A 450,414-nucleotide genomic window follows, 5' to 3' on the forward strand; every position below is an offset into this window, starting at 1 on the left:
TGGGCTGTGACCTTGTCATCGAGTCCACCGGCAAGTTCACCGATCGCGAGAGCTGCGAGAAGCACCTCGCCTGCGGCGCCAAGAAGGTGATCATTTCCGCGCCCGGCAAGAATTCGGACGTGACCGTGGTCATCGGCGTCAACGACGGTGAGCTCAAGCCCGAGCACAACATCATTTCCAACGCCTCCTGCACGACCAACTGCCTGGCTCCCGTGGCCAAGGTCATCCACGACACCTTCGGCATCAAGCACGGCATCATGACTACCGTGCACTCCTACACCATGAGCCAGCGCATCCTGGACGGCTCCCACAAGGACCTGCGCCGGGCCCGCGCCTGCGCCGTGAACATGGTGCCCACGACCACCGGGGCGGCCAAGGCCGTCGGCCTGGTCATCCCCGAACTGAACGGCCTGCTGGACGGCATGTCCATCCGTGTGCCCACCCCCAACGTCTCGCTTATCGATCTGGTCTGCGAGCTGAAGCGGGAGACCACGGTGGAAGAGGTCAACGCGGCCCTCAAGGCGGCGGCCAACGATTCCATGGGCTACACCGAGGAACCGCTGGTCTCCGTGGACTTCATGGGTTCCACCTTCGGCGGCGTAGTCGACAGCGCCCTGACCCGCGTCATGGGCGGCACCCAGGTCAAGGTCATCGCCTGGTACGATAATGAGGCTGGTTTTACGAATCAGCTCCTGCGCCTGATTAAGAAGGCTGCGGCGATGTAGAGCGGCTTCCGATAGCGGGCCATCTGCACATTTTTTCCGGCGGGCTTTCATCCTCATGTAGAAGGCTACACTGCGGTGAAAGCCCACCGGAAGAAAATGCACAGCTGACCCACTCTCGAAAGCCTATTCCGAGAGTGGATTGGCGGCAGAAGAGAGAGCCGCTGTCGGGTGGCTGCGCCACCCGAATCGCTCCAAAGAGAAGAAATGAAGGCCCCCGGCTCAATAGAGAGCCGGGGGCTTTTCGTTGCTCTCGCACCCCGCGAAGCGGCGATAAAAAGCTTTGGAAAAGGATGGGGATGGGGGTCCGGGGGAAGGGGGAGGCTATTCGGCCTGCGTCATTTCGTCCTTGAAGAGCTTGTAGTTGATGGCGTCGACCACGGCCTGCCAGGAGGCCTCGATGATGTTGTGGGACACGCCCATGGTGGTCCAGCGGTCGGTTCCGTCGCCGGATTCGACCAGGACGCGGACGAAGGAGGCAGTGCCGCCGGTATCGCGCACCGCGCCGGACAGGACGCGGACCTTGAAGTCGAGCAGACGGATCTCGCCCAGCCGGGGGTAGAACCGTTCCAGTCCCTTGCGCAGGGCCTGGTCCAGGGCGTTGACCGGGCCCATGCCGGTGGCCGCGGTGTGTTCCTGCTGGCCCTTGACGTCCACGATGACCGTGGCTTCGGACATGGGTTCCGGGTCTTCCTCGCGCTTGGCGTCGACCACGAAGAAGTGGCGGAAGTGGAAGTAGTCGAGCGGCTTGCCCAGAGCCTCGCGGAGCATGAGTTCGAAGGAAGCGTCGGCCACGGAGTATTCGAAGCCCATGGATTCCTTGATTTTGAGCTCCTTGAGCAGGCGGTCCACGGTGGGGTCGTCCTTGGCCAACTCGTAGCCCAGTTCGCGGGCCTTGAACAGGATGTTGGACTTGCCCGCCTGGTCCGAGAGGAGCACGCGCCGTTCATTGCCCACGGTCTCGGGCGGGATGTGCTCGTAGGTCCGCGCGTCCTTGAGGATGGCGCTGACGTGGATGCCGCCCTTGTGGGCAAAGGCCGACGCGCCCACGAAGGGCTGGCGCATGAACGGGCGCAGGTTGGCTATTTCACTGACGAAGTTGGAGACGGGCTGGAGTCGGGCCAGATTGTCCCTGCCGATGACCTCAAGGCCCATCTTGAGTTCCAGGTTGGGAATGACCGAGCAGAGGTTGGCGTTGCCGCACCGCTCGCCGTAGCCGTTGACCGTGCCCTGGACCTGGACAGCGCCGAGGCGGACCGCTTCCAGGGAATTGGCCACGGCCAATTCGGAGTCATTGTGGGCGTGGATGCCCAGGCTGGCTTCGGGGAGCAGCTTGCGGACCTCGGCCACGGCCTGGCCGATCTCGTGGGTCAGGGAGCCGCCGTTGGTGTCGCAGAGAACGAGGCGGTCGGCCCCGGCCTGGAGCGCGGCGGTCAGGGCCTTGATGGCGTACTCGGGGTTGCGCTTGAATCCGTCGAAGAAGTGTTCGGCGTCGAAGATGACCTCGTCAACCCGCGCCTTGAGGTAGGCCACGGAGTTGGCGATGAGCTCGAGGTTGCGCTCGAGCGGAACGCCCAGGGCCACGGTGGCGTGGATGTCCCAGGTCTTGCCGAAGATGGTCACCACCGGGGTCTCGGCCTCGAGCAGCCCGGCCAGGTTCGGGTCCTTCTCGGGCGTGAACTTGGCCATGTGCGTGGAGCCGAAGGCGGCCAGCTTGGCTTTATTGAAGGTGCAGGATTTTATTTCGTCGAAAAATTTCCTGTCGGTCGGATTGGAGCCGGGCCAGCCGCCCTCGATGTAGTGAATGCCCAGGTCGTCCAGCTTCTGCGCTATGCGGACCTTGTCCTGGGTGGTCAGGTTCAGTTCTTCGGCTTGGGCTCCATCTCTCAGGGTCGTGTCGTATATGGTGATGTTTTGCATCGGCTACTCGATGTGTTTGCCTTCCTCCAAGTTGAAGGCTTTGTGGAGTGTGCGTACGGCCAGTTCGGTGTACTTGTCGTCGATCAAGCAGGTGATCTTGATCTCCGAGGTGCTGATCATCAGGATGTTCACGTTCTCATCGGCAAGCGCCCGGAAGGCCTTGGAGGCCACACCGGAATGGTTACGCATGCCGACGCCGATAATCGACACCTTGGCGACGTTGAGGTTGCTGGATAGCTCTTCGTAGCCGATTTCGTATTTGAGCTTTTCCAGGGTCTTGATGGTCTGCTTCACGTCGGAGCGGGGCACAGTGAAGGTCATGTCGGTCAGACCGTCCTTGGACGGGTTCTGGACGATCATGTCCACGAGAATCTTCTTCTCGGCCAGGGGGGAGAAAATCTGGGCGGACACGCCGGGGTTGTCCTGGACGTGTATCAGCGTGATGCGAGCCTGATCCTTGTCGTAAGCGATTCCCGAGACCATGACGGCTTCCATGTTTTCATCCTCCTGCGTGACTATGGTGCCCGGCTCGTCGGAAAAAGTGGAGCGGACATGAACGGTTACATTGTATTTTTTGGCGAATTCGACGCTGCGGATCTGGAGCACCTTGGCTCCCATGCTGGCCATTTCGAGCATCTCGTCATAGGAGACGCGGTCGATCTTGCGGGCGTCGGAACAGAGGTTCGGGTCCGTGGTGAACACGCCCGGAACGTCGGTGTAGATTTCGCAGATATCGGCCTTGATGGCCGCGGCCAGGGCTACGGCCGAGGTGTCTGAGCCGCCGCGCCCCAGGGTGGTGATGCGGCCGCTGTCGTCGCAGCCTTGGAAGCCGGCCACCACGAGGATGTCGTATTCCTGGAGCATAGCTTTCAGCCGGGATTCGTCGATGGCGGTGATGCGGGCCTTGCCGTAGCAGCAGTCGGTTTTGACCGGGGCCTGGAAGCCGAGCACGGAGCGGCATTTGACGCCCTGCTGTTTGAGCAGCATGGCGAAGAGCGCACAGGAAATCTGTTCGCCGGTGGAGACAAGGGAATCCACTTCGGCGGGGTCGGGATTGTCCGACCACTCCTCGGCCAGTCCTAATAGTCGGTTGGTCTCGCCGGACATGGCCGACAGGACCACGATGACCTTGTTACCCTCACGGTAGGGGCGCAGGACTTTCTGCATGACCTGGCGTTGGCATTCCAGGTTGCGGACCGATGTGCCTCCGAACTTTTGTACGACGATGTTCATTTTTTCGATTCTGCTCTCTAGAAACGGTTGTCACTTGGGCCGCAGGGCGTCGACGACGTCCCGCGCCGCACCTCCCATCGCATGCAATACGAGGCTTCGTCCAGTGTCCGACGGGCTCCATTCCAGAAAAAGGGCCTGGTCCGGCCACATTTCCCTGGGCAGGAACTGTATCCATTCCACGATGGTGATCGTGTCCGGGTCCTCGAGGGAGTCGAACAGGGCGTCGTCCGGGGGCATGCCTTCGAGCCGGTAGAGGTCGAAGTGCGCCACCCCGGGCGTGGTCGGATACAGGTTGCAGATGTTGAAGCTCGGGCTCGAGACCTCCGCCGCCTCCGCGCCGGGCAGGGATTCCACGAAACCCCTGACCAACGTGGTTTTGCCCGATCCAAGGTCGCCTTGCAAGAGCAAAGCCGGGGGGGCGTCCATTCGGGACAGCAAGGACGCCAGTGCGCGGCCCAGGGCCACGGTGGCGTCGCTGTCGGGAAGGTACAGTGTCAGGCTCACGTTCCGGGACCGGTCCCTAGCCCTTAAGCAGGGTCTTGAGCACGTCTTCCTTGCCGACCACACCGACCAGCTTGCCGTCCTCGACCACGGGCAGGGTGTACAGTTTCTCATTGGCCATCATGGTGGCCACGTCCTCGATGGTGGTGTCCGGGTGCACGAAGGTCGGGGCCGGGGTCATGGCGTCGCCTACCTTGAGAGCCGCGATCTTGGTCATCTCGCGCTCCAGTTGGTCGTGGGAGGAGAGGGGGAAGACCCCATCCAGCAGCGTGAAGAAGGAGGGCAGGGTGACCTTCTTCTGCTGGGCCACCAGGTCGGACTGGCAGAGCACGCCGACCACCTGGTCGCCGTCCAGCACGGGCGCGCCGTTTATCTTCTTGTCCAGAAGGATCGTGGCTGCGGCGGTGATGTCGGTGTCCGGGGTCAGGGTGATGCAGTCGGTGGTCATGATGTCTTTGGCTGTCAGCATGTTTCAAGCTCCTTGGTGAAGGCTGCCGCCGCGTGGGGCAGCATGTTGGCGATTTCGGACGCGAGGTTGCCGCGTGCGGGAAATTCGTGGTTGAGGGCACGCCCGGCCAGTCCGTGCCAGAAGACGCCGGTGCAGGCCGCATGCAGGGGCGAGAGCCCCCCGGCCAGGAGTGCGCCGACCAAGCCGGACAGGACGTCGCCGGAACCGCCCACGGACAGGTTGGGCTCGGCAAAGGGAGACACGCAGGTCGTATCCGGGTCGGCCACCAGGGTGCCCGCGCCCTTGAGGACCAGGGTGGCGCCGCAGGCGGCCAGGAAACTGTCCACCGCACCCTGCCGGTCGGCCTGGACTTCGGCGGTCGAAATCCCGAGCAGCCTGGCCATCTCGCCCGGATGGGGCGTGAGCACGGCCTGTTCGGGCAATGTCTCCAGGCGCTCGGGGAAGGCGGCCAGGGCATAGAGCGCGTCCGCGTCCAGGACCATCGGCAGCTCGCAGGAGGCGATCAGGTCCAGGGCAAAGGCCATGGCTTCGGGCGCGCGCCCCAGGCCGGGGCCGAGGACCACGGCGTCGAAGCGATGGAGTTCCGCCTTGGCCTCGGCGGCCATGTCTTGGGTCCAGGCCGTGCCCGCCCCCAGCGGCAGAGTCATGATGTCCGGCGAGCCCGCCTTGACGGCGTCGGCCAGTCCGGCGGGGCAGGCCACGGTGGCCAGCCCGGCCCCGCTGCGCAGGGCGGCCAGTCCGGCCAGGTGCGGTGCGCCGGTCAGGCCGAAGCTGCCGCCGACCACCAGGACGTGCCCGGCGCTGCCCTTGTGCATGTCGCGGGCGGGCGCGGGCAGGGCCTCCATGACGGCCCCGGTAATGAGATGGTGGCGGACGGGGTTGTCGGCCTGGACCTTGAGCGGGATGCCGATGGGGCAGACGTGCAGCGCGCCGGTGTAGGGCATGGCCTCGGGCATGACCAGGCCGAGCTTGGGCGATTGGAAGGTGGCCGTGGCGTCGGCCATGACCGCCTCGGGCTGGGCGCGGCCGGTCAGCCCGTTCAGCCCCGAGGGGATGTCCACGGCCAGGACGAAGGCCCGTTCGCCCAGCCTGTTGACGGCCCGCACCAGGCGTAAAATGTCTTCGCGCAGGTTACCCTGGAAGCCGGTGCCGAGCAGGCCGTCCACAATGATGTCGGGTTGGGGCAGTCCGTCGAGGTTCACCCCGGCCAGGTGGACCAGCGGGACGCCGAGCTTCTGCGTCCACAGGAGGTTGGATCGGGTCTCGCCGCGGTACCCTTTCTTGGGGCGGGTGTGGAAGACCGTAACCTCGGCGCCGAGGTCGGCCAGGGCGCGGGCCATGGCAAAGACGTCGCCGCCGTTGTTGCCGGACCCGGCGAAGCAGTAGACGGCTGCGCCGTCCACGTCGCCGTATTCCTCAAGCAGGACGTTGACGGCCTCGCGTGAGGCCGATTCCATGAGGGTGACGCCGGGAATGCCGACGGTGTGGATGGTTTCCCTGTCCCACACGGCCATTTCGGCGGGGGTCGGAAGGGGCAGCAGCATAAGCTCTCCTGGACTTGGGGGTTGTCTATCCTTCCAATATCACGGTGGCGGCAGCAGTGTCACGGGAATGGGTCATGGACACGTGTGCGGCGGTCACGCCCATCCGCTCGCACCGGGCAAGCCCTTCGCCGAGGAAGGCTATCTCCGGCTTGCCATCCTCGTTGTGGAGGACCTCGATGCACTTGAAGTGCACGCCCTTGGCGAATCCGGTGCCGAGCGCCTTGACCGCCGCCTCCTTGCAGGCGAACAGGGCGGCCAGCCTCGGCACGGGGTTGTGCTTGGGGAGTTGCGCGCACTCGCGCTCCGTGAGGATTCTTCGGGCGAACCGTTGGCCATACTGTTTCCAGAGGGCCCGGATGCGGTCCAGCTCCGTCAGGTCGATACCCGTTCCCTTGATCATGCCGCTGTGTCCCGTCCGGCTAGTCCGCGAAGGACCGGACCAGTTCGGCCATGTCCCGGACCGCCCGGTCCAGGCCCACGTAGATGGCCCGGGCCATGATGGCGTGCCCGATGGAATATTCGCTGATGCCGGGCACGTCCTTGAAGTTGAGGATGTTGCGGTAGTTCAGGCCGTGGCCGAGGTTGACCTTGAGGCCGATGTCTCCGGCCAGGGCGATGGACTTGAGGATCTTTTCGAGCTCCACCTTGCGCTCTTTGAAGCCCTTGGCGTCGGCGTAGTGCCCGGTGTGGATCTCGATGAACTCCGTGCCTGTGGCCACGGCCGCCTCGATCTGCTTGGGGTCGGCGTCGATGAACAGGCTGGAGCGGATGCCCTTTTCCCGGATGGGGGCCAGGAAGTCCTTGAGCTCGGCCTCGCGGCCGATGCAGTTCAAGCCGCCTTCGGTGGTCAGCTCCTGCCGTTTCTCCGGCACCAGACAGACCATTTCGGGTTCGATGTCCAAGGCGATTCCCTGCATCTCGCCCGTGGCGGCCATTTCCAGGTGCAGCCGGGTGTTGCAGGTCTGCTTGATCAGCGCCACGTCCCGGTCCTGGATGTGGCGGCGGTCTTCGCGAAGATGGACGATAATGCCGGTGGCCCCGGCCATTTCCGCCATGTAGGCGGCGGTCACGGGTTCGGGTTCGATGCCCATTCTAGCCTGGCGCAGGGTGGCGACATGATCGACGTTGACGACGAGTACCGGCATTGTTTCATCCTCCGAGTGCGTAATTGCGTAATATCCTCATTGATTATGATACCTGGGGCGGAATGGCAATAGTCTCGTCGTTCAAGTGACGTTTTGTATTCATAATTGACGCGCATGCGCGTACAGGGTATCCGCATGACCTGTTGGTAAACTAGACATTCAATCTGGAGCAACGCCTTATGAACGTATGCATCGTCGGCACCGGCTACGTGGGACTGGTTTCCGCGGCCTGTTTTGCCGAAATGGGAAACGATATCTATTGCGTGGACGTCAACCCCAAGGTCGTGAAGATCTTGGAGAGCGGCAAGGTCCATATCTTCGAGCCGGGCCTGGAAGACCTGGTCAAACGGAACACCGAACAGGGGCGCCTGCACTTCACCACCGACCTGGGCGAGGGCCTGAATGAGGCCGAGGTGGTCTTCATCACCGTGGGCACCCCGCAGCGCGAGGACGGCTCATGCGACCTCAAGTACGTGGACGCCGTGGCCGCCGAGATCGGTCAGAAGATGACCACGCCCAAGATCGTGGTGGACAAGTCCACCGTACCCGTGGGCACCGCCGACCGGGTGCGCGGGATCATTGCGGCCGAACTGGCAAAGCGCGGCGAGACCATCCATTTCGACGTGGTCTCCAACCCCGAGTTCCTCAAGGAGGGCGACGCGGTCAACGACTTCATGAAGCCGGACCGGGTCATTGTGGGCACGGGCGACGAGAAATCGGCCACGACCATCAAGGCCCTGTACGCCCCGTTCGCCCGCAGCCGCGAGAAGCTTATCGTCATGGGCGTGCGCTCGGCCGAGATGACCAAGTACGCGGCCAACTGCATGCTGGCCACCAAGATCTCCTTCATCAACGAAGTGGCCAACATCTGCGAGCGGGTCGGGGCGGACGTCTCCGAGGTCCGCGCGGGCATCGGCTCTGATTCGCGCATCGGCTACTCCTTCATCTACCCCGGCGCGGGCTACGGCGGGTCCTGCTTCCCCAAGGACGTCAAAGCCCTCATCGACACGGCCTCCGATCACGGCTACGACGCCAAGCTCATCCGCTCCGTGGACGAGGTCAACAACGTCCAGAAGCTCGTCCTGGCCGAGAAGATCAAGGCCTACTTCGCGTCCCAGGGCGGTGTCGCGGGCCGGACCCTGGCCCTGTGGGGCATCGCCTTCAAGGCCAACACCGACGACATCCGCGAGGCTTCTGCCATCGAGATCATAAAGGAATTGACCGGCCTGGGCATGAAGGTCCGGGCCTTCGACCCGGTGGCCAACACCCGCGCACGCGAGGAGGTCGGCCACCTGGAGAACCTTGAGATCATGGACAGCCAGTACGACGTGCTGGAAGGGGCGGACGCCCTGGCCGTGGTCACGGACTGGAACCAGTTCCGCAACCCCGATTTCGATCGCATCAAGCGCGCCCTGACCGCGCCGCTGGTCTTTGACGGCCGCAACCTGTACCTGCCCGAACGCATGGGCAAGGCCGGGTTCGCCTACTTCTCCATCGGCCGTACCCCGGTGGAGTAGGGGGCCGTTTGCAAGCATGAAAAAAACTCCCCGTCTCGGCTGAGGCGGGGAGTTTTTTTGGGTTGGTGTCGAAAACGGTCAGAAGCGGCCCTTGGAGCAGGTCCGGTACTGTAGTTCCTGGAGGATGACCCGTTCGTATTCGGGATTGTATTCCAGGTCGGTCTGCTCGGCCTGATCCAGCATTCTGGCAAGTTGTTGCGTTTCCTCCCAGAAGTCGAGGAGTTCGTCGTCGGCCAGGCTCTTGACCTGGGCCTCCAGGGTGTCGTGGTCATTGAAATTGGCGTACTGACCCATGCGATATGGCCTGCCTCTTTTCCAAAAGGTGATAAAAATCAAACATATAGGTACGAAGTGGGACCTACGTTAGCCCTTTATCTCATGAGCGTCAACAATACTTTGCGGCCGGAGCTTGAAAAAAAGCACAACGAAGCCTTTTCATTGGTGAAAAAGAGAGGACGGGCGAAGCGGGCCGTACCCGGCGGTCGCGGGCGGCTTCTTTCCAACGATTTCGACCGGCTGGATATTCTCATTGACAAAAAAGGGCGGGGTTGACAGATTCGGACCTTGTAAAACGGGACGCGTTACCGGACGCATCCGGTCATCCTAGATGGGGTAGCCATGAGAACGGAAGTTGGAGACATCATCGACGTCGAAGAGGGCGAAGTCGATCAGGAACTGACCCAGTTGGTGACCTTCAGCATCGGCGACGAGGAATTCGGGGTCAACATTCTCCAGGTCCAGGAGATCATCCGGACCATGGAGATCACCAACGTTCCGCGTGCCCCCGAGTTCGTCGAGGGCGTCATCAACTTGCGCGGCAAGGTTATTCCCATCGTGGACATGCGCCGCCGCTTCGGGCTCCGGTCCAAGGAGCACGACAAGTACACGCGGATCATCGTCATCGAGATCGACATGATCATCGTCGGTTTCGTGGTCGATTCCGTGTCCGAGGTCCTGCGCATCCCGGCCAGCTCCGTGCAGCCGCCGCCGCCCGTGGTGGCCGGCATGGACTCCGACTACATCGACGGTGTGGGCAAGCTTGAAGACCGCCTGCTGATCCTGCTCGACCTGGACTCGCTCCTGGACAACGAGGAAAAGGAAGCCCTGGGCACCGTCTAGGTCCGATAGATTCTTGGTGACAAGCCGTCCTGGTCCCGTTAGGGGAAGAGGCGGCTTTTCTGTGTGACCCGTGCGAGGCCGAGAAACCCTTTTTATAGCGAATCCATGCCAGCCACATATCCCAAGGACATAGCCGACTTCATGAAGGGGGCCGTTGATTCGGTCCGCATATTCAAGAGCGGGCCGGCCTCCCAGGCCTTGTTGGCCGGTTCTCTGCTGGCCGGCGGATCCGACGTGGTCCTCGTGGTGCCGGGCGTGGCCGAGTTCCGGGAGATGCAGGCCCTGCTGACCCTGTTGTCGCGCGGCGGCCGGGGCGGACCGGCCCAGCCCGCCTGGGAGCGGGAGTGGGTTTTCCTGCCGCCATACCATTCGCGCACGCCCGAGCCGCAGGGCTGGAGCGAGCGGTGGGCCGCCCTGTACGGGCTGGTCTATCGGGACGGTCCGCGCGGCGTGCTCATGACCGCCGACAACCTTTTGCCGCACTGGCCCGACGAGACGGTCCTGCGCGAAAACTGGGCCACCTTGGCCAAGGGCGAGGAGATGTCCCCGGACATCCTCCTGGAGCAGCTCGTCTCCTGGGGATACGTCCGCCGCAAGCTCGTTTCCGACCCCGGCGACATGGCCATGCGCGGCGACATCCTGGACATTCATGCGCCGGGCTACGAACTGCCGCTGCGCCTGGAATTCTTCGGTGACGTTCTCGAGGAGATCCGGCTGTTCGACCCGGCCTCCCAGCGTTCCAAGGCGGACCTGGCCGAGGCCGTGCTCCTGCCCGTGGCGCCGGGCATCACCACGCCGGACCGGGGCTTCCGCGCCCGCGACCAGTGGGAGAAGCTGCGCAGGACGGGCGAGATCACGGCCGCCCAGGAACAGGCCCTGTCCGAACGGCTGGACGCCAACGACGGGTTTGTCTGGCCCGGTCTCTACTACGACGCGCCCGTGGGGCTTGAAGACTATCTGCCCGGCAACGCGGCTTGGCTGCTCTCCTCGGGCGGGACCCTGCGGGCTCGGCTCGAAGACCGTGAGCAGGCATGGCGCGATTATCTGAAGGACGAGGAGCGCGACAAGGGCGTCAGCCTGCCCCGGCGGTTCATCATCCGCTCCCACGACGTGGCCCGCCAGGCGTGGAGTTCCGCCCGCCAACTGGTCTTCGAGGAGTTGACCATCGGTCGGGAGAAGAACGGCATCGACCTGCCCGAGACCCCGTACAGCGATTTCACGGACATCTTCTGGCGGCCCGAGTCCATCAGGCGGCCGTGGGCGGCCCTCATGGCCGGGCTCAAGGAGTGGCAGAGTGCGGGCGAGACCACCATCCTGAGTTTCCGTACCCAACGCTCGCGGACCAAGTTCCTGAATCTGGCCGAGCAGGAGAGCCTGCCCATCACCCTGGAATACGTGCCGGACCGCCAGGGGCTCTATGCCCTGGTCTCGCCCCTGCGCAAGGGCATGGACATCGGCTGGAGCCGGACCCGCATCCTGGGCGAGGAGGTCATCCAGCCCCAGGCGCCCAGGGGCCAGGCCGGGCGGGACAAGGCCTTCAAGGGGCTTGAGCGGTACGACGACCTGTCCGAGGGCGACCTGCTGGTCCACCGGGACTACGGCCTGTCCCAGTTCGGCGGCCTGCACCACATGGCCATCGGCGAGGGGGCCAACGACTACCTGCTTCTGTATTTTTCCGGCGAGGACAAGCTCTACCTGCCCGTTGACCGGCTCAACCTGGTCCAGCGCTTCAAGGGGCCCGAGGGGGCCAAGCAGCCGTCCCTGGACAAGCTCGGCGGCTCGCGCTGGGCCAAGACCACGGCCAAGGTCCGCAAGGCCATCGAGAAGATCGCCCACGAGTTGGTGGAGATGTACGCCTTCCGCCGGGTGGCCAAGGGATTCGGCTACGGCCCCTTGGACGAGATGTACGCCGAGTTCGAGGCCACCTTCGGCTTCGAGGAGACCCCGGACCAGGAAAAGGCCGTGAACGACGTGTTCCGGGACATGGAGAAGCCCGAGCCCATGGACCGGCTTGTCTGCGGCGACGTGGGCTTCGGCAAGACCGAGGTGGCCCTGCGCGCGGCTTTCCGCGCGGCGCTGGAAGGCCGCCAGACGGCCCTGCTGTGCCCGACCACGGTGCTCGCGGAACAGCATTATCAGACCTTCACCAAGCGCATGGAAGGATTCCCGGTGCGTGTGGGCCTGCTCAGCCGGTTCGTCACGGCCAAGCGACAGAAGACCGTGCTCGAGGCCGCCGCCCGTGGCGAGATAGACATCCTCATCGGTACGCACCGTATCCTGTCCAAGGACGTGGAGTTGCCCAACCTCGGCCTGCTCATCCTCGACGAGGAGCAACGGTTCGGGGTCAAGCACAAGGAAAAACTCAAGCATTTCCGGCAGAACATCGACGTTCTGACCCTGACGGCCACACCCATCCCCCGGACCCTGCAACTGTCGCTTTCGGGCATCCGCGGCCTGTCGGTCATCGAGACTCCGCCCGTGGACCGCAAGCCCGTGGAAACGGGCATCATGGAACGTGACGAGCTGGAGCTCAAGGCGGTCCTGCGCCGGGAGCTGGACCGGGGCGGCCAGGTGTACTGGGTGTACAACCGGGTCAACGGCCTGGAGCGGGTGGCCGAGTACGTGCGCGGCCTGGTCCCTGACGCCAAGGTGGGCATGGCCCACGGCCGGATGAGCGAGAAGGGGCTGGAGGACGCCATGCGCGGCTTCTGGCACGGGGAGCTGGACGTGCTCGTGTGCACCTCCATCGTCGAGTCCGGCCTGGATTTCCCCAACGCCAACACTCTGGTCGTGGATCAGGCCCAGCTTTTCGGCCTGGGCCAGCTCTACCAGCTACGCGGCAGGGTGGGACGCAGCGAGCGGCAGGCCTATGCGTATTTCGTGGTCCCGTCCATCAAGGATATTTCCGAAATCGTCCGCAAACGCTTGCGCATCATTCTGGACATGGATTATCTGGGGGCTGGATTCAAGGTGGCCATGGAGGACTTGCGCCTTCGCGGCGCAGGCAATATCCTGGGTGAAGCCCAGTCCGGGCAGATCGCCAAGGTCGGGCTTGAACTTTTTCTCGAAATGCTTGAGGAGGAGGTCGCCAGGCTGCGCGGCGAGGAGCACGCCGGGGCGTCGGACACGGAACTCAATTTCGTGTTCGAGGCGCATATCCCCGGCGGGTACATCCCGGACTCGCGGGAACGGCTGCGCTACTACCGGGCCCTTTCCTCGGCCGCAACCGACATGGAACTGCGCGAATACGAGGCGGAAATTCGCGACCGTTTCGGCCCGCTGCCCGAGCCGCTGGACGCCTTCTTCGGCGTCCTGCGCATCAAGCGGACCCTGTCCCGGCTCCAGGCGGCCAGGGCCGAGCTCTATCCGGGCCGGGCGGTCATAACCTGGAAGGACAACGCCATAGCGGTCAACCCCGAAAAACTGATCCACTGGGTTAATGAAAGGGGGGAGGCGGCCCGGCTCATTCCTCCGGCCAAGTTGGAAATCCGATACGACGACGCGCATTCCATGCGGGAGGCGCTGGAATCCACCGCCGCGGACCTCGAAGGCATGCTTGATGCCGAAACCGTGCCGCCGGACGGCCGATAACGAGTGAATATGAAACGTCACATAGCGATAATCTTTATTTTGGCGGCCCTGCTGGCCGGATGCTCCGGGGACACGGACGACATCGGCATCGTGGCCCGGGTCAACGGCGCGCCCATCTATCTGAGCCAACTGGAGTTCCAGCACGATCAGTTCCAGGAGGACAGCGTCGGGGCCTATGTCCCCAGCGTGGCCAAGCTGCGCAAGGAGTACGGCGAGATCCTGTCGGACCTCATCGTCCAGGAGTTGGTGGTCCAGGAGCTGGCCCGCCGCGACCTGTCCGTGACCGACGAGGAGTTGCGCAAGGCCGAGAACACGGTGCGCGCCGACTACCCCGAGGGGGCCTTTGAACAGGTCCTGGTGGAGGAGTACATCGATCTCAAGTCCTGGCGGCGGCAACTGCGCTACTACCTGGCCCAGAAGAAGTTTTTCCAGCAGGTCCTCAGGCCGCAGATCAAGATCGACTACAAGGAAGCCGAGAAATACTACCGCGACCACATCTCAGATTTTTATCTGCCCGAGAGCCTGCGCATCCTGGTGGTGCGCGGCCCGAGCCGGGAGCTGGTGGTCAAGGCGGTGGAGAAATATCAGAAGGACCACGACCAGATGAACCTGGCTACCGCGTTCGGCGAGGTCGAGACCCGGGAGGTGGTGGTCCGCGAAGGGCGGCTGTCCGCCCCCTGGCGCAACGCCCTGACCGGGCTCAAGCCGGGCCAGGCCAGCGACGTGCTGACCGACCGCTTCGGCTTCGAGGCCCTGGTCCTGCTCGAACGCAGCGAGGCCAAGGTCCTGCCTCCGGCCCAGGCCTACCCCCTGGTGGAGGAGGCCCTGCTCGAGAAGAAGATGGAGAGCGCCTTCGAAACGTGGCTCTCCGGTGTCCTGGCCAAGGCGGATATCCAGGTCAGCGAGCATCTCCTGGAGTCCGCCTCGAAAGCCGGGGAAGGGGATGGGACCGGACCGGACGCCGCCGTTGCGGAGCCGGACGGTTCGGCCGCGGACGAGGATATGCAACCGGCCCTGCCCCAGGACATGTCTCCGGACGAAGGAAATGGGCAGGAACCGTCCGACGAGGCCATCCCCATGGACCAGATCGGCACCGATACGGGCATCTGATCGGCCCGTTCGTTGCATAGTCCGCACAAAACGACTAGAATCCGACAACAATTCGGGGGGAGATAGGGAATGAGCCTCCCGATTCCAAGGAGTGAATGCGTGGTAAAAGTCTTTTCCTTGCTCTTGGGAGCCATGCTCTTGATATGTTCCGTGACGGCACAGGCCGAGGATAAGGTCGTGGACCGCATCCTGGTCAAGGTCAACGACTCCATCGTCACCCAGTATGATCTGGACCAGGCGATGAAGCCCGTCTACGACAAGATCAAGGACCGCAAGCTCAGCGCCAGGGAGCAGGCCCAGGTGCGGCAACTGCGCAGCCAGGCTATAAGCAAGCTCGTCAACGACATCCTCATCCAGCAGGAGATCAAGCGGTTCTCCATCGATATCTCCGAAGAGAACATGGACAAGGAGATCGAGCGGGTCCGCAACGAGCGCGGCCTGACCCTGGAAGAGTTCGAGAAGGTGGTGGCCAAGGACGGCCTGACCATGGAGGAGTTCCGGGCCAGGCTCAAGAAACTGCTCGAAAAGCAGGAGCTCATCGGCCACATGGTCAACAGCAAGGTCGTGGTCACGGACTCGGAGATCCAGGATGAGTACAACGCCCGGAAGGACGACTATTCCATGGGCAAGATGGTCGAGCTGGCCATCATTCTCCTGCCGCCCGAGGTCTCCCCGGTGGAGGTCCGCGAGCGGATCACCAGCGGCGAGATGACCTTTGCCGATGCGGTGGCCAAGTACAGCGTCGGACCGGGCAAGGATTCGGGCGGGTCCATCGGCGAGTTGAACTGGGACGACCTGGCCGACGAGTGGAAGAGTTCTCTCGACGGCGTGGCGCAGGGCGGCGTGAGTTCGCCGTTGACCATCCAGGGCCATCAGGCGTTGCTTTCGCCGATCAAGATCAATGACGACCGCATGGTCCCGCTTGAGGATGTTCGGGACGACATCTACAAGGAATTGATGGAGAAGAAGCGGGAAACGGTGTTTACGGACTATTTCGAGAAATTGAAGAAGAGCGCGGTCATCATCTACATGGACGACTCGCTCAAGCCCGATAATGGAGTAACCCAATGACATTTCAGGAACTCGGCGAGACGCTGCAGCGTGAACGGGAGGCCAAGGGGCTGACCATCAAGGCGGTCATGGAGGCCACCAAGATCAGCCGTGTCATCCTCCTCGCCCTGGAGAGCGGCGACCGTTCGGCCCTGCCTCACCCGGTGTACACCAAGGGGTTCGTCAAGAGCTATGCCCGCCTGCTCGGCCTCGACCCGGATGAGTTGTCCATGGTCGTGGACCGCGAATACCAGATGGAGCAGCCCGATGCCGGGGATCTTTCCTACGACGTGGCGCCCAACGCGGAGAAGGCCTTCCAGGACAACGACATGGGCTCGGCACGCCGCAGGCGGTCCGTGTGGCCCACCATCCTCATCGTCCTGGCCCTGGCCGGTGCGGCCGTGATTCTGGTGCTCAACCTGAACAAGGCCAAGCTGCCCGGCTCCTCGGCACCCGCGTCCGTTCCGGCCGAGCAGTCCGTGGAGCCCGCGGAGCCGGCTCCGGCGGCCCCCGAGGCGGTGGCTCCCGAGGCCGCACCCTCCGAGGACCAGGCCGCTCCCGAAGTCGTACCAGCCGAAGAGCAGGGGGGCCTGGAGGAGACGGGCCAGGCGCCCGCGGCCGAACCCGCTCCGGCCGAGCCTGCGCCCGCGCCCGCCGAGGCCGCGCCCGCGCAGGAGAAGGCAGCCGCATCCGTTCCGGTCCCCGCCCCGGCCGAGGCCGTGGACGAGGAGGCCGCCATCACCCAGGAAGGCGCGCCCACCGAACCGAAATACGACCACGTGGTGATCATCCGCGCCACCACCAACAAGGGCTGCTGGATCGGCGTCTGGCGCGGCGAGGAGACCAAGATGGCCCGCGACTTCGTCCTGCGCAAGGGCGAGCCCCTGCGGCTGATGTTCAACAGCCCCCGCCGTATCCGCATCGGCAACGTCTCCGGGGTGACCGTGACCTACAACGGCAAGCCCTATGCCCTGGACGCCACCAAGGGCAACATCCAGACCCTCACCTTCGGCATGTAACCGGGCCTTCACGGCCTACGCGCGGACTGACGGCATGAGCGCCACCGAGAAAGCCCTTGTACTCAAGACCGGGCGATTTCGGGAGGCCGACGTCTGGGTCCGGCTGCTCACCCCCTCCCGCGGGGTGTTCAACGGATTCGCCTTCGGCGGCAGCCGTTCGCGACGCCGCTTCGTGGGGTGTCTCGACCCTCTGAGCCACGTGCTCTTCACCATCGGGACCAACAAGACCGGCACCTATACCGTCCTCGAAGAGGGCAGCTTGCTGCACAATTTTCCCGCGGTCCGCAAGGACCCGGCCAAGACCGGCCTGGCGGTCAACTGCGTCAAGTTCGTGGAGGCGGTGGAGATCGACCCGAATGACGCCAAGCCCGCCTATGCGCTGCTCCTCGAAACCCTGCACATGCTCGATGAAAGCGGCGGCGGCAGCGACTTCACGCCCTGGCTTTTCCGGGCCAAGCTGGCCTTTGAGATGGGCTTTACCCCCGATTTCCTGGCCTGCGGGGTATGCGGCCGTCCGCTTGACTGCGAGTGCGGCCACCGCTTCGGCGTGGAGCGGGGCCAAGTGGCCTGCCGGACTTGTCTTTCGGACGGGAAACCGTTAGAGGGACTTGCTCGGCCGATTTCCGCAGGGGTCTTGCGCGCCCTGGACTGGATCCAGCACAGCAGGCCGTCGGACTGGGCCACGGTGACCATGGACGGCGAAGTCCGCCGACAGGTCAGTCAGTTGATCGAACTTTTCGTCGCCTACCACCTGGGCCTGTCTTGGGAGGGCGGCATGTATAAAAAGGTATGAGTTGGAGCCAACAATGAATTTTCAGGAAGTCATACTGAAATTACAGAATTTCTGGGCAGATTACGGGTGCGCCGTGGTCCAGGCCATGGACATCGAGTGCGGGGCGGGGACGTTCAACCCCTCCACCTTTTTCCGGGTCATCGGCCCTGAACCGTGGAAGACCGCCTACGTGGAGCCTTCCCGCCGTCCGACCGACGGCCGCTACGGGGAGAACCCGAACCGCCTGCAGCACTACTACCAGTTCCAGGTCATCCTGAAGCCGTCCCCGGACAACGTCCAGGAGCTGTACCTTGAGAGCCTGAAGGAGATCGGCATCGACGCGGCCGCCCACGACATCCGGTTCGTGGAGGACGACTGGGAGTCGCCCACCCTGGGCGCCTGGGGCCTGGGCTGGGAGGTCTGGCTCAACGGCATGGAAGTCACCCAGTTCACCTATTTCCAGCAGGTCGGCGGCATCGACCTGAAGCCCGTGTCCGTGGAGATCACCTACGGCCTCGAACGGCTGTGCATGTATCTGCAGGAGAAGGAGTCGGTCTACGACCTCATGTGGAACAACGAGATCACCTACGGCAACGTCTTCCACCAGAACGAGGTGGAGATGTCCAAGTACAACTTCGAGCTGTCCAACGCGGACATGCTTTTCGACCTGTTCAACAAGTTCGAGGCCGAATGCCTGAAGCTGTGCGAGGAGGGGTTGCCCTGGCCCGCCTACGACTACTGCCTGAAGTGCTCCCATTCCTTCAACCTGCTGGACGCCCGCGGGGCCATCTCCATCACCGAGCGCGCCACCTACATCGGCCGCGTACGCAACCTGGCCTCCAAGATTGCCAGGCTCTACGCCGACCAGCGGGAAGAGATGGGCTATCCCATGCTCAAGAAATAAGCGACGCCTACGTCACGCAATAGATTACACAAGAGAAGAACAATGGCCGAATTCATTCTGGAAATCGGAACCGAGGAAATGCCCGCCCGCTTCGTCCCCAAGCTGGCGGCCGAGCTCGAGGAGGCCTTTGCCAAGGCGCTCGCCGAGTCCATGGTCGAGAACGAGGGGGTCAAGTGCTACGCCACCCCGCGCCGAATCACCGCCCACGTGCCGTCTCTGGCCCTGACCCAACTGCAGGAGGAAGAGACCGTCACCGGACCTCCGGTGCGCATTGCCTATGACGACGACGGCAACCTGACCAAGGCGGGCCTGGGCTTTGCCAAGACCCAGGGCGTGCCCGAGGACGCGCTGTTCAGGATGGAGACCGGCAAGGGCGAGTACCTGGCCGCCAAGAAGGTGGTCGGCGGCGGCAAGACCGTGGACATCCTGCCCGAGATCTGCCGCAAGTGCATCGACTCCCTGTCCTTTCCCAAGAAGATGCATTGGGGAAATTATGACTTCACTTTCGGCCGTCCCGTGCGCTGGCTCCTGGCCCTGCTCGACGCGGACGTCGTCGAATTCACCGTGGAGAACCTGACCTCCGGGCGCGAGACGCGCGGCCACCGGGTCATGGGTCCCGGCCCGTTCTCCGTGGCCTCCACGGCCGATTATTTTTCCATTGTCCGCGACCAGTGCAAGGTGGTCATCGACCCGGTGGAGCGCCGGGAGACCATCGTGGCCGAAGGCAACCGGCTGGCCGAAGCCCTCGGCGGCAGTATCGTCTGGAACGACGGGCTGCTGGACGAGGTGGCCAACCTGGTGGAATACCCCAAACCGCTCATCGGCGACATCGATCCCCTGTACCTGGAACTGCCGCGCGAGGTCCTGCTGACCTCCATGCAGTCCCACCAGAAGTCCTTTGGTGTGGAAGGGGCCGACGGCAAGCTGCTGCCCCATTTCCTGACCACCCTGAACCTGGAGCCCCTGGACGTGGCCCTGGTCAAGAAGGGGTGGGAGCGGGTCCTCAAGGCTCGCCTGGAGGACGCCCGCTTCTTCTGGGAGGCGGACTGCAAGGTGGAGTTCGACACCTGGCTCGAAAAGCTGGACCACGTGGTCTTCCTCGGGCCGCTGGGCTCCGTGGGCGACAAGTCCCGGCGCATCGAGGCCCTCTGCCGCAAGCTGGCCGAGACCCTGGACCAGTCACAGTCTATCCTGCCCGGCGAGATCGGGCAGTACGAGCAGGCCGGACGGCTGGCCAAGGCGGATCTGGTGTCCGAAATGGTCATCGAATTCGACTCCCTGCAGGGCAAGATGGGCGGTATCTACGCCGAGCGCGCGGGACTGGGCGAGATCGTCTCCCAAGGCATCTACGAGCAGTACCTGCCCGCCGGTCCCGACACCCCGGTGCCGTCCAGCCTGTCCGGCGCGCTGGTCTCCATGGCCGACAAAGCCGACACCATGGCGGGCTGCTTCGGCCTGGGCAAGGTGCCCACCGGCGCCAACGACCCGTACGCCCTGCGCCGCTGTGCCCTGGGCATCAGTCGGATCATCATGGAGCATGGCCTGGACGTGGACCTGGCGACCTTCCTCAAGGACGCCCAGGAGGCTTACTCCGGCGTGAAGTGGAAGGTGGAGCAGGGGGAGGCCCTGGGCAAGCTCATGGATTTCTTCGGCCAGCGCCTGCGCGCCCTGTTCACCGGGCAGGGATTCGACACCCGCGTGGTGGACGCCGCGCTGGGCGCCGGGTTCAGGGATATCCGCACCTTCAAGGCGCGGCTCGAAGCTCTGGCCGAGTTCAGCCGCGGGACCGACTTCGAGCAGAGCGTCCTGACCTTCAAGCGCGCCGCCAACATCATCCGCAAGCAGGGTGACGAGGCGGGCGAGCCCCTGACCGGCAACTTTGATCCGGATCTGTTCGAGGACGAGCACGAGACCGCCTTCGGGAACAAGCTCGACGAACTGGCCCCGCGTTTCGACGACCTCTGGGAGAACGGCGACTTCGGCGGCCTGTTCGGTCTGCTCGGGGAGTTGCGCCCGGCCGTGGACGGCTTCTTCGACAACGTCATGGTCATGTGCGATGCTCAAGATGTTCGTTTGAACCGGCTGAATCTGCTCAAGGGGCTGGTGGACCGGCTGGGACGTCTGGCCGATTTCAACGCCCTGCAGGTGTAGCGGCGATTGAGAAAAGTCTTGACATCAGGCGGGGAGTCCATATAAAAGGCACTCCCTTTGGGATGAATAGCAAAACAAACGCTTTTTAATGCGATAATAAATCGATCAGGAGAAATTACCTTGGCCAATCACAAATCCGCCCTGAAGAGGCACCGTCAGAGCTTGAAGCGTCGCGCCCGCAACCGTGTTTCCAAGACCCGCATCAAGAACACCGTCAAGGCCGTTCGCGTTGCCATCGAGGAAAAGGACACTTCCAAGGCCATGGAGGCCCTGAAGGAAGCCAGCTCCATCCTGGACCGCGCCGCCCGCAAGAACGTGATCCACGCACGTCAGGCCCAGCGCCGCATCGCCCGGCTCCAGGCCGCCGTCAACAAGATCGCGGAATAGTCTCTTTTCGCATTGCTTTCTTCAGCCCGCCGCACTTTGTGCGGCGGGCTTTTTGCGTTGCCCGCCGAGCTGCGAAGCGCACGAGTTCTCATTATGTCTTGATACGCACAATCAACGAGGTTAATATCGTTTACATTTTAACCTGTTCAAGGAGTTGATTATGAAGAGATTGTTGCTGACCTCGTTGATGTTTCTGCTCCTTATCGGCGGCGCGTATGCCGGGGACGTATCCTGTACGCAGAGCTACGGCGACGGGGGCACGGTCTACAAGTTGGCCACAGGGTCTCCGGGCGAGCTCGGCCTGCTCAAGGTCCTGGCCGATGCCTTCAACGCCAAGCACGGCACCACCATGTGCTGGGTCAAGGCCGGTTCCGGCAAATCCCTGAGTTTGCTCAAGGCCGGCGACGTGGACGCCTGCATGGTCCATGCGCCTGCTGCCGAAAAACAGGCCGTGGCCGACGGTTGGGCCGTGGACCGCACCCTGATCGGCTCCAATGAATTTTACATCGTCGGCCCCAAAGACGATCCGGCGGGCATCGCCGGTGCCAAGGACGCGGCCGACGCCTACGCCCGCATCGCCAAGGCCAAGGCGCTTTTCCTGTCGCGCGGCGACAACTCCGGCACCAACAAGAAGGAGCTGGCCATCTGGAAGAAGGCGGGCATCAAGCCCGAGGGCAAGTGGTACGCGGTCACCAAGGAGTTCATGATGGCCACCCTGAAGCGGGCCAACGCCGACCGAGGGTACTTCATGACCGACAGCTCCACCTGGATCATGGGCAAGAAGGAGATGGACCGCATCAAGATCCTGTTCCGGGGCGACCCCATGCTCATCAATACCTATCACGCCCTGGCTTCGCCCGCGGGCGCGCCCAACCATGAACTGGCCGTGGAGTTCATCAAGTTCCTGGCCTCGCCCGAGGGACAGTCCATCGTCGCCGACTACGGCCGCAAGGAATATGGAGAGGGGATGTACAACGACGCGGAATACGCCAAGCAGTACGATCATTGAGGTCCGTGAACGGAAGAAAGGAGAGGGGGGAGTCGGCTCGGCTCCCCTTTTTTTGCGTCTAGCGTCCCTCGTCGGCCAGATCGCGCAGCCGATCGGCGTCCAGGATGGTGATCTCCCGGCCCTTGATGTTGATCAGCCCCTCGTCGGTGAACCGCTTGAAGATGCGCGACAGGGTCTCCTGGATGGTCCCGAGGTACAGGGCGATCTGGCCCTTGGGCAGGTCCAGGCGGAAGGTGTCGGAGTCGGTGGACGAGCGCAGGAGCAGGAGATGGGCGGCCACCCGGGCCGGTGTCTCCTTGAGGCTCAGGTCGTCGATCTTGTTGACCAGAATGCGCAGCCGTTGGGAGAGCATGGCCATCATCCGCATGGCCAGGTCCGGGTCGTCGCGCAGGATGTTGCGGAACCCGCTTCGCGGAAAGAACAGGGCATCGCACGGCTCCACGGCCTCGCACTGGGCCGGGAAGGTCCCGCCCTCGAAGACCGGCACCTCGCCCACGGCCTCGCCCGGACCAAACACGTGCAGAATCTGCTCCTTGCCCGCCGGGGAGGTCCGGAAGACTTTGACCCGGCCCGTGACCGGGGAATAGAAGCCGTCGGCCGGGACGTCGGCCAGGAACAGGGTCTCCCCCTTGTCGTACCGTTTCACCACGGCGAGGTCGGCCAGTTTGGCCAGTTGATCATCGGGCAGTCCCCGGAAAAAAGTCACGTCCCGTACGGCGGCCAACTTGTCCATAAAATTATTTTCTCCATATTTTCATGCGAGACGGATAATTTGACCTAAGTCATGGCCGAGGTCAAAAGGATTGTCCATACTGGGGCCATGGAAAACGGAATTCTGAAGCCATACGGCCTGATCCTGCCCGTCGCGGCACTGCTTCTGTTCGGGGCGCACGGCCTGCGCCAGGGTGACTTCGGTCTGGCCGCCTCCCAGGTGGCCCTGGCCGGGCTGCTCTTCGCCCGGCGAGCCTGGGCGCGTCCGGTGGCTGTGGCCGCGCTGCTCTGGGGCGGGGTGGTCTGGGCGCGGGCCACGGTGGACTTCATCGCCTTCCGCCAGGCTTTCGAGCTGCCGTGGCTGCGGCTGGCCTGGATCATGGGCGGAGTCATCGTCCTGGACGGACTGGGTCTGATCGCCTTGATCGGCCGGAGGCTCGACGGCTGGTTCGATCGGGACAGGGAGTGGGCCGTGCCCCGCGCGGCCATGTTCCTGCTCACCGTCTTCGGGTTGGCCATGGCCCGGAGCCACGTGGACTTCCCCATCCTGCTGGCGGACCGCTACCTGTCAGGCTGGGGCTGGCTCGAAATTTTCCTGCTCGGCTGCTACGCCCAATGGGTTGGCGCGATGATGCGTACGCCCAAGGGGCACCGGACGGTCCGTCCCCGCATCTGGGGGCTGTTTTCGGCCGTATTCTTCCTGCAACTGGCTCTGGGGCTCCTGGGCATGGACCGCATGCTCATGACCGGGACCCTGCACCTCCCGGTCCCGGCCCTGATCGCCGCCGGTCCGGTCTTTCGCGGGGGCGGGTACTTCATGCTCGTCCTGTTCGGAGCGACCCTGCTCCTGGTCGGCCCGGCATGGTGCAGCCATCTGTGCTATATCGGAGCCTGGGACGACGCCATGAGCCGTCTCGGACCGAGGCCCGCCCCGTCCAAGGCCCTGCGCATCCTGAGTCTTTGGGGCCGGGCAGGGACCCTGGTCCTGGCCGTGGGCACGGCTTTGGCCCTGCGCGCCCTCGGCGTACCGGGCGCGAGCGCCGTGCTCTTCGGGGCCGCCTTCGGGCTCGTGGGCGTGGGTGTGATGCTTTTCGTCTCGCGCAGGCGGGGCATGATGGTCCACTGCACCGCCTATTGCCCCATGGGGCTCGTGGGCAACATCTTCGGGCGCATCTCGCCCTGGCGCGTGCGCATCGACGCGGACTGCACCAGGTGCGGGGCATGCTTCACCCGCTGCCGGTACAACGCCCTGGATGAGGAGAGGGTGGCTCTGGGCCGTCCGGCCCTGTCCTGCACCCTGTGCGGCGACTGCGTGTCGGCCTGCGCGCACAAGCGGATAGGCTATGCCTTTCCCGGTCTTTCCCGTGAAACCGCCAGGGCCGCGTTCATCGTCCTGGCCGTCAGTCTCCACGCCGTGTTTCTCGGCGTGGCCAGAATATAGAACCATAAGGAAAAAGAGAGGATAGAGAAATGATACACCAGCGCAAGATGATCACCATCAACGAGGAACTGTGCAACGGCTGCGGCCAGTGCGTGCCCGCCTGCGCCGAAGGGGCCCTGGCCATCGTCGACGGCAAGGCCAAGCTGGTCAAGGAAATCTACTGCGACGGCCTGGGTGCCTGCCTGGGCGACTGCCCCACGGGCGCACTCAAGGTGGAGGTCCGCGAGGCCGCCGACTTCGACCCCGATGCCGTGACCGAGCACCTCAAGGCTCAGGGCCGCGAGGTTCCGGACCACATGCCCGAACCCGAGTCCCTGCGCCTGAATGCGCCGAAGTCTCCGGCGGGGGGCTGTCCCGGCGCGGCGCTTAAGACCATGACCCCGTGCGGGCAGGCCAACATCCCCACGGCCCAAGGCGGCGGCTCGGCCTTGTCCCACTGGCCCGTGCAGCTCCGTCTGGTGCCGCCCAACGCCCCGTTCCTCAAGAACGCGGACCTGCTCCTGACCGCGGACTGCGTGCCCGTGGCCATGCCGACCTATCACGGCGACTACGTCCCGAACCGGGTGGTCCTCATGGGCTGTCCCAAGTTCGACAACCAGATGGAGTACGTGGAGAAGCTGGCCGGGATCATTTCGGAAAACGATCTCAACTCCATCACCGTCATGGAGATGGAGGTGCCGTGCTGTTCGTCCATGAGCGCCATCCTGAACGAGGCGGTCAAGCGGGCGGGCAAGTCCGTGCCCACTGAGCGTGTAACCGTGAGCCGCACCGGTTCCGTACTGCGGACGGTAACCTTGGAATTTGATATTTAAGGAGTATCCTATGAAGAAGATTGAATTGTTTGAAGTTCATGGGTTCAAGGATTTAACCTTTTCGAACTATCTGGTACATGAGTCCGAGTTCATGAAGGTGATCAATTTCAACTTCCGGGCCGGGCAGAAGCTGCCCGTGCACTCCCACGACCTGGAAGGGGAGTTGACTTTGACGATTCTTGAGGGCGAGGGTGAGTTTCTGGGCGCGGACGGCGCGGCCATGCCCGCCCGTCCCGGCGACGTGCTGGTCTCCCAAATAGCCGAACCCCACGGCGTCCGGGCGATCACCGACATGCGGGTCCTCGTAACCATAGCCCCTCCGATCTGATATGGACATTAAAGAATACATCGACACGCTCCCCTTGAAGGCCGTCCGGCCCCGGGCCGACGGTACGTACACCGTGATCCCGCGCATGCATGGCGGGATATTGGACGCCGAACAGCTGACCGCCATCACCAAGGTGGTGCAGGACAACGGCCTGCCCCAGGTGCGCATCACCGCCGGGCAGCAACTGCTCATCGACAGCGTGCCCGAGGACAGGCTTGAGGCCGTGATCGAGGCCCTGGGCGCGGTGGGCGCTGCCTACCGGCACAAGGCGCTGGGCTGCCTCGGGACCGCCGGGTGCAAGCTGGGTCAGCAGGATTCTCAGTCTGTGGCCGTCCGGCTCTCCGAGTTGCTCGAGACCTTCACTATGCCGACCAAGGTCAAGGCGGGCGTCTCGGGCTGCTCCATGTGCTGTTCCGAGTCCATGGTCCGCGATGTGGGCCTGATAGGCCGCAAGCGCGGCTGGACCGTCGTTTTCGGCGGCAACGCGGGCAAACGGGTCCGCCAGGGCGACGTGCTGGCCGAGGACGTCTCCGAGGACGAGGCCTTCGCCATTCTGGGGCGGGCGCTTGCATTATACGCGGAGAATGGCAAAAAGAAGGAGCGGACCGCCCGGTTCGTGGAACGGGTCGGCCTCGACGCGGTCAGGGAAGCCGCGTTCAACGAGCGCTGACCGCAGCGAAAAGGAGGTTTGCCATGGCGGATGAAACCCCCAAGGGTGCGATCCTGCAACGCGACAAGAAGACCTACGCTATCGTGCCCAGGACTCCGGTGGGGCTGGTCACTCCGGACGTCCTCGAGGCCATCGCCAGGGTGGGCCGCAAGTTCGAGATACCGATCATCAAGATCACCTCGGGCCAGCGCATCGCCCTGGTCGGGCTCGAAAAGGAGCAAGTGGACCAGGTCTGGGATGACCTCAAGATGGACATCGGCCCGGCCGTGGGGCTGTGCGTCCACTACGTGCAGGCCTGCCCCGGCACCTCGGTGTGCAAGTTCGGCGTGCGCGACTCCCTGGGGCTCGGCCTGGAGTTGGAGGAGATGTTCGTTGGCGCGGAGTTGCCCGCAAAGCTCAAGGTCGGCGTGTCCGGCTGCCCCATGTGCTGTGCCGAGAGCTACGTACGGGACGTGGGCCTTATCGGCAAGCCCAAGGGATGGACCATGGTGGTCGGCGGCAATGCCTCGGGCAAGCCGCGCATCGCCGACGAGGTGGCCGAGAACCTGACCCGCGAAGAGGCCGTGGAGCTGGTCCGCCGCTTCCTGGACTATTACCGCGAAAACGGCGGCAAGCGCATGCGCGCGGCCAGGATGCTCCAAAAGGTCGGCATCGACGCCGTCAAGGCGGCCATCCTCTGATCCGGCGGGCATACTGCGAAAGGGCGGGCGACTGCGGGTTTCCGCGGCCGCCCGCCGTTTGTTAACGGCCGGATATCATTGGGCCGATCCGGTCGGTGCGGTGTTGCGCTGGCACGAAAACATGGGTAGAGATAGACTGGTTTCCACTCAATGAAGGAGCGTCATTTGCGGGTCATCATCATAGGCGCCGGTGAGGTCGGCTACCACCTCGCCCAGCGGCTGGCGGTGGAGAACAAGGAAGTCGTGGTCGTGGACACCAGCGACGAGGCTCTGCGCAAGGTCGCGGAGAGTTCGGACGTCCAGACCATCAAGGGCTCGGGGTCCAGTCCCAGAGTCCTCGAACAGGCCGGCATTGCCGAGGCCGACATCTTTCTGGCCGTGACCGACTCCGACGAGATCAATCTCATCAGTTGTTACTACGCCAACATGCTCAGCGACGGCGTGACCAAGCTGGCCCGTATCCGCAGCGAAATGTATACGGATTATGGGCACCTGCTCACCGAGCGCGGGGCCAATATCACCAAGATCATCAATCCCGACGAGGAGGTGGTCAACTCGGTGCTGCGGCTCATGAGCGCGCCCGGCGCGGTGGAGATCAACGAGTTCGCGGGCGGCAAGATCCGGCTCATCGGCCTCCATCTGCCGGACCACAGCCCGATCATGGGCAGCCAGCTCATCCATCTGCGCGACAAGATCGGCGACGACCTGGGGCTGGTCATCGCGGCCATCGTGCGCAACGACAAGCTGATCATCCCCAGCGGCCTGGACGTGCTCAAAAAGGGCGACCTGGCCTATTTCGTCTGCGACATCCGCGACCAGGAGGAGATCATGGCCCGCCTGGGTGTGGCCGACGATCCGGTGCGCAAGGTCCTGATCATCGGCGGCGGCAACATCGGCTTCCGTCTGGCCAAGGCCCTGGACAACAAGTACTACCACACCCGGCTCCTGGAGAACCGCCAGAAGCGTTGCGAGTATCTGTCCGAGCACCTGGACCGGCCCATCGTGCTCATGGGCGACTCCACGGACCAGGAGATCCTGCGCGAGGAGAACATCCAGGACATGGACATGGTCATCGCCGTGACCGGCGATGAGGAGACCAATATCCTGTCCTGCCTGTTGGCCAAATCCCTCGGGGCACGGCGTACGGTAACGCGCGTCAACAATTTCGGGTACATGCCGCTCATCGAGCCCATCGGCATCGACTACGTGGTCTGCCCCAGGCTATCGGCCATCAATTCCCTGCTGCATTTCATCCGGCGGGGCAGAATCATCTCCTCGGTGTCCATCAAGGGCGAGGAGGCCGAGGCGCTCGAGGCCGTGGCCCAGGAGGACTCCCCCATCGTGGGCAAGGCGGTCAAGGACCTCGGGTTTCCCCGGGGAAGCCTGGTCCTGTGCTTCCAGCGCGGCGACGAGGTCGTCATCCCTCGCGGCGACTCCGTGGTCCGGCCCAACGACCGGCTGATCATCATCTCCACCCGCCAGAACATCTCCAAGGTGGAGCGGGTCCTGACCACCAAGGTGGAGTTCTTCTAGATGCGCTGGCGCTACGTCCTGCACGTCATCGGGGCGTTGGTGGCCTGTGTCGGCCTGACCATGGCCTTTCCCCTGGCCTGGGGGCTCTATTACCGCGACGGCACGGCCACGCCCCTGGCTATGTCCATGACCATTACGGTCCTGATGGGCGGGACCGCCTTTTTGGTCTTCCGCGACCGCTCGCACAAGGCCTCGATCATGACCCACCGCGAGGGCATGGCCATCGTGGCGCTCGGCTGGTTCGCGGCCGGGGGCTTCGGCGGGCTGCCGTTTTGGCTGGGCGGAACCTTCGAGTCCGTGGTGGACTGCGTGTTCGAGTCCCTGTCCGGGTTCAGCACCACCGGATCGTCCGTGCTGGCCGACATCGAGGCCGTGCCGCGTGGGCTGCTCTTCTGGCGCAGCCTGACCCACTGGCTCGGCGGCATGGGCATCATCGTCCTGTCCCTGGCCATCCTGCCGTTTCTCGGCGTGGGCGGCATGCAGCTCTACAAGGCCGAGGTGCCGGGCCCGTCCCCGGACAAGCTCAAGCCGCGCATCAAGGACACGGCCATGACCCTGTGGAAGGTCTATCTGTTGTTCAGCGCGGCCGAGACCGTGCTGCTCATGTTCGGGGGCATGGACCTGTTCGACGCCTTGTGCCATACCTTCGGGACCATGGCCACGGGCGGGTTCTCCACCAGGAACGCCTCGGTGGCCGGGTTCAATTCCGCGTACATAGACTACGTCATCACCGTGTTCATGCTCATCGCGGGCGTGAATTTCTCCCTGCACTACCTGGTCCTCAAGTGGAAGCCGTCGGCCATGCTCAAGGATCCGGAATTCCGGGTCTTTGCGGGCATGGTTCTGGCCTTCGTGGTTATCCTGACCATCACCGTCCTCGTTGCGGGGAACTACGACAACCCGGCCGACGCGGTACGCTACACTTCGTTCCAGGTGGCCTCCATCCTGACCACCACCGGGTTCGCCACGGCGGACTACGAGCTGTGGCCCGGCCTGGCCCAGGCCATCCTGCTGTTCTGCATGTTCGTGGGCGGGTGCGCAGGGTCCACGGGCGGCGGCATGAAGGTCATGCGCATCATGCTGCTCTTCAAGCAATCCTACCAGGAACTCTTCCGGCTCATCCACCCGCGCTCGGTAAGCCACGTCAAGATGGGCCGCACCGTGGTCAAGGACGACGTCATCAGCGGGGTCTGGGGCTTCGCCTTCCTGTGGGTGGGGCTGCTCGTCCTGGCCGCCTTCGTGGTCGCCTCCACGGGCGTGGACGTAGTCACCTCCTTTGCCGCGTCGCTCGCCTGTATCGGCAACATCGGCCCCGGCATCGGCGGGGTGGGGCCCACGGACAACTTCGCCTGGATGCCGGACACGGCCAAGTGGGTCTTGACCTTCTGCATGGTCCTGGGACGGCTGGAAATCTACACCGTCATCATCCTCTTCGTGCCCGAGTTCTGGCGCAAATAGCCCGGCGGGAACCCGCCGTTTCCATCAAAACTGCGCCATTAAAAGTCTAGATATTCTCTAGACTTTATCCAGGCTCGTTGTCCCACAACGGTCTACGGGCGACGGCGGGAGAGATAGCCTTTGCTTCCTTCAAACGCGTCATCTGGACGTGAAGGAAGCCCGCAGAGGGCGGAAGAGAGGCCGCAAGCTGGTGAAACAACCGGGGAGACGGTTGGTTGCGGACAGGAACTAGGCGGGTGCGGCTGCCTCGTCACGGCAATTCAGCGTCAAAAAAAACCGCGCCGTCCGGAGGGACGGCGCGGGTCGTTTTGCTGTCTCAAGGCGCTTGCGCGGACTAATCGATGCGGTAGTGGCAGCCCTTGGTTTCCTTGTTGCGCAGGGCGGCCACGGTGATGATGTAGGCCGTCTGGGAGCCGTGGAAGAGATCGATGATGGACTTGCTCAGCGCTGTTTCGCGGTAGAAGTTCTGGAGGTTCTTGGTCAGCTTGCGCAGGTCGACGAAGGCGCGGTTCAGGCGGTTGCTCGACCGCGACACGCCCACGTAGTTCCACATGGTGTTGCGGATGTTGGCCCAGTCCTGGGAGATGAGGGCCGGGTCTTCGTCGCGGATGCCGTGCGGCACCCAGTCGGGGATGGAGTCCAGGAGCTTGCGGGACAGGCCCGAGGTGCGGTTGAGACGCATGGCCATGTCGTGTCCGGCGGAGTGCCCCCAGAGCATGCCTTCCAGCAGCGAGGTGCTGGCCAGGCGGTTGGCCCCGTGCACGCCCGTGCAACTGCATTCCCCGGCCGCGTAAAGTTGGTCCAGGGTGGTGCGGGCTCGGCTGTCCACCAGGATGCCGCCGCAGAAGTAATGCGCCGCCGGGACCACGGGGACCGGGTCCGTAGCCATGTTCAGCCCCATCTTGCGGCACTGGCCGGAGATGGTCGGGAACCGGGTGTCCACGTCCTGCTTGATCCCGGAGCAGTCCAGGTACACGCAGTCGTCGTCCGTGTTGAGCATCTCGTCCATGATGGCCCGGGTGACGATGTCGCGGGGCGCCAGGTCGGCGCGGGGGTCGTAGCGGGGCATGAAGCGCTCGCCGCGCGAGTTGACCAGGACGGCACCCTCGCCGCGCACGGCCTCGGAGACCAGGAAGCGGCGTTCGCCGCGCTTGTTGCCGCCGTACAGGGCCGTGGGATGGAACTGCACGTATTCGCAGTTCATCAGCCGGGTGCCCGCGCGGTGGGCCATGGCCAGGCCGGAGCCGATGGAGCCGCTGGTGTTGGTGGTGTGCAGGTAAATCTGCCCGATGCCGCCGGTGGCCAGCATGGTGAATTTGGACAGAATGGTCTCCACCTTACCTACCTGGTCGTTGTAGACGTAGGCCCCCACGCACTGGTTGGACAGGTTGTACTTGAAATCCAGGTGTCGGGCGTGGTGCTGGGTGGTCAGCAGGTCGATGGCCGTGCGTTGGGTCAGCACGCGGATGTTCGGATGCTTGAGCACGGCCTCGGCCAGCACATCCATGATATTCTTGCCGGTGTGGTCGTCGCAGTAGAGGATGCGGGGCAGGCTGTGGCCGCCCTCGCGGGTCAGGTACCAGTCGCCCGGTTTACGTTGGTTGAAGGGAATCTTGTACTTTTCGAGAAAGAGTTCCTTCAGCACTTCCGGTCCCTTGCGGGCGATATGGCGGACGGCGCGGCTGTAGTTGTGCTTCCAGCCAGCGGTCATGATGTCCTTTTCCAGGATTTTGGGATCGTCCTGCTCGTTGCGGTAGACGATGCCCCCCTGGGCAAGGGAAGTATTGCCGGTTTTCAGGTCGGCCCCGGCGGTGATGAGGATGACGTCGCGCCCCTGGTCGGCCAGGGTGAGGGCGGCTACGGAACCGGCAATGCCGGAACCAATGATTAACGCGTCTGATTGCAAACGAAAGTGATTCATGGCCATTGGTGTAGCACCATGTCCGCCTAGGAGCAAACGGCGAGCATGCGCTCCAGGGCCAGCTTGGCGGGCTCCTTCACGGCGTTGCTCACCGTGACGGGCGCGGCGGTGTCGAGGGTTTCAAGGGTATGCGCGAGATTCGCGAGCGTGGTTTTGCCCATGTCCTCGCACAGGGCGGTGAGCAGGGGCTTGATGGTCTTGCAGCCCGCGTACTGGGCGGCCAGCCGTTTGACCAGATTTTCTTCGGTGCCGATGTACACGGTGGACCCGGCCGGAGCCTCCTCCGCGTATTTGATCAGAAAGGTGGTGGACCCGTTTCCGTCGGCCTCGCGCACGATGGCCGGGTCGCATTCGGGATGGACCACGATCCTGGCCTCGGGCTCGATCTTGCGGATGCGGCGTACGGCGTTCAGGGTGAACTCCACGTGGATGGGACAGAAGCCGGGCCAGAGGATGAGCTTCTTGCCCTCGGCCGCGTCCGGGTTGACGGCCAGGGCCGGGTCGCCGTGGATGACGTCGCGGGGCAGGAGCAGGCGGTCCTCCCCGGGGATGCCGAGCACGTCGGCGGTGTTGTTGCCCAGGTGCTGGTCGGGCAGGAAGAGCACGGCGTCGCCCTGGGTGAGCGCCCATTCGAGCATGACCTTGGCGTTGGCCGAGGTGCACACCGAGCCGCCGTGTTCGCCGACCACGCCCTTCACGGCCGCGGATGAGTTGACGTAGGTCAGGGGCACGATCTTGCGCCCGCCTTCCTCCAGGATGCCCAGGGTCTTGCGCACGCGGCCCGCTTCGGCCATGTCGGCCATGGGGCAGGTGGCGGTGGCGTCCGGGATGTGGATTTTCTGGCCGGGCCGGCTCAGGATGGCGGCGGACTCGGCCATGAAGTAGACCCCGCAGAAGACCACGTGCTCGGCCGTCAGGCCGCTGATCTTGCGGGCCAGCTCCAGGGAGTCGCCGCGGATGTCCGTGCAGTCGATGACCGCGTCGGACTGGTAGTGATGGCCGAGAATGGCCAGTGAGTCGCCCCGCTCGTCCTTGATCCGAAAGATGGTTTCCTTGGCGTTTTCCACAGTGTTCCTCTTTATCGCAACGGCACGAATTGCATGCTGAAATCGGAGCTGGGCGCGGAGTGGGTCAGTTTGCCCACGGAGATGAAGTCCGGTCCGATCTCGGCAATGTCGCGGATGGTTTCCAGGGAGACGTTGCCGCTGATTTCCGTCTCGATGGCGTCGGGGACCATGGACAGGGCGGTCTTGGCGGTCTCCGCGTCCATATTGTCGAGCATGATCCTCTTTATGTCGCACTTGCACGCCTCGTCGACCTCTTCGAGCGTCCGGCATTCCACCTCGATGGGCGGGCAGGGCGAGTGGACGGTCTGGAGCTGGCGTACGGCCTCGGTGATGGACCCGGCCCGGTCGATGTGGTTGTCCTTGAGCATGAGCATGTCGGACAAGGTCAGGCGGTGGTTTTTGCCGCCCCCGGCCAGGACCGCGTATTTCTCGGGGAAGCGCAGGCCGGGCAGGGTCTTGCGCGTGTCGAGCAGGGTGGTCTTGGTGCCCTTGAGGGCCTGGACGTACTGCGCGGTCATGTTGGCGATGCCGGACAGGTGGCAGAGAAAGTTGAGCATGACCCGCTCGGCCTTGAGCAGTTGGCTGGCCGGGCCCTGGATGGCGGCGACCATGGTGCCTTCGGACACGGTCTCGCCGTCATCCACGTTGAGGTGCACCTGGCACTCCTGACCGCCGAACTCGAGCACGAGCGGGATGATCGGCAGGCCGGCCACAACGGTCTGTTGCTTGGCCACGATCATGGCCTGGGCCATGTCGGAATCGGTGAACAGCCCCTGGCTGGTCAGGTCCGAGCCGTCCTCTGCCAGGGCTATGCGGATGGTGGCCAGCAGGAACATTCTGGCCTCGGACTGGAAAAATTCGTCGAAAAGATTGGTGGGCATGGTTACTTCCATATATTTGCAGAGTAATGTTGGCAAGTAAGGCACGGACGATCTTTCGTCAAGGGGCGCGCCGGTTGATGAAATATTTCACATTAATATCACGTTGTCCAAGTTCGATTTCTTTGACCTGGAGCTCGATTTGGGCTAGGTATCCAGCCCATGAGCGTGAAAGAGGAATACACCCCTCGCAATGAGGAGGAAATGGACGGCATGGCGGCCGTGGACTTCGAATCGCAGCATCCCGCGGATGCCGCCGAGACGATCGAAGGACTGGATATTGCCGATCAGGTCAAGTTCATCAAGCAACTTCCCATCAAGGACGCGGCCGAGTCCATCGCGGAGATGGACGACCTTGACCAAAAAGCGCTCATCAGCAACCTGAACCGGGGGCTGGCCGCCCGTATAGTCGAGGAAATGGCCCCGGACGACGCCACCGATCTTCTGGACGGCCTGAGCGACGACCTGCAAAGGGCTCTGCTCAGCCGCGTAGCGGCCGAGGATCGCGCGGAGTTGAAGACGCTGCTGACCTTCGATCCGGACACCGCGGGCGGCGTCATGAACACCGAGGTTGTCATCCTCGACCAGGACCTGTCCGCGGACGAGGCCGTGGCCAAGATCCGCGAGGAGGTCGAGGACAAGGAGATTCCATACTACGCCTACCTGGTGGACAAGAAGGACCGGTTGGTGGGCGTGCTCTCTCTGCGCGACCTGCTGCTGGCCCGGCGCGGCGCGCAGTTGAAGGACCTGGTCAAGACCCAGAACCTCATCTCCGTGGGCTACAACGTGGACAAGGAAGAGGTGGCTCACCTCATCGCCCACTATAATTTTCTGGCCCTGCCCGTGGTCGATTTCGGCAATCGGCTGCTCGGCGTGGTCACGGTCGACGACGTCATCGACATCATCCATGAAGAGGCCTCCGAGGACATGCAGGCCATGGTCGGCGCGGGCGCGGACGAGACCACGGACTCTCCGTGGCTCTATTCCGTGCGTGTGCGTCTGCCCTGGCTGATCCTCAATGTTGTCTTCTCGGCCGTGTCGGCCTGGGTGGTCCATCTTTTCGAAGGCAACATAACCCAGATGGCCGTGCTGGCCGTGCTCATGCCCGTGGTCGCCAACCAGGCGGGCAATACTGGGCAACAGGCCCTGGCGGTCATGATCCGCCAGCTTGCCATGGAGCGTTTCGACCGCAAACGGGCCTGGATAGCCGTGGTTCGCGAGTTGCGCGTCGGGTTTCTGAACGGGGTGATTATCTCTTCCCTGGTCTTCTGCGTGGTCTTTGCGGCCACCCACAAGATATTGCTCGCTTCTGTCATGGGGTCGGCCCTCTGGCTGGACATGCTCCTCGGAGCCCTGGCCGGGGCGTCCATCCCCCTGCTGCTCAAGGAACTGGGACGCGACCCCGCCCAGGCGTCGAGCATCTTTCTGACCACCATCACGGACTCCATGGGCTTCTTCATCCTGCTCGGCCTGGCCGGGCTGGTCCTGCTCCACTGAGGAGACCCTGCACGGATGACAAAAGGGGCGCCCCGGATTTCCGGGGCGCCCCTTTTGTCTCGATTGCACGAAAGCTAGTCCAGGCCGAGGGAGGCGAGCAGGTCGTCCACGTCGTCCTGGTTGGCCCCTTCGGACGGGCCCTGGAGCTTGGAGGTGGCCTCGTTTCGGGCCTCCAGGGACAAGGCCTCGAAATCTTTTTCCGGTTCGACCTCGCGCTGGCGGATCATCAGGCCGGTGGAGAGCATGACCTCGCGGACGATCTGTTCGATCTGCCGGATGGAGTGGATGATCCGCTTGATGCGCTGCCCGGTCAGGTCCTGGAAGCTCAGCGAGACCATGATGTTGGACAGGTCGGTGCCGAGGGTGTTGTTGATCTCCTTGAGCCGCTCCCGGTCCTCCTTGGTCACGCCGCCGGATTCAAATCCCTTGACGATGGTGGACACGGAGCCTTGGAGGTCCTGGAGCTTTTCGACGATGTCGATGATCTCCACGGCGGCCTTTTCCGTGGTCTTCAGCACGGCGTCCAGCTGGTCCGAGGTCTCGGAGAAGAGTTCCTCGGGGTCGATGTCCGAGGTGATGCACTTGATCTCGGTGCCGCCCCTGGCCGCCTTGACCTCCTGGTAGATCTTCTTGAGGCCGCCCTGCAGGTCTTCGTTGACCCTGCGGTAGAATTCGCCTTCCATCAGCGCCTTGGTGAGGTTCCGGGCGATCTCCCTTTCGACGGCGGTCGCGATGGTCCCCTTGAGGGTGCTGACGAGCTCGTCGGAGACCTTGTCCATCAATTCCCTTACCAATTCTTCGTTGCTGGTCATGCGTGTTCTCCGGGAGAGGCTACATTTTGGAATTGCGGATCTGTTCCCGCTGTTCCTTGAAGACGAATTGCACGATGGCCTCCATGTCCGATCCGCGCAGGTCCACGAATTCGAAGCGGTACAGGCCGGTGTCCGGTTCCTGGTCGAGGATGCGCCCCTTGCTGCCGGCAAGGCGCAGGGGAGTCTGGCTGAGGTAGATGATCAGTTCCAGGGGGTCGCCCGGATGGAACTGCCTGGCGGAACGGAATTTCACGCCGGCGGCGGAAATCTCCATGACTTCCACGGGCAGGGAAAAGTCGACCTTGAACGTGTCCTGTCCGAGCATGGAAATGATCTGGTCGAGCTTGCGGTCCATCTCCACGAGGAAGCCGGTCACTTCCTCGGGAAGCTTGCTTTTCTTGACGAAGTCCTCGCGGGTGATCGGCTGGGGCATGGTGTCGCTGGTGAAGAGCTGGGGCGAGTCGATGGACTCCATGACCCGGGCCTGGGCCTTCAGCCTGACCTGTATCCGCGAAAACGAACGTTTCTCTTCACTCATGGAACCCCCTCGGGTTTAGGGCCTGCCGTTCTCATCCAGGTCGAGCGTCATGCACTTGACCGGGCAGACGCGGGTGCACATGCCGCAGGCCGAACACTTGTCCACGTCGAAGACGACTTTGAGGGTTTCGCGGTCCAGGGACAGAGCGTCCGTGGGGCACATGGCGGTGCAGACTCCGCAGTGGATGCAGGCTTCCTCGTCGCGGAATATCTTGTGCGCCACCGGGGTGATGCGCACGCCGTTTTCCTTGAGGTAGCCGATACCCTTGTGGAACTCGTCCTCCCGGCCCGAGACCTCGAGAGTCATGGTCCCTTCATGGCGCGGCGAGATGTCCGCCTTGAGGATGTTGAAGCTCAGGTTGAACTTGCGCAGCAGATTGCAGACCACGGGCCTGCCGGAGACCTCCGGGGGGAAGGAGAGGTAGACGATTTTCCTGAAACCATTCTTGACTTCGTTCATGGGACTGTCCTGAATGCCTCTATGGCACGTGCGACGCGGGGGCCGCAATTATTTCATTTTGTCCAACGACCGCTTGGCCTGGGTGGCCTCCACGGACTTGGGGAATTTCTTGATGATTTCCTCGAAGCGCATCTTGGCCAGCTCGGGCTTGCCCAGGTGTTCCCAGGAGTAGCCGGAGCGGAGCAGGGCGGCCTTGTACTTGGAGCTCTTCTGGTACTTCTCGATGACGTCCTCGTAGAGGATGACGGCCCGGGCGTAGTCCTTGAGCATGTAGTAGCACTGGCCTTGCCAGAACACGGCGCTGGGGGTGAAGGCGTGGCCCTTGAAGGTGTCGGTGAACTCGGCCCAGTAGGACCGGGCGCGCTCGTAGTTGCCTTCCTTGTACAGGGCGTAGGCCTTGTCGTAGAGGGCCTTGGCCGGGTCGGTGTCCGCCGGGGGGGCGGCCTGGTCGGCGGCGGCGCCGGGCTTGCCTACCTCGACCGTCTTGGCCGGGGCGGCGGGGGCGCCTTCCTCGGGCGCATCGGCTGGAGCTGCGGCGGCCGGGGCCGTCGCGGCCGTCACGCCGGTGGCCGCAGCGGCGTTGTTATCCTTGTTGATTTTGGGGAGGTCCACCTGGAGTTCGTTGACCATGGCGAATTCCACCTCGGACAGCCGCTGGGCCAGTTCCTGCACGGTCACGGAGGAGTCGGCCGCGCCGACTTGGCGGTCCATGCGGATGTTCAGGTTGTCCACCTCGCCGCGCATCTTGGCGATGTCGGCACGCAGGGACTGGATTTCGGCCCACATATCGGCGGACCGCTCGCGCAACGGGTCATTGGATTTCTCGATTTCGGCCTTGAGCTGCTGCTTGGATTCGGCCAGTTCGGCCTCCAGTTGGCGGATGCGGTTGAGGTCCTGCTGCCGGTCGGACTGCATGGCCTCCACATCGGTTCTGGTGGCGCAGCCGGCCAGGGCCGACAGGCTGATGAGGATTAAAACTATACCGAAAAGACTGACAATTTTCATCTTCATTGTAAGCTCCCTCTTTTTCTGCCGAGGAAAAGATACGTCAGAGCGCCGAGAATGGGAATAAAAATGCAGATCTGCATCCACAGGCTCTTTTCCGCCGAGGATTCGAAGTTCCGCTTCCAGACGTCCAGGATGGACCAGGCGCTGAAGGCGAAGCAGAGGCCGACGGCAATCAGCACGATGGCCCACTGGGTCGGGGTCAGGGCCGAGAAGTCTGCGAACATGGTACGTTCTCCTTGAGGTAAGGGCGTCACGCCCTTCGAGTGTCCCTGCGGTTGAGCAGCGTTGACACGATGATGCAGCCCGCGCCCACGGTCAGAGCGCTGTCGGCCACGTTGAACGCGGGCCAGTGGTAGCTGCCCGCGTAGAAATCGAGGAAGTCGATGACCGAACCGAGCCAGATGCGGTCGATGGCATTGCCCACGGCTCCGCCCGCGATCATGCCGAGTCCGGCTATCATCCAGCGGTCTCCGTCTCTGGTCAGCCGGATCATGTAGGCGATGACGGCGACGGCGACCAGGGATACGACGATGAACAGGGGCCGCTGCCAGTCGATGTTGTCGTCGTCCAGGAACCCCCAGGCCGCCCCCTTGTTCAGGACATGGACCAGGTTGAACAGGCCGGGAATGATTTCCCGGCCGGTCCACGGCTGCATGAGGTTGTGCACCAGGAGCTTGGTGATCTGGTCGAGCACCACCGTACCCGCCGCCCAGGTCGCTGCCAGTTTGTATCGGTTCATGGCCGTCCTAGCCCAGGGTCTTCAGCACTGCGGTGCAGCGCGGGCAGGCGTCGGGGTATTCCGGGTCGGTGCCCAAGTCCTCGGCGATGCGCCAGCAGCGTTCGCATTTCTCGCCCGGCGCGGCCTTCACGGCCACCTTGAGACCAGCCAGGTCCTCGCCTACGTAGGCGTCCGCCGGGGCGTTCTCCGGTTCGTCCAGGACCAGCTTGGAGATGATGAAGAACTCGCGCGGGTCGATGTCCTCGGTGGAGACCAGCTCGCGGATGTCCTTGTCTGCATACAGGGTCACCTGGGCGTCCAGGGACTTGCCGATGACCCGGTCCTTGCGCTTGGGCTCAATGGCCTTGTTGACCTCGGCCCGAACCAGGGCCAGCTTTTCCCAGCGGTCGCGCTCTGCGTCGGACAGTTCGGGCCGCTCGGGCGCGAAGCGCAGGGCGAAGACCGTCTTGTCCTGGGGCAGGGCGGCCTTTATGCCCTCGGGCAGGTCCTGGAAGGCCTCCTCGGCGGTGAAGGACAGGACCGGGGCCATATCCTCCAGAAGCATGAGCAGGATCTGCCAGAGCACGGTCTGGGCCGAACGGCGCTTGAGGCCGTCCTCTTCCTCCACGTACAGGCGGTCCTTGATGATATCGAGGTAGAAGGCGGACAGGTCGACCACGCAGAGGTTGTGCAGGGTGTGGTAGACCTTGTGGAACTCGAATTTGCGGTATGCCGTGCGGATGGCGTCGTGCTGGCGCACGACCATGTCCAGCGCGTAGCGGTCGAGCGGCGGCATGTCGGCCACGTCCACCTTGTGCGCCGGGTCGAAGTCGTTCAGGTTCGACAAAAGGTAACGGCAGGTGTTGCGGATGCGGCGGTAGGCGTCCACCAACCGGTTCAGGGTCTCGTCCGAGATGCGGATATCCTCCTGGTAGTTAGAGGCCGAGACCCACATGCGCAGGATTTCCGCGCCGAACCTGTCGATGATCTCCTGGGGCGCGAGGACGTTGCCGATGGACTTGGACATTTTCCGGCCCTCTGCGTCGACAACGTAGCCGTGGGTCAGGACGGTCTTGTAGGGCGGCACCTCGCGTGTGCCCACCGAGGCGAGCAGGGAGGAATGGAACCAGCCGCGATGCTGGTCCGAGCCCTCCAGATACAGGTCGGCCGGGAAGCGGGTCTCCTTGCGCTGCTCCACCACGGCGGCGTAGCTGGTGCCGGAATCGAACCAGACGTCCAGGATGTCGGTCTCGCGCTTCCAGTGATTCCCGCCGCACTTCGGGCAGGTCAGCCCCTCGGGCACGATCTCCTCGAGCGGGGCCTCGAACCAGTAGTCGCAGCCGGTCTCGTGCTTGGCGTACCTGTCGCAGATGTCGTAGACCCACTGGGCGTCGAACCAGGTCTCGTCGCAGTCCTCGCAGATCAGCGCGGAGATGGGCACGCCCCAGTTGCGCTGGCGTGAAATGCACCAGTCGGGCCGGTTCTCGACCATGGAGTAGATGCGCTCCTCGCCCCAGGACGGGACCCACTGCACTTCGTTGCGGATGGCGTCCAGGGCGCGCTTGCGCAGGTCGTTCTCATCCATGCCGATGAACCACTGGGTGGTGGCCCGGAAGATGACCGGTTGCTTGCAGCGCCAGCAGTGCGGATAGGAGTGAGTGATTTGCTCTGAGGCCATCAGGTTGCCCACCTCGGTCAGCTTCTCGATGACCTTGGGGTTGGCCTCCCAGACGTTCAGTCCGGCGAAGAATTCGACTTCGGGCAGGAACTGGCCCCGGTCGTTCATGGGCGAGTAGATCTCCAGCCCATAGCGCAGGCCGGTCTCGAAGTCCTCGCGGCCGTGCCCCGGAGCGGTGTGGACGCAGCCCGTGCCGGTGTCGAAGGTCACGTAGTCGGCCAGGACCACTGGGGACGGGCGGTCGTAGAGGGGGTGCTTGGCCTGCATGCCCTCGATTTCGGCGCCCCGGAAGGTGGCCACGATCTCGTACGATTCCCAGCCGAACTTGGCGGCGCAGGATTCGAGCAGAGCCTCGGCCAGGACATAGTAGGCGTCGCCCGTCTTGACCAGCACGTAGTCGAAATCCGGGTGCACGGCCACGGCCATGTTGTCCGGGATGGTCCACGGGGTGGTGGTCCAGATCAGGATGTACAGCTTGGAGACGTCGATGTCGGCGATCTTCTTGAAATTCTCATCGGCCATGGGGAAACGGACGTAGATGGACGGGGAGGTGTGGTCCTCGTATTCCACCTCGGCTTCGGCCAGGGCGGTGCGGCAGTCGCAGCACCAGTAGATGGGCTTCTTGCCCCGGACCACGCCGTCGCGCTCCATGAACCGGCCCAGTTCACGGGCGGTGGCCGCCTCGTACTCGGGTTTCATGGTCATGTACGGGTCGTCCCAGACGCCGAACACGCCCAGTCTTTTGAACTCCTTGCGCTGGGTGTCCAGCCACTTGGCCGCGTAGGAACGGCAGATCTTGCGGATGGTCAGCGTGTCCAGTTCCTTGTTTTTCTTCTTCAGCTCCTGCTCGACCTTGTGCTCGATGGGCAGCCCGTGGCAGTCCCATCCGGGCACGTACTCGGCCTTCTGGCCCTGGATGTTCCTGGACTTGACGATGATGTCCTTGAGGACCTTGTTCAGGGCGGTGCCCATGTGGATGTGGCCGTTGGCATACGGAGGACCGTCGTGCAGCACGTACCTGTCGTCGGCGTCTCCGGCGGCGACCATTTCGTCATAGGCCTTGATTTCCTCCCAGAACTTGAGCATTTCGGGTTCGCGCTGCTTGAGGTTGGCCTTCATGGGAAACGTGGTTTTGGGCAGGAGCAAGGTTTTTTTGTAATCGCTCATGGGTTTTCAAGTCCTCCGGGAACCGTATATTTCTTTAGATGATAGTGTCCGTTTTTATGAGACGGCGTAGATTGGTATAAGCCGGGCCGGAAGTCAAGCATTGCACGGCCTGGGCCGGGGGTTGCACAATGTTTACACAGCCTGCGAAACGTGCTTTTGTCACAGGTGGACGACAAGGTCCGGCACTGAAAAAAACGTGAATCAGGAGAGATGATGGGAGTACATAAACGCGAACGCGAGGCGGCCGAGGGCAAGGACCAGTACGTCAAAAAGAGTTCGGCCGTCATGCTGGCGGCCCTGGGTGTTTTGCTCGGGGCCTTCATCGGCAACGCCGTGACCATGCTCTACGTGGGGCAGCGGGATCAGCGGGTGAACGTGTCCACCCAGGCCACCCCCACCGAGTCTCCGGTGCCGCATTCGGCCGATCCCGAGGCGCTGGCCAGCATGGAAAACGCCGCGGCCGCCGATCCGACCAACGCGGACCTGTGGATACAGCTCGGCAATTTCTGCTTTGACCACAACCTGCCCGCACGGGCGGTCAATGCCTACGAGCGGGCCTTGGAACTGCGCCCCAACGAGGTCAACGTCTGGTCCGACCTGGGGGTCATGTACCGGCGCACCAAGCAGTTCAACAAGGCGGTGGACGCCTTCGGCCACGCCGCCGCCCTGGACAAGAGCCACATCACGTCCAGGTTCAACATGGGCATAGTCTACCTCCACGATCTGAATGACCCGGCGTCCGCGCTCAAGACCTGGAAGGGGGTCCTGGCCATCAACCCCGAGGCCAAGTCGCCCACTGGGCAGTCCGTGGCCGACATGGTTCGAGAGCTGGAAAAATAATTAAAGTTTAGCATGAAGAAAAAGGAGGCATGGATATCCATGCCTCCTTTTTTATTTGCTTTTATAATAATGGAATCAGGAAGGATCAGATGCCCGCGCCGTTTTCGAAGGTCTGTTCCAGGGCGCGCGTCTGGACGATCTGCGCCCCTGCCGGAACGTCGCGCACGATCCACACGTTGCCGCCGATGACCGCTTCGCGGCCGATGGTGATCCGGCCAAGGATGGTGGCTCCGGCGTAAATGATCACGTCGTCCTCCACGATGGGGTGGCGGGGCAGCCCCTTGATGAGCATCTCGTCATCGCCCTTGGGGAAGCTCTTGGCCCCCAGGGTCACGCCCTGGTATACGCGCACGTTGTCGCCGATGATGCAGGTCTCGCCGATGACCGTGCCGGTGCCGTGGTCGATGAAGAAGGACTTGCCGATGGTCGCGCCGGGGTGGATGTCGATGCCCGTGTCCGAGTGGGCCATCTCGCCGATGATCCGGGGGATGATGTCCACGCCGAGTTCGTACAGCTCGTGGGCGATGCGGTGGTTGGTCAGGGCCCGGATGGAGGGGTAGCAGAAGATGGTCTCACCGTGGGTCTTGGCCGCGGGGTCGCCGATGTAGGCCGCCTGCACGTCGGACAGCAGGTACTCCCTGATTTCGGGCAGCTTGGTGATGAATTTCTTGGCTATGGTCTTGGCCCGCTGCTCGCAGTCGTTGCACCGTTCTGTGGTGGTGGCGTCGCAGACGAAACAGTAGCCCCGGTTGATCTGGTCCGCGAGCTTGCGTTCCAGTTGGTCCAGGGTGGAGCCGATGTAGTAGGGCATGGTGTCCGGGGTGATCTCGGACGGACCGAAATAGCCGGGAAACAGGACACAGCGCAGGTCCTCGACGATCCCGCGCAGGATGTCTACCGAGGGCATGGGCGCCTCGCCGGCCCTGCGGTGCGAGCGCGGGCCCTTGTCTCCGGACTCCACGAGGAGCGCGACCACATCCGCCAATGTGTAGTCTTCACTGGTCATGGAATCTCCTCTAGCTGAAGAGCGGGGTGCTCAGGTACCGTTCGCCGGTGTCGCAGACGATGAAGACGATCATCTTGCCCGCGTTTTCTTCGCGTCGGGCCAATTCCAGGGCCGCCGCGCAGTTGGCCCCGGACGAGATGCCGCAGAGGATGCCTTCCTCGCGCATGAGCCGCTTGGCCATCTCCATCGCGTCGTCGTTCTTGACTCGGATGATCTCGTCGATGATGTCCGTGTTCAGCGTGCCGGGCACGAAGCCCGCGCCGATGCCCTGGATGGCGTGGGGGCCGGGCTCGCCGCCGGACAGGACCGGGGAGGCGTCGGGCTCCACGGCCACGGCCCGGACTGCGGGATTTCGGGCCTTGAGGGCCTCGGCCACGCCGGTCAGGGTGCCGCCGGTGCCCACGCCGGCCACGAAGATGTCGACCTTGCCGTCCGTGTCCTCCCAGATCTCGGGGCCCGTGGTCTTGCGATGGGTCTCGGGGTTGGACGGGTTCTCGAACTGCATGGGCATGAAGGCGTTGTCCGTCTCCTCGACGATCTTCCTGGCCCGCGCTATGGCTCCTTTCATGCCCTCGGCGGCCGGGGTCAGAACCAGTTCCGCGCCCAGCCCATGGAGCAGCTTGCGGCGTTCCGTGGACATGGATTCGGGCATGGTCAGGATCAGGCGCATGCCCTTGACGGCGCAGATGAAAGCCAGGCCGATGCCGGTGTTGCCGGACGTCGGCTCCACCAGGACCGCGTTTTCATCAATGGTCCCGTCCGCAAGGGCGGTCTCGACCATGTTCACGCCGATGCGGTCCTTGACCGATCCGCACGGGTTGTAGAATTCGAGCTTGGCGACCACGTCGGCCTTGAGGCCGTCCGCGAGGCTGTTCAGGCGGACGAGGGGCGTCCGGCCGATGAGATCCGTCATTGTGTCGGCTATTTTCATGATTACTCCGAAAAGCTTTTGGTGCAGGCCGGGGCCTGTTTTTCCGCCGAAAACGGCGAGAGTTTACGCAGGTTCTTAATGATGGGTGGCAGGCTCTCGATGACGAAATCGATCTCCTTCTCGGTGTTGAACCGGCTCAGTGAGAAGCGGATGGACCCGTGGGCGAAGGTGAAGGGCACGCCCATGGCTCGGAGCACGTGGGACGGCTCCAGGCTGCCCGAGGTACAGGCCGAGCCGGAGCTGGCCGCGATGCCCAACTGGTCCATCATCAGCAGGATGGCCTCGCCCTCCACGTAGCCGAAGGAGATGTTCGAGGTGTTGGGCAGGCGGTGTTCCGGGTCGCCGTTGAGCTTGGCATCCGGAACCGCTTCGAGCAGGCCTTTCTCCAGCTTGTCGCGCAGCCGTTTGACCTCGGTGTTCTCCTCGACCATGTGCTCGCGGGCCAGTTCGCAGGCCTTGCCCAGGGCGATGATGCCCGTGGTGTTCTCGGTGCCCGCGCGGCGGCTGCGCTCCTGGTGTCCGCCGATGAGGAAGGGGCGGAAGGGCAGACGCTTGCGCACGAACAGGGCGCCCACGCCTTTGGGGGCGTGCAGCTTGTGGCCGGACAGGGAGAGCATGTCCACCGGGACCTTGGACAGGTCGATGTCCACCTTGCCCACGGCCTGGACCGCGTCGGTGTGGAAGAAGACGTCGTGCTCCTTGGCGATCTTGGCCATCTCTTCGATGGGATAGATGTTGCCGGTCTCGTTGTTGGCCCACATGACCGAGACGACGGCCGTGTCCGGGCGCAGGGCGGCCTTGTATTCCTCAAGGTCCAGGCGACCGTATTCGTCGGTGCCGAGGTAGGTGACCTCGTAGCCGTCCTTCTTTTCGAGAAACTTGCACAGGCTCAGGATGGCCGGGTGCTCCACGGCGGTGGTGATGATGTGCCGCCGGTCGGGCCGGGCGTTCAGGGCCGAGCGGATGGCCGTGTTGTCGGATTCCGAGCCGCAGGAGGTGAAGATGATCTCCTCGGGCTCGCAGCCGAGGAGTCCGGCCACCGAGGCGCGGGCCTCCTTCAGCGTAACCCCCACCTGACCGCCGAAGCGGTGCATGGAGGAGGGGTTGCCGTACAGTTCGGTGAAATAGGGTTTGATGGCCTCGAACACGATCGGGTCCACCTGCGTGGTGGCGTTGTTGTCCAGATAGATGGTATCCATGGATCAGCCCTCCCGGACCTTCAGGCCGGGGTCGACCTTTTCCTTGAGAGCGGTTTCCACCAGCCCGTTGAGGGTCGCCTGGCTGGACGGGCAGCCCGAGCACATGCCCAGGAAGCGGACCACCACCGTGTCGCGGTCGATGTCCACCAGCTCGATGTTGCCGCCGTCCGCCTTGAGCTTGGGGCGGACATCGTTGTCGATGACCGATTCGATGAGGTGCATGCGCTGGATGTTGGTCATGCCCTCGGCCGGGTAGGCGGGCTTGTCGGACGGGGTGGGGCAGACGCCCTCGCCGTGGGCCTCGGCCAGCAGGCGTTCGAGGTCGGGAATGCATTTGCCGCATCCGCCGCCCGCCTTGGTGAAGTTGGTCACGTCCTCCACGGTCTTGAGATCGTTGACCTTGATGGCTTCGAGAATCTCCTCGTCGAACACGCCGAAACATTCGCAGATGAGTTCGCCTTCGTGGGAGTGCTCCGCCTTGGACGGGGCCTCGCCCCGCATGTTTTTGATGGCCTGCTCCAGGGCCTCCTGGCCCATGACCGAGCAGTGCATCTTTTCGCGCGGCAGGCCGCCCAGGTATTCGGCGATGTCCTTGTTGGTGATCTTTTCCGCCTCTTCCACGGTCTTGCCGATGAGCAGTTCCGTCAGGGCGGAGCTGGAGGCGATGGCGCTGGCGCAGCCGAATGTCTGGAACTTGGCGTCGGTGATCTTCCCGTCGCCGTCGACCTTGATGTACAGGGTCAGGGCGTCTCCGCAGGCCAGCGAGCCGACTTCGCCGACCCCGTCGGCGTCCTCGATGGTGCCGACGTTGCGCGGGTTGAGGAAGTGGTCCTTAACTTTGTCGGTATATTCCCACATATTTTCTCCGGAAGGGCTGAAGATGTCTGAACAGTTGCAACAAGTGTGATACGATCATATTCTTGTACAATAAGTCCCACCGCACCGACTGTAAAGTCTTGAGGTCCGATTACAGCGACATGATCCCCGGAATCTGGGCCGCCTTTTCGTAGACGGCCATGACGTCTTCTGCGGAACACATGGTCGAAGTCATTGTCACGCTGGTATATTTTCCTGTCCGGGACTGGCGGGTTTCGAGTTTTTCCGAAGCGAAAAGCGCCTGGAACCGGTCGAAACTCCCCGCCGGGACAATGAACTTGTAGACGTACGGGCACGGCCATTGATGGTGTTCGTCAAGAGCCTGCTTGAATTGTTTCGATTTGTCGGACATAAGATTCTCCTGTCTCGTTTTTAGCGAAACGGTCTATAGGGGGGTTGTTTCCGGCATGTCAAACCAGGCAGGAGTATACCCCAAAGAACCAACTATTCCAACAAAATGGTTTTTTAATCATGCAATTTATAACATCATTCCGGAACAAGCTGGGATATGGTCCAAATCTTGAGAAGGGGCGCGGACAGCGTCTGGAGCCGCATAAGGAAGTGAAATGAGCGATATCGTAGACGTTCTCGTCGTCGACGACGAACGGATCAATCTCAAGCTGGTCGAGGGCATCCTCCGGGGGCAGGACCTCAACCTGAAAATGGCCACGTCCGGTGCGGAGGCCTTGAAGATGATTCCGGACCACGATTTCGCCGTGGCCCTGCTGGACGTCATGATGCCGGGCATGGACGGCTTCGAATTGGCAGAGCGGCTCAGGAGTTCGGAAGCCACCCGGAATATCCCGATTATCTTCATCACCGCCATCAGCAAGGAACAGCGGCACGTATTTCACGGTTACGAATTGGGCGCGGTGGACTACCTGTTCAAGCCGGTGGAACCGGAGATCCTGCGCGGCAAGACCAATATTTTCGCGGAGCTGCATAGGCACAAGCGGTCCCTGTTGGAGACCACCCGGCGGCTCGAAGCCACGGTCGAGGAGCTTAAGGCATCCCAGGATGCCCTGGCCCGGTCCGAGGAACGCTACCGCATGGTGGCGGACTACAACTACGACTGGGAGAGCTGGATCGGTCCGGACGGCACGCTTCTTTATATTTCCCCTTCGTGTGAGCGGATCAGCGGGTATTCGCCCCAACGGTTTCTTGACGAGCCGGACATGATGCAGCGCATCATCAACCAGGAGGACCTGACCCGTTGGATTCAGTTCATGCAGGACAACACCGTGGGCGACGAGGAGAGCCTCGACTTCCGGATCAGCGACGTCAACGCCAGGACCAAGTGGCTGAGCCTGGTCCGACACTCCATCTTTTCTGACAAGGGCGCGCCGCTGGGCATCCGGCTGAGCATGCGCGACATCACCAACCGCAAGCTCATCGAGAGCAAGCTGAAGCACAGCGCCTTCCACGACACCCTGACCGGACTGCCCAACCGGGCCCTGTTCCTGGAGCGGTTGAATCGGGCGGCGGAGCGGTGTTCGCGCACCGGCGAGCATTTCGCGGTCCTGTTCATCAACATGGACCGATTTCAGGCGGTCAACGACCACTACGGGCACAGCGTGGGCGACAAGCTCATGGTCCGGCTCGGGGTCAAGCTCCAACAGACGGTCCGGCCCATCGACACCGTGGCCCGGTTCGGCGGCGACGAGTTCGGCGTGCTCCTCGAAGACATACCCAGGCGGAGCGAAATCAGGAGCCTCATCCGCAAGATATTCGACTCCTTCAAGGAGCCCGTGGAGGTTGACGGCATCACTTTCGCCCTGTCGGCCAGCATCGGCTACGACATCGGCTCCGGCATGGACGTCGATGCCGAAGAGGTCGTGCACAACGCCCAGGTGGCCATGAACGAGGCCAAAGAGGAGGGTAAAAACCGGATCACGGCCTACGACAAGCGCATGCGCGAGGGCATGATCAATGTTCTGGCCGTGGAAAACGAACTCAACCGCGCCCTGGAGGCCAAGGAGTTCTCCGCCTACTACCAACCCATCGTCAACCTGGCCGACGGCAGCCTGTACGGGTTCGAGGCCCTGGCCCGGTGGAACCACCCCGAGCGCGGCTTGGTCAGTCCCGGGGAATTCATCCCCGTGGCCGAGGAGACCGGGCAGATCGTGAACCTCGGGGCCCAGATCCTGGAAGAAGCCTGCATGGCCATGCAGGAATGGACCAGGCTGTACCCGGCGGCGGAGAACCTGACCATGGCCGTGAACATCTCGGCCAAGCAGTTCGCCGAAAGCACCCTGGCGGGCGATGTCGAGCGCATCCTGGGGCAGTCCGGGCTGCGGCCCGACAGGCTGAAGCTGGAAATCACCGAAACCGTGGTCATGCTCGACGCCATGAAGTCCGTAAACCAATTGAAGGTGTTGAAGAATCTCGGCATTCTCCTGTCCATCGACGACTTCGGCACCGGGTATTCGTCCATGAGCTATCTGCAGAAATTCCCCACGGATCAGCTCAAGATCGACCTGAGCTTTGTCCAGCGCATGGAGTCCACCCCGGAGAACATCGAGATCATCCGGGCCATCGTGAACATGGCCCATTCTCTGCGGCTGCGGGTCGTGGCCGAGGGCATCGAGACGGAGCGCCAAAGGGACTTGCTTTATTCCCTGCAATGCGATTACGGTCAGGGCTACTTGTATTCGCGGCCGCTCCCTCGTGCCGCGGCAGAAGAGTTCGTCAAGGATTCCGAGTAGATTTACCGGCATTTCACCTGTCTCAATCACTGGAGCTTTTCCCAATGAATCTCAGCGCACCGCAACTGCTCACCTGGATCGTCGGCGTCATCATCGGCCTTCTCGGCATACTCATACAGATCGACGTCATGTCCATTCCGGTCCTCGAAAACATGGTCCGGCCCTTTTGGCTCGTGTCCACCGGGTTCGTCATACTGGCCATATCCAACCTCTTCCGCAGTCTTTAGGGAGAGCCGATTTCACCGTGCCATTCAGGGGCTTGACGAAAAATCGTCAAGCCCCTGTTTTTTTCCCCGTGGGTGTTGTAAAGTGTATTGGTAATCACTACTGATATAGTGTTGCTTTGACGGTTGATTCGCAAAGGAGGGTTAGCGTCAATGGCTGATTTGAAACGATGGAGCCGAAATGAGATTTCGCGCATGCGCAGTGACGTGGACCGGCTCTTTGACGATCTGTGCGCCGACTTCAACCTGCCTTCCATGTTCTGCCGCATGGCGGGCGACCTCACCCTTGAGCAAGAGGGAGAGACGCTGCTGGTCAGGCTCGAACTGGGCAATATGGACCCGGACGACGTGCATGTCTCGGTGATGGACAGGCAGCTCTCCATCGTCGCGGAGACCCGCGAGTCCGGTCCCGGACACACCAGCACCCACAGCTTCCACAAGGAACTGCGCCTGCCGTGCCGCATCGACACCGGCAGCGTCAGCGCGGAGTTCGCTGACGGCGTACTCGTGGTCAGGCTGCCCAAGTGCGCGGTCCAGTCAGGACAAAAAGTTGCAATTTCCCGGAAATAACCTACGGAGACGGATTCATGGTCAAGAAAAGCACTGCATTCGAAGTTCCCGTTGAAAAGCTCAAGTGGACCCCGGGCCCCGACCAACTGTCCATCAAGACGACCGACGATCTGGAACCCCAGAAGGACATCATCGGCCAGAAGCGCGGCGTCGAGGCCTTTCGCTTCGGCCTGGGCATGGTCAAGAAAGGCTATAATATTTTCGTCACGGGCCAGCCCGGCCTCGGCCGGTTGTCCTCGGTGCGCAAGCTCCTGGGCGAGATGGGCGACGGCCGCGCGACCCCCAGCGATATCTGCTACGTGAACAACTTCAAGCATCCCGAGGCGCCCATCCTGCTCCGTTTCGAACCGGGGCAGGGCGACCGCTTCAAGAAGGACATGCAGAAGTTTCTGGACAACATCAAACGCGAGGTTCCGCAGCTCTTCGAGAGCGAGGAGTACATCGCCCGCAAGAACGAGATCGCCGAGGCCCACGAGAAGAAGGTCATGGGCTTCTACAAGGCCATCGAGGACCAGGTAAAGGATACCGGTCTGGTGGTGGTCCGCATGCAGATGGGCCCCATCCAGCGGCCCGATGTTGTCCCCCTGGTGGACGGCGAGCCCAAGCGCATGATCGAGCTGGAGGAGCTGGTCGACAAGGGCCGTTTCCCCCGCGACGAGTTTGAAAAATTGCGCGACAAGCGGCTGGAACTCAAGGAGGAGATCGACCACATCGTCCAGGAGCTCAAGGAACTCCAGAAGGAAGTGGGCGAGAAGCACCGCGAGGTGGATAAGCTCATGTTCCTGGCCCTGGCCCAGGAGTTCGTCAAGCCGGTGCGCGAGGAGTACCCCGACGGCAAGATATCGAGATACCTGGACTCCGTGCTCGACAACATGGTCGAGGACCTGGATTCCATCAAGGCCCTGGGCGGCCCCGGCCAGCCCGGCCCGATACCCGGCATGATCATGCCCGGACCACCTCCGGAGATGGTCTTCCAGCCGTACCAGGTCAACCTGCTGGTGGACAACACCGAGACCCAGGGGCCGCCGGTCATCGTGGAGTCCTATCCCACCTACCGCAACCTGTTCGGCTCCATCGAGCGGGTCATGGACCGCATGGGCGGCTGGCACACGGACTACACCAAGATCAAGGCGGGCTCCTTCGTCAAGGCCAACGGCGGCTACCTGGTCATCAACCTGATGGACGCCATCATGGAGCCGGGCGTGTGGCAGACCCTGAAACGGGCGCTCAAGACCGAAAAGATCGAGATCGAGACCTTCGATCCGTACTACTTCATCAGCGCCACGGGGTTGAAGCCCGAACCCATCGAGATGGCCGTCAAGGTTGTCGTGCTCGGCAGCCCGTACCTCTACGCCATGCTGCGCAACTACGACGAGGACGTGCCCAAGATCTTCAAGGTCCGGGCCGACTACGAGTCGAGCATGGACGTGACCGACGAGTCGGTGCTCGAAGTGGCCCGGTTCGTCAAGGGCGAGGTGGACCGCAACGGCCTCAAGCCCTTCGACCAGTCCGGCGTGGCCGCCGTGCTGGAGGAGGGCATCCGCTGGGCTGGCAGGCAGGAGAAGATCACCACGGCCTTCCCGGGCCTGGGCGACCTCCTGAGCGAGGCCGACTACTTCGCGGGCCGCGCCAATGCCGAAACGGTCAGCGGCGAGCACGTCAAGGAGGCCATCGAGGCCAAGGTCTACCGCTCCAACCAGGTGGAGGAGCGCATCCAGGAGATGATCGACCGAGGTAGCCTGTTCGTGGACACGGACGGCGAGGTGGCGGGCCAGGTCAACGGTCTGGCCGTGTATTCCTTAGGCGACTATATGTTCGGTAAACCTTCAAGGATTACGGCGGTTACGTCGCTCGGCAAGGAAGGAATCATCAATATCGAGCGCGAAGCGGACATGTCCGGCCCGACCCACAACAAGGGCATGCTCATCCTGTCCGGGTTCCTGCGCAGCCGGTTCGCCCAGGACAAGCCCCTGTCGCTTGCGGCCAGCATCGCCTTCGAGCAGTCCTACGGCGGCATCGACGGCGACTCGGCCTCGTCCACGGAGCTCTACGCCCTGTTGTCGAGCCTGTCCGGGGTGCCCATCCGCCAGTACATCGCGGTCACCGGCTCGGTGAACCAGTACGGCGAGGTCCAGCCCATCGGCGGCGTGAACCAGAAGATCGAAGGGTTCTTCCTGTGCTGCAAGCACGCGGGCCTGACCGGCAAACAAGGCGTCATGATCCCGTATCCCAACATCAAGGACCTGATGCTCCGCGACGAGGTCATCGATGCGGTCAAGGACGGCAAGTTCCACATTTGGGCCGTGAAGACCATCGACGAGGGCATCGAGATACTGACCGGCATGAAGGCGGGCGTCCGCAAGGCGGATGGCACGTATCCTGCCAAGACCATTAATAAATTGGTGGATGACAAACTGAAGGGGTTGGCCGACAAGCTGGCCGCCTTCGGCAAGGACGAAAAGGACGAGAAGAAGTCCTCCGCCAAGAAAACGACCAAGAGCAAGCCCGCCAAGAAATAGGGCGGCGTGCTCATTCGATCACAACAAAAGGGTTGCGATACGTCGCAACCCTTTTTCGAGGTTTGCATGAATCTGCTGCGTCTGAATATCTGGAGGAAATGCATCCTGGGCGGCTTTGTGGCCGCCGTGGTGCTCATGTTCGCCATTGATTGGGGCTACCATTTCAACATCGGCCATGTAGTCCGGCTGTTCGTCGGGGCCGCCGCCCTGTGGCTTGTCGTGGACCGGCTTTAAGCCGGTTCGATCATGGTTGATCGCCCGGCATACGGATGTTTCCGGCCGTCCTGATCACGCCTCGGGCGGGAATGTCTCGGCCACGATCCGGGCCGCGTCGTCCAGCCACGCGCGCCGTTCCTCCGGGGTGGAGGTGCAGACGATCCGGAACACGTGCCGGGTGACGTGCTGTATCCCGCACAGGCCGAAGACGCAGTCCTTCCATATCCGCTCCAGCGGATCGCCGAAGACCGTGTCCTCGCGGTTTGCTTCCGTGTTCGAGGTGTTGAACACGATGGCCCTGTCCGCCTTGAGCAGGCCGACGGGCACGCCCTCGCCGCCGTCCTCCCCGACGAACTCGTAGGCCGTGCCGGGCCGCATGACCCGGTCCACCCATCCGGCCAGAACGGCCGGGGGCATGCCCCACCAGTTGGGATGGACGATGACCAGGCCGTCGGCCAGGGCCGCCTCTTCGCAGTGGCGGGCCACATCGTCGGGCAGGGTCGCCCGGCGCGGGATTTCCCCGGCGGGCAGCAGAGAATCGAACCTTTCGGCATGGAGGTCGTGAAAAAGGACTTCGTGGCCGTTCTCTTCCAGGGTCCGCCGCGCGGCGGCCGCGATGGCGTGGTTCAAGCTGTTCGGGTCCGGATGGGCCAGGATCAGGAGTATGCGCATGGTCGCCTTCCTTGGGATTTTGCCATCCAATAGGCGGAGTTGAACGGAATGGCAAGTTTCTTTCGGGAAAGTGCTTGACCTTTCGATTTGGCGGGTCTAATCAAAAAATGTAAAGACAAAAGGAACTTTCCATGTTGCGCGTCGAAAACACCATTTCCATCCCTTCCGCCAGCCTAGCCGTGGCCAGCGTATGCGTCGTAGTGGACGTAGTAGTAGGTGGTGTTCATAGGGACGCGCCATAGCGGGATAGTTACAAACGAATTTTTTACAACCCCCGTCGGTGCAAACCGGTGGGGGTTGTTCGTTAATTCCCACCGAACACGGGGCAACAGGAGGCTCTCATGAAAATGTCAGGTGCGGAAATAACCATCAAATTGCTGGAACGGCAGGGTGTGCGGACCATTGCCGGCATTCCGGGCGGGGCGAATCTGCCGCTCTACGACGCCCTGGGGCAAAGCGGCAACATCAAACACATCCTGACCCGGCACGAACAGGGGGCCGGGTTCATCGCCCAGGGCATGGCCCGTGTGACGGGCAAGCCCGCGGTTTTCTTCGCCACCTCCGGGCCGGGGGCGACCAACACCCTGACGGCCATCGCCGACGCCAAGCTCGACTCCATCCCGATCATCTGCATCACCGGCCAGGTGCCTCTGTCCATGATCGGCACCGACGCCTTCCAGGAGGTCGACACATACGGCCTGTCTGTGCCCATCACCAAGCACAATTTTTTGGTCCGGTCCGCCGAGGACCTGCTGAAGGTCATCCCCGACGCCTTCCGCATCGCGGCCAGCGGCCGCCCCGGTCCTGTGGTCATCGACGTGCCCAAGGACGTGCAGATGGCCATGGTGGAGTTCGACCAGTGGCCCGAGCCCGGCGTCCCGGACGCCACGCCCGAACTGTTCCATGGGGAGATCGAGCACGCCGCGTCCATGATCAACCGCGCCGAGAAGCCTATTCTTTATCTGGGCGGCGGCGTGATCCAGTCCGATTCCGCGTCCCAGGCCCTGGCCGTGGCCGAGAAGGGGGCCATCCCGTCGGTCATGACCCTTATGGGGCTGGGGACCATCCCCACGGGTCACCCGCTGAACCTCGGCATGCTCGGCATGCACGCGGCGCGCTACACCAACCTGGCGCTGGAGGAATGCGATCTGCTCATCGCCGTGGGGGTGCGTTTCGACGACCGGGCCACCGGCAAAGTCTCAGAATTCTGCCCCAACGCCAAGATCATCCACATGGACATCGACCCGAGCGAACTGGACAAGATCAAGACCGCCCATGCCTCGGTGCGCGGTGACGTGGCCGACGTGCTCAAGGCGCTGTTGCCGCACATCGAGCGCCAAAGCCGGACCGAATGGAACAGTCGGATCGAGGCCCTCAAGGCCGCCCATCCCATGATCGTTCCGGGCGCGGACGACCCGACTTCGCCCTACGGCGTCATCCTCAAGGCCGCCGAGCTGGTCGGGGACCAGGCCATCGTCTGCACCGACGTGGGCCAGCACCAGATGCGCACGGCACAGGTCTATCCCTTCACCCAGCCTCGCCACTGGTTGACCTCCGGCGGCCTCGGGACCATGGGCTTCGGCATGCCCGCCGCCCTGGGCGCTGCCCTGGCCGCCCCGGACAAGCCGGTCATCTGCTTCTCGGGCGACGGCTCCATCATGATGAACATCCAGGACCTGGCCACGGCCATGGAGTACGACATCCCGGTCAAGATCATCCTGACCAACAACAACGCCCTCGGCCTCGTTCGCCAGCAGCAGGACCTCTTTTACGGCAAGCGCTACGTTGCGTCCGATTATTGCAAGTGCGTTGATTTCATGAAGATTGCCGACGGATTCGGGATTAGGACCTTTGACTTGGGCAACTGCGAAGACCCCGAGGGAACCCTGGCCCAGGCCTTGGCCGAGCCCGGCCCGGCGCTGATCCACGTGCCCATCAGCCCGGACGAGCCCGTCTACCCCATGGTGGCCCCCGGTGCGGCCAATTCCCAAATGATCGGAGGTGAGAACCATGTGTAAACAGACCGTCATCGAACTGTCCGTGAACAACCATCCCGGCGTCATGTCCCACATCTGCGGCCTGTTCGCGCGCCGGGCATACAACGTCGAGGGCATCGCCTGCATGCCGGTCAACGGCGGCGGGACCAGCAAGATATGGCTCCTGGTGGATGCCGACGATCGCCTTGACCAGATGATCAAGCAGGTGGATAAGCTGGAGGACGTGCTCATCGTCGAGCGTTACGACAGCGGCCACCCGGTCTTTGCCAAGATGGCCGAGTTCGTCCAATAACGCCCCTTCCGAGGGGAGCCTTCCTCTTTCTTGAGGCCGGCGCAAGCCGGCCTTTTCTTTGCTCCCGAGAGCCTGGAGTTGCCCAGGACGATATAATAATCCGTAACTACAATATGTTATGGCGTTACCGGGCGTCGGCTTGTCTCGAAATGACGAGCAGACGTTACGCGCTCACAATCCCTAAAGTTTATGGTAGGGATGCCGATAACGCTCTTGGTGAATTGTAGCCACCGGGAGACGACATGGCCCTGACCGACATAGAGAAGAGCTTCCTCTACGACTATTCGTTGCAGCTATTGCAGCAGGACATGCTGACCAATCAGTTGTTCGGGGCGTCCAGCGTGGGGCAGAACCTGCGCAGCCTGGTCCTGGGCGAGCCGGTTCGGGCGGCCACCTTCACCAACCCATTCGAGGAGGCCATCAGCGGACAACTGCGGGGCGATGCTTCGGCCGTGCGCCAGGCCTCGCGCAACGTGGGCGAGGCCGCGTCCATGATGGGCGTGGCCCGGACCGAGATGGGCACCATCGTGGACGCCCTGAACGACATGGAGGACATGATCGACAAGATCAATACCGGCGAGCTGGACGGCACCAGCGCCGTGGTCCAGAGCGACTTCGACGCGCTCCGGGACAAGATCACCGGGACCATTTCCGGCGCGGACTTCAACGGCATCGCGGTGCTCGATTCCTCTCAGTGGGGAACGGACCAGATCGACGCCAACGGCAACGTCTACATCCAATCTTCCAAGAGCGGCGGTTTCAACATCACCTTCCATTCCGTGGACACCCCGTCCAGCGGCGTGGCCTGGACCGATCTCACCGGCGCGGACCTGGGCGACTCGGGCACCCGGGCCACCCAGCTCGGTTACGTCCAGTCCCTACAGAGCGAGATGTCGGCCATCCTGGACGTCTACCAGGGCAAGGAGGACAGCCTCCAGTCGCAGCAGCTCAACCTGGAGAGCCAGGCTCAGCTTCTGGACCAAGCCGCCCAGCTACGCAAGCCGTCCGACCCGGATTATTCCCTGGAACAGCTCCTGGCCGACCTCGTGGCCCGGACCACAGGCACGATCTTCGATAGCAACGGCTGACAATGTATGGAAGACAGTCGAGAAACAGGCGTTGACGGCTTAAACCAAGGCACAAAAGAAATCGCCTCTCTGAGAGAGGCGATTTCTTTAAATATATGGAGCTGCTGGGCGGGATTGAACCGCCTACCTCGTCCTTACGCTGGGGGAGGTTATCCAAGCTACTGTGATATGGAAGATAAATAAGGCATCTTGGATGTCATGCCGGGAACATACGCTACCACCATTAAATTCTTTGACTTTTTGTTTTTCTGTCAACATTTCATCAGTGATGTTGGATAGGTGTTAAGGACATCCGATTCACCAAAAGGTTGACCGGTGTCAGTGTGCCATTTCGAGTTGGTTATTTCAATAGCTGCTAGGCCAACCTGCGGGACGTCATTCCGATAGAAATGATTTCACCTTCTCTTGGCAGATATTTCTGGCGATATCCAAAGCGTCCTGAGGCCTCATTCTGACAATGCAGAACGATTGCCCACCAGGAAAGTTTCGCTTTGGCACGTCTACAGAAAAATTTTTTATTTTTACAACGACTGATTCGCTATTACATTTTTCCATAAATTCTTTTAGGTTTACCATTGATGAACTTATGTCAACGCATACGACAAAAACTTTTTTCCCCTGGCCATTTGGTAGGTAGTCCGTTCCCCTGCTGACCACAATCCGCTCAATGTCCTTACACTGCAGAAAAAGATCACATGCAGAAGACGGCTTTGCACAAGCCAAAATGCAACAGGCAATAGTAGCCACCAAGAGTAGTTTATTTGTCGCTCCAATCTTCATATACAATGGTGTAGTCGACTTGAACATTGTCTGACCCAAGAGCGAGAAAACGAATAGTCCAGATTATTGGAGGATTGCCATCGCCTGTGAGGTTGATGGTGTGGACGGTCCTCGGCGGGCAGGCAACGGTCTCTTGGGATTCACCGTTGACTTCAATCCACACTCCCGTTGTGATACCACCCCATACTCCCGTCAAGTGAATCGTGATGTTTTTACCCCCTTCAAACCTGAGCCACTCGTGTCCGGTTATAGACCCATTAATATATCGAGTAGGTCTTCGCAACGGATGCTTCTTAATTTCACATTTGCAGTTGGGATGTGGACGCTCCGGCTCCTTCAAAAACTTTTTCCCTGCCAATGCCTTGCATTCGTTACAGGCATTGGGTTTCGGAAGAATTGTCCAGTAGCACTTCCCTTCCACGTCAGATTGCTCTGGTTGCTTTGGTCCTCCTCCTCCTTCATTTTGGGCTTGTTGCCATTTTGCCAGACTATCCTTCGTAGAAATTCACACCATGTGCTTGGGCATTCCATAGATCAACTGATCATCACCGGTGTGCTGTACCAAGGTCTTCTTACCCATGTCTGTTCTCCTTTCACCCTTGAGGGCTGTTTTGATTTGCGAACAGCCTAACACGGGTTTTCGGCCAATGTTGAAAAAGGAAGAAAAGGATACTCAGCGGGTAAAAAAAGCATAACATTGCATATTGACAGGTTTTTTAGGCTATCAATGTGCAGTTTACAATCAAGAGGATTTGTCTTGATATTCTAGCTCAGTAGGCAAAATAAAATCGCCTCTCGTGAGAGAGGCGATTTTCTTTGATATGTGGAGCTGCTGGGCGGGATTGAACCGCCTACCTCGTCCTTACCAAGGACGCGCTCTACCGATTGAGCTACAGCAGCGTTCCGGCTGTTTTCGATGAAATGGCGGGTCGACCTTTGGTCGGCCCGCCGGGTACTTCATCGTTTGGTCGGGATGAAAGGATTTGAACCTTCGACCCCTTGAACCCCATTCAAGTGCGCTCCCAGACTGCGCTACATCCCGACGCGAAGTGAGTAACTAGCCGTGCACGGGTTTGTTGTCAACGGTTTTTTAAGAAAAAAAGTCAACTTGGCGTTTTTTTTGGGGATTGTCCCTGCCCTCGACGGAGGAGAGCGCTTTCCGGAGCGGAGATTTATAATGGCGTTTCTCTCCAGGTGTGTATAATAACAAGGCAGGAACGCTGGATAACCCCTGAAGGGGCAAGTGTGCCGACCGGTGCGGCCGCTTCGGGTGAATCATCACATAATGTAAAAGCAATCAGGGGGTTGGCATGGCTGATGAAGCTCTGAAAGACATCAATCAGTTTTTGACCTTCACGTTGGGCAAGGAGATCTTCGCCCTGGATATCGGAACGGTCCGCGAGGTCCTGGAGCTGACTTCCATCACCAAGATTCCGAGGACGCCCAAATTCATGCGCGGCGTCATCAACCTGCGTGGCCACGCCGTGCCCGTGGTGGACATGCGGCTCAAGCTGGGCATGTCCAAGGGCGAGGACACGGTGGACACCTGCATCATTATCGTGGAGATTGAGTACGAGGGAGAGTTCACGGTCATGGGCGCGCTGGTCGATTCCGTGCGCGAGGTCTTCGAGATGACCCCGGACACCATCGAACCCGCACCCAAGATGGGCGCGGCCATCAACGCCGAGTACATCAAGGGCATGGGCCGCCAGAACGAGCAGTTCATCATCATCATCGACATCAACAAGATCTTCTCCGCCGAGGAGCTGGCCATCGCCAAGGATATGGCCGGGCTGGGCGGAGCCGACCGCGCCCCGGCCCCGGAAGAGGCCGCCGCACCGGCGCAAGCCTAGAGACGAAATAAAAACCCCCGCCCGAGAGGGCGGGGGTTTTTCGTTCACGGGCCGTTTTCACGGTTACTCCTCCCAGTTCATCATCTTGTCCCAGCGGACTTTGCCCTCTGTCTTCTTCTGCTTGCGCAGCAGCACGTAGAGGGCGCCCGCCCCGCCGTGCCTGGGCTGGGCCGTGCAAAAGGCAAGGACCACGCGTCTGAGCGGCTCCTTGGTCAGCCAGCTTTCCGCCTCGGTGCGCAGGACGGGCTGGCCGCCGGGGGAGTTTCGGCCCCGTCCGGTGACCACCAGCACGCAGCGGTACCCCTGGAGATAGGACTCCCGGATGAAGAAGAGCAGGGAGTCGCGCGCCTGGTCCGAAGTCATGCCGTGCAGATCCAGGTGGGCGGCCAGACTCAAGGAACCGGCCTTGAGCCGTTGGAATATCTTGATGTCCAGACCACGCACGTATCCGTACATGAACTCGTCGGTGTATTCGAGTTCGAACTCGATGTCCCCGCGCATGAAGCGGTCCAGGTCGTTGCCGGCTTCGTCTTCGGCCGAGATGGTCTGGGTCGGGCCGGAAGCGACGGCGGGGGGGACTTGGCGGCCGCTGGAGCCTTCCATGCGCTGCACGCCTTGCATGGCGGCCATGAAGATTTCCTCGGCTTCGGGCTCGGTCTCGGGGTTGACTTTTTCCTTTGGAGGCTCATTTTTCTCGTATGGGAGGGAATAGATGTCCTCTTTTTCCTTCTTGAATTTGATCTGCTTGAGATCGCCAAGGTTGTTCATGCGTTTTTTGCCCATCATGTAACCTTCCTTTGGTCGAGCCGAGTATATTCGAAACCCCCAGAGGGGAGTGGTTGGTGCCGCCGGCGCAGCGAGCGCTGGACTTCCGCGACGTGCTTGAGTAATGAGCCTGTTGCACATCATTCAAAGCGAGGAATTACATGCTGACCATTGAAGACTTGCATGTCAACATCGGCGACAAAGAGGTCCTGCAAGGGATCGACCTACAGATAAACGACGGGGAGACCTTCATCCTGTTCGGCCCCAACGGTTCGGGCAAAACGTCCCTGCTCATGACCCTGATGGGTTTTTCCGGCTATGAGGTGACCAAGGGCAAGATCATCTTCAAGGGCGAGGACATCACCGACGCCCCGATGTACGAGCGCGCCCGACTGGGCATGGGCATGTCCTTCCAGCGGCCGCCGACCATCCACGGCCTGCGCACCCGCCACCTGGTCCAGATGTGTTCGCGCAAGGGCCATGTCAACACGGACCTGCTGGCCGAGACCGTGAACATGGGCGATTTCCTCGACCGCGACATCAACGCGGGCTTCTCGGGCGGCGAGATCAAGCGTTCCGAATTGCTTCAGCTCATGGCCCAGCAGCCCGACCTGGTGCTCTTCGACGAGCCCGAGTCCGGCGTGGACATGGAGAACATGCAGCTCGTGGGCAAGGTGGCCAGGGACGTCCTGGACGGCAAGTTCAGCGTGGCTCCGGACCTGAGCCTCAAGGAGCGCAAGGAGCGGGTCAAGACCGCCGGGCTGATCATCACCCACACCGGGTATATCCTCGACTACGTGAACGCCGACCGGGGCCAGGTCCTGTACCAGGGGCATCTGTGCTGCGAAGGCCGTCCCAGAGACATTCTGGACCACATCCGGGAGCACGGCTACCAGGAATGTGTCCGCTGCATGAACTAGTCCGGCACGGGAGAATTGATATGAGTAAAGTCGATCTGAAGAATTTCAAGTTTGACGGCCTCAACCAGGAGGCCATCGCCGATCTGAACGCCCTGTCCGACGAGGACAAGGACCAACTGCTCATGGCGGGCGTGGTCTCGGACCTGTCCACCCGGTCCGCTTCCTACCTGCAGATGGACCAGTCCGCTGTACACTGCCAGTCCAGGGACGAGGGCGTGGAGATCATGGACATCAAGGACGCCCTGAAGAAGTACGACGGCCTCAAGGAGTACTTCTGGACCCTGGTGGACAAGGACAAGGACGAGTTCACCCGGTCCGCCTACGACAACCTGCACGGCGGCTATTTCATCCGGGTCAAGGCCGGGGCCAAGATCAAGGACCCCATCCAGTCCTGCCTCATGCTCAAATCCGAGAACGTGGGCCAGAACGTCCACAATCTCGTGATCATCGAGGAGGGGGCCGAGGCGCACATCATCACCGGCTGTTCCGTGGCCCACGGCACCAGGTCCGGCGCGCACCTGGGCATCTCCGAGTTCTTCGTCAAGAAGAACGCGTCGCTGACCTTCACCATGGTCCACAACTGGTCCGACTCCGTGGCCGTGCGGCCGCGTTCGGCGGGCATGGTCGAGGAGGGCGGCAAGTTCCTGAACAACTACGTCCTGCTCAAACCGGTCAAGGATCTGCAGATGTATCCCGCCATCACCCTGAACGGCCCGGACTCCGTGGCCCGTTTCAACTCCGTGGTGGTGGCCACCGAAGGCTCGTTGCTGGACATGGGCAACCGCGTGGTCATGAACGCCCCGAACACCCGGTGCGAGATCATCGCCCGGACCATCGCCGCGGGCGGCACGATCATCAACCGGGGCCACATCGCCGCCCACAACGTGCCGAGCAAAGGCCATCTGGAATGCCAGGGGCTGATCCTCGGCGGCGGGCGCATCTGGGCCATCCCCGAACTGGACGGCACGGTCGAGGGCGTGGAGCTCTCCCACGAGGCCTCGGTGGGCAAGATCGCCCAGGAGGAGATCGAATATCTCATGGCCCGCGGCATGGACGAGGACGAGGCTACCTCGACCATCGTGCGCGGCTTTTTGAACACCGACATCATGGGGCTGCCTGATCGTTTGCAACAGGAAATCGACAAGCAGATCGAGGAGTTGCAGACCTCCAGCGCCATGTAGTAGACAACCGCGAAAGTCAGAGGGGCGGCGGCTTCGGCCACCGCCCCTTTTGTTTTGCCGCCGCGGGTTGAATTAGCCCTTGAACAAACCGGATTGACGTACTAATCAATGGCATTCATTTTTCAAGAATAGCGACCTGAGAGGGAGTGCCGAATGACGAAGAAGGAAGGGATCCTGCTGGCAGCCCAGGAATTGTTCGCCCGTTGCGGCTATGCGGGCACGACCATGAAAATGGTCGCCGAGCAGGCCGGCGTGGCTTCGGGCCTGGTTTTTCACTACTACGAGTCCAAGGAAAACCTGTTCATGGAGGCCGGGGCCGAACTGATCAAGGACATGGTCACCACCCTGCGCCAGGCCACCGACGAGACGGCCAGCGGCTGCGAGGCCATGGGCACCTTTGTCAGGGCCTACCTGGATTTCACCATCGAACACGAAAAGACCTTCCCCACGATCATCCGGTGTTCGCCGTTCAGCGACGACAACCCGGACCTGGACCGCGAGAAGATCGCGGCCAAATTCCTGAATCTCATCCACATCATCGAGGACATCCTGCGGCGCGGAATCGAGGACGGCTCCATCAGGGACCTGCCGGTCCCCCAGACGGCCTTCATGGTCTACGGCGTCATCGTCGGCGCGGTCCGCACCCGGTTCCTGACGCCCTACGACATCCCCGGCCTGTTCGCCGAGGCCAGGGAGTTCGTCCTGCGCAGCGTCTGCGTCTAGCCTCGGCAGCCGTATCGCCTTTTCCCATGCCCGATTATAGAGGACATTTGGCCGGAGGGCTGTTCTTTGGCATCATGGGCCTGGTGGGCGTGGTCCTGCTGGGCTGGATGGTCTTCGAGCCGCTCCTGGCCGCGGGACTGCTCGGCTTCTGTCTGCTCGGGGCGCTGTTCCCGGACGTGGACACCAACTCCAAGGGGCAGAATCTTTACTACGCGGTCTTCGTGCTCGTGGACCTGGGGCTGATCATCAAGGGATTGTATGTCTGGGCCGCCTGGTTCGGGCTCTTCTCCATGCTTCCCGCCGTGGGCTCGCACCGGGGCTGGACCCATACCTGGTGGGCCATGCTGGTGGTCCCCCTGCCCATCTTGGTCATTCCTTTCTTCATGCAGGCGCAAGGGCTCGTCCGGCAGTTTGCGCCATTTTACGCAGCCTTTGTGCTGGGCTACTTTTCCCACCTGATCCTGGACGGAGAATTCAAATGACTCCGGTAAGCGGGGAGCGCTCACCGCATTTGGCGGCGGCTCAGCCCCGGAGCCCTTTGTACAGGGACATGTACCGGTCGGCCATTTTCACGTCCGTGTAGTCGATGACGGATTCCGCGCCGCCCGCGAGCAGCCGGTCGCAGAGTTCCCGGTCGTTGACCAGCCGGACGATACACGCGGCCAGGTCGGCCGCGTCGCGGTTCCTGAAGACCAGGCCGTCGCGCTCGTGGCTGACCAGTTCGAGGTTGGAGGGCAGGTCCGATGTGATCACCGGGGTCCGGGTGGCCCAGCCTTCCTTGATGACCGCGTTCGACCCTTCGCCGTCCACGGACGGGACGGTCAGGATGTCGATCTCGGGCAGGACTTCGCGGCTGTCCCGATAGCCGAGGAAGAGGATGGAGTCCGCCAGGTTGAGCTTTTCGGCCTGCTTCTTGAGATCCTGCTGGAGGGGGCCTTCGCCCGCAATCATGCACTGCCAGTCCGGCATGTCCGGGGACTTGCGCAGGTGGGCCAGCGCCTCGATGAGAACCTCGAACCCCTTTTGCGAGCTGAGCGCGCCCACGGCACCGAGGGTCAGCACCGGGTGATGGCGCGACTCGGTGGTGTACATGGCCGGGTCGATGCCGCTGTGGATGACCGTGGTTTTTTCCTCGGGCACGCCGCAGTCCACCAGGACCTCCTGGATTTCGCGGCTGACGGCCACCAGGACGTCGCCCAGGAGGTACTTGTTCTTGCTCCAGCCGGGCTTGAGGCGGTAGGACACGCGGCGGCTGTGGACCAGCCGGAAGGTGTTGTGCATCTTCTTGGCCATGGCGCCCAGGGACGCACCCTTGGCGTCGTTGGTGTGGACCACGTCCGGATTGAAGGATTTGACGATCCCGAGCACCCGGAGGATATTCATTGGATTGTAGTCGGTGTGGCCGGGGAGCTCGGTGAAGGGGATGCCGTCGGCCATGAGCAGGGGCTTGAGCGGCGAGTCCCCGGGCACCGCGACCAGGGGGTCGAACCGTTCGGCACGGTGCAGAGCCCGCGCCAGATAATATACCTGGCGTTGTCCGCCGCGCATGATCTTGCCCAAGTCTAGGAGCAGTACCTTCAACGTAAACCTCTTTTATTCCAAAGCCCTTGCCGTCGTCTCAGCAACGGCTTCCAGGCTGGGGCAGACCGCGAATCCGGCCTTGCCCATGGTTTCGAGTTTGGCTTGTATGCCGCCGCCTGCCTCCAATATGGCTCCGGCGTGGCCCAGCCGTTTGCCCGCAGGGGCGGTCTGTCCGGCGATGAACGAGATGACCGGTTTGTCGAATCCCGTGCGGACGACGTATTCAGCCAGATTCTCTTCCGCCTGTCCACCGATTTCACCAAGGACGATCACGGCCCTGGTCTGGTCGTGATTTCGTATCATTTCGAACATATCAACAAAATCGACTCCGATAAACGGATCACCGCCGATGCCCACGCATATGGATTGGCCGATTCCGGCCCTGGTCAGGCGGTCGGCCACCTCGTAGGTCAGGGTGCCGCTGCGGGAGAGCACGGCCACAGGTCCGGGCATGAACGGCATGGTCGGCATGATGCCGATCTTGGTCCGGCCGGGAACGATGATGCCCGGCGTGTTCGGGCCGACGATGCGGGTCGGCGAGCCCTTGGCCCGCCCGAAGGCGGCCAGCATCTCGTGTTGGGTGATGCCCTCGGTGATGCACACGGTCCACGGGATTTCGTTGCTCGCGGCTTCGGCCACGGCATCGGCGGCCATGCGCGGGGGCACGAAGATGATGGACGCGCCGATGTCGTGAGCGCGCCGGGCTTCGGCGATGGAGTTGTAGACCGGGACGCCGAGGATCTCCTGACCGCCCTTGAACGGGGTTACGCCCGCCACCACGTTGGCTCCGTATTCCTGCATGAGCCGGGTGTGCAACTGGCCTTCGCGGCCGGTGATGCCCTGGACCAGAATAGGCGTGTCCGCGTCGACGGCGAAGATCGTCTCGCTTTGCCAGCCCGTGGGAGCGGGACGCGGGCCCAGGGGGAGATCCAGGGGGGCGGGATAGTCCACGGCCTCGGTTTGGGGGGGCCGGATGGTATCCAGGATGGCGATGGCCGCCTGCATGTCTCCGGCCATGTGCAGGTTGTCCGCGTTCAATTCCCGAAGGATCTTGAGTCCGGCTTCGGCGTCCTTGCCGGACATGCGGACCACTATGGGCTTCTCCGGGGATTTGCCCCCGAGGGCCCCCTGCATGGCCAGGGCGACCTTCTCGCATGAAAGTATCCCGCCGAATAGATTGATAAAAATGGCCTTAACTTGGGTGTCGCCGAAGAGCAGCTCCAGGGCGGTCTCCATGCGTTTCTGATCGGCCGCGCCGCCCAGGTCCAGGAAATTGCTGGCGGGCAGGCCCGAGAAGTTGAGCAGGTCCATGGTGGCCATGGCCAGCCCCGCGCCGTTGACCATCAGCCCGACCCATCCGGGCAGCCGGACAAAGGAGAGCCCGGCGTCTCGGGCCAGATTCTCCTCGGGCGCGGCGTGCTCGCGCTGGTAGTACGCCTCGGCCTCGGGGTGCAGGTCCACGAAATTGTCGTCCATCTCCACCTTGCCGTCCAGGGCCACCAGGCGGCCGTCCGGGGTGAGGATCAAGGGATTGATTTCGGCCATGAGCAGGCCGTTGTCGAGCAGGCACCGGAAAAGAGCATCCAGGAGCCCGGCGAAATCCTTGAACCGATCCTTGTCCAGTCCGAGGTGGAAGAAGGCCGCCCGGACCTGGTGCGGGGCCGGGCCGCCGGGCAGGCCGATCTCCTGGACCAGGAGGTTGTCCGCGCCCAGTTTTTCGACCTCCACGCCTCCCTGGCGGCCGGCGGTCAGCAGAATGCAGCGCCGCTCCCGGGAGACGGTCAGGGAGAGGTAGAACTCGTGCGTGATGTCCTCGCCCGGTTCGACCCGGATGAAGGGCACCGATTCTCCTTTGATCTCGCGGCCGAACAGTTTCCTGGCCTTGGCCGGGAATTCGGCGGGGTCGTCGATGCGCAGGATGCCGCCGGACTTGCCGCGCCCGCCGGACAGGACCTGGGCCTTGAGAAACCAGGGCAGGGGATAGCCGGGGGCGAAATCGTCTTCTTCCCCCGGGAAGACCGTCGTTCCTTTGGGGACGGGGATTGTGGCCGTTTCGAAGAGGAGTTTGCTATTGTGTTCGTCGAGTAACATGATGGCTCCTGGTCTTGGCTTATGGGACGGAGGAACCTTAGTGGGTTTGAGCGCTTGAATCAATGTAAATATATTGACCATGGAATGATTTGGGGGAAAAATGGTACTTGTGGGTGAAAAAAAGCCCTGAAAGCGGAGGAATCGTGTCAGACATCAATGATTTTGCCGACCAATTGCAAGCGGATGTGATTTCGGACATGGCCGAGAGTTTTTTCGGCGACAGGAAGGAACTGGACAACGCCCTGGAGGCCTACGCCGCCATGGTCAAGGAGTTCTTGCCCGTGATCGAGAATCTGTTCCGGGCAGCTGCGACCCTGCGCCTCCTGCTCCTGGACGAAGCCACGGCGGACGGCTTTTGCGCCGAACTCGGCCTCGACCCCTGCCGTATCCCCCTGGCCGAAGAGGCCCCCGTCCTGGTCCATGAATCCCTGCCCTTCGCCCTGACCGGCAAGGGGCGGTACATCACCTGCGTGGAAACGGCCTATCGGGGGCTCTTCGACGCCATCCGGGACTATCTCCACGGGCGCTGTTACAACGATCCCAAGCGGCCCGGCCGAAAGCGGATGACCATGCACTACAAGCGGCTGGAAGAGATCGCCGACATCATCAACGAGAAGATCCACAAGGCCAACAACGACCGGTCCGTGTCGTCCATGCTGCGTGAACTGAAGAACATGAATCCCGAGCAGATGGAGCGGGAGGACCTCCTTGGAGACGTCTGTTACCGAAAGGGGGAGGGGGTGGACAGCGACATGTGTTTCATGCCTATCGATTTCGACGGGTACTGTTTCCCCGAGGTCGTCGAGCTACCGCCGGTAAATGAAGTCAGGCCCGCCATCAAGCGGTTTTGCAAGCGCGTCTATGATGATCGCCGGGACGACGTCCGCAAGGTCATGGATACGTTCCGGGGGCGATAAGTCCGGCCTCTAGGCCGCGTTGATCCGGGCGAGAATCTTTTCCAGGGCCTCGGGGACTGCGGCCTCCGGGACCTGGCAGGTGCCCACGGCCCGATGTCCGCCGCCGCCCAGGGTGAGCATCAGCGCGCCCACATCCACCTTGCTGGTTCGGTTGAGGATGGAATGGCCCACGGTCAGGACTACGTTCTGTTTCTTGAATCCCCAGATGACGCGCACGCTGACGGAGCACTCCGGGAACAGGGTATAGACCATGAACCGGTTGCCGCAGTAGATGGGGTCCTGGCGGCGCAGGTCCATGACCACCGCGTCGCCGTGTACCTCGGCGTTGTCCCGGAGCATTTTGACGAAGTCCTCGCCGTCCTCGAAATATTTGTCCACGCGTTCCTTTACGTCGTTGATTTCAAGGATTTCCCGCGCCGTCATGGTGCGGCAGTACTCGATCATGTCGAGCATGAGCTGGTAGTTGCTGATGCGGTAGTTCCGATAGCGGCCGAGTCCGGTCCTGGGGTCCATGATGAAGCCGAGCAGAATCCAGTCCGTGGGGTGGGTGATCTCCTCCACGGTCAGGTTCGCGGAATCCACCTTGTCCACGGCCTTGATGAAATTCTCGCAGGCGGCCGGAAATTTGTCCGCGCCGTAATACTCGTAGACCACCCGCGCACAACTCGGCAGGGGCTTGCTCGCGCCCTCGAATTCGATGTCGCCCAGCCGGTCCTGCTCGCTGGTGTGGTGATCGAACCACAGGCCGCACCCTTTTACATAGGGCACATTGGCCAGGATGTCGTCACCGGTCACCTCCACCCGGCCGTCCTGCAGATCCTTGGGATGGGCGAACAGATAATCGTCAATGATGCCAAGGTGTTTGAGAAGGGTGGCGCAGGCCAAGCCGTCGAAGTCGGAGCGGGTCACGAGTCTCATGCGGATTCCTCATGTATCACGGATGGTTGTCGTTTGAATTCGCCTGTCTTGTGCAGGATGACGAATTATTAGACGGTTGTGGAATATTTGTCAAAACCGTTGGCCGGAGGTCAGCCGTTGCGCAGCGCCTGCGCCCGAAGCATGCGCAGCTTTTCCCCGGATTCGGCCCCGTGGTTCATGTCCTCCGGGGCGAGCCGGACCGGCAAGATGACCTTCAGTTCCTTGCGGGCGCGTTCGATATGGTCCTCGCCATGGTCGGCCCGGACGAGCTTGAACAGGGGCGCAAGGGTACGGGAAAGGTGCAGGTCCATGAGCAGGTCCACCCTGGTGCCGGGGCGCAAATGCCCGTAGCGGGCCGCAGTCATGTGCCAGCGCGCGGCCTTCATGCCCGCGGTCTTGTATTCGTTGGGCATGCGCAGCCGCAGGGCGGCGGTCTCGGCCAGAGGGACGCCCGCCAGGTCGTGGCCGTAATGGCGAGGCAGCCGCTCTCTGGGCGTCAGGATCTTGCCCAGGTCGTGGGCCAGACCCATCCAGACCGCCACGGGGTCCCCGGCCAGGTCGTCCATGACCCGGCAGGTGTGTGTCAGCACATCGCTGTCGTGGTAGGGCAGGGGGCCCGCCGGGACGGACCGGGCGGTCTCGAACTCCGGGAACCACGGCAGCAGGCAGTCCGCCTCGGCCAGCAGACGCAGGAAGTTGCCGGGCTTGGGGCTCTCCAGGGCCTTGCGCAACTCCGGCACCACCCGGTCGGCCGAGAGGGCTTCGAGCCGTCCCGAGGTGCCGACTTCGCGCATGGCTTCGATCAGCTCCGCGTGGGGGGTGAACGTCGGCAGTTGAGCGGCGAAGCGGGCCGCGCGCAGGACCCGCAGGGGGTCCTCGGTCAGGGAGTGGGGCGAGGCGGGACGCAGGACGCGCGCCGCGAGGTCGTCGAATCCCTGCGGGTGGCAGATGAGTTCACCGTCCTCGTCGAGCAGTTGTGCATTGACAGTCAGGTCGCGGGATTCTAATTCTTCATTCAGGGAGTTTGCCCTGGGGAAGGAGAACTCCAGGCCGTCCACCAGGAAGATCGGAAAGGTCCGGCCCACTTCACGGGCGTCGGGAAAGGCCCCGAGGAACTCCTCGCGGGTGGATCCCATGACCAGGTAATCCCTGTCGTGCAGGGGCCTGCCGAGCAGGAGATCGCGGACCGCGCCGCCAGCCAGGTACACTTTCATTGCCCACGTGTAGCACAAGGTAACTCATGCTTCCACAAGGAATTTTTCTCATGGAACCGGCGTCCGCCGATACGCCGCCGGTGCATCCACTCTGGCAGGCCGACCTGCGTGGTTACGGCCCCTGGACGCCTGCGGAAGGGAACGCGATTCCGTCGGGCTGGCTGAGGGGGGGCGGTCTTGCACACGGCACCGTGGTCGTGGCCCGGACCTGCACCAGCACCATGGAGCTGGCCGCCCGGCTGGTCGCCGACGGACTGCTTGGCCCGTGGGGTGCCGTGATCGGCGTCCGGCAGACGCGGGGCCGGGGACAGTTGCGGCGTCCGTGGGCGTCTCTGGCCGGCAACATGCACGCCTCCATCGTGCTCCCGCCCGCGCCCGCCGAGGGACCGTGGTCCGAGGCCCTGTCCGCCCTCCTGCCATTGGTGGCCGGGCACGTGGTCAGCGAGGTCCTGGGCGGCCTGGGCGCGGATCTCCGGGTCAAGTGGCCGAACGACATTCTCCAGGATGGGCGCAAGGTTGGCGGAATGTTGATCGAAGAGCGAAACGGTACGTCCATCGTCGGCGTGGGGCTGAATCTCGCCGACTGTCCGGAGGACGCGCAAATGCGCGAAGATCATTCGGTGCCTGCCGCGAAAATCAGGCTGCCGTTCTTTTCGGCCGGTCCCGCAGCCCTCCTCGATCAGCTTGTAAACCAAGGGAAAACCGTGTATGCAGTAATGCTCGACGAGATTCCACCCCCTCGATTCATCTCAATGTTCGAGAGCAAGCTCGCCTGGTTCGGACGAACTATCTTGGTCAAGGAAGGAGACGATAGCTCCTACGAGGCTCTTTTGGCGGGCCTTTCCTTGAATGGTGGACTTGTTCTGCGTCGTGGCGGAGAAGAATCGGTGCTGTACTCGGGATCGATATTTCCTCTCCAGGTTCCGCATGGGGCGGGACGGGCATAAGGGTATTTTCAGTCATTTCTGTCGTAGGAGACCAGTGAGATTCATGCAGCCGAAGTCCTTTGAACAGGTACTTGAAGAGGTCAAGGGGAAGCGGATACTGGTGGCCAACCGGGGTATCCCGGCCAGGCGCATCTGCCGTTCCATCACCGAAATGTTCAACGCCAAGGCGATAATGACCGCCACCGATGTCGATAAAACCTCTCCGGCGTCCTCCGGGGCCAACGAGCTCTTGATGCTCGGCTCCGATCCCCGTGCGTATCTTGATCAGGACAGAATCATACACGAGGCCAAGGCCAACAACGTGGTCGCCATCCATCCGGGTTGGGGGTTCTGTTCCGAAGACGACTCCTTCCCGGCCAAATGCGCCAAGGAAGGGATAATTTTCATTGGCCCCGAGCAGGAGCCCATGCGCATTCTGGGCAACAAGGTAGCCGTGCGCAAGCTGGCCATCGAGCAGGGCGTGCCCGTTGTTCCCGGCTCCGAAGGAGCCGTGTCCATCCCCGAGGCGCGCAAGATCGCCCAGGAGATCGGCTTCCCGGTGATGCTCAAGGCCGAGGGCGGCGGCGGTGGCCGCGGCATCTACGAGGTCTATCAGGAAGAGGACCTCGAAAACGCCTTTTCCAAGGCTTCGGCCCTGGCCCAGGCCTCCTTCGGCAACCCCCGCCTGTACGTGGAGAAGCTGCTGACCTCGGTGCGCCACATCGAGATTCAGGTCATCGCGGACCAGTACGGCAACGTGTTCTGCATGGACGAGCGCGACTGCACGGTCCAGCGCAACCACCAGAAGCTCATCGAGATCACTCCGTCCCCGTGGCCCAAGTTCAACCCAGAGCTGCGCGCACAGCTCAAGGATTACGCCCGGCGCCTGGTCTCGGCCGTGGGCTATTACTCCCTGGCCACCGTCGAGTTTCTGGTGGACGGCGACGGCGTGCCGTACCTCATCGAGGTCAACACCCGCCTCCAGGTGGAGCACGGCATCACCGAATGCCGCTACGGCATCGACCTGGTCGAAGAGCAGATCGCCATCGCCTTTGGATCCAAGCTGCGCCTGAACGAAGAGAACACCAAGCCGTTCCAGTGGGCCATGCAGTGCCGCATCAACTGTGAGGATCCGCAGAAGCATTTCGAACCCAACTCCGGGCGCCTTACCCGGTATGTCTCGCCCGGTGGTCAGGGCATCCGCATCGACTCCTGCGTGGGCGACGGCTACCGCTTTCCGTCCAACTACGACTCCGCGGCCTCCCTGCTGATCGCCTACGGCAACTCCTGGAAAAAGGTCGTGGCCCTGATGAGCCGGGCCCTGCGCGAGTACATGATCGGCGGGGTGAAGACGACCATTCCCTTCCACCGCAAGATCATCGACCATCAGCGGTTCATCGACGCGGACTACGATACAAATTTCGTCCGTCAGAACTACGCCGAGCTCATGGACTACTCCGACCGCGAGCCGGATTCCCTGCGCCTGACCCGGCTGGTGGCCGAGATCTCGGCCCAGGGCTACAACAAGTACGTCCAGCTCGGTGAATACCGGGGCCGCGAGGACAGGCGAGTGGGCCGGTTCCACCTGGCCAAGCCGCCTGAGGTGTCCTCCTGGTTCGAGCCGCGCTTTTCGCGCAAGATGGACCGCGACGCCATCCTGGACACCCTGCGCACGGACCGCGAGGCAGGGATTATCCACATGACGGACACCACGACCCGCGACATCACCCAGTCCAACAGCGGCAACCGGTTCCGTCTGGCCGAGGACCGCATCATCGGTCCCTCCCTCGACAAGTGCGGCTTCTTCTCCCTGGAGAACGGCGGCGGGGCGCACTTCCACGTGGCCATGCTCGCCAATATGACCTATCCCTTCACCGAGGCGGCCGAGTGGAACAAGTTCGCGCCCGACACCCTCAAGCAGATTCTCATCCGGTCCACCAACATTTTGGGCTACAAGCCGCAGCCCAAGAACGTCATGCGGTTGACCGGCGAGATGATCAACGAGCACTACGAAATCATCCGCTGTTTCGACTTCCTCAACCATGTTGATAATATGCGGCCTTTCGCCGAAGTCGCCATGAACTCGAAGCGGAACATCTTCGAGCCCGCGATCTCCCTGTCCTGGGCCAAGGGGTTCACGGTCGAGCGCTACATGACCGTGACCGACGAGATCATCCGCATGTGTTCCGAGGCGGCGGGCCTCAGCCGCAAGCAGACCGAGAAGACGATCATCCTCGGCCTCAAGGACATGGGCGGCGTGTGTCCCCCGAGGTTCATGCGCGAGCTCATTTCCGCCATTACCAAGAAATATCCCGAACTGGTTATCCACAGCCACCGGCACTACACCGACGGGCTGTTCGTTCCGACCATGGGCGCGGCCGCCGAGGCCGGTGCGCACATCGTGGACGTGGCCATCGGCGCATCGGTGCGCTGGTACGGCCAGGGCGAAGTCCTGTCCACGGCGGCCTACATCGAGGACGAGATCGGGCTCAAGACCCATCTCGACAAGGACATGATCCGGGCCACCAACTTCCGGCTCAAGCAGATCATGCCGTACTACGACCGCTACACCGCCCCGTACTTTCAGGGCATCGACCACGACGTGGTCCGCCACGGCATGCCCGGCGGCGCGACGTCCTCCTCGCAGGAGGGAGCGCTCAAGCAGGGCTACATCAAGCTGTTGCCGTACATGCTCAAGTTCCTGGAAGGGACCCGCAAGGTGGTTCGCTACCATGACGTCACCCCCGGATCCCAGATCACCTGGAACACCGCCTTCCTGGCCGTGACCGGGGCCTACAAGCGTGGCGGCGCGCGGGAAGTGCGGCGGCTGCTGAACATGCTGGACGTGGTCAACCTGTGCCGAGAGGACGAACTGACCGATCTCGAACGCGAGGCACGGCTCGACCTGTACCGCGATTCCAATGACGCCTTCCGCAACCTGCTGCTCGGCAAGTTCGGCAAGCTGCCTTTGGGCTTCCCGGCGGACTGGGTGTACCAGTCCGCATTCGGCTCCGGCTGGGAGACGGCCATCAAGGAGCGTACCGAGGCATCGCCGCTGACCACCCTCAAAGACGTGGACCTGGTGGCCGAGAAGAAGGCGCTGCAGTCCCGCCTGCACCGGCAGCCCAGCGAGGAAGAGTTCATCATGTATCTCAACCACCCGGGCGACGCCATCAAGACCATCGACTTCTGCGAGAAGTTCGGCAACATCAACAACCTGCCCGTGGACGTCTGGTTCGAGGGGCTGGAGAAGGGCGAGGTCCTGGACTTCCAAGGCAACTGCCAGAAGCCGCACCTCATGCGCATCCTGGACATCTCCGAGCCCGACGAGAACGGCATGGCCGTTGTCCGCTATGTTCTTGACTCCGAGATCATGAGCCATCAGGTCAAGGTGGCCGAGGCCGAGGTCGGGGGCAAGGACGCCACCGAGATGGCCGATCCGGCCAACGTCTACCACGTGGGTTCGCCCAGCAACGGCGACCTGTGGGTCACCCATGTCCGGCCCGGCGACCGCGTCAAGGCCGGCGAGGAGCTGTTCAACATCTCCATCATGAAGCAGGAGAAGGCGGTCCTGGCGCCGGTGAGCGGCATGGTCCGCAGGGTCATCAAGTCCGCCAACTACACCGAGGACAAGAAGATGATCCCGGTGGTGGAAGGGGAGCTGCTCGTGGAGCTCGGACCCGAGGCCGGTACCTGCCCCACCTGCAAGGTCGACGTGCCCATGGAGGATTGCAACTTCTGCCCCAATTGCGGCCAGAAACTGTAAAAAAATAACACGACCGGTAGAATTGGTCTGATTCGCCGACCCGCCGCTGCACGGCGGGACAAATCCTAAAATACATCGACCGGCGCACCATAATGGTGCGCCGGTCTTTATTTTTTCGGAAATGTATAATTGTCGGACTACTGATCCTGGACGTTTTTTGGACAATTTTAGTGGTCAAATAGGTACGGTGGTCAGACCAATTGTTTCGTTGACGAAGCGGTAAATAACCCTGTAAGCGGAAATTCGAAACTCAGCTTTTGATTGTTCTTTTTTGATAATTCAAAATAGAAAGTGCCGTGGATTCAGGGTATGGACAGGGTAAACACATCGTCCGACCAGCACGGTTATACCAGGAGGAAGAGATGGCCAAAGCCAAGAATGACGCAACGGATAACGCACCGGCAGCCAAAGCCAAGAAACCCGATGCCAAGGTGGAGAGTCTCAAGCAGAAGCTCGTCCTGAACGGCGCCGAAATCAAGAAGATCGGCGAGGATGCCGAACTGCTGGTCGGCGGCAAGAACTACAACACGGCCATTATCAGCCAGGTGTCGGGCATTCGCGCACCGGAGTTCCGGGCCATTTCCTCCAATGCATTTCATATCCTCCTGGACGAGACCAAGGTGAACGCCGCCGTGGTCCGGGCCACGGTGGACAAGGAGTACAACAAGATCGACTGGAACTCCGACGCGGTCAACGAGGACTCCGACTACCTCCAGCATTTCGTCCGTGAAGTGGGCAAGAAGATCCGCGAGGAATCCAAGAAACAGTCCGGCACCCCCATCCGGCTGCGCACCTTCATCAACAACGTAGTCGAGGGCTTCGCCACCTCCCCGGAGGGCATCGACCAACTGCGCATGCGTTCTGTCCTGGTCCAGTCGGCCATCCTGTCCGTGGAAATGCCCGAAGGAGTGGGCAAGGAAGTCAAGGGCGCGTACCAGTCCATCTGCAAGGAAGCCGGTCTGGACGACGTTCCCGTGGCCGTGCGCTCCTCGGCGGCGGGCGAGGACAGCCGCAAGAAGGCCTTTGCCGGACTCCAGGACACCTACCTTAACATAGTCGGCGAGGACGAGTGCCTCGAGGCCTACCATTGGGATTGCGCCTCGGCCTACAACCTGCGCTCCATGACCTATCGCCGCGAGGCCATTCTCGACGCCATCACCAAGGCCGAGAAGACCGGCGACGACGCCATCGCCGAGACCGCCAAGAAGGAGTGGGCCATCGAGCACACCTCCCTGTCCGTGTGCATCATGCGGATGATCAATCCGGTCATCTCGGGCACGGCGTTCAGCGCGGACACCGCCACCGGGTGCCGCGGCACGGACCGCAACGACCTCGTGTCCATCGATGCCAGCTATGGCTTGGGCGAGGCGGTCGTCGGCGGCATGGTCACCCCGGACAAGTTCTACGTCTTCCAGCGCGACGGCGGCCGCGAGGTGGTCATCCGCTACATGGGCTGCAAGGAAAAGAAGATCGTCTACAAGGAGGACGGCAGCGGCACCCACGTGGTCAAGGTCGCCGACAACGAGGTCTTCCGCTGGGCCCTGTCCATCGCCCAGGCCGAGACCGTGGCTCAGGGCGTGCGCAACATCTCCCGGGCCTACGGCGGCATGATCATGGACACCGAGTTCTGCATCGACAAGACCGACCGGCTGTGGTTCGTCCAGGCCCGGCCCGAGACCCGTTGGAACGAGGATTTCGAGCTCCATCCGCACACCATTTTCATGCGCCGCCTCGAGGTGGACAAGAAGGCCATCGACTCGGCCGAGGTCATCCTCGAAGGCAACGGCGCGTCCCGCGGCGCGGGCCAGGGGACGGTCAAGTACCTGCGCTCCGCCCTGGAACTGAACAAGATCAACAAGGGCGACATCCTGGCCGCCGAGCGCACCGATCCTGACATGGTTCCGGGCATGCGCATCGCCTCGGCCATCCTGGCCGACGTGGGCGGCGACACCAGCCACGCGGCCATCACTTCGCGCGAGCTGGGCATCCCGGCCATCATCGGCATCCAGCGCCTGGAGGCCCTGCGCTCCATGGACGGCCAGCAGGTCACCGTGGACGGCTCTCGCGGCAAGGTCTACCGGGGCGAGCTGCCCCTGGTGGAGGTCGGCGGCGAGATCAACGTCAGCGAACTGCCCGCCACCAAGACCAAGGTCGGCCTGATCCTGGCCGACGTGGGGCAGGCCCTGTTCCTGTCCCGCCTGCGCAACGTGCCCGATTTCGAGGTCGGCCTGCTGCGCGCCGAGTTCATGCTCGGCAACATCGGCGTCCATCCCATGGCGCTTGAGGCCTACGACAAGGACGTCCTCAACGACCTGGTGGAGGAAAAGCTCCAGGAGATGGACCACCATTTGACCAAGGTTATGAAGGAGCAATTGGATTCCGGCCTGATCACCATGCCCCTGAAGCTGCGCGAGTACGTCGGCCTGATCACCGGCCTGACCCGCGAGATGGAGTCTCTGGCCGAGCAGGAGGGCGCCCGCAGCACGGACGAAGTCCTGGCCATGCACCGCCGTCTGCGTGAAATGGACCACAAGCTCGACGAGCATATCTCTCACGCCACCGAGCGTCTCGACGTGCTCAAGACCTCCATCGACCCCGAGGCCCACGTGGCCGTGGTCCTGGGCTACCACGACATGCTCGAGCCCATTCCGTCGGTCCGCACCGAGGCCTGGAAAATCCGTCAGCAGCATGAAAAGATCGTGACCGAATACGTGGCCCGTCTTCAGGAGGACCCCGAATTCGAGGCCCATATCGACAAGATCACCCGGTTGCGCGAGGAAGTCGCCCTCAAGATGGGGCTGAAGTCCGAGATGGACGAGGTGGCGACCCTGCCCGACCGGATCCGCCGGCTGCTCGAATCGCGCGGTTATACCACCGGCAAGGAGAACTACATCCAGACCCTGTCCCAGGGCCTGGCCCTGTTCGCCATGGCCTTCTATGGCTCCAACATCATTTACCGGACCACGGACTTCAAGTCCAACGAGTACCGCAACCTGCTGGGCGGTTCCCTGTTCGAGGCCCACGAGGACAACCCCATGATCGGTTACCGTGGCGTCTCGCGGAACATCCACGATTGGGAGCTTGAGGCCTTCAAACTGGCGAGGGGCATCTACGGCGGCCGGAACCTGTCCATCATGTTCCCATTCGTGCGCACCCTGGAAGAGGCCCGCTCCATGAAGCGCTACCTCAAGCAGGTCCACAACCTGGAATCCGGCAAGGACGACCTCAAGGTCATCCTCATGGCCGAGATCCCGAGCAACGCCATCCTGTGCAAGGAGTTCCTCAAGGAAGTGGACGGCTTCTCCATCGGTTCCAACGACATGACCCAGATGGTCCTGGCTACGGACCGCGACAACGCCAGCCTGCAGCACATCTACGACGAGGAGGACCCGGCCGTCGTCTGGGCCATCCTGTCCGCCATCTTCGCGGGCCAGAAGGTCGGCAAGAAGGTCGGCTTCTGCGGCCAGGGCGTGTCCAACTCGGTGATCCTGCGCGGCCTGGTGGCCATTGCGGGCATCGTGTCCGCCTCGGTGGTGCCCGACACCTACCACCAGACCAAACTGGACATGGCCGAGATCGAGTCCGAAAACATCAAGACCAGCGAGCTCGGGGCCTGGCTCAAGAAGCAGCACATGGTCAAGCTGCAGGAGCTCCTGGAGGCCAACAGCTACGGACACATCCTCAAGAAATACAAGTCCCCTGAGGACTTCATGGAATGGTACGAGGGCGAGCTCGACCGCTTCAGCGAACAGCTCCGCGACCACATGGAGACCCCCAAGGAGGAGTTCTATCGTCAGGAGATGGAGCAGTTCCGCGCCACCTTCCACAAGCCGGTCATCTACGCTAGCTGGGATTGGCACCACACCGTGGAGGATTCCATGCACCACGCCGGTTTCGCCACCTTCGAGGAGCAGGAAGCGGCCCTGGAAAAGCAGCGCAAGAAGCAGTGGTAACCGCTGCCGCGCACAGGCAACAAGAAAGGCCCCGACCGTATTGGTCGGGGCCTTTTCGTTTTCATGAAATGAAGGTCAGGCGATCTTGTCGGTGATGCTCCCGATACCGGTGTCGGCCGCGACCTGGTGCAGGGTCTGCTGGATGTCCACGTCCGTGCCGGTGGAGGAGAAGTCCGTGCCCGTGCCGAGGTAGTCTTCGGTCCGTGAGGCGACCTCCGCCCCGGCCACAGTCTGTTCGCGGCTGTCCATGCCTCCCACGGTGTTGACGCCCGAGCCGATTTCGTCATGGTAGTCGCTGATGGATTCCGGGCCGAGCAGTTGGTTGTCCATGCTTATGCTCTGAATCGTGTCCGCCGATATGCTGATGTCCGACATGGCCGCCTCCCCGGTTGGGCATTGTACCATTCGACTATGCCCGAGCCGGAACGGGTTGGCAACCCCATGAGAAACGGGGGGCGCCAGCGCCAAAGACGCCCCCGGCCGAAGGGCTGGGGCGCGAACCTTGGCTGCGTGTCGAAACGGCCTAGGACATCTTGTCCAGGAACCCCTGACCGAGACTCTTCAGGGACTTGGTCAGCTTGAGCAGGTCATCCTCCGGAATCTTGCGTATGGTCTTTCCGTCGGAATCGACGATCTCCACCTGAATCGTGTCGTTGTTCTCCAGGACGTTGAACTTCAGCTTGATGTTCTTGGACTCGAGGTGATCCTCGGCCTCGGCGATCAAGGCGTCGAGTTCTTCCCGGGTGGGGTTGCCGGATTGCCTGTCAGGCTGTGCCTCGTCCTGGGCCACGACCGCGTCATCGCGCCGGATCGAATCGCCCGGAACGGGCGGCTTCTGCACAGCCTTGGCCGGAACGGCGCTCTCCGAGCGCAGTTCTTGCTTCATGTCGATGTTCATCATGGGGATATTCATGGTCTCCCTCCCTGGTGTTGCACGAATCATCCCAACCTAGCATGTCTCTTACGTTCAATATCGGCGGATACGCCATTTTCTTTAGGGGGAGTCAATATTTGATGGCAAGTATTGGGCAGGGTGCGCAAAAGTTGATAATCATTGACGCAAAGTCGATAATTCAATACGGTCACAGTGATCTGAATTTGGCTTGCAACAGGCCGGTTTGTTTGAGTCTTCATGGCTGTTCGGCGCCCTCTTCGGGTGGTCGGCCTTCCCATAAAATCCTCCAGAGGGGCAATGCTGTTTTTCCTGAAACACTACTTCGATCCCGACTGGGACCCGGCCAAACTCAAACCGGAAGAACTGGCGGACGGCAGCGTGGACCATCACGAACGCCAGTTCGTCAAGAACGTGGCCGCCGGAGACCTCATCGCCGAATGGATTCCTGTGGAAGAGGCGGGCGAGGATCTGGATGAACGGTTCGTGTCGGAAGAGAAGGCCTTCCCGGCGGGCAAGGGCACGGGCATCAAGCGGGAGTACCCCGACAAGCTCTTCGCGGCCGTGGACGGCTACGTCTGCTACAAGGAAGGGAGGATTCTCGTCCGCAACCCGCTGACGGTCCATTCGGACATCGATTATCACACGGGCAACGTGGATTTCGTGGGCAACGTGGTGGTTGAGGGGTCCGTGCGCAGCGGCTTCATCATCGAAGCCTCCGACGTTCGGGTCAACGACCAGGTGGAAGGGGCGACCATCAAAGCCCGTGGGAGCCTGGACTGCCGAGGCGGCGTCAAGGGCGGCAAGGAAGCGCTGCTCAAGGCCGGAAAGGACATGAGGTTGTCCTTCTGCGAATACGCGACCCTGCTGTCGGGCGGCGACATCATGATCAAGGGCGCGCTGATGCACAGCGACGTCTATGCGGGCAAGCGGCTGGCCGTGGGCGGCAGGCTCACCGGCGGGAACATCTGTGCCTACAACTACATCTATGTGGGCGAGCAACTGGGGGGCGGCATGGACACCGACACCTCCCTGGTCCTGGGTTACAAACCTTCGCTGCTTTTCGCCGACCAGCGGTACAATGTGCGGATCAAGGCCCTGCACGAGGACATCGCCTCTTTTGAAAAGGTCTTGAACAAGGGCGATGAATTCAGGGCCGAGTACCAGCCCCGGCTCGAGTCGGCCCGCAGGGAACTGAACCTGCTCAAGAACATGAAGGTCAAGCTGTGGGACGGCATCTACACCACCGAACGGCTGGACGATTGCCGGGTTCTGGTCCCGGGCGTGGTCAAGCCGGGCGTGGAAATCTGCATCGGTTCGGCGTATTACAAAGTGGATGATTTTTTGGAAGATGTTTTCTTCTACCATGACAACGGTGAAGTTAAAATCGGCGCTTCGGCTGCAAAGAGCAAGAAATAGCAATGGATATCGCAACTCTTATCGGGCTGGTCGGGGCCTTTGCCCTGGTCATCACAACCATTTTCATGGGCGGCAACGCGGCGGGCTTCATCGATATCCCTTCGGTGGTGGTCGTCATCGGCGGTACCTTTGCCGTTACCTTCATCATGTTTCCCATGGGCGTGGTCATCAACGCTTTCAAGGTCGGCATGAAGACGTTCCTGTTCAAGTCGGCCGATCCCCAGGACATCATCAAGCTGATCACCTCCCTGGCCGATACCGCCCGCAAGGAAAGCCTGGTTGCGCTGGAAAAGGTCAACATCGACGACGAATTCCTTAAAAAAGGCGTGATGCTGGTTGTGGACGGCTCCAGCGAAGGGCTGGTCCGGTCGGTCATGGAGATCGAGCTGGAATTCATGAAGCAGCGCCACCGCCAGGGACAGGCCGTGTTCAAGGGCATGGGCACCATGGCTCCGGCCTTCGGCATGATCGGCACACTCATCGGCCTAGTCAACATGCTCTCCAACCTGTCCGACCCTTCGTCCATCGGTCCGGCCATGGCCGTGGCCCTGCTGACCACCTTCTACGGGGCCATCATGGCCAACGTCATGTTTCTGCCCATGGCCACCAAGCTGGAGGAGCGGTCCGCGGAGGACGTCCTGTTCATGCAGATCATGATCGAGGGCGTCTCCTCCCTGCAGCGCGGCGACCATCCGTCGGTGGTCAAGGAAAAGCTGCAGGCCTTTCTCTCCCCGGCCCTGCGCGAAACGACCTAGTTTCCGGCACACGGAGAACCCATGGCCAAGGCCGAAGAAGTCATACGCAGAAAACCGCCGGAGGATCCGCCGGGCGACGAAGGATTGCCGCCGTGGATGGCGACCTTCGCCGACATGGTTACTCTTTTATTGTGTTTTTTCGTCCTCCTGCTGTCCTTTGCCCAGCAGAGCGAGGAGAAGTTCCGCGACGCGCTGGGCTCGCTCAAGGGCGCCTTCGGCGTCAAGGAGGTCCGGGCGGTCTCCGACGAGATGGCCCAATTCAACACCAGCTCCGAGGCGACCGAGAAGATGGCTTCGTCCATCTCCCATGATCAGCGGCTGCTCCTGTCCGTGGTCATGCGGGTGAAGTCCATGCTCGATAATATGGACGCGAAGCTCAAGGAGGGGGCGGGCGTGAGTGCGGACCGCGACGGCGTGGTCTTCAGCGCCAGCTCGGCCGCGCTGTTCAACCCCGGTACCGCAGAACTCCGGCCCGAGGCTTCGGAGATCCTGAATGCGGTGATCAAGGTCCTCAAGGACTACAAATTGAACCTCGTGGTTCGGGGCCATACGGACGACCGGCCCATCCACACGGCCAAATATCCGTCCAACTGGGAGCTGTCCGCGGCGCGCGCCGCCGTGGCCTTGGACTACATCGTCAGCAAGGGCGGGATCGAGATCAACCGGGCGAAGGCCGTGGGGTATGCGGATACTCGGCCCGAGGTGCCCAACGACACCGAGGCGGACCGGCTGAAGAACCAGCGGGTCGAATTCTACATGCACATGCCCCAACGGGATGCCTGGTAGGAACAGGGAAACATGGCCGAACAGGAAGCAATGGAACAGCAGGGTGGGGGACCCCAGTCCGACCCGCCCAAGCCCGACGAGGGGATTCCGCCGTGGATGGCCACTTTTGCCGACATGGTCACGCTGCTGTTGTGCTTTTTCGTCTTGCTGTTATCGTTCACCAACCAGGACGTAACCAACTTCCGCAAGCTCATGGGTTCCATCCAGGAGGCGTTGGGCGTGCAGTACGAGGACAGCTCCGCGTTGTCCGTTCCGTATGCCGATACAACCTTCAAGGAACGGGCAAGCGTCCGGGAGAACAGACAGATTGTCGAGCTCGGAGTGATTCTCAAGAAGGCCATCCGGGCCAAGGACCTGACCCACATGGCCAAGGTCAGTTCGGACAAGTCGGGGGTCATGCTCCGATTGAGCAATCAGGTGGTTTTCGACAAAGGGTCCGTGGAGTTGACCGCCGAGGCCAGGCAGGCCCTGGAAATGGTCATCGAATCCATGAAAAAGACCAATTTCAACCTGGTCATTCGGGGCCACACCGACGGCGAGGTGCCCGAGTCCCGACAGTACGGCTCCAACTGGGCCCTGTCCGCGGCCCGCGCTGCCCGCTGCCTGCGCTACATCCTCGACCATTCGGACATCCCGGCCACCCGCATGAAGGCCGTGGGTTACGGCGGCTCCAAGCCGCTCCTGCCAAGCACCTCCGAGGAAAACCGCCGCGCCAACCGCCGCGTGGAGTTCTTCTTTCTACCGCCCGGCCGCTCCAAGTGGTAGGCCGCTGATCCCACACCAAAAGCCCCGTCATGGAGGACGGTTGCATGCCGTTTTCCCGAGGAGAAGACAGGGAGCCTGTCTCATGCCTCCGCATGTATCCGGTGCGGTGGTGTGCTCTGCAAGCAAGGTTGACCAACTAGACCATTTAGGTCATTATAGTCAATATGAATACCACAGACGATTTGGAAAAACCCACTAGGGAACGCATCCTGGCCGAATCCATCCGCGTATTTGGCCGTCTGGGCTACCGGAAGAGTTCCATGGAGAGCCTGGCCGCTGCCGCGGACCGGTCCAAGCAGGGCCTGTATCTGCATTTTTCCGGGAAACATGAATTGTTCCAGGCCAGCCTCCGCTATTATCTGGACCAGGGGCTGGGCCTGGCCCGGGCGCAGCTGGCGTCGCCCGGCCAGACCCTTTCTGCCCGACTCCTGTACGCCATGGAGGCCTGGTTCGGGCGGCACAAGGATACCTTTGCGGCCGATGCGCTCGACGTGGCCGTGGCCGGCCTGCGGATAACGAACGAGAACGGCGAGCAGTACCAGGCCGTGTACCGCCGCGAGATCGCCCGGGCCATCGCGGCGGCGGGCAAGGAAACCGCCGGTTCCGCGGCCGATATCGCCCAGGTGCTGTTCGTGTGCGGCCTGAGCTGGAAGGAGCCGGGGTTGTCCCGCGAGGAATTCCTGGCTCGCATGGCCCTGTGCATCAAGGTTTGCCTGCGGGAGGAGTAGGAATGAAGACCATCGACCGATCTTTCATCAACGGGGAATTCAAACCCACCCGGGGCACCGGCCAGTTCGACTTGTACGATCCCTCCACGGCGGAGATCATTGGGCGGACGGTTCTGGGCGATGAGCGGGATATGCTGGACGCCATCGAATCGGCCAGGGAGGCGTTCAAGACCTTCTCAAGGACATCGGTCGCCGAGCGCGGGGAGATGCTCCTTCGCCTGCACGAGGCCTTGAGAAAAAGGGAAGACGCGTTGGTCGAAACGGCGATCCTCGAATACGGCTCGCCGGTAACGGCCACCGTGGGCCGGACGCGCGCTGCGGCGAACGCGTTTCTGGAGGCCCGCGAGACCCTGTTGGATTATCCTTTTGAAATGGCGGCGGGCAAGAAGCTGGTCGTCATGGAGCCGGTGGGCGTCGTGGGGGCCATTACGCCTTTCAATGCCGATTACGGCCATATCTGCGGCAAACTGGCCCCGGCCATCGCGGCCGGTTGCACCGTGGTCGTCAAGCCCAGCGAGAACAACGGCCTTGAGACGGAACTCCTGTGCCGGTGCATTCAAGAGGCGGACATCCCGCCGGGAGTGGTCAACGTCGTGGAAGGGCGGGGCGAGGCTTTGGGACCGGTTTTGTGCGGGCATCCAGATGTGGCCCTGATCAACTTTACGGGCTCGACCCGCGTGGGCAAGGAAATCGCCGCGCTGGGAGCTGGGACCATGAAGCGGTTCTGTCTGGAACTGGGCGGCAAATCCCCCAACATCATTCTGGACGATGCCGACATCGACAAGGCCGCCGCCCTGGCCTTGGTTATCGGGTTTTCCAACAGCGGACAGGCCTGCCACGCCGGGACCCGGCTGCTGGTGCCGAAAAAACGGCTGAAGGAGGTCGAGGCGAGCCTGAAGCGCGCAGTCGCCAAGCTGAAAATCGGGCATCTCCTCGATGCGGACTCGTTCATCGGCCCCCTGGTGAGCCGGAAACAGTTCGAGACGGTCCAGGCGTACATCCGGTCCGGCCTGGACGAGGGGGCGCAGCTCCTGGCCGGGGGACCGGGCCACCCGGAAGGGTTGGGCGGGTATTACGCGCGGCCGACGATCTTCACCAAGGTGTCGCCGTCCATGCGGATCGCCAGGGAAGAGATATTCGGACCGGTTATCGCGGTCATGACCTATGAAGACGAGGAGCAGGCCGTGGAAATGGCCAATGACACGGTGTACGGCTTGGCGGCCTTCATTATTTCCGCCGACCAGGACCGGGCCATGCGGATAGGCCGCCGCATCCATGCGGGCATGGTCGTGGTCAACGATACGATCGGCGCGGTCGTGGCCGGGCCGCCCGCTCCCCTCGGTGGCATGAAAGAATCGGGATTGGGCCGCGCCGGGGGCCGCTGGGGGCTTGAGGCGTACCTGGAGCCCAAGGTGATTGCCTGACCGTCTCCCACGAGCCTTGCCCGGCCCGACCACCCAAAGCGGCCCAAGCCGTATTTCGCCACGAAAAAAAGCCCCGCCGACATCGGCAGGGCCTTTTCTTCTCGAGAAGTGGTGGAGGCGGGGAGAGCCGCGCTGCTCAGTGCCTTCGCAGGCGATTTAAGTCGTATCTCGTACGAGTCTACTTCCGCGTAACGCGTTACAACACTTACGTTTACTCTCAAAGTTTAACAGTCTCGCTAGGGGCAGTTTCTTATTAGCGATAGGTGCGCTTATTTGACCCCCGCACTTTGAATGGATGATTGCACTACGGCCAGCACAAGTAAAGGTTCATTTGTGATAGGTTCCTTTCCCTAGCCATTCCATCAGTTTTGAGCAGGATAATGGCAAAATTTTGATAAGTAGTGCTTGGAGTCTTAGAGCTCTCAAGCCTAAGGCAAGCCAGGAATGTCTACACATTTAACGAATCGTTTACAAAGAATATTAAGGGGTGTATGCCCGTAGTGTTAATAAATGTTCACAAATGTAGGAGGATAGAGTGTTGTCCGACAATATAGTTGAACGGTTAGACGATGGAAAACTTATGCTCCGATTCAGCAAGGAATACTACCTTCGTGAAGCTATATTTGCAGCAGCGTATAAGTTTACCGATAAGTGCGCCGTGAAAATTGAACCAGTTGGAGAGGTGCATATCGGGGTGATCTTAGAGGAAAGATTGGGATTAGAAAAAGAAGCCCTTAAGAAGATCGCAATGGATTTTGCGAATGAGGCATTAGATCAGCAGGTTCGATTAGATTTAGAAGCACGAAATGGGCGAATTAGAGAGTTGATTGTTAGACATGCTTTTAGCCCAATATCTGACCTTGAGAGTGAGCTAAATGACAAATGACAATTACTATAGGCTGCTTCCTATTCGTTTCAAACCTGCGGGCAACAAGTTATTACTAACTACAGAGGCTGGTGATTTTCATTTTGTCTCTACAACAGAATTTGATGATATTCTTGGAGGTAGCCTTTCTGAAGAGTCTAAATTGTTTCAAGATTTAAAGAGTAAAGACTTCTTGGCTACAAGCAAGGCAGAGCTAATTCGCTCTATAGACATGTCTTCCACTCGTTATAGGTCAAGAAAGAGGTTTTTAAGTGATTTTACCAGTTTGCATATGATGGTTGTAACTCTTCGTTGCAATCAACGATGTGAATATTGCCAAGTCTCGTGCGAAGATGATGTGGCTTACAAGTATGATATGAAACCAGATGTGGCTAGGAAGATTGTTGACTATATTTTTATGTCGCCATCGAGCTGTATTAAAATAGAGTTTCAAGGAGGTGAGCCACTTCTCAATTGGGAAACTGTTAAATCAACTATTGAATATGCTGAATTAAAGAACAAATCATTTAATAAAAATTTAGATTTTGTTCTCTGCACTAATCTTACACTTATTGATGAAAATAAATTACTGTACCTTAAGGAGCATAATGTCGATATATCGACATCGCTAGATGGCACAGAGGGTATTCATGATGCAAATCGTGTTCTAAGAACAGGTGGCGGAACATATCGGCAATTCATTGAGAAGTTAAGTATTGCAAGAGATATTTGTGGTCATGACAAGATCGGTGCATTGATGACAACTACATCTGTATCGGTTGATGATCTTAGGCCTGTGGTTGATGAATATATTCGACTTGGATTTAATGGTGTTTTTTTTAGGGCACTCAATCCATATGGATTTGCTTCAGATAACGATGCAAAGCTTGGATACAATATTGATAGATTTGTTGACAGTTATAAGAAAGGCCTTGAGTATATAATTGAATTGAATTTAAGCGGTAAAACGTTTGTTGAGTATTATACGCTTTTGCTACTCACAAGAATATTAACTCCATTTTCTACAGGTTTTGTTGACCTACAATCACCTTCCGGTGCTGGAATAAGTGGTGTCATCTATGATTACAATGGAGATGTATACCCGGCAGATGAGGGACGTATGTTGGCTAGGATGGACGATCAGAAGTTCCTTATGGGTAATGTTTTTACTCATAGCTATAGTGGTATATTTGAGGGTGAGGTGTTAAAAGATATTGTTAGTAAATCATGTCTTGAGGTGATGCCTGGATGTTCAGACTGTGCATATCACCCATATTGTGGTGCTGACCCTGTGAGAAACTATTTGGAGACTGGTGATGTGGTGGGGGCTAGACCGATATCTCCATTTTGCCAAAAACATATGGGTATATTCGACTACCTCTTTTCTCTTATTGAGGAAGATCGACGGGATGTGATGGATGTCTTTTGGTCCTGGATCACTAGACTTCCATTGAAGGAGGTAAGGGGTGAAGACGATTAATGGTGAATATTCTAAAATGAAGGATGAGGTTGTTGGTCGTTTGATATCTCATCGTCTTCCGTTAAAAAATCGTAATGGGATGATCCTTGTTACAGACAGAGTTAAACTATCAGATGTCGGTTACGCGGGTATTATCTCTACAACTGAATCTTCAAATCTTATTGCACCATCGTACGCCTACTTTCCAGATTTTTCTTCAGAGGTGTTCAACGAAGGCGATGTAGTTAGTATAACCCCTTCAGCTCAAATTAATTTTCTTTGGGAAGTTGACCAGCAAAATAACGTCTTATTTCTCACCGAGGCGTGTAATTGTCGTTGCTTGATGTGCCCTCAGCCTCCTCAGGCTCATAATCCGAGGCTCATCAAGACAGCGAAGCAGGTGTTGAATCTTGCGCCTGAGTCCTATGAAGGGGAGATATGTATAACCGGCGGTGAGCCTACACTGTGTGGTGGTGATTTCTTAGAAATACTTCGGAGTTGTAGGGAGAAATATCCGTCTGCAAAAATTATAGTTCTTACAAATGGGAAGACATTTAGTGACTTTGATTTTGCTAAGTCTGTTGCCGAGTTAAATACTGGTGCTCTTTTCGCTGTTTCATTACATGCTGATATTGATTCATTGCATGATTTGATTGTCGGATCAGAAAATAGCTTTCAAAAGACGCAATCTGGGTTGTATAATCTTGCAAGGTTATGTCTTCCTGTAGAAATAAGGATCGTTGTCAGTCGGATTAATTATTCTAGGTTGAGAAGCCTCGCAGAATATATATTTCGGAATTATCCATTCTCATTCCATGTTGCATTTATGGCTTTAGAGGTGACAGGACTAGCTGTAAGCAATTTTGAAAGAGTATGGATTGATCCTGTGGATTATAAGATGGAATTAGAGGCAGCTCTTCATGAGCTTAACCGGAGGGGGATGAGAGTTTCTGCCTACAATCATCCATTGTGCCTGATTCATAAAAGGGCATGGCGGTATGCAAGAAAATCAATATCTGCCTGGAAAAATAGTTATCTGCCTAAATGTTCCTCTTGTTCGGTATTACAGCAGTGTTGTGGTGTTTTTACTACATCCGGTGAGAGTTTGAGTAGTAATATTAAGCCTATATGCTAATTTGTGCCACGTTTTTTGGGTGAAAAGTGGTTGAATGGTGCTTTACATTTACTATACGTATGTGTATTTAGTCATATATAAATTGTATTTTTCGTTGCTAATATAAGGAGGGGTGAAATGAAAATTTTTAATAAGGTCGCACTGTTCGTCGGTGGGCTGGCTGCTCTTGTTGGCGTTAGTGCAACCGATTCTAAAGCCGCTCTGCCTGAGCTAAAGGCCAAAGAGATTGTAGTGACTGAGCAAACTCCGCTTGTTCTTACTCAACCTAGCCTCAATTCGATTGATGGAGCTGATTTTCAAGCGTGGCATTCATCTCATAGTTCTCACGCTTCCCATGCCTCCCATCAATCGCATAGCTCTCACTATTCGTCCCGCTACCCCTCCCAATAGCGAGGGAGCACGGAAAAGGAGATGAGCCCACCATGTTGTGGGCTTTTTTTTTGCTACCATTTCTGTTTGGTGCCGCCGTCATAGGGGTGAGCGTATCCCAACTCAATCAAGCAGTCTGCTAAGCTCACGCCATCCACGTACACATCGGCTACAATCCTGAAGTATTTCACTCGTCGGAGGTACCGCAATCACCTGTCGTAGCTATATAACTCGTGGTTAGCTTCACATATAATTGGTTTTCGTTGAAGCGATCGTGTTTTTGATGTATGGCGAACCCAAAGGAGGCTGCTATGAAAAAGACCGTGATGCTGTTGATCGTATGTTTAGCATTATTTTTCAGTACGTTGGCTTGGGCTGGGGATGTATACGTAAAGGGATATATCCGGAAAGATGGTACTTACGTTGCTCCTCACTACCGTAGTTCACCTGATGGTAACCCTTATAACAATTGGTCTACCAAGGGGAACACAAACCCCTACACGGGTAAGCCTGGATATAAGAATCCAAACCCAAATAATTCTTTTGGGATACAGTCAAATCCGTACTCAACTCCTAAGAAGCAGTAGGGGGTATAGCGATGCGTCGAGTAATCCTGTTGCTAGTCCTTCTGTTTTCCTTATTCTTGACTACGGCCCTTGCTGAAAATCAGGGTGTAGAACCCAAGGCAAAACCTGCGACGACATTACAAGGTGACATGTGTAGCGACGACATTCCCTCTGAGCTTTTGGCTAAAAGTGGCTGTTGTTCATGGCATAAAGGGGTTTGTGGATGTCAGAATGGTAGGGTCGTATGTTGTGATGGGACGTACAGTCCGTCCTGTACCTGCCGAGCAGAAGATGTAGTTATTTCAAATTAGTATGGTGTATACTTATGACTGAGAACAGCCGTCCAGAAGCTCCTAAAGAGGGTTCTATTTCTAAGATAAGTCGTACAGGGCTTCAGGTGGCGGGGGGAGCAATCCCATTTGCTGGGGGGCTGCTCTCGGCCATTGCCGGACAGTGGGGAGAGCGTGAGCAGACCCGTTGGAATGATTTCTTTCACCAATGGGTGAAGATGCTTGAAGATGAGTTGAAAGAGAAAGAACAGACCATTTTGGAGATTGTGATGAGGCTAAATCTTCAAGATGAGGAAATTAATCGGCGTGTATCAAGCGACGAGTATCAGTCGTTGTTAAAGAAAGCCTTTCGAGAGTGGGGTGGTACCGAGAGTGAGAGCAAGCGCGAGTACATAAGGAATATTTTAACCAACGCGGCTGCAACCAGAATCACCTCAGATGATGTCGTGCGCTTGTTTATCGATTGGATTTCCAAGTATTCCGAGATGCATTTTTCGGTTATTGCGGCAATATACAATTCTGGTGGCATCTCAAGAGGAGCAATATGGGAGAAAATTGGTAAAGGGCCAGTTCGTGAAGACTCACCAGATGCGGACCTTTACAAACTCCTTTTTTTAGACCTGTCTACGGGACACGTAATAAGACAGCATCGTCCAGTAGATGCTTATGGTAACTTCATAAAAAAGAATCCGAAATCTCGGAGTAAGGGGCAGGGGAGCAGAACGCTTAAGTCTGCTTTTGATTACGATGAAGGATACGAGTTAACTGCTCTTGGTAATCAGTTTGTCCATTACGCAATGACGGATTTGCCCCTGCGAATAGACTACAAACCTGACATGGAAGAGTAGCCTTTAGTCTTTGCTACCATTTCTGTTTGGTACCACCGTCATAGGGATGAGCGTATCCCAACTCAATCAAGCGTTCTGCTAAGCTTACGCCATCCACGTACACATCAGCTACAATCCTGAAGTATTTTCCTCTCCTCAGATTCCGTAATTCGACAGTCTGAGCCTCCTCAAACCACTTCCGCACATAGTCTCGGGCCTTGATGGCTAGGGCTTTTACCTCTGGCCTCCTGTCCTTCATCTCTGGGGTGTCTATCCCGTTGACCCTAATACCGATGTTCTCACCTACGAGGGGAGGGTAGCAGGCCAGATCACACCGGAAGGTGTCCCCATCATACACGCTGATGATACGGGCGATGGTGGCAGTCTCCGCATAAATCTTGTCCTGCCTTGCCCAGCCTGAGGGGGGACTGAGTAGGGAGGCAGTGAGTAGTAGGGCGAAGAATCCGAGTCGATATGGAGTGTCTAGTTTCATTGCCGTGTCCATAGCACCCGTCCCCTACAGCTTGGAAGTGTAAAAATTTTTACACCCAGAGGGGGCTTATACCCTTATACGAGCCTTGATAGCAAAAATGCCGATATTTGAGCTTGCGTGATTTTGACCTCCTCAAGCGATGGTCTTGAGTGGTTGGCGGCTTTGCTCCTACAATGCGTTAGGAGCCAAATATGGGCGAATTTAAGGGGTGTCAGCCTTGGTTTTTGTGGGCCTAACACCCTAAAAAAGTGACTCAAAAATGTCTCAGGCAATGTGCAGTGCTCCGCTGGCCTAGATTCCCCCCGGTGCCCCTCGACCTGTCTCTGGGGGGTAATTTGTTGGAGGGCTTTGCCTGACCTCTAGGGTGGGGCCCTACCACCTATTCAGCCTTATCCGTGAGTAGTCCAAGAAGGTAAACCTTGTTGGGCACACTCTGCCTACCTCTCAACCCGCATTCCGCTGTGTATATCAAGGTTCATTTCTATTTGTTTGACACAATGTCTAGAAAGATCTTAATAGTTTTTAGGCATACACGATATCACTTTAGCGAGTAGGAGTAATGCGATGAATACGGGTAGAGGGCAACAAATAGGCTACGTGAGAGTGAGCACCCTGGATCAAAATACGGGGCGGCAATTGGATGGGATGAGGCTGGATAAGGTCTTTGAGGACAAGGCCAGTGCAAAGGATACCAATAGGCCAAACCTCCAAGCCTGTATGGACTACCTCAGGGAGGGCGATACCCTTCATGTGCATAGCATTGATCGGCTTGCTAGGAACCTTCAGGACCTTGAACAGTTGGTCATACTCCTTAACGGAAAAGGGGTAACGGTCCATTTCCATAAGGAGCACCTGATATTCACAGGAGAGGATAACCCTACACAGGTATTGATGTTCCAGATCATAGGCGCAGTAGCCCAATTTGAGCGTGCGCTTATCAGGGAGCGACAGCGAGAGGGGATAGCTCAGGCGAAGAGTAGAGGCATTCATTGTGGGCGTATGGCCGTGCTGAGTGAGTCCCAGGTACAGGAGATAAATGAGCGACTCAGCCAGGGTGAAACGAAGAAGGCGCTTGCCAAGGAATATGGGGTTAGCCGTCAGACTCTTTACAATGCTTTGGAGCGGCATTCCGCTTGATGATGGGGATAGGTAGGCGTATTCTCTGAGGAGATAATTTCTTGGAGAGTCAGATAGATATGACAGAATTGAGTGATAGATTAAGCCCTGAAGAACTAGAGCGAAGGCGTAGCAAAGCAATCGAGCTGAATCAGTCCAGCCAGATAGATTTCAACCTATGTAGTGATGCTCCTGAGGTCGATGCCGTAGTGGATGAAATCTACTGGATGTATAACATGCGGTATCAGCCTAAGAGGAAGCAGCCTAAGACGGTGAAACCGAACATCAAGGTACTGGTCCTCAATCTACTCAGAGCCAAGCACCTCAGGGAAGATTGGTATGTTGCCTACCCTCGGGGAAATGATGGCTACCCTTCCAAGAAGAGCCGCTACAACCTTACTGGTGTATCCCCAAAAATGGTAGAGATTGTAGACCTGTTAACGGAGGGGCACTTACTGGAAGGAGAGGTAGGTAAGCACTACAGGCCCGGTGAATCCCAGAAGAATAGGCGGTCTAGGGTGAGGGCTACTAGTGATCTACAGGCGATGTTTGACCGTGCCGGGCTTACCCCTGACATGATCTACCAGTGCCCTATGCGAGAAACCGTCATACTGAGACAGCCTAAGCGAGTGGATGGAACCAAGCCCTTGGATGATTATGAGGATACGGATGAGACAATCCGTATGCGGGAGAACCTGACCAAGATCAATACGCTCCTGAATGAGTCCTCCATAGAATTACGGCTTACCCCGGCTGAGTGGGACTTGCTCAATGCACGGCTGATAGCGTCAAAGGACGATCATAGGCGGCATGAGCCTTTGGATACATCAAGGGTTGGGTTGCATAGAGCGTTCAATGATAGCCGGTGGGACCATGGGGGTAGGTTCTACGGGGGATGGTGGCAGAACGTCTACAGCGAGTACAGAGAGAAGATTTTCATCAACGGGCTACCTACCGTTGAAGTAGACTACGCCAGCCTACATCCCAGGATACTCTATGCGCGGATAGGACTTGAAGCTCCTGAGGATTGCTATGCCATTCAAGGGGTAGACCCGAAGCACCGTACGCTGGTCAAGCAAGCCTTCCTGAGGATGATTAATGCCTACACAAACCGCGCTGCCTGTCTGTCTCTGAGGCGTGATCTACCTGCCCTTATAGAGGAATACCCGGAGTCTATCGAGGACCTCTGCCGGGGGATAGCGGAGACCCACGAGCCTATCGCTGAATTCTTCAACACAGGGGAAGGGATCAGGCTACAGTATCTCGATTCAAAGGTTGCAGAGCGAATCATGCTTCATTTCGTGGAACAGGGCGTACCTGTGCTACCTGTCCATGACAGCTTCATCGTGCCCTGTGTCAAGCAGGATGAGCTACTGGCTGTCATGTCTATGGAGTTTAAGCGGGAGTTCGGGTTCCCTGGTGTAGCTGAGGTGAAGGGTGAGCTATTCTCCCTTGAGAGCTACTATAAAAGGTGGGTAGGGAGGTCGGATGAGATTGAGGGAAATGCGGGCTACCCTCCTCAGGCTGCATATAAGATGAGGTAGGAAAAGGGGCTAGTTACCACTATTATACCCTATAGTAGGGGGGATATGGAAAGATATACACCAATATAGTCCTACTTTCTCCTACTCCCTAACCAGGAAGAATAAGGAGGGGGAGTCACTGCGGAGGATAGCCCAGAGTTTTGTAGGGGCAGGGGTAGTCCTGCGTCCCTAAGCCTACAGGAGGTGTAAAAGTTTTTACACCCTCTATTGTATGGGAGCTTTTTGCTGTCGGTTAATAGCCACCACACCATTAGGAGGATAGAGGCAGCTTCCCAATGTATGTTATCGCTGATAGCGGCAGAGCGTGTTTTGAGCTTCCTGTCTGACTATCAGTTCTATATTCACGGTGTCAGGGCTTACCTCGCATACCTAGAGGTGAGTAGGTGCCCAATGTGTAGCCCAGGATACTCCAATCGGGATACCAATCTCTCAAACACTATGTCTGGACTGAACCTCTTGCCATATCTCCCCAGAGTCTCACCCTCAACAACATGGCCGACAACCTCTTTAAGCATCACGTAGTCTACTTGGCTTTGCTTTAGTTGAGTAATGAAGGTGTGCCTGAAGCTATGGAAGTCTTTGCCGATCTCGTTAATTCCTACAGTCTTTTTAAATCGGTCATTGAACCAACGAGAGGGCTTATGCCCGAATCCATCACGGTAGGAAGTGATCTCAGGGAATAACCTGTCATGGCCTTGGTTTTGTAGCTCTTGCGCGTATCCTGGTAGATTAAGCTCAAGCAAGAATGGGTGGATCGGTACGAGTCTCTTGGAATTCGCGGTTTTAACACGCTTCACACCGTTGTCGTTAATATCCAATACCCAGACCCCGCAAACCTCCCTGATGTCTTCCAAATGGAGCTGGCATAGCTCTTCCAATCTACAGCCGGTGAATAGGCCCATGGCAGGTAGCCAGAACATGTAGGGGCTTGTAAAGGTGTCCTTTGTGTATCTGGGGGAGTTGAACAGCCTGTTCAGTTCACCAACCGTATATGCCTTTCTTTCCTGCTGAGGCGTTTTGCCTGTGGCTATGTGCATACCTTCAGCCCAGTTCGCTTGGATGTAGCCATTTTTAACGGCCCATTTGAAGAGTGAAGAAACTCTAGTTAGGGCCTTGTTGATGCTGGAAGGGGATAGCGACTTGCGAATTTTCATGTTGAGTATCTGCTTCACCGTCTTGCCTCGGTAGAGCGGTGACTTGTTCATGTTGGGAGGTAGTCTGAGGAGAGTCTGCTTATACTCTCTCATAACGGGGTAGCTTAGGCTTCCTACTGGCATGTCGCTTACGATCCTCAGGAATAGACTGTAAACAGCCTCATACTCATCCACCGTTTTCAGGGTCCAGCGGGATACTCGCTTTCCCTCATCCATGAAGTCTTGAATCATCTGGGAGAGCATGACCTTCTTGTCAGGTTTGAACCCAAGGTTTGACCCCAGTTGTTGACCCCGCTCCCAATTGGCTTGAAGCGTTGGTGTGTCTACGTTTGAAGGTTGATCTAAACGTCCCCTTTGCCCCCCATCATTGCCCCCGGCATATGCCCCCGTATTGAACATAATCGGTGAGATGGTAGGGTGTGTTGTGCCTACAGAGGCCAGTACATTTCTAACCTGAGAGTAGTAATGAGCCTGGATTGGTATGAGGTCGGCTTGGCTCGCAGAACCCGGTAGGGCCTTCACTGAGGACATAAGGGCATGGGTCAGCATAGATAGCTGAAGAGCTAGAGGCCGAGCCTCGGAAATGTAGGTGGTGCCTAGACTGAAGCGGTATTCAGACTTGCCAAGGGGAGTGCGTAGAGCATGGGGGATAGCATACCTGAAGTAGAGAATACCACGTTTCCTCCACAGGTAGGAGGGTGTCCTACCAATGGGCGTGGTCCGTCTACGACTGGCATTGTTATTGGTTCTTTGGGCTGGCTCAGAAAGGATTTCAAGCTTCACAGCTAAAGTCTCCCTCAAGCATGAGTTCATGCTTTAGTTTGACCCCTAGCGAGAATTGTTACGCTTAGTGAGCCCTATTTCTCCCGTAATAATAAATGGATAGAGGAGAAATGGTGGAGGGAACGCCGACCTACCGCAAAACAGTCTCAAAGCCCGCGCTCCTCGTAACGCCTTGATAATATGCGCCGAAGTCATCTCACACAACCATTTTCCGCCAACCAGACCAGAGAAACGATTTTCTACCCTGATTTCCCGGCACCGGACGAGGGTGACGGGTTTGCAGTAAAAACGGATACCTGGCGTCGAGCCGCAACAACTTCGAATCCGGTTTTCGGACGCCGGTTCGGTTCCCATAACCGAATCGAATTGACCTACCTGCCCGGCAGTTCCGTGCCGCGACTCATGATCTCGATATAGCCCGCATAGCTGAACAGGCGGTTGCGTTTCTGGGCGGTCAACTCCTTGACGATGCCGAGCTGCTCCAGATGACCGAGCGCCTTGTTGACGGTCGTTGGGGTGATGCCGGTTTTCTCCACCAGCGAGCCTGAGGTGGCGATGGGATGCTCCATCAGCGCCCGGTGAATCTGCAGCGTGGATGCAGCCGCCCGGCCGAGACCGCTGATCTTGTCGCGGTCCTGGTTCGAAAGGTCGAGAAGTTGCTGCGCCGTTTCCACCGCCTGGGTGGCGGTGACGATCACCGCCTCGGAGAAGAAGTCGAGCCAGGCTTCCCAGTCACCTGTCATACGCACGTTGTTGAGCAGCTCGTAGTAGTACTGGCGATGTGTTTTGAAATAGAGGCTGAGGTAGAGCATCGGCTCCCGCAGCACCTTCTGCTCGCACAAAAGCAGCGCAATCAGCAGACGACCGAGACGGCCGTTACCGTCCAGAAACGGGTGGATCGTCTCGAACTGCACATGGGCCAGCGCCGCCTTGAGCAGCACCGGGGTCGGCTCCGGCTGGTCATGGAGGAAGAGCTCCAGCTTGCTCATGCACTCCAGTACCTCTTCGGCCGGAGGCGGAACGAAAGCCGCATTGCCCGGCCGGGTGCCGCCGATCCAGTTCTGGCTGCGACGAAACTCCCCCGGGGTCTGATTGCTGCCACGCCCCTTGGTCAGCAGCACACCATGAATCTCGCGGAACAGCCGCAGCGACAGTGGCAGCCCCTCCTCCAGCAGGCGCAGACCATGGTCAAGGGCCGCAACATAGTTGCTGACCTCCCGCACGTCATCCAGCGGCACGCCGGGTTCCTGATCCAGCTCGAACAGCAGCAGGTCGGACAGCGACGACTGGGTTCCCTCAATCATGGAAGAAAGCACCGCTTCCTTGCGAACATACATGTAGAGGAACAGCGAGGTGTCCGGCAGCGGGGTCGAAACGCTATCCAGCCGCCCGAGCGCGAGCAACGCCTGGTCGAACTTGCTGCGCAGCTCCGGCGTCCAGTCGATGGGTGGACGTGGCGGCAGCGGCGCGGGCACGAAGGCCTGGGCCTTCTCACCCACCGTCGATATGGTCACGTATCTGCCTTGGAGTTCTCGCTTCATCCTGCCTGCCTCGAACCTAAAATAAGATTCGTCTTTATTTTATTTTAACCGAACATCCTAAAATAAAGGGCCGGTAAGGAAAAATCAAGCGGATTTCCTGAACGGCCACTTCGATTTCCTCAGACGAGCGTTCGACGTCGCAACGCATTTGCTAAAGGGCAATTTCGTTCCGTTCGGCATAGACGACAGCCTTGGCCTGGTCGCTGTGGCCATGCCGCTCAAGGAACGCATCAAAACGGCCCTGCATGGGGCGATAGTAATTCTCAAGCCAGCAATGCACTGGCAGTACAAAGTAGGTCTCGGGGCTGTAGCTATCCCTCTCGAAGAGCCAGATTTTCGCTGAAGCGATATCGATCTCCGGGTACTCCGTCTGCCAATGGGACTGGAGCTCCGCCGCTCGTGTGGAGCAAAGCCAGGTGATCTCGGAAAAGATGAGCTTTCCACGTTCTGGATCTTTCCATCCTTGCCGTGGATGTAGAACTCGGTGCCTTGATTCTGGCTGATCTTGCGCCCGGCATCGACGGCATCCTGCTTCTCGTTTGACGAGCGGAGGGTTATGCCCTCTGCCTTCTGACCGTCAAATTCAGCAATGCTGCAGGTTACATGCCGACCCAGCGCTTCATCTGCCGCGTCTTCTCCCACAGTCCCAGGTTGGACGCCCAGGCCCTCCATTTTTCGACCTCCAAAGACGTGTAGGCGTTGAAAGAATCCAGTTCGCGCGGCCATGCATCGGGAATGGCAAATCTTCGAGCGGTCTTCTGCGCCGGCTGTGTTCCCACCTCGCGGTCCACCTCTTCCCGTGCGGCTGTCACCATAAAATGGAGGCGGTTCATCATGTTGACCTCGCTTGCCCCTGCATCCATGTCCAGTGAAAGTAGGTTCAGATGAGGAAACATCTCCCTGAGTTTGTTTTCCATGCCCCGCCCGGTGATGTGGTTGGCAATGCAGCCGAAGGGCTGGAGACAGACGATGTTGTCGATTCCTTCATTGAGCATGGCGATCATTTCAGCCGTAAGAAGCCATCCTTCGCCAAACTGATTGGCCAAACTGACTACCTCGCCGGTTATCGCCGCCAGTTTTCTTAAGTCATGAGCCTTTCTGTAAAAACGAAATCCCTGCATAATCCGCTCGATTTGGCCGACATGGTAATTTGAGTATATCTCCAGCAGCCTGTACTTGATACGATCCGCCAAAGAACGTTTAAAAAAGGCCTTTTGGTCGTAGGTCTCATTGATAAAGCGCTGGGCGAAAAAATTCTGTATAGGAGGAAGAACCACTTCCACCCCCTGGCCGGACAGCCAGTCGATGATATTTCCGTTGGAGAAGAAGTTATATTTAACGAAGATTTCTCCAACGATCCCGACTCTTGGGACAGTCTTGTCGTTGATCTCAACCCGGTTGAAGTCCGCCACGGCCCTTTTCAGAAGATTGAGAAGATAATAATAATCTGCATTCTCGATACCTGTTTCCATTTCAAAGAGATATTTTTCATGCAGGTTCTTGGATGTCCCGGGCACCTTTTCCCTGACCATTGTTGATAAATACATCCTGGCCAGGGGATCGGCGAAAATAATTCCCAAGCCCATCCGTTTTATCAGCCCCATTTTATCTATTTTAAACCACGGTTGTGCATTGATTTCCTCATTGGATATAGCGATTATCGGAACCTCATCCAGGCCGGCGGCGGCCAGTGCTTTTTTGATAAGCGACACGTAAGAGGATGCCCGGCATTGACCGCCGGTTTGGGTCATGACGACAGCGGTTTTTTCAGGATCGTACCTGCCTGATTGAAATGCCTTGATAATGTCGCCGGCTACCAGGACAGAGGGGTAGCACATATCGTTGTTGATGGTTTTAAGTCCCCATTCAACCGACTCCCTGTCCTGGGGCGGAAGGACTTCAACCCGGTGACCGAAGGGCCTGAAAGCCGACGGGACCAGCGGTGAATAGAAGGGTGAAAAATAGGGGGCGATCAGGGTTCTCTTTCCGGACTTGCCCACAACCGCCCGGCCCGTTTGCATTGTGCCGCCCCCTACGGCTCTCGTTTTGCCGTTCTTTTCCTTCACCGCTTCCAGCATGGAGCGCAGTCTGATCCTGACGGCGCCCACGTTGACGATTTCATCCATTTTGATCAAGGTATGAATCTTCCCGCCATGGCGCAGAATTTCTTTGACCTCATCGGCCGAAATCGCATCCGGCCCACAGCCGAAAGAGGTCAACTGAACCATTTGGGCATTCGCCGTGTTTGTTACCCACCTTGCCGCTGCGTACAGCCTGTTGGCATAGCTCCACTGGGTCAGGACATTGACATCTTCCAGAGCGACGGTATCTGCATTCAGGGGAAGCGCGGTTTCACTGACGACGTCCACGCCGAGTTCCGTCAATACATCCGGAACACCGTGGTTGACAAGCGGGTCTGCATGGTAGGGTCGGCCGCAGAGGACAACGGTTGTCCGTCTCTCGGCCTCCGACCTGACCAGCAGCGTTTTCGCCATGGACCTGAGTTCCGTCTTGTAATTCGATTGCGCCTTGACGCCCTTTTCAACCCCTTCCGATATCGTGCGGTAATTGATTCCAAACCGCCTGAAGAACAGATAAAGCTGATCTTTCAGCAAACCGAAATCCTTAAAGCTGACAGATGGATTGTCCAGGGGGATTTTGAATTTTTTCTCTGGATTGACAGCACTCTTCAATAGATCGGGATATCCGGTAACCACCGGGCAATTATAACTGTTTAAGGCATCTGCGTATTCTTCTTCCTCATAGACGACGGTCGGATAGAACAGCCTGTCGATGTCTTTCCCGGCAAGATCGAAAATATGCCCATGGGCAAGTTTGGCGGGGAAACAGATGTTTTCCGACATGACAGTGGAAGACCCCTTTTCATATAATTGGAAATTGGACTCGGACGAGAGAACCACCCTGAAGCCGCATGTGGTCAAAAAGGCGCACCAAAAGGGAAAGTTTTCATACATGTTCAGGCAGCGGGGGATACCGTAGGTGAAAATCGGTTCGCCTTCGGGTTCCGTGTTTCGCTCAAACAGGAGCCTTATCTGATCATCAATCAGGTTCCTTCCTTTGCGTTGAGCATCCGGATTGTTGCTGAAGCGCCGCTCGCATCGGTTCCCTGTATAAAAATGGTTTCCGTTGCTGAAAGTCAGCTTCAAAACCCTGCACTGGTTTTCACATCCCCGGCAGCGGATTTCCTTTTTTGAAAAACCACTTCCCATCACCAATTTCTCAAAAACCAGGTCGTCGGTCTCCCGTCCCGGCCGATCCGGACCTTTCAGCGCTTCTTGCTGCGGAGCAACGGCCGCCACAACATGCGCACGATGATTGGCAAGGGCTGTCAGGGCCGCACCGTAGGCTCCCATCAGCTCGGAAATATCCGGTCTCATAACCTCCTTGTTCAGAAGCACCTCCAAGGCGCGTAATACGGCTGGATTTCGAAATGTTCCGCCCTGAACTACGATTTTGTCCCCCAGGACATCGACGTCCTTCAGCTTCAGCACTTTGTACAGAGCATTTTTGATAACCGAATACGCCAAACCTGCCGAAATGTCGCCGACCGTCGCCCCTTCCCGAAGGGCCTGCTTCACTTTGGAGTTCATGAAGATGGTGCAGCGGGTTCCCAGATCAAAAGGTGATTTGCTATCGCATGCAATCTCTGCGAATTCCTGGACACTATACCCTAGCGAACGGGCAAACGTCTCAATAAAGGAACCACATCCCGATGAGCAGGCCTCATTGATCTGAATTTCAGCCACGGCGTTGTCATGAATATAGATCGCCTTCATGTCCTGCCCGCCGATATCCAGAATAAAGGATACATCCGGCTCAAAGCGCCGCGCCGCCCGGTAATGCGCCATGGTCTCAACCAGGCCGTCGTCCAACCCGAAGGCGGTTCTTATGAGACTTTCACCATAGCCGGTGGCCGCCGTTCTGGTGATCCGCGGGGCAAAGCCGGCAGAAACAAACTTTTTTCTGAATTCAGCCAGTCCCTTTTTTACCGCCTGGATGGGATCGCCGTTGTTGGGGCCGTAATAGCTCAGAACCAGTTTGCCTTTCTCATCGACAAGGACGATCTTGGTGGTGGTTGACCCCGAATCCACACCTAAAAAAAGATCTTTTCCTTTTGCCTCAGGCAGGTCAATCCTGGGAACCAAATTTCGCTCATGCCTTTTTTGCCATATTTCAAATTCGTAATTGCTTGCAAACAGGGGGGGCAGCCTTTTGGTGCCGCTGTTGGTTGCACGGCTGACACCTCTCTCGGACATGGATAAAAAATTGCTGATCCGGCCCCGACATGGTTTGCCATTGCGCACCATGGCCGCTCCCATGGCGGGAAGCAGTTCCGGATGATCCGGAAGTACCAGGTCATCCGGATGCTCAATGCCGAGCAGATTTGCAAAGGCTTTCCGCAGGATTGGATAAAATGTCAGCGGCCCGCCTCCGATCAGTATTTTTCTTTCCATCTCCCGTCCACGGGACAAGGCGGTTATCACCTGAAGGGCGACCGAATGAAATATGGAAGCCGCCACATCTTCCCTGGATACATGGCGGCTCAGCAGGGCCTGGATGTCGGTTTTGGCGAAAACGCCGCACCGCGACGCAATCGGATAAATATTCGTGGCTTTTCCGGCCAGAACGTTCAGTTCCGCTACATCAACACCCAGGAGAACCGCCATTTGATCGATAAAAGCACCGGTCCCGCCGGCGCAACTTCCGTTCATCCGGATATCGGGGCGGCCACTGCCGTCAAAGAATATTATTTTGGAGTCTTCTCCGCCGATTTCGATAAATGTCCTGGCTTCGGGGAAAAACTTTTCGATGACGTGCGCGGAGGCCACCACTTCCTGCACGAACGGCAGGCCGAAGAATTCGGCCGCACCCATCCCCGCCGATCCGGTAACCGCCAAATCAAGCTCCACGTCGCCAAGTTTCTCAAGGGCGTCATTGAAAATACGCCGTGTTGTTTCCACTGTTTTGCCCTGATGACGACAGTAGCGGAAAAATACCATGCCACCCTCTTTATCCAGGATAACCGCCTTGGCTGTAGTTGAACCGATATCGATCCCGGCAAAATAGAGACTTTCTGCATGGTTCTTCATCTTTTTTCATCTCCCGGTTCCGGATGAACGCAACGGGAGGCCGCCTCTGTGGGTTTGTCTTGTTTCTTCATGCTCAGATAGTCCCTTGCAGAGCAAAAGGTATCCACCAGAGAAACCACCAGCGATTCCATATGGCGCGGCGGTATAACAGTAAGCGGCCACATGTGTTTTTTAATAATATCCGCTTCTTTTTCGGTAAGACCGGTGATGCTGCGGGCGTTCTCAAGAGCGATAGTATGGTGCCGGAAACCGTGCAGCCTGGGTCCGTCATGCAGCCAGTCATAGTAGAAAAGATCGTGCAGCAACGCACCCCGGATAATCGCCCGGGTGTCAAGGGAAAGTCTTTTTCCCCAGCGAAAGCTCAGGCAGGCCACCTCCTCCACATGATCCAATCGGGTTTTCCCCCTGTGATGGTTATACTGCGCCAGTTTTGCAACCTCCGGCAGATCGAGAAGCGGCCTTGCCGTGTTGACGAATTCCGCCTCCATCAGAGTTTTCTCTTCCGGCGTCAGGCGGAGGAAACGCCCGGCTGCAACCGCCAGGAAATCCATCGACATGATTGAGATCGTTGCTCCGGCCACTATCCACTTGAAGACCGGTGAAAGCAGGACGAGCATGCTTTGATAGGGGGGCAAAACGGCATATTCAAAAGCGAAGGCCAGCAGTATCCAGTACAGGGAGAATTTTAGACAGATGTGCCCCCTGTAATTAAATCTTTGGTCCGAATAGTCCCACAGACGGATCTGGAAAAAGTATTGAGCAACCAATCCGGAGCCGAATTCGAGTCCGGTTGTGATTATGAAATAAGCGAAGGCCTTGGTTCCCCAATTGGATTCCTGCAGCAATGAAACCGCTGCCATAAGCATCACTGCGCCGGCACCGTAAAGGATGAGATACGGCCCCTTCAGGAGGCCGGGATTGACGAACCGCTTGTCACGCACGGAACGATAGGAGACCTCCAGCATCCATCCAAGAATGGAAAAAAAGGAGAAAGAAAAGAAGAAGTTTACAACATCGGCCGTCATTTTGCTTTACCCCGGTGAACCAGCGAATACATTAGCGGCACCAGAATCAATGTCACAAGGCCGCTGACCGACAGTCCCCCAATGACCGTGATGCCCAGTGCATTCCATATTTCAGAGCCTTCCCCTCTGGAAAGGGCTAATGGGACCATGCCGAATATGGTGGTCAAACTCGTCATGAGCACCGGCCTCAGGCGTGTTTTTCCGCCCGTGACCACCGCTTCGTTTAGCGTCATCCCACCTGCTCTCAGTTGCTTGGTATAATCCACGAGCACAATGGCGTTCTTTACAACAATGCCCATGAGCATGATTACCCCGATGAAGCTCATCAGGTTGAGCGGAGTGGCCGTGGCAACGAAGGCCCATATCACTCCGGCGAAGGCGAAAGGAACCGAAAACATGATGATGAATGGATCAACGAAATCCTCGAACTCCCCTGCCATGACCATGTAGACAAGGACTATTCCCAGAATCAAAAGGAGGGTCAGGTCGCGGAACGCTTTTCGCTGTTCCTCCACCTCCCCGCCCCATTCGATGGAAACGCCGGGAGGCAGGTCAAGAGAGGCCATCTTTTCTCGAACATCCCGTACCACATCCCCCAGAACCCTGCCCTGGACGCCCGCCTGAACCTTTGTGACGCGGGTCCTGTTTTTCCGGTCGATCTCCACGGGCCCAAAGGTTTCCCGAACAGACGCGACGTTCCGGAGCTTAATGGTCTGACCGGTCAGGGTGGTGATGGGGGTTTCCCCGATTTCACGAATCGTTTCCCGCTGGTCTTTTTTCAGTCGCAACTCGATGTCGAAGTCGTCACCCGCCTCCCGGAACTTCGTATCATCGAATCCATAGTAGTTGGTCCTCAATGCGTCGGCGACAAGCGCCACATTCAATCCCAGGGATGCCGCCTTATCCCGGTCAAGACAAATCCGCACTTCCGGCCGTGGTCTCTTTCTGCTGACAGAGACATCCACTGCGCCGGGTGTGGTTTCCACGATGCGCTGGATCTTTGCGGCGGCTTTGTCGGTCGTCTCGATATCATGGCCCAGAATATCGATGCTGATAGGCCGGCCGCCTCCCAGGAACGCCTTTTGGATGACGCTTACGGCGCTGGCGGAAAAATTCTCAACGCCCGGCAGTTTTATGACCTGCTCACGAAGCTCCGAAGCGACCTCCTTGGCATGGCGACTCCGTTCTTTTTTATCAATGAGACGCCCTCCGATGCGACCGATGCCGGTTCCCTCTTCAAAACCGAGGGCTGTTAAAAATCCTTTCTTGGTCTGACCTGCCAGGGCATAGGAGGCTTCCATTTCCGGAATGGCGTTCACCGCGTTGAGCATTTCTTCCGTGGTTCCGGCCGTGACCTCCACTCGGGTGCCCTGCGCCATCTCCAGGACCACCTCCACTTCCCCCGAATCCACTTCGGGGAAAAATTCCGTACCGACCAAAGGAATCAGTGCCAGACTGCCGATAAATACAATAACTATAAGTGAAAGCAAAATGTTACGGTGCCTTAGTCCCCATCCCAGGACGTGAGAATAACCGGCTTCGATTCCATTCAGCAAACGCTCGCTCCATACAAATACCGGATTGAGCTTTCTTTGATCCCGTGAACGGAGCAAACGGGAAGCAGCCATGGGGGTCAACGTCAATGAAATGAAAAGCGAGGCCAGAATCGTAATCAAGATCATGAACGCCAACTGACCAAAGATGATGCCGGCGATCCCTTTCACTAAGAGAAGAGGGGCGAAGACAGCTACAATGGTCAATGTTGACGCGGCTACCGCCATACCCACTTCGGATGTTCCCTCCACGGCGGCCAACTGCGGAGGCTTGCCATCGTCCACATGCCGCACGATGTTTTCAAGTACGACGATGGCATCGTCCACCACCATTCCCACAGCAATGGCAAGACTCATCATGGAAATGACGTTGATGGTATAATCCATGACGAAGAGGCCGATAAAGGCGACGATAATCGAAAAAGGAATTGCCATTGAGACGACCAGGCTGGTGCGAAACCGCCGGAGAAACAGGAAACAGACGACAATGACCAAAAGGCCTCCGACGACGGCGGCTTCGGTCAAACTATTGATCATCGCATAAATGTGATCTGAGTTATCCAGAATCCCGTGGATTTCGATATCCGCCGGCACTTCGGTCTTCAGTGTCTTGAGGCGATCTTTTATGGCTTCGATCACGTTGACGGTGTTGGTCCCGGACTGCTTCTGAATAATCAAGGCAATCGCAGGAAGCTTGCCGGAACGCGCCCACTCCTGCGGCTCCTCAAAGGCATCGGTGACCGTGGCCACGTCTCTGAGCCGCACAAGCGCGTCGCCGTTGCTTCCGATCACCGTATTTGCGATTTCCGCTGCATCCCGATAGCGCCCCGCCACTCTGATCTGGAGTTCATTCCTCCCGATCTTGACGGTGCCCACCGGAAGGTTCAGGTTTTCAGCGGCGAGAACATTTCTGATCTGCTGGACGGAAATGTGATAAGCATCTATTGCTTCGCGGTCGAAATGCACATTGATCTGTCTTTCCTGACCGCCGATATAGACGACAGCGCCCACGCCGGGCACACGCTTCAACGGATCGGCGATCTGCTTGTCCACAATTCTGTAAAGATCGGGACTGCTTTCTTCCGCCGTCACCGTCATGATGAGCACCGGCACCATGGAACTGCTGAACTTGAAGATAAAGGGGTCTTCCGCTCCATCGGCAAGGTCCGGCTTGGCAAGATCGATCTTCTCCCGGATATCGTTGACCGCAACATCCAGGTCGGTGCCCCAGTTGAATATGCAATTGACGATGGCGATGTTGTCTTTGGACTTTGACTCCAGCCGGTCGAGATTCGGTGTGGTGGAAAGCTGGTCTTCCAGGTACTTGGTCACCTCCGACTCAACATCCGTGGCGGAAGCCCCCGGATAGGGTGTGATGACACTCACGGCCGGAGGTTCAATATCCGGCAACAAGTCGAGGTTGAGCCTGAAAAAAGCCACGCAACCCAGCAATGTAATGGCAGCGAAAACCATAACGGTCGTGACCGGCCTGCGGACGGATATCTCCGGTAATTTCATTTCTGTTCCCCTTGCTTGTCGTCACCGTCAGCTTCAAAAAAGTCGACTTCCGTCTTAAGGTCCCGAAGGCATTTGCTTTGCTCGTGCGAACATATCCTGGCCCAGGCAATAACGCTGATCCAACCTGCTGCGACAAGAGAAAGGATAGCGGCGGTTTTTCCAGGAAAATGGGTTGTGATGGCCCAGATTGCCAGTGCCCCAGATGTGATTCCAACAATCAGCCAGACGAATAGATGGCAAGTGCACGGATCACGATCAGGGACCGGAGGAGAGAACCAAATCCGTTCCCCGATCTCAGTCCGTTCGAATTCTGCGTCATCAAGGTTTGTTTCAATTATCCTGTTCTTGAACTTGACAACGACAATCTTCCTTTCGGGCCGTCCACTGAATGATTCCATTCTTTTTTTCTCGATCACTTCTCCTTTGACCCTCAGAGAACGCAGACGATCAACGAGGCGTTTTTCTTGTAACTGACAAATATTAATTCCCATCTTCCGTCCTCCCCGGTAAAAAACCTCCTGGCAAATCTCTTTTGGCGGCACACTTCCATCTTTCTTTGAGCTGCACCATGGCTTCTCGGTACCCCTCGGCAATGGCCTCCTCGGCCCGATGGAATTCGAGAAAACGAACATCCCCCAGCTTCGGCCGAATCAGCAGATCGGGCGGATCGGTTGCCAATCTTGTTGCGGTGATCTGCACTTCCATAATATTGATTGCAGTCGTCAACACATCAAAGATATTTGGCACGGGGTCCCTTTGCAGCCACTGGCGCACTTGCGATAACGCGGGCGAACCGAATTCGCTGAGCCTGTTGGTCAGATCCTGCGCGATTCTCCATTCTGCGGGCTGGGGCTGAACAACCATACCTGCCACCGATGAATCAACCGGAGCGATGCCGGCGGTACTCCTTTTGTCGATAATGTCATGGTTCAAATCAACAGCGATGACGTAATCCGCTCCCATTTTCCTGACAGCGCTCACCGGCACGGGGTTGACCAGCCCTCCATCCACCAGAAAGCCGCCGTTTTTCCTGACCGGCGTGAAAATGCCCGGAACCGAGATGCTCGCGCGGATTGCCTCTATGAGGTCCCCTTTGTTCAACACGACCTCACGACCCGTGGCCAGGTCGGTGGCAACCGCGCAATAGCGGAGAGGTAATTCTTCAATGTTCATTTCTCGAACATGAGAACGAAAGAAATCGCTGATCTTCTTTCCATCAATGAGTCCCGACCTCGGAAAAGTTACATCCAGGAAGGAAACAATCTGTTTCCAGTCGAGCTGACGGGCAAAATTTTCCAGCACATCCATTTTGCCAAGGGCACATGCGGCCCCTACCAACGAACCAATGCTGGTGCCGGCGACGTACCTGATTTCTATTCCTGCCTCAGCTAGTGCCTGCAATACACCGATATGAGACCATCCCCGTGCGGAGCCGCTACCCAGAGCCAGGCCGATATTTTTCGGAAAACCTGAGCTATCGTCCGACATGTTCACCGCCGTTCTTCTTGAAAAGTTGTCCCCCAGAGTTATCCGTCCCATTCTTGTTCAAAATATCTTGCACGCTTACCTCCATGCCTGACTGTAAACGTCCCGCTCCGCTGGTGACCACTTTGTCATTCTCAACCAAGCCGCCCATCACTTCGGCAAATTGGTCATCCATGGCCCTAATTTCGACCGTTCGCTTATGGGCCTTATTTCCTTCCACCACAAAAACGTAATAGGTGCCGCTGCCGGGGAGGCGTTGCAAGGTTTCACGGGGAACGGCAAGGGACCTTCTTTTCTCTGCCGAAAGCTTCACCCTGGCATACATTCCGTCCACCAACTTCCCGGACGGATTCGGCACCTCGATTCTCATGCGGAAAGTACGCGTCTTTCGGTCCACCAATGGATTGATAACGGTTACTTTCCCTGAATACTCATGTCCCGGGAAGGCGTCTGTCGTGATCAGCGCAACAGTTCCAACGACAATCCGGCCAATGTCTGCTTCCGGCAAATCGACATCCAGGTTCAGAGATGTTTGGTCCACGATTAGCAGAAGTCGGCCGCCGGGAGCGACCGCCTGACCGATTTCCACATTTCTCTCCACGACAGCGCCGCCGATAGGCGATCGGATATCTGCATCCTTGAGATGTTCCAGCGCTGTCTCCAAGGCGGCCTTTGCCTGGTCCCTCTGTGCTCGGGCGTAGAACACCGCTTCCTTGGCGCTTTTAAAGGCCGCTTCTGATGCATCAAAGCGACTTTGCGGAATCACTTTTTCCTTCAGCAGTTCGATTGCGCGTCGGTATTCTTTCTCGGCCTGTTCAAAATGGGCTTCAGCCTGCGGAACTGCTGCTTCCGCAGCTGCTAGCGCCGCCCGGGCCTGCTTGACGCCGAGATCATAGTTTGTTCTGTCCAGTTTTATAACGACCTCACCGGCATTGACGCGCTCACCGATATCAACCAGAACCCGGCTCACCGTTCCTGCCACCTTGGGGCTTAGCGGACTCGTGTCTCGGGCTTTCAAGGTGCCGACGGCGCTGATTTCATCAGCGAATTCGTGCGGGACAACAGATGCGATTGTGACAGGCAACGCCTTGCCCGCCGCGTTCGGATCTTCATCTTTTTGCCATTGCTTCCTGGAAACTTGGACAGCCAAGAACGCAATAACAGCAGCCGCAATAGCAATGGATATATAGACTCCTCTTCGTCTCATTCGGCAGACTCCTTTTCCTTGATATCAGGCGGCTCTATCACCATTACGCCCACCGCTCGATGAAGGGCGGCAAGGGCAACGTTGTAATCAAAAAGAGCCTGTGTGTGATTCGCTTCAGCTCGACTTAAGGCCGTACGAACGTCCAGCACGTCGGTATTTGTGCCTTCTCCTGCCCGGTAGCTGGCTCTTGCCAGGCGGTAAGCCTCCCTGGCTGTCTTCAGTGCACTCTCAGCCGCATCGATATTCTTTTCTGCTTTTCCGAGGTCCAGGAAGGCTTGGCGCACTTCAAGACGAATGCGATCTGTCGTTTTATCTCGCTGGATTTTTACCTGAGCCCGTTGCGATCCCGCCTCTCTGACCTTGGCAGCGGTTTTCCCCCAATTCCAGAGGGGAAACTGCGCCCCTATTCCAACCGTCCAATGCTCTCCGCCTTCCAGATCCCGAAAATCGCCTTCCATATATTCGTAACGCCCTTCCAGGGCAATGGTAGGCAGGTATTCTCCCCTGGCCGCTTTAAGCGCCTGCTCCGCAGCTGCCATTTTGGAATCCATTGCAGACAGTTCGGGACGTTGCGAAAGGGCCAACTCGGTGAGAGACGAAAGATCCGCCCCCGGCCCGGGCGACCGCACCAAGGCTTCCGTCAAACGGACTGATTCTTCAAGGGGCATGCTCAGCAAGTTCTTAAGTGCAGAATATGCCAGGTCGACGGCGTTGTCAGCGCCATTCAGATCTTTGCGGGCATTGGCAAGTTCCGTTCGGGTGCGAAGCAGGTCAATTTCCGGATTCGCCCCTTTCTCCACCAGAATCGCCACGTCATGTTCATGCACATTGAGAAGATCGACGGCCTCCACGGCAACACCTTGAAACGCTTCGGCCAACTGTGCGGTCCGATAAGCGCGTGTAACCTGGAAAACGACTTCCTCTTCAACGGCCCTGTTCTCTTGAGCTTGAGCGTCTCGTGAATACTGGGATGCCTTGCGCGCCGCATTCAATCGCCCTCCCGTGAAAATGGGCTGCCGGATGACGAGCCCCGCCTTGTATTGATCACGATCCATGAAGGTCAATGATTGCGGTCCCATTGCAAAACTCAACTCCTCGTCCAGTCGTGTATAGGAAGCCTCCGCCCCCAAAAATGGGAGCATAGCCGATCTGGCCTGAGTTATCTTTGTATTGGCTTGAGTCAGGGCTTCCCGTGTAAGGCGGATATCGTAATTCTGTTGCAACGCTATTTTCAGGCAATCGCTTAACGAAAGGTGTATATTGCCATCCTTTTCGAGCTTGCGAAGCTCCTCAACGGGAGCAGAGGGACGATTGCCTTCTATTTCCGGCGATTTTTCGGCGATTGCATCGGAATGGCCGTGCAACGGCTCGGCGGCAGCGCTAATAGAAATACAACCCGCTGTCAGCAGCAATCCACCTCCCACCAGAAGCATAACCATGGTGCGAGCTGTTATCCTTAAGGCTTTTTTCATTCGGCCATCACCCCTTTGAGAAACATGTCACTGATCACCGGGGCATTCGCCTTGTATGAATGCCGTTCCGGATCTTCCAGCCAACAGAAGAGAAAAGCGTTGGTGATTCCCTCCAGGGCCACGGCCATATAGTAGGGGTTCAGATCGCGAAGCACGTTTTTGCGAATACCTTTTTCCAGTGTCGAAGCCAGTTGCTCTACCAGTTCGTCATAAAGCTTGCGAATGTCCTGATCGAGACCGGCCTTGATGTTGAAACTCGCACCCCGCGTTTCAGCAAAATAGAGCCGCAACGTGGCAACGTCATCGGCAAAGATCCCCGCTTTAGCGGAAATGTAGTCTTTGAGAATAGTCAGGACGTCACCTTCCCTCGAAAGGACTCCGCTCAGGGTATGATGATATTCCGCTGCCTTTTCCATCATGAGGGCCTTGTAGAGGTGCTCCTTGTTCTTGAAGAATTTGTAAAGCGTTCCGATGGCAAACTCTGCTCTTTCTGCAATCTCGTGCATGGATACGTTGTGGTATCCTTTCTTCGAGAAAAGCTCGAGTGCAGCGGCAAGCATCTGCCGACGATGTCTGCGTTTTTCTCTTTCCCGACGTGGGAGCTTCTCATCTTGCATTGCCTGACCTCCGTTTCCTTGGCAGCATAGAACATTTAAAAACGTGACGGCATGTTCATTTTATGACGTTATATTCTAACCAATACGCGCGTTGGCTCCTTGTGTCAAGCGGAAAACCAATAATCCGGATAAGGCCGCAAAGATCGGTTCACGGGCGTAACCACTGGCCACTGGCGACTCTTTCCGCGTAAGGCGGGCATGGAATCCAATAGGTCCAGGCTGGAATCGAGGTGCGACCGCATAGCACCGCCACCATCACCCGCTGGTACATGCTGTGCCCGCCGGGCCGGAAGCCTTCCAGCCGGTCGATGGGCGGCAGGTCGCGTTGCGGGTCGGTGAAGGTCACCAGCTCTCCGTGGATCAGATTCCAGTCGCCGGTCGGGCGTCCGAAGCACGGCGTGCCGATCTCCTGCTGTCTGCGGGCGTCGGCCAATGGATCAACACTGCCCCGGGCCAGGATCAGGCCTTCCGGCACCTCGATGGCCGGGAACCCGGCGTGGAGATGGTAGAGCCTGCCCCAGACCACGGCCTGTTCGATGCTGCGGGCCTGGGCGCAGAAGCGCTGATGGTTCCAATAGCCCCGTTTCAGGGTGCCGTAGACGAAGAGCCGGAGGATGGTCTCGGGACTGTCTTCCGGATTTGTGTTCAGCTTTGATGGTTCTCCAATGTTCATGCATTCACTCCTTCGGGCAGTGTCCCTTTGCGCTCCTGGGGTATGAAGCGGAATTCGCTGTTTTCGATGGCCCGCACATCCTTGTGGCGGATGGTGAGCATGGTCATGGGCGGCACCTCCAGCTCGCGCCAGCCCGGATCAAAGTCCACGGCAAAGTCGATGAAGGCTGGCTCCGAGGCGTAGAGCACCACCCGGTGCTGGCGGTGGATGCGCAGGCAGAGCGGTTTGTTGCCCTTGAGCACGGTGATGGTGCCGGGGTCGAGCCGCGAGGCCAGCACGGCGCTCATCTGGCCGCGACAGAGGGCGAGCGCCTTCTTCAGGCCCTCCTGGTCGATGGGGCCTTCGGGCGCGAAGCGGTCGGCCAGGCGGAAGATCAGCTCGCTGTCCACTTCGGCGAAGCGCGGCAGCCCGAGACGGCGGAACAGATAATCGGCGTTGTAGATGGTGCCGTTGTGGGTACCGATGACGATCCCGGCCCGGATGGGATGGTTGTTGCGGTTGTTGAACTCGTTGCCCCGGGTGCGCCAGCGGGTGTGGCCCATGAGGATGGTGGTCTCGTTGTCGACCTGCCCGAGCAGCTCCTGGAACGGCTTCTCGTAGACCAGTTCGTGCGCCCGCATCGGCCGCTTGAAGATCCGGTGGCTGCCGTCGATCTTGAGCCAGGCCAGACCGGAGGCGTGCGGGCCGCGCTCCTCGCTGTGCAGCAGCATGCGGATGAAGACCTCGCGCAGGTAATCCTGCTCGTCCGGCCGTCTGCGCTTGCGGCCGAAGATGATGCCTACTTGTCCGCACATGGAGCCGGGTCCTCCTTGCCGCCGAAGTTCTTGCCGAGCGGTCTTGTCCCATCGAGGACGAAGGCCGCGTACTCGCGCCGGTGGCCCGTCAGCCACTCGGCCACCTCTGGGTAGCCCATCTCGGCGGTCAGCCGGGTCACCTCCAGGTGGTCGAGCATGTTGGTGCGCCCGGAGAGCCGCACCGTTTCCAGGGCTTCGAGGAATCGTTCCGGCCAGGGATCGCTGGCCTTGTCGTCGGGCAGGAACTCGATCAGGCCGTGCCGCGCCAGGCGGGTGAGAAACTCGGCGGCCGCAGCGGCGGCGTCCTCCGGCAACGGCTGGGTCGGACCGCCTTCGATGCCGGAGAGCACCTCGGTCATGTAGTCCCGGGGCGCTCGGCTGGCGGTAAACGGCGTCTGGCCGCGCATCAACTCGACAACTTCGAGGCAGTCGGCGGCCTGCAGGGTTTCCCCGCTGCCGGGGATCGGTTCGCCGGAAAGCCGGGTGGAGCGGATCAGAATTTTCATGGAGCCCCTCCTTAAACAGTGAGGCCGGGAACTTGCCCGGCCTCGTTGGTGTGAGTGGTGGTTTCGTCCGGAAGGACCTCCTCCGGTTTAGGCCGTCCGTTCTTGAAGGCGGCGTCGCCGGGCATGTTGGCCATCAGATGCTTGCGGGCGGTCTTAAACTCGTCGCCGATCAGGCCGAGGTGGAGCAGGAAGACTCGAAAGTCGTACTTGGCGCTCTGGGGATCGAAGTCCCGCTTGCGGCTGGAGGCGGCCCGACCGTTGAGCGCCTTGGCGGCGACGGCGAGGCAGAACTGCAGGTAGGCCTTGATCCGTCCCGCGTGGAGGGTCGCCTCGAACCAGCGGAACTCCACCGTGCCCCGGTACCAGATGTTGTGCAGGTTGACCCCGTGGTAGCGGCTGTTGTCGTAGTGCTGGGGCTGGCGGTTGTGATAGCCGTACCAGATGCGGTTGAGCTGGTCCTTGGTGCGGGGGCGATGCTGTTCGATGCGCTGGATCAGCTCGTCGCTCACCGGCCGCGTGTAGCGGTTGAGCCGGTCGCGGCTGATGCCGAGGGCGTGGAGGATCAGCGGCTCCTGCTTGTAGATGATCTTGGCCAGGTTACCCAGGTGCCTGCCGTCGAAGGGCGCGGCGTCGATATGGATGTGGATGCCGCACTGGCTGTTGATCTTGCCTCCGGCGCGGCGGATGGCCCGGACCGCCTCCTGCAGTTGCGGGATGTCGTCGTAGCCGAGCACCGGGCTGACCACCTCGGCCCGCAGATGGGCCGGGACGCTGGTCAGGGAGGCGTCCCCCACCACCTTCCAGACGCGGCCGCGCAGGTCCTCGACCTCCCAGGGGTCATAGCTGCTGGGGATGCCGACATGGCGGACCGTGCCGCCCACCACCGAGTGGATGGCCCAGGCGATCTGTTCCCGGGTGCGTTTTACGGTCTCGATCTCGATCCCGTAGTGGATCTCTTTCAGGTTCATGCGTGCCTCCGTCGTTCGTGGCGCTTCTAAGTCGTTGTCAGGCAAGGCTTTTTAGCCTCCGCTTACACCATGAATGCTTCTTTCCGGACACAAATCAAGTAGAAGAACAGCCGAAGCCGACATTTAACACGTTTATTTTCAATGACTTGCGAACTAGGCCGGATTGGGCGGCGCACAGGCGGCAGAAACCCCGGAACGGGCTGGCCGTATCCGGGGTTTCTGGGTTGGCGGTGGCAGTGAGCCGGTCAGCCGGAGGCGGTATCAGCGGTGATCAGGCTGGCGTGCAGCTCGAGGTTGCGCGACTCGTCGGCCCGCATCCGCGCCAGCAGCGCCGTGAAGGCCTCCGCTTCGTCGGCCGGGAGCTTTGATGCCCGTTCCAGCCGCGCCAGGCGCTGGTGCAGGTTTTCGAGCAGGCCCAGGGCATGGTCGCGGATCAGCCCGTCGCGCTTCTCCTGCGGCGAGGGAATGAACTCGGTCAGGCCGCCTTTGCGTCGAACGATCATGGCCGTGCCTCCTTAGCTCAGGGTCGCGCCCAGCGAATGGATGCGCGGGTAGATCAGCGGCGTGCCGGTCATCTCGGCTTTGTAGCGCACCTTGTTGCCGGTGTTGTCGGTGAAGGTGCGCACCAGGGTGTACTCGGTCCAGTTCTCGTCGATGGGCCGGGTGTCCTGGATGGTCATCGCCTCCCAGGTCAGGCCGCCGTCGTTGCTGGCGAACCATTGCAGGGTGGTGCCACTGGGGATCTGCATCTGCACATAGGCTTTGGTCGATTCCACACCCTGGGTCAGCTCGTTCTCGCGGGTCAGGTAGGCCCCGGTGGTCTTGTTGAGGTAGCCCACCAGGTTGACGTCGCGAAAGTTGATGGCCGGAGTGTCGTTGGAAAGCGAGCTGCTCAGGCGCACGCGGATCTGGACCCGGGTGGCGAGGTTGGGCAGCCGTTCCTCCTCGGCGGGAACCATGGCGTCCCAGGTCACGCCGCCGTCGGTGGAGTATTCCCAGTCGAGACCGGTACCCTGGGGGATGGCCGAGTATTCGTCGAGGTTGATGTCGGAGAACTGCACGCCGGTGATCGGCTGAAAGCGAATCATCCCCTCGGACTGGAAGTTGTAGCCGTAGATCTTCATCGCCAGGTCGGAGCCGTTGAGCGGCGTCCAGGTCTCGGCGTTGGAGCTCTCCAGCAGCACGCCTTCCATATAGGTCTGCCGGGTGATGATGCCCCAGCGGCCCATCTTGCCCAGGGTGGCGGTGCGCACCTTGTAATTGGTGCTGTTGGTCAGCAGCACCACGGAATAGCTGGTGTTGGCCTCGGCGTAGAACGGGTCGTCGAAGCGAATGCGGGTCTCGCCGCTCAGGCTGATCTCGTTCGGGGCCAGCACTTTCTCGGCGAACACCACGCCGTTGGGCAGACCGGTGGTGACGCCGCGAATCTGCACCGTGACCGGAATGCTCGGGTCCCTGGCGGTGAACTGCAGTCCGATGCTGGAAATCACCTGGTTTTGGGTGAAGCTGAAAGTCTGGGCCAGCGGATCGCGGGGCACGAAGATGGTCTGGGTGCGCCAGACCACCTGCACCACGGGCACGCGGATGATGCGGTTCTCGATGATGCGCTCGATGCGGGTGATGACCAGCGGATCGTTGATCTGCAGGCTGGCCCGGGCCGAGTAGACGCCGTCGGCCATCTCCACGATGCGGTTGCCGTTGCGGGCGTTGGTCGGGATGGTGAAGGAGGCGCTGACCCGACCGGCCTCGTCGCTGATCAGGTTGCTGGCCATCACCTGGCCGTCGCAGCGCAGTACGATGCCGGATTTGCTCGGGGTGAAGTTGATGCCGGTGACGGCGATGCCGGTCTGGCCGCGCCGCCCGAGGTTGGGCGTGATCTGCAGCATGGCCGGGGGCTTGTCGAACACGGCGTAGGGGTTGATGTTCCGCTCCTCGGACCAGTCGTTCTGTTCCACCAGCACGGTCTCGTTGCCCGGCAGCAGTGCCAGGCTGCCGAAGAAGCTCGCGTTGCTGCCCGCCTGATCGACCGAGAGCACCGTGGAGTGAGGAATGCGGTCCGGCGCGACGAAACGGGCGATCTCGTTGACTCGGGCGTCCCATTCGGCGTGGTAGATGTCTGACTGGGCGGTGTTCGAGAAGTCGTCCGAGTAGATGCCTTTCTTGGTCTGGGCGTCCCGGTTCTGCAGCTCGTTGTTCATCTGGTACTGGGCGTCGTTGTACTTCAGGTCCTCGACGTCTTGGATGATGTCGTGGATCTGGTCCATGGTGATGCGGGTCAGGCCGAAGTTGCGGATCTCCATGTCGGTGGAGTTGGGCGGGCAGTCGATGCTGCACAGCCCCAGGGCGTTTTCCGGCACGATGGGCAGCTTCGGAAAATCCGCCGGAGCCCCTTCCAGCCGTTTGATCTCGGTGGTGGTGGCGTAAACGATGTCGCGGCGGCCGAGGTAATAGTCGTAGTCCAGGCTGCAGTTGGAGCCGTTCACCGGCTGATCGCCGAGGCTGCCGCGCCCGAAATTGATCACGTTGAGGTTACCCAGCTCGAGCTGCACTGGCGACATGGTGAGCCCGGCGGTGTTGGTGGCCGGAGGCGAAACGGTGCCGATCTCCTCGACGCCGTCGTCGACGTAGGATAGCGCCTCGCTGCCCAGTTCCATCAGGCGCTTGTAGTCGGTGCGTGCGCCGTTGGTGGCGGCCCGGTAGACGCGATAGCCAGTCGCGCCGCTGACCGGCAGCCAGGAGAGCTTGTTCATCTCCCCGGCGGCGGTTGCCCGGGCGATGACCGCAGCGGCGTTGAAGGCCGTCTCGCCGGTGGCGTTGTAGGCAGTCACCAGATAGAAGTAGTTTCCGGCCGCCGGATGGTTGGCCTGCCCGAACCAGCCGCTGTCCACGTAGTCGGTGCCCTTGACCATCTGCTTGGTGTAGGTCCAGCGCACCGTGTAGGTGGTGCCGATGGCCGGTTCGTTGCCGGAGCCGAGCCAGTCGACATGGTTGCCCGACTGTTGCCAGTCCACGCCCTCCTGGAAGATGGTCGCCCCTTGGCTGACCTCGAGGATGTCCACCACGGGATTGGGGTCGAGCAGGTCTTCGCCGCCGCCCACCGAGCCGCGAGTGACGTTGCGGGTAATCTCGACGATGGCCTCCACCTGGGTCGTCTCCTTGAGCGGCGTGGAGTTGACCGGATAGCGGTGCTTGTTGATGTCGAAGGTCTTCTGCTCCCCGCGCACCGACTTGGTGGCGATGGATTTGGGCACCAGGGTCGAAGTGGGCAGATCGCGCTGATGCCGGAAGCCCTGGATGTAGGCGCGTCCGGCGTTGGTGATCGCCTCCACGCTGTCGTCGTCGACGCCGCCGATGAAGGTGTCGAAGCCCCGCACCAGATAGCTTCCGGCCTGGTCGAAGGTGCGCTCGGCCAGATTCTGAATCAGGGAATTGAGCCCTTCGGCGGCGGCGAAGGAGAGCTGGTCCTCGGTGATCGAGGAGACGGTGATCCGGCTGCCCGGCAGCGTGCCCAGCAGATCCCGCAGGTAGAGGTTGGACTTCTCCTGCACCGTGGGCGTGACATCGCCGCTCTCCCGGTCGAACTTGTAGATCGGGATCACCCGGCGCTCGGCCACGTTGTTGGGCAGCGTCTGGCCGCTGGTGTCTGTCGCCTTGAGAGAAAGAACCCATTTTTCCCGTTCGGCGGTGGGCTCGCCGGTGGCCGGATTGATCAGGGCCGGGTCCTGGGTGTAGCCGTAGTTGTACTTCAGCAGCTCCACATAGACGTAATCGGCCCCGCTGGTGGTGGCCGGATCATAGGTCAGGGTCGCGCCGCTCACCTGTTCCAGATGGCCGTCGATGTAGACCACGCCCGGGGCCATGGTCAGGACGTTGGCGGCCGCGCTGACCTCGAGGCCCATGATGATGGAGCCTTCCTTGAACAGGATGTCGGCGATCTTGCGCCGCTCCAGGTTGATGATGTCCTGCTGCTCGTTGAGTTCGGAATCCAGCAGGTCGCGATCCTGATGGTAGCGGATGCGCTTGTAGTTCTTGGTCGGGTCGAATGTCTCGCGTGAGATGCTCATGTTTGAATCCTCCAGTTAGATCTTGATGATCCCGACCAGCTCCACGCGGGTGTCGGAAATCTTGTTGAAGTCGGGAATGTTCTTCACCTCGTACAGGTAGCCCGGACGCAGCAACTCGCCGGTCGGGTTGGTGTCCTGATGGAACACGCCTCCCATGGCGAGATCCCCGGTGACGCTTTGCACGTACTGCACGTCGCCGCCGAAGAAGCCGTATTCGCGGATGGTGATGCCGTTGGCCTCTGCCTCGTCGAAGCGGAAGAAAATGCCGATGGTGTTGGTCTCCTCGCCGGTTTCGAGGTAGCGCACGCCGTTGACCAGCAGCGCCCCTTCGGCGTCCTCCTTGAGGAAAGTCCGCTTGTAGTAGCGCTTGCGGGCGCGTTCGTTTCTGAGCCCGGTCTGACCGATGTCCGGCGCGGGCGGATTCTGCGGGTCGCTGAAGCTGGCATCCCCGTCGCCGATGGCGCAGTGGGTGATGCCGTCCACGGCCTGGCCGAGGAGGAGTTTGGCCGTCAGTATCCGGCCGGTTTTGACGATGAGTCCCAGTGCCATTGCTGTTCTCCTTTAGGTCTGAATTTCGTGGTCTTGATCGATGAGCACCGCGAACAGGATCTGGCGCGTGTCGGCCAGCAGCCCGGCCGGGATCGCGATGCGCTGAACGGTGTCGGAGCGGCTGATGTGTGCGCCGGATGTCCGGACGCTGGTGTCGATACTCCGCAGCCAGGGGCGCGTCACCCGCACCGCCGCGTCAACATCGACGCCCAGACGGCCATGGACGACGAGCCACAGGTCGGCGCTCCGGTTCAGGCGGTTGTTCACGCGAAGCGCGAGGTCGGATCGACGTTCGAGCCGATGGGCGACCCGCATTGCGCTGTCGGCCCGAACCATCACCGTGCGCCTGGCCGGTGCCCCGGAAAACAGCTCGAAAAGCGCTCCGGGTTGCGCCGCTCCAATGGCGAGCAGTTCCGGCCGCCGTGTGCCTCTGCGGGTGGTGATGGATGCCAGTTGTCCCTTATGCACGGCCACGGCGAATCCTCCCGCTGAGCTTGAGCGCCTGGCCCCGGTTCATGGACATAAGCGTTTCCGGACGACGCTGGCCGGTGATCGTGCTGATGGGTTTGAGCTTTCCGCTATGCGTTGCCATGGGGTTATTCCTTCACCGCGCACCAGCCGCCGGTGGTCAGGTTGAACACGCGGTAGCTGTCCGTTCCGATTTGAATGGTGTCTTCCGAGGCGACGTTGCCGCCGCCCACGGAGAAGATCTCGATGAGTTCGCCGCGCAGTTCCTGGTAGGCAGCGGAACCGGACATCGAGGCGAGCCAGGGAAAAAGGATGGTGGTGCCGTAGCGCATCTCCGGATCGGTTTCGCCCTGGAGACCGCCGTTGGCCGCGCCGCAGCGGCCCTGCTGGCCGGAGGCGGAAGTCCAGCCGTCGAACTTGTTCACGGCGTAGAAGGTGCCCGGCGCGTTGTAGTAACTGTTTATGACCGGCTGCGGGTCCTCGCCGATCTTTGCCCCCGAGGCGTAATCCCGAACGAGGGCCTCCACAGTAATGGTGTTCGGCGTGGCTGCGGTGTCGATGGCGCTCACCCGCACGCGTTCGATGCCCGCGTCGTCCTTGATCACATAGTCTTGTCCGGGTGTGACTACGGTGGCGTCGTTGACCTGAAGCACCACGCCGCTTCCGGAGGTGACCGCCGCCTGCGTGAGCGCGATGGCCCCGGACCAGAAGCGTTTCAGCAAGCCGCTGTAATGGCCGTAGTAGGTAGAGACGAGCTTGGTCACCACGAAAACGTGATCCAGGTCGGCGAACAGCCAGAAGATGAAGTCGGCGCTGTCCTCCACCCGCAGGTAGGTGTAACTGGTGTGCGAAGCCTCGTTGACGCCGGTGTGGGTGGCCGCGTCCCAATACTGGAATGCGGCGACGTGAATCCGCCCGGAGGTGGTGCTGATACGGAACTGCAGATAGACGTCCTCGGCCCCGGATTCCCCGTGAGACTTGAAAACGAAATACGGCTGCGGGTCGGCCGACTGGTCGTCATGCAGTGTCCAGCCGATGGTGGTCACCAGAAAGGTCCGCAGTTGATTGAGCAGGTCGAGCCGACCGTGGGCGAGTCCTTGAATGCTGTGGTATGCCATGGCGGCCTCCTTAGAGAATTGGGTTTTCCGTGCCGGTCAGGCGCAGCTTGATGTCGAGTTTGTTTTGCACCGGCGTGCCCGGGAGCACGGTGCAGCGCCGCCAGAAAGACAGCGTCTGCTGGAAGGCCTTGTCGCCGAGATTCAGCGGTGCGCCCTGGGTGGCGGTGTCGAGTCCGGCCTGGGTCAGGGATAGTCGGTACCAGACCGATTCGTCGGTGCCGGTTTCGTCGATGGGATCGAGCACCAGCCCGGTGTAGTCGTAGCCGGAATAGACAGTCGTCCCGGCGTCGTGCGCGGTCGGAGCGGTGTTGGCCACGCCCCGCTGAACGATGAGATTGACGGTTCGGCCGCCGCTTTCGACGAGCATCTGCTCGCCGTCGATGATGATGAGTTCGCCGTCGGCAAAGCGCGGTTCGGCCAGCGCGATGGCGGTCTGCGCCGCGTCGATGGCCGAGGCAAGGCCAGTCTGCTCGTTGGCGACGTAGAGTTGCCGATCCTTGATCTCGCCGTCGGTGCCGTTGTAGCTCTCGGCCTCGGGACGGCTGAAATCCCCCTCGGAAATCTGCTGGGTCAGCGCTTCGTCAAGATAGAGGTGAATTGCCATGGGTTCTCCTTCAGGTGGGCCACTGGGTGGCGCGATAGTTATTAGTGGCGGCCTCGAACCCGGCCTGCGTGGGCGCGTGCAGGTCCTGCTGACGGAACAGCCAGCGGTAGGACGGCCGCGACCAGCGGAATCCGGCCTGGTTGAGGCGCATGCGGCTGACGCGCATGGGGCGGGTCCGATCCACGGAAAGGCGCAGGCCGGTGGTGTTGAGCGGGCTTGCGCCCAGCTTCATGGTCTCGACCCGATGACGCTGGAGAGAGCCCGTGTCCACGTAGACTTCAAGCGAGGCCCGTTCGCCGGTCAGATTCGCATTGCTCAGATACCGGGTGTTCAGGGTGTTCGCGTTGAGCCGGAACACAGGCCCTCTCCGCCGCCATCGGTCGATCCGGTCGACGGCCAAAGTGACGTCCGCGTCGCAGCCAGCGGTGGAGGCGAGCAGCAGATTGCTGATGCCGCCCTGGTTGGCGGTGAGGTCGAGACCTTCGTTGAGCCTGGCGCGGCCAAGCTGGAAGCAGAGGCGGTGCCGGGATTCCAGGGGCAGACGCAGGTCGTACTTGGCTTCCGCCCGTTCGACCGGTTCCGCCTGCGTGTCGAAAAAGAAGTCCTTCTGCCGAAAGCAGTAGCGCAGCTCGGTCTCGCCATGGGTCAGCGATTTGCGGTTGAGATGGCTCTCGCCCAGCCCGAAGCCGCTTTCCAGCACATCGCCTTCGAAATCGCGGCCGGTGTAGATGGGCGTGCAGAAGGAAACCCGGTCCTCCCCGATACGGGTGTACGGCAACCGCCAGTCGTTGAGGGCCTTGTGGTTCAGACGCACCCGGTTCTGGCGGCCGTGAAAACGGGAGACCTTCACGGCGGCCCGGTCGATCTCCGGGATCATCTCCGTGGTGCTGGTGAGCTGCAGCAGCTCCCAGGCCCTCTGCTTGTTGGTCAGGTGACGACATGAACCGAGCGAGGATCGTCCGAGGACGAAGGTTTCGTCGGGAAACGCCAGCACGATCCGGCGCACGGCGTTGGTATGCCCGAAATCGAGCATCGCGCCGCCTTCGATCCATTCCAGGAGGAACTGGAGCCAAAAACAGCGCGTGCCCGCCGGGTGGTGAAACACCAGGGCGTCGCGCAGCCCTTCGGTCTGGTTGAGGCACAGCACACGAAACACGCCGAGGCTGAACACCAGCCCGGGCAGCTTGGCGCTGCTGAGTCGGGAACGGGCATTGAGACGCAGAGCCGAGCGGAAGGTCTCCTGCAGTTCTCCCTGCCAACCGAGCGCGTCAAAGTCGCGTTCGATGGCCGGGATGGTGCCCTTGCGGCGATAGATTTCGACCGCCTCCCACACGCGGCGGCGCTGACAGTCCGGCGAACAGGTGCCGTCCACTTCGAGGCCGACCAGTCTCGCCAGCAGCGGCAGAAAGCGTTCGTCGCAATGATCGACGTCGAAGATGGTCGGGAAGTCGTCGATAGCCTGCTTGAGCTCGTCGAGCGTTCCGGCGGGAAGGCTCAGAAAGGTGCGCAGGTCACCGGCCTCGTCGTTGTGCTCGTAAAGCGGCGGCAGCAGGCCGAGCAGATTGTCCTTGAACCAATCCGACATCAACCGGCCCTCCGCAGATCGAGGTTGACGCTGCCGAGAACCGGGATTTCGCCGTGGCGCAGCAGGATGTCCTGCCTGGGCGCGTAGAGATGCATGTGGCTGACGCCACGCACGCCATCGATCAGGGCCACCAGGTCGGAGAAGTGAATGGTCTGGCCGAAAGAGACTTGGTCGAAGGAAAAGAAATCGGAGAGCGCGGCTTCGATGCGGCTACGCACGTTTTCCAGCGGTTCACCGGGCCAGACGTAGACCTCGGCGTCGATGGAAACGGGGCGGTAGATCGGATCGAACAGGTTGATCTCGACCGTGATGACCTTGCGGCGTTCGAGAAACTCCGCGAGGTCCCGCTTGAGCAGCGCCGAGGGCATTCCGCCGCCGTTGGGGGCGATGGCCAGTTGGACGTTGTAATAGCGAATGTTCTGGCAGGCATTGGTGTCGAGCACCTTGGCCTTGGCGACGCCGGGGTAACCTTCGGCGAGCGCCTGGTAATCCTCCAGGGTGACGGCCTTCCAGAGACTGCGCAGCTCTGCCGGTGCCTGTCTGCGGGCGTGTTCGAGGGCTTCCCGCGAAGCGCCGCCAGTGGCGGGAACAGGATTGGTGACGGTCAGGGAGACCTGGCCGCCGTCGAGGTAGACCGGGCTCAGCAGTTGGGTGATCCGATTCGGACCGAGATTGCCCTGGTCTCCGATGGTCTGCAGATAGCTGACGGTGATGGCGCTTCCCTGAGCGGGTACAGCGCCGCTTTGCCCGTCGCCGAAAATCAGGGTAGAGATGTCGAGGGCGTCCAGGTCGGCCATGAAATGACGGCTGTCGGCCAGGCTGTCCTGGAAATGATCGACCTCGCTCCAGGCGTCGTCCCCCACCGTAACGGTGATGGTGCCCTGGGCGATGGCGTCGCCGGTCAGGCGGATGCGCTGGAATGGCAGCCCCGTCGATGTGAAGGTCTCGGTGCGGCGCACGCCTTGACGGGCCGGGATGTCTACCGAGAGCACGCCTCGCGGGATCAGGCCGTCCTCGACTGTCTCGAAATCCGCCTCGCCGTCATTCAGCAAGGCGCGGCAGGCCGTACCCGCCGGAATGGTCAAATCCTTGCCAAGCGGAGCGGAGAGCCGAAAACGCAGCGTGGTGGTGGAGGCCACCGGCGAATCCAGCCGGTAGCCGATGAGCTTGCAGAGGTTGATGACGTTCTGCCGCTGGCGGGCCGTGGGCAGGAAGGCCTCCGCCGCCTGGGCGTCCAGGTAGTAGGCCAGCATGTCGCCCACGCCGCAGAACAGATCGAGCAGGACGACGCCGAGATCGGAGTGGTTGAAATCGGTCCAGCGGTCGGTGAGCTGCGGGATCTTCGCCAACAGCTCCTGGCGGATCGATTCGTAATCCTTGTTGATATATCCGATGCTTGCGCGGCCCATGGTCTCTCCGGTTTTCGGCGGGTATGCGAGAGCGCCTGATGCTCTCGCCACGCCGGTTACTTACCGGAAGGGGCCTGGATGTGTCGGAGGCGGGATGCCTCAGAGCGGGCCGCGCAGTTGCCAGACGGGATTGGGCTGCCCGGAGGTGTTGTTGAGGTAGTGGGATTCCTTCTTGCCCTCGAAATAGAACAGGCCGATGCGACCAGACTCCGACGTGGTGATCCGGTGAACGGTGCCAGCGGCGTTGTCTTCCGCCTGGCTCTGGGTGTCGAAGCCCAGACCGCTCGCAGCCAGATAGAGGGAATGCTCGCTCTGGGGCGTTTCCGTTTCAGGTGCTCCCTTGAAGACCAGGTAATGGCCGTGATTGTCACCCGGATCGCTAACGATCCATTTGCCGTTGCGATCCTGATAGGCTCCCTCGATGTAGGCGACTTCGTATTCCCCGGCTGGCCAGATGAAGGAATCGTCCGGATCGGGGCTCATCTCGGCTGCGTCGAACCAGAGCAGATTGAACAGCGAGCGCACGTCCGGCGACAGGCGCACGCTGCGCACCGGCTGCGGTTCCGGCTCGGGCTCCGGCTGGGGATAGCTGGGCGCGGGATTGTTCGGGTCTTCTCTGTAGAAGGGATAGACCAGGTTGCCGTCCACCTGGCTCTGGATCACCCGGTAGGCGATATGCACCAGCAGCAGGTTGCAGTCGATGTTCAGCGGCCGGTCGTCGAAGCGCACCTCCGTGATGATCACCCGCTTTTCCCAGCGCTTGATGGCGTCGATCACGTAATGGCGCAGCAGACCCTTGAGCACCTCGTCGTTCTGTTCGAACACCAGATCCTTCAGCCTGGAGCCGAACTCCGGATTCATGAACCGTTCGCCGATCCGGGTGCCGAGGATCTGCAGGATGCTTTCGCGGATATGTTCGTGCTCCCGCGAGGTGGCGGCCGAGATCTGGGTGCCGCCGGATACCGACTGAAACCGGAACGGGTAGCGCAATCCCTTGCCGAGAAAGTCATAGCTCATCAGGTACGCTCCTCGCAGTCGATGCCGCACTGTCCCGAGCAGCCGCTTTCCGAAGTGTCGTCGTCGATAGCTTCTCCCTGGAAACGGATCACCAGATCCAGGCCGCTCTTGAGCCCCAGGTGAATGGTTCCGTCCGCCTCGATCAGCCCGCCGTGGCCGGACTTGCCGCACTGGAATCCCTTGGCTCCCCCGGAAAGCAGACGAACGGTGATGGTCTCGCCGATGCCCTCGATGCGGCCGATGCCGATGATGTCGATTGGTCCGGCCGGGTTGATCAGGGTGATGAACCGCTCCCGGTGATCGACGTCGAGACGGATGCCCTCGGGCAGATCCACCGCGAAGCGTTCCGCGCCCATGGCGGTCGGATCGATCCCGGCGGGCAGTCCGCTGATACCGGCTGCCTCCCGGGTCGCGCTCAGATAGGACTCGACCAGGGTGTAAAGGCGTCCCGGGGCGACCTCGACGGCCGTGCCGGGTCCGGGGGTGACGACCTGCTGCTCCCCGGCGTCGATGACGCAGATTCGCTGGTCGTCAGTGGTCCGCAGGATCATGCCGTCGGGCAAGGTGAAGAGCCGGTTGCCGTCCGGCAGATCCCGGGGTTCGGTGCCCACAGGCAGTTCGACGAAGGGATAGAAATCGGGCTCCGGCTCGATCTGAACCTGGTCCAGGTACTCCTGGGTCCTGGCCTGCTGGGCCTCCAGATAGGCCTGGGCCTGGCCGCGCATCGCCTCCGAAGCGGCGTGACCGGCTTCCAGCAGCGTGCGGATGCCGGAAAGCTCTTCACGGATGCCGGACAGGTGATCGCAGAGCGCCCGTAAAACATACTGCTGTTCGCCGGAATCGGTCTGCTCGATAGTGGCCTGCAATTCGGAGGGTTCTTCGGAAATCATGGATAACCTCCATTACATGCCGACATTGGCGGGTTGGGATTGATAGCTCATGGCGTTGACCGCCGTCACTGTTCCGGCCGCGCCGTCGATTTCGAACACGGTCCAGACCGTGCCGGGGGCGTTGGGAACGTTGAAGGTCTGCTCACGGCCATCGCTCAAGAACACCTTCACCGATGCTCCGGACTGCGCCAGGCCGGTGCTCGGATTGGCGTTGCGGTTGGTGTAGTCGTGGACTGCGTAGCGGTAGACACCGGGGATGAGCCGATGGATGGTGATGGTCTCCGGCCCGTAGGAACTGGTGTCGTCCACGTCCAATTCCGCCGCCTCGTTTTCGATGGTGTGGGAATAGAACACATGGAACCTGCCGCCGGATGGCGTCGGTCCGGTGAGATGGGAATCGAGATCCCGGGGGTTCAGGCCCCACTGCAACACGATGCGGGCGACCTGGCCGTCGAGTTCGGGCGAGAGAACGATCTGGATGTCGCCGGATGTGTTGGGGTCGGCATTCACCCAGCCATGCCAGGCGATGTATCCCGGCGCGGTGACCTCTATGTAATAGAACCCTTCAGGTACGGACAGCTCGAACCCGCCATAGGCGTTGGCGAAGGTCTGGAACGCCGTCGGGCCGGTTTCCGAGCGGCGGAATTCGATCAGCGCGTTGCCGACGCCGCTGGTGTTGAGGGCGTTGACCACCATGCCGCTGAGGAAGACCGTGGCTCCGCTGGCAAAGTCCGGGTGGTCGGCGAACCAGGACGGATCGCGGACCTCCAGCAGAACATGGCGAAGGCTGTCCCGGGCCGAGGATCGCCAGACCATGAGCACGGCGTTGCCGATGGTCCAGCCGCAGCGAATGACACCGTCCGGCCCGATCTCCGCGACCTCCGGATTGCTGGTGGCAAAGACCGGGGCGTCCACGTCGCCGCGCAGTGAGAGCGGAATCCGTTGCTCGAACTCGCCAGCGGAGAGGCGGATGGAGCGAGGCTGTACCTCCCAGTGGCAAAAGGTTGGCGGGGCATCCGTCATGAAGGGACCTCCACCGGTGCGGAGACGCCGCCGCCATAGACCTCGACCTGAACGTGCCGCAGGCTGAGCCGCTCGGGCGAATCCCAGACCAGAATCATGGCCGCTCCGGGAACGAAGCCGCATTCGACATTGCCGTCTTCATCGACACTGGCCACGTCGGGATTGGACGATTCGAACACCGGTGTTTCGGGTAGGCCACGGATCGAGAGCGGAATGCGCTGGACGAATGGGGATCGCGAGACGCGGATCAGCTTCGGGAAGACATCCCAGTAGTGCGGTTCCTGCGGCTGTTCGAGAGTGTTCATGGCGGCCTCCTCAGTTGTCGATGGTGTCGGGACTGCCGGTGACGATGATGGCTCCGCAGGCGGTGATGTCGCCGATGCGGGCGTTGGGCAATCCTTCGGTGATGGTATCGAAGCTGCCGGTCACGATGGGCGTCACGCCATGCCCCGGGATGGGACAGACGTGCAGATCCCCCATGCGGGCCACCGGCATGCCGTTGTCCAGCGTCCGGCTCGCTCCGGTGATGATGACGCCGCCGTGACTGCTGATGTCGCCGAGTCGCGCCTGGGAGCTCATGGGTTTACCTTCAGCAGCAGATGGATCAGAAAGCCGACGAGTCCGCCGATGGTGCTGCCGATGGTCAGCACCAGGCCGACGATCTTCCACATGGTCTCGGTCCCCATCTTGGAGCCGACCCGGGCGTGCAGCCGGTCGATCTCCTCGGCGTGCCGGTGCAGATCGGAATAGATCGAGCGGACCAGTACCTCGACGTTTTCCTTGTCCGATTTCTTCTCGATTTCACGCTCGATCTTCTCGAGTCGGTCCTGGATTTCCCGGCGGTGGTTTTCGAGGATGCTGCGGAATTCCTCCCGCCAATGATCGAAGGTCCGGGCCAGCAATTCCTCGCTGGCCGAGAGTCCGGAGGGCGTTGTTGTTCTTTCTCCCATGCGATGCTTCCTTCAGGTGTTGATCAAGACGGTGTTCGTCGAGCGAATGATGATGTTTCCGGCCACCCCATCCATGAACACGAGGCTGCCGGACTTATCGGTGGCGCTGATGCTCTCCTGGCCGGGCGCGGCGTTCATGCGCACCACCTGACCGGCCTTGTCTGTGAGCCGTATCTGTTCGGCGGCGGCGGTGGAATCGACCAGGATTTCCTGAGTGCCGTTGAGCCCCCAGATGTGAACCTTCTCCCGGCCCTTGGTGGTGTCGATGAGGATCTTCTGCCAGCGGGAGCGGCCCTTGTCGCACGAGAGGATGTGGACCTTCTCCTTGTCCTGCCAGGCTTCGAGGATCACCTGCTGGCGGCAGAGGTCGGTGAGCTGGATGCGGGCGCGGGAGCCGACGATCTGCGAGGCGATGTCGAGCTGGTCGCCTTTCTCGGCGTCCTTCGTGCCTCGCCGCAGGGCGTTGCCGCTCTGCATCTCCGGCTTCACCTTCCCTTCCATGGTGAGGATCTGCCCGGCGCGGTCGATGATCCGCAGCAGCTCGTCGCCGTCGCGGTCATCGGCCAGGATGGTATGGCCGGTTTCGGTCTTGAGCAGGACCTTCAGGCGCGGGCAGTAATACGGCGGATGGCCGTGGTACTTCTTGTGTTCGAGATCGTCATGCCGGTTGGCCTGATGCTCGACCTTGTCCTCGCAGTCATGGCAGAAGGCGTTGGCGCAGGTGCGCTTGGATTCCTCGGGCTGTTCGCCGGGATTGCTCTTGGCCAGCCAGACCCCGGTCCAGATCGGATACTGGACGACGCCGCCCTCGAACTCGGCCCAGACCGAGGCACCTTCCTCGGGGATCAGGAACATGCCGGTGTCGTCGTTGCCGCCGTAGAGGAAACAGGGCGCGGCCCATTCGGACCAGTTCTCCCGTCCGCTACCGAGCACGGCTGGGATTTCCAGACGGACCCGGCCAAGGCGTTCGGGGTCGTTGTTGTCGCGCACGAAGGCCCGGTACTTGCCGTACCAGCGGTTGCGGTAGCGTTCCTCGGATTGACGGTCGCGGGTTTCAAGCATGCTCCGCCTCCCGCTTTCGACTGGCGTCCCAGGCCAGCCAGCCGCCCAGACGAACCGCCCAATACATGACCTGCCTTTTCCACAGAGGCACGCCCAGGGCCGCCATCAGTTCGAGAAAGAGGCGGTCGGCAGCAAGCCGCGAGACCTTGCCGGTGTGGTAGAGATAGTCGTGAACGACGGCCGCCGGGGAATATCGTCCCCAGGGCGGCACCACGCGCCAGAACAGGCGCGGCACCGAGGCGAAGTCGGTCTCGAACCCGGCGGGCACTTCGATGATGCGGCCAGCGCCGGTGCGGACACGGAACGGCTGGGTCAGCCTCGCGGTCATTCCATTGGGCAAGATCTCCACCCGAAGCGGTCCGGAGAGACCCAGCGCGGTGCCGGAAAACAGGGTCTTGGTTTGGGCGCTCATGACCGCCACCTCGCCTTGCCCGACTGGCGCACGTCGAGATGAACCCAGGAGGCGTAGACCCCGATGCCGCCCTCGCGGAAGAGAGGGATCTCCTCGGCGATGACCGCCAGTGCTTCAGGCGAAACGCCAGCGGGACAGCTCACGTCGGCCGCCATGCCCAGCGTGTGGAAACTCTGTTCCGCGCCGCCCACCGCCTTGTTGTGTCGGTTGCAGCGAAAGCCGCTGGTGATGGACAGCGGTTTGCCGATGCGGTCGCGCAGGGTCTGCAGGGCGTCGACCAGGTCGGGATGGACCGCAGCCGAATGGCCGCAGCAGTTTTTGCCCTTGCAGGCGAATTCCGAACGGTTGAAATTCTTGCTGAGATCACCCATTGCCGCCTCCTTGTGTGACCGCGCCGGAGTCCGCGTCGATGGTCACCATGGCTGGCGGCTCGTTTTGCGGCGTGGGCGGGGCCTCCTTGTCGTTGGGTTTGCCCTGGGACTCGGCGGACTTGTCGCCCGCGCCCTTGCCGAGGGCGTTCTTCTTGAGTTTGAGTTCGCAGAGATAGCCTGCGCTGCTGATGCTGTGGCGCACCGAGTGGCAGTAGTAGATGCCGGAAAACTTCTGGCCCACGCCCTTGATCTCGACGTTTTTCTTGGCGCGTAGCTGGGGAATGCCAATGGTGGCGGCGTCCGCCTCGACCTGGCGCAGCTCGGCCTCGCGGAACTTGCCTTCGGCGCTGTCCTGGGCGGGCTCCTGGCGCGGCTCTTCGTGAAAGCCTTCGGAACGGTCGAAGCAGGGCACGATCTGCCCCGTCTCCTGTTCCTTGAAGCTGCCTTCGCCGGTGTTGCCGTCGACCAGATAGGTCTGCTTGCCCAGGGCCGTCCGCTCGGGCGTGGTGGCGTTGTTGGCCTTGTGCTCGACTACGTCCTTCTTGCGCGGGTCGACGCCGACCGTCTTGGTCTCGACACCCGCGCCCTTGGCTCCCTGGGATTGGGTGCTGGGGCGGAACGAGCGCAGCAGGCCCTTGGTGTCGGTGAAATATTCGAGGGTCAGCAGCGGCGTTTGGTCGAGTTCGCGGGGATGGAAATGGAGTTCGTCGTCCTGGATGTAGAAGACATAGCCGCTGACGCCGTCGCCATCGCGGTCGCGGGCCTTTTCCGCCAGCTCCTTGAGGAACTGGGCGTCCGAGATGTTGCTCTGGGTGACGCGGAGATGGGTCCCCTTGGTGGCCGTGACCACCGGCGTGAGGCCGTTGGCGGCGGCGACTTGTTCGGCGATTTCCGAATAGAGGATGCCGGGAGCAGGTTTTTGCCAGACCTTCTGGTTTTCCTTGCCCGCGAGTTTGAAGCCCTTGTCGTAGGCCTTGATGCGGATGGTCGGATCGCCGTTTTCCGGGAAGTCGTAATCGATGTCCTTGATGACCGCTTTCTTGCGCGGAGAGAGGTTCCCCACGTAGCCGAAGCGGGCCACGATCTCGTTGCCTTCCTGGAACAGCGGATCGTCGACGAACTGCAGGTTGCGGTCGGTCACCGACAGTTCGAGGACATCCAACTCCTCCTCGTTGTCGGTGAAAACGAACGAGGTGATCTCCTGGGTGATGTCCTTCGAGAGGTCTTGCCCCTCGATCTGAATCAGAAATGTCGGCTTGAAGGTATCCAGATCCATGCGTCTCTCCGGTAGTTCGCAGTTCCCTGCTTACTTACCGGAAGGCATGGCGAGGTGTCGGACGCTTCAGTCGAGCAGGCGCATCTGGACGTGTTCGCGGGAGGGAATGCGCAGCGCCAGACCCGGCTCGAGCGCCAACGGGAAAAAGAGGTCGTTGTAGTCGCAGATGATCCACCAGAGCCTGGCGTCACCCAGATAGCGGTGCGCGAGCAGATCCAGGCGGTCGCCCTCGACCACGGTGTGCAGGCGGTCGTCGTGTCTGGGGGTGGTGTCGATGCGCTGGCGCATGCCGAGGGAGGTGCCGTCGCTGTCCCGGTAGAGAACGCAGCGGGCGTATCGGGAATCGCGGCCGATCATGAGCGCACCTCCGACCAGTTGATGGAACGGTCCACATATTCCTCGAGGACGATGTCCACCTCGGCCCGTTGCGGCAGCAGATTGTCCCGGTCGAACAGGCCGAAGAAACGCGCCTTCACCTGCCGGACGATGCAGGTCACGCCCGGGTAGAGATCGCCGAAAATCAGTAGCACACGATGCGGCGCGTTCTTGAGCATGGTTCCGGCGTGTTCCGGATATTGCAGCGAGCGGAGCCAGTCGACCTTCTGCTTCACCGGCCCCTTGAACAGCTCGACCTTGAAGGCGATCCGGCGCGGTTCCCCGGCGACGTACTGGTAGCGCGGATGGCTCATGCCGGGGATTTTGATCGTCGCGTAGTCGGTCGACTTCTCGTCGCTGATGGAGTTGGGGTTGTACTGGAATTCGAGCCGCTCCCCCGTGTCGGCGTCCACCAGATATCCCTTGATGGGCTGTTGATCCCAGGCCATTCCTTACACCTAGGCGATCTCGATGATCGGCTTGCCCAGTTGTCCGGCCCGGTCGAGTTCCAGCCGCATGCCGCTGGAAATGCCGTTGCCGGTGAACGCCCACACCTCGTCGCAACATTCCATGTAGGCCAGGCCGCAGGCGATGCCAGTCTCCCGCTGCTCGGGAACGCTGTCATCGGTGAAGGTTGGATACAACAGGTGCGGCGCGAACGGCGCGTGACCGTTTCTCATGACCCGTCGGCAAAGCGCCTCGGCGACCTTCACGTTTCGGGCTATGTCACCCGCGAACGGGCTGCAGACAAAGATGCGTTTCATCGGTCCTCTCACAGGGTTTCGTAGTTTCTGATCTTCCGCTCCCGAAGATCCTTGTAGACGGCCTCGGCCACCTTCCGGCCATCGATGTTGGTGGTCACGCTCAGTTCCACCGGGCGGTCGGCCAGGCCATCGAGGCGCGAGAGCAGCGATTCCAGAAGCTCGCGCAGACCCGGACCGGCGTCCTCTGCCCGCAGGGGTGTCGCGGGAGCGGTGCGGGCCGGAGCGATCAAGCGTTCGGAAGGCACCGTCTCGGTCAGTCCGGATTGCAGGGGCTTCGCTATCGGAGTCGGCGCGGCCGTCTTGGGCCGCTCGATCCCGGCCGGAGCGGGAGAGGCACTTCCGATTTCCGGTGCCGGTTCCACCGCAAACGGCTGGATGTAGCTCTTACTTACCGGCTCGACGGCCGCCGCGACGGTCTGCACGGTGCCGCTCATCGGTTGTGGGGGTGGCGCGGCCGTGGCCATGACTGGCTGGAGCATCAGCATGGCGCTCAGGGCCTTGGGCACCAGGCGTTCGTCCAGACGCGGCACGAGACTGAGCACGCTTTCGATGATGCGTTGCCCAATCGATTCGGCGGGCGGCGCAGCTCCGAGCGGTTGTTTCTGCTCGGCCACCTGCGGGACCGGGGTCTGGACTCCCAGCATGGCGCGAGCGGAGGAGAGCAAACCATTGGCGATCCCGGCGCTGCGATCCTTGATCGCCTGAATGCCCGCGCTCGCGCCACTGGAAAGCCTCTGCCAGAGAGATTGACCCTCGGTACCGGCACTGGCAAAGATTCGGCCCACAGCCCCGGGGACGGCAGACAGCGTGGCAACGATCCGGTCGCGAACAGTGACGGCTCCCGTGGCCAGCGCGTCCCAGGCATTGACCTGGGGCGGCGTGATCGCCAGCTCAGGCGTGCCGCCAAACAGGGATTGTTTGAGACCTTCGAAGATGGCACCGGCCTTGGCCGCGACGGTTTGTGCGCCGGAGGTCAGACCGTCCCAGAGTTTTCCGGCCATCCGGAAAGGAGCCGAGGCGGCGTCCATGAGGTTTCCGCCCGCCGTTTTGACCTGCTGCCACGCTCCCGCAGCGGCCGAGAGAATCCCGCGAGCGGCGAAGCCGAACACTTTCGCGGGCAGCGACTGGGTAAGGCTCATGCCGTCGGCGAGGGTCTTGAGCAGCGCGGAACCGGAGGCGGTCAGGCTGGCGAGTGGTCCCTCGCGGGCATCGGAGAACGGCAGCAGATTGCGCAGCTTGCCCAAGGCGTTCTTGAGCATGGTGAAGGGATAGGTCACCGCCGACCAGATCCCTTCGCCAAGGGTGATCAGTAGCTTCTTGCCCGCCTCAAAGAAGGTGGTGTCCCCGGCGAAGAAGGAGCGCACGGTGGCAAACAGATCCCGCAGGGTGCTGATGATCGGCAGATTGAGAATCGCCTGGCCGATCTGTCCGGCGGCGTCGGCCACCAGGCGTCCGATGGAGGTGAAGATCCCGGAAATGAAATTCCAGACACCGACCACCACATCCCGCGCCCACCGGAACGGGGTGGCGAGAAAATCGTAGACCGCGCCGCCGATGACCTTGAGACCGTCCAGCAGGGAAATGTCACCGGTCAGCACCTGCCAGACCGCATAGACAATCTTCCCGGTGGCCATGAAGGCCTCGCCGATCATGCGCACGGGCAACAGGAACTTGTAGATGAACTTGGCCGCTCCGACTAGAGACCCGACGATGATCTTGCCGACCCAGACCACGCTGCGCACCACCACCGCCAAGGCTCGGACGATGAGCGACAGGTTCCAGGCCACGATCTTCAGCGCGAATGCCAACCCCTGCAGAAGCACACCGGCGACGGTGCCGATAACCGTGCCGAAGGTGCGCCAGGACGACCCATCGGTGGCGCTGGCGGCCACGCCGAAGATCTCCACCACCGAAAAGACCGCGCTGGCCAGCGCCGCATAGGCGCTCATCAGGGTGCGGACGGTCGGTTCGAGGATGGCGCGGATGCGGCCAAAGGCATGGGAAAAAGCGCCCCACAATCCGGCCAAGGCTTCGCGAACGCGATAATAGGCTTTGAAGACGGTGACCACGAAGCCCAGCAGTCCGGCGGATTCGAGCTTATGGGCCAGTTCGGCCGACATCTGCCCGACGCCGCCGCTGAGCGAGCCCACCAGCTCCCTGATCCCCCGGAAGACCAGCGAGACCTTGTTCCAGGCCCCGGTGATGACATCCTGGATGCCGCCGAAATTGGTTTCCCAGGCGCGTTTTAGCAAATACACCGAGAGGATCACGCCAGCGATAATCGCGGTGACGGGCAGAAAATAGGTCGCGACCGCCGAACCCACTCCGGCGAGCGCGGCGCTGATGGCCACGAATCCGGCCTTGATGGCGGGCAGCATGAGTCCCACCATGCCTACGGCGGCGGTGACGGCTCCGGCTACGACCAGAATGGTGCCGAGGGCCATGGACAGTCCCAGGACAACCCGGGTCACGCCCGGCATCGATTTGGCCATGCGTTGCAGGAACAGAATGAAGCGGGAGACGCCGTTGATCACCGGCGTCACCACCGGTAGCAGAGTGCGTCCCAGGATTTCGCTGAGGTTGGCCACCTGCTGGCGCAGGAGCAGGAACCGGGCTCCGATGTCCTGGTTCATGGCGTCGGCCATCTGTTCGGTGACCGCCGTGCCGGTCTTCATGGCCCGGCCCACCGACTGGATATTGCCTTCGAGGCTCCCCATGCCCGCCGACATCTGCAGCAGGAACTTGACCGCCTCGTCGGAACCGAAGGCCTTCTTCAGCTTCACCTGGGCGGCGGCGTTGGAGAGATCGGGGAACTGGCGTTTGATCTCCTGCAGAATGGGAACCACGCCCTTGAGACGTCCGCTGGTGTCGGTGAAGGACAGGCCCAGCTCGTCACCGGCCTCGGCCGCCTTCATGATGAACGTCTTGTACAGCGTGCCCGCCTCGGAGCCGGGCATGGTGGTCTGGAGCTGGCCGAGCACGGCGAGCTGCTCATTCAGCGGAATGTTGCTCGCGGCCGCCACCGCGCCGATGTTCTTGATGGCGTCGGCCATCTGGGTGCCGTTGGTCTTGAACGAGGCCACGGTCTGCGCCATGGCTCCGGAAAAGGCGGTCGCCCATTCCATGTCGTTCATGTCTGCCATGATGGGCTTGAAGATCCCGTAGGCCGTGGTGAAGGTGCCGACCATTTCCTGGGTGGTGGCCTTGGTCGCCTTGGCCGTCATGGCTGCCATGGAGGTGAAGACGCCCACCGCCTCGTCGCTTAGGTTGGACAGGGCCGATTTCACATCGTAGGTGGCGGTGATGAACGCCGCCTTGTCAGCGCCGGACCACTGGTTGGTGAAGGATTCTGCGGCGTCCTCGATGGCCCGGAGGTCCTGCACGCCAAGGGACGCCAGCTCGCCCAAGGCCTTCTGGGTCGCGGCGGTGGAAGCGACCAGGGCGGCGGGCACCGCCATCAGAGCCAGTCCCGCCCCCAGCATCATGGTGCCTTGCTGGATGCGATCCAGGTTGCGGGTCATCCGCTCGCTGGCATCCGCCACGGTGGAATCGAGGTCCATCATGGAGCCACGGATGCGCTGCGCGTTCTGCGAGAACGCATCCTTCATCGATACCACTATGCCCAGTCCGAGATCGCCGTTCATCTATCGCCGTTCCGTTTGCTCACGTTCAAAATCAAGCTGCCGCTCGAGGGCCTCGACGAACTGACGCCGGACCCTGAGCGGCAGCGAGCGGGTTTCCGACCAGCCCCAGTGCAGTCCGCCGTAAGCGAGAAAGAATGCGTCGCTTACAAGCGAACTCCGGGGAACAAAAAAGCCGGTTCTGCCTCCAGACGGGTTCGGATCTTGGTGCCGCAGCCATCGCATTCGGTTTCGACCGAGGTGTCGATTCCCGCGTCGACCCGCGACATCTCCTGCCGCAGTGCGTTGCGGTCGCGCATCGACATTTCCGCCAGGCTCTTCTTGGAGGGAGCCTTGCCGTCGATGTCGAGGATGCGGATGAGCATGGCCGAACTGATGTTGGGCTCGCGCAGGCTGGCCAGGCGCTTTTCCTTGTGGCCGTCGAGATATCCGAAGCGGACGGCTTTCTTCGAGCCGGGCAGCTTGAAGGCGAACTCGCGCTCCTCGCCGTAGGGGGTGACCTTGAGATCCTCGAGATTGACGGTCACGAAGTTGGTCATGCGGCAGGCGCTGTTCGGGCAGCTCAGCTCCAGTTCAACCTCGTCGCCGAGGGAAATCTGGCGCAGGCGGACCAGGGCGAACAACCGGTCACCCGAGAGCAGGTTCATCACCTCGGAAAGATCGGGATCGGTCTTCTCGCCCAGCCGGACGAAACAGTTGCGGAGCACCTGGTTGATCGCCTCTCCGGAGCGGATCAGGCGCTGGTTGGTGAGCAGTTCTTCCTCGGCCCCGGTCATTTCCCGGAGCTCGAGTTCAGTGCCGCTTGGCAGTTCAAAGCTGTACATGGTCGATCCTCCGGTTTAGGTCCAGTATTGGAAGCAGATGGTGAGCTTCTCGATGGTGTTCTCGGTGTTGCCGCCCTCGAGCTCGTCGTATTCGAGCGCCTTCACCCAGGCCCCGTGCAGGGTCCAGCGGCGGGTCTCGTTGCCGGTGCGGTCGTAGCGGACAACGTCGATGTCGCGCATGTAGTCGGCCGGAAGGCCGCCGGTGACGGCGTTCACGTCCACCTGTTTCTTGATCCATTCGCGGGCCGCCTCGTCGGAGCCGTCCTGCAGGTTGCCTTTCTCGAGGGTGATGTCCTCGAACTTGACCCGGCCCGCCACCTTCTGGTCGAACATCGAACCAGCCGGGGCAAAGGCCACTTCCTCGAATTCTGTTTGGGGCTCCTGTCCCTTGTGGAACAGGGCCACGTCGAAGCCGTTTACCTCGATGGCGAACTGCCAGTTCTGGTAAAGGCTCTTGGGCATGTTTCCGCTTCTCATAGCCGTGTTCTCCCGTTAGATGATTTCTTTGAAGTCCGCGCCGGTGCTGGTCAGGATGAAGTTCAGCTCGATAAACTCCGCCGTCTTGGTCGGCTTGACGAACACGCGGGCCACCATTTCGTTGCGGTCGATGACCGCCGGGGTGTTGGTCTCCTCGTCGCACTGAAAGGCGAAGTCGTAGAGGCCGCCCTTGTCCTTGATGTCCTGCAGGAAGGGGTTGATCAGGCGGCCGAGGGCACGCCAGGTCTGGGGATGGTTCGGCTCGAACACCACGAAGCGGGAGGATTCCGAGATGGCTTCCTCCATGAACATCATCAGGCGGCGGACGTTGATGCGGTCCACGGCCGAGGGCTGGCTCTGCAGTGTCTTTTGGCCCCAGATGTTGATGCCGGTGTCGGGGAACACGGCGATGACGTTGATCCCTTCCGGATAGAGCACATCGCGCTCGCCACGGCTGGTCTTGTAGGCCAGGGAGAGCGTGTTGAAGATGCGGCCACGGTCGATACCGGCGGGCGCGTTCCAGACGTTGGTCTTCTGGTCGCTGCGGGCGATGCAGCCCGCCACCGCGCCGCAGGGCGGCACCAGCTTCTTGCGCGAGTTGACCGGATCGCTGATCTCCAGCCAGGGGTAGTAGAGCGCCGCGTAGGAGGAGTTGAATGCCGCGTGGCTGTACATCCCTTGTCCCTTGCGGAAGTCGACCGCTTCGAGCGGCTCCAGATGCATGGGCGTGTCGGCGATGAACAGCAGATCCTTGCGCCCCTCGGCATAGGCGATTCCGGCGTTGATCACCGGCACCGTGGTGACGCCGGGGACCATCAGCAGGTTCAGGGCGTCGATCTCGTCAAAGCCATAGAGGCCGGTATGCTGCGAGGGATCGCCGATGAAGTCCGCATCGGCCAGATCGGTCAGCCCGTTGTCGCCGCCGCTGAGCGTGAACACCCCCAATGCCGGACGGTCGCCGGGCGTTCCCATTACTGCGGCCAGATCCTGGACGAGGATGAAATCCGAGCGGTCGTTGATCGCCAGCTCCACATGGTTCGGCAGCGTCTCGTCCATGCTCAGATCCTTGAACACCTCGACCACATCGCCTTTGTGCCGGACCACCAGGTTGAAATGGTTGGCCGGGTCAAGGGAGCCATCCTCGATGGAGACGGAGAGCCGGTCGCCCCAGACGCCTTCGTTCACGGACTCGATCCGCAGGGTATCGGCAGGCGTGGCCTCCCGGTTCTGCAGGACGACGGATGCCTTGAGCGCCGTCAGGGTGTCCCGGTCGGTGGGGTCGGTCAGATGGGCGATGCGGGTGACATAGAGGACCGAGCCGCCGTTGTCGAAAAATGCCCGGGCGGCGTAGGCCAGATAGCTCTCGTTGATATAAGAGCCGAAACGGTTGATGAACTGTTCCCAGCTCGTCACCAGTACGGGCTTGTTGATCGGGCCTTTCTCGGCCACCCCGACCATGGCGGCCGACGAGGTCGAGATCTGCTTCACATAGAAACTGAAGTCCGTTTCCCGGGTGTAAATCCCGGGGGATAGATAGGTCGGCATGGTTATTTCCTCCGCTTGCTGGTGGTCTTGGCCTCATCGGTTCCGGCGTCCTCGGTCACCGTGGGCTTTTCCGGCTCCGGTTCCGCGCCGCCGGTCAGGTCGGTGATGCGTACCAGTCCGCGTTTCCCGGCGGTCTTGATCTCGGCGGAGAGGTCCTTGCGGGCGATGCTCTTGCGCTCTCGCGGCCCGAGGTGGAGGGTTCCCTGGCCGGAGAGGTTGAACGTCAGGGGTTGGAACTGCAGGTTTCTGATCTCGATCACGGTTGTTCTCCTTTACGGTTGAATGGTTCGTTGCTCTGTCACGTCGCCGTGAAACTGGAAGGTCCGGTCCCGGATCAGCCGACCGTCGCGCAGGTCGCCGTCGTACACCGGGCAGGATTCGATGCGGATGCGTCCGGAGCTTTGCCGGAGGTTGGAGAGGTTCACCCGGGCCAGGCCGCCCAGAGGAACCAGTTCGGTAAGGTTCAGGCTGCCCTGGTCGGTGATGGCGATCTCCGGGTGAAGCTGAAGGAACCGCGAAACCGATTCGTGAAAACCGAGCAGTTCGGCCTCCCGATCCACGGTCACCACCAGGTCGAAATCGAGGTGATAGAGCCGGGGAAACCGGCACTCCTCGAAACTCAGCTCCGCGACATTCTGTTCGAACAGGCGGCTCTGGCTGCGACGGAAGCGGTCTTCCGCCAGCTTCGGCCCCTGGAGGATGACGCTGGGGGTGCGCTGGACCTCGAACAGGTCATCCGGGAACACCAGCACGGTGTCCGGGTGGATGGCCTGTTTGGCCAGGCGGATCAGGGTTTCTGTGACGGTCTGTATCGTGCTCAAGGGACGCCTCCGTTTTCTGCCTGGTTACTTACCGGAAGCGCTGGGGATGTGTCGGAGGCTCAAAGCGCGGAGCGGATCGCCTCGCGATAGTTCTGGAGGATTTGCTCGCGGTACTTCTCCATCACCGGATGCAGAAAGGGTCTGGCGGGGATGACGATGGTCGCGCCGTTGGGATGTTTGATGGTGGCCCCGTACTCCATGACGGCACCGATGTTCACCATGTCTTCACCGTCCTTGTTGACGGTGCCGCGCAGCAGTCCGACGAACGCCTTGTCGGCCATGATCTTCTGGGTGATAGCGTTGACGAGAAAGCCGGTGTCGATGAGCGCCTTGCTGGAACCTTTGCGCTCGATGGTGCTCTCGGCGAGCTTCACGAAGGCCTGTCCGCCCGGGGCCTGGGAGCGAATCCCCCGCTGGATCTCGCGCACGAGAAAAAGGGCGTTGCGGATCGTGGCCTGACGCAGGGCCGTGGCCAGGCGCGGCCCCATGCCGGCGGTCAGCTTGGCGCGGGCCTTGTCCCAGTCACCGGTTCGCCTAACGCCCATTGAGCTTCACCAGTTGCAGGTTCTTGTGGGTGACGGTGCCGAAGAAGTGTTCTTCCTCCACACTCTGTATGCGATAGGTTTCCCTGTCGGTGGCCAGGCGGTCTTCACCCCGGACATCGGCATCTGGAAGGACGCAGGCGAGCGCGTCGATCTTGCCGCTCAGCTCCTCCGGCGGGGTTTCGTTCAGTTCGAGGGGGATGACAGAGATCTCCGCGTATTCGGCATCGTCGGTGCCGTAGAGCCGCTCGCCGGGAACCACGCGCAGGACGCGTGCTGTCTGGCCGGAGGAGAGGATCAGCCGGGCGACGTCGGCCACGGCTTCGGCGCGTTCCCGGTCATTCAACAACATCGAGATCGATCCCTTGTTCGTAGATGACCGGCGTAAGGCCGCTCGGGGTCAGGATGTAGGCTTCCTGATCGAGCTGGGTGTCCGGACGCAGCTCGGTGAGCCGCTGGCGGTAGTCGGCGAGCAGATCGGCCTCGAGCTTGGCCCAGTGGCCGGGCTGGCCGGTTTTGTCCACCCGCTTGTCGCCGCTGGAAAAGGAGAAGGCGTTGGCGGTGGCCGAACGCATGACCTGGCAGGCGTGGATCTGCGCCATGATCACCAAAAGCTCGCGGACCTCGCCGGTGGGATCGGGGGTAATCTCTCCGGCCGTGATCGTCAGCGATTGGTCGAGGTCACGGCCGACACGGAAAACGGCCTTCCGGACGCACCTCTCCAGAGTCTGATCCTCGAAGAGAGATGCGCCCGGATCGGACAGGTCGAGCCGCAGGTCGGCGATCAGGTCACTCAGCAGCACCTTGCAGACCCTCCAGACGGCTCTTGAGTGCGTCGATCACCGTGCGGCGTTTCTCGGTGTCCATGTAGCCTTTGAGGGTTTCCGGATTGGCTTCCTCGTTGACCCGGGAGATGGCGTCGGTGGCGGAGAGTTTGCTCAGGTCCACCGGTTCCGCGTCCTGATCTGGCTCTGGAGAGGCGAGCGGTTCCTGCTTCGGTTTGTCGGTCATGGCCAGGCGGCCGTTCTTGAGCGCCGCCTGGATCTGCTTGGTGAGACGTTCCACCTCGACCACCTGACCGGGTTTGAGCTTCAACCCGGCGTCGGGGATCACCAGAACGCCGGGACGGATGTTCTTGATTCGATTCATGTCACGTCACCTCCCGGATTACGGAACCAGTTTGACCTTGGCCATGATGTCGGGGCGGGTAATGCCCTGACCGATCTCGGACCACACCAACCAGCCGGTCTTGAAGCGGGTCTTCTGATCGATGGACTCCGTCTTCAGGTTTTCGCGCACCGGCATCTTTCCGACCTCTTCATCCGGGACGATGATGATCTCGTCCAGCGGCATGGAGGCCGTCAACAGAATGCCGCCGGTGCCGTAGTTCTTGATGACGCCCTTCTGACGCAGCTCGAGCTTGGTCTGGGGATCGAGGTTCCAGCCGCGCATGTCGTTGAAACGGCGGCCGCGCATGACGATGTACTTCACCGACAGCTCCAGATCCTCGATGATCGAGATGGCCTCGTTCAGTGCATCCTCGGTGAGCAGGTCGCCGGTGACCTCGATGGTGTTGGCCGCCGGGATGGCCGAGGACAGCACCGAAATGGTGCGGCGGTCCATCTCCTTGCGGATGGCGTCGGCGGCGCTGGTCTGAATGTCCATCAGCGTGCCGATGTTGCCGTTTTTGAGGACGGAAACGTCCACCATCGGGTTGGAGTGGATGCGGTTGGTGGGGAACTCGACCTCGTCCTTGCCCACCTCCTGCTCCTGGGCGTCGCCGTCCTTGCTGATCCAGTGGGCCTTGACGGTCGGTTTCTTCTGGTAGACCGGACGTTCGCCCTTGGGCAACGTGTGCTTGGTGAGCAGCAGCGAGGAGATCTCCTTGCGCTTGATCTCCTGTTCGATGGGCGCGGCGATGGCGGCGGCAAGCGCCCGCATGCCTTCGGGCGACTCGAGAGCCTCGCTCATGAGCCGCGCCATGGTTTCCATGTATTCCTGGGAATGGATCTTCAACTGATTGGTTTTCATGTGCGTTGGCTCCTTGGGTTAGACGAGCAGGCGGAATTTGAGGACGCCGCTCTGTACGGAAATGGCGTGGGCGACGACGTGCTCTCCGGCCGCGACGCCGTTGGTCAGCCGACCGCTCGCCGAAACTTTCAGGTCGTCTCCGGCGACGACGGTCCCTTCGAAGGCGTCGGTCTCGTAAACGCCGCCGTCACAATAGATGCCGGGCATTTCGCCACCGGCGTAATCCTTGATCAGGATGCCGAAGGAGCGTTTGGTGGGATCGGTGTTGACGGCGAACAGGTCGTCGCCGACCACGCGGACCACCTGGCCGAGCTGGCCATCGCCCTGGATGTGACCGTCGCCATAGGCGAGGCTGCGGTGACACGGATTGATGAATGACATGGTGTTTCCTCCTTATGCGTTGATTTGCGAGTGTTCGGGAGAGTCCTCGCCGACACGGTTGCGGTAAGCGGCCATGAACCCGTCGCGCAGACGGTCCTCGAGCGACACCTTGCGGTCGTCCACATCGTGGGGCCTGACACCGGCGTCGCTGCGCAGCGGGGTTTCCGTCGATGCCTTGGCGGCGGGCTTGCCGCCCTGGTCGCTGTCAGCGGGTTTCTCTTCCTTGTCCTTGTCCGCCTTGGCCGACTTGGGCAGGCGCTCATAAGCGGCTTCGGTGGCGGCGAAGGCTTCGTCGGACAGTTCGGCCAGGCGTTTCAGCTCGGCTTCCCGGTCCTCATCGGACGCAAAGGAGAGCCCCTGCTTCTCCAGCCGGGTGAGCAGTTTTTTGGCCCGGGAGCGGCAAGCGGCCGCCTTTTGTTCGGCTTCCAATTCCTGGACGCGCTTCTGCAGCTCGGCGACCTGGGCCTTGAGCTGCCGGTTTTCCTTTTCCAGGTCGGAAACGCGGGCAGGATCGCCTTCCTGCTGGGCCGGTTTCTTCTTGGCCGCGTCAGATTCAGTCTTGGCGGCCGGGTCTTCGGTAGGTTTGGTTTTGTCTTCCATCGTGGAATCTCCTTCGGGTTGGGATTGGTCGGGCTGGCTCTGAAGGGACGCCACCTGCAGAATCCTGGCGTTCTCGTCCGCGCCTTTGCGGTCGAGCAGTCCCAGTCCGGTGAAAGTGACGCCGTGCAGAATCTCGAAAACGGGTTGGCCGTTGAAATCACGGCCCTTGAATTTGCGCAGGTGGGTGCAGTAGTCGGCCTTGTTCTGGAAGCGCTTGTGGCAGACCGAACATTCGCCTTCCTGGTAGTCGCATTCCATGGAGACCTGGGAGATGATCCCGCGCTTCATCAGCTTGTAGGCCAGCCGGGCGGCCGGGGTGTCGTGGACGTACAGCTCACCGACGCATTCCACGCGGCCGCCGTTGTCGTCCTCCAGGTAGTCGGCGGCGACGATGCCGCCCACGATGTCGTTGAACTCCTGCGAATGTTGCAGATCGACCTTCTTGTTCACGGCCGTCATATGCCGACCGGACAACTCCTCGGCGGTGAAGTGGTCGCCGTTCTTGTTGGTGCCGGTGCGACAGAGCACGAAGCTGAATTGGGGGTCGCCCGCCGAGCCGACATCCATGGCCTCGGTCGTGAGGCGTTCGCCTTCGCCCAGCTGGATGTCCACGGGGATGCTGGTGTGGAAGTTCGCTGCGGCGGCCATCGGAACGGGTTTTTCCTCCCGCTCGGCGCTGGCCTTGGCCCCGGGAGCGCAGACGAACAGACGCTCCTTGGCGTTGGAAGCCTCACCGAGCTTGGAGGTGATGGCGTAGTGGTGATCCTTGGACCTCATCCGGCTCTGCTTGCCGAAGGAGCCGATGATCCGCTTCATCTCCTGCTCGTTGGGATAGGCGTGATCGCGGTAGGAGATCAGCCAGTGCGGGATGTGCTTTGCATTACCGAGAAAGGTCTGGAAGAACTCGTTGGCGTTGGCCTTGGTGACGGTCTTGTGGTCGGTCTCGTAATACTTGACCTTGGTGTCGGCCTTGATTTCGAGCCCTTCCCAATAGGTCATGAGCCCCTCCACGAAGTGGTAGGCCCGCTCGTAGTTGGTGGTCGAAAACTCGGTGGCGTAGGGCGGATCGAAGTAGGCCAGATCCGCCTTGGCTTTCGGCAGCAGGTCGTTGATGTCCTGCCGGTATGCCTTGTTCTCCTTGTCGTTGTCGAAAACCAGGGCGTTGATACGCTGCAGGTTCTTGCGCAAGCGATCCTTGAACTCGTCGGGGGTGTCCTGGCGGCGGCCATAATCGGTGGACGACGAGAAGTGGCCGAAGCCACCCTTGCCGCTCATGCAGGTCTTGCCGAGGCCGAACAGGGCGATGTCTTTCTTGAAGCCGGAGAGCTTGTCGCAGTTGGCGCGGATGGTGTCGATCAGCGCATGGACGCCCTTGGCGAAGAAAATGCCCTTGAAGTTGTCCTGAACGAAGCTGCCCGCCTTGGCGTTGTCGGCCAGGAGTGCCTCGATCTCGTCCTCGCTCAGGCGAACCGAGTTGTTCTCGATGATCGCCTTGGCCGCATGGTGGCAGTAGCGGAGCCGGTCGTTGGCGATGACCTGGAGGCCCTTGGTCTTGTACATGTAGGCCACGACCGCAGACCCCGAAAAGGCATCCAGCACCGTGCCAGTGCCCTCCGGGGTATGCTTCCAGATCCAGTCGACGAGCTTCTGCTTACTGCCGATGTAGTTGGTGATGTACTTGGGGCGCTTCTCGGGAGGGAGCTCTTCAGGAGCGGACTGTTCGGCGGCCTCGGACCCGAGCGTGTCGGGATCGAGAGTCAGCGCCGCATCGGCCTCCAGTAGAAACGCCAGCCTTTCCAGGTCTGTGGCGAACAGTTCCATCAACGTCTCCGGTCAGTTTGCTGTGCTCTCCGCGACCTGCGGGGAGCGTTCAGCGGTTACTTACCGGAAGCGTCGGCGATGTGTCGGAGGGTGACGGCGAATTTCAGCGGACGGGACTTGGGGGGAAATTTATGGAAGTTGCCGAGATTTGGCTTGAAAATCGGCCTGGTATTCGTTATTTTCTATTATCATGTTTTATTACAGAATTCAGAAAAGCGGTGACTGACATGGAACCACAAGACAAATGGCTGACCATCGAGGAGCTTTCCGGTTATCTGAAGATGAGCCGCAGCAAGCTCTACCAGATGGCCCAGAAAGGCGAGCTGCCCGGTTCCAAGATCGGAACCCAGTGGCGGTTCGACCGGGACCGGATCGATGCGTGGATGAACGAAAAAATGAGCGCACCAAGCAAACGAAAAACGGGGGCTCAACATGCCTGAAGCTTTATTGAAAGAACCTCTAAATCTTCTGTCTCGGGCGGATGCTTCGAGGAAAATTGCAAACGGCAAGCTCAAGGTGGAAACCAAAAGTGCTTTTGGCCAGTATATGACCCCGGCCACGGTTGCCTCGTTTATGGCTTCGTTGTTTCCCGCCCCATCAAGTCAGAATATCCGGCTGTTGGACCCCGGAGCAGGTGTCGGCAGTCTGACATCCGCTTTTGTCGAACATCTCTGCAAAGGTAAAAACGGCTATCGTATTGATTTGGACGCCTACGAAATAGACTCGGTAATGCGTTCCTATCTGGAGAAGAATCTTGATCTGTGCGAAATAACCGCAGCGAAAAGCGGTGGTTCGGTGGCGTGGCGCATTATTGCTGAGGACTTCATAACCGAAGCATCAAAGAAGGCGGCTTCGCTTAATAGCCTGTGGCCTGAAAAGGTGGATAAGTACACGCACTGCATTATGAATCCTCCCTATAAAAAGATTTCCAGCGCATCACGCCACCGGGCATGTCTTCGCACCGCCGGAATTGAAACGGTTAACCTGTATTCAGCTTTCGTTGCCTTGTCCTTGCTGTTACTGGAAAAAGGCGGATATCTGGTTGCAATCATTCCCAGGAGTTTTTGCAATGGACCGTACTATCGTCCATTCCGGGAGTTCATGCTGAAACATGCCGCTGTGCGGCGCATTCATCTGTTTGGCTCCAGAAACAAGGCGTTTAGGGAAGATAAGGTTCTTCAGGAAAATATCATCGTGGCGCTTGAAAAAGGTGGTCTGCAAAAAGGTGTCACTGTCTCGACTTCCACCGACGATACATTCTCCGACACATTCATTTCCGATTATCAATTCAGAGAAATTGTCCGCGAGGATGACAAAGAACTTTTTATTCATATCCCGGCGACACCGGAAGCTGATTTTCTGGACGATGCGAAAGCATTTAACTACTCGCTTTCGCAACTTGGCATACAGGTTTCAACCGGTCCGGTTGTGGATTTTCGCATGAAGGATCACTTGAAAGCCATGCCTGAAGCCGGAACAGTGCCGTTGTTGTACCCATGTCATTTCAAGGGACAGTCCATGCAATGGCCGATAGTAGGAGGGAAAAAGCCCAATGCGATTCTGTGCAATAAGGAAACGCAAAAATGGCTTTATCCGAATGGCTTTTATACTGTGGTGCGCCGTTTTTCATCAAAAGAAGAAAGGCGGAGAATTGTGGCGAGCGTTGTTGCCCCTGCGGTGTTTGGTGGAGTGGAGAAGCTTGGCTTGGAAAATCACCTCAATGTTTTCCATAGCAATAAAGGGCCGCTAACAGAGGCCCTTGCAAGAGGGCTTTCCGTCTTTCTGAATTCAACGGCTGTTGATGACAACTTCCGGCGGTTCAGCGGCCACACACAAGTCAATGCAACCGATCTTAAACTTATGAAGTACCCGAGCCGCAAGGCCCTCATTGAACTCGGACAATGGGCAATCAAGCAAGGGGAGTTGACTCAGGATATGATCGACGAAGAAATGGAGAGAATTGCGGAATGAACCAGACCAACAACCATAAGCAAATCAGTGACGCGATCAATATCCTGGTAGCTCTTGGAATGCCGAGGGCGCAGCAGAACGAACGTTCCGCGCTCTGTCTTCTTGCCTTGTTGAATCTCACACCCGGCAAGAAGTGGAAGGAGTCTGAAAAACCGTTGATGGGGATAACGCCCATCATGGATTGGGCGCGTGAGCACTATCAAAAAGAGTACGCCCCAAATACTCGGGAAACCGTCAGGCGGCAAACCATGCATCAGTTCGTGGATGCAGGAATCGCACTCTACAATCCAGACAAACCCAACCGGCCTGTAAACAGCCCCAAGGCCGTTTACCAGATCGAAGATACCGTTCTGGAGTTGCTACGTTCCTTCGGTACTTCGATGTGGCATGACAACCTGACGTCCTACCTTGCCGACCGCGAAACCCTTGCGGCGCGTTACGCAATGGAACGGGAGCAAAATCGGGTTCCCGTGAAAATCGCCAAGGGCAAGGAGATCACCCTGAGTCCCGGCGAGCACAGCGAATTGATACGAGACATTATTGAGGAGTTCGGGCCTCGATTCGTTCCCGGCGGCGTGCTGATCTATGCTGGCGATACCGGTGACAAATGGGGATATTTCGATGCGCCTTTGCTCTCCGATCTTGGCATCAGTGTCGATTCTCACGGGAAAATGCCCGATGTCGTTCTGTTCTGTCCGAAAAGAAACTGGCTGTTACTCGTTGAATCCGTTACCAGTCACGGCCCTGTGGACGGCAAAAGACATGCGGAACTGTCACAGCTTTTCGCCAATTCCAAAGCGGGGCTTGTCTATGTCACCGCCTTTCCAAACCGTTCTCTCATGGGGCGGTATCTTGGAGAAATCGCCTGGGAAACGGAAGTATGGGTGGCTGACGCCCCTTCCCATCTGATTCATTTCAACGGAGAGCGATTCCTCGGACCTTACAAGGACTGAACAACTACTGCCTTCCCCGTCCATTCATGGTCCAAAGCCTCTTTCGGCAAGGTTTCATTATCGGTCCCGGATCTGCCGGAGAATCCACTTTCTCAGCGTTTCCTCGGTCGCCAGCCGGATCAGCGCCTCGACAAGCTGCTGCTTGTTCTTGAGGATGCCGATGCCGTGCTTCTGTTTGGCCGCCGCGAGTTCCTTGCCCATCAGGCCGCTGTGATCCACGCCGGGCTCCAGCTTGTCCAGCAGCTCGATGGTCTCCTGCTTGGTCATGTTGAGGGAGATGCCGTTCTCCTTCGCCATCTCCTTGAGCTGCTGGGCGGTCATGCCCTCCAGCCCCTCGGCGGGCGGGATCTTCGCCATCTGGGCTGCGAGCAGCTTGGCCTGTTTGAGTTCCGCCTGTTTCAGTCCGAGCAGCTCGACCAGTTCTTCCTTGGTCCGCAGCAGGCCGATCTTGTGTTCCTTGAGCTTGGCGCTGAGCGCCGCTCCGGCCAGGTCACCGTGATCGATCCCCGGTTCGGCCAGGTCGAGCAGCTTGATGAAATCGGCCTTGGTCCGGGCAATGGCCACGCCGTTCTGTTTCGCCAGGGTCTGGAGCTGTTTAACCGTCAGCGAGCCGAGGTCGGCAATGTCGCCGTTTTCAAAGGCGCTCTTGAGCTTGGCGTTCTCCTTGGCCTGGGCGTCGGCCATGCCTTCCAGCACGTGGGGCGGGAGAATGCAGGCGTCCCCCTGCGATGCCTGTGCGGCGGCCTTCGCGGCCATCTCGCTGCCGCAGACGGTCATCGGCCACGCCACGATGTTGGTGCAGCGGCAGTGCGGATGCGCGGGTTGCTGGGGGAACTTGTCGATGGGAAAGGTCTTGCCGTCCAGGCCACCGCAGACCGGGCACATCCGTTCATCCTCCATGGCCAGCCATTCCAGCTTCTGGATGCCGACCCGCTCGTGGAACTTGAGCCTTCCCATGTTGTGGGCGCGGAGGACCTCGGTGCGGGCGATCATCTCCATGCGGTACTGCGCCTTGCTGAACACCCGGCTTCCGGCCTGACGAAAGGAGTCCTTGTCGATGATCACCTTGCCCATGTCCCGGACGATGTCGTCGGCTCCCTTGCCCGTGGCGACGCCGTTCAGGATGGTGCGCTTGATGCCGTCTGCGAGTTCGCGGTGAACGTCACCGGCGAGTGTGAGGTTGTACTGCGCCATGAAGTCGAGGGCATTGGTGTCGACGATGGTGAACACCTTGGTGGCCAGCTTGTCGATGCCTTCGGCTTTGAGGTCGGCGTAGAACGGCAGCGCCGCGTCGGCGAGTTCGCCGATTCCCTGCTGGATGCCGAGCTTGAAGGAGTCCTTGGTTGTCTTGCGAAAGACCAGGGTCTGCTCCCGCTTGAGCCGTTTCATGGTGTCGTCGAGTTCGAGCTGGAGCTTTTCCAGCCCTTTGAGGGCGGCGAGCTTGTTATCCGGCAGGGAGCCGAGGGAGCGGTACTGGAGGATGGCGCGGGCGACCTCGTCTTCGGCCTGTTTCAGCGCCTGGGTGAGCTGGGCCGTGACCTGGTCGTTGTAGCGGTTGCGGGCCGTCAGGCTTTTCAGGGTGGCCGCTTGGATGCGCTGCTTGAGGTCCGATGGCATCAGCGAGGCTCCCGGCGGTCGATGAAACGACAGGCCGGGGCGTCGAAGGTGCGCTCGCTGTTGTGGACCCGGCAGTGGTTGGTGTCAGCAATGAAGTGGCTGCACTCGTCGCATACGGCAGCAATGCCGGTGGACTCCAGGTCGCCCGACCAGACCAATGCCGCCTCCGCCGTGGGTTCATTATCCTCGGCCGGAATCCCGAGCATCTTCCGGGCGCGAGGCACGCTGAGAATGCCGGAGACGACCATATCCACCACCGGCTTCACCTGTTTCTCGTCCATCAGGTCGATCTGTTTGCGTTCGGTCTCGCGGTTGGCGGCCTCGATGTCCGGGTCCAGGTCCATCTTGAGCTGGAGGCTGGAGCGGCTGATGAGTTTGCGGTCGTAGAGTTCGATGAGGAGCTTCTTGAAATCGACCGCGTCGCTGGGGTCGAGGTCGTTGAAGATAAACTGGATGCTCTTGTCGCCGTGGCCGTTCAGTTCCATCCAGTCGTCGAACACCCAGTCGAGGAGCTTTCGAGCGGCCTGTTTGATCTCGCGGATCATGACCATCATCTTCTGCATGCTCACCGAGGCGGTGGCGAAGTTCGGACCGTCGCCGGTCACCAGCGAGCGTGACAGCCCCAAGGCCACCACGATGTCTTCCTTCACCTCCTTGACCTTGTCCTCGACGTTGAGGACCTGGCCGTCGGTGCCGTGGGTTTCGACGTTGACGTAGAACGGGACCACCAGGCCGCTTTTCATGTCCATCTTGTTGACCATGTCGCGGACCTGTTCGAGCATCCGCTGGTCCGGCATCACCATCTTCTGGCCGAACGCGCCACCCACCTTGAGCAGGCGGAACGGCGTGGCCCAGCGCTTGGCGATGGCCTGTTCGGCCCGGCGGTAGTCGCGCAGCAGTTCGATGGCTTGAAAGGCGGGAAGCACGAGGGAGTTGCCTCGGGGCGAGAAGGCCGGTGCGTCCCATTTGAGGTGGACCACCTGCTCGACGGGCAGCGGAATGGATTCGCCGCCGCCGGGTGTGTCCTCGGGAAATTGCCGGGCCTCGATCAGCTCGCCCTGGGCGTATTTGACCTTGACCGAAACCGGGTTGACGCAGACCAGCTCCTCGATGTCCTGGCCGGACTTGGTGAAGCGTTTGAAGCCGATGGCGTCGCCTTTCACCAGGAGCTGAAGAACCATGTCTTTGATGAACTGCGAGACGTTCAGCCGCCAGGCGGCCTCCAGGGCCTGCTCCTTGAGGGTCTCGTCATCGCTGGTGATTTTGATCTCGTCGCCCACGGCGAAGGTGCGCCAGGAGTTGACGCAGTTCTTCACCAGCGGCTCCTCGACGTAGTATTCCCAGGCCTTACGGGCGCGTTCTTCCCAGGTGGCCGGAATCGCTTCGGCGGCGTTCACCTTGGCGAAGGCGGCCGAGTCGAGCGCGGCCGCTGCTGCCATCGGCGCGATGACAAAGCCGGTGGTGTCCAGGCTTTCGGGTTGTTCGTCCTGATGGGCGGTGCTTTCCACGTGATCCTCTCGGTAGTTTCGGCCATGACAGCCGCACATCCGGCCCGTGTGGGCCGAATCCGGCTCGATGCCGGTTACTTACCGGAGCGGGGTGGAAAGCGTCGGAGGATGCGATCAGATGAAGACCGGATTGGTGAGCACCGGCTTGAGCGAGACCACCTCTTCACCGACCGGGTCGAGGTTGCCTTCCTCCCGGATCAGCATGGCGCAGCGCACCGCGTCGATGATGTGGTCGTTGCCCTTGGAATAGATGATCTTGCCGTCCCGCAGGGTGTAGGTGTGGGTGGTGAACTGGTCTTCCACCTCCAGGTCGTCCGAGGGGAAAATGACCTGCTTACGCTGCAGGGCTCCGTTGATGAGGCTGGTCATCAGCTCCTTGGTCCGTTTCTTGATTTCCTTGCCGTCTCGCACCGCCAGCCGGGTCATGCCGCCGAAGTCGTATCCCTTGAGCCTGCCTTCCAGCTCCAGCCCTTTGTACTTGTCCAGCGTGAGCAATTCCTGAACCACCGCCAGACCGTTCCCGCCGTTGTCCACGCCGATGCCAGCCGGGGTGTAGTAACGCTCCAGCAGCGCGATGATCTGGGCGATGTGCGGATAGGAAACGTGTTCAAGATGCACGCGCAGGATCATCTTCAGCAGCGTCCGCTCGCCGATCTCCATCTCCTGAAATACGACGATCTCGGTGGGGTCGTTGGTGTAGCCCAGGTCGCCGCCGACCCAGAACTGCCCGCTGCGGGGAGTGAGGTTGAGCAGCATCTCCAGCCGGTCGTGGGCCGCTTCCTCGGTGTCGCAATCGCGTAGCTCGGAATCGGTGATGACGATCTTCTGATACTCCAGCAGATCCTGCCGACAGAGGTTGAACTGCTCGACATTGAAGGCCCCGTAGGAGGGCTTGCCGTGTTCACCGGCCACCTCGTGCTGCCAGCCGGAGCTGTCGCGGCCGCCGTAGAACTCCAGCAGTTCGGCTTCGCGGTCTTCGGTCCACAGGGGATTGAGCCAGGACGGCCAGCGGAACACATGGAACTGATCCGACGAGGTGAGCCGGTAATAGGTGGTGTCGCGCAGGCCGTTGGGCGTGGAGTAGATGCGCAGGGTTCCCCCGGCCTTGAGGCACTGGCGCAGCGCCTTCCAGGCCCGTTCGGTCAGCCAGGCTCCTTCATCGACCCAGACGCGGCCGACATGCAAGGACCGGAAGGCGTCGCCATAGGCCCCGGCCGGGCGGAAATAGAGAACCGAACCGTTGGTGAACTCCAGCCTGAAGTAGGGTTTGCGGTGGATCTTGGGCTTGCCGTACTTGGTCAGGGCAATGCTGTTCATCAGATCCGGGTTGGTGTCGAGCTGGAACTCGATCTCCTCGATGATGGTATCGAGGTGCCCCTGGTGCGGAGCCGCGACGAGGCCCTGGCCGCCTCGGGTGGTGAAGGCGTAATGGAGCGCGTCGGTCGAGAGAACGATGGACTTGCCCACGTCCCGGCCGTCGAGGTGGATGATGTTCTTGGCCGGGCAGCGCAGGTCCTCCACCTGATGCGGCCAATAGTCGCGGCCTGAGCCATCCCGGTTGTAGAGGTAGGCTTGCCCCCACAACACGGGATCGCTCAGGGTCGCCGCAAGTTTGCGCTCCTTGTCGGTTACCGCCATCAGTGCATTCCCGTCCTCAAGGCGCTGCCGAGGATGGTGCCCACCAGTTCCGTCAGGATCTGCTGCACAGCCAGAGTGTTCTTCCTGTCGTGGACAGCCTCCTGAATGTCGATGATGGCCTGGTCCAACTCCGCCCAGGCCCGGTACTGCTGCTGGGCCGCTTCCAGACGGCCGAGGGCGTTCTCGATCCGTCCCGCCGCCAGTTCGGTGCCGATTTCGACCAGGGCCTCACCGGCCTGGCGAACGGCATCGCTGTTTTCCTGAAGGATCTCTTTCATTGGCCTGCCTCCCGGTTCGAGCCGTTGGCCCACTGGTCAAGGGCGTCCACGGCGGTCTGCAGGCGCAGACCGACTCCGGTCAGGCGCTCGGCGTCCGGGTGGCCGACCTCGCGCAGCGCCTTGTTGGCCTCGGTCACGTACTCGGGCGTGTGGCGGTTGACGGTGGCCACCGCCGACTGGATCTGGGCCGGAGGCCGGTAGGTGGCGCAGCCGGTCATGATCCCGGCCAGCGCCAGTGGGATGGTCCATTCGAGGGTCTTCTTCAACATGTTGATCTCCTTTGGGTTATGGGTTTGGGGCACATGCAGAAAGATCTCTGCAAACACTTGATTTCCAACGAAATAGAAGCGTCATTGGATGTGACGCGGGATGGTCCCGCATCCACGAAAACGGAACCGGAGGCAGGCCATGACCTACGACAGAAACCGCCAGCAGGCACTCAAGGCGTACCGAGAAAAGCAGGAGAATATCGCCCGGCTGATCGAGGGCATTCGCGGCAAGCTCGAAGCAGACGCGAAGCAGCCGGACATCACCTGGGCGAGCGTCGGCTCCCTCGGTCACGTCGAGGAACTGCTGCGGGAGCTGGACGAGTTCCTGTCCTGAACACACCGGGCCACCGACAAAGGAGACATCGACATGACCGAATGCACCGTGCATCAAGCCGCCGAGGCTTTCATCGGCCACCTGCGGGAATCCGGAAAGAAAGAGCGGACCCTTTACACCTACCGGAAGGACCTCGATGTAGTGGAGGTCTTCTTTGGGGCGGATCGCCAGCTCACCGAGATCCGGCTTCCCCAGGTCGGCAAGTTCTACAAGTCGGATCTGCTGCTCAAACTCCCCGACGGCAAGGAGCGGGCTGAACGCACCGTCGCCAAGACCGTCCGGGTGTTCCGCATGATGATGGTATGGGCCAGGGAATCGGGGCGCATCGAGGAGCTGCCGCTGCCCAAGAGCACACCCATGGGTCACAGCAGGGTGAAGGAGTCCAGCGATGAGCAACCGAACGGCTGACCTCGACCTGACGGGCGCGACAGAGGCGTTCTGTGCCCGCCTGTCGGCCGAAGGACGCTCCCCGGCGACCATAGCCGCATACCGCCGGGACCTTGCCCTGGTGGCCCGCGTTGCCGATGAGCTGGCCCCGGGCATCATCTGCCGGGCGATCACGGCCGGGCTCCTCGACCGGGCGTTCTCCGCCGGGGCGGTCACCGAGAGCGGGCGCGGCCCACGCTCGGCGGCCTCGCTCCATCGGATGAAGGCGGCGGTGCGGGCCTTTTTCGCCTGGGCCTCCGAGGCTGGCGTGGTCGATGACAATCCGGCCCGGTCCATCCGCATGCATCGGCTGCCGAGAAAGCTGCCGGTGTTCCTGACCACCGCCGAAAAGAAACGACTGCTCAAGGAACTCAAGGGACGGACCGACTTCTCCGCTCTGCGCGACCGCGCCATGATCGAGGTGCTGCTGGGCACCGGGATCAGGCTTGGCGAGCTGGCCGCGCTCGACATGGATGACATCGACCTCGACGCCAAACATCTGCGGGTGCGGGCCAAGGGGAATGTACCGCAGGTCAAGTTCATCAAGACCGACCTCCGCACATTGCTGCGCCGTTACCTGGCCGAGCGCCGCCGACATGGCCGTCCGGAAATGGAAGCCCTGTTCCTGTCGAACCGGGACGGCAGACTCTGCCAGCGGCAGATTGCCAACCGGCTCGCCCACTGGCTGCGGAAGGCCGGGATCGAAAAGGAACTGACGCCGCACGGGCTGCGGCATACCTTCGCCACCCACCTCTACGGCGCGACCAATGACCTGCTCGTGGTGCAGCGGGCCTTGGGGCATCGGGACGTGTCCACCACCCAGATCTACACCCACCTCGTGGACGGCCAGCTCGAGGAAGCCCTCGAACGCCTCTGATCCTTCCGGACCCGACGATGGGAGCGGCCTCGGCTGCTCCTGTTTTCGTTGGGGAAGACAGTATCGAAGACAGTGAATGACAGTGCCCGCAGAAGAACACATCCGCCGATGATGAATGATCATGACGATGGTTCTCGGCCTCCCGGGCGGAGCGGGAAATATCGATTGACCGGAATTTCTCCTTCGCTGTCTGTCGGCCGCACATCGCTATAACTGCTTGGCTTGTGCGCTCCTGGCGCGGAACACACATGGCAATATCTGCTTGGCATATGCGAGGGCCGTTGCCGAAGGAATGGCTGTTTGCGGGGCTTGTCCGGTTCGGCCTGGGGCACGATATGCCAATATTTACTTGGGTTGTGTGAGAGAGCTCCGGCGTGAACATGCCTATATCTACTTGGCTTATGCGGCTCGGCTTATGCGGACACATGCCAAGCGGATATCGAGAGCCGCAGGAAGAAATCGAGGAATGAAAATGATGGTCGGCGGCCGAAGAATGCCGATTCCGAAAGTGCAAGGAACACGTCTTATCCGCAATTCCTGGTGAAGCTGTCTGCCGCAAGTCGCCGTGTGCCGGGGTCATCGGAAAAGCCCTCCATGGTGTTATCCGCAATTCTTTCCGCGTTTCTTGCGGCCGGAGGTTTTCGTGGCCGGAGCATTGGCGGCCTCGGCCACCTTCTCGAGCAGCGCCGCCGCCCATTCCGCCGGAGAGGTCTGCGGGCCTTTCGGCTCCTCACCCTCGCGGGCAATCTTGGTGGTCTTGAGATCCTTCATGTGGCAGCGGATCATCCGGTCGAGCTTCTCGGCGGCGTCCGTGTTCCCCTCGATCTGGGCGCGGACCAGCTTCACCGAATAGACGCCCACCAGCTCCACCTGCAGGAAGTCGCTGGACTTGTTGAACTCGAAGTCCTGGTTGAGGCGGTCGATGATCGCGTCGAACATGACCTTCTCTTCCGGCGTCAGGCAGCGGTCGGCGAAGATGCCGTGACGCAGCCGGTTCTGGTTGCCCTCGGGCGCACCAGGCCCGCGCCGGGGCGGTTCGGTCTTGCCCTCGTTGCGATGCCAGCGGTCCAGCGTCTCTTTGTCCGGTTTGTTCAGTGCCACGTGGAAATCCTGCCGAATATTGTTTTCCCAAGCCGGGATGCGGGGCGGGAGGCCGATTTAGCCTCCAAACGCGCTCCCGCCGGTTCAGGGGTTACTTACCGGAAGCGGCGCTAAACTGTCGGTCCCGACCCTGTTTTCGTTCGGCGGCGATGATCTGGTTGACCCGGCGGGTGGTCACTCCGGCGAGGTTGGAGATCTCCTGGCTGCTGATCCCCTGCAGATGAAGGGCAAGCACCAGGTCGCGGCGCTCCTGGTAGAAGCGGCTCGGTGCCGGGACCCAGAGAATCCCGGTGTAGTGCTTCTGGATCTGCTCGAAAAGTTCCTCGGGCAGGACATCCTTGGCGTTGGCGTAGCGTTTCTTTTTCTTCACGGCTCAATCCTCCACTTTCTTCATCCACGGCTGCGGTACGTCCGGGTTGTAGAACCGCAGCGTGCTGGGACGCCCGGACTTCGGCCCGTGGATAATTTCGATAGAACGCTCGGTGACCTCGCCAATCTCCTGATCGCCATCGACGAAGCAGACCAGACCGTAGTCCTCGCCGCAGGGAAACCGGAACCGGCCCTGGTTCTGATAGAGGCGTGCCTCGGACCAGCCCTTGGCCATGGCCTCCTCACGGATGGTGTCGACCTTGGCGACAGCCTGGGAAGTCACCGGCTGCTTACATTTCCAAGCTTGGTTCCCGGGATAAATCCAGTCCTTTCTGGGAACTTCGACGGGTTTATCCTGGGGCTCGGGACGAAGCGCGGGTGGCCGATAGTTCTTTGGGGAAAAGGACTGCAGGACCTCTTGTAGGCTTTTCTTGCCGAACTCCCGGATGGCCAGCTCCTGCAGGGCGTTGAATCGCTTCCGTAGCGTGTTCCAGGCATCCTCGGGGAGCTTTCCGGCCTTGTGCGCGGCTTGGGCGGTGACCATGCGGGAACGTAGCCAGGCAAAGTATTCAGGCGACAGACGGCGACACAGCGTGCCGTTGATCTCCCTGTCTTCAGGCCAGTCGCGGGCGTCCTCGATCTCGTTGACATCGAGCCCGGTGGAGACATAGATGGCGGGCTGCGGTGGTTGCGGTGGTAATAATGGGGTTTCACATCCGGCCGAGGCTTCCTGCCCTCCGGCGGTGTGCTTGATCATGGTTTTCAGAAGGCTCATGGCTTCGGGCTCCAGAAATACGGGTTAATCGCTTTTCCCGTTACTTACCGGAGCTGCCCTGAAACCGTCGGTGACCACCCGCTGCGGTGGATATGTGCGGTGGTTGCGGTGGTCGTGCGGTGGAAGGTTTTCTTGTCCCACCGCAGGGGGTAGTTCTTTGTTTGTTATTTGTTTTTAGATAGTTATGAAGAAAGAGAAGAGAGAGTGCGGTGGTTGCGGTGGTATTTGGGGAATGTCTCTCACGCTGGGCCGGAATTTGCCTGGCGTGGGATGTCGGGTTGGTAGGTAGAAAAAATATTTCAACCCATAGGGGGTGAGACCTCTGGATTTACCACCGCAACCACCGCAAAGGCCATGAAAGCCTTGTCTGGCAAGGGTTTGGCGTGCGGTGGTCATCCACCGCAAGGGACAACGGTGATCACCGCACCACCGCAACAGAAAAGGACGCCCGAGAGCGTCCTGGATGATTGGGGATCGAATTGGTTGAGGTTCAGACCTGGAGAATGTTTTCGACCAGCTTGTAAACCGTGGTGCCGCCAAGGGCTCGTGGCCAGTCGGCACAGGGAGGATTGTCGCGCAGCCTGGCGCGGCGGATGGCCTCATCGATTCGGTCGCGGGTGATCTTGCGTGCGTCGATCCCCTTGTCGTAACCGGGAAGATGCCGCTTCAGCCGGTCGCTGCAATCCCGTGACGATGCGATGCCGGTGCCGTCCTCGAAATGAAGCAGCAACCAGTATTCGAACTTGGGGTTGCTGAGGGCGAAGCCGTAATTGTCGCGTGCCTGAGCCCAGGCATGAAGCTGGTCCAACTGTTCGTCGGTCCACTGATCCTTGTCCACCACGAGCCAGGCTTCGTCGGAGGATCTCAGTTCCTCCTGCCGGAGATGGTCCTCCATCCGCTTCAGTACCTGCGGAGGAGAACTATCATGACTGCCTTTGAGGCAGTTCACCCGGATCACCGACTGTTGGTCATTGAAGATGGCGAAATACTGCGGCTCGGTCTTCACGCCTTCCACCGCGATCACGAACAGTTTGCGGTAGCGACGCTCGCCGAGGGGTCTCTGGAATCTGCGTCTCTTCGGTGGCATCAGTCATCCCCCTCACTTTCCTCGGTGAGGCAGGGATTGGTCAAAGCGCCTCCCAAGAGAATCCGGGGAATTCCACCCAGTCGCCCCTGCAGGTAGCTCTTGCGGATGTCCTTGTCGTATCGGACATCCTTGTACTCGCTGAAGGAGAGCAGGTTCGAAGCTCCGGTGGCATCTCTTTCGGCTACCCACATCTCGTCACGGCGCAGGAGTTGCTGATCCATGAGCAGCACGTCATGGGTGGTCAACAGCAACTGCGTTCTGGTTTCCGTGGAGCAATTGGTGAGGTACGCTTCGAGCAATCTGCGTGTCAGCAGCGTGTGCAGGCTACGGTCGACCTCGTCGATCACGTAGACCTTCTTCGAGACCTGGGCCGACAGCTCAAGAAACGCGGGCAGTAGATCGATCACCCGCTGTGAGCCGTCCGACTCCTGACGGATCTCGAACTTGGCTTCCGTGCCGTCCGCCTTCGGATGATAGGTCACCAGCTTCTTGGCGATCAGTTCACCACCTTTGCGGGTCACCACAAATCGCTCGTTGATCGGCTCGGTCAGCAGACGAACGGTCATGCCTTCCTTCACGTCTTCCTGCAGCTTGGTCTTCAGTGGCTCGGGCAGCGGAATGTTCTCGAAAGGGATCTCCTCGCCGCCCAGATGCGCGATGCCGGTGTCGAGCTGCGGCAGCATCTCGTTCATGGTCGAGTAGAGCGGATGCCCCTCGTCGAGGAACTGCTCGAAAGGCTCGAAGCGGGAATCGGGCGCGACCAGCTCGAGCGTGTCCTTGAACCAGTCGTAGACCGGCCGGAAATTGTCGACCTTCTGGGAAACCGAGTTGGTCAGAAAGAGTTGGTTGTCCCGGGTCCCTTTGAAGGCGAACTGGAGGAACTGGTCCTTGGCCAGGGAATCATCGAAGTTGGGCTTTCCGTCCCGACGGTGGTAGAGCACCTTTTCACTGGTGCTCGTAATGGCCACCAGCTTCTCTTCCAGAACCGCCTTGCGGGTCACCGCGAAGCTGAACTCGTAAATGATCTCGTCGATCAGCAACTCGAAGCCAAACCGTGACGGCTGATCGGCCACCTTGGCGTCCAGCCGGAACGGCTCGACAGGAATCAGGCTGTCGGGCTGGGTTCCTTTGACGACCAGCGCCTTGGCGAAACTCAGGGCCTTGAAAAAGTTGGTCTTGCCCGACGCGTTGCCACCATAAATTGCCGCAACCGGAAGAACTCTCGTCTGGTACTTGCCGAGCTTGGGAACCCTGTCTCCATGCTGGCGCTCCCTGCTGGCGACCATCGAAAATGTGACCTGGTTGCGGAAGGACATCCAGTTTTCGAGTGAGAAACTGACTATCATCTTACCGCCTCCTAAAGTGAAATATTCGCTTTATCATGCCTTTAATATAGGCATGGGCGGCCTGAAAGTCAATCTAAAAGAGATAATATCTCGTTAAACACCCCTGCAACCAATCCGGTACTCGAAGTTCTTGGTGTGGGCGTTGCGCTGCCGGTCGATGTCGAACCCGGCGTCCCGGATGACGTCCAGGTCGTTGCTGATGCGCCGACCGAGCTGGGCGGGCTTCTTGTATTCGAATTCGAGGTTGAATTCCCGGCCGACCCTGCGCAGCGCCGCGAGCAGCCGTCCCGCCGATACCGGCTCCATGGTGTTCTCGTTCTCGAACCGCACCTGGTAGCGTTCGATGAACCCCACGACATGGTTTGCCCGGTCGTCCTCGCCATAGCGGGCCTTCTCGTCCAGCTCCACCGCGTTTCGGTAGGCGTGGAAGAGCGACGCAAGTGCCGTGGCAATGGGGTTCGACTCCCGCGCCATCTCCTGGCTGGTGTCGTTGATGGAATGGATCTGCTCGATGAACAGCGGGCTCAGTTCCTCGAGTCCGGTGGTCACCTCGTGTTCCTCGGAACCGGCCAGCATCATCAGGTACATCAGGCTCAGATAATCGTTGCAACGGCGCTTGCCATGGGTCGGCATGGTTCGGTGCAGCAGACGCATGACCTGTTTCTGGGCTCCGTCTCGGATCATCGCCAGCACATGGCTGGTCCGCTTCATGATGGCCGAGATGATCAGATCCCGGTTCTGCTGGATGGCGGAGATGACCTCCGATTCCAGAAAACAGTCGCTGGCCTGGTTGGCGAGGTCGAAGTTGATGACGAAGGACCTCGACAGAATCTCCGATAGCTCCCCGCACAGCGGCTCGATGCCGGTGGTGTTCAGCAGGCACTTGGTCCGCTCGGTGATGGTCTCGCTGTCGGTGCCGCTCTTGCGTTTCTCCTTGGCGATGCCGGTAATGCTGGTCAGCATGAAGGTGGTCAGATCCTCGGTCATCTGCTTGACCTCGATGTTGTCGAGGACGATGAGCGGATTCTGCGAGCCATCGGTGTAGTTCGCCGCGTCGGTGGCCTTCTTGTGCTGGGGCTCGCCGTAAAGCAGTGTCGACGTGATCTTGCTGGCGGTGGTCTTGCCCGATCCGGCCGAACCCTCGAAGCGGGTCATGGGCCGCGTTCCGGCAAAGTCGATCAGCAGAAAACAGGAGAGCCAGGAAAGGATGAGAAATCGATCCCCCTGCGGACAGGTCATATTGCCCACCAGCAGATCGACCAGGAGCCGGTCCGCCTCTTCGAGGTCGGCGTCGGGCAGGAATTTCAGCGGCTTCATCTTGTGCGAGCCGTCCAGGATGATGCCGTCCTCGTTGCCGCCGTTCTTCATGATCTGAATCTCGTCCGGGGTGATCTTGGCGATCTCGTGCTCCGGATTGTTCAGGTTGAAATAGACGGTGTAGGAGGCCACATCGGTGTGCAGCCAGGAAAAATGGTCGCGCACCTGGCCACGGATCATCGCCAGGCTTGGCAACACCTCGAAAAATGTCCGTCCGCCGTTGGAGGTCGGCACCATGCCCGTGTGCTTGTAGAGCATGGCCGCGTAATGGCGCTTGCGGCCCCGGTCCGGCGAATCCATCCAGTAGATGGCGTTGTCGAAATACATGAACGGCTCGCCCTGCAGGGTGTGAAAGAACTGGGCACCGTTGGCGGTGAACCAGTCGTAGGCAGCCTCGGCGGCCAGGGTGTAGTCGGGAGCGCCGTTCTCCAGTTCCGTGTCGATCAGCACCTCGTCGACCCGGGCGCGGCACGATCCGGGCATCGCGCCGGACATCCGCTTGGCCTTCTTCTTTTCGTTACGGAACTCGACCTTGCGGTCCTTCTGGATGGCGCGGATCTGCTCTTTGAGGGTGGCCATCGATACGCCACCGCCGATGCGCTCCTGCACCAGCTTCAGCAGGCGGGCCTGTTCCAGCGGCGACTGCTCGGAGATCTCCCCCAGGATCGGTTCGAGCAGGCGGTTGCGTTCCTCCTCTTCAGCGCCCTCGGGCAGCGAGCGCACGCCGAACTCGATGGGCGTGCTGGCTTCAGCGAGCAGACGTTCGAAATCCTCCCGGGTATGCCCGGCGGCAATGTAATCGTTGACGTCGATCTTGGCGGTGGCGAGAAGCGCCTCGGCCGCCTGGATTTCCTCGGCTGGACGTCCCGCCAGCAGCTTGGCCAGCTCCTTCGGCCCCACGCTCGCCGTCAGGCCGAAGCGTTCGGTCAGCTCCTGCCGGGCCGAGATCTGTGTTTCCGACAAGGGCAGCGTCACCAGGCGGGTGTCGATCTTGTGTTCGGCCAGGGTGCGGGCGGTTTGCAGCGCCCCCTTGAGACCGGCCTGGGAGAGTTCGTTGTCCTGGCAGATGTAGACGGTTTCGACGCCGCGCAGCTTGGGGATCAGGCGCTCCCAATCGGCGGCCCGGATGCGGACGGTGACCGGCGATACGGTGGGCAGGCCCAGTTGCATCAGCGCCAAGCAATCGGTCACCCCCTCGGTGATGATCACCTTGCCGGGCCGGGCCAGCAGACAGTCCTCGTTGAACAGCAGCGCGTTGTTGATGAAGTCGGCGACGTAGGGCCGCTGGTGCTCGTCATGAACCGGCAGCTTCTTGTATTTCCCTTGCTCCCAGCCCACGTCCGGTGTCCACGGCGTCTTGCGGCCGATCATGAACACCACCCGGCCACGGCTCCAGTACGGAAAGACGATGCGGCGCTCGAAAAATGGCGTCAGGCCGTCCTGGCTCGTTGGCCGGAAAGCGCCGGTCGCGGCGAGCTCTCGCTTGGAGAAGCCGTCTTCACCCCCGGTCAGTTGGGCGACCGCGCCGGACGCGTTGTCCGCGTAGCCGATCAGGAGATCGTCGATGGTCTCCTCGCTCAGGGCGTATTTGGATTTCAGCCAGTCGAGGACCTCCGGCGACTGCTTGAGCCTGGCGTGGTAAAGCCTGGCCAGCGAGGTCAGCGCGTCCTTGACCCGCAGTTCGAAGGCGCGGTCGGCTTCCGTCTGGGCCAGACGCTCTTGGCTGAGGCCATAGCGCGACAGCGGCGGCAAACCCGCCTTCTTGGCGAGATAGTCCCGGGCCTGGCGGTGGCTGTCCGGCATCGGACCGGATTGCCCGGCGGTGACCGAGCCCGTCTGAATGAACTCCACGAGCTGCAGCACGTCACCGCCGACTCCGCAGCCGAAGCAGTACCAGCCCTGCTTGTCGAGCATCACGTGCAGCGACAGGCGCGACTGGCTCTGATGGTTGGGGCAGTCGCACATCAAGCGCTGGCCGGTCTCCTGGGTGATCCGTCCAGGCAGGAGTTCCCGGGCCACGTCACCGATGTCCATCTCGGTGACGAGCCGGTAATACTCCCTGACGTTATCCGTTCCGCCCATACTCATTCGGCCTCCGCGACACGGGCGAAATCGGCTTCCGCGTGCTGGGCGGCGTCCAGATACAAGGGCAGGAAGGTCCGGCGGTCATCCACTTGACACCGCTTGGCGCAGTTCTGGATGCCCCAGTGATCACCCAGAACAATGGCGGTGCGCCGGGCGCGGGTCACCCCGGTGTAGAGCAGATTGCGGTGGTGCATGAAGGAATGCGCCTTGTGGACCACCACCACGGCGCAGGGGAACTCGGAACCCTGGGTTTTGTGGATAGTGAGCGCATAGGCGAGCTGCAGATCCTGCAGGTCGGGCGACCCCTTTTCCATCTCCACGGGCATGCCGTCGAAGTCGATGACCAGGGTGCCGTTCGCGAGGACATCGACCACATAGCCGATGGCACCGTTCATCACATTCAGGTCGTAATTGTTCCGGGTCTGGATGACCTTGTCGTGCTTGAGAAACGGAGCGCGGCGGCCCATGGCGACCGGCGGTACCTCGGCGTTCCAGAGCTTGCGCTGGATGAGCCGCTGCAGTTCCTCGTTCAGTTCCTTGGTGCCGAGCGGCCCCTTGTGGGTCGGCGTCAGCACCTGCACGTCCTTGATGATGTCGAAACCCAGGGCGTCGAGCCGCTCCTGAAACAGCTCCAGCAGGAACGAGCGTGCCGCCATCGGGTCGGTGAACTGATCCACCAGATACCAATCCCGGCATCCGGCCACCGACGCCTCGCTGGTCTTGCACACCTCGCCCTTGAGAACGGCGGTGCAGTTCTCCTTGAGGACGCCAGCCTGGCGCACGACCTTGTCGAGGATGACCGTGGGGATGGCGCGTGTCTGGATCAGATCGCGCAGTATGTTTCCGGGTCCCACCGGCGGAAGCTGGTTGTGGTCCCCGACCAGCAGCACCGTGGTCCGCGACAAATCGACCGCCTCGAACAGGTGCCAGGCCAGCGGCACGTCGACCATCGAAAACTCGTCGACCACCAGGACGTCGGCATCGATGGGGTTCTCCTTGCTGCGCGAGAAACCCTTGCCGTCATAGCCGAGCAGGCGGTGGATGGTGGTGCCGCTACGGCCGCTGACTTCCTCCAGGCGTTTGGCGGCCTTGCCGGTCGGCGCGGCGAGCACGACCTCCAGATCGCTCTCCTCGCAGATGGTGTTGATGACTGAAATGGTGTAGCTCTTCCCCGAACCGGCTCCACCCGAAATCAGGCTGATGCTGTATTGGAGGGCCGAGCGCACCGCTTCAAGCTGCTTCTCGTTCAGCGTCGCCGCGCAGCGCCGAATCAGGGCATCGAGTTTCTTGACGGACTGGAAATGCAGGTTGGGTGTTTCGGCCTGGCCGAACAGCGAGGCCAACTCCCGCTCCATGCGGACGATCTCCGGCAGAGCGACCACGAAACGACCGCCGTGGGAATCGCAGGCAAGCGCCTGTTCTTCGATGAGCGCGTCGAGGGCGCTCTCGATACGAACCCGGCTGTCCAGGGCATCCATGACCAACAGCAGATTGGCCTGGTCGACCAGATCCTCGTATTCGATCCAGCAGTGGCCATTGTCCAGAGCTTCACGGACGCAGAAATTCAACCCGGCCCGGATACGGGGAACGTGGTCCTTGGGTGTGCCCAGCTTGCGGGCAATCTTGTCGACCTTCTTGAAGCCGAATCCCCGGATCTCCCGAATGAGGATGTACGGGTCTTCCTTCAGGATATCGAGGCAGTTGCCGCCAAGCCTTTCGACCAGGGTGGTGACCTGATGATGGGTCAGGCCGAATGCCGACAGCCAGGCCATGACGGTGTTGACGCTACGGTTCTTCAACCATTCGTCACGCAGCCGCCGGGCCGCGTCCATGGGTAGCCGGGCTTTGAGCGCAATGCGCTCGGGGTCATTCAGAAGGGTTTCTTCAAAAGCGTCGCCGAAACTCTCGACGATCAATCTGGCCTTGGTCGGACCAATGCCCTTGATCTCCGGATGGTTGGCCAGATAGTGGATCAGCCCCTCCGGATCGAGTTCGAGGTCGTGCTCCATCCCGTCGACCTTGAACTGACGGCCGTATTTGGGATGGGTGGCCCACGACCCGAGCAGGACCACAGGCTGATTTTCCCGGGCGAACAAATTGCCCGCGAACTGGACTTCCTCACCGGTCGGGGTGAGCAGTCGGCCTGCGGAGAACTTGGGTCCGGCATAGTAAACGCGCTCTATTCTTCCCCGGAGTCGCGCCGGGTTACTCTCATTTCTTTTTGGCATCTCGCGATCCTCCGGTGAAAACGTGTCAGGTACTCCTCGACAAAACGGCAGGCGGCCTGCCGGTCCGAGCAGAAGTAGACGGGGACACCGAAGTCGACGACGATGGAGGCGACCGTTCCAATCAGCGCATGCGGGTGGGCATCGCTGCGGTAGCGGCCATCGACCAGATCGCGAAAGTTGCACTCGACAACCACGCAGGCGGATTCGTAGGCGGAGAGCTTTTCTAGCTCGCGGTGAAACCGCTTTCGCCCCCGGATGACGGTGGAGACGAAATCCGTCAGGGATTTGCGCTCCACCGCCACCCGTTCCTCAAGGCCGACCAGTGAGTAATCACCGGCGGGCAGCGCCTTGCGAACCGCCGAAACCTTGTCACTATCGAAGCTGTAGGGCTCCTGTTCGCGGGTGTCGACGACAACGGTGATCCGGTCCATCATCAGAACGGGATCATGTCGTCCATCGCCGCGCCGGGAGCTCCGGCATCGTCGGCCATGACAATGCGACGGTTGAAGTAGATATTCTCGTTTTCACCGCGAGTGCGTTTGGTCACCTCCAGCTTGATGTTGAGAAGCTGCTCGAGGTGGCCCGGGAGGTCGGAGAGCTTCTGAAGCTGTAGCCCGCAGGTGTAGAGGTCCTGCTTGAGCCACTTGATGTTCTCGTTGCTGGCCATGACGTTGTTGCGCCAGAGCAGACGGCCCTTGTGGGTCGGCGCGAGAATGCGCAGGGTCCACTTGAGCATGGGGTTGCCCGAGGTCTGGGCGCGGGTCAGTTCGACCCGGTCGACGTTGACCTGGTACTTGCCGTCGGGGACGGCCTCGAACTCGCGTTCCTCGACTTCGGCGGTTTCAAAGGCGTCGTCGAACTGCGCCAGGTCGAGGTTGCTGCTGGATTGGTTTTCGTAGTGTTCCATGATCGGATCTCCTTACTGTTGGGGTTTCGCCGCCGCACTCGCGGTCGGCTCCGGCTTCGGCCGGGCGGCACTCGCCGCAGCTCCGGCTGCCGTGTTGTTGAACGCTTTCATGAAGCTCGAAAAATCGAGGGGGATGACTTCGGGGAGTCGGCCGGTGCGGTCACCGGCGTCGTAGTTGGGACTGGGCTTGGTGCGCATCACGCGCTGCCAGACCGGCTTGCCGTCCTCGCCGGTTTTCATGTCCAGGTCGCAGAACAGGATCAGGTCCACCAGACCGGTGACCAGCTTCCGCGCCTTTTCCGGCAGCGTCGGCACGATGCGGGTGTGTTTGCCGGTCCGGGTCTCGATGTCCCGCTCCTGGGAGTGGGAGATCAGGATCAACCCATAGGGCAGGAAGGCGAGCTTGTTGATGACGCGCTGGAACTCGTTGTTGATCAGCGCGTAGCCCTTGCCGTAGCCCAGGTCGGATTCGTGCTCGATCTTGAATTTCTTGCAGACGTAGTCCGAGCACATCTTGTAGGCGTTATCCACCGTGTCGACGACGATGGTCTTGAACTCGTGCTTGCCCTCGGCGATTTCCGCGCAGGCCTGCAGAAGATCGTCCCAGCAGGTGATCGGGGTCTGAAACACCTCCAGGGCGTTCAGGCCCGGCTCGGTCGCCAGGAACAGTGCATCATCGGCCTTGGAGCACCAGGTGCTCTTGCCGATCTTGCTCGGGCCGTACACCAGAGCGGTGAGGTCCGAGAGCGTGTGTTTGGGTTTGCTTTTGGTCTTGGGAAGCATGGCTTCGTCTCCTTATGGTTGGGATTTCAAAACACCGGAGCGGCGTCTTCACCGGCTCCGTCCCGCAGCTCTTCGTGCGGGGCGATCCGTTGGAAATGGTTTTCGATGACGTTGGGGTTGCCGCCCGAGCGGCAGAGCTGGAAGTAGGCGCAGGGCCTTCCGTACTGGAAGCAGTAGCTGGTGTTGCGGTAGAAGGTGTCGCGCCGACGGGCGTCGAGCATGGCCTTGGAGAGTTCCCACAGCTCCGCCCGCAGTTCCTCGAACTGGTCGCGGGAGATGTAGAGCACCTCGCGGTGGAACATGCCCGTCTCGAGGTACTTCTCCTGGAGCCGCTGCTGGAAGGTGTCGTCGTCCTCCGGCAGCTTGCGCTTGGCACTGCTTTTGCCGGTTTTCGACTTGGCGATCAGCTCCGCCCGGCGGGCCTCGAATTCGGCCTCGGTCTCACCCTTGCCCTGGCGCAGCTTGGCCTTGACCAGGACGTTGTAGATGATGCCGCTGACCGTGATGCCGAGGGTCTGCTCCAGGTACCAGGCATAGAGGATGATCTGGAAATCGGTCCACAGCCGCTCCAGGTAGCTGGCGTCGATCTGCGAGGCGGTTTTGTGTTCCAGCAGGAAATACTGGCCATCCTGACGGACGATGCCGTCCACCTTCCCGGCGAGAATGAAACTGCGCGAAGTCGCGCCGGTCGCCGGGTTGACGATGGGGCCTTCGAAGGTCTTTTCGAGCGCGACGACCTCGAAGTCTTCGGCCGGGTAGTGTTCCGCATAGGCACTCATCATGGCCCTGGCGAGATGCCAGTCGGCCTGTTGATGGTCGTCCTGCGCCCGGTTCGGATAGGTCCGGTCGATGTGGTCGAGGACCTTGGCCAGATCCCGCTCGCCGTGCCAACATTCCAGACAGTCGTGGATGACCGAGCCGAAGGCCAGATTGGGGTCGCGCTCGAGTGGCACCAGCTCGTCGATATAGCGCCATTTGCAGGCCATGCGGCAGTTGCGGAACAGCCGCCACATGGAATAGGTGGTGGTCATCAGCTCGCTCATACCGCCACCCCCGCTTCGGCGGCGGCTGGCGCTGCGCGATGCTTGGAGGCGCAGGCGCAACCCGACGGTTGGGTTCGTTCGATCAGGACCGAGCGTTCGCCGTATTCCTTGGTGGCGAAGCCGGTGAAGATGCGGGCGAGGTCGCTGCCGACATCGGTGGAGGCGTCGATCACGCAGGTACGGCGGGCCTTGTCCAGATTGAACCGGCTCTCCATCCGCACACGGGAACGGCCATGCAGGCTTTCGACGGCCAGCATCGCCAGCATGAAAGTGTCTTCCAGTTCCTGGGCCGGGACCGACTCGTCAAAACGGTACTTGTAGGTGTCTTGAGTCATGGTTGAACTCCTCTTTTGTTCAGGTTCTGATTTCCGAGGCCCCGGATAGCCGCACCATGCGGCACGGTGCTTACTTACCGGAGCCGGAGTCGATGCGTCGGAGATCACAGGTAGTCGGTAAGGCCAGCCTCGCTGAACGCGTCCCGCAGCTTGCTCAGCCGGTCGTAGAGGGTGGTTCTGGGAATGCCCATCTCGCGAGCGATTTCGGCCATAGTGCTGTCGTGCAGGCGTACGCACAGATCCCGGAGTTCTTCCGGCAGCGAGGCGATGGCCCGGTCGAGGTCCATGCGGATCTCATGGGCGAGGCGCTCCCTTGTCTCACGGGTGCCGCTTCCCAGAGAGCCCTCGCTGTCCAGGAAGTCGATTCGCTCGGTGGTGTCGCCTTCGCCGTTGTCGAGGGGTTCGTTGAGTGAGGTTTGGCAGAGCCGCCAGTCCCGACATTGGGCGAACCGGGCCTCCAGGATGGTGGAGATGTGACGTTCGACGATCCGGGCCATGAAGGTGGTCTTCTTGGCCTTGGCGGGATTGAAATGCCGCATCCGCTGCAGCAGATCGATCATCAGTTCCTGTTCGAGGTCGGGTCTGTCGTCCTCGGTGAATCCGGCCTTGCCTACGAGTTGACGTGCTTTGTGCCGAATGAGGTCGGCGGCATACTTGTCGATGCCGTCGTAAGAATTCTGAGAAACCATCGGGGCCTCCTCGGAGCGAGGAGGAGTTCCGCGTGGGTGTCAGCACGGGCCAGATCACAGGACAAAGCTGTCGCGTGGGCGAAGGGGTCGCAGGTACGCCGCCAATTGCCGTATTCGGCTCGGCGACACCCACAACAGCCTCCGCCATGCGTCCAGCTTGTTGTCCAGTGTCTAAGGGTTCAGGTCGTTACGTGTTCAGGCTGCCCGTTCCTCGATGCGCATCAGGAACGGCAGACCGTGCTTGATCTCGAGCAGGCAGACTTTTCCGCTGCCCATCTGCGCGAGGTGCTCCAGCAGCGTCACGACCTCTTGCTTGAGGATGAAGTCATCTTGGTCGCGCTCAGGCCTGGGACCGCTCTGTCCGCCCAGCTTGATCTCGCGCTCGATGACCGTGTCAGGGGTGAGTTCCGGCTCGCCGTCGCGGACCGGAATGTTGGTGATGCGGCCGAAGTTGATGTCCTGCATCAACTCGATGAGTCGCCGCTTCGGTGGGGTGAGATGTGCTTTACTTGTCTGGTTCATGCCGAACCTCCTTCATTTCTGGACCGACCGGGAGACAGGTCCGGCATGAATTTCCCGGGTGGCGGTCGTGAACTCTTTGTGTTCACCAGACCTGTCACCCTGCTTTGGCGAATTTTCGTTACGACCCCGAAAAACGCCCTGGCTCAAGGAGGAGGAAAGCCCGTAAGGCTCTGATTGGTGGTGGGTTTACAGAGGAAAATTTTTTTAACTTTTTTTGCCCGGCCCCAGTGAAATTTCACCGGGCGGGCCTCCAAGACGCAAAAAGCCCCGATCCAGAATCCTGAATCGGGGCTTTAATTTCGCTTGGATATTAAGGGTGGTCAGTAGACCTCGGCACCTTCCGGGAGGATGCGGAACTTGCATCGGTAGGTCTTTGTATCCTTGACCCATTCGATGGGATCATCATCGAGCCGGAAGAATTCACGCAGGTGCTTCGACAACTCTTGCTTTTGTTTCTTCAGTTTGTCCGAGGCGTATCGGCTGTGCCAGTCGATCTCGCCACTGGAGTTGGCAAACCCCTCAAGCAATTTCCATTGCTCGGTTGGATTGCCATTCTTCCTGCTCGCCATTCCCATTTGCGTATAGGTGTATCGACCGCTCTGGTCTCCCGCCCATATTGTGACGGTATGGCCATCGCGGAACTGAATCTTGATTTGTGGCCATGTGGTGCCCGGCGGTGTCATGAAAAACACTGTGCCGCCTGAATCCGGCCCAGGCACCTGATCGATAAGGGGAGCGAATATCTCAGTCTTGTCCCGACAGGTCAGGAGTCGTGGCGCATCACCCAGGTACAGATCTTCGTTCAGCGCGACGAAAAGGCTGTCTTTCTGCGCCAGCAGTGTTTCAACTGCAGGACTCAGATGAAGGCGCGTGGGCGCTATTACAACAAAGGGTTTGGGGGTCGAAAGGCATAATGATCGGACGACCTCTACCAGCGCGTCCTTGCTGTCCTGCATTGTCAGCACAACGGGGAAGTCCATCCCAGCCGTGGGTATGAAATCGCCCAGTCTCCATGTGTGGGGCAGGCCATCGAGTTTTGCCTCTCGGTGTTCAATTCCCATGGCCGTGCAGATAGCGCCATTGATGGCTGACTGCTTGAGCCGGTAGATCAGCGTCTGCCGTGGAGAGAGTTGGATGGCCGCGTGTTCTTTTTCGATGCAGACGGCTCGGATGTCGGTCTTCGCATGGGTGATCACACTACGTGGGCATCCCAGGCCACATTCCGTCGGGCAATCCACAGCGGTCGCGTGATTCTTGGTCAGTTGAAGAAAATTGTCCCGAAACAATGGATACCGGTCCCAACCGGAGAGCGCCTTATCCCAATCGAACAGCGCCGCCGACTTTCCAGGCAATGTCTCCAGGTATGCCCAGAAGGGGTCACTCATCCGAGGCCCCTCCGGCTCCGACAATAAAGCCCCTGAGTCCGAGCCAGCGCTCGATAACCTCGGCATCACCATCCCGCTTGAATTGCGCTCGGTTACCTGAACTCAAGGTGACCGACCTGGGCGTCTTGGAACCGTCGAATTTGATCTGGAAGCTCGCCTTGACGATCTTGCCTCCAGCGGGAAGGGTCTTATCCCGATCTCGGAGAGAAGCGAACATGTCCTCGGATCGCCGGATTTCTATATCCTTGTGTGCGCCACCCCAAAAAAACTGAACCTCTTTCAGTCTGACGTATTCAATGCCTTCCACGTCGTCACAAAGAAGCGCTTCTTCCCCGATCTGCCGTAGTGGCTCGAGGTCGAATCGGCTGCGCTCGCTAAAGAACTCTTCGTTGCCGAACAGATGCAGCCCGAATTTCTTCCGGTAGAGCTCCTTCTCGCCCTTGGTTTCGGCGTTCATGCGGATCTCCCCAATGACGGGGTTGTAGGTAAGCACGTCGAATTTTTCAGGGCGGAAGTACTGACTGGTGGACTCACCGGCCTCAATGACCGCCTCACGAGCATAGGGCTTCCCGTGGCGCACGAGGAACCATGTGTGGCCTTCTTTCGGATAAACGAACACCTTGGAATACTTGCCCCGACGCTTCTTAGAAAACCATTCGTCAAGATCGGCTTCAAGGGCCGCGAGGGTTTCCTCCGATGGCAGCACGAAATCTGGCAGCGGGTTTTTCTTGGTCTTGAAATACTCGAAGGACCTGACGTTCATGAAGAACTGTTCGGCGTGTACCTTCTCGATGATTTCCCGATCAGCCATCCAGACCTGTATAGCCAAGTCTGCCGGTGCGGCGTTCTCCCCAATTTCCACGTCGATGTCCGTTCCAGCGATCTCATCCTGAATGGAGTCGAATCCTTCAGGAGTCGAAACTTCATTTACATAGAACAACGCCTCTGCAAGGTCGTCTGGAGTTGAGCCGTCCGGGGTCAGCAAAATGTGACTGAGCGCGTTGTAGTCCAGGCCATCTTCCTGCTGGACTGGTGGCAACTCTACGCCGCGAGCTGAAAAATAGGCGGCATGAGGCTCCAGAAAGGCAATGAGATGCTTCCTGTCGATTCGCCGGAGCATTTCCGGCTTCGAAAAGCGGCGTAGGTTGAAAGTTGCCATCAAATACTCCTGTCGTTTTATCGTTACTCCTTGTTGTCTTTATCCTTTTTTACATCAATATCCGTCGGTGAACAACAACAGCAATTCGCCGCAGTTTTTTTTGGAGGCGAAATTTTATCTTCATTTGAATCGACTTCTTCAAGCTCCAGAGAGCAACAAGAGGATTTTTGTCCGAAGATTTTTTTGAAAAAGCTGGTCTTTTTTTCGTCTTGCATGGTTTTCTCCTTAAAAATTAGAGGATTGTGTTGAATACGTATCCGCCCACAACTGCTGTTGTCCAGATGACAATGACGATTGCGCCAACCAAACGTTTTCTAAAAATACTTGCCAGCATAGCCATTTCGGGTATCGCCATGCCTGCGCCGCCGATAATTAGAGCGATAACCGCTCCCATGCTCATGCCTTTTTGCGACAAGGCCAACCCAATCGGGATGGCTGTTTCGGCCCTGATGTAAAGCGGGACGCCAATACTGGCCGCGATAGGAATAGCAAATGGGTTGTCTGGACCGGCTATGTTTGTCACGAAGTCTTGAGGAATGTATCCGTAAATCCCAGCACCGATTGCGACACCGACAAGAAGATAAATGAGGACCGCTCTAAAATCGCCCCAGGCGGAGATAAATGACGCTTTTAACTTAGCCGAAAAGTTTAAGGGGTTTTCGGATTCACCGGGTGCGCCACAACAACTCGGTTTGACCCTGACCTTTTTAACGTAGTTCGCCCCACCGATTTTTTCGAGAATAACGCCGAATAGCATCGACCCCCCAAAAGTGACTCCGAAATAGAGTAAGCACGCTTTTATCCCCATCAGTGCCCAGACCATACTGATAATGATGGGGTTGAGCAGAGGTGAAGCGATGACAAATGACATAACCGGCCCAAATGGTGCCCCGGCATTCAGCATGCCAAGCGTCATTGGTATAGTTGAGCATGCGCAAAAGGGGGTGAGCGATCCAACCACGGCACCCAAAAAGTTGCCCCATATCCCCCGACGCGAGAGCCACTGTCTGAGTTTTTCTTGCGGTATATACGTTAATACCAAAGCAACAATCGTGCTGATGCCCAAAAAAAGCACCGTCAATTCTGCGGTGATGATCAAAAAATATTGAATGGTACTGATCAGGTTGTTCATTCCAAAATTCTCCATTATGGTTGACATCGTCAACTTTAAGCGCAAAAAAATCAGCCCTTCAGGGCAGTTGCCATTGCCTTGAGCATATTAACGGTGTCTGCCACTGAGTGCTCCGGCATCTTTGCGGCAATGGTATGAAATTGCTCCATGTAACGTGTATTCGCGGACGACAGGACACGTTCTCCGGACTTTGTTATTTCCACGCAGCAGATCCTTGCATCTTCATGGGATTTAATCTTCTGGACATATCCTTTCTTTTCAAGCCGGTTAACAATTCTGGTTGCACCGCTTTTTGTAAAGCCAAGCGAATAACCGACATCTTGTACGGCGCATTGAGATGTGGTGGAGATTTTGTCCAGTGCTATGAATTCCGGCATGGTAAGGTTTTCGCAGCATTCGCCATTCAAACCCTTGGGGCCAAAATGCCAAGCAATCTCGATTAATGCTCTGCTTATATCCGAAATCGTGCTTTGCGTCATGTAACCTCCATTTGAGTGAATCGCCTTAAGGCCCTTGTCGAACCTTTATGCAATGTCGAACGGTAATATAGCTCTATTGGTTGACGATGTCAACCACTTTTGAGAAATAATCTCACACCTGATTTCCGACACTTCCATGAGCCCCTCGGTAGGTAATGCCTGAAGAAAGCCGGTTTGAAGCCGGACGAACAGTTAGAAACCAGATAACCGACCAGAGGCGGAGCTGAGGCGGTTGTGGGTGCCATCGAACGCGCATCCCGACCGCCACCGTTTTCTGGCATCCACACCATCCAGTCCCCCGGTCCCACCGGAGGTGTTCGATGTTGGATGTCCAGGAAATGAATGATGGGCCGGGGACGGATGACCTTGGCGAAAACGGCAAACCCGGCCGCTTGTCGGGTGAGGCGAGGCTCCAGTCAGCCGCCTCCATTCTGGCCACGGCGATCCTGCGCCGAAAGGCAAAAAATGCATGTGTGGGCAATGAGTTAGAGGTTTTCGAAGATTCTTCCCCTGTGCTCGGAGAAGGACTTGATTCATTGCCGGAACAGAGCATTCATTCATGACAACTCGTCCGGAAACCAAAATAAGGAGTTGAAAATGAATGAGTTACAGAACGCCGCCACCGGCGGCAAGAATCAGGACCGAACCCGAAACTCAGTCCTTCGGCAGATGGCCCTGCTGCAATCCATGTCCCTGGAACAGCTCCGGGAAAAATGGCTCGACCTCTACGGAGAAGAGCCACCCCAGTACAAGAAACAATTCCTCATCAAGCGGCTGGCCTATCGCATCCAGGAGCTTTTCTACGGCGGGCTGTCCGAACAGGCCAAGGTCCATCTCCAGCAGGCCGCCAAGGAGGACCCGGTCGCCACTGTCAATCGACGCATCCCAGAAGAGCGGAAATCGAACGAAGCGATCCTGCCCGGGACCAGACTGGTGCGGGTCTGGAACGACCGGCGCTATGAGGTGATCGTCCTTGCCGATGGCTACGAGTTCGAAGGCCGCACCTTCCGGTCGCTCAGCGCGGTGGCCAGGGAGATCACCGGGACCAGGTGGAACGGCAAGGTCTTTTTCGGACTGAAGAAGGTTTACGGCAGAAAAGCCGAGGGAGGTTCGGATGCTTGATAACAGCAATGTCGCGCCGGGCAAAAACAAGACCCTGCGCTGTGCCATCTACACCCGCAAGAGCCACGAGGAAGGTCTCGAACAGGAGTTCAACTCGTTGGATGCGCAACGGGAATCGGCGGAACACTATATCGAAGCCCAGAGGATGCGTGGCTGGACGGCTCTGCCGGATCGCTACGACGATGGTGGATTCTCGGGTGGAAACATGGAGCGCCCGGGGCTGCGTCGCCTGCTGGCGGACATCGATGCCGGGAAGATTGACGTGATCGTGGTCTACAAGGTCGACCGGCTGTCCCGCTCGCTGCTGGACTTCATGAAGATGATCGACCTCTTCAACGAGAAGGGTGTCAGCTTCGTCTCGGTCACCCAGCACTTCAGCACCACCGACCCCACCGGCCGAATGTTTCTCGGCATCCTGATCACCTTCGCCCAGTACGAGCGGGAGGTCATTGCCGAACGCATCCGGGACAAGGTGGCGGCCGCCAAGCGCCGGGGGAAATACTGCGGCGGCGTACCCATTCTTGGATACGACGTCGACCGGAACAACAAGAAGCTGCTGGTCAACCCGGATGAAGCCAGGACGGTGCAGTACATCTTCCGCCGATTCATCCAGATCGGCTCGGCCAAGAAGCTGGGCCAGGAATTGAACGAACAGGGATACCGCACAAAAGCCTGGACCACCAAGAAAGGCAAGGTTCGCGAGGGCTCAGAATGGAATACAGGCCACATCTACCGGCTGCTGAACAACCGGGTCTATATCGGCGAGATTGCCCACAAGGATCGCAGCTACCCCGGTGAGCACGAAGGGATCATCGACCGGGCGACCTGGGACAAGGTGCAGGCCATCCTGGAGGACAACAAACCGGTCAAGGTTTCCATGGCAAGAACCAAAATGGTCGCCCCGCTGAAAGGCGTCATCCGCTGCGGCCACTGCGGATGCTCGATGGGACCGACCTACGCCCGCAAGAACGGCCGCCACTACACCTATTACATCTGTCAGAAGGACAGCAAGCGGACCGTGAGCCGGTGCCCCCTCAAACGGATTCCCGCCGGGGACATCGAGCAGGCGGTAATCGAGCAATTGAGCGCGGTGTTCCGCACGCCGACACTGGTAGCCAAGACCTACTTCGCGGCCCGGGACATAGAGCAGGCGGAGCGGGAGCGGCTGTTCAAGCAGAAAGCCCAACTCGAGATGGAGCTGTCGCAGGCGCGGGAGCAGGCACTCGAACTGATGAAACCTGGCAGCGATCATCCGGGCAAGGCCGAGATGCTGACGACGGTCAACCGCCAGGCAGTCGAGCTCTCGAAACAACTGACCCATGTGAGCGAGCGCTGCAGAGCTTACCAGGGGAACAGCATCACGGAACAGGATGTGTCGGAGGCCTTCCAGAATGTCGAGGGCTTCTGGGAAGACCTTTTCCCGGTGGAGCGGAATCGCCTCATCCGCCTCCTGGTGGACAAGGTGGAGATCCGCGAGACCGGAATCGACATGGAGCTGCGCACCAACGGATTGACAACGCTCATCGCCGAACTGGCCGGTCTGGCATGCGAAGTCACTGAACGGAGGGCAAGCCGATGAAAATGAAGCCGACCATTACCGTAGCCGACAACGGCAACCTGCAGATCCACATCCCGATGCTGATCCGGCGCATGCGCGGCCGCAAGACGGTCATCGCTCCCCAGGCCCTGGATGGGGATATCCCCGGGGCGCAGGAGCCGGTGCAGTCCGCCGTCCTCCAGGCGCTGGGAAGGGCCTTTTCCTGGGCCGACATCCTCGAATCCGGGCAGATCAAGTCCATCAGCGAGCTTGCCCGTACCCTCGACGTCGATGGCTCGTATGTGGCCCGCATTCTCAAGCTGACGACCCTGGCCCCCGACATCGTCGAAGCCCTGATCAACGGCGAGGAACCAAACGGGTTATCGCTGGCCAAGCTGACCCAGACCTTTCCCGAGGACTGGGCCGAGCAGCGCCGCCAGTTCGGCTTCGCCACCGACTGACGACCGGACCGGAGACCGCCCCAGAGAGCCGACCATCAGCGTCGGCTTTTCTTCTTTAGGGGGCAGGAAGCCGGAGTTGACCGCGCTTCTTTTCATGGCCGAGGCGGGCGATTTCGAAAAAAACGTCCGGTTGCGGCATCGAACGATGACCTAAGACAACCGCCCAAAATGGCAATCAGCCGCAAACCCTTATCAATCAGGGATGTAGCTTTCCGGACGAGCTTCGGACTTGGTCCGGAGAAAACAGAGAATCAGGGGCCAAACAGAGAAAGAAAGGCTGGAAGATGGGGAGAATCGATGGTGCGGAGAGGTGCTTCGGAAAGATGTGAAACAGGCGCAAACCCTTTAGAAACAAGGGGAAAAAGAAAACCCGTCACCCCGGAGAATGACCCCAGAGAGACGGGTTTGTCTTTTCTAAATGGTGGAGGCGGGGAGAGTCGAACTCCCGTCCGAGAACGATCCGCGAAAGCGTCTACAGGTTTAGGTCCGGATTAAGATTTCGTACGATGGCTTGCTCCGGGCCGGACGGCCATCGAACTAGATCCTTTGAGTGTTTCGCAGCTCCGGCAAGGAACGAACCTCGGCTTGCTAGCCCTATGATTTGACGATCCATCCCGCTTATAAGGCGTCGGCGGGTGAATCGTGACAAGCTGTGTTGTCAGGTGCAACTCTGCAATTAAGCAGCCATTGCGTAGTCGTAATTGTCGTTGGCAATTATTTTTGTGGTCGATTTTTACGAGGCCATCGACCAACCTCGACCTGCGGCTTCGGCTTCAACTATCCCCGTCGAAACCAGTGCGCCCCCATGTCAAAGAACCGTTCGAGACATGTCCTATATAAGTTCTGGTGACCGTTTGGCAACCAAAACCGGTGTTTTTTCCGAAAAGGGCATTCGAGCAACATTGTTTGAAAAAAGTTAATTTTATCGGATGAATGTATATAGTATAGAGAAAATCTAGATATACTCTAGAAAAAAACAGGCCGGTCTACGCATCCTTTGGGGTGGGGAAAAGGATCGTTTGTGAGTCCGGTGGGTTGGAATCCGGGGGGCAACCTGAGGAGTCTAGACTCCACCGGAGCAGAGAGGCGCGGGGCGCGGAGGGGGCTGCTTGACGGTTTCGGCTCAGTGGCTACTTCTCGGGTATTCCGGCCTCGATTCGCGGGCGCAAGGCAACTGCGCAATTTTGTCCAAGCCATGGGCGCGGGAGTGGGGTATCACGGATGGAACAGAGGGCAAGGGATGTCGACAGCCAAAGACAATACGTTTCAATTCGTCAACAGCGGGCGGGACCTGGGCGTGACCGTGCTCAACGCGGTCATGTGGGATTTCGCCTACGGCCGGCACGCCCATGAGGAAGTGGCCATGGGCGTGACCCTTGATGGTGTGCAGGAGTTCTCCTGCAAGGGGAAACGGTTCAGCAGCGTCCCCGGCGACATCATTCTGTTCAATCCCGGTGAGGCGCACAACGGCAACCCAGGCGGCGGGAACGCCCTGAAATACACTATGCTGTATCTCGACCCGGCCGTGTTCAACGGGCTCGCCCGGAGTGCGGCCGACAGCGACCAGGCGGAGCATCGCGCCGGGGAAGTCCATTTCTCGGACCCGGTCCTGCGCACCCTGATTTTGCGCACGGCACGGCTGGTGGCGGCCCCGAGGCGCAGCGGGCTTGAGATCGAGTCCTGCCTGTATGGCCTGGCCCGGCGGGTGACGAGCCGTATGGGCGTATACCGCCCGGACGGTTGGACCGACTCAAAGGATACGCTTTTGCTGCGAGCCCGGGACTATGTCCACGACAACATCGAGGACGACATCTCCATCGAGGATCTGAGCCGCGCCGTGCATCTGTCGAAATATCATTTCATCCGCCTGTTCCGGAGTCAGTTCGGGCTCACTCCGCACCAGTACATCATCAATTACCGCATCAACAGGGTTCGGGAGGAGCTCGCCGCCGGCGCGCCGTCCACGGACGTGGCCCAGCGGTTCGGCTTTTTCGACGTCAGCCACATGAACCGGCATTTCAAGCGCGCCTACGGCCTTACGCCCCGGCAGTACCAGATTCAACTTACCAAGTAGGGTTTCCATGCTCGGCATTATTCTGTTTTGCATCGGGGTCATGTATACCCCCGGTCCGGTGAATATACTCAGCCTGAACTGCGGTATGCAGCGCGGACCGGCCACGCACGTTCCGTTCTGTCTCGGCGTCGGAGCGGCGCTGGCCTTTTGGTTCACCCTGGTGGGCTACGCCGGGACTGCCGTGGTCGGCGGCGGCATGCTTCCGGTCATCGCCGGACTCGGAACGTGCTTCATCCTCTACCTCGGCTGGAAGGTGGTGACCTCTGACGTGAACCTGGTTCAGACCGAGGAACCCATGGCAGCCCTGGATTTCAAGGACGGTCTGCTTATGCAGTTGCTCAACCCCAAGGCGTTCATGGTGGTCCTGCCCGTGGCCACAATTCAGTTCCCGGCCGTCGGGATCGGGGGCGCGGCGGTGGCAGGGTGGTCCCTGGCCCTCGGCACTCTGAGCGTGGGCGCGCCCCTGTCCTATGCCGCCATCGGGGCGCTGGTCTCCAGGCGCATTGATAATGCGCGTTATTTCAAATGGCTGAACTACGCCATGGGAGCCATGCTTTTCCTCGTGGCCGGGGATATGGCCTACGAGCACGTCTATCTAGCACTTTTCGGCTGATGGCCTGCCGGGAAGGTCCGGTGTCTTGCGTAGCCGCCTGGCGCATCTGTTTTGGCCATCAAGGGAGCGCCCCTGGAGCCTTGCACGGTTTCAAGGGCTTTTTCCGTGGTGCGGGAGCAAGGAGGATTGGTCGCTAGCTCGCAAAACAGGAAGAAGGGCCATTTTTGTTCAGATAATTGGTTGCATGTCGGCCGGATGCTGTTAAGGTGGGGACAATAATCATTTCCACATGGAGGCATCATGAGCAACAGACGTGTTTTCCTTAAATCTGCCCTGGCCCTAGCTGCCGGGTTGTCCCTCGGTGTCCACAAGGCTTCGGCTGAAACCGGCCCGTTCCCTTCGAACATCGTCTACACTGCCGATGATCCAGGCATCTGGGCGAAAAAGGCCCCAATCCACCTGCCCCAGGTGAGCATGGAGGGCGGCAAGCTCACCGTGCAGACCAAGCACCCCATGAGCGAGGCCCATTTTATCGTCCGCCACACCGTGGTCGGCGCGGACGGCAAGGTCATCGGCGCCCAGGTCTTCACGCCCAAGGACAAGCCGATTTCCACTTACGATCTCCCGCCTAAGGGTGAATACTACGCCACGAGCTTCTGTAATCTGCACGATTTTTGGGTAACGAAGTTCACGGTCTAGTTCTGCATCAATGACAAAAAAGCCCGCACGCCTTGCCGTGCGGGCTTTTTTGTCCAGGGGAGGGGGGGGGCGGTCTTGGACGTCGTTGCCGCTCACGTAAAAAGCCCATGCATCGCTGCATGGGCTTTTGCGTTGTTCGGCGGTGTTGCGGCTACTGTCTGCGCATCCTTCTGCCGACAAAGGCCAGCGCCGTGAGGCCAAGGCCGAGGAAGGCGAACGTGGACGGTTCGGGGACGGGAGACGGGGTGCCGGTAATCGTCAGTTCCGAGCTGATGTAGGTATCTTCGTTTTCGGGAGTCGTCCAGCCGTACAAGGTCCCGGGGGAAGCGCTGTCCACAACATACCAGGTGTAGAACCAAAACGATTCCAAATGTCCTTCCGTGGAGACCACGCTTCCCGGCAGGTTTGCAAGATATCGCAGGACGGTGGTGGATCTATAGTCGTAATCGTCCAGGGACATGGTATCCAATTCTCCGAATCCGCTCAGGAAAGAGAAGGTGTAGTCATATCCTTCGTAGGAAAAAACCCCCGAAGCGGCGCTGGGATTCGTCAGGATGAATACGTCATTGTTGCGTTCATCCCCATTACTATAATTATTGCTCGTCTCAAAGAAAAGGAAATCAAGGTTCGTATTGAAGGTCATCACCGTGTCGGAAGTGGTGCCCTTGAGAGTCAGGGTTGCGGCCAATGTCCCGCCTTGAAGAAACGTGCTGTCGCCGTCAATAGGTTGGTTGTTGTGGTATAAATGATCCTGGATATCCGCAGTAGTATTGGTCGCCATGGTACCGGTTTTGTTTACGAAACCAATTGAGCTTGTCCCGTTGCGTCCCCAACCCAATTCGGTTCCGTCCGTGCTGAGCGTCAGGCCCGAGTCGCTCTCGGTGCTATATTGGTTCCAGTAATCGGCGAAGCTGTAGGAGAGGGAATAGGACCATTCGTTGACGAAGGCCGCGAATGCGGGCTGTGCAAGGAGAATGGTAAGACTGAGTGCTGCGAGCAGCTTGGTCGTTAACTTCCTCATCGTAATCCTCACGGTGTTATTGTGCAGTCATATTAAATGTAGCGATCAAGCAAATTATATTCCAATTCATATCGTAGGAGTTTTGTTTATGTTTCTTGAGGCGCAATCGTTGGCTGACGCGTCATTGTGTAAATCCTGCCGACAGTTTTGTCAGGTATAATTTACAGCGTTCGGGACTGGAGATCACTGTCGGAAGGCGGCCTGTCCCATGCTCCATGCCAATTTCAGCACACTTACTGAGGCCGAATCCGAGCGGGCCTTATTGAAGGCCGGAGGCAACTCGTCGACACGGATGGAGCCGAATGTGTCCAGGAACAGTACGAACAGAGCCCCCCTGAGACGATCAACTGAAGACCCATAGAGTCCCTCACAATTTTTCTCCCGTCAGGAAGGGGGGCGTCTGATCCCGGAAGTCGAGGTCTTCGCAGGAGGATTCCACGGTTCCGTCGAAGATTGTGTGCAAAAGGAAAATATAATTGCTTGCCGGACGTTGTGGGCTATTATTCAATCAACTATCCTGTAGGGGGAGGCATTGTCATGAAAATTCGGGCCAAGTTTATTTTATCGATCATCATTCCCGTTTTTGTGTCCGTAGTCGTCATTTCCAGTGTGGTTTCCCTGCAGGTGAGCGGCACCGTCACGGAACAGTTCAAGATGTCCTCGCAGGAGGAACTGCGCGTTGTGGATGGCTTTGTCTCGCAGTTGCTGAAGGGACCGGCCGAGGTCGCGAAATACGTCGCCTCACTGCCCGCCCTGACCGGGGGAATGGGGGAATGGACCCGTTATTTCGACCTTCCGGCCGGGGACAATCCCGTCCTGCATGACGGCATGAGCGCCAAGGAACGTTCTGCGTTCGACACCTTTGAGCGGCTGATGAAATCCCACCCTGATTTTGCCTATGTCTATGCCGGACTCGAGGACGGCGGCTATACCCAGTCCCCCAGCGAGAACATGGGCAACAAGTTCGATCCCAGAAAGCGGCCGTGGTATATCCAGGGCAAGCAGTCGCCCACGGAGGTGACGCTGCTCAGCGCCTACATTACCACTCAGGGCGTGCCGAACATCGGCGTCGTCGCCAAGGTCCACGACAGCTCTGGAAAGCTCGTGGGCATCGGGGCCGTGGACATGTCGCTGGCCAAGCTCACGGAAATTGCGGCCAACATCAACATCGGCAAGACCGGTTACATGATGATCGTCCAAAACGACGGAACCGTTCTGGCCGACCCCAGGCACAAGGACTTCGTTTTCAAGAAGATGGGCGAACTGGCCGGGGCCTATTCGACGTTGAACGAAACAAAGGGCGGCCTGGTCGAAGACCTCGACATCGACGGGGTGCCCATGTTCGGCAGCGTCTACGTCTCTCCGGACTCCGGCTGGAAGTACGTGGCGCTCATTGAACGTAAGGAGATCATGAGTGCATCCAACGCGGCCGTCCTCAACACCGCCGTCATCGGATTGGTCATCGCGGTCCTGTTCGCTCTGGGCGGCTGGCGGATCGCCAAGTCCATGACCGATCCCATCATCCGAAGCGGCAGCTTCACACGTCAGGTCGCCGGTGGTGACCTGACGGCTTCCATCTCCGTGTCCGGCAAGGATGAAGTGGCCGTTCTCGCCAAGGATCTTTCGGAAATGGGCACGGCCCTCCGGGGGGTGGTCGGCGATGTCCGATCGACGGTCGATGGCGTTGCCTCCGGCGCCGTGGAGCTGTCGGCCACGGCCGAAAGCCTGTCCCAGGCGGCCACCGAGCAGGCGGCCAACGTCGAGGAGATCGCTTCGTCCATGGAGCAGATGGTCAGCAACATCAGCCAGAACGCGGAGAATGCTCGCGAAACCGAGCACATTGCCCAGCGTTCTGCGACCGATGCGGAACGGGGTGGACAGTCGGTCGCCCAGACCGTGGAGGCCATGCGCGAGATCGCCGACAGAATCTCGGTCATCGAGGAGATCGCGCGGCAGACCAACCTCCTGGCCCTGAACGCGGCCATCGAGGCGGCCAGGGCGGGCGAGCACGGCAAGGGCTTCGCCGTTGTCGCGGCGGAGGTCAGAAAGCTGGCGGAACGCTCCGGCGTCGCTGCCGCGGAAATCAGCGACCTGTCCGCCACGAGCGTCCAGGTGGCCGAGGAGGCGGGCGAGATGCTGGGCAAGATGGTCCCGGACATCAAGCACACCGCGGAACTCATCCAGGAGATCACGGCCGCGAGCAACGAGCAGCAGTCCGGAGCGGAGGGCGTCAACACCGCCATTCATCAACTGGATCAGGTCATCCAGCAGATCGCCTCGGCCTCGGAGGAGATGTCGTCCACTTCGGAGGAATTGGCCAGTCAGGCCGAGCACCTCAAGAGCACGGTGGCCTACTTCAAGATCGACGGCGGCGGTTCTGGCCCGGCCTCCCGGGTAACCGTGCGCAAGACGACCCCCGCCCTCAATGCCGGGAGCGCGGGCGACGGCGACGGGTTCGACAGGTTTTGATTCATCCGACGCATACATGGCAGGTCGTCCTCGGCGTCGTGGACGGCCTGCCTTTTCGTTTGGGTGAGGAGCCAGCCTGGCGAGAACAAGCGACAAATGGCGAAGTGAGCGCCGCCCAGAAAAACGGAAAGAAGAAAGCCCGTAAAATCAAGCTGATTTTACGGGCTTTCGTTTCATTCGTGGTAGCGAGGAGAGGACTTGAACCTCCGACTCTGCGGATATGAGCCGCATGCTCTAACCAACTGAGCTACCTCGCCACGTTTGTTCCGCCGAAGCGGTCACAGTCTATAGACCGTCTTTCCGGGCTTGGCAAGTGTAAATTTCCGGTTCGGGCCAAAAAGAGGAACACATTACAAAAACAGGAGAATCAGTGCAGCCAGGAGAATGCGGTATACGGCGAAGGGGCGCAGGGTCAGGCGTCCGAGCAGGACGATGAACCCTTTGACCGCCAGCCAGGCCGCGATGAAGGAGACCACGAAGCCGATGAGCAGGAAGATCAGATCGCCGGTTTCGAACAGCGCGTAGTTCTTAAGGAAGTCGTAGCCGGTGGCGGCGAACATGATGGGCACGGCCGCGATGAAGGAGTATTCGGCGGCCACGGTTCGCTTGGCGCCCAGGAGCATGCCGCCCATAATGGTGGAGGCGGACCGGGAAAAGCCCGGCCACAGGGCCAGGCACTGAAACAGGCCGATGCCGAACGCCGTCTTCGGGGTGATCTCGTCCAAGGTCAGGGTGGTCTTCTCGAAATCCTTGGCCTCGACCACGAAGATGAGCACCGCGCCCACGGCCAGGGCCACGGCCACGGTGAAGGGTGAGAAGAGGTATTCCTTGATGTAGTGATGGGTCAGCAGGCCGAGCACGGACGCGGGCAGGGAGGTCAGGAACAGGAGCCACAGGCCGTACACGCCCGAGAACTTGCGCTCCTTGTCCGGGAAAACCAGGCCAACGAAGCGATCCCAATACAGGACCACCACGGCCAGGATGGCCCCGAGCTGGATGACGATCTCGAAGGTGTCGGCCTTGGGGCCGGTGAAGTCCAGGAGATGTCCGGCGATGATCAGGTGGCCGGTGCTCGAGATGGGCAGGAACTCGGTCAGGCCTTCGACAATGCCGAGAATGATCGCAACATACCAGGGTGCCATGTGATCCTCATGAACGGAATAGGGTTCGGACGCGCATTGTGCTAGGGTTTAGACCAACTAATGCCGTCTTGCAACCCCACGGAAGCTGGTGTATCTCCTTTCGCTGGAACCATGTTCAACCCCGGGAGCGATCCATGACAACCATAATGCCCCAGAGCGAATTGACCCGTAAGGCCGTGGCCTGGATCTGCGAATTGCGTGACAACGGAGACGGGAGAGGGCTCCCCGCGCTCATCGAAGAGGCCGGCGTGCGCTTCAATCTCGGCCCCAAAGACATGGAGTTTCTCCTGCGGTTCTTCAAGGAAAACAAGGGCTGATTCCATCCGGTGAAACTGCTTCAACGTCAGATTTTTCTGGAACTGCTCAAGCTGTTCGGCTTGACCGTGTCCTGCCTCCTGGGCCTTATCCTGGTGGGCAGAATGCTTCAGTTGCGTTCCCTGTTCCTCTCCCAGAACATCGGCATCTTGAACATCCTTCAGCTATTCTTCTTCCTGACGCCTTTTTTCCTGCTCCTGATCACGCCCATCGCGACCATGCTCAGCGTCTTCCTGACCTTCCTGCGCATGAGCACGGACAACGAACTGGTGGCCCTCAAGGCAAACGGGGTCAGCTTGTACCGCATGCTCCCCGCGCCCGTGCTCTTTTGCAGCCTGTGTACGCTGTTCGCCTTCTTCATCTCCTTCTGGGGGCTGGCCTGGGGCATGGACATGTTCAAGACCAAACTCTATTATTTTGCCAAGACCCATTCGAAGTTCGCCTTGCAACCGGGTGTGTTCAATAAGGAATTTCCTGGGATCACCTTCTACGCTCACCAGGTGGACAACGAGAAGGGCGAATTGAAGTTCGCCTTTGTCCGCGACGATTCCATCAAGGGCACCTCGGTGGTCGTGGTCGCCCCGGAGGCCGAGGTGGTCTCCAAGCCGCAGCAGGCAGAAATCCACGTGGTCTTCCACAACGGCCGCATCTTCCGGCAGAGCGGCGACGAACTGAATATCCTCAAGTTTGGCACGTATTCCATCAAGCTCGACCTGGGCAAGCTGTTGACCGGCTTCAATTTCGTGGAGCAAAAGGCTAAGGACATGCCGTTTTTCCGGCTCAGAGACATCCGCAAGGACCACGGCCTGATGCCGCATGAAGACGACCGCTTCTTCCGCAAGGTGGACACCGAGTTCTACAAGCGGCTGACCCTGCCGCTGGGCTGTTTCATCCTGGGCATGTTCGCCATCCCCATCGCTTCGGTCTTCCGCGGACTGAAGCAGCAGTACGGCCTGCTCCTGGCCATGGGCTTGTTCATGGTCTACTACACAATGTTCTCCATCGGCGTGAGTATGGGCGAATCGGGTACGATTCCGCCTGAATACGGCATGTGGGCTCCGGACATCCTGTTCGTGTTCGTGGCCCTGTTCGGCATGCGCTACGCCAACCTTGAGCGGACGCCCACGGTGGTCCACTGGCTGCTGCACCTGCGTTTGCCGGGACGAAAAGAGGAGGCCGGGGCGTGAAGGTCATCGGCGTCTTGAACCGGTACCTCATCCGGCAGAATCTCTATCTCATGGCCATCTGCCTGGCCGTGGGCACCAGCCTCTATTTGTTGTCCGACATCTTCGACCGGCTGGACGACTTCATCCGGGCCGGGTTGGGGGCGCAGACCATCCTGTTCTATTTCATTGTCAAGATCCCGCTCATCGTCTCGCAGCTCATGCCCGCGGTCTTTCTCCTGGCCATGGTCGTCCAGCTCGGCGTGCTCTCCCGATCCAGGGAGATGCTTGCCCTGCGCGCCGGGGGCGTGTCTTTTGCGTGGTTCATCCGCTTCTTCGTCGTCTATGCCTTGATCTGGAGTGCGGGGCAGCTGGTTTTTTCACAGTTTCTCGGGGTGTTCGGCGAGCAGGAGGCCAATCGCATTTGGAAGGAAGACGTCCGCAAGAAGCAACTGGACGAGTTGACCATCCACGACCTGTGGTTCCGGGACGGGCCGTTCATCGTCCTGGCCAAGGAGGCCCAGCCGAGCAAGAGCAGGGCGAGCGACATCACCGTCTACGAGTTCACCACGGACAATCAGGAGCTTATCCGCATCCTGACCGCCAAGAAGGCGCTCATCGACGACCACGGTTGGGGGCTTCTGGACGTGCATGAATTGGACACCCGGACATTCATCACCGTGGACCGGCCGTCCCAGTTTCTGTCGGTGCGCCAGAACCTCAGCGCCTACGCCGCCGTGGAACTCAAGGGCGACACCGCCCAACTGCCGCTACTCGAATTGTCCAAGGCCATAAAAAGGCTGCAGGAATCGGGCTCCAACGTGGAGATATTGCAGACCATCTGGCACAGCAAGCTGGCCTATGCCTTCTCCATGGTGGTCATGGCCCTGCTGGCCCTGATGTTGGTAACATTTTCGGAGAACGTCTACGCCAACATCGGCCTGTCGCTCATCCTCATATTTATTCAGTACGGGATGCACGTGGTCGGAGAGACCGCCGGGGAAAAGGGCGTGCTGCCGCCCATCATCGCGGCCTGGCTCGGCAACGGGATTGTGGGCTCGGTGGCCTGTCTGCGCCTGGCCTGGGTGGCCATGCCGGGGTTCAAGGCCGCGATCCGGACCGCGGTCCACGGTTTGATTCCAGGTCGGGCGTGATCACTGCCCTGCGTATTCGCCGAGCCTGTCCCACAGTTTCTCCTCGCCCTTGCCGGTTTTGCTTGAAAAGAGCACCGGCGCGCGATCCTGCTGGAGGATGTCCTGCCACTGCTTCTGGAGTTTGGCCAGCTCGCGTTGCTTGGGCTTGTCCGCCTTGGTCAGGATGGGAATGACCGGGATGCCGAGGCCGCGCACGTAACTGGTCAGCTCCAGGTCGATCTTCTGCGGGGAGAGCCGCGAGTCCAGGAGCACGGCCACGGCCTTGAGGCGCTGGTTGTCCTTCATGTAGGCCTCGATGAGCTTGGCCCACTTGAGCCGTTCCTGCTTGGAGCACTTGGCGTAACCGTAGCCGGGCAGGTCCACCAGGAAGTAGCCGTCCGGCTGCACGCGGTAGTAGTTGAGGCTGCGCGTCTTGCCGGGCTTGGAGCTGATCTTGGCCAGGGACTTGCGTCCGGCCAGCCGGTTGACCAGCGAGGACTTGCCCACGTTGGACCGGCCCGCCAGGGCGATCTGGGGCTCGTCAACATCCTCAAGCTGCTTGATTTCGTATATTGTTTTGACTAACTCGATGGTTCGGTTCATAAAGAGGTACCGTTTCGGCAATTGGTTTTCGAACGCCCCTAATGTTCTTTTTTTCGCGGGGCGCGTCAAGGAGAGCGGGGAATACACCATACCGCCGCACAAGGGAAGACGCATGGACAAGCTCAAAATTCTGATCATGAACGGCCCCAATCTCGGTCATATCGGTACCCGCCAGCCCGAGATCTACGGATCAAAGACCATGGACGACATGCCCGTGCTCCTTGCCCAGGTCATGGGCGGCAAGGGCGCGGAGGTCACGCTGGAGCATTTCCAGTCCAACTCCGAGGGCGCGCTCATCGACCGGCTGGAACAGGCCCGCGAACAGGGCGTGGACGGCGTGGTCTTCAATGCCGGTGCCTACACCCACACCTCGCTCGCCCTGGCCGACTGCCTGGCCTGGATCGGCATCCCCTGCGTGGAGGTGCACATCAGCAACATCTGGGCGCGCACGGACCAACCTCTGCGCCAGCAGTCCCTTATGGGCGAGAGGTGCGTCGGCGTGATTGCCGGATTCGGGATTCTGGGTTATGCCCTCGGTGTCCAGGCGCTGTACCAGCGGCTCCGGGGCTGATTCCACCTGAAAAATACCCGGGGAAATCCCGGAAACCATTTGGAGACAATATATGATTTCAACCAAGGATTTCAGGACCGGCCTGAAGATCGAGATTGACGGAAAGCCCTTCGAGATTATCGAGTTCCAGCACTTCAAGCCCGGCAAGGGCGGGGCCATGGTGCGCACCAAGCTGCGCCAGATGATGACCGGCCAGGTGCTGGACAAGACCTTCCGCTCCGGCGAAAAGGTCGACAAGCCGGACATGTCCGTGACCGAGATGCAGTACATCTTCCGGGACGGCGAAAATTTCGTGTTCATGGATCTCGAGACCTATGAGCAGATGCACGTGCCCGGCGACAATGTGGGCCCGCAGGGCGGCTTCATCAAAGAAGGCGACACCGTGAAGGTCCTCCTGTACAACGGCGAACTCATCGGCGTGGACCTGCCCGCCAACGTCAGCCTCAAGGTGGCCCAGACCGATCCCGGCATCCAGGGCGACCGCGTGTCCAATGCCACCAAGCCCGCCACCATGGAGACGGGCTTGAAGGTCAACGTCCCGCTGTTCATCAACGAGGGCGACGTCATCAAGGTCGACACCCGGAGCGGAGAGTACCTTGGTCGCGAATAAAGCGGACTTGCAACACCTTGTGTAAATTGCGTAAAAAAGGTCGTGGGCGGGTTGCCGTCCAGGACCTTTTTTATCAAGTGAGGCTCAATGGCGAGACGACGGAAAACCACGGTCAAGACGGAGAAAAGGAAAGGGCGCGGCAACGAGTTCATCGGGCTGTTCTTTCTCTTTCTTTCCGCTTTCCTTTTCTTAAGCATCCTTTCCTTCAGCCCCGGTGACCCGAGCTTCAACCAGGCCGTCACCGCCGGGCGGAAGGTCCAGAACGTGGTTGGCTACGCGGGGTCCTATTGTGCCGGCTTCCTGGTGGAAATGTTCGGCATGGGGGCCGTGTTCTGGCCCCTGTACTTTCTCTACCTCGGCCTGACCCGGTTCGTGGCCCGGCTGAAGCTCTCGCCCATACGCTGGCTGGGCATCATCGGCCTGGTCGTCGCCTTCGAGGCCTGGGCCATGCACCCGTGGTTCTTCACCGTGCCCGAGGACGCTTACGGCCTCATAGGTTCCGGCTTCTTCGGCCGGTCCATCATCACTAAATATACCATGCCGTATCTGCGGCCCGTGGGCACGTTCCTGCTCTGGCTGTTCGTGACCATCATCTCCCTGCAGGCCGTGGTCGGCTTCACTTGGGCCTCGGTCTGGGCCTTGCTGGTCCGTTGGTGGGGAATCTACAGAGAAGGTGCGATTTTGCGGGCTGAAAAGCGGGCCGAGCGCCGCGCTGCCAAGACCCTGGCCAAGGAACAGGAGCCGGAACCGGCCGAAGAGGACATGGGCCTCCAGTTCGTGGACCTCGATGCCGGTGAGGAAAACCGTCCGTCCAAGGCCCCCAAACCCAAGCCCGCCAAGCCCAAGCCCGCACCGGCCAAACCGGCCGCGGCCAAGGCCCCTGCGGGGCCGGGCGGGTTGCCCAGCACGGAGCTGCTCACCGCGCCGCCTGCCCAGAAGACCTCTCAGACACCGGCCGTGTTGCAGCCTCTGGCCGACCGGTTAAAGGAATGTCTGAATGATTTTAATGTCCAGGGTGAGATGCAGCGGGTGATTCCAGGTCCGGTGGTGACCATGTTTGAGTTCAAGCCCGCGCCCGGCATCAAGGTCTCCAAGATCGAGGGGCTGACCGACAACATCGCCTTGGCTCTGCGCGCGGAGTCCGTGCGCATCGAGGCCCCCATTCCGGGCAAGGACAGCGTGGGCGTCGAGATACCGAACATCGACCGGGAGATGGTCTATCTGCGCGAGATCCTGGAATCCAAGGAGTTCACCGGTTCCAAGTCTCCGTTGACCCTGGCGCTGGGCAAGGACATCCAGGGGGGCACCAAGGTGGCCGACCTGGCGCGTATGCCGCACCTGCTGGTGGCGGGCGCCACCGGCGCGGGCAAGTCCGTGGGCATCAACGGGTTCCTGCTCTCCCTGCTGTACAAGGCCGGGCCCGAGGACGTGAAGCTCCTCCTGGTGGACCCCAAGCGCATCGAGCTGGCCCCCTACGCGGACCTGCCGCATCTGGTTCATCCTGTGGTCACGGACATGAACATGGCCAAAAGCGCGCTGGAATGGGCGGTCTTCGAGATGGACTGCCGATACGAGAAGATGGCCCAGCTCGGCGTACGCAACATCGAGGGATACAATAAGAAGCTCGAAGAATTGGGCGACAATCTGCCCGAGGAATTCGAGCACATGAAGCACATGCCGTACCTGGTCATCATCATTGATGAGCTCGCCGACCTGATGATGACCGCGGCCAAGGAAGTAGAGCAGTGCATCGTGCGTCTGGCCCAGCTGGCCCGGGCCGCAGGCATTCACCTGATCCTGGCCACCCAGCGGCCGAGCGTGGACGTGGTCACCGGCCTGATCAAGGCCAACTTCCCCACCCGCATCTCCTTTTTCGTGACCTCCAAGTTCGATTCCCGAACCATCCTCGACGCCGTTGGCGCGGAGCGGCTGCTGGGCAAGGGCGACATGCTCTTCAAGCCGAGCGGCGGCAAGCTCAAGCGGATGCACGGTGCGTACGTGGACGAGACGGAAATTGCGCATGTGGTCGATTTCTGGAAGAACGCCGTGCCCCAGGAGTTCGACCTCGATTTCAGCGAATGGAGCCCCAACGCGGGCAACGACGCGGGCCCCGGCGGGGTCGGCAACTCGGGCGATCCGGTTTACGACGAAGCGGTACAGTTCGTGCTTTCCCAGGGCAAAGCGTCCATATCCCTGTTGCAGCGCAGGCTGCGCATCGGGTTCAATCGCGCGGCCCGGTTCATCGAACAGATGGAAATGGACGGCATCCTCGGCCCCCAGGAGGGGAGCAAGCCGCGCAAGGTCATCAAGCCGGAATAATTGGAGTAAGCAATATGTCTAGATTTTTTGTTGCCGTTTTCGTCATCGTTTCCCTGCTGTTGTTCCCAGTCTTTGCAGGAGCGGTCGAGCCCGTCCCGGCGCAGGATCTGCCGGACCTGATTCAGAAGCGATATGAGTCTATTAAAACATTTCGGGCCGACTTCACCCAGGAGTTGACCAATGTGGCCAGCGGCGAAGTGGAGAAGCGCGAGGGCAAGATCTGGTTTCGGCAGCCTTCCCAGGTTCGCTGGGAGACTTCGGCCCCGGAAAAGGAGTTGCTCGTGGTCGGGCCCAAGTTCGCCTGGGACTATATCCCGGACGAGGAACTGGCCATCAAATACGGGGTAAGCGCGCTGCTTGATTCCAAGACGATCCTGCGGTTTCTTTCGGGCCGGGCCAACATCAAGGAGGATTTCGTGGTCAAGACCGAGTGGCCTGGCGCGGACGAGGTTCGCGCCAAGTGGGGCAAGGAGCTGACGGTTTTGCAGCTGGTGCCCAAGGAGGCCGAACCGGGGATGGTCCTGGCCTTTGTCGGCGTGGAGCCGGGCACCGGCCTGCTCAGGCAGGTCATGATCGTGGATTTTTACGGCAACGGCAATGAGGTCAAGTTGTCCAATGTCGAGACCGACGTGGACCTTGCCCCGGACATGTTCACCTTCACCCCGCCCAAGGGCACGCAGGTGGAGGACAACACCCAGGGGTTCTAGAGGCCGACCTCTTTCTTCAGAGCCGCCGTCTCCCCGGCGGTCAGTTCGCGCCACGCGCCGGGCTTGAGGTCGCCCAGGGCCACCGGGCCCTGCTGTACGCGTTTGAGGCGCAGGATGGTCAGCCCGAACTCGTCGCACATCCGGCGAATCTGCCGGTTCACTCCCTGAATGAGCGTGATTTCAAGCTGTTGCGTTCCAGCTATCGGTTTTTTCAGACGTACCTTGGCCGGGGCGAGCTTCTCCCCTTCTTTGAGGGTCATGCCGGTACGCATGGCCTGCACCGCCTTTTGCGGCACCGAGCCCCGTATGGTCACGACGTAGACCTTGGGCAGGTGGTATTTGGGGTGGGTCAGCCGGTAGCAGAGGTCGCCGTCCGTGGTCAGCAGGAGCAGTCCTTCTGAAAAGAAGTCGAGCCTGCCGACGGGGAAGGGGCGTTTTTTACGAATTTCGGGCGGCAGGAGGTCGAGGACGGTCTTGCGGCCCTGGGGGTCGCTGGCCGTGGTCACGGTCTCCACCGGCTTGTGCAGCATGAGGGTCAGGTCGCCTGCGCTCGCCTTCAGGCCGATGGCCTTCCCGTCAACCGCCACTTCATCCTTGGCCGGATTGACCTGGACGCCGGGGGAGTCGGCGGTCTTGCCGTTGACGGTCACCCGTCCGGCAAAGACCATGTCGTCGGCGCCGCGCCGGGACGCGACGCCGCATTGGGCGATGAATTTGTTCAGCCGTATGGTATCGGAAGGGGCGTTGGGCATGCCCCGTCTTCTAGACCTGAATGGACTTGGTGGCAAGCTGGAAGCTGGTGACCACGTCGAGCATGTTGGTCACGTCGCCCACGGCCCGCTTGTCGGTCAGGCCGAAGAACTCCAGACAGGTGCCGCAGACCAGGATGGACACGCCGCTCTTTTCGAGCTTCTGCAGCTCTTCCAGGCATCGGCTGCCGGGCACGGCCAGCTTCACGCCTCCGTTGACCAGGATGATGCGCCACAGCTCGTCGCCCAATTCCTTGAGGGTGACCATGAAATTGTACATCAGGTTGCCGCCGAGCGTGTCGTCGCCCGAGCCGATGACGTCCGTGGGCACGAAGACCAGGATCTTGTCTTTGTCCGCGTTTTGCAACTCGGCCTCGCTCATGACCGCGCATTCCGGGCACTCGGCCCCGTTCTCGCGCAGGCCGGTGACGATGAAATCCGGACCGGACTTTTCCGCGTGCACGGCGTATCCCTGCATGGTCAGGAAACGGGAGACGTTCTCCTTGGCCGCTTCGTTGTCCACGATGACCACCAGTTGGGCCGGGCCATCCTTTTCCACGGCTTCCTTGCAGCGCAGTACGGGCTGGGGGCAGGGGAGTCCTTTGCAATCGAGGGAAATGTCAGTCATATCTACTCCTTGATTCTGAAATGCTGCCCAGAATACGTTCGTTGGTCAAATTGATATGCTGCATTGAAAGCAAATGATAGAAAGATCGTCTCAATACTCATCGGCACTTGCCCTTCGGCCCGCGAGCCGGTAGAGAAATAGAAATCTGAAATCGAGCGTCTCAACATGAAAATACCGATTGATCCCGCCGCATTCGCGCCCGTCCTCGCCTGGCTGTTCAAGCTGTGGGTGCGGACCATCCGATTCGAGCCTGCCCGAGACAACACCGATTTTGTTGCCCGGAACGAGCGCGGCGAACCCACGATCCTCGCCTTGTGGCATGGCGAAATATTTCCGGCGACCGCCTTCGGCCATACCTTGACCTCTCAGGTGGTGACCTTCGTCAGCCAGTCCAAGGACGGCGAGGTGATCGCCCGGGTGTTGGAGCGCATCGGCCACACCACGGTGCGCGGCTCAAGCACCAGGGGCGGGGTCCGGGCCCTGCTCCAGGCCAAGCGCATCATGGAAAGGGAGAACCGCATGGCCGTCTTCACCGTTGACGGCCCCAAGGGGCCTCGCCACAAGCCCAAGGAAGGGATCATCTTTCTCGCCCAGCGGGCCGGGGCCAAGATCGTTCCCATCCGGGCCTATCCCGTGCGCAAGAAAGTCTTCGACAAGTCCTGGGACCATTTCGTCCTGCCGTTCCCGTTCACCCGCTGCCCGGTCTACGTCGGCGAGCCCATGGCCGTGACGACCGAAAAGTTGACCAAAGAGGTCCTCGAACGCGAAACCGCCCGCCTCGAAGCCCGCATGCTCGCCCTCGGGCCGAAGTAGGGCGGTGGGGCCCCCTTCCCCCGGCCCCCCACCCCCCTTTCCTTCCTAAATTTCTTGGTGCCGCTTCGCGGGGTTCAAGCGCGAAGAAAAGCCCCCGGCTCGGTGAGTCGGGGGCTTGCGTTTTTTCGTCAGTCTGGCGGAAGGTTACTCGGTCTTCATGCGGGCCGTGCCTTCCTTGTAGAAGGGCAGGCTCGTCTTTTTCGCTTCCAGTTCGGCGCGGGCGGTCTTGATGATGAAGGTGTCCTTGTCCGCGTCCTCGGCCCGGACGTAAGCCAGGGCGATGCAGTGGCCCAGGCTCGGAGCGAAGGAGCCGCTGGTGATGATGCCGGTCTTCTCGCCGCCGGGCAGGCAGACCTCGTCGTTGTGCCGGGCCGTGCGGCGGCCTTCGATGGTCAGGGGGATCAGGGATTCGTCCACCCGGCCCAGGCCGGACTTGCCGATGTACTCGGACTCCTTCTTGAGGAAGAAGCCGGAACCGGCTTCCACCGGAGTGCGCTGTTCGTCCAGGTCCTGGCCGTAGAGCGGATAGCCGATTTCCAGGCGGAGGGTGTCGCGCGCGCCCAGGCCGACCGGTTCCACGCGTTGGTCGGCGGCCAGCTTTTCCCAGACCTCCAGGGCTTTGTCGGCGGGCAGGTAGAGCTCGTAGCCCAGCTCGCCCGTGTAGCCGGTGCGGCTGACGATCATGGGGAAGCCGAGCGCCTCGGTCTGCTCGAAATTAAAATATTTCAGGTGATTCCACTTGGAACCGAAGAGATCGTTGAGCACGTCCAGGCTCTCGGGACCCTGCACGTCGATCTTGCCGGTCTCGTCGCTGATGTCCGTGAAGGACAGGCCCCCGGGCAGGTTGGCCGCGATGTGGTCGAAGTCCTTTTGGCGGCAAGCGCCGTTGACCACGAGCATATATTCGTCCTCGGCCAAGCAATAGATGATCAGATCGTCGTTGATGCCGCCCGATGCGTTGAGCAGGAAGCCGTAGCGGCATTTTCCGGAGCCCAGCGTGTCCAGGTCGTGGCTGACGATCTTGTTCAAGCCGTCCTTGGCGCCCTGCCCGGAGAGCCTGAACTCGCCCATGTGGCATATGTCGAAAATGCCCGCCTTTTCGCGAGTGTGCTTGTGTTCGATGATGATGCCCTTGTACTGCACCGGCATGTCGAAGCCTGCGAACGGGGCCATCTTGGCGCCGTTTTCCCGGTGCCACTGGGTGAGCGGGGTGGTTTCAAGGTTTTCCAATGTATGCTCCTTGCGGTAGTTGCTATTGTCCTGAACCGGCCTGGCTCGACACGCGGGATTTCCGGATGGACCGGAACTCGTCGAGCAGCATGACCAGTTGTTGGTACAGTTTCTTGATGTCCCGCCCGTAGGGCGAGAGGTCCTTGTCGTCCTGCTGCACGTACTTGCGCAGCAGATAGGCGTCGGACACCACGTCGTTGCCGATGATCAGGATTTTGACCACGAGCTTGTCGAAATAGTTGACGATCTCGAATTTGAGATCGTTCAAAATCTCGGTCATCAGCTCCAGCATGCGCTTGTACGAAATGGCCTCGCCTTTGTACTTGCGATAGCGCAAATCTTCAAGCACCCGGATCTTCCTCGCCTGCTGAATCTGTCCGTACCGGGACCAGACCTCCTGGTGCAGGTCGTGCAGCTCGTTGAAAATCTTGTAGTTGTCCGGGGCCAGGAGATAGGCGTCAAGGACGCGGACCAGTTGGGCATAGTAGTCGTCCGAGTAGTCCACGATGCGGTGCATATGTTTGGAAAGCCAGACGTAGAGCACCTTGAGCCGATTTTCGTGGGTCTCGGTGTTGTCGATCAACTCCTGGCGTTTGTAGTTCACCGGGATGCGGTACTCGCCGCGCACGATGTCGTTCAGGCGCAGGAGCATGTTGCGCACGTTCTGGATGATGTTCATGCTCTCGATGATTCGCCCGGTGATGGGGTGGATGATCTCCTGCTTGAGCACGGACAGGGCGCGGTCCTCGCGAACGTTACGGGGATTGTAGTCGTGCTGCTGGTAGGAGACTCGGAGGATGACCACGCGCTTTTTGCGGTCGATGAAGAACCCCTGGTCCTTGAGGACCTCGCAGAGTTCCTTCTGGTTCTCGTTGACCTGGGTGAGGGCGATCTTCTCCACCTTGGGGTATTTGATGGACCGCCTGGGGGTGCCCTTGGGCGGCGACATCAGGGTGGTGATGGTCCGGTCGCTCTGGCCGAGCACGCGGACGATGAACCGTTCGTGCTGGCGCAGCAGGCGGATGGCGAACATGGCCGAGGAGGTGCGCCGCTCGGACACGATGGGGAAGCCGTACAACTCCATCATGAACTGGTACACGAACAGGCGGTTGCATTCGTAGAGCAGGTTGTTGCCCGGTTTGAATTTGCCGATCTTGAGCCCGAACTGCTTGAGTTCGCTGTCCAGGTTGGAGGGCAGGGAGGCGTATACGCCCTGAAGCGTGAACTCGCCGGCCGAGTTCAGGGCCAGGACGTGCGCCCGCTCAAGTTGCAGCAGAAAGGGGAGTATCCGGTCGTAGTCCTGGATGGTGCAGATGTCGCAGGACCCGAATTGGTTCAGGAATTCCTGATGGTATCGTTTGGGAAGACGGCTCAGAAAGGTACGGATGTTGGTGCCCCGGACGTTGTCCTCCACCGTGCAGGAGTCCTGAACCTGCATCTCCTCCCAGTCCGAGGGCGAATGCAGGGCGTCGAACTGGAATATCTCCTGAAAGGAGTTGAGCTGCCGTTCGAAGGCGACCATGGAGAAACCAGGCAGGTTCTTGTGCTCGTAGAGATCGACCTCGAAGGAGGGGAGCAACTCCCGCGCTTCCACCAGGGGGTATTCCTGTTCCTCGAAATAGGGCCTCAGCAGGCAATGCTTGATGTGCTCATAGTCGATGAACTCCTTGAATTCCTCAAGGGTTTCGAGCCTGATGCGGGATTTATTTTTCCCTTTTCTCTTGTAGCCAGGAGCCTGGCTGAATGCTTTTTTCCACATTGGGAGCGGTTCCGGGTCGAGTCAAAGGAGGAGAGGCGTTGGGCCTCATGTGATCATCATATATCTCTATACCCATCTGCCATGAAATACAATGATTAGCGTATTATAATCACATTAAACGCGTTTTGGCGGTCCATGGGCTGATCAAGGGAGTCAAGGAGGGCCCGTCGCGAAACAATGGGCCTGAATTATTGACTCTCTGCCCGCTGTTGGCTACTGTACGCAGGCTTTTGAGGCACAATCGAACCGCACGTTTCCGTGACCAGAGGGGTCGTCATGAAAAAGAAGGATCAATGCCCGCGATCGAAAATAAACGAGCAATATTGTACCTGCACCCATAATTGCGACAAGCACGGTATCTGTTGCGAATGCCTGCACTACCACCGACAGCGGGGTGAATTGCCTGCTTGCTATTTCACCAAGGAAGAGGAAAAGACCTTTAACCGGTCCGTGGAATTCTTCATCCAGCGCAGGTCCTGAGCCCGCGCACCGGGACATCCAGGAGGGCGGTTGCGACCGCCCTTTTTCTTTGAGGAGCAACGCATATGAGTGGTGATTTCGATTCCGCCCGTATCATGGACGGTTTGGCCGCCATCGCAGACAAGGCCGGGGACATCGTCCGGGAGGGCGCGAGCCGAGGGCGGAAGATCCGGCACAAGGGGCGCATAGACCTGGTCACCGAGACCGATGTGGCCGTGGAGACCATGCTCAAGGGCGAGCTGGCCGCGCTCCTGCCGGGATCGGATTTTTTGGCCGAAGAGACAGCCAAGGACACGGAACCCGGTGAGCTGACCTGGATCATCGACCCGGTGGACGGGACCACGAATTTCGCCCACGGCCTGCCCTACGTGGCCAATTCCATCGCCCTGTGGCGCCGCGACCGTGTCGTCCTGGGGATGGTCAACATGCCGCTGCTGGGCGAGCGGTTCACCGCCGTGGAAGGGGTGGGGGCGTTCCTGAACGGCAAGCCCATCCGCGTGACCGGCGAGGCGGACCTGGAACAGTGCGTGCTGGCCACAGGCTTTCCCTACGACATCGACGCCCATCTGGAGGATATCCTGAAAAATCTCCGGACACTGCTGCCTGTGGCCCAGGGCATCCGGCGGGGCGGGGCCGCGGCCGTGGACCTGGCGTTCGTCGCCTGCGGACGGCTGGACGGTTTCTACGAGCGTGCTCTGAACCCCTGGGACACGGCGGCCGGGCTGCTGCTTGTCAATGAGGCGGGGGGCCACGTGACCGAATACGACGCGGCCGCGCCGTACACCTTCAAGTCGCGCAGCATTCTGGCCAGCAATGGCCGAATTCACGGGGAACTGAGCGGATTGCTGATGTGGGACTAGGCCGGGACCAGGAGGCCGGATTCCCAGAGAATGACGAGGTTGGGCGTGAGCAACTCCCGGAATTCCTTGATCAGACAGGTCAGTTCTTCCCGCGAATAGTAGAATCCCTCGGAGGCCGCATCGCTGTTGGGCATCACAGGCAGGGTGTTTTTGGTCACTTCGAACAGGGAGACGTGTTCGAAGCCGGTCTCGGGCCCGGCGGGCAGCTCCCGGACGAGTTGGGGATGGTCGATCTCCAGGTTCAGTTCATCCTTGAGAGCGCGCGTCGCCGCATCGAAGGCGGATTCGCCGGCCCGGGGGTGTGTGCGGGCGGAAATGTCCCAGCGGCCGGGGAAGAACTGTTTGTTCGGGTTGCGTTTTTGCAGGAAGATCTTTTTTTCGGGGTTGAAGACGAGCACCTGGACCGAGCGGTGCATCAGCAATTGGCGGTGCACGCTCCGCTTGGAGAGTACGGCCAGCGGGCGATTGTTCCGGTCTATGACTTCGACCAGGTGATCCGTGTCGCGTTCGAGGGCTTCTTGATGAGAGTTCATAAACGCAGGCTCTTTTGTTTGTCTTGCAAACTCTGTATACACGTAATGTTACTACATATCCAGCCCCATGTGGCTGCGGAGGCGCGATGAAGGACGAGGTGGTCGAGTTGGGGGAACCGGATGTCCGGGAGCTCATGGAACTCGAAGCGCTGTGCTTTGCCTACCACTGGACCAGAGAGCAGTTCCTGCTCGGGCTGGAAGGGGAGGTGTTCAAAGTGATCGGCGTACGTCGTGACGACATCCTCGTGGGATACATGGCGTTTTCTCTCATCGCGGATGAGATGGAGGTTCTCAACCTGGCCGTGCACCCCGAGTACAGGCGGCAGGGGGTGGGAGAGGCGCTGTTATCCAGGAGCTTCGAGATGTGCGTGGCGAACGGCACCACTAAAAGTTTTCTGGATGTAAAGGTCTCCAATGATCCGGCCTTGGCTTTGTATCGCAAGTTCGGGTACAAGAAGATTGGCGTGAGGAAGAAATATTACCCGGACACCAGGGAAGACGCACTGTTGCTCCGGTACGATTTTAAACAATACGAAGGGTGAGGTTCTGCCGTATGCTGTTTATCGATCAGGTTGATATCGCAGGGAAAAAAATGCTGTTCAGGGTGGACTTCAACGTTCCCATCGAGGACGGCGTCATCACCGACGACAACCGTATTCGCGCGGCGCTGCCGACCATCCAATACGCCCTGGACAAAGGGGCCTCGGTCATCCTCTGTGCGCATCTGGGCAAGCCCAAGGGCAAGGTCGTGCCCGAGCTTTCCCTGGGGCCGGTGGCCAACCGCACCGGCGAACTGCTCGGCAAGGGCGTGGCCCTGGTGCCGGGCCGCATCGGCGACCAGGCCGTGAAGATGGCCGCCGACTTGGCGCCGGGCCAGGTGATCATGCTCGACAACCTGCGTTTCAACCCCGAGGAGACCGGCAAGACGCCGGAGGAACGGGGCGATTTCGGCAAGCTGCTGGCCTCCCTGGCCGACGTCTACGTCAATGACGCCTTCGGCGTGGCCCACCGCGAAAACGCCTCGGTGGTGGACGTACCCAAGTTCGCCAAGGTCTGCTGTGCCGGGTTCCTGCTCAAACGCGAATACGAATATCTCGGCGAGGCCCTGAAGAATCCCAAGCGGCCCTACGTCTGCGTCTCCGGCGGCGCAAAAGTTTCCACCAAGTTGGGAATATTGAACAATCTTCTCGGCAAGGTGGACGACATCATCATCGGCGGGGCCATGGCCAACACTTTCCTGCTGGCCCAGGGCTACGACGTGGGCCTGTCCCTGGTGGAACCTGACCTTGTCGACGCGGCGGCCGATATCATGGCCAAGGCCAAGTCCAAGGGCTCGGTGCTGCATCTGCCCGTGGATTTCCGCTACGCTAAGACCCCCAAGGCCAAGCAGGCCGAAGGGGTGTGCACGGCCAAGACCATCCCGTCGGACGCCCTAGTCCTGGACATCGGCCCCGAGACCATCACCAATTTCGTGGCCATCCTCAAGCGGGCCAAGACCGTTGTCTGGAACGGGCCCATGGGACTGTTCGAGACCACGGCCTTTGCCAAGGGCTCGCTGGCGGTCTGCAAGGCCATCGCCGATCTGGACAATGCCCTGACCATTGTGGGCGGCGGTGACACGGATGCGGTGGTACATATGATGCAACTTGATGAAAAATTTAGCTTTATTTCGACGGGTGGCGGTTCTTTCCTGGAATTCCTCGAAGGCAAGGAGCTTCCGGCCTTCAAAGCCCTAAAGGAGTGCATGAACAAATGAAAAAGTTGATGGCAGCCAACTGGAAGATGTACAAGACCTGGGACGAGGCCGAGTCCACGGCGGAAGAACTGGTCGGCCTAGCCGCGGACAAGCTCCCGGCGGACCGCGAAGTGCTGATCTTCCCGCCTTTCACTGCACTCAAGGCAGTGGGCGACGTCTTTGGCCCGGTGGCCGGCTTCTCGGTCGGCGGCCAGGACTATTATATAAAAGAAGAGGGCGCCTTCACCGGGGAGATCGCCCCTAAGATGCTCAAGGACGCGGGCGCTTCCTTCGGCCTGACCGGCCATTCCGAGCGCCGGCACGTTCTGGGCGAGGACGATGCGCTCGTGGGCGCCAAGACCGCCTATGGATTGCAGGAAGGACTCAAGGTCGTGTTGTGCATCGGTGAGATCATCGAAGAGCGCAAGACAGGCCGCGTTCACGAGGTGCTTGAGCGCCAGTTGCGGGCCGGCCTCGAAAACGTGCCCAGAGACATCGAGCCCGAGCGTTTGTCCGTGGCTTACGAACCCGTCTGGGCGATCGGGACCGGCGAAGTGGCCGGGCCGACGGAAATTGTCGAGGCGCACGATTTCATCCGGAAAATTCTTGTTTCCATCTTTGGTGAAAAAGCTAATGAAATGAGGATATTGTACGGCGGAAGCGTCAAGCCGAGCAACTGCTCGGAAATTATTGCGCTTGACAATGTCGATGGAGTATTGGTAGGAGGCGCGAGCTTGCAGGGACAAAGCTTCAGCGAGATCGTACTGGCTTGATTTTGCAAGCGGAAAGAAGTTTTAAGAAAAGGGATTAATTGTGGAAACCATAGTCATAGTCATCCATGTTTTGGCTTGCATCTTTTTGATCGGCGCTGTAATGCTTCAGTCCGGTCACGAGGGGATGGGAGTCATCTTCGGCGGCGGCAGCAGCACGATGTTCGGCAGCACCGGCGCCGGCGGTCTCCTGGTAAAGGTAACCGCAGGACTTGCAACGGTTTTCCTGCTCACTTCCCTCGGATACAACATCCTGTCCGGGAACAAGATCGCCAGCCAGGACTCCATCATGCTGCAGCAGAACGCGCCTGCGGCGGAGACCACGGCCCCGGCCGAACCGGCCAAGCCCGGAGTGACCTTCAAGGATACCGGAGACGACGCCAAGAACCAATAGGTTCAACGCATATCGTGCCGAGGTGGTGGAATTGGTAGACACGCTGTCTTGAGGGGGCAGTGGAAGAAATTCCGTGGGGGTTCGAATCCCCCCCTCGGCACCACGAAATCAAAAGGGTTGTAGCTAACAAGCTGCAACCCTTCCTCTTTTTATTCAAAGAGATGTATGTTGCCGGTGCGGATCAGGCGGTCCGCATCACTTCCCGGCACCATGTCAGGAGCATGGCGAAGCGCTCCCTTTCGGAGCGGTCGGCCGTCCGGTCGGGCCGCTCCAGGCTCGCCTCGACGATGTCCCTGTCCGCGCCGTCCAGTTCCGCGAGCAGTTCCCGTTTGCTCGCGCAGAACCGCCCCGAATCCAGGTAGTGGACCACCAGCATGAGGAAAAAGGCCGATTTGCAGGCCTCCTTCAGAATGGTGGGCCTGGCCTCCGCGTCGGCATACAGGTAGCTGTGGGTCAGCAGGTGGAGCAGGGTGGAAGCGCCGGTCTTTGCGCCGTACCGTACGTCCTCGCGGGTTACTGGCGGCAGGAAGTCCTCCAGCCTGCCGAAATGATCGGCCGTATCCTTCGCAAAGGCGAACAGTTCGTGGGGCGGCCAGGCGGAAAACTCCCGGACGCCGCAGAGGAACCCGCATGCCTTGCGCCCCTCGGGCATGGCGAGGACGATCCCCCGGTACATGTCGAGGTCGTCCAGTTCGACCGTGTCCAGCAGAACGACGAGGTCGATGTCGCTCGTTTCCGTGGCCTCTTCCCGGCGGTAGCTGCCCTGCAACCCGAGATATCGCAGCCGGGGGCCGAAAGCAGCTTGCAGGCGGGGGAGGACTTCGGCCATCCAGGTTCGCGCTTCGATCATGTCATACTCCTTGAGGGTTGCGTGAACCGGAGGTGTACCAGTTGCCGCCCGCCGATGCCAGCCCGCCCACGGGGTAAAGGAGCAGGGAAGGCGGCTCTACTCCTTGGAGGGCTCGCGGGCTCCGTGAGACTTGAGATACTCCACGACATCAATGAGCCTCTGTTTAATTTCCCCTCTTGGTTGGCGTTTGTTGCCGAGTCGACTCAAAGCGAGGTCGAGCGGCGTCTGGCCGCGCTTGTCCAGCGCGTTGATATCCGCTCCGGCGTCGATAAGCTCGGCGCAGGTCTCCGGTTGGGCGTTCAGAGCGGCTTGGTGCAGGGGGGTATTGCCACCCTGGTCCCGGGCCATGACGTCCGCGCCCTGTTTGATCAGGTATTCGGTCGCCTCCTTTCTGCCGCTCATTGCGGCGCTGAAGAGGGGCGTCATGCCCAGACGGTCTGGCTCGTCCACCGCATATCCCTTGCTCACCAGCAGTTTGAGCGTGGACATCTCGTTGGTCCTGGCCGCGAGGTGCATGGCCGTTTTGCCGAACTGGTCCTTTTGCGCTCCGTCCGCGCCGGCTTTCAGCAGCAGGTCGACCATGTCGGGATACCGCTTTTTGACCGCGACCTGGAGGGAGGATACGCCGCCGGGGCCGGTTGCGTTGATATCGGCCCCGTGGGCCAAAAGCAGATGGGAGGTCTCGATGTTGTGTTCGGCCACGGCAATGAAGAACGGGCTCATCTTGGCCCTGCCCTGGAGGTTCACATCCGCGCCGGAGGCGATGAGCAGCGGGGCCACTCGGCTGTCGGGTTTGAAGGCCGCGTAGGCGAGGGCGGTCAGGCCCATGCCGGAGGCCTTATCGACGTCTGCCCCGGCTTCAATCAGGACTTTTGCCGCGTCATACCAATCCAGGCTGGCCGCCCGTTGGAGCGGGGTGTCGAGCTTTCCCATCTGATTGGGTTTCGCGCCGTATTGCAGGAGGTACTTGATGACTTCGGGCCGATTCTTCTGAGTCGCCGAATGCAGGGGATAGCCCCACTGGCTATCCGAAATGTTCGGGTCCGCGCCCGCCTCAAGCAGCAGGATTATAGTAGATAACCGGCCCTCATTAACCGCATAGGCGAGCGGAGTCTTCTGGTAATTGTCCAATCGGTTCGGGTCCGCGCCCGTTTTGAGCAGGGTTCTTACCTCCTCCAAGTCGAAGCCGCTCTGGGCGGCGTGATGGAGGGGGTATTTCTGCTTTTTCCTCTCCGGGCGGCGCAAGGGTTGGTTCGAGGCCAGCCGGGCTCTGTCCGCCCCGTTCGCAACCAATATTTCGGCCATGGCCGTGAAGCCGTTCATGGCCGCCACCTGCAACGGTGTCCCGTACCGTCCCGGAGTGTTCAGATCGGCGCCGTGCCGTATCAGATGCTCCATGATGGCCACCCGGTTGGTGCGTACGGCCTCGTGTACCGCCGTCTGGCCGGACTGATTCGGAATGTTCGGGTCGGCCCCGGCGTCCAGCAGCAGGAGAATGCAGGAACTCTCGACCCGGCCGATGCCGAGGCAGAGCGGGGTGTTTCCCTGTTTGTCGCGGACGTCGAGGTCGGGCTTGCGCTCCAATAGGACGCGAAGGGCCTCCAAGGCCGGGGCCCCGTGTGCCGTGAAGGCCGCGTGCAGCGGGGTGATTCCGTTGCCGCTGGCCGCGTTGATATCCGCACCGGCCTCCATGAGGACCATCATATTCGCGGCGCGACCCTCCCTGGCGGCCGCAAGCAACGGCGTGGCGCCGTTCTTGTTGCGCGCGTCCACCTCGGCGCCTGCCCGAAGCAAGGCGCGGCAGATGTCCGGAGTGCCCCAGGCGGCGGCAATGTGCAGCGGAGTGTTGGCGTTCTTGTCCCGTTCACGGGGATCGGCTCCGTCTGCCAGCGCCTCCCATACGGGCCGCGCGTCCAGGGAGCGGGAGAGTTCGATCAGGGTTTTTCCCTGTGCGGTGGAGGGCAGGAGCGTCAGGCAAAACAGACAGACCGGAATCAGATACCGTACGCAAGCAGCTAGATTCATGGAAGGTTTCTCCCGGAGATTGTGGGGAAACAGCCTGAGCAACCTTTGCGTACCAAGATACTATGTCTTTGTATATCGGTTTATCCCGAAGAAATGGTCGGGTGCCGCGCATCGCGCCGCCGGCAAGCGTTGGATATGGAACGCTTCGTGCAAATCAAGACCGATTATTCGATGATTATTCTGTGTGTAATAAATTAGATTCATTGAATTAAATCATGATCAATGAGGAGCATGGCCTCGCCGATTGAGCGTGGTCGACCGTTTGGCACCCGTCTTATGTTGCATCCAGCAACAGCTACGCGCCCCGAGACGACTGCCCGCATGTCGCAAACAACCGCCTGATGGGATCAGGCCCAAGCCACGGGTACACCATGACTGCCATTACAATTTTCAACGGATGTTTTTGCGATGCACGGCCTGTGGCCGAGCGGGTGGCGGAAATCACCGGATATCGCTTGGTTGAGGATCGGGAGATCGTTGCCGATGCCGCCCGTCTCTCGGGCCTGAACAAGGCGATGATTGCCGGAATGTTCAGTGTGGAAGCGGGCGAATTCGGCATGAACGGGCCGGACCGGAACCAGGTCGTCAGTTGGTTGCGGCATGCCGTTGCTCGGAAGTTGGCTAATGAGAAGAACCTGGTATTCTGGGGCTATACGGCCCTCCTGGCACCTCGTGATTGCGGGAATATCCTCAGCGTCTGCCTGGTCAACGAGACCAACGACAGGGTATGGACGGCTTGCCGGGATGGCGAGCTTACCGAGCCCGAGGCACGGGAGTTCATGGCTGCCGACGACCGCGTGCGCGGAGAATGGGTGGTCTGCGTTACAGAACGCAACGATCCGTGGTCCGAAGCCCTTTACGACATGATCGTTCCGGTGGGGGCGCTCGGGGTCCGGCAGAGCGCGTACCTCATCGTCGAGCAGTTGGCCAACGCCATGGTCAGAGATTCGGCGGCCGACAGGGCGCGTCTGGAGGATTTTGGGCTGGCGGCCGAAGTACAGGCGGAACTGGCGCGCCATGGACATGACGTAGCCGTGTCCGCACGGGCCGGAGCGCTGACCCTGAGCCTTGAGAGCCATGACTCGACGCTCAAGAACGGCACCCGCTGTCTGTTCGACAAGGTCTCGGAATTCAAAGGGGTTCGGGGCGTAGAGATCGGCACCGGCCAGCGCTATAACCCCAACGACGTTTTTCAGCGCGCGGCCTGCGACCGCCCGCATTTCGCCGGGGAGGCGTTCGAAGACGCTGAATGCCTGTCGGCCGGAGCGGAGGACATCGCTTTGACCGAGACCATCCGCGCGCATCTTCCCTATGACGCCTGGGGCGTGTCCGTGTTCGTCAAGGACGGCTTCGTTTCCCTGGCCGTCAACGATCACGGCAAGCTGCTGGATCGGATGGCCCGGCGCATCTGCGGCCTGGCAACGGCCATGGACGGCGTGACGGGCGTGGAATTCGGCATCGGCCGGGAGTATCACCAGGGCGCAGCCTGTGCCCGAATCCGCCGTGAAAGGTGCCTGGCGGTGCTCGCGGACGACAAGCGCAAGTTCGTCCCGACGCTGTCTCCGCGCCTGCGCCAAGGCGGCGAGATGGGTTCCTTTGCCCTGTATGACGGGAAGAGCGCGTTTTTCACCATGGATGAGCACGACCCCGAAGTGGTCCTGCTCGACATGCCCACCTCCCACGGGACCGACGTGTTGCGCCAGTTCAAGCGGGATCATCCGGAGACTGAGGTCCTGGTCCTTTCGGGCCGGGAGGGTGACGATCATGAGGCGTGCCTGAACCTGGGGGCATTCGCCTGCCTGAAAAAACCGGTGAACACCGCCGCCCTGAGCGAGACCATCCGCGCCGCCTGCGAAAAGTATCGCTCGATTTCCTGCCCGTGATCCGGGCAGCCATCCGAACAAACCACGTCCGAACAACTGGTTTTCAAGCCGTTGACGGAGGAGCGGACGCTCCTCCGTGGAGATTGTCTGCGGTCCGGAGCCGGGATTCGGGGACGCATGTCGGCTGAGCTGGGAGAGTTTTTTAATGAAATTGGATTGTCTCTTTTCTGAATAGTTTTTCAAAGGATATGAGTGTGAAAGTTTTAAACTATGATTTCAAGCACCTCCGTGGAGACGTCTGTGGAGGATTGACCGCCGGCATCGTGGCACTGCCCCTTGCGCTGGCATTCGGAGTGGCCTCGGGAGCCGGAGCCGCGGCAGGCCTGTACGGGGCCATCGCCCTCGGCCTTTTTGCCGCCGTGTTCGGCGGTACGCAGACCCAGATATCCGGCCCCACCGGCCCCATGACCATCGTGGCCGCATCGGCCGTTGCCGCCTTCCCCGGCCATCCGCAGTACATCATCGCCGTGTTCCTGATCGCGGGGCTGGGGCAGATCGTGCTCGGCTCGGCCCGGCTGGGGACCTTTGTTCGGTTCATCCCGTACCCCGTGGTCTCCGGGTTCATGAACGGCATCGGCGTGATCATCATTCTGCTACAGTTGGAACCGCTCCTCGGCCTGCCCTCGGTCAGTTCGCCCATGGCCGCCTTGCTGGGGCTAGGGTCCGCCCTGGGCAGCATCCAGATGCAGTCGCTCATGCTCGGCGTCCTGACCATCGCCATCGTTTTTCTGGTTCCCGCCCGGATCACCCGCGTGGTGCCGTCCCCGCTCATCGCCCTGCTGGTCGGGACGGCCATCGCCTGGGAAGGACATTTCGACGTGGCCATGATCGGCGCCATCCCGTCCGCCTTGCCTCATCCGACCATGCCGGGCTTCGAGGCCTCGCAGGTGGGCCGGATCGTCGGGCTCGGCCTGGCCCTGGCCGTGCTCGGCACCATCGACTCCCTGCTGACCTCGGTGGTGGCGGACTCCCTGACCCGCAAGAAGCATGATTCCAACCGCGAACTCATCGGGCAGGGCATCGGCAACATGATTTCCGCCATCCTGGGCGGCCTGCCGGGAGCGGGCGCGACCATGCGCACCGTAGTGAACATCAAGGCCGGCGGCACCACGCGGGTTTCCGGCGTGATCCACGCCGCGCTGCTCCTGGCCATCCTGCTGGGGCTGGGTCCCCTGGCCTCCCATATCCCCATGGCCGTGCTCGCGGGCATCCTGGTCAAGGTCGGCGTGGACATCATCGACTACCGCCTGCTGTCCTTGGTGAAGCGGGCGCCGCGCACCGACCTGCTGGTCATGGTCGTGGTCTTCGGGGTCACGGTCTTCATCGACCTCATCGTGGCCGTGGGGGTGGGCGTCACCTTGGCCGCCGCCATGGTCGCTGTGCGTACCGCCCGCCAGTGCAGCGTTTCGGTCTCGGAAGTGGAGGATCGGCCACTGGACGATCTGGCCGAAGACGCCATTCAGCGGGAGACGGATTACCGCATCCAGGTCGTGACCATCCGCGGACCGTTCTTCTTCGGCACCACGGCCAACATGCAGGACAAGTTCTCTTCCATGCTCGGCACCCAGGTCTTGGTGGTCAATTGCCTAGACGTGCCGTTCATGGACATCTCGGCGGTCTTCGCCCTGGGCGAGACCATTGAGAAATTGCAGGCGGCCAGGATCACCGTGCTGCTGGCGGTGACCGCCGAACAGCGGGAGAGCCTCCAAAAGCTGGGCATGGGCAAGCTGCTCGCGCCCGACGCCTACTACGGCAGCCACGAGGCGGTCCTGGCCGCCGCACGCAAGCTCCTGGCGCAACGGCATCAGCGGGAATCCATGGTTCCCCGCATCAGTGGGGCGGCCTCATAGGCCGCCGCCCATACTCTCTTTTAACGACGCATGGGTTGCGGCCAACCGGCCGCAACCCTTTTCTTTTTCGTATATGATCATCTTGTGATCAGGACGGGAAGGGCACAAAAAAAGGGGAACCGCGCGAGTGCGGTTCCCCTTTGTCTTCTCAATGGAGAGGGGGACTATGCCTTGGAGTCGAGATACGCCTTGAAGGCGGGCGCGCCGGGCTTGCCTGCCGTTGTAGTCACGCCGTTCAGCCATTTTTCGTACATCTCGGGATGGGCCTTGAGCCAGACGAGCCCCGCCTTGGCCAGGCCGAGGGAGGCGTCTTTGTGCACCGAAGTCATGATCTGGTTCATCATGGCAACCGGGAATGTCATATTGTTAAATAATTTAGAAATGTTGGGGTTATCCTGTTCCAGACCTTTACGGATGTTCGTCCATACGGTGGCCGTGCCGTCGTTGGCCCCGAAGGTCGCATCGGTGCTGCCGGTCAGGTAGGTCATGTCGATACGCTCGTTCATGCTGTGCGGAGCCCAGCCGAGGAACACGATCCATTTGCGGTTGGCGGCATAGGCCTGGACCTGGGAGAGCATGGCCACTTCGCTGGACGCAACCAGCTTGAATTTGCCCAGTCCGAACATGTTCTTGTCGATCATGTTCTGGATGATCTGGTTGCCGTCGTTGCCCGGTTCGATGCCGTAGATCTTCCAGTCCAGCTTGTCGCCGAACTTGGCGATGTCACTGAAATCCTTGAGCCCGGCCTGAGCGCAGAAGGTGGGCACGGCCAGGGTGTACTTGGCCCCGGGCATGTTGGCTACGTATTTGATGACCTTGCCGCTATCGAAGAATTTGTTGGCGATGGTCGCCATGGAGGGCATCCAGTTGCCGAAGAATACGTCGGCGTCTCCGTTGGCCAGGGCGGAGTAGGTGATGGGCACGGAAAAGACTTTATTTTCGGCCCGATAGCCTAGGCTTTTGAGGACATCGACCGCGATCTCGGATTTGATGGTCACGCCGGTCCAGGACACGCTGGCCACAGTGATCTTGTCGGCTGCGCGCGCGGGGATGGTGGAGCAGAATATGGTTGCGATGAAGAGTAAGGCGACGGCGAGTCGCCTGAAGCCGGAAGACATTAAACCTCCTTGGTTGGGATTGGCGGGAGCGGTCGCACTGATTATTCGGCCTTCACGCCGAACCAGTCGAGAGCTTTGGTGGCGTGGTTGCGATATATGTGTTTGATCTCAGTGTATTCTTCGAGGCCGACGGCGCCCAGTTCGCGGCCGAGGCCGGATTGCTTGTAGCCGCCCCAGGGGGCCTGAACGAAATAGACGTTGAAGTCGTTGACCCAGATCGTCCCGAAGCGGAGCCGCTTGGAGACCCGCTCGATGCGGTCTGGGTCCCGTGTCCAGAATCCGGCGGACAGGCCATAGATCGTGGAGTTGGCACGTTCGACTGCCTCGTCTTCGCTGGAGAATCTTTCCACGGTGATAACCGGACCGAAGACTTCCTCCTGGACGATCCGCATGTCGTTGGTGCAACCGGTGAACAGAGTGGGCAGGTAGAAGAATCCGCCCGCCAGCGCGGGGGCGTCCGGCCGCGACCCGCCGAGCTCAAGGATCGCGCCTTCCTGCCTGGCGATGTCCACGTAGCCCTCGACTTTGGCTAGGTGTTCGGCAGAGATGAGCGGCCCCATCTGGGTCCCTTCGTCAAAACCGTTGCCCATCTTGATGTGGGCCATACGTTCGCGCAGGGTCTCGACGAACCGGTCGTGGATGCCGTTCTGGACCATGACCCGCGCCCCGGCCGAGCAAATTTGCCCGGCGTGGAAAAAAACGCCGTTCAAGGCATAGTCCACGGCCAGGTCCAGGTCCGCGTCGTCGAAGATTATGTTCGGATTCTTGCCGCCCAGCTCCAGGGCGACCTTCTTTACGTTCACGGCGGCCGCCCGCATGATGGTCTTGCCCGTGGCGATGCCCCCGGTGAAGGAGATGAGATCCACGTCCACGTTCTCGGACAACTCCGCGCCGACTTCCGCGCCGGGCCCGAGGACCGTGTTGACCACGCCGTGCGGAAAACCGGCCTCTTCGGCCAGTTCCGTGACTTTGAGGGTGGTCAAGGGAGTGATTTCACTTGGTTTCATGACGATGGTGCACCCGGCGGCCAGGGCCGGGGCCATCTTCCAGGAGGCCTGGAGCAGGGGGTAGTTCCACGGCGATATCTGGCCGCAGACTCCGACCGGCTCGCGAACCAGGGTGCTGGTGGAATCCGGGATGGGCGAGTTAATGACCTCTCCCCCGTCCTTGTCCGCCAACCCGGCGAAATAGCGGAAGATGCCCACAATGTCGTCCATGTCCCAGCGGCTTTCTTCCACGGTCTTGCCCGTGTCCAGGCTTTCCAGCCTGGCCAGCTCTTCGCGGTCCCGCTTGATGAGGTCGGCCAGGCGAAAGAGCAGGCGGCCGCGTTCGGCAGCGGGCGTCTGCGGCCAGCCGCCGTTGTCGAAAGCGGTCCGGGCCGCGCTGATGGCCGCCTTGGCATCCTCGCGTGTCCCCTCCGGTACGGTGGCGATGACCGAGCCGTCGAAGGGATTGATGATGTTCCGGGTCGCGCCTGCCAGGCTGTCCACCCATTTCCCATCTATATATAGCATGCTTTTTATCATGGTTAACCTATTGGGATTTCAAGTGTTGATAGAATGGGGCGTGTTCCGGGGGGAGGGGCGAGTTGCCGAGGATGAGGTCGGCGGCCTTTTCCGCGATCATCATGACCGGGGCGTAGATGTTGCCGTTGGTCACGTAGGGCATGACCGAAGCATCCACCACGCGCAGCCCGTCCACGCCGTGGACCCTCAGTTCGGGATCGGTCACGGCCATGTCGTGGGTTCCCATGGCACAGGTGCAGCTCGGGTGGTAGGCGGATTCGCCTTCGCGGGCCACGAAATCGAGGATATCCGCGTCGGTCTGGGCTTGGGCACCGGGAGCGAGCTCCTTGCCGCGCAATTCGTCGAAGGCGGGCTGGGTCATGATCTCGCGGGTCTTGCGGATGGCCTCCACCCACTCCCGTTTTTCCTGCTCGGTGGACAGGTAGTTGAAGAGGATGGACGGATAGTCGCCCGGGTCCGCTGATTTCAACTTCACGTGGCCGCGCACGTCGGTGTTCATGGGGCCGACGTGGACCTGGTAGCCGTGGCCCTCGTTGGGAGCCGAGCCGTCGTATCGTATGGCGATGGGCAGGAAATGGTATTGGAGGTTGGGGTACTCCACCCGGTCGTTGCCCCGGATGAAGCCGCCCGCCTCGAAGTGGTTGGTGGCCGCCTCGCCCGTGCGCCCGAAGAGCCACTTCAGCCCGATCCACGGCTGGTTGTACCATTTCAGGCAGGGGAACATGGAGACCGGCTTCTTGCAGGCATACTGCACGTATAGTTCCAGATGGTCCTGAAGATTCTCGCCCACGCCGGGCAGGTCGTAGACCACGTCGATGCCCAGGGCGGACAACTCGCGGCCATTGCCAACGCCGGAAAGTTGCAACAACTGCGGCGAGTTGATCGCGCCGCCGCAGGAGATGATCTCCCCGCCGTAAGCCTTGAAGGTGCGCTTGCCGCGCGTGTACTCCACGCCCACGGCACGTTTGCCCTCGAACAGGATGCGCGTGGTCATGGCTTTGCATTTGACGGTCAGATTGCGCCGGTTTTTCACCGGATGGACGTACGCTCTGGCCGCGTTCCAGCGGCGGCCTCGGTAGGTATTGCGATCGAACTTTCCGAACCCTTCCTGCTGGTAGCCATTGACGTCACTGCTCACAGGGTAGCCGGCCTGCTGCACGGCCTGGAAAAAGGCGTCGAAGAGCGGGTTGTCGCATTCGGGCGTGGTCAGGTAGAGGGGACCGGCCGCGCCCTGGTATCCGTCGGCTCCGGCGGTGCGGCATTCGAACCGCTTGAAGTAGGGCAGGCAATGGGCGTAGTCCCAGTTCTCCAGGCCGTCCTCCCTGGCCCATTTCTCGTAATCCATGGCGTTGCCGCGGATGTAGATCATGCCGTTGATGCAGCTGGACCCGCCCAGGACCTTGCCGCGCGGCTGATAGATGCGCCGGTTGTGCATGTGCGGCTCGGGTTCGGACTCGTACCACCAGTTGTATGTTTTTCCGGTCAAGGGATAGGTCAGGGCCGCGGGCATGTGGATGCGAAAATCGAACTTGAAATCGGGGAGCCCGGCCTCCAGGACCAGGACCTTATTTTTGGGATTGGCGCTCAGGCGGTTGGCCAGGACCGAGCCTGCGGAACCTCCGCCAACAATTATGTAGTCGTAATGCTTCATGTAATCTGTACTCGTTTGGTCTACGGTTGGTCTTCGTGCAGAAATTCGGCGTCCCGCGGGGCCGCCCCGTTTTCTGCGATGCACTGCCGAAGCAGGATATAGTGATGGCTGATGAAGCCTAGGGCGCGCATGAGTTGCCCGTCGCGGAGGGCGCGGGCCGTGTCGCTCCAGTTGGCCGCGGCCCGTTTGCGGAACCGGGGGTTCTGGTACAGGGCGTAGTCGTGGGAACTGAAGCCCATCTGCAGAGCATGCATGACCCACTCGAAGAGCGGGTTGCGGGCCATGCGGGCGAGCATGATGTTCAACTGGCGATCGAGCTCGCTGGTGACCAGGAGGTCGGGCTCGTCTTCCCGGAGCAGGATCTCCAGCCGCATGGCTTCCTCAAGCAGCTCATCTTTCTCCTGTAGCGTCCCGTGGGCCAAGGCCAGCTTCGTGATGGTCCGGTCCATGGTCTCGCGGAATTCGATTAGCTGTTCCGGCTCAACAGGATGTTGCTTCATGAAAAGGGCAAGTGATTCTGATATGTTGCCAACATCAAGCTCGCGGACGTAGGCCCCGCCCTTGGCACCTTTGCGGACTTCGAGAAGTCCTTTTTGTTTAAGGATTTTGATGGCCTCGCGGACAACGCCTCGGCCCGTGCCGAATTGGGACTGCATGACCCGTTCGCTGGGCAGCCGTTCGCCGGATGGCAACCGGCCGTCCACGATGGCAGCCTCGATCTGCAATGCGACCTCCTCGCTCGCCCGTCCTGCCTGGACCGGTGAAAACAGCGTCGATGTGATGTTGGTTGCGTTCAATGGTAGTACCTAATTTTTATTTTCTGTCATTTTTTAGCCGTTAAATGGTATTTACTGCATATTTGGTAAGACCATTCTAGGCAGCTATTCTACGCTCCGTCAAGAGGGAATGCGAATCAATGTGGGATGACGGCACTAGATGGCAGGATTCATCTGTGCGAACGTGGATGAAACTAGCCGTTTACACTCGAAAATGAGTGTAAACAGGGGGAGGGAATCAGTGCAAGGACAGGTGGAGCAGGGGAAAGAGGTTGCCTTGACCGTCTAGGGGGGAGCGCCCCACGACCTTGAAGCCCAAGTGCCGGTAGAACCCCAGGGCCTGCGGGTTCTGTTCGTTGACGTCCACCTTGGTGACGCCGAGGCGGTCCACGGCGTGGCGGCACAGGGCCGTGCCGATGCCCCGGCCCCGGCTGTCCGGGGCGATAAAGAGCATCTCCAGGTTCCCGTCGGCAACGCCGCAGAATCCGAGGATCTTACCGATTTCATCCCGGACGCAGCACAGCTCCACGGCATCGAAATAGTGCTTCAGGATCAACGGCCGCAGGGACGAAATGTCTTCCTCGGACAGAAAATCATGGGTCGCGCGGACAGAGGCCTCCCAAACCTTGAGCAGTTCCGGGTAATCTTCCTTATGAGCGTTCTCGATGCGCATGCATAGCTCCTTGATGACTTGAATCTGAGTCGTTAGCCGTTTTGCAAAGGCCCGGCAACCGGCGATGAGGCGTACGGGAGGGCGGAGCGGAAGCCCAAAAGGGGCTGCGTAGCTTTTCGCAATCAGGACAATCAGAGCCTTTCAAGGGGAGGACCGGTTGGATATAACTGACCGTGTATCGGCGGTAACATTTTACGATGATTCGGTTTCACAGCAAAAGCAATCCTTGGCCCGTGAGGATGTACACAATCAGTGGTGATCACCAGAGATGGCGCAGGATGGCCAGGGAGCCTACGCCCGCGACCAGGGACAGGGGCATGTTCCGGAAGCGCAGGGTCACGAGCAGGGTGATGCCCGAGGCCACTGCCTCGGCCGTTCCCACGGCAAAGACCAACGGGGCGAGCAGGGCGGCCAGGATGGAACCCGGAAGGCGGGACAGGCACGCCTCGATCCGTTGGTTGCCCTGCACCAGGCGCACCAGCCACGGGCCGCTGATGCGGGTCAGGTAGGTCACGGCGGCCATACCGAGAATGGCGATCAGGCTATCGATCTGCATGGTTCCCCCACAGGCCGGTCAGGCTTCCGGCCAGTCCTCCGGCCACAATATACCATTTGCCGGGCAGAAAATGGTTGACGATCAGGGCGGTTATGGCGGCCACGGCCCAGGGCGGAATGTCACCCCTGCCTTTCCACAGTCCGGCCAGCAGGGAGAGGAATACGGCGGTGAAGGCGAAGTCGAGGCCGAATGCCTCGGGGTCGGGGATGATGGCCCCGGCCAGCCTGCCGGTGATGGTCGCCGCCATCCAGGCGGCCCAGATGAGTAGTCCGGAACCCAGAAGAAAACCCATGTCCGACTTGTCCCGACTCACGGCCCCATAGGTCATGGCCCAACTTTCGTCCACCAGCAGGAAGAGCAGGGGGAGGGTGGCCCGGGAGGGGAGTCCGCGCATCCAGGGCGTCAGGGACGCGCTCATGAGCACGTGACGCAGGTTGACGATGAGTGTGGTGAGAATGAGGGCTGTTATGGGCAGGGGGTGGGTCCACATGTCCAGGGCCACAAATTGGGACGATCCGGCGAAGATCAGGCCGCTGGACAGGGTCGATTCGACCATGGTCAGCCCGGCCTGGCGGGTGAGCAGGCCGTAGACCATTCCGTAGGCGAACACGCTGAGGGCGACCGGCAGGGTGCGCAATGCGCCCTGCCGGGCCGATTCCAGAGTCAAACGGGCGGGCATGTTTTCTAGAACGGGTAAACGAGTGAACTCTTGGTCTCGTCCTTTTCCGAGCCCATTTTCTTGTCGATGGCATTGATGCGCGCCTGAGCGGCCACGCGCTGCTCCTTGCGGGAGGCGTTGCGCACCACGGTGCCGAGCAACCGCTTGGCGGTCTCGTATTTGCCCCGTTTTTCGTAGATCAGTGAGGCGCGGTACATGGCGGTCAGGCACCAGATGTTTTCCTGGGGATACTGCCATGCCAATTTAAGGTAATAATCCAAAGCCTTGTCAGGGTTGCGCATGGCCTGTTCCCCCTCACCGAGCCAGAACAGGGTTTCGGCCTGCAGGGCCGTGGTCATGGTCGCCCTGGCGTCCCACATGGCGAGCAATTCCTTCTGCGCGGTCTCGTATTCCCGGCGCTGCTGGTAGAGCAGGGCCATGCGCAGGCGGGTCATCACCGGCACGGGCTCGCCGGTCTTGGTCATTTCCTGGTAGGTTTCGAGCGCTTTGCCCTGATGACCGGCATCGAGTTCCAGGCGGGTCTTGATGTCCAGCCAGGCCATCCGCAATTCGGGAGGCAGGGCGGGTTCGTCGATGCGGTTCAGGTAAAAGGCCCCGAGTTGCAGGTTCTTGGCCCTGACCGCATCGTCGGCCAGGTAGATCAGGCTGCGGATGCCGAAGGAGGAATCGTCGAACAGGTAGGCGGCCCGCTTGGCCAGATTCGTGGACGGCTTGGTCTCGAAGCGCTGCTGCCAGTAGGCCAGGAGAAGCAACCTATCCAGGGGGTACTCGGCCGACAGATCCTGCAGCTTGTCTGCCGGGGCGGCGGCCCAGAAGGGGGCCTCGGTTTCGGGATGGATGTTCTCGCCAGCAGCTCCGGAAAGGGCGGCCAGAACCGGATACAGGGCAAAGGCCTGGGCCGGTTTTTCGGGTAATATTTTATTCAAGTCATCCTTGAAGGAAAGCACCCCGGCCAGCCTCAGGCAGATGGGGAGCGTCTTTTTATCTATTGAATTCCATACAGTTGAAGCAATTTGCGCGTTGCCGTTGGAGAGGGACAGCGCAAGCTTGAAGTTGCGCAGCAGCGTCGCGGTCTGTTCGGAGATGAGCATGGACCCGAGTTCGTTGTCGATGGCTTTTTCCGCTTCCTCCGGGGCCATGGTCAGGATGTTGTTGCGGAACTTGGTCCAGGCTGCGGAGTCGGGGTTGCCCAGGAACCAGTCGCTGCGGGACTTGGAATAGGGGGCCAGGACGTTGCCCGCCCAGAAAGCGTGCGCCTTGAGGTAGTTGCCTTTAAGGAATACATCAAGTTTTTTCGGCGTGTTGCCGCTGTTGAGGAAGTATAGTACCGCGGTCCAGAACGTGCGGACCGTCTCGTTGGAAAGCTGGGAGACATAGCCCGTGGCCTCTTCGAATTTTTCCAGGGAAACTGCGGCCATGGCCCGTGCGATCAATTGCGTGTCGGCGGGCTGCAACAGGGGCGCGGGTACCGCAGTAACGGCGGTATTTTTCCCTGAAGCTCCACCAGCAGGCAACATATTGGGATTCATGATGAAATAAACATTATTCCAGAAGCCGTTCTCCCAAACTTTGCGTCCAACGACCATAATCATGTCCAGGGCTTCCTTCTGGGAATCCCGGGAAAGGGTGTGGTTGGCCAGATAGGACCAGTACATCTTGAGCCAGACGTCGTGCCAGATGGTTTCCAGGGCGGGTTCCCCCTTGAAGCGGGCGCGGATCTCGTCGTCGGACAGGAATTTGGTCGCCTGGGTATACCAGAGCACGGCCTTGGTCAGGTCGCCGAGACCCCGGTGAGCCTGGCCCCCCAGCCACAGCCGGTCGGCCTCGTCCTTGCCGGTGAAGGCCGGTGTCATTTCAATGATTTCAAGTGCTTTGGCAGGAGAATTGAGATTCAGGTAAACCTGGGCACGCTTGAGAACGGCCTCGGGCGTGTCCGCAGCGGACTCCTGGGCATACTCCTTTTCCAGGCGGTCCCAAGCTCGGTAGTGTTCAAGCCATTGCTGAAAGGACTGTTTTTCTGCCGCCTGGGCAGGGGTCAGTCCGGCCAGGGCCAGAAAAACGGTCAGAAGCGAAAACGCGATGCGTGATTTCATTTTTCCTCAAATCAGCCGTAACGGCTTTTTGTCTGTTTGCGATGGGGTCTCCTTACCAGCCGTGAAAAGAATGCTCAATGGGCAGCGAGGTCGATTCTTTATCCGGACTTTCAATCGACCATGTCGAAGGTCGAAGGGGTGAAACCGGGAAGGGCGAATCATCAGGGTGTCGATCCGGCCTGTTTCGGTCTCCCTTTGTTAAAAGTTTACATAATTTACATTATGAGACAAATATATAACCACTCGAAAGAGTGGAATAAAATCCTTCAAGTCACCAATCCTTGCTGAACAAGTCGTCGCCTACTGGTGGCTTGCCGATGGCCGGATTATGAATGACCTGCGGAAAATTCCCTGTGCCGCGTTTTGAAGATTTTATCGATACGGGCTTCATCTCGAGGAAGGAAATGTCTCTCGCTCGAACTGAGGGCGAAAAAAAAGGCCCTGAGTCGGGCCTTTGTCCTATCGGAATGGCTGGTCTGCCTATTCTTCGTCTTTCTTAGGGATCGAGGCGCCGATCCGCTTCAAGTATTTGTCCCGGCATTCGTAGGAACAGAATACGTGGACCTTGTCCCCTTCCCGGACGCGGATGTCGCCGTCCTTGTCTACGTAGGTTCCGCACGACGGGTCCTTGACCATTTCGCCGGAGGCAACCTTTTGCTTGAAGGATTTGTCGTTTTGCATGTCCTTCTTGCGCTTGTCGCCCATGAAGAGCTTGTAGACCAGAAACAATGCCGCGGCGATGACCAGGAATTTAAGCATGGGTAGCCTCGTTGGTTGGTTGTATCAGGAGTCCTGCCAGAGCTTGCGCCCTTCCTGCCGGTAGTCGATGGCGGCAAGGGCCTCGTCCACGGTGGTTCCGTCCGGGAAGACGAAGTCCGGGGCAATCTCCTTGAGTGGCACGAGCACGAACGCCCTGTCCTTGGCACGCGGATGCGGCAGGGTCAGGAAGTCCATGTCCATGACGGTGTCGCCCCAGGCGATGATATCCATGTCCAGCGGCCTGGGGCCGCCGGGCACGGCCCGGGTGCGGCCCATCTTGGCCTCGATGGCCGTGCAGGTGGACAGGAAGCCCGGAGGCGACCAGATTTCGGCGTCGATCTCAAGCTGGATTACCTGGTTGGTGAACCACGGCTGATCCTTTATCTCCCCCTGAGGCTCGGTCTCGTAGTATTCCGAGACCTTTTTCAGGCGGATGTCGTCGCCGTAGTCCTCAAGCAGGACCAGGGCCTCGTGGAGGTTTTCTTCAGTGTCTCCCACGTTCGAGCCGAGGCTCACGTAGCAGATCACAGTTTCGAAATTCTGGATACGGCCTCCTCAAGTTTGTCGTTGTTCACGGTCAGGGAAATGCGGAAGTACCCTTCCCCGGGTGTGCCAAAACCGTTGCCGGGGGTCAGGACGACGCCGGTCTTCATGAGCACGTTGGTCACGAATTCCGCGGACTTGTACCCTTCCGGTACGTTGCACCACAGGTAGAAGGAGGCGTCCGGCACACGGTGCTTGATGCCGATCTTGGTCAGGGCGGCGCTGACCACGTCCCGGCGCTCCTTGTAGATGGTCCGGAAGCTCTCGGCAAAGGGCTCGCCCTCGCGCAGGGCGGCGATGCCCGCCTCCTGGACGGCCTGGAAGATGCCGGAGTCCACATTTTCCTTGATCTTGCCCAGACCTGCGACAAGGCTCTTGTTGCCCACGGCCATGCCGATGCGCCAGCCGGTCATGTTGTAGGTCTTGGACAGGGAGTGGAACTCGATGCAGACGTCTTTGGCTCCCTCGCATTCCATGATGGAGAGGGGCTTGTTGTCCGGATCGTAGTAAATTTCGGTGTAGGCCGCGTCGGAGACCACGATGACGTTGAACTCCTTGGCCTTCTCGATGAGCTTCTCGTAAAAGGGCTTGGTCGCCGTGGCCGCGGTCGGGTTGTTCGGGTAGCAGACGAAGATCATCTTGGCCTTGGCCCAGGTCTCGTCGGCGATGGCATCCAAGTCTACGAGGAAGTCGTTTTCCTCGAGCAGGGGCAGATATTCCACCCTTCCCCCGGCGAACTCGGTGGCGACGCCGTAGACCGGGTAGTTCGGCGTGGCTACCAGGACGGTGTCGCCGGGATTGACGTAGGCCAGCGGGAAATGGGCGATGCCCTCCTTGGAGCCGATCAGGCTGACCACCTCGGTCTCGGGATCAAGGTCCACGTTGAAACGCTGCTTGTACCAGTCGGCCACGGCCTGGCGGTAGGCCAGCATGCCGACGTAGTCGGGATAGCGGTGGTTCTTCGGCTTTTTGGCGCTTTCGTACAGCGCCTCAATGATGAACTCCGGGGTGGGCAGGTCGGGGTCGCCGATGCCCAGGCTTATGATATCCATGCCCTTTTTGGCGACTTCGGCCTTGGCCTTGTCGATGGCGGCAAACAGGTACGGAGGCAGCGCCGAGAGGCGGTCGGCCAACTTGAATTCAGACATGTATGGTCTCTCCTTGCAATCCGATATTGAAGCACTTTCATAATGGGGGCATGACCCTGTGTCAATCCGAACCATTGCGCTTTGATCCTCACCTTGGTAGCAAGGATGAAGGCAGCCGTGCTTGGTTTCCATGCAGTGTGGCAGATACCCTTTCCCTGTGGATATTATCCAATACTTTAATAGTATCAAAGCGGTCCGGCAGTGATCATGGCGCGCCCCGACAAAGAAAAAAACATCAATGAGTACAGCCACCCGTGGGTGGACAGGTATCTTGAGCACCTGCTGATCGAAAAGGGGCTGTCCGAGAACAGCCTGACCGGCTACGCCAATGACCTGGGGTCACTCCTCGCCTTTCTGGAAGACAAGTCCTTTGCCCTGAAGGACCTGACGGACAAGACTCTGTTTCTCTACCTGACCCATCTGCGGGCGCGGGGTCTGAAGAGTCGGTCCCTGGCCCGGCATCTCTCTTCCCTGCGCGGGTTCTTCGCCTTTGCCGTGGGCGAAAAATGGTATAAGGAGGACCCGGGCCAGCTCCTGGAGAACCCCAAACTGCCGCGCAAGCTCCCGGAATTCCTCAGCCGCGAGGAGGTTTCCCGCGTTCTCGCCCTGCCCGACACCTCCACCCCGCTCGGCATGCGCGACAAGGTCATGCTGGAACTGCTCTACGCGGCGGGCCTGCGGGTCTCCGAGCTCATCGGCATGAAGGTTCTGGACTATGACCCGCAGGTGGGCATGCTCAAGGTTTTCGGCAAGGGATCCAAGGATCGGCTCATCCCCATTCATTACACGGCCCAGGACTACCTGAACCGCTACCTGGAGTTCACCCGGCCCGGCTTCAAGCCGCGCGAGGACTGCATGTTCCTGAACCGCTCGGGCAAGGGGCTGACCCGCCAGGGCGTGTGGAAGCTGATCAAGAAATACGCCGAGGCGGCGGGCATAAAGCGGTCCATCTCGCCACACACCTTCCGCCACTCCTTTGCCACCCACCTGCTCGAAGGCGGCGCGGACCTGCGCACCGTGCAGATTCTCCTGGGGCACGCGGACATCAGCGCCACCGAAATCTACACCCACATCGAGGCCAACCGGCTCAAGACCCTGCACCGGAAGTTCCACCCGCGATCAACCATGTGATCATCGCAACAACGTAGAATACAAAATGAAAAATAAACAGGAAAAGATACAGGCCCCGACCGTGATCACGGCCCACGCCAACGCGGATTTCGATGCCCTGGGGGCCATGGTCGCGGCCAGCAAGCTCTATCCCGACGCGGTGCTCATCTTTCCCGGCAGTCAGGAGTCCAGCCTGCGCAATTTTTTCATTGAGAGCACCACGTATCTCTTCAATTTCAAGGCATTCAAGGACATCGAACCCGAATCGGTGAAGCTGCTGGTGGTCGTGGACACCCGTCAACGCTCGCGGATTCCCCACGTCCGGCCCGTGCTGGACAACGAGGGGCTGCGCATACACCTCTACGATCACCATCCGGACAGCGACGAGGACCTGCCCGCAGAAAAGAGCGTGGTCCGGGACTGGGGTTCCACCACGACCATCATTGTGCACGAGATCAGGGAGCGCGGCCTGACCTTGAACACGGAAGAGGCCACCCTGCTCGGTATCGGCATCTACGAGGACACCGGCTCCTTCGGTTTCAACACGACCACGCCGCAGGACTTCGAGGCTGCGGGCTGGCTCAAGGCCCAGGGCATGGACATCGAGGTCATCACCGACCTGTTGTCTCACGAACTATCCGCCGAACAGGTCACCTATCTCGGCGAATTGTTCAAGAATGCCAATACCTATGATATCCACGGCGTGGACGTGGTCATCACCGAGATGTCCACGGACAAGTTCGTGCCGGACTTCGCCCTGCTGGTCCACAAGCTCATGGACATGGAGAAGATCAAGGTCGTCTTCGCCCTGGGGCGCATGGCCGACCGCATCCACCTGGTGGCCCGATCCAAGAACCCGGACGTCAACGTGGGCCGCATCTGCGCCTCCCTGGGCGGCGGCGGGCACGACGCGGCGGCCTCGGCCACGGTCAAGGATCGCACCCTGGCCGAGGTGCGCGACGATCTCTTCGCCCTGTTCTACTCCCAGATCAATCCGCAGATCGTGGTGGATTCCCTCATGTCCCGCCCGCCCGTTGTCATCGAGGGCGACAAGACCATGGCCGACGCCGTGGAGCTGATGAGCCGCTACGGGCTTAAGGACGTGCCCGTGGTGGAAAAGGACAGCATGCGATGCATCGGCATAATCGGCCATCAAATCGCGGACAAGGCCATCTCCCACCACCTGGGCGACGTGGGCCTGAGTGAATACATGACCCGTACCTTCGAGACCGTGGAGGCCAAGACCGATCTCTACCGGGTCATGGAGATCATCCTGAGCAACCGCCAGCGCATGCTGCCCGTGGTGGAGAACGGCGAACTGATCGGAGTCATCACCCGCACGGACCTCATGAACATGCTTATCGAGGAGCCCGCGCGCATCCCGGATTCCCTCATGCCGGGTCACCGCAGGGAGCGGAACATCGCCTCCCAGGTCAAGAACCGGTTGCCCCAGCGCATGCTCGAACTGCTCAAGGAGGCAGGCGAACTGGGCGCGGAAACGGGCTGGGAGGTCTACGCCGTGGGCGGGTTCGTGCGCGATATTCTGCTCGGGCGGCCCAACCTCGACCTGGACCTGGTGGTCGAAGGCGACGGCATCACCTTTGCCAAGCGCTTTGCGGCCAAGCTCGGCGGCCGGGTCAAGGCGCACTCCAAGTTCAAGACCGCCGTGGTCATCCTGGACGACGGCCAACGGGTGGACGTGGCCACCGCCCGGTTGGAATATTACGAATACCCCGCCGCCCTGCCCACGGTGGAGCTCTCGTCCATCAAGATGGATCTGTACCGCCGCGATTTCACGGTCAACGCCCTGGCCCTGCGCATCAATCCGGGCCGCTACGGCCAACTGGTGGACTTTTTCGGAGCGGAGCGGGACATCCGCAACCGGACCATCCGCGTGCTCCATTCCCTGAGCTTTGTGGAGGACCCCACCCGCATTCTCCGGGCCATCCGCTTCGAGCGGCGCTTCGACTTCCAGATTGGCGGCCAGACCATGCGGCTGATCAAGAACGCACTCAGCCTCAAGCTGTTCAGCAAGCTCTCCGGCACCCGAGTCATGCACGAACTGCAATTGATCATGAACGAGGAGGACCCCCTGTCCTGCCTGCTGCGCATGCAGGAGCTGGGCATCATGGAGGCCATCCACCCCCTGCTCTCCCTGGACAAGGAGCGCGTCCAGGTCCTGACCGAGCTGGTCAAGGTCCACAACTGGTACAAGCTCCTGTACCTGGACCCGGCGGTGGTTCCGTGGAAGCTTTACATCCTGGGCATGACCGCGGGCATCAAGCGGGACGAGATAAACAAGGTGACCAAGCGTCTCCATTTCACTCAACGGGAGGAACGGGAATTCTTTCAACTGCGGGACATGATCGGCGAGGCGCTCATGAAGCTCATGGGCTGGAAGGAAGGGCGCTCTCGTCTGAGCCGGTTGTACAAGATCCTCCACCCCATCCCGGTGGAGGGAATCCTGTTCCTCATGGCGCGCAGCCGCAAGGAGTACATCAGGAGAAATATATCTCAGTATCTTGCTAGGTTGCAGTATGTCGAGATTGAAGTGAACGGGAAGGACCTCAAGAACATCGGCATCGAACCAGGTCCGATCTATACTATTATTCTGGACAGGCTTATGACGGCCAAGATCGACGGGCGCGCGGAAACGCGCCACGAACAATTGAATCTGGCGAAAAAATTGAATAAGGAACTGTCGGCGAGCCGAAACGACGGGAACGAAGACTAGACGTTTTCCCCTCTTGCCCTCGACAGGCAAGCCGTGTAGAAAATCAAGATGTTGGTTAGTATGCGCCGACGTTCCCGGCCGGTGTGGAAGAACCGCAACCGGTTTGAAAATCAAATGGAAGTGGATCATGGATGTTTTGTGGGCGCCCTGGCGTCTTGAATATATTCTCGGACCCAAGCCGGAGGAGTGCGTGTTCTGCATTCCCGAGCACACGGACGAGGACGAGGAGCGGTGCATCCTCGCCCGTGGCGAGCATTGTTTCGTGATCATGAACAAGTTCCCGTACAACAACGGACATCTCATGGTCACCCCCTACCGTCATGTGAGCCACCTGACGGACCTGACTCTGGAAGAGTCCAATGACTGCATGTTGTGGATCAGGCGGAGCATCCGGATTCTGGAAGACGCCTTCCATCCCCACGGGGTGAACATGGGACTCAATCTGGGCGAAGCGGCCGGCTCCGGCATCGCCCAGCACATGCATTTTCAGATTGTTCCCCGCTGGAACGGGGACGCTTCGTTTATGGCCGTCTTCGGCGAGACCACGGTCATCCCCGAACACCTTCACTCAACCTACAGCCGCCTCAAGCCGCTGTTCGATGCAATCACCGCTTAAGGAGAACCGCATGCGTTTTATCAAGGTCCTGTTTCTGTTGGCACTTTTCGTTTTTTCCATCCTGTTCTTCAGCCAGAACAACGATGTCCTTCTACAGAACCTGACACTGATTCTCGATATACCCTACGTGGCCACGCTGCATTCCATCCCCCTGCCCTTCGGCGTCCTGATCCTGACCGCCTTCGTTGCCGGTTGCCTGCTGACCATAATCTACTTCGCGGTCGACAAGTTCCGCGGCGCCTCCAAGCTCAAGGAATGCCGTACCCGCATGGCCAGCCTGGAGCAGGAGCTCAATTCCCTGCGCAACATGCCCATCAGCGAGGATGCTTCCTTCAGCTCCACCGAGACCAAGGAAGAGGATAGCCTCTAGGCAACGTCATGGGCTGGAACATCTTCAACCGCAAAAAGGCGCAGAGCGTTCTCCTGGACCGGGTCCGCATGTCGGGCAACGGCGAGTCTCCTCCCGTGCAGGATACCCGCGCGGCCATCGAAGAGCTCAGCAAGGTCGTCCAGAACGACCCCGAAGCGGTTGAAATCTACCTCGCGCTCGGCAGCCTCTACCGTTCCCAAGGCGAAATCGAGCGCGCCATCCAGATCAGAAACAGCCTTATCGTCAGGCCGGGCCTGGACCGCGAGTTCAAGGCCCGGGCCTGGTTCGAGTTGGGCCGGGACTTCCGACGCGCCGGGTTCCTGGACCGTGCGGAGAAGGCCTTTCACGAGGCCCGCTCCCTGGGGCAGGACCCCATCTCCATCCATAGAGAGATGGCCCGGCTCACGGCCGAGCGCGGCGACTATGAAAAGGCCGCCGAATCCTACGGCCAACTCGACCTGCCTTTGCCCCAGGCCCACTACCTGGTCCGCCTGGCCAAGGACCGCTTCGCCGAAGGCAACGCATCCCAAGGCAGCCGAGCCCTGCGCCACGCCATCCGGGCCTATCCCGGCTCGGTGGAGGCATGGCTTGAGCAGATGACCCAGGCCTACAAGGCGGGCAACGCGGGCAAGGTCGGCGACGTCTTGGCCCAGGCCTTGGACCATGTGGCGCCGGAGCTGCGCTTCGTCCTGTTCGAAGGGCTGCTCCTGGCCTTGGAGCAGGCGGAAAAGGCCCGGGTCAACTCGTTTGGCGAGGAGACCGAGTGGTCCAAGGCATGCCCGGATGAAAAGATCGTTGAGGTGGTGGTGCCCATCATCGAGACCCAGGACCCGGACGTCCTGCTGCTCTATTACGGGGCCATGCTCCTGCTGCGGGTCGAGGACACGGATAATGCCCGCTCCTGGCTCGAGAAGGCCCTCATGCTCGACGCCGATTTCTGGCAGGCCCGCCTTGAATTGTTCGATCTCTCCAGGGCCGACCAGACCCTGACGCCCTTCTTCAAGGAACAGCTTTCCTTTTTCCTCGGCCGGGCTCGGCGGGTCCGGCGGTTCTTCTGCCGCCACTGCGGCCTGAAGCGCGACCAGATATTCTTCAACTGCCCGCGCTGCCATAGCTGGCATTCCATTGCCTTTCGAACCGACATCACCGAATAAAGACCCCGCATCGACGATCTCGTGGCACAAAAGAAACTGACTCCCATGCTCGAGCAGTACCTCCGCTTCAAGGAGGAGCATCCGGGCTGCCTGCTGTTTTTCCGCATGGGCGACTTCTACGAACTGTTTTTCGAAGACGCCGAGGTCGTGTCCCCCGCGGTCCAGATCGCCTTGACCAGCCGCAATCCCAACGACGAAAATCCCATACCCATGTGCGGCATGCCCCACCACTCGGTGGAGCCCTACCTGAGCCAGTTGCTCGACAAGGGCTACAAGATCGCCATCTGTGATCAGATAGAAGATCCCAAGGAGGCCAAGGGGTTGGTCAAGCGTGATGTGACCCGCGTGCTCACGCCCGGCACCGTGGTCGAGGACTCCAACCTCAAGTCCAAGGCCAACAACTACCTGGGCGCGTTCTACTGGGACAGCGCCAAGGACGCGGGCGGCATCGCTTGGCTCGACTTTTCCACGGGCCAGTGGTCCGGCCTGTACAGCCGCAAGGAGCCCGAGCTGTGGCAGTGGATGGTCAAGATCAACCCGAGCGAACTGCTGCTGCCCCAAGGCGTCAAGGTCCCGCCCCAGTTCGGTGACTTGTCGGGCCAGGTCACGGGCGTGGCCCCCGGCACCTTCTTCGACCTGGCCGGGGCGCGCAACCGCATTCTGGAAGCCCAGCACGCGGCCGACCTGGACAGCCTCGGCCTGACAGGGAAGAACGAGCTGGTCCGGGCCTGCGGCGCCCTGCTCACCTACCTGGATCAGACCCAGAAGGGCGAGTTCGGCCATTTGGGCGAGTTCAAGCCGCTGAACCTCGGCAAGCACCTTCTCCTGGACGAGGTCACCGAGCGCAATCTTGAAATTTTCCGACGGCTCGACGGTCGGACCGGGCTCGGCACCCTGTGGCAGGTTATGGACAAGACCATGACGCCTATGGGCGGCCGCCTGCTCGAAGCCCGCCTGCGCCAGCCGTGGCGCAACCTCTCGCCCATCGAGAAGACCCAGGAGTGCGTAGCCTTCCTGTTCCAGCGTGACCGGCTGCGCGCAGACATCCGCCACGGCCTGGATTCGGTCTACGACCTGGAACGCCTCTCCACCCGCATCTTCCTGGGCCGGGCCAACCCCAAGGATTTCATCGCCCTGCGCCGCAGCCTGTCCCAACTCCCCCTGCTCCGCACTCTGTTGAGCGGGGAGAACCTGAACGCGGCCCCGGAGCTCAAGCGCATCGCGGGCAAGTGGGACGCCATGGACGACCTGTGCTCCCTGCTCGACGCCGCCCTGGTGGACAGCCCCCCGCCCGCAATCACCGACGGAGGCCTGTTCCGCAAGGGATACGATCCGGTGCTCGACGAACTCATCGAGCTCAACGAGCACGGCGAGGACCGGCTCAAGGCCCTGCACCAGGAGGAGTTGGCCAAAAACGACATCCCCAAGCTGAAGCTCGGCTTCAACAAGGTCTTCGGTTACTATTTCGAGGTCTCCAAGGCGTACAAGGGGCAGGTCCCGGAACATTTCATTCGCCGCCAGACCCTGGTCAACAGCGAGCGCTACATCACCCCGGAACTCAAAGAGATGGAGGACCGGATCATCTCCGCATCCGAAGAGCGCAAGAGCCTGGAATACAAACTTTTCCAGGAATTACGTGAGCGCCTGGCCAAGGCCCGCTCCCGGTTCCTGTTCATGGCCGACGTGGTTGCCTCCCTGGACTACTGGCAGGGATTGGCCGAGGCCGCTCGGGTCAACGAATGGACCCGCCCCACCCTGCACGATGGGCTGGAGATCGAGATCGAGCAGGGGCGGCACCCGGTGGTCGAGGCAGCCATGGGCGCGTCCAACTACATCCCCGGCGACCTGCGCATGGATGCGAGCCGCCGCATCCTGCTCATCACCGGCCCGAACATGGCCGGTAAGTCCACGGTGCTCCGCCAGGTGGCCATCATGACCATCATGGCCCAGATCGGCTCCTTCGTACCGGCCACCAACGCCCGCATCGGCTTGGCGGACCGCGTTTTTTCCCGCGTGGGGGCCTCGGACAACCTGGCCCAGGGGCACTCCACGTTCATGGTCGAGATGACCGAGACCGCGCGCATCCTCCGGCAGGCCACCCGGCGCAGCCTGGTCATCCTGGACGAGATCGGGCGCGGCACCAGCACCTACGACGGCCTGTCCCTGGCCTGGGCCGTGGTCGAGGAACTGTCCAGCCGCGCGGGCGGTTCGGTGCGCACCCTGTTTGCCACTCACTACCATGAGCTGACCAGCCTGGAAGGCAAGATCGAGGGACTGCGCAACCTGAACATCGCGGTCAAGGAGTGGAAAGGGGATATCGTGTTTTTACGAAGGCTTGTCCCCGGCCCGGCCGACCGCAGCTACGGCATCGAAGTGGCCCGGCTGGCGGGCGTGCCCCGCCCCGTGGTCGAGCGCGCCCGGGAAATCCTTGCGAAACTCGAAGAAAAATCGCAGGATAACCAGGCTGGTGGAGCCGTGGACCGTGCCTCGCAGACCCTGCTGCCCGGCTTCGGCGCGCCGCCCATCAAGGTGGACCGCGAGCTGTGCGAACACCCGATCATCACCCAGCTCACGGACCTGGACGTGGACGGCATGACCCCCATCCAGGCGCTGATGCTGCTCAATCAGTGGAAGGACATGATCAAGGACTGACCCATGCGCAAATCCGTTGTCGTCACCACCCTGCTCCTTTTCGCCCTGGCTGTGCTGGCAGGCTGTGCTCTGGGTCGCAAGCAGTGGCCCGAGGCCTCCCGGAGCCAGGACCGGTTCACCCTGAAACTTATGGACGGCGAGCGCATCGACGACTGTCTCGTCCTGCAGGTCGCCGTGTCGGGCGCGGTGGAACGGTTGTGGCGCGCCAGCGTGCTCTACGAGGCCGTGGGCGACGAAGAGGGCCAAGGCTGCGTGGGCTGTCCGTTCGTTCCCCGGACGGCGCAGCATTTCACCCGCGGCCAGGACGGGTTCGACCTGCAGGGCAATGTCCTGAGGTTGAGCATCTGCGGGCTTGAGCCCGGCGTCGAGTACCGGTTCCGGGTGTCCGGCAAGAGTGAAATTCCGACCATGGCCATGCAGTACACCGACGTGTACATGTCCGAGCCCTGAGTCCGCTTTTATATTTGAAAAGTATTGGATGATATCGTTTCATAAGGCGTATTGATCCCCATACATCTTTATCAGGAGATCGAACCATATGCATCATTTCGAACATCGGGACGGCGTGCTGTTTGCCGAAGAGGTGAGCGTCACCGAGCTGGCCAAGCAGTACGGCACTCCGCTTTATATTTATTCCACAGCGACCTTCAAGCGCCATTTCAAGGCCTTTGATTCCGCCTTCGACGACCTGGACCATCTGACTTGCTTCTCGGTCAAGGCCAACTCCAACCTGTCCGTGCTCAAGATGCTGGCCCAGGAAGGTGCGGGCATGGACATCGTGTCCGGCGGTGAGCTCTACCGTGCCCTGCAGGCCGGAGTGGACCCCAGCCGCATCGTCTATTCCGGCGTTGGCAAGCGCGACTCCGAGATCCGCGATGCCTTGGAAGCCCGCATCCTCATGTTCAACGTGGAGTCCCTGGCCGAGTTGGAAAGGATCAACCAGGTGGCCGGGGAGATGAACACCACCGCGCGCGTCAGCTTCCGCATCAACCCGGACGTGGACCCGCAGACTCACCCGTACATTTCCACCGGCATGCAGAAGAACAAGTTCGGCCTGGACATCGACCTGTCCATGGAAGCCTACAAGCGGGCCGCCGAACTCGAGAACATCGAGCCCGTGGGCATGGATTGCCACATCGGCTCCCAGTTGACCAGCCTGGACCCGTTCCTGGAGGCCCTGGACAAGCTTCTGGCCTTTCACGTCCGGCTCAAGGATCTCGGCATCGAGATCAAATACCTGGACCTGGGCGGCGGCCTGGGCATCCCTTACAACGAAGAGGAGCCGCCCCACCCTGCCGAGTTCGGCAAGGCGCTCAGCGACAAGCTCAAGGGGTTGCAGCTCAAGGTCATCCTGGAGCCGGGCCGGGTCATCGCGGGCAACGCGGGCATTCTGGTCACCGAGGTGGTCTACACCAAGTCCAACCCGACCAAGAATTTTCTGATCGTGGACGCAGGCATGAACGACTTGATCCGGCCGAGCCTGTACGGCTCCTACCACCGTATCGAGGAAGTGGAGCAAAAGGGCCGCGCCCCCAAGGTCTATGACGTGGTTGGCCCCATCTGCGAGTCCGGCGACTTCCTGGCCCGCGACCGCGAGTTGCCCGCCGTGGAACAGGGCGAGCGGCTGGTCTGCTACTCCGCCGGGGCCTACGGCTTCACCATGTCCTCGAACTACAACTCCAGGCCGCGCGCCTGCGAGTTGCTGGTAGACGGCGACAAGGTCATTGTCGCCCGCCGGCGAGAGACATATGACGATCTCATAATGAACGAACTCTAGCTCAACCGGGCCGGGGGTTCGCTCCCGGCCTTTTTTTCGGGTCTCGACATGGCGCGACTGAACACTTTCCATCTCCCCCCCGACCAGTGGCCCGCCTCTGCGGGCGACGTGGTTTGCCTGACCGGACCCGAGGCCCGGCACATGGGCACCATCCTGCGCACGGAAAAGGCGCAGACGGTCCGGCTCTTCGACGGACAGGGGCGCGACGGGTTGTTCACGGTTCGCGACATCGCCAGGAACCGGGCTGACCTTGAGGCCGTGGAACTGGCCGAATATCCTGCTCCCGAAGGCGGTTTGACCTTGGCCATCGGTTGGGGAAAGTCCAAGCGTCGGGAGTATTTGCTGGAAAAAATCGTTGAACTCCAGGGCAGCGGCGTGATCTTCTGGCAGGCCGCACGCAGCCAGGGCGCCCTGCCCAAGGCCCCCAAGGCGACCTGGAACGAGAAATTCATCCAGGCGGCCAAGCAGTGCGGGGCGGTCCGCCTGCCCGAACTCGGGACCGTGTCGGGCGGCGTGGACGGGCTCCGGTCCATGGCCGGGGAGTTCGATCGTTGCTACCTGGCCTGGGAGGCCGAGGAGGCCACCACGCCCCTGTCGCCGGACATGCTTTCCAAAGGACGCATTCTTGTAGTAATCGGACCGGAAGGCGGATTCGACCCGGCCGAGGCGGACGCGCTGATCAGCGCCGGGTTCGCCCCGGTGACGCTCGGGCCCTCCATCCTGCGCTGGGAGACCGCCGCCGTGTATTGCTTGAGTCTCGCCATGTTCGGCGCACAGGACAGGTCATGAAGCTTGAAATAGAAGAAAGCCAACCGCTTGCCGACAGGATTCGTCCGACCACCATGGACGATTTCGTGGGCCAGAGCCACATCCGCAATCGGATCGAAGCCTTTGCCCAGTCCAAGCGCATGCCCAGCCTTCTGCTCTTCGGCCCGCCCGGCTGCGGCAAGTCCACCCTGGCCCTGCTCCTGGCCCAGCTGACGGGCAAGAAATACTTGCGGGTCAGTGCGCCCGAGGCCGGCCTGACCGCCCTGCGCAAGATGCTGCCCGGTCAGGAAATCCTCATCCTCGACGAGTTGCATCGCTTCTCCAAGGCTCAGCAGGATTTCTTCCTACCCATTTTGGAGAGCGGGGAGATTACCCTGCTGGCGACCACCACGGAGAATCCCTCGTTCAGCGTCACCCGGCAACTGCTCTCCCGGCTGCATGTCCTGCGCCTGCGCCAGCTCAGCCGCGAGGAGTTGGTGGGCGTGTCCCACCGCGGGGCCCAGGAACTCGGCGTGGAGCTCGAGGAGGAAAGCCACAAGATGCTCGCGGCCATGGCCGGGGGCGATGCCCGCACCTTGCTGAATTTGCTGGAATACACTGCGGAATTGCCCAAGGACAGGCGGTGTCCGGAGTGTTTGCGCGAGTCCCTGCCCGAGATCGTGGTCCGGGGCGACCGTGACGGCGACTCCCACTACGAGTTGGTCTCGGCCATGATCAAGTCCATCCGGGGCTCGGACCCGGACGCAGCCCTGTACTACCTGGCCTGCCTGCTGGAGAGCGGCGAGGACCCGCGCTTCGTCACCCGGCGGCTGATCATCTCGGCCACGGAGGATGTGGGGCTCGGCGACCCGTTCGCCCTGAACCAGGCCGTGGCCTGCCACCAGGCCGTGGAGGCCATCGGCATGCCCGAAGGGCTCATCCCCATGGCCCAGACCGCCGTGTATCTCGCCCTGGCGCCCAAGAGCAATTCCACTTATGCCGCCTACCGCACCGCCCAGAAGGAGGTCCGGGAGAACGGCACCCGGGCCGTGCCTCTGCACCTGCGCAACGCCACCAGCTCCCTGCAACGGGAATGGGGCTACGGGCGCGGCTACCTCTATCCCCACAACTTCCCCAAGGGATGGGCGGATCAGGACTATCTGCCGAGCGAACTGCTGGGCCGCAAATTCTATCATTCCAAAGACCAGGGCGAGGAGCCCCGGCTTAACGCCTGGCTGCGGCAATTCAAGAAACAACGATAATTTGCCTAATAAAAAAGCCTGATTGGAATTTCAATCAGGCTTTTTCTTCATGAGGAACTTTATCTTTTTCAGGGCCGTTTCTTGTACAATTTCCGCCATTCGTCCAGAAAGAGGATGGCCGTGTCCAGGTCATCCAGCTTCCCCCGCTGCTGGCGGACCGCCCAAACGAGGTCTTCGAAGGCCACATCCTCGGGCAGCCCCAGTCGGGCCAGAAGCGAGCGGATGTCCGCCTGCAGTTCGGGCGGGAAGTCCTGCCCGAAGACCGGGGAGGCGTCCCGCAGCCTGGGCCAGCCCGGAATCCGTTCGGCCGTGAATTCAAGCAGGGTGCGCATGCGCTGCGCATAGGTGTGGTCCTTGAGCGCCCGGGCGCGCGCCCGGTCGGCAAAGGCTTGGCGCTCCTTGGGCTGGGAGGAGAAATATTCAATTTTTTCGGAAAGCTCTTCGATGGACGAGAAAGTCGCCAGCTCATCTTCCGTGAACGCCTCGTCCATGAGGGTGCGTTTGTCCACCAGTTGAAACGCCCCGCAGGCGGCCAGCTCGAAGGTGCGCGGATTGACGAAGTCGCCGAAAGTGACCAGCTTGTCGGCCTGGATGGACGAGTGAAGGTTCAGGTTGATGGTGGTGGCGTTGAAGATCTTCACGCATTCCTCAGGGGTTACGCGTGCGCCCTTGAGTTGGAGGAGCGGTTCGAGCACATGGTCGCCCTCCCACTCCGTGCCCCAAATCTTGAAGTCGTGATTGATCAGCTCGTGGAAGGCCTTGCGCCGGTTGGGATAGCCCGCGCCCATGAACGAGATCTCGGAGCCGAATTTGCGCCGTTCCACCGGGCTCAACTCCGTGGGCCGGTGGAAATTCGGTTGGGCGGCCAGGGGCAGATACAGGGCGTTGGGTTGGCCGATGGCCGCAAGGTCCTCGAAGAATTGTCCTTTCTGGATCACGGCAAAGACGTCGTACAGGGGCGCGAAGGACTTCCAGTAGGTGAACAGGTCGCGGTCCTCCACGAACCACATGGCCGTGGCCACCCCGTCGCGCCTGAGCCGTTTCAGGGCCTGGGGATTGAGCGGGGCCTGGGCCATGGCCAGGACCAGGTCCGGCTCGAAGGTCTCGACTTTGGCCAGGACGGCCTGGCTGACCACGTTCAGGAAGGAATTCTGTAAATAATCCAGCCGGTCCGTGGTCACCTTGAGGTCGTTCATGGCGGTGTAGGCCGGATAGAAGTCCGGGGCTTCGAAGACCTCGGTCAGGTGCCCTTCCTGCCCGAGGGCCGAAGCCACGTAGCGGCCGATGGGTAGGGAACCGCCGTAGAGCGGCAACACGACGAGAATGCGCAACGTTTCCATAATCAATCCTGTGCCTTCGAAGGCTTTTCAGCGGTCATCCAATCCTTATCCCGGTAGAGTTGCCCGGCAAAGGCCTGTTCCAGCCGGTCGAAGCGCGGCTCCGCGCCGCTCAGGTGGTGGAGAAGAAAATTGCGCAGCACGGCCCGCCTGGGCGCGTCCGCGTCGGTTCCGGCAAAGGGAACGTAGGTCTGGCCCAGGCCGTCGAAGGCGGTGTGCAGGGCCAGGAGCCCTTCGGGGACGTGTTCCGCCTTGCCTGTGACCAGGAAACGGCGAAATCCCGGGTCCACGAATCCGTTCAGGCATTGGACGTTTTCCTGGCACGGCGAGGTTTCCAGGCACGGCAGGCAGTTGGTCACGGCCTGGTAGACCGTGTGCCCGAGGCCGTAGGGGCCGGTCTCGAAGCACCAAGCCGAGGACAGGAAAAAGGCGGCCACCGGCGTGCCCAGGTGGGCGGCCAGGTGCATGGTCCCCGTGTCCGGGGTGATCAGCAGGTCCAGGCCGCCGACGACGTCCACGAGCTGTGTCCAATCCGTCCGGCCCGCCAGGTTCTCGGTCACGGCTTGCAGGTTCGCAGGCAACTCCTTGATCACGGCCTGCCCTGCGGCGCCTTCGGTCTTCCCGCCCAAAAGGACGATACGCCTCGCCTTGCGCGAACCCGCCAAGGTGGCCGTGATCTGCGCAAGGAGCGCGGCGGGCAGGGAGCGCCGGGATTCGCGCCCGGCCAGGACCACGCCGATGCCGCCGCCCTTGGAGGTGGCCTCGGGGTTGATCGCGGGCGCGGGGAGCATGTCCGGGCAGTACGCGCCCCAGAAGTCCACCAGGTTCATGCCCAACCGGCGGAACCCGGACCAGCGCATGGCCATGGCCGGCCACCGGCCGGTTATCTCCTGGCCGTTGCGCCATGCGTATCCTTCCACCCTTTCGGGGTCGAACAAGGCGGCCAGTCGGAAATTCAGGCCTGAGAAATTGAGGTTGTAAACGGCCTCGAAGTCCAGGGCCGCCAACTCGGCGAAGGCGCTTCGGTTGTCCAGGAGCATCCTGAGTGAGGCCTGGGCGTCGCTCAACCCCGTGCCGTGGGCCGTGATCGGGTGCAGGACCACATCCGGGTAGACCAGCCGGGCCAGGGGGGCCAGGGAAGCGTCCAGGCACAGGTGGACCAAGGACTGGGGGCGTGCCGCGAGGGTTCGGATCAGCCGTTTGGTCTGGATCAGGTCCCCGAACCGGGCGAGTTGTATGACGAGGTAATTCTTCATGTTGTGTTGCGCGTGTCAAAACACTAGCGTAATTCCAATGATTCTTGCAAGAACCGGGCAATTTCCCATTTTACATGTTTGCGAGCATTGGTTATCAAGACGCATGCGATATTACCCCATCTTCGTGAACCTGGAAAACAAGGGCTGCCTGGTGGTCGGCGCGGGCGAGGTCGGCAAGCGCAAGATTCAGTCCCTGATCGATTCCGGGGCCGGTCGCGTTACCATCATCGACACCCGGAAACCGGGACCTGAGTTCGACTCGGTCACGGCCCTGCCCAACGTGGATTTCCTCTGCCGCGAGTTCGCTGACGGCGACCTGGACGGGAAGTTCCTGGTCATCGCCTGCACCTCCTCCGAGGAGGTCAACTGGCGTATCAGCAACCTGTGCCGCGACCGGGGCATCCTGTGCAACATCGTGGATCAGCCCGAGAAGTGCAGCTTCATCGTGCCCGCCACGGTCAAGCGCGGCGACCTGACGGTGGCCATCTCCACGGCGGGCCGCAGCCCGGCCATGGCCAAGCGCATCCGAAAGGAATTGCAGGAGAGTTTCGGCGATGAATACGCGAGCCTGCTGACCGCAATGGGCCGCATACGGCCGCTCATGCTCTCCATGGGGCTGACCACGGCCGACAACACGGCGGTCTTCCGCTCCTTGGTCAATTCCGCCCTGCTCGACGCCTTGAAGGGTCACGACCTTGACGCGGCCACGGAAATTCTTAAAGAATCGTTGCCCGACCCGTTGCACGACAACATCCCGGAGTTGCTTGATGGGCTTGTTTGAATCGCTCCATATCGTGATCATCGCGCTCTATGCGCTCGGCACCGTGCTGTTCCTGACCTCCGTGTTCACGGAGAACGACAGGCTCAAGCGCATCGCCATCTGGCTCGCCGTCCTCGGTTTCACCTTCAATACCGTGGACCTGGGGCTGACCCTGAGCCGTGATCCGGCGGTCTTGAGCGGCGGCAATTTCTATTTCAACATCATCGGCTGGTGCGCGCTGGCCCTGTATTTCTTCCTCTGGTGGCGGCTGCGGCTCGAATACCTGGCCATCACCGCCCTGCCCTTCGCCCTGCTGCTCTTCGTGGCCTCCCTGGCCCTGGGCGGCATCCGGGTGGTCATGCCCCCACAACTGACCGCCCTGTTCTTCGGCCTGCACATCGGCTCCCTGGTCCTGACGCTGGGCGCGCTGATCATGGCCTTCGGCGCGGGCGTGGCTTTTCTCTACTACAACCGCAAGCTCAAGACTAAGGAAGGGCTGTCGGCCATGGGGAACAGCATCCCCTCGCTGGACAAGTTCGACACCGTCAACCGCTGGGCGGTGTTGATCGGATTCCCGCTCTATACTCTGGGCCTTTTCTCCACCTTCAGTTGGTACCTGATCGCCCCGTTCAAGCCCTTTGCCTGGGACATCATGAAGATCGGCTCCCTGGCGGTCTGGTTCCTCTACGCCTTCCTCTTCCATCAGCGCGTGGTGCTCGGCTGGCGCGGACGCAAGCCCGCCATCCTGGCCATCTGGGTCTTTGCCGGGATGTGCATCTCACTCATACACCACACCATCACTTTCAGGGCGGCGCCATGAACAAGCAGATAATCCTCATAGGCCTCAACCACCGCACTGCGGGCGTCGAAGTGCGCGAGAAATTCGCCCTGACCGACGTGGAGAATTTCGAACAGGGCCTCATGGCCCACTGTCCCGTGCAGGAATGCCTGGCGCTGTCCACCTGTAACCGGGTGGAGATCGTGGCCGTGGCCAGGAAAGTGCCGGTGGCCGAGGCCATGGACGCCGTGATCCAGTACTGGGCAACGGCCTGCAACGGCTCTCCCGAGCAGTTGATGGACAATATCTACCAGTATTCGGACCTGGACGCGGTCAGGCATATTTTCACCGTGGCCTCGTCACTCGACTCCATGGTCATGGGCGAGCCGCAGATCCTCGGCCAGCTCAAGGACGCCTACCGGGCCGCCGTGGACAAGGGCACAGCCAAGACCATCGTCAACCGCCTGCTGCATAAGTCCTTTTCCGTGGCCAAACGCATCCGCACCGAGACGGCCATCGCCTCCAGCGCGGTGTCCATCAGCTATGCGGCCGTAGAACTGGCGCGCAAGATCTTCGGCGACCTCAAGCCCACCAGGGCCATGCTGGTCGGCGCGGGCGAGATGGCCGAACTGGCCGCCATGCACCTGCTGCGAAACGGGGTCAAGGAGATCATCATCGCCAACCGCACCCTGTCCCGGGCCAAGGACCTGGCCGAGAGCCTGGGCGGCGAACCCATCCAGATCGAAGCGATGCCGGACCGGCTGCACGAGGTGGACATCATCATCTCCTCCACCGGCTCCCCGGTGGCCGTGATCAAGGCGAAGGATGTCAAGGCCGTGCTCCGCAAGCGCAAGAACAAGCCCATGTTCTTCATCGACATCGCCGTGCCGCGCGACATCGATCCGGACGTCAACACCCTGGACAACGTCTATCTCTACGATATCGACGACCTCAAGGAAGTGGTGGACGAGAACATGGCCCAGCGCCAGGGAGAAGCCACCAAGGCCCGTGCCGTGGTGGACCTGGAGACCGAAACCTTCGGCAACTGGCTCAATTCGCTCAATATCCAACCGACCATCGTGGATCTGGTCGGCAAGGCCGAGGACGTGGCCGTGCGCGAGCTGGCCAAGACCCTCAAGAAGATCGGCCCGGTGGATGACAAGACCCACAACGCGCTGGAACGCTTGGTCATGTCCATCGCCCATAAGTCCCTGCATGAACCCATCTGTTTCCTCAAGCGGCGCACCCAGGAAGAAGGCTCGGCCGAGCGGTTCATAGACCTGGCCCGGCGCATGTTCAACCTGGACGACGAGACCGTGCCCGATAACGCCCACCTGGACCGCAAGTCGGCGTCCTGCGCCCCCGAGGACATCGAGCAGTACATCGAAATCTCGAAAAAGGAACAATAATGCGCACCTATCTCATAGAAGACCTGAACGACAAGGACTACCAGACCGTCACCAAAGCCTTTGACGAACTCGGCCTTCGCGGTTCCATAGACGGCATCTACTACCTGCCTCTGCCCGAGGACCTGCTCCAGGGCGACCAGCAGGCCCATCTCGGCGAATGCGGTCCGTATTTCATGGCTCTGGAGGCTGTGGATTCCCCGGACCGGAACAGCCTGCGCCTGGAGTTGCTTGTCCGCGCCCGGAACAAGATCCGCTGCTCCTGCGTATCCTATGCCGACTCGGCCCAGCGCAAGCACATGATCGAATATCTCGACCAGTTCATCGAGGAGCTGGAAGTCTCCGTGTAGCATGACCAGCGCGCCCGCCGACATCCCGCAGACCCTGCAGGACCTCCTGCCCAAGTGGGCGCATTTCTGCCTGTACGTGGGCCGGTTCGTCGAAGAGGAGCTCGGTGTCGACCTGGAAGGACGCCGCGTCCTGGTCGGTATGTCCGGCGGCGTGGACTCCACCGCCCTGCTCCTGGTCCTGCACTATCTCTCCCAGCGCGTCGGCTTTACGGTCGGCGCCGTCCACCTCGATCACCAACTGCGGCCGGAATCCGCCGGGGACGCTTCCTTTGCCCGTTCCCTGTGCGAGCGCTTCGGCATCGACTGCACGGTCGAGTCGCACGACGTGGCCCGGCTGGCCGAGGAACGCGGTGTGGGGCTTGAGGAGGCCGGGCGCGAGGCGCGCTACCGGCTCTACGCCGAACTGCGCGCGGAAGACGGCTACGACTATGTCGCTCTGGGTCATCAGTTGGACGACCTGAGCGAGGACGTGCTCATGCGTTTGATCCGGGGCACGGGCTGGCCCGGCCTGTCCGGCATGCCGGGCTTCGATCCCGCGCGCGCCCTGATCCGCCCCATGCTGCTCATCCCCAAGTCCACGCTCAGGGCGTTCGTCACCCATGTGGGCAGCGGTTGGCGCGAAGACGCCTCCAACGCCGATCCGTCCATGACCCGCAACCGCGTGCGCAACGAGATCCTGCCGCTCATCGAGAAGGAGAACCCGGCCTTCTGGCAGTCCGTGGCCCGGCTGTGGCGCATCGGCCGCGTGGAGCAGGATTTCTGGGAGGGTCTCGAAGCCGGGGCTTGTGAAATTCTGGATAATTCCCGCCTCGAATCCCTGCACAAGGCCGAGCGGCTGCACCTGTACAAGGCGTGCCTGGTCCGTCTCGGACCGGGGCAGGTCCTGGCCGACACCTTGTTCAAGCTCGACGAGGCCTGGCGGGATAAACGCAACACTGCGGTCTTCCAGTTCCCCGGTGACAAAACCGCCACCATCACCGCCTCAAGCGTGGTTTTCTCCACCAAGCATTGACTTCCGGGCTGGCCCGGTATAAGAGCATGTGATCTTTTGCACAATGTGTCGGAATGGCCAGTCGGCATTTCGCTTTTTTATCATCAGGAGGAATTATGAATATTCTGATTTTCGGCCCCAACGGCTCCGGTAAAGGCACCCAGGGCGACATCGCCAAGGATAAGTACAAACTGGACCACATCGAGTCCGGCGCCATTTTCCGCAAGCACATCGGCGGCGGCACCGAGCTGGGCATGAAGGCCAAGGAGTACATCAACAAGGGCGAACTGGTTCCTGATGATATCACCATTCCCATGGTCCTGGACGTGCTCTCCAATTCCAAGAGCGGCTGGCTCCTGGACGGTTTCCCCCGTTCCCTGGTGCAGGGCGAAAAGCTCTGGGAAGCCCTGCAGAAGGACGGCGTGAAGCTCGACTACGTCATCGAGATCAAGCTGCCCCGCGAGATCGCCAAGGCCCGCATCATGGGTCGCCGCCTGTGCGAGAACAACCCGAACCACCCCAACAACGTCGGCATCCCGGCCATCGCTCCCGACGGCGACAAGTGCCGCGTCTGCGGCGGCGCCCTGACCGCCCGCCAGGATGACCAGGACGAAGGCGCCATCGACGTGCGCCACAACATCTACTACGATGAAGAAACCGGCACCATGGCCGCCTGCAACTACTTCAAGAATCTCAAGGACGCCAACTTCAAGTACATCCAGCTCGACGGCGAGAAGTCCATCAACGAGATCAAGGAATACCTCATCAGCCAGCTCGACTAGCCGCTGATTGATCGACTATAGAAAGTCCCTCCGGCCCTGCCGGAGGGACTTTTTTTGCCTCTCCCAGGCCACCCCCCTTCCCTCCACGCACTCGCGCGTGTGATGCGTGAAGCTGATTGTGCGTCTACGCAGGGAATGGTGCTGATGAGGAAAAGTCGTGGCCGCCTGCCCCGCGAAACGGGGACAAAAGGTGTTGGAGATTTTTAAGAACCTTTTTCAGTGGCGGCTGTTAGCGAGTCTTCGAGCTTTAGAGATGGGGCGACTGCAGCGATAAAGGTTCTTTAGCCGTCGAAGACGCCCGCCGGCCAGGCGCAAAAAAAAAGAGGGCAGCCAAGTGGCCGCCCTCTTTTTTTATAGCGTATGACGAGCCGGTTAGGCTTCGGCTTCTTCCTCACGGGGTTCGCTGGGGCCGAATCCGTAGAGGATGGGGCTGGCCACGAAGATGGAGGAGTACGTACCCACGGTGATGCCGATGAGCAGCGCCAGGGCGAAGTCGTGGATGACCGAGCCGCCCATGACGTACAGGCAGAGCACGACCAGAAGCGTGGTGCCCGAGGTCAGGATGGTGCGCGACAGGGTCTGGTTGACCGACAGGTTGATGATCTTGCCGAAGGTCAGCTTGCCCTGCTTGGCGATGGTGTTCTCGCGGATGCGGTCGAACACGATGATGGTGTCGTTGAGCGAGTAGCCGACGATGGTCAGCAGCGCGGCGATGATGGTCAGGTCGAACTCTTTGTTCATGATGGAGAACAGGCCGACCGTGATGAGCACGTCGTGTATGAGTGCCACCACCGCACCTAGGGCGTAGTTCAGCTTGAGGTACCAGCACAACCCCAGGGTGATGACCAGGGCGACCAGGATGAGCCAGCCCATGTCGAGGCCGAGAAGGCCTATGCCGTAGACGCCGCCGGCCAGGGCGGCGGCCATGACCGCTGCCGCGGTCCAGCGCTGTTCGAAGCGGCCGGAGATGTACACGGCGATAAGCAGGACCGCATAGAACAGTGCCTCAAGGGCCTGGGAGCGGAGGTCTGCACCGACCTTGGGGCCGACCATTTCGAGCCGTTGGATCTCGAAGCCCGCCTTGAGGTTGTCGGAGAGCGCCTTGTTGATCTTGGTCCGGACCTCTTCGGACGTGATGTTCGAAGAGGAGGTGCGGATCAGGTACTCGTGGTCGCCCTCAAGGCCGAGGGTCTGGACGACCAGGCCGGGCAGCTTGAGATCCGCCACCGCGTCCTTGATGTCGCCCACGCCGATGGCCTTGTCGATCTTCACCTGGACGATCATGCCGCCCGCGAAGTCGATGCCGTACTTGGGGCCGCCCTTGATCGCCAGGGAGCCGAGACCGGCCAGGATGAGGACCGCCGAGAGGATGAAGGCGATCTTCCTGATGCCGATGAAGTCGAGATTGGTATCGGGTTTGATTATTTGAAGTCCCATTATCGTTCCCCTAAATGCTCAGCTTCGCGTTGTCGGCGCGGTGTTTCAGGTACAAATCGAACAGGATGCGCGACACGAAGATGGCCGTGAACATGGAGGTGATGATGCCGAGCGTGAGCGTGACGGCAAAGCCGCGGATCGGGCCCGTACCGAACTGGTACAGGATGATGGCCGCGATGACCGTGGTCACGTTGGCGTCGAGAATGGTCAGGGTCGCCCTGCCGTATCCTTCTTCCACGGCCTGTTTGGCGGACAGGCCGCGCCTGACCTCCTCGCGGATGCGTTCATAGATGATGACGTTGGCGTCGACCGCCATACCGATGGTCAGGATGATGCCCGCAATGCCCGGCAGGGTCAGGGTCGCGCCAAACGCGGCCAGGCCGCCCATGATCAGCATGATGTTCAGGACGAGCACGATGTCCGCGACCACGCCGCCGAAGCCATAGTAGATGACCATGAAGGCGAGGACCGCGGCCATGCCCACCATGGCGGACATGATGCCGTTATTGATGGATTCCTGGCCGAGCGACGGACCCACGGCGCGCTGTTCGAGGATAGTCACGGGCGCGGGCAGGGAGCCGGCGCGGAGCACGACCGCCAGGTCGCGGGCCTCTTCACGGGTGAAATTGCCGGTGATGGAGGCCTTGCCGCCCGAGATGCGCTCGCGGATGACCGGCGCGGAGTAGACCTTGCCGTCCAGGACGATGGCCATGCGTTTGTTCACGTTGTCCGCGGTCAGGTCGGTGAATATCTTCGCCCCGCGCGCATTGAAGGTCAGCGAGACGTAGGGGTTGTTCCACTGGTCCAGGCGGACCTGGGCGTCGGACACGTATTCGCCGGTCAGGACCGCGTCCTTCTTGAGGACGATGTCCGACTCGGTGTAGGTGCCGTTGGGCTGGCGGTGCTGGAGCTTGGCGACCTCACGGCCGGGGGCCAGGATGCCCTGCTGGGCCTTCTTCAGGTCGGCGGTGTCGTCGACCATCTTGAATTCGAGGTGCGCGGTCTGCCCGATGAGCTTGATGGCCCGTTCGGGGTCCTTCAAACCGGGCAACTGGACCTGGATGCGGTTGCCCTGCTCCTTGCGGATGTCCGGCTCGGCAACGCCGAACTGGTCGATCCTGTTGCGCATGGTCTTGATGGCCTGATCCATGGTCAGCTTTTCGATCTCGCTGCGGTATTTGGCCGGAACGGACAGGACATATTTGACCTTGTCCCCGTCAAGCGGTGTGCTCTGTTCGATGGCGAACGGAGTGTAATCCTTGATCACGCCCTCGAAGGCGTCCTTTTGTTCGGCCTTGATGAGCGTAACTTCGATTTCGGATTCGTTCAGGACGGTTGGGCGCAGGATGTAGACTTCCTGCTCGCGGGCGGATGCCTTGAGGTCATCGCCGAGGCGGGCCAGATTGTTGTCCATGGCCGTTTTCATGTCCACACCGAGGGTCAGGTGGATGCCGCCCTTGAGGTCAAGGCCGAGGTTGATCCCGTTGCCCGGCAGTATCTTGTCGAGGGCGGAGGCCTTGACGCCGGGCAGGGACGGGAGCATGAAGGCCAGCCCCACAAGCACGATCAAGAGAGCGAGGATGGCTCTCAAACGCAAACTTTGCATGAAATCTCCCTGTAATACAAACGGGTTGCTGCCTACCTGAGGGTTCCGTCGGCAAACGCAAGCGCGGACCGGGCCACGTTACACGTGTGGTCCGATCCGCACGGAAGTCTCAGATACGGGTGCAAGAACCTACTTCTTCTTTTTGTCCGTCGCGGGAGCGCCGCCGTCTTTGTCGGCAACGAAACCGCGCTTGATGACGACGTCGACGCCCGAGGCGATCTCGATGGTCAGGTTGTCGCCATCGATATCGGTGATGGTTCCGAGGATGCCGCCGTTGGTCCAGACCTTGTCGCCCTTGCGGAGTTCATCGAGCATGGCCTTGTGAGCCTTTTGCTTCTTCTGTTGGGGGCGGATGAGCAGGAAGTAGAAAATGGCGAACATCAGGACCAGCATGGGCAGCGGGCCGCCGAGAATGCCGCCGAGGCCGCCTGCGGCGCCACCGTCACCGCTCGTGGGCGGAGCCATGGCGTAGGCTACGGAATCGAAGAACATTGGTTCCTCCAAAGGTAATGAGTGTTGTATCTTCCCCGCCGTCTAGCAAGGGACGTACAGGTTTCCGTACGGCCTGTGCGAAAACGGACGAATTTTCACGAAGTTCTCGCTTAAAATTGCCTTGCTGTCCAGCTTCAATTCCTTGGCGTATTCGTTGACCAACCCTTCGATGACCTCGAGGTCGTCGGAGTCCACGGGGGTGGCCGTCAGCCCGGGACCGAGCTGGTCTTCGGGAACGGAACCGCGGACGTAGATCACGCCGCCGTGCATGCCCGTTCCGAGACTCCGTCCCGCAATGGGCGCATCAGGCTTACCAGAAAACATACCCAAGAGCAAAATAATTCCACCGGCCATATACTCGCCGAGGAAGTCGCCGGCCTTGCCGCCGACCACGATCTTAGGCTGGTGCTCCAGGTACGCCTTCATATGGATGCCGACACGGTAGCCCACGTCGCCCTTGATGAATATCTCGCCGCCGCGCATGGCGTAGCCGATGACGTCGCCGGCCAGACCTTCGATGATGATCCGGCCGTCGTCCATGGTGTTACCCACGCCGTCCTGTGCGTTGTTGTGCACGCGCACCTTGGGGCCGCGCATGAACGCGCCCAGGTCCTGGCCGGGAACGCCGTAGATGTCGAAGTTCAGGTCGCCGTCGAGCGCGGTGGCCAGGTAACGCTGGCCGTTGCACTCCTTGATGATGAAATCGGTCACGCCGTCTGCGACAAGAGCACGGATTTCCTCGTTGAACTGCTTGTAGTACGTCCGCCCTGCCGTCAGGGTCTTCTGCTTTTTCTTGGCTGCCATCTAATCCTCCAGGTCCACGATGACGGGTTCGCCCGCCTTGGGCATCCAGACGCGGTCCAGTTCGGGACAGACATCGCGCACGGCCGATTCTTCGCTCGACATGAAGATCATGTCGTCCTTTTCGGCCACCAGCAGGGGCCGCAGCTTGATGCGGTCGTTGAGTCCCATGAGCCGGGTGTTGTCGGCCACCAGAATGGCGAACGGGCCGTTGAGCATGGCCGGGCCGTAGGTGGCCCGCAAGGTGGTGTAGAGTTCTTTGTCCTCGGCGTCCATGCGCTCGATCTCGTCCCAGAAAGGCGGGGCGAAGACCTTGGCGGCCATCTCCCAGGACAGGCCGTGCTTGCGGATGAGCATGTCCAGCTCGTAGGCCACGACCTCGGTGTCGGTCATCATGGTGCAGAGGTAGTCGTGCTCGCACAGGTAGCGGCGGTTGATGCCGTAGGAGGATATCTCGCCGTTGTGCACGATGGACCAGTTCAGGATGGTGAACGGGTGCGCCCCGCCCCACCAGCCCGGGGTGTTGGTCGGGAACCGGTTGTGGCCGGTCCAGATGTAGGCGCTGTACTCCTCCAGGCGGAAGAATTCGGCGATGTCCTCGGGGAAGCCCACGCCCTTGAAGGCGCCCATGTTCTTGCCCGAGGAGACCACGAAGGCCCCGCCCACGGTGGTGTTGATCTTCATGACCACGGCCACCACGTAGTCCTCTTCCGGCAGTTCGCGGAACTCGTTGTGCGGCTTTTCGGGCACGGTCACGAAGTAGCGGTTGAACTTGGGCGGGTTGGTGATGGCCAGGGTCCTGCGGGTGGGGATGGGTTCATAGAAGTGCAGGTCGAAGTACTGCTTGATCATCTCTTCCGAGCCTTTGATGGCCGCGTCATCGTCGCACATCATGTGGAAGCAGTATTTCTCGGCGTGCTCGGGGTAGATGCCGTAGGCCGCGAAACCGCCGCCCAGGCCGTTTCCTCGGTCGTGCATGCAGGTCATGGCCTGGATGGGCATGTCGCCCGGAATCAGGCCTCGCTTCTTGTTGATCACGCCGAATATCCCGCAGCCGGAGATATCCTTTTGGAAATCATAATATCTTTCAGGTGCTTTCATAATTTCTCCTCATTAGAGGCTGTCGATAATGTGCGAGTGCGAGGCGCGAAAAAGAGGCAAGACCGAAGCGTACTTCGCAGTACGGGAGGGTTTGTCCCATTTGAGCAACGAAGCAATCGTGCGTTTTTCAACAGCCTCCTCTAATCGGGCTCGACGACGCCGGGGTTCCAGGTTTCCTTGAAGAACTCGTCCGGCCACATGAGTACGTCGGGCGCTCCGGCCAGGATCTGCTTCTTGGCGTCCTCGGGCACGGCCAACTGGAACTTGACGAAGGCGGTGTACATGCCCGCCATGTCGATGTCGCCCACCAGCACGTAACCGACCAGACGGTCGTTGTGGAAGACGAGCTTGCGATAGCTTTTCTTTTTTTCGTCCAGGGAGACGGCCGTGTCGTAGGTCCCGTCACCCTCGGGCGGATTGACCGTGCCCACGGAAATGGTCGGCAGCCCGTAGAAGGAGATGGAGTTCATGGACAGGGATCCGGTGAAGGGGACGTCCTCGCCGGTCATGTTCTTGCCCGCACAGAACCCCTGGTTATAGGCGTTGGTCCAGATGGGGATGACCCGGTCATCGCCGAACAGGAGGTCCTTGGCCTGGGCCACGTCGCCCGCCGCGAACACGCCGGCCGCGCTGGTGCGCATGTGGTCGTCCACCTTGATGCCGCGGTCCACCGCGATCCCGGCCTCCTTGGCCAGGTTGTAGTTGGGGACCACGCCGATGGCGATGACCACCACGTCGCACTGCAGGAAGTCGCCGTCCGTCAGGTGTACGCCCTTGAGATTGCCGTCGTGGTCGCGCTGGATCTCCTTGGCGGACACCCCGCAGCGCACGTTCAGGCCTACCTCGGCCAGGCGGGAACCGGCCAGGGCGGCCGCGTTCTCGTCAAAGGCCAGGCTCAGGATGCGCGGCGAGAGTTCCAGGATGGTCACGTCCACGCCGCGGTCGAACAGGGATTCACCGGCCTTCAGGCCGATGAGCCCGCCGCCGATGACCACCGCCCTCTTGATCTCCTTAGCCTTGGAGATGAGCGTGTGGGCGTGGGCCAGGTTGGTGAAGTTGTAGACGTCCGACCCGTCGGAGCCCGGAATGGGCGGGGTGAACGGGATGCCGCCGGTGGCGATGAGCAGGTTCTCGAATTCCACGGTCTCGCCCTTGTCCGTGGTCACCGTCCGGGCCTTGGCGTCGATGCCGGTGACCTTGGTGCCGAGCATCAGCGAGACGTTGCTCTTGTCGTAGAATTCCTGAGGCCGCAGGGCCAGTCTGTCCGGGCCGATTTTGCCCGCCAGCAGGTAGGAGATGAGCGGGCGGCCGTAGGCCGGGGCGTCCTCCGCCCCGATGACCAGGATCTCGTTTTCGGTATCGACCTTGCGGATGCCCTCGATGGCCCCGATGGAGGCGATGCCGTTGCCGATGATGACGTATTTCATGGTCGCTCCCTATCTCTCCTCGTATTTCAGGGCTTGGTTCGGGCACGCGGCCACGCAGGCCGGGCCGCCCTCGCGCCCTTCACACAGGTCGCACTTGACGATCTTGTTCTCGGTCGGATGCCGCTTTATCGCTCCGTACGGACAGGCCATCAGGCAGGACCAGCAGCCCACGCACTTTTCGCGGTCGTAGACCGTGCGGCCCGTCTCCGGGTCCTTGTGCAGGCCGCCGGAGATGCAGGCGGCCACACAGGAGGGCTCGTCGCAGTGGCGGCAGGAGATGGCCACGCAGATGTCACCCTTTTCGAAGACCTTCTTGCAGGCGGTCAGCCCGTCCTTGCCCTGCTCTTCGCGGAAGGCGATGATCACGTCCTTGGATTTGGAGTGGGCGGTGATGCAGGCCACTTCGCAGAGGTGGCAGCCGATACAGTATTCTTTGTCCGGATAGACTCTTTTCATGATGTCCTCCGTTTAGCGACCGGCATGTTTGATGCCGAGGATGTCGAGTTCGGTGTCGGAAAGGCCGATTCCCCTGAGCTTGTCGCGGTTGCCGCGCAGGGACTCGATGGAGTTGAGCCCCATGCCGCCGAGCATTTCCTCGATCTCGTGCCCCCAGGCATGGATCAGGTTGGACAGCTTCTTGGCCGCGATATCCGGGTTCTGGCGTTTGGACAGCTTCGGGTCGTTGGTGGCGATGCCCCACGGGCACTTGCCGGTGTAGCAGCGTCCGCAGATGGTGCAGCCCACGGCGATCAGCGTGGCCGTGCCGATGTACACGGCGTCCGCGCCCAGCGCGATGGCCTTGATCACGTCGCCGGAGCAGCGGATGCCGCCCGCAGCCACGATGGACACGTTGTTGCGGATGCCCTCGTCGCGCAGCCGCTGGTCCACCTGGGCCAGGGCCAGTTCGATGGGGATGCCCACGTTGTCGCGGATCATGGCCGGTGCCGCGCCGGTGCCGCCGCGCATGCCGTCCACGGTGATGATGTCCGCACCCGCCCGGGCGATGCCCGAGGCGATGGCGGCCACGTTGTGCACGGCCGCGATCTTGACCGAGATGGGCGCCTTGTATTCCGAGGCCTCCTTCAGGGCGTAGATCAACTGAAGCAGGTCCTCGATGGAGTAGATGTCGTGGTGCGGTGCCGGAGAGATGGCGTCGGAGCCGATGGGGACCATGCGGGTCTCGGAGACCTTGTCGTTGATCTTCTCGCCGGGCAGGTGCCCGCCGATGCCGGGCTTGGCGCCCTGCCCCACCTTGATCTCGATGCCCGCGCCCGCCCGGAGGTAGTCGCGGTGCACGCCGAAGCGGCCCGAGGCAACCTGCACGATGGTGTGCTCGCCATATTTATATAAGGACTTGTGCAGGCCGCCCTCGCCGGTATTGTAATAGGTCCCGCACTCGGTGGCCGCGCGGGCCATGGCCCGGTGCAGGTTGAAGTTGATGGCACCGAAGCTCATGGCCGCGAACATGATCGGCACGTCCAGTTCAAGCTGCGGGGTGAGCTTGGTCTTGAGCGAGACCTTGCCGGTTTTCTTGTCCGTGGCCAGTTCGACCTTGCGCGGCTTGGCGCCCAGGAAGGTCTTCAACTCCATGGGCTCGCGCAGGGGGTCAATGGACGGGTTGGTCACCTGGCTGGCATCGAGCAGCATACGGTCCCAGTAGACCGGGATGTCCACCGGGGACCCCATGCCCGCCAGCAGTACGCCGCCGGTGTCGGCCTGCTTGTAGATGTTCTGCAGGAACACCGGGCGCCACAGGCTGTTCGTCCGGAAATCCGAGGGCTTCTTGACGATGTTCAGTGCTGCCGTCGGGCACAGGGCCTCGCAGCGGTGGCAGCCGATGCACTTGGTGTTGTCGTGCATGACCTTTTGCCGGGCTTCATCCCAATAGTGAGCTTCGTACGAGCACTGGCGGACGCAGACCTTGCAGTTGATGCACAGCTCCGGGTCCCGTTCAATACAGAACTCATGGTAATTCTTGTTGATGGGCTGAAAAAGCAAGACAGGTAACCTCTCTCGTTAGTTGCCAAAAAAGTCATCTTGTGGACAAGATGGTCGGAGCGCGTCTCCGGGTCTTTCACAATTCGGGCAATAATACCGAAAAGCAAAGGGGAGTCACAAAAACACATCACCCTATTCTCTGTCAAGGAGAGTTTTAACTCATTGAATTTACAAGAAATGTATATATTTGGAAAGCGTCTCGACCAAGACCTGCAACGTATCGATCGGCCGTCTCCGGCCCCGGAAGCGGCCCCACTCTACGCAAGGCCCGATATCTCTTGACTTTCGCGGGGTTCGCAGCTAAGCAGTGACCATGCAAACGCACCACAACCGCATCCGTTTCTTTTTCTTTTTTAGCTTTCGCTTTTTTAGAAGCGCCTGCGGTTTCGAGGTGTGCGTGTAGCTGACCAGTAGTTTCATCCACAACCAGGGCCGCAGGCGATAAGCTTGCGGCCCTTTTTGTTTGTGGCCCAGGCGCTTCCGGCCCGCAACCAAGGGGCAACATCATGATGCTTGGATTGGGGAGTGTAGAGATCGCGCTGGCCTTCTGGCTATCCGTGGCGGCCACGGTTTTGTGCGTCGTTTACGGAATTGTGAACTGGAACAACAAGGGCACCGACAAAACCGGAGGAGGCAACTCATGACCGGCAAACTCATCGGCGTCCTCATCTACCTCGGGATCATCTTTTATCTCGGCTACCGGGCCTGGCTCAAGACCAGGGAGTCCACGGACTACATGCTCGCCGGGCGCAGCATGAACCCGTTCGTTCTGGCCATGTCCTACGGGGCGACCTTCGTCTCCACCTCGGCCATCGTCGGCTTCGGCGGCGTCTCGGGCATGTTCGGCATGTCCCTGCTCTGGCTGACCTTCCTGACCATTTTCGTGGGCATTTTCGTGGCCATGGTTTTCTTCGGCAAGCGCACCCGGCGCATGGGGCTCGCGCTCGACTCCCACACCTTTCCGGAATTTCTGGGTAGGCGGTATGGCTCCAAGTTCATCCAGCAGTTCTCCGGCGTGGTCATCTTCGTGTTCATTCCGGTCTACGCGGCCGCCGTGCTCATCGGCATCTGCCGCATGCTCGAGGTAGCCTTCCCGCTCGTGAGCTACGGCGCGTGGCTGCTCATCGTCACCGCTATCGTGGCCGTGTACGTGGTCACCGGCGGACTCAAGGCCGTCATGTACACCGATGCGTTCCAGGGGACCATCATGGCAGTCATGATGCTCATCCTCGTGGTCACCACCTACGCCCTGCTCGGCGGCGTGACCGAGGCCCACCAGGCCCTGACCGACATGGTCGCCTTGATTCCGGCCAAACTGGTCAGGGGGGGGCTCACCGGCTGGACCACCGGGCCGAACGTCCAGTCGCCCATCGGCCTGACCGTGTACACGACCATCATCTACGGCGTGGGCATCGGTGTGCTGGCCCAGCCGCAACTGGCCATCCGCTACATGACCGTGCCGTCCGATCGCGAACTCAACCGGGCCGTGGCCATCGGCGGGGTCTTCATCCTGCTCATGACCGGCGTGGCCTTCGTCACCGGAGCCCTGTCCAATGTGGTTTTCTTCCAGAAGTTCGGCAAGATCGCCATCACCATGGCCGGGGGCAACTTCGATTCCATCATCCCGATGTACATCGACAAGGTCATGCCCGGTTGGTTTTCCGGCCTGTTCCTGGTGGCCATGTTCGCGGCGGCCATGTCGACCATGAGTTCGCAGTACCACGTGGGCGGCACGTCGCTCTCCCGCGACTTTCTGGAGCAGTATGTGACCGTGGGCAACAACGGCTCGTCCATGAAGCTCAACCGCCTCGGCGTGACCGTGGCCATCATCGCCACCCTGGTCTGGGCCTGGCTGCTGCCCGGCGGGGTCATCGCCCGGGCCACGGCCTTCTTCTTCGGGCTGTGCGCGGCCTCCTTCCTGCCCATCTACGTGCTCGGGCTGTATTGGAAAGGCATGACCAAGACCGGGGCCAAGGTCTCCATGGTCGGCGGGTTCTGCTTCTCCATGTTCTGGCTGCTTTTTATCCACGTCAAGGAAGCGGGTTTCATCGGCCTGTGCCAAGCCATGTTCGGCAAGGCCACCCTGGTGGCCGACGCCGCGCCCGGTTCCTGGACGTGGCTCATGCAGTGGGTCGACCCCAACGTGGTCGCCCTGCCCGTCTCCCTGGTCCTGGCCGTGGGCGTCAGCCTGGCTACCCGACGAATCGAAGAAAAGCATCTGGAGCTCTGCTGGGAAGGACTCTGCTGATCCGTCATTGAATGGCATGATCGCAGGGCGCCGTTCCGGGAGGGACGGCGCCCTTTTGGTTACGGGTTTTGAAATAATGAAAAAGGGAAAGCCGCGGGGGAACGACAGGCAGGCGGCACCGCCGCCGGCGGGCGATGGTCCGTCGCCCCGCCTCTCTCGCGGGCGTTCGCCGCGCCTGGGGGTGCAGCTTTGTTGACAGTTGCTTTTGAAGCGAACATAAACAACCATTCGTTCAACACAAGGATAGAGACGCACAATGAACAAGATCGACGTGAACGTGAAGTTCCTGCATGAGGTTTGGCAAGAAAATGAATTGGCCTACGCCACCGAGCATTCGGCGGGGCTGGACCTGCGCGCCTGCATCGACGAGGGCGAGATCGAGATCGGCCCCGGCGAAAAGGCCGCCATCCCGGCGGGCGTGGCCATTGAGGTCCGTGAGCCCAGCGTGGCCGGATATGTGTTCTCCCGCTCCGGGCTGGGCACCAAGGAAGGCCTGACCGTCAGCCAGGGCGTCGGCGTCATCGATCCGGACTATCGCGGGGAAATCAAGGTCTCACTGCTCAATACCTCGGGCGAGGTGCGACGAATCAGGCGCGGACAGCGCATCGCACAGCTCGTCTTCATGCCCGTATTTCAAGCGATAATCAGCCCGGTGGAGGAACTCGGCCAGACCGCGCGCGGCGCGGGCGGGTTCGGCTCCACGGGGAAACACTAAAGAGAGAACGAAAATGTCTGATAAATTTGATGCGATAAAAGAACGGGAATCCAACCTGTTATGCCATACCTACGGCCGCTATCCCCTGGCCGTTTCCAGGGCCAAGGACTGCCGGTTGTACGACCTGGACGGCAATGAGTACTATGACTTTCTGGCGGGCATCGCGGTCTGTTCCCTGGGCCACAGCCGGGAGGACCTGGCCGAGGTCATGGCCGAGCAGGCCCGCAAGATGGTCCACGTCTCCAACCTCTTCTACCAGGAGCCGCAGCTCGATCTGGCCGAAAAGCTTTTGTCCACCTGCGCGGCGGGCAAGGTCTTCTTTTGCAACTCCGGGGCCGAGGCCAACGAGGGGGCCATCAAGCTGGCCCGCAAGTATATGCACACCGTGCGCAACGAGGAGCGGTACGAAATCATCACCCTGGAGAAGTCCTTCCACGGCAGGACCCTGTCCACGCTGACCGCCACCGGCCAGTACGGCCCCATCAAGGACGGTTTCAACCCGCTGCCTGAGGGATTCGTGACCGTGCCCTTCGGCAACGTCAACGCCCTGCGCGGGGCCATAAACGCCCACACGGCCGCGATCATGATCGAGATGGTCCAGGGCGAGGGCGGCGTGCGGCCCCTGCCCGTCGACTACGTCAACGACATCGTGGCACTGTGCAAGGAGAACGGGATCCTGCTCATCGTGGACGAGGTCCAGACCGGCGTGTGCCGTACCGGTCGGTACTGGGCGCATCAGCACTACGGCATCACTCCGGACATCTTCACTTCGGCCAAGGCGTTGGCCAACGGGTTGCCCATGGGCGCGGTCCTGTGCACCGACGAAGTGGCCAAGGGGTTCACGCCCGGCTCTCACGCCACCACCTTCGGGGGCGGGGCCGTGGTCTCGGCCGTGGCCGCCAAGGTCGTGGATATCATGATTGAAGAGAATATGGCCGAGCGTGCCCTCAAGATGGGTGAGTTCCTCGGGGGGCAGGTCCTCAAGCTCAAGGAAAAGCACCCGGAGACCATTGCCGGAACCCGCGGTCTGGGGCTGCTTTTCGGCATCGAACTGGCCAAGAACGGTCCGGAGGTCTGGAAGGGACTGCTGGATCATAAGATGGTCTGCAACCTGGCACAGGGCACGATTTTACGGCTTGTGCCGCCCCTGACCGTCACTGAGGACGACGTCCTGGCCTTCATGCGGGCCCTGGACGACGTCCTGACCTTGGTTGAGGGATAGCCCGCAGGTAGTCGGCTTGACCGCCTGGAGGCGAAGGCGTATTCTGTAATTTGAGGTATTAAGTCATGAGCGGCATCGCCCCCATAGGGTCCGCACCCGAGTATCCGCTCCGGCGCGAAGAGGAACCGGAACAGGTCGCCCCGGCCAAAAAGCCCGAAGCCGAGGTGAAGATTCCGGCCGAGGCCAAGTCGGAAGCGGCCAGACAGGCCGAGCAGACGACGCTCTACGACTTCCGGTATACGGGCAAAGGCTCGTTCATCGACAAGGTATTCTAGTTTGGCTCATTGATGACGCAACCATTCAAGGCCGGGGCATGTTCCCGGCCTTGTCATATTACATGAAGAGGACCCACTCCATGTCCACCCTGCTGAAGATCGAATTCACCATCCCCGAACAGGCCGCCGACGAGGCCGGGGTCTTCATCGCCTCCAAAGTCCCTCACGGTTGGGAGGAAACGCCTGCGGGCGATGGCCGCACGTTCACCCTGTACCTGGAAGATCATCCCTTGGGCCATGAAATGGTCAAGGCATTCCAGGCACGCTTTCCCGAGGCGGACGTGACCTGGTCCGAGCAGGAGTCCGAGGACTGGGCCATGGCCTGGAAGGATTTCTTCGTCCCGGTCAACTGCGGGGAATCCTTCCGTATCTATCCTCCCTGGCTGGACGACGGGGACAGCGATCACACCCACATCGTGATTGAGCCAAAGATGGCCTTCGGCACCGGCCACCACCCCACCACCTCGCTCTGCCTGGCGACCATCGGCAGGTTGGTCGAGGGCGGAACCGTCGGTAAGGGCCAGACCTTCCTGGACCTGGGTACCGGGTCCGGTATCCTCGGCATCGGGCTGTCCAAGCTCGGCTTGACCGGCATCGGCTTGGACATCGACCCGCAGGCCGTGGTCTGTGCCGCGGAGAACCTGGAGGCCAACGGCGTCACCGAATCCATGAGCTTGGCCGTGGGCTCCATCGACTGCGTGGAGGAAGGCCGGACTTTCGACCTGGTGGTGGCAAACATCTTGTCCGGGCCGCTCATCGAGATGGCCGGGGAAATCCTTCCCAGAGTCAAGCCCGGCGGTTCTTTGGTCCTGTCCGGCATCCTGGCCGACAAACAGTCGGATGCGGTGGCCGAGGCATACGGCCGACGCGGGCTGGGCGAGCCACAGCGGTTCGTCGAAGGCGAGTGGATCTGTCTTGTCTGGGAAAACCTGGGAGACTAGCCCATGGCCCTGTACGCCACGCTCATGGAGATGTACGAAGCCATGCTGGCGGAACTTGGCCCCAGCCGTTGGTGGCCGGGCGACACCCCCTTCGAGATCGCCATCGGGGCCATCCTGACCCAGAACACCAACTGGAAGAACGTGGAAAAGGCCCTGGCCAACCTGAAGGGTGCGGGCGTGCTTGAGGCCGAGCCTCTGCACGGGCTGCCCGTGCCCGAACTGGCCGAACTCATCCGGCCCGCCGGGTACTACAACGTCAAAGCCAAGCGGATTCACAACTTCCTGCAATTTCTCAAGGATGAAGTGGAGTTCGACCTGCTCGCCCTCAAGGACTGCGAGCTGGCCGAACTGCGGCCCAAGGTGCTCTCCATCAACGGTATCGGGCCCGAGACCGGGGACTGCATCCTGCTCTACGCCCTGGATTTCCCGACCTTCGTGGTGGACGCCTATACGGCCCGGCTCATGGGCCGCCACGGCCTGGCCTGGGAGGACATCGACTACCACGGCCTGCAATCCATTTTCATGGACGCCCTGCCGGAGGATGTGGCACTGTATAATGAATATCATGCCCTCATCGTCCGGGTGGGGGCGAACTGGTGCCGGAAGAAAGCCGGTTTGTGCGAATCCTGCCCCCTTCAACCTTTCCTTGAACAATAGGTCCGCATGCGTAAATTTCTTGTCCTGCCAGTATGTTGTCTTCTGCTGTTACCGATCCTGGCCCGTGCCCAGGCCCAGGACGAGGTCTTGAGCGAGTCGTTGCAGAAGGAACATCAGAAGGCGGACGAGAACGAACAGAAGGTCAGGGCGTTGACCCAAAAGGCCGGACAGATTTCCACCCGGCTGGCGGACATCGAGGACGACGTCAAGTTGCTCAAGCGGCGCATCCGGGACCAGGAAACAGGCTTGGCCGACATCCGCAAGGACGAGCGCCAGGCCGAGCAGGACCACTTCGCCCTGGAAAAGGAGAAGGAACGGATCACCCTGGAGTTGTCCGGGCTGATGCGCACCCTGTGGCCGGTGCATTTGCAGAACGTCCGTTCGCGTTTCGAGGGCGTGGAGGACTGGGCCATGTTCGACCGCCGTTTTAACTGGCTGGCGGACATATACGCGGCCACCAGCCGCAAGCTGGACGAGGCCAGGGCCAATGCCGAAAAGATCGCCCTGAACTTGGAGAACCAGCGCCAACTGGCCGAAGAGGCCGAAAAGCAGTTGGCACAGGTCAACCAGAGCAAGGACCGGCTGCTCCGCAACCAATACGCCCTGCGCAGGAATCTCAAGAAGATCAACAAACAGAAGGAAAACGCCGAAGAGGAGCTGACCGAAATCCTGGCCACCATCGAGGATCTCAAGTACCAGTTGCAATCCCAGAAGACCAAACGGTTCGCCCTGTACAAGCGTGCCCTGCCCTGGCCGGTCCGCGGGCAGGTGGTGGCCGGCTTCAACCTCAAGGCCAAGCCGCCTGCGCGCGGCCTGGCCATCGGTGCCCCGGACGGCAGCACGGTGCAGTCGATTTTTTGGGGCAAGGTGGTGCACAATGATACCCTGCGCGGTTTCGGGCACGTGGTCATCATTTACCACGGATACAATTACTACAGCCTTTACGCCTACTTGTCCGATACGTTCGTGCGAAACGGACAGGAGGTGGAAAAAAACGAACCCCTGGGCACGGTGGGGTATTTCCCCAAGCTGGACGGCACGGGTCTGTATTTTGAATTGCGTTTTCATCAAAAACCAATTAACCCGGAAAGTTGGTTAACAGCCCTGAGATAATTTGTCGTTGACCCAACACATTAGGACTCCGTTATTCGGGAGGCATTCATGCGTGTAACGCTTTGGATAGTCACTTTTCTGCTTCTTTTTACCCTTGCCGTCGCCCCGGCCCAGACCATTGCGGCCAAAGGCGACCAATTCGAAGCGCTCAAAACCTTCTCGCAGGTGCTCGACTTGGTTGAAAGCAACTACGTCAAGCCCGTGACCAAGAAGGAGCTCATCGATAATTCCATCAAGGGCATGCTTGAAGAGCTCGACCCCCACTCCACCTATCTCACGCCCGAGGACTTCAAGGACATGCAGGTGGACACCGCCGGCAAGTTCAGCGGCATCGGCATCGAGATCAGCATGGACCAGGGACGCATCATCGTCGTCTCGCCCATTGAGGACACCCCGGCCTACAAGGCGGGCCTGCTGGCGGGCGACATCATTCTGGAGATCGACGGTGAATCCACCCAGGACATGACCCTCATGGACGCGGTCAAGCTGATCCGCGGCGAAAAGGGCACCTCCGTGAACCTGCTCATCCTGCACAAGGATTCCAACAAGCCGGTGGAAGTGGCCATCGTGCGCGGGACCATCCCCATCGTCAACGTCAAGACTCAGTCCCTGGAAGACGGCTATCTCTACCTGCGGCTGACCAAGTTCCAGGAGTCCTCCACCAAGAACCTGCGCGAGGCCATCACCGAATACCGCAAGAAGCACACCCTCAAGGGCATCGTCTTCGACCTGCGCAACAACCCCGGCGGCCTGCTGAACCAGGCGGTCTCTGTGGCCGACACCTTCCTGGAGGACGGCACCATCGTCTACATCCAGGGCAGGGACCCTGCCAACCGCAAGGACTTCTACGCCACCAAGAACGCCGAAGACGTCAAGGTGCCCATGGTCACCCTGATCAACGCGGGTTCCGCCTCGGCCTCGGAAATCGTGGCCGGCGCCCTGCAGGACCGGAAACGCTCCCTGATCGTGGGCGAACGTTCCTTCGGCAAGGGCTCGGTCCAGCAGATCATCCCCCTGTCCGACGGGTCCGGCATCAAGCTGACCACCGCCCTCTACTACACCCCCAGCGGCCGCTCCATCCAGGCCAAGGGCATCGATCCCGACCTGCGCATCCCCTTCGAGGCGCCCAGGGAGGACGAGAACAACCTGCGCGACCGTTTCACCCTGCGAGAAAAGGACCTGAGCGGCCATCTGGAAAACGGCCAGAAGACCGCCAAGCACAAGAAGGACGAGGACGCCGAGAAGGCCAAGGACATGCTGGCCCGAGACAACCAGGTGCGCATGGCCCTGGAGCTGGTCAAGAGCCTGCCCCGAATGAAGGAAATCCAGTAGGGAGGACGGGCCGCGCCCATGGACGACCGCGCTCCCGACAACAAGACGAACGAACGGGCCGGGTTCGATGGATTCCTCAAGAGGATCTATCGGCCCGGTCCTCTCATTTGCCTGTTCACCCTCGCCTTCCTGGCCCTGGCCGGGCTCGGCTGGATGGTCCTGAACGCCAAGACCCCGCCGCCCCAAGTGATCGCCCCCGTGGTCGAGGATCGAAAGGTCGAGGTAGAGCCCGAGCAAGACAAGACCCAGGGCAAGGCCTATGAAGAGGCCACCTCCGACATGGAGGACCGCGTCAAGCAGGCGGACCTGGCCATCATCGAGACCATGCGGGACCTGGGCCTCAAGATGCACGACCTCGACCTGGTGGATGTGGAACTCCGCCGTTTCGAGGAGCGCGGCTATCACTATCAGGTCCTCCAGTTCCCCAAGGTCACGGACCGCAACCGGTTCCTGGTCACCCTGCGCAAGCGGCTCTATGAGCGGTTGCCCGGTGCGGTCCTGCTGGACAACGGCGACACCGAAGCGGCCGTCGAGATCAACGGCGTACGCACCCATCGGCTGCTTCTCGAAGCCACGCCGCAGATCCTCGCCCGGCCCGAGGCCAAGGGGCCCAAGCTGGTGGTGGTCATCGACGACGTGGGCGAAAATTACGGCGTGCTCAAGGGGCTGACCGGGCTCGACCTGCCCCTGACCTTCGCGGTTTGGCCCCATGCCAGCCACACCCGCGAGTGCGTGGAACTGATCTCCGGGACCCGCCATGACCTGCTCGTCCATTTCCCGATGGAGCCCTTGGGCTACCCCAAGGTCAAGCCCGGCGACGACGCCCTGTTCGTGGCCATGAACGACGACCAGATACGGCAGCGCATCAATGAGAATCTCCAGCGCATTCCCGAAGCCATCGGTGTGAACAATCACATGGGGTCGCGGTTCACTGCCGACGGGCCGGACATGGCGGTGGCCCTGACCGAGTTCAAACGTCACGGCCTGTTCTTCTTGGACAGCCTGACCTCGGGCAAGAGCGTGGGACGGGTTACGGCCAAGTCCGTGGGCATCCCCTTCTACGAGCGGGACACCTTCCTGGACAACGTCAAGGACGTGAACGCCATCCTGCTTCAACTCCGCAAGACCGAGCGGGTCGCCCAGCGCCAGGGCCGGGCCATAGCCATCGGCCACCCCTACCGGCAGACACTGGCCGCCCTCAAGCAGTGGCAGGAAAGCCGGGATACGTCCATTCAGGTCATTCCCCTGTCGAAACTCTCCCCTGAATAGCCCGCTTCGAAACGGAGCCTGGAGAGCGGCCCCTGGAAACGGCTCCCCGGCTTTTCGTCTTTCCTTTTTCCCGACGGTTGGGGGGCATCTGTCAACGAGTTACCCACTCCCCCAAATTTATTGGAATATTCGCATATGCTGATATTGGTATTTGACTAACTCTCGTTTTTGTCTAAACAACTTCACGCAATATCGGGCGAAAAAATAGCCGTTTTATTGCCAGGGATGCCTTGGCGCGGTATGCATGCATATAAGGATTTGGGAAATTCGGCCGATAGGAAACGGACGGGACGGCCCGTTTTTTGCTAACCTTTTAACGACGTTCAATTTTCCGGCGCAGCCGGTCAAACGGGCCGTATGATCGGCGAACATGAGGCTTTGTCCAGATGAGCAAAATCCTCGAACAAGATGAAGTTGATGCCCTGCTCCGGGGTCTTTCCGGGGGGGATGTCGAGACCGAGACCGAGATACCGGAGGACGATACCGGTGTTGTCGCGTTCGACCTGGCCAATCAGGACAGGATCATCCGCGGCCGCATGCCCGTGCTCGAGATCGTCAACGACCGTTTCGCACGGCTGTGCACCAACGCGCTGGCCAACACCATGCGCAAGCGGGTGGACATCAACCCCATCTCCATCGACATGTCCAAGTTCGGCGACTTTATGCGCTCCCTGCCGGTGCCGACGTCCATCTCCATCTTCAAGATGGACCCCCTGCGCGGCAACGCCCTGCTGGTGGTCGATTCCCGCCTGGTCTTCGCCCTGGTCGAGAACTTCTTCGGCGGCGCCGGCAGCCAGCCCAAGGTCGAAGGCCGGGACTTCACGCCCATCGAACAGGCCATTGTCGAGCGCGTAGTCAAGATCGCCCTGGCCAACATGGAGGAATCCTGGAAGCCGGTGCACGAGGTCCACGTGGAAATGGTCCGCACCGAGGTGAACCCCCAGTTTGCGGCCATCGTTCCGCCCTCTGACGTGGTCATCGTGGTCACCTTCGAGGTCGAGCTGGAGAACGCCATCGGTTCGCTTATCGTCTGCCTGCCCTACGCCACCATGGAGCCCATCCGTTCGAAACTGCACGCCTCGTTCCAGTCCGAGCGGTTGGAAGTGGACCACGTCTGGATCAACCGCTTCAAGGAGCGGCTCATGGAGACGCCCGTGGAAATGGTCGTGCGCCTGGGCCGGACCACCATCTCCGGCCGCCAACTGCTCTATCTCCAGGAAGGCGATATCATCCTGCTCGACACCGACGAGGACGAACTCCTTGAAGCAGAAGTCGAGGGCGTGCGCAAATTCCAGGGCTTGCCCGGCCGGGTCAAGGGCAACAAGTCCTTCAAGGTCATCAAGGAAGAGGAAATTCGCTTCTGATCCGCCTTTTCGACGAGTTTTCAGGGGCCGCACGCAGCGGTCCCTTTTTTTTGGGGGGATGAGGTAAGAAAAATCAGGAGTGGAAGCCGCTTCGCGGCGATTGACGGGTGATTACGCCTCCGGCGGGCAAGGGGGCCCACCCTGCATCCCGTTCATGTGCCGTCGGCGCGGGGTGTTGATCGCCTGCAATTGGAAATGGCTTGACGAAAAGCCCGTGGCACGGTCAAAGTTCCCTTTTGAAAAGCACTTCGAGGAGGAGTTTTCCGATGAAGAAGATATTGTTGTTCCTGGTGGCCGCCCTGCTGGTCGCTTCCACCGCCTTTGCCGGCAAGAAATACGTCATCTCCGTGACCCAGATCGTGGAGCATCCGGCCCTGGACGCCATGCGCCAGGGCGTGGCCGACCGCCTCAAGGAAAAGGGCATTGATTTCGACTACAATGTCCATAATGCCCAAAACAACATGGCCACCAACACCCAGATCGTCAGCCAGATTATCGGCGAGGAGCCGGACCTGGTCTTGGCCATCGCCACTCCCGGCGCACAGGCCTGCGCCCGGAAGATCCACGATACCCCCATTGTCTTCACCGGCGTGACCGATCCCGTCACCGCCGGGCTGGTCAAAGACCTCAAGAACACCGACGGCAAGAACATCACCGGTCTGTCCGACTTCAGCCCTATCGACAAGCAGGTCGCCCTGATTCAGGAGCTGGTGCCGGGCGTCAAGACCATCGGCATCATTTACAACTCCGGTGAGCCCAACGCCGTCCCCATCCTCAAGGCCCTGAAGGAAGAGGCCGCCAAGGTCGGCATCAAGGTGGAGGAAGCGACCATCGCCAACTCCAGCGGCGTGTATCAGGCGGCCAAAAGCCTGGTGGGCCGTTGCGACGCGGTCTACGTGGGCACCGACAACACCGTGGTCTCGGCCATCGAGTCCGCCGTGAAGGTCTGCGAGGACAACAAGCTGCCGCTCATCGTCGGCGATGTGGACTCCGTGGCGCGCGGCGCCATAGCGGCCGAGGCCGTGGATTATTACAAGATGGGATTGCAGACCGGCGACATGATCGCCCGCATCCTGGTGGACGGCGTGAAGCCGGCCGACATGCCCGTTGAATTTCTCAATGATCTCAACCTGCACGTGAACATGAAGGCCGCCAAGGCCATGGGCGTGACCGTGCCCCAATCCGTGCTCGACCGGGCCGACAAGGTCATCGAGTAGGCGCGAAACGCATTTGCCAATTGTGCCCATAAACGATACAAGGCGCGTTGCTTCATCAACGCGCCTTTTTTGTTTTTTGCCGGACCCGCCCTGCAACGCTCCGGCTCGGTAACCATTAGGATTAGTACATGACTCTCTACGCATTCTTCGGCGCCATCGAGCAGGGGTTCGCCTACGGCCTCATGGTCATCGGCGTGTACCTGACCTTTCGCGTGCTCGATTTCCCGGACCTCACCGTGGACGGCAGCCTGCCGTTGGGCGCGGCCGTCTCGGCAGTGGCCATCACCTCGGGCTATTCTCCGCTCCTGGCCATCTTCATGGCCGCCGGAGCCGGGTTTATGGCGGGGGCGGCCACCGGCATCCTGAACACCAAGTTCAAGATACTCCACCTGCTCGCCTCCATCCTGACCATGATCGCGCTCTACTCCATCAATCTGCGTATCATGGGACGGCCCAACATGGCCCTGCTCGGCCAGGATACCGTGGTGGACTGGTTCATCGATTTCACCAACATGCTGCCCCAGCACTCGTCCCCGCTGCTCTTTGGTCTGATCTGTTTCGCCGTGGTCATCGTACTCATCTGGTTCCTGCATACCGAGATCGGCCTGGCCTTCCTGGCCACGGGCGACAACAAGCAGATGATCACCAGCCAGGGCGTGAACACCGACAACGTCATCATCTTCGGAGTGGGGCTGTCCAACGCGCTGGTGGCCGCATCCGGTGCCCTGGTGGCCCAAAACCAGGGCGCGGCGGACGTCAACATGGGCGTGGGCACCATCGTCGCGGGCCTGGCCTCGGTTATCATCGGCGAGACCGTGTTCGGTGACAAGACCATCGGCCGCGCGCTTATCGCCGCCCTGCTCGGCTCGGTGCTCTACCGCATCGCCATCGGCTTGGCGCTCGGCCTGAAACTCGGCTCCTTCGCCATCACCCCCAGCGACCTGAACCTGATCACCGCCATCCTGGTGGTCTTTGCCCTGGTCATGCCCAAGATGAAACGCCAGTTCATGGCCGGGAGGTCCAAATGATTTCCATCTCCCACATCACCAAGGCCTTCAACCGGGGCGACGTCAACGAGGTCACCGCGTTGAACGGGGTGAATCTTGAGGTCAAGGACGGCGACTTCATCACCATCATCGGTTCCAACGGCGCGGGCAAGTCCACTTTCCTCAACGCCCTGGCGGGATCCTTTTCCGTGGATTCCGGCAGGATCGTCCTCGACGACCTGGATATCACCAGGTGGCCGGAACACAAGCGCGCCTCGCTCATCGGCCGGGTCTTCCAGGACCCCCTGCTCGGCACCTGCGCCGGGGCGACCATCGAGCAGAACCTGGCCATGGCCAACAAACGCGGCAAGGTCCGGGGCCTCTCCTGGGGCGTGAAGAGCCGGGACCGCGAATATTACCGGGAAAAGCTCGCCATCCTCGGGCTTGGCCTCGAAGACCGCCTCAAGGCCCACACCGGCCTGCTCTCCGGCGGCCAGCGACAGGCCCTGACCATGCTCATGGCCACCCTGGTCCGCCCGCGGCTCCTGCTTCTCGACGAGCACACCGCCGCCCTGGATCCCAAGACCGCGGGCATGGTCCTGGACCTGACCGAGGAGATCGTCGGCTCGCTCGGCCTGACCACTCTCATGGTCACCCACAATATGAAGCAGGCCATCGCCCTGGGCAATCGGCTGATCATGTTCCATCGCGGCCAGGTGGTCCTGGACATCGACGGAGAGGAAAAAAGGAATCTCAAGGTAGAAGACCTCCTGGAACGCTTCTCGCGCCTGCGCGGGGACGAGGGGGTCTCCGACCGTATGTTGTTGGGTTGAGGCCGGTGCGGGCCGAGATCCATATGCTGGCAAAGAACTGCCGACACGTATAAGACAGTAACAGACAAATGGAGGCATCCATGGCAATCGAAAAGACCTTTTCCATCATCAAGCCCGATGCGGTCGAGCGCGGCCTTATCGCCGAGATCCTGAAAATGATCACCGACTCCGGCCTCAAGATCAAAGGCATGAAGATGATCCACATGGACCGTCCCAAGGCCGAAGGCTTCTACGCGGTGCACAAGGAACGCCCCTTCTTCGGCGAACTGGTGGATTACATGATCTCCGGGCCGGTGGTGGTTTCCTGTCTCGAAGGCGAGAACGCCATCGAGAAATACCGTGCTCTCATGGGCGCGACCAATCCGGCCGACGCCGCTCCGGGCACCATCCGCGCGGCTTACGGCCAGAATATCCAGAACAACTCCTGCCACGGTTCCGACGGTCCCGAGACCGCCAAGACCGAGGTGGCATACTTCTTCAACGACGACGAGCTGGTGGGATAATGACAAAGAAAATCGGGTTCATAGGCGTAGGCAACATGGGGTCGGCCATAGCCAAGGGGCTGGCCTCGCGTGACGACATCGAACTGCACGGGGCGGACTTCAACAAGGTCAACCTCGAACGGCTCCACAAGGAACACGGGCTCATCATCCACGAGAGCGCGACCGACCTGGCCAAGGCGTGCGACTACATCGTCCTGGCCGTCAAGCCGCAGCACGCCGAACCCGTGGTCAAGGAGTTGACGCCCCTGCTCGACATGAGCAAATGCCTGACCGCCATCTGCGCGGGCATCCCCCTGTCCACCTACGAGGAATGGACCGAGGACCGCTGCCCCGTGGTGCGCATCATGCCCAACACCCCGGCCCTGGTCGGCCTGGGCGTGTCGGCCATCTGCCTGGACAACCACAATCTGACCGATGAGATGAAGGCGTTCGTGCCCGAACTCTTCGCCTCCATCGGCCAGACGCACGTGCTGCCGGAAAAGCTCTTTGACGCCTTCACCGGCGTGATCGGCTCCGGCCCGGCCTATGTCTTCTACTTCATGGAAGCCATGATCGAGTCCGGCGTGGCCCTGGGCCTGACCCGGTCGCAGAGCGTGGAAATGGTCAAGGGGTTGTTCCTGGGCTCCGCCACCATGGCAGATCAGAGCGAACGCTCCGTGACCGAACTGCGCGAAATGGTCACCTCCCCCGGAGGGACCACCATCCGCGCGCTCATGCACTTCGACCGGCAGGCCCTCAAAGGCGACATCATCGACGGCGTCTTCGAGTCCTACTACCGCAGCATCGAACTGGGCGAACAATAGCGCATAGAATCGGGGGAAGGGAGAAAACCCTTTGAAAAGGGTTTTCTCCCCTTCCCGTCCCTCAACCCCTCTTTCCCAAACTTTTTGTGTGCCTTCGGCAAGGGCGTGCGTCGGTGGATGCGCGTCTTTTTTTATGCATGGGAAATGAAGAGCGTACCGAGAGACGGCACACGCATTGCTCCTTTGCGCACCTCGCGTAGCGACCCAAAAAGTTTTGAAAAATGGAGGGATGGGGATTCAGGAAGGGAGGGAAAAAACTTTCCCAAAAGTTTTTCCCCTCCCTTCCCCCGATTCGCCATCAGGCGAACAACAACCGGATCAGCCCGAGAACAGGAATAAGTACCCAGGCGGTCAGGGTGCCGGTCTTTGCGGCCAGACGGAACAGCTTGTGGAGCTTGGCCCCGTCCCACCAGGTTCCTTCGGGGCCGAGCACGGGCTTGTCCTTGACCTTCCCGAAATAAACCGTGGGGCCGCCCATCTGCGCTTCCATAAGCCAGGCTGCGGCGGCCATGGGCCAGCCCGCGTTGGGGCTCTCCATCCTGCGGGCGTCGTCGCGGTAACGTCCACGGGCGGTGGCCGATTTCAGTCCAAGGCGTTTGCCCACGATGAACAGGAAAAAGGCGGTCAGCCGGGCCGGAATCCAGGCCAGGACGTCGTCGGTTTTGGCCGCGCCCTGCCCCAGGTCGATGTAGCGGTCCGTGCGGTAGCCCCACATGGAATCCATGGTGGATACGGCCTTGTAGGCCCACAGGCCGCCCGGGCCGAGAAGCGCGAGGTAGAACAGAGGCGCGGTGAAGCCGTCGTTGAGATTTTCGCTGACCGTCTCGGCCAGGGTGCGGCGGATGGCGGGCGCGTCGAGTTCCGCGGTTTCGCGGCTGACGAGCATGGACAGGGCCGTGCGCGCGCCGGTCAGGTCGCCGGAATCGAGGAGTTCAGCCACCCGGCGGGCGTCCTTGAGCAGGCAGCCCAGGGCCAGCCCGGCGTAGGCGAAATACACGGCCAGGAGCAGCCCGAGGTACGGGATGGCCGAGAGTTCGGCCACGACGAACCAGGTCGCCCAGGCGAAGAGGAGCACGGCGCCCCACCCAGCCACGCGGAGATTGACGCCTGTGCGGCGAGCGGCCGTTTCGAAGAGGTCGAGCCCCTTGCCGATGAGCCGGACCGGGTGCGGCCAGCCTGCGGGGTCGCCGAGGATGCGGTCCAGGACCACGGCCAGGGCGGGGAGGAGGAAGACGGCGGCGGGATGTTCCATTGGGAATAAAAAAAGGCCGGGAAGAAAGGTTCTTCCCGGCCCTGATGGTCGTTAGTTTTCGAAGTAGGACCGCAGCAGCGCGCTCCGCACGGGGTGGCGGAGCTTGCGCAGGGCCTTGGCCTCGATCTGGCGGATGCGCTCGCGGGTGACGTTGAAGAGCTTGCCCACTTCCTCAAGGGTGTGGTCGGACTTTTCGCCGATGCCGAAGCGTTTGCGCAGGACCTGCTCCTCGCGCGGGGTCAGGTCGGACAGGACCGAGGCGATCTGCTCGCTGAGTTTGGTGGAGACAACTTCCTCGGCGGGCGCGGTGGCCTTCTTGTCCTCGATGAAATCGCCCAGGCTGGAATCTTCCTCGTCACCGATGGGGGTCTCGAGGGAAATGGGTTCCTTGGCGATCTTGAGGACCTTCTTGACCTTCTCCAGCGGGTAATCCATGCGCTCGGCTATCTCCTCCGGAGACGGATCTCGGCCGAGCTCCTGCACCAGGTAGCGCGAGGTGCGGATCAGCTTGTTGATGGTCTCGATCATGTGCACCGGGATGCGGATGGTCCGGGCCTGGTCGGCGATGGCGCGGGTAATGGCCTGTCGGATCCACCATGTGGCGTAGGTCGAGAACTTGTAGCCGCGCTGGTACTCGAACTTGTCCACGGCCTTCATCAAGCCGATGTTGCCCTCCTGGATGAGGTCCAGGAACTGGAGGCCGCGGTTGGTGTATTTCTTGGCGATGGAGACGACCAGGCGCAGGTTGGCGCGGATGAGCTCCTGCTTGGCCTGCATGGCGGTCTGGTTGCCGGACTTGATGCGCCACAGAACCTCTTCGAGGTCGTGCACGGAGTGGCAACACTTGTCCTGCAGACGGTTCATGATCTCCAGCTTGCCCGCGAGCATCTCCTTGAAGGAGAAGAACTCCTCCACGGTCATGCCGAGCTGGGTGGAGGCGGCCACCGGGTTGACCTCGCGGTCGTCCACCTGCTTGAAGAGCTCCTCGATCTCGGCCTTGGTCTTGCCCACGGACAGGACATAGGCGGACAGGTCGCGCTGGCAATTGTGCATTTGCCGCACGTAATCGTTGACCGTCTCGATGATTCGGTCGATGAGGGTCTTCTCCAGCTTGATGTCGCGCAACCTGGTGACGATCTCCTCTTTATAGCTGAGGATTTCCTGCTGCACGCCGTATACGCGCTTGTCCAGGCAGGCGCAGTAGTCGAGCTTGTCGTAGATTTTCTTTTTCCGGCCGTAGAGCTTCTTGACCTCGGCAAGCAGGAAGATGACCCGCTGGCGCTGGTTCATCTCGTCCTCGGAGGGGTCGTCCTCTTCGATGGTCTTGACCACGTCCTTGAGCTTGATGCGGCCTTCTTCCAGGTCCTCGCCCACGGAAATCAGTTCTTCCACGGCCACGGGCACCTCCACCAGGGAGTAGAGGACGTCCATCTCGCCATTTTCTATCTTCTTGGCGATGACCACCTCGCCCTCGCGGTCCAGGAGCGGTACGGCGCCCATCTCGCGCAGATACATGCGCACGGGGTCGGTGCTCCGCGAGGCGTACTCGGTGGAATCGTCGTCGTTATCGTCGAATTCCAATTCCTTGTCGTCGTCATCGTCGGCCAGCTTCTTGCCGGAATCGTCCGAATCCACCAGGGCGATATCCATCTGGTCGAAGATGGCGTGAATTTCCTCGAGCTGGTCGGGGCTGTTGTAGTCGGAAGGCAGGGCCTTGCTCAACTCTTCGTATGTCAGGAATCCCTTTTTCTTACCTTCGGCGATAAGAGCTTTGATCTGTTGGATTTCCTTAATGTTGCTCATCGTCCCTCCTGCGGGCTTCCTTCAGGGCCAGTAATTGTAGTGCCCGTTCGGTGTCTCCGCTTTGCTGTGCCTGACGTATGGCCTCTGTGAGCTGGCGCTTGTCCAGTTTCTCCTGCTCAAGCGCGATCGTGTGACAAATATGATTCCATTCATCCAGCAGTTCCCGGCCGGAGAGGACGTTCTCATGAAATTCTTCGCGACACTGGATGTAAAAGCCCTTTTCCTGTTCGTTCAGCAGGCTCGCTACTTGGCCTTGCTGCGTCGTTTCGAGCTTCTCCCACAATGTCCGCGCCCATGGGGTGCGAAGAACCTGGGTCATTCCCCTTTTGGCCAGTTCCGGCACATAGTCCGGGTACTGAATCGAAAACCGCAAAAAATACCGATCATCCGCAAAGTCCTTGCCGACGCCCACGCCCGGCTGCTGCTCGGCCCGTTGCGTCTGTCGGGGCTGATGCCTTGGATTGCGCTGTTGCGGAGTAGCCGCACCCGCGTCGCGCCTGAAGTCAGCCTCCGACAACCCGAGCCCGCTCGCAATGCGAGGCAGGTAGAACGCCCGCAAGGACGCGTCGGACAATTCCGACAAAAAACTCTTGGCCCACGCCATGATGTCCCTGGGGGCGTACTCCTCCCGCAGGGTGTTCATGCAAAAAGTCAAACCGTCCGGGGCTTCGTTCATGCAGGCCTCGAACCCTTCCGCCCCTCTGGTCTGGAGCAGGCTGTCCACGTCCTCGCCGTCCGGCATGAGGACCACTTTGCAGGCCACGCCCTGCAGCAGGATCATCCTGCTGGATTTCATGGCCGCCTTGCGCCCCGCCCCGTCGCCGTCGAAGACCAGATCGACGCGCGAACAGAATCCGGCCAACCTCTTCACCTGATCGGCGGTCAGGGCCGTGCCCAGAACGCCGCATGAATCGGTGTAGCCGAACTGATGGAGCGATATCACATCCATGTATCCTTCGGTCAGGATGGCCCGCTTGGTGCGGGTCATGGTTGACCGGGCCAGGTTGAGCCCATACAAGTGGTCGCCCTTCTTGTATATAGGCGTATCCGAGCTGTTCAGGTACTTGGGTTCTCCTTCAGTAATTATTCTGCCGCCAAAAGCAATGACCCGACCCGATAAATTTTGGATGGGGTAGATCAATCTCCCACGGAATCTATCGTAAATATTGCCCTTTTCGTTTTTCGACAATAATCCGGCTTCAACCCCGAGTTCGGGATTGCGGCCTTTGGTGCGCAGAAAATTATCCAATCCGTGCCAGTCCTCCGGGGAATAGCCCAAACCGAACTGGGCGATCATCTCCGGAGTCATGCCCCTGTCCGACAGGTAGCGGCGGCAATGGTCCCCGGACGCCAGGGACAGGTTGCGCTGGAAAAACTGATTGGCCTCGTCGTGCATATCCAGAAGGATCTGCTTCCTGGCCTTGCGCTCGGCCGCGTGCGGGTCGTGCGGCACATGGCTCAGTTCCACCCCGCATTCGGCGGCAAGTTGTTCCAAGGCCTCCCGGAACTCCAGGCCGTTGATGCGCCCGTAAAAATCGATGACGTCGCCCGAGGCTTGGCAGCCGAAGCAATAGAAGAAGCCCTCTTCGTCGTTCACGGACATGGAGGGCTTGGTTTCCTGGTGGAACGGGCATGCGCCCATCCACCGGCCCGAAACCGGTTTCAGGTCAACATACCGGCGCACTATGTCCGAGATATTGATCCGGGCCTTGACGGCCTCGATACCACTTCTGTCCACCAGACGCCTCCGGGCAAAGCCGTTACTTGAGCGTTACCTCGGTCATGCCGTCCCCACCCCGGTCTTCGGGGGCCAGGGAGAAATTTTCCACAGCGGGATAATATTTCAAAAACTCGTGCACCTCGCGCCGCAGCGCACCGGTTCCCCGGCCGTGCACGATTTCGAGCTTGCCCGCGCCCTTGCGCAAGGCGGCATCCAGGGCCCGTTCCAGCTCGCTGAGCGCCTCATCGGCCCGGTGGCCGCGCAGATCCACCTCGACCACCAGCTCACTCGTGGCCGGGGCCTTGGCCTCGGCTGGCTTGGCAAAGGGCCGTGAAACGTCATCCGCCGGGCCGAGATGTTCGGCCTTGACCCACATGGCCACCCCGCCGATATCGACCTTGGCCTGCTTCTTTTTCTCGTTGATTTCCAGCACGGTACCCGACTTGTTCCAAGCCAGATACGACACTTTTTTGCCTGGGACAATATCCGAGAAGGAAAACACGGTGTCTTTTTTCCGTTCGGGCGCGATGTCCTCGATACGCAGCCGCGCCTGGTGAAGCTTCTTGCGCGCCTCTTTTTGCCCGATGCGCTCGGTTTTCCACTGTTTGACCACGTCCTGTGCCTTGGACTGGACCTCCTTGAGGATCTTGGTGCGCTCCTTCTCGAATTTTTGTTCGAGGTTGGCCCGCTTCCTCTCGATGCGGGTGCGCTCCTCCTCGATGGCGTCCAGCTCGGCCTCTTTCTTGACGGCCATGGCGTTGAGGCGGTCCAGCACGGCGGAGGTGTCCGAGCCGTCCAGCAGGAGATATTTTTCGGCCCGCTCCAGGATGGCGGCGGGCAGGCCGTGCTCGCGGGCCACGTCCAAGGCGATGGACGCGCCGACCTGGTCGTAGGCCAGCCGGAACAACGGCCTCTTGGTGCTGGGGTCAAAGAGTACGCTGGCCGCGCGCACGCCCTTGGTGGCCATGGCGTAGGCCTTGAGCGCCGGGAAATGGGTGGCCGTGAACGCTGTGGCCCGCTTCTCCAGCAGAGAGTCGATGACCGCCTGGGCCAGGGCCGCGCCCTGGGTGGGGTCCGTGCCCGCGCCGAATTCGTCGAGGATGAACAGGGAACGGGCGTCGACCTTGTCCCAGACCCGCCGCAGGTACTGGATCTGGGCGGTGAAGGTGGAGACGTTCTCCTCCAGGGACTGCTCGTCGCCCATGATGACGAAGATGTCCTCCCACAGGGGCAGGCTGCTGCCCTCGGCCGCCGGGACCGGCAGGCCGGAAAAGGCCATCAGGCCGATGAGGCCCACGGTCTTAAGGCAGACGGTCTTGCCGCCCGCGTTGCCGCCGCTGACGATCATGGCCCGCTGCCCGTCGAGCAGTTCGATGTTCACGGGGTGGACGGACTCGTCGGTCAGTGCCAGGAGCGGATGGCGGGCCTTGAGCAGTTTAGGCGCGCCCTCCTCCGTGACCTCGATGGTCCGGCCGCCGTAGGCGTCGGCCAGCCGCACCTTGGCCATGAGCACGTCCAGGGTGACGAGCCCATGGTAGGCCTCGCGGACCTCCTCCTGTTCCTGGCGCACCAGCCCGGTCAGGTATTGCAGGACCTTGTATTCCTCGGCGCGCTCCTCGCGCTTGAGCTCCTGGAGCTTGTTGTTGGTCTCCACCAGAAAGATGGGCTCGAAGTAGCAGGTCTCGCCGGTCTGCGAGTAGTCGTGAATGATGCCCTTGGTCTTGTTTTTGAAATTTGCTTTGATGGGCAGCACGTAGCGGTCGGACGAGACGGTCATGAACTCGTCCTGCATGGCCGCGCCCAGGTTTTCCTGGAGAATGAAGTCCTTGACCCGTTTGGTGCAGCGCTGGTGGATGGCCCGAATCTCCTGGCGCACTGACATGAGGTTCGGGGAACTCTCGTCCTTGATCTGTCCTTCGGCGTCCAGGCAGCGCCCGATGCCGGACACGGTCTTCTGCGGCCAGGCATAGGCGAAGAGTTCGTCCTTGAGCACCTCCCAGCCTCGCTCCTCGAAGCTCCCCAGGGATTCGCGGGCATCCTTGGCCAGGTCCAGGAGGATCTTCAGCGCGAAGAGTGCGTCCTGGTCGAGCACGGCCAGTTCGCTGCCCAGGTGCGGGAAGATGCCGCCCAGCTCGGGGAAGGCGCGCATGCGGAAACCGGACTCGCCGACCCAGGCCGCGCCCTGCTCAAACAGGACTCCTGCCCGGCGGACGGACTCAAGGTCGTCGTACGGGTGGATGGCCAGGCACGCGGCAGCCCCGGGCTCGGACGTGGCGAAACCGGACAGTGCCCCAAGGATCTTGGGGAATTCCAATACCTGGAAAGTTCTGGACTCCATGGGTGAGCCGGGGGGTTGGAGAGTTAGGAGAGCTTGGACCGAACCAGTCCGCTGGCTTTCTTGCCGTCGACCTGTCCCGTGTGTGCACCGAGCACGGCCTGCATGACCTTGCCCATGTCCGCCATGGAGGACGCGCCGACATCGGCAATGGCCTTGTCGATGGCTGCGGAGAGCTCCTCGTCGGAGAGCTGCTTGGGAAGATAGACTTCAAGGGCGGCGAGTTCGTCGGCTTCGACCTTGGCCAGGTCGTCCCTCCCTGCCTTGGAGTACTGGTCGAAGGAATCCTTGCGCTGCTTGACCTGCTTGGCGATGAGATCGAGTACGGTCTCATCGGACAGGTCCTGGCTTTTTTCCTCGACCATACGGTTTTTAATGGCCGTCTTGAGATGTCTCAAGACGGCCACTTTTACCGTAGCTTTGGCCTTGTAGGCCTCTATGTAGTCTTTGTCTATTTGCTTTGACAGACTCATAATTTACATGCTGCGCATCTTGCGCATTTTTTGGCAAGCCTTTTCTTGGCGGCAGCTTTCTTTTTCTTCTTCTGCACGCTGGGCTTTTCGTAGTGCTGGCGTTTCTTCAGTTCGGACAGGATTCCGGCCTTCTCCACCTGCTTCTTGAAGCGGCGCAGAGAAACGTCGAAGTTGTCGTTGTCGTCAAAATACACTCCGGGCAATGAAAATCACCTCCTCGGTGAACCGCCCGCTCATTTGGCGGGCCAGCGAAATAAGAGAAACTAGATATATATAAAAAAGAGAAAAGGCAACCCCAAAATGCAAACAAAAATTTGCCGAGAGGTCATGAAAAAAAGGCCCGTCCGGCAGTACCCGGACAGGCCCTTTCGGTGCATTGGTGTTCGGAGACTAATGATCCGCTTTTTTTGCATCACGCAAAGACTGCAGGACCGTAACCGCCAAGGCGACACCGATGACGCCGAGGACGATGTACAGGACACCGAAAAAGACGAAATGGTCGGGCATCCACCAGGGGAGATCCATGGGCAGCGGGCTGTGAACGGTTTCACCGTGAATCATCGTATCATCTCCAACTTATTTAACGGCGTCCTTGAGGATCTTGCCGGGACGGAATTTGACAACCTTGGTCTCGGGAATCTTGAGCTCGAGACCGGTGCGGGGGTTGCGGCCAACGCGGGCTTTGCGGAGTTCCACCATGAAGGTGCCGAACCCGGTCAGGGTAAGCTTGCCCTCGGAAACCAGGGTGCTTTCCACGGTCTCCAGGAACGCATTCAGGGCGCGTTCGGCATTCGCTTTGGTCAGATTGGCCTTTTCCGCGATTTTGACAACCAATTCAGCCTTTGTCATCAGTCCTTCCTCCTCGGTGAAATAATTACCTGATGGTATTTGTTAAAGTGCAGCCAGAGCACAAAACGCACTCGCACTTTGTTTCCGTCACCAACTCACCCCTTGGCCTTTAATTGAACTTTTGTCCCGTGTCCAGCCCGAGTACTGAAAAAAAACGAAAAAACCTACGCTATATGGCGCTTCCGGGACATTTGGCCTTCCATTTTTCAGCCCGAAAAAGCCCCCTTCACACCCCTTGGATCATGGTATTCCAAAGGTCTTTGTGAAAATATGTACTAATATATTAAGGAAAGCGTACGGAATTGTGCCGGAGTGAGATTTTCCGGCCGCGCCGAAGGGCTGACGCCCTCGTCCAGGAACCACCGCTCCACAGCCGGGGTCATGCGTTTCTTGAGGATGGTGGAAATCTGTTTGCGCCGCTGCTGAAAGAGCAGCTTGATCAGCCCGGCCAGCCTGTCCGGATCGTCGGGACGGTCTTCGCGGGGCAGCGGGTCGAAGCGGACCACGGCGGAGTCGACCTTGGGGCGCGGCCGGAAGACCGAGGGCGGCACCTTGAAGAGATATCGCGTGTCGCAGAAGTTCCTCACCCAGGCGGTCAGCCCGCCGAAGGCCTTGGTGCCGGGGGTGGCGGTCAGGCGCAGAGCCACCTCGTGCTGGACCATGAAGACCGCGCGCTCCAGGGTCTCCACCCGGCTGACGATGTCCCAGATCAGCTTGGAACCCACGTTGTACGGGAGGTTCCCGATGATCTTGCACGGCCCGGTCTCGTTCAGGTCCGTCCACGGGAATTTGAGGGCGTCGGTCCGGACCACGTCCAGTTCCGGCCAGCGCTCTTCGAGCCCCTCGGCCAGTTCGTCGTCCATCTCCACCACGCGCAGGCGCCGCGCCCCGACCTCGGCCAGGTGCTCGGTCAAGGCCCCCTGCCCCGGACCTATCTCAATAATATAGTCGTCGGGCGCGGGCGCGAGGGCGTCCACGATCTTGCGGCAGATGTTGGGGTCGGTCAGAAAATTCTGGCCCAGGCTTTTCTTGGCCCGGTGCGGTCCGTCTTGATGCGCCATGTGCGTTCTCCGTTGTCAGGGGATAGCGGAACCTGGTCCGGCTGGCAACAGCATTGACACGATCTCCCCGGAAAACGTATGAATCCCCGGTATTCATTCTATGAGGAGGATTCATGAATCTGCGCCATTATGTCCGGGACATCCCGGATTATCCCAAGAAAGGGATCACGTTTTTCGACATCACGCCCATTCTGAGCACCCCCAAGGCCTTCCGCTACGTCATCGACCTGCTGTACGAGAAGTATAAGGACTGCGGCGCGGACAAGATCGTGGCCGCCGATGCCCGCGGCTTCATCTTCGGCGCGCCCCTGGCCCTCAAGATGGGCATCGGCTTCGTACCCATCCGCAAGCCCGGCAAGCTGCCGTACAAGAACCGCTGCGTGACCTACGACCTGGAATACGGCTCCGACACCCTGTGCATGCACGTGGACGCCATCGAGGATGGCGACAAGGTCTTGATGATCGACGACCTGCTGGCCACGGGCGGCACGGCCGAGGGCATGGTCAAGCTGATCCGCGAAGCGGGCGGCGAGATCGTGGGCGCCGGGTTCGTCATCCAGCTCTCCTTCCTGGACGGCGACGAGGTCATGCGCGCGGCCGGCGTGAAACATGATTTCCTCATTGAAATCGACTAACAAGGAACGACCATGAGCAAGATCGGCATCATCGGCGGCAGCGGCCTGGACGACCCGGACCTGTTGCGGGACGCCCGCGACGTGGAAATGGGCACTCCCTACGGCAAGCCCTCCGCCCTCCTCCAGGAAGGGACCATAGCGGGCCGGGAAGTGGTCCTTCTCGCCCGGCACGGCCGCGCGCACACCATCCCGCCCACCTTCGTCAACTACCGCGCCAACATCAAGGCCCTGAAGGACATGGGCTGCACCCGCATCCTGGCTACCACGGCCTGCGGCTCCCTGCGCCGGGAGATCGACCGGGGCCATCTGGTCATCCTGGATCAGTTCATCGACTTCACCCGGCGCCGGCAGGTTTCCTTTTTCGACGAGTTCGAGCCGCACTGCGCGGTGCACACGGCCATGGCCGATCCCTTTGACGCCGACATGCGCGGCAAGCTCAACGCCGCCTGTGACCGGCTGGGCCTGGACCACCACGAGAGCGGCACGGTCATCACCATCGAGGGCTCGCGATTTTCCACCCGGGCCGAATCCAACATGTTCCGGCTGTGGGGCGCGGACGTCATCAACATGAGCGTGGCCCCGGAGTGCATCCTGGCCAACGAGGCGGGCATTCCGTATGCCGCCGTGGCCATGAGCACAGACTACGACTGCTGGAAGACGGACGAGGCCCCGGTGACCTGGGAGGAAATCCTCGAGGTCTTCAAGAGCAACGTGGAAAAGGTCACCTCTCTGCTCGTCGAAGTCATCAAGGACCTGGACTAGGCCATGCCCTCGCCCGCTTCCGCCGATTCCGCGCCGCACGCCTGCGATCTGCTGGTCCGGGCCGACGCGGTGGTCACCCAGGACGACGCCCGCCGCGTCCTGACCGGCGCCGCCGTGGCCATCAGCGACGGCCTGGTGATCGAGGTCGGGGATTACGCCCGGCTCGACGCCCGGTACGAGCCCGCCCGGCGGTTGGACATGTCGGGCAAGATGCTCCTGCCGGGCCTGGTCAACGGCCATACCCACCTGCCCATGACCCTGCTGCGCGGCTTTGCCGACGACCTGCCGCTCATGGAGTGGCTGGAGGGTCACATCTGGCCCGTGGAGGCCAAGCTGGACGAGGACCTGCTCGACATCGGCGCGCAGCTCGGCTGCGCGGAGCTCATCCGCACCGGGTGCACGGCCTTCCTGAACGGCTATTTCCACGAGCAGGTTACCGGCAAGGCGGCCTCAAACTGCGGCCTGCGCGCGGTCTTGGGCGAAGGCTTCTTCGCCTTCCCTTCCCCGTTCTTCCCCACGGCCGATGCCTGCTGGGCGGCCATCCGCGCCCTGGAGGAGCGTTTCCGAGACGACCCGCTGGTGCGCACGGCGGTCACCCCTCATGCGGCCTTCACCGTGCCGCCGGAGATCCTTGCGGCCAGCTTCGAACTGGCCGAGTCCCTGGACATCCCCTGGCAGACCCACCTGGCCGAATCCCCTACCGAAACGGCGGTCTGCCTGGGCAAGTACGGTATGCGTCCGGTGGAAATCCTGCGCAGGGAAGGGCTGCTCTCGCCGCGCGTCACCCTGCACCACTGCGTGGACGTGGAGGAGCGGGAAATCGCCCAACTGGCCGCATCCGGGGCCAATGTGGTCCACAACCCGGCCTCCAACCTGAAGCTCTGTTCCGGCATGTCCCCGGTACAGGCCATGCTCGACGCCGGGGTCAACGTGGGGCTCGGTACCGACGGTGCGTCGAGCAACAACCAATTGAACATGTTCCGCGACATGGGACTGGCCGCGCTCATGGGCAAGGTCCGCCACGGCGACGCCTCGGCCGTGAACGCTCAGACCGCTCTGGATATGGCCACCCGCAATTCGGCCCGCTGCCTGGGCTGGCCCGAACTGGGCCGGATCGAGGCGGGCTTCCCGGCGGACATCATCGCCCTGGACCTCTCCTCACCCAACCTCATGCCCGTGTTCAACCACGTATCTCACGCGGTCTATGCATCCACGGGCATGGAAGTGTGCATGACCATGGTGGCGGGCGAGGTCCTGTACCTCTACGGCGATTTCCGGACCCTCGACGTCAGCGGCCTGAGAAAGGAGGCCGTGCGGTGTGCCGAGTGGGTTCGGAGCGCCTCCGGAAAATGAAAAAGAACCGCAAAGAGCTTGACAACACCCACCATGGGTGCATATCGAAGTCTGCTCTTGCACCGAAATGAAATTACGTATGCCGCTGGCATCCTGTGAGCCGCATTATTTTTAGGAGGAAGGCACGACATGGCCAAGAAAAAAGGTATCGTTTCCCTGGAAGGCGCCGTCAAGACCGATGCCGGTCTGACCTACAAGGGCGTCGTCATGGAACCCATTGTTGAAAAATGTGAAGGTTGCGAGCGTATCGTCCCCTTTGAGGGCGAAAACTACTGCCCGACCTATGCCCAGCCCGCCCGCAAGTGGGCAGGCGGCGTGTGCAACTTCGCCACGCACGTGCGCGCCGAAGTGGACAAGACCGGCAAGGTCAAGGTCAACCCGCTCAAGGCCTCCAAGCGCGCCGCGCGCGGTCGCTAGACCACTGCAAGCAGGAAAGGCGGGGCGTTGTCCCCGCCTTTTTTTGTTTGTATCATCCGATTTTTGGGCTAGGTTCATCGAAAACAACATCGGAGGTCCCATGGACGCGCTCTTTTCCGAACTGGATCGCCAGACCGAGGCGGTCGTCGAACTGCAGACCAAACTTTCGGCCATTCCGGCCTTGGGTCCCCGCAACGGGGGCGAAGGCGAAAAGGCCAAGGCCGACTTCCTGCTCGGCCATCTCAACTCCATGGGCATAGAGGACATCCGCGAGTACAACGCCCCCGATGCCGACGTGCCCTGCGGGTACCGACCGAACATCGCGGCCGTCATTCCCGGAAAAAACACGGAAAAGACCCTGTGGGTCATCTCCCACATCGACGTGGTCCCTCCGGGCGACCTCGGCCTGTGGGACTCCGACCCCTACGTGGTCCAACGCGACGGCGACACCCTCATCGGGCGCGGCGTGGAGGACAACCAGCAGGGCATGGTCTCCTCGCTGCTGACCGCCCAGGCCCTGCTCGACCTGAAAGTCACCCCGGAGATGAACTACGGCCTTATCCTCGTGTCCGACGAGGAAACCGGCTCGGGCTTCGGCCTGGACTATATCGTCCGCGAGCACGAGGACCTCTTCCGCAAGGACGACCTGTTCCTGGTCCCGGACTCGGGAGAGCCCGCTTCGGAAATGGTTGAAGTGGCCGAGAAATCCATGTTCTGGCTGAAGGTCACGGTCATCGGCAAGCAGTGCCACGCCTCCACCCCGGACCAGGGCGTCAACACCATGTTCCCGTCCGCGGAGTTCATCCTGCGCATCAAGGAACTGGAGACCCTGTACCCGGCCGAGGACACCCTGTTCGATCCGCCCCGCTCCACCTTCCAGCCGACCATGCGCGAGGCCAACGTGGCCAACGTGAACACCCTCCCCGGCCGGGACGTGTTCTACGTGGACTGCCGGGTCATGCCCGAGTACGACCTGAACGACGTGCTCGGCACCATCAAGGGCATGGGGGCCGAGATCGCGGCCAAGTACGGCGTGACCGTCGAATGCGAGCCCATCATGTGGGAGCAGTCCGCCCCGGCCACCCCGGCGGACAGCGAGATCGCGGTCCGGACCATGGCTTCCGTGCGCAGGATCTACGACAACAATCCCCGCACCGTGGGCGTGGGCGGCGGCACGGTGGCCGCGTTCCTGCGCCGAAAGGGCTACAACGCCGTGGTCTGGTCCACCCTGTACCACAACGCGCACCAGCCCAATGAATGGTCGTCCATCAAGAGCACCATCGGCGACGCCAAGGTCATCGCCGACATGCTCCTGACCAAGTAGCGCCGCTGCCCGTTCATGCAGAACAAGACCCCGTTTCCGGCCGAGTTCGACCTCATCGTGGTCGGCGCGGGCCATGCCGGCTGCGAAGCCGCCATGGCCTCGGCCCGGCTCGGCCTGAAGACCCTGCTGCTGACCATCAACGTGGACCGCATCGGGCACCTCTCCTGCAACCCGGCCATCGGCGGGCTGGCAAAGGGCCACATGGTCAAGGAGATCGACGCGCTCGGCGGCATGATGGGACTGTGGGCCGACGCGGCGGGCATCCAGTTCCGCATCCTGAACACCCGCAAAGGCCCGGCGGTCCGTTCCAGCCGAGCCCAGATCGACCGGGTCCGGTACATGCAGGTGGTCCAGGCGTCCGTGTTCGCCCAGGAGAACCTGTGGGTCTTCCAGGACATGGGCGCGGCCGTGCTGACCGAAAATGGCCGGGTCCGCGGCATGCGCAGCGAGCTGGGCGAGATATTCCCGGCCAAGGCCGTACTCCTGACCACCGGCACCTTCCTGCGCGGGCTCATGCACATCGGCCTGGAGCATTTCAGCGGCGGCCGCATGGGCGATCCCGCCTCCAACTCGCTGTCGGCCAACCTGCGCGAGCTGGGCTTTACCCTGGGCCGCCTCAAGACCGGCACCACACCGCGCCTGCTGCGCGACTCCATCGATTTCTCGGCCATGCAGGAGCAACCCGGCGACGATTCGCCCGTGCCCTTCAGCTTCCGCAACAACGCCGTACCCATGCCCCAGGTCTCGTGTTGGCTGACCTACACCAACGAAGCGGCTCACGAGGCCATCCGTTCCGGGTTCGACCGCTCGCCCATGTTCACCGGGATCATCGAGGGCACCGGCGCGCGCTACTGTCCGTCCATCGAGGACAAGGTGGCCCGGTTCCCGGAAAAGGACCGGCACCAGATTTTTGTCGAGCCCGAAGGGCTTCACAGCCCGGAGATGTACCCTAGCGGCATCCCCACCAGCCTGCCCTTCGACGTGCAGAAGAAGATGATCCGGGCCATCCGGGGGCTGGAAAACGCCCAGATCGTGCGCCCCGGCTACGCCATCGAATACGACTACATCCCGCCCACCCAGCTCAGGCCCACCCTGGAGACCAAGGCGGTGGAGGGGCTCTACTGCGCGGGCCAGATCAACGGCACCTCGGGCTATGAGGAGGCTGCAGCACAGGGGCTGTGGGCCGCCCTCAACGCGGCCTGCAAGATCAAGGGGAGGGAGCCCTTCCTGCTCTCCCGCGATCAGGCGTACATGGCCGTGCTGGTGGACGACCTGGTTACCAAGGGGACGGAGGAGCCGTACCGCATGTTCACCTCCCGCGCCGAGCACAGGCTGCTGCTACGCGAAGGCAACGCGGACGAGCGGTTGACACCGCTGGGCCGCGACTTGGGATTGGTGGACGACGACCAGTGGCGACTCTTTTCGGTTAAGCAGGAAAAACTTCAAGCGACGCTTGAAGCCATGCACTTGATCCGTGTGCGACCCGACGCAGCCACCCGCGAAATCCTGGACTCCATCGGCGCGTCCGTGCCCGGTAAAGCCGTGGAACTGGCCGCCCTGCTGCGCCAGCCCCAGATGGAGATAGAACGGCTGGCCGTGTTTTACCCGGAGTTGGCCGAGCTGGACCAGGAGGTCCTGCGTGAGGCCGAGGTACAGGTGCGCTACGAGGGCTATCTGGTCAAACAGGAGGAGCTGGTGGCCAAGTTCAAGTCCCTGGAGGGCAAGGTCCTGCCCGAAGACCTGGACTATGCGGCGGTTTCCGGCCTGACCCGCGAGGTGGTCGAGAAGCTGACCCGCATCCAGCCCCGGACCCTGGGCCAGGCCGGACGCATCTCAGGGGTCACGCCCGCGGCTCTGTCCTGCCTGGAGATTCACCTGAAAAAACTCGGCCTATCGTAACACTCCCCGGCTCTTCGTTTGTTGACAGGTTGTCCCAGTCTGTCTAAATACATGAATATTGACACGACGTTCGTACGGCAACGGGCCATCCCCGGCACATCGTTTTTGAAACCGTTTCAAGGAGTCTGGTCTTGGACGAAGGATCCGACAGTCGATTTCGAAATATATTCAAGAAAATATTCGGTAACAACGACCATCAGATAGAGGAACACATCCTCGAAGCCCGGGCCGACGGGGAGTTGGAGAGCCATGAAGTCTCCATGCTCCTGAACGTGCTCGGCCTGGACCAGAAGCTCGTCGAGGAGATCATGGTACCGCGTACGGACATGGTCTGCGCCGACGCCTCCAGCACCGTCAAAGACGTGGCCGAGCTCATCGTCAACCAGGGCGCCCACTCCCGCATCCCCATCTACCAGGACAACAAGGACCACATCTTCGGGCTGGTCCACGCCAAGGACCTGCTCGAGCCCCTGCTCAACGGCGAGGTGGATCGGTCCGTGGTCGATCTTCTGCGGCCCGCCTTCTTCGTGGCCGAAGACAAGCCGTTGGACGAGGTCCTGGCCTACTTCAAGAAGGAAAAGCTGCACATGGCCGTGGTGCAGGACGAATACGGCGGGACCTCGGGCATGGTCACCATGGAGGATGTGCTCGAAGAGATCGTCGGCGAGATTTCGGACGAATACGACGACCAGCGGCCCGACGAGATCCAGGACTATTCGGACGGGACCTTCATCGTTTCGGGCCGTGCGCCGCTCGAGGACGTCAACCGCAAGTTCGGCCTGGACCTCGATAGCGAGGAAGTGGACTCCATCGGCGGCTACCTGGCCGCCTTGGCCGGGCGCATTCCTCCCCAGGGAGAGCTGTACACCTTCTCCGGCTGGCGGTTCGTGGTCATGGAGGCAGACGAGCGCCAGATCTGGACCATCAAGGTCGAACCGTTGGGGACAGTGTAAATCGTGTATCAACTGGTTCTTCTCGCGACGTTGGGGGCCTGGATCGGGTTCGCCAACCCTCTCTTTCATTTCCCGCCGGCCGTGCTGGCCTTCCCCCTGGGGCTGGCCTGGATCGGCCTGCGCGCCGTGTCCGGCGGCAAGGCCTTCCGCTTCGGCTGGCTGGCCGGGACCCTGGCGGCCACGGGCTGCTTCTACTGGATGGTCATCCCGGTGCAGATCTACGGCGGCCTGCCGTGGTTCGTCGCCCTGCCCTGCCCGGTGCTCCTGGCCGCAGTCATCGGCCTCTATTTCGGATTGTTCGCCTACGGCATGCATCATGCGGCCAAGTTCATCGACGGCGTGGCCCTTTGCCTTCTGGCCGGGTTCGCCTGGGCCTCCATGGAGATGCTCATGGGCACCCTGCTCTCGGGCTTCCCGTGGATGAACCTGTCATCGGCTTTCGCAGCCTGGCCCTTTGCCGTACAGGGGGCGTCCGTAGTCGGGGCTTTCGGGCTGTCCGGGGTGTTTGCCGCTCTGGCCGTGGCCCTGCTGCTCTGCGCCACCTATCGCGGCGCCCTGTTCCTGGCCGTAGTGCTCGGTGCGCTGATCGTCGGCTTCGGCTTCTACCGCGTGTCCACATTCGACGTGGGCAAGCTCGACTACATGGTCACTCTGGTCCAGGGCAACGTGGACCAGGGCAAAAAGTGGGACCCTGCGTATCAGGTCGGAACCATCAAGAAATACGCCAAGCTGACCGTCGAAGCCGTGGACACGAACCACCCCAAGGTGGTCGTCTGGCCCGAGACGGCCATGCCCTTCTATCTCCAGGACCAGACCCCGCTCCGCAAGGCGCTGGAGACCCTGGCCCGCCAGACCGGCACCCCGATCATCACCGGTTCGCCCGCCTATCACGTGACCGACATGAAGACCCGGGCCTACGACCTCTACAACCGGGCCTGGCTCATGGATTCCATGGGGCTGACCACCCAATACTATGACAAGGAGCACCTGGTGCCCTTCGGCGAATACATGCCGTTCGCGAAATGGGTGCCCTTCAAGCAGTTGGTCCAGGCAGCGGGCAATTTCAAGCCGGGCGTGGACAACCGGCCGCTCAAGCTCAACGGCGTTGCGCTGGGCATGCTCATCTGCTATGAAGCGATCTTTCCGGATCTGGCCCAGCAGCAGGTGGAGCGCGGGGCCAACGTACTGGTGAACATCAGCAACGACGCCTGGTTCGGCAACACGTCCGCACCGGGGCAGCACCTCGACCTGGCCACTATGCGGGCCGTGGAACAAGGCCGCTGGCTGGTCCGCTGTACCAACACGGGCATCTCCGCGTTCATCGACCCGGTGGGCCGTAAGGCCGCCGTGGGCCACCAGTTCCGGGCCGAAAGCCTGAGCATGAAAATCGCTGCCCTTACGACCGATACCGTGTATCATCGCATCAATGGCTGGCTAAAGACGTTCATCTATGTGATGACCGCAGCCGCCTTCGGCTTCATCGCCTATGCGGCCAGACGAAATAAAGGAATTATTCAATAATGTTGGAATACCCCGAATTGAAAGCCGCCTCCGCAGACCTGATCGAGCAGTATGAATCCCTCTGGGGGCGTCTTTGACTACGCCGAGACCAAGGGACGCCTCGACGAGATAGAAAAGGAACTCTCCAAGCCGGGAGCCTGGGACAATCCCGAGGCCCTGACCCCCATGCTCAAGGAAAAGAGCCAGCTAACCACCAAGCTTGACATGTACGACGGGTTGTCCGAGGCCCGCGAAGACCTCGACGCCTGGCTCGAACTGGCCCACGAGGACCCCGAAGAGGAGTCCCTGTCCGCACTGAGCGCCCAGGTGGCCCTGCTCCGCGAACGGCTGGCCGGGACCGAGCTGGCGACCATGTTCGCCTTCGAGCACGACAAGGGCAACGCCATCCTCGAAATCCACCCCGGAGCGGGCGGCGTCGAATCCCAGGACTGGGCCGAGATGCTGCTGCGCATGTACAACCGCTACGCCGAGCGCAAGGGGTTCAAGGTCACCCAGCTCGACTACCAGGCGGGCGACGAGGCCGGGATCAAGTCCGTGACCTTGCAGATCGAAGGGCTCTTCGCCTACGGGCTGCTCAAGGGCGAGACCGGCGTGCACCGGCTGATCCGCATCTCCCCCTTCGACTCCTCGGGACGGCGGCACACGTCGTTCGCCTCGGTGGACGTCTACCCGGACATGGACGACGACATCGAGATCGAGGTCCGGGACGAGGACCTGCGCATCGACACGTTCCGGTCCAGCGGGCCCGGCGGCCAGTCCGTGAACAAGACCAGTTCGGCCGTGCGCATCACCCACATCCCCACGGGCATCGTGGCACAATGCCAGAACGAGAAGTCCCAGCACCGCAACAAGGCCACCGCCCTGCGGCTGGTCAAGGCCCGGCTGTACGAACGCGAGTTGAAAAAGATCGAGGAAAGCCGCAGACAGGATTACCAGGCCAAGGAAGCCATCGCCTGGGGAAGCCAGATACGGACATATACCCTGCAACCGTATCGTTTGGTCAAGGACCACCGGTCCAACAGCGAAAGCGGCAACGTGGACGCCTTTCTGGACGGCGATCTGGACGAAATGATCCGAAACTACTTATTATTCATCCATGCCCACGGACAAAAAAATTAAATTCCCCGAGAACGAACTCGCATCGGAACTGACCGCGCTCCAGAAGGAGCTGTGCGAATATTCCAAGGGGATCGACGAGAAGCTCGAACAGGCGGTCTGGGTCTTCCGGCTCATCCAAGGGGTCTCCTGCGAGGAGTGGGAGTCCATCGCCGCCCGGCGCGATCTCGGCCAGTGGCTCTCCCTGCCCATCAACGGCGACGCCTATCCGCACTTGAAGCGGTTCCAGGAGACCCTGGAGAAGTTGGCCTACCAGACCGACCACGACCCGCTCACCGAGTTGGCCAACCGGCGGGCCTTCGACCGCATTCTCGATATCGAGATCGAACGGTCCAAGCGCGCCCGCACTCCGCTCTCCCTGGCCATCCTGGATCTGGACGACTTCAAGCGCGTCAACGACACCTACGGCCATCAAAAGGGCGACGAGGTCCTGAGCACCTTTGCCAGGCACCTCAAGGCCAACACCCGGCGCTACGACCTGGCGGCCCGCTTCGGCGGCGAGGAATTCGCCCTGATCATGGCCGGGTCCGGCCTGGTCAAGGCCCAGCGGCTCTTGAGCCGCCTGCTCAACGAGTTCAAGCAAATCGAATTCAGCACCCCGGACGGGGACGAAACCTTTCACGTCACCTGTTCCGTCGGTCTCACCTGCTACAAGGGGAGCGTGAGCATCACGGACAAGGAACTGATCGAGCTGGCCGATGGCGCGCTTTACGAGGCCAAGGCTGCCGGCAAGGATCAGGTCAAGGTCTCCAGGCTCGCTTTTGCGGACAACGTCTCGAACGAGACCCTGGTGCACGCCAACGAAAAGCAGTTCCTGTTCGGCGGGAAATAACGGAGACGGACAATGAACCATAACAATACACTCAGTCTCTCGATCATGAGCGGCAAGGGCGGAGTCGGCAAGACCAACATCGTGCTCAACCTGGGCTATGCCCTGCACGCCATGAACATCACGTCCATGCTCATGGACTGCGACCTCGGGCTGGCCAATCTCGACGTCCTGCTCGGCATATCCCCGGACCGCAACCTGCACGACCTGCTGCAGACCGGCGTGGACGCCGAGGATGTGCTCGTGTCCATCGAGGACGGCTTCGACATGCTCCCGGCCACCAGCGGCGTGCCGGAGCTGGTCGAGATGGACGAAGACCTGCAGGACATCCTGTTCAAGAAGCTCATCAACATCGCGGGAGAGTATGATTTTCTCATGCTCGACCTCGGGGCGGGTATCAGCCACACGGTCCTGTCCCTGGCGGCCCTGACCCAGCTGCGCGTGGTGGTGGTCACCCCCGAACCCACCTCCCTGACCGACAGCTACGCCATGATCAAGGTCCTGGCCACCCAGCACGGCATCAAGGACTTCCTGGTCCTGGTCAACCAGGCCATCAGCGCCAAGGAGGCCAACCAGACTTTTGACCGGCTCAACGCCGCGTGCATGAATTTCCTGAACATAGAGCTGCGCAACCTGGGCTTCGTGCACCAGGACCGCACCCTGGTGGAGTCGGTCCGCCGCCAGACCCCGCTCATGAAATTCGCCCCGCAGGCAACGGCCAGCAAGGATATTGTCGGCATAGCCAAGAAGCTCATCCGCTACCGAGAGGACAACCGCGAGCGCATCGGCGGCCGCCCCATTCTGAAAGATTTTCCTTCGGAATGAAATTCGAGAAATAATGGTTGACGAAAAGAGTTATTTTTCGGCATAGTTAGTGAGAATTTCGGAAGTGATTCCTTTTTTGTTACCTCACAGGGCCAATACCGGAACCTGCGGGAAACATATGTTTCAGGGGGAACATCATGAATAAGAGCGAATTGATCAAGGCTCTGTCAGAACAGAAAAAAATGCACGTCGACGAGGCCACCAAGGTGGTCGGCGCCTTCGTGGACTCCGTCAAGGAAGCCCTTCTGCGCGGCGACCGTGTGGAGATTCGCGGTTTTGGCAGCTTCAAGATCAAGGACTACGAGGGCTACACCGGTCGCAATCCCAAGACCGGGACGGTCGTCCAGGTCAGACCCAAGAAACTTCCTTTCTTTCGTCCTGGAAAAGAGTTGAAGGAATACATCAACCAGTAGGATGCGACGACTCACATACTGCCTGTTTCTGGCGACCCTGATCCTTGCGTGCGGCGACGCCCGTGCGCAGGGTTCTGTCCTGACCATCCTTTACTCGGCGAATACGTATGGCACGGTGCGGCCATGCCCTACCTGAGGCGGCAAGACCCTCGGAGGGGTGGCCCGTCGGGCCACGTATTTTATGGACAATCAACATACCGACGCTCCCAGGTTGCTGGTTTCCGGCGGCTGGGAATATTTTCGCCCCAACGGCAACCCCGGGCTGACCAAGACCATGGTCGCCCTGAGCAAGGCCTTCAACGCCATGCACTACGACGTGGGATTGCTCACCGAACGGGAGGCCGGAGCCCTGGCCGAGGACGGCGTACCCCGCTGGCCCTGGCAGAAGACGGCCGAGGAGGCCCCCTTCACCGTGCTGGAGATAGCGGGCGGCCGCAAAGTCGGCTTCCTGCGCTACCCGTCCCTGCCCCAGGACGCCGAAAAGCCGTCCGAGGCCATGGTCGCCAAGCTCTCCAGGGCGATCAAGGCCGACCGGGACAAGGTGGACCTGCTCATCGCTCTGTGCGACTGGGGCTGGGTGGCGGAAAGCGACTACCTCAAGTCGAATCCGGCCCAGGTCCCGGACATGCTCTTCGGCAGCGGAGGCGGCTCCGGCATCAACGGGCGCGTCCAGGCCGACGGCCGCTGTCTGTGGGTCCGGCCCTACGACAAGGGCCGCAGCCTGGCCGAAGTGAACGTCCTGCAATGGCCGAAAAGAGAAAATTCATTTGCGTGGGAAGAAGCGAAGAATTATACATCAGCTTCCGTAGGTATGAACGACGCGATCAAGGATGATCCGGAAATCGATGCTCTTTTTCAATAAAGCGGCTTTGTTTTCGGATGGATATGTATACTTCAGGAGGAGATGACGATGGAATTACGAGGAGCTTTCACCGCTCTCTCGACGCCCTTCAAGGATGGCGAGGTCGACGAGTCGACCTACCGCGATTTCATTGAATGGCAGATCGAGCAGGGTATTGACGGCCTGGTGCCGTGCGGCACCACCGGCGAAGCGGCGACCATGTCCCACGAGGAACAGGGACGGGTCATCAAAATCTGCGTCGAGCAGACAAAAGGCCGCGTACCGGTCATCGCCGGAGCCGGATCCAACTCCACCAAGGAAGCCATCGAGCTGACCAAGATGGCCAAGGATGCCGGCGCCGATGCCACCCTGCAGATCACGCCCTACTACAACAAACCCACGCCCGGCGGCCTGGTGGCCCACTTCAAGGCCATCGCCGAGGCGGCCCCTCTGCCCATGGTCATCTACAACGTGCCCGGACGGACCGGCCTGAACTGCCTGCCGTCCACACTCAAGATGATCAAGGATGCCGTGCCCGAGGCCATCGCGGTCAAGGAGGCCACCGGCAACTTGTGCCAGGGCGCCGAAGTGGTGGAACTCTGCGGCAGGGACTTCATGCTTCTGTCCGGCGACGACTTTACCGCCCTGCCCCTGCTGGCCGTGGGCGGCGTTGGGGTCATCTCCGTCATTTCCAACATCATGCCCAAGACCATGAGCTCCATGTGCCACGCCTTTTTCAACAAGGACCATGAAAAAGCGCTGGAACTGAGCCTCAAGATGGCTCCGGTCAACCGGGCCATGTTCATGGAGACCAACCCCATCCCGGTCAAGACCTCCCTGGCCATGATGGGCATCTTCAAGGACGCCCAGTTCCGCCTGCCCATCGTTCCCCTGCAGGACGAGAACAAACCCAAACTGAAAGCCGTGCTGAAAACCGCCGGTCTTTTGTGATATCCAGGCCTCGGCTCATAGCCGGGGCCTTTTTTCGTCATCTCCCAAAAAAGGGACGGCTTCCGGCCGTCCCTTTTTTGTTGGTGCCTTAGGCGGCCAGAGGAGAAACTCTATCGCTGCCGTCGCCAGCTCCAGAACTCGAAGACTCGCTAAGCGCTGGCGCTGAAAGAGCTTCCCCTCCGGACTTTCTCTTCAAAATTTCTTGTGTGCCTTCGGCAAGGTCTTGCAAGCAAGGGAAATGACCTCAGGCCATGCGGCGGAAAGGTATGTGAGAACAGTAAGGACGCCCCAATGCCAAAAGCAAAGGCCCGCCAGCACAATGCTGGCGGGCCCGACTTTGCGCACTCAATCAGCTTATTACAGCTTAGCCTTCGAAGGCCTTGATGAAGTTGGGGGCGACCTGTTTCTTGCGGCTCATCACGCCGTCAAGGTACACGGGCTCGCCTTTGGTGGCGATGCCGAAGGCCTTCTCGACCACGGACGGATCGTCGGAGGCGATGAGCATCTCGGAGCCTTCCTTCATGATGTCGGTCAGGAGCAGGAAGACGGAGTGACGGCCATCGGCCTTGACCTTCTCGATCTCGGCCTGCAGGGCGTCCTTGTGGGCGTCGAGCATGGACAGGTCCACGACTTCCAACTGGCCGATGCCGACCTTGTTGCCGGACATGTCGAAGTCCTTGTAGTCGCGGAAGACCAGCTCGCTGGCGGAAGCGCCGTCAACGGCGGACTTGACCTTGAACATCTCCATGCCCAGAGCCATGACGTCGTCCACACCGGCGATCTTGGCCAGGGCTTCGACGGCGGCCTTGTCGGCGTCGGTGCAGGTGACGGACTTGAACATGACGGTGTCGCTCAGGATGGCGCACAGCATGATGCCGGCGATGTTGGCCGGGATCTCGACGTTGTAGAAGTCGTACATGGACTTCAGCACGGTGGCGGAACAGCCCACGGGCCAGACCCACATTTCCAGCGGGCCGGAGGTGGTGATGTCACCCAGCTTGTGGTGGTCGACGACGGCAAGGAGCTCGCCCTTGTCCAGGTTGTCGATGGTCTGGGAAATGTCGGTGTGGTCGACCAGGATGATCTGCTTGTCGGTGGCGTCGGTGACGATCTCGGGAACGGCAACGCCGAACTTCTCGAGCACGAAGGCGCTCTCCGGAGCGATCTCGCCCTGGGTCACGGCCTTGGCCTCCATACCACGTTTGCTGTACAGGTCGGCGGCACCGATCGCGGAAGCGACGGTGTCGGTATCGGGATTCTTGTGTCCAACAACCAAAATAGCCATATCAAGTCCTCCTAATTGAATTATCCTGTATAAGGAAATTGAGCATCGAAAACAGAATGTGACAGATATCACAAAGCATACCGGCTGCCAAGCTAAAAGCGCAGGCCAAGCGAGAAAAGCGTGAAAAGAATATTGCCTGTCGCCGGAATGCCACTATTTCGCTACAAGCCAGGGACCGCAAGGCTTCCGGCGGTGCCGGCGGAAGGAGTATGCCCCCGTTATAGGCCATCCGGCCGCTAGCCGATCCGCGTTCACCATGTGAAGATGATCGCAAGGCCCGGCCCAGGCAAAACTATCGGACCGGATGCCCGGCCCTGAGGCGGCATGGAGGTGACTACAAGGTCGGCAGGAAACGATACAGGGCGAAGAGGATGACGCCCGTCGCCAGAATGACATAGGCCCGTTTCAGGCGAAGGGCCATGAGGCCGCCCAGGGAGGCGGCCACCCAGAGGTGGGCCCAGGTGACGCCCAGGTGCGAGAAGATGGTCGGATACGCGGAAAAGACGAGCTCGAATCCCTGCTTGAGGATAAGGATGGCCACTAGAAAGGATGCCCAGCTCATGAACAGCCCCTTGACCATGGACTGGAGGATGAGCGCGCCGGGCAGGTGCTTGGAGCCCGGATTGCGTGCCCAGTTGAGAAGCGCGTTGTAACTCCCCTGTTCCCGTTCGCGCAACCACCCTTCCACCTTGGTGCCGATCCAGGCCAGCGGCATGCTGGCAAAGAGCACGAACATGATCCGGGACGGCTGATTCAGGCCGAACCACGTGGTCAGTGTCAAGGCCGCGAAGGTCGCTGCCGTAAGCTGAGGCGGGATGTACGTTCCCGCCGGGATGAGGTCGAGCCAGAAGAGTTCGAAGAAGATGGCGATGTACAGGCTGGTGGTGTACTCGCCCGTGGCCGCGCCCCAGAAGAAGCCGACAACCAGCGGACGCTCAAGCAGGCCGATGCTCAGGGTCGAGCGGAACTGGGAAAAGAGGGCAAAAAAAAAGCGACCATGGCAAACCAGGCGAAGGTGTGCTGAATGACCATGTCCTAGAACCTCACCTGCACGGGGTCGTTGGGGACACACCGGAAGTCCAGCTCCACGCCCTTGCGGTTCAGGTGGCGCAGACAGGTCTCATCCTCGTCCGACAGGGCGACGCTCGGGGATATCTGGCGCTTGCCCGGACTGTAGTGGACGTTGCCTATGTTCAGTACGTGGAAGTCGAGCCCGGAGTCAAAGGCGCGGCGGGCGTCGGCACAGTTGGAAAAGAGGATGATGGCGTCGTGGTCGCCGGGCGCGGAGAAGAGCCTAGACATGGTCGCAGGCACCTCGTCCACGGTGACAAAGGAACTCTTCACCGCCTGGGGGATGGCCAGGGACATGATCTCCTGCTGAAGGATGTCGTGGGCCAGTTCGTCGTTGGCCACAACAACGTTTTTGGCGCCGGTGTACGGCAGCCACGTCTCGATGATCTGGCCGTGAATCAAGCGGTTGTCGATACGAACGAGAGTCACGGCATCATACCTATTTTTTCGCTTTTTTACGCAGCATCGCTCCGGCGACCTTGATCCCCTGCTGCCCCGCTTCCATGACCTTTTCGGCCAGTTCGGGCAACTTCATGGACCGGGCCTGGAGCGCCGCTACTACCATGGGGAGATTGACGCCGGTAATGACTTCGAGATTTTCCGACTTCATGAGGGAGAGGGACATGGTCGTGGGGGAACCGCCGAACAGGTCGGTCAGAGCCAGGACGCCCTTGCCCTGCTCAAGGGACTGGATCGCCTTGCGCACGCCTTCCAGGGCCTCGTCCACGCCCTTTTGCACGTCAATACCCACGGCCAGGCAGTTTTCCTGCGGTCCCATGACCATTTCCGCGGCCTGGAGCAGGCTCTCGCCGAAGGTTCCGTGGGTGACCAGCACCACGCCGATCACAACGTCTTTTTTGTCAGTCTTTGCAGCCATGTCTAACCGAGTTCCATGTGTCGATGTTCGATCGATACCGTATACCCTTTTTCCTTGAGGGTTGCCAGCACCGACTCGGCCACGGAAACCGACCGGTGTCGTCCGCCGGTACAGCCCAGAGCCAGGGTGATACGGTAGCGCCCTTCTTCGGCGTAAAGCGGCAGGAGATAGAGCAGAAATTCATGGAAACGCTTGATGAACCCGGTGCCCGTCGGGTTGCCCAGGACATAGTCGGAGACCTCCTTGTCCAGGCCGGACATGGGGCGCAGGGACTTGTCGAAATAGGGATTGGGCAGGAAACGGAGGTCGAAGACCAGATCGGCCTCGGACGGGACGCCGTACTTGAAGCCGAAGGTGATGATGTGCACCCGCATGCCCATGCCCACTTCCTCGAGGGACGACCATTTGGTCTGGATGACCCGGCGCAGATCGTGGATGGAATAGTCCGTGGTGTCCAGGACCAGGACCGCCTCTTGCCGCACCGGTTCCAGGAGTTTCTTTTCCATCTCCAGGGCCTGTTCGAGGCCGAGGTTGCGGGATTCCAGCGGATGTGGCCTGCGCGTGGTGGCGTAGCGGCGGACCAACTCGGCCATCTTGGCTTCGAGAAACAGGACCTGCGGGGTGATGCCGAGTTCGGCGAACCCTTCCAAGGCCTTGCCCCAGCCGTCCACGAACTCGAACTGACGCAGGTCCATGCCGAGCGCCAGGCCGCGATACTTGGTGTCGAAGGAGAGGATGAGGTCGGCCAGCTTGGGCGACATCTCGGAGGGCAGCCCGTCGATGCAGAAGAACCCCAGGTCTTCGAAGACCCGGATGGCGGTGCTCTTGCCGGATCCGGAGAGCCCGGTGACGATCACTACGGGGAAGGGGTTGGTCGAGGTCAACGGAGTCCGCCCATGAGGTTATACGACCTTGAGAAGGGCCCAAAGGGCTTCGAGATCATCGGCCGACAGGAACGCCTTGCGGAATTCCTCGTCCTTGAGAAGACGGGAGATCTGGGCCAGGACGCGCAGGTGCATACCCGCCACCTGTTCCGGGGCGAGTACCAGGAAAAATATGGTGCACGGGCTGTGGTCGAGCGCCTCGAACTCCACGCCCTTGCGGCTGCGGCCCACGACCACGATGACCTTTTCCAGGTCTTCGAGCTTGCCGTGGGGGATGGCGATGCCGTCCCCTATGCCGGTGGAGCCGAGTCCTTCACGATCGAGAAGGACTCGGACCGCGCGGTCCGTGTCCATCTCTGGATATTGCTCGCCCAAGGGGGCGACGAGTTCCTTCAGTACGTCCGACTTCGTCTCGGACTCGAGTTCGGGAAGGATCAGTTCCTTCGCCAGATAATCACTGAGTTTCATGCTTAGTTTCCGGGGTCGATAAGGCCGTAATCGCCGTTCTTTCTCTTGTATATCACGTTGACGCCGTCGGTCTCCGCGTTGAGGAAGACCAGGAATTCATTGTCACGGGCATCGAGCTGCATGGCGGCCTCGTCCACGGACATGGGCTTGGGCTCGTATGCATCGGTGCCGACGATGGTGGGAGACGAACCGGGGGCGATGTCCTCGTAGGACAGGTAGTTCATCTGGACCATTTTATTGGGACGCGCCTGTCTGGGGCGGTTCTTCATCTTTTCACGCATCTTGCGAAGCTGGGCTTCCAGCTTGTCCAGGACCATGTCGATGGTGGAGTACATGTCTTCCGAGTCTTCATAGGCCGAGATATGGATGCGATCCGAATTCAGGATCACGTCCGCCTTGTGGCGGAACTTGTCGACCAGCAGGTTGACCTGGAGATCGGCCTCCGCGTCGGGAACGTATTTCGCTACCTTTTCAAAACGCTTTTCCGCGTACCCCTTGAGGTGATCGGAAGGATCGAAGTTCTTGAAAGTGAAGCTGATGTTCATACGCTGCCTCCTGGTTGAGAGTGCTTCAAGCAGAATCTAGAAGTACTGCTTACGTTTTGAAGACGAAGGAATGCCCATGGCCGAGCGGTATTTGGCGACCGTACGCCGGGCGATGTTCACTTCCAGCTTTTCCTGGAGGATTTCGCCGATTCGCTCGTCGCTGAGCGGTTTCTTCGTGTCTTCGTCTGCGATCATTTGCTTGATGAGCGCCTTGACGCTCTCCGAGCCCACCTGGGAACCGTCGTTCAGGTCCAGGGCCGAGTTGAAGAAGAACTTCAACTCGAAAATGCCGTGCGGCGTTGAAACGTACTTATTGGTCGTAATCCGGCTCACGGTGGATTCGTGCATTTCGATGTCCTCCGCCACCTCCTTGAGGATCAGGGGTTTGAGCTTTGTCACGCCCTCCTCGAAGAATGCCCGTTGGAAGCCGACAATGCTCTCAACTACTTTATACAGGGTTCGCTGCCGCTGGTACAGACTTTTCATCAACCATGCGGCGGAACGCATCTTTTCCTGAAAATACTCCTTCTCCTTGTCGGCCGCCCCCTTCATGGAATCCATGTAGAAGGTGTTCATCTGCAACCTCGGCATGCCGTCCTCGTTGAGGATGATGACGAAGTCGTCGCCGTACTTGTAGACGAACACGTCCGGACTGACGTAATGCGGCTCGGTGCTGGAAAAATTGGCACCCGGCATGGGATCGAGCGTCTGCATCAGATCCAGGTACGCCTTGAGATCGTCCATGGATATCTTGAATTTGCGCGCCAGAGGCTTGTAGCGGTTCTTTTCCAGATCCTCCAGGTGATCGCTCACCAGGGAGACCAGGATCGGATCGTCGTATCCGAGGACTTCCATCTGGACCAACAGGCACTCCTGCGGGGTGCGGGCCCCCACGCCGACCGGGTCCAGATGCCGGATACGGTTCAGGACGGACTCGACCTCTTCATCGGAGGCCTGGACCATAGCGGTCAGTTCCTCCATGGAGGCCTGAAGATAGCCGTTGGAATCGAGGTTGCCGAGGATGACATCGCCGATGGCCAGTTCGTGCTCGGTGAAATTGGACAAACGCATCTGCCAGTTCAGATGTCCCTCCAACGAGGGCTTGGAGGCCAGGCGGGCTTCCAAGGACATGCCCTCCTCGGGCATCTCCATGTCGCGGGACAGGGCTTGCTTGGAGGTGGAGGAAAATTCGCCGAGGTAGTTCTCCCAGTCCGCGTTGCGGACCAGTTCCTCTTCGGCCTGGGATTCGGTCAGCACTTCCGGCTTGTCGGGGACCTCGGTGTCGGTCTCGGTTTCGTCAAGGAAAGGATTCTCCAACAATTCCTGCTGCACCGTCTCCAGCAGTTCAAGCCGCGACAATTGCAGCAGCTTGATGGCCTGCTGCAACTGGGGCGTCATGACCAGTTGCTGTGAGAGCTTGAGCTGTTGCCGAAGTTCCAATCCCATGATTCGTTACTCGCTTGAGGTTGTGCTTATCGGTTGCCGGATAAAGAAACTTTTTTTCGACCGCCAGATATTTTTTCCGGTTCAACTATGTCATAGCGGATTAAAGGATGCAACACAATTGTGCTAACATCCTGTTTCTATTAATAATTAATCAAATATGTTCTGGTATGAAAAAAGTGTACCAACCTTTGGGGACGGTGTAAATCGGGAAAGCGGAAAAAAAGACGGGAGGGGGCGGCTTACAACCGAAAATCCTCGCCCAGGTATATCTGCCGGGCGCGGCTGGACTTGACGATCTCGGAAGGAGCCCCTTCCAGGATGATCGTGCCTTCGTATACCAGATAGGCTCGGTCGCAGATATTCAGGGTTTCCCTGACGTTGTGGTCGGAGATGAGGATGCCGATTTCCATGGACTTGAGCACGGAGATGATCTCCTGGATGTCGATGACCGCGATGGGATCAATGCCCGCGAAGGGCTCGTCCAGCAGAATGAATTGGGGATCGAGGATGAGCGCCCGGGCGATCTCCAGCCTGCGCCGCTCGCCGCCGGACAGGAACATGGCCGCCTGATCCGCCAGCTTGGTGATGGTGAACATCTCCAGGAGTTCATCGGCCCTGGCCCGTTGTTGCCGCGAGGTCAGGGAGGTCTGTTCGAGGATGATCTCCAGGTTCTGGCGCACGGTCAACTTCTTGAAGATGGAGCTCTCCTGGGGCAGATAACTCACCCCCATGCGGGCTCGCTCATGCAGGGGTTTGCCCGTGAGCACGCGACCGCCCAGGGAAACCTCCCCGGTGTTGGGCTGGACGATGCCCACAAGCATGTAGAACGTGGTCGTCTTGCCCGCGCCGTTGGGGCCGAGCAGGCCGACCACCTCGCGGGCGTCGAGTTTGATGTTGATACCGTGCACGACCTCTTTCTGGCCGTACCGCTTGGACAGGTTCGTTGCGCGCAGACCCTCGGCCATCTACTGCACCTTCAGGTTGCCGGGGGTCATGAACACGGCCTTGACGCGTTGCTTGCCGCCGATGACCTCGGACCGGTCATCCTTGATGTGGAAGTTGATGACTTCGCCGGTCAGAGAGTTGGGGCCGTCCTGGAGCTTGGGATTCTGTTCCATCTTGAGAAGCTGCGGGCCCACCAGGTAGGTCAGCATGCCGCAGGTTCCCTCTGTGGTCCCCTTCTTGGCCCGCACGTTGCCTTCGGCCACGATGCGGTCCACACTGTCGGCGGAGAATTTCTTGTCGGTACTGGACGCGAGATAGGCCGAGAGCTTGTCGGCCCACAGAGTCAGCTCGCCGTGGGTGGCGATCACGTGGCCCACGAAGGAAATGACCTTGCCGGTCTCGTCGTAGGTCATGCGGTCGGAGGTGATCTTCACCGGCATGCGGCTCGGGTCCACGCCCACCGGGATGGGCGCGGGCGGCGTTTCGGCCACCTGGGCCTTGACCTCGCCCTCACCGGAATCCTTCCGGGGCGCGGCGACGGGTTTCGCCTCGGCCTTCCCGGCTTTAACCACCTTGAGATACTTGGCGTTGGCGTAGCCGACGGCCTTGGCCGGGTCGCGGTCCTTCTCACCCAGTTCGAACACGGCCAGCCAGCCGTTCTTGGGGAAGTCGGTCCGGACCCGCTGCCCCTTGGCCAGGGTGACCACGTGCTCGGCGCCGGGTTCGGGAGCCTTGCGGACATTGAGGTTGACCGTGGCCTCGCGCACCTCGCCCCAATCCTGGGCCAAGGCCCGGACCGGAACCAGCAGCAGGGCCAGCACCAGCAGTATTCCCGTATGGCGAACCGTTTTCAGCAACGTATCATTCCTTGTTATCTTGCAAAGGACTCCTTCCCAGTCCTTTGGGGGCCAGCAGCGCTTCCACGCCGCCTGCGGCCACCAGTTGTCGCGAGACCAGATCGATTTCCAGGGCCTTGGCCTGGACGGTCATGTCCGGTCGGCGCACCGTGACGCCGCCCTTGAGATACACTTTACCTATTGCGCCCACATAATCAAGATGCTGGGCGTCCAGGGCCATGTTGCCGAACCGGCCGCTGACCCCGTCGTACAACGTCAGGTTGTCGTTTTTCTGATCCACCTCGCCCCGGTCCGCCTGAACATAGACCTCCCGGCGGTCCTCGCCGAAATAGGCGGTCAGCTGGGGGAAATCCACGGCGATCATGCCAAGCTCCTGGTTGTATTTGGCGCTCTTGGCCAACAGCTTCCAGGTCATGCTGCCTTCCTTGCCCTGGACCAGTTCGATGTCCTCGGCCGAGACGTCGGCGTCGGCGAACACATCCTCGCGGGACACGGGTGCCTGCGCGGCGGTATCCTGGTTTTCCAGGATGGGTTCGGAGAAAAAGAGCGCGTTGGCGCCCAGGCCGAGGAGCAACCCCAGGGCGAAGATGATGAGAAGGACCAGAGCAGGACGCCCTTTCATCTAATCCACCCAGCGCCGCAGGGCCTGATCCTTGAGCCCCCGTGCTTCGAGAATGAATGCGATGGCCTCGCGGACGGCGCCCTGCCCGCCCTTGCGGGTGGACACCCAGTCCGCGGCCTCGATCGCCTCGGGCACCGCGTTGGGCACGCTCAGGGCCAGCCCCGCGCGGCGCATCACGGCCAGATCGATCCAGTCGTCGCCCATGTAGGCGGCTTCTTCCGGAGCGACCCCGACATCTTCGCACATCTTCTCGAAGAGGGGCAGCTTGCGGTGGCGGCCCGCGTAATAATGTTCGATCCCGAGTTCATTGACGCGCTTCTCCACCGGCTTCTGGTCCAGCCCGGTAATGACCCCGATCTCAAGGCCCACAGTCTGGGCCACCTTGATGCCGAGGCCGTCCTGCACGCTGAACCGCTTCATGAGGATGCCCTCGTCGCCGTAGTACAGACCGCCGTCGGTCAGCACGCCGTCCACGTCGAGCACCAGCAGCCTGATTTTTTTCGCCAGTGCGGTTGCTTCAGCCACGATTGATCTCCCACAGGGCCAGGAGCCGCTTCAGCAGGGCTTCGACCTCGTTCAGGGGCAGGGAATTGGGGCCGTCGCACAGCGCCTTGTCCGGGTTGGGATGGACTTCCATGAACACGCCGTCCGCGCCCGCGGCCACGGCGGCCGAGGCCAGGACCGGCACGTATTCGCGCTGTCCCCCCGACGCGCCGCCCAATCCGCCGGGCAGTTGCACCGAGTGGGTGGCGTCCATGATCACCGGGACGCCGAAGGCCCGCATCTGGGGAATGGAGCGCATGTCCACCACCAGGTTGTTGTAGCCGTAAGTGGAGCCGCGCTCGGTCAGCCAGACCTGGTCATTGCCCGCCGCGCGGAGCTTGTCGACCACGTTCTTCATGTCCCAGGGGGCCAGGAACTGCCCCTTCTTGACGTTGACCACCCTACCCGTTTCGGCGGCGGCCACCAGCAGGTCCGTCTGGCGGCAGAGGAAGGCCGGAATCTGCAGGACGTCCGCCACTTCGGCCACGGGTGCGGCCTGCTCGGGGTGGTGGATGTCCGTGACCACGGGCAGGCCCGTAGTCCGCTTGACCTCGGCCAGGATCTTGAGCCCCTCTTCCAGTCCCGGCCCACGAAAACTGGTCAGCGAGGTCCGGTTGGCCTTGTCGAAAGAGCTCTTGTAGATGAGGGGGATGTCCAGTTTGGCGGCCAGTCCGGCGAGCACACCGGCGGTCTGAAGCGCGATCTCCCTTGTCTCAATGGCACAGGGTCCGGCCAGAATGAACGGGCCGGACCGGCTGGCGGTATACAGGTCTGCCATAGGCTACTTCTTGGCCTTCTCGTCTTTGGATGCCTTGATGAATTCCCTGAACAGCGGATGCGGCTTCATGGGATTGGACTTGAATTCCGGGTGGAACTGGCAGCCCAGGAACCAGGGATGGCCGGGCAGCTCCACGATCTCCACCAGGGATTCGTCCGGAGCCGTGCCGGACAAGACCATGCCGTTCTGCTCGAACTGCTCGATGTACTTGTTGTTGTACTCGAAGCGATGGCGGTGCCGCTCGTCGATGTTCGCGGCCTTGTAGGCCTCATAGGCCTTGGTGTCTTTCTTGAGCTTGCACGGGTAGGAACCCAGGCGCATGGTACCGCCCTTCTCGGACTCCTCGCAACGGGTCTCGGTCTTCTTGGTCCGGAAGTCGAACCACTCCTTCATCAGGTAGATGATATTGTGCGGGGTGGCCTTGTCGAACTCCTCGGAGTTGGCCCCTTCCAGGCCGATAACGTTGCGGGCGAATTCGATACAGGCGCACTGCATGCCCAGGCAGATGCCGAAGAAGGGCACCTTGTTCTCACGGGCGTACTTGATGGACAGGATCTTGCCCTCGATCCCGCGCGAACCGAAGCCGCCGGGCACCAAGATGCCGTCCAGCCCCTTGAGTTTCTTCTCCACGTTGGCCGCGGTGACCTTTTCGGAATTGACGTACTCCAGCTCCACCTTGACCTCGTTGGCCACGCCGCCGTGGATCAGCGCCTCGTGCAGGCTCTTGTAGGCCTCGGTCAGGTCGACGTACTTGCCGACGATGCCGATCTTGACCGATCCCTTGGGGTTGTCCAGGTTGTAGACGAGGTTTTCCCAGGGGGCGAGTTCGGCGTTCTTGGCGGGCAGCTTCAGGAGGATGGCGATCTTCTGGTCCACGCCTTCGTTGTAGAATTCAAGCGGCACCTTATAGATATTGTCCACATCCACGCCGGTAAACACGGCGTCCTGGTCCACGTCGCAGAACAGGGCGATCTTCTTTTTGAGATCCTCGGGCAGGCGCACTTCGGAGCGGGCGATGATGATGTCGGGCTGGATGCCCACGCTGCGCAGCTCCTTGACCGAGTGCTGGGTGGGCTTAGTCTTCAGTTCGCCCGCGGCCTTGATGTACGGCACCAGGGTCAGGTGAATGAACAGGACGTTCTCCTTGCCCAGGTCGTTCTTGAGCTGGCGGATGGCCTCCAGGAACGGCTGGCCCTCGATGTCGCCCACGGTGCCGCCGATCTCGATCAGGGCCACGTCCTCGCCGTTGGGCAGGTTGATGACCGCCTCCTTGATGGCGTCGGTGATGTGCGGGATGACCTGCACGGTGCCGCCCAGGTAGTCGCCGCGCCGCTCCTTCTGGATGACGGAGTTGTAGATGGAGCCGGAGGTGTAGTTGTTCTGCTGGCTCAGGGCCGTGCCCAGATAGCGCTCGTAGTGGCCGAGGTCGAGGTCGGTCTCGGCGCCGTCATCGGTGACGTACACCTCCCCGTGCTGGAAGGGGTTCATGGTGCCGGGGTCGACGTTGATGTAGGGATCAAGCTTCTGAATGGTGGCTTTGAGACCGCGGGCCTGGAGAAGTGCGCCGATGGATGCCGCGGCCAGGCCCTTGCCCAGGGAGGAAAGAACACCACCGGTAATAAATATGAACTTGGTTTTCATACGTCAGAAAGCCCCTTGGTTATGCTTGAATTATAAGGATATATTATGACCGATCTCTTCTTTCGGCCATGTTGACTGTCGTGCGTCGGACACGTATGTTCCTGCCCAGCACGTCGCTGCTTCGCAAATTTTGCAGGGTACTGCGACAAAGTCAATATGAAGAGGAGATTTTCATGGCCCGCGTCAATGCACTCGTCATCACCGGATACGGCACCAACTGCGAGAAGGAATCCGCCTACGCCCTGCAGGAAGCTGGTGCGGATAATGCCGATATCGTTTACTTTTCCGATCTCGCAGCGGGCCATGTCCGCATGGACGACTACAACTACCTGCTCTGCCCGGGCGGATTTCTCGACGGCGACGACCTGGGTGCGGCCCAGGCGGCGGCCCTGCGCTGGCGGTGGTCGAACGACGCGGACGGCAAGCCCGTCCTGGATCAGTTGAAGGGTTTCTTCGACAAGGGCGGCATCATCCTCGGCATCTGCAACGGCTTTCAACTGCTCTGCAAACTCGGCCTGCTCCCGGGCATCGGCGGCCGCTACTTCGAACGCCAGGTCTCCCTGTCCTACAACGACTCCGGCCGGTTCGAGGACCGCTGGGTGCGGCTCAAGACCAACCCGGCCTCGCCCTGCGTGTTCACCAAGGGCATCGAGTATCTCGACGTGCCCATCCGCCACGGCGAGGGCAAGATCATCCCCATGGACGACGCCACGTTCCAGGCGTTGCAGGACGAAAATCTCATCGCGGTCCAGTACGTCCACCCCGAGACCAACGAGGTGACCCTGGAATACCCGTTCAATCCCAACGGCTCTCCGCTGGGCATCGCCGGGCTGACCGACCCCACCGGCCGCATCCTGGGCCTCATGCCCCACCCCGAGGCGTACAACCACAAGACCAACCACCCGTCCTGGACGCGCGGCACCGATCCGGCCATCCCGCTCGGCCTGACCATGCTCGAAGCCGGGGTGCGCTACCTTAAAGAGAGGTAGCCCCGGCCATGGCCGTACCCTCTGCGCCCCAACCGCCTGCCGGGACCACCTGGCGCGACCTCATGGACGTGGCCTTCGGCGAGGCGTGCAAGGCCGCCCAGGCGGGCGAGGCCCCCATCGGCGCGGCCCTGTTCACGCCCACGGGCACCCTGCTCGCCGCGGCGCACAACCGGCCCATCGCCAGCCACGATCCCACCGGGCACGCGGAGATTCTCTGCCTGCGCGAGGCGGCCCGCGTGCTGGGCAACTACCGCCTGCCGGACACTATCATGGCCGTAACCCTGGAGCCGTGTCTGATGTGCACGGGCGCGCTTATCCACGCCCGGGTGGCCGGGGTGGTTTTCGCGGCCCGGGACGAACGCGCCGGGGCCCTTGTCTCCAATATGCAGGGCTGCTCCCTGCCGTTTGCCAACCATCGGCTGTGGACCATGGAGGGCGTCATGGGAACCGAGTGCTCCGCCCTGCTCAAACGATTTTTCCTGGAGCGGAGAAAATAGGCCGTCCCTCTTTACAACGGGATAATCCGCCTTATTTTCTCCTATTCAGACCTATATATCTATTCAGGAGAGACATATGATCATCGCACTGCCCACCCGCGACGGCCTTATCGACGACCATTTCGGCCACTGCGACCACTATACGCTCGTGACCGTGCAGGACAACCGGATCGCCTTCAGCGAACGCATGGATTCCCCCCAGGGATGCGGCTGCAAGTCCGACATCGCCCCCATTCTGGCCGAGCGTGGCGTCAAGGTCATGCTCGCCGGCAACATGGGCGAAGGCGCGCTGAACATCCTCAGAAAGGCAGGCATCGAAGTGGTCCGCGGCTGCTCCGGGCCCATCGAGGACGTTCTCGATAAATGGCTGTCCGGCGAACTCAAGGACAACCGGATCACCTGCGACCACCACGACTGCGACCACCACGACGAACCCGTCCTGAGCAAACTCAAGCCGCTCTAGGCCGCGAAAGCTTCATCGACGCAAAAAGCCCCCGAACGATCACGGTCGGGGGCCTTTTGCTGTCCGATCCTACCGGGCCAGCGTTTTGAGCGCGGCCCAGGCGTCCACGGCCGTTTCGCGGACCGTAAAGTACAGATGCCAGAACGTCGCCGTCTCGTTTCGCTCTTTGTCGTCGCTCACCGTATCGGTCCGAATGAATTGAAAATACTTATGAACCAGGATGGCCCCCTTGGTCGACGTGTTACAATCCACGCCCCAGCATCGGCTCGAGCCTCGCGGGTCCGGCGGACTGAGAAACGACTCCAGCCCATCCAGGGGAATGACGGCTTCGGTGTTCTCCCGGTAGTCCGTGCCCGGCCCCCACGGGTATTGGTAATATTGGCTGATGCGCAACCTGTTCCCGCTTGGATCAAACGCAGCGTTCTTGACGACGATGCGCACCTCGGACGGAAACAGCAGCCCCTTCTCCAACCAAACGCCCCCCGATCGGGACATGGCCGCGAGCAGCACGGTCGCCGGTCCCCGGCCGGCCAGGACCGCCGCTGGATCGAGCCTGGCCAATTCCGCATAACGGGCTTCACGCTGCGCGTCGATTTCGCGAACGGCGGGCCCGCACCCGGTTATTGCCACGATTGCGGACAGCATGGCAAAGAGCGCGGCAAAAAAGGAGATGACCCCAAGACGTGTCGCATGCGGTATCACCTGTCGCATATGTTCCCACTGCACGCCTCGCAGGAAATTAACAACGACGAAGCGGAATCGTCGACCCCATCGACGAGAAGTCCTCTCCCCCCTTCCGTTCGCACCGGGGAAGCTTCCCCCCGTCGTTAAAGTCCAAAAGGTACTTGCCACTTGGCGCGAGTCTGTTTATATACCCACTTCACATTGGCGATAGCCATCCAAGGAGAGGTAGCGAAGTCCGGCCGTAACGCGCTCGACTCGAAATCGAGTTACGGGTTAATAGCCCGTACGTGGGTTCGAATCCCACCCTCTCCGCCAAATTTCCCTCCAAGAACGTCTCAGGAGACCCAGAAAGCCCCGTGAATACGGGGTTTTTTGTTGGTTTTGCCGTCTCGCCGTCTGATAGGGTCCATTGACATCCGGGGGCAACTGGGGGCAATAATGGGGGCAACTGGTACAAGGTTGCCCCCAGATACGGAAGGAGTTGCCCCCATGCCCTTAACCGATGTTACCTGCCGGACGGCCTAACCCCAGGATAAAATCTACCGTCTTTTCGATGAGAAAGGACTGTATCTGGAAGTCTCCTCCCGTGGGGGCAAGTGGTGGCGGCTGAAGTATCGTTTTGGGGGCAAGGAGAAGCGTCTGTCCCTGGGCACCTATCCGGACGTGAGCCTGTCCGAGGCCAGGGACAAGCGGCGGGACTTCCGCAAGATGCTGGACGGTGGCCAAGACCCCTCTCAGGCCAGGAAAAAAAGGCCTTGGAACGTGCCGAGAGTGAAACCTTCCAGTCCATCGCCCTGGAGTGGTACGACCGTTTCAAGCACACCCTGTCCAAGTCCTACAGGATATCCGTGCTTCATCGCCTTGAAAAGGACGTGTTCCCCTGGCTGGGGCATCGGGCGATCAACGAATTGACCCCGCCGGAAATCCTCGCGTGTATCCGCCGCATAGAAGCCCGTGGGGCAGCGGAGACGGCCCGGCGGCAAATGCAGAAGGTGGGCCAAATTATGCGCTATGCCGTCGCTACGGGCCGGGCTGAGCGCGACCCGACAAGAGACCTGCAAGGCAGCATCCCGCCTCCGGAGAAGAGCCATTTCACGGCGGTTACCGACGTGCGCCAGGTTGGTGCCCTGTTGAACGCCATTGACAGCTATCATGGCCAGCACGTGACCCGCTGCGCCCTGCGCCTTGCCCCCCTGCTCTTCGTCCGTCCTGGCGAACTCCGCAAGGCGGAATGGGTCGAATTTGAGCTCGACGACAAGACACCCACTTGGCGGATTCCTGCGGAGAAGATGAAGATGCGCCGTCCTCATTTCGTTCCCCTCTCACGTCAGGCCATGGACATTCTCGCGGACCTCTACCCCCTGACCGGATTGGGCCAGTATCTTTTCCCAGGCAATCGTGGTGAAAAGCCCATTTCGGCAAACACGTTGAATGCGGCCCTACGCTACCTCGGAATCAGCCGGGACCAAATGACAACCCATGGATTCCGCGCCATGGCCTCGACGCTGTTAAATGAAACCGGCTGGTCTCTGGACGTTATCGAGGCACAACTGGCCCATGCGCCGAGAAATGCGATCCGCGCCGCCTACAACCGAAGCCAATACCTGCCCCAGCGCCGCGAAATGATGCAGTCCTGGGCCGACTTCCTGGACAGACTAAAAAATGTTGCAGAGGGCAAGGTGGTGCCGCTGTTCAAGCAAGCATAACACCCGGATCGGGCAATGAAATAAAACGGCCCTGTCGGGGTGATGCAACCACTCCGCAGAGCCTAACCACCCCGTACATAGGAGGTACGAAATGGCTCAAGAAAAAGTAGTTGAATCAACGCGAGGGCAATCTGCTCTTCAGTGTATCTTGACTTCTTCACGACGAAATCCTCCTACTTTCTGATAGTCGATTTCGCCGGAAAACTCACATTCTGTTTGGGCCAAGATTCGGGGAGAACGTCAAGACATATCAGTGTCAACGTTAACCATCACATGAAGTCTTTCCTTTTAAGCCGATTAATGATTCTCCCAATAGTTGCTTTCTTAAAACGATTGACTAATTCTAACATTAAAGAGGAAGTGTCGACCCATACAAATTCTGCCAACTGACTATACCTTTGAGGGTGAACACAATTAAATGGCATTAATGGAATTTCAAAACCAGGACGATCAACTTTATTCTCATTGTAAAAAATAAAGGCATTTTGAGCATAAAAGTAAGACACTTTGGGGTTGTTCCAAAACTTACCTCTCAAACAATCTAAAACTTCAAAACCATTTTTACGAAACAAGTCAATCCAATACGAATGCCATTGCTCATTTATGTGGTGTGTACCACCTTGATATGGGATAGCGCCAGAAAATAAGACGACATCTGACATATTCGTCAAAGACTTAACAAGAGATTCAGCTTCTGATTCATTTAAGTGCTCAGCAACTTCCAAAGACATCGCTATATCAAACTTTTTATCTATCTCAAGTTGACTAATCTCCTTCAAATCTAAAGAAGAAAAGCACTCGCTAGGAATAAGCAGCCTCGACTGGTCAACCCAAGAGCCATCTATTCCTTTGATCTCTTTTGCCCCCAATTGCCTAAACACACTTAGCCATGTGCCAAGTCCGCAGCCAACATCAATAATTGACTCAGGTTTTATGATTTCAAATATGTATGGCACCATCTGTTGGGCAGACTGTAGTGAAGTATTCACTTGGGCGTCATAAAATGACCCATTATACTCTTTATCCATCACAATAATCCTCCATTCATATAAAATGACACCATTGGCTGACCTGCCCTATTCGTTGTACCACCTGCAATGTAAGTGCTCTCCCATTGCTTGCAGCTTCCACTCTCCCCCCCCCCCAGGGGAAGAGAGGCTTCGGGCGCAGGCGGTTTGTATCCCAGAGCGCTATGAGGTCTGAAGGTGTTGTATCCCAACGCCACTCTTCAATCAAGTAGCGAGCTTCCCTGAGCATTGTGAAGATTTCACCATTGAGAAGCTCATCGCGCAGCTTGGCAATGATCTGTTCCGGCGTGTGCTTTCGGATGCCCATAAAAAAACCTCCTACAGCCCACATACCCCAAACATTAAGGGGCTGACATAGATAACTATCTCCATGAACCAGCGTTCGTCATATTCTGTCCAGGACATGGGGTGACAGTAGCAGGACCCGCATTTCGTGGCAATGGAGTGGTAGATCACTTCACACCAGCCTCTTCAAGGTGGGGGTAACTCTGGGGGCAACAAAAAAAATGTGATTTTTTATCTCAATTAATTTTGAATAGATAGATATGAAATCACATGGACACCCTCTCAAAAGGGGTCAGCATGATAGCTGGCCCCTTTTCTTTTATCCGGTTTTGGATGGATGTTTCCTGGTCGCCGGGGCGTTTACCATCATGACAAAAGCCTTTTTTTTATCTATGGTCTCATAAATTAAACAGAGGTTTGTATCATGCATGGAGGGCATATGCGTCAAATTGTGCTGTTTATTTTCGTTGCTGTGGCAGTCCTGAGTTCAAACGGATGCGTTGAAAACATCACGAGCATGCATGACCTCAGTGAAGGCAACAAGGCTCTTTACCTGGAAAACGACCCGGTAACAGCTCACGAGCATTATCTGAAGGCGGCCAGGGACGGTGATGCGGAATCGCAACACGAACTGGCCAAGATGTACCTGGCCGGCGAAGGAGTGGAAAAGAATATTGCCGAGTATCGTAAGATAGAAGAACTGGCGGTGGCGCAACAGTACGCTCCTGCGATGCGGACACTCGGCTTCATCCTGGCCACAGGGGTGGAAGGAGTTCAACCCGATCCCCAAAGAGGCATGGCCCTGCTCAAGGCCGCAGCCGACGCAGGCGACGACGCCGCCCACTACATGCTGGGACAGATCTATTCCCGCGGGATCTCGGGGGTGCAACGGAATTATCGAATGGCCGCCTACCACTTCGGCCAGGTCGATGGAGACGGCTATCCCGTGACACCTGATATGAAGAATGCCGCTTCCCTGGAAAGAATGGGCCTGCAACCCTGGCCTGTGTCGGCGCAGGCCGGTACCGGTTCCTACGGCACGCAGACCGCCACCCGCACGGCGGGCGCCAAATACGACCTGGCTTCCAAGGAGACCAGGAAATACGTTCAGTATGCCTTGAAGAACCTGGGCTATTATTCCCAAAATGTTGACGGAGAGATCGGCAATGGAAGTATCCAGGCGATCCGGGCCTATCAACGAGATGCCGGATTGAACCCGACGGGCCTTATTGACGAGCAGCTCATCGACTCCCTGCTCGCCGCTCCGGCCGCCAACAATCAATAGGACCGAACAGAGGGGTAACAATGCTGAATCTGTCACGTAGCGTAATCGCATTGCTTTTCGTGCTCGTTCTGGCCGGATGCGCGTATAATTTGGAAGGCCAGGCGGAGCCGGAGAGGACGACGATGGAAAAATGGGCGGGAGTATCCAAAGAAGAATTTGTGGATAAGGATACCCACATGAAGGGGTTCTACGAGAAAAAAATCAAAGCCCGGGAAAAGGAGATCGCTGAGAAGACCAAAGAGTTGGACGAAATGAGCCAATCGAAACCGACCAAGTGGGAGGACGTGCTTCATGACGAGATGAAGAAGGACCGACTTGAACGGGAAATCAGCGAAGCCAAGAAATCCAAACGGAATTGGGAAAAGCTCCTGAACGAACACGTCAAGGAACGCGAAGGCGGCGGCGACGGCGATGGTGGTGGCGGGAGCAGTGGAGGCTGCTGACGTTACGAAAAATCCTGCAATTATGCATAAGAAAGCCCCAAGTCATATGACTCGGGGCTTTCTCTTGTTTCCGTTGGAGGGAGACGGCGAGGCGCTCCGCATCAGGGTTAGTGTTTATCCATGTACTTCTGCAGGGCGTGGCAGAACTGGTCCACGCAGGAAGTGGACTTGGAGCCGCAGGTGATGCCGCTGAAACGGTCCAGGACGAAATCGACGTTCATGCCTTCGATCATGGAGGCAATGGCCTTGAGGTTGCCCTCACAGCCGCCAGAGAAATTGACGTAGTCGATGTTGCCGTTGTCCACGATGAAGTCGATCTCCTTGGTGCAGACACCCTCTTCGGGGATGAAGTGCTCAACCTTGGAGCGGCTGCGCGGTGCGGAGAGCATCGGAGCTGCTTGTCGCTGTGCGTTATCCATTGTATTCAATCCATTTTCTTTTAAAATTCAAACCGGACGAACCAGTTAAATTACAACTCGTCTTTCCTTGCGGCACGGCGGCATGGCACAAATGTCCCCCGCCTTCCGGTTGATTCCCGAAAAAGGGGCGCCGAAAAGTACCACACGTCTTCCGTTCGGACAGAGACGATTCCTCAAGGCAATTGCGGAAACACGTTGCCAATCGACGCAAACGATTATGCAAAAAGGTCCCAATACCTAGGGCGGCAGTGGTGCATGCCCTACGCGTTTCCGCGGTGGAGAGGAGAGGCTTCGAACCTCTGGTGAAATACCCCCGGCATGGCCCCCCTGAAGCGGCCGGCCCTGCAAAAAAGTCGTGATGCAATCGATACGATCACGGGCTTTCCAGGACGTTCTCGCTTGTGCTTTTTTTCCCAATCCAAACAGGAAAAACCACACGAACAGGCAGGACTCATGTTTTGAACTCTCTCTACCAAACGGCTCGGGGAGGGGGATTTCCCCGTGCGCCGGGGAGTGAACTACAGAAACTCAAAATGCATGTCAAACGGCAATTGTGAAACCTGGAACATTTATTCCTCCTTATTTGGCAGGAAATAGTCCCGGCCCAGGCGTCACCTTTGGGCAGAGAACAGCGATATCATTAAAAATTAGACTGTTACACACATTTTCTAGGCAAAATTATCGGTTTGCACTGCCTTGCCCCGGGAGGCGACAACTTTGGCCCTCCTCTTTTACGACGGGGAAACATTGCGGACATAACGTCCGATTGTTCTTTTCATGTCTGTTACGACAGGACGGATGGCGCTTTGCTTTTGGATCGGTATGGGGTATCGGAAGGCTGATCGCATGATGGCTGCTCGCTGTTTCAGGATCGATTCCTTGGGTGCGTCCGATGGACGTGCCTAGGGAACGGGAGCCGCCATGACCATTTCTGTTTCTTCACTCCCCCTCACTCCCGCCCCCAGCTTCGCCAGGCCCCGCTACGGGGGAATCGGCTCCGCGTCCTTCTGAAACGGAGATCTCGTACAGCCTCCTTCACCCACAACCAAACGGAGATATCATGGAACCGTATATCGCAGCGACCAACGGCGTGGTCATATTTTTCCTGCTCTTCATGCTGCTCATCCTGCTCTTCTGCCTGATCTTCGCCCCGCTTTTCATATGGAAATGGACCAAAGCCACCAAGGCCGAGGTGACCCGGCTCAACGCCAACATCATCGTGCTCGTGACCATGCTCAAGCGGTGGGAGGATCGCTATCTCCTGGTGGACGGCGAACCGAGCCCGGACCGCAAGGAAGAACGGGTGTTCAAGTAGCCCCGGCATTCGGGATTGCTGTTGCCGCGGCATCCCAACCCGGATCGTCGAAGGCCCATGGCCGTAACGGCTCCCGTGCCTTGCCATCGGGGTGCCCGGCGGTTTATCAGGTCCCATGGCTTCTCCCTTCACCCAGAAGATTATCGAGACCATCCGAGCTATCCCCGAAGGCCGCGTATCCACCTACGGCCGCGTGGCCGCGCTGGCGGGCAACCGCAGGGGGGCGCGTCAGGTGGCCCGTGTGCTGCATTCCAGCTCGCGCACGGAGAACCTGCCCTGGCACCGGGTCGTCAACCGCGAGGGCAGGATATCCCTGAGCGAACTACAGGGGTACGGTGAACAGAAACGGCTCCTCCTGGGCGAAGGTATTCGCTTCGACGCGACGGACCGCATAGATCTGGACCGCTTCGGCTGGCAGCCTCTTGAGCCAATGGTCACGGGTAGATAGCGGTTGCCAAGGGACCCCGGTTCGACTATCTATCCGCTATGTTCGGCAGCCGTCCTGTGGGATTTCTCTTCGCCCTGCTCGCCGTGACCATCTGGTCCGGGAACTTCCTCATAGCCAGCGGATTCGTGGACGACATCCCGCCCGTGACCCTGGCCGCCCTGCGTTGGCTCACGGCCACGGTGATTTTTCTCCCCTTCGCCAGACGGGACATGCGCCGCGACATGCAGGCCCTGCTCGACCACCGGAATGAACTGATCCTCGCGGCCGTGACCGGCGTGACCCTGTTCAACACCCTGGTCTACGTCAGCGCACGGACCACGGACGCGGTGAACATGGCCCTGTTCGCTTCCACCACCCCGGTCTTCGTGGTCATCCTGGCCCGCATCTTCCTCAGGGAGCACATCTCCCTGCTGCGCTGGGCCGGACTGACCATCGCCATCGCCGGGATGCTGACCATCGCCACGCGGGGCAGTCTGAACGTACTCGTCCACCTGACCTTCCGCGCGGGCGACGTCGTCATGCTCGCGGCCGGGTTCCTGTGGGCCGTTTATTCCATCCTGGTCAAACGAAAGCCCGCGACCATCAGCCGGAACGCCTACCTCGGGGCGACCTTTCTCCTCGGGACCATCCCTCTGATCCCCGCGGCGCTCATCGAGCAGTGGTATGCCCCGGCCTGGTCGTTCACCCCGGCCGTACTCGGTGCGGTCCTGTACATCGGCGTACTGGCCTCGCTGGCCGCTTTCTTCCTCTGGAATTCCGCAATAATGCACATTGGTCCCGGCAATGCGGCCCTGTTCCAGTACTTCATGCCGGTCTTCAGCGGGGTCGGGGCCTGGCTCCTGCTCGGCCAGCCCGTGACCGTGGTCCACGGCGTGGGATTCGTGCTCATCTTCTCCGGTGTGGTCATGGCCACCCGCCCTCGCTGACCCGTCTCGATTCGCCCCGGAAAAGGGTTGCCTTTTCATCCGGTTTCACAATAGATTGAGGACCATGAAACAGTTACTCTTGACCACTCTTATCGCCGTCTCCCTGGCCGCCCTCTCCGCCTGTTCCACCAAGGCCCCCGACCTTGGTATGACCGAGGGCAAATTCGCCGTCTGTCCGTTCGACGTGGACTGCGTCTCTTCACAGGCCACCGATGCCAAGCACAAGATAGACCCGATCAAGGCCACGGGCGATCCCAACAAGGTCATGGTCGATCTGGGCAGGGCCGTGGAATCGGTTTTCGGAGGCAAGGTGCTTCTGTCCGAAGGCAACTACCTGCGCGCCGAATTCAAGAGCAGCGTCCTGCGCACCATGGACGACGCGGAATTCTACTATGACCAGGACGCCGGCCTGATCCAAGTCCACGCCCTGTCACGCGGCGAAGCCCTGGATTTCTCGGACAGCCGTGACCGGATCGAAGAGGTACGTATGATCTTTTCCGGCATGCGGTAGCTGTTTCCGAAAGACAAAAAAAAGACCGCTTCCTGATGGAAGCGGTCTTTTTTTTACCAAGTCGCGAGCTATTTGGAGATAGCCTCATTGGGGCAGGTCTCGATGGCTTCGTCCACGCAATCAAGGGTGGAGTCCGGGGCGATGACCGTGGCCTTTTCTCCGTCGGCATCCATCTCGAACACTTCCGGACAGATCTCAACACAAGACTCACAACCGATGCATTCATCCTGATCAATAACAATGGCCATAACTCAACCTCCTGAGATACTGGAATTAGTTAAAAATGGATGTCCATTTGTAGATACCTATACCCTGCGAGCCAATTTGGTGGCAACTGTTTTTCCACCAAAATTCACTGGATGCGAATTCTCCGTTGGCAGCCGGAAGCAAATACGATACGCCACGGCGCATGCTCGAAACATTCGCCATCGTCTCCATAGTGCTCGCCGCTGCCTTTCTCCAGGGGGTGACCGGGTTCGGGTTCGGGCTCATCGCCCTGCCTCTGCTGGGATTCTTCCTGGACATCAGGACCAGCGTGCCCCTGATGGTCCTCCTGGCGGTGATCATCAGTTTCTACCTGAGCTTCCACCTGCGCAAGAGCATCAATCTCCAATGCACTTTCACACTGCTGGGGGCCAGTCTCGTCGGCATACCGCTCGGGGTGTATGCCCTCAGACAGGTCCCGTCCCAGGGGCTGTCCGTCAGCGTGGGCGTCATCATGGTCGCCTTCACCAGTTATCAATTCCTGGTCCGGCCCGCGCCGCGAGCCTTCGGCAAGCGACTGACCGTGCTGGCCGGGTTCTGCTCCGGCGTGCTCGGCGGCAGCCTGGGCGTGAGCGGCCCGCCGGTCATCGTATACACCGCCCTCCAGCCTTGGACCAAAGACCAAGCCAAGGCTACCCTGGCCTTTTTCTTCGCCCTGTCCAACCTGGTCATCATTGCCACCCAGGCCGCATCCGGCATGATTACGGGCGAAGTCCTGCACCTCTACGTCTTGTCCCTGCCCGCCCTGCTCTCCGGCATCTTCCTCGGCACCTGGGCGTACGAGCGCCTCTCCAACCACGGCTACCGGCGTCTCGCCCTGGCCCTGGTCTTCCTTCTCGGCTGCATGATGTTGTACCGGAACATCTAGCCCCCGCTCTGCCTCAACCGTACGAAATGCCGTACGAATTTCCGTTTCCGCAAGAATTGCCCCGCGTCCGGCGGACGTTTTTATGGCCGACGACGCTGTTTTTTCTTTATTTGCCGGTGGCTATCTGCGATAAAGAGGAACAAATACAAACAACTGCCGTCGGATGCCATGCTCGAACTGCTCAAACGATTGTTCAAGAAGGACCAGCTGATACTGCTGGGGGCGGGCGTGTCGGTGACGGTGCTCATGATCGGACTGTACATCAGCCAACCGAAGTTCCTGCACCTGCTCAACCTGAAGATCTACGACAACTATCTCCGTCAATACCACCAGCCCGCGGCCACCAGTGTCCCGATAATCATCGACCTGGACGAGAAGAGCCTGTCCGAGCTGGGCCAGTGGCCCTGGCCGCGCTACCGGGTGGCCCTGCTCCTCAAGTACCTGACCGCCTATGGGGCCGTGGCCGTGGCCTCGGACATCATCTTCAGCGAACCCGACCGGACCTCGCCCGCGATCATGCAGGAAGACGTCAAGCGGGAGCTGCACATCGACATGGGCTTCACGGGGTTGTCGAAGGACCTCATGGATTACGACCGGCTCCTGGCCTACAACCTCAGGGGCGGTCCCTATATTCTCGGCTACGACTTCAGCCTCGCCTTCGTGCCCAGCGACCATGAATGCCGGGTGCGCCCCGCCAAGGTGGCCGTGCTCTCCTCGCCGGGCGCCCCGTCACCCCACGACTACCTGCCCCGGGGCAAGGGGATGATCTGCCCCATCCCGGTCCTGGCCGAGGCGGCCCCGGAGAGCGGCTTCATCACCATCACCCCGGATCTGGACTCCGTGTACCGCCGGGTGCCCCTGCTCTACAGTTTCGAGGGGCGATACTATCCCAGCCTGGCCCTGGCCACCCTCATGCAGGCCACGGAGCAGAAAAACATCGTCCTCAAGATGTCGCCCGTGGGCATCGAGTCCATCCGCTTCAACGATATGGTCATCCCCACCGACGGCAAGGGGCAGATGCTCATCAACTACCGGGGCGGGATACGGACATTCGAATACATTTCCGCTTCGGATGTGCTCAGCCGGAAACTGGCTCCCGGCAGCCTGCGCGGCAGGATCGCCTTCATAGGCACCTCGGCATCGGGCCTGAAGGACATCCGGGCCACGCCGCTCGATCCGGGTTTCCCCGGCGTGGAGGCGCACGCCACCGTGGTCGACAACATCCTCTCCGGGCAAATTCTCTCGGTCCCGGACTGGGCGCCGGGTCTGGAGTTCCTCGGCATGCTGGCTGGGGGGCTGGCGACCACCCTCCTGCTCATGTGGGCCCGGGCCTCCTGGATCATCCTGCCCGTGCTCTGCATGGGCGGCTCCATGTGGTATGGCTCCGTGCTCTTCTACCAGCAGCAGGGATACTTCATCTCGCCCATGTATTCCTACCTCACCCTGGGATTGACCTTCATCACCCTGACCCTGATCAAATTCTGGCGCGAGGAGATCGCCAAGCGGTATATCCACGGGGCCTTCGCCCACTACCTCGCCCCGTCGGTCATCTCCCAGATCATGGACAACCCGGAGGCCCTGACCCTGGAGGGGCAGGAAAAAGAGATCACCATCCAGTTCTCTGACGTGCGCAACTTCACCTCCCTGTCCGAAAAGCTCTCCCCCACCCAGGTCACCAACCTTCTGCACGACTACCTGACCCCCATGACCCGAATCATCACCGAGCACGAGGGGACGCTGGACAAGTTCATCGGTGATGCGGTCATGGCCTTCTGGAACGCCCCCCTGGACACCGAAAACCACCAGGAGAAGTCCTTGCGGGCGGCCCTGGCCCAACAACGAAAGCTCGAAGAACTCAACGAAGTCTTTCTCGAAAAGTACGGTTTCGCCATCGCCGTAGGCATCGGCATCCACTCCGGTTCGGTGCGCGTGGGCAACATGGGCTCGGCCGATCTCTTCGACTACACCCTCATCGGCGACAACGTGAACCTCGCCTCCCGGCTGGAGGGGCTGACCAAATACTACGGCCAGAAACTCGTGGTCAGCCAGGCCATCAAGGACGCATGCGGGGACGGCTATTACTTCCGCATCCTGGACAACGTCCGGGTCAAGGGCAAGGAAGAGCCGGTGACCATCTACACCGTGTACACCCGTGAAGAGGCCGAAGCCCGCAAGGCGGAACTCGAATTGTACGAACGGGCCCACAAGGCCTACGTGGACCGTGACTTCGCCGAGGCCGAAGCCCTGTTCCGGGAACTCCGCGAAACAGGGGCCGAAGCTGCCCTCTGCGACCTGTACATCGAACGCTGCGAGCAGATGAAGGACGATCCGCCCGACTGTCACTGGGACTGCGTGTTCACACACAAGACGAAATGACGTCTTTCCCGGCCGTTAGCAGCAAAAAAAAGAGCCGCTCACTGAGCGGCTCTTTGCGATTCGCATAGTCCCCGGTCTAGGGGTTGTTCATCATGGCTTCGATGAAGCTGTCGGGCCAGAGGGCCGGGGAGGGATCGCCTTCCATGAGCCGCTCCTTGCCCGCCTCGTCCAGCTCGAAGCCGTTCTTGATGAAGCTGGTGTAGAACCCGGCCGCGTCGATGTCCCCGATGAGGATGCATCCGGCCAGGACGTTATCCTTGAAAATAAGCTTGCGGTAGATCGAGTTCTCGCGGTCCAGGAACACGGCGGTCTCGTACTGGTCGTCGTCGGCCAGGTTGGTCTCGCCCACCGAGATGGTCGGCAGCCCATAGTAGGTGATGGAGTTCATGGACAGGCCGCCGGTGTACGGCCTTTCGGCCCCGGCCATGTTCCGTCCCGCGTACCGGCCCTGGGTGTAGGCGTTGGGCCAGATGGGACGGACCGTGTACTCGCCGGTCAGGAGATCCTTGGCCTCGGCCACGTCGCCCGCGGCAAAGACGTCCGGGTCGGAGGTGGCCATGTAGTCGTCTACGCGGATGCCCTGCTCCGTGACCAGCCCAGCCTGGATGGCCAGGCCCATGTTCGGGCGCACGCCCGCGGCCACGATGACCACGTCAGCCGGGACCATGCCCTGGTCGGTCTCCACACCCTTGATGGTACCGTCCTCGTAGCGGACTATCTCCTTGGTGCCCGTGCCCTGCATGAAACGGATGCCGTTCTTCTCCAGGTGGTTCACGATGAGCTCGCCCGCGGTCTCGTCGAAGTAGGTGCGCATGATCCGGGAGCGGACCACGATGGTCACGTCCACGCCCTTCTCGGCGAACCCTTCCGCGGCCTTGAGCGCGATGAGCCCCGCGCCGATGACCACGACCTTCTTGACCTTGTCCACCAACTCCTTGAGGGTTTCGGCGTGGGCCACGGTGGTGAAGTTGTGCACCCCCGGCCCCTCGATGCCGGGCAGGGCCGGCTTGACCGGCGTGCCGCCCGTGGCCAACAGCAATTTGTCGTATTTGACCTTGTCGCCGCAGTCGAGGATCAGGACCTTTTCCTTGGCATCCACGGACAGGACGCGGGAGCCCAACCGCATGGCCACCTGGTTTCGCTCGTAGAATTCTTCAGGGCGGAACGGCAGGGTGTCGAACTTGATCTTGTCCGACAGATAATAGGAAATGAGCGGACGGCCGTAGGTCGGCACGGCCTCGTCGCTGATGACCGTGATGGAGCCGGTCTTGTCGTGCTGGCGAATACCCTCGATGGCGCCGATGGCCGAAACGCCGTTTCCTACAATAACGTAATCCATGCGGAACTCCTCCTGATCCAATTCTCAACGCGTTGACAATTCTGACAAACCGAGGCCGCCAAAACTTGCCGGACCGACTTTTTACACATTTTTTAGTTAAAAATCCATACTTAATAATTTAAACGGTTGTTTCATGGTAATTATTTGATATTATTCATTAAACACTATTTTAAAAGATTTGCAAGATAGGGGAAGAAAAGCTATTTAGGGCACCGCCAAAACCACACCAGAAAACGAGAATATCCAACGTGAGCATAGACGGACACAAGATACTCATTGCCAACAGAGGCGAGATCGCCGTGCGGATCATGGAGGCATGCTCCGACCTCGGCCTGCCCTTCGCGGCCCTGTATACGGAAGAGGACTCCCAGTCCGGCCACCTGGACGTGGCCCGCAGGCTGGGCGGAGAAAGATCCCTGTACCGAATCCACAACTACCTCGACGCCGGGGACATCCTGTCCGTGGCCGACGAGGCCGGGGCCACGGCCATCCACCCCGGATACGGCTTTTTTTCCGAAAACTACCGCTTCGCCCGGCGCGTGGTCCAGCGGGACCGCCCCATGACCTTCATCGGCCCCTCCTGGGAGGTCATCCGGGACCTGGGCGACAAGATCAACACCAAGCGCATCGCCCGCGCCCTGGGCGTCCCCACCGTGCCCGGCTCGGACCGGGCCATATATGATGAATTGGAGGCCGAGGCCATTGCCGAGAGCCTGTTCGAATTCCAGGCCAAGATGGGAATAAAGAGGCCCGTGGTCCTGGTCAAGGCCTCGGCGGGCGGCGGCGGCATGGGCATCGACGAGTGCGAAGACATGGCCCGCTTCCGGCAGACCTATCGGCGCATCCGTAACTATTCTCTGCGGACCTTCAACGATGAAGGCGTACTCATCGAGCAGCGCGTGTTCAACTTCAACCACCTGGAAGTGCAGATCGTGTCCGACCGGTCCGGGACCAACCCGGTCCACTTCGGCACCCGTAACTGTTCGGTCCAGTCGCCCGGCCTGCAGAAACGCATAGAAGTGGCCCCCGGCTTCTGGCCGCAGGGGCTCCGCTACACGTTCGACGCGGGCAAACTCCTGGACGACATCACCCGCTACTCCCTCTCTATCGCCAAGGAGATCAAGTACGACAACGTCGGCACCTGGGAGTGGATCGTCACCCCGAACGGCGAGCCGTTCCTCATGGAGGTGAACACCCGCATCCAGGTGGAGAACGGCGTGTCGGCCTGTATCAGCTCGGTCAAGGGCGACCGTGACGTGAACCTGGTCCGCGAGCAGATCCGCATCGGCCTGGGCGACCCTTTGGGCTATACCCAGGACGACGTGTCCTTCGACGGCGTGGGCATCGAATACCGGCTCATCGCCGAGGACACCGAGAGCGGCTTCGCCCCCTGGGTGGGCAAGATCGAGGAGCTCAAGTGGCCGGACCGCGAGTGGCTGACAATGCACACGCACGTACCCACGGACCGCACCTACCAGATCCCCACCGAGTACGATCCCAACCTGGCCCTGGCCATCATCTGGGGCAAGGACCTGGAAGAAGCGAAGGCGCGCGGCCTCCAGTTCCTGAACGAACTCAGGCTGAACGGCTCGGACTCCTCCGGAGGAGCCATGAAGTCGAACATCCCCTTTCTGATCGCAAAAACCGCCAACCTCCTCGAATTCTAAGCCTATGAATATAGAAAAAACACTCCAGTCCCTGCTGGGCCGGGTGACCTACGCCCGCGACATCCTGGGCAACAAATCCCGCCCCGAGTTGGACGCGTTCGCCACGGAAATCGGCGACTTCCAGGAAAAGAACGCCGACCTTTCCGAGGATCAGGCCATTCGAGCCGTGGAATCCCTGGAAAAGCGGCTGTCCGCCATGGAGACCGCCATCGACGCCCAACTGACCGCCATGGACAAGGTGCGCATCGTCCGCCACCCCCAACGGGCCAGCCTCAAGGACATTCTCGAAAACGTCTACGACAACTACGCCGAGATGGGCGGACAGGACGAACACTCCATCGATCCCGGCATGCTCATCGCCCGCGCCTACATCACCCGGCGGCGCGGCAAGAAGATCATCAACCAGCCGGTCATGGTCGTGGGCCAGGAAAAAGGCCACGGCGAGGAATTCCGCAACGGCGGGTCCATCAAGCCGTGGGGCAACTCCAAGGCGCTGAAGTACATGAAGGTCGCGGCCAGGGAGCAGATCCCCATCCACGCCTACGTGAACACGCCGGGCTCCTACCCCATCGAGGACTTTCCGGGCGCCGCCCAGCAGATAGCCGAGAACATTTATGAAATGGCCGGGCTCGACGTGCCCATCGTGGCCATCTTCTCCGAAGGCGGCTCGGGCGGAGCCGAGGCCATCGGCATGGCCGACAAGCGGCTCATGCTCTCCCACGGCTATTACTCGGTCATCTCACCCGAGGGCGCGGCCGCCATCGAGGGCCGCATCCGCGGGAGCGAGCGCGCCCCGGCCGAACTCATCGAGTCCTGCGCCATGGCCCAGAAAATCACCGCCCAGGACAACCTGGCGGGCGGGTACATCGACGAGATCATCCAGGAGCCGCCGCTGGGCGCGCGGGCCGATCACTTCGATTTCTTCAAGCAAGTCCGCGAGCAGGTCATCCGGGCCACGGACGAGGTCGCCCTGAACGTGCGCGGCGTACGCCTGTTCCGCGCCGTGGCCCTGCGCCATTTCAAGAAGAATACCGACGTCATCGTCCGCTGGTCCCTGAACGAAAAAGCCCGCGAGCGCCTGGTCGCCAAGCGGTTCCGCAAATACCGCCGCCTGGCCCAGCACGCCTACCAGGACAACCGCTCCCTGCTGGAGAAACTCAGCGCCACCAGTTCGGGCATCGTCTCCAACACGGCCAGCCTGATTCTGTACGGGCTGATCAAGCCGTTCAAGCACCGCGTGGAGCGGATTGTCGAAGAGGCTTCGGACGAGATCCACGTGATCACGGCCAAGTTCGACGCCGTGTTCCGCGGCCTGCTCAAGAAGATCGGCGTAAAACCGGGCATGGACAAACAAAAGGAACTGGAGCTGACCGGACTATCCCAGGCCGAGCCCGAAGCGCCCGCCCTGGTCAACGACAGTGACTACGTCAGCCCCCAGGCCCGCCAGGACCGCGAGATATCCTGCCCCCACGCGAGCAAGCGCGGCTGCCTGGACATCTGGGCGCGGGACCTGTTCACGGACTACGCCGGGGTCTGCCCCAACTGTGGTTACAACTTCCCCATGGAGTACCAGTGGTATCTCCACAACGTCTTCGACCGAGGCTCGGTGCGCGAGTTCAACCGTGACATCGCCTCGGGCAACCCGACCGGCTTCCCCAACTTCGACGCCCGGGTCGAAGCGGCCAAAAAGAAGACAGGCCTGGAATCCAGCTGTCTGACCTTCAACGCCAGCCTCGAAGGGCTGCGCGTCACTTGCGCCACCCTGGTGGCCAACTTCCGCGGCGGGTCCGTGGGCGCAGCCGAGGGCGAAAAGTTCATCCGCGCCCTGGAGTTGGCCCAGACCAAGCACCAGCCCTTCCTGGCCTACATCCACGGCACGGCGGGCATCCGCATCCAGGAGGGCGTCAACGGCCTGATCCAGATGCCCAGGGTGACCATGGCCGTACGCCGCTACATTGAGGAAGGCGGCCTGTACATCGTCCTGTACGACACCAACTCCTATGCCGGTCCCGTGGCCTCGTTCCTGGGCTGCTCGCCCTACCAGTACGCGGTGCGCTCCTCCCGCATCGGATTCGCCGGCCCCGGCGTCATCAAGGAAACCACCGGACTGGAGATCCCGCCCAACTACCATAATTGCTACAAGGCCCTGTCTCGGGGCCACATTCAGGGCGTGTGGAGCCGCAAGGACATCCGCAAGAACCTGCACCAGGCCTTCCTGACCATCGGCGGACGGAACCTCTACTACCGCTAACTCCTTCCCCCGATTCGGCAAAACGAGGCAGCCCGTGCGGGCTGCCTTTTTTTGTCCTGAAACACAATTTTGGGCGACCTGTCACCAGTCGGTAACAACCGAACCCGCAACGCATGTAACAGAGTCGGGGCGCATGTCACTTGGCGGTGCCTGCATTGCCGTCCAAGCGGCAAAATGGTGAAACCCTTCTATCCATGCAACCTCGTCAACACGCACTCAATCTGCCCTACTCAGCCACAGGGGGACGACGATGCACACGGGACTAGCGACAGAGATGCTGACCAATCTTCCCACGGGGACCATGTTGACCCGAACCCTCGTGCTCATCACCATCCGGGACTATACCAAACTCAGGGAGATGTACGGACAGAGCTTCGTCGACCTCCTGGAAAAGGAACTCGGTGATTCCCTGGGGGCCACCGCGGCGGGCAACAACGCCCGAGGCATCCGCGTCACCCGGCCCACTGCGGGCAAGGCCGCCTTTCTCGTCCCCCAGGACAATAACCCGGCCGACATCGCCTACGAATACAAGACCCAGGCCCAGAAGGACCTGGAACCGACCATGCTCCGCCATACCGGCCTGGGCATCGACCTCGGCATGGGCTTCGCCCCGATCACCTACCATGAGGAAGACGGCGGCTGGGATGCGGCCATGCACAAGGCGCTGAGCATCGCCCTGCGTATGGAGAGCCGTCCCCTGGACATGAACGAGCTGTCCATCACCGGCCGGTTCAACACCATCCTGGTTCAGGGATGGGTCTCGGCCCACTACCAACCCATCCTCGACTTCCGCACGGACACCATCCTGGGCTGGGAGGCCCTGGCGCGCGGCCCCGAGGGGTCCGCCTTCCGCTCCCCGGTCATGCTCTTCCAGACCGCCGAGGAACTCGGCCGTCTGTTCGCCCTGGAAAAACTCTGCCGGGAGGCGGCCATCCGCAACGTGGGCGAACTCAAGGACGGCCAGAAACTCTTCCTGAACATCCACCCCAAGACCATGGCCGACCCGGCCTTCTCGCCCGGCCAGACCTTGGAACTCATGGACAAGTACGGATTGACCCCTGACAACGTGGTCTTCGAGATCACCGAGCAGCACTCGGTCCAGGACTTCGACCTTTTCTACCGGACTCTGGCTCACTACCGCAGCCAGGGGTTCCAGATCGCGGTGGACGACGCGGGTGCGGGCTACGCGGGCCTGACCCTCATCGCCGAGCTCCAGCCCGATTACATCAAGCTCGACAAGTCGCTCATCGACGACATCCACAAGGACCCGGTCAAGCGAGCCCTAGTCGAAACCACGGCCACCTTCGCGGACAAGATCGGCTCCCGGATCATCGGTGAGGGCATCGAGACCCGTGATCAGGCGGTCTGCCTCAAGGACATCGGCGTGCACTGTGGACAGGGCTATTTCCTGGCCCGCCCGGCCGCACCCAAGCCGGATGTCAACGAGGAGTGCCGTCACCTCAAGACCGTGGGCGACATCGCCAACAACATCATCTGCTCCCCGCCCGTGGGCGACCTAGCCAAGGCCCCCCACTCCATGGAGTTGTCCTGCCTGGTCTCCACGGCCCACGACTTCTTCCGCAAGAACGACAGCTTCACCAACATCGTGGTGGTCCGCGACAACGTGCCCAAAGGGCTGGTCATGGAATACCACCTCAACCGCCAGCTTTCCTCCCAGTTCGGCATCGCCCTGTACCACAAGCGGTCCATCGACGCGGTCATGGACAAGAGCCCGCTCATCGTGGATGTGGATATGCCTGTGGAACAGGCCGCGCGCACGGCCATGAAGCGCGAGCACATCAAGGCCTACGACGACATCATCGTGACCAAGAAGGGATTGCTCTACGGCGTGGTCACTGTCCAGGACATGCTCAACGTCCTGGCCAAGATCCAGGTGGAGATGGCCAAGGGCACCAATCCCTTGACCGGCCTGCCTGGAAACGTCGCCATTGAACAGGAGGTCGAGTCGCGCATCAAGCAGAAACGACCCTTCTCCATCATCTACGGCGATCTGGATCATTTCAAGGTCTACAACGACACCTACGGATTCAAGAACGGCGACCGGATCATCAAGCTGGCCGCGGACATCATGTCCTGGGCCACGCGCAAGCACGGGCCCAGCGATGCCCGGCTGTGTCATATCGGCGGCGACGATTTCGTACTCATCACGCCGCCCGACGCGGTCCGGCGGCTCTGCAAGTCCATCACCCGCTGCTTCGGCCGCCTGGTCAAGAACTGCTACTGCCTCGAAGACCAGCAGCGCGGCTGGATACAGGCCAAGGGCCGTGACGACAAGGAACGCAAATATCCCCTGGTAACCATCTCGCTCGGCGTCATCGAAATCGACGGCCCCTGCTCCCTTATGGAAATCGGCGAGCGCGCCGCGCACATCAAGAAATACGCCAAATCCATCCCCGGCAACTCCGTGGCCATCGACCGCAGACCCGCCGTGGGCAAGGTCGAATCGTCCAACGTCTGCAAATGATATTTTGTTAAAGCAGGACTTGAAGGCCGCTCAATGGCTATGGATGAATAAATTCGCCTCCGGCGGCCGGAACGCTGCCCCGGACCCCGCCAGAGAACCTTTTGAAAAAGGTTCTCTGGACTCTCCAAAACTTTTTGGTGCTCGCTGCGCTCGAAGCCGTGCGAACGCATCACCTGCCTCATCCGCCTCCATCGACAACTCCTCACTAGATAGCCTCATTTAGGCTCCCTACCCCGCGAAGCGGCAAAAAAAGTTTCGGAAGGGAGAAGGGATGGAGGTCCGGGAAGGAGAGGGAAACCCTTTCCTCGAAGAGTTTCCCTCTCCCTTCCCCGGCTGCCGCAGGCATGCACGACGAAAAAGGGCCGGTGAAACCGGCCCTTTTTCGTCGTGTGGTATCTATCGCGTCAGTTTGCGAAACTTCAGCCGGTGCGGCTGGTCGGCATCGGCGCCGAGGCGTTTTTTGCGGTCGGCGTCGTAGTCTGAGTAGTTGCCTTCGACCATGACCACCTTGGCGTCGCCTTCGAAGGCGATGATGTGGGTGGCGATGCGGTCGAGGAACCAGCGGTCATGGCTGATGACCAGGACACAGCCCGCGAAGTTTTCCAGGCCGTCTTCCAGGGCGCGCATGGTGTTGACGTCCAGGTCGTTGGTCGGTTCGTCGAGCAGGAGCACGTTGGCGCCGGATTTGAGCATCTGGGCCATGTGCACGCGGTTGCGTTCGCCGCCGGACAGCACGTCGACCTTCTTCTGCTGGTCGGCACCGGCGAAGTTGAAGCGCGAGCAGTAGGCCCGGGCGTTGATTTCGCGGTCGCCGAGCTTGATGAACTCGGCTCCGCCGCTGATGATCTCGTAGACGGTCTTGCCGGGAATCAGGGAATCGCGATTCTGGTCCGCGTAGGCGAGCTTGACCGTGGCCCCGAGGGTCAGGGTCCCGGAATCGGGCTGTTCCTGGCCCACGATCATCTTGCACAGGGTGGATTTGCCCGCGCCGTTGGGGCCGATGATTCCGACGATGGCGTTGGGCGGCAGAATGAAGCTGACGTCCTCCATGAGCAGCTTGTCGCCCATGGACTTGGTCACGTGCTCGGCCACGACCACCTGTTTGCCCAGATGCGGTCCCGGCGGGATGTAGATCTGGAGATCGTCGGCCAACCGTTCGGATTCATGGGAGAGCATGGACTCGTAGGCGTTGATGCGCGCCTTGGACTTGGCGCGACGGCCCTTGGGCGACATGCGTATCCATTCGAGTTCCCGTTGCAGGGTCTTCTGGCGGTCGGCCTCCTGCTTGCCCTCCTGGGCCAGTCGGTTCTGCTTCTGATCGAGCCAGGACGAGTAGTTGCCCTTCCAGGGGATGCCCCGCCCGCGGTCGAGTTCGAGGATCCAGCCCGCCACGTTGTCCAGAAAGTAGCGGTCGTGGGTCACGGCGATGACGGTGCCGGGAAAGGAGGACAGGAACCGCTCCAGCCAGGCCACGGAGTCCGCGTCCAGGTGGTTGGTGGGCTCGTCCAGGAGCAGGATGTCCGGGGCCTGGAGCAGCAGGCGGCACAGGGCCACGCGGCGGCGCTCGCCGCCGGAGATGACCGACACCGGACTGTCGGCCGGGGGGCAGCGCAGGGAGTCCATGGCCATCTCGAGCTTGGAGTCGATGTCCCACGCGCCCTTGGCGTCCATGAGTTCCTGGACCTTGCCCTGTTTCTCGATCAAGGCGTCCATCTCCTCGGGCTCCATGGGTTCGGCGAACTTCTCGTTGATGGCGTTGTATTCGCGGACGATGTCCATGACGTCGGCCACGCCCTCCTCGACCACCTCGCGCACGGTGCGCGTCTCGTCGACCAGGGGTTCCTGTTCGAGATAGCCGACGGTGTAGCCGTCCTTGACCTGGATTTCGCCTTCGAACCGATCGTCCACTCCGGCCAGGATCTTGAGCAGCGACGACTTGCCCGAGCCGTTCAGGCCGAGCACGCCGATCTTGGCGCCGTAGAAGTAGGACAGGGAGACGTTCTTGAGCACCTCCTTCTGTCCGTGACGCTTGGTCACCTTGTACATGGAGTAGATGATCTTTTCCGCTTCGTTGCTCATGCATTGACCTCGTTGAAAGTGGATTTCGTAAGCAGCCGCTTTAGGTATACGACTGCAACACCGCTTTCAAGTCGTTTTTGTCGTAACCGTGCTCAGCGAGCCTGTCTCCGTGCCCGAAGACCGGTTTGTCCTCGCGGTAGATGACACCCAGCGGGATCCGGTCGCCGAACTCCTCGCTCAGGGTCATGGCCGACGCCCAGTCGGTGGGGTCGTGATCCTCAAGGATGTAGGTGCGCTCCTTGTACCAGGCGTAGGTGTTGACCTTGTTGAAGGAGACGCAGGGCTGGAGGATGTCCACCAGGGAGAAACCCTTGTGGGCCATGGCCTCCTTGATGGTCGCGACCAGGTGTTCGGACTCGCCGGAGAAGGCCCGGGCCACGAAGCTCGCGCGCATGGCCACGGTGGTGGCCACGGGGTTGAAGCCGTCGGACCGGTTGCCTTCGGGCTGGGCCTTGGTCACGTGGCCGCGCGCCGAGGTCGGGCTGGCCTGGCCCTTGGTCAGGCCGTAGATCTGGTTGTCGTGGACGAGCACGGTCAGGTCCATGTTGCGCCGCACGGCGGCCAGGAAGTGATTGCCGCCCTCGCCGTAGCTGCATCCGTCGCCGGAGGAGACGAGCACGTGCATCTTCGGGTTGGCCATCTTGATGCCCTGGGCCACTGGCAGCGACCGGCCGTGGAGTCCGTTGAACATGTTGCAGCGCATGTAGTGCGGCAACTTGGCCGCCTGGCCGATGCCGGAGGATATGATGATGTCGTGGGGCGCGAGGTCCTGTTCGGCCAGGGCCTGCTTAAGGCACTTTACGATGGAGAAGTTGCCGCAGCCCGGACACCACGCGGTCTCGAATTCGCCGTATTCTTCGATGGAAACCATAGTTCGCTCCCTGGTCTAGAGGATGTCGGTAAGGCCCTTGAGGACGTATTCCCAGGTCATGGCCCGGCCGTCGAAACGCAGGATGCGGTCGGGCACCATGAATCCGGTCTCGCGGGCGATGAGCTGGGCGAACTGGGCCGTGGCGTTGCCTTCCACGGCGATGACCCGGCCTGCGCTTTCGAGGAAGTCCATGAACTGTTCCTCGCGCAAGGGATAAACCTGCTTGAAGTGCAGGATGGCCAGGGACTTGTCGCCCTCATAGCGGTCCAGGGCCTCCAGGCAGGCGCCCAGGTTGGGGCCCCAGCAGACCAAGAGTGCGTCGGGGTTGTCCTCGCCGTAGTAGTCGGGGCCGATGACTTCCTCGAACAGGCCGGACGCCTTGCGCAACCGCTTGGAGTTCATGGCCACGCGGGTCGCCTTCTTCTCGGAGATGGCGGAGTTCTCCTCGTGGGTGTGGGAATCGGCCCGGACCAGGGCCTCGGAGAAGCCGGGAACGAGCCTCGGGGAGATGCCGTCGTCGGTGATGGCGTACCGCTTGTACTCGCCCTCCTTCCACTCCAGGAGCGGCCCGGCGACCTCGGGAAGGCCGTCCAGGTCAAATGGCTCAACGTCGCGGTAGCAGTCGGCCAGATACTGCTCGGACAGGATGAAGACCGGGGTCTGGTAGGTCTCGGCCAGGTCGAAGGCCCGGTGGGTCAGGTAGAAGCAATCCTCGGGCGTGGCCGGGGCAAAGATGGCCCTGGGAAACTCGCCGTGCCCGGCGTTGAGGACCAGGTTGAGGTCCGCCTGCTCGGTGCGGGTGGGAAGGCCGGTGGCGGGGCCCGGACGCTGGACCACCACGCAGACGATGGGGGTCTCGGACACGCCGGCCAGGCTGACGGCCTCCTCCATGAGGGCGAAACCGCCGCCCGAGGTGGTCACCAGGGCCCTGGCCCCGGCGTAGGATGCGCCGAGCGCCATGTTCATGGCCGCGATCTCGTCCTCGACCTGCTCGTATTGCAGGCCCAGGGGCGCGCCCTTGGCGATGAGGGTCATGGCCACCCCGGTGGACGGGGTCATGGGATAGAAGGAGACGAAGTTGCAGCCCGCGGCCAGGGCGCCCAGGCCGATGGCCTCGTTGCCGTTGATCATCATCCGTCCCTTGTGGCCGCCGGACTTGATGTCGCAGAAAAACTCGTGGTCCTGGTCGGAAACCCAGGCGTAGGCCTTGCGCAGGACGTCGAGGTTGGCCTCGACCACCTCGTCGCCCTTCTTGCCGAAGGTCTGCCGGAGCAGTCCCTCCAGGATGGCGAGGTCGAGATTGACGGCCCGGCCGAGCACGCCGAGCATGGCGGTGTTGTGGAAAAGCTTTTTGGAGGAGAGCTCCTCGTAGGGAATGCGCAACGCGTTCAGCCCTGCGGTGTCGAGGTCGGCGCCGGCCACAACCAGACCGCCCTCCCCCACGTCGTTCAGATGTTTTTCGAGGGTCTCCGCATTGAGGGCCGCCAGGATGTCGATGGTCTCGGTCCCGCCGAGCAGATCCTCCTCGCCCATGCGGATGGCGTAGGTGTTGTGCCCGCCGCGCACCCTGGACATGTAGCGCTGGGTCACCAGAAGATGATGTCCAGCCCTGGTTATGGCCTTGGAAAGCAACTGGCCGATGGTGACCAGTCCCTGGCCCGCCGCGCCGCCGATGACGATGTTGATGCTTTTTTCTGGCATGCGGTCCCCTGGTTGTGGTTGAAAAAAGGCCGGGAGGAATGGTTGGTTGCCTCCCGGCCGGATTGATTCGGCTGATTATGCGTTGGTCGGCGGGGTGAAGACCCGGGTGCCGAGGTCGCGGTCGAGCATGAACAGTCCGCCGCCGTCGCCCACGAGTTTGAGCTTGCCGACCACGTCGCTGACGGTGTCCTCTTCCTCGACCTGCTCGGAGATGAACCATTGCAGGAAGATGCCCACGGCGTGGTTGCGTTCCTCCACGGCCAGATCGGCGATCTTGTTGATGCGCGCGGTCACGCCCTTCTCATGTTCCAGGGCGTCCTCGAAGGCGGCCAGCGGTGTCTCCCAGGCGTGTTGCGGAGCATCGATGGCGCCGAGTTTGGCGTGGCCTCCGGCATCGTTGATGTATTTGAAGAAGCGCATGGCATGGAACATCTCCTCCTGATACTGGGCGTCCATCCACGTGGCGAACCCGGACAACCCCTCATGGGCGAAATGGGAGGACATGGAAAGATATAAATTGGCGGAATAGATTTCCCAATTCATCTGTTCGTTGAGCGCATCTTCCAGTTTCTCGCTGAGCATGACTGACGTCTCCTTGACTTTGGTGTTCTCGTATATGCGGTCGGGGCGAGCTCGCGCCCTCGTTCCAGTGGATGACAATAATCATCATGAGCAAAATGACCAGTGCATTTTACACCATTTTTTCGGATGTTTTGCAACCACCGAACGGTGTCGGGGAGAAACCCGACCGCAGGCGGAACCGGGACCGCGGCTAATAGAGGCGGTTTTCGGCGAAGATGGCCCGCAGGCGATAGGAGAGGTGCGTGTTGCGGTTGCCCGAGGTGGCGTTGTTCAGGCCGATCCGGAAGGCCCGGTCCGAACCGATGAGCACGGCCAGTTCTCGGGCCCGGGTCAGGCCGGTGTAGAGCAGGTTGCGCTGGAGCAGCAGAAAGTGCTGGGTGACGATGGGCATGACCACGGCCGGGTACTCGCTGCCCTGGGACTTGTGCACGCTGACCGCATAGGCCAGGCCGAGTTCGTCCAGGTCCGAGGATTCGAAGTGGACGTTGTTGCCGTCGAACTCCGCCATCAGCTCATGGCTTTCGGTGTCGACTTCGACGATCCAGCCCAGGTCGCCGTTGAAGACTTCCTTGTCGTAGTTGTTTTTGAGCTGGATAACCCGGTCGCCCTCGCGGAAGGTGGCGAACTTGCGCTTGAGCTCGCGCACGCCCGGTCCCGGCGGATTGAGCCGGGCCTGGAGGGCCGCATTCAGGGCCTGGGTCCCCACGTCCCCCTTGTGCATGGGGGTGAGTACCTGGATGTCGCGCAGGGGGTCGAGCCCGTACCGCTCGGGGATGCGCTCGCAGACCGAATCCAGGATGAGCTTCTGGACCTTGACCGGGTCCTCCTGGGGAATCCAGTAGAAGTCGGCCTCGGGCGGCGGGCACGGGTGCTGGCGCGGAAACTTGCCCTCGTTGATGCGGTGGGCGTTGACCACGATGAAGCTCTCCTGGGCCTGGCGGAAGATGTGCGTCAGCACGGCGCACGGCACCTTTCCGGAATCGATCAGATCGCCCAGGACGTTGCCCGGCCCCACGCTGGGCAACTGGTTCACGTCGCCCACCAGGATCAGGCGGCAGGTGTGCGGCAGGGCCCGCAGGATGGAGACGAAGAGCTGGGCGTCCACCATGGAGGCCTCGTCCACCACCAGGACGTCGGCCTTGAGCTTCTGGTCCTCGCAGTAGTAGAACCCGCCCTCGGGCTGGAACTGGAGCATGCGGTGCACGGTCTTGGCCGGATGCCCGGTGGCCTCGGCCATGCGCTTGGCCGCCCGTCCGGTGGGCGCGGCCTGCTTGATCTTGAGGCCCAACTCCTTGAGGGTCAGCAGGATCGCTTTGGTGATGGTCGTCTTGCCCGTGCCGGGTCCGCCGGTGATGATGAAGACCTTGTTGGAGCACGCCTCGAAGACCGCCTCGCGCTGCTCCTCGGACAGGGTGAAGCCGAGCTTGTCCTCGACCTTGGGCAGGGTCTTGTCGATCTTTTTTCGTGAAATGGGCGTGGGATGGCTGATGAGCTGGTACAGTCGCTGGGTGGTCTCGTTCTCGTAGTGGAAGAAATACATGAGGTAGACCGCTTCGGAGATGCCCTGCTCGGACAGGTCCTCGATGCGGACGCGCTTCTTCTCCTCCAGGCCGAACAGGGCCAGCTCCAGCTTGTCATAGTCCGTGGTGTCGAGCATGCGGGCCACGTCCTCGAGCAGCTTGGGCTTGGGAATGAACAGATGGCCGTTGCGCTCGCAGGAGGTCAGCAGGGTGTAGGCCAGAGCCGCCTCCAGCCGTTGCGTGCAGTCCGGGGCAAATCCGAGCTTCATGGCCATGTGGTCGGCGGTCTTGAAGCCCACGCCCCGGATCTCGTAGGCCAGGTCGTAGGGATTCTCCCTCAGCTTGGCCTCGGCCTGGGCCCCATAGAGGTGAAATATCTTGCCCGCGAAGGTGGTCGGCACATGGTGGGACTGGAGGAAGACCAGCAGGTTTTTGATCTCGCGCTGGCGGCCCCAGGACTCGATGATGTCCTTGAGCTTGTTCTTGGAGATGCCCTTGATCCTGAGGAGCTGTTCCGGGTCCTCGTCCAACAGGTCCAGGACGCCGATGCCGAACTCCTCCACGATGAGGGTGGCGGTCTTCTCCCCCACTCCCTTGATGGACGACTGCAGGAAACGGATGACTCCGTTCTCGGTGGCGGGCCGGGCCTGCTCGAAGGTGGCCACCTCGAACTGGCGGCCGAACTTGGGGTGCACGATCCACCGGCCCCGAAGATTCAAGGTCGCGCCCCCGGCCAGCTCGCCGAGGATGCCGACGATGGTGATCTGGCCCGGCTCGTTCTTGGCCCGGACCCGGACGATGGAGTAGCCGTTCTCCTTGTTGTGATAGATGGTGCTGACGACTTCGACGTCGTTCAGGCTGGTCAATTGTTCGTCGCTCATGCGGATTCCCGGTTACATCTTCTGCCGATGAACCAGGGACTGCTTGAGGGTCTCCTTGTCCATGAACTTGACTTCGGCCCCGATGGGGATGCCCTGGGCCAGGCGGGTCACCGAGACCTCGGGGAACTCGGACTCCACCAGGTTCTTGACGTAGGAGGCCGTGGCTTCGGCGTCCAGGGTGGCGCCCAGGGCGAGGATCATCTCCTCGAAATCGCCCGAGGCGAGCCTGCGCCGCAGCCGGTCGATCTCGAGCTGGCCGGGGTCCACGCCGTCGAGGGGGGACAGCAGCCCGCCGAGGACCAGATACTTGCCCCGATAGATGCCCATCTCCTCCATGGCCAGAAGCGCGTCCCACTCGGGCACCAGGCAGAGCTGCCCGGTGTCGCGGGAGGAATCGCCGCAGATGGCGCAGGGGCTGGACTCGGCCAGGCAGGCACAGTCCTCGCAGAGGCAGAGCCGCTCGCGCAGCTCGATGATGGACTGCCCCACCCCGGCGGCCCGCTCGCGGGGCATCTTGAGCAGAGTCAAGGCGATGCGCAGGGCGGATTTGGGGCCGATGCCGGGCAGGCTCGACAGTTGCTCGACCACTTCCTTGAGCGGTCCGGGAAGATTCTGCAATGCGACTCCTTGAAGAAAAACGGCGTCCAAAGGCGAACGGGCGGCACGGACGGTAATCCGGGCCGCCGCAGCGCGCCTGACATCGGGCGACCGTTAGAACATGCCGGGGATGGACAGGCCGCCGGTGACGCCCTTCATGGCCTCTTCCATCATTTCTTTGGACTTCTTGATGGCCTCGTTGGCCGCGGTCATTACCAGATCCTGGAGCATCTCCACGTCGCCCGACTCCATGACGGACGGCTCGATGCGCACCTCGGTCACCTCCTGGGCGCCGGTGACCTTGACGGTGACCATACCGCCGCCGCTGGACGCCTCGACTTCCTTGGCCTTGAGTTCGTCCTGGGCCTCGGTCATCTTGCGTTGCATGATCTGGGCCTGACGGAGCATCTCGTTCATGCCTTTCATTATATTCTCCTCGAGTCGTATACTTATTGTTTTCTGTGACTTACCGAAAGCAACTGGGCGTTGAAGGCCTCCATGACCCTGATCACGCCGGGATGCTTCTCCGCTTCTTCCATGAGTTGCCTGTCCGATTTGGGCTCGGCAATATCGCCTGTTTCCACGCGAACCTCAACCGTTGGGCCGAAAAATTCCCTGGTCAGGCCGTCAAGGGCTGCCAGCGTGGATTTCTCCTTGAGCTGCGAACACATCATCCGGGTCTTGCAGGTGATCCGCAGGGCGTCCTTCTCCCGTGTCCCTTCGGTCAGATGGAGCATGGACACCTTGACCCCGGCCTCGCCGTTGCGCGCCTCAACGAATTTGAGAAATCCCTCCCAGTCGCGCGGGCCGGGGATGGACGCGGCCGAGACGCGGGCCCGCCCGGACTCGGACAGGGGGGTGGCTTCGGACGGGCCGGCGGGCTCGGGTTCCGGCTCGGGCCGGGCCGGGGGCGCGGACTGCGCCTTGGACGGCACGAAACCGGACCCGCCGGGCTCCCGCGCCTCGTAATGCGGCGGCTGTCCCGACCGCGTGGGCGGCGCGGTCTGCGGCTGCGCGGGCTTCGGCGGTGCGGACGGCCTGGGGGCGGCCTGCGGCGGTGCGAACTGCCTGCCGCCGGAGGGCATCCCCCCCTGCCCCCCCTGCATGCCTGGCCCGCCCTGCATGCCGGGACCACCCTGTGCGGGGCCGGACTGCCCCCCACCCATGGGGGGCCGGGGCGTGCCGCCGGTGCGCGGAGTCATTGATTCCAAGTTGATCAGGTCCGGCAGGCTGGTCAGGTTGAGAAGCAGCAGTTCCAGGGCCAGGGCCGGTTCCAGGCTGGTCATGACCTTGCGCTGGCCGTCCAAGGTCATTTGCCAGCAGGCGTGGATGTGCGCGGGCTCGAACTTGTTCGCCCAGTCCATCCAGCCCGTGGCCTCCTCGCCGGACAGGCCGAGCAAGGGCAAGGCCTCCTCGCCCGCCTGCCTCAGCAGGAACATGTTGCGCCAGCAGTTGGTCAGCTCGCGCAGGAAGAATCCGAGGTCGAGCCCCTGGTCCAGGACCTGGCGCAGGACATACCCCACGGCCACCAGGTCGCGGGCGTGCATAGACTCCATGAGCCCGAAAAAGACGTCCTGACCCGCCAGCCCGAGGAAGCCGCGCACGTCGGCCTCCCTGAGCACGTCCTCGCCCATGGCCAGGGCCTGGCCGAGCAGGGACATGGAGTCGCGGACCGAGCCCGCGCCGCGCTTGGCGATGATGGATAGCGCGCCGGGTTCGTACTGGAGTCCCTCGAGATTCATGATCTTTTCGAGGTGTGCCACCAGTTCTGCCTGGGGCAGCATTTTGAAGGTGTAGTGCTGGCAGCGGCTGACGATGGTGGCCGGGAACTTGTGGTGCTCGGTGGTGGCCATGATGAAGGTCGCGCGCGGCGGCGGTTCCTCCAGCGTCTTGAGCAGCGCGTTGAAGGCCTCCTTGGTGAGCATGTGCGCCTCGTCGATGATGAACACCTTGTAGCGGCCGTCGATGGGTGCGTAGCCGATGTCCTCCTTGAGGCGGCGGGCGTCGTCGATGCCCCGGTTGGACGCGCCGTCGATCTCAATGACGTCCGGGGCCACGCCCGCGGTGATCTGGCGGCAGTGGTCGCACACGTTGCACGGTTCTCCCGTGGGCGCGTTCACGCAATTCAGCGCCTTGGCGAAGATGCGGGCGATGGTCGTCTTGCCCACGCCGCGGGTGCCGGAAAAGAGATAGGCGGGCGCGATCTTGTCCTGGGCGGCCGCCCGGGAGAGGATGGATTTGACCGCCTGCTGCCCCGCCACTTCCTCGAAGGTCTGGGGACGATACTTGGCCGTGAGGTTCGATGTGCTCATGGATGTGCCTGGGGCTGTGGCGCGGAATCGGCATTCGCCCGGAAAGATACATGGAAAAAGGGGAAACCCGACAATCCGCGCCGGATTTCCCCCTACTTACCAGATGATGAACCGGTTTTCTAGACTTTCTATCAAGCCTGGTAGCGGTGCAGCCAGTGCTCGTAGTCCGGGTTCTCGCCCTTGACGATCTTGAAGAACTCGGTCTGGAGCAGCTTGGCCACCGGCCCGGCCGTGCCGGTACCGATGGTGCGGCGGTCCACCGAGCTGATCGGGGTCAACTCGGCCGCGGTACCGGTGAAGAAGACTTCGTCGGCCACGTAGAGCATGTCGCGGGCGATGGGCTCCTCGCGGACCTCGTAGCCCAGATCACCCGCCAGGCTGATGATGGAGTCGCGGGTCAGGCCGCCGAGCACGCCGTCGAGGTGCGGGGTGTAGATGATGTCGTCGCGAACCAGGAAGATGTTCTCGCCGGTGCCCTCGGAAACGTGGCCCGTGGTGTCGAGCAGGATGGCCTCGTCATAGCCGTCGGCAATGGCCTCGTTCTTGGCCAGCACGGAGTTGACGTAGTTGCCCGCGGCCTTGGCCTTGACCATCATGACGTTGATGTGATGGCGGCTGAAGCTGCTGCACCGGACGTTGATGCCCTTCTCCAGGGCCTCTTCGCCCAGGTACGCGCCCCAAGGCCAGCAGGCGACGATCACGCGGGTCGGGTTGTCGCCGGGGTACACGCCCATGGCGCCCTCGCCCACGAAGGCCAGCGGACGGACGTAGGCCCCGGCCAGCTTGTTGCGCTTGAGGGTCTCGATGGCGGCCTCGGTCATCTCGTCGGCGGTGTAGGGCATCTTGATGCCCAGGATCTTGGCCGAATCGACGAAGCGGACCATATGGTCCTTCAGGCGGAAGACCTCGGAGGAGCCGTCCGCGCACTCGTAGGCGCGGATGCCTTCGAAGACCGCCGTGGCATAGTGCAGGGCGTGGGTCAGGACGTGGACGTTGGCCTCGTCCCAGGGAACCTGTTTGCCGTCGAACCAGATGGTTTCGGATTTCTGAACCATGAAAGATCTCCTTATGTATTTCGGCCTTCGGCCGTATATAGTCCTGATCGAAAGATGGACGCTAAAAAAAACTGACCGTGAGGTCAAGACACAACCGACAACTCGTTGATTGCGCCGCTTTGTCCGACCTACAATATCGGCCATTTTCATTTTGACAGTCCACACGGTGCAGAGTAAGAAATTTCCCTTGTACTAATACATTTTGAGGAGTTTTCCGCCATGTCCAAGTTTGCGAGAGTCGATCGACTGCCCCCCTATGTGTTCGCCCAGGTCAACGAACTCAAGATGAAGCTGCGCCACGCAGGCGCGGACATCATCGACCTGGGCATGGGCAACCCCGATGTGCCCACCCCCAAACCCATTCTCGACAAGCTGGCAGAGGCGGCATACAAGCCCGGCAACTCCAAGTATTCGGCATCCAAGGGAATCAAGGGCCTGCGCAAGGCCGTGCAGGACTGGTACTACCGCCGGTTCGACGTCACCCTGGACCGCGACAGCGAGATCTGCGTGACCATGGGCGCCAAGGAGGGTCTCGCCCACCTGGCCCTGGCCATGCTCTCCCCCGGCGATGTGGTCCTGGCCCCGGACCCGGCCTACCCCATCCACCCGTACGCCTCGATCATCGCGGGCGCGGACGTGCGCCGCGTGCCCATCGGCCCCGGCCAGGACTTCTTCGAGAACCTGGAGACGGCCGTCCGGCACACCTGGCCCAAGCCCAAGCTGCTGATCATCAATTTCCCGCACAACCCGACCACCCAGTGCGTGGACCTGGCCTTCTTCCAGCGCATCATCGACTTCGCCAAGGAGAACGAGCTGTACGTCATCCACGACCTGGCCTACGCGGACTTCGTCTTCGACGGGTACGAGGCCCCGAGCCTGATGCAGGCCGACGGCGCCAAGGACGTGGCCGTGGAATTCTTCTCCATGACCAAGAGCTACTCCATGGCCGGCATGCGCGTGGGCTACTGCGTGGGCAACCCGGACATGGTCAACGCCCTGACCCGTATCAAGAGCTACCTCGACTACGGCATCTATCAGCCCATCCAGATTGCGGCCGCCTGCGCCCTGAACGGCGATCTCGATGACTGCCCCAAATTCACCCGCGAGGAGATGGACCTGGCCGTCAAGGAGATCATGGCCGTGTACCAGGATCGGCGCGACGCCCTGTGCGAGGGCCTCAACCGCATCGGCTGGTGTGTTACCCCACCCAAGGCGACTATGTTCCTGTGGGCGCAGATTCCGGAGGAGTTCCGGCCCATGGGGTCCGTGGAATTCTCCAAAATGCTCCTGCAGGAAGCTGAAGTGGCCGTCTCTCCCGGCCTCGGATTCGGACAGTACGGCGACGACCACGTGCGCTTCAGCTTCGTGGAAAACCGCCACCGGACGAATCAGGCCGTGCGCAACTTGCGCAAATTCTTCTCAAAGGGGTAATTATGGATGTAATCAGACTCGGTCTCGGCGGATTCGGCACGGTCGGCTCGGGCCTGGCTAAGATATTGGACATGAATGCCGAACGCATTGAAAAGCGGCTCGGCAAGAAGATAGTGATCTCCAAGGTCCTGGTCAGGGACCTGACCAAGAAGCGGGCTTTCGATCCCGGCCCGGACGTGGTCTTCACCGACGACCCGGACGCACTGGTCAACGATCGGTCCGTGGACATCGTGGTGGAGCTCATGGGCGGCCTGGACACGGCCAGGGACCTCATGCTCAAGGCGTTCGCCGCGGGCAAACACGTGGTCACCGCCAACAAGCACCTTCTGGCGGAACACGGCCTGGAGCTTTTCCAGGCCGCGTCCGACAACGCGGTCGGGCTCCTGTTCGAGGCCAGCTGTGCGGGCGGCATCCCCATCGTCCAGACCCTCAAGGAGAGCCTGGCGGGCGACGAGATCGTCAAAATGCTCGGGATCATGAACGGCACGGCCAACTACATCCTGTCCGAGATGACCACCAAGGGCATGGACTTCGAAAGCGCCCTGGCCGACGCTCAGGACCTGGGCTACGCCGAGGCGGACCCGACCTTCGACATCGAAGGCTTCGACACGGCCCACAAGTTGTGCGTGCTCATCCGCATGGCCTACGGCGTGGACTATCCCCTGGCCGACCTGCCCGTGCAGGGCATCACCAGCGTGACGCCCATGGACATCGAGTTCGCCCGCGAGTTCGGCTACCGCATCAAGCTGCTGGCCCACGTCGAGGACGTGCACGGCAAGCTCGAAGCAGGCGTGCATCCGGCCCTGGTGCCCTACACCTACCTGCTGGCCAGGGTGGGCGGCAACTACAACGCCGTGCGCCTGGAAGGCAACGCAGTGGGGCCGATCATGCTCCACGGCCAGGGTGCGGGCGACCTGCCCACCGGTTCCGCCGTGCTGGCGGACATTATGAACCTGGTGCGCAAGATCAGCGACGGCTGCACCGGCCCGGACAACACCGGCTTCCACAACCAGCCGCTCCCGAAGGCGAAGATCCTCCCACCCGAGGAATCCGAGTCCAAGTACTATTTCCGCTTCACCGTGGCCGACCGCACCGGCGTCATGGCCGCCATCACCCGGTCCATGGCCGACCACAACGTGTCCATCGCCCAGGCGGTGCAGAAAGGCGAATCCGGGGCCGAGGGCATCCCGCTGGTGATCATCACCCACGAGACCTCGGCCCGCGACGCGGACGCGGTCCTGGCCGAGATCGATGCCATGGACTTCTCGGTGGAGCCCTGCGTCAAATTCCGAATCCTGTAAGACGGACCATACATGAAACTTCTCTATCTCATTGCGGACGGCATGGGCGGCTGGCCCCTGGACGAACTGGGCGGACAGACCACTATGGAGGCCGCGGTCACGCCGAACATGGACGAACTGGCCGCCACCGGCACGGTCGGCCTGGCCCAAACCGTGCCCGAGGGCATGGCTCCCGGCTCGGACGTGGCCAACATGGCCCTGCTCGGCTTCGACCCGGCCACCTACCACACCGGGCGCGGGCCCATCGAGGCGGCCGCCCAGGGGCTTGAGCTCGGACCGGACGACCTGGTCTGGCGGCTCAACCTGGTCACGGTCTCCAAGCTGACCATCGACGGGGTCATGCGCGACTACTCTTCAGGCCACATCGCCTCGGAGATATCCCGCCCCCTGGTGGAGAAACTCCAGGAGAAGCTCGGCAACGAGACCTATACCTTTTATCCCGGTATCCAGTACCGCCACCTGCTGGTTCAAAAGGACGGCGCCCTGACCGACGACGCAGGGCTGTTCATCAACCCGCCCCACGACATCACGGACAAGCCCATCAAGCTCGACCTGCGCGCCTTTTCCCGTAGCCCGAACCTGTGGGACCTGCTCTTCGAGGCCCGCGATCTGCTGGCCGATAGATCCGTGAACCGTTCGGCGGCCAATTCCATCTGGCCATGGGGCCAGGGACGCCCCCTGAACCTGCCGAACTTCAAGGAGACCTTCGGACTCGACGGCGCGGTCATCTCGGCCGTGGACCTGATCAAGGGGCTCGGCTTCGCCTCCGGCATGACCGTCGTGGACGTGCCCGGCGTCACAGGGCTGCTCGACACCAACTACGAGGGCAAGGTGGACGCGGCGCTGAATTTTCTCAAGGACCACGACTTCGTCTTCGTACACCTGGAAGGCCCGGACGAGTGCGGCCACGGCGGTAGCGCCAGGGACAAGGTCGAGGCCATCTCCCGGTTCGACGCGCGCATCGTCGCCCCCCTGCGCGAGGCCCTCAAGGACGAAGAGACCGCCTGGATCGTGACCTGCGACCATTTCACGCCCATCAAGGAAAAGACCCACACCACGGATCCGGTGCCCTTCGTCCTCAACGGGCCGGGCTGCGCGTCCTCGGGGGTGGACGGATTCAGCGAAAAAAACGCCGCCTCGGGCCTGAAGCTGGAAAAGGGACACGAGCTGCTGGCCCACGCTCTCAAGACCTTCGGGATGAAGTGATGGCCCGCAAAGCGCCCTTCCCCGAACGCGACGGCTGGTACACGCACTACGTCTCCTACGGCGAGACCGACGCCATGGCCGTGGTCTACCATGCGGAATACCTGCACCTTTTCGAGCGCGCACGCAGCGCATTCATGCGCGAGACCGGCATCAGCTACCGCGTGGCCGAGGAGCGCGGCGTCATGCTGCCCGTGCGCGAGGCCAACTGCCGCTATCGCATCCCCATCCGCTACGACGAACGCATCCACGTGCGCTGCGGCATCTCCAAGTGGGGCCGCGCCTCGGTGGAATTCGTCTATGAGATCTGGAACGACGACAAGACCGTGCTCCACGCCACGGGTATGACCGGCCACGCCTGCGTCAATCTAGCGGGCAAGCCGGTAGCCATCCCGGACTGGCTGCGGGAATTGTTTCAATAACTACGCTGGATTGTAACCTATTTTTTCTATTTCATTCAAACAAACGTTTACATTCCCGGAGTTGTCCGAGTAGACTTCCGCCATGCGAATAGACATACATACCCACGCGTTTCACAATAAGATCGCCGACAAGGCGGTGGGACACCTGGAGTCCCACTACGGCATCACCCCGGTGGGGACGGGCAAGGCAGACGACCTCATCGCCCGCCTGGACCGGGCGGGCCTGGACAAGGCCGTGGTGCTCGCCGCCGCCACCTCGCCCCACCAGGTCGTCCCGGCCAACAACTGGGCCATCGAATTGCAGAAGACCGCGCCCCGGCTCATCCCCTTCGGCACCCTGCACCCGGGCTACGACCGCAACGCCGAGGAACTGGAACGGCTCGCGGAAAACGGCATCCGGGGACTCAAGTTCCATCCCGACTTCCAAGGGTTCCGCATGGACGATTCCGCGTTCTACGACCTGATGGAGCTGGTCGACGAGCGGTTCATCTGCATGTTCCACGTGGGTGACGACCTGCCGCCCGACCTGAACCCGTCCTGCCCGAAGAAGATGGCCGCCCTGCGCAGGGCCTTTCCCAAGCCAGTCATGATCGCGGCCCACATGGGCGGCCTCAAGCAGTGGGAATACGCCATGGAGCATCTGGCGGGCCTGGACGTGTTCGTGGATTGCTCAAGCGTCATGGACTTCGTGGACGACGACTTGCTGAAACGGCTGGTAGACGCCTTCACGCCGGACCGCATCCTGTTCGGCAGTGACTACCCCCTGTACGACGCGGAACATGAGATACGCCGCATTACCCGGCGTCTGGGCCTCTCCGAGGAACGTCTTGACGCTTTTTTGAACCGCGCGGGCAGGCTTTTCAGTTAAAAAATCCCGTTTTTCCCATTTTTGCGTTGATAAAACGGCCAATGCAGGGATAGATTAGCCCTATTGTTCCACCAACGTTATTCGGAGTTCAGCATGTCCGCATTGTTGAGGCTGCTCGCCACCTGCATCCTGATCCTGTCCCTGGCGGGATGCATGACCACCAGCTACAAGATCACCACCACGGACGGGCAGACATACATCGCCAAGGACAATCCCGTGTATGACGTGGGCTCCGACACCTATGCCTTCACCGACGAGAACGGCGAACAGGTGACCCTCGGTAAACAGGAAATCAAGCTCATCAAGGAACAGTAGGCTGTTGATATCCAAAAGCCCCGGCAGGACCGGGGCTTTTTTCTTGGCGGCCTAGGTGAACAGGCACAAGTCGCACTGGCTCGCGTACTTGATGAACTCCTCGGCGGACCAGACCTCCACCCCTTCCACGAAATCCTCCTGCTTGAGCTTCATCATCGACATAGTCATGTGGCAGGCCACGAACTTTACCCCCTCAAGCTGGGCCATCTCGAACATCTCCGCAGCGTCCGGGATGTTGGCCTCGGTCATCCACTTCTTCATCATGTTGGTGGCCAGATGCGGCATGCCCGGGATGGCGCCCATGGCCCCCTCCGGGTAGAACTTCAACTTCTCGATGCCGCCGGGCCGGATCACGTCAATACCCATGAAGGTGTAGAAAATGGTCGCGTCGTTGCCGAGCCGGACCGAATTGAGCGCCATGACCAGCGCGGGCATGGCACCGTCCAGGGTTCCGCGGGAGGTGATGAAGGCGTGCTTCTGCTTCATCCCGTCGGTTTTCGTTTCGTCGGACATGACATCCTCCTTAATGTTGTTAATGATATGAACTATTCCCTCAAAAAAAATTACGCCATCATATCCTTGACCGACTTCATGTGTCGCGAGAGCAGGGACAGGGCGTGGAGCAACTCCCCGCGCTGTTCATCGCTGAACTGCTCAAGCACGGTTCGGTGCACCTCGAAGCGGAACCGACCGATCTCCTTGAGCAGCAGTCCGCCCGCCGGGGTCAGGGACAGGAGCTTGATGCGCGAATCCGCGGGATCGGGCCGGGACGCCAGCAACTTCCGTTTGACAAGGGACGAGACAAGCTTGGTCACCCGGCTCTTGGCCACGTTCAGGCGGTAGGCCAGGGTCTTGGCCGTCAGGTAACGCTCCCCTTCGAATTGCATGAGGCAGCGCAGTTCCGCGTCAGGCAGGCCGAACCGTTCGCTCTGGTATTGCAGCCGTTCCTGGCAGCACTGAAAGATGGCGGCCACCAGATGCTGGAACTCGGACACGTCCCGTTTTGGTATAAAAGTGTCGGTATTTTTGTTCATAGTATTAACTATGCCCATCCCGCCTGAAAAGTCAAGCGGCGGCGAATCCGAAAAAAAGCCCCTCCTCGCCGAAGCGCGGAGGGGTCTTCCTGCGCACGATGCGCGGTCGTCATCCCAGGTCCGGAACGGCTCCCTTGTTCTCGCGCGCCCCGCTGCCCGAAGAGAGCTTGCGCTCCAGGGCGTTGAACAGGCGGGAAAAGCCGAAGGTCAGCACCAGATAGATGCACCCCACTCCCACCAGGAACGGCACGTAGGTGTAATACCGCGCGCCCAGCACCTTGGCGGTGAACATGAGTTCGGCCACGCCGATGGTCGAGATGAGCGACGAGTCCTTGAGCAGGACGATCAGTTCGTTGCCCAAGGGCGGAATCATCCGCTTGAGGGCCTGGGGCAGGATCACGTGGAACATGGCCTGGGTGTGGGACAATCCGGTGCCGCGCGCGGCCTCCATCTGGCCCTTGTTGATGGACTGGATGCCCGCGCGGATAATCTCGGCGTTGTACGCCCCGCTGTTGATGCCCAGCGCCACGATGCCGGTGATCAGCGGATCGGGGGTGAACCCCTCACCCGTGGCCAGCATGTAGAGTTGCGGGAAGCCGAGATAGAAGAAGAATATCTGGAGCAGCATCGGGGTGCCCCGGATGACCTGGATGTAGGCATCGGCGATCACCCGTATCTGAACGCGGCGGCTGATGCGCCCGGTCCCGGCCAGGATGCCGAGGACGAGCCCCAGGGCCAAGGCCCCGAAGGTCACCTGCAGGGTGATCCAGGCCCCGTGCAGGAGCATGTCCTGGTGTTTGAAGAGCAGGGAAAAATCCATCGCCAAAACTCCTGAAAAAAGGGCCGGGGACGCACGCCCCCGGCCCGGTTGCGGCTAGACTAGAGATTCCACTTCTTGACGATGGCGGCGTAGGTGCCGTCCGCCTTCACCGCTTCCAGCGCCTTGTTCAGGGCCTGGAGTAGGTCGTCGTTGCCCTTGCGGGTGATCATGGCGAATTCCTCGAAGGACAGGGGCTCGCCAGCGCGCTTGAACTTGCCCTGCTTGACGAACTCGTCGGCCACGGAGATGTCGGCGATGACCGCGTCGGCGACCTTGTTGTTGAGCATCATGAAGGCGATGTTGTAGCTCTCGGGCTTGACCACTTCCGCGCCCTCGATCTTGTCGGCCTCCTGCTCGCCGGTGGTGCCGAGCTGGACCGCGATCTTCCGGCCCTTGAGGTCGGCGGCGGACTTGATGTCCGAGTCGTTGCGCACCACGATGACCTGCCCGCTGGCGATGTAGGGGGCGGAGAAGCTGACCTGTTCGGCGCGCTCGGGAGAGATGGAGAAGCCGGACATGCCCATGTCCACCTGGCCGCTCTGGGTGGCGGTGACGATGGCGGCGAAGTCCATGGTCACCCACTTGACCTTGACGCCCATCTTGGCGGTGATGGCCTTGAGCAGGTCCACGTCGAAGCCGACGCGCTCACCGTTGTCGCCGATGGATTCGAACGGAGGGTAGTCCGGGGAGTTGCCCACGGTGATGACGCCCTCTTTCTTGATCTTGTCCAGGGTGGTTCCGGCCTGGGCGACGGTGGTCAGCGCGCACAGCGAAAGGATCGCAGCGAGCACGATCATCATGCGCATTTTGTTGAACTTCATATCTTTCTCCTTGCTGAACGATTAATAGGATTAATCCGGTCGGGGAACCGGGAAATGCATTTTCTCCTGCGGGAGGCCGGGCTAATCGACGATGCCGGCCATGAGGGGGCCGATCTTGCGGGCGATGTCCTTGTCGGTGTTGTTCAGGACACCCAGGATCTTGCCCCGGTAGATGACCGCCACGCGGTCCGCCAGTTGCAAGGCTTCGTTGAGGTCGCCGGTGACCAGCAGCACTCCGGCCATGGACCGGGTCTCGAGCAGCCGGTTCCAGACCTCCTCGGTGGCGGACACGTCCAGCCCCTGGGTGGGCTGTTCAGCCACTATGAGCTTGGGCTCGCGGTAGAGTTCCCGGGCCAGGACGGCCTTTTGCAGGTTGCCGCCCGAGAGCTGCCAGGCCAGGGCGTGGATGCGGCCGGGGCGGATGTCGAACTTCTCGATGAGCCGGGTGGTGTGCTTGGCGGCCTTCTTCTTGTCCAGCCACAGTCCCTTGGCAAACCCCTTGCGTGTGGTCAGGAGCAGGTTGTCCACCAGGTTCTGGTTGGGCAGTGTGGCCAGGCCGAGCCGGTCCTCGGGGATGTAGCACATGGACCGGTTCCAGGTGGATTCGGCGAAGAATTGCCGCCACGGCTTGCCCATGATGAAGACCGTGTCTTGCGGCGGTTTGGTCAGGCCGGTGACGGCCTCGACCAGCGCCTTCTGGCCGTTGCCCGCCACGCCCACCAGGGCCACGATCTCGCCCCTGCGCACGTCCAGGTCGATCTCGTCAAGGCCCAGGCCCGTAAGATTCCTGATCTCCAGGACCTTGTCGCCGATCTCGGCGGGCTGCCGGTCCACTTCGAGCAGGACCTCCTTGCCGACCATGCGCGAGGCAAGGTCCGCCTTGGACTCGATGGATTCCGGGGCCAGCTCGCCCTCGATGCGGCCGCGCCGCAGGATGGCGATGTCGTCGGCCAGGGCGATGACCTCCTCCAGCTTGTGGGAGATGAAGATGATCGCCTTGCCCTGCTCGGTCATGCGCCACAGGGCCTCGAAAAGATTGCGGGTCTCCTCCGGGGTGAGGACCGCCGTGGGCTCGTCGAAAATGAGGATGCGGCTCTCGCGGTACAGGAGCTTCAGGATCTCGACCAGTTGCCGCTCGCCCATGGACAGCTCGCAGATGCGCGCGCCCGGATCGATGTTCAGCCCGTAGCCTTCGGCCAGTTCGCTCACGCGGTGCTCCATCTCGCGCGAAGAAACGAAGAAGCCGCCCTCCTGGCCGAGCAGGACGTTCTCGGCCACGGTCATGGAGTCCACGAGCATGAAATGCTGGTAGACCATGCCGATGCCCGCCCGGATGGCGTCCTTGGAGGAGGTGAAGCGCACGGGCTCGCCGTCCACCTCGATGGTCCCCTCATCCGGCTTGTAGCGGCCCGCCAGCATGGACATCATGGTCGACTTGCCCGCCCCGTTCTCGCCGAGCAGGGCCTTGATGCGGCCTGGATAGACGTCCAGGGTGATGGCGTCGTTGGCCAAGACCTTGCCGAACCGCTTGGTCAATCCCTTGAGGCTGACCAGGGGACGCGTGCCCTCGGGAATGGGCCGGGTGCGCATCGGCCGGACGAACATCGTCTCGCTCATCCCCCTAACCCTCCGGCTCGATGTTGGTGCCGAGCGCGGCGGGCGCGTCGATACGGCGGCCCCGCCAGGCGGACAGGATCAGGACCAGGATGGTCAGCAGGTACGGGAGCATGAGCAGCAGTGAGGACGGCAGGTGCGTTCCTGCGGCCTGGAGCCGCAACTGGAAGGCCATGACCCCGCCGAAGAGGTACGCGCCGGCCACGGCCCGGCCCGGACGCCAGAAGGCGAAAATGACCAGGGCCACCGCGATCCAACCGCGCCCGCCGGACAGGCCGTTGGTCCACAAGTGGGTGTAGGCCAGGGACAGGTACGCCCCGCCGAGACCGACCAGGAACCCGCCGGCGATGACCGCGAAGTAGCGAAGCCGGATGGGCTTCAGACCCGCAGCGGCGGCTGCGGCGGGCATCTCGCCCGTGGCCGCTACGTGCAGGCCGAGGCTGGTCCGCTTGAAAAAGAACCAGAATAGGACCGGGATCACGAAGGAGACGTAGACCAGCATGTCATGTTTGAAGAAGATGTCGCCCAGCACCGGTATCTGCGAAAGAAGCGGAAAATTGAAGGGGTCGAAACCGGGAGCGGCCAGGCCGACGTAAGGCACGCCGAGAAAATGGGTCAGGCCCCCGCCCAGGATGGTCAGGGCCAGGCCGGAGACCACCTGGTTGCCCAGGCAGGAGACGCAGACAAAGGCATGCAGGGAGGCCATGACCATCCCGGCACAGCCGCCCGCCAGGAAGCCGAGCCACGGCGAGCCGGTGACGTAGCTGGCCCAGAAGGCCGCCAGGGCGGACACGGCCATCATGCCCTCCACGCCGAGGTTGAGCACCCCGCCCTTCTCGGTCATCATCTCGCCCAAGGTGGCGTACAGGATGGGGGTGCCGGACTGCACCGTGGCCGCGAACAAGGGTATGAGGAAATCCCACATGGCTTACTCCTGCCTCGGTTTGCGGACCAGCTTGTAGGTCAGGAAGAACTGCCCGGCCAACACGGTGAGCAGGATGATGCCCTCCATGATGGTCCCGAAGGCCGCCGGGATCTGCAATTTGAGCTGCATGTTCTCCACCCCCACCCGGAGCGCGGCCAGGAGGAAGGAGGCAAACGCGATGTTCAGCGGCTCCAGCCGGGCCAGCCAGGCAACCACGATGGCGGTGTAGCCGTAGCCGACCATGAGGGAAGGCTGCAACCGGTTGAGGATGGCCGAGGTCTCCACGCACCCGGCCCAACCCGCGAACCCGCCGGACAGCGCCATGACCAGCAGGACGAGCATGCCGTAGCGGATCTTGGCGTACCGGGCTACGCGCGCACCCTCGCCGCTGGCCTTCAATTCGAAACCGAGCCGGGTGAAGCGCATGAAGGCCCACAGGCCGATGCCCACGACCACGCAGAAGACGATGCCCCAGTGCACGCGGCTGCCCGCGATGCCGGGGATGATCGCCCCTGCGGTGAATTCGGGGGTCATGGGAAAGCCGAAGCTCGCCGGGTCCTTCCACACGCCGAAGACCAGGTAGTCCAGGAGCAGGATGGCAATGTAGTTGAGCATCAATGTCGAGATGATCTCGTTGACCCGCAGCTTCAACTTGAGCACGGCCGGGATCAGCGCCCAGATGCCTCCCAGAATGAAGGCCATGATGAACATGAGCGGCAGGAGCACGAACCGGGGCAGGTCGGGAAAGGCCAGGGCCATCCAGGTGGCCCCGATGGCCCCCAGGGCGAACTGCCCTTCGGCCCCGATGTTCCATATCTGCATACGGAAGGCCACGGCCACGCCGAGCGAACAGAGGAACAGCGGAATGGCCTTGAGGAGCACGTCCTCCAGGGACCAGACGTTGCCGAAACTCCCCTGCCACAGGACGGTCATGCCGTACATGGCGTCCTTGCCCTGGCCCTTGAGCAACAGGGCGCTGAGCACGAGGGAAAAGAGCAGGGCGCCCAGGAATACGACCAGGGCGCCCCACTTCCAGGGTTCATCTCTTTTTCTGATCTTCAGCACGTGACCCGTTCTAGTTGGTGGTGCCGACTACGCCATCGACGAACCAGTCCATGCCGAGGAGCGCGCCGTCGTCCGGGGAGGTGCCCTCGGCGATGACCACTTCACCGGCCTGGTTCTTGATCGGACCGGCGAAGATGGTGTCGTTACCGGCCATGAGCTCGGCCTTCTTGGCGTTGACCATGGACTTGACGTCGTCCGGGACCATGGAACCCATGGGGGCGATGTCGACCACGCCGTCCTGCATGGACCACCAGGTGGACTGGTCGCCCTTCCAGGTGCCGTCGCGGACTTCCTGGATGGTCTTCACGTACATGGGGCCCCAGTTCCAGATGGCGGAGGTCAGGTTCGCCTTGGGCGCGAAGGAGGACATGTCGGAGTTGTAGCCGATGGCGTAGGCGCCGGCTTCCTGGGCGGCTTCCTGGGCGGCCGGGGAGTCCTGATGCTGGGTGATGACGTCGCAACCGGCGTCCAGCAGAGACTTGGCGGCGTCCTTTTCCAGCGCCGGGTCATACCAGGTCTTGGTCCAGACCACGCGAACCTTGGCGTCCGGGTTCACCTCGCGCACGCCGATGGTGAAGGCGTTGATGCCGCGAATGACTTCGGGAATCGGGAAGGCGGCCACGTAGCCGATCTGGTTGGACTTGGTCATGGAACCGGCGATCAGCCCGGTCAGGTAGCGGGCCTGATAGATGCGCCCGAAGTAGTTGCTCACGTTGGCGGCCTTCTTGAAGCCGGAGCAATGCATGAACTTGGTGTTCGGAAATTCCTTGGCGACCTTCATGACCGGGTCCATGTAGCCGAAGCTGGTGGCGAAGATGATATCCATCCCTTCGCGGGCCATGTTCCGCAGCACGCGCTCGGAATCCGCGCCCTCGGGCACCGACTCGGCGTACTTGGTGGTGGCGTAAGGCAACGCCTCCACGGCTTGGCGGCCGAGGTCGTGGGCGTAGGAGTAACCGGCGTCGCCCACCGGGGAGACATAAAGGAACCCGGCCTTGACGACCTTGGCCTCTTCCTTGGGCGCGGGGGCCTGGGCCTCTTCGGTCTTGGCGGGTTCTTCGGCCTTCTTCTCCTTCTGCGGGGCTTCACCGCAGGCGAAAAGGGACAGCGCCAGCAGCAAGGCCGCGGGCAGACCAATCAGTTTCAGCAGTTTCTTCATGAGGACCTCTCCGTTAGCGGTTAAATATCAAAAACGCATATCTCAGCAACCTGTATCGGGCAAGACCCAATTTCGCCGAGACGTCAGTAGTGTTTTGCAATATAAAGATATTTATTTTGGACCGGCCACTATTCGGAGGCCTGGGCGATCGGTTCCACGAACTGGGAACCGGCGTCCCACGGGAAGAGTATCCAGGTGTCCTGGCTGACCTCGGTGATGAAGGTGTCCACCGTGGGCCGGCCCGCAGGCTTGGCGTAGACCGTGGCGAAGTGCGCCTTGGGCACCATGTCACGGGCTATCTTGGCTGTCTTGCCCGTGTCCACGAGGTCGTCGATGAGCAGCCAGCCCTCCCCTTCGCAGTCCACGCCCTTGAGGATACTGGCCTCGCCCTGATCCTTCCAGTCGTAGGAGGACAGACAGATGGTGTCGATGAGGTGAATGTCCAGTTCGCGGGCGATGATGGCCGCGGGTACCAGCCCGCCGCGGGTGATGGCCAGGATGCCCTTCCAGGGCCCTTTTTCCACCAGCCGCCAGGACAGGGCTCGGCAATCGCGGTGCAACTGCTCCCAGGAAACCGGAAACATCTTCTGGTATCGGCTCTTGTCAACCATGGGGAATTCTCCTTGCGCGATGTCGGAACGTCGGGCTTCGTACCCGTGTCCGGCTAATTAATCAAGGGTGCAGGCCCTGCCTTTGTAATCAAAGAGGAACGAGAGCGTCTTGCGAACCTTGGGAGAGAACAGCTTGGTGGACAGGACCCGGCCCGCCACCCGTTTGTTGATCTCCGCCAGCGTGGGGTACGGCATGACCATCGAGGCTATCTTGGACAGCCCTACCCCGCCGTTCAGGGCTGTGGTCCACACCCCGGCCAATTCGCCGGCATGGCGCCCGACGATCTGCGCGCCCAGCGGCTTCTCCCTGTGGTCGAGGATAAGCTTGACCTTGCCGTCAATCCGCCCTTCGGCCCGGGCGCGGTCGTTGTCCGCGAAGAGCTCCTCCCAGACCGAGTACTCCACGCCCGCGTCCACGGCACGCTTCTCGTTCAGGCCCACGCTGGCCAGTTCCGGGTCGGTGTAGGTACACCAGGGCAGCCTCGCGTAATCCGCCTTGCGCGGCAGCCGGAAGACCGCGTTAGACAGGACGATGGACCCTTCGTATCCGGCGGCGTGCGTGAACAGGTACCGGCCGAGTACGTCGCCGCAGGCGAAAATGTGTTCTTGGCTGGTCCGCAGGCGGGCGTCCACCTTGACCCCGCGCCCGGCCAGCTCTACCCCGCAGTTGCCGAGCCCGAGTCCGTCCACGCGCGGCCTGCGTCCGGCGGCCACGAGCAGCTTCTCGGCCCGGACCGTGTGGCTTCTCCCCGTTCGGGTAAATTCGACCTCCACCTCGCCGTTCACCCGGCGCACACCGCTGGTCGCCGTGCACAGCTCCACGCTCACACCCTCCGCCTCAAGTGCCCCCCGGACCACTTCGGCCATGTCCTCGTCCTCCACCGGGAGCAGTTGGCAGTTGCGCTGCACGATGGTCACCCTGGTCCCGAGGCGGGCAAACGCCTGGGCCATCTCGCAGCCGATAGGCCCGCCGCCGATGACGGCCAGGGAGCCAGGCAGCCTGTCCAGGCTGAAGAGATCCTCGTTGGTCAGGTAGTCCACGTCCTCAAGCCCGTCGATGGGCGGCACGGCCGGGGCCGACCCCGTGGCCAGGATCCAGAATCGGGCGGACAGACGCTCGCCCGAGCAGTCGACCACGTGCTCGTCCTCGAAACGTGCCTCCCCGAACAGGACCTTGACGCCCAGTCCGCAAAACCGCTCCTCGGAGTCGTGCGCCTGGATGGCCTCGACGACCTCCCGGATGCGTCGGTTGACCGAGGCCATGTCCACGGGCGGCAGTTCCACCTCGGGCAAGCCGTAGCAGGCCGCGCGGCGCATGTCGTGATAGACCGCGGCCGTGCGGATGAGGGTCTTGCTCGGCACGCAGCCGGTGTGCAGGCAGTCCCCGCCAAGCGAGGGCCCTCGCTCGATGAGCACGGTCTTCACCCCGAGTTGGGCGGCCCCGGAGGCCACGGTCAGCCCGGCCGCCCCGCCGCCGATCACGCCGATGTCATAGTCGAATTCAGCCATGGTTCCTCCGCTTCCGGTACCAGCCGAGCGTCTTCTTCACCATCAGGGGGAAGAGCCCCAGCACGGCGAAGGACAGGATCAGGCTCGGGGAGAGCAGCCCGGACAGGGAGTCGAGCCGCCCCAGCTCCCTGCCCGCGTTGACGTAGACCGCCGTTCCCGGCAGCATGCCCGCCTGGGAAACCCAGGCGTAGGTGAACAGGCGCATGGGCGTCAGGCCCATAAGCGCGTTGACCACGAAAAAAGGAAAAATCGGGATGAGCCGCAGGGTGAAGAGATAAAAGGTTCCCTCCTCCTCCACGCCCCGGTCGATGCGCACGAGCTTGTCGCCGAACCGCCGCCGGACCGAATCCCGCAACACGTAGCGCGACAGCAGGAAGGCCAGGCACGCGCCCAGGGTGCTGGCCAGCGAGACCACGACCAGCCCGACCCACAAGCCGAAGAGCGCCCCGCCCGCCAGGGTGAGCGCGGCGGCAGCGGGCAAACCCAGGGCGGCCACGGTCACATATAAGAAGAAATACGCGCCGAGCACAAGAAAGGCGTGCGCCTCGTAGAGGGCCCCGAACTGTTCGCGTGACTGCCTGAGGTAGTCCAGGGAAAAGAACCGGCCGAGGTCGAAGATAAAATAGGCGGCCACCAGCCCGGCCAGGCAGGCCGCGACAAGGAGTTTTTTGGCCGCCCCCCGGCTCATGCGCCCTCGCTGCGACCCGCGAGCATCTGCGCGCCGTAAAAGGCCGCGCCGAACAGTCCGCTCGCCTCGTTGGCGTTGAGCTTGACCGGCACCGTGTGCAGGAAATCCTGGTACACATGGGAATTATGAAATTCTTCCATGAACTCTGGCACCTGCACAAACATGGGGTTCTTGGCCGCCACCCCGCCCGCGATGAACAGGCCGCCGGTGGTCATCAGCCCGATGGCCCAGTTGCGGCACGCCCTGGCGTAGAACCGGGCGTACCACTTGGTGGTCTCGCTGTCCGGCATCAGTTTGGCCGAAATCTCCTTGGGGGCCAGGTCCTCGCCGGTCAAAAAGCGGTGCACGAGCCGCAACCCCAGCCCGGTGACCACGGAGTCTCCCTCCGGCCAGTTGCGTCCGCTCTCGATGCGGTTGAACTCCGCGTATTCGACCTCATCCAGGCCGACAAAGGGAAAGGCCATGTGTCCGCCTTCGGACGGCAGGGCAACCCACTTGTCGCCGCTCCGGAGCAGCGCGGAATAGCCGAGCCCGGTCCCGGCCCCGATGACGCCGATGGTCTCGCCCTCCACCGGCTCCCCGATCTGGATAGCCAGGGCGTCGTCCACGGCCGCAGTGCGGCAGGCATAGGCCTGGGCCGAAAAATCGTTGATCAGCCGCACGGCGGACGTACCGAAGTCCACCTCGCGCAGGTCCATGCCCCACGGCGCGTTGGGCAGGTGCGGACAGGTCACGCCGTGATACACGGCCCCGGCCGGGGCCAGAACAGCCGCGTCGAACGTGCCCGGACGGACCGGGAAATCACTGTCCCAGAGCTGTTCGACGAGTTCCGGGAACGTCCGCGCCCCGTGGGTTTGCAGCCAGATGGAATCCAGCATTTCGAGGCCCGTGCCCCGCGCCTCGAACAAGGCGAACCGACTGTTGGTGCCGCCGATGTCGGCGGCCAGAATCTTGACCATGCGCCCTTCTCCTCCGTGCAACGCACCCTATCACAAACGGACGAAAAAAAAAGGAGCCCGAAGGCCCCTTTTCCTGCTGAATCGACCGCTTCGGACGGCCCGTTTCGATCAGGCCGCCTCGGTGGCCTTTTCCAGGCCGCCCTCCCCGGACGCCGCCGGGCCCGCCATGTCGGCGAGTTCCACGGGCTGCCGCTTGCGCTGCACGTACTTGCGGGTGATGCGTCTGAGAGTCTCGGTTTTGCCCTCGCGCTCGGCCGGAGAAAGGAACGAAGCGAGCTTGCGCTCAAGCTTGTAGGAGTTCTGCTCTTTGCTGATGGCCACGATGCCCTCCATGACCAGCTTCTGGTTAAGCAGTTCTGCTCGTGTGGAATAATTGATGTTTTCGGCAATGGGCGAAAACACCAGGTGGGACAGGATCAGCCCGTACAGGGTCGAGATAAAGGCCACCGGAATGTTTTTGAGGATCACGGCGGTATCGTTGATGCCCATGAGCAGGCCGATAAGTCCGATGACCGAACCGGCCACGCCGAAGGCCGGAGCCGTGCGGGCCAGGGTCAGGAAGAACCGCTCGCTCTGCTGGCGGCGCAGGTTGAAGAAAGCCATCTCCGCGTTCAGGCACTCGCGGATCTCATCCTCCTTGTAGTTGTCCACCAACAGGCACAACCCGCTCTTCATGAAGGAACTGGTCGCCTTGTTGGCCGAACGCTCAAGCGAGAGCACACCGTCCACCTTGGACTTGACCGACAGGTCGAGCAGAGTGTTGACGATCTCCTCCGCCGTTGTCCGCCCGTTGGCGTAGACGTTCTTGGCCACGGCAAAGGCGTTCTTGACGTGCCCCACCGGGTAGCTGATGAGCATGGCCGCCGTCAGACCGGATATGACGACCAGGAAGGCCGCCAAATTGAAATAGGCCCCGGCCGCACCGGTAAGCATGAAGCTGCCGGTGAAAATGGTCAGGCTCAAAACGATGCCGATAAGATTCTTTCTGCCCATGGATGCCTCCGATCGATCAGCTATTGTTGGCAATGACGATTTCGACGCGCCGGTTTTGGGCCTGGTTGGCCGCCGAGGTGTCGGGCAGCTCGGGCTGATACGCCCCGCGTCCGGTGACCACCAGCCGCTTGGGGTCGATCCCGAGCCGGTTGATAAGTTGCTCGGCCACGCCCGCCGCCCGCTCGGACGACAGGGTGAAGCTCTGCGCCCCCTGAGCCTCGCTCTGATCCACGAATCCGATGACATGGACCAGCCCCACGCTCAGCCGGACCAGGTTCCCGATCTCATCGAGGTAGGCAGCGGACTCGGGCTTGAGCAACCCGGAACTGCCGTCGAAAAACAGGTCGCCGCGCAGGGTCACCCGGACCCGGCCCTGGGCCTCGCGCACCACAGTGATGCCGTTGGTCCGGGAACGGTACAGGACCTCGTTCTCGGCCACGCGGACCACGTCCTGGGAGCCGCCGGTGGCGGTCCGGCTGGCGATCTGACCGATGAGCCCGAGAAGCGGGTCGAGCGCGCTGGCCGACTGGGCCTTTTCGGCGGACTGGTTGCTGAACAGAATCTTCACGTCCTGCCGGGTGCTGGCATAGATGAACAGCACGGCGAAGAGCACGAACATGATCATCATCAGGTCGGACCACGGCACGGCCCAGTCATTGGCGCCGCGGGCTGTGTCCGCCCCTTCCATCTGGTCAAACGAGGCGAATCCCTGGTCGAATTTCATATCCGGTTTCTGCATTGTCGCTCCTGCGTTCTCGCGCGCACGGCTGTATTCCCGCGCGCACGGTATGAAGCAAAAAACCTGCCAGGGACGTAATCGTTTGGGATGACGAAGAAAGTTACCCAGGGTGTCGGTTCGTGAACGGTCGCGGCGGCGCCAAGCGGCCTCCGCCGTCAAGAGTCCGTCGTTGACGCGGCCGGGGATATGGGGAACATTCCGGGCATGAAAAAAGGCCCCTTCCGCAACCGCTCCCCCATTGTCCTGGCCTCGGGCTCCCCCCGCAGGCGCGAACTGTTGTCCGACCTCGGGTTGACCTTCGACGTACACCCGAGCCCGCTTGAGGAACCTCTGCCCGAACCGGACGAATCCCCCGCCGCCTATGTCCTGCGCATGGCCGAACTGAAAACCCTGGACGTGGCAGCCCGCTTCCGGGGGGCGACGATCATCGGCGCGGATACGGCTGTGGTCCTGGGCAGCCGGATCATGGGCAAGCCGCAGTCCAAGCTCGACGCCCTGGAGATGCTGACCACCCTGTCCGGCGCGACCCACCAGGTCGTCAGCGGATTCTGCGTGGTCCTGCCCGACGGCAAGACCCTGTCCGAGGCCGTGAGCACGGACGTGGACATGCGCGAATCCACCGAGGGGGAGCTGATGAGCTACATCGAGACGGGCGAACCCGAGGACAAGGCCGGAGCCTACGCCATCCAGGGAATGGGCACCTTCCTGGTCACGGCCATACGCGGCTCCTACACCAACGTGGTCGGCCTGCCTGTGGCGAGAGTGCTGGAAGTTTTAGTATCTTGGGGTGTCATCGTTCCAAGACAAGGCTGAAAAATCGCGCATTCGTGGGTTTTTCCTTGTGAAATCCCGACCAGATTCCACTTAAACCCCACTTGAGATAAGAAGTGGGATCGTCCATATTAAAATTAAATTGCAGACCTTTTGGTATGGGTGAAGGCGTTCATCTGAGCCAAATGGTTGCGATGATGGGTTCCATTGGGAGCATTCACTGCGGCGGGCTACCCTTGGCTGACGCAAAAGCGCTGGATTCCACACTTTCGTTACGTGGCGGCTACCATTCTAACCTATTAGAATAGCTAAGAACATCCAAAAAATTGTGCACTAGCAGGAGGTATAATGAAATATACAGGAGCATGCCTGTGCGGCAAGGTCGCCTTTGAGGTGGAAGGAGATTTTGATCATTTTTACCTTTGTCATTGCGAACGATGCCGTAAAGACACCGGGTCCTCCCATGCCGCGAATTTGTTTTCCTCCACAGCCAAGTTGAGATGGCTGTCTGGGGAAGAAGAAGTACGGACATTCAACTTCAATTCAACAGGGCATATCAAGAGTTTTTGCAGCATTTGCGGTTCGGCTCTTCCTAATATTCAAATGGATGGAACCCTTCTTGTCGTTCCAGCGGGCAGCCTCGACAGTGATATACCAATGAGAGCGGATGGCCACATTTTTATCGCCAATAAAGCCAACTGGGATTTTGAACTGGAGAGTTTACCTACATTCGACCGGCTCCCCGGAGAAGATGAAGGGGCAACAAAAGGATAGCACGTTTGAGAAGTGGACATCGGCAGTCGGGAAAGTGGGTTCATTTAGTCGGCTTGCCGCTCGCAAGTATTTTGAAAGTACTCTTGAAGTGGGGAGATGTGATCCCAAAGGGGCGGTGTGCGCTGTTTTGAAGATGTCCAACCCTGCCCCTCCCACAGGGGCCATTGAATATGACAATAGATGACAAAGAAGTGTCAAAAATTAATAATGATATTGTGATGTTCCATTCGATAAATGCATGGTTTTCTGAAAAGGAAGATATCGAATTTTAACGATCGCTGATTCTTGGACAATACTTTGATGCGGTGGAGTTCCGATGCGCAAAAGACAAATCGGTTTTTATCCACATATCGGATTTGTGATTACTGGCAGGCCAGCGGTTGACGGACGGGAAAGCCCTTCCCCTTACCGCACATGAATTTGAGCTGATGCATGCTTGGCGGCGTTACGAGGAGAAGACCGAAACTCCCACACAGGTCCCCACATAACCGCGCCTGATGAAGTAAAATATCAACAATGATAGAGTGTTAACGTTACCCTCCGAACCGAAGTCGTCGGATCGCCCCTGGCTCGAATTCTAGAAGTTCTACTATCATGGGGTGTTATCGTTTCAAGGCAGGGCTGAAAAATCGTACATTCGCGGTATGTTCCAGGCAAACTCTCCGCCAAGGGTATGCCAAGGCTGATGACTACGGATAGTTACAGCAGAAAAACGTGGATCAACGTGGTCGGCCTTTTCAAGGCCAGGATTATTGAAGTCCTGGTCCGTTCTGGTATCATCGAACCGGGCAAGAGTTGATGCCGGTTTTCGTTCGACGGAGTCCGGCACATCTCGGTATAACCTATGCAGGAACAAGGAGTCCGCCATGATCGAAACTTCGGAACAGACCGTCAAAGCCATTCTCCAGGCCCTCGAAGGGTCAATGACCATATTCCCCAACCTGGTCCGGTCCATTCCGGCCGACGCGTTGGACATCAAGCGTGGTGAAGGATTCTGGACCCTGCACGAACACGCCGCCCATTTGGCCGACGTCCAGCCCATGGGGCTGGAGAGGATGCGGCGCATCCTGACCGAGGACGTGCCGGAATTCATGCCGTTCATTCCGGCCCAGGAAGAAGCTGCCGAAGTTCCTCCCCTGCCCTCGGTGGAGAAGATCATCGCCGACTTCACGGCCGCGCGCGGACAACAGCTCAAGATGCTGAAAAAAGCCTCCCCGGACGACTGGAAACGGACCGCTATTCATCCCGAATACGAGCAATACGGCTTGTTTATCTTCGTCCGGCACATCCTCATGCACGACCACTGGCACATGTACCGGATGGAGGAGTTGTGGCTGACCAGAGATGACTACCTGTCCCGGCTCGAGGGCTAGGCATCCAGTCGCTCCGCCGCCCCCAACAGGCGAAGCGGAGAACAAGGAATCACAATGGATTTACGAATACAAAGCGACTGCAAGGGCGTCGACTGGCAGGAAGTGTCCAACATTCTGAAACGGGTCGGCATGGCTCATTACGCGCCCGAGGTGCACGCCAAGGCATTCGGTGCGAGCCACACCACCGTGTTCGTCCATGACGGAGACAGGCTGGTCGGCTTCGGCCGGGCCATCTCCGACGGGGCGTATCAGGCGGCGCTCTACGACTGCGCCGTGCTCCCTGAATACCAGGGAAACGGGATCGGGGGCTCGATCATGCACGCCATCCTCGACGGCGTAGGTGACTGCAACGTCATCCTGTATGCTGCGCCCGGCAAGGAAGGCTTCTACCGGAAGCAGGGGTTCAGCCTGATGAAGACGGGCATGGCCCGGTTCGTCGGGACCGACATCATGCGGGAAAAGGGCTTCATCGAATAGTCGCCCTCCTCTCGCTGATTATTTTTTGATGAACCGGGCGAGATAGGTGAATTCGCCCAGGTCGACCACGGCGTCGGGGACAAACCCGTACGGCGAGGTCAGCCGGTCGGCGTCCTCCGGACCGATGCGTTTGTCCGGGGATGACGGGCCGGGGCCGTGGGCGAACTTCTTGAACTCGATGAGCGCGAACACGCCGCCTGGCACGAGCACCCGGCCGATCTCGCCCATGAGGCCCGGCCGGGCCGCTTCGGGCAGGTCGTGCAGCACGGTGGCCATGAACGCGGCGTCCACCGAACCGGTGGCCAGGTCGAGCGGCTTAGTGAGGTCAGCCACTTTGGGCTCGACGTTGCCCAGCCCTTCCTTGTGCGCGGTCTCGTCCAGGGTGGCGATCCCCTCGGGCCATAGATCCAGCGCGTAGACCAGGGAGCCCGCGCCCAGCCTTCGGGCCAGGGCCAGGGTGTAGTTCCCCGCGCCGCAGCCGAGGTCGAGGTACGTGGCCCGCGAGCCGACCATGATGTTGTCGAAGGCGAGGTCCTGGTCGATGTGGTCGATGCTGCTTTTTCCGGCAGCCTTGGGCTTGGCGTCCATGGGTACTCCAGGTCAAGAGGTCAATGGGATAGCACAAGATACGCGCCGAAGGAGACGGCGTCAAAAAGGCCCGGCTACGGATTGACGTGTCTGCCCAGGATGGACAAGCTGTAGCGCTTGCCGTCCATTTCGGCGATGTCCGGCAGCCTGCCCCACTCCTCGAAACCGAAGGAGTAAAACAGCCGCATGGACCCCTCGTTGTGGGAAAATATGTAGGCCACCACGGTCCGGATGCCCAGTTCCGGGGTCATGTCCAGGGCCTCCTTGAGCAGCCGCCTGCCCAGCCCCTGCCGTCGGTATTCCGGGGCGATGTAGATGCTGATCTCGGCGGTACGGCCATAGGCCGGGCGGCCGTAAAAGGACTCGAAGCTGACCCAGGCCGCGACTTCGCCGTCGATGCGCTCCACCAGGATGGGCCGCTTGCCGGGCACGTGGTTGTCGAACCAGGCCCGTTTGGACTCCACGCTGACCGGTTCGGTGTCGGCCGTGGCAGTGCGCGTGGGCACCGTGGAATTATAGATGTCGACGATCCTCGGGAGATCCTGTCCTGTGGCGGGCTGCATGCGTTTGCTCCTTTCTTTCCCGGCGGTTGCCGGAGGCGGTCGGCGACACCATAATCGCCCTTCTGCCGACACGCAAGGGCCGTGAAGGAGCCGCGCCCAAATCAGCCCTCGACCCCGTTCTCCTCATGCGAGCCGTCGCACAGGGGCTTGGCCCCCGGCATAAGGAATAGACCCGGGGCAACTCCACGCGCCTCCCTCCATACGCGTCTATCAGCGGCGTATCCACGGACATCAGCGGGCTGTATTGACTCAGGACTATCTGGCTCGGACGCCTTTATGGAACCTCCCTCGGCTTTTCGGCCTCATTGCAGGTCCATCCCAACCACAAGGCATCCCGTTTGCGCACACCCCGATGCGAAAAAGGAATGAATCGTCACCAGGCCGCCACTCACCGCCCGTAAAAAAAGAGAGCGGACCACCCGGCCCGCTCCCCGATTCATAGCCTGTGCACGATCACTCGTCGGCGGTCACCAGGAACGCCGGATCGGCCCGAACGCCCCCTTCGGGCTCTCGCCCGTCCAGGGATACGGCCAGGACGTTCTCCTGCGGCACGCCGTCCATGATAAGCCCCGGCCATGCGCGAAAGCCGAACCGTCCGTAATAGGCCGGGTCGCCGACCAGAACCACGCCGCGCGCGCCCTGGTCCCGGATGATGCGAAGGGCCTCGCGGACCAGGGCGGAACCGATGCCCCGCCCCTGCCGGCCGGGCGATACGCCCACCGGGCCGAGCATGTACCAGCCCTGTCCGTCCTCGCCTACGACGGCCGGAGACAGGGCCACGTGCCCCGTCACTTCCCCTCGGTCTTCGGCCACCAGTGACAGGCTCAGGCGGCTCGCGCTGCGCAGGGCGTCGACGATCAGGTGTTCGGTAGGTTCGGCCCCGGGCGCGTGCTGGGGATGGTTGCGGAAGGCAGCGTGTTCGACCGCGCGGATGGCGGCGACGTCGTTGTCTGTTCCCAAGCGTATATGCATCTTCAATTCCTGTTGTTACGGTCCATGGGATAAGACCCGCGCCCCGTGCGGGCGCGGCCGTCAATCGATTCCGCCCGCCCGGCAATGGCCGCATGGGCGGGGATGGAGCTAACTAACAAGATCCGAAAGCGGAAGCTTCAAACAGTCACCTTTGAAGGTTGGGCGGCCGCCGGAAAGGAGGCCGTGATAACGCCCAACCGATACCCTCGGCCCCTTGCACCCGTCAAGGGCATTGCCTGCGGCCGCGTTTCCGATTATCAAGGCCGTAAACCGCAGCCCGGAGCCCGCCCCATGTCCGAAACCAATCCCCTCGACAAACTGGCCCTCGCCGTGGCCACCCTCGGTCCCGTCGGCCACTTTCCCAAGGCCCCCGGCACCTGGGGCTCCCTGGCCGCCGTGGTGATCGCGCCCTCGCTCCTCCTGGCCCTCGCCCTGCCCTGGCGCGCCGCCGCCCTGCTCGGCGTCTTTATCCTCGGCACCTGGGCCTGTGGCCGGGCCGAGACCGTCATGGGCAAAAAGGACCCCGGCTGCGTGGTCGTGGACGAACTCTTCGGCCAATGGCTCGCCCTGTTCTTCTTCCAGGCCATGCCCCTCTGGTACCTGGCCGCCGCCTTCGCCCTGTTCCGCGTCTTCGACATCCTCAAGCCCTGGCCCGTCAAATGGGCCGAGACCGCCTTCCCCGGCGGCTTCGGGGTCATGCTCGACGACGGCGTGGCCGGACTCTACGCCATGGGCTGCCTGCATCTCCTCGCCTATCTCGTTTCGATGATCGGGTAGGAGGAATGCCTCCTGCGGGGCCTCGCCGGCCGGGCGTCTCCGACGGCCAAAGAACCTTTTGAAAAAGGTTCTCTGGACTCTCCAAAACTTTTTTTTGCCGCTATCGCGGAGGCCGTGCGTCTACTGCCAGCCACGCCTCTTCACAGTGTGACGTACCGATTCCGCATCATTTCTGGAATAGAAACACGCCTTTCCTCCCTACTCAACCCGCGCGAATGCGCATACAAAAAGTTTAGGAAGAAAAGGGAGATGAGGGGCCGGGGAAGGGGGAAAGGAAAGCCCTTTTCAAAGGGTTTCCTTTCCCCCTTCCCCCGGCCGCCGGAGGCAAAAAAAAAACGCCGCCCAACAGGGCGGCGTTTTTTACTATAGCAATACTCTCGCCGGTCTATTTGACCACGAACTCGTCGCGGCGGTTCTTGGCCCAGGCGGTTTCGTTGTGGGCGGGGTCGACGGGGTATTCCTCGCCGAAACTGACGATCTTCATCCGTTCGGGTTCCACGCCGAGGATGACCAGGTGCTCGTAGGCGGCGCGGGCACGGCGTTCGCCCAGGGCGAGGTTGTACTCTTCGGTGCCACGCTCGTCACAGTGGCCTTCGATGACCACGTTGACGCCCGTGTACTTGCGCAGGATGTTGGCCTTCTGGGCAAGGATGGAGCGGGCTTCATCACTGAGCTCGTAGGAATTGAAGGCAAAATGGATGGTCACGTTGGTCAATTCCTGGACGGCCTCGGCCTTGGCCCGGGCCTGCGCCTCGGCGGCCAGGGTGGCTTCATCGACAGCGGGCTCTTCCTGCTTGGGCGGAGTCCACTGGGTGTCGTCCTTTACTTCGACCTGACCCTGAGTCGGCTCCGTGGTTGTGGATTTCTTTGCACAGCCGGCAAAGAGAAGAAGGGACAAGGCCAAGAGGGCCACCATACCGACATACCATTTAATTTTCATGCTCACTCCTTGATAGAGCCATCGCTCGGCATTTTTCCAGTAACCCGAGAGCGCTCGGTTTTCGCACCTTTTACGCTTTACCTTTTCCAAGACAAAAATCAACCCTGATCATATGACAATTTACCACTGCAAGGAAGTGTCCCAGGCAGGCGCGAAAGCGGCCCCCTTGCCGGTGGATATCTTGTGCGGCGTATCTCCATGTCTGGTGGTCAGATACAGTTGGTACTGGCCGGTCCGGCTGGAGGCGAAGGCCACGAAGTAGCCGTCCGGGCCGAAGGCCGGATATTCGTCGTTGCCCGGTCCGAAGGTCAGTTGCTTTTCCCGTCCGGTCTCGAGATCGTGCAGGAAGATGCGGTGCCCGTCCGAGGTCTGGTGGGTATAGGCCACATACCGGCCGTCCGGACTCAGACACGGATGGGTGTTGTACTTGCCCGTGGTGGTCACGCGCCGGACCTGCCCGGACTTCATATCCAGGAGGTAGACGTGCGGGTTGCCCGCCCTGCCCGAGGTGAAGACCATCTTGGAGCCGGTGCGGTCGAAGCTCGGCGAAACGTCGATATACGGGCTTCCGGCCAGCCGCTTGCCGACTTTGAAGGACTTGCTCAGTTCGTAGATGTTGGTCGTCCCGTTCAGGTTAAGAGAGGCGTAGAGCACGTCGCCGGGCCCGTAGACCGGGCTGATGACCGTGTCGCCCAGCCCCTTGGCGATGCGCCGGATCTTCTGCGTCTTGCTGTCGTAGATGCACAGTTCGTGGCGCTCGTTGCCGATATGGGTGAAGGCGAGCTGGCCGCCGTTGGCGGACCAGGCCGGGCTCAGGTTGTACCCGCCCAGATCGGTGATCTGCGTAAGGGCCCTGCCCTGGGGCAGGACGGTGAAGATCTCCTTGGTCTTGCCCATCTGCTTGACGAAGGCGATGGGCGAATCAAAGAACCCCTTCTTGCCGGTCAGGGCCTCCAGGAAGGCGGAACAGAAGCGATCGGCCACCAGGGGCAGCTTGTCGGCCACGTCGCGGTAGGCCTTGCCCACGACCCGCCGGCCGCTGAATGTCTCGTACACGCGGGCCTCGAGGTACTGGCCGTTCCAGCCCGTGGTCATGCACAGGTCCACCCGGGCCAGTTGGAAGGGCTTGAAATCAATGTCCTGGGCGGTCACGCCGTGACTCGGGTCGCCGCCGAGCAACTGGCTCGCCGGGACCAGCTTGAGGAACGGAATGTAGCCGAGGTCGTTGGACACCAGATCCGCGAAGGCCTTGGCGGCGGCTTCGGGCACCGGCTGGCCGTCGAGCCCCTTGGGCGGGAGCAGGGTGATGTTGACCATGCGCTGGCCGGGACCGTGGATGTCCACAGTCAGGGGGCCCTGAGCCGACGCGAACGCGGCCGTGAGGCAGACGAGAACCAATGAGGCAAAGAGTGTCGTTATCCGTTTCATACCATCTACTCTGAGAGTTCCTGGCTGTTGAAATTGATGCGAATGAGCCGGTCACGTTCGGTTCTCGGCTTTTCGACATACTCGGTTTCCTTGATAGCTCGGAGGGCGGAACTGTCGAATTCAGGATTATTCGAGGATTCCAGGACCTTCGAGGAAAGAATCTTGCCGTCTTCCGCAAGGGTTATTTCAATGGTGACTGTCAGGTTGGCCTCGCCGGCAAAGGCGGGGTAGCGCCAGTGCTTCTTGATGGCCGACCCAACGATGAGGGCATAGACCTCGGACAGGCCGGAGCCGGAACCGCCGATCGAACCGCCTACCTTGCCGCCCTCCTGGCCGCCGGGCTGCCCGCCGTGGGCGTATACGCTGCTGCCCTCCTGCTTCTTCAGGGCGGCCAATTCGCTGGCCAGGGCGCTCTGCTTGGCCGCTTCCTCGCGTTTGGCCTGGGCCTTGGCCGCGGCCATGCCCTCGGCCAGCAACTGCTTGGCCGTCTTTTCGGGCTTGGGTTTAGGCTTGGGCTTCGGCTTGGGCTTGGGCTTCGGCTTTGGTTTGGGCTCGGGTTTCGGTTTCGGCTTGGGCTCTTCCTTCTTCTTGACCACGGTCTTCTTCTCGACCTTCTTCGGGCTGATATCCTTGACTTCGGGTTCGGGCTCGGGTTTGGCCTCGACCACGGGCACGGGCTGGGCCTCAGCCTGCTCGGGCTGGGCTTCCACCACGGGCACGGCCGGTGCCTGGGCCGGAGCCTCGGCTTCCGCCTGGACCTTGACTGGCGGCCCGGGCGGAGGCGGCGCCAACGAAATCAGGTCCACGTTGTACACGGGCCGGTCCAGATTCACGCGCGTGGCCGTATAGTTCACGCCATAGAGCGCGAAGGCGAATATGCCCGCGTGGAACAAGAGGGAAAGGAGAAAACCGAGGCCCTGCCGCATGTCTATATCAACTCTGGAGATTTACTTGTTTTTGTCTTGTTTGGGCTCTTCCGCCACAATGCCGAGCTTGTCGATGCCCGCGGCCTTGATCTCGCCCATGACCTGGACCACGGTGCCGTAGGGGACCTCCTTGTCCGCGCGCAGGAAGAGCTGCTTCTTCTGTCCGGCCACCAGCCGTTTCAGGTGGTCCTCCAGCTCGTCCATGGAGACCTGGTACTCGTCCAGGAAGATCCGGCCGTCCTTGCGCACGGTCAGGACCAGGTGCTCGGAGTCCTGGGGCAGGTTGCGGACCGTGCGCGTGGTCGGCAGGTCTACCTCCACCCCCTGGGTCATGAGCGGGGCCGTGACCATGAAGATGATCAGCAGCACCAGCATCACGTCCACGAAGGGTGTGACGTTGATCTCGTTGAGGAAGCCGCCGCCGGTCTTGATCGCCATGGCGCGCTCCTAGCCCCGCTCGGGCTTGTCGGCCCAGGCGATTTCGCGTTCGGCGCGGTTCAGGAAGGCCCCGGCGAAATCGACCATGCCGGACTCGACCTCGTTCAGCTTGCCCAGGAAATAGTTGTAGAAGATGGTCGCCGGGATGGCCACGAGCAGCCCGATGGCCGTGGCGATGAGCGCCTCGGAGATGCCGGGCGCCACCGTGGCCAGGGCCGCGCTCTGCGCCTGCCCGATGGAATGGAACGAGTGCATGATGCCCCAGACCGTGCCGAACAGGCCGATGAACGGGGCCGCGTTGGCACAGGTGGCCAGGAACGGCAGGTTGCGGGTCAACCCGCGCATCTCCTTGGAGATGCCCTGCTTGAGCACGCGCCGCAGGGTGTCCTTGACCAGCAGCCGCTTGCGCTCGCGGTTGATCCCGGCCTTCTCCAGCAGACGGAACTCGTGCACGGCCAGGGACGAGACGCGGGCCAGGGGCGACTGCTCCTTGTCGCCCAACCCCTTGATTCCCTTGGACAGGTCCCCGGCGGCCACAAAGGCGTCGTACCCGGCCATGACCTTCTTGCGGGCCGTGCCGATGGTGAAGAACTTGAAGAAAATGATGGTCCAGCTCCACAGGGACATGCATCCCAGGAAGAGCATGACCAGCTTCACCGCCAGGGTCGCCCCGGCAAGCAGGGACAGGATGGAGTTGTCGGGCAGAAAGTTCATGGTTGCACCTTTTCGGGTCTATGGGCCGTCCGGCCCGCTTCATGCGAAGAAAGCCGGGCCTCAAGCAAGCCACGGCTTTCCTGTATTCCTGTACGTGCCTACGCCTTCTTGGTCACGAATATGCGACGGATCGGAAACATCATTTCATGCATCGCTGCACGATCTCCCAGGCGTTGGCCTCTGTCTGACGATATTCGTCCGGGGTCAGCCCCGCGCCCAGGGCGATGGTCCGCCGCAGCTCCTCGCCCACCAGGTCGCGGGGGGCGTGGGCGTCGTTGTTGACCACAAGCCCGGCCCCGTGCTTGCGGGCCATGGCGGCCACGTGGCCGTTGGTATAGCTGTGTCCGCCGCGCGTGGTGATCTCGAGCGCGACGCCCCTTTCCGCGGCGAGCGCGGCCTCCTCGTCGGTGATCAGGCCGGGGTGGGCCAGGATGTCCACGCCCGCCTCGATGGCCGCCAGGTTGGTCCCGGGGGCCACGGGCTCCACCGGGGTCTCGCCATGCATGACCACCAACTGCGCCCCGGCATCCCGCGCGCTCTTGACCATCTCGGCGATGAGCGCGGGCGGCACATGGGTCAGCTCGACACCGGCCAAGACGTTGATGTCGAAGAAGTGACCGTGTTTCTTGACGAAACGGAGCACGTTCTCGAGGATATGGTAGGTGGTCGCCTCGTCCGCGTGGTCGGTCATGCACAGGGCCTTGTAGCCCAACACTTCGGCCCGGCGGACGAGTTCGGCGGGGATCAGTTCCCCGTCGCTGAAAATGGTATGGGTATGCAAATCGATCATACGGTGCCTACATCTTGTATTTGATGTCGTCTTCGGAGAGCTTGTCCAGCTCTTCCTGCCATTTATCGGCGTCCTCGGTCTTGATGACCGTCTCGGGATGATCCGGGAACGCGCCCCCGGCCTCTTCGAGGACCGCCTCGCCCACCAGTATGGGGCACTCCGCTCGCACGGCCAGGGCGATGGCGTCCGACGGGCGGCTGTCCAGGCGCAGGGTATCGTCCCCGGCTGAGACCACGATCTCGGCGAAGAAGGTCCCGTTTTCTATGTCGGTGATCTCCACGCGGTTGATGGTGCCGCCCAGAGAGCGGATGGCGTTGAGCAGCAGGTCGTGGGTCATGGGCCGGGGAAACGGCACCTTGTTGATGGCCATGGAAATGGCCATGGCCTCCATGGCCCCGATCCAGATGGGCAGGACCTTGGTCTCTTCCTCATCCTTGAGAACGATGATCGGGGACTTGCCCGCCTCATCCACCGCCAGCCCGAATATCTCGACCTTTACCACGGTTCGCCCGTCCTCTCTCCCACCAGGGAGTGTTTCTTGGCTTCCACAATCTTCACCGGGACCATCATGCCGGTCAGTCCGGCGGTCTCCGCCATGGAGACGTTGACGATACGCCCGGCCGGATCACGCCCCTTCCAGGAAACGGCGTCTCCGTCCTGCATGCGGCTCAACCCTTCCATGAACGCGTCGGTCTGCGCGCCCACAAGATTCTTTAGACATTTTCTAGTAATATTATTTTGCAGAGTCTGCAAGCGCAGCAACCGCTCCGAAGCCTCTTCGGCCGGGACCTTGGGCTCCATGTTCACGGCCGCCACTCCAGGACGATCGGAATACTTGAAGGAAAAACTCGACTCGAAACCGACCCGCTCGACCATGTCCAGCGTCTGCCGGAAGTCCTCTTCGGTTTCGCCCGGGAACCCCACGATCAGGTCCGTGGTCAGGCTGATGTCCGGCCTGGCCGCTCGCAGCCCGTCCACGATGGAGAGGTAGCGCTGCATGTCGTATTTGCGGCGCATGGCCTTGAGCACCCGGTCCGATCCGGCCTGCATGGGCAGGTGGAGGGAGGGGCACAGGTTCGGCAGTTCGCCGAATGCCCGGATGACTTCCCCGGCTATATCCTTGGGATGCGAGGTGGTGAAGCGCAGCCGGTCCAGGCCGGGAATGGCGGCCACGGAACGCAGGAGTTCGGCGAAGCTGACGCCCACCCCGCCCTTGTCCAGGCCGAAGCTGTTGACGTTCTGCCCGAGCAGGGTGATCTCGCGCACGCCGCCCTCGACCAGGGCGCGGCACTCGTCCAGGATGGCGTCCGGGGTGCGGGACTTCTGGCGGCCCCGTGTGTAAGGCACGATACAGTAGGCGCAGAAATTGTCGCACCCCTGCATGATGTTGACGAAGGCCTGGCGGGACTCGTTCGCGGCCGACGGGGCGCAGGGCTGCTCGCGCTCCTCGTACAGGGTCACGAAATCCAGCAGGGCCGCGCGGTCTTCCCTGCCTGCGGCGATGCGCTCCAGGGCGTTGGGCGCGCCCGCGATGCCGTCCGAGCCGAAGACCAGCTTGACGAAGGGGAAGCGCTCGAAAAAGCCGCGCCCCACCTGCTGAGCCACACAGCCGCCCACGGCGGCGAAGACGTTTTCATCGCGCTTGAGGTGCGCGGCCACCCGGCCGAGTTCGCTGTAGACCTTCTGCTCCGGCTTGTCGCGCACGCTGCACGTGTTCAGGATGTATACCTGGGCGTCCTCGTCGCCGGTCTCCTCCCATCCCCTGCTTTCCAGGGCGCGGGCGAGCCACTGCGAGTCGTGGACGTTCATCTGGCACCCGAAGGTGGTGATGTGAAATTTCATATCCATTCATCCGGCCGCAATGCGGCCGGTCCTTTTTTTCAGGCCGATATTTCGGCACGGTTAAGGGGGCAATTATACATTGGCGAGCCATGTGTCCACAAAGTGCAAGGTTTTTCCCAACGTCTCTTCCCGAGTCAATCCGGTGTTGTCGATGACGAACTCGGCCATGGAGTCCCGTTCAAAGGGCACATCCACTCCAATAACATCACCCAACCCATAAAATTCATTACCTGTTTCCTTGCGAAGCAGGGCCTTGCGATAGAGATCGGCCATAACTTTTCCGGCGGGCCGGGCGGCCTCCCGCGCCATGGCCGTTTCCAACTCGCATTCAACGAATATTTCGGCGAATCGAGAAATTTTATCCCGCGCGACACGACGCATGGATACCTTATGTGCCGAGCCGTCCAGAATCACGTTGCGCCCTTCGCGTACCAGCCCGGCCGCCTCCTCGGCAAACATCCAGTAGGCCGCCTCACGCTCCTCGGGAGTGTATTCCGGTTCCGGGAAATAGGCCTTGCGCCGCTCGTCCATCTGCAACAGGACCGTGTGCACACCGCGACCCTCCAGGGCATCGTGCAGGCCGCGTGCCAGGGTGGACTTGCCGCTGCCGGGCAGCCCCACGACCCAGACCGCCCAGCCCTCACCGCTCCGGCCGGCCATACGCCCTACTCCAGGTACCGGTTGACGTGTTCCCAGTCGAAGACCTCGTCTTCAAGGACGTTGGACACGAAATTGAACAGGCGCCGGCGCACCGGATCGGGGTGGTCGGGATACCACTCGGGGGAGGCGATGACCAGGCCGCGAAAGACGCAGAACGGGGCCAGAACCTCAAGGACCTCGGTGTCCCCGGTGCGCTCCAGGTACTCCCCGAAATAGGCGGTGTAGAGTTCCCGGAAGGGACCGGCCAGCTTCTCGTGGTCGTACAGGGACCAGAGCAGATAGTTGACGGCCATGGAGGCCAGGTCGCCGCCCGGCTCGCCCCACTCGCCTCGGCTGCGGTCGAGCACCGAAAAGTCCCCGTCGTCGGTGACGAGCACGTTCCACGGGTGGAAGTCCCCGTGCACCGCGCTCAGCCGGTGCGCGTAGGCCTTGAGCTTCCAGCGCCAGTCGATGAGCCGCTTTTCCAAGGCCCGGAAACGGTCCCCGCCGAAAAAGGCGTAGTCGCGGGGAAAGGCCTCATCCACCAACCCGAGGATGCACTCGCTGGCCCCGAGCAGGTTGCGGATGCGCCGAGAATACAGAGGCGGATCATCGAGCTTTTCGGCGTGCACCCCGGCCAGCCAGCGGGCGAACTCGCGGGCCGTTTCCAGGTCCCGGTCGAGCAACCCGTGCGCCCGGATGCGCTCCAGGTCGAGGAAATAGTCGTGTCCCTGGAGCTTCTCGTTAACGATAAAGAACTCCTTGGGGTCCTTCATCGGGATGAGCGCGTCCGAGCCGTCCACGTAGCCGAGCCCGAGGGGATGGACATGGCGGGCCATGCGAGCCGAGGTCTCGTACTGGAACATGAGGATCGCGGCGCGGTCCCAGTAGAACTGGTGGCCGTACTTGTCGCCCTTCATGACCGAAAACACGGCCTCCCTGACCTCGCCGCCGGTTTCAAAATGGACAAGAAGGGGCTTGCCGTAGCCGAACCCCTTCATGCCCTGCGCGTCGAGGCTGCCGATGTCGCCTGCGGCCAGAAGCCGGGCGTCGTCGCCGTACACACGCCGCAGATATGTTTCGATGGCCTGGACCTTGAGTTCGATCATGTCGCCCTCCCCGGCCTTGTCGGGCCGCAGCTACGTCAGGGGTCCGAAAACCGATTCGTAACGCTCGGTGAATTCCTCCAGGGTGAAGGAGTGCTCCTGGGTGCCCTTGAACTCCACCGCATAGGTGGCGCAGGTGGCGCCCAGCTTACAGGCTTCAGCCACGGTCTTGCCCATGGCCAGCCCCTTGAGCAGCCCGGCGCGGAAGGCATCTCCGGCCCCGGTGGGGTCCAGCACTTCCCTGGCCGGAACCACGCCGATGGTGGTGTCCCCGTCCTCGCAGCTGACCATGGAGCCTTTTTCGCCCAGGGTGGTGATCAGGTAGCCCACCTGGTCGACGATATCCTCCTTGGTCATGCCCGTGGACTTCATGACCATCTCCAACTCGTAGTCATTGACGATCAGGATCTCCGCGCCGTTGACGGCCTCCTTCAGCCTGTCGCCGCCCAGGGCCGGAATCTGCTGGCCCGGATCGAAGATGTAAGGGATGCCGTGCTCGCGGTAGTATTTCGGGTGATCGACCATGTCGTTGATGTTGCCCGGCGCGATGAGGCCGATGGCGTCGGACGGATCGATGCGGGTCATGTCGTACTGGCTGGGGTATTTCATGGCCCCGGGATTGAACCCGTTGATCTGGTTGTCGGACATGTCGGTGGTGATGTAGCACCCGGCGGTAAACTCCTGGTCGATGGTCCGGATGCCGTCCAGGGCGATGCCATACTGCTGAAGGCGCTCGTCGTAAGGGCCGAAGTCCTTGCCAACCTGGCTCAGGATGGTGGATTTCTCGCCCAGCAGGGACAGGTTGTATGCGATGTTGCCCGCCGTGCCGCCGAATCGCTCAACCAGCCCGTCCACCAGGAAGGACACATTGAGAATATGTATCTTGTCCGGCAGGATATGATTGGAAAACTTGTCGGGAAAGGTCATGATGCGGTCGAAGGCCAGGGACCCGGAAATGTAGATCTGCATGTGTTCTCCTAAAGAAGCTGATTCGGTTGACGCGAACCTACGTGCAGGGCCGCCCCCCTGTCAACGGGAGCCCTTTTCACCGCCGCCCACCGTCTCGGTCCGAATCCATTCGAGAAAGTCCGGGTTGCCGCCGGTGATGGGCAGGGAAACCACGCACGGGACCTCGTACCCGTGGGCCGCCTTGACGGCATCTGTCAACGGTTCCACCAGGCCGTCCCTGGTCTTGGCGATGAGCACCGTCTCCTCGCCCCGTTCCACCTTTCCCCGCCACCAGTAGAGCGAGCGCATGCCGGGCAGGATGTTCACGCAGGCCGCCAGCCGCCGCTCCACGAGCATGGCCCCGATGGTCTCGGCCTCATCCGGAGATGCGCAGGTGATGTAGATGAACGATTCGGACATGGGTTCCTCCGTTTTCATGGATGATACATGGTTCGCCGAAGGACGCAACCGGAGGGCGGAATCTTTGGCGCTTGAGCCGCGCGGCCGCAGGTGCTAACAACCCTCCGACACGGAGTACACATGAACAAGAAAGAACGCGCAGCAGAAATATTCGACCGCCTCTCGAAGCGGTATCCCTCTCCCAAACCGGCCCTGGACTACACCAATCCCTGGGAACTGCTGGTGGCCACGGCCCTTTCCGCCCAATGCACGGACGAACGGGTCAACAAGGTCACCCCGGTCTTCTTCGAGCGCTGGCCCGAGATCAGGGACGCGGCCGAAGCCGACGTGGCCGAGATCGAGGACGTGGTCCGGTCCACGGGATTTTTCCGCAACAAGGCCAAAAACATCAAGGCCGCGGCCCAGCGGATCATGAGCGAATACGGCGGCGAGGTCCCCCGGACCATGGCCGAACTGATCACGCTCGGCGGCGTGGCCCGCAAGACCGCAAGCATCGTCCTGGCCAACGCGTTCGGCGTGAACGAGGGCATCGCCGTGGACACCCACGTGAAGCGGCTGGCCTTCCGCATGGGGCTGACGACCAAGACCGAACCCGTGCAGGTAGAAAAGGATCTCATGCCCCTCTTTCCGCAGGATGCCTGGGGCGACGTGAACCATCTCCTGGTCTTCTTCGGCCGGGAGGTCTGCCCGGCCCGCAAGCCCCAGTGCGACATCTGCGAACTCAACGACATCTGCCCGAAAAAGGGGGTCAACCAATGACCAGGCCCGGCGATTTCACCATCCATGCCACGGACAACCTGGCCCGGCGCGCCACCCTGAGCACGGCGCACGGCGACATCCAGACGCCCATCTTCATGCCGGTCGGCACGCAGGGCACGGTCAAGAGCCTGACCCCGCTCGACCTGGAGGAAATGGAGGCCCAGATCATCCTGGGCAACACCTACCACCTGTACCTGCGGCCCGGCGACGAGCTGGTGGCCCGACGCGGCGGCCTGCACAAGTTCGCGAACTGGAAGCGCCCCATCCTGACCGACTCAGGAGGGTTCCAGGTCTTCAGCCTGGAGGGCATCCGCAAGTTGTCCGAGGAAGGCGTGGAATTCCGCTCCTACATCGACGGCTCCAAGCACTTTTTCTCCCCGGAAAAGGCCATCGACATCCAGAAAAACCTCGGCTCGGACATCATGATGGTGCTCGATGAGTGCGTGGGCTACGGCAACGACCGCGCCTACACCGAGAAGTCCCTGGAGATGACCACCCGCTGGGCGCAGCGCTGCCGCGACCACTACCCCAAGGGCAGCGGCGACCAGATCATGTTCGGCATCGTCCAGGGCGGGTTCTACAAGGACCTGCGCGACCGCAGCCTGGAACAACTGCGCGGGATCGACTTCGAGGGGTTTGCCATCGGCGGCCTGTCCGTGGGCGAGTCAACCGAAGAGATGTACGACATCCTGCACCACATCGCGCCCAAGCTGCCATCCGACAAGCCGCGCTACCTCATGGGCGTGGGCACCCCGCTGGACATCCTGGAAGGGGTTTCGGCAGGCGTGGACATGTTCGACTGCGTCCTGCCCTCGCGCAACGCCCGCAACGGGACCCTGTTCACCTCCACGGGCAAGGTCAACATCAAACGGGCCGAATACGCCGAGGACGACTCGCCGCTGGATCCGAACTGCGGCTGCTACACCTGCCGCAACTTCACCAAAGCGTATCTGCGGCACCTGTACATGGCCAAGGAGCTGCTCTCCTACCGGCTGAACACCTACCACAATCTGTACTTCTACCTGGACCTGATGAAGCAGATCAGAAAGGCCATCGAGGAAGGCACCTTCCGGGAACTCAAGGCTAAGTACGAAGCGGCCTACGGCCAGCGTTAGGGGATTCGGTCAGGACCGCTGCGGGCAGCGCCCCGCTTCGTCTTCCGGAACGATGTTGAAGACGGCGCCGGGATACTCCTCGGCGCATTGCAGCAGGGTCAGGTTGGCCGGGCTGTTGGCCGTGGCCTCGCCCAGGTCCCCCAAGATGCGGTCGAGAAAGCCGTACTTCTGGTCGAACTCGGCAAATACCCGCTGCTCCCCCTCCATGTTCACGGCCCGGATGACGTCGAGCACGCGCACGTCCGACAACTCGCGGGCCGGGGCGTAGACTTCGCACCCCGGCACTTCGGCCGGGACGGTGTAGCCCGCGTGCTGCAACACGCCGAACAGATCCGAGACCAGGGTGGCCGGGGCCATGAGGCCATCGGATATCTCCTCCACGGACGGCAGCGGGCTGCCCTCGTGGAAGCGCTTGGCCAGCACAACCATCATCAATACCGCGATCTTCTGTCGCTCATAGGGCGTGGCCGTGCCGAAATAGCGCTGTTTGACGAAGGAATTTATGTTCTGCCAGGCATGGCTCACCTGGGCCCCGAGCAAGACGATGACCCAGCTCAGGTAGATCCAGACCAGGAGCAGGGGCAGTTGGGCGAAACTGCCGTAAATGGCGTTGTACTTGACCGCCCCGATCTGCCAATTGATGTACAGCCACTGGGCCATCTGCCACAGGACGCCGCCGACCACGCCGCCGATGAGCGCGGCGCGGATGCGCACGCGGGTGTTGGGGATGAATGCGTACATCATGGAAAAGGCCATGATGATCAACAGATACGGCACGGTCTTGAGAAACATGGTCTCCAGGTAGCCGATGGCCTTGAGGCTCATCATCCTGGCGATGAAATCCTGATTTTGCAGGCTGAAGTTGAAGCTCGATGCGATGAACATGAAGATCGGGCCGAAGAGAATGATCGGAAAGAAGTCCGTTATCCTGCGCCAGGCGGAGCGCCCCTTGTTCACGCTCCAGATGACGTTGAAGGCCTTTTCGATGGTCCCGACCAGGGAAAGAACGGTGATGAGCAGCGTGACCACACCGACCCAGCCCAGGGCCTGAACGTTGGTCCGGTCGATGTATTCGATGATCTTGTCCGCCACCTCGGGCTGGCCCGTGGTCAGATGCAGGATCAGGTCTCGCATCTTCCCGGTGTTCTGGAACCCGAACCCCTTGGAAATGGAGAAGGCCACGGCCAGAAACGGGACGATGGACAGGATGGTGGTGAAGGTCAGAGCCGCCGCTCGGATGATGGTCTGGTCCTTCATGAAGCTGAAGACCACCAGATAGAGCATGCGGCAGGCCCCCCGCCAGGTGCGCACCAGATATGGGGTATCCTGGGTGTTGCGCTTCCAGATACCCTCCACAAAATGCCTCTTTAGCTGTACGACCTTCCGCTCCAGACTCATGACCGCTCCACGTGGGGAAAAAGGTTCCATCCTGCTTGTCGCTTACACCCTTTGCGGACGCGCAGGCAAGCCGACCGCGCCTTGATCAGAACAAATCCCGCAAAAATTCGAAGGACTTCTTGGGCAGGCTGAGGATATTCAGCACCGTGTCGTTGAGTATCCGGCCCGTGGGTACCTCCACCTTGGGGTCGGTCAGCTTGCCCGTCAGGTGCAGGGTCACACTCGGCACCGCCACGAAATCGTTGCGGATCGACACGTCGATGGAATTGGCGGGCAGGCTGAAGCCGCCCTCGCCGTAAGCCTGCAGCACGGGCGGGGCCTCCAGCCGGCACTTGTCGAGGGTGAACACCCCCTGCTTCACCGTGGCCTCGGTGAATGACCGGCGAAAGGCCGTGCGACCGTTGGACTTGCGCTGCCGGTCCGCACCGATCTGCCCGACCCGGCCCGTGTCGACTGATTTGGGCTGGATGTCCCATCCGGTGAACTTGAACGAGCCGTTGGTGATTCTGACCGAGGCCGTGCCGTTCAAGTTCGCCAGGATGTCGTCGTCGGTCCGCCCCACGCTGCGCAGGTCCCCCTTGATGTCCGTCTCGCCGCGCAGATATTCGCGGTCGGCCATGTCCTTCATGAACGGGCCGGCCTGCATGCCCTTCACGTCCAGCAGCAGGTGCAGGTCCAGGGCCTTCTCTCCGGCCTTGCCTTCCAGGTCCGCCGCGAGCGCCCCGCCATGGAGCGTGCCGTGCATCTTGGCCAGATGGATGATCCCATCGTTGGCGCGGACAAAGCCTTCCAGCGACTCGCTGTGGACGCGGGCCAGGGTGAACTCCTGGAAGAAGACCTTGCCGTTGAGCTTGAGAAAACGGAGGAATTTCAGGGGCAGGTCCGTGGGCGTCGACTCGGGTTTCCTGTCCGCGCGGATATCGTTCAAGGTGGGGGCCGGAGCCGGCGCCAGGTAACGGTCCAGATTGAAGGCTCCGGCGGCCAGGGAAAAGGCGAACAGAGGTCGGGCGTATCCGGTGCCGACCACGTGGCCCTTGAACTGGGTGCCGTCCAGTTCGCCGCCGAGTTCGCTCAGGGTGAATCCTTTGCCGTCGGCCTTGAATTGCGCCCTCAGGGACGCCTTGCGCAGGGCGTCGGTGTCTCTGGTGCGGAGATTATCGCCGGTCAGGAGATAGACGATGCGCTTGGGATCGACCTGGGCCAAGGTCAGGCTGCCCTCCACCCGCCGGTCCTTGGTCGGTCCGGCCAGTCGGGCATCGCCCGTGAGGGTGGTCTCCAGGACCTGGAGCACACCGTCGGCAAGTGCGGCGCTGCCGTCCCGCGAGTCGAAGGCCACGGTCCCGCCGAAGGCCAGCCGCTTGGCCTCCTTGGGCAACAAGGGGGTGGTCAGGTAACCGTTGACGGCCATGCCCGGGCTCTTGGCGCGGAACTCGTCGACGGCCGTGGAAAGCGGCCCTTCCGCCGTGGCGTTGACCATTTCCAGATCGCCGGAACCGCGCATCTTCACGCCCGCCGACAGGAGGGCGTTCCAGACCCCTTTGCCGCCCTTTCCATCGGGGCGGACCTTCAGTTCCAGGTCGGCCTTGGCATATTTGAGAGAGAGGGGGCCGCCCTTCTGCCGCTCGACCTCGGCGCTGCCCTCGCCCAGAGAAAGCCGGACGAGCCCGTCGAGATGTTGCAGGATGTAGATGGAACGGGCTTCGGGCGGACAGGACATGGGCGGGACCGAAAATTCCAGATGGGCCGTTGCCGGACCGTCCACGCGCACCGGAGCCCGCTGCAGGAATTCGAATCCCTGCCGCTGGGATTCGGCGTCGACCACCCCGTTCAGAGCCAGCGTCGGTTCGCCCTTCTTGTTCGTGCCCAGAGCCACGGTCATGTTCCCGCCGAGGGAGGCCATGCCCTCACGGATGGCCCCGGCGTCGAAGGTGATGCCCTTGTCCGTGGCGGCCACCTTCAGGCGGATGTCCGAAACCAGGGTATCCAACACCTCGAAACCGTCCGCCCGGATCGTGCCGCTGCCCCGGAAGGCCCGGAAGAACGGCAGGCTGAAATCGTCCCACAGGAACGGGGTGCCGGTGCGGAACAGGGGCAGGTAGCGATCCAGGTCGATGGTGTCGGCACGCAGAGCGAAGTCGAAAACCGGCCTTGACCAGCCCTTGAAGCCGCATTGACCGCGCACGGTGATGTCGTCCAGGGTCAAGGCCAGGTTCTCGAAGCTCGCGCCGTCCTCGTTGACGTGCACGTAGGAGGCCACGGCGCTGCTGTCCAGCCCGTCCACGTCCTTGACCGGCAGGTCCGGGGCATACCGGGCGATAAGCGTGCGCGGCACAAAGGGATGCACGGTGACGTGGCCCTTGAAGTCCAGCCCCTTGTCCAGGTCGCCGCTGGTCACGTCGCCCTCGGCGCGCAGACCGAACAGGCTGGCCTTGAAATCCTCGAAGGCCACGGTCCGCTTGTCCCAGTCCAGGCCCAGGTTGGCGATGAATTCGCCCGGCTCGGCGCCCTTGGGCAGGAAGCTTCCGTACACCTTGGCCTGGACGCTGGTCTGGGAGAAGACCGGCGGAGTGCCGTCATCCATGACCCGGACCATGCCCTTGAGGACCAGGTCCGCGATGATCCCCTGATCGGCCCAGGAAAAGCCGCTCTTCAGGGAGAACGGCACATCCCCGCCCAGGGCGACGGTGCCCGTGTGGATGTCGATGCCGGAAAGCCTGTACTCGGTAGCCGCCATCTCGTCGCGGAACACGATCTCGGCCTTGGATATCTCCACGCTGTCCACGGCGAATGTCCAGCCCTGGTCCATGGCGGCGCCGGAACCGCTCCGCTCCACCAGGGACTGCCAGTTGAAGACGCCCCTGTCGTCGCGGACCACGACCCCCTTGACCCCGCTGAGTTCCAGATATTCCACCTCGATGTGCCGGGAAAGGAGCGGAATGATCCGTACGCTGATGCTGATGTCGTCGAACCGGGCCGCCGGATTGTCACCGAAGCCCGGTGCCTCGCCGATGGTCAGATCCTCCACGGTCAGGGCCAGCCGAGGCCAGACCGCGATGTCGATGTCCCCGCCAAGGGTCACGGGACGGCCCAGGACGGTCTCCAGGGTCTGGGTGAAGCGGGTGCGGAATTCGCCGGTGTCGATATAGTAGGACGCCCACAGCAGCACGCCGGTGCAGACCAGGATGAGGGCCACCAGGCTCTCGACGAGGATGCGCGGCAGCCGCCTAAGCATGCTCTTCCCCGTCTCCCTTGTCCTTCCGTTCGCGGACGCTCATGCACAGGGCGCTCGCGCCGAACCTGAGGCCGGTCTTGCGGGCTATGCGCGGGCACTTGACCTTGAAGGCGCAGAACACGCCGGGCCAGAGCCCGTCCAAGGCTTCGAAGTTGCCCTGCCCCTTGCTCAGGATGACGTCGCTGCCGCGCATGCGCTCGATGAATTCCTCCGTGCAGCGGCTCAGGACCGTGCCGGGCGTGTCCGCGCCGGACTCGACCACGGTGCACAGTTCGGTCATACCCACGGCCTTCGCATCGGCCATGGTGGCGTCGTTGAGCACGGGCCGGGAGCGGACCGCGTAGGTGACCTCGCAGCCGAGCCGGGTCAGCTCACGGACCAACAGGGTGTCCAGAACGATCTCGCCGGTGTTGTCGCCCAGGATGAGCACGGACGCGCCCTCGACCACCTGTTCTCGGAAGGCCGCCAGCACGTCCGGGGATACGGAATCGGCGACCTCGGCCAGTTCCTTTTCCAGGTCGAAATCAAGCTCCACGCCCCGATCGATATAATTGCCGATGATGGCCAGTTCCAAGGCCAGCCCCAGGGGATCGCCCCCGAGCCGCCGGGCTTCCACCCTCTCCCTGAGGGACGGCAACAGCCCGAGGACAAAGGCATTGGCTGCCCGCTTGTCCTCCGCGTACAGGTCGGTGCACCCGGAGACCTCGCGGACCAGTTCCGCCAGGCGGCGGGCGATGGCCGGCGGCGGCTCGTCCATGTCCAGCCGGGGGAGAAGCGCCTCCCACCGGGCCACGATCTCTTCCCGGAGAGCCGGGTCGTCCGGGCAGGCAATCTCCGCCTCCCGGACCGCCATCCGCTTGAAACAGGGCATGCATTCGAGGGCAGTATCCATCAAACAATCCGTCTTTGAAAAGGCAACACATGTGCCGCAGAGGGTATGGCCAACCATAACTCCATGACTTCAAAGAGTAATCGCACAACCCCCCGCCATTGGCAAGGCAACGGATGGAATCGTTCGAAAGATGTCAGGAAGATTCGGGAAAGGATTCCGATGTCAGGCCGACCACGGTGATGCCCGACTTGTCGGCAAACTCGATGGCCGCCTCGCGGTCGAAGAACAGGCTCTTGCCCGCTTCCACGCCCAGGCAGGTGGCCTTGCCCTCGGCCATGAGCTTGAGGGTGTCCAGGCCGAGGCTCGGCAGGTCCACCTCTTTCTGCTGGCCTGGCTTGAAGACCTTGACCACCGTGCACTCGGGGCCGCCGTAGGAAAAGCCGCGGCGCATGGTCTCGTCCGTGCCCTCCAAGGCCTCCACGGCGGCCACGATGCCCTCGCGAACCACCACGCACTGACCCACATCCAACCGGCCGAGTTCCTTGGCGATGTTCCAGGCAAACCGGAGGTCGCCCCACTCTCGCTCGTCCGGCTCGCGCCGGGTCATGACCCCTTCGGGCGAAAGCAGGTCCGGCATGTACTCGTGGGCCGGGACCACGGTCATGCCCTCCTTCTCGAACTCCCGGGCGATGATGCCCAGCAGCGCCGAGTCGCCCTTGTCCTTGCGGCCGAGGATGAGCTTGATGGCCCGCATGTCCAGATGGCGGATGTCCATGACCTTGGGCTTCTCGATGGTCCCGGCCATGATGACCTTGTCCACCTTCTCGCCCTTGAGAAAAGTGATCAGTTGGTTGAGCTTGCCGAGCTTGAGTTCCCGGAAGACGTCGGCCATGGGGGCCACGTCCATGTTGGTGTGGCCGGTGAACCCTGCCACCACGAGCCGGTGGCCCCTGGCTTTGACGCCACGGGCCACCAGGACGGGGAACTGTTTGCCTCCGGCAATGAGGCCGATGGTGCTGACGGGCTCGGTCATGCCGCTCCGCAAGGGTTAATGGCCGTTGGAACAGCGCTGCTTGTGGTCGGGCACCACGCCGTTCTTGCTCTCGCGGATGAAGGAGACGAGGCGGTCCACCTGAGGGATGCCCTGAATCTCCTCTTCCACCTGGGCCAGGCTCTGTTCCTTGGTCAGTCCGGAGCGGAAGATGATCTTGTACGCCTTCTTGAGCCCCTTGCATGCGGCCGAATCGAAGCCATTGCGCTTGAGCCCGATGAGGTTCGGGCCGAAGAGCATGCCCCGGACGCCGTGGGCCAGCATGAACGGGGGCACGTCGAGCTTGTAGCCGCTGGCGCCGCCGAGGAAGGAATACTCGCCGATGCGGATGAACTGCTGGACCGCCGACATGCCGGATATGATCACGTTGCGGCCGACCTCGACGTGGCCCGCAAGCTGCACGGCGTTGGCCAGGATGACGTGGTCGCCGATCTTGCAGTCGTGGGCGATGTGCGAATAGGCCATGAACATGCACCCCGACCCGATGACGGTCTCCTGCACGCCCTGCACCGTGCCGCGGTGGATGGTCACGCACTCGCGGATGATGTTATCGTCGCCGATGCGCGTGAAGGTCGTCTCCCCCTTGAAGGCCGCATGCTGCGGCTCGCCGCCGATAACGGCGTGGGGATGGATATGATTGTTCTTGCCGATTTCCGTGTTCGCCTGGATGACGCAGTGGGCCTCCAGGAAGGTGCCGTCGCCGATCTTGGTGTCGGACCCTACAACGACGTACGGGTCGATGCGGACATCGGCTCCCAGCTCCGCCGAGGGATGGATGATGGCGCTGGGATGGATCTGACTGGACATTACATGTCCCCCTTATTGGCGATGGCGGCCGAGAATTCGCCCTGACAGGTCACTTGCCCGTCCACTTCGGCGACGCCGCGCATCTTCCAAATGTTCAATTTTTGTTTTTCGAAATGCACACTCATGATCAACTGATCGCCCGGGACCACGGGCCTGCGGAACTTGACCTTGTTCAGCCCGGTGAACAGAAAGACCTTGTCCTCAAGGGGCTCGTCAAAGGAGTTCATGACGAAGACCGCGCCTGTCTGGGCCAGGGCCTCCAGTTGCAGTACGCCCGGCATGACGGGCAGGCCGGGAAAGTGCCCCTGGAAGAACTCCTCGTTCATGGTCACGTTCTTCATGGCCTTGAGGCGGACCCCCGGTTCGTATTCAAGCACGCGGTCCACCAGCAGGAACGGATAGCGATGCGGAAGCATCTCCATGATCTTGCGTATATCGAGTGGGAATTGATTACTCATCGCTCACTCCGGCGGCCGCTTTCAGTGCGGCCAGTTCTTTTTCCATTTTCTTCACCCGCTTGAACAGCTCGGGCAGCTTGGGCGTACACACCCCCACGGCCTTGAAGTAGGCCTTGGCCGGGATGGCCGGGCTGCCCGCGAGCTTGCTACCGGGCTCGACGTCGCCGAGTATGCCGCTCTGGGCCGCGATCATGGCCCCGTCGCCAATCTTCACGTTGTCGGGTACGCCGGTCTGGCCCGCGAGGACCACCCCGTTGCCGACCACGGTGGAGCCGCCGATACCGGTCTGCCCGATGATAAGGCAATGTTCGCCGATTTCCACGTTGTGGCCGATCTGGACCAGGTTGTCGATCTTGGTGCCCCGGCGGATGCGGGTGGTATCCAGGGCAGCCCTGTCGATGGCCGTGTTGGAGCCGATCTCCACGTCGTCCTCGACGGCCACGGTCCCGATCTGGGGAATCTTCATGTGCCCCAACGGTGTCTGGGCGTAGCCGTAACCGTCGCCGCCGAGTACCGCGCCGGGCTGGAGAATGACATTGTCGCCCAGGGTCAGGCCCCCCATGACCACGCAGTTGGGATAGAGAATGCACCCCTTGCCGATCACGGTCCCCTCGCCCACGTAGGAGCCGGCGAAGATTACGGTGCCAGGCCCGACCACAGCCCCCTCGCCCACAAAGGCGAAGGGATAGACGGTGGCGGACTCTGCCACGTCGGCGTCCGGATGGACAAAAGCCAGCGCGTGTACGCCCGAGAGGCAGCCCTGCGGGTGCGCGAAGACGTTCACCGCCCGGGCCAGGTCCATATACACGTTCTCACTGACGAGCGCACACGGGACCTTGGCGGCATAAGAGCCGGATGTGAGGACACATCCGGCCTTGGTGGTTTCCAGCTGATGCAGATACTTGGGATTGACCAGAAACGACAGGTCGTCGGGACCGGCCTTTTCCAGGGTGTTCACCCCGGCGATGTCCCTATCCGCACCGGTATATTCAAGGCCGAGTTCTTCGGCCAGGGCGGACAGCTTTATGGTCATTCACTTACTTTCCGGTTTTTTTGGCATTGTCGAGTGCCTTGATGAGCGCATCGGAGATGTCCAGACCGTCGGCGATGTAGGCCAGGCCGGGCGTCTGCTTGTCGAAGGCGATGGTGTAGCCGTGGGACTTGCAGTAATCCATGACGACCTTTTCGAGCATCTTGAGCACGGGCTTACCCAACTCGTTCTGCTCGGCCTGGATGGCCTTCTGGTAAACGGAAAAATCCTCGTTCCAGTCACGCCCGCGGCGGCGCATCTCGGTCACCTTGTCCTGCAGGACCTTGCCCTCGAAGGCGTTGCTGTCGATCTGCATTTTCAGCTTTTCGAGATCTTCGCGCTCCTTCTTGAGCTGCTGGCCACGGGCGGTGAACTTGGCGTCGAGCTTGTCGCGCACTTCCTTGCCATAGGCCGATTTCTGCATGACCTCCTTGGTGCTGAAGACCGCAATCTTGGTTTCGGCGAAGGCCGCGGCCTGGAGCAGGAAGACGAAGCAAATGGCAAACAGACAGATCTTTTTCATTGTATGACTCCTTGACTGATTGAAGGCAATGTCGGGTTAAAATTGCTGGCCCATGATCAACTCGAAGGTGTGTTGCTTCGAGTCGGCCAGATCATCCAGTGCGTAAGCATAGATCAGGCCCACGGGACCAATGGGGGAATACCAGTTGATGCCGGCGCCGACGCTCTTGTAGAGGCCGAGCGAGGGCTTGCCCACGCTGCCGCGCTCCACGGACTCGAACCACCGCTCGTCTTCCTTCCAGGAGTTGCCGGCGTCGAAGAAGCCCAAGGCCACGATGCCGAGTTCCTTGCTGATCGGACGCTTAAGTTCGAGGTTCGTGTAGAAGGCCTTGACGCCGCCGACGGCGGCATCGGAATCCGGCCCTTCGGTCGGCGTGATCAGGTAATTGGAATAGCCGCGAACCGTGTACACGCCGCCGAGGTCGAACCGCTGTGCGGTGGGCACATCGTCGCCGCCGAAATTCTTGTGCAGGTAGCCGGCCCAGAACTTGGAGTGGAAGACGACCTGTTCAAGCACCGGCTGCCACCATTCGAACTCACCGATGTATTTGATGAAATTATCGGTACCGCCGAGGGGGCCGCCGCCAAACAAGATGCTCAGCTTCGCACGGGTGCCCGTGGTGGTGTCGCGGAAATCGTCACGGGTGTCGCGCGTGACCGTACCGGCGACCACGGAGGCCAGATGCGACCCCTCGTCGTCCTTGATGTCCTGGGAAGCGCTGTCGGAGACGTCGGTGATCTCGTATGCCTCCAGGTTGTAGTCCCACTGGAGCTTGGTATATTCCCCGATGGGATAGAAGAAGTTCACCGTGCCGCCGTTACCGGAGATGTTGTACTGCGCATAATCCGTTGTCCGGGAGTAGAGTTTGCTGCCGAAGCCGAGATCGGTGTCGTTGATGTGCGGGTTGGTGAAATGGAGGACGTACTCGGTGCTGGACCCGCCGATCTGGCCGTTGAAGCCCACGTTGTAGCCGCGGCCGAACAGGTTCTTTTCGGAGATTTCGCCGCCGAAGAATACGCCGTCATAGGTGGAGTAGCCCACGCCGCCGCTGATCTTGCCGGTGGCCTTGTCCTTGACCTTGACCACCAGATCCATCTCCTCCGGGTTGCCCGTGGGCACCGGAGCGATGTCCACCTTCTCGAAGAAGTCGAGGTTGGTCAGCCGTTGGCTGGAGCGCTTGAGTTTTTCGCCGCTGAATTGATCGCCGTCGGCCAGGCGCATCTCGCGCAGAATGACGTTGTCCCTGGTGACCGTGTTGCCTTCAATGAGCACCCTGCGGATGTGCACCCGCTGGTGTTTGCTGATGTTGTAGACCACGTTGACGACCTTGGTCTCGGGGTCGTCCTCGAGCTTCACGCCCACGTCGGCGTAGGCGTAGCCGTAATCATTGTAGTACGAGGTCAGGGCCGAGATATCCTCCCTGAGGATGAGCCGGTCGAAGTACTGGCCTTCCGTCTTGAGTTCGTCGATCTTGGTCACCTGGAGAAGCTTGGACGGGTCCTCGATGAGATCGCCGGTAAAGGAGGTGTCACCCATCTTGTAACGGTCGCCTTCCCATACCTTGTAGATGACGTCGATACCGTCGTCCTTGATCTCAACCTCGGGCTGGCCGACCTTGGCGGTCAAAAAGCCCTTGGACTGGTAATAGGCCATGATGGCGGCGGCGTCGCGGTCGAGGAGTTCCTCCTTGAGCACGCCGGAGTCGTCGATCCAGGAGAGCCAGCCGCGCTCCTTGAGGGCCAGGACGCCCTTGATGTCGTCGGGGTCGAGCTGCTTGGCACCGTCGATGATGACGTGCTCGATATAGAGCTGCGGCCCCTCGTCGATGACGAAGGTCAGCCGGGCGATGCCGGTGCCCGCATCCTCGATCTCCTGGGTGACGTTGGCCTTGTAGTAGCCTTCCTTGCGGTACATCTCCCGGATGACGCGGATGTCGTCGGACAGGACCTTGGGGTTGATGACGCTGCCCTTCTTGGTGGACACCGCTTCGAGGATGTCGGCGGAGTCGATCTCCTTGGCCCCGCGCACGCCGATGGCTTGGATGCGCGGTTTCTCCTTGACTACGAAGATGACCTTCTTGCCGTCCTCGACGTCCTCAACCCGGACGCGGACATCGTCGAAATAACCGAGGTCGTAAACGTTCTTCAGCGCGGTGTTGATGGACTTGGGGGTGATCATGTCGCCTTTCTGCATGGTCATGCGCATGAGAACCACGTCCTTGTCCAGGACCTTGGTGCCCTCCACGTCGATCTCGGAAACAATGTCCAGGCGCAGGAGGTCCATGCGCATGCGGTCCACCAGGGCGTCCACGGCGGGCAGCAGGTTGATCAGCCCCTTTTTGGTAACGGAAAGCTTCTTGCCCGGCCCCTTGGCGTAGGCGTCGACCAGGCGGGCATCGATGGTCAGGTTCTCCCCGATCTGGTTCAGGGAGCCGTAGACGGAAAATTGGGCCCCTGACAACAGGGCGATTTCGCGGGCCCTGTCCGGGTCGAATTGGGTGTACCCTTTGTCAGTCAACACCCGGCCAACCTCTTCGGGCGCGACGACCTTGAATCCGGCCTCCTTCAGCCGGTCGGTCAGCAGCTCGGGCAGGCTGTCCTTGAGATAACTCAGGTCGTCGCCAGCATTGACCTCGAAGGGCAGCACGGCGACGGAAACGTCCTGGTTGAGCTTTTCGGCGGCATGGCCCGTTGCAGCGGCCAGCAGGACGAAGACGGCGACCATCCCCATCGCCAGACCGCGAGCGAGATTACTGAGCATAGAGTTCTCCTGAACGCAGTTCGAAGCGCCGATGCATCATCGCTGCGAGTTCCGGATTATGTGTCACGACGATAAAGGTCATACCCAATTCATTGTTAAGCGAAGTCAGCAGCTTGCCGATTCTGGAGCCGTTTTCCTCGTCGAGGTTGCCCGTGGGTTCGTCCGCAAGGAGGACCTTGGGACGAAGGAGGATGGCCCTGGCAATGGCCGCCCGCTGCCTTTCTCCGCCCGAGAGGGTCGTTACCTTGTGTTCAAGCCTGTGCGCAAGTCCAACCATGTCGAGGGCCTCCCGTGCCATGCGCAACCCCTGGCTGCGCCCCTTCCCGGCAATGAAGGCGGGCATCGCCACGTTCTCCAACGTGGAGAACTCGGGCAGGAGATGATGGAACTGGAAGACGAACCCTATTTCCTTGTTCCGCAATTCCGCCCGCTCCCTGTCTCCCAAGGTGCCGAGATCGACACCGTTCAAATAAATCTTTCCGCTGGTCACGGTGTCCAGCGTGCCGAGCATGTGCAGCAGCGTGGTCTTGCCGGACCCCGACGCCCCCAGAATGGCTAGGGACTCGCCACGGGGAATTTCCAGATCGACATTGCGGAGTACGCGGACCACTTCGGATGGCCCGTCGAACTCCTTGCTGACGTCAATCAGTTGGTATATCGCCTCCCTACTCATAACGCAAGGCCTCCGACGGACTCAACCCCGCAGCCCGGCGGGCGGGATAAATGGTGGCCACGAAACAGAGCAGGAACGCGGCGGCGCCGATGGTGAACAGGTCGAGCGCCTCCAGACGGACCGGCAGGTAATCCACGGGATAGACGTTGCTCGGCAGTTTGATGAACTGGTATTCCTTGAGCAGCAGGCTGAGCGGCACCCCGATAAGGAAGCCGATGAGCGTCCCGGCCAGCCCGATGAACGTTCCCTGGAACATGAAGATGTTGCGGATGCTCTTTTTGTCCGCGCCCAGCGACATGAGCACGGCGATGTCCTTGGTCTTCTGGATGACCAGCATGACCAGGGTGGTCACGATGGAGAAGGAGCCGACCAGAACGATCATGGCCAGGATGATGAACATGGCCGTCTTCTCGAGCTCTAATGCAGCGAAAAGGTTGGCGTTCATCTCCTGCCAGTTGCGCACGAAGACCGAAAACGACGATATCTTGTCGCGCAGGTCGTTGGAAATCTTCTTCACGTTGTAGACGTCGTTCACGCTGATTTCGAGCCCTGAGACCACGTCGCCCTTAAAGCCAAGCAATTGGCGCGCGGCCGGGATACTGACGTACCCCATGGAAGAATCGTATTCGAACATGCCGGTGCGGAAGATGCCGGCCACGGTGAAGCGGCGCACCTTGGGCGTGAACCCGGCCGCACTGGACCGTCCCGAAGGCGAGAGCAGGTTGACCAGTGACCCTTCGGTCAGGCCGAGCCGCTTGGCCAGTTCCGAACCGATGATGATTCCGGGGAAGTCTCCGGAGTCGTTCAGGCGAGAGACGCTGCCGCTGATCATGTCCTTGGACAGGGACAGGACCGAGGAGGAGGTGGACGGATCTATACCGCGCAGGACCACGCCCTTGACCCCGGTACGGGTGGAGAGCATGACCTCGGAATAGACGAAGGGCGTCACACCCGTGACGCCCGGAACCTGTTTCGCCTCGTCGGCCAGTTCCTGATAATCGCTGATGCCGCCGCGCATGGACGTGACCAAAATATGCGCGTTGACGCCGAGAATCTTGTCCCGCAGGTCGGTCGAGAACCCGTTCATCACCCCGATGACCACGATGAGCGCGCCCACGCCGATGGCCACGCCGCAGATGGCGAACAGGGATATGACGGAAATGAACGACTGCTTGCGCAGGGCGAACAGGTATCTCAGTGCGACAAAGGTCTCAAACCGCATAGACCCTACCCGGCCTCCGGCCTGAGCAGCGGGAAGAGGATGACCTCACGGATGGAGGCGGAATCCGTGAGCAGCATGGCCAGGCGGTCTATGCCTATGCCCTGGCCTGCGGCCGGGGGCATGCCGTATTCCAGGGCGCGGACGTAGTCCTCATCCATGAAATGGGCCTCTTCGTCACCGGCCTCCTTCTCCTGCACCTGAATCTCGAAACGGCCCCGCTGGTCAACGGGATCGTTCAGTTCGGAAAAGGCGTTGGCCAGCTCGCGGCCGGTCATGAACAGTTCGAAACGATCCGTGATGTCTGGGTTGTCCTCGTTTCTGCGGGACAACGGCGAGATATCCGTCGGGTAATGATAGATGAAATGGGGCTGGACCAGCTTGGGCTCGACCAGGATGTCGAAGAGCTTTGCCTGGAGCTTGCCGAGTTTCTCGCCCTCGACGACTTTCTCGCCCTTCTCCCGGACCATGGCCGCACACTTGTCGTAGTCACGGTAGATCTCCGGGGAAACCCCGCCGACCTTTTCCAGGGACTCATGGAAAGGCAGACGCGTCCAGGTGCCCGCCGTCAGGTCGATCATCTGTCCCTGGTACGGGACCACCGTCGAACCGACGACCTTTTCGGCGATGCGCGAGAACATCTCCTCGGTCAGGTCCATGAGATCCTCGAACGTCGCATAGGCCCAATAGAACTCGAGCATGGTGAACTCGGGGTTGTGCTGGGTGTCTATGCCTTCGTTGCGGAAGTTGCGGTTGATCTCGTAGACCCGCTCGAACCCGCCCACCAGAAGGCGTTTCAGGTAGAGCTCGGGCGCGATGCGCATGTAGAGCTTCATGTCCAGGGCGTTGTGGTGGGTCTCGAAGGGCTTGGCCGTGGCGCCGCCGGGGATGGCCTGCATCATCGGCGTCTCCACTTCCATGAATCCCTTCTCGTCCAGGATGTTCCGCAACTCGCGGATGATCGCCGTGCGGGCCAGGAATATCTCCTTGGTCCGGGGCGTGACGATGAGGTCCACGTAGCGCTGGCGGTAGCGGGTCTCCACGTCCTTGAGCCCGTGATACTTCTCGGGCAGAGGGCGCATGGATTTGGTCACCAGTTGGAAATGTTTGGTCTTGACGGTCAGCTCGCCGGTCTTGGTCCGAAACAGGGAGCCGGTCACGCCGACGATGTCGCCGATGTCCGTCTTCTTGAAGAGCTGGTATTCGTCAGGGCCGAGTTCGTCGCGGGCGGCGTAGACCTGGATGCTGCCGCTGCGGTCCTGCATGTGGAAGAAGGTGACCTTGCCGAAGGAGCGGTAGGAAACCACTCGCCCGGCAATGGTGAACTCGAAGTCCGTTTTTTCAAGAACTTCGCCGTCCTTCTCCCCATACTGGTCCCAGACGGACTGGATTTCCGTATCCCGCCGAAAATTGTTGGGATACAGGTCGATGTCGTTGTCCAAGAGAAGACACGCCTTTTCCACGCGCGTCTTGATGACGGAATTGAGTTCGTCCTTGGCCTCGAGAGCCTCGAGCATGGGCATGAACCGGGCCGCGTGGGGCGACTTGGTAGCCAGCTTAATTTTCTTTGCTTTTTTAATATCTTGTCCCAAAATTTTGTTCCCTGTCTCCCCGTAAATCTAGATAAATGCGAGAGACGTTGAATCCGTAAGCCATATAATGGATGCCGTCAAGAAAATGGGAACCTTAGACCCCGGTAAAACCTTATTTGCATTTTCCTGAAAAAGTCTACGTTTTTTACTTGACCCCCGAAACGATTTGTTTAAACACTCTTCTCGCTTCGACGAGAAATGTTCCCCAGTAGCTCAATCGGCAGAGCGGGTGACTGTTAATCACTAGGTTCGCGGTTCAAGTCCGTGCTGGGGAGCCAAGAGAACAAGAGGGCTGCATCAAACGATGCAGCCCTTTCTCATTTCCCCGACCGCCCACTCCCCGAACCGCCCCTCCCTCTCCCGCCCCTGCCAACCTCGGAAGACATCCATTTCCCGCCCATTGCGGCCCCTCTTTTCATTCCCTCGCACCGACACCGGGCTGCCTCGCCGCAGCATCGCCAAAACCGCCGCGCGCCCCCCTTGCCACCCCGGCTTCGGTTCTTTCCCTCATTTTTATGCTATCCGCACTCTACAGCAATTTGACACCGACAAAAAATCCCATGATTTTGACGTGTTGAAAATAACTAATCAGATTTATAAATATCTATTATTTATAATATCTATATTAATCCAACACCGATCATCCCAACTGTTTGACACCAAATATCGCCTCAAAACAGGGCCTTGCTCAAATGAACATAATGAAATCATAAGTTTTTTTATGGTAATTACAAAATTGCTCAACACACTCTTCTGTCTAATGCCCGTGCGGTGAGCGGTACGGCAAAACTCAAGGAGGCATCCTCATGAAATTGGATCGCCGAAACTTTCTCAAGCTCGCAGGAACAGGAGCTGCGTGCATGACGCTGGGGCAGCTGGGTTTCAACCTCGCTCCCGTGAAGGCGTACGCCGCGCAACTCAAGATCACCGGCGCCAAGGAAATCCTGACCGTCTGTCCCTTCTGTTCCGTGAGCTGCAACGTCATCGGCTACGTCAAAGACGGCAAGCTGGTCAGCTCCGAGGGCGACCCCGACTATCCGGTTAATGAGGGTGCCCTGTGCGCCAAGGGCGCGGCCATGTTGTCCATGACCACCGAGCACAACCGGCTGCAGAAGCCCATGTACCGGGCTCCTTTCAGCGACAAGTGGGAGGAGAAAAGCTGGGATTGGATCCTCAATCAGATCGCCAAACGGGTCAAGGATACCCGCGACAAGGACTTCATCCTGCGCAACGAAAACGGTCAGCCCGTCAACCGCATCGAGTCCATGTTCCTGCTCGGCACCTCGCATGCCTCCAACGAGGAATGCGCCCTGACCCACCAGTTCGCCAGGGCCCTGGGCATCGTCTACATGGACCACCAGGCCCGCGTGTGCCACAGCTCCACCGTGTCCGCCCTGGGCGAGTCCTTCGGGCGCGGGGCCATGACCAACCACTGGACCGACATAGCCAACGCCGATTCCATCCTGATCATGGGCAGCAACGCGGCCGAGCACCATCCCATTTCCTTCAAATTCGTCCTGCGCGCCAAGGACAAGGGCGCCACGGTCATGCATGTCGACCCGAAGTTCTCCCGGACCTCGGCCCGGTCCGACTTCCACGTGCCCCTGCGCTCGGGCACGGACATCGCCTTCCTGGGCGGCATGATCAAATACATCATCGAGAACAAGCGCTACTTCCCCGAGTACGTGTCCGAATACACCAACGCCTCCCTGCTGGTGGACCCGAAGTTCGGCTTCAAGGACGGCCTGTTCACCGGCTACGACGCCATGACCCGGTCCTACGACAGGTCCACCTGGAACTTCCAGATGGACGACAACGGCGTGCCCAAAAAGGACAAGAGCCTGAAGGACCCGAACTGTGTCTTCCAACTGATGAAGAAGCACTACGACCGCTACGACATTGACAAAGTGTCCAAGACCACGGGCGTGGCCCCCAAGGTGTTGGAAAGGGTCTACAAGACCTTCTCCGCTACGGGCCGTCCGGACAAGGCGGGCACGGTCCTGTACGCGCTCGGCTGGACCCAGCACACCGTGGGCGTGCAGAACATCCGCACCTCGGGCATCATCCAACTGCTGCTCGGCAACATCGGCGTGGCCGGCGGCGGCATCAACGCCCTGCGTGGCGAGCCCAACGTCCAGGGCTCCACGGACCACGCCATGCTCTACCACATCCTGCCCGGCTACATGGCTATGCCCGCGGCCCCGTGGGAGACGCTCGAACTGTACAACAAGGCCAACACCCCGGTCAGCCACGACCCCGAATCGGCCAACTGGTGGCAGCACAAGCCCGAATACATGACCAGTCTGCTCAAGGCCTGGTTCGGCGACAACGCCACCGCGCAAAACGACTACTGCTACAACCTGCTGCCCAAGATCGAAAAGGGGCACGACTACTCGTACCTGTTCCTCTTCGACCGCATGTACAAGGGCGAGATCAAGGGCGGCTTTTTCATGGGCCTCAATCCCATGAACTCGGTGCCCAACACTCACAAGATCCGCAAGGCCATGGACAACCTCGACTGGTGCGTCTGCGCCGAGCTGCACAACTCCGAGACCACGGAGAACTGGCATCGTCCGGACGTTGACCCCAAGACGGTCAAGACCGAAATGTTCCTGTTGCCCTCGGCCCACCGCATGGAAAAATCCGGTTCGGTGACCAACTCCGGCCGCTGGGTCCTGTGGCACCACAAGTGCGTGGACCCGCAGTTCCAGACCCGCCCCTTCGGTGAGATGTACGTCCCGCTGTTCAACATCATCCGCGACATGTACCGCAACGAGGGCGGCACCTTCGCCGCGCCCCTGCTCAACCAGGACTGGCCCGAGAAGTTCGACCCCGACGACCTGTGCCAGCGCATCAACGGGCGCTTCCACAAGGACACCACGGTCAAGGGCAAGCTGTACAAGAAAGGCCAGCAGGTGCCCTCCTTCACCGCGCTCAGCGCGGACGGCGCCACGTCCAGCCTGAACTGGCTGTACTGCGGCAGTTGGACCGAGGAAGACGGCAACAAGTCCCTGCGCCGCTCGCCCGCGCAGACCCCGATGCAGGCCAAGATCGCCCTGTACCCCAACTGGTCCTGGTCCTGGCCCGTCAACCGCCGCATCCTGTACAACCGCGCTTCGGTGGATCTGAACGGCAAGCCGTACAACCAGGCCAAGGCCGTCATCGAGTGGCAGGACGGCAAGTGGATAGGCGACGTGCCCGACGGCGGATGGCCGCCCCTGTCCAGCGGCAAGGGCAAGCTGCCGTTCATCATGCAGACGCACGGCCTCGGCCACCTGTTCGGCCCCGGCCGTATGGACGGCCCGTTCCCCGAGCACTATGAACCCGCCGAGACCCCGGTGAACAAGAACCTGTTCTCCAAGCAGCTCTCGAGCCCGGTCTACAAGTTCACCACCAGCGCGCCCGACGTCCTGGCCAAGCCCGCCGATCCCAACTACCCGATCGTGCTGACCACCTACAGTCTGACCGAGCACTGGTGCGGCGGCGGCGAAACCCGCAACGTGCCCAACCTGCTCGAAGCCGAACCGCAGCTGTATGTGGAAATGAGCCCGGAACTGGCCAAGGAAAAGGGCATCAAGAACGGCGACGGCGTGATCATCGAATCCATCCGCGGCAAGGTCCAGGCTATTGCCATGGTCACGGTGCGCATGCGCCCGCTCATGGTGCACGGACGGATTATCCACGAAATCGGCATGCCCTACTGCTTCGGCTGGACCACGCCCGGCAGCGGCGACTCCACCAACCGGCTGACGCCTTCGGTGGGCGACCCGAACACAACCATCCCGGAATACAAGGCGTGCTGCGTGAACGTCCGCAAGGCGGACAAGCTCACCGAACTGGCACGGTAAAGGAGACAGTCATGTCCAAAACCTTCCTGATAGACACCTCCCGCTGCACCGCGTGCCGCGGCTGCCAACTGGCCTGCAAGGAGTGGCAAGGGCTTCCCGCGAACAAAACCCTGCAATGGGGAAGCCACCAGAATCCGCCGGACCTGAACCCGAACAACTACAAGCTGGTCCGCTTCCACGACTACATGGACGCCACCGGCACCATCCGTTGGAACTTCTTCCCGGATCAGTGCCGCCACTGCCTGGTCCCGCCCTGCAAGGAAGTGGGCGACGTCTACGTCGACGGCGCCATCCTCAAGGACGAAAAGACAGGGGCGGTGCTCTACACCGAGAAGACCAAGCAGTTCACCCCGGACCAGGCCGAAGAGGTCCGGGACGCCTGCCCGTACAATATCCCCCGGCGCAACGAGCAGACCGGCCTCATGTCCAAGTGCACCATGTGCTTCGGCCGCATCACCAACGGCCTGCCCCCATCCTGTGTACGAGCCTGTCCCACCGGGACCATGAACTTCGGCGAAAGGGAAGACATGCTCAAGCTGGCCGAGGAGCGGCTGGCGCTCCTGAAAAAGAAGTGGCCCAAGGCCTCCCTGGCCGATCCCGAGGACGTCAACGTCATCTACCTGATGACCGACACGCCCGACACCTACCATAAGTACGCGGTGGCCGAAGCCAAGCAGGCCGGCCCCATGACCAAGAAGCAGTTGTTCGCCAAACTGGCGAGCCCGATCAAGGCGATGAAGGCCTAAACCGTCCCGCCTCACCCGGAACCGGGCCGGAGCGTCCCCGCGACGCTCCGGCCGCCCGGCATCTCCGGGACCGGCGGTGAACGCGCGGCGCAAAACGAACCGACAAGGACAGCCGATGCCCTCCACACAGTTCTCCCTGAACATCCGCACACAGCCCTCACGCGAACCCGCCCTGCCCTGTCACGAAACGTCGGAACAGGCCCGCGAACTGGTTCGCGGGACCTCCCTGGAGCTCTATAGCGACGGTGCGCTGCACGGCCGCACGGCCATGGTGGCTGTGGAGGACCCCCTGCGCATCACCGTGTCCGGCCTCGAAGACATCATCCTGTCGCGGACCCCGGGAGACGACGAGCACCTGATCGCCGGGCACCTTTTCTCCCTGGGGCTCATCCGCACCCCGGCCGACATCCTCGGCCTGGCCTTTCCGGACAACGATCCCGGCCATGCCGTGGTCAGGCTCCGGACGACAAAGCCCCGGCGTTCCCTCGGCCCGCTGCCAGGAGGCCCGCGCATCGACCCCGAAGGAATATTCCGGCTCCGCGAAAGGTTCGAGCAGCGCCAGCGGCTGTACCGCAGCACAAGAGCCACGCATGCGGCGGCCCTGTTCAAGGCGGATGGCGAGTTGTTGGCCTACGGCGAGGACGTCAGCCGCCATTGCGCCTTTGACAAGGCCGTGGGCCTGGCCCTGGAAAACCGCCTCCTGGCCGGGGTGGAGATCGCCATGCTCACCTCCCGCCTGGCCTCGGACCTGGCGGCCAAGGCGGCCATGGCCCGTATTCCGGTCCTGTGCGGCTTTTCCGCGGCCACCAGCGCGGGCATGGAGCTGGCCGAACGGCGCGGCATCACCCTCATCGGACGCATCGGCCGGGACAGCTTCACCATCTATGCCAACGGCCGGCGCCTCGACGTCTGAGGCCCGTCCCGCCCCGGCGGTATCGCCCATTTCCCCGTTTCGGGAATTATAATCACATAGTCGATATTTTTTTGCTAACGTCCTTTCCCAAATTCCATGATCAGCATGCAACCGGCATTTCGTCGGTATTTTCTGCGTAGGGAGGGAAGGATGAGCCTGCGAGTGAAACTGTATTCGGCCATTGGGCTGCTGCTGGCCGTGGGGCTGGCCATGTTCGTGGCCACAGTGGTCATTACCTCGGCCCAGGAGAACGACGGGCTGGTCATCAACCTGGCGGGCCGCCAACGTATGCTCAGCCAGAAGATGGCCAAGGAGGCCCTGCTCTACCTTGAGGAACGGCGGGCCGGCAGGGACGGAACGGCGATCGGAAAACAGGTGAAGGGCACCTCCCGCCTGTTCCGCGAGACCCTGGCTGCCCTGACCGATTCCGGCCCGGCCCCGGTCACCGCAGACCCGGACGGCGAAAAGCGGGACCTGCCCGCCCCGTCCGAAGCCGTCAGGGAGCAGTTGCTCAAGGTCCGGACCCTCTGGGAACCCTACAGTGACGCCATCAACGCCATATTGGAACGGCAGACCCTGGGCAGCGACTTCAACAAGCAGAGCGTGGCCGTGCTGGTCAACATGAATCAGGCCGTGACCATGATGCAGGCCGAGTCCGAGAACCGCGTGGACTTCCTGCTGTTGTCACAGATCATCGGCATCGCCATAATGCTCCTGACCACGCTGATCAGCTTCCTGGCCATCCAGCGCAAGCTCGTCCGGCCGCTGCATTCCTTCAGTTCCGCCATGGACATCATCTGCAAGGGCGACCTGACCCAGGTCTGCGTCAACGACCAAAACGACGAGATCGGCCTGGTGGCCCGCGCCCTGACCTCCATGGAGGACCGGCTCAAGGACGTGGTCAGCCAGGCCAAGGACTCCACCGTAACCATGGCCGAACGGAGCGCCGGGCTGAACGACATGGCCGCCACCCTGGCCCAGAACGCCACGCGGCAGGCCGGTTCCGTCAGCGAGATCGCCTCCCTGATGGAGGGAATGCGCTCCAACATCGCCACCACGGCCAGCAATTCCATGGAGACCCACCACCTGGCCGTGAAGGCGGCCACGGACGCCCGCCGGAGCGGGGAGTCCGTGGGCACGGCACTGGAGGCCATCACCACCATCGCGGGCAAGATCACGATCATCGAGGAGATCGCCCGGCAGACCAACCTTCTGGCCTTGAACGCAGCCATCGAGGCGGCCCGGGCCGGGGAACACGGCAAGGGGTTCGCCGTGGTCGCCTCCGAGGTGCGCAAGCTGGCCGAACGGTCCGGCCAGGCGGCCAAAGAGATCGGCGAACTCTCCGCCGACACCGTGGACATCTCCAACCAGGCGGGCGACCTGCTCAAGCTGCTGGTGCCCGACATCGAGAAGACCGCGGCCATGATCGAGGAGATCAACGCCTCCAGCTCCGAGCAGCACCGCGACACCGAGATGGTCGGCAAGGCCGTTCGCGACCTGGACGCGGGCATCCAGGACACCGCACGGATGGCCCGCGAACTGTCCGACACCACCGAGGATCTGTCCGGCGAGGCGTCCGGCCTCCGCCAGGAACTGCTGTTCTTCAGAACCGAGGGGGACAACGAGTGTTCGGCACCGCCCCGGGTGTTCAAATCGCGCGCGAAGTCCCTGCCCCCGGCCGGGCCCGCGCCGAAGCCCGTTCGGGAGACGCCCGTGCCGGTCCAAGTGCGTGCCCCCAAGCCCGTCCCCAAACCTGCCGTCGCGGCCGCCCCCGAACCGGACCGGCCGTTGTACGGCTCCCCGGAGAAGATTGAAGAGACCCCGCCGCTCATCGTCTGGGACGATTCCATTGCCACCGGCATCGAACTCATCGACGAACAGCACCAAGAGCTGATCGGCCTGATCAACCGCCTCAACAGCGCCATGCAGCAGGGCAGGGGCAAGGCCGTGCTCGGCGAAATTCTGGACGAACTGGGCCACTACGCCGTCTTCCACTTCGGCCAGGAGGAAACCCTGTTCGACCAGTACGGCTACCCCGAGGCCGATCAACACAAAGCCGCGCACCAGAAGCTGCTGAGCGATACCACGGCATTTATCGAGCAGTTCAAGACGGGACAGATTGGAATGAGCCGCGACCTGTTCTTCTTCCTCAAGGACTGGCTGACCAAGCACATCAAGGGCGTGGACCACCGCTACGTCCCCTTTCTCAAGGAAGCCATGGAGAACGACAAATAGCCCATCCTTGGCCGAAGGCTCCGGGCCGCCTCAGGCGGTTCGGGGCCGACGGCCATCTCCTCCGCTGCCGAGCACCGTCCCCATCTTCTCTGCAATTCATCTCGTTAAACAAGGGAGTTAAGGCAAACCGCACCGCATCGTCCTCCGGTCCGATCTTGGATGGGGACAGGGAGGACGAACTCCCGTGCCCAAACAGAGATTGCCCAAACCGGGCGCTCAGGGTAGCCTTGGGCTCGACGCGGCGGCTCCCCGCCGGAATGACGTCGGCCCGCGCCCGCGCGGACCAGGCCAACGAGTACGCCTGGAAACACGAAGGTCAACCCACACCACCTGCCGGGAGGCATGGTCATGAAACAGAACCGGACCGCACTCATACTCATCGCCTGCGCCGTACTGCTCGCCGTCGGCGCCTTTCTCATTCTGAACCGGAACGGGGAGGAACCCTCAGCCGTGCGGCAGGAGGTCGCCCAGCCCGCGGCTGAGCCCGCCAAGGCCCCGGACTGGGTCGACAAGGGCCAGGAGGCCAAGCCCGACTACTCGCCGTCCACGGCCGAGCCCGAAAAGACCACTCCGCCGCCCGCCGTCGAGGCCGGGAAACACGAAGAGCCCAAAACCATCGAAGTCTCCGAGGACAAGGTGGTCACCTTCACCTTCGTGGAATCCCTGGCCGATTTCCTGCTCCACCGCTTCCAACCGCGCGGCCCCAACGGCAAGCCCGATTCCCTGGCCACGGCCGTGGCCCTGAACCGCTACTACGGCCGCGAACTGGACGGCTTCGCCGTATCCGGCGACGACATCCGCGCCTCGCGCAAGGCGGTCTACGACTACGCCTTCAACCCAGGCATGCTCAAGACCTTGTACGACATCTACGCTCCGGCCTTCATGGTCCACCTGGTGGACACCGCGGCCAACACCGAACGCGAATACGTTGTCGGCAAGAGCACGGAGAATCGGACCCTGACCACCGAAGAGATCAAGGTCATGCTCCGGCTCAACGCGCGCCGCATCGAGCGCACCGCCGAAGTCTTCCACGCCTTTGCCGACGACCCGTCGATCATCGAGATGGCGGGCAAGTACCGCCGCGCGGCCAAGGCCGTGGAGCGGGCCAACGGGCAGTTGCAGACCGCCATGGCCGAAGGCAAGGCCACGGGCCAGGCCAGCGACCGGCTGAAGCAGGCCATTCTGTTCCGTGAACGGTCCCGTGCCGAGATCGTCACGCACCTCAGGCGGGTCTGCCAGTCCTGCCCCGACACAGAGCTTTTCTACCTCTCCCAGTGGGCCTACCGGCGTACTCTGGGCCAGCCCGAGGAGAAGCTGAAGGCCTTCGGCACCGCCGCCGACCTGATGGACGATCTGGCCGGGCGTTTCCGGGCCAAGGCCGAGGAGCTCAAGGAGGCGGACTCAAATAATTGAGCATATGTTGCATTGAACATTCTTTGTGCTTATCCTTGCCGTAGCAAGAAGAGAATTCACCAAGGAGCGCTCAATGTACTTCAAACAGATCACCACCCCCGGACTCGGTTGCTTTTCGTACGTCATCGGCTGCCCCGCCGCCGGTGAAATGGTCGTCGTGGACCCCAAGCGGGACGTACAGGATTACCTGGACATCTCCCGCGAGGAAGGCATGAAGATCGTCCACGTCATTGATACCCACGTGCACGCCGACCACGTGTCCGGCGCGCAGGAACTGAAGTCACAGACCGGTTGCGACGTCATGGTCTACAAGACCTCGCCGGTGGATTACGACTTCACGCCCCTCACGGAAGGCCAGCAACTGGTCGTGGGCAACGCCAAGCTGGAGGTACTGTTCACCCCCGGCCACACCCCGGACGCCCTGTCCCTGCTGGTCACGGACACCACTCGCGGCGACGAACCATGGATGCTGCTGACCGGTGACGTACTCTTCGTGGGCGACATCGGGCGGCCCGACCTGGTGGGCGGGGCCAAGCTCAACGAGCAGGTCCAGAACCTGTGGGACTCCCTGTACGTGAAGTTCGCCAAGTTCCCCGACAGCCTGGAGGTCTTCCCGGCTCACGGCGCCGGGTCCCTGTGCGGGCGCGGCATGTCCTCCAAGCCGAGCTCCACGCTGGGCTTCGAGCGGCGGCACAACCCCATGCTCGGCTTCGACAAGTTCGAGGACTTCCACCTGGCCATGAGCCAGAACTTCCCGGCCCGGCCCAAGTCCTTCACCCACATCATCTCCACCAACGCCTCGGGTGCGCCCCTTCTGGAGCGCTGCCCGCTGGACCTGGCCATGAACCCGTACAAGTTCGAGGAGAAGATGCAGGACGGCGCAGTGGTCATCGACGTGCGCGACGCCGCAGCCTTCGCCGGCTACCACATCCCAGGCTCCCTGAACATCGGCTTCGAGCCGAGCCTGGCCAACTGGGTGGGCATGACCGTGGAACCGGACGCGGACATCCTCCTGGTGGTGGACACCCGCGACGATTACGAGCGCATGCGCATCGAGTTGCACCGCATCGGCTACGACAACATTCTCGGCTACCTGTCAGGCGGCATCCAGGCCTGGGTCTACACCGGACGCCCCGTGGATTCCCTGGCCATCGACTCGGCCCAGGTCCTGCAGAACGTCCAGGACGAAGGCAAAGAGATCAGCCTGATTGATGTGCGCACTCCGGTCGAGTGGGAAAACGGGCGGATCCCCGGGGCCAAGCATATCCCGCTCGTGGACATCCTGGACGGAAAGTTCGACCTCGACGAAGACACCCACCACCTGCTCTACTGCGCGGCGGGCTATCGAGCGAACATCGCTGCCTCCTACCTGCAGAAACACGGCTACTGGGACGTCCGCAGCCTTGCGGGCGGCTATATCGCCTGGAGCCGCGCCGGGTTCAAAACCGAAAAATAATCCCCGAAAAAAGGAAAAGGCCCCGACACACCGGGGCCTTTTTTTGGGCCCTCGCCTCCCGCTTCGCCGCCCGCCTATGTGGTTGCAAAAGCACCCGATCGAGCATGCTAAAAATCAATCGGCCAACGCTTTGGATTATATTACAAAACTGGTATTTTCCCTCTGACCGTCCCAAAAATTCGGTAAATGGCGTGGATTGATCGGGGAACGGAGGGCAAAGGACTTGACCCCGGCTTGATAAATCGCGAAACAACTACAATGGAACGTGTATGTTCATGCATGATCCGGTCCGTATGGACCGCACGGGAATCGACCGTCGAGACCCGCCATATGTCCCCAGGCAGATACAGGTCAAATCAAAACACTTGGAGAAGCAAATGCCCAAGAAGACCATGAAAACAATGGACGGCAACACCGCTGCCGCGCACGTGGCCTACGCCATGAGCGAGACGGCCGCCATCTACCCCATCACCCCGTCCACGCCCATGGGCGAGATCGCCGACGAATGGGCGGCCCATGGACGGAAAAACATTTTCGGCCAGACCGTTCAGATCCGCCAGATGCAGTCCGAAGCGGGCGCGGCGGGCGCGGTGCACGGCTCCCTGGCCGGGGGCGCGCTGACCACCACCTTCACAGCCTCCCAGGGGCTGCTCCTGATGATCCCGAACATGTACAAGATCTCCGGCGAGCTGCTGCCCGGCGTCTTCCACGTGTCCGCGCGCGCCATCGCGGCCCATGCCCTGTCCATCTTCGGTGACCACCAGGACGTCATGGCCACTCGCCAGACCGGGTTCGCCATGCTCTTTTCGAACTCCGTGCAGGAGGTCATGGACCTCTCCCTGGTGGCCCACCTCTCCGCGGTCGAGGCGTCCGTCCCGTTCATCTCCGTGTTCGACGGCTTCCGCACCTCCCATGAGATCCAGAAGATCGCGGTCATCGACTATGAGGACATGTTGCCCCTGCTGAACATGGACAAGGTCGCCGAGTTCCGCAAACGGGCCATGAACCCCGAGCATCCCGACACCCGCGGCACCGCCCAGAACCCGGACATCTACTTCCAGGGGCGAGAGGCGACCAATACCTATTACGAGGCCATCCCCGACATCGTCGCCAACGCCATGAAGCAGGTCGGCAAGATCACCGGCCGCCGCTATAAGCTGTTCGACTACGTGGGCCATCCCAAGGCGGACCGTATCATCATCGCCATGGGTTCCGGCTGCGAGACCATCGAGGAGACCGTCAACTACCTCAACGCCAACGGCAAGAAGGTCGGCCTGGTCAAGGTCCGCCTGTACCGGCCCTTCTCGGTCAAGCACCTGCTCGCCGCCATCCCCAAGACCGTCAAGAAGATCGCGGTCCTCGACCGCACCAAGGAACCCGGTTCCCTGGGCGATCCCCTGTACCTCGACATCTGCGCCGCCTATGCGGGCAAGCGCAATGCCCCGGTCATCGTGGGCGGCCGCTACGGACTCGGCTCCAAGGATTTCACCCCGGCCCAGGCCGAATCGGTCTTCAATTCCCTGACCCGGCCCAAAAACGGCTTCACCGTGGGCATCGTGGACGACGTCACCCACACTTCGCTGTTCGACTGCGACTGCGTGGACACCACCCCCGAAGGCACGGTCCAGTGCAAGTTCTGGGGCCTGGGTTCCGACGGCACGGTGGGCGCGAACAAGCAGGCCATCAAGATCATCGGCGACAACACCAACCTCTACGCCCAAGGCTATTTCGCCTATGACTCCAAGAAGTCGGGCGGCATCACCATTTCCCATCTGCGCTTCGGCAAGAAGCCCATCCAGTCCACCTACCTGGTCCAGAACGCGGACTACATCGCCTGCCACAATCCGAGCTACGTGAACCTCTATGACGTGCTCGAAGGCATCAAGGACGGCGGCACCTTCGTGCTCAACTGTCCCTGGACGGCCGAGGAGATGGACAAGAAACTGCCCGCCGCCATGCGCCGGACCATCGCCGAGAAGGGCCTCAAGTTCTACACCGTGGACGCGGTCAAGATCGCGGGCGAGGTCGGCCTGGGCGGCCGCATCAACATGGTCATGCAGACCGCCTTCTTCAAGCTGGCCGACGTCATCCCGTTCACCAAGGCCGTGGCCCTGCTCAAGGACGGCATCGACAAGGCCTACGGCAAGAAGGGCCAGAAGATCGTGGACATGAACTGTGCCGCCGTGGACGCGGCCACCGACGCCATCGTCGAGATTCCGGTGCCCGAAGCCTGGAAGACCCTCAAGGACGACAAGGCGCCCAGCCGCCGCGAGCCGGACTACGTCAAGAACGTCATGCGTCCGGTCCTGGCCCAGAAAGGCGACTCCCTGCCCGTGTCGGCCTTCTCCCACGACGGCACCATGCCGGCCGGCACCTCCAAATACGAGAAGCGCGGCGTGGCCATCCTGGTGCCCCACTGGATCAAGGAAAACTGCATCCAGTGCAACCAGTGCGCCTTCGTCTGCCCGCACTCCGCCCTGCGCGCCGTGCTGGCCACCGACGACGAGATGAAAAAGGCCCCGGCCACTTATGAGACCATCGACGCCGTGGGCAAGGACGTCAAGGGCATGCACTTCCGCCTCCAGGTCAACACCCTGGACTGCCTGGGCTGCGGCAACTGCGCCGACATCTGCCCGGCCAAGGAAAAGGCCCTGGTCATGCAGCCCATCGCCACTCAGACCGAGGTCCAGGTGCCCAACTTCGACTTCGCCGACACCGTCACCTACAAGGATGCCTTCGGCCGCGAAACGGTCAAGGGGTCCCAGTTCCGCAAGTCCCTCATGGAGTTTTCCGGGGCCTGCGCGGGCTGCGGCGAGACCCCGTACGTCAAGGTCATCACCCAGCTCTTCGGCGAGCGCATGGTCATCGCCAACGCCACCGGCTGTTCGTCCATCTGGGGCGCCTCCGCCCCCACCGCGCCGTACTGCGTCAATCCCGACGGCCACGGCCCGGCCTGGGGCAACTCCCTGTTCGAGGACGCGGCCGAGTTCGGCTACGGCATCGAGATGGCCACCGACCAGCGACGCACCCATCTTGCCACGCTCTGCAAGGAGGCCGCCAAGGCCGAGACCGGCGCGCTCAAGACCAAGCTGAACAAGTGGCCCAAGGTCATGGACGATCCCGAGGAATCCATGCTCGCGGGCGAGGCCCTCAAGAAGGCCCTCAAGGGTACGCGTAAGAAGGCGCTCAAGGAGATCCTGGACATGTCCGACCTGTTCACCAAGCAGTCTATCTGGGTGTTCGGCGGCGACGGCTGGGCCTACGACATCGGCTACGGCGGCCTGGATCACGTGCTCGCCTCGGGCAAGGACATCAACGTCCTGGTCCTGGACACCGAGGTCTACTCCAACACCGGCGGCCAGTCCTCCAAAGCCACCCCGCTCGGCTCCATCGCCAAGTTCGCGGCAGCCGGCAAGACGACCAACAAGAAGGACCTGGGCCGCATGGCCATGACCTACGGCTACGTCTACGTGGCCTCCGTGTCCATGGGCGCCAACAAGCAGCAGTTCCTCAAGGCGGTCAAGGAAGCCGAGGCCTACCCCGGCCCGTCCCTGATCATCGCCTACGCCCCGTGCATCAACCAGGGCATCAAGAAGGGCATGGGCAAAACCCAGATGGAACAGAAGCTCGCCGTGGAATCCGGCTACTGGCCGCTCTACCGCTACAACCCGCAGTTGGCGGACGAGGGTAAAAACCCGTTCATCCTGGAATCCAAGGCGCCCGACGGTACCCTCCAGGAGTTCCTGTCCGGCGAAAACCGCTACGCCATGCTGGAGCGGTTCTACCCCGAGTTCTCCAAGGAATACCGGGCCGAGATCGAAGCCAACTACAACAAGCGCTACGAAACCCTCAAGCACATGGCCGGCGAAGACTGCAAGGAATAGCCGACCCGCGTTCATCGCAATCAATAAAAGGCCGGAGCACTCGCTCCGGCCTTTTATGTCGCCTCCGGCGGCCGGGGGAAGGGGAAAGGGAAACCCTTTGAAAAGGGCTTTCCCTTTCCCCTTCCCCCGGCCCCCTATCTCCTTTCCCCTCCTAAACTTTTTGGAGCCGCTTCGCGGGGTGCGGACGCGATAATCCGGGCTTCGTGATCATGGAATGGGAAATTACCGAGCTTCGGGCATTGACGTTATGCATGAATGGGTCAATCCTGGTCCTGTCGGCCGCCCAGAGCGGCCTTTATTGAACGCATCAACAAGGAAGAATGTCATGAGTTGTGTTGCCACTTTCAGCCTGTTTCCCCTGGAGCGGCCCGACCAGGGCTCCTTCGCCCCGTATGTGGCCCGGACCATCGAGATCGTGCGGGCATCCGGCCTGCCCTACGAACTCGGTGCCATGGGCACCGTGCTCGAAGGCGATTTCGACGAGATCATGCAGACCATCAAGCATTGCCACGACGACATGCGCAAGGGGTGCGGCAGGGTCTATCTGAACCTGACCGTGGACTCCAGAGAGGGCGACCCCGGACGCATGCGCGACAAGGTGGACAGCGTCGGGGAGTTGTTGAAATGAACGCCCCCGAAGCATTGATCCAAACGATCTGGAGGGACATCCAGGCGGTCCGCGGGCAGGCGCCGCTGATCGTCAACATCACCAACTACGTGGTCACCAACAACACGGCCAACTCCCTGCTCGCCCTGGGAGCATCCCCGGCCATGAACCACGTGGCCGAAGATCTGCCCGGCCTGGTCAACCTGGCCGGGGCCCTAGTCGTCAACATCGGCACCCTGGCCGACGATTACGTGGTCGGCATGCACACGGCCATGGCCCAGGCCAACGACATGGACATGCCCATAGTGCTCGATCCCGTGGCCGCCGGAGTGAACGGCCTGCGCACGAACATCTCCCGTGAGTTCCTGGACAAGTACCACCCCGCCATCCTCCGGGGCAACGCCTCGGAAATCATGGCCGTGGCCGGGGAGGACGGCAAGCCCAAGGGCGTGGATACCTCCATGGGGGTGGACGAGGCCTGTGGCGCGGCCAGGGCCTTGAACGAGCGCTACGGCTGCGTAGTCCTGGTCAGCGGCGAGACCGACCTGGTGGTCGGCGCGGACCGCGAAATGCGCCTGGCCGGAGGGTCGGCCATGATGCCGCGCGTAACCGGACTCGGCTGCACCTGCACCGCCCTGGCCGGGGCGTTCGCCGCGGTCCAGCCCGACTTTTTCCAGGCCGCCGTGGACACTGCCGCGGTCATGAACATGGCCGGAGAACAGGCCGCCGAGGTCTCGCCCGGCCCCGGCAGCCTCCAGATGCACCTCCACGACGCCCTGTACCTCCTGGACGAGGACACGGTCCGCGCCCGGCTCAAGGTGGTGGAATCATGAGAAAGCAAGACCTGCTCGTCTATCTCGTAACCGACCGCAGCCTCTGCCTGGGCCGCCCTCTGGAATCTGTCGTGGCCCAGGCCGCCGAGGGCGGCTGCACCATGGTCCAGCTACGCGAGAAAGAGGCCGACACCGGCGAGTTCGTGGAGCTCGCCCGCGCCCTGCACAAACTGCTGAAGCCCCTGTCCATCCCCCTGCTCATCAACGACCGCGTGGACGTGGCTCTGGCCGCCGGAGTCGAGGGCGTGCACGTGGGCCAGTCGGACATGCTCCCCGAGGACGTCCGCCGGATCGTCGGCCCGAACGCCATCGTCGGCCTGTCCGTGGACACCGAGGCCGAACTGCTGGACGCACAGAACCGCCCGGTGGACTACCTGGGCATCGGCCCGGTCTACCCCACCCAGACCAAGAAGGACGTCAAGGGCACCCCGTGGGGCCCGGACGGTCTCAGGCACGCCATGGGGTTGTCCTCCATCCCGCTGGTGGCCATCGGCGGGGTCCAGCGCGACAACGTCCGGGACGTGGCCGGTTCGGGCGTGGCGGGCATCGCCGTGGTCTCGGCCATCTGCTCCGCGCCATCACCCGCCGAAGCCGCGCGGGAGTTGGTCTACGCCATGCAGGAAGGAGCGCGGTAGAACCGCACCCCTCCGCTCGTGCCCCGTGCTTCGGGGCGTATGCGCGGCCTCCCTCGGGGGGCCGCGTCATTCTTGTTCGGCCAGTTCCCGCCGTTCCCCTCGGCGCGGCTCGGAGGGCCGCTTGAAGGCCATGATGTGCAGCCTGCGCTGGATGTCCTCCAGAATCATGTACAGGGCCGGGACCAGGATCAGAGTGATCAAGGTGGCGAACAGGATGCCGAACCCCAGCGAAAGGGCCATGGGGATAAGGAACCGGGCCTGCATGGAGGTCTCAAGAATCATCGGGGCCAGGCCGCTGAAGGTGGTCAGGGTGGTCAGCAGGATGGGCCGGAACCGGGCCGTGCCCGCGTCGAGCACCGCGTCGTGGGTGCACTTGCCCGCACGGGCGAATTCATTGGCGCAGTCGATGAGCACCAGCGAATCGTTGACCACCACGCCGGACAGAGCCACGATGCCGAGCAGGCTCATCAAGCTGATGGAGTAGCCGAAGGCCATGTGCCCGAGGATCGCGCCCACCGCGCCGAACGGGATGCTGACCATGATGATCAGCGGCTGGACGTAGCTCTTGAACGGGATGGCCAGCAGGGCATACACGGCCAGCATGGCCAGAAGCAGCCCCTCGAACAGGGTATTGGTGGACTCGGTCAGGTCCGCCTGCTTGCCCTGCATGCGGCAGGATAGCCCTGGATACTCGGCCTTGAGCCTGGGCACGACCTCGGCCAAAACCGACTGCATAACCTGGGTGGCCTGGTCGCGCGGGTCCACGTCCGCCGCGACCGAGAGCACACGGCGGCCGTCCGTGCGGTTGATGGAGGTGTAGGCGCTGCCCCGTTTCACATCGACCACGTCGCGCAGGAGGACCTCCTTGCCGTCGGGCGTCTTGAGCATCAGTTCTTCCAGATCGTACTCCGAAATGCGCTCGCTTTCGGGACGGCGAACCACCACCTTGACCTCGTTGCGCCCGCGTTGCTGGCGCAGGACCTCCTTGCCGTAGTAGGCCGCGCGCACCTGGGAGGCCACCCCCTGCGCGGTCAGCCCAAGGGCCCGGCCCGCCGGGGTCATGGTGAAGTCGAGTTGGTCCTTGCCGGGCGAGAACCCGTCGTCCACATCCTTGACCCTGGGGTACTGTTCCAGGGTAGCGGCCAGTTCGTGGGCCGCCGCCTCCAGGACCTTGGTGTCCGAATGGCTCAGCTCGAACTCCAGGGCGTTGCCCGCGCCGGGACCGCCCCTGTCCGAGGCGAAGGACAGGACCTCAAGGCCAACAACGTCGCCCACCTCCTTGCGCCACTTGTCCACGAACTGCTGGGTGGTGATCGGGCGGACGTCCGCCCCGGCCAGGTAGACGTTGATCTTGACCACGTGGGGGCCGGAGTTGTCCCGGCCCGACCCGCCGATCTTGGAATCCATGCCCACGACCAGCCTGTCCCCGCCGTTTTCGGCGGCCACCTTGCGGGCTGCGGCCAGAAGTCGGTCGCGGACCACCTCGGTCTTTTCCACGGGCGATCCGTAGGGCAGCTCGGCCGTGGCGTAGGCGAAGTCGGACTCCACCTTGGGCATGAGCGTGAAGCCGAGCCGGCCGCTCAAGACGAACGCCATGCACAGAAGCAGCAGCGCCACGCCCACGGACACGGTGGCATAGCGCCAGTGCAGGCACCAGTCCAGGAACGGCCGGTAGACGCCCCGGATGAAGCGTAGCAGCCCGTGCGCCACCTTCTCCTGGTGCCGGGTGATCCAGGCCATGATCCGGCTCTTGTGCTCGCCCAGGTGTGACAGGTGGGCGGGCAGGACAAACAGGGACTCAATGAGCGAGATGGCGAAGACCGCGATGACCACCACCGGGATGGACCAGAATATCTTGCCCATGGTGCCGGGGATAAACAACAGCGGCATGAAGGCCGCGATGTTGGTCAGTACGCTGAAGATCACGGGCATGGCGATGCGCCGGGCCCCGACGACGGCCGCCTTGAGCGGCGGCATGCCCTCCTGGCGCATGGTGAACACGTTCTCGCCGACAACGATGGCGTCGTCGACCACAATGCCGAGCGCGATGAGGAAGGCGAACATGGTGATCATGTTAATGCTCACGCCCAGGAGCGAGAGGATCAGGAAGCAGCCCAGAAACGACGTCGGGATGCCCATGGCCACCCAGAAGGCGAGCCGGGGTTCCAGGAACAGGGCCAGGAAAACGAAGACCAGGGCGAGCCCGAGGTAACCGTTGCCGAGCAGCAGGTCCATGCGCTGGGCATAGACCTCGGACATGTCGTTGAGGATGTCTACGGACACGCCCGAGGGGAGCCGCTCCCTGAAGGCCTCAAGCGACGCCTTGACCGCGTCGGACACGGTGATGGGCGTCTGGTCGCCCACGCGATACACGTCCACGCGCACCGCCGGCCTGCCGTTGTAGGTGGTGATGATGTCGTCGTCCGCGAACCCGTCGACGACCTTGCCGATATCCTCCACGCGCACCTGGGTGCCGTCGTTGCCCGTGACCACTGGGATGCGGGCGAAGTCGCGGCCGTAATCGCGGCGGTCCTTCATGCGCACCAGGACCTCGCCGGACTGGGCCTTGATGGTCCCGCCGGGCAGGTCCACCGAGGCCTCGCCGATGCGCTCGGCCACCTCGCCCAAGGACAGGTTGTGGGCCCTCAGGCGGCGCTGCGGCACCTCTATGGAGATCTGCAGATCGCTGACCTCGGCCAGTTCGGCCTGGGTGATGCCCTCGTTGCTGATGAGCTCCTGGCGCAACTGTTCGGCCAGCTCGCGCAGGGTGGTGTTCGGCTGGTCGCCCGAGATCATGACCGACAGCACCTGCCGCTGGTGGGAGACCTCGGCAATGACCGGGTCCTCGGCCTCCTCAGGGAAAGAGGTGATCCGGTCCACCTCGGTCTTGATGTCCTGGGTGAGCTTCTGCACGTCCGCCCCTTCCAGGGCCTCGACCACCACGGTGCCGCGCCCCTCGGAGGAGGTGGAGGTGACCTCCTTGACCCCGTCGAGCCCCTGCACGGCCTGCTCGACGGCCAGGACGCACCCCTGCTCCACCTCGGAGGGGCTGGCCCCCGGATAGGCGATGGAGATGGACACCGTGTCCAGGGAGAACTCGGGAAAGACCTCCTGCTTGATCTGCAGGGCGAAGAGGAGTCCGCCCACCAGGAACACGACCATGAGCAGGTTGGCGGCCACGGAATTGCCCGCCATCCAGGCGATGGCCCCCTTGCCCTTTTCCTGCGGTACGCTAGCCATTGTCGGCCTCCCCGCCCGTCGTTCCGGCCGGCGTTTCAGCCGATTGGACGGCCGCATCGCTGCCGTCGTCCACGCCGTTCAGGAGCATGCCCTGCACCGGCGCGGCCAGGTCGGACATGACGATCCGCTCGCCTTGGGCGAGTCCCTTTCTGATCACGATGCTGCCCTCGTCCTTCCACACCGGATCCACGGTGCGGATGTCCAGGGTACCGTCGTCGGCCAGCACCCAAACCCGGCTGTTATCGTGGAAGGCGGCCCTGGGCACGGCGTAAACACCCTTGAGTTCGTCGCCCCGGATCCGGACCGACACGTAACTGCCGAGCAGCAGCGGCTTGACGCCCGGCCGCCCTTCGAGGTTCAGCGGATCCTTGACCGCGATGAGCACCCTGGCCATGCGCCCCTCGTCCTCCAGGGACGGCAGCAAGCGGACTACCCGGCCCCGGAGCACACTTTCATCCCCGCCGCCTCCGGAGATGATTTCCGCTTCGGAACCTTGGGGCCGGGTAGCGGACGGCAGGCTGATCCAGCCAAGCCGGTCAACCGGCACCGAGGCCTGGATCCAGAACTCGTCGGTGCCCACCAGGGTTGCCAAGCTCCCCTGCACCGCCACGGCCGCGCCCAGGTCCGTGTCCTTGGACTCGACCATGGCCGCAAACGGCGCAGCGACTTTGGTCCGCGAAAGATCGATGCGCGCCCGTTCGAGCTTGGCCCTGGCCGCGCGCAGGTCCGCCTGGGCCTTGGCCAGATGCGGCTTGCGCAGGGCCAGGTCCGCTTCGGCCTGGGTGGACTTCCCGGCCTCCTGCAACAGAGCCCACTCGCGGGCCGAGACCTTCTGATATCCCTGCTCGACCTTGAGATCGTACTCAGCCCCGGTGACCTCGGCCTCGACCTCCTGCACGGCCAGTTCATAATCCTTGGCGTCGATGTTCAGAATGGACTCGCCCGCCTCGAAGAACCCGCCGGGCACGAAGTCCGGGCTGACTTCGACGACCTTGCCGGACACCTGGGATTTGAGCACGATCTCGCGGGCCGCGGTGACCGTGCCCATGACGTCCACCACCACGCGATGATTCGTCAGAACGGCCTGCCTGGTCTCCACACTCTGGCGGATGACCTGGGGCGGCCGCATCCTGGCCTTGGGCGCCGAGACCAGTGTGACATAGGAACCCGCGCAGGCTGCCGTGAGAATGGCCAGGGGCAAGAGCACCTTGAGCCGGAACACGGCGCGTAATTTGTTAAAGTAAAGGTTCATGGTTGCCCCTTGCTTCCTGTTTTTTTGCTATGAGAATAAGTGGTTACTGAACCGGTAACCGTTATGGCCGGGTCGGCCAGAGAGTCGGTCCAGGTCCCGCCCAGGGCGCGATACAGGGCCACGCGATAGAGCATCAGGTTGGTTCGCTCCGAAGCCATGGACACTTCGAGGTCTTGCACGGACATCAGCGCGCTCAGGACCGGGAGATAGTCGTCCAGGCCCTGGGAATAGCGCGACACGGCCTCACGCAGGCTCACCCTGGAGGCCTGGAGCTGGGCCGAGAGCGCGTCCAGATACCGCTTCTGCCATTTCTCCTCGGCCAGGGCGTCCTCCACCTCCTTGAAAGCGGTGTAGACGGTCGACTTGTAGGCGGCGAGGCGCTCGTCGACCACGGCCCGGGCCTTGTCCACCTCGGCCTTGCGGAAGCCGCCGTCGAAAATCGGTCCGGCAACGGCCCCGGCCAGGGTTAGTATCCAGTTGTCGAAGAGGGTCCCGAGCTGAGCCCCGGTGAACTGGCCGGTCCCGGCCATGGTCAGGGAGGGCAGCCGGTCCGCCCGGGCCGCGGCCACGGCCCAGTCCGCCGAGGACAGGGACAACCCGGCCGACCGCACGTCGGGCCGGTTGGCCAACAGATCGGCAGGCAGCCCCAGTCCGGGCAGGGCCCTCGGCTCCGGGACCTCGGCGTCGGCCACGGTCACGGACCCGGCGGGTCTGCCCATGAGCAGGGCCAGCTCGTTGAGCAGCAGTTGTTCCCGTGACTTGACCGGCGGCAGCAGCGCGTTGACCTTGGCCAGGTTCTGCCGCTGCTGGTAGACGTCGAGCGCCGTGGAGATGGAGTTGCGGAAGCGCAGTTCGATGAGTTCGAGGTAGGTCCGGTTGGTCTTGATCTGTTCCTCGATGATCCGCTCCTTGCGGCGCTGGGACTGGATCTCCAGCCAGCGGGAGACGACCTCCCCGGCCACGGTCATGGCCGAGGCGCTCAGGTCCTCGCGCGAGGCCCGGTAGTCGAGCTCGCCGCCCTTGGCCTCGGCTTCGATGCGGCCCCACAGGTCGAGTTCGTACCCGGCCTCCAGGCCGATGGCGTGGGTCTCCCCGGTTGCCGTTCCCCCCTTCGTGCCCTTGGTGTAGGACCGGGTGTGCTTGTAGTCGCCGGTGGCGCCCAGGGTCGGGTATTTGCCCGCCGCGGACTGCACGGCCACCGCCCGGACCTGGCGCAGCCTGGCCCAGGCCTGTTCCAGATCGAAGTTGGCGGCCAGGGCGGTTTCCACCAGGCCGTTCAGTTCGCTGTTGCCCAGCGCCTCCCACCACTTGCCGGTCTCGGCGGGCTTGTCGGAGTAGAGAGTGTACGCCACCGGCAGCGGTGCCGCCGGCTCGGTGCGGGCATCCGGCCTGAAGGGCGAGCAGGCCGCAAGGAGCACTGCCAGGAGGGTGACCGCCGCCGGGACGGCCGCTGATTTGCTGTTGCCTTTCACATTGCTCTCCATGGATGGTTTCACTGGGCCCGAACCTACTGGAAAAACTTGGGGGAAGTGTTGGGGGGATGCTAAAAGTTGTTAAAGATTGTAAAAGGGAGCTTGCGAAGCTTTTCATTTCGCTCGACATGCGGGTAAGGGGAAATCATGAAGAACAACGGCCCGGTGCTGATCATCGACGACGACCAGAAGCTGCGCGAGCTGGTAGCGGAATATCTTGAGGAGTACGACTACTCCACGGCCACCCTGCCCTCGGGCATGCGGGCCGCGGAGACCATCCGCTCGCTCAACCCGAGCGTTATCATCCTGGATGTGATGATGCCGGGCAAGGACGGGCTTGAGATCCTGCGCGACATCCGCGCCGAATTCGTCACCCCGGTGATCATGCTCACGGCCAAGGGCGAGGACACGGACCGCATCGTCGGGCTCGAACTCGGGGCCGACGACTACATGGCCAAACCGTTCAACCCGCGCGAGCTCCTGGCCCGGATCAAGGCCGTGCTCCGGCGGGTCGAGTCCTGCGGAGAGCGCAAAGCGGACGCCGAGGCCATCCACTCGGGCGGGCTCATCCTGAACCTCTCCCGGCAGGTCCTCATCGTCGACCGCAACGAGATCGAGTTGGCCCCAACGGAATTCCGCCTGCTCAAGGCGCTCATGGGAAACGCGGACCGCGCCCTGACCCGCGACGAACTCATGGACATGGTCTGGGACAAGGATTTCGCGGCCTACGACCGGTCCATCGACGTGCACATCAGCAAGCTGCGCTCCCAGCTCAAGCCCTACCCGGCCCACGCCAAACGAATCAGGACCGTCTGGGGCACGGGCTACATGTTCATGGGTGAATGATGAAAGTCAGCCGCTTGTATCTCAAAATCCTCGTCGCCTTCATCCTGGTCCAGGCCGTGGCCATCGCGGCCATCGGCGGGCTGCTCAAGATGGGCCACATGCGCCCGCCCTTCGCCCGGCACGCCCTCGACCGCAATGAGGCCCTCCAACAGATCATCGGCATGGAGGTCGACGGGGCGAACAGGCTCACCCCGGAACTGCGCGCCCGCCTGGACCGCCTCCTCGGCATCTACTCCCACGCCTTCAGCGGCGAGGCCTGGATCACCAACGAACAGGGCGAGACCGTGGCACAGTCCTACAAGACCATGCCCCTGAACGGCGAGGAGGACCTGAACCTCAAGCTGACCACGCCCCATGGCGACCATATCTACTTCGTCCGCAAGGGCGACCAGGGAGCCATCTATGCCTATGGGCCCCTTCAGACCCCCATGGGCAAACTGACCGTGCACCTGCTCAACGCGTGGATCACCCACAACGAGGAGGTCTGGTTCATGGAGGGGCTGGCCCTCATGGCCACGGTGGCCGCCCTGCTGCTGATCCCGGTGTCCAGGCGCATAACCCGGCCCATGGTCCAGATGACCGAGTCCGCCCAGCAGTTGGCCAGGGGCGACTTCTCCCCCAGGGTGGAGGACAGGCGCAAGGACGAAATGGGCACCCTGGCCCGGACCTTCAACCATATGGCCAGTAGCCTGGAGAAGATGGTCCGGGGCGGACGCGAACTGACCGCCAACCTCTCCCACGAGTTGCGCTCCCCCCTGGCGCGCATCCGCGTGTCCCAGCAGATTGTCCGCGAACGACTGGAAGCGGGCCGCACGGACGGCGTGGACAAGCACGTCCGGCGCATGGAAGAGGAAATCGAGCATATGGATTCCCTCATCGACCAGATCATCAGGCTGTCCAAATTCGACCTTCAGGAACCACCGCCGCGCGACGACGAAGTCGACATGAACGAAATGCTCGAAGCAGCGGCCGAGAGGGCCAAGCCGCTCATCGGCGATCGGGCCGTCCGGCTCAGGACGCATCTGGCGCCCGTGCCGCCCTACCGCTGCCGCAGGCAGGACATGCGCATCGTCCTGGACAACGTCCTGTCCAACGCAGTCAAGTACAGCCCGGACAGCGGCCCGGTGGACATCCGTTGCGAAACGGACGGCGAGGCATTGACCGTCCAGGTCACCAACGCCTACCCCGCTTTGCGGGACGAGGAGCTGGAGGCCATCTTCTCGCCCTTCCGTCGGCTGGGCTACGACGAGGTGGAGGGCAACGGGCTCGGCCTGGCCTTCGCCCGCAAGATTGTCGAGGACCACGGCGGAACCATCCGGGCGGCAAGCGTCAACGAAGGCTTCCGCGTGACCATCCGGCTGCCGCTCTCCTGATTGTCCGCAGTCCCCGGACGGCCGCGCTAAGGCCGGTCCTTCCGGTCGCTCTCCGGGAGCCCTTTTGCCGGCAACATAGAGACCATCTATCAATTTTCTCCCGCAAGCTTTGCCGGTTCAATTCACTTTTTGCCACATCCGCTGGCAACACATTGAATATTCAGAAAAAAAGTACCTTGTGCAAAAGGCCGCTTCAAAATTGATAATACAATTGGCATCGCGTACTGTCTTTTTCCTTGCGGCACCGTTACTGCTCGGGCCGGAAACAATCAAAAAGAGAAAACGCACCAACAACCATGTCACATATCATACGTTCGCCGAAGCGGGCGCTCCGGCGCATACGCCTCCTGCTCCCGGTCCTGGTCCTGCTCGTCCAGGCCCTGCCGGGAACACTGCTCGCGGAACCGGCCAGCGCCGGGGAGCCCGAGGGATTCAGCCGCCAGGCGGTGGTAGACAAGGCCCGGCTATTGAGCGAGGCCCCGTTCAACCCGGCGCAGGGCGAGGTGCCCCAAGCCCTGCTGGACCTCGGCTTCGAGGCCTGGCACGACATCACCTTCCGCCCGGAGAAGGCCCTGTGGAAGAAGGAGAGGCTGCCCTTCCAGGTGGAGTTCTTCCATCCCGGCCTGCTCTACGACCGGCTGGTGGCCGTCAATGTCGTGGACAAGGGCGTGGCCGAACCGGTCCCCTTCGACCGGGCAATGTTCGACTACGGCAACAACCACACCCTGCCGGAACAGGTCCCGTCCCCGTTCGGATTTGCCGGATTCCGTATCGGCGGTCCGGGCAACGCCTCGAAACACTTTCATGAAATCGCCTCGTTCCTGGGCGCGAGTTACTTCCGGGCCGTGGCCAGCAATCAGGTCTACGGCTTGTCGGCACGGGGCCTGGCCGTGAACACGGCCCTGCCCGACGGCGAGGAGTTCCCCTATTTCAAGGAATTCTGGATCGAAAAGCCGACCAGAAAAAGCACCAGCCTGACCGTGCACGCCCTTCTCGACAGCAAGAGTCTGACCGGTGCCTACACCTTCGTCATCCAGGACGGCAAGACCACCACCATGGACGTCACCGCGACCCTGTTCCTGCGCATGCCGGTAACCAAGATCGGCATCGCCCCGCTGACCAGCATGTTCCTGTTCGGCGAGAACACCGACGAACGCAAGGTTCGGGATTTCCGTCCCGAGGTGCACGACTCCGACGGGCTGCTCATCAAGAACGACTCGGGCGAATGGTTCTGGCGGCCCCTGGACAATCCCGAGAACCTGGACATCAACGCCTTCCAGGCGGACAACGTGCGCGGTTTCGGCCTCATCCAGCGGGACCGTGAATTCAACCACTACCAGGACCTCGAAGCCGCCTACGAGCGCCGCCCGACCCTCTGGGTGGAACCCGTGGGCGACTGGGGGTACGGCCACGTGGAGCTGATCAACATCCCCACCGACCAGGACATCCACGACAACATCGTGGCTTTCTGGTGTCCCAGGGACGCCCTGCCCGTGGGCGTACCGCAGACGTACGAGTACAAATTGCTGTGGTACAACGGCGGATTCACCCACCCGCCGCTCGGCTACGTGGAGTCCACCCGGGCCGGTGACGCTGGGGACGGCGGGCAGCGCTTCGTCGTCGATTTCCGGAGCAAGGCCTTGAACCTCCTGCTCCCGCCCTCCAAGGTGGAGGGCGTGGTCACCTGCGGCGCGGGCGCGGTCGTGTCCGAGCAGCACGTGGAGAAGAACGAGCACACCGGCGGCTGGCGGCTTTCCTTTGTGGTCCGGCCCGACCAGGCCCCCTCGGCCCTGGAAAAAGTCCTGCCCAAACGCAAACCGCCCGTGGACCTGCGCGCGTTCCTCAAGATCAACGACACCACCCTGACGGAAACCTGGAACTATGCCTACCGTCCCTGATCACGTAACGGACGCGGCAAGCTCGCGCGAGCGGGCCGCACGTTGCCTGCTGGCGTACGCGGAACAGCTCTCCATGCCCACGGAGGAGCGGTTGGAGCTGGTCCTTTCGACCCTGCGGGGGCTGCCCGCCGGGGCCGCTCCCGAACAGGCCCTGGACGCACTGCTTGCCCGGCTACCCGCCCATGGCCCCGAAACGTTCCCGCCGGACCATCCGTGCATCGACCGCAGCCACATGCCCTGCCAGTACCTGGGCCGCCCGCGCTCCGGCCTGAGCGGCTTCCTGGCCCAATGGGGCTGGCTGGCCGTGCTCGGGCTCCTGCTGGCCCTGACGCTCCTGCTGAACATTTTCCAGTGAGGCCCACGATGCAACGCGATCCGCGGGACTCCCGCCTGCACTTCTCCATCGGAAAACGACGTCTGGTCCTGACCCTGCTCATCCTCATCCCGTCAGCCTTAGCCAGCGCCTATGTGGGCTCGGTCCTGCCCGAAAAAGGCTCCACCCCACTGGAGCTGGCCATCATCATCGTCTACTCCATCCTGTTCGCATGGATATCCGTGGGCTTCTGGACGGCCATCATGGGCTGGTTCACGATCATGCGCCGTTACGACCGGTTCGCGGTCGGCCACGCCCTGTCCGAACCGCTGGAACCGGGACCGCCCCCCCGCACGGCCGTGCTCTTTCCCATCTGCAACGAGGATACCCCCAGGGTCATGGCCGGGGTCAAGACCACGTACCTTTCCCTGCAACGGACGCCGGGCGCGGACCAATTCGACATCCATATCCTGAGCGATTCCGGCGGGGCGGACAAATGGATGGAGGAGGAGGCCGCATGGGCCGCGCTGGTGGAGGAGCTGGACGCGCAAGGGCGTATCTTCTACCGCAACAGAAAGGTGAATTTAAAACGCAAGAGCGGCAATGTGGCCGACTTCTGCCGCCGACACGGCCGGGAGTACAAATACATGGCCGTGTTTGACGCGGACAGCGTCATGCGCGGCGACACCCTGAACGACATGGTCCACATCATGGAGCGGCGGCCCCGGATCGGCATCCTGCAGACCGCGCCCGCCTGCTTTGGCCGGGACACCCTGCTCGGGCGGCTGCAACAGTTCGCCAACCGCGCCTACGGGCCCATGTTCGCGGCCGGGCTGCATTTCTGGCAGCTGGGCGACGCTCAGTACTGGGGGCACAATGCACTCATCCGCGTAGAACCGTTCATGCGCCACTGCGGCCTGCCCCGGCTGTCGGGCAAGCCGCCGCTGGGCGGCGACATCCTCAGCCACGACTTTGTGGAGGCCGCGCTCATGCGCCGCGCCGGATGGGAAGTCTGGCTGGCCTTCGACCTGACCGGCAGCTGGGAAGAGTGCCCGCCCAACCTGCTCTCTGAACTGAAGCGGGACCGGCGCTGGTGCCAGGGGAACCTGCAACACCTCCGCCTGCTGTTCACGGAAGGACTCTTCCCGGCCCACCGGGTGCTCTTCCTCAACGGAGCCATGAGTTACGCCTCGGCCCTGCTGTGGTTCCTGTTCCTGATGCTCTCCTCGATCGAGGCCGTGATCCAGGCCTTGGTCGGACCGAACTATTTCACGGCCACGCGCTCCCTGTTCCCGACCTGGCCGGTGTGGCAGCCACTCTGGGCCCTGGTCCTGCTGGCCACCACGGGCGTGCTCCTGTTCTTTCCCAAGATCCTGAGCTATCTCCTGATCCTCTTCAAGACACGCCGCTCCAGGCTGTTCGGGGGCCCGCTGCGGCTGCTGGGCAGCATCGTCCTGGAAGTCGCCTTCTCCGCCTTGCTGGCCCCCATTCGAATGCTCTTCCACAGCAAATTCGTGTGCATCACCCTGCTTGGACGCAAGATCGGCTGGGGCTCGCAGCAGCGGGACGACCGGCCGACCACCTGGGGCGAGGCCCTGCGTTTCCACGGCGGCGGCGCGCTGTTCGGGCTGCTCTGGGGCGGGGTGGTCTGGCTCTATGCCCCGCGCTTCTTCTGGTGGATCGCGCCCATCGTCCTGCCCATCGTCTTTTCCATGCCCCTGTCGGTCCTGACCAGCCACGACGGCCCCGGCCGCTGGCTGCGCAGGAAGAGGCTGCTGCTCATCCCGGAAGAGACCTCCCCGGACCGGGAGATCACGGACGTGACCCACTTCACCGCCGAGATGGAGGATGCGCCCGTGCCGCTCGGCCTGCCGCGCGAAGCGGGCTTCCTGCGCGCCCTGCTCGACCCCGGCCTCAACGGGCTGCGCCGCGCTCTGCTCCTGCGCCACAAGCGCAATCCCGGCGAGATCGCCCGCGCCCGCAATGCGCGATTGGTGGAGAAATTGCTGGAGGGCGGCCCCAAGACGCTGTCCGCGGGCGAAAAGCAATGCCTGCTGCGCGCCCCGGACGCCCTCCTGGAGGCCCACACCCGCGCCTGGACCGCCGACGGCGACGCCGTACGCAAGGCGTGGCTGAAACAGGCCCGGGGATAATTCCGCCGGGAACCGTTTGGGCCGTCTTCCGGTCAGGTATCATCCCATTGACCTGACGCCGGGGTGAGGTAAGATGGGTCCTGCGCCGGAAAGCCCGTCTGCGCCATGAACGGCGCGGAACCGGCGACGTTCAACCCCTGACAAAACGACGAGAATACCGATGGCAATAACCACCGAATCGCCTTTGGAAAAAGCCCACAACGAAAAAAACCCCGCCATTGCTGACGGGGTGTGTTTTTCGAGTGGTGGGTCACCAAGGAATCGAACCTTGAACCTCCGGATTAAGAGTCCGCTGCTCTGCCAATTGAGCTAGTGACCCACTCGGCCGTGCCGTTGTTCGTCACGACGGAGAGATAACTATAAGTCGGACCCGGAAAAGTCAACCACAAATTTTCACTTTTTTCACATAGGACCTAAATGCCCATAAACAAGCTGTTTTTCGCCCTGCTCCTGAGTGCCCTCCTGCTCCTGCCCGCACGGGGCGCAAACGCCCTGGTGCAGCCGTCTTCCCTGGCCATGAAGACCTCGGTGGCCGCCTTTTCGGTGGATCCGGACGCCATATGGCCGGGTTCGCCCGGCGGCGCCCTGCTGGCCCTGACGCTGCATATCGACGAGGATTGGTACACCTATTCCAACGTCCCCGGCGACACGGGCAAGCCCACGCGGCTGACCGCCACGGCGGCCGACGGGACCGCGCTGGCCGTGTTCTACCCCAAGGGCAAGGAGAAACCGGACAGCTATGACCCGACCCTGACCGTGCACGCCTATCTCGACGGGACCAAGCTGTTCGTCCTGGTGCCCGACGGCCTGGCCGCCCCCTTTCCGGCGAGCCTCTCCATGGATCTGCTCCTGTGCCACCCGACCAGGTGCGTCCCGGCGCGCGTGGAGCAATCCTTCGGCAAGGCCGGGCTCGACACGGCGGCCCTGCCGCCCGCGAGCTCCCAGCCGTGGTGGGACGAGTTTCAGCACATGACCCACGGCAGGAACCAGGCCGAGATTGTCCCGGAGGAGACCGGCACGGGGGCGGCCATCGTGGACTGGCGGTTCACCCCCACTTATTTCCAGCCGGGGCTCGAGGTCGGCGGCCTGCTCTCGGCCATCCTCATGGGGCTCCTGGCCGGGCTCATCCTCAACGTGATGCCGTGCGTCCTGCCCGTGGTCAGCCTGAAGCTCTCGTCCCTGCTCGGGGCCGGGACCAACAGCGACCCCCATGCGCGTATCCGAGCCTTCCGGGAGCACAACGTCTTCTTCGTGCTCGGGGTGCTGACCTTCTTCCTGTTCCTGGCAGTGGTCCTGGGCGCCACGGGTTCGGCCTGGGGCGCCCTCTTCCAGAACCGCTGGCTGGTCCTCGCCATGGCCGCGGTCATGGGCGCGCTGGCCTTGAGCCTGTTCGGCCTGTTCCACCTGCCGGTCATCGACCTCAAGTTCGGGGTCGGGAACAAGGATCCGCGCAAGCAGGCGTTCTTCACCGGCATGCTGACCACCCTGCTGGCCACCCCGTGCAGCGGCCCGTTCCTGGGCGGCGTGCTCGGCTGGGCGCTCATCCAGGGACCGGTGGTCATCGCCACGGTCTTCATCTCCATCGGGCTGGGCATGGCCTCGCCCTACATCCTGATGATCATCAGCCCCGGCCTGTCGCGCTTCCTGCCACGGTCCGGGCCGTGGATCGAATACGTGGAAAAGGGCATCGCCTTCTTCCTGCTCGGCACGGCCTTCTACCTGGTGGGCATCGCCATCGGCGGCCCGAGCCTGCGCATTCTGGCCCCGCTGTGGGTCGTCCTGTTCGGCGGCTGGCTGTGGGTCCGCTCACGGACGGCCGGTCAGGGCACCCAGCTCATCCTGCGCGTCGGCATGCTCGTGCTCCTGGCCGCCACCGTTTACTGGACCCTGCCCATGCAGGCGGAGGCCGACCCGTGGGAACATTTCGAACCGGCCGCCCTGAACCGCGACCTGGGCAACGAAAACATCCTCCTGGACTTCACCGCCGACTGGTGCCCTACCTGCAAGGTGCTCGAAGCCACGGTCCTGACCAGGGAGAACGTGGCCGCCTGGAAGGCGCGCTACAACGTCCGCTTCATCAAGGTGGATATGACCGTGCGCGACCCCGAATCCGAAGCCCTGCTGGCCGCCCTGGGCAGCCGCAGCCTGCCCACCGCCGCCGTGTTCCGCACAGGTGGACGGAAGACCCCGGTGGTCATCCGCGACCTGTACACCGCCGATCAGCTTGAAAAGTTGCTGAAATCCCTTTAGGTAATCGAAAAAACGAGGAGACGTTCCGTGCTCAATTTCCAATACTACATGCCTACCCGCATCATCTTCGGCCCCGACAGCCTCGACCAGCTGGGCGACACCCCGCACCTGCCGCGCGGCAGCAAGGCCATGATCGTCATCGGCGAGTCCGGCGTGATGATCGACCAGGGCTACCTGGCCCGCGTCCAGTCCCAGCTCTCCAAGCAGGACGTCCAGACCATCGTCTACGACCGCATCAAGCCCAACCCCGAGTCCGACGCCGTGGACGAAGCCGCGGCCATCTGCCGCGACAGGGGCGTCAACTTCGTGGTCGGCCTGGGCGGCGGGTCGACCATCGACTCGGCCAAGGCCATCGCCACCATGGCCACCAATACGGGCAGGTACTGGGACTACATGCAGTCCGGCTCCGGCGGCGGCCAGACCCCGGAGAACGACCCCCTGCCCATCGTGGCCATCCCGACCACGGCGGGCACCGGCACCGAGGCCGACCCGTGGACGGTCATCACCAAATCCGGCACCGACGCGCGCGAAAAGCTCGGCTGGGGCTATGACGGGACCTTCCCGGCCCTGTCCGTCGTGGACCCCAAACTGATGCTCTCCGTGCCGCCCAGGCAGACCGCCTACACCGGCATGGACGCCTTTTTCCACGCCACCGAGGCGTACCTGGCCACCTGCCGCCAGCCCGCCAGCGACGCGCTCGCCCTGGAGGCCGTGCACCTCATCAGCCATACCCTGCCCCAGGCCGTGTCCGAAGGCGGCAACCTGGAGGCGCGGACCGTCATGGCCTGGGCCTGCACCGCGGCCGGGCTGTGCGAGACCTATTCCTCATGCATCTCCCAACACTCCCTGGAACACGCCCTGTCCGCCTTCCATCCCAACCTGCCCCACGGGGCCGGGCTGGTGCTCCTGTCCAAGGCGTACTTCGGATTCCTGGCCGCGCGCGGCGAGAAGCGGCTCGCCGATCTTGCCCTGGCCATGGGCGACACCCTGGCCGAGGACCTGGAGGAGGAAGTGGCCGGCGTGGCCTTCCTGGACGCTCTGGACACGCTCATCTCCGAAGTCGGCCTGTCCGACGAAAGACTGTCGGACTACGGCGTGACGCGCGAGGAGATTCCGCTACTTGCTGAAAACGCCCTGTCCACCATGGGCGCGCTCTTTGACGTCACCCCGGTGGACATGACCAAAGAGGACGTTGTCGCCATCTACGAGGCCGCCTACTCGTAGGCCGGTCCTCATACCGTTCAAACAAGAAAGGCTCCCTATAGGGAGCCTTTCTCATTCCGGCACGGACGGCTCGCGGAGGAGCCAGTCCTTGGCCTCCTCCTGGTTGCGGAAGCTCTTGTAGGAGGCGGAGCGGTTGACCAGGGCGGTTTCCACCAGGCGGCTGGTTTCCGGGTTGTGGGGATTGGACAGGACGGCCATGCGCAGGCCGAGCTTGGCCGCGCCCTTGTCCTCCATGAAGTTGGCGAAGGTGATGACGTCCAGAGGCGAAAGATTCAGGAGAAAGGTCCGGTTGTCCACGAGCACCCGCGCCCGGCGGGCTTCGCGGGCCTTGGCCACCAGCTTCAATCCCCATTCGATAAACGTCTCGGCGTCGGAGACATCACCGTCGGTGATGCACAGAAGATACCCTTCCTTGATCGTGAAAATCTGCGAATAGGCCATGGTTCCCTCATCGGTTGCGGACATCCGGGCACGGATAGCACCGTGCGCCTTCAGTCTACAGCAGGCCGGGGGAACAGTCCAATGATAGCCGCTATTCGACCGGGACCATGTCGTATTTATCGCCCGAAATGCAGCGGCAGCCGTCGGCCGTGACCTCGAAGGTGTTTTCCACGCCGACCATGGCCACGCCGCGGATTCCCTGCTTGGGCTCGAAGGCGAGGACCATGCCCTTTTCGAGCGGCCGGGTGAAGCCCTTGGCAATGGGCGGGAACTCGTCGATGGTCAGGCCGATGCCGTGGCCCACGAACGGGACCTGGTTCTCGTCCAGGCCCATGAAGCCGTCGGCGTAGCCCTGCCGCTCGGCCTCGTCCAGGCAGTGCAGGTACAGCTCCTCCGGGGTTACGCCCGGTTTGGCCGCGGCGCACATCCACTCCTGCAATCCGATGCAGAAGTCCTGGGCGCGGCGGACGTCGTCGGGCATGGATGACTTCGATCCGGCGAAATAAGCCTGGGTCTTGTCCGTGTGGTAGCCCTCGAGCTGGAACCCGATGTCGAGCATGAGCGGCTCGCCCAGGTCCCATATCTTATGTACATTACCCATCAACGCCGAAGCCGGATGCTCGCCGCGCAGCCCGAGGGGGCCGTTGAACCCACTGGGATAGTTTCCGGAATCCCCGGCCGACACATGGCCGAGGAAGGCCTCCTCGTCGTGGGCCTGCATGCGCAGGATGCCCATGTGCCCTTCGCTGAAAAAGACCTCCCACGCCTTGTGGGCGATCTCGCGCTCGGTCATACCGGGGTGGATCATGGTCGGCAGGATGTCGTGCAGGCAGCGGTGGTGCTTCTCGCCGCAGCGGCGCAAGATATCGAGCTCGTACTCGGACTTGACCATCTTGGCCAGGGCCACGGCGTGGTCGCCGGGCACGATGGCGTAATCCTTGAGCTTGGCCGCCAGCATGGTCCCGAGCTGCCAGGTCAGCCCGGCCATGACCGCGGCCAGGGTTGGAGTGAAGGGGCTACCCGCGTCCGCGCACAGGCCCGGCAGTTCGGAGTAGGATTTGAACGGCAGGATATGCTCTATCCCCGCCTCCAGCCGGGCCCGGTTGACGCCCTTGCGGATGAGCAGCACGGGCTCCCTGTCGAGCGGCAGCCAGAGCACGCCCTGGCCGTAAGTGCCGGTCAGGTAATAGATGTTCAGCCGGGAGAAGACGAGGATGCCGCCTGCCTCCGGGGCGATGGCCTGAAGATGGTGCCGGACGGAGTCCTGGCGGCGCTTGAGTTCCTCTTGGGGGATGCGGGCGATGGCTTCGAACATGGGGGCTCCTTCAAGGATATATCGACTAGGCAATCGGAAGGCTTTGCTGTACAACGGCCTTCTCAATCAACGAGGTATCGAGCAATGCTGATCGACATGAAAGAGCTAGCGCCCCTGCTGCGCGAGGTCAAGACCATCGCCGTGGTCGGCGCCGTGGACAAGCCGGGCCGCCCCGTGGACATGGTCGGCCGCGCCCTCATCGACATGGGCTTCACCGTCATCCCGGTCCACCCCAAACGGACCGACGTCTGGGGGCTGCCCACCTATCCCTCGTTGGTACAAGTCCCGGTCGCCGTGGACCTGGTCGACGTGTTCCGGGCCCCGCAGTTCTGCCCGGAACACGCCCGCGAGGTCCTGGCCATGGACCCGCTGCCCAAAATCTTCTGGATGCAGTCCGGCATCACCAGCCCCGAGGCCAGCGAAATCCTGGCCGAAAGCGGTATCACGGTGGTCGAGGATCGCTGCACCAAGGTCGAGATGCAGGCCATGGGGATTCGCCGATGACCGAAGTCGCCTTCGAATGCCGCATGTGCGGCCACTGCTGCCAGGGTGAGGGCGGCATCGTCATGACCGCCAAGGACCGCGAACGGCTGGCCGCGTTCCTGAACATCACCGAAGACGAACTGGTCGCCCGCTACGCCCACGTGCGCGGCGGCAAGATCCAGCTCAACGTGGGCGACGACAACTACTGCGTCTTCTTCCGGGAAGGCTGCGGCGTGCACCCCGGCCGGCCCGACATCTGCCGCGCCTGGCCCTATTTCCGGGGCAATCTCATCGACGAGACCAGTTGGGAGATGATCCAGGAGTACTGTCCGGGCGTGAACCCCAAGGCCGGGCACGCGGAGTTCGTCCGCCAGGGCCGCGCCTATTTGCGTGAGCACGACCTTTTGCGCTATGATCCCGACTCGTCTCCCAACGCATTGATTTCCGACGAGTAACCAAGGACAAAGCCGATGAATCTCCAGGAGTGCCTCAGAGAGCTCAAGCTCACCCCCGGGGCAACCCTGGACGAGGTCAAGTCCGCTTTCCGCAAGCTGGCCTTCAAGTACCACCCGGACCTGAACCCCGGTCCCCACGCCGCGGAAAGGTTCCGCGTGGTCAACGAGGCCTACGTCACGGCCAAGAAGCTCATGGAGACGAGCGGCCCCGCCGCGTCCGCATCCTCCGACGCCGAGCCCAAGGGGCCCCAGGCGAGTCGCGAACAGGGAGCCCGGGCGTACGCCCGCCAACAGCGCAGGACGCCTCCGCCCAAGCCCGAGAAAAAGAAGCGTGAACGCTCCACCCGGTCCAAGACCCAGAAGTACTACTACAAGGAAGAGGAGGTTCTGCGGACCATCCTCAACGACCCCTTCGCCAAGAAGGTCTTCGAGGACATCTACTCGCAGATCCGCAAGGACAAGCCAGGGTACAAGGGCCCGCTCGAACTCAGGAAGCGCAGCCTGCAACTGCACTGGGGGGAGCGCACCCTGAACCTGGACTTCTCCAAGGGCATCAAGGGATGGCTCAAGGGCCAGATGGACTTCGAGCAGACCGTCTACTACCCGGCCTCCCATCTCCTGCCGGGGCGCAAGGTCCGCATCACCGTGGAGCACCCCTTCACCAAGGGGTCCAAGACCATCGAGGTCACCCTGCCGCGGGACTTCGTGGTCGGCCGGCCCATCAGGCTCAAGGGACTGGGCCGCAAGCTCGGCCCGTTCAAGGGGGACCTGCTGCTGCGCATCCTCGGAAAATAAGCCTTGCACACGTCGAAATCTCCTTCCTCAAGCCCCTGACTCGACGAACATTTGCCAATCCTGGCATACATTTTTGCCGTCTAAATAAAAGCCTTGTTTTCCCCCGGTAATTTTACTAGTCGCTGTATCATACCGAGTTTCAAGTGGAGGAACCCATGCTCGCCATTTTCGACTACAAGGCGGGAAACCAGACCAGTGTCCACCGGGCGCTGGAGCATCTGGGCATCCCGAACGAGATCACCAACGACCCCGAAAAACTGGACAGGGCCAAGGGAATCATCTTCCCCGGCGTCGGCGCCGCAGGCCAGGCCATGGAAGAACTCGAATCCGGCGGCCTCGACGAGGTCATCAAGAAGCTCATCTGGCAGAAGAAGCCGGTGCTCGGCATCTGCGTGGGCTGCCAGATTCTCCTGGACTATTCCGAAGAAAACGACACCAAGGCCCTGGAAGTGATCCCCGGCGAATGCCGCCTGTTCAACCCTTCCTGGGTGGACTACGAGGATATCCAGATCCGGGTGCCGCACATGGGCTGGAACCAGGTGGAACTGCTCAAGGAGTGCGAACTCTTCGAGGGCATCGACCCGGACGCGGACTTCTACTTTGTGCACAGCTACTACCCCGCTCCCAAGGAGGAATTCGTCATCGGCACCACGCGCTACGGCATCGACTTCTGCTCGGTGCACGGCCGCAAGGGGCTGTGGGCCGTCCAGTTCCACCCGGAAAAAAGCGGACGCCCCGGCCTGAAGATGCTCCGGAACTTCTACAACTACTGCCAGGAGGCCGATGATGCTGAGTAAACGCGTCATTCCCTGCCTCGACGTGCGCAACGGCCGTCTGACCAAGGGCATCAAGTTCGAAGGCAACGTGGACATCGGCGATCCGGTCGAGTCCGCCAGGAAATACTACGAGGAAGGCGCGGACGAGATCGTCTTCTACGACATCACCGCCTCCCACGAGGCGCGCGGCATCTTCCTCGACGTGGTCGAAAAGGTGGCCTCCCAGATATTCATTCCGTTCTCCGTGGGCGGTGGCATCAACACCGTGGACGACATGCGCGACGTGCTCGTGGCGGGCGCGGAAAAGGTCTCGGTCAACTCCGGCGCGGTCAAGAATCCCGACATCATCAGCGAAGGGGCGGCCCGTTTCGGCTCCCAGTGCGTGGTGCTCGGCATGGACGTCAAGCGCGTGCCCGTGAGCGAGGACATCCCCTCGGGATTCGAGATCGTCATCCACGGCGGCCGCAAGTACATGGGCATGGACGCCATCGAGTGGGCCAAGACCGGCGAAGCGCTCGGCGCAGGCGAAATCTGCCTGAACTCCATCGACGCGGACGGCGTCAAGAACGGCTACGACCTGGAGCTGACCCGGCTGGTGGCCGAGGCCGTGACCATCCCGGTCATCGCTTCCGGCGGGGCGGGCAACCCCCAGCACATGGTCGACGCCGTGACCGAGGGTAAGGCCACGGCCGCGCTCATCGCCTCCATCGTCCACTACGGCGAATACACCATCCCGGAACTCAAGAAGTACATGTCCGAGCACGGCGTCCAGACAAGAATGGTCTGGTAGCCAGACTGCCGCATAGGATAAAAAAAGCCCCGCCGGATGATCCGGCGGGGCTTTTGCTATCTCTTCCCGGAGCGAATCGGGTGTCACCAACACCCGACAACGGCTCTTGGTTACGGGATAGGCTTGGGAGAGTGGGTCAGCCGTGCATTTTCTCCCGCCCGGGGCAATCCTCACGTAGACGGCTACGCTGCGGTTGTCCCGGACGGGAAAAATGTGCGGATGGCCCGCCATCACAAACCGCTTTTATTCAGCGGTGAAAGTACCGCTCTTGCCGCCGGACTTGAAGACCAGACGGCAGGCGTCGATGACGATGTCCTTCTGGACCGCCTTGCACATGTCGTAGATGGTCGCGGCCGCCACCTGGCAGCCGATCAGGGCCTCCATCTCCACGCCGGTCTTGTAGGTGGTGCGCACCTCGCATTCCAGCTCGATGGTCGAGTCGGCGTCGTGCACGGTGAAGCGCACGTCGATGTAGCTGATGGGCAGGGGGTGGCACATGGGGATCAGGTCGCTGGTCCGCTTGGCGGCCTGGATGCCCGCGATCTTGGCCGTGGTCAACACGTCGCCCTTGGGCAGTGCGTCCGCCTTGAGCAGGCGCATGGTCTCCGCGGACAGGCGGACCAGTCCCCGGACAATGGCCGTGCGGCTCGTGTCGTTCTTGGCGGAGACGTCCACCATCCGGGCGTTGCCGTCCTGGTCCATGTGCGAAAAGCCGTCTGCCATCGTCTACTCTCCCATAACCTTGTCCTTGGCCTTCTTGAAGAAGCCCTTGGCCCGGTTCTTGAGTTTTCCGGCCTCGATCTCGGCGAACTCCTTGAGGAGTTCCTCCTGGCGGCTATTCAGCTTCGACGGCGTCTTCACGCGGATTTCCACAAGCAGGTCGCCGTTCTGGCTGGAGCCGAGATGGGGCAGGCCCAGGCCGCGCAGCCGGAAGACCTCGCCGGACTGGGTGCCGCTCGGGATGTCCAGGTTGACCGGCTCGTCCAAAGTGGGCACCTCCATGCGGTGCCCCAGGGCGGCCTCGACCATGGAGATCTCGCGGCTGATGATCAGGTTCTGCCCCTGGCGCTCGAAGGTGTCGTCCGGGGCGACCCGGATAACCACGTAGAGGTCGCCGGGAGGGCCGCCGTTGACGCCGGCTTCGCCCTCGCCGCGCAAGCGCAGGCGGGAATTGTTGTCCACGCCCGCCGGAATGCGGACGTTGAGGTCCTTGTCCTTGATGACCGTGCCGCGTCCCATGCAGGTGTCGCAGGGGTCGGTGATCAGCTTGCCCGCGCCCCGGCACTGGGGGCAGGTAGCGGAAATTCGGAAAAAGCCCTGGGACTGCTGGACGGTGCCGGACCCGCCGCACTGGGGGCAGGTCTGGGGCGAGGAACCGGGGGCCGCCCCGCTGCCGCCGCAGGCTTCACAGGAGGTCTCCACGGGGATCTTGATGCCCACCTCGGTGCCCTTGGCCGCATCCCTGAAGGATATCTCCAGGTTGTAGCGCAGGTCGGAACCGGCACGGGGGCGGTTGGATCGCCCGGCCGAGGAAAAGCCGAAGACCTCGCCGAAGATGTCGCTGAAGGCTCCGAATATGTCCTCGTTGCTGGAGAAACCGGAAAATCCGTTGCCGTTCACGCCGTCGTGGCCGAACCGGTCGTAGGACTGGCGCTTCTCGCTGTTGCCCAAGACCTCGTAGGCCTCGGCGGCCTCCTTGAACTTGGACTCGGCGTCGGGATCATCCTGGTTGCGGTCCGGATGATACTTGAAGGCCAGCCGTCGATAGGCCGTCTTGATCTCGTCCTGGGTGGCGGTTCGCTCCACCTCCAGGATCTCATAATAATCACGTTTGGACATGGTCGATTACTTAGGCATCCTCGGTTGCGGAAGAATGAAGGTGGAGGTCGTCGGAGGTGTCGGGGACGACCTTGCCGGCCGCGATCTCGCGCAGGGCGTTGACCACTTCCTTGTTCTTGGTGTCGACCAGGGGCTCGTACCCTTCACGGTACTGCTTGACCCTCTTGATGGCCATCTGGGTGATGAGAAAACGATTGCTCACTTTCGCCAGACAATCTTCTACGGTGATCCTTGCCATGATATTCTCCTTGAGACTTCGTTTGAAGCGTCGTTATTCCGTCTTTCCCGGACCGCCGGGGAACATGCCCTGCAGGTCCTTGAGCAGCCGTGAGGAGACGGGATAATACATTCCGTCTCCGTTCTTCATCCAACACTGTCCCTGCGGCAGTTTCGGGTCCGCGTAGAAGGTCACTGCCTTCAATTCGTCCCCTTCGCCGTCCAGCAGGCGGCAATGCATGAGCTCCACAGCAGTGGCGGCCAGGTTGTTCAGGGGCAACGCCTCAAACTGTAACTCAGTAAATCGCCAGAGCGCCATGTCAATGCCGGGGATGTTTTTTTCCCCGCCTTCCACGCGCCAGCCGGTGTTTTCGCGGCGGACCACGTACCGCCGGTCCCCGTTGACGATGACGATGACGGCCACCTGGCTGATGTCCAGGGTGAACACGTTCCGCCCCTGGACGTCGAAGGCGCTCTTGACCAGTTGGCTGACGCTCTCCGCATCGAGCAGGAACGGCACCGTCAGCCAGGAAGAGCGGCCGAAATAATGTTTGGGGTCGTCCTCGATGGTGAAGAACTCCACCGTGGACGGCTCCTTGTCCTTCCCGGCCCAGACCTTGATGGTCAGGGCCGCCATGCCCCTTTCCGGCTCCGCGGGCTCCAGTATCAGCTTGCCCGCCCGCAGCAGGGCCAGGGCGTGCAGATAGAGCTTCAACTCGGAACCGGACGCCTCCTTGTCCTTGAGATAGCCGGGCAGGACAAAGGTGAACCCGTTCGCCCCCCGCTTGACCAGCCAGCTTGATCCGAACGGCTGGACGAGCTGCACCTGATAGACCTGCTCTTCGTCGAAACGAAAGACCTTGGTATCAAGGAAATGGACGGCGGGCCGGGCAACCTGTCCGAAGACCTCGTCCCCGAACTCATACGCCCGGTTCGGCGTCTCCGAATTCCAGCCGTAGGTCTTGCCCGATTCGCCTTGGGAGAACCGGATGCGCAGGGGCGCAATGCCCTCGTCCTTGAACTGGACGACGAGCATCAGCCCGGGGTCGGCCAGGCCATGTTCCTCGAGCAGGGCCGACTCGTTCCCCTGGAAGGAAAGCAGCGGGACCAGGTCCGACAGCCGGTTGAGGTAATCCCTGACCCTGTCGCCCAAGGCACCGGCCGAAACGGTCGAGGACTCGTCCGCAACCCGCGTCTCCCAATTCCTGTCGTCGGCGACGAGGGTGTACGTCTCCCCGTCCCCCTGGACGCTCACGGACTTGACCTTGTCCAGGGAATGTGACAGCCAGCGGGACGCCGCGACCTGCTCTTCCATGCCGGTTCGGTACCAGTACGCGCCACCGGCCAGGGCGGCCGCGAGCACGATGAGGACAAGGAACAATAGCCGTCTCAAAACAGGCAGCCTCCGGGGGAACCTGGTTTTGGTCGCGAACGGGCGATTCCGACCATGACGCGAAAGCTTGTAAAGCTGCCCCAAAGGGGCTTGCAAGTCAAGCAGGAATACTCTATCTGCCTGACCTGGTCCGCCCTGCATAGCAAATAGAACGGGAGAAAGACAGATGGCCTCATGGGGCAAACTCACCTTTGCACAGAAAAAGTGCGTCACCGCCACGGGAAAGCTCATGCAGCGGACCGAAATGGTCTCCAGGGGCGCCCGCATCGGCCTGGCCATCTCCGGCGGAGTGGACAGCTTTCTCATGCTCAAGGTCATGACCATCCGGCAGGCGATCATGCCCTTCCCGGTGGAGCTCATGGCCCTGCACGTCAACCCCGGTTTCGACCCCGCCTCCCATGAGCCGCTGGTCCGATGGTGCGCCGACAACGGGCTGGCCGCGCACGTCGAGCTGACCGACTTCGGTCCCCGCGCCCACACGGAGGAGAACCGCAAGAACTCGCCGTGCTTCTGGTGCGCCATGCAGCGCAGAAAAAGGCTGTTCGAACTGTGCCGCGACTACAACCTGACTCACCTTGCCTTCGGACACAACGCCGACGACAACGTGGTCACCTTCTTCATGAACGTAGTCCAGAACGGACGGGCCGATGGACTGTCGGCCAACGAGCCGTTCTTCGGCGGCAAGCTCAACGTCATCCGGCCGACCATGCTCCTGGACAAGAAAACGGTCATCAAGGCGGCCTCCCAATGGGAGCTGCCCATCTGGGAAAACGTCTGTCCGTCAAACGGTTACACCAAGCGGGACGAAATCCACGAATGGCTGCGGACCATGTGGCGGAAGGACAAACGTATAAAAAACAACATCTTCAACGCCATAACCCGGCAACAAGTCGACTTGACAAGCAAAAAAGTCTAGACTAAAAGTACTCAAAGCTCGCATCAGGCTGCCCAACAAACTTGTAACATCCTGGAAAGGTAATGCTTTTCCGAAAATATCATATAGTTGTCTTCAAAGACAAACAGGGGTCGTGCAAGAAATTCCAGCTCCGAGGCTGGTTTATCGTATTCCTTTTCCTCATGACCGTGTCCATGGCTGCGGGCAACGTCATCCTTTGGAAGAAGTATGCCGAGCACTCCCGCATCGAACAGGGCCTGAACATCGCGGAGAAGACCGTCCAGGAGCAGAAGACCCAGCTTTTGAGTCTCTCCCAGAAGATCACCTCCCTGCAGGGCAATCTGAACCGCATCCGCGACTTCGACTCCAAGCTGCGGGTCATGATCAACCTGGACCAGGACGGCAGCCAGGCCGCAGCCCCCAAGGGCGGGCCCGCCAACGAAAATTTCTCCAAGGGGTATCTGCCCCTCTACCGCCAGGAACTGCTCGCCCGCAAGATGCATGAGTTCCTGCGCCAGTTGAACGTGGAGGCGCGCCTCGAAGAGGTCCGTCAGCAGGAGATCATGCACACCCTGCGTTCCAACCAGAACATCCTCGAAGCCACCCCGTCCATCTGGCCCACGTCCGGCTGGGTGACCTCCGGCTTCGCCTGGCGCACCTCGCCCTTCACCGGCAAGCGCGAATTCCACAAGGGACTCGACATTTCCGCCCCCAGGGGCACCCCGGTATACGCCCCGGCACGAGGCTCCGTAACCTTTGCCGGACGCGACAGCTCCTACGGCCTTTCCATCCGCCTGAAACACAACGCCAGCCTGACCACCCGATTCGCGCACCTCAACCGCATCGCCATCAAGAGCGGTCAGGAGGTCACCCGCGGCGAGTTGATCGGCTACGTCGGCAATACGGGTCGTTCCACCGGCCCCCACCTCCACTACGAGGTCCGCCTGAACGGCGTACCGGTGAACCCCAAGCGGTACATCCTCAACTAACCAGGCCCCGATCCGTGAATACTCCAGGCCCTTTTGGAATGCGACGTTCCAGAAGGGCCTGTCTTTTTCGGTACGCGCCGGATGACGGCCTCGTTGGTTCAGGTTTTGCAATGAGCGAATAATGGAGATTTTCGGTTTCACCCCGAGCGACATGCTCAGCTATTTCCTGACACTGTTCCGCCTCAGTGTCGTGCTCTTCCTGCTGCCGTTTTTCGGGGGACAAACCATCCCCAGGATAGTCAAGGGCGCCTTGGTGCTGGTTTTGTCCATGGCGTTCTGGCCACAGCTTTCCTTCCCTGCGTCGATGATGCCCACGGGATGGAACATCGTCATCATGTTCATCGGCGAACTGCTCCTCGGCCTGATCCTCGGCATGCTCGTCAATTTTCTGTTCGCCGCCGTCCAACTGGGCGGCCAGATCATCGGTTTCCAGATGGGGTTCGCCATGGTCAACGTGGTCGATCCGATCACCGGCACCAGCAACGCGGTCTCGGCCCATTTCCTGTATATGTGCACCATGTTGACCTTCCTGGTCCTCAACGGTCACCTCTACCTGCTCAAGGCCGTGGGCATGACCTTCCAATACATCCCGCCGGGCACCCTGCTGCTCCAGCCCGAGCTGGCCAACGACATCTTTCATTTCTCGAATCTGATGTTCACCCTGGCCATCAAGATCGCGGCCCCGGTCATGGCCGCGCTGTTCCTGGTGGACCTCTCTCTGGCACTCATCTCCCGGGCCGCGCCCCAGATGCACGTGCTCATCCTCGGTTTCCCCATCAAGATCACCGTGGGCTTCTTCTTCCTCAGTTTCATCTTCTCCATCATGGTCCTGTACGTGGGCGACTTCCTGGGCGGGCTGAACAACATGTATGAAAACGTCATGAAGTTCGGAACTTCGGTTATTCCGTAGGAGATGCCATGATCGGCCAGGATGATCCGAGTAAAACAGAAAGAGCCACCGAAAAACGGCGCAAGAAACAGCGCGACGAGGGCAACGTCGCCAAGGGGCAGGAGCTCCCCAAGGTCATGAGCCTGCTCTCCGGGGTTCTGGTCCTGCGCTTCATGATCGGCTTCTACAACGACCAGTTCACCGAAATCTACCGCTGGACCTTCCTTGAGGCCATCAACTTCCAGGTGGACAAGCCCATGGCCTACGCGCTGTTCACCTGGGGAATCCAGAAGATGGCCCTGCTGGTGGTGCCGTTCATGCTGGTCATCGCCTTCGTGGCCTTCATCTCCATGCGGTTGCAGGTCGGCCCCCTGTGGACCACCAAACCGCTGGAACCGAAGTTCAGCAAGCTCTTCAACATCATGGGCGGCATCAAGAAGCTCATGCTCAGCCCGGATGCCCTGCTCAAGCTGGCCAAGAGCCTGCTCCAGGCCATGGCCGTGGCCATCGCACCGTACATCGTCCTGAGGCAGGAACTGCCCAATCTGCTTCCCCTTTTCCACGCCAACGTCCAGGGCATCATCGCCTTCATCCTCACCGTGGGCTACAAGATGGTCTGCTACGCGCTGGTTCCCATGTTCATCATCGCCATTGCCGACCTCTTCTACGAGCGCTGGAACTACGAAGAACAGATCAAGATGACCAAGGACGAGATCAAGGACGAGCGCAAACAGGCCGAGGGTGATCCCAAGGTCAAGCAGCAACAGCGGCAGAAAATGATGGAAGTCATGGCCTCCCGCATGTTCCAGGACATCCCCAAGGCAGACGTGGTCATCACCAACCCGACCCACTACGCCATTGCCTTGCAGTACGACCCGCTCAAGGCCCCCGCCCCCCTGGTCCTGGCCAAAGGCGTGAACAAGGTTGCCGAACGAATCAAGGAAGTTGCGCGGGAAAATTCCATCCCCATCGAAGAAAACAAACCCTTGGCACAGGCTTTGTATAAACAGGTGGAGATCGGAGAAACCATCCCGGAGGAACTGTTTCAGGCCGTGGCCGCTATTCTGGCAAAGCTAGAGAAATTCAAGCGCCGCAGGTAGTTGCACAGCCTGACCCCCTCTCCGGAACCCACAGAGCAACCGTCCGAGAGGTGTCAAAAACATGGCCCAGCCTTCCGCCAAGACCACAATCCCGAAAGTAGACTACACCAAGTTCGCTAAACAGGGCGACATCCTCCTCGCTGGCGGCGTGGTGGTCATCCTCTTCGTGATGCTCATTCCCCTGCCCACTCCGTTCATCGACTTCATGCTCTCGGTCTCCATCTCGCTCGGGCTGGTCATCCTGGTCACATCCATGTTCATGATCTCGCCGCTCGAATTCTCGATCTTCCCGTCGTTGCTGCTGGTCACCACCCTGCTCCGCCTGGCCCTGAACGTGGCCACCACCCGCGCCATCCTGCTGCACGGCGACGAGGGCACCTCGGCCGCGGGCTCGGTCATCCAGAGTTTCGGCGAGTTCGTCGTCGGAGGCAATTACGTCATCGGCATCGTCATCTTCATGATCCTGTTCATCCTCAACAAGACCGTCATCGTCACCGGTACCACCCGTATCGCCGAGGTCGCCGCCCGCTTTACCCTGGACGCCATGCCCGGCAAGCAGATGGCCATCGAGGCGGACTTGAACGCCGGACTCATCGATGAGGAGCAGGCCACCAAACAGCGAGAGAACCTGCGCCGCGAGGCCGACTTCTACGGCGCCATGGACGGTGCGGGAAAATTCGTCTCCGGAGACGTCAAGGCTGGCCTGATGATCACGGCCATCAACATCATCGGCGGCTTCCTCATCGGTGTGCTGCAAAAGAACATGCCGTGGATGGACGCGGCCCAGACCTACACCCTGCTGACCATCGGCGACGGCCTGGTGGCCACCATCCCCTCGCTGATCATCTCCACCTCGGCGGGCATCATCGTCTCCCGCGCGGCCGCCGAGGCCAAAATGGGCGAGGAATTCATCGGTCAGCTCTCCTTCCACCACAGGGCGCTCAAGCTCGTCTCCGGCATCCTGGTCATCTTCGGGATTGTTCCGGGCATGCCGACCATTCCGTTCCTGACCCTGGCCGTCATCGTCTTCACCGTGGGCCAAATTTCTTCCAAGCAGCAGGAAAACCTGACCATAGAGCAGGAGGAGAAGGAACATAACCAGCCCTCCACCCTGGACACCCCGGAGGAGGTCCAGGCCCTGCTCCCGCTCGACCAACTGGAACTGGAGGTCGGCTACGGGCTCATCCCCCTGGTGGACGAGGAACAGAGCGGCAACCTGTTGTCGCGCATCCGTTCCATCCGCCGCCAGTTCGCCCTGGACATGGGCGTGGTCGTCCCGTCCCTGCACCTGCGCGACAACCTCCAGCTCAAGCCGGGCGAATACCGCGTGCTCATCAAGGGCAACCCTGTGGCCAGCGCCGAGTTGCTTATCGACCACTACCTGGCCATGGACCCCGGCGACGCCAAGCACCGCATCGAGGGCGTGGAGACCGTGGAGCCCGCCTTCAACCTCCCGGCCGTGTGGATTCCCGAGGCCCAGAAGGAGGAGGCCATGCTGGCGGGCTATACCGTGGTCGACCCGTCCACGGTTATCGCCACCCACCTGACCGAGGTATTCCGGCGCAACCTGCACGAATTCCTCGGCCGCCAGGAGACCCAGGAACTGCTCGACAACCTGTCCAAGCGCGCGCCCAAAGCCGTGGAGTCCCTGGTGCCCGCCGTGCTCAGCCTCGGCGGCGTGCAGAAAGTTCTCCAGGGGCTGGTCCAGGAGAACGTGTCCATCCGCGACCTGCTGACCATCGTGGAGACCCTGGCCGACTACGGCACGGCCACCCAGGATCCGAACCAGCTTACGGAATACGTCCGGGCCCGCATGGGCCGGACCATCGTCAAGCCGTATCTCGGGGACAACGGGGTGCTGCCCATCATCACCCTGAACCCGCAGATCGACGAGATCCTGAACAGTGCCATGCGACCGGCCGAACAAGGCGGCTACCTGGCCCTGGAACCGGGTGTGGCCCAACAGATCATCCAAGCCATCAACCGCTCTACCGAGGACGCCATGGTAGCCGACGGCCAGCCCATCCTGCTGGTCACCCCGCAGCTTCGGTCGCAGTTGGCCCAACTCCTGACCCGGTTCATCCCGACCCTGCCGGTCATCTCCCAGGCCGAGATTCCGGCGGATGTCAAAATTCAGTCGGCCGCAACCGTCGAACTCTAGGACCAGATTATGAGAATGAAGACTTACCGGGCCGCGACCTCCACGGCCGCATTCGCCAAAGTCAAATCCGAACTCGGCGACGAGGCCGTGATCCTGTCCAACAAGACCGTCACGGAAAACGGCTGCAAATGCTGCGAAATCGTGGCCGCGGTGGAGACTCAACCGGCCGGGCCGGCCCGCTCCCGCCGCGACACCAAGGATGGCGTGGTCGACGCAGCCCTACAGGATTCGGTGGGCTGGCAGCGCGAATGGAGCCAGATCAAGGGGCAGATCATGGCCCTGATGAAGCCGCAGATGGACCCTGCACGGCTCACTCCCAAGCAGCGCGTGGCCTTGGAATATCTGGAGCGAGAGGATGTGGACGAACGCGTCCTGACCCACGTGTACTGCACCATGCGCGAGACCGAGGACTGCCCGGTCATGACCGCCCTGGACCCGTTGCTCAAAGCCACCCCGTTCAAGGCCGGCACCTGGACCAACACCTTTCACGCCTTTGCCGGGCCCGGCGGCGCCGGTAAGACTTCGAGCCTGGTGCGCCTGGCCCTGCGCATGAAGAAGGAACAGCCCGGCATGCGGCTGTGCCTGGCAACGGCCGACGGCGGCCGGGGCAAGGGCCGCCTGGTCCTCAAGCACTACGCCGAACTGAGCGGCCTGGCCTTCCGCGAAATCATCACCAAAGAGGATTTCGCCCTGCTCCGGGACGACGCCCGGCAGTTCGACATGATTCTCATCGACCTGCCCGGATTGTCCGGCCGAACCACCCTCGAGGAGTGGTCATTGCTCTACGGCTTGTCCGACTGCCCGGACCTGTCCATCCACCTGGTCATGAACCCCTATTACAGCAAGGGGCAGTTCGAACGGTTCATGGACAAATACAAAAGTGAACAACTAGCCAGCGTTATCTGGACGAAACTCGATGAAGCCTGTACATTCGGGGCAATATTGAACACGGCCTTCGCCGGCGGACTGCCGGTGTCCGCCCTTTCGTACGGTCCCGGCCTGAAAAACAGCATCAGCCCGGCCTCGGAAGAGATGATCTGGCGGCTGATGTTCATGCGCAGGCTGCCCGACGGCAACACGCAACCCTAAGGAGCGCGACACACGCTATGAGTGCGAATCTTCCCCTGGTCCTCTCCGTCACCTCCGGAAAGGGAGGCGTCGGCAAGACCAACATGTCGGTCAACCTGGCCTATTCCCTGAGCGCCGCGGGCAAGAAGGTGGTCCTTCTGGACGCGGACCTGGGCTTGGCCAACGTGGACGTCATCCTCGGGCTCGCGCCCCAGCACAATCTCTTCCATCTGTTCCACGAAGATATGACCCTGGACCGCATTCTGTTCGATACCCCGTACGGATTCCGCATCCTCCCGGCATCGTCGGGCGTGAGCGACATGGTCAACCTGGACAAAGGGCAGAAGCTCGACCTCCTGGACGCCATGGACTCCCTGGAGGACAACGTTGACTATCTCATCGTGGACACGGGCGCGGGCATCAACGACAACGTGCTCTATTTCAACCTGGCCGTGCAGGAGCGGCTGCTGATCATCACCCCGGAACCGACTTCCCTGACCGACGCCTACGCGCTGATCAAGGTCCTCAAGCTGCACCACGGGGTGGAGAAATTCCGCGTCCTGGTAAACATGGTCAAGGACGTGAACATGGCCCGCGAGGTCTATCTCAAACTCCTGAACGCCTGCGACCACTTTCTCGACGGCATATCGCTCGACCTGGTCGGCTTCGTGCCCTATGACCAGAACGTGCGCAACGCGGTCATCGCGCAGACCCCGTTCTGTCACAAATTTCCCAAGACCCCGGCCAGCGTGGCTGTCCGGCAGACGGCCCAGAAGGTCAAAAACTGGCAGGTAACTCCCAACACCGATGGCAATATTAAATTCTTCTGGAAGAAACTCCTCTTCCAGGAACGATCCGTGGCTTGAGCTGGAGCAGGGCGTCAAGCGCTGGGACGATTTTTCGCCGAGGGACCGGGAAAACATCGTCCGCTACTACGCGCCCAAAATCCGGATTCTGGCACTGCGGCTCAAGGCGAAGCTGCCCCAGAGCGTTGAGCTCAACGAGCTCATCAGCGCGGGCAGTCTTGGCCTTCTGGACGCCCTCGGGAAGTTCAACCCGGAGTTGGGGATCAAGTTCGACACGTACTCGGAGAACCGCATCAAGGGGGCCATGCTCGACGAGCTGCGACGCATGGACTGGTTCTCCCGGGGGCTCAGGCAGAAGGTCAAGGTTCTCGAGGACTCCATGCGCCGGATCGAGCACGAGACCGGCTCCCCGGCCACCACGGAACAGCTCTGCGAACACACCGGCATGTCGGACAGGGAGGTCCAGCAGGGACTTGAGGCCCTGAACAACCAGGTCTGTCTCAGCCTCGACACCTTTCAGGAGAATCTCATCGGCCAAAAAAAGATGACCGACAACGAGCCTTTCCAGTCGGCCGCCTTTCAGGAGATTGTTGACAAAGTAGCCAATCTCATTGAAGAATTGACGCCAAGAGAAAAATTGGTCATATCTCTTTATTACGGAGAGGAGCTGAACATGAAGGAGACGGCCGAGGTTATGGACATAACCGAGGGACGTGTCTCGCAACTTCACTCCCAAGCATTGAATAAATTAAGAAAAACGTTCAGAGCTCGTTACGAAAACGAGTAGCACTCATGTAAAGGAGACTTTCGATGGGTTACGATACCAACATGCGCGTCCTGGTTGTAGACGATTTCTCCACCATGCGTAAAATCATCAAGAACATCCTGCGCCAGCTGGGTTTCAACAACATCGTCGAAGCCGACGACGGCTCCACCGCGTGGGAAGTGCTCAACAAGGACAACATCGACTTCATCGTCTCCGACTGGAACATGCCCACCATGTCCGGCATTGAACTGCTCCGCAAGGTGCGCGCCAGCGAGGAGTACGCGGACATCCCCTTCCTGATGGTCACCGCCGAGGCCCAGCAGGAGAACATCATCGAGGCCGTGCAGGCCAAGGTGTCCAACTACATCGTCAAGCCGTTCACCCCCGAAACACTGGGCCAGAAGATCGACAAAATCTTCGCCTAAACCACCGTTGCCGGTTAAGCGTATGCCATGGTCCTGCTCGTCCCGGATGATGCCGAAGATGTAACCGACGCTCCCGCCGAACAGCGGAAAGCGGAGTTGGACGATGCCGCCGCGAGCCGGGCCACCCAGAAGGTCGACCTCGACCTCGACGACGCCCCGTTCCTCGAAGACGAGGACGAAAACGAGGATATCGAGGAAGTCGAGGTCAACACCCCGTTCCTGACCGAGGACGACTCCAAGCCCAAGCCGGGACTGGCCGCCCTGCTCAAGAACAAGTTCGTGCTCATGGGCCTGGGCGTCATCCTGGTCCTGCTGGTCATCATCGTCATCCTCCTGTTGCGCGAACCCGAAGCACCACCCCCGCCGCCTCCGCCGCCAGCCGAGGAGACAAATACCCCGGAACCGCCCCCCGAAGTCCCGGAGACGCCCCAGATCATCGTCAAGCTCGACCCGTTCCTCATCGAGCAGCGGGACGAAACGGGCAAGATCCGCTTCCTTGAGGTCAGCATCCTCCTGTCCACGGAGGACGAGGGCCTGGCCCGGCAATTCAAACAGGAGACGTTTGCCGTGCGCAACGCCCTGTACTATTATCTCAAGAATAAGGATTTGCAGTTTTTGTCCGATAAGGAGAACAGCGAGAAGCTGAAAAAGGAACTGCTGGTCATCATCAACCAATACATGGGGTTCGGCCAGTTCGATACATTGATGTTCGAACAATATCTTGTGAGGTGATCCATGAGCACCACGCCGTTGGACCTGCCCATACTCATTTCCCAGCTGCCCTTCGTGCAGAAGATCGCGCATGCGGAAAAGGCCACGCCCGAAATCAACCAGATGCTCTTCGGCCCGCTGATCCAGGAACAGCTCCGCCAACGCGAGGGCAAAGTCCAGCAGGTCCAGAAGAAGACCGCCACCGATCCTGTGGACCGCGACGGGCACAACCACCAGCGGCAGGAAGCCGCTCCGGAACATAAAAAACGCGATCGGGACGAGGATGATCCCGATACCGGAGCTTCGGACGGTTCTCCCTGGTCCGGCAACATCGTCAACGTCAAGATCTGACCCCCGAAGGGGCAAGCCCAATCATGTCCAATCTGCTCATCATGCTCTTCACCATCAGCGAGGTCGTCCTACTCGGCGTCGTGATTCTCTTCTTCCTGCGTCTGCGCAAATCCGAGACCCTGCTCTCCGGCCTGCACGCCAAGCAGGAGGAGTTCATCAAGCGTCTGCAATTCAACACGCAGCTAGAAAACGAATTGGTGGCCACCTTCGAGCAACGCCAACAGGAGCTGGTCGCCCTGAACACCCAACTGGAAAACAAGGCCGCCGAGCTCAGGAAGTTGGTCAAGCTCGCCAACGAATATGCCAAGTCCCCGCATTTCATGCGTGAAATCATCATCCAGGGACACCGCTCCGGCAAGACCCCGATGCAGCTCGCCAAGTCCACCGGCCTCGGGCTGGAGGAAGTCGAACTGATCATCGACCAGTCATAGGAGGCCCGCGGTGCGCATCTCCGGTTCAGGCACGGGCGGCGCCTACAGCGGAGGCGGCAGCCGTTCCGACCGATTCCGCAAACGCCACCGGCCGGGCCAGAAGGTCCGGGGCGTACTGATCAAGAACCTCCCGGACGCCATGGCCTGGGTGGACATCGACGGCGAACGGCTCCTGGCGCAGCTCGAAACCGCCCACCCCGAGGGCAGCCGCCTGCTCTTCCTCGTTCAACAGCTCGTGCCGCGCATCGTCCTCAAGGAACTGACCGGCGGCACACACGGCAACGCCGCCGGCGCCCTCGGCCGGATCAGCGACTTCGACTCGGCCCGAACCCTCTTCGAGAACCGGTTCCGCCCCGCGCTCACACAGGCCGGAGTTTTCGGACGCCCCTTGCCCCTGCCCGATTTTCTCGCCCTGCTGGCCGCCAACCCGCCGATCCACGCAGCCTACCAGGACGCCGCCAACTGCGCCCTCCCACTGTCTCGCTCCTTACAGGAAGCCGACAAGGGAGCACTCGTCTACCAGCCCTGGCTCGCCCCCACAGGCAGACGGCAGGCCACCATCGTCCGGCATGCACTCGACGATTCCCGGCTCACCGAAACGCTCATCGAATTCGACCACACACGCACGGGCCTCACCCGCGTCCAGTTCCTGTGCAAGACCGACACCCTGTCCTGCCGCGTGCAGCTCCAACACCCCGAGCACGCCCAGGCCCTTTCCCGCTACCTCGCTACCCGCACCCACCCCGGTACGCCCTTCCACATCCAGCACCTCGGCATCGCCAAACTCCCCCGCACCAGCCACAGCGGCATCCTCGCCGAACTTTTATTCAAGAGGTAGAGAGGCCCCCGGCCCCCCATCCCCTCTTCCTTCCTAAACTTTTTGTATGCGCATTCTCGCGGACGGAGGGTAAGGCAAGGCCCTGCCTCTTATGTAACGCTTGGCCGGATGAGACAATGTGGTAACAAGGAAACACAGATCATCGCAGCCGCACGTCTCCGCGAAGCGAAAACAAAAAGTTCTGGAGATTCTTAAGAACCTCTTTCAAGAGGTTCTTAAGCGGGGTCCGGGGCAGCGTCCCGGCCGCCGGAGGCAATGCACAAGGCCACAAAAAAGCCCGCCTGACGGCGGGCTTTTTTGTGGCCTTACGGGGTACTGAAACCTAAGCCACGGCAGTGGCGGGCTGGAGCTGCTCGCGCGCAGGGGATTCCTTGACGGCGGGAGCGCCCTGGACCTTCTCTTCGAGATAGAGGTCCCGGTTCTCGTCCAGGTGGCGGAGGAAGGCGTTGTTCAGGGCGTGACCCGAGGCAAAAATCTCGAAGTGGCCCTGGAGCCGCGCGCCGAAGGTTGCGATGTCACCGACAAAGTCGAGCATCTTGTGACGCACGAACTCGTCCTCGAAGCGCAGCCCTTCGGCGTTGAGGATATTATATTCGTCCAGGATGATCGCGTTGTCCAACGATCCGCCCAGACCCATGCCGTTGGCGTGCAGGTAGTCGACTTCCTTCAGGAAACCGAAGGTGCGGGCCTTGGCAAGATGCTGCGCGAAATTATCGGGAGTGATTTCCATGTCCATGTGCTGGCGGCCGATGAGCGGGTGGGCGAACTCAATGGTGTAGTCCACGCGCAGGCCGTCGTACGGACGGACCTTGATGTATTTTCCGTCCTGCTCGAAGTCCATGGCTTTCTTGAAGTTCAGGACCTTGCGGGGCTTGTTCAGGGTGCGCATGCCCGCCTGTTTGAGCAGGTAGACGAAGGAACCGGCGCTGCCGTCCATGATGGGCACTTCCTTGCCCGTAACTTCGATGTGGATGTTGTCGATGCCCATGCCGTTGATGGTGGCAAGCAGGTGTTCGACGGTGGCCACGGTCTCGCGGCCGTCTCCCAGCACCGTGGCCAAGCTGGTCTCCACGACCAGGGACGGGGCAGGAGTCAGGAAAGTGGACCCGGTTCCGTCGCGTAGCGAAAACAGGATGCCGGTGTCCTCCGCTGCGGGCCGAAGAACCAGATCCACCTGCTTGCCGCTGTGGAGTCCGATACCGGTGCAACGTACTGATCTATGTATGGTTGTCTGAGACATTATCCCTCCGCTTGATTAACCAGCAACTAAATAGCAAGAACAATGCCACAGATCGTAGAACATATAAATAACTGTTATAATTGAAAATTCTTAGGTTGTGACTATCTGAACCTATGTTGCATTCCAGCAACTCTTTGTTTTTTTACAACAAGGATGGGCCGGAGTTGTTGCATTTCTACGATTATTTTTTTCTCGCCGACACCACGCGGTCCCGCCCGGAGAGGTCTTTTTTGACCCCAACCCCTTCGAATCGTGGATATTTATCAATAATAATATCTATTATCATTTTTGCCTGATCGTAACCTATCTCCATGAAAAACCGCCCTCCCGGCTTGAGCATGGTCGCCACGCCGGGGAGCATGGCCCGGATGTGATCCAGGCCGTCGGGGCCGCTGACCAGGGCGCCGATCGGCTCAAACGCGGTAACTTCCGGGCTGGCCGCCGCAAACTCGGACTCGCTCACGTAGGGCGGATTGGAGACCACCAGGTCAAACGCGCCTTTCACGGTCTCACGGGTAAAATCGGCCTGGTGAAACTCCAAGCGATCCGCCACGTTGTGGGCGCGCGCGTTGGCCTTTGCCACGGCCAGGGCCGCAGGGCTGACGTCCACGGCCACGCCCTGTGCATTGGGAAAAAGCACGGCGATGGTCACGGCAAGGATGCCGGAACCGGTGCCGAGATCGGCAAAACAGAAGGATTGGTCCCTGGAAAAAGTTTGCTCCACCGCCTCCACAATGTGTTCGGTCTCGGGGCGGGGGATAAGCACGGCGGGTGAGACCGCAAAGTCGAGCCCGTAGAATTCCCTGGAGCCCAGGATGTAGGCCACGGGTTCGCCCGCCTCGCGGCGGGTGACGAGCGCGTTCACGGCGGCGTATTCGTCGTCCGTGAGGACCCTGCCCCTTTCGAGGTTCAGGGTCAGGCGCGAGCAGTCGAGGGCATGGGCGGCCAGGAGCTCGGCGCTCAGACGGGGCGAGTCCACGCCGGAAAGGCGGGACTCGCACTCCTTGAGCACGTCCTGGATATTGCGGGACACCGGGGCTCCTCGGCGGGAACGGCTAGTCGCCCTGCCGCTTGAGCGCTTCGGACTGGAAATGGTTGATCAGGGCTTCGGTCAGTTCCTGCAACTCTCCCTCCATGATCTGAGGGAGTTTGTGCAGGGTCAGGTTGATGCGGTGATCGGACACGCGGCCCTGAGGATAGTTGTAGGTACGGATGCGCTCGGACCGGTCGCCGGTGCCCACCTGGCTGCGCCGGGCGGCCTCTTCCTCGGCCTTGGCCTTGTCCTGCTCCATCTGCAGCAGGCGGGAGCGCAGGACCTTCAAGGCCTTGGCCTTGTTCTTGTGCTGCGACTTCTCGTCCTGGCAGATGACCACCAGGCCGGAAGGGATGTGGGTCACGCGGATGGCCGAGTCCGTGGTATTGACCGACTGGCCGCCGGGACCGGAGGACCGGAACACGTCCACGCGCAGGTCTTCGGGGCGGAGGTCCACGTCCACCTCTTCGGCCTCGGCCATGATGGCCACGGTCACGGCGGAGGTGTGGATGCGGCCCTGGGACTCGGTGGCCGGTACGCGCTGCACCCGGTGGGTGCCGGATTCGTACTTGAGCTTGCTGTAGACCTTGTCGCCGGAGATGGAGGCGATGACTTCCTTGTAGCCGCCGGAACCGGTGTGGTTGGCGCTCATCTCCTCGACCTTCCAGTGGTTGATCTCGGCGTAGCGGGTGTACATGCGGTAGAGGTCGGCCGCGAACAGGGCGGCCTCGTCGCCGCCGGTGCCCGCGCGGATTTCCAGGATGATGTTCTTCTCGTCCATGGGATCCTTGGGCAGCAGCAGGACCTTGAGCTCGTCCTCCAGTTCGGGAAGCTGCTCCTCGATCTCGTCGATCTCGGCCTTGGCCATTTCGCGGATGTCCGGGTCGGAGTCGTTCATCATCTCGCGGTTGTCGTCGAGCTCCTGCGAGAGGACCTTGTACTTGCGGAAAACCTCGACCACCTCGCCCAGATCGGAGTGGGCCTTGGAGACCTTCTTATACCGTTCCTGGTCATTGAAAATATCGGGCTGGGCAAGCTCCTGCTCCAACTCAACGTATTTTTCCTCAATCTCTTCAAGCTTGCCAAACATGATCAGCACTCCTCGGCGTTGACAGCGCACCGCAGGGCGGCGATGGCCACCTCAAGTTGGCTGTCGTCTGGTTCCTTGGTGGTCAGCATCTGCATCATCAGCCCCGGCCAGCACATCAGCTTGCACAGGCCGTTCTTGCTGTATTTACCGGCGAACTTGATCATCTCGTAAGCAATGCAACTAACCGGGATCATGAGAAAAAGTTTCATACCGACGATGTACAGATGTTTGACCATGAAATGTTCCGGCGAATAGAACGTCAGCAGCCAGGGCACCAGCACGGCGTAAAGCATAATGGACACCGCCAGGACGAACAGCAGAAAGGCGGTGCCGCAACGCGGGTGCAGGCGGCTGTAGAAACGGCTTGAAGCGGGAGAGAGCTCCTTGCCCTCCTCCCAGGTCCAGATGACCTTGTGTTCGGCCCCGTGGTACTGGAAGACCCGGCGAATATCCGGAATGTAGGAGATGGCCAGGATATAGCCCACAAAGACGACCATCTTGATCAGGCCGTCCCAGGCGTGGAAGCTCAGTGAATCCACGTCGCCGCCCAGACCGAGCAGCTCCATGCCCACGGACAGGAAATGCGGCAGGACCACGAACAGGCCGAGCGCCGCGCCGAGCGCCAGGACCATGGTCAGGATCAGGTGCCAAGTGGTCAACTCGCCGCCGTCGTCCTCGCCGTCCTCGGCGGCCTGCATGGCGGAATAATTCAACGCCTTGATGCCGTTGACCATGGTCTCCATGAGCACCGGGAAGCCGCGCAGGAAGGGTTTCTTGAGCAAGGGATGTTTGACCAGGGTGAACCACGGCCGAACATCGGTGACGATCTCGCCGTCCGCCTTGCGGATAGCGATGGCGAGCTTGTCCTTGGCGCGCATCATCACGCCTTCGATCACCGCCTGGCCACCCACCGCCTGGGGTGCGGCCATCGTCAAGAGTCCTTGCAGTTTCAAACAGATACCCTCCGGTAAAGGAAACGCTCCAGGGGTGGCACGCGCCGTGTCCCGCATGGCTGGAGAATCATGGATTCCCCGCCGATTGTAAAGCGCCGGATAAAACAATATGCCTCCGAAGGGCACACGACCCCACCGAAGGCATATGGTCTCGGCTTGCGCCGAAAAAAAGAGCTACTTGGACTTGGCGGCCAGGCTGCTCAGATCGCCGTACTTCTTGCGGAAGCGGTCGATGCGGCCGGCGGTGTCCACGAAGCGCTGCTTACCGGTGTAGAAGGGATGGCAGTTGGAGCAGATTTCCACTTCGAACTCCTCACCCTTGGTGGTCAGCAGCTCGGCCTCGTAACCGCAGTGGCAGCGAATCTTGGCCTTGTAAGTCTTGGGATGAATATCGTTTTTCATGACTATCTCCTGTCATTCTTTTTGCGTGGAACTCGGTCTTATACGCACTGCCCCACCGATTGGCAAGGAAAATCTTCCAGGATTCTCCGGGGACCCGCTCCACCCCAGGCCGAGGCTGTCCGGGCGCAAAAAAGGCGGGAACCGAAGCTCCCGCCTTTGTCAGTCGAGTTCGGTCGCGAACTAGACGCAGCCGGTGGGCTTGGGCAGGCCGGCCATCTTACAGGCGCCTTTACCAGGTCCGGACGGGAACAGTTCGTAAATCTGCTTCAGCTTGAAGCCGGTGACCTTGGAGAGGATGCGCACCATGGGAGCGATACCGTTCTTCTTGTAGTAGTCCTGCAGGAAGTCGATGACTTTCTGATGGTCCTCGGAGATCTCCTTGATGCCCTCGGATTCCTTCACGTATTCGACCCAAACAGGGGTCCAATCCTCAAATTTCTGCAGGAAGCCGTCTTCGTCAACTTCGAAAGAAGAGCCCTGGAATTCAACAACAGCCATTGTATCCTCCTAAGTGGATGTTTGTCTTGCTGTAGCTCCGGGCGACTCCCGGAGCGACCTTATCCAAATAAACAGCGATCCGCTGCTTAGCTGCAAATGTAATGACTCGGTGTAAAACCGTGGAGGGACATTACGTCGCCTCCCCAACCTTGTCAAGTACTCGGCACATTTCAATACGACAAAAAGGATTCCCGAAAAAGGCCTATAACGAACTAGGATTCCACAAGTTCACGCAAGTGTTCCCGCGCATAATCCAAGGTCGTGTCCATGTCGAGGGCGGCCTGGAGATAATCCTCGGCCTCCTGGCGGTTGCCCATGAACTTGTGGCACAGGCCGAGGTTGGCCAGGTCGTGGGGGGAGCCGCTGTCGATATCCAGGGACGCCTGGAAGTTCTCGGCCGCCTCTGCATACCGTTCCGCTTTGAAATGGGCCACGCCGCGCAGGTTGAAGAACTCCCGACACTCGCCGTCGAGCTCCACGGCCCTGTCGAGCAGTTCCAGCGCGTCCTCCCACTCCTCGATCTGCGACAGGGCGTAGGCCTGGTAGAAGACCGCCAGACCGCGTTCGGCGTCGGCGGGCTGCAGGTCCACGGACTCCTCGAAACGGGCCGCGGCATAGAGCGGATCGCCCATGCGCAGGGCCAGCAGCCCCCGGAAGAACGGCAGAAAATACGCGCCGGGATAGATCTCCTCAAGCACGTCCAGCCCCTCCAGGGCCTCGTCGAAGTCCGCATCTTCGGCCAGGATGCGCCCCGTGAACAGGCCGATGGACCGATGCGGGGTGCGCTCCCGGAAGTCGAAGCCGGGCACGAAGTTGTAATTGGCCGTGACCATCAGCTCCGGGTGCCGGGTGTCCACCGCATACAGGGTGTCGCCCTTTTCGGACAACCCTTCGGCCAGGGCCATTAATTCATTATATATATCCCCGTCCTCCACCGAAGGCAGGGAGTCGAGGGAAACCACTTCGCCCTGCTTCAGCCACTCGATCTGGTCGAGTTCGGTAAACTTGGGCAGACCCGAGGCCTCGTACACCCGGCTGGTCTCGAAGTCGCCCGCGAGCTGAGCCACCTCGGTCACGGCGCGGATGGCCGCCTTGACCGGCGAGGCCGCGGTTCCGGCGGTGAAGACGATCTCGCTCAAGCCCGGAAAGGTCTTGCGGTCCCAGGCCACCGCCGCCACCGTCGGCACGGGGTAGCCCAGCGAGAAGTCCTTGAGGACGATGGTCACGCCATTGCGCTCGAAGCAGTCGAGCAGACGGCGCAGGACCGGGTCCCCGCAGGAGGCCGGGTCGATGGTCGGGGTGGTCTGGCGGGTGCGGTCGATGACCGCGCAGACATGCCGCTCCACCAACTCGCACGCCCCCTGGGCGATGGACTCCTCAAAGGTATTACCGGCGGAAGACCCATTGAATTCGTTGAGCTTCTTAAACCAGTCCAGGGGCACATACTCGGTCTGCCCGGTGCGCACGTTGAGCGCCGGGTGGAACTTCCAGCGGATGAGGTCCATGAGCCGGACCGCCTTGTCCGGGGCGATCTCCTCGCCCACGGAACGGATCACCTGGCCGATGTCCATGACCTGGCCGGGCCACTTTTCCTGCGCCTCGGACCAGGTCAGTTCCGTAAAGTTGCCCGGGGCGGCCCAGAAGCTGAAATAGGAAAAACGCTCGACCAGCTCCATCAGGGCCGAGGCCTCGGCCTGTTCCGGGGACGCGCCCTTGCCCATCTGCTTGCGCGTGGGCATGACCTCGCGGGCCTCGGGGCCGCACTCGCTGACGAATACGGGGATGCCGAGCCTGCCGGTGTCCACCCGGTCGGTTTGGGCCAGAACGCCCTTGCACTTCTCGGCCAGGGCGGCCTTGACCCGGCGGACGGTCTCCACCGGGGTACACGCCTTGTCCTGGTCCGTAGTGAAGGATTTTGGACAGTTCTTGAGTTCGATCACGCGCCCTTCCTCTTCATGCGGAACATGTTGATGACGTTCTCCTCGTCGGTCTCGTTGTCCTTGTAGTTGGCGGCGGACTTCATCATGGCGAACATCCCGTCGGCCTTGTCGAAAAACTTCCTGCCCTGCCGCTTCTTGTCCATGGCCATGAGGACCTCGGCGGACGGGGTCTCGGCCAGGTGGGCGTCGAGGAAGTCCACCAGCGGCTCGTACACGGCCTCCTCGTAGAGGACCTCGCAGCCGATGATGTAGTCGAAGCGCCGTCCCAGGGAGTCCTTGGTGAAATCGGCCCTGGTGATGGTCACCTTGTCCTCCAGGCCGTTCTTGAGGATGTTGATGCGGCTGAACAGCAGGGCGTACGGCTCCACGTCGGTCACGGTCACGTCGTGCCCCAGCGAGGCCATGACCATCCCGTTCACGGCGCAGCCCGCACCCACTTCGAGGATGGAGCAGCCGGGCGCGAACGGGAACCGGGTCAGGGTGTAGCCGAGCACCAGGCAGGACGGCCAGACCTTGGCCCACAGGGGCAGGGATATCTTCTTGCCCCCCCTGGTCCGGTCCACCAGCTTGTCGAGGTATTTCTGCATCTGCCGGACCTGGAGCACTTCCAGGTTCCGGTCGCCGATGGCCACGGTCTCGAAGCCGACCTCGCCGAATTCCCTCACGGCGATGTCGATGAGCGCACCAATAGGCTGGTCCAGGTTGAAAACGGTATCCGCCATTTTTCCCTCCGGAAACGGAAAGCCTCTTGACGAGGCTTCTGATTTTATTGGTCTATCGAATTGATTTTTTCCAGAACCCACAGCCCGCCGGGCACGGTGTCGTCGCGGCCGAACTCCCAGACGGTGCGGAGCTGGACCGGACGGCCCTCCTCGCCCACGCGCAACTGCGCATCGTAGTGGACGGAGGCCACGGTCCGGTTGTCCGCCGAGTTCAGCTCCGTGAGCAGGGCCGAGACCAGCATGACCTCGGTCCGCGGGCGCTCCCCGGCAGCCACCGCGTCGCTGTAGACCTCGTCGGACAGAAAGTCGCGGAGAGCGTCGAAGTCTTCCTTGTCACGGGCCTGCTGGAAACGGGAGAAAAAGACCTTGGCCCCTTCCAGGAACTCGGCCTCGTCGAACCCCTCCGCGCGCGCTGGCGCCCCCGTGGGCGTGGTGGGCGCGGGCTTGTCATCGGTATCCGAACGGAGCATGTCCCAGGTCTGCCGGGCGGCCTCGTGCCGGTCCATGGGCCGGGCCTGCCGGGCGGGCCGGTCTTCGGGCCGGGCCGTGCCATTGGAAGCGGGGTCGGAATCGGGATGGTCCTCCTCGCCGGGTTTGGCAGGATAATCGGGCCGGGACCACCGGCCGGGCCGGGTCTTGTCGTCGCCGCCGCCCGACCGCCGCCTGAACATGCGGACCAGGAAATAGGCGACGAGCACCAGCAGCAGGATGTTCAAGATGGAACCGCCACGGCTCGGGGCGGCGGCCTGCGCCAGTGCCGGAGTGGCCATGAGCAGGACCAGGGCGGGCGCTGCCAGCCAAAGGGCCGGGCGACCGGCCGAACCGGGCGCGTTCACGTTGTTGTCGTTGTGCATGGGTGCTTCGTAAAACAAACTGGGCGGACAGGCAATCAATCGATGAGGGCGAGATTGCGCAGGATGGCGTACAGGCTCTCCACCTCGATGGGTTTGGGCAGGTAGGCCGCCGCTCCGCCTTTGTAATAGGCCCGGACCACGGTCTTGGGGTCGTTCAGGGCGGTGATCATGATCACTTTGGCCTCATTGGCGGCGGACACGCCCGCCTCCTGTTCCATGGCGCGGATGTCCTTCAGTGCCTGATGGCCGTCCTTGTTGGGCATCATGATGTCCATGCAGACCAAGTCGTAGGGACGACCCTCGTCAACGGCCTTGCGGAAGGCGTCCACGCACTCCACCCCGTCCGAGGCGGTGTCGCACTCGCCGAAATCGGACAGGAGCGCGGTCAGCAACTTGCGGCTGGTGAATTCGTCTTCTACTATAAGGATACGCATTGATTCTCCTTCTTAGAAGCGAAATACACCACTCGAAGAAGGAATTCAACGGGTCGTGGGGATGAAGGACGCAATATATAACGCCTTCACAGGCTCTTCGCTCCCCCCCTCCGGGGCTTGCCCTGGAGCCGATTGCCACGTAGGAACAGGGCCACGGCGAACCACGCCGATCCGGAGGAACAACTGCATGGACTTTTCACATATCCCCGCCTTCCTCGGCGGTTTTTTCGACTTCCTGGACAGCCCCCAGTGGCGCGCCTGGCCGTTCAACTCCGGGTACGGGGAGCACATCCTGCCCGCCGTGGCCCGGCTGCTCTTCGTCACCCTGATCATGGGCGTAATCCTGCTCTTCCTCCGGCTGCTCTTCGGCCCCGGCGGCCCCCTGCGGGACAAGGAACTCGAAGAGGAAGCCCGCCGGGAGACCGAGCGGGAACGGGCCGAGCTCAAGGAGCGCCTCGAAAAGGGCGACATCTCCGAAACGGAATACCGGGTCGGAATGAAGAGGCTCAAGGATTAACCATGTGCCTGTCCGCCCACAAGAAACTGCTGCGAGAGTTCGCCGAGCGCCATCTCACCGGCGAGGCGAAAAACGATTACCATATCCGCCTGAAGCTCGATCACTCCATGCGGGTCCTGGACAACGGACTTGAGATCATCGGGAACGAAGGCATCACCGGTCGCGACGGGGAACTGGCGGCCATGGCCTGCCTGTACCACGACATCGGGCGGTTTCCGCAGTTCGCGCGCTGGGGAACCTTCAAGGACGTGGATTCCGTCAACCATGGGCGCATGGGCGTGCTGGCGCTGCGCGGGCTCGACCTGCCCGGTGGATTCACCGAGGCTGAGTGGCGGCTGATCAAGGCCGCCGTGGGGCTGCACAACGCCAAGAACGTCAATCCCCGCATAAAGGCCCCCGTGGCCGCCATGGTCAAGGTCACCCGCGACGCGGACAAAATCGACATCTTCGCCGTGATCCTCGACCACCTGTCCCACCCCGACTCGCCGGACAAGGAGGTCATCCTCCAGCTCGAAAAGCACCCCACACGCTATACCCCGGCGGTCTTCGAAGCGATCATGTCCGACGGTTCCTGCGACTACGGCCTGCTCAAATACGACAAGGACTTCCTGCTGCTCCTCACGGGCTGGCTCTTCTCCCTGAACTACGGGACCTCGGCCCGGCTGCTGCGGGAGCGCGGCCTGGTGGCCCGGACCTTCGAACTGCTGCCCGGGACGGACGAGATAAAGCGACTCGAGGAAAAGGTCCTCCGGCACCTGGAGGCCAAGGAAGCGACCCGGCTTCAAGGATAACAGGAGCCAAGGAGGCGCTGTGACCACGGAAACCCTGCTCCGACTCGGTTCGTTCCTGGCCATCCTCGCGGTCATGGGAGCGGCGGAGACTCTCTGGCCCCGGCGCGCTCTGTCCACCGGCAAGGGCCGCCGCTGGTTCGCCAACCTGTCCGTGGCCTTTCTCGCCTCCATCCTGACCCGGCTGCTCATTCCGCTCCTGCCCGCCGTCGTGGCCGCCTATGGCCAGGCGCACGGGATCGGCCTGCTCCACCTCGTCCCTCCGCCGCCGGTCGCGGCCTGGATCATCTCGGTGCTTGTCCTGGACATGGTCATCTACTGGCAGCACGTCCTCTTCCACCGTCGGCGGCTGCTTTGGCGAGTCCACCGCATGCACCACGCCGACCTGGATATCGACGCCTCCACCGGCATCCGCTTCCACCCCATCGAGATCATCCTGTCCATGCTCATCAAGCTGGCCGTGGTCCTGGTCCTGGGGCCGCCCGCCGGGGCCGTCATCCTGTTCGAGATCCTGCTCAACGGCTGCGCCATGTTCAACCATGCCAACGTGCGCATCCCCGTAAACGTCGACCGCGTCCTGCGGCTCTTCCTGGTCACCCCGGACCAGCACCGGGTGCACCACTCCACGGACATGCGCGAGGCGAACATGAATTTCGGCTTCAACTTTCCCTGGTGGGACCGACTGTTCAGGACCTACAAACCCCAGCCCGACCTGGGCCACGAGGGCATGCACATCGGACTGAACATCTTCCGGGGCCGCGAGTTCGGCAGGCTGACCCGCATGCTGGCCATTCCGTTCCTCTAGAGACAGCTTTACATCCTCCTGCGAGTGCTTATTGTTTTCGATAACGCACTGTCATCCGAACACAGGAGAACCCCATGTCCGATACACTCTACGACGTCGTCATCCTCGGCTCCGGCCCCGGCGGGCTCCAGGCCGCCATCCACGCCTCGCGAAAAAAGGCGAGAACCCTGATGCTCGGGCGCATCGACAACTCCAGCCTGTACTGGGCACACGTGGAAAACTACTGCTGCCAGATCAAGATATCCGGCGAGGAAATCCTGAAGCGGGGCCGCGACCAGGCCGAAAGCTTCGGGTCGGAATTCCGCGACGAGGACGTCCTGGCCATCGAACCGGACGGCAAACTCTTCTCGCTCAAGCTCGAATCCGGCGACACGGTCCGGGCCAAAACCATCATCCTGGCCACCGGGTCCAGCCGCAACAAGCTGGGCGTGCCCGGCGAAAAGGAGCTGCTCGGCAAGGGCGTAAGCTACTGCGTTGACTGCGACGCGGGTTTCTACCGCGACGAGGTGGTGGCCGTGGCCGGTTGCCGCAGCGCCGCCGCGGGCGGGGCCGTCGCCCTGACCCACTTCGCCAGCGAAGTGCACCTCTACTGCGAAGAGCTGGATGTGAACGAAGGGCTGCGCAGGCAACTCGACGAGACCGGTGTGAAGGTTCACGAAGGCCGGACCATCAAGGAAATCCAGGGAGAAAACGCGGTCGCCTCCGTGCTCCTGGACGACGGCTC

General features: G+C 61.2%; 431 protein-coding genes, 7 tRNA genes, 1 other RNA gene and 3 pseudogenes (2 of these 442 cut by a window edge). 200 read left to right on the plus strand and 242 right to left on the minus strand.

Annotation, left to right across the window (positions count from 1 at the left end; translation table 11 throughout):
• A protein-coding gene (gene gap, locus V8V93_RS11085; protein WP_338666734.1) for a type I glyceraldehyde-3-phosphate dehydrogenase crosses the window boundary here: on the plus strand, positions 1 to 725 show its 3' portion. It extends 256 nt beyond the left edge of the window; the window shows 725 of its 981 coding nt (coding positions 257–981); its start codon lies off the left edge, out of view; the stop codon is at positions 723 to 725.
• Between the two features lie 321 nt (positions 726 to 1,046).
• On the opposite strand, the gene cimA is transcribed toward gap, so the two are convergent.
• Genes cimA through V8V93_RS11120 form a run of 7 tightly spaced genes read right to left on the minus strand, consistent with a single transcriptional unit; the run spans position 1,047 to position 7,534 of the window.
• Positions 1,047 to 2,642: a citramalate synthase gene (gene cimA / locus V8V93_RS11090; protein ID WP_338666735.1), complete on the minus strand. Its 1,596-nt coding sequence runs from the start codon at positions 2,640 to 2,642 to the stop codon at positions 1,047 to 1,049.
• A 3-nt stretch (positions 2,643 to 2,645) separates the two neighbouring features.
• Positions 2,646 to 3,875, minus strand: coding sequence for an aspartate kinase (locus tag V8V93_RS11095; protein ID WP_338666736.1), 1,230 nt, complete (start codon positions 3,873 to 3,875; stop codon positions 2,646 to 2,648).
• 30 nt (positions 3,876 to 3,905) lie between these two features.
• Positions 3,906 to 4,379, minus strand: coding sequence for a tRNA (adenosine(37)-N6)-threonylcarbamoyltransferase complex ATPase subunit type 1 TsaE (gene tsaE / locus V8V93_RS11100; protein WP_338666737.1), 474 nt, complete (start codon positions 4,377 to 4,379; stop codon positions 3,906 to 3,908).
• Positions 4,380 to 4,395: 16 nt separating this feature from the next.
• Positions 4,396 to 4,845 carry a CBS domain-containing protein gene (locus tag V8V93_RS11105; RefSeq protein ID WP_338666738.1) on the minus strand — a complete coding sequence of 150 codons (450 nt, stop codon included), beginning with the start codon at positions 4,843 to 4,845 and terminating at the stop codon, positions 4,396 to 4,398.
• The gene (locus V8V93_RS11110) at positions 4,839 to 6,389 is read right to left on the minus strand and encodes an NAD(P)H-hydrate dehydratase (protein ID WP_338666739.1); all 1,551 of its coding nucleotides are present in this window, start codon (positions 6,387 to 6,389) and stop codon (positions 4,839 to 4,841) included. Before V8V93_RS11110 ends, V8V93_RS11105 begins: the two co-directional genes overlap by 7 nt.
• A gap of 25 nt (positions 6,390 to 6,414) precedes the next feature.
• Positions 6,415 to 6,789 carry a holo-[acyl-carrier-protein] synthase gene (locus V8V93_RS11115; RefSeq protein WP_338666740.1) on the minus strand — a complete coding sequence of 125 codons (375 nt, stop codon included), beginning with the start codon at positions 6,787 to 6,789 and terminating at the stop codon, positions 6,415 to 6,417.
• 19 nt (positions 6,790 to 6,808) lie between these two features.
• On the minus strand, positions 6,809 to 7,534 hold the full coding sequence (locus V8V93_RS11120) for a pyridoxine 5'-phosphate synthase (protein ID WP_338666741.1): 726 nt from the start codon (positions 7,532 to 7,534) through the stop codon (positions 6,809 to 6,811).
• 179 nt (positions 7,535 to 7,713) lie between these two features.
• Between V8V93_RS11120 and V8V93_RS11125 the strand changes: the two genes are divergently transcribed.
• Positions 7,714 to 9,051 carry a UDP-glucose dehydrogenase family protein gene (locus V8V93_RS11125; protein ID WP_338666742.1) on the plus strand — a complete coding sequence of 446 codons (1,338 nt, stop codon included), beginning with the start codon at positions 7,714 to 7,716 and terminating at the stop codon, positions 9,049 to 9,051.
• Between the two features lie 78 nt (positions 9,052 to 9,129).
• On the opposite strand, the gene V8V93_RS11130 is transcribed toward V8V93_RS11125, so the two are convergent.
• Positions 9,130 to 9,345, minus strand: a complete 216-nt coding sequence (locus tag V8V93_RS11130) for a hypothetical protein (RefSeq protein ID WP_338666743.1) — start codon at positions 9,343 to 9,345, stop codon at positions 9,130 to 9,132.
• A gap of 84 nt (positions 9,346 to 9,429) precedes the next feature.
• On the opposite strand from V8V93_RS11130, the gene V8V93_RS11135 reads away from it, so the two are divergent.
• From V8V93_RS11135 to V8V93_RS11185, 11 genes are all read left to right on the plus strand, one after another.
• Positions 9,430 to 9,603, plus strand: coding sequence for a hypothetical protein (locus tag V8V93_RS11135; RefSeq protein ID WP_338666744.1), 174 nt, complete (start codon positions 9,430 to 9,432; stop codon positions 9,601 to 9,603).
• A gap of 66 nt (positions 9,604 to 9,669) precedes the next feature.
• The gene (locus V8V93_RS11140; protein ID WP_338666745.1) at positions 9,670 to 10,170 is read left to right on the plus strand and encodes a chemotaxis protein CheW; all 501 of its coding nucleotides are present in this window, start codon (positions 9,670 to 9,672) and stop codon (positions 10,168 to 10,170) included.
• 105 nt (positions 10,171 to 10,275) lie between these two features.
• Positions 10,276 to 13,761, plus strand: coding sequence for a transcription-repair coupling factor (gene mfd / locus V8V93_RS11145; RefSeq protein WP_338666746.1), 3,486 nt, complete (start codon positions 10,276 to 10,278; stop codon positions 13,759 to 13,761).
• Positions 13,762 to 13,770: 9 nt separating this feature from the next.
• Positions 13,771 to 14,871: a peptidylprolyl isomerase gene (locus V8V93_RS11150; protein ID WP_338666747.1), complete on the plus strand. Its 1,101-nt coding sequence runs from the start codon at positions 13,771 to 13,773 to the stop codon at positions 14,869 to 14,871.
• A 132-nt stretch (positions 14,872 to 15,003) separates the two neighbouring features.
• Positions 15,004 to 15,942 (plus strand): SurA N-terminal domain-containing protein, encoded by a 939-nt coding sequence (locus V8V93_RS11155; protein WP_338666748.1) that lies wholly within the window; start codon positions 15,004 to 15,006, stop codon positions 15,940 to 15,942.
• On the plus strand, positions 15,939 to 16,940 hold the full coding sequence (locus V8V93_RS11160) for a helix-turn-helix domain-containing protein (RefSeq protein ID WP_338666749.1): 1,002 nt from the start codon (positions 15,939 to 15,941) through the stop codon (positions 16,938 to 16,940). The genes V8V93_RS11155 and V8V93_RS11160 overlap by 4 nt, the downstream gene beginning before the upstream one ends.
• A gap of 34 nt (positions 16,941 to 16,974) precedes the next feature.
• On the plus strand, positions 16,975 to 17,733 hold the full coding sequence (gene recO, locus V8V93_RS11165; protein ID WP_338666750.1) for a DNA repair protein RecO: 759 nt from the start codon (positions 16,975 to 16,977) through the stop codon (positions 17,731 to 17,733).
• Between the two features lie 13 nt (positions 17,734 to 17,746).
• Complete coding sequence (gene glyQ / locus V8V93_RS11170; protein WP_338666751.1) at positions 17,747 to 18,616, plus strand: glycine--tRNA ligase subunit alpha; 870 nt, start codon at positions 17,747 to 17,749, stop codon at positions 18,614 to 18,616.
• A 42-nt stretch (positions 18,617 to 18,658) separates the two neighbouring features.
• Positions 18,659 to 20,767: a glycine--tRNA ligase subunit beta gene (gene glyS, locus V8V93_RS11175; protein WP_338666752.1), complete on the plus strand. Its 2,109-nt coding sequence runs from the start codon at positions 18,659 to 18,661 to the stop codon at positions 20,765 to 20,767.
• Between the two features lie 120 nt (positions 20,768 to 20,887).
• Positions 20,888 to 21,154 carry a 30S ribosomal protein S20 gene (rpsT, locus tag V8V93_RS11180; protein ID WP_338666753.1) on the plus strand — a complete coding sequence of 89 codons (267 nt, stop codon included), beginning with the start codon at positions 20,888 to 20,890 and terminating at the stop codon, positions 21,152 to 21,154.
• 160 nt (positions 21,155 to 21,314) lie between these two features.
• Positions 21,315 to 22,163 (plus strand): substrate-binding domain-containing protein, encoded by an 849-nt coding sequence (locus V8V93_RS11185; RefSeq protein ID WP_338666754.1) that lies wholly within the window; start codon positions 21,315 to 21,317, stop codon positions 22,161 to 22,163.
• A 58-nt stretch (positions 22,164 to 22,221) separates the two neighbouring features.
• Here the strand turns inward: V8V93_RS11185 and V8V93_RS11190 are convergent, their stop codons facing one another.
• On the minus strand, positions 22,222 to 22,896 hold the full coding sequence (locus V8V93_RS11190) for a Crp/Fnr family transcriptional regulator (protein ID WP_338666755.1): 675 nt from the start codon (positions 22,894 to 22,896) through the stop codon (positions 22,222 to 22,224).
• A 51-nt stretch (positions 22,897 to 22,947) separates the two neighbouring features.
• On the opposite strand from V8V93_RS11190, the gene V8V93_RS11195 reads away from it, so the two are divergent.
• From V8V93_RS11195 to V8V93_RS11225, 7 genes are all read left to right on the plus strand, one after another.
• A complete protein-coding gene (locus V8V93_RS11195; protein ID WP_422394364.1) occupies positions 22,948 to 24,315 on the plus strand; it encodes a 4Fe-4S binding protein in 1,368 nt (455 codons plus the stop codon).
• Between the two features lie 29 nt (positions 24,316 to 24,344).
• Positions 24,345 to 25,127 carry an ATP-binding protein gene (locus tag V8V93_RS11200; RefSeq protein ID WP_338666756.1) on the plus strand — a complete coding sequence of 261 codons (783 nt, stop codon included), beginning with the start codon at positions 24,345 to 24,347 and terminating at the stop codon, positions 25,125 to 25,127.
• Positions 25,128 to 25,137: 10 nt separating this feature from the next.
• Complete coding sequence (locus V8V93_RS11205) at positions 25,138 to 25,455, plus strand: cupin domain-containing protein (protein ID WP_338666757.1); 318 nt, start codon at positions 25,138 to 25,140, stop codon at positions 25,453 to 25,455.
• Position 25,456: 1 nt separating this feature from the next.
• Positions 25,457 to 26,125: a nitrite reductase gene (locus V8V93_RS11210; RefSeq protein WP_338666758.1), complete on the plus strand. Its 669-nt coding sequence runs from the start codon at positions 25,457 to 25,459 to the stop codon at positions 26,123 to 26,125.
• Positions 26,126 to 26,148: 23 nt separating this feature from the next.
• Positions 26,149 to 26,805, plus strand: a complete 657-nt coding sequence (locus V8V93_RS11215) for an NAD(P)/FAD-dependent oxidoreductase (protein ID WP_338666759.1) — start codon at positions 26,149 to 26,151, stop codon at positions 26,803 to 26,805.
• A 165-nt stretch (positions 26,806 to 26,970) separates the two neighbouring features.
• Complete coding sequence (gene trkA / locus V8V93_RS11220; RefSeq protein WP_338666760.1) at positions 26,971 to 28,338, plus strand: Trk system potassium transporter TrkA; 1,368 nt, start codon at positions 26,971 to 26,973, stop codon at positions 28,336 to 28,338.
• Positions 28,339 to 29,796 (plus strand): TrkH family potassium uptake protein, encoded by a 1,458-nt coding sequence (locus V8V93_RS11225; protein ID WP_338666761.1) that lies wholly within the window; start codon positions 28,339 to 28,341, stop codon positions 29,794 to 29,796. It abuts the gene before it with no gap.
• 334 nt (positions 29,797 to 30,130) lie between these two features.
• Here V8V93_RS11225 and nadB read toward each other — a convergent pair whose 3' ends face one another.
• Genes nadB through nadC form a run of 3 tightly spaced genes read right to left on the minus strand, consistent with a single transcriptional unit; the run spans position 30,131 to position 33,665 of the window.
• Positions 30,131 to 31,717: an L-aspartate oxidase gene (gene nadB, locus V8V93_RS11230; protein WP_338670186.1), complete on the minus strand. Its 1,587-nt coding sequence runs from the start codon at positions 31,715 to 31,717 to the stop codon at positions 30,131 to 30,133.
• Positions 31,718 to 31,743: 26 nt separating this feature from the next.
• Entirely contained in the window at positions 31,744 to 32,784 is a 1,041-nt protein-coding gene (nadA, locus tag V8V93_RS11235) for a quinolinate synthase NadA (protein ID WP_338666762.1), read from the minus strand.
• An 11-nt stretch (positions 32,785 to 32,795) separates the two neighbouring features.
• On the minus strand, positions 32,796 to 33,665 hold the full coding sequence (nadC, locus tag V8V93_RS11240) for a carboxylating nicotinate-nucleotide diphosphorylase (RefSeq protein ID WP_338666763.1): 870 nt from the start codon (positions 33,663 to 33,665) through the stop codon (positions 32,796 to 32,798).
• Positions 33,666 to 33,824: 159 nt separating this feature from the next.
• Here nadC and mgtE point away from each other — a divergent pair, with 159 nt between their 5' ends.
• The gene (mgtE, locus tag V8V93_RS11245; RefSeq protein ID WP_338666764.1) at positions 33,825 to 35,159 is read left to right on the plus strand and encodes a magnesium transporter; all 1,335 of its coding nucleotides are present in this window, start codon (positions 33,825 to 33,827) and stop codon (positions 35,157 to 35,159) included.
• Positions 35,160 to 35,233: 74 nt separating this feature from the next.
• On the opposite strand, the gene V8V93_RS11250 is transcribed toward mgtE, so the two are convergent.
• From V8V93_RS11250 to ileS, 7 genes are read right to left on the minus strand one after another with little or no spacing between them, the layout of a single operon-like run.
• A complete protein-coding gene (locus V8V93_RS11250) occupies positions 35,234 to 35,971 on the minus strand; it encodes a protein phosphatase CheZ (RefSeq protein ID WP_338666765.1) in 738 nt (245 codons plus the stop codon).
• A gap of 19 nt (positions 35,972 to 35,990) precedes the next feature.
• On the minus strand, positions 35,991 to 36,509 hold the full coding sequence (locus V8V93_RS11255; protein ID WP_338666766.1) for a PilZ domain-containing protein: 519 nt from the start codon (positions 36,507 to 36,509) through the stop codon (positions 35,991 to 35,993).
• A 15-nt stretch (positions 36,510 to 36,524) separates the two neighbouring features.
• Entirely contained in the window at positions 36,525 to 36,968 is a 444-nt protein-coding gene (locus V8V93_RS11260) for an NIL domain-containing protein (protein ID WP_338666767.1), read from the minus strand.
• A 48-nt stretch (positions 36,969 to 37,016) separates the two neighbouring features.
• Positions 37,017 to 37,979: a tetratricopeptide repeat protein gene (locus tag V8V93_RS11265; RefSeq protein ID WP_338666768.1), complete on the minus strand. Its 963-nt coding sequence runs from the start codon at positions 37,977 to 37,979 to the stop codon at positions 37,017 to 37,019.
• Complete coding sequence (locus tag V8V93_RS11270) at positions 37,976 to 38,200, minus strand: PLD nuclease N-terminal domain-containing protein (protein ID WP_338666769.1); 225 nt, start codon at positions 38,198 to 38,200, stop codon at positions 37,976 to 37,978. The genes V8V93_RS11265 and V8V93_RS11270 overlap by 4 nt, the downstream gene beginning before the upstream one ends.
• A 26-nt stretch (positions 38,201 to 38,226) precedes the next feature.
• Positions 38,227 to 38,715, minus strand: a complete 489-nt coding sequence (gene lspA, locus V8V93_RS11275; protein WP_338666770.1) for a signal peptidase II — start codon at positions 38,713 to 38,715, stop codon at positions 38,227 to 38,229.
• Between the two features lie 7 nt (positions 38,716 to 38,722).
• Complete coding sequence (gene ileS, locus V8V93_RS11280) at positions 38,723 to 41,539, minus strand: isoleucine--tRNA ligase (protein ID WP_338666771.1); 2,817 nt, start codon at positions 41,537 to 41,539, stop codon at positions 38,723 to 38,725.
• A gap of 213 nt (positions 41,540 to 41,752) precedes the next feature.
• Between ileS and V8V93_RS11285 the strand changes: the two genes are divergently transcribed.
• Positions 41,753 to 42,379, plus strand: coding sequence for a tetratricopeptide repeat protein (locus V8V93_RS11285; RefSeq protein ID WP_338666772.1), 627 nt, complete (start codon positions 41,753 to 41,755; stop codon positions 42,377 to 42,379).
• 85 nt (positions 42,380 to 42,464) lie between these two features.
• Here the strand turns inward: V8V93_RS11285 and epsC are convergent, their stop codons facing one another.
• The 5 genes from epsC to V8V93_RS11310 form a co-directional block, all read right to left on the minus strand.
• A complete protein-coding gene (gene epsC / locus V8V93_RS11290; protein WP_338666773.1) occupies positions 42,465 to 43,385 on the minus strand; it encodes a serine O-acetyltransferase EpsC in 921 nt (306 codons plus the stop codon).
• Positions 43,386 to 43,395: 10 nt separating this feature from the next.
• A complete protein-coding gene (gene cysK, locus V8V93_RS11295; protein ID WP_338666774.1) occupies positions 43,396 to 44,316 on the minus strand; it encodes a cysteine synthase A in 921 nt (306 codons plus the stop codon).
• Between the two features lie 2 nt (positions 44,317 to 44,318).
• Positions 44,319 to 45,515: a cysteine desulfurase NifS gene (nifS, locus tag V8V93_RS11300; RefSeq protein ID WP_338666775.1), complete on the minus strand. Its 1,197-nt coding sequence runs from the start codon at positions 45,513 to 45,515 to the stop codon at positions 44,319 to 44,321.
• Between the two features lie 3 nt (positions 45,516 to 45,518).
• Complete coding sequence (gene nifU, locus V8V93_RS11305) at positions 45,519 to 46,373, minus strand: Fe-S cluster assembly protein NifU (protein ID WP_338666776.1); 855 nt, start codon at positions 46,371 to 46,373, stop codon at positions 45,519 to 45,521.
• Positions 46,374 to 46,482: 109 nt separating this feature from the next.
• Complete coding sequence (locus V8V93_RS11310) at positions 46,483 to 46,743, minus strand: DUF493 family protein (protein WP_338666777.1); 261 nt, start codon at positions 46,741 to 46,743, stop codon at positions 46,483 to 46,485.
• Positions 46,744 to 46,957: 214 nt separating this feature from the next.
• On the opposite strand from V8V93_RS11310, the gene V8V93_RS11315 reads away from it, so the two are divergent.
• From V8V93_RS11315 to V8V93_RS11335, 5 genes are all read left to right on the plus strand, one after another.
• Positions 46,958 to 49,096 (plus strand): EAL domain-containing response regulator, encoded by a 2,139-nt coding sequence (locus V8V93_RS11315; RefSeq protein WP_338666778.1) that lies wholly within the window; start codon positions 46,958 to 46,960, stop codon positions 49,094 to 49,096.
• Between the two features lie 44 nt (positions 49,097 to 49,140).
• Positions 49,141 to 49,323 (plus strand): hypothetical protein, encoded by a 183-nt coding sequence (locus V8V93_RS11320; protein WP_338666779.1) that lies wholly within the window; start codon positions 49,141 to 49,143, stop codon positions 49,321 to 49,323.
• 192 nt (positions 49,324 to 49,515) lie between these two features.
• Positions 49,516 to 49,890: an Hsp20/alpha crystallin family protein gene (locus V8V93_RS11325; protein WP_338666780.1), complete on the plus strand. Its 375-nt coding sequence runs from the start codon at positions 49,516 to 49,518 to the stop codon at positions 49,888 to 49,890.
• A gap of 17 nt (positions 49,891 to 49,907) precedes the next feature.
• On the plus strand, positions 49,908 to 52,409 hold the full coding sequence (locus V8V93_RS11330) for a Lon protease family protein (RefSeq protein ID WP_338666781.1): 2,502 nt from the start codon (positions 49,908 to 49,910) through the stop codon (positions 52,407 to 52,409).
• 66 nt (positions 52,410 to 52,475) lie between these two features.
• Entirely contained in the window at positions 52,476 to 52,643 is a 168-nt protein-coding gene (locus tag V8V93_RS11335; RefSeq protein ID WP_338666782.1) for a hypothetical protein, read from the plus strand.
• Between the two features lie 54 nt (positions 52,644 to 52,697).
• Here the strand turns inward: V8V93_RS11335 and V8V93_RS11340 are convergent, their stop codons facing one another.
• Positions 52,698 to 53,297: an NAD(P)H-dependent oxidoreductase gene (locus tag V8V93_RS11340; protein WP_338666783.1), complete on the minus strand. Its 600-nt coding sequence runs from the start codon at positions 53,295 to 53,297 to the stop codon at positions 52,698 to 52,700.
• Between the two features lie 341 nt (positions 53,298 to 53,638).
• On the opposite strand from V8V93_RS11340, the gene ilvB reads away from it, so the two are divergent.
• From ilvB to V8V93_RS11355, 3 genes are all read left to right on the plus strand, one after another.
• A complete protein-coding gene (ilvB, locus tag V8V93_RS11345) occupies positions 53,639 to 55,315 on the plus strand; it encodes an acetolactate synthase large subunit (RefSeq protein WP_338666784.1) in 1,677 nt (558 codons plus the stop codon).
• A complete protein-coding gene (gene ilvN / locus V8V93_RS11350) occupies positions 55,308 to 55,586 on the plus strand; it encodes an acetolactate synthase small subunit (RefSeq protein ID WP_338666785.1) in 279 nt (92 codons plus the stop codon). The genes ilvB and ilvN overlap by 8 nt, the downstream gene beginning before the upstream one ends.
• A 242-nt stretch (positions 55,587 to 55,828) precedes the next feature.
• Positions 55,829 to 56,674 (plus strand): flagellin, encoded by an 846-nt coding sequence (locus tag V8V93_RS11355; RefSeq protein ID WP_338666786.1) that lies wholly within the window; start codon positions 55,829 to 55,831, stop codon positions 56,672 to 56,674.
• A 1,604-nt stretch (positions 56,675 to 58,278) separates the two neighbouring features.
• On the opposite strand, the gene V8V93_RS11360 is transcribed toward V8V93_RS11355, so the two are convergent.
• Together V8V93_RS11360 and V8V93_RS11365 are read right to left on the minus strand one after the other, a co-directional pair.
• Positions 58,279 to 58,354: transfer RNA gene (locus V8V93_RS11360), tRNA-Thr, on the minus strand.
• A gap of 65 nt (positions 58,355 to 58,419) precedes the next feature.
• Positions 58,420 to 58,496, minus strand: a tRNA-Pro gene (locus V8V93_RS11365).
• Between the two features lie 268 nt (positions 58,497 to 58,764).
• On the opposite strand from V8V93_RS11365, the gene V8V93_RS11370 reads away from it, so the two are divergent.
• Positions 58,765 to 59,307 carry a chemotaxis protein CheW gene (locus tag V8V93_RS11370; protein WP_338666787.1) on the plus strand — a complete coding sequence of 181 codons (543 nt, stop codon included), beginning with the start codon at positions 58,765 to 58,767 and terminating at the stop codon, positions 59,305 to 59,307.
• A 63-nt stretch (positions 59,308 to 59,370) separates the two neighbouring features.
• Here V8V93_RS11370 and V8V93_RS11375 read toward each other — a convergent pair whose 3' ends face one another.
• Positions 59,371 to 60,093: a Smr/MutS family protein gene (locus V8V93_RS11375; RefSeq protein WP_338666788.1), complete on the minus strand. Its 723-nt coding sequence runs from the start codon at positions 60,091 to 60,093 to the stop codon at positions 59,371 to 59,373.
• 140 nt (positions 60,094 to 60,233) lie between these two features.
• On the opposite strand from V8V93_RS11375, the gene V8V93_RS11380 reads away from it, so the two are divergent.
• The 4 genes from V8V93_RS11380 (at position 60,234) to V8V93_RS11395 (ending at position 63,378) form a co-directional block, all read left to right on the plus strand.
• Entirely contained in the window at positions 60,234 to 60,992 is a 759-nt protein-coding gene (locus V8V93_RS11380; RefSeq protein ID WP_338666789.1) for an ABC transporter ATP-binding protein, read from the plus strand.
• Between the two features lie 20 nt (positions 60,993 to 61,012).
• On the plus strand, positions 61,013 to 62,173 hold the full coding sequence (locus V8V93_RS11385; protein ID WP_338666790.1) for a SufB/SufD family protein: 1,161 nt from the start codon (positions 61,013 to 61,015) through the stop codon (positions 62,171 to 62,173).
• A 153-nt stretch (positions 62,174 to 62,326) separates the two neighbouring features.
• The gene (locus V8V93_RS11390; protein ID WP_338666791.1) at positions 62,327 to 62,896 is read left to right on the plus strand and encodes a TetR/AcrR family transcriptional regulator; all 570 of its coding nucleotides are present in this window, start codon (positions 62,327 to 62,329) and stop codon (positions 62,894 to 62,896) included.
• 26 nt (positions 62,897 to 62,922) lie between these two features.
• Positions 62,923 to 63,378 (plus strand): metal-dependent hydrolase, encoded by a 456-nt coding sequence (locus V8V93_RS11395; protein WP_338666792.1) that lies wholly within the window; start codon positions 62,923 to 62,925, stop codon positions 63,376 to 63,378.
• 40 nt (positions 63,379 to 63,418) lie between these two features.
• Here V8V93_RS11395 and V8V93_RS11400 read toward each other — a convergent pair whose 3' ends face one another.
• Positions 63,419 to 64,477 carry a glycosyltransferase family 4 protein gene (locus tag V8V93_RS11400; RefSeq protein WP_338666793.1) on the minus strand — a complete coding sequence of 353 codons (1,059 nt, stop codon included), beginning with the start codon at positions 64,475 to 64,477 and terminating at the stop codon, positions 63,419 to 63,421.
• Between the two features lie 12 nt (positions 64,478 to 64,489).
• On the minus strand, positions 64,490 to 66,568 hold the full coding sequence (gene sucD / locus V8V93_RS11405) for a succinate--CoA ligase subunit alpha (RefSeq protein WP_338666794.1): 2,079 nt from the start codon (positions 66,566 to 66,568) through the stop codon (positions 64,490 to 64,492).
• A 143-nt stretch (positions 66,569 to 66,711) separates the two neighbouring features.
• Between sucD and V8V93_RS11410 the strand changes: the two genes are divergently transcribed.
• On the plus strand, positions 66,712 to 67,485 hold the full coding sequence (locus V8V93_RS11410; RefSeq protein ID WP_338666795.1) for a hypothetical protein: 774 nt from the start codon (positions 66,712 to 66,714) through the stop codon (positions 67,483 to 67,485).
• A gap of 9 nt (positions 67,486 to 67,494) precedes the next feature.
• On the opposite strand, the gene V8V93_RS11415 is transcribed toward V8V93_RS11410, so the two are convergent.
• Together V8V93_RS11415 and V8V93_RS11420 are read right to left on the minus strand one after the other, a co-directional pair.
• On the minus strand, positions 67,495 to 68,403 hold the full coding sequence (locus V8V93_RS11415) for an exopolyphosphatase (protein ID WP_338666796.1): 909 nt from the start codon (positions 68,401 to 68,403) through the stop codon (positions 67,495 to 67,497).
• Positions 68,404 to 68,513: 110 nt separating this feature from the next.
• Positions 68,514 to 69,617 carry a tRNA nucleotidyltransferase gene (locus V8V93_RS11420; protein WP_338666797.1) on the minus strand — a complete coding sequence of 368 codons (1,104 nt, stop codon included), beginning with the start codon at positions 69,615 to 69,617 and terminating at the stop codon, positions 68,514 to 68,516.
• 50 nt (positions 69,618 to 69,667) lie between these two features.
• Here V8V93_RS11420 and V8V93_RS11425 point away from each other — a divergent pair, with 50 nt between their 5' ends.
• The 3 genes from V8V93_RS11425 (at position 69,668) to V8V93_RS11435 (ending at position 78,262) form a co-directional block, all read left to right on the plus strand.
• Complete coding sequence (locus tag V8V93_RS11425; RefSeq protein ID WP_338666798.1) at positions 69,668 to 70,564, plus strand: biotin--[acetyl-CoA-carboxylase] ligase; 897 nt, start codon at positions 69,668 to 69,670, stop codon at positions 70,562 to 70,564.
• Between the two features lie 43 nt (positions 70,565 to 70,607).
• Positions 70,608 to 74,309: a pyruvate carboxylase gene (locus V8V93_RS11430; RefSeq protein WP_338666799.1), complete on the plus strand. Its 3,702-nt coding sequence runs from the start codon at positions 70,608 to 70,610 to the stop codon at positions 74,307 to 74,309.
• Positions 74,310 to 74,671: 362 nt separating this feature from the next.
• Positions 74,672 to 78,262 carry a PEP/pyruvate-binding domain-containing protein gene (locus tag V8V93_RS11435; RefSeq protein ID WP_338666800.1) on the plus strand — a complete coding sequence of 1,197 codons (3,591 nt, stop codon included), beginning with the start codon at positions 74,672 to 74,674 and terminating at the stop codon, positions 78,260 to 78,262.
• A gap of 75 nt (positions 78,263 to 78,337) precedes the next feature.
• Here V8V93_RS11435 and V8V93_RS11440 read toward each other — a convergent pair whose 3' ends face one another.
• Together V8V93_RS11440 and V8V93_RS11445 are read right to left on the minus strand one after the other, a co-directional pair.
• Complete coding sequence (locus tag V8V93_RS11440) at positions 78,338 to 78,637, minus strand: hypothetical protein (protein ID WP_338666801.1); 300 nt, start codon at positions 78,635 to 78,637, stop codon at positions 78,338 to 78,340.
• Positions 78,638 to 78,785: 148 nt separating this feature from the next.
• The gene (locus V8V93_RS11445) at positions 78,786 to 79,175 is read right to left on the minus strand and encodes a flagellar protein FlaG (protein WP_338666802.1); all 390 of its coding nucleotides are present in this window, start codon (positions 79,173 to 79,175) and stop codon (positions 78,786 to 78,788) included.
• A 279-nt stretch (positions 79,176 to 79,454) separates the two neighbouring features.
• Between V8V93_RS11445 and V8V93_RS11450 the strand changes: the two genes are divergently transcribed.
• From V8V93_RS11450 to V8V93_RS11505, 12 genes are all read left to right on the plus strand, one after another.
• Positions 79,455 to 80,573, plus strand: a complete 1,119-nt coding sequence (locus V8V93_RS11450) for a DUF342 domain-containing protein (protein WP_338666803.1) — start codon at positions 79,455 to 79,457, stop codon at positions 80,571 to 80,573.
• Positions 80,574 to 80,575: 2 nt separating this feature from the next.
• Positions 80,576 to 81,328 (plus strand): motility protein A, encoded by a 753-nt coding sequence (locus tag V8V93_RS11455; protein ID WP_338666804.1) that lies wholly within the window; start codon positions 80,576 to 80,578, stop codon positions 81,326 to 81,328.
• A gap of 21 nt (positions 81,329 to 81,349) precedes the next feature.
• On the plus strand, positions 81,350 to 82,114 hold the full coding sequence (locus tag V8V93_RS11460; protein WP_338666805.1) for an OmpA/MotB family protein: 765 nt from the start codon (positions 81,350 to 81,352) through the stop codon (positions 82,112 to 82,114).
• Positions 82,115 to 82,126: 12 nt separating this feature from the next.
• A complete protein-coding gene (locus V8V93_RS11465) occupies positions 82,127 to 82,879 on the plus strand; it encodes a flagellar motor protein MotB (protein ID WP_338666806.1) in 753 nt (250 codons plus the stop codon).
• 164 nt (positions 82,880 to 83,043) lie between these two features.
• A complete protein-coding gene (locus tag V8V93_RS11470; protein ID WP_338666807.1) occupies positions 83,044 to 83,607 on the plus strand; it encodes a TetR/AcrR family transcriptional regulator in 564 nt (187 codons plus the stop codon).
• A gap of 2 nt (positions 83,608 to 83,609) precedes the next feature.
• Entirely contained in the window at positions 83,610 to 85,031 is a 1,422-nt protein-coding gene (locus tag V8V93_RS11475; RefSeq protein ID WP_338666808.1) for an aldehyde dehydrogenase family protein, read from the plus strand.
• Between the two features lie 535 nt (positions 85,032 to 85,566).
• Positions 85,567 to 85,917 (plus strand): His-Xaa-Ser system protein HxsD, encoded by a 351-nt coding sequence (gene hxsD / locus V8V93_RS11480; RefSeq protein WP_338666809.1) that lies wholly within the window; start codon positions 85,567 to 85,569, stop codon positions 85,915 to 85,917.
• Positions 85,907 to 87,376 (plus strand): His-Xaa-Ser system radical SAM maturase HxsB, encoded by a 1,470-nt coding sequence (gene hxsB, locus V8V93_RS11485; RefSeq protein ID WP_338666810.1) that lies wholly within the window; start codon positions 85,907 to 85,909, stop codon positions 87,374 to 87,376. Before hxsD ends, hxsB begins: the two co-directional genes overlap by 11 nt.
• Positions 87,363 to 88,490 carry a His-Xaa-Ser system radical SAM maturase HxsC gene (hxsC, locus tag V8V93_RS11490; RefSeq protein WP_338666811.1) on the plus strand — a complete coding sequence of 376 codons (1,128 nt, stop codon included), beginning with the start codon at positions 87,363 to 87,365 and terminating at the stop codon, positions 88,488 to 88,490. The genes hxsB and hxsC overlap by 14 nt, the downstream gene beginning before the upstream one ends.
• Before the next feature lie 117 nt (positions 88,491 to 88,607).
• On the plus strand, positions 88,608 to 88,880 hold the full coding sequence (locus V8V93_RS11495; protein ID WP_338666812.1) for a hypothetical protein: 273 nt from the start codon (positions 88,608 to 88,610) through the stop codon (positions 88,878 to 88,880).
• Between the two features lie 290 nt (positions 88,881 to 89,170).
• Positions 89,171 to 89,446, plus strand: coding sequence for a hypothetical protein (locus V8V93_RS11500; protein WP_338666813.1), 276 nt, complete (start codon positions 89,171 to 89,173; stop codon positions 89,444 to 89,446).
• A gap of 304 nt (positions 89,447 to 89,750) precedes the next feature.
• Positions 89,751 to 90,563: a hypothetical protein gene (locus V8V93_RS11505; RefSeq protein WP_338666814.1), complete on the plus strand. Its 813-nt coding sequence runs from the start codon at positions 89,751 to 89,753 to the stop codon at positions 90,561 to 90,563.
• Positions 90,564 to 90,576: 13 nt separating this feature from the next.
• On the opposite strand, the gene V8V93_RS11510 is transcribed toward V8V93_RS11505, so the two are convergent.
• On the minus strand, positions 90,577 to 91,035 hold the full coding sequence (locus V8V93_RS11510) for a thermonuclease family protein (RefSeq protein WP_338666815.1): 459 nt from the start codon (positions 91,033 to 91,035) through the stop codon (positions 90,577 to 90,579).
• Between the two features lie 564 nt (positions 91,036 to 91,599).
• On the opposite strand from V8V93_RS11510, the gene V8V93_RS11515 reads away from it, so the two are divergent.
• Together V8V93_RS11515 and V8V93_RS11520 are read left to right on the plus strand one after the other, a co-directional pair.
• Positions 91,600 to 92,172, plus strand: a complete 573-nt coding sequence (locus V8V93_RS11515) for a recombinase family protein (protein ID WP_338666816.1) — start codon at positions 91,600 to 91,602, stop codon at positions 92,170 to 92,172.
• A gap of 41 nt (positions 92,173 to 92,213) precedes the next feature.
• Positions 92,214 to 93,695 (plus strand): hypothetical protein, encoded by a 1,482-nt coding sequence (locus tag V8V93_RS11520; RefSeq protein ID WP_338666817.1) that lies wholly within the window; start codon positions 92,214 to 92,216, stop codon positions 93,693 to 93,695.
• 356 nt (positions 93,696 to 94,051) lie between these two features.
• On the opposite strand, the gene V8V93_RS11525 is transcribed toward V8V93_RS11520, so the two are convergent.
• The 51 genes and pseudogenes from V8V93_RS11525 to V8V93_RS11770 form a co-directional block, all read right to left on the minus strand.
• Positions 94,052 to 95,092 carry a site-specific integrase gene (locus V8V93_RS11525; protein ID WP_338666818.1) on the minus strand — a complete coding sequence of 347 codons (1,041 nt, stop codon included), beginning with the start codon at positions 95,090 to 95,092 and terminating at the stop codon, positions 94,052 to 94,054.
• Positions 95,093 to 95,458: 366 nt separating this feature from the next.
• Positions 95,459 to 95,662, minus strand: a pseudogene (locus tag V8V93_RS19485) (hypothetical protein); the annotation flags it as partial.
• A 341-nt stretch (positions 95,663 to 96,003) separates the two neighbouring features.
• Positions 96,004 to 97,173: a Fic family protein gene (locus tag V8V93_RS11530; protein ID WP_011367014.1), complete on the minus strand. Its 1,170-nt coding sequence runs from the start codon at positions 97,171 to 97,173 to the stop codon at positions 96,004 to 96,006.
• Positions 97,174 to 97,257: 84 nt separating this feature from the next.
• Positions 97,258 to 97,845: a DUF2188 domain-containing protein gene (locus tag V8V93_RS11535; RefSeq protein WP_081428179.1), complete on the minus strand. Its 588-nt coding sequence runs from the start codon at positions 97,843 to 97,845 to the stop codon at positions 97,258 to 97,260.
• Positions 97,773 to 102,284 (minus strand): acyl-CoA dehydratase activase, encoded by a 4,512-nt coding sequence (locus V8V93_RS11540; RefSeq protein WP_011367013.1) that lies wholly within the window; start codon positions 102,282 to 102,284, stop codon positions 97,773 to 97,775. The genes V8V93_RS11535 and V8V93_RS11540 overlap by 73 nt, the downstream gene beginning before the upstream one ends.
• Positions 102,281 to 103,309, minus strand: a complete 1,029-nt coding sequence (locus tag V8V93_RS11545; protein WP_011367012.1) for a putative ABC transporter permease — start codon at positions 103,307 to 103,309, stop codon at positions 102,281 to 102,283. The genes V8V93_RS11540 and V8V93_RS11545 overlap by 4 nt, the downstream gene beginning before the upstream one ends.
• Positions 103,306 to 106,380, minus strand: a complete 3,075-nt coding sequence (locus tag V8V93_RS11550) for an efflux RND transporter permease subunit (protein ID WP_011367011.1) — start codon at positions 106,378 to 106,380, stop codon at positions 103,306 to 103,308. Before V8V93_RS11550 ends, V8V93_RS11545 begins: the two co-directional genes overlap by 4 nt.
• Entirely contained in the window at positions 106,377 to 106,871 is a 495-nt protein-coding gene (locus V8V93_RS11555; protein ID WP_011367010.1) for a hypothetical protein, read from the minus strand. Before V8V93_RS11555 ends, V8V93_RS11550 begins: the two co-directional genes overlap by 4 nt.
• Positions 106,861 to 107,868, minus strand: coding sequence for a patatin-like phospholipase family protein (locus V8V93_RS11560; RefSeq protein WP_011367009.1), 1,008 nt, complete (start codon positions 107,866 to 107,868; stop codon positions 106,861 to 106,863). The genes V8V93_RS11555 and V8V93_RS11560 overlap by 11 nt, the downstream gene beginning before the upstream one ends.
• Positions 107,855 to 109,072 (minus strand): efflux RND transporter periplasmic adaptor subunit, encoded by a 1,218-nt coding sequence (locus tag V8V93_RS11565; RefSeq protein ID WP_011367008.1) that lies wholly within the window; start codon positions 109,070 to 109,072, stop codon positions 107,855 to 107,857. The genes V8V93_RS11560 and V8V93_RS11565 overlap by 14 nt, the downstream gene beginning before the upstream one ends.
• Positions 109,069 to 110,544 carry a TolC family protein gene (locus V8V93_RS11570; protein ID WP_011367007.1) on the minus strand — a complete coding sequence of 492 codons (1,476 nt, stop codon included), beginning with the start codon at positions 110,542 to 110,544 and terminating at the stop codon, positions 109,069 to 109,071. The genes V8V93_RS11565 and V8V93_RS11570 overlap by 4 nt, the downstream gene beginning before the upstream one ends.
• Positions 110,541 to 111,161, minus strand: coding sequence for a TetR/AcrR family transcriptional regulator (locus V8V93_RS11575; protein ID WP_011367006.1), 621 nt, complete (start codon positions 111,159 to 111,161; stop codon positions 110,541 to 110,543). Before V8V93_RS11575 ends, V8V93_RS11570 begins: the two co-directional genes overlap by 4 nt.
• A 148-nt stretch (positions 111,162 to 111,309) precedes the next feature.
• On the minus strand, positions 111,310 to 111,834 hold the full coding sequence (locus V8V93_RS11580; RefSeq protein WP_011367005.1) for a gamma-glutamylcyclotransferase family protein: 525 nt from the start codon (positions 111,832 to 111,834) through the stop codon (positions 111,310 to 111,312).
• A complete protein-coding gene (locus V8V93_RS11585) occupies positions 111,831 to 112,628 on the minus strand; it encodes a glucosamine 6-phosphate synthetase (RefSeq protein WP_011367004.1) in 798 nt (265 codons plus the stop codon). Before V8V93_RS11585 ends, V8V93_RS11580 begins: the two co-directional genes overlap by 4 nt.
• Positions 112,613 to 113,134, minus strand: a complete 522-nt coding sequence (locus V8V93_RS11590; RefSeq protein WP_011367003.1) for a DUF5049 domain-containing protein — start codon at positions 113,132 to 113,134, stop codon at positions 112,613 to 112,615. Before V8V93_RS11590 ends, V8V93_RS11585 begins: the two co-directional genes overlap by 16 nt.
• A gap of 11 nt (positions 113,135 to 113,145) precedes the next feature.
• Complete coding sequence (locus V8V93_RS11595) at positions 113,146 to 114,102, minus strand: amidoligase family protein (protein WP_028588142.1); 957 nt, start codon at positions 114,100 to 114,102, stop codon at positions 113,146 to 113,148.
• A gap of 245 nt (positions 114,103 to 114,347) precedes the next feature.
• The gene (locus V8V93_RS11600) at positions 114,348 to 114,605 is read right to left on the minus strand and encodes a hypothetical protein (RefSeq protein ID WP_028588143.1); all 258 of its coding nucleotides are present in this window, start codon (positions 114,603 to 114,605) and stop codon (positions 114,348 to 114,350) included.
• 12 nt (positions 114,606 to 114,617) lie between these two features.
• Positions 114,618 to 118,166 carry a DUF4815 domain-containing protein gene (locus V8V93_RS11605; RefSeq protein ID WP_144234510.1) on the minus strand — a complete coding sequence of 1,183 codons (3,549 nt, stop codon included), beginning with the start codon at positions 118,164 to 118,166 and terminating at the stop codon, positions 114,618 to 114,620.
• Positions 118,167 to 118,181: 15 nt separating this feature from the next.
• Positions 118,182 to 118,715, minus strand: a complete 534-nt coding sequence (locus V8V93_RS11610; protein ID WP_054033040.1) for a hypothetical protein — start codon at positions 118,713 to 118,715, stop codon at positions 118,182 to 118,184.
• A gap of 12 nt (positions 118,716 to 118,727) precedes the next feature.
• On the minus strand, positions 118,728 to 119,189 hold the full coding sequence (locus V8V93_RS11615) for a hypothetical protein (protein WP_054033039.1): 462 nt from the start codon (positions 119,187 to 119,189) through the stop codon (positions 118,728 to 118,730).
• The gene (locus V8V93_RS11620; protein WP_268750702.1) at positions 119,176 to 119,307 is read right to left on the minus strand and encodes a hypothetical protein; all 132 of its coding nucleotides are present in this window, start codon (positions 119,305 to 119,307) and stop codon (positions 119,176 to 119,178) included. The genes V8V93_RS11615 and V8V93_RS11620 overlap by 14 nt, the downstream gene beginning before the upstream one ends.
• A gap of 4 nt (positions 119,308 to 119,311) precedes the next feature.
• Entirely contained in the window at positions 119,312 to 120,301 is a 990-nt protein-coding gene (locus V8V93_RS11625) for a hypothetical protein (RefSeq protein WP_054033038.1), read from the minus strand.
• A gap of 10 nt (positions 120,302 to 120,311) precedes the next feature.
• Positions 120,312 to 120,905, minus strand: a complete 594-nt coding sequence (locus V8V93_RS11630; protein WP_054033037.1) for a hypothetical protein — start codon at positions 120,903 to 120,905, stop codon at positions 120,312 to 120,314.
• Positions 120,906 to 120,915: 10 nt separating this feature from the next.
• Positions 120,916 to 122,490 (minus strand): phage tail protein, encoded by a 1,575-nt coding sequence (locus V8V93_RS11635; protein ID WP_054033036.1) that lies wholly within the window; start codon positions 122,488 to 122,490, stop codon positions 120,916 to 120,918.
• Positions 122,490 to 123,899: a baseplate J/gp47 family protein gene (locus V8V93_RS11640; protein ID WP_054033035.1), complete on the minus strand. Its 1,410-nt coding sequence runs from the start codon at positions 123,897 to 123,899 to the stop codon at positions 122,490 to 122,492. Before V8V93_RS11640 ends, V8V93_RS11635 begins: the two co-directional genes overlap by 1 nt.
• Positions 123,900 to 123,998: 99 nt before the next feature.
• Positions 123,999 to 124,916, minus strand: a complete 918-nt coding sequence (locus V8V93_RS11645; RefSeq protein ID WP_054033034.1) for a GPW/gp25 family protein — start codon at positions 124,914 to 124,916, stop codon at positions 123,999 to 124,001.
• The gene (locus V8V93_RS11650; protein WP_022661721.1) at positions 124,916 to 125,806 is read right to left on the minus strand and encodes a hypothetical protein; all 891 of its coding nucleotides are present in this window, start codon (positions 125,804 to 125,806) and stop codon (positions 124,916 to 124,918) included. Before V8V93_RS11650 ends, V8V93_RS11645 begins: the two co-directional genes overlap by 1 nt.
• 12 nt (positions 125,807 to 125,818) lie before the next feature.
• Positions 125,819 to 126,829, minus strand: a complete 1,011-nt coding sequence (locus tag V8V93_RS11655; protein ID WP_144234511.1) for a YfaP family protein — start codon at positions 126,827 to 126,829, stop codon at positions 125,819 to 125,821.
• Complete coding sequence (locus V8V93_RS11660; RefSeq protein ID WP_022661719.1) at positions 126,826 to 127,134, minus strand: hypothetical protein; 309 nt, start codon at positions 127,132 to 127,134, stop codon at positions 126,826 to 126,828. Before V8V93_RS11660 ends, V8V93_RS11655 begins: the two co-directional genes overlap by 4 nt.
• A 10-nt stretch (positions 127,135 to 127,144) precedes the next feature.
• On the minus strand, positions 127,145 to 127,408 hold the full coding sequence (locus V8V93_RS11665) for a PAAR domain-containing protein (RefSeq protein ID WP_011366988.1): 264 nt from the start codon (positions 127,406 to 127,408) through the stop codon (positions 127,145 to 127,147).
• Positions 127,405 to 127,779 carry a hypothetical protein gene (locus V8V93_RS11670; protein WP_011700612.1) on the minus strand — a complete coding sequence of 125 codons (375 nt, stop codon included), beginning with the start codon at positions 127,777 to 127,779 and terminating at the stop codon, positions 127,405 to 127,407. Before V8V93_RS11670 ends, V8V93_RS11665 begins: the two co-directional genes overlap by 4 nt.
• 12 nt (positions 127,780 to 127,791) lie before the next feature.
• Entirely contained in the window at positions 127,792 to 128,841 is a 1,050-nt protein-coding gene (locus V8V93_RS11675) for a phage baseplate assembly protein V (protein WP_144234512.1), read from the minus strand.
• Positions 128,834 to 129,253 (minus strand): DUF1353 domain-containing protein, encoded by a 420-nt coding sequence (locus V8V93_RS11680; RefSeq protein ID WP_133039028.1) that lies wholly within the window; start codon positions 129,251 to 129,253, stop codon positions 128,834 to 128,836. The genes V8V93_RS11675 and V8V93_RS11680 overlap by 8 nt, the downstream gene beginning before the upstream one ends.
• Positions 129,250 to 129,624 (minus strand): YcbK family protein, encoded by a 375-nt coding sequence (locus V8V93_RS11685; RefSeq protein WP_015721235.1) that lies wholly within the window; start codon positions 129,622 to 129,624, stop codon positions 129,250 to 129,252. Before V8V93_RS11685 ends, V8V93_RS11680 begins: the two co-directional genes overlap by 4 nt.
• Positions 129,617 to 130,900: a phage late control D family protein gene (locus V8V93_RS11690; RefSeq protein WP_022661715.1), complete on the minus strand. Its 1,284-nt coding sequence runs from the start codon at positions 130,898 to 130,900 to the stop codon at positions 129,617 to 129,619. The genes V8V93_RS11685 and V8V93_RS11690 overlap by 8 nt, the downstream gene beginning before the upstream one ends.
• 66 nt (positions 130,901 to 130,966) lie before the next feature.
• Complete coding sequence (locus V8V93_RS11695; protein ID WP_022661714.1) at positions 130,967 to 131,257, minus strand: LysM peptidoglycan-binding domain-containing protein; 291 nt, start codon at positions 131,255 to 131,257, stop codon at positions 130,967 to 130,969.
• Positions 131,254 to 131,724 (minus strand): hypothetical protein, encoded by a 471-nt coding sequence (locus V8V93_RS11700; RefSeq protein ID WP_011366981.1) that lies wholly within the window; start codon positions 131,722 to 131,724, stop codon positions 131,254 to 131,256. The genes V8V93_RS11695 and V8V93_RS11700 overlap by 4 nt, the downstream gene beginning before the upstream one ends.
• A 9-nt stretch (positions 131,725 to 131,733) precedes the next feature.
• The gene (locus V8V93_RS11705; protein WP_022661713.1) at positions 131,734 to 132,039 is read right to left on the minus strand and encodes a DUF4406 domain-containing protein; all 306 of its coding nucleotides are present in this window, start codon (positions 132,037 to 132,039) and stop codon (positions 131,734 to 131,736) included.
• A gap of 2,492 nt (positions 132,040 to 134,531) precedes the next feature.
• Positions 134,532 to 135,683 (minus strand): annotated as a pseudogene (locus tag V8V93_RS19490) (phage tail tape measure protein); the annotation flags it as partial.
• A 143-nt stretch (positions 135,684 to 135,826) separates the two neighbouring features.
• Positions 135,827 to 136,504, minus strand: a complete 678-nt coding sequence (locus V8V93_RS11715; RefSeq protein WP_144234514.1) for a hypothetical protein — start codon at positions 136,502 to 136,504, stop codon at positions 135,827 to 135,829.
• Between the two features lie 15 nt (positions 136,505 to 136,519).
• Positions 136,520 to 136,966 (minus strand): phage tail protein, encoded by a 447-nt coding sequence (locus V8V93_RS11720; protein WP_235896537.1) that lies wholly within the window; start codon positions 136,964 to 136,966, stop codon positions 136,520 to 136,522.
• Between the two features lie 30 nt (positions 136,967 to 136,996).
• Entirely contained in the window at positions 136,997 to 138,526 is a 1,530-nt protein-coding gene (locus V8V93_RS11725; protein WP_144234516.1) for a phage tail sheath C-terminal domain-containing protein, read from the minus strand.
• A gap of 2 nt (positions 138,527 to 138,528) precedes the next feature.
• Positions 138,529 to 138,786, minus strand: a complete 258-nt coding sequence (locus V8V93_RS11730) for a hypothetical protein (RefSeq protein WP_144234517.1) — start codon at positions 138,784 to 138,786, stop codon at positions 138,529 to 138,531.
• A 12-nt stretch (positions 138,787 to 138,798) separates the two neighbouring features.
• On the minus strand, positions 138,799 to 139,347 hold the full coding sequence (locus V8V93_RS11735) for a hypothetical protein (protein ID WP_144234518.1): 549 nt from the start codon (positions 139,345 to 139,347) through the stop codon (positions 138,799 to 138,801).
• A 59-nt stretch (positions 139,348 to 139,406) separates the two neighbouring features.
• Complete coding sequence (locus V8V93_RS11740; protein WP_028588327.1) at positions 139,407 to 139,892, minus strand: hypothetical protein; 486 nt, start codon at positions 139,890 to 139,892, stop codon at positions 139,407 to 139,409.
• Positions 139,882 to 140,241 carry a hypothetical protein gene (locus tag V8V93_RS11745; RefSeq protein ID WP_028588332.1) on the minus strand — a complete coding sequence of 120 codons (360 nt, stop codon included), beginning with the start codon at positions 140,239 to 140,241 and terminating at the stop codon, positions 139,882 to 139,884. Before V8V93_RS11745 ends, V8V93_RS11740 begins: the two co-directional genes overlap by 11 nt.
• Positions 140,228 to 140,692, minus strand: coding sequence for a hypothetical protein (locus V8V93_RS11750; protein ID WP_054033023.1), 465 nt, complete (start codon positions 140,690 to 140,692; stop codon positions 140,228 to 140,230). Before V8V93_RS11750 ends, V8V93_RS11745 begins: the two co-directional genes overlap by 14 nt.
• Positions 140,679 to 141,038, minus strand: a complete 360-nt coding sequence (locus tag V8V93_RS11755) for a hypothetical protein (RefSeq protein WP_054033022.1) — start codon at positions 141,036 to 141,038, stop codon at positions 140,679 to 140,681. The genes V8V93_RS11750 and V8V93_RS11755 overlap by 14 nt, the downstream gene beginning before the upstream one ends.
• A gap of 18 nt (positions 141,039 to 141,056) precedes the next feature.
• The gene (locus V8V93_RS11760) at positions 141,057 to 141,920 is read right to left on the minus strand and encodes an HK97-fold major capsid protein (protein ID WP_022992997.1); all 864 of its coding nucleotides are present in this window, start codon (positions 141,918 to 141,920) and stop codon (positions 141,057 to 141,059) included.
• 18 nt (positions 141,921 to 141,938) lie between these two features.
• Entirely contained in the window at positions 141,939 to 142,301 is a 363-nt protein-coding gene (locus V8V93_RS11765) for a hypothetical protein (protein ID WP_027182227.1), read from the minus strand.
• Between the two features lie 12 nt (positions 142,302 to 142,313).
• Positions 142,314 to 144,722: a DNA adenine methylase gene (locus tag V8V93_RS11770; RefSeq protein ID WP_338666820.1), complete on the minus strand. Its 2,409-nt coding sequence runs from the start codon at positions 144,720 to 144,722 to the stop codon at positions 142,314 to 142,316.
• A 131-nt stretch (positions 144,723 to 144,853) separates the two neighbouring features.
• On the opposite strand from V8V93_RS11770, the gene V8V93_RS11775 reads away from it, so the two are divergent.
• Genes V8V93_RS11775 through V8V93_RS11785 form a run of 3 tightly spaced genes read left to right on the plus strand, consistent with a single transcriptional unit; the run spans position 144,854 to position 147,646 of the window.
• Positions 144,854 to 145,162: a helix-turn-helix domain-containing protein gene (locus tag V8V93_RS11775; RefSeq protein ID WP_235896538.1), complete on the plus strand. Its 309-nt coding sequence runs from the start codon at positions 144,854 to 144,856 to the stop codon at positions 145,160 to 145,162.
• Entirely contained in the window at positions 145,155 to 146,693 is a 1,539-nt protein-coding gene (locus V8V93_RS11780; RefSeq protein ID WP_084458312.1) for an Eco57I restriction-modification methylase domain-containing protein, read from the plus strand. Before V8V93_RS11775 ends, V8V93_RS11780 begins: the two co-directional genes overlap by 8 nt.
• Positions 146,690 to 147,646 (plus strand): BsuBI/PstI family type II restriction endonuclease, encoded by a 957-nt coding sequence (locus tag V8V93_RS11785; protein WP_084458314.1) that lies wholly within the window; start codon positions 146,690 to 146,692, stop codon positions 147,644 to 147,646. Before V8V93_RS11780 ends, V8V93_RS11785 begins: the two co-directional genes overlap by 4 nt.
• 57 nt (positions 147,647 to 147,703) lie before the next feature.
• Here the strand turns inward: V8V93_RS11785 and V8V93_RS11790 are convergent, their stop codons facing one another.
• The 5 genes from V8V93_RS11790 to V8V93_RS11810 form a co-directional block, all read right to left on the minus strand.
• Positions 147,704 to 149,263, minus strand: coding sequence for a minor capsid protein (locus V8V93_RS11790; RefSeq protein ID WP_235896539.1), 1,560 nt, complete (start codon positions 149,261 to 149,263; stop codon positions 147,704 to 147,706).
• On the minus strand, positions 149,263 to 150,771 hold the full coding sequence (locus V8V93_RS11795; RefSeq protein WP_027189108.1) for a phage portal protein family protein: 1,509 nt from the start codon (positions 150,769 to 150,771) through the stop codon (positions 149,263 to 149,265). Before V8V93_RS11795 ends, V8V93_RS11790 begins: the two co-directional genes overlap by 1 nt.
• A gap of 114 nt (positions 150,772 to 150,885) precedes the next feature.
• Entirely contained in the window at positions 150,886 to 152,409 is a 1,524-nt protein-coding gene (locus tag V8V93_RS11800; RefSeq protein WP_022661700.1) for a terminase large subunit domain-containing protein, read from the minus strand.
• Positions 152,409 to 152,687 carry a hypothetical protein gene (locus tag V8V93_RS11805; RefSeq protein WP_011366961.1) on the minus strand — a complete coding sequence of 93 codons (279 nt, stop codon included), beginning with the start codon at positions 152,685 to 152,687 and terminating at the stop codon, positions 152,409 to 152,411. The genes V8V93_RS11800 and V8V93_RS11805 overlap by 1 nt, the downstream gene beginning before the upstream one ends.
• Entirely contained in the window at positions 152,684 to 152,956 is a 273-nt protein-coding gene (locus tag V8V93_RS11810; protein ID WP_011366960.1) for a hypothetical protein, read from the minus strand. Before V8V93_RS11810 ends, V8V93_RS11805 begins: the two co-directional genes overlap by 4 nt.
• Positions 152,957 to 153,095: 139 nt before the next feature.
• On the opposite strand from V8V93_RS11810, the gene V8V93_RS11815 reads away from it, so the two are divergent.
• From V8V93_RS11815 to V8V93_RS11825, 3 genes are read left to right on the plus strand one after another with little or no spacing between them, the layout of a single operon-like run.
• Positions 153,096 to 153,290: a hypothetical protein gene (locus tag V8V93_RS11815; RefSeq protein WP_011366959.1), complete on the plus strand. Its 195-nt coding sequence runs from the start codon at positions 153,096 to 153,098 to the stop codon at positions 153,288 to 153,290.
• A gap of 33 nt (positions 153,291 to 153,323) precedes the next feature.
• Positions 153,324 to 153,698, plus strand: coding sequence for a hypothetical protein (locus V8V93_RS11820; protein WP_011366958.1), 375 nt, complete (start codon positions 153,324 to 153,326; stop codon positions 153,696 to 153,698).
• On the plus strand, positions 153,679 to 154,593 hold the full coding sequence (locus tag V8V93_RS11825) for a tyrosine-type recombinase/integrase (RefSeq protein WP_011366957.1): 915 nt from the start codon (positions 153,679 to 153,681) through the stop codon (positions 154,591 to 154,593). Before V8V93_RS11820 ends, V8V93_RS11825 begins: the two co-directional genes overlap by 20 nt.
• Positions 154,594 to 155,193: 600 nt before the next feature.
• On the opposite strand, the gene V8V93_RS11830 is transcribed toward V8V93_RS11825, so the two are convergent.
• The 19 genes from V8V93_RS11830 to V8V93_RS11920 form a co-directional block, all read right to left on the minus strand.
• Positions 155,194 to 155,694, minus strand: coding sequence for a hypothetical protein (locus V8V93_RS11830; RefSeq protein WP_013258634.1), 501 nt, complete (start codon positions 155,692 to 155,694; stop codon positions 155,194 to 155,196).
• Between the two features lie 91 nt (positions 155,695 to 155,785).
• A complete protein-coding gene (locus tag V8V93_RS11835; RefSeq protein ID WP_136873453.1) occupies positions 155,786 to 156,064 on the minus strand; it encodes a hypothetical protein in 279 nt (92 codons plus the stop codon).
• 3 nt (positions 156,065 to 156,067) lie between these two features.
• Positions 156,068 to 156,838 carry a hypothetical protein gene (locus tag V8V93_RS11840; protein WP_205228847.1) on the minus strand — a complete coding sequence of 257 codons (771 nt, stop codon included), beginning with the start codon at positions 156,836 to 156,838 and terminating at the stop codon, positions 156,068 to 156,070.
• 490 nt (positions 156,839 to 157,328) lie between these two features.
• Entirely contained in the window at positions 157,329 to 157,925 is a 597-nt protein-coding gene (locus tag V8V93_RS11845; protein WP_011367839.1) for an RloB family protein, read from the minus strand.
• Positions 157,925 to 159,271 carry an AAA family ATPase gene (locus V8V93_RS11850; protein ID WP_011367840.1) on the minus strand — a complete coding sequence of 449 codons (1,347 nt, stop codon included), beginning with the start codon at positions 159,269 to 159,271 and terminating at the stop codon, positions 157,925 to 157,927. Before V8V93_RS11850 ends, V8V93_RS11845 begins: the two co-directional genes overlap by 1 nt.
• A gap of 93 nt (positions 159,272 to 159,364) precedes the next feature.
• Positions 159,365 to 162,670 carry a CHC2 zinc finger domain-containing protein gene (locus tag V8V93_RS11855; RefSeq protein ID WP_338666821.1) on the minus strand — a complete coding sequence of 1,102 codons (3,306 nt, stop codon included), beginning with the start codon at positions 162,668 to 162,670 and terminating at the stop codon, positions 159,365 to 159,367.
• Positions 162,671 to 162,672: 2 nt separating this feature from the next.
• A complete protein-coding gene (locus tag V8V93_RS11860; RefSeq protein ID WP_338666822.1) occupies positions 162,673 to 164,901 on the minus strand; it encodes an AAA family ATPase in 2,229 nt (742 codons plus the stop codon).
• Complete coding sequence (locus tag V8V93_RS11865) at positions 164,853 to 165,335, minus strand: ERCC4 domain-containing protein (RefSeq protein WP_013258639.1); 483 nt, start codon at positions 165,333 to 165,335, stop codon at positions 164,853 to 164,855. The genes V8V93_RS11860 and V8V93_RS11865 overlap by 49 nt, the downstream gene beginning before the upstream one ends.
• The gene (locus V8V93_RS11870; protein WP_013219083.1) at positions 165,335 to 165,808 is read right to left on the minus strand and encodes a DUF669 domain-containing protein; all 474 of its coding nucleotides are present in this window, start codon (positions 165,806 to 165,808) and stop codon (positions 165,335 to 165,337) included. Before V8V93_RS11870 ends, V8V93_RS11865 begins: the two co-directional genes overlap by 1 nt.
• A gap of 12 nt (positions 165,809 to 165,820) precedes the next feature.
• Positions 165,821 to 166,591, minus strand: a complete 771-nt coding sequence (locus V8V93_RS11875; RefSeq protein ID WP_022661692.1) for an ATP-binding protein — start codon at positions 166,589 to 166,591, stop codon at positions 165,821 to 165,823.
• Between the two features lie 26 nt (positions 166,592 to 166,617).
• The gene (locus V8V93_RS11880; RefSeq protein WP_049675235.1) at positions 166,618 to 167,634 is read right to left on the minus strand and encodes a PD-(D/E)XK nuclease family protein; all 1,017 of its coding nucleotides are present in this window, start codon (positions 167,632 to 167,634) and stop codon (positions 166,618 to 166,620) included.
• Entirely contained in the window at positions 167,631 to 167,969 is a 339-nt protein-coding gene (locus V8V93_RS11885) for a hypothetical protein (protein WP_049675234.1), read from the minus strand. The genes V8V93_RS11880 and V8V93_RS11885 overlap by 4 nt, the downstream gene beginning before the upstream one ends.
• Positions 167,970 to 168,073: 104 nt before the next feature.
• Positions 168,074 to 168,658, minus strand: a complete 585-nt coding sequence (locus V8V93_RS11890) for a sigma-70 family RNA polymerase sigma factor (protein WP_049675233.1) — start codon at positions 168,656 to 168,658, stop codon at positions 168,074 to 168,076.
• A 195-nt stretch (positions 168,659 to 168,853) separates the two neighbouring features.
• Complete coding sequence (locus V8V93_RS11895) at positions 168,854 to 169,180, minus strand: hypothetical protein (protein ID WP_013258644.1); 327 nt, start codon at positions 169,178 to 169,180, stop codon at positions 168,854 to 168,856.
• 320 nt (positions 169,181 to 169,500) lie between these two features.
• Complete coding sequence (locus V8V93_RS11900) at positions 169,501 to 170,565, minus strand: hypothetical protein (RefSeq protein WP_049675232.1); 1,065 nt, start codon at positions 170,563 to 170,565, stop codon at positions 169,501 to 169,503.
• On the minus strand, positions 170,558 to 171,724 hold the full coding sequence (locus V8V93_RS11905) for a hypothetical protein (RefSeq protein ID WP_049675231.1): 1,167 nt from the start codon (positions 171,722 to 171,724) through the stop codon (positions 170,558 to 170,560). Before V8V93_RS11905 ends, V8V93_RS11900 begins: the two co-directional genes overlap by 8 nt.
• 23 nt (positions 171,725 to 171,747) lie before the next feature.
• A complete protein-coding gene (locus V8V93_RS11910) occupies positions 171,748 to 171,939 on the minus strand; it encodes a hypothetical protein (protein ID WP_152961354.1) in 192 nt (63 codons plus the stop codon).
• Positions 171,940 to 171,956: 17 nt separating this feature from the next.
• On the minus strand, positions 171,957 to 172,856 hold the full coding sequence (locus tag V8V93_RS11915) for a permease (protein WP_049675230.1): 900 nt from the start codon (positions 172,854 to 172,856) through the stop codon (positions 171,957 to 171,959).
• Positions 172,857 to 172,906: 50 nt separating this feature from the next.
• On the minus strand, positions 172,907 to 173,335 hold the full coding sequence (locus V8V93_RS11920; protein WP_049675229.1) for a MarR family winged helix-turn-helix transcriptional regulator: 429 nt from the start codon (positions 173,333 to 173,335) through the stop codon (positions 172,907 to 172,909).
• 320 nt (positions 173,336 to 173,655) lie between these two features.
• Between V8V93_RS11920 and V8V93_RS11925 the strand changes: the two genes are divergently transcribed.
• Genes V8V93_RS11925 through V8V93_RS11940 form a run of 4 tightly spaced genes read left to right on the plus strand, consistent with a single transcriptional unit; the run spans position 173,656 to position 176,455 of the window.
• On the plus strand, positions 173,656 to 173,898 hold the full coding sequence (locus V8V93_RS11925) for a hypothetical protein (protein WP_041248519.1): 243 nt from the start codon (positions 173,656 to 173,658) through the stop codon (positions 173,896 to 173,898).
• Positions 173,899 to 173,932: 34 nt separating this feature from the next.
• Positions 173,933 to 174,457: a DUF2924 domain-containing protein gene (locus V8V93_RS11930; RefSeq protein WP_013219093.1), complete on the plus strand. Its 525-nt coding sequence runs from the start codon at positions 173,933 to 173,935 to the stop codon at positions 174,455 to 174,457.
• Positions 174,450 to 176,036, plus strand: coding sequence for a recombinase family protein (locus tag V8V93_RS11935; protein WP_049675228.1), 1,587 nt, complete (start codon positions 174,450 to 174,452; stop codon positions 176,034 to 176,036). The genes V8V93_RS11930 and V8V93_RS11935 overlap by 8 nt, the downstream gene beginning before the upstream one ends.
• On the plus strand, positions 176,033 to 176,455 hold the full coding sequence (locus V8V93_RS11940; protein ID WP_013258651.1) for a hypothetical protein: 423 nt from the start codon (positions 176,033 to 176,035) through the stop codon (positions 176,453 to 176,455). The genes V8V93_RS11935 and V8V93_RS11940 overlap by 4 nt, the downstream gene beginning before the upstream one ends.
• A gap of 419 nt (positions 176,456 to 176,874) precedes the next feature.
• On the opposite strand, the gene ssrA is transcribed toward V8V93_RS11940, so the two are convergent.
• Positions 176,875 to 177,260, minus strand: a transfer-messenger RNA (tmRNA) gene (ssrA, locus tag V8V93_RS11945).
• Between the two features lie 435 nt (positions 177,261 to 177,695).
• Between ssrA and V8V93_RS11950 the strand changes: the two genes are divergently transcribed.
• The 3 genes from V8V93_RS11950 to V8V93_RS11960 all read left to right on the plus strand — a co-directional run bounded on the left by V8V93_RS11950 (position 177,696) and on the right by V8V93_RS11960 (position 179,781).
• Positions 177,696 to 178,529, plus strand: coding sequence for an AraC family transcriptional regulator (locus tag V8V93_RS11950; protein ID WP_338666823.1), 834 nt, complete (start codon positions 177,696 to 177,698; stop codon positions 178,527 to 178,529).
• A gap of 7 nt (positions 178,530 to 178,536) precedes the next feature.
• Positions 178,537 to 179,142, plus strand: a complete 606-nt coding sequence (locus tag V8V93_RS11955; RefSeq protein ID WP_338666824.1) for a LysE family translocator — start codon at positions 178,537 to 178,539, stop codon at positions 179,140 to 179,142.
• A gap of 240 nt (positions 179,143 to 179,382) precedes the next feature.
• Positions 179,383 to 179,781 carry a desulfoferrodoxin family protein gene (locus V8V93_RS11960; protein WP_338666825.1) on the plus strand — a complete coding sequence of 133 codons (399 nt, stop codon included), beginning with the start codon at positions 179,383 to 179,385 and terminating at the stop codon, positions 179,779 to 179,781.
• A gap of 151 nt (positions 179,782 to 179,932) precedes the next feature.
• Here V8V93_RS11960 and V8V93_RS11965 read toward each other — a convergent pair whose 3' ends face one another.
• Positions 179,933 to 180,802 carry a THxN family PEP-CTERM protein gene (locus V8V93_RS11965; RefSeq protein WP_338666826.1) on the minus strand — a complete coding sequence of 290 codons (870 nt, stop codon included), beginning with the start codon at positions 180,800 to 180,802 and terminating at the stop codon, positions 179,933 to 179,935.
• Between the two features lie 537 nt (positions 180,803 to 181,339).
• Here V8V93_RS11965 and V8V93_RS11970 point away from each other — a divergent pair.
• The gene (locus tag V8V93_RS11970) at positions 181,340 to 183,271 is read left to right on the plus strand and encodes a methyl-accepting chemotaxis protein (protein WP_338666827.1); all 1,932 of its coding nucleotides are present in this window, start codon (positions 181,340 to 181,342) and stop codon (positions 183,269 to 183,271) included.
• A gap of 180 nt (positions 183,272 to 183,451) precedes the next feature.
• On the opposite strand, the gene V8V93_RS11975 is transcribed toward V8V93_RS11970, so the two are convergent.
• Together V8V93_RS11975 and V8V93_RS11980 are read right to left on the minus strand one after the other, a co-directional pair.
• Positions 183,452 to 183,528: transfer RNA gene (locus V8V93_RS11975), tRNA-Met, on the minus strand.
• Between the two features lie 93 nt (positions 183,529 to 183,621).
• Positions 183,622 to 184,413 carry an undecaprenyl-diphosphate phosphatase gene (locus V8V93_RS11980; protein ID WP_338666828.1) on the minus strand — a complete coding sequence of 264 codons (792 nt, stop codon included), beginning with the start codon at positions 184,411 to 184,413 and terminating at the stop codon, positions 183,622 to 183,624.
• A gap of 134 nt (positions 184,414 to 184,547) precedes the next feature.
• Here V8V93_RS11980 and V8V93_RS11985 point away from each other — a divergent pair, with 134 nt between their 5' ends.
• The 3 genes from V8V93_RS11985 to V8V93_RS11995 are packed head-to-tail and all read left to right on the plus strand — an operon-like array spanning position 184,548 to position 187,045.
• Positions 184,548 to 184,730: a hypothetical protein gene (locus tag V8V93_RS11985; RefSeq protein WP_338666829.1), complete on the plus strand. Its 183-nt coding sequence runs from the start codon at positions 184,548 to 184,550 to the stop codon at positions 184,728 to 184,730.
• A 9-nt stretch (positions 184,731 to 184,739) separates the two neighbouring features.
• Positions 184,740 to 185,915: an LPS export ABC transporter permease LptF gene (lptF, locus tag V8V93_RS11990; RefSeq protein WP_338666830.1), complete on the plus strand. Its 1,176-nt coding sequence runs from the start codon at positions 184,740 to 184,742 to the stop codon at positions 185,913 to 185,915.
• Positions 185,912 to 187,045, plus strand: coding sequence for an LptF/LptG family permease (locus V8V93_RS11995; RefSeq protein WP_338666831.1), 1,134 nt, complete (start codon positions 185,912 to 185,914; stop codon positions 187,043 to 187,045). The genes lptF and V8V93_RS11995 overlap by 4 nt, the downstream gene beginning before the upstream one ends.
• Here the strand turns inward: V8V93_RS11995 and yihA are convergent, their stop codons facing one another.
• Positions 187,046 to 187,627 (minus strand): ribosome biogenesis GTP-binding protein YihA/YsxC, encoded by a 582-nt coding sequence (gene yihA / locus V8V93_RS12000; protein WP_338666832.1) that lies wholly within the window; start codon positions 187,625 to 187,627, stop codon positions 187,046 to 187,048.
• Between the two features lie 112 nt (positions 187,628 to 187,739).
• Here yihA and V8V93_RS12005 point away from each other — a divergent pair, with 112 nt between their 5' ends.
• From V8V93_RS12005 to V8V93_RS12020, 4 genes are all read left to right on the plus strand, one after another.
• Positions 187,740 to 188,198 carry a type II 3-dehydroquinate dehydratase gene (locus V8V93_RS12005; protein WP_338666833.1) on the plus strand — a complete coding sequence of 153 codons (459 nt, stop codon included), beginning with the start codon at positions 187,740 to 187,742 and terminating at the stop codon, positions 188,196 to 188,198.
• A 52-nt stretch (positions 188,199 to 188,250) separates the two neighbouring features.
• Positions 188,251 to 188,808: an elongation factor P gene (gene efp / locus V8V93_RS12010; RefSeq protein WP_338666834.1), complete on the plus strand. Its 558-nt coding sequence runs from the start codon at positions 188,251 to 188,253 to the stop codon at positions 188,806 to 188,808.
• A gap of 87 nt (positions 188,809 to 188,895) precedes the next feature.
• Positions 188,896 to 191,127, plus strand: coding sequence for a DNA translocase FtsK (locus V8V93_RS12015; RefSeq protein WP_338666835.1), 2,232 nt, complete (start codon positions 188,896 to 188,898; stop codon positions 191,125 to 191,127).
• Between the two features lie 14 nt (positions 191,128 to 191,141).
• Complete coding sequence (locus tag V8V93_RS12020; RefSeq protein ID WP_338666836.1) at positions 191,142 to 191,834, plus strand: LolA family protein; 693 nt, start codon at positions 191,142 to 191,144, stop codon at positions 191,832 to 191,834.
• Here V8V93_RS12020 and V8V93_RS12025 read toward each other — a convergent pair.
• Positions 191,831 to 192,586 (minus strand): pseudouridine synthase, encoded by a 756-nt coding sequence (locus V8V93_RS12025; RefSeq protein ID WP_338666837.1) that lies wholly within the window; start codon positions 192,584 to 192,586, stop codon positions 191,831 to 191,833. The two genes, V8V93_RS12020 and V8V93_RS12025, sit on opposite strands and share 4 nt — an antisense overlap.
• Positions 192,587 to 192,596: 10 nt before the next feature.
• A complete protein-coding gene (yedF, locus tag V8V93_RS12030; RefSeq protein ID WP_338666838.1) occupies positions 192,597 to 193,211 on the minus strand; it encodes a sulfurtransferase-like selenium metabolism protein YedF in 615 nt (204 codons plus the stop codon).
• A gap of 165 nt (positions 193,212 to 193,376) precedes the next feature.
• On the opposite strand from yedF, the gene V8V93_RS12035 reads away from it, so the two are divergent.
• The gene (locus tag V8V93_RS12035; protein WP_338666839.1) at positions 193,377 to 194,024 is read left to right on the plus strand and encodes a lysophospholipid acyltransferase family protein; all 648 of its coding nucleotides are present in this window, start codon (positions 193,377 to 193,379) and stop codon (positions 194,022 to 194,024) included.
• Positions 194,025 to 194,168: 144 nt separating this feature from the next.
• Here the strand turns inward: V8V93_RS12035 and gcvT are convergent, their stop codons facing one another.
• Both gcvT and V8V93_RS12045 read right to left on the minus strand, forming a co-directional pair.
• Complete coding sequence (gene gcvT, locus V8V93_RS12040) at positions 194,169 to 195,254, minus strand: glycine cleavage system aminomethyltransferase GcvT (protein WP_338666840.1); 1,086 nt, start codon at positions 195,252 to 195,254, stop codon at positions 194,169 to 194,171.
• Between the two features lie 22 nt (positions 195,255 to 195,276).
• Positions 195,277 to 197,013 (minus strand): hypothetical protein, encoded by a 1,737-nt coding sequence (locus V8V93_RS12045; protein ID WP_338666841.1) that lies wholly within the window; start codon positions 197,011 to 197,013, stop codon positions 195,277 to 195,279.
• Positions 197,014 to 197,289: 276 nt separating this feature from the next.
• On the opposite strand from V8V93_RS12045, the gene V8V93_RS12050 reads away from it, so the two are divergent.
• Positions 197,290 to 197,493 carry a DUF6485 family protein gene (locus V8V93_RS12050; protein ID WP_338666842.1) on the plus strand — a complete coding sequence of 68 codons (204 nt, stop codon included), beginning with the start codon at positions 197,290 to 197,292 and terminating at the stop codon, positions 197,491 to 197,493.
• A gap of 65 nt (positions 197,494 to 197,558) precedes the next feature.
• Positions 197,559 to 198,353, plus strand: a complete 795-nt coding sequence (locus V8V93_RS12055; protein ID WP_338666843.1) for an inositol monophosphatase family protein — start codon at positions 197,559 to 197,561, stop codon at positions 198,351 to 198,353.
• Here the strand turns inward: V8V93_RS12055 and V8V93_RS12060 are convergent.
• Positions 198,350 to 198,886 carry an NUDIX hydrolase gene (locus V8V93_RS12060; RefSeq protein ID WP_338666844.1) on the minus strand — a complete coding sequence of 179 codons (537 nt, stop codon included), beginning with the start codon at positions 198,884 to 198,886 and terminating at the stop codon, positions 198,350 to 198,352. The genes V8V93_RS12055 and V8V93_RS12060 overlap by 4 nt on opposite strands.
• A gap of 86 nt (positions 198,887 to 198,972) precedes the next feature.
• On the opposite strand from V8V93_RS12060, the gene rimI reads away from it, so the two are divergent.
• From rimI to V8V93_RS12085, 5 genes are all read left to right on the plus strand, one after another.
• Positions 198,973 to 199,428 (plus strand): ribosomal protein S18-alanine N-acetyltransferase, encoded by a 456-nt coding sequence (gene rimI / locus V8V93_RS12065; protein WP_338666845.1) that lies wholly within the window; start codon positions 198,973 to 198,975, stop codon positions 199,426 to 199,428.
• Between the two features lie 11 nt (positions 199,429 to 199,439).
• A complete protein-coding gene (locus tag V8V93_RS12070; RefSeq protein WP_338666846.1) occupies positions 199,440 to 200,642 on the plus strand; it encodes a phosphoglycerate kinase in 1,203 nt (400 codons plus the stop codon).
• Entirely contained in the window at positions 200,639 to 201,394 is a 756-nt protein-coding gene (gene tpiA, locus V8V93_RS12075) for a triose-phosphate isomerase (protein ID WP_338666847.1), read from the plus strand. The genes V8V93_RS12070 and tpiA overlap by 4 nt, the downstream gene beginning before the upstream one ends.
• Before the next feature lie 40 nt (positions 201,395 to 201,434).
• Positions 201,435 to 201,785: a preprotein translocase subunit SecG gene (gene secG, locus V8V93_RS12080; protein ID WP_338666848.1), complete on the plus strand. Its 351-nt coding sequence runs from the start codon at positions 201,435 to 201,437 to the stop codon at positions 201,783 to 201,785.
• 16 nt (positions 201,786 to 201,801) lie between these two features.
• Positions 201,802 to 201,888 (plus strand) — tRNA-Leu (locus V8V93_RS12085).
• Positions 201,889 to 201,966: 78 nt separating this feature from the next.
• On the opposite strand, the gene V8V93_RS12090 is transcribed toward V8V93_RS12085, so the two are convergent.
• Positions 201,967 to 202,635 carry a nucleotidyltransferase domain-containing protein gene (locus tag V8V93_RS12090; protein ID WP_338666849.1) on the minus strand — a complete coding sequence of 223 codons (669 nt, stop codon included), beginning with the start codon at positions 202,633 to 202,635 and terminating at the stop codon, positions 201,967 to 201,969.
• Between the two features lie 96 nt (positions 202,636 to 202,731).
• Positions 202,732 to 204,660: an ankyrin repeat domain-containing protein gene (locus tag V8V93_RS12095; protein ID WP_338666850.1), complete on the minus strand. Its 1,929-nt coding sequence runs from the start codon at positions 204,658 to 204,660 to the stop codon at positions 202,732 to 202,734.
• Positions 204,661 to 205,031: 371 nt separating this feature from the next.
• On the opposite strand from V8V93_RS12095, the gene V8V93_RS12100 reads away from it, so the two are divergent.
• On the plus strand, positions 205,032 to 206,543 hold the full coding sequence (locus V8V93_RS12100; RefSeq protein ID WP_338666851.1) for a cytidylate kinase family protein: 1,512 nt from the start codon (positions 205,032 to 205,034) through the stop codon (positions 206,541 to 206,543).
• 194 nt (positions 206,544 to 206,737) lie between these two features.
• Complete coding sequence (locus tag V8V93_RS12105) at positions 206,738 to 208,393, plus strand: SulP family inorganic anion transporter (protein WP_338666852.1); 1,656 nt, start codon at positions 206,738 to 206,740, stop codon at positions 208,391 to 208,393.
• 164 nt (positions 208,394 to 208,557) lie between these two features.
• Here V8V93_RS12105 and V8V93_RS12110 read toward each other — a convergent pair whose 3' ends face one another.
• The 11 genes from V8V93_RS12110 to V8V93_RS12160 all read right to left on the minus strand — a co-directional run bounded on the left by V8V93_RS12110 (position 208,558) and on the right by V8V93_RS12160 (position 219,915).
• Entirely contained in the window at positions 208,558 to 209,511 is a 954-nt protein-coding gene (locus V8V93_RS12110; RefSeq protein ID WP_338666853.1) for an ABC transporter substrate-binding protein, read from the minus strand.
• Between the two features lie 41 nt (positions 209,512 to 209,552).
• Entirely contained in the window at positions 209,553 to 211,037 is a 1,485-nt protein-coding gene (betB, locus tag V8V93_RS12115; RefSeq protein ID WP_338666854.1) for a betaine-aldehyde dehydrogenase, read from the minus strand.
• A gap of 7 nt (positions 211,038 to 211,044) precedes the next feature.
• Positions 211,045 to 212,688: a choline dehydrogenase gene (betA, locus tag V8V93_RS12120; RefSeq protein WP_338666855.1), complete on the minus strand. Its 1,644-nt coding sequence runs from the start codon at positions 212,686 to 212,688 to the stop codon at positions 211,045 to 211,047.
• Positions 212,689 to 212,708: 20 nt separating this feature from the next.
• Positions 212,709 to 213,413, minus strand: coding sequence for a FadR/GntR family transcriptional regulator (locus V8V93_RS12125; RefSeq protein WP_338666856.1), 705 nt, complete (start codon positions 213,411 to 213,413; stop codon positions 212,709 to 212,711).
• Between the two features lie 289 nt (positions 213,414 to 213,702).
• Positions 213,703 to 214,137, minus strand: coding sequence for a GNAT family N-acetyltransferase (locus V8V93_RS12130; protein ID WP_338666857.1), 435 nt, complete (start codon positions 214,135 to 214,137; stop codon positions 213,703 to 213,705).
• A gap of 259 nt (positions 214,138 to 214,396) precedes the next feature.
• Positions 214,397 to 214,693, minus strand: coding sequence for an AzlD family protein (locus tag V8V93_RS12135; protein ID WP_338666858.1), 297 nt, complete (start codon positions 214,691 to 214,693; stop codon positions 214,397 to 214,399).
• A complete protein-coding gene (locus tag V8V93_RS12140; RefSeq protein WP_338666859.1) occupies positions 214,680 to 215,372 on the minus strand; it encodes an AzlC family ABC transporter permease in 693 nt (230 codons plus the stop codon). Before V8V93_RS12140 ends, V8V93_RS12135 begins: the two co-directional genes overlap by 14 nt.
• A 5-nt stretch (positions 215,373 to 215,377) precedes the next feature.
• Positions 215,378 to 217,465, minus strand: a complete 2,088-nt coding sequence (locus V8V93_RS12145; protein ID WP_338666860.1) for a tetratricopeptide repeat protein — start codon at positions 217,463 to 217,465, stop codon at positions 215,378 to 215,380.
• Positions 217,466 to 217,945: 480 nt separating this feature from the next.
• Positions 217,946 to 218,224, minus strand: a complete 279-nt coding sequence (locus tag V8V93_RS12150; protein ID WP_338666861.1) for a transcriptional regulator — start codon at positions 218,222 to 218,224, stop codon at positions 217,946 to 217,948.
• A gap of 24 nt (positions 218,225 to 218,248) precedes the next feature.
• A complete protein-coding gene (gene folK / locus V8V93_RS12155; protein WP_338666862.1) occupies positions 218,249 to 218,722 on the minus strand; it encodes a 2-amino-4-hydroxy-6-hydroxymethyldihydropteridine diphosphokinase in 474 nt (157 codons plus the stop codon).
• 26 nt (positions 218,723 to 218,748) lie between these two features.
• On the minus strand, positions 218,749 to 219,915 hold the full coding sequence (locus V8V93_RS12160) for an LL-diaminopimelate aminotransferase (RefSeq protein ID WP_338666863.1): 1,167 nt from the start codon (positions 219,913 to 219,915) through the stop codon (positions 218,749 to 218,751).
• A gap of 207 nt (positions 219,916 to 220,122) precedes the next feature.
• Here V8V93_RS12160 and xerD point away from each other — a divergent pair, with 207 nt between their 5' ends.
• From xerD to V8V93_RS12210, 10 genes are all read left to right on the plus strand, one after another.
• Positions 220,123 to 221,046, plus strand: coding sequence for a site-specific tyrosine recombinase XerD (gene xerD, locus V8V93_RS12165; protein ID WP_338666864.1), 924 nt, complete (start codon positions 220,123 to 220,125; stop codon positions 221,044 to 221,046).
• Between the two features lie 25 nt (positions 221,047 to 221,071).
• Positions 221,072 to 223,759, plus strand: a complete 2,688-nt coding sequence (locus V8V93_RS12170) for a CBS domain-containing protein (RefSeq protein WP_338666865.1) — start codon at positions 221,072 to 221,074, stop codon at positions 223,757 to 223,759.
• Between the two features lie 127 nt (positions 223,760 to 223,886).
• Positions 223,887 to 224,375: an HIT family protein gene (locus tag V8V93_RS12175; RefSeq protein WP_338666866.1), complete on the plus strand. Its 489-nt coding sequence runs from the start codon at positions 223,887 to 223,889 to the stop codon at positions 224,373 to 224,375.
• 10 nt (positions 224,376 to 224,385) lie between these two features.
• On the plus strand, positions 224,386 to 224,745 hold the full coding sequence (locus tag V8V93_RS12180; RefSeq protein WP_338666867.1) for a DUF1049 domain-containing protein: 360 nt from the start codon (positions 224,386 to 224,388) through the stop codon (positions 224,743 to 224,745).
• Positions 224,746 to 224,753: 8 nt separating this feature from the next.
• Positions 224,754 to 225,899: a tetratricopeptide repeat protein gene (locus V8V93_RS12185; RefSeq protein ID WP_338666868.1), complete on the plus strand. Its 1,146-nt coding sequence runs from the start codon at positions 224,754 to 224,756 to the stop codon at positions 225,897 to 225,899.
• A gap of 45 nt (positions 225,900 to 225,944) precedes the next feature.
• A complete protein-coding gene (mutS, locus tag V8V93_RS12190) occupies positions 225,945 to 228,551 on the plus strand; it encodes a DNA mismatch repair protein MutS (RefSeq protein ID WP_338670187.1) in 2,607 nt (868 codons plus the stop codon).
• A 3-nt stretch (positions 228,552 to 228,554) separates the two neighbouring features.
• Entirely contained in the window at positions 228,555 to 229,001 is a 447-nt protein-coding gene (locus V8V93_RS12195) for a hypothetical protein (protein WP_338666869.1), read from the plus strand.
• Positions 229,002 to 229,089: 88 nt separating this feature from the next.
• A complete protein-coding gene (lysA, locus tag V8V93_RS12200; RefSeq protein ID WP_338666870.1) occupies positions 229,090 to 230,328 on the plus strand; it encodes a diaminopimelate decarboxylase in 1,239 nt (412 codons plus the stop codon).
• Positions 230,329 to 230,376: 48 nt separating this feature from the next.
• On the plus strand, positions 230,377 to 231,117 hold the full coding sequence (locus V8V93_RS12205; protein ID WP_338666871.1) for an RsmE family RNA methyltransferase: 741 nt from the start codon (positions 230,377 to 230,379) through the stop codon (positions 231,115 to 231,117).
• Positions 231,114 to 232,337: a replication-associated recombination protein A gene (locus V8V93_RS12210; protein WP_338666872.1), complete on the plus strand. Its 1,224-nt coding sequence runs from the start codon at positions 231,114 to 231,116 to the stop codon at positions 232,335 to 232,337. The genes V8V93_RS12205 and V8V93_RS12210 overlap by 4 nt, the downstream gene beginning before the upstream one ends.
• A 68-nt stretch (positions 232,338 to 232,405) precedes the next feature.
• On the opposite strand, the gene V8V93_RS12215 is transcribed toward V8V93_RS12210, so the two are convergent.
• Complete coding sequence (locus tag V8V93_RS12215; protein ID WP_338666873.1) at positions 232,406 to 233,677, minus strand: CgeB family protein; 1,272 nt, start codon at positions 233,675 to 233,677, stop codon at positions 232,406 to 232,408.
• Positions 233,678 to 233,679: 2 nt separating this feature from the next.
• Entirely contained in the window at positions 233,680 to 234,930 is a 1,251-nt protein-coding gene (locus tag V8V93_RS12220) for a glycosyltransferase family 9 protein (RefSeq protein ID WP_338666874.1), read from the minus strand.
• A 103-nt stretch (positions 234,931 to 235,033) separates the two neighbouring features.
• Here V8V93_RS12220 and V8V93_RS12225 point away from each other — a divergent pair, with 103 nt between their 5' ends.
• From V8V93_RS12225 to V8V93_RS12250, 6 genes are all read left to right on the plus strand, one after another.
• Positions 235,034 to 235,711 carry a precorrin-2 dehydrogenase/sirohydrochlorin ferrochelatase family protein gene (locus V8V93_RS12225; protein WP_338666875.1) on the plus strand — a complete coding sequence of 226 codons (678 nt, stop codon included), beginning with the start codon at positions 235,034 to 235,036 and terminating at the stop codon, positions 235,709 to 235,711.
• Positions 235,698 to 236,510 (plus strand): cytochrome C assembly family protein, encoded by an 813-nt coding sequence (locus tag V8V93_RS12230; protein ID WP_338666876.1) that lies wholly within the window; start codon positions 235,698 to 235,700, stop codon positions 236,508 to 236,510. Before V8V93_RS12225 ends, V8V93_RS12230 begins: the two co-directional genes overlap by 14 nt.
• Positions 236,507 to 237,877, plus strand: a complete 1,371-nt coding sequence (gene hemA, locus V8V93_RS12235) for a glutamyl-tRNA reductase (RefSeq protein WP_338666877.1) — start codon at positions 236,507 to 236,509, stop codon at positions 237,875 to 237,877. Before V8V93_RS12230 ends, hemA begins: the two co-directional genes overlap by 4 nt.
• Positions 237,877 to 238,224, plus strand: a complete 348-nt coding sequence (locus V8V93_RS12240; RefSeq protein ID WP_338666878.1) for a hypothetical protein — start codon at positions 237,877 to 237,879, stop codon at positions 238,222 to 238,224. The genes hemA and V8V93_RS12240 overlap by 1 nt, the downstream gene beginning before the upstream one ends.
• Position 238,225: 1 nt before the next feature.
• A complete protein-coding gene (gene tilS, locus V8V93_RS12245; RefSeq protein ID WP_338666879.1) occupies positions 238,226 to 239,236 on the plus strand; it encodes a tRNA lysidine(34) synthetase TilS in 1,011 nt (336 codons plus the stop codon).
• A gap of 95 nt (positions 239,237 to 239,331) precedes the next feature.
• Positions 239,332 to 239,997: an adenylate kinase gene (locus tag V8V93_RS12250; RefSeq protein ID WP_338666880.1), complete on the plus strand. Its 666-nt coding sequence runs from the start codon at positions 239,332 to 239,334 to the stop codon at positions 239,995 to 239,997.
• 372 nt (positions 239,998 to 240,369) lie between these two features.
• Here the strand turns inward: V8V93_RS12250 and secF are convergent, their stop codons facing one another.
• From secF to V8V93_RS12290, 8 genes are all read right to left on the minus strand, one after another.
• Positions 240,370 to 241,434, minus strand: a complete 1,065-nt coding sequence (gene secF / locus V8V93_RS12255) for a protein translocase subunit SecF (RefSeq protein ID WP_338666881.1) — start codon at positions 241,432 to 241,434, stop codon at positions 240,370 to 240,372.
• 10 nt (positions 241,435 to 241,444) lie between these two features.
• On the minus strand, positions 241,445 to 243,040 hold the full coding sequence (secD, locus tag V8V93_RS12260; protein WP_338666882.1) for a protein translocase subunit SecD: 1,596 nt from the start codon (positions 243,038 to 243,040) through the stop codon (positions 241,445 to 241,447).
• 129 nt (positions 243,041 to 243,169) lie between these two features.
• Positions 243,170 to 243,532 (minus strand): preprotein translocase subunit YajC, encoded by a 363-nt coding sequence (gene yajC / locus V8V93_RS12265; protein ID WP_338666883.1) that lies wholly within the window; start codon positions 243,530 to 243,532, stop codon positions 243,170 to 243,172.
• A 42-nt stretch (positions 243,533 to 243,574) separates the two neighbouring features.
• A complete protein-coding gene (locus tag V8V93_RS12270; RefSeq protein ID WP_338666884.1) occupies positions 243,575 to 244,336 on the minus strand; it encodes a hypothetical protein in 762 nt (253 codons plus the stop codon).
• Positions 244,337 to 245,434 (minus strand): class II glutamine amidotransferase, encoded by a 1,098-nt coding sequence (locus V8V93_RS12275; protein WP_338666885.1) that lies wholly within the window; start codon positions 245,432 to 245,434, stop codon positions 244,337 to 244,339.
• Between the two features lie 140 nt (positions 245,435 to 245,574).
• Positions 245,575 to 246,861: an NAD(P)/FAD-dependent oxidoreductase gene (locus tag V8V93_RS12280; RefSeq protein ID WP_338666886.1), complete on the minus strand. Its 1,287-nt coding sequence runs from the start codon at positions 246,859 to 246,861 to the stop codon at positions 245,575 to 245,577.
• Positions 246,862 to 246,870: 9 nt separating this feature from the next.
• Positions 246,871 to 247,317: a 4Fe-4S dicluster domain-containing protein gene (locus V8V93_RS12285; protein WP_338666887.1), complete on the minus strand. Its 447-nt coding sequence runs from the start codon at positions 247,315 to 247,317 to the stop codon at positions 246,871 to 246,873.
• 12 nt (positions 247,318 to 247,329) lie between these two features.
• Positions 247,330 to 248,859 (minus strand): glutamate synthase-related protein, encoded by a 1,530-nt coding sequence (locus tag V8V93_RS12290; protein ID WP_338666888.1) that lies wholly within the window; start codon positions 248,857 to 248,859, stop codon positions 247,330 to 247,332.
• A gap of 509 nt (positions 248,860 to 249,368) precedes the next feature.
• On the opposite strand from V8V93_RS12290, the gene V8V93_RS12295 reads away from it, so the two are divergent.
• The 16 genes from V8V93_RS12295 (at position 249,369) to proC (ending at position 264,337) form a co-directional block, all read left to right on the plus strand.
• Positions 249,369 to 249,503: a symporter small accessory protein gene (locus V8V93_RS12295; protein WP_338670188.1), complete on the plus strand. Its 135-nt coding sequence runs from the start codon at positions 249,369 to 249,371 to the stop codon at positions 249,501 to 249,503.
• Positions 249,500 to 251,107 (plus strand): sodium:solute symporter family protein, encoded by a 1,608-nt coding sequence (locus V8V93_RS12300; RefSeq protein WP_338666889.1) that lies wholly within the window; start codon positions 249,500 to 249,502, stop codon positions 251,105 to 251,107. Before V8V93_RS12295 ends, V8V93_RS12300 begins: the two co-directional genes overlap by 4 nt.
• 256 nt (positions 251,108 to 251,363) lie before the next feature.
• Positions 251,364 to 251,822, plus strand: coding sequence for a dUTP diphosphatase (gene dut, locus V8V93_RS12305; protein WP_338666890.1), 459 nt, complete (start codon positions 251,364 to 251,366; stop codon positions 251,820 to 251,822).
• 13 nt (positions 251,823 to 251,835) lie between these two features.
• Positions 251,836 to 253,044 (plus strand): aspartate aminotransferase family protein, encoded by a 1,209-nt coding sequence (locus V8V93_RS12310; protein ID WP_338666891.1) that lies wholly within the window; start codon positions 251,836 to 251,838, stop codon positions 253,042 to 253,044.
• Positions 253,045 to 253,109: 65 nt separating this feature from the next.
• Positions 253,110 to 253,319, plus strand: coding sequence for a hypothetical protein (locus V8V93_RS12315; RefSeq protein WP_338666892.1), 210 nt, complete (start codon positions 253,110 to 253,112; stop codon positions 253,317 to 253,319).
• An 80-nt stretch (positions 253,320 to 253,399) separates the two neighbouring features.
• Complete coding sequence (gene prmA / locus V8V93_RS12320; RefSeq protein WP_338666893.1) at positions 253,400 to 254,260, plus strand: 50S ribosomal protein L11 methyltransferase; 861 nt, start codon at positions 253,400 to 253,402, stop codon at positions 254,258 to 254,260.
• 3 nt (positions 254,261 to 254,263) lie between these two features.
• Positions 254,264 to 254,917: an endonuclease III domain-containing protein gene (locus V8V93_RS12325; protein WP_338666894.1), complete on the plus strand. Its 654-nt coding sequence runs from the start codon at positions 254,264 to 254,266 to the stop codon at positions 254,915 to 254,917.
• A 6-nt stretch (positions 254,918 to 254,923) separates the two neighbouring features.
• Positions 254,924 to 256,030, plus strand: a complete 1,107-nt coding sequence (locus V8V93_RS12330) for a murein hydrolase activator EnvC family protein (RefSeq protein ID WP_338666895.1) — start codon at positions 254,924 to 254,926, stop codon at positions 256,028 to 256,030.
• Positions 256,031 to 256,078: 48 nt separating this feature from the next.
• A complete protein-coding gene (locus V8V93_RS12335) occupies positions 256,079 to 257,362 on the plus strand; it encodes a S41 family peptidase (protein ID WP_338666896.1) in 1,284 nt (427 codons plus the stop codon).
• An 18-nt stretch (positions 257,363 to 257,380) separates the two neighbouring features.
• Positions 257,381 to 258,631, plus strand: coding sequence for a divergent polysaccharide deacetylase family protein (locus V8V93_RS12340; protein WP_338666897.1), 1,251 nt, complete (start codon positions 257,381 to 257,383; stop codon positions 258,629 to 258,631).
• A gap of 386 nt (positions 258,632 to 259,017) precedes the next feature.
• Entirely contained in the window at positions 259,018 to 259,995 is a 978-nt protein-coding gene (gene fliM, locus V8V93_RS12345; protein ID WP_071543694.1) for a flagellar motor switch protein FliM, read from the plus strand.
• Positions 259,996 to 260,261: 266 nt separating this feature from the next.
• Positions 260,262 to 261,212, plus strand: coding sequence for an ABC transporter substrate-binding protein (locus tag V8V93_RS12350; protein ID WP_338666898.1), 951 nt, complete (start codon positions 260,262 to 260,264; stop codon positions 261,210 to 261,212).
• A gap of 128 nt (positions 261,213 to 261,340) precedes the next feature.
• Complete coding sequence (locus V8V93_RS12355; RefSeq protein WP_338666899.1) at positions 261,341 to 262,240, plus strand: ABC transporter permease; 900 nt, start codon at positions 261,341 to 261,343, stop codon at positions 262,238 to 262,240.
• Complete coding sequence (locus V8V93_RS12360; RefSeq protein WP_338666900.1) at positions 262,237 to 263,031, plus strand: ABC transporter ATP-binding protein; 795 nt, start codon at positions 262,237 to 262,239, stop codon at positions 263,029 to 263,031. The genes V8V93_RS12355 and V8V93_RS12360 overlap by 4 nt, the downstream gene beginning before the upstream one ends.
• A gap of 80 nt (positions 263,032 to 263,111) precedes the next feature.
• Positions 263,112 to 263,534 carry a nucleoside-diphosphate kinase gene (gene ndk / locus V8V93_RS12365; RefSeq protein WP_338666901.1) on the plus strand — a complete coding sequence of 141 codons (423 nt, stop codon included), beginning with the start codon at positions 263,112 to 263,114 and terminating at the stop codon, positions 263,532 to 263,534.
• On the plus strand, positions 263,534 to 264,337 hold the full coding sequence (gene proC / locus V8V93_RS12370; protein ID WP_338666902.1) for a pyrroline-5-carboxylate reductase: 804 nt from the start codon (positions 263,534 to 263,536) through the stop codon (positions 264,335 to 264,337). The genes ndk and proC overlap by 1 nt, the downstream gene beginning before the upstream one ends.
• A gap of 298 nt (positions 264,338 to 264,635) precedes the next feature.
• Here the strand turns inward: proC and cbiB are convergent, their stop codons facing one another.
• The 9 genes from cbiB to rsmA all read right to left on the minus strand — a co-directional run bounded on the left by cbiB (position 264,636) and on the right by rsmA (position 273,830).
• On the minus strand, positions 264,636 to 265,589 hold the full coding sequence (gene cbiB, locus V8V93_RS12375; RefSeq protein WP_338666903.1) for an adenosylcobinamide-phosphate synthase CbiB: 954 nt from the start codon (positions 265,587 to 265,589) through the stop codon (positions 264,636 to 264,638).
• A gap of 51 nt (positions 265,590 to 265,640) precedes the next feature.
• A complete protein-coding gene (gene rpoD, locus V8V93_RS12380; RefSeq protein ID WP_338666904.1) occupies positions 265,641 to 267,392 on the minus strand; it encodes an RNA polymerase sigma factor RpoD in 1,752 nt (583 codons plus the stop codon).
• Entirely contained in the window at positions 267,379 to 269,130 is a 1,752-nt protein-coding gene (gene dnaG, locus V8V93_RS12385; RefSeq protein ID WP_338666905.1) for a DNA primase, read from the minus strand. Before dnaG ends, rpoD begins: the two co-directional genes overlap by 14 nt.
• A 22-nt stretch (positions 269,131 to 269,152) precedes the next feature.
• Positions 269,153 to 271,450, minus strand: coding sequence for an endonuclease MutS2 (locus V8V93_RS12390; RefSeq protein ID WP_338666906.1), 2,298 nt, complete (start codon positions 271,448 to 271,450; stop codon positions 269,153 to 269,155).
• Positions 271,451 to 271,473: 23 nt separating this feature from the next.
• A complete protein-coding gene (locus tag V8V93_RS12395) occupies positions 271,474 to 271,920 on the minus strand; it encodes a GatB/YqeY domain-containing protein (protein WP_338666907.1) in 447 nt (148 codons plus the stop codon).
• The gene (rpsU, locus tag V8V93_RS12400) at positions 271,917 to 272,123 is read right to left on the minus strand and encodes a 30S ribosomal protein S21 (RefSeq protein ID WP_338666908.1); all 207 of its coding nucleotides are present in this window, start codon (positions 272,121 to 272,123) and stop codon (positions 271,917 to 271,919) included. Before rpsU ends, V8V93_RS12395 begins: the two co-directional genes overlap by 4 nt.
• Positions 272,124 to 272,310: 187 nt before the next feature.
• Positions 272,311 to 272,481: a hypothetical protein gene (locus tag V8V93_RS12405; protein ID WP_165610760.1), complete on the minus strand. Its 171-nt coding sequence runs from the start codon at positions 272,479 to 272,481 to the stop codon at positions 272,311 to 272,313.
• 15 nt (positions 272,482 to 272,496) lie between these two features.
• Positions 272,497 to 272,769 carry an HU family DNA-binding protein gene (locus tag V8V93_RS12410; RefSeq protein ID WP_338666909.1) on the minus strand — a complete coding sequence of 91 codons (273 nt, stop codon included), beginning with the start codon at positions 272,767 to 272,769 and terminating at the stop codon, positions 272,497 to 272,499.
• Positions 272,770 to 273,044: 275 nt separating this feature from the next.
• On the minus strand, positions 273,045 to 273,830 hold the full coding sequence (gene rsmA, locus V8V93_RS12415; protein WP_338666910.1) for a 16S rRNA (adenine(1518)-N(6)/adenine(1519)-N(6))-dimethyltransferase RsmA: 786 nt from the start codon (positions 273,828 to 273,830) through the stop codon (positions 273,045 to 273,047).
• Positions 273,831 to 273,943: 113 nt separating this feature from the next.
• Here rsmA and V8V93_RS12420 point away from each other — a divergent pair, with 113 nt between their 5' ends.
• The 14 genes from V8V93_RS12420 (at position 273,944) to dapA (ending at position 287,669) form a co-directional block, all read left to right on the plus strand.
• Complete coding sequence (locus tag V8V93_RS12420) at positions 273,944 to 274,465, plus strand: adenine phosphoribosyltransferase (protein WP_338666911.1); 522 nt, start codon at positions 273,944 to 273,946, stop codon at positions 274,463 to 274,465.
• Positions 274,466 to 274,477: 12 nt separating this feature from the next.
• Positions 274,478 to 275,227, plus strand: a complete 750-nt coding sequence (gene mtnP / locus V8V93_RS12425) for an S-methyl-5'-thioadenosine phosphorylase (protein ID WP_338666912.1) — start codon at positions 274,478 to 274,480, stop codon at positions 275,225 to 275,227.
• Positions 275,228 to 275,230: 3 nt separating this feature from the next.
• Entirely contained in the window at positions 275,231 to 276,580 is a 1,350-nt protein-coding gene (locus V8V93_RS12430; RefSeq protein ID WP_338666913.1) for an amidohydrolase, read from the plus strand.
• A 129-nt stretch (positions 276,581 to 276,709) separates the two neighbouring features.
• Positions 276,710 to 276,997 carry a PxxKW family cysteine-rich protein gene (locus V8V93_RS12435; protein WP_338666914.1) on the plus strand — a complete coding sequence of 96 codons (288 nt, stop codon included), beginning with the start codon at positions 276,710 to 276,712 and terminating at the stop codon, positions 276,995 to 276,997.
• A 100-nt stretch (positions 276,998 to 277,097) separates the two neighbouring features.
• Positions 277,098 to 278,321, plus strand: a complete 1,224-nt coding sequence (locus V8V93_RS12440) for a M20 family metallo-hydrolase (RefSeq protein ID WP_338666915.1) — start codon at positions 277,098 to 277,100, stop codon at positions 278,319 to 278,321.
• Positions 278,322 to 278,336: 15 nt separating this feature from the next.
• On the plus strand, positions 278,337 to 280,220 hold the full coding sequence (gene mnmG / locus V8V93_RS12445; RefSeq protein ID WP_338666916.1) for a tRNA uridine-5-carboxymethylaminomethyl(34) synthesis enzyme MnmG: 1,884 nt from the start codon (positions 278,337 to 278,339) through the stop codon (positions 280,218 to 280,220).
• A 131-nt stretch (positions 280,221 to 280,351) separates the two neighbouring features.
• A complete protein-coding gene (locus tag V8V93_RS12450) occupies positions 280,352 to 281,173 on the plus strand; it encodes a hemolysin family protein (RefSeq protein ID WP_338666917.1) in 822 nt (273 codons plus the stop codon).
• Positions 281,174 to 281,176: 3 nt separating this feature from the next.
• Positions 281,177 to 282,694, plus strand: a complete 1,518-nt coding sequence (gene lnt, locus V8V93_RS12455) for an apolipoprotein N-acyltransferase (protein ID WP_338666918.1) — start codon at positions 281,177 to 281,179, stop codon at positions 282,692 to 282,694.
• Positions 282,694 to 283,813 (plus strand): peptide chain release factor 2 gene (prfB, locus tag V8V93_RS12460; RefSeq protein ID WP_338666919.1). Its coding sequence is split into 2 segments (ribosomal slippage): positions 282,694 to 282,768 and positions 282,770 to 283,813, totalling 1,119 coding nucleotides; the frame shifts between segments, so codons are not numbered across the junction. Before lnt ends, prfB begins: the two co-directional genes overlap by 1 nt.
• Positions 283,791 to 284,642, plus strand: coding sequence for a GGDEF domain-containing protein (locus V8V93_RS12465; protein ID WP_338666920.1), 852 nt, complete (start codon positions 283,791 to 283,793; stop codon positions 284,640 to 284,642). Before prfB ends, V8V93_RS12465 begins: the two co-directional genes overlap by 23 nt.
• Before the next feature lie 12 nt (positions 284,643 to 284,654).
• Positions 284,655 to 285,464: a MinD/ParA family protein gene (locus V8V93_RS12470; RefSeq protein WP_338666921.1), complete on the plus strand. Its 810-nt coding sequence runs from the start codon at positions 284,655 to 284,657 to the stop codon at positions 285,462 to 285,464.
• A gap of 137 nt (positions 285,465 to 285,601) precedes the next feature.
• Positions 285,602 to 285,877: an HU family DNA-binding protein gene (locus tag V8V93_RS12475; protein WP_014321169.1), complete on the plus strand. Its 276-nt coding sequence runs from the start codon at positions 285,602 to 285,604 to the stop codon at positions 285,875 to 285,877.
• A 1-nt stretch (position 285,878) separates the two neighbouring features.
• Positions 285,879 to 286,739, plus strand: coding sequence for a UshA-like (seleno)protein family 2 (locus tag V8V93_RS12480; RefSeq protein WP_422394367.1), 861 nt, complete (start codon positions 285,879 to 285,881; stop codon positions 286,737 to 286,739).
• A gap of 48 nt (positions 286,740 to 286,787) precedes the next feature.
• A complete protein-coding gene (dapA, locus tag V8V93_RS12485) occupies positions 286,788 to 287,669 on the plus strand; it encodes a 4-hydroxy-tetrahydrodipicolinate synthase (protein ID WP_338666923.1) in 882 nt (293 codons plus the stop codon).
• Positions 287,670 to 288,033: 364 nt separating this feature from the next.
• Here dapA and V8V93_RS12490 read toward each other — a convergent pair whose 3' ends face one another.
• From V8V93_RS12490 to V8V93_RS12555, 14 genes are all read right to left on the minus strand, one after another.
• Positions 288,034 to 288,954 (minus strand): manganese-dependent inorganic pyrophosphatase, encoded by a 921-nt coding sequence (locus V8V93_RS12490; protein ID WP_338666924.1) that lies wholly within the window; start codon positions 288,952 to 288,954, stop codon positions 288,034 to 288,036.
• Between the two features lie 334 nt (positions 288,955 to 289,288).
• Positions 289,289 to 290,026 carry a PTS sugar transporter subunit IIC gene (locus tag V8V93_RS12495; RefSeq protein ID WP_338666925.1) on the minus strand — a complete coding sequence of 246 codons (738 nt, stop codon included), beginning with the start codon at positions 290,024 to 290,026 and terminating at the stop codon, positions 289,289 to 289,291.
• Entirely contained in the window at positions 289,990 to 290,454 is a 465-nt protein-coding gene (locus tag V8V93_RS12500; protein WP_338666926.1) for a PTS sugar transporter subunit IIB, read from the minus strand. The genes V8V93_RS12495 and V8V93_RS12500 overlap by 37 nt, the downstream gene beginning before the upstream one ends.
• 10 nt (positions 290,455 to 290,464) lie before the next feature.
• Positions 290,465 to 290,902: a PTS sugar transporter subunit IIA gene (locus tag V8V93_RS12505; protein ID WP_338666927.1), complete on the minus strand. Its 438-nt coding sequence runs from the start codon at positions 290,900 to 290,902 to the stop codon at positions 290,465 to 290,467.
• 2 nt (positions 290,903 to 290,904) lie between these two features.
• Positions 290,905 to 291,786 carry an RNase adapter RapZ gene (rapZ, locus tag V8V93_RS12510; protein WP_338666928.1) on the minus strand — a complete coding sequence of 294 codons (882 nt, stop codon included), beginning with the start codon at positions 291,784 to 291,786 and terminating at the stop codon, positions 290,905 to 290,907.
• A gap of 18 nt (positions 291,787 to 291,804) precedes the next feature.
• Positions 291,805 to 292,254 (minus strand): PTS sugar transporter subunit IIA, encoded by a 450-nt coding sequence (locus tag V8V93_RS12515; RefSeq protein ID WP_338666929.1) that lies wholly within the window; start codon positions 292,252 to 292,254, stop codon positions 291,805 to 291,807.
• A 2-nt stretch (positions 292,255 to 292,256) separates the two neighbouring features.
• Positions 292,257 to 292,799 carry a ribosome hibernation-promoting factor, HPF/YfiA family gene (gene hpf, locus V8V93_RS12520; protein ID WP_338666930.1) on the minus strand — a complete coding sequence of 181 codons (543 nt, stop codon included), beginning with the start codon at positions 292,797 to 292,799 and terminating at the stop codon, positions 292,257 to 292,259.
• 36 nt (positions 292,800 to 292,835) lie between these two features.
• Complete coding sequence (rpoN, locus tag V8V93_RS12525) at positions 292,836 to 294,245, minus strand: RNA polymerase factor sigma-54 (RefSeq protein WP_338666931.1); 1,410 nt, start codon at positions 294,243 to 294,245, stop codon at positions 292,836 to 292,838.
• Between the two features lie 239 nt (positions 294,246 to 294,484).
• Positions 294,485 to 295,210 (minus strand): LPS export ABC transporter ATP-binding protein, encoded by a 726-nt coding sequence (gene lptB / locus V8V93_RS12530; protein ID WP_338666932.1) that lies wholly within the window; start codon positions 295,208 to 295,210, stop codon positions 294,485 to 294,487.
• On the minus strand, positions 295,211 to 296,047 hold the full coding sequence (locus tag V8V93_RS12535) for an LptA/OstA family protein (protein WP_338666933.1): 837 nt from the start codon (positions 296,045 to 296,047) through the stop codon (positions 295,211 to 295,213).
• A 4-nt stretch (positions 296,048 to 296,051) separates the two neighbouring features.
• Positions 296,052 to 296,669 carry an LPS export ABC transporter periplasmic protein LptC gene (gene lptC, locus V8V93_RS12540; protein ID WP_338666934.1) on the minus strand — a complete coding sequence of 206 codons (618 nt, stop codon included), beginning with the start codon at positions 296,667 to 296,669 and terminating at the stop codon, positions 296,052 to 296,054.
• Positions 296,670 to 297,194, minus strand: coding sequence for a KdsC family phosphatase (locus tag V8V93_RS12545; protein WP_338666935.1), 525 nt, complete (start codon positions 297,192 to 297,194; stop codon positions 296,670 to 296,672). It abuts the gene before it with no gap.
• A complete protein-coding gene (kdsA, locus tag V8V93_RS12550) occupies positions 297,187 to 297,990 on the minus strand; it encodes a 3-deoxy-8-phosphooctulonate synthase (RefSeq protein ID WP_338666936.1) in 804 nt (267 codons plus the stop codon). The genes V8V93_RS12545 and kdsA overlap by 8 nt, the downstream gene beginning before the upstream one ends.
• A gap of 3 nt (positions 297,991 to 297,993) precedes the next feature.
• Positions 297,994 to 299,631 carry a CTP synthase gene (locus tag V8V93_RS12555; protein ID WP_338666937.1) on the minus strand — a complete coding sequence of 546 codons (1,638 nt, stop codon included), beginning with the start codon at positions 299,629 to 299,631 and terminating at the stop codon, positions 297,994 to 297,996.
• 173 nt (positions 299,632 to 299,804) lie between these two features.
• On the opposite strand from V8V93_RS12555, the gene V8V93_RS12560 reads away from it, so the two are divergent.
• The 3 genes from V8V93_RS12560 to V8V93_RS12570 all read left to right on the plus strand — a co-directional run bounded on the left by V8V93_RS12560 (position 299,805) and on the right by V8V93_RS12570 (position 301,580).
• Positions 299,805 to 300,620 carry a phosphoribosylformylglycinamidine synthase subunit PurQ gene (locus V8V93_RS12560; RefSeq protein ID WP_338666938.1) on the plus strand — a complete coding sequence of 272 codons (816 nt, stop codon included), beginning with the start codon at positions 299,805 to 299,807 and terminating at the stop codon, positions 300,618 to 300,620.
• Positions 300,621 to 300,628: 8 nt separating this feature from the next.
• Positions 300,629 to 301,117, plus strand: a complete 489-nt coding sequence (locus tag V8V93_RS12565; protein ID WP_338666939.1) for a nucleoside deaminase — start codon at positions 300,629 to 300,631, stop codon at positions 301,115 to 301,117.
• Between the two features lie 76 nt (positions 301,118 to 301,193).
• Positions 301,194 to 301,580 (plus strand): NifB/NifX family molybdenum-iron cluster-binding protein, encoded by a 387-nt coding sequence (locus tag V8V93_RS12570; protein ID WP_338666940.1) that lies wholly within the window; start codon positions 301,194 to 301,196, stop codon positions 301,578 to 301,580.
• Between the two features lie 69 nt (positions 301,581 to 301,649).
• Here the strand turns inward: V8V93_RS12570 and V8V93_RS12575 are convergent, their stop codons facing one another.
• Positions 301,650 to 302,291 (minus strand): hypothetical protein, encoded by a 642-nt coding sequence (locus tag V8V93_RS12575; RefSeq protein ID WP_338666941.1) that lies wholly within the window; start codon positions 302,289 to 302,291, stop codon positions 301,650 to 301,652.
• 192 nt (positions 302,292 to 302,483) lie between these two features.
• Here V8V93_RS12575 and V8V93_RS12580 point away from each other — a divergent pair.
• The 3 genes from V8V93_RS12580 to V8V93_RS12590 all read left to right on the plus strand — a co-directional run bounded on the left by V8V93_RS12580 (position 302,484) and on the right by V8V93_RS12590 (position 303,970).
• Positions 302,484 to 302,579 (plus strand) — tRNA-Ser (locus V8V93_RS12580).
• A 255-nt stretch (positions 302,580 to 302,834) separates the two neighbouring features.
• Entirely contained in the window at positions 302,835 to 303,176 is a 342-nt protein-coding gene (locus V8V93_RS12585; RefSeq protein ID WP_338670189.1) for an Arm DNA-binding domain-containing protein, read from the plus strand.
• Entirely contained in the window at positions 303,059 to 303,970 is a 912-nt protein-coding gene (locus V8V93_RS12590) for a tyrosine-type recombinase/integrase (RefSeq protein WP_338670190.1), read from the plus strand. The genes V8V93_RS12585 and V8V93_RS12590 overlap by 118 nt, the downstream gene beginning before the upstream one ends.
• 269 nt (positions 303,971 to 304,239) lie before the next feature.
• On the opposite strand, the gene V8V93_RS12595 is transcribed toward V8V93_RS12590, so the two are convergent.
• Together V8V93_RS12595 and V8V93_RS12600 are read right to left on the minus strand one after the other, a co-directional pair.
• Positions 304,240 to 304,998 carry a class I SAM-dependent methyltransferase gene (locus tag V8V93_RS12595; RefSeq protein WP_338666942.1) on the minus strand — a complete coding sequence of 253 codons (759 nt, stop codon included), beginning with the start codon at positions 304,996 to 304,998 and terminating at the stop codon, positions 304,240 to 304,242.
• A pseudogene (locus tag V8V93_RS12600) lies at positions 304,998 to 305,272 on the minus strand (integrase core domain-containing protein); the annotation flags it as partial. The gene V8V93_RS12595 and the pseudogene V8V93_RS12600, both read right to left, overlap by 1 nt.
• Positions 305,273 to 305,722: 450 nt before the next feature.
• Between V8V93_RS12600 and V8V93_RS12605 the strand changes: the two are divergent.
• Both V8V93_RS12605 and V8V93_RS12610 read left to right on the plus strand, forming a co-directional pair.
• Positions 305,723 to 306,568, plus strand: coding sequence for an SEL1-like repeat protein (locus V8V93_RS12605; RefSeq protein ID WP_338666943.1), 846 nt, complete (start codon positions 305,723 to 305,725; stop codon positions 306,566 to 306,568).
• Between the two features lie 20 nt (positions 306,569 to 306,588).
• Positions 306,589 to 307,011 (plus strand): hypothetical protein, encoded by a 423-nt coding sequence (locus V8V93_RS12610; protein WP_338666944.1) that lies wholly within the window; start codon positions 306,589 to 306,591, stop codon positions 307,009 to 307,011.
• Between the two features lie 107 nt (positions 307,012 to 307,118).
• Here the strand turns inward: V8V93_RS12610 and V8V93_RS12615 are convergent, their stop codons facing one another.
• Positions 307,119 to 307,400 carry a TIGR03905 family TSCPD domain-containing protein gene (locus V8V93_RS12615; protein ID WP_338666945.1) on the minus strand — a complete coding sequence of 94 codons (282 nt, stop codon included), beginning with the start codon at positions 307,398 to 307,400 and terminating at the stop codon, positions 307,119 to 307,121.
• 1,090 nt (positions 307,401 to 308,490) lie between these two features.
• On the opposite strand from V8V93_RS12615, the gene V8V93_RS12620 reads away from it, so the two are divergent.
• The 4 genes from V8V93_RS12620 to V8V93_RS12635 all read left to right on the plus strand — a co-directional run bounded on the left by V8V93_RS12620 (position 308,491) and on the right by V8V93_RS12635 (position 310,630).
• Positions 308,491 to 308,745 (plus strand): hypothetical protein, encoded by a 255-nt coding sequence (locus V8V93_RS12620; protein ID WP_338666946.1) that lies wholly within the window; start codon positions 308,491 to 308,493, stop codon positions 308,743 to 308,745.
• A 115-nt stretch (positions 308,746 to 308,860) separates the two neighbouring features.
• Positions 308,861 to 309,193 carry an MGMT family protein gene (locus V8V93_RS12625; protein ID WP_338666947.1) on the plus strand — a complete coding sequence of 111 codons (333 nt, stop codon included), beginning with the start codon at positions 308,861 to 308,863 and terminating at the stop codon, positions 309,191 to 309,193.
• Positions 309,194 to 309,249: 56 nt separating this feature from the next.
• The gene (locus V8V93_RS12630) at positions 309,250 to 310,119 is read left to right on the plus strand and encodes a DMT family transporter (RefSeq protein WP_338666948.1); all 870 of its coding nucleotides are present in this window, start codon (positions 309,250 to 309,252) and stop codon (positions 310,117 to 310,119) included.
• 64 nt (positions 310,120 to 310,183) lie between these two features.
• Positions 310,184 to 310,630 (plus strand): DUF1499 domain-containing protein, encoded by a 447-nt coding sequence (locus V8V93_RS12635; RefSeq protein WP_338666949.1) that lies wholly within the window; start codon positions 310,184 to 310,186, stop codon positions 310,628 to 310,630.
• A 68-nt stretch (positions 310,631 to 310,698) separates the two neighbouring features.
• Here V8V93_RS12635 and V8V93_RS12640 read toward each other — a convergent pair whose 3' ends face one another.
• Positions 310,699 to 310,878 (minus strand): ferredoxin, encoded by a 180-nt coding sequence (locus V8V93_RS12640; RefSeq protein WP_338666950.1) that lies wholly within the window; start codon positions 310,876 to 310,878, stop codon positions 310,699 to 310,701.
• A 161-nt stretch (positions 310,879 to 311,039) separates the two neighbouring features.
• On the opposite strand from V8V93_RS12640, the gene V8V93_RS12645 reads away from it, so the two are divergent.
• Entirely contained in the window at positions 311,040 to 311,762 is a 723-nt protein-coding gene (locus V8V93_RS12645) for a sulfite exporter TauE/SafE family protein (RefSeq protein ID WP_338666951.1), read from the plus strand.
• A gap of 168 nt (positions 311,763 to 311,930) precedes the next feature.
• Positions 311,931 to 314,138: a CHASE2 domain-containing protein gene (locus tag V8V93_RS12650; RefSeq protein WP_338666952.1), complete on the plus strand. Its 2,208-nt coding sequence runs from the start codon at positions 311,931 to 311,933 to the stop codon at positions 314,136 to 314,138.
• A 76-nt stretch (positions 314,139 to 314,214) separates the two neighbouring features.
• Here V8V93_RS12650 and V8V93_RS12655 read toward each other — a convergent pair whose 3' ends face one another.
• A complete protein-coding gene (locus tag V8V93_RS12655) occupies positions 314,215 to 315,477 on the minus strand; it encodes an NAD(P)/FAD-dependent oxidoreductase (protein ID WP_338666953.1) in 1,263 nt (420 codons plus the stop codon).
• Positions 315,478 to 315,725: 248 nt separating this feature from the next.
• On the opposite strand from V8V93_RS12655, the gene V8V93_RS12660 reads away from it, so the two are divergent.
• The 3 genes from V8V93_RS12660 (at position 315,726) to V8V93_RS12670 (ending at position 321,880) form a co-directional block, all read left to right on the plus strand.
• Positions 315,726 to 317,144: a biotin carboxylase N-terminal domain-containing protein gene (locus tag V8V93_RS12660; RefSeq protein ID WP_338666954.1), complete on the plus strand. Its 1,419-nt coding sequence runs from the start codon at positions 315,726 to 315,728 to the stop codon at positions 317,142 to 317,144.
• A gap of 4 nt (positions 317,145 to 317,148) precedes the next feature.
• On the plus strand, positions 317,149 to 319,395 hold the full coding sequence (locus V8V93_RS12665) for a carboxyl transferase domain-containing protein (protein WP_338666955.1): 2,247 nt from the start codon (positions 317,149 to 317,151) through the stop codon (positions 319,393 to 319,395).
• Positions 319,396 to 319,696: 301 nt separating this feature from the next.
• Positions 319,697 to 321,880 (plus strand): GGDEF domain-containing protein, encoded by a 2,184-nt coding sequence (locus V8V93_RS12670; protein WP_338666956.1) that lies wholly within the window; start codon positions 319,697 to 319,699, stop codon positions 321,878 to 321,880.
• A 396-nt stretch (positions 321,881 to 322,276) separates the two neighbouring features.
• On the opposite strand, the gene ettA is transcribed toward V8V93_RS12670, so the two are convergent.
• The 9 genes from ettA to V8V93_RS12715 form a co-directional block, all read right to left on the minus strand.
• Complete coding sequence (gene ettA / locus V8V93_RS12675; protein ID WP_338666957.1) at positions 322,277 to 323,959, minus strand: energy-dependent translational throttle protein EttA; 1,683 nt, start codon at positions 323,957 to 323,959, stop codon at positions 322,277 to 322,279.
• A 40-nt stretch (positions 323,960 to 323,999) separates the two neighbouring features.
• Entirely contained in the window at positions 324,000 to 324,830 is an 831-nt protein-coding gene (locus V8V93_RS12680; protein ID WP_338666958.1) for a 2-oxoacid:ferredoxin oxidoreductase subunit beta, read from the minus strand.
• 15 nt (positions 324,831 to 324,845) lie between these two features.
• Positions 324,846 to 326,531 carry a 2-oxoacid:acceptor oxidoreductase subunit alpha gene (locus V8V93_RS12685; RefSeq protein ID WP_338666959.1) on the minus strand — a complete coding sequence of 562 codons (1,686 nt, stop codon included), beginning with the start codon at positions 326,529 to 326,531 and terminating at the stop codon, positions 324,846 to 324,848.
• 75 nt (positions 326,532 to 326,606) lie between these two features.
• A complete protein-coding gene (locus V8V93_RS12690; protein WP_338666960.1) occupies positions 326,607 to 327,113 on the minus strand; it encodes a ferritin in 507 nt (168 codons plus the stop codon).
• Between the two features lie 190 nt (positions 327,114 to 327,303).
• Positions 327,304 to 329,514 (minus strand): ATP-dependent RecD-like DNA helicase, encoded by a 2,211-nt coding sequence (locus V8V93_RS12695; protein ID WP_338666961.1) that lies wholly within the window; start codon positions 329,512 to 329,514, stop codon positions 327,304 to 327,306.
• 12 nt (positions 329,515 to 329,526) lie between these two features.
• Positions 329,527 to 330,132 carry a recombination mediator RecR gene (gene recR, locus V8V93_RS12700; protein ID WP_338666962.1) on the minus strand — a complete coding sequence of 202 codons (606 nt, stop codon included), beginning with the start codon at positions 330,130 to 330,132 and terminating at the stop codon, positions 329,527 to 329,529.
• Positions 330,133 to 330,225: 93 nt separating this feature from the next.
• A complete protein-coding gene (locus tag V8V93_RS12705; RefSeq protein WP_338666963.1) occupies positions 330,226 to 330,537 on the minus strand; it encodes a YbaB/EbfC family nucleoid-associated protein in 312 nt (103 codons plus the stop codon).
• Positions 330,538 to 330,560: 23 nt separating this feature from the next.
• Positions 330,561 to 332,423, minus strand: a complete 1,863-nt coding sequence (gene dnaX, locus V8V93_RS12710; protein ID WP_338666964.1) for a DNA polymerase III subunit gamma/tau — start codon at positions 332,421 to 332,423, stop codon at positions 330,561 to 330,563.
• Between the two features lie 131 nt (positions 332,424 to 332,554).
• Positions 332,555 to 333,478 carry a branched-chain amino acid transaminase gene (locus V8V93_RS12715; protein WP_338666965.1) on the minus strand — a complete coding sequence of 308 codons (924 nt, stop codon included), beginning with the start codon at positions 333,476 to 333,478 and terminating at the stop codon, positions 332,555 to 332,557.
• A 219-nt stretch (positions 333,479 to 333,697) separates the two neighbouring features.
• On the opposite strand from V8V93_RS12715, the gene V8V93_RS12720 reads away from it, so the two are divergent.
• From V8V93_RS12720 to V8V93_RS12745, 6 genes are all read left to right on the plus strand, one after another.
• Positions 333,698 to 334,909 (plus strand): aminotransferase class I/II-fold pyridoxal phosphate-dependent enzyme, encoded by a 1,212-nt coding sequence (locus V8V93_RS12720; RefSeq protein ID WP_338666966.1) that lies wholly within the window; start codon positions 333,698 to 333,700, stop codon positions 334,907 to 334,909.
• A 2-nt stretch (positions 334,910 to 334,911) separates the two neighbouring features.
• Positions 334,912 to 336,210 (plus strand): homoserine dehydrogenase, encoded by a 1,299-nt coding sequence (locus tag V8V93_RS12725; RefSeq protein ID WP_338666967.1) that lies wholly within the window; start codon positions 334,912 to 334,914, stop codon positions 336,208 to 336,210.
• Positions 336,211 to 336,222: 12 nt separating this feature from the next.
• Positions 336,223 to 337,416: a cofactor-independent phosphoglycerate mutase gene (locus V8V93_RS12730; protein WP_338666968.1), complete on the plus strand. Its 1,194-nt coding sequence runs from the start codon at positions 336,223 to 336,225 to the stop codon at positions 337,414 to 337,416.
• Entirely contained in the window at positions 337,416 to 337,835 is a 420-nt protein-coding gene (locus tag V8V93_RS12735) for an acyl-CoA thioesterase (protein ID WP_338666969.1), read from the plus strand. The genes V8V93_RS12730 and V8V93_RS12735 overlap by 1 nt, the downstream gene beginning before the upstream one ends.
• A gap of 82 nt (positions 337,836 to 337,917) precedes the next feature.
• Positions 337,918 to 338,703 (plus strand): amidohydrolase family protein, encoded by a 786-nt coding sequence (locus V8V93_RS12740; RefSeq protein WP_338666970.1) that lies wholly within the window; start codon positions 337,918 to 337,920, stop codon positions 338,701 to 338,703.
• 93 nt (positions 338,704 to 338,796) lie between these two features.
• Positions 338,797 to 339,018: a YgdI/YgdR family lipoprotein gene (locus V8V93_RS12745; RefSeq protein WP_338666971.1), complete on the plus strand. Its 222-nt coding sequence runs from the start codon at positions 338,797 to 338,799 to the stop codon at positions 339,016 to 339,018.
• Between the two features lie 51 nt (positions 339,019 to 339,069).
• Here V8V93_RS12745 and V8V93_RS12750 read toward each other — a convergent pair whose 3' ends face one another.
• The 14 genes from V8V93_RS12750 to V8V93_RS12815 all read right to left on the minus strand — a co-directional run bounded on the left by V8V93_RS12750 (position 339,070) and on the right by V8V93_RS12815 (position 351,955).
• On the minus strand, positions 339,070 to 339,531 hold the full coding sequence (locus V8V93_RS12750) for a DsrE/DsrF/DrsH-like family protein (RefSeq protein ID WP_338666972.1): 462 nt from the start codon (positions 339,529 to 339,531) through the stop codon (positions 339,070 to 339,072).
• Positions 339,532 to 339,581: 50 nt separating this feature from the next.
• The gene (locus V8V93_RS12755) at positions 339,582 to 340,052 is read right to left on the minus strand and encodes a MarR family winged helix-turn-helix transcriptional regulator (RefSeq protein WP_338666973.1); all 471 of its coding nucleotides are present in this window, start codon (positions 340,050 to 340,052) and stop codon (positions 339,582 to 339,584) included.
• Between the two features lie 109 nt (positions 340,053 to 340,161).
• On the minus strand, positions 340,162 to 340,872 hold the full coding sequence (locus V8V93_RS12760) for an amino acid ABC transporter permease (protein WP_338666974.1): 711 nt from the start codon (positions 340,870 to 340,872) through the stop codon (positions 340,162 to 340,164).
• A gap of 59 nt (positions 340,873 to 340,931) precedes the next feature.
• Complete coding sequence (locus V8V93_RS12765; RefSeq protein WP_338666975.1) at positions 340,932 to 341,693, minus strand: basic amino acid ABC transporter substrate-binding protein; 762 nt, start codon at positions 341,691 to 341,693, stop codon at positions 340,932 to 340,934.
• Positions 341,694 to 341,774: 81 nt separating this feature from the next.
• A complete protein-coding gene (locus V8V93_RS12770) occupies positions 341,775 to 343,310 on the minus strand; it encodes an ABC transporter ATP-binding protein (protein WP_338666976.1) in 1,536 nt (511 codons plus the stop codon).
• Between the two features lie 4 nt (positions 343,311 to 343,314).
• A complete protein-coding gene (locus V8V93_RS12775) occupies positions 343,315 to 344,232 on the minus strand; it encodes an ABC transporter permease (RefSeq protein ID WP_338666977.1) in 918 nt (305 codons plus the stop codon).
• Positions 344,233 to 344,235: 3 nt separating this feature from the next.
• Complete coding sequence (locus V8V93_RS12780; RefSeq protein ID WP_338666978.1) at positions 344,236 to 345,297, minus strand: ABC transporter permease; 1,062 nt, start codon at positions 345,295 to 345,297, stop codon at positions 344,236 to 344,238.
• A gap of 10 nt (positions 345,298 to 345,307) precedes the next feature.
• Entirely contained in the window at positions 345,308 to 346,456 is a 1,149-nt protein-coding gene (locus tag V8V93_RS12785; RefSeq protein WP_338666979.1) for a BMP family ABC transporter substrate-binding protein, read from the minus strand.
• 128 nt (positions 346,457 to 346,584) lie between these two features.
• Positions 346,585 to 347,067, minus strand: a complete 483-nt coding sequence (gene gpt, locus V8V93_RS12790) for a xanthine phosphoribosyltransferase (RefSeq protein WP_338666980.1) — start codon at positions 347,065 to 347,067, stop codon at positions 346,585 to 346,587.
• 57 nt (positions 347,068 to 347,124) lie between these two features.
• Positions 347,125 to 348,576 (minus strand): dihydrolipoyl dehydrogenase family protein, encoded by a 1,452-nt coding sequence (locus V8V93_RS12795; protein WP_338666981.1) that lies wholly within the window; start codon positions 348,574 to 348,576, stop codon positions 347,125 to 347,127.
• Complete coding sequence (locus tag V8V93_RS12800; RefSeq protein ID WP_338666982.1) at positions 348,569 to 349,264, minus strand: TVP38/TMEM64 family protein; 696 nt, start codon at positions 349,262 to 349,264, stop codon at positions 348,569 to 348,571. The genes V8V93_RS12795 and V8V93_RS12800 overlap by 8 nt, the downstream gene beginning before the upstream one ends.
• Positions 349,261 to 350,223, minus strand: a complete 963-nt coding sequence (locus V8V93_RS12805; RefSeq protein ID WP_338666983.1) for a glucokinase — start codon at positions 350,221 to 350,223, stop codon at positions 349,261 to 349,263. The genes V8V93_RS12800 and V8V93_RS12805 overlap by 4 nt, the downstream gene beginning before the upstream one ends.
• A gap of 108 nt (positions 350,224 to 350,331) precedes the next feature.
• The gene (locus V8V93_RS12810) at positions 350,332 to 351,216 is read right to left on the minus strand and encodes a motility protein A (protein WP_338666984.1); all 885 of its coding nucleotides are present in this window, start codon (positions 351,214 to 351,216) and stop codon (positions 350,332 to 350,334) included.
• Between the two features lie 16 nt (positions 351,217 to 351,232).
• Positions 351,233 to 351,955: an OmpA/MotB family protein gene (locus V8V93_RS12815; RefSeq protein WP_338666985.1), complete on the minus strand. Its 723-nt coding sequence runs from the start codon at positions 351,953 to 351,955 to the stop codon at positions 351,233 to 351,235.
• A 204-nt stretch (positions 351,956 to 352,159) separates the two neighbouring features.
• On the opposite strand from V8V93_RS12815, the gene V8V93_RS12820 reads away from it, so the two are divergent.
• The 4 genes from V8V93_RS12820 to V8V93_RS12835 all read left to right on the plus strand — a co-directional run bounded on the left by V8V93_RS12820 (position 352,160) and on the right by V8V93_RS12835 (position 355,350).
• Positions 352,160 to 352,768, plus strand: a complete 609-nt coding sequence (locus tag V8V93_RS12820) for a Maf family protein (protein WP_338666986.1) — start codon at positions 352,160 to 352,162, stop codon at positions 352,766 to 352,768.
• A gap of 306 nt (positions 352,769 to 353,074) precedes the next feature.
• A complete protein-coding gene (locus tag V8V93_RS12825; protein ID WP_338666987.1) occupies positions 353,075 to 353,500 on the plus strand; it encodes a GFA family protein in 426 nt (141 codons plus the stop codon).
• An 866-nt stretch (positions 353,501 to 354,366) separates the two neighbouring features.
• Positions 354,367 to 354,873, plus strand: coding sequence for a DinB family protein (locus V8V93_RS12830; protein ID WP_338666988.1), 507 nt, complete (start codon positions 354,367 to 354,369; stop codon positions 354,871 to 354,873).
• 54 nt (positions 354,874 to 354,927) lie between these two features.
• A complete protein-coding gene (locus V8V93_RS12835; protein WP_338666989.1) occupies positions 354,928 to 355,350 on the plus strand; it encodes a GNAT family N-acetyltransferase in 423 nt (140 codons plus the stop codon).
• An 18-nt stretch (positions 355,351 to 355,368) separates the two neighbouring features.
• On the opposite strand, the gene V8V93_RS12840 is transcribed toward V8V93_RS12835, so the two are convergent.
• The 3 genes from V8V93_RS12840 to V8V93_RS12850 all read right to left on the minus strand — a co-directional run bounded on the left by V8V93_RS12840 (position 355,369) and on the right by V8V93_RS12850 (position 357,473).
• Entirely contained in the window at positions 355,369 to 355,938 is a 570-nt protein-coding gene (locus V8V93_RS12840; RefSeq protein WP_338666990.1) for a class I SAM-dependent methyltransferase, read from the minus strand.
• A 74-nt stretch (positions 355,939 to 356,012) separates the two neighbouring features.
• Positions 356,013 to 356,501, minus strand: coding sequence for a GNAT family N-acetyltransferase (locus V8V93_RS12845; RefSeq protein WP_338666991.1), 489 nt, complete (start codon positions 356,499 to 356,501; stop codon positions 356,013 to 356,015).
• A 453-nt stretch (positions 356,502 to 356,954) separates the two neighbouring features.
• Positions 356,955 to 357,473, minus strand: a complete 519-nt coding sequence (locus tag V8V93_RS12850) for a GNAT family N-acetyltransferase (protein WP_338666992.1) — start codon at positions 357,471 to 357,473, stop codon at positions 356,955 to 356,957.
• 291 nt (positions 357,474 to 357,764) lie between these two features.
• Between V8V93_RS12850 and V8V93_RS12855 the strand changes: the two genes are divergently transcribed.
• Positions 357,765 to 358,250: a phosphatidylglycerophosphatase A family protein gene (locus V8V93_RS12855; protein WP_338666993.1), complete on the plus strand. Its 486-nt coding sequence runs from the start codon at positions 357,765 to 357,767 to the stop codon at positions 358,248 to 358,250.
• A gap of 385 nt (positions 358,251 to 358,635) precedes the next feature.
• On the opposite strand, the gene pal is transcribed toward V8V93_RS12855, so the two are convergent.
• From pal to cutA, 12 genes are all read right to left on the minus strand, one after another.
• Positions 358,636 to 359,190 carry a peptidoglycan-associated lipoprotein Pal gene (pal, locus tag V8V93_RS12860; protein WP_338666994.1) on the minus strand — a complete coding sequence of 185 codons (555 nt, stop codon included), beginning with the start codon at positions 359,188 to 359,190 and terminating at the stop codon, positions 358,636 to 358,638.
• 120 nt (positions 359,191 to 359,310) lie between these two features.
• On the minus strand, positions 359,311 to 360,618 hold the full coding sequence (locus tag V8V93_RS12865) for a protein tolB (protein ID WP_338666995.1): 1,308 nt from the start codon (positions 360,616 to 360,618) through the stop codon (positions 359,311 to 359,313).
• A gap of 5 nt (positions 360,619 to 360,623) precedes the next feature.
• Positions 360,624 to 361,544, minus strand: coding sequence for an energy transducer TonB (locus V8V93_RS12870; RefSeq protein WP_338666996.1), 921 nt, complete (start codon positions 361,542 to 361,544; stop codon positions 360,624 to 360,626).
• Positions 361,545 to 361,565: 21 nt separating this feature from the next.
• Positions 361,566 to 361,982, minus strand: a complete 417-nt coding sequence (tolR, locus tag V8V93_RS12875) for a protein TolR (protein ID WP_338666997.1) — start codon at positions 361,980 to 361,982, stop codon at positions 361,566 to 361,568.
• Positions 361,983 to 361,991: 9 nt separating this feature from the next.
• On the minus strand, positions 361,992 to 362,696 hold the full coding sequence (locus V8V93_RS12880) for a MotA/TolQ/ExbB proton channel family protein (protein ID WP_338666998.1): 705 nt from the start codon (positions 362,694 to 362,696) through the stop codon (positions 361,992 to 361,994).
• A gap of 139 nt (positions 362,697 to 362,835) precedes the next feature.
• Complete coding sequence (locus V8V93_RS12885; RefSeq protein ID WP_338666999.1) at positions 362,836 to 363,486, minus strand: histidinol phosphate phosphatase domain-containing protein; 651 nt, start codon at positions 363,484 to 363,486, stop codon at positions 362,836 to 362,838.
• 7 nt (positions 363,487 to 363,493) lie between these two features.
• On the minus strand, positions 363,494 to 363,988 hold the full coding sequence (locus V8V93_RS12890) for a bifunctional nuclease family protein (protein ID WP_338667000.1): 495 nt from the start codon (positions 363,986 to 363,988) through the stop codon (positions 363,494 to 363,496).
• Positions 363,982 to 365,328, minus strand: coding sequence for a tRNA (N6-isopentenyl adenosine(37)-C2)-methylthiotransferase MiaB (miaB, locus tag V8V93_RS12895; protein WP_338667001.1), 1,347 nt, complete (start codon positions 365,326 to 365,328; stop codon positions 363,982 to 363,984). Before miaB ends, V8V93_RS12890 begins: the two co-directional genes overlap by 7 nt.
• Positions 365,329 to 365,400: 72 nt before the next feature.
• A complete protein-coding gene (locus tag V8V93_RS12900; RefSeq protein WP_338667002.1) occupies positions 365,401 to 365,988 on the minus strand; it encodes an adenylyl-sulfate kinase in 588 nt (195 codons plus the stop codon).
• A gap of 5 nt (positions 365,989 to 365,993) precedes the next feature.
• Positions 365,994 to 367,076 carry a phosphotransferase family protein gene (locus V8V93_RS12905; protein ID WP_338667003.1) on the minus strand — a complete coding sequence of 361 codons (1,083 nt, stop codon included), beginning with the start codon at positions 367,074 to 367,076 and terminating at the stop codon, positions 365,994 to 365,996.
• A 30-nt stretch (positions 367,077 to 367,106) separates the two neighbouring features.
• Positions 367,107 to 368,042, minus strand: a complete 936-nt coding sequence (locus V8V93_RS12910; RefSeq protein WP_338667004.1) for a carbohydrate kinase family protein — start codon at positions 368,040 to 368,042, stop codon at positions 367,107 to 367,109.
• Between the two features lie 60 nt (positions 368,043 to 368,102).
• Positions 368,103 to 368,441, minus strand: coding sequence for a divalent-cation tolerance protein CutA (cutA, locus tag V8V93_RS12915; RefSeq protein ID WP_338667005.1), 339 nt, complete (start codon positions 368,439 to 368,441; stop codon positions 368,103 to 368,105).
• A gap of 120 nt (positions 368,442 to 368,561) precedes the next feature.
• On the opposite strand from cutA, the gene nth reads away from it, so the two are divergent.
• Both nth and tgt read left to right on the plus strand, forming a co-directional pair.
• Positions 368,562 to 369,200 carry an endonuclease III gene (gene nth / locus V8V93_RS12920; protein WP_338667006.1) on the plus strand — a complete coding sequence of 213 codons (639 nt, stop codon included), beginning with the start codon at positions 368,562 to 368,564 and terminating at the stop codon, positions 369,198 to 369,200.
• The gene (gene tgt, locus V8V93_RS12925; protein ID WP_338667007.1) at positions 369,197 to 370,315 is read left to right on the plus strand and encodes a tRNA guanosine(34) transglycosylase Tgt; all 1,119 of its coding nucleotides are present in this window, start codon (positions 369,197 to 369,199) and stop codon (positions 370,313 to 370,315) included. Before nth ends, tgt begins: the two co-directional genes overlap by 4 nt.
• Before the next feature lie 9 nt (positions 370,316 to 370,324).
• Here tgt and V8V93_RS12930 read toward each other — a convergent pair whose 3' ends face one another.
• The 12 genes from V8V93_RS12930 to lysS form a co-directional block, all read right to left on the minus strand.
• The gene (locus V8V93_RS12930) at positions 370,325 to 371,713 is read right to left on the minus strand and encodes a YhjD/YihY/BrkB family envelope integrity protein (RefSeq protein ID WP_338667008.1); all 1,389 of its coding nucleotides are present in this window, start codon (positions 371,711 to 371,713) and stop codon (positions 370,325 to 370,327) included.
• A gap of 85 nt (positions 371,714 to 371,798) precedes the next feature.
• Positions 371,799 to 374,945 (minus strand): AsmA family protein, encoded by a 3,147-nt coding sequence (locus V8V93_RS12935; protein WP_338667009.1) that lies wholly within the window; start codon positions 374,943 to 374,945, stop codon positions 371,799 to 371,801.
• Positions 374,938 to 375,837, minus strand: coding sequence for a damage-control phosphatase ARMT1 family protein (locus tag V8V93_RS12940; RefSeq protein ID WP_338667010.1), 900 nt, complete (start codon positions 375,835 to 375,837; stop codon positions 374,938 to 374,940). Before V8V93_RS12940 ends, V8V93_RS12935 begins: the two co-directional genes overlap by 8 nt.
• A 133-nt stretch (positions 375,838 to 375,970) precedes the next feature.
• Entirely contained in the window at positions 375,971 to 376,810 is an 840-nt protein-coding gene (locus tag V8V93_RS12945; protein ID WP_338667011.1) for an LpxI family protein, read from the minus strand.
• 15 nt (positions 376,811 to 376,825) lie between these two features.
• Positions 376,826 to 377,635, minus strand: coding sequence for an acyl-ACP--UDP-N-acetylglucosamine O-acyltransferase (lpxA, locus tag V8V93_RS12950; protein ID WP_338667012.1), 810 nt, complete (start codon positions 377,633 to 377,635; stop codon positions 376,826 to 376,828).
• A complete protein-coding gene (fabZ, locus tag V8V93_RS12955) occupies positions 377,635 to 378,093 on the minus strand; it encodes a 3-hydroxyacyl-ACP dehydratase FabZ (RefSeq protein WP_338667013.1) in 459 nt (152 codons plus the stop codon). Before fabZ ends, lpxA begins: the two co-directional genes overlap by 1 nt.
• Positions 378,086 to 379,126 carry a UDP-3-O-(3-hydroxymyristoyl)glucosamine N-acyltransferase gene (lpxD, locus tag V8V93_RS12960; RefSeq protein WP_338667014.1) on the minus strand — a complete coding sequence of 347 codons (1,041 nt, stop codon included), beginning with the start codon at positions 379,124 to 379,126 and terminating at the stop codon, positions 378,086 to 378,088. The genes fabZ and lpxD overlap by 8 nt, the downstream gene beginning before the upstream one ends.
• A gap of 4 nt (positions 379,127 to 379,130) precedes the next feature.
• Positions 379,131 to 379,646 carry an OmpH family outer membrane protein gene (locus V8V93_RS12965; protein WP_338667015.1) on the minus strand — a complete coding sequence of 172 codons (516 nt, stop codon included), beginning with the start codon at positions 379,644 to 379,646 and terminating at the stop codon, positions 379,131 to 379,133.
• 36 nt (positions 379,647 to 379,682) lie between these two features.
• Positions 379,683 to 382,406, minus strand: coding sequence for an outer membrane protein assembly factor BamA (gene bamA / locus V8V93_RS12970; RefSeq protein ID WP_338667016.1), 2,724 nt, complete (start codon positions 382,404 to 382,406; stop codon positions 379,683 to 379,685).
• Positions 382,396 to 383,079 carry an ABC transporter ATP-binding protein gene (locus V8V93_RS12975; protein WP_338667017.1) on the minus strand — a complete coding sequence of 228 codons (684 nt, stop codon included), beginning with the start codon at positions 383,077 to 383,079 and terminating at the stop codon, positions 382,396 to 382,398. Before V8V93_RS12975 ends, bamA begins: the two co-directional genes overlap by 11 nt.
• Positions 383,072 to 384,301 carry a lipoprotein-releasing ABC transporter permease subunit gene (locus V8V93_RS12980; protein WP_338667018.1) on the minus strand — a complete coding sequence of 410 codons (1,230 nt, stop codon included), beginning with the start codon at positions 384,299 to 384,301 and terminating at the stop codon, positions 383,072 to 383,074. The genes V8V93_RS12975 and V8V93_RS12980 overlap by 8 nt, the downstream gene beginning before the upstream one ends.
• Positions 384,302 to 384,306: 5 nt before the next feature.
• Positions 384,307 to 385,815, minus strand: coding sequence for a lysine--tRNA ligase (lysS, locus tag V8V93_RS12985; RefSeq protein ID WP_338670191.1), 1,509 nt, complete (start codon positions 385,813 to 385,815; stop codon positions 384,307 to 384,309).
• Between the two features lie 277 nt (positions 385,816 to 386,092).
• Between lysS and V8V93_RS12990 the strand changes: the two genes are divergently transcribed.
• The 11 genes from V8V93_RS12990 to thiE all read left to right on the plus strand — a co-directional run bounded on the left by V8V93_RS12990 (position 386,093) and on the right by thiE (position 402,460).
• Positions 386,093 to 386,168, plus strand: a tRNA-Asn gene (locus tag V8V93_RS12990).
• A 528-nt stretch (positions 386,169 to 386,696) separates the two neighbouring features.
• On the plus strand, positions 386,697 to 389,738 hold the full coding sequence (fdnG, locus tag V8V93_RS12995; protein ID WP_338667019.1) for a formate dehydrogenase-N subunit alpha: 3,042 nt from the start codon (positions 386,697 to 386,699) through the stop codon (positions 389,736 to 389,738).
• Between the two features lie 11 nt (positions 389,739 to 389,749).
• On the plus strand, positions 389,750 to 390,484 hold the full coding sequence (locus V8V93_RS13000) for a 4Fe-4S dicluster domain-containing protein (protein WP_338667020.1): 735 nt from the start codon (positions 389,750 to 389,752) through the stop codon (positions 390,482 to 390,484).
• A 115-nt stretch (positions 390,485 to 390,599) separates the two neighbouring features.
• A complete protein-coding gene (locus V8V93_RS13005) occupies positions 390,600 to 391,397 on the plus strand; it encodes a formate dehydrogenase accessory sulfurtransferase FdhD (RefSeq protein ID WP_338667021.1) in 798 nt (265 codons plus the stop codon).
• A gap of 150 nt (positions 391,398 to 391,547) precedes the next feature.
• Positions 391,548 to 393,632: a bacteriohemerythrin gene (locus V8V93_RS13010; protein WP_338667022.1), complete on the plus strand. Its 2,085-nt coding sequence runs from the start codon at positions 391,548 to 391,550 to the stop codon at positions 393,630 to 393,632.
• Between the two features lie 348 nt (positions 393,633 to 393,980).
• The gene (locus V8V93_RS13015) at positions 393,981 to 395,045 is read left to right on the plus strand and encodes a hypothetical protein (protein WP_338667023.1); all 1,065 of its coding nucleotides are present in this window, start codon (positions 393,981 to 393,983) and stop codon (positions 395,043 to 395,045) included.
• Positions 395,046 to 395,118: 73 nt separating this feature from the next.
• A complete protein-coding gene (locus tag V8V93_RS13020) occupies positions 395,119 to 396,501 on the plus strand; it encodes an MBL fold metallo-hydrolase (RefSeq protein ID WP_338667024.1) in 1,383 nt (460 codons plus the stop codon).
• Between the two features lie 377 nt (positions 396,502 to 396,878).
• The gene (gene nifJ, locus V8V93_RS13025; protein ID WP_338667025.1) at positions 396,879 to 400,385 is read left to right on the plus strand and encodes a pyruvate:ferredoxin (flavodoxin) oxidoreductase; all 3,507 of its coding nucleotides are present in this window, start codon (positions 396,879 to 396,881) and stop codon (positions 400,383 to 400,385) included.
• A gap of 325 nt (positions 400,386 to 400,710) precedes the next feature.
• Positions 400,711 to 401,013 carry an MTH1187 family thiamine-binding protein gene (locus V8V93_RS13030; protein WP_338667026.1) on the plus strand — a complete coding sequence of 101 codons (303 nt, stop codon included), beginning with the start codon at positions 400,711 to 400,713 and terminating at the stop codon, positions 401,011 to 401,013.
• Positions 401,010 to 401,825 (plus strand): hydroxyethylthiazole kinase, encoded by an 816-nt coding sequence (gene thiM / locus V8V93_RS13035; RefSeq protein ID WP_338667027.1) that lies wholly within the window; start codon positions 401,010 to 401,012, stop codon positions 401,823 to 401,825. The genes V8V93_RS13030 and thiM overlap by 4 nt, the downstream gene beginning before the upstream one ends.
• On the plus strand, positions 401,822 to 402,460 hold the full coding sequence (thiE, locus tag V8V93_RS13040; protein WP_338667028.1) for a thiamine phosphate synthase: 639 nt from the start codon (positions 401,822 to 401,824) through the stop codon (positions 402,458 to 402,460). Before thiM ends, thiE begins: the two co-directional genes overlap by 4 nt.
• Before the next feature lie 66 nt (positions 402,461 to 402,526).
• Here the strand turns inward: thiE and V8V93_RS13045 are convergent, their stop codons facing one another.
• Genes V8V93_RS13045 through V8V93_RS13055 form a run of 3 tightly spaced genes read right to left on the minus strand, consistent with a single transcriptional unit; the run spans position 402,527 to position 408,424 of the window.
• Positions 402,527 to 405,700, minus strand: a complete 3,174-nt coding sequence (locus V8V93_RS13045) for an efflux RND transporter permease subunit (RefSeq protein ID WP_338667029.1) — start codon at positions 405,698 to 405,700, stop codon at positions 402,527 to 402,529.
• Positions 405,693 to 406,952, minus strand: a complete 1,260-nt coding sequence (locus tag V8V93_RS13050) for an efflux RND transporter periplasmic adaptor subunit (protein WP_338667030.1) — start codon at positions 406,950 to 406,952, stop codon at positions 405,693 to 405,695. The genes V8V93_RS13045 and V8V93_RS13050 overlap by 8 nt, the downstream gene beginning before the upstream one ends.
• Positions 406,949 to 408,424, minus strand: a complete 1,476-nt coding sequence (locus V8V93_RS13055) for an efflux transporter outer membrane subunit (protein WP_338667031.1) — start codon at positions 408,422 to 408,424, stop codon at positions 406,949 to 406,951. Before V8V93_RS13055 ends, V8V93_RS13050 begins: the two co-directional genes overlap by 4 nt.
• Positions 408,425 to 408,571: 147 nt before the next feature.
• Between V8V93_RS13055 and V8V93_RS13060 the strand changes: the two genes are divergently transcribed.
• From V8V93_RS13060 to mdoH, 5 genes are all read left to right on the plus strand, one after another.
• Entirely contained in the window at positions 408,572 to 409,270 is a 699-nt protein-coding gene (locus tag V8V93_RS13060; protein WP_338667032.1) for a response regulator transcription factor, read from the plus strand.
• Positions 409,267 to 410,643, plus strand: coding sequence for a HAMP domain-containing sensor histidine kinase (locus tag V8V93_RS13065; protein WP_338667033.1), 1,377 nt, complete (start codon positions 409,267 to 409,269; stop codon positions 410,641 to 410,643). The genes V8V93_RS13060 and V8V93_RS13065 overlap by 4 nt, the downstream gene beginning before the upstream one ends.
• 296 nt (positions 410,644 to 410,939) lie before the next feature.
• Positions 410,940 to 412,541: a glucan biosynthesis protein gene (locus tag V8V93_RS13070; protein ID WP_338667034.1), complete on the plus strand. Its 1,602-nt coding sequence runs from the start codon at positions 410,940 to 410,942 to the stop codon at positions 412,539 to 412,541.
• Positions 412,525 to 412,896 (plus strand): hypothetical protein, encoded by a 372-nt coding sequence (locus tag V8V93_RS13075; protein ID WP_338667035.1) that lies wholly within the window; start codon positions 412,525 to 412,527, stop codon positions 412,894 to 412,896. The genes V8V93_RS13070 and V8V93_RS13075 overlap by 17 nt, the downstream gene beginning before the upstream one ends.
• Before the next feature lie 8 nt (positions 412,897 to 412,904).
• Positions 412,905 to 415,007: a glucans biosynthesis glucosyltransferase MdoH gene (gene mdoH / locus V8V93_RS13080; protein WP_338667036.1), complete on the plus strand. Its 2,103-nt coding sequence runs from the start codon at positions 412,905 to 412,907 to the stop codon at positions 415,005 to 415,007.
• Positions 415,008 to 415,250: 243 nt separating this feature from the next.
• On the opposite strand, the gene V8V93_RS13085 is transcribed toward mdoH, so the two are convergent.
• Positions 415,251 to 415,326 (minus strand) — tRNA-Lys (locus V8V93_RS13085).
• 98 nt (positions 415,327 to 415,424) lie between these two features.
• On the opposite strand from V8V93_RS13085, the gene V8V93_RS13090 reads away from it, so the two are divergent.
• Entirely contained in the window at positions 415,425 to 417,257 is a 1,833-nt protein-coding gene (locus V8V93_RS13090; protein WP_338667037.1) for a protein-disulfide reductase DsbD family protein, read from the plus strand.
• Between the two features lie 27 nt (positions 417,258 to 417,284).
• The gene (locus tag V8V93_RS13095) at positions 417,285 to 418,481 is read left to right on the plus strand and encodes an iron-containing alcohol dehydrogenase (protein WP_338667038.1); all 1,197 of its coding nucleotides are present in this window, start codon (positions 417,285 to 417,287) and stop codon (positions 418,479 to 418,481) included.
• Positions 418,482 to 418,532: 51 nt separating this feature from the next.
• Here V8V93_RS13095 and V8V93_RS13100 read toward each other — a convergent pair whose 3' ends face one another.
• On the minus strand, positions 418,533 to 418,922 hold the full coding sequence (locus tag V8V93_RS13100; protein WP_338667039.1) for a hypothetical protein: 390 nt from the start codon (positions 418,920 to 418,922) through the stop codon (positions 418,533 to 418,535).
• A 91-nt stretch (positions 418,923 to 419,013) separates the two neighbouring features.
• Complete coding sequence (locus V8V93_RS13105; protein WP_338667040.1) at positions 419,014 to 420,237, minus strand: M24 family metallopeptidase; 1,224 nt, start codon at positions 420,235 to 420,237, stop codon at positions 419,014 to 419,016.
• An 84-nt stretch (positions 420,238 to 420,321) separates the two neighbouring features.
• Between V8V93_RS13105 and V8V93_RS13110 the strand changes: the two genes are divergently transcribed.
• The 5 genes from V8V93_RS13110 to hisF all read left to right on the plus strand — a co-directional run bounded on the left by V8V93_RS13110 (position 420,322) and on the right by hisF (position 423,536).
• A complete protein-coding gene (locus V8V93_RS13110; protein ID WP_338667041.1) occupies positions 420,322 to 420,741 on the plus strand; it encodes a CoA-binding protein in 420 nt (139 codons plus the stop codon).
• A complete protein-coding gene (locus tag V8V93_RS13115) occupies positions 420,738 to 421,175 on the plus strand; it encodes a YkgJ family cysteine cluster protein (RefSeq protein ID WP_338667042.1) in 438 nt (145 codons plus the stop codon). The genes V8V93_RS13110 and V8V93_RS13115 overlap by 4 nt, the downstream gene beginning before the upstream one ends.
• 15 nt (positions 421,176 to 421,190) lie before the next feature.
• On the plus strand, positions 421,191 to 421,970 hold the full coding sequence (locus tag V8V93_RS13120; protein ID WP_338667043.1) for a J domain-containing protein: 780 nt from the start codon (positions 421,191 to 421,193) through the stop codon (positions 421,968 to 421,970).
• A gap of 155 nt (positions 421,971 to 422,125) precedes the next feature.
• Positions 422,126 to 422,767: an imidazole glycerol phosphate synthase subunit HisH gene (hisH, locus tag V8V93_RS13125; protein ID WP_338667044.1), complete on the plus strand. Its 642-nt coding sequence runs from the start codon at positions 422,126 to 422,128 to the stop codon at positions 422,765 to 422,767.
• Positions 422,757 to 423,536: an imidazole glycerol phosphate synthase subunit HisF gene (gene hisF, locus V8V93_RS13130; RefSeq protein ID WP_071543843.1), complete on the plus strand. Its 780-nt coding sequence runs from the start codon at positions 422,757 to 422,759 to the stop codon at positions 423,534 to 423,536. Before hisH ends, hisF begins: the two co-directional genes overlap by 11 nt.
• A 243-nt stretch (positions 423,537 to 423,779) precedes the next feature.
• Here hisF and moaC read toward each other — a convergent pair whose 3' ends face one another.
• The 4 genes from moaC to V8V93_RS13150 are packed head-to-tail and all read right to left on the minus strand — an operon-like array spanning position 423,780 to position 426,984.
• Positions 423,780 to 424,259, minus strand: a complete 480-nt coding sequence (gene moaC, locus V8V93_RS13135) for a cyclic pyranopterin monophosphate synthase MoaC (protein ID WP_338667045.1) — start codon at positions 424,257 to 424,259, stop codon at positions 423,780 to 423,782.
• Between the two features lie 3 nt (positions 424,260 to 424,262).
• Complete coding sequence (gene dnaJ, locus V8V93_RS13140; protein WP_338667046.1) at positions 424,263 to 425,375, minus strand: molecular chaperone DnaJ; 1,113 nt, start codon at positions 425,373 to 425,375, stop codon at positions 424,263 to 424,265.
• 10 nt (positions 425,376 to 425,385) lie between these two features.
• Complete coding sequence (gene rpoZ, locus V8V93_RS13145; protein ID WP_338667047.1) at positions 425,386 to 425,613, minus strand: DNA-directed RNA polymerase subunit omega; 228 nt, start codon at positions 425,611 to 425,613, stop codon at positions 425,386 to 425,388.
• A gap of 33 nt (positions 425,614 to 425,646) precedes the next feature.
• On the minus strand, positions 425,647 to 426,984 hold the full coding sequence (locus tag V8V93_RS13150) for a hypothetical protein (RefSeq protein ID WP_338667048.1): 1,338 nt from the start codon (positions 426,982 to 426,984) through the stop codon (positions 425,647 to 425,649).
• A gap of 166 nt (positions 426,985 to 427,150) precedes the next feature.
• Here V8V93_RS13150 and V8V93_RS13155 point away from each other — a divergent pair, with 166 nt between their 5' ends.
• The 13 genes from V8V93_RS13155 (at position 427,151) to V8V93_RS13215 (ending at position 438,414) form a co-directional block, all read left to right on the plus strand.
• Complete coding sequence (locus V8V93_RS13155) at positions 427,151 to 427,900, plus strand: tRNA lysidine(34) synthetase (RefSeq protein WP_338667049.1); 750 nt, start codon at positions 427,151 to 427,153, stop codon at positions 427,898 to 427,900.
• 62 nt (positions 427,901 to 427,962) lie between these two features.
• A complete protein-coding gene (locus V8V93_RS13160) occupies positions 427,963 to 428,868 on the plus strand; it encodes a peptidoglycan DD-metalloendopeptidase family protein (RefSeq protein WP_338667050.1) in 906 nt (301 codons plus the stop codon).
• A gap of 121 nt (positions 428,869 to 428,989) precedes the next feature.
• Positions 428,990 to 429,778 carry a flagellar biosynthetic protein FliR gene (gene fliR / locus V8V93_RS13165; protein WP_338667051.1) on the plus strand — a complete coding sequence of 263 codons (789 nt, stop codon included), beginning with the start codon at positions 428,990 to 428,992 and terminating at the stop codon, positions 429,776 to 429,778.
• A gap of 8 nt (positions 429,779 to 429,786) precedes the next feature.
• Complete coding sequence (gene flhB / locus V8V93_RS13170; protein ID WP_338667052.1) at positions 429,787 to 430,857, plus strand: flagellar biosynthesis protein FlhB; 1,071 nt, start codon at positions 429,787 to 429,789, stop codon at positions 430,855 to 430,857.
• A gap of 61 nt (positions 430,858 to 430,918) precedes the next feature.
• Entirely contained in the window at positions 430,919 to 433,018 is a 2,100-nt protein-coding gene (gene flhA, locus V8V93_RS13175; RefSeq protein ID WP_338667053.1) for a flagellar biosynthesis protein FlhA, read from the plus strand.
• A 9-nt stretch (positions 433,019 to 433,027) separates the two neighbouring features.
• Positions 433,028 to 434,107, plus strand: a complete 1,080-nt coding sequence (locus tag V8V93_RS13180) for a flagellar biosynthesis protein FlhF (RefSeq protein ID WP_338667054.1) — start codon at positions 433,028 to 433,030, stop codon at positions 434,105 to 434,107.
• 17 nt (positions 434,108 to 434,124) lie between these two features.
• Positions 434,125 to 434,952, plus strand: a complete 828-nt coding sequence (locus tag V8V93_RS13185; RefSeq protein ID WP_338667055.1) for a MinD/ParA family protein — start codon at positions 434,125 to 434,127, stop codon at positions 434,950 to 434,952.
• On the plus strand, positions 434,894 to 435,679 hold the full coding sequence (locus tag V8V93_RS13190) for a FliA/WhiG family RNA polymerase sigma factor (RefSeq protein WP_338667056.1): 786 nt from the start codon (positions 434,894 to 434,896) through the stop codon (positions 435,677 to 435,679). The genes V8V93_RS13185 and V8V93_RS13190 overlap by 59 nt, the downstream gene beginning before the upstream one ends.
• A gap of 23 nt (positions 435,680 to 435,702) precedes the next feature.
• A complete protein-coding gene (locus V8V93_RS13195; protein ID WP_319585035.1) occupies positions 435,703 to 436,083 on the plus strand; it encodes a chemotaxis response regulator CheY in 381 nt (126 codons plus the stop codon).
• 27 nt (positions 436,084 to 436,110) lie between these two features.
• Positions 436,111 to 436,815 (plus strand): flagellar basal body-associated FliL family protein, encoded by a 705-nt coding sequence (locus V8V93_RS13200; protein ID WP_338667057.1) that lies wholly within the window; start codon positions 436,111 to 436,113, stop codon positions 436,813 to 436,815.
• A gap of 3 nt (positions 436,816 to 436,818) precedes the next feature.
• Positions 436,819 to 437,145, plus strand: coding sequence for a hypothetical protein (locus tag V8V93_RS13205; RefSeq protein ID WP_338667058.1), 327 nt, complete (start codon positions 436,819 to 436,821; stop codon positions 437,143 to 437,145).
• Positions 437,146 to 437,168: 23 nt separating this feature from the next.
• Positions 437,169 to 437,576: a hypothetical protein gene (locus V8V93_RS13210; RefSeq protein ID WP_338667059.1), complete on the plus strand. Its 408-nt coding sequence runs from the start codon at positions 437,169 to 437,171 to the stop codon at positions 437,574 to 437,576.
• Between the two features lie 10 nt (positions 437,577 to 437,586).
• Positions 437,587 to 438,414, plus strand: coding sequence for a hypothetical protein (locus V8V93_RS13215; RefSeq protein WP_338667060.1), 828 nt, complete (start codon positions 437,587 to 437,589; stop codon positions 438,412 to 438,414).
• Positions 438,415 to 438,736: 322 nt separating this feature from the next.
• Here the strand turns inward: V8V93_RS13215 and lpxC are convergent, their stop codons facing one another.
• The 10 genes from lpxC to V8V93_RS13265 all read right to left on the minus strand — a co-directional run bounded on the left by lpxC (position 438,737) and on the right by V8V93_RS13265 (position 447,580).
• Positions 438,737 to 439,654 carry a UDP-3-O-acyl-N-acetylglucosamine deacetylase gene (gene lpxC / locus V8V93_RS13220; RefSeq protein ID WP_338667061.1) on the minus strand — a complete coding sequence of 306 codons (918 nt, stop codon included), beginning with the start codon at positions 439,652 to 439,654 and terminating at the stop codon, positions 438,737 to 438,739.
• 181 nt (positions 439,655 to 439,835) lie between these two features.
• Positions 439,836 to 440,687: a peptide chain release factor N(5)-glutamine methyltransferase gene (gene prmC / locus V8V93_RS13225; RefSeq protein WP_338667062.1), complete on the minus strand. Its 852-nt coding sequence runs from the start codon at positions 440,685 to 440,687 to the stop codon at positions 439,836 to 439,838.
• 22 nt (positions 440,688 to 440,709) lie between these two features.
• Positions 440,710 to 441,777 carry a peptide chain release factor 1 gene (prfA, locus tag V8V93_RS13230; RefSeq protein WP_338667063.1) on the minus strand — a complete coding sequence of 356 codons (1,068 nt, stop codon included), beginning with the start codon at positions 441,775 to 441,777 and terminating at the stop codon, positions 440,710 to 440,712.
• Positions 441,778 to 441,779: 2 nt separating this feature from the next.
• Positions 441,780 to 442,706, minus strand: a complete 927-nt coding sequence (locus tag V8V93_RS13235; RefSeq protein WP_338667064.1) for a DUF1385 domain-containing protein — start codon at positions 442,704 to 442,706, stop codon at positions 441,780 to 441,782.
• Positions 442,707 to 442,904: 198 nt separating this feature from the next.
• The gene (gene rpmE / locus V8V93_RS13240) at positions 442,905 to 443,132 is read right to left on the minus strand and encodes a 50S ribosomal protein L31 (protein ID WP_338667065.1); all 228 of its coding nucleotides are present in this window, start codon (positions 443,130 to 443,132) and stop codon (positions 442,905 to 442,907) included.
• 180 nt (positions 443,133 to 443,312) lie between these two features.
• Positions 443,313 to 443,630: a TusE/DsrC/DsvC family sulfur relay protein gene (locus V8V93_RS13245; RefSeq protein ID WP_014321317.1), complete on the minus strand. Its 318-nt coding sequence runs from the start codon at positions 443,628 to 443,630 to the stop codon at positions 443,313 to 443,315.
• Between the two features lie 212 nt (positions 443,631 to 443,842).
• Entirely contained in the window at positions 443,843 to 445,570 is a 1,728-nt protein-coding gene (locus V8V93_RS13250; protein ID WP_338667066.1) for a YcaO-like family protein, read from the minus strand.
• Positions 445,567 to 446,292: a class I SAM-dependent methyltransferase gene (locus V8V93_RS13255; protein WP_338667067.1), complete on the minus strand. Its 726-nt coding sequence runs from the start codon at positions 446,290 to 446,292 to the stop codon at positions 445,567 to 445,569. The genes V8V93_RS13250 and V8V93_RS13255 overlap by 4 nt, the downstream gene beginning before the upstream one ends.
• Positions 446,293 to 446,336: 44 nt before the next feature.
• Entirely contained in the window at positions 446,337 to 447,146 is an 810-nt protein-coding gene (locus tag V8V93_RS13260) for a Tim44-like domain-containing protein (protein ID WP_338667068.1), read from the minus strand.
• Between the two features lie 35 nt (positions 447,147 to 447,181).
• Positions 447,182 to 447,580: a response regulator gene (locus tag V8V93_RS13265; RefSeq protein ID WP_338667069.1), complete on the minus strand. Its 399-nt coding sequence runs from the start codon at positions 447,578 to 447,580 to the stop codon at positions 447,182 to 447,184.
• A 187-nt stretch (positions 447,581 to 447,767) separates the two neighbouring features.
• Here V8V93_RS13265 and V8V93_RS13270 point away from each other — a divergent pair, with 187 nt between their 5' ends.
• From V8V93_RS13270 to V8V93_RS13285, 4 genes are all read left to right on the plus strand, one after another.
• On the plus strand, positions 447,768 to 448,097 hold the full coding sequence (locus V8V93_RS13270) for an SHOCT domain-containing protein (RefSeq protein ID WP_338667070.1): 330 nt from the start codon (positions 447,768 to 447,770) through the stop codon (positions 448,095 to 448,097).
• 2 nt (positions 448,098 to 448,099) lie between these two features.
• On the plus strand, positions 448,100 to 448,888 hold the full coding sequence (locus V8V93_RS13275; protein WP_338667071.1) for an HD domain-containing protein: 789 nt from the start codon (positions 448,100 to 448,102) through the stop codon (positions 448,886 to 448,888).
• Between the two features lie 19 nt (positions 448,889 to 448,907).
• The gene (locus V8V93_RS13280; protein WP_338667072.1) at positions 448,908 to 449,690 is read left to right on the plus strand and encodes a sterol desaturase family protein; all 783 of its coding nucleotides are present in this window, start codon (positions 448,908 to 448,910) and stop codon (positions 449,688 to 449,690) included.
• Positions 449,691 to 449,764: 74 nt separating this feature from the next.
• On the plus strand, positions 449,765 to 450,414 hold the 5' portion of the coding sequence (locus tag V8V93_RS13285; protein WP_338667073.1) for an NAD(P)/FAD-dependent oxidoreductase. Its footprint extends 259 nt past the window's final position; 650 of the gene's 909 nt are visible here — the first part of the coding sequence; its start codon is at positions 449,765 to 449,767; the stop codon falls past the right edge of the window.

It is taken from the genome of Pseudodesulfovibrio sp. 5S69 (assembly GCF_037094465.1).
GTDB classification, from domain to species: domain Bacteria; phylum Desulfobacterota; class Desulfovibrionia; order Desulfovibrionales; family Desulfovibrionaceae; genus Pseudodesulfovibrio; species Pseudodesulfovibrio methanolicus.

What these genes read in the sequence shown, in the direction of transcription:
- cimA (WP_338666735.1), bottom strand. Translation starts at nt 2,642, where the DNA reads ATGCAAAACATCACCATATACGACACGACCCTGAGAGATGGAGCCCAA.
- V8V93_RS11095 (WP_338666736.1), bottom strand. Translation starts at nt 3,875, where the DNA reads ATGAACATCGTCGTACAAAAGTTCGGAGGCACATCGGTCCGCAACCTG.
- V8V93_RS11105 (WP_338666738.1), bottom strand. Translation starts at nt 4,845, where the DNA reads ATGCTGACAGCCAAAGACATCATGACCACCGACTGCATCACCCTGACC.
- V8V93_RS11110 (WP_338666739.1), bottom strand. Translation starts at nt 6,389, where the DNA reads ATGCTGCTGCCCCTTCCGACCCCCGCCGAAATGGCCGTGTGGGACAGG.
- V8V93_RS11115 (WP_338666740.1), bottom strand. Translation starts at nt 6,789, where the DNA reads ATGATCAAGGGAACGGGTATCGACCTGACGGAGCTGGACCGCATCCGG.
- V8V93_RS11120 (WP_338666741.1), bottom strand. Translation starts at nt 7,534, where the DNA reads ATGCCGGTACTCGTCGTCAACGTCGATCATGTCGCCACCCTGCGCCAG.
- V8V93_RS11125 (WP_338666742.1), top strand. Translation starts at nt 7,714, where the DNA reads ATGAACGTATGCATCGTCGGCACCGGCTACGTGGGACTGGTTTCCGCG.
- V8V93_RS11130 (WP_338666743.1), bottom strand. Translation starts at nt 9,345, where the DNA reads ATGGGTCAGTACGCCAATTTCAATGACCACGACACCCTGGAGGCCCAG.
- V8V93_RS11135 (WP_338666744.1), top strand. Translation starts at nt 9,430, where the DNA reads ATGAGCGTCAACAATACTTTGCGGCCGGAGCTTGAAAAAAAGCACAAC.
- V8V93_RS11140 (WP_338666745.1), top strand. Translation starts at nt 9,670, where the DNA reads ATGAGAACGGAAGTTGGAGACATCATCGACGTCGAAGAGGGCGAAGTC.
- mfd (WP_338666746.1), top strand. Translation starts at nt 10,276, where the DNA reads ATGCCAGCCACATATCCCAAGGACATAGCCGACTTCATGAAGGGGGCC.
- V8V93_RS11150 (WP_338666747.1), top strand. Translation starts at nt 13,771, where the DNA reads ATGAAACGTCACATAGCGATAATCTTTATTTTGGCGGCCCTGCTGGCC.
- V8V93_RS11155 (WP_338666748.1), top strand. Translation starts at nt 15,004, where the DNA reads ATGCTCTTGATATGTTCCGTGACGGCACAGGCCGAGGATAAGGTCGTG.
- V8V93_RS11160 (WP_338666749.1), top strand. Translation starts at nt 15,939, where the DNA reads ATGACATTTCAGGAACTCGGCGAGACGCTGCAGCGTGAACGGGAGGCC.
- recO (WP_338666750.1), top strand. Translation starts at nt 16,975, where the DNA reads ATGAGCGCCACCGAGAAAGCCCTTGTACTCAAGACCGGGCGATTTCGG.
- glyQ (WP_338666751.1), top strand. Translation starts at nt 17,747, where the DNA reads ATGAATTTTCAGGAAGTCATACTGAAATTACAGAATTTCTGGGCAGAT.
- glyS (WP_338666752.1), top strand. Translation starts at nt 18,659, where the DNA reads ATGGCCGAATTCATTCTGGAAATCGGAACCGAGGAAATGCCCGCCCGC.
- V8V93_RS11185 (WP_338666754.1), top strand. Translation starts at nt 21,315, where the DNA reads ATGAAGAGATTGTTGCTGACCTCGTTGATGTTTCTGCTCCTTATCGGC.
- V8V93_RS11190 (WP_338666755.1), bottom strand. Translation starts at nt 22,896, where the DNA reads ATGGACAAGTTGGCCGCCGTACGGGACGTGACTTTTTTCCGGGGACTG.
- V8V93_RS11195 (WP_422394364.1), top strand. Translation starts at nt 22,948, where the DNA reads ATGGCCGAGGTCAAAAGGATTGTCCATACTGGGGCCATGGAAAACGGA.
- V8V93_RS11200 (WP_338666756.1), top strand. Translation starts at nt 24,345, where the DNA reads ATGATACACCAGCGCAAGATGATCACCATCAACGAGGAACTGTGCAAC.
- V8V93_RS11205 (WP_338666757.1), top strand. Translation starts at nt 25,138, where the DNA reads ATGAAGAAGATTGAATTGTTTGAAGTTCATGGGTTCAAGGATTTAACC.
- V8V93_RS11210 (WP_338666758.1), top strand. Translation starts at nt 25,457, where the DNA reads ATGGACATTAAAGAATACATCGACACGCTCCCCTTGAAGGCCGTCCGG.
- V8V93_RS11215 (WP_338666759.1), top strand. Translation starts at nt 26,149, where the DNA reads ATGGCGGATGAAACCCCCAAGGGTGCGATCCTGCAACGCGACAAGAAG.
- V8V93_RS11225 (WP_338666761.1), top strand. Translation starts at nt 28,339, where the DNA reads ATGCGCTGGCGCTACGTCCTGCACGTCATCGGGGCGTTGGTGGCCTGT.
- nadB (WP_338670186.1), bottom strand. Translation starts at nt 31,717, where the DNA reads ATGAATCACTTTCGTTTGCAATCAGACGCGTTAATCATTGGTTCCGGC.
- nadC (WP_338666763.1), bottom strand. Translation starts at nt 33,665, where the DNA reads ATGCCCACCAATCTTTTCGACGAATTTTTCCAGTCCGAGGCCAGAATG.
- mgtE (WP_338666764.1), top strand. Translation starts at nt 33,825, where the DNA reads ATGAGCGTGAAAGAGGAATACACCCCTCGCAATGAGGAGGAAATGGAC.
- V8V93_RS11250 (WP_338666765.1), bottom strand. Translation starts at nt 35,971, where the DNA reads ATGACCAGCAACGAAGAATTGGTAAGGGAATTGATGGACAAGGTCTCC.
- V8V93_RS11255 (WP_338666766.1), bottom strand. Translation starts at nt 36,509, where the DNA reads ATGAGTGAAGAGAAACGTTCGTTTTCGCGGATACAGGTCAGGCTGAAG.
- V8V93_RS11260 (WP_338666767.1), bottom strand. Translation starts at nt 36,968, where the DNA reads ATGAACGAAGTCAAGAATGGTTTCAGGAAAATCGTCTACCTCTCCTTC.
- V8V93_RS11265 (WP_338666768.1), bottom strand. Translation starts at nt 37,979, where the DNA reads ATGAAGATGAAAATTGTCAGTCTTTTCGGTATAGTTTTAATCCTCATC.
- V8V93_RS11270 (WP_338666769.1), bottom strand. Translation starts at nt 38,200, where the DNA reads ATGTTCGCAGACTTCTCGGCCCTGACCCCGACCCAGTGGGCCATCGTG.
- lspA (WP_338666770.1), bottom strand. Translation starts at nt 38,715, where the DNA reads ATGAACCGATACAAACTGGCAGCGACCTGGGCGGCGGGTACGGTGGTG.
- ileS (WP_338666771.1), bottom strand. Translation starts at nt 41,539, where the DNA reads ATGAGCGATTACAAAAAAACCTTGCTCCTGCCCAAAACCACGTTTCCC.
- V8V93_RS11285 (WP_338666772.1), top strand. Translation starts at nt 41,753, where the DNA reads ATGGGAGTACATAAACGCGAACGCGAGGCGGCCGAGGGCAAGGACCAG.
- epsC (WP_338666773.1), bottom strand. Translation starts at nt 43,385, where the DNA reads ATGACCAGTGAAGACTACACATTGGCGGATGTGGTCGCGCTCCTCGTG.
- cysK (WP_338666774.1), bottom strand. Translation starts at nt 44,316, where the DNA reads ATGAAAATAGCCGACACAATGACGGATCTCATCGGCCGGACGCCCCTC.
- nifS (WP_338666775.1), bottom strand. Translation starts at nt 45,515, where the DNA reads ATGGATACCATCTATCTGGACAACAACGCCACCACGCAGGTGGACCCG.
- nifU (WP_338666776.1), bottom strand. Translation starts at nt 46,373, where the DNA reads ATGTGGGAATATACCGACAAAGTTAAGGACCACTTCCTCAACCCGCGC.
- V8V93_RS11310 (WP_338666777.1), bottom strand. Translation starts at nt 46,743, where the DNA reads ATGTCCGACAAATCGAAACAATTCAAGCAGGCTCTTGACGAACACCAT.
- V8V93_RS11315 (WP_338666778.1), top strand. Translation starts at nt 46,958, where the DNA reads ATGAGCGATATCGTAGACGTTCTCGTCGTCGACGACGAACGGATCAAT.
- V8V93_RS11320 (WP_338666779.1), top strand. Translation starts at nt 49,141, where the DNA reads ATGAATCTCAGCGCACCGCAACTGCTCACCTGGATCGTCGGCGTCATC.
- V8V93_RS11325 (WP_338666780.1), top strand. Translation starts at nt 49,516, where the DNA reads ATGCGCAGTGACGTGGACCGGCTCTTTGACGATCTGTGCGCCGACTTC.
- V8V93_RS11330 (WP_338666781.1), top strand. Translation starts at nt 49,908, where the DNA reads ATGGTCAAGAAAAGCACTGCATTCGAAGTTCCCGTTGAAAAGCTCAAG.
- V8V93_RS11335 (WP_338666782.1), top strand. Translation starts at nt 52,476, where the DNA reads ATGAATCTGCTGCGTCTGAATATCTGGAGGAAATGCATCCTGGGCGGC.
- V8V93_RS11340 (WP_338666783.1), bottom strand. Translation starts at nt 53,297, where the DNA reads ATGCGCATACTCCTGATCCTGGCCCATCCGGACCCGAACAGCTTGAAC.
- ilvB (WP_338666784.1), top strand. Translation starts at nt 53,639, where the DNA reads ATGAAAATGTCAGGTGCGGAAATAACCATCAAATTGCTGGAACGGCAG.
- ilvN (WP_338666785.1), top strand. Translation starts at nt 55,308, where the DNA reads ATGTGTAAACAGACCGTCATCGAACTGTCCGTGAACAACCATCCCGGC.
- V8V93_RS11355 (WP_338666786.1), top strand. Translation starts at nt 55,829, where the DNA reads ATGGCCCTGACCGACATAGAGAAGAGCTTCCTCTACGACTATTCGTTG.
- V8V93_RS11370 (WP_338666787.1), top strand. Translation starts at nt 58,765, where the DNA reads ATGGCTGATGAAGCTCTGAAAGACATCAATCAGTTTTTGACCTTCACG.
- V8V93_RS11375 (WP_338666788.1), bottom strand. Translation starts at nt 60,093, where the DNA reads ATGATGGGCAAAAAACGCATGAACAACCTTGGCGATCTCAAGCAGATC.
- V8V93_RS11380 (WP_338666789.1), top strand. Translation starts at nt 60,234, where the DNA reads ATGCTGACCATTGAAGACTTGCATGTCAACATCGGCGACAAAGAGGTC.
- V8V93_RS11385 (WP_338666790.1), top strand. Translation starts at nt 61,013, where the DNA reads ATGAGTAAAGTCGATCTGAAGAATTTCAAGTTTGACGGCCTCAACCAG.
- V8V93_RS11390 (WP_338666791.1), top strand. Translation starts at nt 62,327, where the DNA reads ATGACGAAGAAGGAAGGGATCCTGCTGGCAGCCCAGGAATTGTTCGCC.
- V8V93_RS11395 (WP_338666792.1), top strand. Translation starts at nt 62,923, where the DNA reads ATGCCCGATTATAGAGGACATTTGGCCGGAGGGCTGTTCTTTGGCATC.
- sucD (WP_338666794.1), bottom strand. Translation starts at nt 66,568, where the DNA reads ATGTTACTCGACGAACACAATAGCAAACTCCTCTTCGAAACGGCCACA.
- V8V93_RS11415 (WP_338666796.1), bottom strand. Translation starts at nt 68,403, where the DNA reads ATGAGACTCGTGACCCGCTCCGACTTCGACGGCTTGGCCTGCGCCACC.
- V8V93_RS11420 (WP_338666797.1), bottom strand. Translation starts at nt 69,617, where the DNA reads ATGAAAGTGTACCTGGCTGGCGGCGCGGTCCGCGATCTCCTGCTCGGC.
- V8V93_RS11425 (WP_338666798.1), top strand. Translation starts at nt 69,668, where the DNA reads ATGGAACCGGCGTCCGCCGATACGCCGCCGGTGCATCCACTCTGGCAG.
- V8V93_RS11430 (WP_338666799.1), top strand. Translation starts at nt 70,608, where the DNA reads ATGCAGCCGAAGTCCTTTGAACAGGTACTTGAAGAGGTCAAGGGGAAG.
- V8V93_RS11435 (WP_338666800.1), top strand. Translation starts at nt 74,672, where the DNA reads ATGGCCAAAGCCAAGAATGACGCAACGGATAACGCACCGGCAGCCAAA.
- V8V93_RS11440 (WP_338666801.1), bottom strand. Translation starts at nt 78,637, where the DNA reads ATGTCGGACATCAGCATATCGGCGGACACGATTCAGAGCATAAGCATG.
- V8V93_RS11445 (WP_338666802.1), bottom strand. Translation starts at nt 79,175, where the DNA reads ATGAATATCCCCATGATGAACATCGACATGAAGCAAGAACTGCGCTCG.
- V8V93_RS11450 (WP_338666803.1), top strand. Translation starts at nt 79,455, where the DNA reads ATGCTGTTTTTCCTGAAACACTACTTCGATCCCGACTGGGACCCGGCC.
- V8V93_RS11455 (WP_338666804.1), top strand. Translation starts at nt 80,576, where the DNA reads ATGGATATCGCAACTCTTATCGGGCTGGTCGGGGCCTTTGCCCTGGTC.
- V8V93_RS11460 (WP_338666805.1), top strand. Translation starts at nt 81,350, where the DNA reads ATGGCCAAGGCCGAAGAAGTCATACGCAGAAAACCGCCGGAGGATCCG.
- V8V93_RS11465 (WP_338666806.1), top strand. Translation starts at nt 82,127, where the DNA reads ATGGCCGAACAGGAAGCAATGGAACAGCAGGGTGGGGGACCCCAGTCC.
- V8V93_RS11470 (WP_338666807.1), top strand. Translation starts at nt 83,044, where the DNA reads ATGAATACCACAGACGATTTGGAAAAACCCACTAGGGAACGCATCCTG.
- V8V93_RS11475 (WP_338666808.1), top strand. Translation starts at nt 83,610, where the DNA reads ATGAAGACCATCGACCGATCTTTCATCAACGGGGAATTCAAACCCACC.
- hxsB (WP_338666810.1), top strand. Translation starts at nt 85,907, where the DNA reads ATGACAAATGACAATTACTATAGGCTGCTTCCTATTCGTTTCAAACCT.
- V8V93_RS11495 (WP_338666812.1), top strand. Translation starts at nt 88,608, where the DNA reads ATGAAAATTTTTAATAAGGTCGCACTGTTCGTCGGTGGGCTGGCTGCT.
- V8V93_RS11500 (WP_338666813.1), top strand. Translation starts at nt 89,171, where the DNA reads ATGAAAAAGACCGTGATGCTGTTGATCGTATGTTTAGCATTATTTTTC.
- V8V93_RS11505 (WP_338666814.1), top strand. Translation starts at nt 89,751, where the DNA reads ATGACTGAGAACAGCCGTCCAGAAGCTCCTAAAGAGGGTTCTATTTCT.
- V8V93_RS11510 (WP_338666815.1), bottom strand. Translation starts at nt 91,035, where the DNA reads ATGAAACTAGACACTCCATATCGACTCGGATTCTTCGCCCTACTACTC.
- V8V93_RS11515 (WP_338666816.1), top strand. Translation starts at nt 91,600, where the DNA reads ATGAATACGGGTAGAGGGCAACAAATAGGCTACGTGAGAGTGAGCACC.
- V8V93_RS11525 (WP_338666818.1), bottom strand. Translation starts at nt 95,092, where the DNA reads ATGCTCTCCCAGATGATTCAAGACTTCATGGATGAGGGAAAGCGAGTA.
- V8V93_RS11530 (WP_011367014.1), bottom strand. Translation starts at nt 97,173, where the DNA reads ATGAAGCGAGAACTCCAAGGCAGATACGTGACCATATCGACGGTGGGT.
- V8V93_RS11535 (WP_081428179.1), bottom strand. Translation starts at nt 97,845, where the DNA reads ATGGAGGGCCTGGGCGTCCAACCTGGGACTGTGGGAGAAGACGCGGCA.
- V8V93_RS11540 (WP_011367013.1), bottom strand. Translation starts at nt 102,284, where the DNA reads ATGAAGAACCATGCAGAAAGTCTCTATTTTGCCGGGATCGATATCGGT.
- V8V93_RS11545 (WP_011367012.1), bottom strand. Translation starts at nt 103,309, where the DNA reads ATGACGGCCGATGTTGTAAACTTCTTCTTTTCTTTCTCCTTTTTTTCC.
- V8V93_RS11550 (WP_011367011.1), bottom strand. Translation starts at nt 106,380, where the DNA reads ATGAAATTACCGGAGATATCCGTCCGCAGGCCGGTCACGACCGTTATG.
- V8V93_RS11555 (WP_011367010.1), bottom strand. Translation starts at nt 106,871, where the DNA reads ATGGGAATTAATATTTGTCAGTTACAAGAAAAACGCCTCGTTGATCGT.
- V8V93_RS11560 (WP_011367009.1), bottom strand. Translation starts at nt 107,868, where the DNA reads ATGTCGGACGATAGCTCAGGTTTTCCGAAAAATATCGGCCTGGCTCTG.
- V8V93_RS11565 (WP_011367008.1), bottom strand. Translation starts at nt 109,072, where the DNA reads ATGAGACGAAGAGGAGTCTATATATCCATTGCTATTGCGGCTGCTGTT.
- V8V93_RS11570 (WP_011367007.1), bottom strand. Translation starts at nt 110,544, where the DNA reads ATGAAAAAAGCCTTAAGGATAACAGCTCGCACCATGGTTATGCTTCTG.
- V8V93_RS11575 (WP_011367006.1), bottom strand. Translation starts at nt 111,161, where the DNA reads ATGCAAGATGAGAAGCTCCCACGTCGGGAAAGAGAAAAACGCAGACAT.
- V8V93_RS11580 (WP_011367005.1), bottom strand. Translation starts at nt 111,834, where the DNA reads ATGAACATTGGAGAACCATCAAAGCTGAACACAAATCCGGAAGACAGT.
- V8V93_RS11585 (WP_011367004.1), bottom strand. Translation starts at nt 112,628, where the DNA reads ATGTGCGGACAAGTAGGCATCATCTTCGGCCGCAAGCGCAGACGGCCG.
- V8V93_RS11590 (WP_011367003.1), bottom strand. Translation starts at nt 113,134, where the DNA reads ATGAAAATTCTGATCCGCTCCACCCGGCTTTCCGGCGAACCGATCCCC.
- V8V93_RS11595 (WP_028588142.1), bottom strand. Translation starts at nt 114,102, where the DNA reads ATGAACCTGAAAGAGATCCACTACGGGATCGAGATCGAGACCGTAAAA.
- V8V93_RS11600 (WP_028588143.1), bottom strand. Translation starts at nt 114,605, where the DNA reads ATGATCGTTCGACGCAAAGGCGGCCTGACCGAGTTCATTCCCTCGCCG.
- V8V93_RS11605 (WP_144234510.1), bottom strand. Translation starts at nt 118,166, where the DNA reads ATGAGCATCTCACGCGAGACATTCGACCCGACCAAGAACTACAAGCGC.
- V8V93_RS11610 (WP_054033040.1), bottom strand. Translation starts at nt 118,715, where the DNA reads ATGGCACTGGGACTCATCGTCAAAACCGGCCGGATACTGACGGCCAAA.
- V8V93_RS11620 (WP_268750702.1), bottom strand. Translation starts at nt 119,307, where the DNA reads ATGGCAACGCATAGCGGAAAGCTCAAACCCATCAGCACGATCACCGGC.
- V8V93_RS11625 (WP_054033038.1), bottom strand. Translation starts at nt 120,301, where the DNA reads ATGGCATACCACAGCATTCAAGGACTCGCCCACGGTCGGCTCGACCTG.
- V8V93_RS11630 (WP_054033037.1), bottom strand. Translation starts at nt 120,905, where the DNA reads ATGGCAATTCACCTCTATCTTGACGAAGCGCTGACCCAGCAGATTTCC.
- V8V93_RS11635 (WP_054033036.1), bottom strand. Translation starts at nt 122,490, where the DNA reads ATGTCGGATTGGTTCAAGGACAATCTGCTCGGCCTGCTGCCGCCGCTT.
- V8V93_RS11640 (WP_054033035.1), bottom strand. Translation starts at nt 123,899, where the DNA reads ATGGGCCGCGCAAGCATCGGATATATCAACAAGGATTACGAATCGATC.
- V8V93_RS11645 (WP_054033034.1), bottom strand. Translation starts at nt 124,916, where the DNA reads ATGAGCTATGACTTTCTCGGCAAGGGATTGCGCTACCCGTTCCGGTTT.
- V8V93_RS11650 (WP_022661721.1), bottom strand. Translation starts at nt 125,806, where the DNA reads ATGATTTCCGAAGAACCCTCCGAATTGCAGGCCACTATCGAGCAGACC.
- V8V93_RS11655 (WP_144234511.1), bottom strand. Translation starts at nt 126,829, where the DNA reads ATGACGGATGCCCCGCCAACCTTTTGCCACTGGGAGGTACAGCCTCGC.
- V8V93_RS11660 (WP_022661719.1), bottom strand. Translation starts at nt 127,134, where the DNA reads ATGAACACTCTCGAACAGCCGCAGGAACCGCACTACTGGGATGTCTTC.
- V8V93_RS11665 (WP_011366988.1), bottom strand. Translation starts at nt 127,408, where the DNA reads ATGAGCTCCCAGGCGCGACTCGGCGACATCAGCAGTCACGGCGGCGTC.
- V8V93_RS11670 (WP_011700612.1), bottom strand. Translation starts at nt 127,779, where the DNA reads ATGGGAGAAAGAACAACAACGCCCTCCGGACTCTCGGCCAGCGAGGAA.
- V8V93_RS11675 (WP_144234512.1), bottom strand. Translation starts at nt 128,841, where the DNA reads ATGCTTGAAACCCGCGACCGTCAATCCGAGGAACGCTACCGCAACCGC.
- V8V93_RS11680 (WP_133039028.1), bottom strand. Translation starts at nt 129,253, where the DNA reads ATGAGCGCCCAAACCAAGACCCTGTTTTCCGGCACCGCGCTGGGTCTC.
- V8V93_RS11685 (WP_015721235.1), bottom strand. Translation starts at nt 129,624, where the DNA reads ATGGGTGATCTCAGCAAGAATTTCAACCGTTCGGAATTCGCCTGCAAG.
- V8V93_RS11690 (WP_022661715.1), bottom strand. Translation starts at nt 130,900, where the DNA reads ATGGATCTGGATACCTTCAAGCCGACATTTCTGATTCAGATCGAGGGG.
- V8V93_RS11695 (WP_022661714.1), bottom strand. Translation starts at nt 131,257, where the DNA reads ATGATCGGCCGCGATTCCCGATACGCCCGCTGCGTTCTCTACCGGGAC.
- V8V93_RS11700 (WP_011366981.1), bottom strand. Translation starts at nt 131,724, where the DNA reads ATGGCCTGGGATCAACAGCCCATCAAGGGATATCTGGTGGACGCCGAC.
- V8V93_RS11705 (WP_022661713.1), bottom strand. Translation starts at nt 132,039, where the DNA reads ATGAAACGCATCTTTGTCTGCAGCCCGTTCGCGGGTGACATAGCCCGA.
- V8V93_RS11715 (WP_144234514.1), bottom strand. Translation starts at nt 136,504, where the DNA reads ATGTACAGCTTTGAACTGCCAAGCGGCACTGAACTCGAGCTCCGGGAA.
- V8V93_RS11720 (WP_235896537.1), bottom strand. Translation starts at nt 136,966, where the DNA reads ATGCCCAAGAGCCTTTACCAGAACTGGCAGTTCGCCATCGAGGTAAAC.
- V8V93_RS11725 (WP_144234516.1), bottom strand. Translation starts at nt 138,526, where the DNA reads ATGCCGACCTATCTATCCCCCGGGATTTACACCCGGGAAACGGACTTC.
- V8V93_RS11740 (WP_028588327.1), bottom strand. Translation starts at nt 139,892, where the DNA reads ATGGGCGTTAGGCGAACCGGTGACTGGGACAAGGCCCGCGCCAAGCTG.
- V8V93_RS11745 (WP_028588332.1), bottom strand. Translation starts at nt 140,241, where the DNA reads ATGTTGTTGAATGACCGGGAACGCGCCGAAGCCGTGGCCGACGTCGCC.
- V8V93_RS11755 (WP_054033022.1), bottom strand. Translation starts at nt 141,038, where the DNA reads ATGAATCGAATCAAGAACATCCGTCCCGGCGTTCTGGTGATCCCCGAC.
- V8V93_RS11760 (WP_022992997.1), bottom strand. Translation starts at nt 141,920, where the DNA reads ATGAAAACCAATCAGTTGAAGATCCATTCCCAGGAATACATGGAAACC.
- V8V93_RS11765 (WP_027182227.1), bottom strand. Translation starts at nt 142,301, where the DNA reads ATGTCATTCATCAATCCGTGTCACCGCAGCCTCGCCTATGGCGACGGT.
- V8V93_RS11770 (WP_338666820.1), bottom strand. Translation starts at nt 144,722, where the DNA reads ATGGAACTGTTCGCCACAGACCTGGAAAGGCTGGCGTTTCTACTGGAG.
- V8V93_RS11775 (WP_235896538.1), top strand. Translation starts at nt 144,854, where the DNA reads ATGGAAGTTGCCGAGATTTGGCTTGAAAATCGGCCTGGTATTCGTTAT.
- V8V93_RS11780 (WP_084458312.1), top strand. Translation starts at nt 145,155, where the DNA reads ATGCCTGAAGCTTTATTGAAAGAACCTCTAAATCTTCTGTCTCGGGCG.
- V8V93_RS11785 (WP_084458314.1), top strand. Translation starts at nt 146,690, where the DNA reads ATGAACCAGACCAACAACCATAAGCAAATCAGTGACGCGATCAATATC.
- V8V93_RS11790 (WP_235896539.1), bottom strand. Translation starts at nt 149,263, where the DNA reads ATGCCATCGGACCTCAAGCAGCGCATCCAAGCGGCCACCCTGAAAAGC.
- V8V93_RS11800 (WP_022661700.1), bottom strand. Translation starts at nt 152,409, where the DNA reads ATGGCGGTAACCGACAAGGAGCGCAAACTTGCGGCGACCCTGAGCGAT.
- V8V93_RS11805 (WP_011366961.1), bottom strand. Translation starts at nt 152,687, where the DNA reads ATGAAAGAGATCCTTCAGGAAAACAGCGATGCCGTTCGCCAGGCCGGT.
- V8V93_RS11810 (WP_011366960.1), bottom strand. Translation starts at nt 152,956, where the DNA reads ATGTTGAAGAAGACCCTCGAATGGACCATCCCACTGGCGCTGGCCGGG.
- V8V93_RS11815 (WP_011366959.1), top strand. Translation starts at nt 153,096, where the DNA reads ATGACCTACGACAGAAACCGCCAGCAGGCACTCAAGGCGTACCGAGAA.
- V8V93_RS11820 (WP_011366958.1), top strand. Translation starts at nt 153,324, where the DNA reads ATGACCGAATGCACCGTGCATCAAGCCGCCGAGGCTTTCATCGGCCAC.
- V8V93_RS11825 (WP_011366957.1), top strand. Translation starts at nt 153,679, where the DNA reads ATGAGCAACCGAACGGCTGACCTCGACCTGACGGGCGCGACAGAGGCG.
- V8V93_RS11840 (WP_205228847.1), bottom strand. Translation starts at nt 156,838, where the DNA reads ATGAGCCTTCTGAAAACCATGATCAAGCACACCGCCGGAGGGCAGGAA.
- V8V93_RS11845 (WP_011367839.1), bottom strand. Translation starts at nt 157,925, where the DNA reads ATGCCACCGAAGAGACGCAGATTCCAGAGACCCCTCGGCGAGCGTCGC.
- V8V93_RS11850 (WP_011367840.1), bottom strand. Translation starts at nt 159,271, where the DNA reads ATGATAGTCAGTTTCTCACTCGAAAACTGGATGTCCTTCCGCAACCAG.
- V8V93_RS11855 (WP_338666821.1), bottom strand. Translation starts at nt 162,670, where the DNA reads ATGGGCGGAACGGATAACGTCAGGGAGTATTACCGGCTCGTCACCGAG.
- V8V93_RS11860 (WP_338666822.1), bottom strand. Translation starts at nt 164,901, where the DNA reads ATGCCAAAAAGAAATGAGAGTAACCCGGCGCGACTCCGGGGAAGAATA.
- V8V93_RS11865 (WP_013258639.1), bottom strand. Translation starts at nt 165,335, where the DNA reads ATGATGGACCGGATCACCGTTGTCGTCGACACCCGCGAACAGGAGCCC.
- V8V93_RS11870 (WP_013219083.1), bottom strand. Translation starts at nt 165,808, where the DNA reads ATGGAACACTACGAAAACCAATCCAGCAGCAACCTCGACCTGGCGCAG.
- V8V93_RS11875 (WP_022661692.1), bottom strand. Translation starts at nt 166,591, where the DNA reads ATGCTTCCCAAGACCAAAAGCAAACCCAAACACACGCTCTCGGACCTC.
- V8V93_RS11880 (WP_049675235.1), bottom strand. Translation starts at nt 167,634, where the DNA reads ATGAGCGAGCTGATGACCACCACCTATTCCATGTGGCGGCTGTTCCGC.
- V8V93_RS11885 (WP_049675234.1), bottom strand. Translation starts at nt 167,969, where the DNA reads ATGACTCAAGACACCTACAAGTACCGTTTTGACGAGTCGGTCCCGGCC.
- V8V93_RS11890 (WP_049675233.1), bottom strand. Translation starts at nt 168,658, where the DNA reads ATGGTTTCTCAGAATTCTTACGACGGCATCGACAAGTATGCCGCCGAC.
- V8V93_RS11895 (WP_013258644.1), bottom strand. Translation starts at nt 169,180, where the DNA reads ATGAACCAGACAAGTAAAGCACATCTCACCCCACCGAAGCGGCGACTC.
- V8V93_RS11900 (WP_049675232.1), bottom strand. Translation starts at nt 170,565, where the DNA reads ATGAGTGACCCCTTCTGGGCATACCTGGAGACATTGCCTGGAAAGTCG.
- V8V93_RS11905 (WP_049675231.1), bottom strand. Translation starts at nt 171,724, where the DNA reads ATGGCAACTTTCAACCTACGCCGCTTTTCGAAGCCGGAAATGCTCCGG.
- V8V93_RS11910 (WP_152961354.1), bottom strand. Translation starts at nt 171,939, where the DNA reads ATGCAAGACGAAAAAAAGACCAGCTTTTTCAAAAAAATCTTCGGACAA.
- V8V93_RS11915 (WP_049675230.1), bottom strand. Translation starts at nt 172,856, where the DNA reads ATGAACAACCTGATCAGTACCATTCAATATTTTTTGATCATCACCGCA.
- V8V93_RS11920 (WP_049675229.1), bottom strand. Translation starts at nt 173,335, where the DNA reads ATGACGCAAAGCACGATTTCGGATATAAGCAGAGCATTAATCGAGATT.
- V8V93_RS11925 (WP_041248519.1), top strand. Translation starts at nt 173,656, where the DNA reads ATGTTGGATGTCCAGGAAATGAATGATGGGCCGGGGACGGATGACCTT.
- V8V93_RS11930 (WP_013219093.1), top strand. Translation starts at nt 173,933, where the DNA reads ATGAATGAGTTACAGAACGCCGCCACCGGCGGCAAGAATCAGGACCGA.
- V8V93_RS11935 (WP_049675228.1), top strand. Translation starts at nt 174,450, where the DNA reads ATGCTTGATAACAGCAATGTCGCGCCGGGCAAAAACAAGACCCTGCGC.
- V8V93_RS11940 (WP_013258651.1), top strand. Translation starts at nt 176,033, where the DNA reads ATGAAAATGAAGCCGACCATTACCGTAGCCGACAACGGCAACCTGCAG.
- V8V93_RS11950 (WP_338666823.1), top strand. Translation starts at nt 177,696, where the DNA reads ATGTCGACAGCCAAAGACAATACGTTTCAATTCGTCAACAGCGGGCGG.
- V8V93_RS11955 (WP_338666824.1), top strand. Translation starts at nt 178,537, where the DNA reads ATGCTCGGCATTATTCTGTTTTGCATCGGGGTCATGTATACCCCCGGT.
- V8V93_RS11960 (WP_338666825.1), top strand. Translation starts at nt 179,383, where the DNA reads ATGAGCAACAGACGTGTTTTCCTTAAATCTGCCCTGGCCCTAGCTGCC.
- V8V93_RS11965 (WP_338666826.1), bottom strand. Translation starts at nt 180,802, where the DNA reads ATGAGGAAGTTAACGACCAAGCTGCTCGCAGCACTCAGTCTTACCATT.
- V8V93_RS11970 (WP_338666827.1), top strand. Translation starts at nt 181,340, where the DNA reads ATGAAAATTCGGGCCAAGTTTATTTTATCGATCATCATTCCCGTTTTT.
- V8V93_RS11980 (WP_338666828.1), bottom strand. Translation starts at nt 184,413, where the DNA reads ATGGCACCCTGGTATGTTGCGATCATTCTCGGCATTGTCGAAGGCCTG.
- V8V93_RS11985 (WP_338666829.1), top strand. Translation starts at nt 184,548, where the DNA reads ATGACAACCATAATGCCCCAGAGCGAATTGACCCGTAAGGCCGTGGCC.
- yihA (WP_338666832.1), bottom strand. Translation starts at nt 187,627, where the DNA reads ATGAACCGAACCATCGAGTTAGTCAAAACAATATACGAAATCAAGCAG.
- V8V93_RS12005 (WP_338666833.1), top strand. Translation starts at nt 187,740, where the DNA reads ATGGACAAGCTCAAAATTCTGATCATGAACGGCCCCAATCTCGGTCAT.
- efp (WP_338666834.1), top strand. Translation starts at nt 188,251, where the DNA reads ATGATTTCAACCAAGGATTTCAGGACCGGCCTGAAGATCGAGATTGAC.
- V8V93_RS12015 (WP_338666835.1), top strand. Translation starts at nt 188,896, where the DNA reads ATGGCGAGACGACGGAAAACCACGGTCAAGACGGAGAAAAGGAAAGGG.
- V8V93_RS12020 (WP_338666836.1), top strand. Translation starts at nt 191,142, where the DNA reads ATGTCTAGATTTTTTGTTGCCGTTTTCGTCATCGTTTCCCTGCTGTTG.
- V8V93_RS12025 (WP_338666837.1), bottom strand. Translation starts at nt 192,586, where the DNA reads ATGCCCAACGCCCCTTCCGATACCATACGGCTGAACAAATTCATCGCC.
- yedF (WP_338666838.1), bottom strand. Translation starts at nt 193,211, where the DNA reads ATGACTGACATTTCCCTCGATTGCAAAGGACTCCCCTGCCCCCAGCCC.
- V8V93_RS12035 (WP_338666839.1), top strand. Translation starts at nt 193,377, where the DNA reads ATGAAAATACCGATTGATCCCGCCGCATTCGCGCCCGTCCTCGCCTGG.
- V8V93_RS12045 (WP_338666841.1), bottom strand. Translation starts at nt 197,013, where the DNA reads ATGTGGAAAAAAGCATTCAGCCAGGCTCCTGGCTACAAGAGAAAAGGG.
- V8V93_RS12050 (WP_338666842.1), top strand. Translation starts at nt 197,290, where the DNA reads ATGAAAAAGAAGGATCAATGCCCGCGATCGAAAATAAACGAGCAATAT.
- V8V93_RS12055 (WP_338666843.1), top strand. Translation starts at nt 197,559, where the DNA reads ATGAGTGGTGATTTCGATTCCGCCCGTATCATGGACGGTTTGGCCGCC.
- V8V93_RS12060 (WP_338666844.1), bottom strand. Translation starts at nt 198,886, where the DNA reads ATGAACTCTCATCAAGAAGCCCTCGAACGCGACACGGATCACCTGGTC.
- rimI (WP_338666845.1), top strand. Translation starts at nt 198,973, where the DNA reads ATGAAGGACGAGGTGGTCGAGTTGGGGGAACCGGATGTCCGGGAGCTC.
- V8V93_RS12070 (WP_338666846.1), top strand. Translation starts at nt 199,440, where the DNA reads ATGCTGTTTATCGATCAGGTTGATATCGCAGGGAAAAAAATGCTGTTC.
- tpiA (WP_338666847.1), top strand. Translation starts at nt 200,639, where the DNA reads ATGAAAAAGTTGATGGCAGCCAACTGGAAGATGTACAAGACCTGGGAC.
- V8V93_RS12090 (WP_338666849.1), bottom strand. Translation starts at nt 202,635, where the DNA reads ATGATCGAAGCGCGAACCTGGATGGCCGAAGTCCTCCCCCGCCTGCAA.
- V8V93_RS12095 (WP_338666850.1), bottom strand. Translation starts at nt 204,660, where the DNA reads ATGAATCTAGCTGCTTGCGTACGGTATCTGATTCCGGTCTGTCTGTTT.
- V8V93_RS12100 (WP_338666851.1), top strand. Translation starts at nt 205,032, where the DNA reads ATGACTGCCATTACAATTTTCAACGGATGTTTTTGCGATGCACGGCCT.
- V8V93_RS12110 (WP_338666853.1), bottom strand. Translation starts at nt 209,511, where the DNA reads ATGTCTTCCGGCTTCAGGCGACTCGCCGTCGCCTTACTCTTCATCGCA.
- betB (WP_338666854.1), bottom strand. Translation starts at nt 211,037, where the DNA reads ATGATAAAAAGCATGCTATATATAGATGGGAAATGGGTGGACAGCCTG.
- betA (WP_338666855.1), bottom strand. Translation starts at nt 212,688, where the DNA reads ATGAAGCATTACGACTACATAATTGTTGGCGGAGGTTCCGCAGGCTCG.
- V8V93_RS12130 (WP_338666857.1), bottom strand. Translation starts at nt 214,137, where the DNA reads ATGCGCATCGAGAACGCTCATAAGGAAGATTACCCGGAACTGCTCAAG.
- V8V93_RS12135 (WP_338666858.1), bottom strand. Translation starts at nt 214,693, where the DNA reads ATGCAGATCGATAGCCTGATCGCCATTCTCGGTATGGCCGCCGTGACC.
- V8V93_RS12140 (WP_338666859.1), bottom strand. Translation starts at nt 215,372, where the DNA reads ATGCCCGCCCGTTTGACTCTGGAATCGGCCCGGCAGGGCGCATTGCGC.
- V8V93_RS12145 (WP_338666860.1), bottom strand. Translation starts at nt 217,465, where the DNA reads ATGAAATCACGCATCGCGTTTTCGCTTCTGACCGTTTTTCTGGCCCTG.
- V8V93_RS12150 (WP_338666861.1), bottom strand. Translation starts at nt 218,224, where the DNA reads ATGCTTAAATTCCTGGTCATCGCCGCGGCATTGTTTCTGGTCTACAAG.
- V8V93_RS12160 (WP_338666863.1), bottom strand. Translation starts at nt 219,915, where the DNA reads ATGTCTGAATTCAAGTTGGCCGACCGCCTCTCGGCGCTGCCTCCGTAC.
- xerD (WP_338666864.1), top strand. Translation starts at nt 220,123, where the DNA reads ATGGCGCGCCCCGACAAAGAAAAAAACATCAATGAGTACAGCCACCCG.
- V8V93_RS12170 (WP_338666865.1), top strand. Translation starts at nt 221,072, where the DNA reads ATGAAAAATAAACAGGAAAAGATACAGGCCCCGACCGTGATCACGGCC.
- V8V93_RS12175 (WP_338666866.1), top strand. Translation starts at nt 223,887, where the DNA reads ATGGATGTTTTGTGGGCGCCCTGGCGTCTTGAATATATTCTCGGACCC.
- V8V93_RS12180 (WP_338666867.1), top strand. Translation starts at nt 224,386, where the DNA reads ATGCGTTTTATCAAGGTCCTGTTTCTGTTGGCACTTTTCGTTTTTTCC.
- V8V93_RS12185 (WP_338666868.1), top strand. Translation starts at nt 224,754, where the DNA reads ATGGGCTGGAACATCTTCAACCGCAAAAAGGCGCAGAGCGTTCTCCTG.
- mutS (WP_338670187.1), top strand. Translation starts at nt 225,945, where the DNA reads ATGCTCGAGCAGTACCTCCGCTTCAAGGAGGAGCATCCGGGCTGCCTG.
- V8V93_RS12195 (WP_338666869.1), top strand. Translation starts at nt 228,555, where the DNA reads ATGCGCAAATCCGTTGTCGTCACCACCCTGCTCCTTTTCGCCCTGGCT.
- lysA (WP_338666870.1), top strand. Translation starts at nt 229,090, where the DNA reads ATGCATCATTTCGAACATCGGGACGGCGTGCTGTTTGCCGAAGAGGTG.
- V8V93_RS12205 (WP_338666871.1), top strand. Translation starts at nt 230,377, where the DNA reads ATGGCGCGACTGAACACTTTCCATCTCCCCCCCGACCAGTGGCCCGCC.
- V8V93_RS12210 (WP_338666872.1), top strand. Translation starts at nt 231,114, where the DNA reads ATGAAGCTTGAAATAGAAGAAAGCCAACCGCTTGCCGACAGGATTCGT.
- V8V93_RS12215 (WP_338666873.1), bottom strand. Translation starts at nt 233,677, where the DNA reads ATGGAAACGTTGCGCATTCTCGTCGTGTTGCCGCTCTACGGCGGTTCC.
- V8V93_RS12220 (WP_338666874.1), bottom strand. Translation starts at nt 234,930, where the DNA reads ATGAAGAATTACCTCGTCATACAACTCGCCCGGTTCGGGGACCTGATC.
- V8V93_RS12225 (WP_338666875.1), top strand. Translation starts at nt 235,034, where the DNA reads ATGCGATATTACCCCATCTTCGTGAACCTGGAAAACAAGGGCTGCCTG.
- V8V93_RS12230 (WP_338666876.1), top strand. Translation starts at nt 235,698, where the DNA reads ATGGGCTTGTTTGAATCGCTCCATATCGTGATCATCGCGCTCTATGCG.
- hemA (WP_338666877.1), top strand. Translation starts at nt 236,507, where the DNA reads ATGAACAAGCAGATAATCCTCATAGGCCTCAACCACCGCACTGCGGGC.
- V8V93_RS12240 (WP_338666878.1), top strand. Translation starts at nt 237,877, where the DNA reads ATGCGCACCTATCTCATAGAAGACCTGAACGACAAGGACTACCAGACC.
- tilS (WP_338666879.1), top strand. Translation starts at nt 238,226, where the DNA reads ATGACCAGCGCGCCCGCCGACATCCCGCAGACCCTGCAGGACCTCCTG.
- V8V93_RS12250 (WP_338666880.1), top strand. Translation starts at nt 239,332, where the DNA reads ATGAATATTCTGATTTTCGGCCCCAACGGCTCCGGTAAAGGCACCCAG.
- secF (WP_338666881.1), bottom strand. Translation starts at nt 241,434, where the DNA reads ATGGGACTTCAAATAATCAAACCCGATACCAATCTCGACTTCATCGGC.
- secD (WP_338666882.1), bottom strand. Translation starts at nt 243,040, where the DNA reads ATGCAAAGTTTGCGTTTGAGAGCCATCCTCGCTCTCTTGATCGTGCTT.
- yajC (WP_338666883.1), bottom strand. Translation starts at nt 243,532, where the DNA reads ATGTTCTTCGATTCCGTAGCCTACGCCATGGCTCCGCCCACGAGCGGT.
- V8V93_RS12270 (WP_338666884.1), bottom strand. Translation starts at nt 244,336, where the DNA reads ATGGCAGCCAAGAAAAAGCAGAAGACCCTGACGGCAGGGCGGACGTAC.
- V8V93_RS12275 (WP_338666885.1), bottom strand. Translation starts at nt 245,434, where the DNA reads ATGAAAGCACCTGAAAGATATTATGATTTCCAAAAGGATATCTCCGGC.
- V8V93_RS12280 (WP_338666886.1), bottom strand. Translation starts at nt 246,861, where the DNA reads ATGAAATACGTCATCATCGGCAACGGCATCGCCTCCATCGGGGCCATC.
- V8V93_RS12285 (WP_338666887.1), bottom strand. Translation starts at nt 247,317, where the DNA reads ATGAAAAGAGTCTATCCGGACAAAGAATACTGTATCGGCTGCCACCTC.
- V8V93_RS12295 (WP_338670188.1), top strand. Translation starts at nt 249,369, where the DNA reads ATGCTTGGATTGGGGAGTGTAGAGATCGCGCTGGCCTTCTGGCTATCC.
- V8V93_RS12300 (WP_338666889.1), top strand. Translation starts at nt 249,500, where the DNA reads ATGACCGGCAAACTCATCGGCGTCCTCATCTACCTCGGGATCATCTTT.
- dut (WP_338666890.1), top strand. Translation starts at nt 251,364, where the DNA reads ATGAACAAGATCGACGTGAACGTGAAGTTCCTGCATGAGGTTTGGCAA.
- V8V93_RS12310 (WP_338666891.1), top strand. Translation starts at nt 251,836, where the DNA reads ATGTCTGATAAATTTGATGCGATAAAAGAACGGGAATCCAACCTGTTA.
- V8V93_RS12315 (WP_338666892.1), top strand. Translation starts at nt 253,110, where the DNA reads ATGAGCGGCATCGCCCCCATAGGGTCCGCACCCGAGTATCCGCTCCGG.
- prmA (WP_338666893.1), top strand. Translation starts at nt 253,400, where the DNA reads ATGTCCACCCTGCTGAAGATCGAATTCACCATCCCCGAACAGGCCGCC.
- V8V93_RS12325 (WP_338666894.1), top strand. Translation starts at nt 254,264, where the DNA reads ATGGCCCTGTACGCCACGCTCATGGAGATGTACGAAGCCATGCTGGCG.
- V8V93_RS12330 (WP_338666895.1), top strand. Translation starts at nt 254,924, where the DNA reads ATGCGTAAATTTCTTGTCCTGCCAGTATGTTGTCTTCTGCTGTTACCG.
- V8V93_RS12335 (WP_338666896.1), top strand. Translation starts at nt 256,079, where the DNA reads ATGCGTGTAACGCTTTGGATAGTCACTTTTCTGCTTCTTTTTACCCTT.
- V8V93_RS12340 (WP_338666897.1), top strand. Translation starts at nt 257,381, where the DNA reads ATGGACGACCGCGCTCCCGACAACAAGACGAACGAACGGGCCGGGTTC.
- fliM (WP_071543694.1), top strand. Translation starts at nt 259,018, where the DNA reads ATGAGCAAAATCCTCGAACAAGATGAAGTTGATGCCCTGCTCCGGGGT.
- V8V93_RS12350 (WP_338666898.1), top strand. Translation starts at nt 260,262, where the DNA reads ATGAAGAAGATATTGTTGTTCCTGGTGGCCGCCCTGCTGGTCGCTTCC.
- V8V93_RS12355 (WP_338666899.1), top strand. Translation starts at nt 261,341, where the DNA reads ATGACTCTCTACGCATTCTTCGGCGCCATCGAGCAGGGGTTCGCCTAC.
- V8V93_RS12360 (WP_338666900.1), top strand. Translation starts at nt 262,237, where the DNA reads ATGATTTCCATCTCCCACATCACCAAGGCCTTCAACCGGGGCGACGTC.
- ndk (WP_338666901.1), top strand. Translation starts at nt 263,112, where the DNA reads ATGGCAATCGAAAAGACCTTTTCCATCATCAAGCCCGATGCGGTCGAG.
- proC (WP_338666902.1), top strand. Translation starts at nt 263,534, where the DNA reads ATGACAAAGAAAATCGGGTTCATAGGCGTAGGCAACATGGGGTCGGCC.
- cbiB (WP_338666903.1), bottom strand. Translation starts at nt 265,589, where the DNA reads ATGGAACATCCCGCCGCCGTCTTCCTCCTCCCCGCCCTGGCCGTGGTC.
- rpoD (WP_338666904.1), bottom strand. Translation starts at nt 267,392, where the DNA reads ATGAGCAACATTAAGGAAATCCAACAGATCAAAGCTCTTATCGCCGAA.
- V8V93_RS12390 (WP_338666906.1), bottom strand. Translation starts at nt 271,450, where the DNA reads ATGGAGTCCAGAACTTTCCAGGTATTGGAATTCCCCAAGATCCTTGGG.
- V8V93_RS12395 (WP_338666907.1), bottom strand. Translation starts at nt 271,920, where the DNA reads ATGAGTCTGTCAAAGCAAATAGACAAAGACTACATAGAGGCCTACAAG.
- V8V93_RS12405 (WP_165610760.1), bottom strand. Translation starts at nt 272,481, where the DNA reads ATGATTCACGGTGAAACCGTTCACAGCCCGCTGCCCATGGATCTCCCC.
- V8V93_RS12410 (WP_338666909.1), bottom strand. Translation starts at nt 272,769, where the DNA reads ATGACAAAGGCTGAATTGGTTGTCAAAATCGCGGAAAAGGCCAATCTG.
- rsmA (WP_338666910.1), bottom strand. Translation starts at nt 273,830, where the DNA reads ATGGCGCATCAAGACGGACCGCACCGGGCCAAGAAAAGCCTGGGCCAG.
- V8V93_RS12420 (WP_338666911.1), top strand. Translation starts at nt 273,944, where the DNA reads ATGAATCTGCGCCATTATGTCCGGGACATCCCGGATTATCCCAAGAAA.
- mtnP (WP_338666912.1), top strand. Translation starts at nt 274,478, where the DNA reads ATGAGCAAGATCGGCATCATCGGCGGCAGCGGCCTGGACGACCCGGAC.
- V8V93_RS12430 (WP_338666913.1), top strand. Translation starts at nt 275,231, where the DNA reads ATGCCCTCGCCCGCTTCCGCCGATTCCGCGCCGCACGCCTGCGATCTG.
- V8V93_RS12435 (WP_338666914.1), top strand. Translation starts at nt 276,710, where the DNA reads ATGGCCAAGAAAAAAGGTATCGTTTCCCTGGAAGGCGCCGTCAAGACC.
- V8V93_RS12440 (WP_338666915.1), top strand. Translation starts at nt 277,098, where the DNA reads ATGGACGCGCTCTTTTCCGAACTGGATCGCCAGACCGAGGCGGTCGTC.
- mnmG (WP_338666916.1), top strand. Translation starts at nt 278,337, where the DNA reads ATGCAGAACAAGACCCCGTTTCCGGCCGAGTTCGACCTCATCGTGGTC.
- V8V93_RS12465 (WP_338666920.1), top strand. Translation starts at nt 283,791, where the DNA reads ATGCCCACGGACAAAAAAATTAAATTCCCCGAGAACGAACTCGCATCG.
- V8V93_RS12470 (WP_338666921.1), top strand. Translation starts at nt 284,655, where the DNA reads ATGAACCATAACAATACACTCAGTCTCTCGATCATGAGCGGCAAGGGC.
- V8V93_RS12475 (WP_014321169.1), top strand. Translation starts at nt 285,602, where the DNA reads ATGAATAAGAGCGAATTGATCAAGGCTCTGTCAGAACAGAAAAAAATG.
- dapA (WP_338666923.1), top strand. Translation starts at nt 286,788, where the DNA reads ATGGAATTACGAGGAGCTTTCACCGCTCTCTCGACGCCCTTCAAGGAT.
- V8V93_RS12490 (WP_338666924.1), bottom strand. Translation starts at nt 288,954, where the DNA reads ATGGCTATTTTGGTTGTTGGACACAAGAATCCCGATACCGACACCGTC.
- V8V93_RS12505 (WP_338666927.1), bottom strand. Translation starts at nt 290,902, where the DNA reads ATGGCTGCAAAGACTGACAAAAAAGACGTTGTGATCGGCGTGGTGCTG.
- V8V93_RS12515 (WP_338666929.1), bottom strand. Translation starts at nt 292,254, where the DNA reads ATGAAACTCAGTGATTATCTGGCGAAGGAACTGATCCTTCCCGAACTC.
- hpf (WP_338666930.1), bottom strand. Translation starts at nt 292,799, where the DNA reads ATGAACATCAGCTTCACTTTCAAGAACTTCGATCCTTCCGATCACCTC.
- rpoN (WP_338666931.1), bottom strand. Translation starts at nt 294,245, where the DNA reads ATGGGATTGGAACTTCGGCAACAGCTCAAGCTCTCACAGCAACTGGTC.
- lptB (WP_338666932.1), bottom strand. Translation starts at nt 295,210, where the DNA reads ATGGCCGAGGGTCTGCGCGCAACGAACCTGTCCAAGCGGTACGGCCAG.
- lptC (WP_338666934.1), bottom strand. Translation starts at nt 296,669, where the DNA reads ATGAAAGGGCGTCCTGCTCTGGTCCTTCTCATCATCTTCGCCCTGGGG.
- kdsA (WP_338666936.1), bottom strand. Translation starts at nt 297,990, where the DNA reads ATGGCAGACCTGTATACCGCCAGCCGGTCCGGCCCGTTCATTCTGGCC.
- V8V93_RS12555 (WP_338666937.1), bottom strand. Translation starts at nt 299,631, where the DNA reads ATGAAAACCAAGTTCATATTTATTACCGGTGGTGTTCTTTCCTCCCTG.
- V8V93_RS12560 (WP_338666938.1), top strand. Translation starts at nt 299,805, where the DNA reads ATGGCCCGCGTCAATGCACTCGTCATCACCGGATACGGCACCAACTGC.
- V8V93_RS12565 (WP_338666939.1), top strand. Translation starts at nt 300,629, where the DNA reads ATGGCCGTACCCTCTGCGCCCCAACCGCCTGCCGGGACCACCTGGCGC.
- V8V93_RS12570 (WP_338666940.1), top strand. Translation starts at nt 301,194, where the DNA reads ATGATCATCGCACTGCCCACCCGCGACGGCCTTATCGACGACCATTTC.
- V8V93_RS12575 (WP_338666941.1), bottom strand. Translation starts at nt 302,291, where the DNA reads ATGCGACAGGTGATACCGCATGCGACACGTCTTGGGGTCATCTCCTTT.
- V8V93_RS12595 (WP_338666942.1), bottom strand. Translation starts at nt 304,998, where the DNA reads ATGGATAAAGAGTATAATGGGTCATTTTATGACGCCCAAGTGAATACT.
- V8V93_RS12605 (WP_338666943.1), top strand. Translation starts at nt 305,723, where the DNA reads ATGCGTCAAATTGTGCTGTTTATTTTCGTTGCTGTGGCAGTCCTGAGT.
- V8V93_RS12610 (WP_338666944.1), top strand. Translation starts at nt 306,589, where the DNA reads ATGCTGAATCTGTCACGTAGCGTAATCGCATTGCTTTTCGTGCTCGTT.
- V8V93_RS12615 (WP_338666945.1), bottom strand. Translation starts at nt 307,400, where the DNA reads ATGCTCTCCGCACCGCGCAGCCGCTCCAAGGTTGAGCACTTCATCCCC.
- V8V93_RS12620 (WP_338666946.1), top strand. Translation starts at nt 308,491, where the DNA reads ATGGAACCGTATATCGCAGCGACCAACGGCGTGGTCATATTTTTCCTG.
- V8V93_RS12625 (WP_338666947.1), top strand. Translation starts at nt 308,861, where the DNA reads ATGGCTTCTCCCTTCACCCAGAAGATTATCGAGACCATCCGAGCTATC.
- V8V93_RS12635 (WP_338666949.1), top strand. Translation starts at nt 310,184, where the DNA reads ATGAAACAGTTACTCTTGACCACTCTTATCGCCGTCTCCCTGGCCGCC.
- V8V93_RS12640 (WP_338666950.1), bottom strand. Translation starts at nt 310,878, where the DNA reads ATGGCCATTGTTATTGATCAGGATGAATGCATCGGTTGTGAGTCTTGT.
- V8V93_RS12645 (WP_338666951.1), top strand. Translation starts at nt 311,040, where the DNA reads ATGCTCGAAACATTCGCCATCGTCTCCATAGTGCTCGCCGCTGCCTTT.
- V8V93_RS12650 (WP_338666952.1), top strand. Translation starts at nt 311,931, where the DNA reads ATGCTCGAACTGCTCAAACGATTGTTCAAGAAGGACCAGCTGATACTG.
- V8V93_RS12655 (WP_338666953.1), bottom strand. Translation starts at nt 315,477, where the DNA reads ATGGATTACGTTATTGTAGGAAACGGCGTTTCGGCCATCGGCGCCATC.
- V8V93_RS12665 (WP_338666955.1), top strand. Translation starts at nt 317,149, where the DNA reads ATGAATATAGAAAAAACACTCCAGTCCCTGCTGGGCCGGGTGACCTAC.
- V8V93_RS12670 (WP_338666956.1), top strand. Translation starts at nt 319,697, where the DNA reads ATGTTGACCCGAACCCTCGTGCTCATCACCATCCGGGACTATACCAAA.
- ettA (WP_338666957.1), bottom strand. Translation starts at nt 323,959, where the DNA reads ATGAGCAACGAAGCGGAAAAGATCATCTACTCCATGTACAAGGTGACC.
- V8V93_RS12680 (WP_338666958.1), bottom strand. Translation starts at nt 324,830, where the DNA reads ATGGTTTCCATCGAAGAATACGGCGAATTCGAGACCGCGTGGTGTCCG.
- V8V93_RS12685 (WP_338666959.1), bottom strand. Translation starts at nt 326,531, where the DNA reads ATGCCAGAAAAAAGCATCAACATCGTCATCGGCGGCGCGGCGGGCCAG.
- V8V93_RS12690 (WP_338666960.1), bottom strand. Translation starts at nt 327,113, where the DNA reads ATGCTCAGCGAGAAACTGGAAGATGCGCTCAACGAACAGATGAATTGG.
- V8V93_RS12695 (WP_338666961.1), bottom strand. Translation starts at nt 329,514, where the DNA reads ATGAGCGACGAACAATTGACCAGCCTGAACGACGTCGAAGTCGTCAGC.
- V8V93_RS12705 (WP_338666963.1), bottom strand. Translation starts at nt 330,537, where the DNA reads ATGAAAGGCATGAACGAGATGCTCCGTCAGGCCCAGATCATGCAACGC.
- dnaX (WP_338666964.1), bottom strand. Translation starts at nt 332,423, where the DNA reads ATGAGCACATCGAACCTCACGGCCAAGTATCGTCCCCAGACCTTCGAG.
- V8V93_RS12715 (WP_338666965.1), bottom strand. Translation starts at nt 333,478, where the DNA reads ATGGTTCAGAAATCCGAAACCATCTGGTTCGACGGCAAACAGGTTCCC.
- V8V93_RS12720 (WP_338666966.1), top strand. Translation starts at nt 333,698, where the DNA reads ATGTCCAAGTTTGCGAGAGTCGATCGACTGCCCCCCTATGTGTTCGCC.
- V8V93_RS12725 (WP_338666967.1), top strand. Translation starts at nt 334,912, where the DNA reads ATGGATGTAATCAGACTCGGTCTCGGCGGATTCGGCACGGTCGGCTCG.
- V8V93_RS12730 (WP_338666968.1), top strand. Translation starts at nt 336,223, where the DNA reads ATGAAACTTCTCTATCTCATTGCGGACGGCATGGGCGGCTGGCCCCTG.
- V8V93_RS12735 (WP_338666969.1), top strand. Translation starts at nt 337,416, where the DNA reads ATGGCCCGCAAAGCGCCCTTCCCCGAACGCGACGGCTGGTACACGCAC.
- V8V93_RS12740 (WP_338666970.1), top strand. Translation starts at nt 337,918, where the DNA reads ATGCGAATAGACATACATACCCACGCGTTTCACAATAAGATCGCCGAC.
- V8V93_RS12745 (WP_338666971.1), top strand. Translation starts at nt 338,797, where the DNA reads ATGTCCGCATTGTTGAGGCTGCTCGCCACCTGCATCCTGATCCTGTCC.
- V8V93_RS12750 (WP_338666972.1), bottom strand. Translation starts at nt 339,531, where the DNA reads ATGTCCGACGAAACGAAAACCGACGGGATGAAGCAGAAGCACGCCTTC.
- V8V93_RS12755 (WP_338666973.1), bottom strand. Translation starts at nt 340,052, where the DNA reads ATGAACAAAAATACCGACACTTTTATACCAAAACGGGACGTGTCCGAG.
- V8V93_RS12760 (WP_338666974.1), bottom strand. Translation starts at nt 340,872, where the DNA reads ATGGATTTTTCCCTGCTCTTCAAACACCAGGACATGCTCCTGCACGGG.
- V8V93_RS12765 (WP_338666975.1), bottom strand. Translation starts at nt 341,693, where the DNA reads ATGAAGTTCAACAAAATGCGCATGATGATCGTGCTCGCTGCGATCCTT.
- V8V93_RS12770 (WP_338666976.1), bottom strand. Translation starts at nt 343,310, where the DNA reads ATGAGCGAGACGATGTTCGTCCGGCCGATGCGCACCCGGCCCATTCCC.
- V8V93_RS12775 (WP_338666977.1), bottom strand. Translation starts at nt 344,232, where the DNA reads ATGTGGGATTTCCTCATACCCTTGTTCGCGGCCACGGTGCAGTCCGGC.
- V8V93_RS12785 (WP_338666979.1), bottom strand. Translation starts at nt 346,456, where the DNA reads ATGAAGAAACTGCTGAAACTGATTGGTCTGCCCGCGGCCTTGCTGCTG.
- gpt (WP_338666980.1), bottom strand. Translation starts at nt 347,067, where the DNA reads ATGGTTGACAAGAGCCGATACCAGAAGATGTTTCCGGTTTCCTGGGAG.
- V8V93_RS12795 (WP_338666981.1), bottom strand. Translation starts at nt 348,576, where the DNA reads ATGGCTGAATTCGACTATGACATCGGCGTGATCGGCGGCGGGGCGGCC.
- V8V93_RS12800 (WP_338666982.1), bottom strand. Translation starts at nt 349,264, where the DNA reads ATGAGCCGGGGGGCGGCCAAAAAACTCCTTGTCGCGGCCTGCCTGGCC.
- V8V93_RS12805 (WP_338666983.1), bottom strand. Translation starts at nt 350,223, where the DNA reads ATGGTCAAGATTCTGGCCGCCGACATCGGCGGCACCAACAGTCGGTTC.
- V8V93_RS12810 (WP_338666984.1), bottom strand. Translation starts at nt 351,216, where the DNA reads ATGGGCAGAAAGAATCTTATCGGCATCGTTTTGAGCCTGACCATTTTC.
- V8V93_RS12815 (WP_338666985.1), bottom strand. Translation starts at nt 351,955, where the DNA reads ATGCAGAAACCGGATATGAAATTCGACCAGGGATTCGCCTCGTTTGAC.
- V8V93_RS12820 (WP_338666986.1), top strand. Translation starts at nt 352,160, where the DNA reads ATGAAAAAAGGCCCCTTCCGCAACCGCTCCCCCATTGTCCTGGCCTCG.
- V8V93_RS12825 (WP_338666987.1), top strand. Translation starts at nt 353,075, where the DNA reads ATGAAATATACAGGAGCATGCCTGTGCGGCAAGGTCGCCTTTGAGGTG.
- V8V93_RS12830 (WP_338666988.1), top strand. Translation starts at nt 354,367, where the DNA reads ATGATCGAAACTTCGGAACAGACCGTCAAAGCCATTCTCCAGGCCCTC.
- V8V93_RS12835 (WP_338666989.1), top strand. Translation starts at nt 354,928, where the DNA reads ATGGATTTACGAATACAAAGCGACTGCAAGGGCGTCGACTGGCAGGAA.
- V8V93_RS12840 (WP_338666990.1), bottom strand. Translation starts at nt 355,938, where the DNA reads ATGGACGCCAAGCCCAAGGCTGCCGGAAAAAGCAGCATCGACCACATC.
- V8V93_RS12845 (WP_338666991.1), bottom strand. Translation starts at nt 356,501, where the DNA reads ATGCAGCCCGCCACAGGACAGGATCTCCCGAGGATCGTCGACATCTAT.
- V8V93_RS12850 (WP_338666992.1), bottom strand. Translation starts at nt 357,473, where the DNA reads ATGCATATACGCTTGGGAACAGACAACGACGTCGCCGCCATCCGCGCG.
- V8V93_RS12855 (WP_338666993.1), top strand. Translation starts at nt 357,765, where the DNA reads ATGTCCGAAACCAATCCCCTCGACAAACTGGCCCTCGCCGTGGCCACC.
- pal (WP_338666994.1), bottom strand. Translation starts at nt 359,190, where the DNA reads ATGAAAATTAAATGGTATGTCGGTATGGTGGCCCTCTTGGCCTTGTCC.
- V8V93_RS12865 (WP_338666995.1), bottom strand. Translation starts at nt 360,618, where the DNA reads ATGAAACGGATAACGACACTCTTTGCCTCATTGGTTCTCGTCTGCCTC.
- V8V93_RS12870 (WP_338666996.1), bottom strand. Translation starts at nt 361,544, where the DNA reads ATGCGGCAGGGCCTCGGTTTTCTCCTTTCCCTCTTGTTCCACGCGGGC.
- tolR (WP_338666997.1), bottom strand. Translation starts at nt 361,982, where the DNA reads ATGGCGATCAAGACCGGCGGCGGCTTCCTCAACGAGATCAACGTCACA.
- V8V93_RS12880 (WP_338666998.1), bottom strand. Translation starts at nt 362,696, where the DNA reads ATGAACTTTCTGCCCGACAACTCCATCCTGTCCCTGCTTGCCGGGGCG.
- V8V93_RS12885 (WP_338666999.1), bottom strand. Translation starts at nt 363,486, where the DNA reads ATGATCGATTTGCATACCCATACCATTTTCAGCGACGGGGAACTGATC.
- miaB (WP_338667001.1), bottom strand. Translation starts at nt 365,328, where the DNA reads ATGAAATTTCACATCACCACCTTCGGGTGCCAGATGAACGTCCACGAC.
- V8V93_RS12900 (WP_338667002.1), bottom strand. Translation starts at nt 365,988, where the DNA reads ATGGCCGGCCGGAGCGGTGAGGGCTGGGCGGTCTGGGTCGTGGGGCTG.
- V8V93_RS12905 (WP_338667003.1), bottom strand. Translation starts at nt 367,076, where the DNA reads ATGATCGAACTCAAGGTCCAGGCCATCGAAACATATCTGCGGCGTGTG.
- V8V93_RS12910 (WP_338667004.1), bottom strand. Translation starts at nt 368,042, where the DNA reads ATGCAGATCTACATTTCCGGGTCCCTGGCCTTCGACCGCATCATGACC.
- cutA (WP_338667005.1), bottom strand. Translation starts at nt 368,441, where the DNA reads ATGTCCGAATCGTTCATCTACATCACCTGCGCATCTCCGGATGAGGCC.
- nth (WP_338667006.1), top strand. Translation starts at nt 368,562, where the DNA reads ATGAACAAGAAAGAACGCGCAGCAGAAATATTCGACCGCCTCTCGAAG.
- tgt (WP_338667007.1), top strand. Translation starts at nt 369,197, where the DNA reads ATGACCAGGCCCGGCGATTTCACCATCCATGCCACGGACAACCTGGCC.
- V8V93_RS12930 (WP_338667008.1), bottom strand. Translation starts at nt 371,713, where the DNA reads ATGAGTCTGGAGCGGAAGGTCGTACAGCTAAAGAGGCATTTTGTGGAG.
- V8V93_RS12935 (WP_338667009.1), bottom strand. Translation starts at nt 374,945, where the DNA reads ATGCTTAGGCGGCTGCCGCGCATCCTCGTCGAGAGCCTGGTGGCCCTC.
- V8V93_RS12940 (WP_338667010.1), bottom strand. Translation starts at nt 375,837, where the DNA reads ATGGATACTGCCCTCGAATGCATGCCCTGTTTCAAGCGGATGGCGGTC.
- V8V93_RS12945 (WP_338667011.1), bottom strand. Translation starts at nt 376,810, where the DNA reads ATGACCGAGCCCGTCAGCACCATCGGCCTCATTGCCGGAGGCAAACAG.
- lpxA (WP_338667012.1), bottom strand. Translation starts at nt 377,635, where the DNA reads ATGTCCAGTCAGATCCATCCCAGCGCCATCATCCATCCCTCGGCGGAG.
- fabZ (WP_338667013.1), bottom strand. Translation starts at nt 378,093, where the DNA reads ATGAGTAATCAATTCCCACTCGATATACGCAAGATCATGGAGATGCTT.
- lpxD (WP_338667014.1), bottom strand. Translation starts at nt 379,126, where the DNA reads ATGACCATAAAGCTGTCCGCCCTGGCCGAAGAACTCGGCCTTGAATAT.
- V8V93_RS12965 (WP_338667015.1), bottom strand. Translation starts at nt 379,646, where the DNA reads ATGAAAAAGATCTGTCTGTTTGCCATTTGCTTCGTCTTCCTGCTCCAG.
- bamA (WP_338667016.1), bottom strand. Translation starts at nt 382,406, where the DNA reads ATGCTCAGTAATCTCGCTCGCGGTCTGGCGATGGGGATGGTCGCCGTC.
- V8V93_RS12975 (WP_338667017.1), bottom strand. Translation starts at nt 383,079, where the DNA reads ATGAGTAGGGAGGCGATATACCAACTGATTGACGTCAGCAAGGAGTTC.
- V8V93_RS12980 (WP_338667018.1), bottom strand. Translation starts at nt 384,301, where the DNA reads ATGCGGTTTGAGACCTTTGTCGCACTGAGATACCTGTTCGCCCTGCGC.
- lysS (WP_338670191.1), bottom strand. Translation starts at nt 385,815, where the DNA reads ATGCTCGAGGCTCTCGAGGCCAAGGACGAACTCAATTCCGTCATCAAG.
- fdnG (WP_338667019.1), top strand. Translation starts at nt 386,697, where the DNA reads ATGAAATTGGATCGCCGAAACTTTCTCAAGCTCGCAGGAACAGGAGCT.
- V8V93_RS13000 (WP_338667020.1), top strand. Translation starts at nt 389,750, where the DNA reads ATGTCCAAAACCTTCCTGATAGACACCTCCCGCTGCACCGCGTGCCGC.
- V8V93_RS13005 (WP_338667021.1), top strand. Translation starts at nt 390,600, where the DNA reads ATGCCCTCCACACAGTTCTCCCTGAACATCCGCACACAGCCCTCACGC.
- V8V93_RS13010 (WP_338667022.1), top strand. Translation starts at nt 391,548, where the DNA reads ATGAGCCTGCGAGTGAAACTGTATTCGGCCATTGGGCTGCTGCTGGCC.
- V8V93_RS13015 (WP_338667023.1), top strand. Translation starts at nt 393,981, where the DNA reads ATGAAACAGAACCGGACCGCACTCATACTCATCGCCTGCGCCGTACTG.
- V8V93_RS13020 (WP_338667024.1), top strand. Translation starts at nt 395,119, where the DNA reads ATGTACTTCAAACAGATCACCACCCCCGGACTCGGTTGCTTTTCGTAC.
- nifJ (WP_338667025.1), top strand. Translation starts at nt 396,879, where the DNA reads ATGCCCAAGAAGACCATGAAAACAATGGACGGCAACACCGCTGCCGCG.
- V8V93_RS13030 (WP_338667026.1), top strand. Translation starts at nt 400,711, where the DNA reads ATGAGTTGTGTTGCCACTTTCAGCCTGTTTCCCCTGGAGCGGCCCGAC.
- thiM (WP_338667027.1), top strand. Translation starts at nt 401,010, where the DNA reads ATGAACGCCCCCGAAGCATTGATCCAAACGATCTGGAGGGACATCCAG.
- thiE (WP_338667028.1), top strand. Translation starts at nt 401,822, where the DNA reads ATGAGAAAGCAAGACCTGCTCGTCTATCTCGTAACCGACCGCAGCCTC.
- V8V93_RS13045 (WP_338667029.1), bottom strand. Translation starts at nt 405,700, where the DNA reads ATGGCTAGCGTACCGCAGGAAAAGGGCAAGGGGGCCATCGCCTGGATG.
- V8V93_RS13050 (WP_338667030.1), bottom strand. Translation starts at nt 406,952, where the DNA reads ATGAACCTTTACTTTAACAAATTACGCGCCGTGTTCCGGCTCAAGGTG.
- V8V93_RS13060 (WP_338667032.1), top strand. Translation starts at nt 408,572, where the DNA reads ATGAAGAACAACGGCCCGGTGCTGATCATCGACGACGACCAGAAGCTG.
- V8V93_RS13065 (WP_338667033.1), top strand. Translation starts at nt 409,267, where the DNA reads ATGATGAAAGTCAGCCGCTTGTATCTCAAAATCCTCGTCGCCTTCATC.
- V8V93_RS13070 (WP_338667034.1), top strand. Translation starts at nt 410,940, where the DNA reads ATGTCACATATCATACGTTCGCCGAAGCGGGCGCTCCGGCGCATACGC.
- V8V93_RS13075 (WP_338667035.1), top strand. Translation starts at nt 412,525, where the DNA reads ATGCCTACCGTCCCTGATCACGTAACGGACGCGGCAAGCTCGCGCGAG.
- mdoH (WP_338667036.1), top strand. Translation starts at nt 412,905, where the DNA reads ATGCAACGCGATCCGCGGGACTCCCGCCTGCACTTCTCCATCGGAAAA.
- V8V93_RS13090 (WP_338667037.1), top strand. Translation starts at nt 415,425, where the DNA reads ATGCCCATAAACAAGCTGTTTTTCGCCCTGCTCCTGAGTGCCCTCCTG.
- V8V93_RS13100 (WP_338667039.1), bottom strand. Translation starts at nt 418,922, where the DNA reads ATGGCCTATTCGCAGATTTTCACGATCAAGGAAGGGTATCTTCTGTGC.
- V8V93_RS13105 (WP_338667040.1), bottom strand. Translation starts at nt 420,237, where the DNA reads ATGTTCGAAGCCATCGCCCGCATCCCCCAAGAGGAACTCAAGCGCCGC.
- V8V93_RS13110 (WP_338667041.1), top strand. Translation starts at nt 420,322, where the DNA reads ATGCTGATCGACATGAAAGAGCTAGCGCCCCTGCTGCGCGAGGTCAAG.
- V8V93_RS13115 (WP_338667042.1), top strand. Translation starts at nt 420,738, where the DNA reads ATGACCGAAGTCGCCTTCGAATGCCGCATGTGCGGCCACTGCTGCCAG.
- V8V93_RS13120 (WP_338667043.1), top strand. Translation starts at nt 421,191, where the DNA reads ATGAATCTCCAGGAGTGCCTCAGAGAGCTCAAGCTCACCCCCGGGGCA.
- hisH (WP_338667044.1), top strand. Translation starts at nt 422,126, where the DNA reads ATGCTCGCCATTTTCGACTACAAGGCGGGAAACCAGACCAGTGTCCAC.
- hisF (WP_071543843.1), top strand. Translation starts at nt 422,757, where the DNA reads ATGCTGAGTAAACGCGTCATTCCCTGCCTCGACGTGCGCAACGGCCGT.
- moaC (WP_338667045.1), bottom strand. Translation starts at nt 424,259, where the DNA reads ATGGCAGACGGCTTTTCGCACATGGACCAGGACGGCAACGCCCGGATG.
- dnaJ (WP_338667046.1), bottom strand. Translation starts at nt 425,375, where the DNA reads ATGTCCAAACGTGATTATTATGAGATCCTGGAGGTGGAGCGAACCGCC.
- rpoZ (WP_338667047.1), bottom strand. Translation starts at nt 425,613, where the DNA reads ATGGCAAGGATCACCGTAGAAGATTGTCTGGCGAAAGTGAGCAATCGT.
- V8V93_RS13155 (WP_338667049.1), top strand. Translation starts at nt 427,151, where the DNA reads ATGGCCTCATGGGGCAAACTCACCTTTGCACAGAAAAAGTGCGTCACC.
- V8V93_RS13160 (WP_338667050.1), top strand. Translation starts at nt 427,963, where the DNA reads ATGCTTTTCCGAAAATATCATATAGTTGTCTTCAAAGACAAACAGGGG.
- fliR (WP_338667051.1), top strand. Translation starts at nt 428,990, where the DNA reads ATGGAGATTTTCGGTTTCACCCCGAGCGACATGCTCAGCTATTTCCTG.
- flhB (WP_338667052.1), top strand. Translation starts at nt 429,787, where the DNA reads ATGATCGGCCAGGATGATCCGAGTAAAACAGAAAGAGCCACCGAAAAA.
- flhA (WP_338667053.1), top strand. Translation starts at nt 430,919, where the DNA reads ATGGCCCAGCCTTCCGCCAAGACCACAATCCCGAAAGTAGACTACACC.
- V8V93_RS13180 (WP_338667054.1), top strand. Translation starts at nt 433,028, where the DNA reads ATGAGAATGAAGACTTACCGGGCCGCGACCTCCACGGCCGCATTCGCC.
- V8V93_RS13185 (WP_338667055.1), top strand. Translation starts at nt 434,125, where the DNA reads ATGAGTGCGAATCTTCCCCTGGTCCTCTCCGTCACCTCCGGAAAGGGA.
- V8V93_RS13190 (WP_338667056.1), top strand. Translation starts at nt 434,894, where the DNA reads ATGGCAATATTAAATTCTTCTGGAAGAAACTCCTCTTCCAGGAACGAT.
- V8V93_RS13195 (WP_319585035.1), top strand. Translation starts at nt 435,703, where the DNA reads ATGGGTTACGATACCAACATGCGCGTCCTGGTTGTAGACGATTTCTCC.
- V8V93_RS13200 (WP_338667057.1), top strand. Translation starts at nt 436,111, where the DNA reads ATGGTCCTGCTCGTCCCGGATGATGCCGAAGATGTAACCGACGCTCCC.
- V8V93_RS13205 (WP_338667058.1), top strand. Translation starts at nt 436,819, where the DNA reads ATGAGCACCACGCCGTTGGACCTGCCCATACTCATTTCCCAGCTGCCC.
- V8V93_RS13210 (WP_338667059.1), top strand. Translation starts at nt 437,169, where the DNA reads ATGTCCAATCTGCTCATCATGCTCTTCACCATCAGCGAGGTCGTCCTA.
- lpxC (WP_338667061.1), bottom strand. Translation starts at nt 439,654, where the DNA reads ATGTCTCAGACAACCATACATAGATCAGTACGTTGCACCGGTATCGGA.
- prfA (WP_338667063.1), bottom strand. Translation starts at nt 441,777, where the DNA reads ATGTTTGGCAAGCTTGAAGAGATTGAGGAAAAATACGTTGAGTTGGAG.
- V8V93_RS13235 (WP_338667064.1), bottom strand. Translation starts at nt 442,706, where the DNA reads ATGGCCGCACCCCAGGCGGTGGGTGGCCAGGCGGTGATCGAAGGCGTG.
- rpmE (WP_338667065.1), bottom strand. Translation starts at nt 443,132, where the DNA reads ATGAAAAACGATATTCATCCCAAGACTTACAAGGCCAAGATTCGCTGC.
- V8V93_RS13245 (WP_014321317.1), bottom strand. Translation starts at nt 443,630, where the DNA reads ATGGCTGTTGTTGAATTCCAGGGCTCTTCTTTCGAAGTTGACGAAGAC.
- V8V93_RS13255 (WP_338667067.1), bottom strand. Translation starts at nt 446,292, where the DNA reads ATGGCGGATACCGTTTTCAACCTGGACCAGCCTATTGGTGCGCTCATC.
- V8V93_RS13260 (WP_338667068.1), bottom strand. Translation starts at nt 447,146, where the DNA reads ATGCACAACGACAACAACGTGAACGCGCCCGGTTCGGCCGGTCGCCCG.
- V8V93_RS13265 (WP_338667069.1), bottom strand. Translation starts at nt 447,580, where the DNA reads ATGCGTATCCTTATAGTAGAAGACGAATTCACCAGCCGCAAGTTGCTG.
- V8V93_RS13270 (WP_338667070.1), top strand. Translation starts at nt 447,768, where the DNA reads ATGGACTTTTCACATATCCCCGCCTTCCTCGGCGGTTTTTTCGACTTC.
- V8V93_RS13275 (WP_338667071.1), top strand. Translation starts at nt 448,100, where the DNA reads ATGTGCCTGTCCGCCCACAAGAAACTGCTGCGAGAGTTCGCCGAGCGC.